The sequence below is a fragment of the Streptomyces sp. BB1-1-1 genome, assembly GCF_031597775.1.
GTDB classification, from domain to species: Bacteria; Actinomycetota; Actinomycetes; order Streptomycetales; family Streptomycetaceae; genus Streptomyces; species Streptomyces thinghirensis.
Genome location: NZ_CP134203.1, coordinates 3,392,969 through 3,852,458, shown reverse-complemented (window position 1 = coordinate 3,852,458; position 459,490 = coordinate 3,392,969). Strand labels below are relative to the sequence as shown.

General features: G+C 70.9%; 419 protein-coding genes, 4 tRNA genes, 3 rRNA genes, 8 pseudogenes and 2 riboswitches (1 of these 436 only partly in view). Of the genes and pseudogenes, 285 read left to right on the top strand and 149 right to left on the bottom strand.

What is annotated here, in order from left to right; all coding sequences use genetic code 11:
- Window positions 1-215: 215 nt before the first annotated feature.
- On the top strand, window positions 216-2,741 hold the full coding sequence (locus RI578_RS17670; RefSeq protein ID WP_121748371.1) for an ATP-dependent Clp protease ATP-binding subunit: 2,526 nt from the start codon (window positions 216-218) through the stop codon (window positions 2,739-2,741).
- A gap of 83 nt (window positions 2,742-2,824) precedes the next feature.
- Here RI578_RS17670 and RI578_RS17665 read toward each other — a convergent pair whose 3' ends face one another.
- The 4 genes from RI578_RS17665 to RI578_RS17650 form a co-directional block, all read right to left on the bottom strand.
- Window positions 2,825-5,854, bottom strand: a complete 3,030-nt coding sequence (locus tag RI578_RS17665; RefSeq protein ID WP_310871969.1) for an NACHT domain-containing protein — start codon at window positions 5,852-5,854, stop codon at window positions 2,825-2,827.
- Window positions 5,855-5,897: 43 nt separating this feature from the next.
- Window positions 5,898-6,566, bottom strand: a complete 669-nt coding sequence (locus RI578_RS17660) for an HAD family acid phosphatase (protein WP_310871968.1) — start codon at window positions 6,564-6,566, stop codon at window positions 5,898-5,900.
- Between the two features lie 135 nt (window positions 6,567-6,701).
- Window positions 6,702-9,260, bottom strand: coding sequence for an NACHT domain-containing protein (locus tag RI578_RS17655; protein WP_310871967.1), 2,559 nt, complete (start codon window positions 9,258-9,260; stop codon window positions 6,702-6,704).
- Between the two features lie 9 nt (window positions 9,261-9,269).
- Window positions 9,270-11,855 (bottom strand): NACHT domain-containing protein, encoded by a 2,586-nt coding sequence (locus RI578_RS17650; protein ID WP_310871966.1) that lies wholly within the window; start codon window positions 11,853-11,855, stop codon window positions 9,270-9,272.
- A 399-nt stretch (window positions 11,856-12,254) separates the two neighbouring features.
- Here RI578_RS17650 and RI578_RS17645 point away from each other — a divergent pair, with 399 nt between their 5' ends.
- Window positions 12,255-12,932: a M23 family metallopeptidase gene (locus RI578_RS17645; RefSeq protein WP_310871965.1), complete on the top strand. Its 678-nt coding sequence runs from the start codon at window positions 12,255-12,257 to the stop codon at window positions 12,930-12,932.
- A gap of 9 nt (window positions 12,933-12,941) precedes the next feature.
- Here the strand turns inward: RI578_RS17645 and RI578_RS17640 are convergent, their stop codons facing one another.
- Window positions 12,942-13,541: a helix-turn-helix domain-containing protein gene (locus RI578_RS17640; RefSeq protein ID WP_310871964.1), complete on the bottom strand. Its 600-nt coding sequence runs from the start codon at window positions 13,539-13,541 to the stop codon at window positions 12,942-12,944.
- A gap of 149 nt (window positions 13,542-13,690) precedes the next feature.
- Between RI578_RS17640 and RI578_RS17635 the strand changes: the two genes are divergently transcribed.
- The gene (locus RI578_RS17635; RefSeq protein ID WP_310871963.1) at window positions 13,691-15,307 is read left to right on the top strand and encodes an MDR family MFS transporter; all 1,617 of its coding nucleotides are present in this window, start codon (window positions 13,691-13,693) and stop codon (window positions 15,305-15,307) included.
- Between the two features lie 68 nt (window positions 15,308-15,375).
- Here the strand turns inward: RI578_RS17635 and RI578_RS17630 are convergent, their stop codons facing one another.
- A complete protein-coding gene (locus RI578_RS17630; protein ID WP_399060505.1) occupies window positions 15,376-15,792 on the bottom strand; it encodes an ATP-binding protein in 417 nt (138 codons plus the stop codon).
- A 95-nt stretch (window positions 15,793-15,887) separates the two neighbouring features.
- Between RI578_RS17630 and RI578_RS17625 the strand changes: the two genes are divergently transcribed.
- Window positions 15,888-16,736 (top strand): helix-turn-helix transcriptional regulator, encoded by an 849-nt coding sequence (locus RI578_RS17625; RefSeq protein WP_310871962.1) that lies wholly within the window; start codon window positions 15,888-15,890, stop codon window positions 16,734-16,736.
- Window positions 16,696-16,965, top strand: coding sequence for a DUF397 domain-containing protein (locus RI578_RS17620; RefSeq protein WP_310871961.1), 270 nt, complete (start codon window positions 16,696-16,698; stop codon window positions 16,963-16,965). Before RI578_RS17625 ends, RI578_RS17620 begins: the two co-directional genes overlap by 41 nt.
- Before the next feature lie 17 nt (window positions 16,966-16,982).
- Here RI578_RS17620 and RI578_RS17615 read toward each other — a convergent pair whose 3' ends face one another.
- Window positions 16,983-17,456 (bottom strand): hypothetical protein, encoded by a 474-nt coding sequence (locus RI578_RS17615; RefSeq protein WP_310871960.1) that lies wholly within the window; start codon window positions 17,454-17,456, stop codon window positions 16,983-16,985.
- Window positions 17,457-17,537: 81 nt separating this feature from the next.
- Between RI578_RS17615 and RI578_RS17610 the strand changes: the two genes are divergently transcribed.
- Both RI578_RS17610 and RI578_RS17605 read left to right on the top strand, forming a co-directional pair.
- The gene (locus RI578_RS17610; protein WP_107478775.1) at window positions 17,538-17,948 is read left to right on the top strand and encodes a helix-turn-helix transcriptional regulator; all 411 of its coding nucleotides are present in this window, start codon (window positions 17,538-17,540) and stop codon (window positions 17,946-17,948) included.
- Window positions 17,949-18,021: 73 nt separating this feature from the next.
- A complete protein-coding gene (locus RI578_RS17605; protein WP_310871959.1) occupies window positions 18,022-18,468 on the top strand; it encodes a VOC family protein in 447 nt (148 codons plus the stop codon).
- A gap of 30 nt (window positions 18,469-18,498) precedes the next feature.
- On the opposite strand, the gene cseC is transcribed toward RI578_RS17605, so the two are convergent.
- From cseC to RI578_RS17580, 5 genes are all read right to left on the bottom strand, one after another.
- Complete coding sequence (cseC, locus tag RI578_RS17600; RefSeq protein ID WP_310871958.1) at window positions 18,499-19,854, bottom strand: two-component system sensor histidine kinase CseC; 1,356 nt, start codon at window positions 19,852-19,854, stop codon at window positions 18,499-18,501.
- A gap of 24 nt (window positions 19,855-19,878) precedes the next feature.
- Window positions 19,879-20,583: a two-component system response regulator CseB gene (gene cseB / locus RI578_RS17595; RefSeq protein WP_210964507.1), complete on the bottom strand. Its 705-nt coding sequence runs from the start codon at window positions 20,581-20,583 to the stop codon at window positions 19,879-19,881.
- Window positions 20,584-20,747: 164 nt separating this feature from the next.
- A complete protein-coding gene (locus RI578_RS17590; RefSeq protein WP_383555309.1) occupies window positions 20,748-21,428 on the bottom strand; it encodes a hypothetical protein in 681 nt (226 codons plus the stop codon).
- Window positions 21,416-21,949, bottom strand: coding sequence for a SigE family RNA polymerase sigma factor (locus RI578_RS17585; protein WP_121748386.1), 534 nt, complete (start codon window positions 21,947-21,949; stop codon window positions 21,416-21,418). Before RI578_RS17585 ends, RI578_RS17590 begins: the two co-directional genes overlap by 13 nt.
- 251 nt (window positions 21,950-22,200) lie before the next feature.
- Complete coding sequence (locus tag RI578_RS17580) at window positions 22,201-23,169, bottom strand: A/G-specific adenine glycosylase (RefSeq protein ID WP_310871956.1); 969 nt, start codon at window positions 23,167-23,169, stop codon at window positions 22,201-22,203.
- 118 nt (window positions 23,170-23,287) lie between these two features.
- Here RI578_RS17580 and RI578_RS17575 point away from each other — a divergent pair, with 118 nt between their 5' ends.
- Together RI578_RS17575 and RI578_RS17570 are read left to right on the top strand one after the other, a co-directional pair.
- Window positions 23,288-24,982, top strand: a complete 1,695-nt coding sequence (locus RI578_RS17575) for a histidine kinase (protein WP_310871955.1) — start codon at window positions 23,288-23,290, stop codon at window positions 24,980-24,982.
- Window positions 24,979-25,650, top strand: coding sequence for a response regulator transcription factor (locus RI578_RS17570; RefSeq protein WP_121748388.1), 672 nt, complete (start codon window positions 24,979-24,981; stop codon window positions 25,648-25,650). The genes RI578_RS17575 and RI578_RS17570 overlap by 4 nt, the downstream gene beginning before the upstream one ends.
- Window positions 25,651-25,663: 13 nt before the next feature.
- On the opposite strand, the gene RI578_RS17565 is transcribed toward RI578_RS17570, so the two are convergent.
- Complete coding sequence (locus tag RI578_RS17565; protein ID WP_310871954.1) at window positions 25,664-26,344, bottom strand: phosphatase PAP2 family protein; 681 nt, start codon at window positions 26,342-26,344, stop codon at window positions 25,664-25,666.
- A 174-nt stretch (window positions 26,345-26,518) separates the two neighbouring features.
- Between RI578_RS17565 and RI578_RS17560 the strand changes: the two genes are divergently transcribed.
- On the top strand, window positions 26,519-27,367 hold the full coding sequence (locus tag RI578_RS17560) for a hypothetical protein (protein WP_310871953.1): 849 nt from the start codon (window positions 26,519-26,521) through the stop codon (window positions 27,365-27,367).
- Window positions 27,368-27,454: 87 nt separating this feature from the next.
- Here RI578_RS17560 and disA read toward each other — a convergent pair whose 3' ends face one another.
- Window positions 27,455-28,579 (bottom strand): DNA integrity scanning diadenylate cyclase DisA, encoded by a 1,125-nt coding sequence (disA, locus tag RI578_RS17555; protein WP_121748391.1) that lies wholly within the window; start codon window positions 28,577-28,579, stop codon window positions 27,455-27,457.
- Between the two features lie 81 nt (window positions 28,580-28,660).
- Window positions 28,661-30,070 carry a DNA repair protein RadA gene (gene radA, locus RI578_RS17550; protein WP_121748392.1) on the bottom strand — a complete coding sequence of 470 codons (1,410 nt, stop codon included), beginning with the start codon at window positions 30,068-30,070 and terminating at the stop codon, window positions 28,661-28,663.
- Between the two features lie 467 nt (window positions 30,071-30,537).
- Here radA and RI578_RS17545 point away from each other — a divergent pair, with 467 nt between their 5' ends.
- Entirely contained in the window at window positions 30,538-32,364 is a 1,827-nt protein-coding gene (locus RI578_RS17545; RefSeq protein ID WP_310871952.1) for a BACON domain-containing protein, read from the top strand.
- A 7-nt stretch (window positions 32,365-32,371) separates the two neighbouring features.
- Here RI578_RS17545 and RI578_RS17540 read toward each other — a convergent pair whose 3' ends face one another.
- A complete protein-coding gene (locus RI578_RS17540; protein ID WP_310871951.1) occupies window positions 32,372-33,184 on the bottom strand; it encodes a hypothetical protein in 813 nt (270 codons plus the stop codon).
- Between the two features lie 71 nt (window positions 33,185-33,255).
- Between RI578_RS17540 and RI578_RS17535 the strand changes: the two genes are divergently transcribed.
- The 4 genes from RI578_RS17535 (at window position 33,256) to ilvD (ending at window position 37,716) form a co-directional block, all read left to right on the top strand.
- Window positions 33,256-34,188 (top strand): Ppx/GppA phosphatase family protein, encoded by a 933-nt coding sequence (locus RI578_RS17535; RefSeq protein WP_121748395.1) that lies wholly within the window; start codon window positions 33,256-33,258, stop codon window positions 34,186-34,188.
- Window positions 34,189-34,273: 85 nt separating this feature from the next.
- Window positions 34,274-35,131 (top strand): sugar phosphate isomerase/epimerase, encoded by an 858-nt coding sequence (locus RI578_RS17530; RefSeq protein WP_310871950.1) that lies wholly within the window; start codon window positions 34,274-34,276, stop codon window positions 35,129-35,131.
- Window positions 35,128-35,739, top strand: coding sequence for a TetR family transcriptional regulator (locus tag RI578_RS17525; RefSeq protein ID WP_310871949.1), 612 nt, complete (start codon window positions 35,128-35,130; stop codon window positions 35,737-35,739). Before RI578_RS17530 ends, RI578_RS17525 begins: the two co-directional genes overlap by 4 nt.
- Before the next feature lie 123 nt (window positions 35,740-35,862).
- Window positions 35,863-37,716: a dihydroxy-acid dehydratase gene (gene ilvD / locus RI578_RS17520; protein WP_310871948.1), complete on the top strand. Its 1,854-nt coding sequence runs from the start codon at window positions 35,863-35,865 to the stop codon at window positions 37,714-37,716.
- 22 nt (window positions 37,717-37,738) lie between these two features.
- Here ilvD and RI578_RS17515 read toward each other — a convergent pair whose 3' ends face one another.
- Window positions 37,739-39,868 carry a serine/threonine-protein kinase gene (locus RI578_RS17515; protein ID WP_310871947.1) on the bottom strand — a complete coding sequence of 710 codons (2,130 nt, stop codon included), beginning with the start codon at window positions 39,866-39,868 and terminating at the stop codon, window positions 37,739-37,741.
- 182 nt (window positions 39,869-40,050) lie between these two features.
- Here RI578_RS17515 and RI578_RS17510 point away from each other — a divergent pair, with 182 nt between their 5' ends.
- The 7 genes from RI578_RS17510 to proC all read left to right on the top strand — a co-directional run bounded on the left by RI578_RS17510 (window position 40,051) and on the right by proC (window position 45,566).
- Window positions 40,051-40,377 (top strand): SH3 domain-containing protein, encoded by a 327-nt coding sequence (locus RI578_RS17510; RefSeq protein WP_310871946.1) that lies wholly within the window; start codon window positions 40,051-40,053, stop codon window positions 40,375-40,377.
- Between the two features lie 153 nt (window positions 40,378-40,530).
- Entirely contained in the window at window positions 40,531-41,199 is a 669-nt protein-coding gene (locus RI578_RS17505; protein ID WP_310871945.1) for a DUF4232 domain-containing protein, read from the top strand.
- A gap of 81 nt (window positions 41,200-41,280) precedes the next feature.
- Window positions 41,281-41,784, top strand: a complete 504-nt coding sequence (locus RI578_RS17500; RefSeq protein WP_310871944.1) for an EamA/RhaT family transporter — start codon at window positions 41,281-41,283, stop codon at window positions 41,782-41,784.
- Window positions 41,785-42,025: 241 nt separating this feature from the next.
- A complete protein-coding gene (locus RI578_RS17495) occupies window positions 42,026-42,865 on the top strand; it encodes a class I SAM-dependent methyltransferase (protein WP_310871943.1) in 840 nt (279 codons plus the stop codon).
- A 40-nt stretch (window positions 42,866-42,905) separates the two neighbouring features.
- The gene (locus tag RI578_RS17490; protein WP_310871942.1) at window positions 42,906-43,724 is read left to right on the top strand and encodes an ABC transporter ATP-binding protein; all 819 of its coding nucleotides are present in this window, start codon (window positions 42,906-42,908) and stop codon (window positions 43,722-43,724) included.
- Window positions 43,721-44,521: an ABC transporter permease gene (locus RI578_RS17485; protein ID WP_310871941.1), complete on the top strand. Its 801-nt coding sequence runs from the start codon at window positions 43,721-43,723 to the stop codon at window positions 44,519-44,521. Before RI578_RS17490 ends, RI578_RS17485 begins: the two co-directional genes overlap by 4 nt.
- 232 nt (window positions 44,522-44,753) lie before the next feature.
- On the top strand, window positions 44,754-45,566 hold the full coding sequence (proC, locus tag RI578_RS17480; RefSeq protein ID WP_310871940.1) for a pyrroline-5-carboxylate reductase: 813 nt from the start codon (window positions 44,754-44,756) through the stop codon (window positions 45,564-45,566).
- Between the two features lie 21 nt (window positions 45,567-45,587).
- On the opposite strand, the gene RI578_RS17475 is transcribed toward proC, so the two are convergent.
- A complete protein-coding gene (locus RI578_RS17475; protein WP_310871939.1) occupies window positions 45,588-46,172 on the bottom strand; it encodes a cysteine hydrolase family protein in 585 nt (194 codons plus the stop codon).
- 75 nt (window positions 46,173-46,247) lie between these two features.
- Between RI578_RS17475 and RI578_RS17470 the strand changes: the two genes are divergently transcribed.
- Window positions 46,248-47,231, top strand: coding sequence for a helix-turn-helix domain-containing protein (locus RI578_RS17470; RefSeq protein WP_310871938.1), 984 nt, complete (start codon window positions 46,248-46,250; stop codon window positions 47,229-47,231).
- Here the strand turns inward: RI578_RS17470 and trpS are convergent.
- Window positions 47,186-48,196 (bottom strand): tryptophan--tRNA ligase, encoded by a 1,011-nt coding sequence (gene trpS, locus RI578_RS17465; protein ID WP_310871937.1) that lies wholly within the window; start codon window positions 48,194-48,196, stop codon window positions 47,186-47,188. The two genes, RI578_RS17470 and trpS, sit on opposite strands and share 46 nt — an antisense overlap.
- A gap of 830 nt (window positions 48,197-49,026) precedes the next feature.
- Here trpS and RI578_RS17460 point away from each other — a divergent pair.
- The 11 genes from RI578_RS17460 to RI578_RS17410 all read left to right on the top strand — a co-directional run bounded on the left by RI578_RS17460 (window position 49,027) and on the right by RI578_RS17410 (window position 61,292).
- Window positions 49,027-50,553, top strand: a 16S ribosomal RNA gene (locus tag RI578_RS17460).
- 303 nt (window positions 50,554-50,856) lie between these two features.
- Window positions 50,857-53,977 (top strand): 23S ribosomal RNA (locus RI578_RS17455).
- Window positions 53,978-54,066: 89 nt separating this feature from the next.
- Window positions 54,067-54,183, top strand: a 5S ribosomal RNA gene (gene rrf, locus RI578_RS17450).
- The 16S, 23S and 5S rRNA genes sit together here, the layout of an rRNA operon.
- A 75-nt stretch (window positions 54,184-54,258) precedes the next feature.
- The gene (locus tag RI578_RS17445) at window positions 54,259-54,906 is read left to right on the top strand and encodes an HAD family hydrolase (RefSeq protein WP_310871936.1); all 648 of its coding nucleotides are present in this window, start codon (window positions 54,259-54,261) and stop codon (window positions 54,904-54,906) included.
- Window positions 54,907-54,985: 79 nt separating this feature from the next.
- The gene (locus RI578_RS17440; protein ID WP_310871935.1) at window positions 54,986-56,230 is read left to right on the top strand and encodes an MFS transporter; all 1,245 of its coding nucleotides are present in this window, start codon (window positions 54,986-54,988) and stop codon (window positions 56,228-56,230) included.
- Window positions 56,181-57,353 carry an acetoin utilization protein AcuC gene (locus tag RI578_RS17435; protein ID WP_310871934.1) on the top strand — a complete coding sequence of 391 codons (1,173 nt, stop codon included), beginning with the start codon at window positions 56,181-56,183 and terminating at the stop codon, window positions 57,351-57,353. Before RI578_RS17440 ends, RI578_RS17435 begins: the two co-directional genes overlap by 50 nt.
- A 203-nt stretch (window positions 57,354-57,556) precedes the next feature.
- Complete coding sequence (locus RI578_RS17430) at window positions 57,557-58,372, top strand: phosphatase (RefSeq protein WP_310871933.1); 816 nt, start codon at window positions 57,557-57,559, stop codon at window positions 58,370-58,372.
- A gap of 129 nt (window positions 58,373-58,501) precedes the next feature.
- A complete protein-coding gene (locus RI578_RS17425) occupies window positions 58,502-58,714 on the top strand; it encodes a helix-turn-helix domain-containing protein (protein ID WP_004984898.1) in 213 nt (70 codons plus the stop codon).
- Between the two features lie 108 nt (window positions 58,715-58,822).
- Window positions 58,823-58,921: a 30S ribosomal protein bS22 gene (locus RI578_RS17420; RefSeq protein ID WP_003948845.1), complete on the top strand. Its 99-nt coding sequence runs from the start codon at window positions 58,823-58,825 to the stop codon at window positions 58,919-58,921.
- A 212-nt stretch (window positions 58,922-59,133) separates the two neighbouring features.
- Entirely contained in the window at window positions 59,134-60,195 is a 1,062-nt protein-coding gene (locus RI578_RS17415; RefSeq protein WP_310871932.1) for an NAD-dependent epimerase/dehydratase family protein, read from the top strand.
- Window positions 60,196-60,209: 14 nt separating this feature from the next.
- Window positions 60,210-61,292 carry a lysophospholipid acyltransferase family protein gene (locus RI578_RS17410; RefSeq protein ID WP_310871931.1) on the top strand — a complete coding sequence of 361 codons (1,083 nt, stop codon included), beginning with the start codon at window positions 60,210-60,212 and terminating at the stop codon, window positions 61,290-61,292.
- Window positions 61,293-61,352: 60 nt separating this feature from the next.
- Here the strand turns inward: RI578_RS17410 and RI578_RS17405 are convergent, their stop codons facing one another.
- The 3 genes from RI578_RS17405 to RI578_RS17395 form a co-directional block, all read right to left on the bottom strand.
- On the bottom strand, window positions 61,353-62,597 hold the full coding sequence (locus RI578_RS17405) for a DUF5667 domain-containing protein (RefSeq protein ID WP_310871930.1): 1,245 nt from the start codon (window positions 62,595-62,597) through the stop codon (window positions 61,353-61,355).
- Window positions 62,598-62,882: 285 nt separating this feature from the next.
- The gene (locus RI578_RS17400; RefSeq protein WP_193776438.1) at window positions 62,883-63,680 is read right to left on the bottom strand and encodes an ECF subfamily RNA polymerase sigma factor, BldN family; all 798 of its coding nucleotides are present in this window, start codon (window positions 63,678-63,680) and stop codon (window positions 62,883-62,885) included.
- A gap of 302 nt (window positions 63,681-63,982) precedes the next feature.
- The gene (locus tag RI578_RS17395) at window positions 63,983-64,915 is read right to left on the bottom strand and encodes an HAD-IB family hydrolase (protein WP_310871929.1); all 933 of its coding nucleotides are present in this window, start codon (window positions 64,913-64,915) and stop codon (window positions 63,983-63,985) included.
- Window positions 64,916-65,020: 105 nt separating this feature from the next.
- Here RI578_RS17395 and RI578_RS17390 point away from each other — a divergent pair, with 105 nt between their 5' ends.
- From RI578_RS17390 to RI578_RS17370, 5 genes are all read left to right on the top strand, one after another.
- Window positions 65,021-65,353 carry a glutaredoxin family protein gene (locus RI578_RS17390; RefSeq protein WP_310875793.1) on the top strand — a complete coding sequence of 111 codons (333 nt, stop codon included), beginning with the start codon at window positions 65,021-65,023 and terminating at the stop codon, window positions 65,351-65,353.
- Between the two features lie 274 nt (window positions 65,354-65,627).
- Window positions 65,628-66,398 carry a redox-sensing transcriptional repressor Rex gene (locus RI578_RS17385; RefSeq protein ID WP_310871928.1) on the top strand — a complete coding sequence of 257 codons (771 nt, stop codon included), beginning with the start codon at window positions 65,628-65,630 and terminating at the stop codon, window positions 66,396-66,398.
- Entirely contained in the window at window positions 66,395-68,119 is a 1,725-nt protein-coding gene (locus RI578_RS17380) for a glutamyl-tRNA reductase (protein WP_310871927.1), read from the top strand. Before RI578_RS17385 ends, RI578_RS17380 begins: the two co-directional genes overlap by 4 nt.
- On the top strand, window positions 68,116-69,075 hold the full coding sequence (gene hemC / locus RI578_RS17375) for a hydroxymethylbilane synthase (protein WP_310871926.1): 960 nt from the start codon (window positions 68,116-68,118) through the stop codon (window positions 69,073-69,075). Before RI578_RS17380 ends, hemC begins: the two co-directional genes overlap by 4 nt.
- Window positions 69,072-70,769: a bifunctional uroporphyrinogen-III C-methyltransferase/uroporphyrinogen-III synthase gene (locus RI578_RS17370; RefSeq protein ID WP_310871925.1), complete on the top strand. Its 1,698-nt coding sequence runs from the start codon at window positions 69,072-69,074 to the stop codon at window positions 70,767-70,769. Before hemC ends, RI578_RS17370 begins: the two co-directional genes overlap by 4 nt.
- A gap of 77 nt (window positions 70,770-70,846) precedes the next feature.
- Here RI578_RS17370 and RI578_RS17365 read toward each other — a convergent pair whose 3' ends face one another.
- The gene (locus tag RI578_RS17365) at window positions 70,847-71,539 is read right to left on the bottom strand and encodes a helix-turn-helix domain-containing protein (protein WP_310871924.1); all 693 of its coding nucleotides are present in this window, start codon (window positions 71,537-71,539) and stop codon (window positions 70,847-70,849) included.
- A 111-nt stretch (window positions 71,540-71,650) separates the two neighbouring features.
- On the opposite strand from RI578_RS17365, the gene RI578_RS17360 reads away from it, so the two are divergent.
- The 3 genes from RI578_RS17360 (at window position 71,651) to hemB (ending at window position 74,930) form a co-directional block, all read left to right on the top strand.
- Window positions 71,651-72,619: an NAD(P)-dependent alcohol dehydrogenase gene (locus RI578_RS17360; RefSeq protein ID WP_310871923.1), complete on the top strand. Its 969-nt coding sequence runs from the start codon at window positions 71,651-71,653 to the stop codon at window positions 72,617-72,619.
- A gap of 231 nt (window positions 72,620-72,850) precedes the next feature.
- On the top strand, window positions 72,851-73,828 hold the full coding sequence (locus RI578_RS17355) for a nitroreductase/quinone reductase family protein (RefSeq protein WP_310871922.1): 978 nt from the start codon (window positions 72,851-72,853) through the stop codon (window positions 73,826-73,828).
- A gap of 109 nt (window positions 73,829-73,937) precedes the next feature.
- Complete coding sequence (gene hemB / locus RI578_RS17350) at window positions 73,938-74,930, top strand: porphobilinogen synthase (protein WP_310871921.1); 993 nt, start codon at window positions 73,938-73,940, stop codon at window positions 74,928-74,930.
- A 55-nt stretch (window positions 74,931-74,985) separates the two neighbouring features.
- On the opposite strand, the gene RI578_RS17345 is transcribed toward hemB, so the two are convergent.
- Window positions 74,986-75,726: a DUF4232 domain-containing protein gene (locus RI578_RS17345; RefSeq protein WP_310871920.1), complete on the bottom strand. Its 741-nt coding sequence runs from the start codon at window positions 75,724-75,726 to the stop codon at window positions 74,986-74,988.
- A gap of 210 nt (window positions 75,727-75,936) precedes the next feature.
- Between RI578_RS17345 and RI578_RS17340 the strand changes: the two genes are divergently transcribed.
- The 3 genes from RI578_RS17340 (at window position 75,937) to RI578_RS17330 (ending at window position 79,534) form a co-directional block, all read left to right on the top strand.
- Window positions 75,937-77,235, top strand: coding sequence for a helix-turn-helix transcriptional regulator (locus tag RI578_RS17340; protein WP_310871919.1), 1,299 nt, complete (start codon window positions 75,937-75,939; stop codon window positions 77,233-77,235).
- Window positions 77,236-77,328: 93 nt separating this feature from the next.
- A complete protein-coding gene (locus tag RI578_RS17335) occupies window positions 77,329-78,231 on the top strand; it encodes an SAM-dependent methyltransferase (RefSeq protein WP_310871918.1) in 903 nt (300 codons plus the stop codon).
- 76 nt (window positions 78,232-78,307) lie between these two features.
- On the top strand, window positions 78,308-79,534 hold the full coding sequence (locus RI578_RS17330) for a PLP-dependent aminotransferase family protein (protein WP_310871917.1): 1,227 nt from the start codon (window positions 78,308-78,310) through the stop codon (window positions 79,532-79,534).
- Between the two features lie 183 nt (window positions 79,535-79,717).
- Here the strand turns inward: RI578_RS17330 and argS are convergent, their stop codons facing one another.
- Entirely contained in the window at window positions 79,718-81,481 is a 1,764-nt protein-coding gene (gene argS, locus RI578_RS17325; protein ID WP_310871916.1) for an arginine--tRNA ligase, read from the bottom strand.
- 213 nt (window positions 81,482-81,694) lie between these two features.
- On the opposite strand from argS, the gene lysS reads away from it, so the two are divergent.
- On the top strand, window positions 81,695-83,434 hold the full coding sequence (lysS, locus tag RI578_RS17320; protein WP_310871915.1) for a lysine--tRNA ligase: 1,740 nt from the start codon (window positions 81,695-81,697) through the stop codon (window positions 83,432-83,434).
- 101 nt (window positions 83,435-83,535) lie between these two features.
- Here lysS and RI578_RS17315 read toward each other — a convergent pair whose 3' ends face one another.
- Together RI578_RS17315 and RI578_RS17310 are read right to left on the bottom strand one after the other, a co-directional pair.
- Window positions 83,536-83,919: a hypothetical protein gene (locus RI578_RS17315; RefSeq protein ID WP_310871914.1), complete on the bottom strand. Its 384-nt coding sequence runs from the start codon at window positions 83,917-83,919 to the stop codon at window positions 83,536-83,538.
- 95 nt (window positions 83,920-84,014) lie between these two features.
- Window positions 84,015-87,404, bottom strand: coding sequence for an ALF repeat-containing protein (locus tag RI578_RS17310; protein WP_310871913.1), 3,390 nt, complete (start codon window positions 87,402-87,404; stop codon window positions 84,015-84,017).
- A 620-nt stretch (window positions 87,405-88,024) separates the two neighbouring features.
- On the opposite strand from RI578_RS17310, the gene RI578_RS17305 reads away from it, so the two are divergent.
- Together RI578_RS17305 and RI578_RS17300 are read left to right on the top strand one after the other, a co-directional pair.
- Window positions 88,025-88,525, top strand: a complete 501-nt coding sequence (locus tag RI578_RS17305; RefSeq protein WP_310871912.1) for a hypothetical protein — start codon at window positions 88,025-88,027, stop codon at window positions 88,523-88,525.
- 33 nt (window positions 88,526-88,558) lie between these two features.
- On the top strand, window positions 88,559-90,772 hold the full coding sequence (locus tag RI578_RS17300) for a trypsin-like serine protease (protein ID WP_310871911.1): 2,214 nt from the start codon (window positions 88,559-88,561) through the stop codon (window positions 90,770-90,772).
- 79 nt (window positions 90,773-90,851) lie between these two features.
- Here RI578_RS17300 and RI578_RS17295 read toward each other — a convergent pair whose 3' ends face one another.
- The 3 genes from RI578_RS17295 to RI578_RS17285 all read right to left on the bottom strand — a co-directional run bounded on the left by RI578_RS17295 (window position 90,852) and on the right by RI578_RS17285 (window position 94,242).
- Window positions 90,852-92,252, bottom strand: coding sequence for a DUF2637 domain-containing protein (locus tag RI578_RS17295; protein WP_310871910.1), 1,401 nt, complete (start codon window positions 92,250-92,252; stop codon window positions 90,852-90,854).
- 89 nt (window positions 92,253-92,341) lie between these two features.
- The gene (locus RI578_RS17290; RefSeq protein WP_310875792.1) at window positions 92,342-93,238 is read right to left on the bottom strand and encodes a DUF3558 family protein; all 897 of its coding nucleotides are present in this window, start codon (window positions 93,236-93,238) and stop codon (window positions 92,342-92,344) included.
- 131 nt (window positions 93,239-93,369) lie between these two features.
- Window positions 93,370-94,242, bottom strand: a complete 873-nt coding sequence (locus RI578_RS17285) for a DUF3558 domain-containing protein (RefSeq protein ID WP_310871909.1) — start codon at window positions 94,240-94,242, stop codon at window positions 93,370-93,372.
- Between the two features lie 204 nt (window positions 94,243-94,446).
- On the opposite strand from RI578_RS17285, the gene RI578_RS17280 reads away from it, so the two are divergent.
- Window positions 94,447-95,640, top strand: a complete 1,194-nt coding sequence (locus RI578_RS17280) for an RtcB family protein (RefSeq protein ID WP_310871908.1) — start codon at window positions 94,447-94,449, stop codon at window positions 95,638-95,640.
- A gap of 21 nt (window positions 95,641-95,661) precedes the next feature.
- Here RI578_RS17280 and RI578_RS17275 read toward each other — a convergent pair whose 3' ends face one another.
- From RI578_RS17275 to RI578_RS17265, 3 genes are all read right to left on the bottom strand, one after another.
- Window positions 95,662-96,441 carry an SDR family NAD(P)-dependent oxidoreductase gene (locus tag RI578_RS17275; RefSeq protein ID WP_310871907.1) on the bottom strand — a complete coding sequence of 260 codons (780 nt, stop codon included), beginning with the start codon at window positions 96,439-96,441 and terminating at the stop codon, window positions 95,662-95,664.
- 61 nt (window positions 96,442-96,502) lie between these two features.
- Entirely contained in the window at window positions 96,503-96,841 is a 339-nt protein-coding gene (locus RI578_RS17270) for a YnfA family protein (protein ID WP_053135097.1), read from the bottom strand.
- A gap of 5 nt (window positions 96,842-96,846) precedes the next feature.
- Window positions 96,847-97,791: a DUF6597 domain-containing transcriptional factor gene (locus tag RI578_RS17265; RefSeq protein WP_399060462.1), complete on the bottom strand. Its 945-nt coding sequence runs from the start codon at window positions 97,789-97,791 to the stop codon at window positions 96,847-96,849.
- Between the two features lie 79 nt (window positions 97,792-97,870).
- On the opposite strand from RI578_RS17265, the gene RI578_RS17260 reads away from it, so the two are divergent.
- The 6 genes and pseudogenes from RI578_RS17260 to RI578_RS17235 form a co-directional block, all read left to right on the top strand.
- Entirely contained in the window at window positions 97,871-98,461 is a 591-nt protein-coding gene (locus RI578_RS17260) for a TIGR03086 family metal-binding protein (RefSeq protein ID WP_310871906.1), read from the top strand.
- Window positions 98,462-98,606: 145 nt separating this feature from the next.
- Window positions 98,607-99,707, top strand: a complete 1,101-nt coding sequence (locus tag RI578_RS17255) for an LLM class flavin-dependent oxidoreductase (protein ID WP_310871905.1) — start codon at window positions 98,607-98,609, stop codon at window positions 99,705-99,707.
- 8 nt (window positions 99,708-99,715) lie between these two features.
- Window positions 99,716-100,354, top strand: coding sequence for a CE1759 family FMN reductase (locus RI578_RS17250; RefSeq protein WP_310875791.1), 639 nt, complete (start codon window positions 99,716-99,718; stop codon window positions 100,352-100,354).
- Between the two features lie 61 nt (window positions 100,355-100,415).
- Window positions 100,416-101,183, top strand: coding sequence for a response regulator transcription factor (locus RI578_RS17245; protein WP_310871904.1), 768 nt, complete (start codon window positions 100,416-100,418; stop codon window positions 101,181-101,183).
- Entirely contained in the window at window positions 101,184-102,617 is a 1,434-nt protein-coding gene (locus RI578_RS17240) for a HAMP domain-containing sensor histidine kinase (RefSeq protein ID WP_310871903.1), read from the top strand.
- An 84-nt stretch (window positions 102,618-102,701) separates the two neighbouring features.
- Window positions 102,702-103,274 (top strand): annotated as a pseudogene (locus RI578_RS17235) (macro domain-containing protein); the annotation flags it as partial.
- On the opposite strand, the gene RI578_RS17230 reads toward RI578_RS17235, so the two are convergent.
- Complete coding sequence (locus tag RI578_RS17230) at window positions 103,256-103,645, bottom strand: TIR domain-containing protein (protein ID WP_399060457.1); 390 nt, start codon at window positions 103,643-103,645, stop codon at window positions 103,256-103,258. The pseudogene RI578_RS17235 and the gene RI578_RS17230 sit on opposite strands and share 19 nt — an antisense overlap.
- Window positions 103,646-103,665: 20 nt before the next feature.
- On the opposite strand from RI578_RS17230, the gene RI578_RS17220 reads away from it, so the two are divergent.
- Window positions 103,666-103,902, top strand: coding sequence for a hypothetical protein (locus RI578_RS17220; protein ID WP_310875994.1), 237 nt, complete (start codon window positions 103,666-103,668; stop codon window positions 103,900-103,902).
- A 233-nt stretch (window positions 103,903-104,135) separates the two neighbouring features.
- Here the strand turns inward: RI578_RS17220 and RI578_RS17215 are convergent, their stop codons facing one another.
- Window positions 104,136-104,777, bottom strand: a complete 642-nt coding sequence (locus RI578_RS17215) for a sigma factor-like helix-turn-helix DNA-binding protein (RefSeq protein WP_399060454.1) — start codon at window positions 104,775-104,777, stop codon at window positions 104,136-104,138.
- Here RI578_RS17215 and RI578_RS17210 point away from each other — a divergent pair.
- The gene (locus tag RI578_RS17210) at window positions 104,757-105,173 is read left to right on the top strand and encodes a carboxymuconolactone decarboxylase family protein (protein ID WP_399060451.1); all 417 of its coding nucleotides are present in this window, start codon (window positions 104,757-104,759) and stop codon (window positions 105,171-105,173) included. The genes RI578_RS17215 and RI578_RS17210 overlap by 21 nt on opposite strands.
- A 112-nt stretch (window positions 105,174-105,285) precedes the next feature.
- Here RI578_RS17210 and RI578_RS17205 read toward each other — a convergent pair whose 3' ends face one another.
- The gene (locus tag RI578_RS17205; RefSeq protein ID WP_310871902.1) at window positions 105,286-106,809 is read right to left on the bottom strand and encodes an alanine/glycine:cation symporter family protein; all 1,524 of its coding nucleotides are present in this window, start codon (window positions 106,807-106,809) and stop codon (window positions 105,286-105,288) included.
- Window positions 106,810-107,428: 619 nt separating this feature from the next.
- On the opposite strand from RI578_RS17205, the gene RI578_RS17200 reads away from it, so the two are divergent.
- From RI578_RS17200 to RI578_RS17190, 3 genes are all read left to right on the top strand, one after another.
- The gene (locus RI578_RS17200; protein WP_310871901.1) at window positions 107,429-107,818 is read left to right on the top strand and encodes a hypothetical protein; all 390 of its coding nucleotides are present in this window, start codon (window positions 107,429-107,431) and stop codon (window positions 107,816-107,818) included.
- A 116-nt stretch (window positions 107,819-107,934) separates the two neighbouring features.
- Complete coding sequence (locus RI578_RS17195) at window positions 107,935-109,962, top strand: flotillin family protein (RefSeq protein ID WP_310871900.1); 2,028 nt, start codon at window positions 107,935-107,937, stop codon at window positions 109,960-109,962.
- A gap of 77 nt (window positions 109,963-110,039) precedes the next feature.
- The gene (locus RI578_RS17190; protein ID WP_310871899.1) at window positions 110,040-115,013 is read left to right on the top strand and encodes a DNA repair ATPase; all 4,974 of its coding nucleotides are present in this window, start codon (window positions 110,040-110,042) and stop codon (window positions 115,011-115,013) included.
- A gap of 100 nt (window positions 115,014-115,113) precedes the next feature.
- On the opposite strand, the gene RI578_RS17185 is transcribed toward RI578_RS17190, so the two are convergent.
- From RI578_RS17185 to RI578_RS17170, 4 genes are all read right to left on the bottom strand, one after another.
- On the bottom strand, window positions 115,114-115,377 hold the full coding sequence (locus tag RI578_RS17185) for a lipopolysaccharide assembly protein LapA domain-containing protein (protein WP_310871898.1): 264 nt from the start codon (window positions 115,375-115,377) through the stop codon (window positions 115,114-115,116).
- Between the two features lie 714 nt (window positions 115,378-116,091).
- The gene (locus RI578_RS17180) at window positions 116,092-116,961 is read right to left on the bottom strand and encodes an alpha/beta hydrolase (protein WP_310871897.1); all 870 of its coding nucleotides are present in this window, start codon (window positions 116,959-116,961) and stop codon (window positions 116,092-116,094) included.
- 152 nt (window positions 116,962-117,113) lie between these two features.
- Window positions 117,114-117,518, bottom strand: coding sequence for a PLAT/LH2 domain-containing protein (locus tag RI578_RS17175; protein WP_310871896.1), 405 nt, complete (start codon window positions 117,516-117,518; stop codon window positions 117,114-117,116).
- Between the two features lie 607 nt (window positions 117,519-118,125).
- A complete protein-coding gene (locus RI578_RS17170) occupies window positions 118,126-118,563 on the bottom strand; it encodes a hypothetical protein (RefSeq protein ID WP_003974483.1) in 438 nt (145 codons plus the stop codon).
- Between the two features lie 518 nt (window positions 118,564-119,081).
- Here RI578_RS17170 and hemL point away from each other — a divergent pair.
- From hemL to RI578_RS17125, 9 genes are all read left to right on the top strand, one after another.
- Window positions 119,082-120,398: a glutamate-1-semialdehyde 2,1-aminomutase gene (hemL, locus tag RI578_RS17165; RefSeq protein WP_310871895.1), complete on the top strand. Its 1,317-nt coding sequence runs from the start codon at window positions 119,082-119,084 to the stop codon at window positions 120,396-120,398.
- Window positions 120,399-120,439: 41 nt separating this feature from the next.
- Window positions 120,440-121,087, top strand: coding sequence for a histidine phosphatase family protein (locus tag RI578_RS17160; RefSeq protein WP_310875787.1), 648 nt, complete (start codon window positions 120,440-120,442; stop codon window positions 121,085-121,087).
- A 137-nt stretch (window positions 121,088-121,224) separates the two neighbouring features.
- Complete coding sequence (locus RI578_RS17155; protein WP_310871894.1) at window positions 121,225-122,514, top strand: hypothetical protein; 1,290 nt, start codon at window positions 121,225-121,227, stop codon at window positions 122,512-122,514.
- Between the two features lie 66 nt (window positions 122,515-122,580).
- On the top strand, window positions 122,581-123,267 hold the full coding sequence (locus tag RI578_RS17150) for a TlpA disulfide reductase family protein (protein ID WP_310871893.1): 687 nt from the start codon (window positions 122,581-122,583) through the stop codon (window positions 123,265-123,267).
- A gap of 1 nt (window position 123,268) precedes the next feature.
- Window positions 123,269-124,039, top strand: coding sequence for a cytochrome c biogenesis protein CcdA (locus tag RI578_RS17145; protein ID WP_310871892.1), 771 nt, complete (start codon window positions 123,269-123,271; stop codon window positions 124,037-124,039).
- Between the two features lie 3 nt (window positions 124,040-124,042).
- Entirely contained in the window at window positions 124,043-125,827 is a 1,785-nt protein-coding gene (locus tag RI578_RS17140; protein WP_310871891.1) for a cytochrome c biogenesis protein ResB, read from the top strand.
- Entirely contained in the window at window positions 125,824-126,963 is a 1,140-nt protein-coding gene (ccsB, locus tag RI578_RS17135; protein WP_310871890.1) for a c-type cytochrome biogenesis protein CcsB, read from the top strand. Before RI578_RS17140 ends, ccsB begins: the two co-directional genes overlap by 4 nt.
- A 94-nt stretch (window positions 126,964-127,057) precedes the next feature.
- A complete protein-coding gene (locus tag RI578_RS17130; RefSeq protein ID WP_310871889.1) occupies window positions 127,058-127,666 on the top strand; it encodes an RNA polymerase sigma factor in 609 nt (202 codons plus the stop codon).
- Entirely contained in the window at window positions 127,663-128,589 is a 927-nt protein-coding gene (locus RI578_RS17125; protein WP_310871888.1) for a CU044_5270 family protein, read from the top strand. The genes RI578_RS17130 and RI578_RS17125 overlap by 4 nt, the downstream gene beginning before the upstream one ends.
- 15 nt (window positions 128,590-128,604) lie before the next feature.
- Here RI578_RS17125 and RI578_RS17120 read toward each other — a convergent pair whose 3' ends face one another.
- The 4 genes from RI578_RS17120 to RI578_RS17105 form a co-directional block, all read right to left on the bottom strand.
- A complete protein-coding gene (locus tag RI578_RS17120; protein WP_310871887.1) occupies window positions 128,605-130,005 on the bottom strand; it encodes a condensation domain-containing protein in 1,401 nt (466 codons plus the stop codon).
- A 129-nt stretch (window positions 130,006-130,134) separates the two neighbouring features.
- The gene (locus RI578_RS17115; RefSeq protein ID WP_310871886.1) at window positions 130,135-130,488 is read right to left on the bottom strand and encodes a hypothetical protein; all 354 of its coding nucleotides are present in this window, start codon (window positions 130,486-130,488) and stop codon (window positions 130,135-130,137) included.
- Complete coding sequence (locus tag RI578_RS17110) at window positions 130,485-131,153, bottom strand: DUF6232 family protein (protein WP_310871885.1); 669 nt, start codon at window positions 131,151-131,153, stop codon at window positions 130,485-130,487. Before RI578_RS17110 ends, RI578_RS17115 begins: the two co-directional genes overlap by 4 nt.
- Before the next feature lie 64 nt (window positions 131,154-131,217).
- The gene (locus RI578_RS17105; RefSeq protein WP_310871884.1) at window positions 131,218-131,934 is read right to left on the bottom strand and encodes a MerR family transcriptional regulator; all 717 of its coding nucleotides are present in this window, start codon (window positions 131,932-131,934) and stop codon (window positions 131,218-131,220) included.
- A 114-nt stretch (window positions 131,935-132,048) separates the two neighbouring features.
- Here RI578_RS17105 and RI578_RS17100 point away from each other — a divergent pair, with 114 nt between their 5' ends.
- From RI578_RS17100 to RI578_RS17085, 4 genes are all read left to right on the top strand, one after another.
- Window positions 132,049-133,662: a carboxylesterase/lipase family protein gene (locus RI578_RS17100; RefSeq protein ID WP_310871883.1), complete on the top strand. Its 1,614-nt coding sequence runs from the start codon at window positions 132,049-132,051 to the stop codon at window positions 133,660-133,662.
- 311 nt (window positions 133,663-133,973) lie between these two features.
- Window positions 133,974-134,846 (top strand): hypothetical protein, encoded by an 873-nt coding sequence (locus RI578_RS17095; RefSeq protein WP_310871882.1) that lies wholly within the window; start codon window positions 133,974-133,976, stop codon window positions 134,844-134,846.
- A gap of 162 nt (window positions 134,847-135,008) precedes the next feature.
- On the top strand, window positions 135,009-135,386 hold the full coding sequence (locus RI578_RS17090; protein ID WP_310871881.1) for a VOC family protein: 378 nt from the start codon (window positions 135,009-135,011) through the stop codon (window positions 135,384-135,386).
- Between the two features lie 187 nt (window positions 135,387-135,573).
- Entirely contained in the window at window positions 135,574-135,912 is a 339-nt protein-coding gene (locus tag RI578_RS17085; protein ID WP_310871880.1) for an RICIN domain-containing protein, read from the top strand.
- A 23-nt stretch (window positions 135,913-135,935) separates the two neighbouring features.
- On the opposite strand, the gene RI578_RS17080 is transcribed toward RI578_RS17085, so the two are convergent.
- Complete coding sequence (locus RI578_RS17080; protein WP_310871879.1) at window positions 135,936-136,316, bottom strand: PLD nuclease N-terminal domain-containing protein; 381 nt, start codon at window positions 136,314-136,316, stop codon at window positions 135,936-135,938.
- Window positions 136,317-136,404: 88 nt separating this feature from the next.
- Here RI578_RS17080 and RI578_RS17075 point away from each other — a divergent pair, with 88 nt between their 5' ends.
- The 10 genes from RI578_RS17075 to RI578_RS17030 all read left to right on the top strand — a co-directional run bounded on the left by RI578_RS17075 (window position 136,405) and on the right by RI578_RS17030 (window position 145,479).
- Window positions 136,405-137,862, top strand: a complete 1,458-nt coding sequence (locus RI578_RS17075) for a menaquinone biosynthesis decarboxylase (RefSeq protein WP_310871878.1) — start codon at window positions 136,405-136,407, stop codon at window positions 137,860-137,862.
- The gene (gene mqnP / locus RI578_RS17070; RefSeq protein ID WP_310871877.1) at window positions 137,859-138,764 is read left to right on the top strand and encodes a menaquinone biosynthesis prenyltransferase MqnP; all 906 of its coding nucleotides are present in this window, start codon (window positions 137,859-137,861) and stop codon (window positions 138,762-138,764) included. Before RI578_RS17075 ends, mqnP begins: the two co-directional genes overlap by 4 nt.
- 31 nt (window positions 138,765-138,795) lie before the next feature.
- Complete coding sequence (locus tag RI578_RS17065; RefSeq protein ID WP_310871876.1) at window positions 138,796-139,476, top strand: UbiX family flavin prenyltransferase; 681 nt, start codon at window positions 138,796-138,798, stop codon at window positions 139,474-139,476.
- A gap of 67 nt (window positions 139,477-139,543) precedes the next feature.
- The gene (locus RI578_RS17060) at window positions 139,544-140,002 is read left to right on the top strand and encodes an Lrp/AsnC family transcriptional regulator (RefSeq protein WP_121748517.1); all 459 of its coding nucleotides are present in this window, start codon (window positions 139,544-139,546) and stop codon (window positions 140,000-140,002) included.
- 44 nt (window positions 140,003-140,046) lie between these two features.
- Complete coding sequence (mqnE, locus tag RI578_RS17055) at window positions 140,047-141,210, top strand: aminofutalosine synthase MqnE (protein ID WP_210958070.1); 1,164 nt, start codon at window positions 140,047-140,049, stop codon at window positions 141,208-141,210.
- Window positions 141,211-141,383: 173 nt separating this feature from the next.
- Window positions 141,384-142,034 carry a UdgX family uracil-DNA binding protein gene (locus RI578_RS17050; protein ID WP_310871875.1) on the top strand — a complete coding sequence of 217 codons (651 nt, stop codon included), beginning with the start codon at window positions 141,384-141,386 and terminating at the stop codon, window positions 142,032-142,034.
- Window positions 142,035-142,050: 16 nt separating this feature from the next.
- Window positions 142,051-142,575, top strand: a complete 525-nt coding sequence (locus RI578_RS17045) for a GNAT family N-acetyltransferase (RefSeq protein WP_310871874.1) — start codon at window positions 142,051-142,053, stop codon at window positions 142,573-142,575.
- Window positions 142,576-142,675: 100 nt separating this feature from the next.
- Window positions 142,676-142,975: a DUF4229 domain-containing protein gene (locus RI578_RS17040; protein WP_310871873.1), complete on the top strand. Its 300-nt coding sequence runs from the start codon at window positions 142,676-142,678 to the stop codon at window positions 142,973-142,975.
- A gap of 315 nt (window positions 142,976-143,290) precedes the next feature.
- Window positions 143,291-144,643 (top strand): dicarboxylate/amino acid:cation symporter, encoded by a 1,353-nt coding sequence (locus RI578_RS17035; RefSeq protein ID WP_310871872.1) that lies wholly within the window; start codon window positions 143,291-143,293, stop codon window positions 144,641-144,643.
- A gap of 71 nt (window positions 144,644-144,714) precedes the next feature.
- A complete protein-coding gene (locus RI578_RS17030) occupies window positions 144,715-145,479 on the top strand; it encodes a TetR/AcrR family transcriptional regulator (protein ID WP_310871871.1) in 765 nt (254 codons plus the stop codon).
- Here the strand turns inward: RI578_RS17030 and RI578_RS17025 are convergent.
- Together RI578_RS17025 and RI578_RS17020 are read right to left on the bottom strand one after the other, a co-directional pair.
- A complete protein-coding gene (locus RI578_RS17025) occupies window positions 145,467-146,330 on the bottom strand; it encodes a MaoC/PaaZ C-terminal domain-containing protein (protein WP_310871870.1) in 864 nt (287 codons plus the stop codon). The two genes, RI578_RS17030 and RI578_RS17025, sit on opposite strands and share 13 nt — an antisense overlap.
- The gene (locus RI578_RS17020) at window positions 146,330-147,631 is read right to left on the bottom strand and encodes a 3-oxoacyl-ACP reductase (protein ID WP_310871869.1); all 1,302 of its coding nucleotides are present in this window, start codon (window positions 147,629-147,631) and stop codon (window positions 146,330-146,332) included. The genes RI578_RS17025 and RI578_RS17020 overlap by 1 nt, the downstream gene beginning before the upstream one ends.
- Window positions 147,632-147,771: 140 nt before the next feature.
- Between RI578_RS17020 and RI578_RS17015 the strand changes: the two genes are divergently transcribed.
- Both RI578_RS17015 and RI578_RS17010 read left to right on the top strand, forming a co-directional pair.
- Window positions 147,772-149,058: an acetyl-CoA C-acetyltransferase gene (locus RI578_RS17015; protein ID WP_310871868.1), complete on the top strand. Its 1,287-nt coding sequence runs from the start codon at window positions 147,772-147,774 to the stop codon at window positions 149,056-149,058.
- A gap of 239 nt (window positions 149,059-149,297) precedes the next feature.
- On the top strand, window positions 149,298-151,229 hold the full coding sequence (locus tag RI578_RS17010; RefSeq protein WP_310871867.1) for an AMP-binding protein: 1,932 nt from the start codon (window positions 149,298-149,300) through the stop codon (window positions 151,227-151,229).
- A gap of 12 nt (window positions 151,230-151,241) precedes the next feature.
- Here RI578_RS17010 and RI578_RS17005 read toward each other — a convergent pair whose 3' ends face one another.
- A complete protein-coding gene (locus RI578_RS17005) occupies window positions 151,242-151,922 on the bottom strand; it encodes a methyltransferase domain-containing protein (RefSeq protein WP_310871866.1) in 681 nt (226 codons plus the stop codon).
- A 157-nt stretch (window positions 151,923-152,079) separates the two neighbouring features.
- Window positions 152,080-152,283, bottom strand: a complete 204-nt coding sequence (locus RI578_RS17000; RefSeq protein WP_003974443.1) for a cold-shock protein — start codon at window positions 152,281-152,283, stop codon at window positions 152,080-152,082.
- Between the two features lie 290 nt (window positions 152,284-152,573).
- On the opposite strand from RI578_RS17000, the gene RI578_RS16995 reads away from it, so the two are divergent.
- Together RI578_RS16995 and RI578_RS16990 are read left to right on the top strand one after the other, a co-directional pair.
- Complete coding sequence (locus RI578_RS16995; RefSeq protein ID WP_121748529.1) at window positions 152,574-153,422, top strand: menaquinone biosynthetic enzyme MqnA/MqnD family protein; 849 nt, start codon at window positions 152,574-152,576, stop codon at window positions 153,420-153,422.
- Window positions 153,423-153,497: 75 nt separating this feature from the next.
- On the top strand, window positions 153,498-155,192 hold the full coding sequence (locus tag RI578_RS16990) for a protein kinase domain-containing protein (protein ID WP_310871865.1): 1,695 nt from the start codon (window positions 153,498-153,500) through the stop codon (window positions 155,190-155,192).
- Between the two features lie 66 nt (window positions 155,193-155,258).
- On the opposite strand, the gene RI578_RS16985 is transcribed toward RI578_RS16990, so the two are convergent.
- Window positions 155,259-159,908, bottom strand: coding sequence for an FtsK/SpoIIIE domain-containing protein (locus tag RI578_RS16985; protein ID WP_310871864.1), 4,650 nt, complete (start codon window positions 159,906-159,908; stop codon window positions 155,259-155,261).
- A 285-nt stretch (window positions 159,909-160,193) separates the two neighbouring features.
- Here RI578_RS16985 and RI578_RS16980 point away from each other — a divergent pair, with 285 nt between their 5' ends.
- The gene (locus RI578_RS16980) at window positions 160,194-160,493 is read left to right on the top strand and encodes a WXG100 family type VII secretion target (RefSeq protein ID WP_310871863.1); all 300 of its coding nucleotides are present in this window, start codon (window positions 160,194-160,196) and stop codon (window positions 160,491-160,493) included.
- A gap of 130 nt (window positions 160,494-160,623) precedes the next feature.
- Here the strand turns inward: RI578_RS16980 and RI578_RS16975 are convergent, their stop codons facing one another.
- From RI578_RS16975 to RI578_RS16930, 10 genes are all read right to left on the bottom strand, one after another.
- Complete coding sequence (locus RI578_RS16975; RefSeq protein ID WP_310871862.1) at window positions 160,624-160,836, bottom strand: hypothetical protein; 213 nt, start codon at window positions 160,834-160,836, stop codon at window positions 160,624-160,626.
- A 445-nt stretch (window positions 160,837-161,281) separates the two neighbouring features.
- Complete coding sequence (locus RI578_RS16970; protein WP_310871861.1) at window positions 161,282-161,923, bottom strand: hypothetical protein; 642 nt, start codon at window positions 161,921-161,923, stop codon at window positions 161,282-161,284.
- Between the two features lie 40 nt (window positions 161,924-161,963).
- The gene (locus tag RI578_RS16965) at window positions 161,964-162,596 is read right to left on the bottom strand and encodes a hypothetical protein (protein ID WP_310871860.1); all 633 of its coding nucleotides are present in this window, start codon (window positions 162,594-162,596) and stop codon (window positions 161,964-161,966) included.
- Window positions 162,583-163,002 carry a hypothetical protein gene (locus tag RI578_RS16960; protein WP_310871859.1) on the bottom strand — a complete coding sequence of 140 codons (420 nt, stop codon included), beginning with the start codon at window positions 163,000-163,002 and terminating at the stop codon, window positions 162,583-162,585. The genes RI578_RS16965 and RI578_RS16960 overlap by 14 nt, the downstream gene beginning before the upstream one ends.
- 3 nt (window positions 163,003-163,005) lie before the next feature.
- Window positions 163,006-164,334, bottom strand: coding sequence for a hypothetical protein (locus tag RI578_RS16955; protein WP_310871858.1), 1,329 nt, complete (start codon window positions 164,332-164,334; stop codon window positions 163,006-163,008).
- 31 nt (window positions 164,335-164,365) lie between these two features.
- Entirely contained in the window at window positions 164,366-164,665 is a 300-nt protein-coding gene (locus RI578_RS16950; protein WP_310871857.1) for a hypothetical protein, read from the bottom strand.
- A gap of 276 nt (window positions 164,666-164,941) precedes the next feature.
- The gene (locus tag RI578_RS16945; RefSeq protein WP_310871856.1) at window positions 164,942-165,946 is read right to left on the bottom strand and encodes a hypothetical protein; all 1,005 of its coding nucleotides are present in this window, start codon (window positions 165,944-165,946) and stop codon (window positions 164,942-164,944) included.
- Window positions 165,947-165,960: 14 nt separating this feature from the next.
- Window positions 165,961-166,617, bottom strand: coding sequence for a hypothetical protein (locus tag RI578_RS16940; protein ID WP_310871855.1), 657 nt, complete (start codon window positions 166,615-166,617; stop codon window positions 165,961-165,963).
- A 223-nt stretch (window positions 166,618-166,840) separates the two neighbouring features.
- The gene (locus RI578_RS16935; protein WP_310871854.1) at window positions 166,841-167,119 is read right to left on the bottom strand and encodes a hypothetical protein; all 279 of its coding nucleotides are present in this window, start codon (window positions 167,117-167,119) and stop codon (window positions 166,841-166,843) included.
- Window positions 167,116-167,424, bottom strand: coding sequence for a hypothetical protein (locus RI578_RS16930; RefSeq protein WP_310871853.1), 309 nt, complete (start codon window positions 167,422-167,424; stop codon window positions 167,116-167,118). The genes RI578_RS16935 and RI578_RS16930 overlap by 4 nt, the downstream gene beginning before the upstream one ends.
- A gap of 134 nt (window positions 167,425-167,558) precedes the next feature.
- Here RI578_RS16930 and RI578_RS16925 point away from each other — a divergent pair, with 134 nt between their 5' ends.
- Together RI578_RS16925 and RI578_RS16920 are read left to right on the top strand one after the other, a co-directional pair.
- The gene (locus tag RI578_RS16925; protein WP_310871852.1) at window positions 167,559-167,852 is read left to right on the top strand and encodes a winged helix-turn-helix domain-containing protein; all 294 of its coding nucleotides are present in this window, start codon (window positions 167,559-167,561) and stop codon (window positions 167,850-167,852) included.
- 61 nt (window positions 167,853-167,913) lie between these two features.
- A complete protein-coding gene (locus tag RI578_RS16920; protein WP_310871851.1) occupies window positions 167,914-168,609 on the top strand; it encodes a hypothetical protein in 696 nt (231 codons plus the stop codon).
- A gap of 80 nt (window positions 168,610-168,689) precedes the next feature.
- Here the strand turns inward: RI578_RS16920 and RI578_RS16915 are convergent, their stop codons facing one another.
- Window positions 168,690-169,439, bottom strand: coding sequence for a hypothetical protein (locus tag RI578_RS16915; protein WP_310871850.1), 750 nt, complete (start codon window positions 169,437-169,439; stop codon window positions 168,690-168,692).
- Window positions 169,436-170,785 (bottom strand): putative T7SS-secreted protein, encoded by a 1,350-nt coding sequence (locus tag RI578_RS16910; RefSeq protein WP_310871849.1) that lies wholly within the window; start codon window positions 170,783-170,785, stop codon window positions 169,436-169,438. Before RI578_RS16910 ends, RI578_RS16915 begins: the two co-directional genes overlap by 4 nt.
- Window positions 170,786-170,895: 110 nt before the next feature.
- On the opposite strand from RI578_RS16910, the gene RI578_RS16905 reads away from it, so the two are divergent.
- Entirely contained in the window at window positions 170,896-171,492 is a 597-nt protein-coding gene (locus tag RI578_RS16905) for a hypothetical protein (RefSeq protein ID WP_310871848.1), read from the top strand.
- Window positions 171,493-171,496: 4 nt separating this feature from the next.
- On the opposite strand, the gene RI578_RS16900 is transcribed toward RI578_RS16905, so the two are convergent.
- The 5 genes from RI578_RS16900 to RI578_RS16880 form a co-directional block, all read right to left on the bottom strand.
- Window positions 171,497-171,802, bottom strand: a complete 306-nt coding sequence (locus RI578_RS16900; RefSeq protein ID WP_121748539.1) for a hypothetical protein — start codon at window positions 171,800-171,802, stop codon at window positions 171,497-171,499.
- A 21-nt stretch (window positions 171,803-171,823) separates the two neighbouring features.
- Complete coding sequence (locus RI578_RS16895) at window positions 171,824-172,870, bottom strand: hypothetical protein (RefSeq protein WP_310871847.1); 1,047 nt, start codon at window positions 172,868-172,870, stop codon at window positions 171,824-171,826.
- Window positions 172,858-173,514, bottom strand: coding sequence for a hypothetical protein (locus RI578_RS16890; RefSeq protein ID WP_310871846.1), 657 nt, complete (start codon window positions 173,512-173,514; stop codon window positions 172,858-172,860). Before RI578_RS16890 ends, RI578_RS16895 begins: the two co-directional genes overlap by 13 nt.
- A 311-nt stretch (window positions 173,515-173,825) precedes the next feature.
- A complete protein-coding gene (locus tag RI578_RS16885) occupies window positions 173,826-174,773 on the bottom strand; it encodes a hypothetical protein (protein ID WP_310871845.1) in 948 nt (315 codons plus the stop codon).
- Window positions 174,770-175,525, bottom strand: coding sequence for a hypothetical protein (locus RI578_RS16880; RefSeq protein ID WP_310871844.1), 756 nt, complete (start codon window positions 175,523-175,525; stop codon window positions 174,770-174,772). Before RI578_RS16880 ends, RI578_RS16885 begins: the two co-directional genes overlap by 4 nt.
- A gap of 589 nt (window positions 175,526-176,114) precedes the next feature.
- Between RI578_RS16880 and RI578_RS16875 the strand changes: the two genes are divergently transcribed.
- From RI578_RS16875 to RI578_RS16825, 11 genes are all read left to right on the top strand, one after another.
- Window positions 176,115-176,840 (top strand): hypothetical protein, encoded by a 726-nt coding sequence (locus RI578_RS16875; protein ID WP_310871843.1) that lies wholly within the window; start codon window positions 176,115-176,117, stop codon window positions 176,838-176,840.
- Between the two features lie 18 nt (window positions 176,841-176,858).
- Entirely contained in the window at window positions 176,859-177,716 is an 858-nt protein-coding gene (locus tag RI578_RS16870; protein ID WP_310871842.1) for a hypothetical protein, read from the top strand.
- Window positions 177,713-179,020, top strand: a complete 1,308-nt coding sequence (locus RI578_RS16865) for an ATPase, T2SS/T4P/T4SS family (RefSeq protein ID WP_310871841.1) — start codon at window positions 177,713-177,715, stop codon at window positions 179,018-179,020. Before RI578_RS16870 ends, RI578_RS16865 begins: the two co-directional genes overlap by 4 nt.
- 5 nt (window positions 179,021-179,025) lie before the next feature.
- On the top strand, window positions 179,026-180,072 hold the full coding sequence (locus RI578_RS16860; protein WP_310871840.1) for a type II secretion system F family protein: 1,047 nt from the start codon (window positions 179,026-179,028) through the stop codon (window positions 180,070-180,072).
- Window positions 180,069-180,989 (top strand): type II secretion system F family protein, encoded by a 921-nt coding sequence (locus RI578_RS16855; RefSeq protein ID WP_310871839.1) that lies wholly within the window; start codon window positions 180,069-180,071, stop codon window positions 180,987-180,989. The genes RI578_RS16860 and RI578_RS16855 overlap by 4 nt, the downstream gene beginning before the upstream one ends.
- Window positions 180,990-181,076: 87 nt before the next feature.
- Window positions 181,077-181,328: a hypothetical protein gene (locus RI578_RS16850; protein ID WP_007443864.1), complete on the top strand. Its 252-nt coding sequence runs from the start codon at window positions 181,077-181,079 to the stop codon at window positions 181,326-181,328.
- A gap of 41 nt (window positions 181,329-181,369) precedes the next feature.
- The gene (locus tag RI578_RS16845) at window positions 181,370-181,831 is read left to right on the top strand and encodes a TadE family protein (protein ID WP_210958045.1); all 462 of its coding nucleotides are present in this window, start codon (window positions 181,370-181,372) and stop codon (window positions 181,829-181,831) included.
- A complete protein-coding gene (locus RI578_RS16840) occupies window positions 181,832-182,275 on the top strand; it encodes a TadE/TadG family type IV pilus assembly protein (RefSeq protein ID WP_310871838.1) in 444 nt (147 codons plus the stop codon).
- Window positions 182,272-182,733, top strand: coding sequence for a pilus assembly protein TadG-related protein (locus tag RI578_RS16835; protein WP_310871837.1), 462 nt, complete (start codon window positions 182,272-182,274; stop codon window positions 182,731-182,733). The genes RI578_RS16840 and RI578_RS16835 overlap by 4 nt, the downstream gene beginning before the upstream one ends.
- Before the next feature lie 59 nt (window positions 182,734-182,792).
- Entirely contained in the window at window positions 182,793-183,449 is a 657-nt protein-coding gene (locus tag RI578_RS16830; protein ID WP_310871836.1) for a hypothetical protein, read from the top strand.
- A 53-nt stretch (window positions 183,450-183,502) separates the two neighbouring features.
- Window positions 183,503-184,489 carry a hypothetical protein gene (locus tag RI578_RS16825; RefSeq protein WP_310875786.1) on the top strand — a complete coding sequence of 329 codons (987 nt, stop codon included), beginning with the start codon at window positions 183,503-183,505 and terminating at the stop codon, window positions 184,487-184,489.
- A gap of 25 nt (window positions 184,490-184,514) precedes the next feature.
- On the opposite strand, the gene RI578_RS16820 is transcribed toward RI578_RS16825, so the two are convergent.
- From RI578_RS16820 to RI578_RS16785, 8 genes are all read right to left on the bottom strand, one after another.
- Window positions 184,515-186,344: a protein kinase domain-containing protein gene (locus tag RI578_RS16820; RefSeq protein ID WP_310871835.1), complete on the bottom strand. Its 1,830-nt coding sequence runs from the start codon at window positions 186,342-186,344 to the stop codon at window positions 184,515-184,517.
- A gap of 209 nt (window positions 186,345-186,553) precedes the next feature.
- Window positions 186,554-186,874, bottom strand: a complete 321-nt coding sequence (locus RI578_RS16815; protein ID WP_310871834.1) for a hypothetical protein — start codon at window positions 186,872-186,874, stop codon at window positions 186,554-186,556.
- A 28-nt stretch (window positions 186,875-186,902) separates the two neighbouring features.
- Window positions 186,903-187,556 carry a hypothetical protein gene (locus RI578_RS16810; protein WP_310871833.1) on the bottom strand — a complete coding sequence of 218 codons (654 nt, stop codon included), beginning with the start codon at window positions 187,554-187,556 and terminating at the stop codon, window positions 186,903-186,905.
- Window positions 187,557-187,580: 24 nt separating this feature from the next.
- Window positions 187,581-188,207: an SMI1/KNR4 family protein gene (locus tag RI578_RS16805; protein ID WP_310871832.1), complete on the bottom strand. Its 627-nt coding sequence runs from the start codon at window positions 188,205-188,207 to the stop codon at window positions 187,581-187,583.
- Window positions 188,204-189,016, bottom strand: a complete 813-nt coding sequence (locus RI578_RS16800; protein WP_310871831.1) for a hypothetical protein — start codon at window positions 189,014-189,016, stop codon at window positions 188,204-188,206. Before RI578_RS16800 ends, RI578_RS16805 begins: the two co-directional genes overlap by 4 nt.
- Complete coding sequence (locus RI578_RS16795) at window positions 189,013-190,614, bottom strand: putative T7SS-secreted protein (protein WP_310871830.1); 1,602 nt, start codon at window positions 190,612-190,614, stop codon at window positions 189,013-189,015. The genes RI578_RS16800 and RI578_RS16795 overlap by 4 nt, the downstream gene beginning before the upstream one ends.
- A gap of 96 nt (window positions 190,615-190,710) precedes the next feature.
- Entirely contained in the window at window positions 190,711-190,902 is a 192-nt protein-coding gene (locus tag RI578_RS16790) for a DUF397 domain-containing protein (protein ID WP_310871829.1), read from the bottom strand.
- 8 nt (window positions 190,903-190,910) lie between these two features.
- Window positions 190,911-191,762: a helix-turn-helix transcriptional regulator gene (locus RI578_RS16785; protein WP_310871828.1), complete on the bottom strand. Its 852-nt coding sequence runs from the start codon at window positions 191,760-191,762 to the stop codon at window positions 190,911-190,913.
- A 216-nt stretch (window positions 191,763-191,978) separates the two neighbouring features.
- On the opposite strand from RI578_RS16785, the gene RI578_RS16780 reads away from it, so the two are divergent.
- Together RI578_RS16780 and RI578_RS16775 are read left to right on the top strand one after the other, a co-directional pair.
- Window positions 191,979-192,404 (top strand): ATP-binding protein, encoded by a 426-nt coding sequence (locus RI578_RS16780; protein ID WP_310871827.1) that lies wholly within the window; start codon window positions 191,979-191,981, stop codon window positions 192,402-192,404.
- A gap of 137 nt (window positions 192,405-192,541) precedes the next feature.
- The gene (locus RI578_RS16775) at window positions 192,542-192,787 is read left to right on the top strand and encodes a hypothetical protein (RefSeq protein WP_310871826.1); all 246 of its coding nucleotides are present in this window, start codon (window positions 192,542-192,544) and stop codon (window positions 192,785-192,787) included.
- Here RI578_RS16775 and RI578_RS16770 read toward each other — a convergent pair.
- Together RI578_RS16770 and RI578_RS16765 are read right to left on the bottom strand one after the other, a co-directional pair.
- Window positions 192,777-193,799, bottom strand: coding sequence for a hypothetical protein (locus RI578_RS16770; RefSeq protein WP_399063118.1), 1,023 nt, complete (start codon window positions 193,797-193,799; stop codon window positions 192,777-192,779). The two genes, RI578_RS16775 and RI578_RS16770, sit on opposite strands and share 11 nt — an antisense overlap.
- Before the next feature lie 23 nt (window positions 193,800-193,822).
- Window positions 193,823-194,482 carry a hypothetical protein gene (locus RI578_RS16765; RefSeq protein WP_310871825.1) on the bottom strand — a complete coding sequence of 220 codons (660 nt, stop codon included), beginning with the start codon at window positions 194,480-194,482 and terminating at the stop codon, window positions 193,823-193,825.
- Between the two features lie 305 nt (window positions 194,483-194,787).
- On the opposite strand from RI578_RS16765, the gene RI578_RS16760 reads away from it, so the two are divergent.
- The 4 genes from RI578_RS16760 (at window position 194,788) to RI578_RS16745 (ending at window position 200,467) form a co-directional block, all read left to right on the top strand.
- Window positions 194,788-197,802, top strand: a complete 3,015-nt coding sequence (locus RI578_RS16760) for a BTAD domain-containing putative transcriptional regulator (protein ID WP_310871824.1) — start codon at window positions 194,788-194,790, stop codon at window positions 197,800-197,802.
- Window positions 197,803-197,834: 32 nt separating this feature from the next.
- On the top strand, window positions 197,835-198,575 hold the full coding sequence (locus tag RI578_RS16755) for an A24 family peptidase (RefSeq protein ID WP_310875784.1): 741 nt from the start codon (window positions 197,835-197,837) through the stop codon (window positions 198,573-198,575).
- 78 nt (window positions 198,576-198,653) lie between these two features.
- Complete coding sequence (mqnC, locus tag RI578_RS16750) at window positions 198,654-199,853, top strand: cyclic dehypoxanthinyl futalosine synthase (protein ID WP_310871823.1); 1,200 nt, start codon at window positions 198,654-198,656, stop codon at window positions 199,851-199,853.
- A gap of 14 nt (window positions 199,854-199,867) precedes the next feature.
- Window positions 199,868-200,467, top strand: coding sequence for an imidazolonepropionase-like domain-containing protein (locus tag RI578_RS16745; protein WP_310871822.1), 600 nt, complete (start codon window positions 199,868-199,870; stop codon window positions 200,465-200,467).
- Window positions 200,468-200,512: 45 nt separating this feature from the next.
- Here the strand turns inward: RI578_RS16745 and RI578_RS16740 are convergent.
- A pseudogene (locus RI578_RS16740) lies at window positions 200,513-201,535 on the bottom strand (chitinase).
- A 118-nt stretch (window positions 201,536-201,653) separates the two neighbouring features.
- On the opposite strand from RI578_RS16740, the gene RI578_RS16735 reads away from it, so the two are divergent.
- The 3 genes and pseudogenes from RI578_RS16735 to RI578_RS16725 all read left to right on the top strand — a co-directional run bounded on the left by RI578_RS16735 (window position 201,654) and on the right by RI578_RS16725 (window position 203,292).
- Entirely contained in the window at window positions 201,654-202,187 is a 534-nt protein-coding gene (locus RI578_RS16735) for a hypothetical protein (RefSeq protein ID WP_399060398.1), read from the top strand.
- Window positions 202,091-202,573 (top strand): annotated as a pseudogene (locus RI578_RS16730) (hypothetical protein); the annotation flags it as partial. The gene RI578_RS16735 and the pseudogene RI578_RS16730, both read left to right, overlap by 97 nt.
- A gap of 23 nt (window positions 202,574-202,596) precedes the next feature.
- On the top strand, window positions 202,597-203,292 hold the full coding sequence (locus RI578_RS16725) for a demethylmenaquinone methyltransferase (protein ID WP_310871821.1): 696 nt from the start codon (window positions 202,597-202,599) through the stop codon (window positions 203,290-203,292).
- On the opposite strand, the gene RI578_RS16720 is transcribed toward RI578_RS16725, so the two are convergent.
- Complete coding sequence (locus tag RI578_RS16720) at window positions 203,279-203,632, bottom strand: PASTA domain-containing protein (protein WP_399060395.1); 354 nt, start codon at window positions 203,630-203,632, stop codon at window positions 203,279-203,281. The genes RI578_RS16725 and RI578_RS16720 overlap by 14 nt on opposite strands.
- A gap of 85 nt (window positions 203,633-203,717) precedes the next feature.
- Window positions 203,718-204,233: a GNAT family N-acetyltransferase gene (locus tag RI578_RS16715; protein WP_310871819.1), complete on the bottom strand. Its 516-nt coding sequence runs from the start codon at window positions 204,231-204,233 to the stop codon at window positions 203,718-203,720.
- Window positions 204,234-204,280: 47 nt separating this feature from the next.
- On the opposite strand from RI578_RS16715, the gene RI578_RS16710 reads away from it, so the two are divergent.
- Window positions 204,281-205,615, top strand: coding sequence for a geranylgeranyl reductase family protein (locus tag RI578_RS16710; RefSeq protein ID WP_310871818.1), 1,335 nt, complete (start codon window positions 204,281-204,283; stop codon window positions 205,613-205,615).
- Between the two features lie 18 nt (window positions 205,616-205,633).
- Here the strand turns inward: RI578_RS16710 and def are convergent, their stop codons facing one another.
- Together def and RI578_RS16700 are read right to left on the bottom strand one after the other, a co-directional pair.
- Window positions 205,634-206,296: a peptide deformylase gene (gene def, locus RI578_RS16705; protein WP_310871817.1), complete on the bottom strand. Its 663-nt coding sequence runs from the start codon at window positions 206,294-206,296 to the stop codon at window positions 205,634-205,636.
- A 178-nt stretch (window positions 206,297-206,474) separates the two neighbouring features.
- A complete protein-coding gene (locus RI578_RS16700) occupies window positions 206,475-207,314 on the bottom strand; it encodes a C40 family peptidase (protein ID WP_310871816.1) in 840 nt (279 codons plus the stop codon).
- Between the two features lie 753 nt (window positions 207,315-208,067).
- On the opposite strand from RI578_RS16700, the gene RI578_RS16695 reads away from it, so the two are divergent.
- Genes RI578_RS16695 through nuoN form a run of 14 tightly spaced genes read left to right on the top strand, consistent with a single transcriptional unit; the run spans window position 208,068 to window position 224,149 of the window.
- On the top strand, window positions 208,068-208,427 hold the full coding sequence (locus RI578_RS16695; protein WP_003974383.1) for an NADH-quinone oxidoreductase subunit A: 360 nt from the start codon (window positions 208,068-208,070) through the stop codon (window positions 208,425-208,427).
- A gap of 12 nt (window positions 208,428-208,439) precedes the next feature.
- Entirely contained in the window at window positions 208,440-208,994 is a 555-nt protein-coding gene (locus RI578_RS16690; RefSeq protein WP_018528252.1) for an NADH-quinone oxidoreductase subunit B family protein, read from the top strand.
- Entirely contained in the window at window positions 208,991-209,746 is a 756-nt protein-coding gene (locus tag RI578_RS16685; protein ID WP_310871815.1) for an NADH-quinone oxidoreductase subunit C, read from the top strand. Before RI578_RS16690 ends, RI578_RS16685 begins: the two co-directional genes overlap by 4 nt.
- Window positions 209,743-211,065, top strand: coding sequence for an NADH-quinone oxidoreductase subunit D (locus RI578_RS16680; RefSeq protein ID WP_310871814.1), 1,323 nt, complete (start codon window positions 209,743-209,745; stop codon window positions 211,063-211,065). The genes RI578_RS16685 and RI578_RS16680 overlap by 4 nt, the downstream gene beginning before the upstream one ends.
- Entirely contained in the window at window positions 211,062-211,934 is an 873-nt protein-coding gene (gene nuoE, locus RI578_RS16675; protein WP_310871813.1) for an NADH-quinone oxidoreductase subunit NuoE, read from the top strand. Before RI578_RS16680 ends, nuoE begins: the two co-directional genes overlap by 4 nt.
- Window positions 211,931-213,280, top strand: coding sequence for an NADH-quinone oxidoreductase subunit NuoF (gene nuoF, locus RI578_RS16670; RefSeq protein ID WP_310871812.1), 1,350 nt, complete (start codon window positions 211,931-211,933; stop codon window positions 213,278-213,280). Before nuoE ends, nuoF begins: the two co-directional genes overlap by 4 nt.
- Window positions 213,277-215,781, top strand: a complete 2,505-nt coding sequence (locus RI578_RS16665; RefSeq protein WP_310871811.1) for an NADH-quinone oxidoreductase subunit G — start codon at window positions 213,277-213,279, stop codon at window positions 215,779-215,781. The genes nuoF and RI578_RS16665 overlap by 4 nt, the downstream gene beginning before the upstream one ends.
- A complete protein-coding gene (gene nuoH, locus RI578_RS16660) occupies window positions 215,778-217,154 on the top strand; it encodes an NADH-quinone oxidoreductase subunit NuoH (RefSeq protein ID WP_310871810.1) in 1,377 nt (458 codons plus the stop codon). Before RI578_RS16665 ends, nuoH begins: the two co-directional genes overlap by 4 nt.
- Window positions 217,147-217,788 carry an NADH-quinone oxidoreductase subunit NuoI gene (gene nuoI, locus RI578_RS16655; RefSeq protein WP_210958014.1) on the top strand — a complete coding sequence of 214 codons (642 nt, stop codon included), beginning with the start codon at window positions 217,147-217,149 and terminating at the stop codon, window positions 217,786-217,788. The genes nuoH and nuoI overlap by 8 nt, the downstream gene beginning before the upstream one ends.
- Window positions 217,785-218,642 carry an NADH-quinone oxidoreductase subunit J gene (locus tag RI578_RS16650; RefSeq protein ID WP_310871809.1) on the top strand — a complete coding sequence of 286 codons (858 nt, stop codon included), beginning with the start codon at window positions 217,785-217,787 and terminating at the stop codon, window positions 218,640-218,642. The genes nuoI and RI578_RS16650 overlap by 4 nt, the downstream gene beginning before the upstream one ends.
- On the top strand, window positions 218,639-218,938 hold the full coding sequence (gene nuoK, locus RI578_RS16645) for an NADH-quinone oxidoreductase subunit NuoK (RefSeq protein ID WP_003974374.1): 300 nt from the start codon (window positions 218,639-218,641) through the stop codon (window positions 218,936-218,938). The genes RI578_RS16650 and nuoK (RI578_RS16645) overlap by 4 nt, the downstream gene beginning before the upstream one ends.
- 14 nt (window positions 218,939-218,952) lie before the next feature.
- Window positions 218,953-220,917 (top strand): NADH-quinone oxidoreductase subunit L, encoded by a 1,965-nt coding sequence (nuoL, locus tag RI578_RS16640; RefSeq protein ID WP_310871808.1) that lies wholly within the window; start codon window positions 218,953-218,955, stop codon window positions 220,915-220,917.
- A gap of 5 nt (window positions 220,918-220,922) precedes the next feature.
- Entirely contained in the window at window positions 220,923-222,494 is a 1,572-nt protein-coding gene (locus RI578_RS16635; protein WP_210958011.1) for an NADH-quinone oxidoreductase subunit M, read from the top strand.
- Window positions 222,491-224,149, top strand: a complete 1,659-nt coding sequence (gene nuoN / locus RI578_RS16630) for an NADH-quinone oxidoreductase subunit NuoN (protein ID WP_310871807.1) — start codon at window positions 222,491-222,493, stop codon at window positions 224,147-224,149. The genes RI578_RS16635 and nuoN overlap by 4 nt, the downstream gene beginning before the upstream one ends.
- Window positions 224,150-224,227: 78 nt before the next feature.
- Here nuoN and RI578_RS16625 read toward each other — a convergent pair.
- Window positions 224,228-224,575 (bottom strand): annotated as a pseudogene (locus RI578_RS16625) (Uma2 family endonuclease); the annotation flags it as partial.
- Window positions 224,576-224,779: 204 nt separating this feature from the next.
- Between RI578_RS16625 and recQ the strand changes: the two are divergent.
- Entirely contained in the window at window positions 224,780-226,801 is a 2,022-nt protein-coding gene (gene recQ / locus RI578_RS16620) for a DNA helicase RecQ (RefSeq protein ID WP_310871806.1), read from the top strand.
- Between the two features lie 59 nt (window positions 226,802-226,860).
- Here recQ and RI578_RS16615 read toward each other — a convergent pair whose 3' ends face one another.
- Both RI578_RS16615 and fahA read right to left on the bottom strand, forming a co-directional pair.
- Window positions 226,861-227,799, bottom strand: a complete 939-nt coding sequence (locus RI578_RS16615) for a M56 family metallopeptidase (RefSeq protein WP_310871805.1) — start codon at window positions 227,797-227,799, stop codon at window positions 226,861-226,863.
- A 275-nt stretch (window positions 227,800-228,074) separates the two neighbouring features.
- Window positions 228,075-229,307 carry a fumarylacetoacetase gene (gene fahA / locus RI578_RS16610; protein ID WP_310871804.1) on the bottom strand — a complete coding sequence of 411 codons (1,233 nt, stop codon included), beginning with the start codon at window positions 229,305-229,307 and terminating at the stop codon, window positions 228,075-228,077.
- 404 nt (window positions 229,308-229,711) lie between these two features.
- Here fahA and RI578_RS16605 point away from each other — a divergent pair, with 404 nt between their 5' ends.
- From RI578_RS16605 to RI578_RS16585, 5 genes are all read left to right on the top strand, one after another.
- A complete protein-coding gene (locus tag RI578_RS16605; protein ID WP_310871803.1) occupies window positions 229,712-230,986 on the top strand; it encodes a DegT/DnrJ/EryC1/StrS family aminotransferase in 1,275 nt (424 codons plus the stop codon).
- Window positions 230,979-233,699, top strand: a complete 2,721-nt coding sequence (locus RI578_RS16600) for a lipopolysaccharide biosynthesis protein (RefSeq protein ID WP_310871802.1) — start codon at window positions 230,979-230,981, stop codon at window positions 233,697-233,699. Before RI578_RS16605 ends, RI578_RS16600 begins: the two co-directional genes overlap by 8 nt.
- Window positions 233,700-234,035: 336 nt before the next feature.
- A complete protein-coding gene (locus tag RI578_RS16595) occupies window positions 234,036-235,823 on the top strand; it encodes a glycosyltransferase (protein WP_399063115.1) in 1,788 nt (595 codons plus the stop codon).
- A 19-nt stretch (window positions 235,824-235,842) separates the two neighbouring features.
- Window positions 235,843-236,334 carry a hypothetical protein gene (locus RI578_RS16590; protein ID WP_310871800.1) on the top strand — a complete coding sequence of 164 codons (492 nt, stop codon included), beginning with the start codon at window positions 235,843-235,845 and terminating at the stop codon, window positions 236,332-236,334.
- On the top strand, window positions 236,331-237,479 hold the full coding sequence (locus tag RI578_RS16585; RefSeq protein WP_310871799.1) for a glycosyl hydrolase: 1,149 nt from the start codon (window positions 236,331-236,333) through the stop codon (window positions 237,477-237,479). Before RI578_RS16590 ends, RI578_RS16585 begins: the two co-directional genes overlap by 4 nt.
- Before the next feature lie 6 nt (window positions 237,480-237,485).
- Here the strand turns inward: RI578_RS16585 and RI578_RS16580 are convergent, their stop codons facing one another.
- The 3 genes from RI578_RS16580 to RI578_RS16570 all read right to left on the bottom strand — a co-directional run bounded on the left by RI578_RS16580 (window position 237,486) and on the right by RI578_RS16570 (window position 240,911).
- Window positions 237,486-238,241, bottom strand: coding sequence for a polysaccharide deacetylase family protein (locus RI578_RS16580; RefSeq protein WP_310871798.1), 756 nt, complete (start codon window positions 238,239-238,241; stop codon window positions 237,486-237,488).
- A gap of 245 nt (window positions 238,242-238,486) precedes the next feature.
- Window positions 238,487-239,749, bottom strand: coding sequence for a glycosyltransferase (locus RI578_RS16575; RefSeq protein WP_383552298.1), 1,263 nt, complete (start codon window positions 239,747-239,749; stop codon window positions 238,487-238,489).
- A 97-nt stretch (window positions 239,750-239,846) separates the two neighbouring features.
- The gene (locus RI578_RS16570) at window positions 239,847-240,911 is read right to left on the bottom strand and encodes a GNAT family N-acetyltransferase (RefSeq protein WP_399063112.1); all 1,065 of its coding nucleotides are present in this window, start codon (window positions 240,909-240,911) and stop codon (window positions 239,847-239,849) included.
- A 287-nt stretch (window positions 240,912-241,198) separates the two neighbouring features.
- Here RI578_RS16570 and RI578_RS16565 point away from each other — a divergent pair, with 287 nt between their 5' ends.
- On the top strand, window positions 241,199-242,008 hold the full coding sequence (locus tag RI578_RS16565; RefSeq protein ID WP_310871795.1) for an HAD family hydrolase: 810 nt from the start codon (window positions 241,199-241,201) through the stop codon (window positions 242,006-242,008).
- A gap of 66 nt (window positions 242,009-242,074) precedes the next feature.
- Here the strand turns inward: RI578_RS16565 and RI578_RS16560 are convergent, their stop codons facing one another.
- Window positions 242,075-242,575 (bottom strand): transglycosylase SLT domain-containing protein, encoded by a 501-nt coding sequence (locus RI578_RS16560; protein WP_310871794.1) that lies wholly within the window; start codon window positions 242,573-242,575, stop codon window positions 242,075-242,077.
- Between the two features lie 5 nt (window positions 242,576-242,580).
- Window positions 242,581-242,748: riboswitch (cyclic di-AMP (ydaO/yuaA leader) on the bottom strand.
- Window positions 242,749-243,438: 690 nt separating this feature from the next.
- On the opposite strand from RI578_RS16560, the gene RI578_RS16555 reads away from it, so the two are divergent.
- The 4 genes from RI578_RS16555 (at window position 243,439) to RI578_RS16540 (ending at window position 247,961) form a co-directional block, all read left to right on the top strand.
- Window positions 243,439-244,449 carry a polyprenyl synthetase family protein gene (locus RI578_RS16555; protein WP_121748595.1) on the top strand — a complete coding sequence of 337 codons (1,011 nt, stop codon included), beginning with the start codon at window positions 243,439-243,441 and terminating at the stop codon, window positions 244,447-244,449.
- Window positions 244,450-244,684: 235 nt separating this feature from the next.
- A complete protein-coding gene (locus RI578_RS16550) occupies window positions 244,685-245,932 on the top strand; it encodes a DUF2092 domain-containing protein (protein WP_310871793.1) in 1,248 nt (415 codons plus the stop codon).
- A 141-nt stretch (window positions 245,933-246,073) separates the two neighbouring features.
- A complete protein-coding gene (locus RI578_RS16545) occupies window positions 246,074-247,060 on the top strand; it encodes an ABC transporter ATP-binding protein (protein ID WP_310871792.1) in 987 nt (328 codons plus the stop codon).
- Window positions 247,047-247,961: an ABC transporter permease gene (locus RI578_RS16540; protein WP_310871791.1), complete on the top strand. Its 915-nt coding sequence runs from the start codon at window positions 247,047-247,049 to the stop codon at window positions 247,959-247,961. The genes RI578_RS16545 and RI578_RS16540 overlap by 14 nt, the downstream gene beginning before the upstream one ends.
- Window positions 247,962-247,990: 29 nt before the next feature.
- Here RI578_RS16540 and RI578_RS16535 read toward each other — a convergent pair whose 3' ends face one another.
- Both RI578_RS16535 and RI578_RS16530 read right to left on the bottom strand, forming a co-directional pair.
- The gene (locus RI578_RS16535) at window positions 247,991-248,596 is read right to left on the bottom strand and encodes an NAD(P)H-dependent oxidoreductase (protein WP_310871790.1); all 606 of its coding nucleotides are present in this window, start codon (window positions 248,594-248,596) and stop codon (window positions 247,991-247,993) included.
- An 81-nt stretch (window positions 248,597-248,677) separates the two neighbouring features.
- Complete coding sequence (locus RI578_RS16530; protein WP_310871789.1) at window positions 248,678-249,220, bottom strand: DUF6668 family protein; 543 nt, start codon at window positions 249,218-249,220, stop codon at window positions 248,678-248,680.
- A gap of 227 nt (window positions 249,221-249,447) precedes the next feature.
- On the opposite strand from RI578_RS16530, the gene RI578_RS16525 reads away from it, so the two are divergent.
- Window positions 249,448-250,824, top strand: a complete 1,377-nt coding sequence (locus RI578_RS16525; RefSeq protein WP_310871788.1) for a tetratricopeptide repeat protein — start codon at window positions 249,448-249,450, stop codon at window positions 250,822-250,824.
- A gap of 35 nt (window positions 250,825-250,859) precedes the next feature.
- On the opposite strand, the gene RI578_RS16520 is transcribed toward RI578_RS16525, so the two are convergent.
- Entirely contained in the window at window positions 250,860-251,819 is a 960-nt protein-coding gene (locus RI578_RS16520) for a M28 family metallopeptidase (protein ID WP_310871787.1), read from the bottom strand.
- A 173-nt stretch (window positions 251,820-251,992) separates the two neighbouring features.
- A complete protein-coding gene (locus RI578_RS16515) occupies window positions 251,993-252,463 on the bottom strand; it encodes a VOC family protein (protein WP_310871786.1) in 471 nt (156 codons plus the stop codon).
- 123 nt (window positions 252,464-252,586) lie between these two features.
- Here RI578_RS16515 and RI578_RS16510 point away from each other — a divergent pair, with 123 nt between their 5' ends.
- Entirely contained in the window at window positions 252,587-253,162 is a 576-nt protein-coding gene (locus tag RI578_RS16510) for a CGNR zinc finger domain-containing protein (RefSeq protein WP_399063109.1), read from the top strand.
- A 29-nt stretch (window positions 253,163-253,191) separates the two neighbouring features.
- On the opposite strand, the gene rarD is transcribed toward RI578_RS16510, so the two are convergent.
- The 7 genes from rarD to RI578_RS16475 form a co-directional block, all read right to left on the bottom strand.
- Window positions 253,192-254,238, bottom strand: a complete 1,047-nt coding sequence (gene rarD / locus RI578_RS16505) for an EamA family transporter RarD (protein WP_310871784.1) — start codon at window positions 254,236-254,238, stop codon at window positions 253,192-253,194.
- A 141-nt stretch (window positions 254,239-254,379) separates the two neighbouring features.
- On the bottom strand, window positions 254,380-255,234 hold the full coding sequence (locus RI578_RS16500; protein WP_310871783.1) for an SDR family oxidoreductase: 855 nt from the start codon (window positions 255,232-255,234) through the stop codon (window positions 254,380-254,382).
- A gap of 190 nt (window positions 255,235-255,424) precedes the next feature.
- Entirely contained in the window at window positions 255,425-256,522 is a 1,098-nt protein-coding gene (locus RI578_RS16495) for a 2-oxoacid:ferredoxin oxidoreductase subunit beta (protein ID WP_310871782.1), read from the bottom strand.
- Window positions 256,515-258,443 carry a 2-oxoacid:acceptor oxidoreductase subunit alpha gene (locus RI578_RS16490; RefSeq protein ID WP_310871781.1) on the bottom strand — a complete coding sequence of 643 codons (1,929 nt, stop codon included), beginning with the start codon at window positions 258,441-258,443 and terminating at the stop codon, window positions 256,515-256,517. Before RI578_RS16490 ends, RI578_RS16495 begins: the two co-directional genes overlap by 8 nt.
- A gap of 280 nt (window positions 258,444-258,723) precedes the next feature.
- Window positions 258,724-259,395 (bottom strand): response regulator transcription factor, encoded by a 672-nt coding sequence (locus RI578_RS16485; RefSeq protein ID WP_121748685.1) that lies wholly within the window; start codon window positions 259,393-259,395, stop codon window positions 258,724-258,726.
- Window positions 259,396-259,730: 335 nt separating this feature from the next.
- The gene (locus RI578_RS16480) at window positions 259,731-261,098 is read right to left on the bottom strand and encodes a sensor domain-containing protein (RefSeq protein ID WP_310871780.1); all 1,368 of its coding nucleotides are present in this window, start codon (window positions 261,096-261,098) and stop codon (window positions 259,731-259,733) included.
- Window positions 261,099-261,268: 170 nt separating this feature from the next.
- Entirely contained in the window at window positions 261,269-262,498 is a 1,230-nt protein-coding gene (locus tag RI578_RS16475; protein WP_310871779.1) for a sensor domain-containing protein, read from the bottom strand.
- A 143-nt stretch (window positions 262,499-262,641) separates the two neighbouring features.
- Between RI578_RS16475 and RI578_RS16470 the strand changes: the two genes are divergently transcribed.
- From RI578_RS16470 to RI578_RS16405, 14 genes are all read left to right on the top strand, one after another.
- Window positions 262,642-263,088 carry an NADH-quinone oxidoreductase subunit A gene (locus RI578_RS16470; protein WP_310871778.1) on the top strand — a complete coding sequence of 149 codons (447 nt, stop codon included), beginning with the start codon at window positions 262,642-262,644 and terminating at the stop codon, window positions 263,086-263,088.
- Window positions 263,079-263,804, top strand: coding sequence for an NADH-quinone oxidoreductase subunit B family protein (locus RI578_RS16465; protein WP_310871777.1), 726 nt, complete (start codon window positions 263,079-263,081; stop codon window positions 263,802-263,804). Before RI578_RS16470 ends, RI578_RS16465 begins: the two co-directional genes overlap by 10 nt.
- A complete protein-coding gene (locus RI578_RS16460) occupies window positions 263,801-265,180 on the top strand; it encodes an NADH-quinone oxidoreductase subunit C (RefSeq protein ID WP_310871776.1) in 1,380 nt (459 codons plus the stop codon). The genes RI578_RS16465 and RI578_RS16460 overlap by 4 nt, the downstream gene beginning before the upstream one ends.
- Window positions 265,177-266,145, top strand: a complete 969-nt coding sequence (locus RI578_RS16455; protein ID WP_210957980.1) for a complex I subunit 1 family protein — start codon at window positions 265,177-265,179, stop codon at window positions 266,143-266,145. The genes RI578_RS16460 and RI578_RS16455 overlap by 4 nt, the downstream gene beginning before the upstream one ends.
- 2 nt (window positions 266,146-266,147) lie before the next feature.
- A complete protein-coding gene (locus RI578_RS16450) occupies window positions 266,148-266,909 on the top strand; it encodes an NADH-quinone oxidoreductase subunit I (RefSeq protein ID WP_310871775.1) in 762 nt (253 codons plus the stop codon).
- Entirely contained in the window at window positions 266,906-267,664 is a 759-nt protein-coding gene (locus tag RI578_RS16445) for an NADH-quinone oxidoreductase subunit J (RefSeq protein WP_310871774.1), read from the top strand. Before RI578_RS16450 ends, RI578_RS16445 begins: the two co-directional genes overlap by 4 nt.
- Complete coding sequence (gene nuoK, locus RI578_RS16440; RefSeq protein WP_310871773.1) at window positions 267,664-268,056, top strand: NADH-quinone oxidoreductase subunit NuoK; 393 nt, start codon at window positions 267,664-267,666, stop codon at window positions 268,054-268,056. Before RI578_RS16445 ends, nuoK (RI578_RS16440) begins: the two co-directional genes overlap by 1 nt.
- On the top strand, window positions 268,053-270,047 hold the full coding sequence (locus tag RI578_RS16435; RefSeq protein WP_310871772.1) for an NADH-quinone oxidoreductase subunit L: 1,995 nt from the start codon (window positions 268,053-268,055) through the stop codon (window positions 270,045-270,047). Before nuoK (RI578_RS16440) ends, RI578_RS16435 begins: the two co-directional genes overlap by 4 nt.
- A 6-nt stretch (window positions 270,048-270,053) precedes the next feature.
- Window positions 270,054-271,628, top strand: coding sequence for an NADH-quinone oxidoreductase subunit M (locus RI578_RS16430; protein WP_310871771.1), 1,575 nt, complete (start codon window positions 270,054-270,056; stop codon window positions 271,626-271,628).
- On the top strand, window positions 271,625-273,160 hold the full coding sequence (locus tag RI578_RS16425; RefSeq protein ID WP_310871770.1) for an NADH-quinone oxidoreductase subunit N: 1,536 nt from the start codon (window positions 271,625-271,627) through the stop codon (window positions 273,158-273,160). Before RI578_RS16430 ends, RI578_RS16425 begins: the two co-directional genes overlap by 4 nt.
- 281 nt (window positions 273,161-273,441) lie before the next feature.
- Window positions 273,442-274,305, top strand: a complete 864-nt coding sequence (htpX, locus tag RI578_RS16420; protein WP_210957975.1) for a zinc metalloprotease HtpX — start codon at window positions 273,442-273,444, stop codon at window positions 274,303-274,305.
- Window positions 274,302-274,718, top strand: a complete 417-nt coding sequence (locus tag RI578_RS16415) for a YccF domain-containing protein (protein ID WP_310871769.1) — start codon at window positions 274,302-274,304, stop codon at window positions 274,716-274,718. The genes htpX and RI578_RS16415 overlap by 4 nt, the downstream gene beginning before the upstream one ends.
- A gap of 111 nt (window positions 274,719-274,829) precedes the next feature.
- Window positions 274,830-275,414 carry an SMI1/KNR4 family protein gene (locus tag RI578_RS16410; protein WP_310871768.1) on the top strand — a complete coding sequence of 195 codons (585 nt, stop codon included), beginning with the start codon at window positions 274,830-274,832 and terminating at the stop codon, window positions 275,412-275,414.
- Between the two features lie 100 nt (window positions 275,415-275,514).
- Window positions 275,515-275,781, top strand: a complete 267-nt coding sequence (locus tag RI578_RS16405; protein ID WP_055418406.1) for a GlsB/YeaQ/YmgE family stress response membrane protein — start codon at window positions 275,515-275,517, stop codon at window positions 275,779-275,781.
- A 140-nt stretch (window positions 275,782-275,921) separates the two neighbouring features.
- On the opposite strand, the gene RI578_RS16400 is transcribed toward RI578_RS16405, so the two are convergent.
- Window positions 275,922-276,410, bottom strand: a complete 489-nt coding sequence (locus RI578_RS16400) for a YajQ family cyclic di-GMP-binding protein (RefSeq protein ID WP_121748622.1) — start codon at window positions 276,408-276,410, stop codon at window positions 275,922-275,924.
- A 235-nt stretch (window positions 276,411-276,645) separates the two neighbouring features.
- On the opposite strand from RI578_RS16400, the gene RI578_RS16395 reads away from it, so the two are divergent.
- Together RI578_RS16395 and RI578_RS16390 are read left to right on the top strand one after the other, a co-directional pair.
- A tRNA-Tyr gene (locus RI578_RS16395) sits at window positions 276,646-276,727 on the top strand.
- 113 nt (window positions 276,728-276,840) lie between these two features.
- Complete coding sequence (locus tag RI578_RS16390) at window positions 276,841-277,059, top strand: hypothetical protein (protein ID WP_310871767.1); 219 nt, start codon at window positions 276,841-276,843, stop codon at window positions 277,057-277,059.
- Window positions 277,060-277,106: 47 nt separating this feature from the next.
- Here the strand turns inward: RI578_RS16390 and RI578_RS16385 are convergent, their stop codons facing one another.
- Window positions 277,107-277,763: an NAD(P)H-binding protein gene (locus RI578_RS16385; protein ID WP_310871766.1), complete on the bottom strand. Its 657-nt coding sequence runs from the start codon at window positions 277,761-277,763 to the stop codon at window positions 277,107-277,109.
- A gap of 81 nt (window positions 277,764-277,844) precedes the next feature.
- Entirely contained in the window at window positions 277,845-279,122 is a 1,278-nt protein-coding gene (locus RI578_RS16380) for a hydrolase (protein WP_310871765.1), read from the bottom strand.
- 212 nt (window positions 279,123-279,334) lie between these two features.
- Between RI578_RS16380 and RI578_RS16375 the strand changes: the two genes are divergently transcribed.
- The 10 genes from RI578_RS16375 (at window position 279,335) to RI578_RS16330 (ending at window position 285,412) form a co-directional block, all read left to right on the top strand.
- Window positions 279,335-279,407: transfer RNA gene (locus RI578_RS16375), tRNA-Thr, on the top strand.
- 46 nt (window positions 279,408-279,453) lie between these two features.
- A tRNA-Met gene (locus tag RI578_RS16370) sits at window positions 279,454-279,526 on the top strand.
- 91 nt (window positions 279,527-279,617) lie between these two features.
- Window positions 279,618-279,782 carry a 50S ribosomal protein L33 gene (rpmG, locus tag RI578_RS16365; protein ID WP_003948671.1) on the top strand — a complete coding sequence of 55 codons (165 nt, stop codon included), beginning with the start codon at window positions 279,618-279,620 and terminating at the stop codon, window positions 279,780-279,782.
- A 117-nt stretch (window positions 279,783-279,899) separates the two neighbouring features.
- Window positions 279,900-280,352 (top strand): MaoC family dehydratase N-terminal domain-containing protein, encoded by a 453-nt coding sequence (locus RI578_RS16360; RefSeq protein WP_310871764.1) that lies wholly within the window; start codon window positions 279,900-279,902, stop codon window positions 280,350-280,352.
- 7 nt (window positions 280,353-280,359) lie between these two features.
- A complete protein-coding gene (locus RI578_RS16355; RefSeq protein ID WP_310871763.1) occupies window positions 280,360-280,788 on the top strand; it encodes a MaoC family dehydratase in 429 nt (142 codons plus the stop codon).
- A gap of 128 nt (window positions 280,789-280,916) precedes the next feature.
- Window positions 280,917-281,531 carry a dihydrofolate reductase family protein gene (locus tag RI578_RS16350; RefSeq protein ID WP_310871762.1) on the top strand — a complete coding sequence of 205 codons (615 nt, stop codon included), beginning with the start codon at window positions 280,917-280,919 and terminating at the stop codon, window positions 281,529-281,531.
- A gap of 58 nt (window positions 281,532-281,589) precedes the next feature.
- Window positions 281,590-282,162 carry a TetR/AcrR family transcriptional regulator gene (locus RI578_RS16345; protein ID WP_310871761.1) on the top strand — a complete coding sequence of 191 codons (573 nt, stop codon included), beginning with the start codon at window positions 281,590-281,592 and terminating at the stop codon, window positions 282,160-282,162.
- A 138-nt stretch (window positions 282,163-282,300) separates the two neighbouring features.
- The gene (locus tag RI578_RS16340) at window positions 282,301-283,770 is read left to right on the top strand and encodes an MFS transporter (RefSeq protein WP_310871760.1); all 1,470 of its coding nucleotides are present in this window, start codon (window positions 282,301-282,303) and stop codon (window positions 283,768-283,770) included.
- A gap of 101 nt (window positions 283,771-283,871) precedes the next feature.
- A complete protein-coding gene (locus tag RI578_RS16335) occupies window positions 283,872-284,252 on the top strand; it encodes a DUF3291 domain-containing protein (RefSeq protein WP_310871759.1) in 381 nt (126 codons plus the stop codon).
- A 104-nt stretch (window positions 284,253-284,356) separates the two neighbouring features.
- Window positions 284,357-285,412, top strand: coding sequence for a UDP-N-acetylmuramate dehydrogenase (locus tag RI578_RS16330; protein ID WP_310871758.1), 1,056 nt, complete (start codon window positions 284,357-284,359; stop codon window positions 285,410-285,412).
- 46 nt (window positions 285,413-285,458) lie between these two features.
- Here RI578_RS16330 and RI578_RS16325 read toward each other — a convergent pair whose 3' ends face one another.
- On the bottom strand, window positions 285,459-286,091 hold the full coding sequence (locus RI578_RS16325; RefSeq protein ID WP_310875783.1) for an NAD(P)H-binding protein: 633 nt from the start codon (window positions 286,089-286,091) through the stop codon (window positions 285,459-285,461).
- A gap of 139 nt (window positions 286,092-286,230) precedes the next feature.
- On the opposite strand from RI578_RS16325, the gene RI578_RS16320 reads away from it, so the two are divergent.
- Window positions 286,231-286,827 carry a helix-turn-helix domain-containing protein gene (locus RI578_RS16320; RefSeq protein WP_310871757.1) on the top strand — a complete coding sequence of 199 codons (597 nt, stop codon included), beginning with the start codon at window positions 286,231-286,233 and terminating at the stop codon, window positions 286,825-286,827.
- Between the two features lie 317 nt (window positions 286,828-287,144).
- On the opposite strand, the gene RI578_RS16315 is transcribed toward RI578_RS16320, so the two are convergent.
- Both RI578_RS16315 and RI578_RS16310 read right to left on the bottom strand, forming a co-directional pair.
- Window positions 287,145-288,176 carry an adenosine deaminase gene (locus tag RI578_RS16315; protein WP_310871756.1) on the bottom strand — a complete coding sequence of 344 codons (1,032 nt, stop codon included), beginning with the start codon at window positions 288,174-288,176 and terminating at the stop codon, window positions 287,145-287,147.
- Between the two features lie 123 nt (window positions 288,177-288,299).
- Window positions 288,300-289,526, bottom strand: a complete 1,227-nt coding sequence (locus tag RI578_RS16310; RefSeq protein WP_310871755.1) for a pyridoxal phosphate-dependent aminotransferase — start codon at window positions 289,524-289,526, stop codon at window positions 288,300-288,302.
- A 215-nt stretch (window positions 289,527-289,741) separates the two neighbouring features.
- On the opposite strand from RI578_RS16310, the gene RI578_RS16305 reads away from it, so the two are divergent.
- The 11 genes from RI578_RS16305 to RI578_RS16255 all read left to right on the top strand — a co-directional run bounded on the left by RI578_RS16305 (window position 289,742) and on the right by RI578_RS16255 (window position 303,917).
- Window positions 289,742-289,814: transfer RNA gene (locus RI578_RS16305), tRNA-Trp, on the top strand.
- A gap of 108 nt (window positions 289,815-289,922) precedes the next feature.
- Window positions 289,923-290,210, top strand: a complete 288-nt coding sequence (secE, locus tag RI578_RS16300) for a preprotein translocase subunit SecE (RefSeq protein WP_210957964.1) — start codon at window positions 289,923-289,925, stop codon at window positions 290,208-290,210.
- 80 nt (window positions 290,211-290,290) lie between these two features.
- Complete coding sequence (nusG, locus tag RI578_RS16295) at window positions 290,291-291,166, top strand: transcription termination/antitermination protein NusG (protein ID WP_310871754.1); 876 nt, start codon at window positions 290,291-290,293, stop codon at window positions 291,164-291,166.
- A 150-nt stretch (window positions 291,167-291,316) separates the two neighbouring features.
- Window positions 291,317-291,751 (top strand): 50S ribosomal protein L11, encoded by a 435-nt coding sequence (rplK, locus tag RI578_RS16290; RefSeq protein WP_003974315.1) that lies wholly within the window; start codon window positions 291,317-291,319, stop codon window positions 291,749-291,751.
- A 107-nt stretch (window positions 291,752-291,858) separates the two neighbouring features.
- Complete coding sequence (rplA, locus tag RI578_RS16285; RefSeq protein WP_121748636.1) at window positions 291,859-292,584, top strand: 50S ribosomal protein L1; 726 nt, start codon at window positions 291,859-291,861, stop codon at window positions 292,582-292,584.
- Between the two features lie 150 nt (window positions 292,585-292,734).
- Window positions 292,735-293,556: a hypothetical protein gene (locus tag RI578_RS16280; RefSeq protein WP_310871753.1), complete on the top strand. Its 822-nt coding sequence runs from the start codon at window positions 292,735-292,737 to the stop codon at window positions 293,554-293,556.
- Window positions 293,557-293,651: 95 nt separating this feature from the next.
- Window positions 293,652-294,500, top strand: coding sequence for a DUF1396 domain-containing protein (locus RI578_RS16275; RefSeq protein ID WP_310871752.1), 849 nt, complete (start codon window positions 293,652-293,654; stop codon window positions 294,498-294,500).
- A gap of 308 nt (window positions 294,501-294,808) precedes the next feature.
- Window positions 294,809-295,339: a 50S ribosomal protein L10 gene (rplJ, locus tag RI578_RS16270; protein ID WP_003974311.1), complete on the top strand. Its 531-nt coding sequence runs from the start codon at window positions 294,809-294,811 to the stop codon at window positions 295,337-295,339.
- A 123-nt stretch (window positions 295,340-295,462) separates the two neighbouring features.
- The gene (gene rplL / locus RI578_RS16265) at window positions 295,463-295,843 is read left to right on the top strand and encodes a 50S ribosomal protein L7/L12 (protein WP_310871751.1); all 381 of its coding nucleotides are present in this window, start codon (window positions 295,463-295,465) and stop codon (window positions 295,841-295,843) included.
- A 590-nt stretch (window positions 295,844-296,433) separates the two neighbouring features.
- Window positions 296,434-299,919 carry a DNA-directed RNA polymerase subunit beta gene (gene rpoB, locus RI578_RS16260; protein ID WP_121748640.1) on the top strand — a complete coding sequence of 1,162 codons (3,486 nt, stop codon included), beginning with the start codon at window positions 296,434-296,436 and terminating at the stop codon, window positions 299,917-299,919.
- Between the two features lie 98 nt (window positions 299,920-300,017).
- The gene (locus RI578_RS16255) at window positions 300,018-303,917 is read left to right on the top strand and encodes a DNA-directed RNA polymerase subunit beta' (protein ID WP_310871750.1); all 3,900 of its coding nucleotides are present in this window, start codon (window positions 300,018-300,020) and stop codon (window positions 303,915-303,917) included.
- Window positions 303,918-304,001: 84 nt separating this feature from the next.
- Here RI578_RS16255 and RI578_RS16250 read toward each other — a convergent pair whose 3' ends face one another.
- Complete coding sequence (locus RI578_RS16250; protein ID WP_310875782.1) at window positions 304,002-305,294, bottom strand: hypothetical protein; 1,293 nt, start codon at window positions 305,292-305,294, stop codon at window positions 304,002-304,004.
- A 101-nt stretch (window positions 305,295-305,395) separates the two neighbouring features.
- Between RI578_RS16250 and RI578_RS16245 the strand changes: the two are divergent.
- From RI578_RS16245 to RI578_RS16215, 6 genes and pseudogenes are all read left to right on the top strand, one after another.
- Window positions 305,396-306,391, top strand: a pseudogene (locus tag RI578_RS16245) (glycosyltransferase family 2 protein); the annotation flags it as partial.
- A 1,172-nt stretch (window positions 306,392-307,563) separates the two neighbouring features.
- On the top strand, window positions 307,564-307,935 hold the full coding sequence (rpsL, locus tag RI578_RS16240; RefSeq protein ID WP_003948652.1) for a 30S ribosomal protein S12: 372 nt from the start codon (window positions 307,564-307,566) through the stop codon (window positions 307,933-307,935).
- A 2-nt stretch (window positions 307,936-307,937) separates the two neighbouring features.
- Window positions 307,938-308,408 (top strand): 30S ribosomal protein S7, encoded by a 471-nt coding sequence (gene rpsG / locus RI578_RS16235; RefSeq protein WP_003974303.1) that lies wholly within the window; start codon window positions 307,938-307,940, stop codon window positions 308,406-308,408.
- Between the two features lie 39 nt (window positions 308,409-308,447).
- Window positions 308,448-310,574 carry an elongation factor G gene (gene fusA, locus RI578_RS16230; RefSeq protein WP_310871749.1) on the top strand — a complete coding sequence of 709 codons (2,127 nt, stop codon included), beginning with the start codon at window positions 308,448-308,450 and terminating at the stop codon, window positions 310,572-310,574.
- Window positions 310,575-310,747: 173 nt separating this feature from the next.
- Window positions 310,748-311,941: an elongation factor Tu gene (gene tuf / locus RI578_RS16225; protein WP_055418382.1), complete on the top strand. Its 1,194-nt coding sequence runs from the start codon at window positions 310,748-310,750 to the stop codon at window positions 311,939-311,941.
- 584 nt (window positions 311,942-312,525) lie between these two features.
- Window positions 312,526-313,737, top strand: a complete 1,212-nt coding sequence (locus RI578_RS16215; protein ID WP_310871748.1) for a hypothetical protein — start codon at window positions 312,526-312,528, stop codon at window positions 313,735-313,737.
- A 143-nt stretch (window positions 313,738-313,880) separates the two neighbouring features.
- On the opposite strand, the gene RI578_RS16210 is transcribed toward RI578_RS16215, so the two are convergent.
- The 6 genes and pseudogenes from RI578_RS16210 to RI578_RS16185 form a co-directional block, all read right to left on the bottom strand.
- Window positions 313,881-315,251 carry a carbohydrate-binding protein gene (locus RI578_RS16210; RefSeq protein ID WP_310871747.1) on the bottom strand — a complete coding sequence of 457 codons (1,371 nt, stop codon included), beginning with the start codon at window positions 315,249-315,251 and terminating at the stop codon, window positions 313,881-313,883.
- A 133-nt stretch (window positions 315,252-315,384) separates the two neighbouring features.
- Window positions 315,385-316,332, bottom strand: coding sequence for a LysR family transcriptional regulator (locus RI578_RS16205; protein WP_310871746.1), 948 nt, complete (start codon window positions 316,330-316,332; stop codon window positions 315,385-315,387).
- Between the two features lie 94 nt (window positions 316,333-316,426).
- Window positions 316,427-316,720: pseudogene (locus RI578_RS16200) on the bottom strand (hypothetical protein); the annotation flags it as partial.
- Window positions 316,721-317,035: 315 nt separating this feature from the next.
- Window positions 317,036-317,383: a hypothetical protein gene (locus tag RI578_RS16195; protein WP_310871745.1), complete on the bottom strand. Its 348-nt coding sequence runs from the start codon at window positions 317,381-317,383 to the stop codon at window positions 317,036-317,038.
- 88 nt (window positions 317,384-317,471) lie between these two features.
- Window positions 317,472-318,054 (bottom strand): annotated as a pseudogene (locus RI578_RS16190) (hypothetical protein).
- Window positions 317,970-318,401: an ATP-binding protein gene (locus RI578_RS16185; RefSeq protein ID WP_310871744.1), complete on the bottom strand. Its 432-nt coding sequence runs from the start codon at window positions 318,399-318,401 to the stop codon at window positions 317,970-317,972. Before RI578_RS16185 ends, RI578_RS16190 begins: the two are co-directional and overlap by 85 nt.
- Before the next feature lie 156 nt (window positions 318,402-318,557).
- Between RI578_RS16185 and RI578_RS16180 the strand changes: the two genes are divergently transcribed.
- Together RI578_RS16180 and RI578_RS16175 are read left to right on the top strand one after the other, a co-directional pair.
- On the top strand, window positions 318,558-319,406 hold the full coding sequence (locus RI578_RS16180) for a helix-turn-helix transcriptional regulator (protein ID WP_310871743.1): 849 nt from the start codon (window positions 318,558-318,560) through the stop codon (window positions 319,404-319,406).
- Entirely contained in the window at window positions 319,403-319,597 is a 195-nt protein-coding gene (locus RI578_RS16175; RefSeq protein ID WP_310871742.1) for a DUF397 domain-containing protein, read from the top strand. Before RI578_RS16180 ends, RI578_RS16175 begins: the two co-directional genes overlap by 4 nt.
- Here RI578_RS16175 and RI578_RS16170 read toward each other — a convergent pair.
- Window positions 319,548-320,450, bottom strand: a complete 903-nt coding sequence (locus tag RI578_RS16170; protein WP_310871741.1) for a helix-turn-helix transcriptional regulator — start codon at window positions 320,448-320,450, stop codon at window positions 319,548-319,550. The genes RI578_RS16175 and RI578_RS16170 overlap by 50 nt on opposite strands.
- Window positions 320,451-320,527: 77 nt before the next feature.
- On the opposite strand from RI578_RS16170, the gene RI578_RS16165 reads away from it, so the two are divergent.
- From RI578_RS16165 to RI578_RS16150, 4 genes are all read left to right on the top strand, one after another.
- On the top strand, window positions 320,528-321,298 hold the full coding sequence (locus tag RI578_RS16165; protein WP_310871740.1) for an SDR family oxidoreductase: 771 nt from the start codon (window positions 320,528-320,530) through the stop codon (window positions 321,296-321,298).
- A gap of 1 nt (window position 321,299) precedes the next feature.
- A complete protein-coding gene (locus tag RI578_RS16160; RefSeq protein WP_310871739.1) occupies window positions 321,300-321,509 on the top strand; it encodes a 4-oxalocrotonate tautomerase family protein in 210 nt (69 codons plus the stop codon).
- Window positions 321,510-321,785: 276 nt separating this feature from the next.
- A complete protein-coding gene (gene gdhA / locus RI578_RS16155) occupies window positions 321,786-323,144 on the top strand; it encodes an NADP-specific glutamate dehydrogenase (protein ID WP_310871738.1) in 1,359 nt (452 codons plus the stop codon).
- 90 nt (window positions 323,145-323,234) lie between these two features.
- Entirely contained in the window at window positions 323,235-323,882 is a 648-nt protein-coding gene (locus RI578_RS16150; protein WP_310875781.1) for a hypothetical protein, read from the top strand.
- A 220-nt stretch (window positions 323,883-324,102) separates the two neighbouring features.
- On the opposite strand, the gene RI578_RS16145 is transcribed toward RI578_RS16150, so the two are convergent.
- Window positions 324,103-324,480 carry a hypothetical protein gene (locus RI578_RS16145; protein ID WP_310871737.1) on the bottom strand — a complete coding sequence of 126 codons (378 nt, stop codon included), beginning with the start codon at window positions 324,478-324,480 and terminating at the stop codon, window positions 324,103-324,105.
- A 117-nt stretch (window positions 324,481-324,597) separates the two neighbouring features.
- Here RI578_RS16145 and RI578_RS16140 point away from each other — a divergent pair, with 117 nt between their 5' ends.
- From RI578_RS16140 to truA, 35 genes are all read left to right on the top strand, one after another.
- The gene (locus RI578_RS16140; protein ID WP_310871736.1) at window positions 324,598-325,635 is read left to right on the top strand and encodes a barstar family protein; all 1,038 of its coding nucleotides are present in this window, start codon (window positions 324,598-324,600) and stop codon (window positions 325,633-325,635) included.
- A 72-nt stretch (window positions 325,636-325,707) separates the two neighbouring features.
- Window positions 325,708-325,974: an SMI1/KNR4 family protein gene (locus RI578_RS16135; protein ID WP_310871735.1), complete on the top strand. Its 267-nt coding sequence runs from the start codon at window positions 325,708-325,710 to the stop codon at window positions 325,972-325,974.
- 485 nt (window positions 325,975-326,459) lie between these two features.
- Window positions 326,460-331,013, top strand: a complete 4,554-nt coding sequence (locus RI578_RS16130; protein WP_399060334.1) for a DUF6531 domain-containing protein — start codon at window positions 326,460-326,462, stop codon at window positions 331,011-331,013.
- The gene (locus RI578_RS16125; protein ID WP_310871733.1) at window positions 330,982-331,467 is read left to right on the top strand and encodes a hypothetical protein; all 486 of its coding nucleotides are present in this window, start codon (window positions 330,982-330,984) and stop codon (window positions 331,465-331,467) included. Before RI578_RS16130 ends, RI578_RS16125 begins: the two co-directional genes overlap by 32 nt.
- A 430-nt stretch (window positions 331,468-331,897) precedes the next feature.
- On the top strand, window positions 331,898-332,206 hold the full coding sequence (gene rpsJ, locus RI578_RS16120) for a 30S ribosomal protein S10 (protein ID WP_003948644.1): 309 nt from the start codon (window positions 331,898-331,900) through the stop codon (window positions 332,204-332,206).
- A gap of 16 nt (window positions 332,207-332,222) precedes the next feature.
- A complete protein-coding gene (rplC, locus tag RI578_RS16115; protein WP_210957939.1) occupies window positions 332,223-332,867 on the top strand; it encodes a 50S ribosomal protein L3 in 645 nt (214 codons plus the stop codon).
- Window positions 332,868-332,875: 8 nt separating this feature from the next.
- On the top strand, window positions 332,876-333,535 hold the full coding sequence (gene rplD / locus RI578_RS16110; protein ID WP_310871732.1) for a 50S ribosomal protein L4: 660 nt from the start codon (window positions 332,876-332,878) through the stop codon (window positions 333,533-333,535).
- A complete protein-coding gene (gene rplW / locus RI578_RS16105; protein ID WP_210957938.1) occupies window positions 333,535-333,954 on the top strand; it encodes a 50S ribosomal protein L23 in 420 nt (139 codons plus the stop codon). The genes rplD and rplW overlap by 1 nt, the downstream gene beginning before the upstream one ends.
- Before the next feature lie 40 nt (window positions 333,955-333,994).
- Window positions 333,995-334,831, top strand: coding sequence for a 50S ribosomal protein L2 (gene rplB / locus RI578_RS16100; RefSeq protein WP_019329639.1), 837 nt, complete (start codon window positions 333,995-333,997; stop codon window positions 334,829-334,831).
- Window positions 334,832-334,843: 12 nt separating this feature from the next.
- The gene (gene rpsS, locus RI578_RS16095) at window positions 334,844-335,125 is read left to right on the top strand and encodes a 30S ribosomal protein S19 (protein WP_055418366.1); all 282 of its coding nucleotides are present in this window, start codon (window positions 334,844-334,846) and stop codon (window positions 335,123-335,125) included.
- A 44-nt stretch (window positions 335,126-335,169) separates the two neighbouring features.
- Complete coding sequence (rplV, locus tag RI578_RS16090) at window positions 335,170-335,517, top strand: 50S ribosomal protein L22 (protein ID WP_030619142.1); 348 nt, start codon at window positions 335,170-335,172, stop codon at window positions 335,515-335,517.
- Complete coding sequence (gene rpsC / locus RI578_RS16085; protein WP_121748662.1) at window positions 335,517-336,356, top strand: 30S ribosomal protein S3; 840 nt, start codon at window positions 335,517-335,519, stop codon at window positions 336,354-336,356. Before rplV ends, rpsC begins: the two co-directional genes overlap by 1 nt.
- A 5-nt stretch (window positions 336,357-336,361) precedes the next feature.
- On the top strand, window positions 336,362-336,781 hold the full coding sequence (gene rplP / locus RI578_RS16080; protein ID WP_004927269.1) for a 50S ribosomal protein L16: 420 nt from the start codon (window positions 336,362-336,364) through the stop codon (window positions 336,779-336,781).
- The gene (gene rpmC, locus RI578_RS16075; protein ID WP_003998824.1) at window positions 336,781-337,005 is read left to right on the top strand and encodes a 50S ribosomal protein L29; all 225 of its coding nucleotides are present in this window, start codon (window positions 336,781-336,783) and stop codon (window positions 337,003-337,005) included. Before rplP ends, rpmC begins: the two co-directional genes overlap by 1 nt.
- Window positions 337,005-337,292, top strand: a complete 288-nt coding sequence (gene rpsQ, locus RI578_RS16070; protein ID WP_055418364.1) for a 30S ribosomal protein S17 — start codon at window positions 337,005-337,007, stop codon at window positions 337,290-337,292. Before rpmC ends, rpsQ begins: the two co-directional genes overlap by 1 nt.
- 116 nt (window positions 337,293-337,408) lie before the next feature.
- The gene (rplN, locus tag RI578_RS16065; protein ID WP_003974257.1) at window positions 337,409-337,777 is read left to right on the top strand and encodes a 50S ribosomal protein L14; all 369 of its coding nucleotides are present in this window, start codon (window positions 337,409-337,411) and stop codon (window positions 337,775-337,777) included.
- A gap of 2 nt (window positions 337,778-337,779) precedes the next feature.
- Window positions 337,780-338,103, top strand: a complete 324-nt coding sequence (gene rplX, locus RI578_RS16060; RefSeq protein WP_003974256.1) for a 50S ribosomal protein L24 — start codon at window positions 337,780-337,782, stop codon at window positions 338,101-338,103.
- A complete protein-coding gene (gene rplE, locus RI578_RS16055) occupies window positions 338,103-338,660 on the top strand; it encodes a 50S ribosomal protein L5 (RefSeq protein ID WP_003974255.1) in 558 nt (185 codons plus the stop codon). The genes rplX and rplE overlap by 1 nt, the downstream gene beginning before the upstream one ends.
- Before the next feature lie 5 nt (window positions 338,661-338,665).
- Entirely contained in the window at window positions 338,666-338,851 is a 186-nt protein-coding gene (locus RI578_RS16050) for a type Z 30S ribosomal protein S14 (protein ID WP_003948630.1), read from the top strand.
- Window positions 338,852-339,060: 209 nt separating this feature from the next.
- Window positions 339,061-339,459, top strand: coding sequence for a 30S ribosomal protein S8 (gene rpsH, locus RI578_RS16045; protein WP_026248232.1), 399 nt, complete (start codon window positions 339,061-339,063; stop codon window positions 339,457-339,459).
- Between the two features lie 24 nt (window positions 339,460-339,483).
- Window positions 339,484-340,023, top strand: a complete 540-nt coding sequence (gene rplF, locus RI578_RS16040) for a 50S ribosomal protein L6 (RefSeq protein ID WP_003974253.1) — start codon at window positions 339,484-339,486, stop codon at window positions 340,021-340,023.
- Between the two features lie 3 nt (window positions 340,024-340,026).
- Window positions 340,027-340,410 carry a 50S ribosomal protein L18 gene (rplR, locus tag RI578_RS16035; RefSeq protein ID WP_121748663.1) on the top strand — a complete coding sequence of 128 codons (384 nt, stop codon included), beginning with the start codon at window positions 340,027-340,029 and terminating at the stop codon, window positions 340,408-340,410.
- A gap of 43 nt (window positions 340,411-340,453) precedes the next feature.
- The gene (gene rpsE / locus RI578_RS16030; protein ID WP_004927232.1) at window positions 340,454-341,059 is read left to right on the top strand and encodes a 30S ribosomal protein S5; all 606 of its coding nucleotides are present in this window, start codon (window positions 340,454-340,456) and stop codon (window positions 341,057-341,059) included.
- A gap of 2 nt (window positions 341,060-341,061) precedes the next feature.
- A complete protein-coding gene (rpmD, locus tag RI578_RS16025; protein ID WP_003974250.1) occupies window positions 341,062-341,244 on the top strand; it encodes a 50S ribosomal protein L30 in 183 nt (60 codons plus the stop codon).
- A 2-nt stretch (window positions 341,245-341,246) separates the two neighbouring features.
- Window positions 341,247-341,702 (top strand): 50S ribosomal protein L15, encoded by a 456-nt coding sequence (rplO, locus tag RI578_RS16020; protein ID WP_043381011.1) that lies wholly within the window; start codon window positions 341,247-341,249, stop codon window positions 341,700-341,702.
- Window positions 341,703-341,944: 242 nt separating this feature from the next.
- Window positions 341,945-343,258, top strand: coding sequence for a preprotein translocase subunit SecY (gene secY, locus RI578_RS16015; RefSeq protein ID WP_121748664.1), 1,314 nt, complete (start codon window positions 341,945-341,947; stop codon window positions 343,256-343,258).
- Window positions 343,258-343,911: an adenylate kinase gene (locus RI578_RS16010; RefSeq protein WP_310871731.1), complete on the top strand. Its 654-nt coding sequence runs from the start codon at window positions 343,258-343,260 to the stop codon at window positions 343,909-343,911. Before secY ends, RI578_RS16010 begins: the two co-directional genes overlap by 1 nt.
- 132 nt (window positions 343,912-344,043) lie before the next feature.
- Window positions 344,044-344,880, top strand: a complete 837-nt coding sequence (gene map, locus RI578_RS16005) for a type I methionyl aminopeptidase (RefSeq protein ID WP_310871730.1) — start codon at window positions 344,044-344,046, stop codon at window positions 344,878-344,880.
- A gap of 348 nt (window positions 344,881-345,228) precedes the next feature.
- Window positions 345,229-345,450, top strand: a complete 222-nt coding sequence (gene infA, locus RI578_RS16000; protein ID WP_004927214.1) for a translation initiation factor IF-1 — start codon at window positions 345,229-345,231, stop codon at window positions 345,448-345,450.
- A gap of 68 nt (window positions 345,451-345,518) precedes the next feature.
- A complete protein-coding gene (gene rpmJ, locus RI578_RS15995) occupies window positions 345,519-345,632 on the top strand; it encodes a 50S ribosomal protein L36 (RefSeq protein ID WP_003974245.1) in 114 nt (37 codons plus the stop codon).
- A gap of 220 nt (window positions 345,633-345,852) precedes the next feature.
- Window positions 345,853-346,233, top strand: coding sequence for a 30S ribosomal protein S13 (gene rpsM / locus RI578_RS15990; protein ID WP_279560360.1), 381 nt, complete (start codon window positions 345,853-345,855; stop codon window positions 346,231-346,233).
- A 66-nt stretch (window positions 346,234-346,299) separates the two neighbouring features.
- Window positions 346,300-346,704, top strand: a complete 405-nt coding sequence (gene rpsK, locus RI578_RS15985; protein ID WP_003948617.1) for a 30S ribosomal protein S11 — start codon at window positions 346,300-346,302, stop codon at window positions 346,702-346,704.
- A gap of 142 nt (window positions 346,705-346,846) precedes the next feature.
- Window positions 346,847-347,869: a DNA-directed RNA polymerase subunit alpha gene (locus RI578_RS15980; RefSeq protein WP_003966937.1), complete on the top strand. Its 1,023-nt coding sequence runs from the start codon at window positions 346,847-346,849 to the stop codon at window positions 347,867-347,869.
- A 161-nt stretch (window positions 347,870-348,030) separates the two neighbouring features.
- Window positions 348,031-348,537 (top strand): 50S ribosomal protein L17, encoded by a 507-nt coding sequence (gene rplQ, locus RI578_RS15975; RefSeq protein WP_019329622.1) that lies wholly within the window; start codon window positions 348,031-348,033, stop codon window positions 348,535-348,537.
- 141 nt (window positions 348,538-348,678) lie between these two features.
- A complete protein-coding gene (gene truA, locus RI578_RS15970; protein ID WP_310871729.1) occupies window positions 348,679-349,536 on the top strand; it encodes a tRNA pseudouridine(38-40) synthase TruA in 858 nt (285 codons plus the stop codon).
- A 25-nt stretch (window positions 349,537-349,561) separates the two neighbouring features.
- On the opposite strand, the gene RI578_RS15965 is transcribed toward truA, so the two are convergent.
- Window positions 349,562-350,545 (bottom strand): hypothetical protein, encoded by a 984-nt coding sequence (locus RI578_RS15965; protein ID WP_399060319.1) that lies wholly within the window; start codon window positions 350,543-350,545, stop codon window positions 349,562-349,564.
- 17 nt (window positions 350,546-350,562) lie between these two features.
- Between RI578_RS15965 and RI578_RS15960 the strand changes: the two genes are divergently transcribed.
- The 5 genes from RI578_RS15960 to RI578_RS15940 all read left to right on the top strand — a co-directional run bounded on the left by RI578_RS15960 (window position 350,563) and on the right by RI578_RS15940 (window position 357,363).
- On the top strand, window positions 350,563-351,744 hold the full coding sequence (locus tag RI578_RS15960; protein ID WP_310871727.1) for a CapA family protein: 1,182 nt from the start codon (window positions 350,563-350,565) through the stop codon (window positions 351,742-351,744).
- A 207-nt stretch (window positions 351,745-351,951) separates the two neighbouring features.
- Complete coding sequence (locus tag RI578_RS15955) at window positions 351,952-354,195, top strand: HAMP domain-containing protein (RefSeq protein ID WP_310871726.1); 2,244 nt, start codon at window positions 351,952-351,954, stop codon at window positions 354,193-354,195.
- Between the two features lie 6 nt (window positions 354,196-354,201).
- The gene (pgsB, locus tag RI578_RS15950; RefSeq protein ID WP_310871725.1) at window positions 354,202-355,737 is read left to right on the top strand and encodes a poly-gamma-glutamate synthase PgsB; all 1,536 of its coding nucleotides are present in this window, start codon (window positions 354,202-354,204) and stop codon (window positions 355,735-355,737) included.
- Window positions 355,734-356,216: a poly-gamma-glutamate biosynthesis protein PgsC/CapC gene (locus RI578_RS15945; protein WP_184761006.1), complete on the top strand. Its 483-nt coding sequence runs from the start codon at window positions 355,734-355,736 to the stop codon at window positions 356,214-356,216. The genes pgsB and RI578_RS15945 overlap by 4 nt, the downstream gene beginning before the upstream one ends.
- 55 nt (window positions 356,217-356,271) lie before the next feature.
- Window positions 356,272-357,363, top strand: a complete 1,092-nt coding sequence (locus RI578_RS15940; protein ID WP_310871724.1) for an NlpC/P60 family protein — start codon at window positions 356,272-356,274, stop codon at window positions 357,361-357,363.
- Window positions 357,364-357,402: 39 nt separating this feature from the next.
- Here RI578_RS15940 and RI578_RS15935 read toward each other — a convergent pair whose 3' ends face one another.
- Window positions 357,403-358,287: a hypothetical protein gene (locus tag RI578_RS15935; protein ID WP_310871723.1), complete on the bottom strand. Its 885-nt coding sequence runs from the start codon at window positions 358,285-358,287 to the stop codon at window positions 357,403-357,405.
- Window positions 358,288-358,361: 74 nt separating this feature from the next.
- Between RI578_RS15935 and RI578_RS15930 the strand changes: the two genes are divergently transcribed.
- From RI578_RS15930 to glmM, 4 genes are all read left to right on the top strand, one after another.
- Entirely contained in the window at window positions 358,362-359,567 is a 1,206-nt protein-coding gene (locus tag RI578_RS15930; protein ID WP_310871722.1) for a glycosyltransferase 87 family protein, read from the top strand.
- Window positions 359,568-359,774: 207 nt separating this feature from the next.
- Window positions 359,775-360,218, top strand: coding sequence for a 50S ribosomal protein L13 (gene rplM / locus RI578_RS15925; RefSeq protein ID WP_003974239.1), 444 nt, complete (start codon window positions 359,775-359,777; stop codon window positions 360,216-360,218).
- 42 nt (window positions 360,219-360,260) lie between these two features.
- Entirely contained in the window at window positions 360,261-360,773 is a 513-nt protein-coding gene (gene rpsI, locus RI578_RS15920; RefSeq protein WP_310871721.1) for a 30S ribosomal protein S9, read from the top strand.
- A 200-nt stretch (window positions 360,774-360,973) separates the two neighbouring features.
- Complete coding sequence (gene glmM / locus RI578_RS15915; RefSeq protein WP_310871720.1) at window positions 360,974-362,332, top strand: phosphoglucosamine mutase; 1,359 nt, start codon at window positions 360,974-360,976, stop codon at window positions 362,330-362,332.
- Window positions 362,333-362,418: 86 nt separating this feature from the next.
- Here glmM and RI578_RS15910 read toward each other — a convergent pair whose 3' ends face one another.
- Window positions 362,419-363,360 carry a DUF389 domain-containing protein gene (locus RI578_RS15910; protein WP_310871719.1) on the bottom strand — a complete coding sequence of 314 codons (942 nt, stop codon included), beginning with the start codon at window positions 363,358-363,360 and terminating at the stop codon, window positions 362,419-362,421.
- 31 nt (window positions 363,361-363,391) lie between these two features.
- The gene (gene coaA / locus RI578_RS15905) at window positions 363,392-364,360 is read right to left on the bottom strand and encodes a type I pantothenate kinase (RefSeq protein ID WP_383552514.1); all 969 of its coding nucleotides are present in this window, start codon (window positions 364,358-364,360) and stop codon (window positions 363,392-363,394) included.
- Between the two features lie 227 nt (window positions 364,361-364,587).
- Here coaA and RI578_RS15900 point away from each other — a divergent pair, with 227 nt between their 5' ends.
- A complete protein-coding gene (locus tag RI578_RS15900; RefSeq protein ID WP_310871717.1) occupies window positions 364,588-365,379 on the top strand; it encodes a hypothetical protein in 792 nt (263 codons plus the stop codon).
- Between the two features lie 134 nt (window positions 365,380-365,513).
- Complete coding sequence (gene glmS / locus RI578_RS15895; protein WP_310871716.1) at window positions 365,514-367,361, top strand: glutamine--fructose-6-phosphate transaminase (isomerizing); 1,848 nt, start codon at window positions 365,514-365,516, stop codon at window positions 367,359-367,361.
- Window positions 367,362-367,365: 4 nt separating this feature from the next.
- On the opposite strand, the gene RI578_RS15890 is transcribed toward glmS, so the two are convergent.
- Window positions 367,366-367,851 (bottom strand): ASCH domain-containing protein, encoded by a 486-nt coding sequence (locus tag RI578_RS15890; protein WP_310871715.1) that lies wholly within the window; start codon window positions 367,849-367,851, stop codon window positions 367,366-367,368.
- Window positions 367,852-367,860: 9 nt separating this feature from the next.
- A complete protein-coding gene (locus RI578_RS15885; RefSeq protein ID WP_310871714.1) occupies window positions 367,861-369,315 on the bottom strand; it encodes an NAD(P)H-hydrate dehydratase in 1,455 nt (484 codons plus the stop codon).
- A gap of 72 nt (window positions 369,316-369,387) precedes the next feature.
- On the opposite strand from RI578_RS15885, the gene RI578_RS15880 reads away from it, so the two are divergent.
- Entirely contained in the window at window positions 369,388-369,990 is a 603-nt protein-coding gene (locus tag RI578_RS15880) for a helix-turn-helix transcriptional regulator (protein ID WP_310871713.1), read from the top strand.
- On the opposite strand, the gene RI578_RS15875 is transcribed toward RI578_RS15880, so the two are convergent.
- Together RI578_RS15875 and RI578_RS15870 are read right to left on the bottom strand one after the other, a co-directional pair.
- Complete coding sequence (locus RI578_RS15875; RefSeq protein ID WP_310875780.1) at window positions 369,972-370,676, bottom strand: formylglycine-generating enzyme family protein; 705 nt, start codon at window positions 370,674-370,676, stop codon at window positions 369,972-369,974. The genes RI578_RS15880 and RI578_RS15875 overlap by 19 nt on opposite strands.
- Window positions 370,677-370,860: 184 nt before the next feature.
- Window positions 370,861-371,232 (bottom strand): holo-ACP synthase, encoded by a 372-nt coding sequence (locus RI578_RS15870; RefSeq protein WP_310871712.1) that lies wholly within the window; start codon window positions 371,230-371,232, stop codon window positions 370,861-370,863.
- Window positions 371,233-371,342: 110 nt separating this feature from the next.
- Between RI578_RS15870 and alr the strand changes: the two genes are divergently transcribed.
- The 4 genes from alr (at window position 371,343) to RI578_RS15850 (ending at window position 374,677) form a co-directional block, all read left to right on the top strand.
- Window positions 371,343-372,509, top strand: a complete 1,167-nt coding sequence (alr, locus tag RI578_RS15865; RefSeq protein ID WP_310871711.1) for an alanine racemase — start codon at window positions 371,343-371,345, stop codon at window positions 372,507-372,509.
- 88 nt (window positions 372,510-372,597) lie between these two features.
- Window positions 372,598-373,857, top strand: a complete 1,260-nt coding sequence (locus tag RI578_RS15860) for an alpha/beta hydrolase (RefSeq protein WP_310871710.1) — start codon at window positions 372,598-372,600, stop codon at window positions 373,855-373,857.
- Complete coding sequence (tsaE, locus tag RI578_RS15855) at window positions 373,823-374,356, top strand: tRNA (adenosine(37)-N6)-threonylcarbamoyltransferase complex ATPase subunit type 1 TsaE (protein WP_310871709.1); 534 nt, start codon at window positions 373,823-373,825, stop codon at window positions 374,354-374,356. Before RI578_RS15860 ends, tsaE begins: the two co-directional genes overlap by 35 nt.
- A 141-nt stretch (window positions 374,357-374,497) precedes the next feature.
- Entirely contained in the window at window positions 374,498-374,677 is a 180-nt protein-coding gene (locus tag RI578_RS15850) for a hypothetical protein (protein WP_310871708.1), read from the top strand.
- 53 nt (window positions 374,678-374,730) lie between these two features.
- Here RI578_RS15850 and RI578_RS15845 read toward each other — a convergent pair whose 3' ends face one another.
- A complete protein-coding gene (locus RI578_RS15845) occupies window positions 374,731-375,285 on the bottom strand; it encodes a hypothetical protein (protein WP_310871707.1) in 555 nt (184 codons plus the stop codon).
- 172 nt (window positions 375,286-375,457) lie between these two features.
- Between RI578_RS15845 and tsaB the strand changes: the two genes are divergently transcribed.
- From tsaB to RI578_RS15825, 4 genes are read left to right on the top strand one after another with little or no spacing between them, the layout of a single operon-like run.
- Complete coding sequence (tsaB, locus tag RI578_RS15840; protein ID WP_310871706.1) at window positions 375,458-376,111, top strand: tRNA (adenosine(37)-N6)-threonylcarbamoyltransferase complex dimerization subunit type 1 TsaB; 654 nt, start codon at window positions 375,458-375,460, stop codon at window positions 376,109-376,111.
- 50 nt (window positions 376,112-376,161) lie between these two features.
- Entirely contained in the window at window positions 376,162-376,647 is a 486-nt protein-coding gene (gene rimI / locus RI578_RS15835) for a ribosomal protein S18-alanine N-acetyltransferase (RefSeq protein ID WP_310875779.1), read from the top strand.
- Window positions 376,640-377,743 (top strand): tRNA (adenosine(37)-N6)-threonylcarbamoyltransferase complex transferase subunit TsaD, encoded by a 1,104-nt coding sequence (tsaD, locus tag RI578_RS15830; protein ID WP_310871705.1) that lies wholly within the window; start codon window positions 376,640-376,642, stop codon window positions 377,741-377,743. The genes rimI and tsaD overlap by 8 nt, the downstream gene beginning before the upstream one ends.
- Window positions 377,740-377,997 carry a hypothetical protein gene (locus tag RI578_RS15825; RefSeq protein WP_310871704.1) on the top strand — a complete coding sequence of 86 codons (258 nt, stop codon included), beginning with the start codon at window positions 377,740-377,742 and terminating at the stop codon, window positions 377,995-377,997. Before tsaD ends, RI578_RS15825 begins: the two co-directional genes overlap by 4 nt.
- On the opposite strand, the gene RI578_RS15820 is transcribed toward RI578_RS15825, so the two are convergent.
- Window positions 377,948-378,466 carry a hypothetical protein gene (locus RI578_RS15820; protein ID WP_310871703.1) on the bottom strand — a complete coding sequence of 173 codons (519 nt, stop codon included), beginning with the start codon at window positions 378,464-378,466 and terminating at the stop codon, window positions 377,948-377,950. The two genes, RI578_RS15825 and RI578_RS15820, sit on opposite strands and share 50 nt — an antisense overlap.
- A 232-nt stretch (window positions 378,467-378,698) precedes the next feature.
- Between RI578_RS15820 and RI578_RS15815 the strand changes: the two genes are divergently transcribed.
- The 4 genes from RI578_RS15815 to RI578_RS15800 all read left to right on the top strand — a co-directional run bounded on the left by RI578_RS15815 (window position 378,699) and on the right by RI578_RS15800 (window position 382,758).
- Complete coding sequence (locus tag RI578_RS15815; RefSeq protein ID WP_310871702.1) at window positions 378,699-379,751, top strand: LacI family DNA-binding transcriptional regulator; 1,053 nt, start codon at window positions 378,699-378,701, stop codon at window positions 379,749-379,751.
- Window positions 379,752-379,963: 212 nt separating this feature from the next.
- Window positions 379,964-380,995 (top strand): LCP family protein, encoded by a 1,032-nt coding sequence (locus RI578_RS15810; RefSeq protein ID WP_310871701.1) that lies wholly within the window; start codon window positions 379,964-379,966, stop codon window positions 380,993-380,995.
- Between the two features lie 108 nt (window positions 380,996-381,103).
- The gene (locus tag RI578_RS15805) at window positions 381,104-381,460 is read left to right on the top strand and encodes a YciI family protein (RefSeq protein ID WP_121748712.1); all 357 of its coding nucleotides are present in this window, start codon (window positions 381,104-381,106) and stop codon (window positions 381,458-381,460) included.
- Window positions 381,461-381,504: 44 nt separating this feature from the next.
- Window positions 381,505-382,758 carry an RNA polymerase sigma factor gene (locus RI578_RS15800; protein WP_310871700.1) on the top strand — a complete coding sequence of 418 codons (1,254 nt, stop codon included), beginning with the start codon at window positions 381,505-381,507 and terminating at the stop codon, window positions 382,756-382,758.
- Between the two features lie 31 nt (window positions 382,759-382,789).
- Here the strand turns inward: RI578_RS15800 and RI578_RS15795 are convergent, their stop codons facing one another.
- Window positions 382,790-383,971: a THUMP-like domain-containing protein gene (locus RI578_RS15795; RefSeq protein WP_310871699.1), complete on the bottom strand. Its 1,182-nt coding sequence runs from the start codon at window positions 383,969-383,971 to the stop codon at window positions 382,790-382,792.
- Window positions 383,972-384,133: 162 nt separating this feature from the next.
- Between RI578_RS15795 and RI578_RS15790 the strand changes: the two genes are divergently transcribed.
- The 4 genes from RI578_RS15790 to groL all read left to right on the top strand — a co-directional run bounded on the left by RI578_RS15790 (window position 384,134) and on the right by groL (window position 388,045).
- Window positions 384,134-385,003 (top strand): polysaccharide deacetylase family protein, encoded by an 870-nt coding sequence (locus RI578_RS15790; RefSeq protein ID WP_310871698.1) that lies wholly within the window; start codon window positions 384,134-384,136, stop codon window positions 385,001-385,003.
- Window positions 385,000-385,719 (top strand): polysaccharide deacetylase family protein, encoded by a 720-nt coding sequence (locus RI578_RS15785; protein ID WP_310871697.1) that lies wholly within the window; start codon window positions 385,000-385,002, stop codon window positions 385,717-385,719. The genes RI578_RS15790 and RI578_RS15785 overlap by 4 nt, the downstream gene beginning before the upstream one ends.
- Before the next feature lie 273 nt (window positions 385,720-385,992).
- Window positions 385,993-386,301 carry a co-chaperone GroES gene (groES, locus tag RI578_RS15780; protein ID WP_003974211.1) on the top strand — a complete coding sequence of 103 codons (309 nt, stop codon included), beginning with the start codon at window positions 385,993-385,995 and terminating at the stop codon, window positions 386,299-386,301.
- A 118-nt stretch (window positions 386,302-386,419) separates the two neighbouring features.
- The gene (gene groL / locus RI578_RS15775; RefSeq protein WP_121748717.1) at window positions 386,420-388,045 is read left to right on the top strand and encodes a chaperonin GroEL; all 1,626 of its coding nucleotides are present in this window, start codon (window positions 386,420-386,422) and stop codon (window positions 388,043-388,045) included.
- A gap of 125 nt (window positions 388,046-388,170) precedes the next feature.
- Here the strand turns inward: groL and RI578_RS15770 are convergent, their stop codons facing one another.
- The 6 genes from RI578_RS15770 to RI578_RS15745 all read right to left on the bottom strand — a co-directional run bounded on the left by RI578_RS15770 (window position 388,171) and on the right by RI578_RS15745 (window position 393,843).
- A complete protein-coding gene (locus tag RI578_RS15770; protein WP_310871696.1) occupies window positions 388,171-388,557 on the bottom strand; it encodes an ATP-binding protein in 387 nt (128 codons plus the stop codon).
- Window positions 388,554-389,786 carry a hypothetical protein gene (locus tag RI578_RS15765; protein WP_310871695.1) on the bottom strand — a complete coding sequence of 411 codons (1,233 nt, stop codon included), beginning with the start codon at window positions 389,784-389,786 and terminating at the stop codon, window positions 388,554-388,556. Before RI578_RS15765 ends, RI578_RS15770 begins: the two co-directional genes overlap by 4 nt.
- A 292-nt stretch (window positions 389,787-390,078) precedes the next feature.
- Complete coding sequence (locus RI578_RS15760; RefSeq protein WP_310871694.1) at window positions 390,079-390,846, bottom strand: hypothetical protein; 768 nt, start codon at window positions 390,844-390,846, stop codon at window positions 390,079-390,081.
- 495 nt (window positions 390,847-391,341) lie between these two features.
- Window positions 391,342-392,031 (bottom strand): hypothetical protein, encoded by a 690-nt coding sequence (locus RI578_RS15755; protein ID WP_310871693.1) that lies wholly within the window; start codon window positions 392,029-392,031, stop codon window positions 391,342-391,344.
- A 328-nt stretch (window positions 392,032-392,359) separates the two neighbouring features.
- The gene (locus tag RI578_RS15750; protein WP_310871692.1) at window positions 392,360-393,133 is read right to left on the bottom strand and encodes an SDR family oxidoreductase; all 774 of its coding nucleotides are present in this window, start codon (window positions 393,131-393,133) and stop codon (window positions 392,360-392,362) included.
- A 41-nt stretch (window positions 393,134-393,174) separates the two neighbouring features.
- A complete protein-coding gene (locus RI578_RS15745; protein WP_310871691.1) occupies window positions 393,175-393,843 on the bottom strand; it encodes an MOSC domain-containing protein in 669 nt (222 codons plus the stop codon).
- Between the two features lie 81 nt (window positions 393,844-393,924).
- Here RI578_RS15745 and RI578_RS15740 point away from each other — a divergent pair, with 81 nt between their 5' ends.
- Window positions 393,925-394,845, top strand: coding sequence for a LysR family transcriptional regulator (locus RI578_RS15740; protein ID WP_210957886.1), 921 nt, complete (start codon window positions 393,925-393,927; stop codon window positions 394,843-394,845).
- Window positions 394,846-394,909: 64 nt separating this feature from the next.
- Here RI578_RS15740 and RI578_RS15735 read toward each other — a convergent pair whose 3' ends face one another.
- Complete coding sequence (locus RI578_RS15735; protein WP_121748736.1) at window positions 394,910-395,242, bottom strand: WhiB family transcriptional regulator; 333 nt, start codon at window positions 395,240-395,242, stop codon at window positions 394,910-394,912.
- 390 nt (window positions 395,243-395,632) lie between these two features.
- Here RI578_RS15735 and RI578_RS15730 point away from each other — a divergent pair, with 390 nt between their 5' ends.
- The 4 genes from RI578_RS15730 (at window position 395,633) to RI578_RS15715 (ending at window position 400,001) form a co-directional block, all read left to right on the top strand.
- Entirely contained in the window at window positions 395,633-396,244 is a 612-nt protein-coding gene (locus RI578_RS15730; protein ID WP_003948568.1) for a response regulator transcription factor, read from the top strand.
- Between the two features lie 281 nt (window positions 396,245-396,525).
- Window positions 396,526-397,113, top strand: a complete 588-nt coding sequence (locus RI578_RS15725) for a sigma-70 family RNA polymerase sigma factor (RefSeq protein WP_019329587.1) — start codon at window positions 396,526-396,528, stop codon at window positions 397,111-397,113.
- Window positions 397,114-397,252: 139 nt separating this feature from the next.
- Entirely contained in the window at window positions 397,253-398,761 is a 1,509-nt protein-coding gene (gene guaB, locus RI578_RS15720) for an IMP dehydrogenase (protein WP_210957884.1), read from the top strand.
- Between the two features lie 115 nt (window positions 398,762-398,876).
- Window positions 398,877-400,001: a GuaB3 family IMP dehydrogenase-related protein gene (locus tag RI578_RS15715; protein WP_210957883.1), complete on the top strand. Its 1,125-nt coding sequence runs from the start codon at window positions 398,877-398,879 to the stop codon at window positions 399,999-400,001.
- Window positions 400,002-400,070: 69 nt separating this feature from the next.
- On the opposite strand, the gene RI578_RS15710 is transcribed toward RI578_RS15715, so the two are convergent.
- A complete protein-coding gene (locus tag RI578_RS15710; RefSeq protein ID WP_310871690.1) occupies window positions 400,071-401,279 on the bottom strand; it encodes a nucleotide sugar dehydrogenase in 1,209 nt (402 codons plus the stop codon).
- A 307-nt stretch (window positions 401,280-401,586) separates the two neighbouring features.
- On the opposite strand from RI578_RS15710, the gene RI578_RS15705 reads away from it, so the two are divergent.
- From RI578_RS15705 to RI578_RS15665, 9 genes and pseudogenes are all read left to right on the top strand, one after another.
- Window positions 401,587-403,293, top strand: a complete 1,707-nt coding sequence (locus RI578_RS15705; protein WP_310871689.1) for a glycerol-3-phosphate dehydrogenase/oxidase — start codon at window positions 401,587-401,589, stop codon at window positions 403,291-403,293.
- Between the two features lie 160 nt (window positions 403,294-403,453).
- Entirely contained in the window at window positions 403,454-405,547 is a 2,094-nt protein-coding gene (locus RI578_RS15700) for a serine/threonine-protein kinase (protein WP_310875778.1), read from the top strand.
- A gap of 153 nt (window positions 405,548-405,700) precedes the next feature.
- The gene (locus RI578_RS15695) at window positions 405,701-408,553 is read left to right on the top strand and encodes a protein kinase (RefSeq protein WP_310871688.1); all 2,853 of its coding nucleotides are present in this window, start codon (window positions 405,701-405,703) and stop codon (window positions 408,551-408,553) included.
- A 145-nt stretch (window positions 408,554-408,698) separates the two neighbouring features.
- Window positions 408,699-410,462 carry a protein kinase domain-containing protein gene (locus RI578_RS15690; RefSeq protein ID WP_310871687.1) on the top strand — a complete coding sequence of 588 codons (1,764 nt, stop codon included), beginning with the start codon at window positions 408,699-408,701 and terminating at the stop codon, window positions 410,460-410,462.
- Between the two features lie 116 nt (window positions 410,463-410,578).
- On the top strand, window positions 410,579-411,508 hold the full coding sequence (locus RI578_RS15685) for a serine/threonine-protein kinase (protein WP_310871686.1): 930 nt from the start codon (window positions 410,579-410,581) through the stop codon (window positions 411,506-411,508).
- 115 nt (window positions 411,509-411,623) lie between these two features.
- Entirely contained in the window at window positions 411,624-413,312 is a 1,689-nt protein-coding gene (locus RI578_RS15680) for a serine/threonine-protein kinase (protein ID WP_310871685.1), read from the top strand.
- A pseudogene (locus RI578_RS15675) lies at window positions 413,312-414,004 on the top strand (serine/threonine-protein kinase); the annotation flags it as partial. The gene RI578_RS15680 and the pseudogene RI578_RS15675, both read left to right, overlap by 1 nt.
- Window positions 414,005-414,173: 169 nt before the next feature.
- Window positions 414,174-415,787 (top strand): succinic semialdehyde dehydrogenase, encoded by a 1,614-nt coding sequence (locus tag RI578_RS15670; RefSeq protein WP_310871684.1) that lies wholly within the window; start codon window positions 414,174-414,176, stop codon window positions 415,785-415,787.
- Window positions 415,788-415,827: 40 nt separating this feature from the next.
- Window positions 415,828-417,648 (top strand): GMC family oxidoreductase, encoded by a 1,821-nt coding sequence (locus RI578_RS15665; protein ID WP_310871683.1) that lies wholly within the window; start codon window positions 415,828-415,830, stop codon window positions 417,646-417,648.
- Window positions 417,649-417,729: 81 nt separating this feature from the next.
- Here RI578_RS15665 and RI578_RS15660 read toward each other — a convergent pair whose 3' ends face one another.
- Window positions 417,730-418,389, bottom strand: a complete 660-nt coding sequence (locus tag RI578_RS15660; RefSeq protein ID WP_310871682.1) for an LAETG motif-containing sortase-dependent surface protein — start codon at window positions 418,387-418,389, stop codon at window positions 417,730-417,732.
- On the opposite strand from RI578_RS15660, the gene RI578_RS15655 reads away from it, so the two are divergent.
- Window positions 418,358-418,633, top strand: a complete 276-nt coding sequence (locus RI578_RS15655) for a hypothetical protein (RefSeq protein ID WP_310871681.1) — start codon at window positions 418,358-418,360, stop codon at window positions 418,631-418,633. The two genes, RI578_RS15660 and RI578_RS15655, sit on opposite strands and share 32 nt — an antisense overlap.
- 764 nt (window positions 418,634-419,397) lie before the next feature.
- Here the strand turns inward: RI578_RS15655 and RI578_RS15650 are convergent.
- Entirely contained in the window at window positions 419,398-419,685 is a 288-nt protein-coding gene (locus RI578_RS15650; protein WP_121748747.1) for a chorismate mutase, read from the bottom strand.
- A 344-nt stretch (window positions 419,686-420,029) separates the two neighbouring features.
- Between RI578_RS15650 and guaA the strand changes: the two genes are divergently transcribed.
- Entirely contained in the window at window positions 420,030-421,610 is a 1,581-nt protein-coding gene (guaA, locus tag RI578_RS15645; RefSeq protein ID WP_310871680.1) for a glutamine-hydrolyzing GMP synthase, read from the top strand.
- Window positions 421,611-421,631: 21 nt separating this feature from the next.
- Here the strand turns inward: guaA and RI578_RS15640 are convergent, their stop codons facing one another.
- Window positions 421,632-422,144, bottom strand: coding sequence for a pyridoxamine 5'-phosphate oxidase family protein (locus tag RI578_RS15640; protein WP_310871679.1), 513 nt, complete (start codon window positions 422,142-422,144; stop codon window positions 421,632-421,634).
- A gap of 58 nt (window positions 422,145-422,202) precedes the next feature.
- Window positions 422,203-423,114 carry a DUF4429 domain-containing protein gene (locus RI578_RS15635; RefSeq protein WP_310871678.1) on the bottom strand — a complete coding sequence of 304 codons (912 nt, stop codon included), beginning with the start codon at window positions 423,112-423,114 and terminating at the stop codon, window positions 422,203-422,205.
- Window positions 423,115-423,352: 238 nt separating this feature from the next.
- Between RI578_RS15635 and RI578_RS15630 the strand changes: the two genes are divergently transcribed.
- Together RI578_RS15630 and RI578_RS15625 are read left to right on the top strand one after the other, a co-directional pair.
- Window positions 423,353-424,648: a hypothetical protein gene (locus RI578_RS15630; protein ID WP_310871677.1), complete on the top strand. Its 1,296-nt coding sequence runs from the start codon at window positions 423,353-423,355 to the stop codon at window positions 424,646-424,648.
- 188 nt (window positions 424,649-424,836) lie between these two features.
- Complete coding sequence (locus RI578_RS15625; RefSeq protein ID WP_310871676.1) at window positions 424,837-425,355, top strand: DoxX family membrane protein; 519 nt, start codon at window positions 424,837-424,839, stop codon at window positions 425,353-425,355.
- A gap of 104 nt (window positions 425,356-425,459) precedes the next feature.
- On the opposite strand, the gene RI578_RS15620 is transcribed toward RI578_RS15625, so the two are convergent.
- Together RI578_RS15620 and RI578_RS15615 are read right to left on the bottom strand one after the other, a co-directional pair.
- A complete protein-coding gene (locus RI578_RS15620; RefSeq protein WP_310871675.1) occupies window positions 425,460-425,702 on the bottom strand; it encodes a hypothetical protein in 243 nt (80 codons plus the stop codon).
- Window positions 425,689-427,125, bottom strand: a complete 1,437-nt coding sequence (locus tag RI578_RS15615; protein WP_310871674.1) for a PspC domain-containing protein — start codon at window positions 427,123-427,125, stop codon at window positions 425,689-425,691. The genes RI578_RS15620 and RI578_RS15615 overlap by 14 nt, the downstream gene beginning before the upstream one ends.
- Window positions 427,126-427,305: 180 nt before the next feature.
- Here RI578_RS15615 and RI578_RS15610 point away from each other — a divergent pair, with 180 nt between their 5' ends.
- Window positions 427,306-428,601: a PspC domain-containing protein gene (locus tag RI578_RS15610; protein WP_310871673.1), complete on the top strand. Its 1,296-nt coding sequence runs from the start codon at window positions 427,306-427,308 to the stop codon at window positions 428,599-428,601.
- Window positions 428,598-429,344: a response regulator transcription factor gene (locus RI578_RS15605; protein WP_210957865.1), complete on the top strand. Its 747-nt coding sequence runs from the start codon at window positions 428,598-428,600 to the stop codon at window positions 429,342-429,344. Before RI578_RS15610 ends, RI578_RS15605 begins: the two co-directional genes overlap by 4 nt.
- Before the next feature lie 66 nt (window positions 429,345-429,410).
- Here the strand turns inward: RI578_RS15605 and RI578_RS15600 are convergent, their stop codons facing one another.
- Window positions 429,411-430,469: an NlpC/P60 family protein gene (locus tag RI578_RS15600; protein ID WP_310871672.1), complete on the bottom strand. Its 1,059-nt coding sequence runs from the start codon at window positions 430,467-430,469 to the stop codon at window positions 429,411-429,413.
- A 301-nt stretch (window positions 430,470-430,770) separates the two neighbouring features.
- Between RI578_RS15600 and RI578_RS15595 the strand changes: the two genes are divergently transcribed.
- The gene (locus RI578_RS15595) at window positions 430,771-431,124 is read left to right on the top strand and encodes a hypothetical protein (protein WP_310871671.1); all 354 of its coding nucleotides are present in this window, start codon (window positions 430,771-430,773) and stop codon (window positions 431,122-431,124) included.
- Here the strand turns inward: RI578_RS15595 and RI578_RS15590 are convergent.
- Window positions 431,102-432,127 carry a tellurite resistance/C4-dicarboxylate transporter family protein gene (locus RI578_RS15590; protein ID WP_310871670.1) on the bottom strand — a complete coding sequence of 342 codons (1,026 nt, stop codon included), beginning with the start codon at window positions 432,125-432,127 and terminating at the stop codon, window positions 431,102-431,104. The genes RI578_RS15595 and RI578_RS15590 overlap by 23 nt on opposite strands.
- Window positions 432,128-432,154: 27 nt before the next feature.
- A complete protein-coding gene (locus tag RI578_RS15585; RefSeq protein WP_310871669.1) occupies window positions 432,155-433,345 on the bottom strand; it encodes an NlpC/P60 family protein in 1,191 nt (396 codons plus the stop codon).
- Window positions 433,346-433,351: 6 nt separating this feature from the next.
- A riboswitch (cyclic di-AMP (ydaO/yuaA leader) is annotated at window positions 433,352-433,534 on the bottom strand.
- A 241-nt stretch (window positions 433,535-433,775) separates the two neighbouring features.
- Between RI578_RS15585 and pcrA the strand changes: the two genes are divergently transcribed.
- Window positions 433,776-436,262: a DNA helicase PcrA gene (pcrA, locus tag RI578_RS15580; RefSeq protein WP_310871668.1), complete on the top strand. Its 2,487-nt coding sequence runs from the start codon at window positions 433,776-433,778 to the stop codon at window positions 436,260-436,262.
- A 177-nt stretch (window positions 436,263-436,439) separates the two neighbouring features.
- Here pcrA and RI578_RS15575 read toward each other — a convergent pair whose 3' ends face one another.
- Window positions 436,440-438,101 carry a M23 family metallopeptidase gene (locus RI578_RS15575; RefSeq protein WP_310871667.1) on the bottom strand — a complete coding sequence of 554 codons (1,662 nt, stop codon included), beginning with the start codon at window positions 438,099-438,101 and terminating at the stop codon, window positions 436,440-436,442.
- A 231-nt stretch (window positions 438,102-438,332) separates the two neighbouring features.
- Window positions 438,333-439,295, bottom strand: coding sequence for an alpha/beta fold hydrolase (locus RI578_RS15570; RefSeq protein WP_310871666.1), 963 nt, complete (start codon window positions 439,293-439,295; stop codon window positions 438,333-438,335).
- A 454-nt stretch (window positions 439,296-439,749) separates the two neighbouring features.
- Here RI578_RS15570 and RI578_RS15565 point away from each other — a divergent pair, with 454 nt between their 5' ends.
- Entirely contained in the window at window positions 439,750-440,166 is a 417-nt protein-coding gene (locus RI578_RS15565) for a cobalamin B12-binding domain-containing protein (protein WP_121748764.1), read from the top strand.
- Between the two features lie 286 nt (window positions 440,167-440,452).
- On the opposite strand, the gene RI578_RS15560 is transcribed toward RI578_RS15565, so the two are convergent.
- On the bottom strand, window positions 440,453-442,093 hold the full coding sequence (locus RI578_RS15560; RefSeq protein WP_310871665.1) for a DUF5691 domain-containing protein: 1,641 nt from the start codon (window positions 442,091-442,093) through the stop codon (window positions 440,453-440,455).
- Window positions 442,094-442,136: 43 nt separating this feature from the next.
- Entirely contained in the window at window positions 442,137-443,492 is a 1,356-nt protein-coding gene (locus tag RI578_RS15555; protein ID WP_310871664.1) for an SWIM zinc finger family protein, read from the bottom strand.
- A gap of 131 nt (window positions 443,493-443,623) precedes the next feature.
- Here RI578_RS15555 and RI578_RS15550 point away from each other — a divergent pair, with 131 nt between their 5' ends.
- The 7 genes from RI578_RS15550 to sucD all read left to right on the top strand — a co-directional run bounded on the left by RI578_RS15550 (window position 443,624) and on the right by sucD (window position 453,838).
- Window positions 443,624-444,823, top strand: coding sequence for an AAA family ATPase (locus RI578_RS15550; protein ID WP_310871663.1), 1,200 nt, complete (start codon window positions 443,624-443,626; stop codon window positions 444,821-444,823).
- Window positions 444,824-444,925: 102 nt separating this feature from the next.
- The gene (locus tag RI578_RS15545; protein ID WP_399060269.1) at window positions 444,926-447,715 is read left to right on the top strand and encodes a DUF5682 family protein; all 2,790 of its coding nucleotides are present in this window, start codon (window positions 444,926-444,928) and stop codon (window positions 447,713-447,715) included.
- Window positions 447,712-448,884 carry a VWA domain-containing protein gene (locus RI578_RS15540; RefSeq protein WP_310871662.1) on the top strand — a complete coding sequence of 391 codons (1,173 nt, stop codon included), beginning with the start codon at window positions 447,712-447,714 and terminating at the stop codon, window positions 448,882-448,884. The genes RI578_RS15545 and RI578_RS15540 overlap by 4 nt, the downstream gene beginning before the upstream one ends.
- Window positions 448,885-449,054: 170 nt before the next feature.
- Window positions 449,055-450,035, top strand: a complete 981-nt coding sequence (locus RI578_RS15535; RefSeq protein WP_310871661.1) for a hypothetical protein — start codon at window positions 449,055-449,057, stop codon at window positions 450,033-450,035.
- 162 nt (window positions 450,036-450,197) lie between these two features.
- Complete coding sequence (locus RI578_RS15530) at window positions 450,198-451,238, top strand: hypothetical protein (RefSeq protein ID WP_310871660.1); 1,041 nt, start codon at window positions 450,198-450,200, stop codon at window positions 451,236-451,238.
- 506 nt (window positions 451,239-451,744) lie between these two features.
- Complete coding sequence (gene sucC / locus RI578_RS15525) at window positions 451,745-452,926, top strand: ADP-forming succinate--CoA ligase subunit beta (RefSeq protein ID WP_121748768.1); 1,182 nt, start codon at window positions 451,745-451,747, stop codon at window positions 452,924-452,926.
- A 27-nt stretch (window positions 452,927-452,953) separates the two neighbouring features.
- The gene (sucD, locus tag RI578_RS15520; protein WP_003974163.1) at window positions 452,954-453,838 is read left to right on the top strand and encodes a succinate--CoA ligase subunit alpha; all 885 of its coding nucleotides are present in this window, start codon (window positions 452,954-452,956) and stop codon (window positions 453,836-453,838) included.
- An 86-nt stretch (window positions 453,839-453,924) separates the two neighbouring features.
- Here the strand turns inward: sucD and RI578_RS15515 are convergent, their stop codons facing one another.
- A complete protein-coding gene (locus tag RI578_RS15515; RefSeq protein WP_310871659.1) occupies window positions 453,925-455,217 on the bottom strand; it encodes a helix-turn-helix domain-containing protein in 1,293 nt (430 codons plus the stop codon).
- Between the two features lie 104 nt (window positions 455,218-455,321).
- On the opposite strand from RI578_RS15515, the gene RI578_RS15510 reads away from it, so the two are divergent.
- A complete protein-coding gene (locus RI578_RS15510; RefSeq protein ID WP_310871658.1) occupies window positions 455,322-456,899 on the top strand; it encodes a DUF6350 family protein in 1,578 nt (525 codons plus the stop codon).
- 253 nt (window positions 456,900-457,152) lie between these two features.
- Here RI578_RS15510 and RI578_RS15505 read toward each other — a convergent pair whose 3' ends face one another.
- Window positions 457,153-457,938 (bottom strand): hypothetical protein, encoded by a 786-nt coding sequence (locus tag RI578_RS15505; protein WP_310871657.1) that lies wholly within the window; start codon window positions 457,936-457,938, stop codon window positions 457,153-457,155.
- 339 nt (window positions 457,939-458,277) lie between these two features.
- Between RI578_RS15505 and purN the strand changes: the two genes are divergently transcribed.
- Window positions 458,278-458,916, top strand: coding sequence for a phosphoribosylglycinamide formyltransferase (gene purN / locus RI578_RS15500; RefSeq protein ID WP_310871656.1), 639 nt, complete (start codon window positions 458,278-458,280; stop codon window positions 458,914-458,916).
- Window positions 458,913-459,490, top strand: partial view of a bifunctional phosphoribosylaminoimidazolecarboxamide formyltransferase/IMP cyclohydrolase gene (purH, locus tag RI578_RS15495; RefSeq protein WP_310871655.1) — the beginning only. Its footprint extends 994 nt past the window's final position; the window shows 578 of its 1,572 coding nt (coding positions 1-578); the start codon lies at window positions 458,913-458,915; the stop codon falls past the right edge of the window. Before purN ends, purH begins: the two co-directional genes overlap by 4 nt.

Below are 459,490 nucleotides of genomic sequence, written 5' to 3'. Positions count from 1 at the left end.
CGCCATCGGCGTACTGGCGAGTGGGGTAAGTGCCTGGCCTGCGGGAACATCGTCTCGCACCATCGGGTTGTGGCAGATGTCGGCGTCAGGGGTCAGGAGGCCATCGACGGTGTCGGCAGTTGGAATGAGCGGTCCCCGCTTGCGGGACTAAGCTGCGGAAGGACAGGGAGGGGAAGTTCCCCTTACTGCCTGACCGCTCTGAGGAGCGATTAACGATGTTCGAGAGGTTCACCGACCGCGCGCGGCGGGTTGTCGTCCTGGCTCAGGAAGAAGCCCGGATGCTCAACCACAACTACATCGGCACCGAGCACATCCTCCTGGGCCTGATCCACGAGGGTGAGGGTGTCGCCGCCAAGGCCCTTGAGAGCCTCGGGATTTCGCTCGAGGCGGTCCGCCAGCAGGTGGAGGAGATCATCGGCCAGGGCCAGCAGGCCCCGTCCGGCCACATTCCCTTCACCCCCCGTGCCAAGAAGGTTCTGGAGCTGTCGCTCCGCGAGGCCCTCCAGCTGGGCCACAACTACATCGGCACGGAGCACATCCTGCTCGGCCTGATCCGTGAGGGCGAGGGCGTCGCCGCCCAGGTCCTGGTCAAGCTGGGCGCAGATCTGAACCGGGTGCGGCAGCAGGTCATCCAGCTGCTCTCCGGTTACCAGGGCAAGGAGACCGCCACCGCCGGCGGTCCTGCGGAGGGCACGCCCTCCACGTCCCTGGTCCTCGACCAGTTCGGCCGGAACCTCACCCAGGCCGCTCGTGAGTCCAAGCTCGACCCGGTCATCGGGCGCGAGAAGGAGATCGAGCGGGTCATGCAGGTGCTGTCCCGCCGTACCAAGAACAACCCGGTGCTGATCGGTGAGCCCGGCGTCGGCAAGACCGCCGTCGTCGAGGGCCTCGCGCAGGCCATCGTCAAGGGCGAGGTGCCCGAGACCCTCAAGGACAAGCACCTCTACACCCTGGACCTCGGCGCGCTGGTCGCCGGCTCCCGCTACCGCGGTGACTTCGAGGAGCGCCTGAAGAAGGTGCTCAAGGAGATCCGCACCCGCGGCGACATCATCCTGTTCATCGACGAGCTGCACACGCTGGTCGGTGCGGGTGCCGCCGAGGGCGCCATCGACGCCGCGAGCATCCTCAAGCCGATGCTGGCCCGTGGTGAGCTGCAGACCATCGGTGCGACCACGCTGGACGAGTACCGCAAGCACCTGGAGAAGGACGCGGCCCTCGAGCGCCGCTTCCAGCCGATCCAGGTCGCGGAGCCGTCGCTGCCGCACACGATCGAGATCCTCAAGGGCCTGCGCGACCGCTACGAGGCCCACCACCGCGTCTCCATCACGGACGAGGCCCTGGTCCAGGCGGCGACGCTCGCCGACCGCTACATCTCGGACCGCTTCCTGCCGGACAAGGCGATCGACCTGATCGACGAGGCCGGCTCCCGGATGCGCATCCGCCGGATGACCGCGCCGCCGGACCTGCGCGAGTTCGACGAGAAGATCGCCGGCGTCCGCCGCGACAAGGAGTCCGCGATCGACTCGCAGGACTTCGAGAAGGCCGCCTCCCTCCGCGACAAGGAGAAGCAGCTCCTGGCCGCCAAGGCCAAGCGGGAGAAGGAGTGGAAGGCCGGCGACATGGACGTCGTCGCCGAGGTCGACGGCGAGCTGATCGCCGAGGTCCTCGCCACGGCGACCGGCATCCCGGTCTTCAAGCTCACGGAGGAGGAGTCGTCCCGCCTGCTGCGCATGGAGGACGAGCTCCACAAGCGGGTCATCGGCCAGGTCGACGCCGTCAAGGCGCTGTCCAAGGCGATCCGCCGTACCCGGGCCGGCCTGAAGGACCCGAAGCGTCCCGGTGGCTCGTTCATCTTCGCCGGTCCGTCCGGTGTCGGTAAGACCGAGCTGTCCAAGGCGCTCGCGGAGTTCCTCTTCGGTGACGAGGACGCGCTGATCTCCCTCGACATGTCGGAGTTCAGCGAGAAGCACACGGTCTCCCGCCTCTTCGGTTCGCCCCCCGGATACGTGGGCTACGAGGAGGGCGGTCAGCTGACGGAGAAGGTGCGCCGCAAGCCGTTCTCGGTCGTCCTCTTCGACGAGGTCGAGAAGGCCCACCCGGACATCTTCAACTCGCTGCTGCAGATCCTGGAGGACGGTCGCCTGACCGACTCCCAGGGCCGGGTCGTGGACTTCAAGAACACGGTCATCATCATGACGACCAACCTCGGCACCCGGGACATCTCCAAGGGCTTCAACCTCGGCTTCGCGGCCTCGGGTGACAAGAAGACCAACTACGAGCGCATGAAGAACAAGGTCCAGGACGAGCTGAAGCAGCACTTCCGGCCCGAGTTCCTCAACCGCGTCGACGACGTGGTCGTCTTCCCGCAGCTGAGCCAGGAGGACATCCTGCGGATCGTCGACCTGATGATCGACAAGGTCGACGAGCGCCTCAAGGACCGGGACATGGGCATCGAGCTCTCCCAGTCCGCCAAGGAGCTGCTGTCCCAGAAGGGCTACGACCCGGTGCTGGGCGCGCGTCCGCTGCGTCGCACGATCCAGCGCGAGGTCGAGGACACGCTGTCGGAGAAGATCCTCTTCGGCGAGCTGCGCCCCGGCCACATCGTGGTCGTGGACACCGAGGGCGAGGGCGACGCCAAGACCTTCACCTTCCGGGGTGAGGAGAAGTCGGCGCTCCCCGACGTCCCGCCGATCGAGCAGGCGGCCGGCGGCGCGGGGCCGAACCTGAGCAAGGAGGCGTAGCCCTCCGGGGGTGAGCCGGGAAAGGGGCTGCTTCGGGACTTCGGTCCCGGGGCGGCCCCTTTCTTCTTGCCGCCTCGGCGGCGTCAGTCCAGGAGGACCTCCGCGTCGGGGAAGAGGGCGGCGAGGCGGTCGGTGTCCAAGGCGGCGCCGTGGGCGGCGCTGAGAGTGACGGTGCGCAGGTCGGGGAGGAGGGGTGGGAGGACGGAGATGTCCTCGTCGCCCTCCAGGTCCATGAGATTGAGGTCGACGACGCCGGGGAGAGGGGGCATCGGTCCGAGGTTGTCCGGGAAGAGGCAACCGTTCAGGTACAGGAGGGCGAGCTGCGGCAGACGCCGGACCTCTGCCCAGTCCTCAGCCGTGAGCGGCGTGGTCGGGGCCAGGTACACGGCCCCCAGGGTCTCCCAGTGGGAGAGGCCCCGAAGCCCGGTACCGGCGATCGCGTCATCACCGAGGTAGAGGTACGCCAGGGGCGCCCCCGTGGGAAGCGAGTCGGTCAGCCGCGTGCCGGGCAGCCGTTGGTCCACGGACAGCTGGCGGAGCGTGGTCAGGTCCGGCAGTCCGGTGAGGTCGGCGGCCTCCATGATCAGGAGATCGGTGAGCGACAACCCCGCCAGCTGCCCCAGGCCCCGGGCCGACGGGCAGTGGATCAGCAGGAGCCGCAGGGAGTCGAAGACCGACAGCTCACCCAGCTCGGTCACCTCGGGGTTGGCGACGATGTGCAGTTGCTCGACAGTCCCCGGGTCCGCCACGCAGCCGAGCATCTCGCTCGACCGGTGTGATCCGCGGAACCCGAGGCAGGCCCACGGTCCCATGACGGCGACCGCCTCCCGCTGGGCCGCGGTCGCGCACGTCAGGAACAGCCCCGTCCGCTCCAGGTGATCCAGGACCTCGACGGCGTACTCGTGCGCGTCGAACCGGTCCCAGGTCCCGACCAACTGCCGTCGCACATCGAGATCCGCGTGGTCCCGGAACCGGCGCAGCACCGCGAGTGCCCCGACCGGCTCCTGCCCCGCCAGCAGCGAGGCCGTCACCGTGACCCCGTGTGCCTCCGCGTCCGTCAGCCCCTCCGGCCCCGGCAGAAGCTCCAGCACCAGCGGCCCCGCCTCCGCCAACGCCTTCGCGTCCTCCTTCGACCCCGGCGGGATCAGCGCCCCCGCCCGCGCCTCCACCTCCGCCCGCACCGCCGGATCCAGGGCGGTCGCGTGCTCCAGGCAGGCCAGCGCCAACAAGGTCAGCCGGGGGGTGTCCGCCGCCAGAAGCCGGCGCAGCAGTACCGCACGCTCCCCGGGCCGGGCGTGGGCCACGGCCATGCGGATGACGTCCTCCCACTGGGTGTCGTCCGCACGGCCCGCGATGACATCGAGGTGGCCCTCCTCGACCGCGTACCGCGCGCCCAGGTAGTCCTGGAAGGTGCGGTGGACGAAGTCCAGGGTCCCTTCCCCGGGCCGCCGGAGCAGCCCGCTGCGCAGCAGCAGGGCGTGCAGGACCGTCGCCGCGTCCCCCTGCCCCGCCGCCGAGGCGACCGACGGCAGCGCGCGCTGCACGATGCCCTCGGCCGTTTCGACCTCCATCTCCGTACGCCCGCTCAGCACCAGCGCGTACGCCAGCCGCTGGAGCAGTTCCAGCTGCGCCTCCTCGCTCAGCTCGACCGCCTCCATGCCCCGCTCCCGGTCCCGGCGGGCGAGCAGCATCGTGAGGGCGGCGTCGTACAGCTCCTTGCGTCCCGTGGGGAGGTAGCCGCGGCGCTCCCGGTGCAGGGCGCAGATCAGGCCGCACATCAGCGGGTTGGTGGCGAGGCGGGCCAGGTCGCGCTTGGTGCGCAGGGCGTCCAGCAGATTCCCCTCGTACTCGGGGGCGTCGGCCGCCGCGTGCCAGCGCTGCACGAAGGTCGCCACGTCGGACTGGCGCATCGGGGTGAGCGCCAGTTCCCGGAAGCCCTCGGCGGTCAGCCAGTCGGGGCGTACGGCGGTGGGGCGGGAGGTGAGCAGCCAGCGGTTGCCGGGGAAGGCGCGGATGAGGGCGAGCAGCCAGTCGCGGGTGCGGTGCCGGTCGGCGGCGGGGATCTCGTCCAGGCCGTCGACGAGGACCAGGCCCCGACCGGCGCTCAGCACACGCTCCGCCCAGCCGTCCGGTGGGGTGAGCGGGCAGCCCACGGCGGTGAGGAAGGCCGCCGGGGCGGGGAGGGTGCCCGCACGGATCAGGGTGCGCAGCGGCAGGACGTACGGGACCCGGTCGCCGTCCCGGGCGGCGGTCACCGCCAGCCACTGCACGAGGGTCGTCTTGCCGGAGCCGGCGTCGCCGCGCAGCAGCACGCGGTCGTGGGTGAGGAGGGCGTCCTCGGCAGGCAGGCGGACGGTGCGTTCCGTTTCCGCGTGCTCCCCCGGGAGGGCGGCACGCTCCCCGTCGCCGGTCGCCTCCAGGCTCAGGTAGGCGACCTCCAGGGGCCATCGGTCCGGGGAGTCGCGCAGGTCGATGCCGTAGATGGTGATGCGGTTGTGCTGCTCGGCGGCGTAGGGCAGATAGCGGCGTTCGAAGGCGGTGTCGCGGGCGTCGGGGCGCGGGGTGCGGGCGATCAGTACGTCGACCTTGGCGATCAGCTCCGCGTGCCACCGGGACTGCTCCACCAGGGTCCGTGCGACGAAGGTGGAGCGCCGGGTGAAGAACTCCAGGATGTGCAGGCAGGCCCACTCCGTCACCGAGTCGAGGAAGTAGCAGGCGTCGGCGGACAGACCTCCGGTGGCCGAGGGCGTCCGGTACCGCAATTGCTTGGCCAGCTCCTGGTGGCCCAGCCGGACGGCCTGGACGTCGTCCATGTCCAGGTCGCCGAGGGCCAGCAGACGTGCCGTCAGGGCGTCGGTGACGGCCTCCGTCTCGTCCGGCGGGAAGGGCGGCTCGCCGGGGGAGTCCAGGGACGCCTCGACCAGCCGCCCGGCGAGCCTGCGCACCTCCGCCTCACCGAGGTGGCGCTGCTCGCCCCGGAAGGAGACCAGGCGGGTCAGCCGGACCGGCCGGTCGACCAGTCCGGCGCCGGGGCCGCCCGTCGCGAAGAGCTTCTTCACCAGCGGGGCGACCAGGCTGGACGCCAACTTCCCGCCGAGTACCGCCGGTTCCATGCGCCACCCCCGTGGTTGATCGACGGGGGGAGCCTATCGAGCGTCAGGACAGCTGGCCGTCGTAGTCCGGGAGTTTGAAGGTCTTCTCGGCGTGGCCGCCCGACAGGTCGGTGGCGCTGTTGCCGATGTTCGCGATGATCGTGTAGCCCTTCGACTCGATCTCGGCGCGCTGTTCGGTCTTGTACTCGGCGACGTCCCGGAACAGGTCGAGGAAGCCGCGGACGTGGAGACCGGAGGACTCGTATCCGGCGTGGTCGAGGTTCCACTCGGTGGGCGCCTCGATGATGCCCGGGCGGGCGGTCACGAAGAACAGGGCGACGCCGTGCTCCTGGGCGTACTGGGCGGCCTCCAGGACCGGCCGGTTGGCGGGCTGCGGGTAGCTGAAGCCGAAGTCGGTCTCCAGGGAGGTGTTGTCGATGTCGAGGACGATCGCCTGCTTCTCGCCGGGGCCGGCGTCGGCGATCCGTTCCTTCAGGTAGGGCAGGGCCCGGTCCATCACGGCCTTGCAGTCCCGCTGCCAGGTGTCGTAGTCGACGTCCGCCGCCGCAGCGGTCCCGGTCGCCGTGGCGCGCGGTGTTTCGGCCGGGGCGGCGACGGCCGGCGTGACCGTCGCGGTGAGCGCCGCAGCGGTGGCCGCGGCCGTGCCCGCCGCCCGCTTCCACGTACGCCGGGACTGGCGGGTCTGTCTGTTCTGTCCGGTCTGTTCGGTCATGGGGGGTTGGGGTCCTCTCATGCCTGCGCGGATGCCTGACGGCAACAAAGTTGTCGCGTGCATGCTTGCCCCAACAAGTGGCTGCACGGCAACGATTGGGTTACTGAGTAGTAGTCACCTGGCCCGAGCCCGGCCTCACGCCGTGATCTGCACCCCGTTCGGCACGTTCCGCACCCGCGGCAGGCGGGGGTTGACCCGCAGCACCCGCAGCCGGGGGAAGCCGGACAGCCAGGAGACGTCCGTGTCGGGCAGCTCCGCGTTGAGCCAGAGGTGGGTCAGCTGATCGGGGGCCAGGCCCGCCAGCAGTTCCTCGGCGCGCATCACGCCGGCCACCTGGATGCGCGGGCGCCCGCCGAGTTCGCGCAGCGCCGCCAGTTCGGTGGTGTCGGCGACGGGGAAGTAGAGGCCGTCCGGGTCCAGGTGGGCGATGATCTCGTGGGCGTACCGCTCGGTGTCGAAGTGCCGCCAGCCCCGCGCGAGTTCGGTGCGGACCGGCAGGGCGGAGCGGGAGCGGAGGCGGACCAGGTAGTCGATGGCGGCGTCGTCCTGGACGCGGGTGGCGGTGATGGCGAGCAGCAGCGCCTGCCGGTCGTCGGGGACCTGCCCCGGGTCGGGCAGCAGCTCCAGGACGATGGGGCCGACCCAGCCCAGCCCGCGGGCGGCCGGCTCGGTGGTGGGGCGCACCAGGTTCTTCGTACGGTCGTGGACGAGCCGCTGGACGGCCGGGTCGAGTTCGGTGACGTGCTCCAGACAGGCCGCGGCCACCAGCCGGCGGTGGTTGATCTGCGGGCGGCGCAGTCCGGGCGCCGCCGCGAGCAGCCGCTCCAGGAACTGGGAGCACTCCTCGGGACGGGCGTGCGCGGCGGCCATGCGGATGACCTCCTCCCACTCGGACTGGTGGGCGTGGTCCACCAGCGTGGGGAACCGTCCGCGCGCCACGATCTCCTTGGCGGCCAGATAGTCCTGGAAGGTGCGGTGGACGAAGTCGACCGACTCGCCCGACCGTTCGCGCAGCAGGCCGGTGCGGTGCAGCAGATGGCGGAAGATCTTCGCGCCGTCCCCCTGCGCACGGGCGGCGGGCATGGCGGGCAGCGCGGCGTCCAGGATGCCGACCGCCCGCTCGCGCGTCAGCTCGGAGGCGTCCTCCTCCAGCATCGCGTGGGCCAGCTTCTGCAGCAGCCGTTCCCGGGTGCTCTGCTGGAGCCGCACGTCGTCGGCGTACAGCACGTCCCGTTCGGGGTCGCGGCGCTGCAGCAGCATCTCCAGGGCGGCGTCGTAGAGCTCCTTGCGGCCGCTGGGGAGGGAGCCGGCGCGGTCCCGGTTCAGGGCGCATATCAGGCCGCACATCAGGGGGTTGGTGGCGAGCTGGCGCAGCTCGCGGTAGATCCGTACGGAGTGCAGCAGCCGCTGCTCGTACTCGTCCAGTGCGCCGAGCTCCCGCGGCCCGGTCGAGCGGCTCTGCTCGTCCAGCCGGGCCGCCGAGTGCCAGTCCCGGATGAACCGGGTCACCTGGTCCCGCGACATCGGCGCGAGGGACAGCTCGACGAAGTCCTCCTCGGCCAGCCCGCCTCCCGAGAGCCAGCCGTCCGACACGGCGGAGGGCCGGGAGGTGACCAGGCAGGCGTTGCCGGAGAAGACGCGCAGCAGCCGGCGGAGCCGGTCGCGCAGCTCGCCGCGCGTCTTCTCCGGGGCTTCGTCGATGCCGTCGACCAGCAGCAGGGCGCGGCCCGCGAGCAGGGTGCGCACCACCCACCCCTCCGGCGCCCGGTCGGCCAGCGGGTGCCGGACCGCGTGCAGGAAGTCGTCCGGTGCCGGAAAGCCCTCGCGGGCGAAGCGGCGTACGGGCAGGACGAAGGGGACCCGGGAGCCCTGGCGGGCGGCGGCCACGGCCAGCCACTGGACCAGCGTGGTCTTGCCGGAGCCCGCGCCGCCGCGCAGCAGGACGCGTTCGTGGTCCTCCAGGGCGCGGTCCGCGAGCAGCACGGTGCGCTGCTCGTCCTCCGCGCCGCCCACGCCGCCGCTGCGCTCCTCCGCCTCCAGGCTCAGGTAGGTCTCCTCCAGCGGCCAACGGTCCGGGGCGTTGGGGAAGTCCACGCCGACGATGGTCAGCCAGCCGTGCCGCCGGGCCACCCACTGGGCGTACTCGGCCTCGAACGCCGCGTCCTCCTCGGACCGTTCGGGCTGCCGGGCCGCCGCCTCCGCGTCGCCCAGGTCGACGAGCTGGGCGATCCGGCCGGCCCGCCCCGCCAGGTTGCGCTGGAGATAGGGGGAGCGGCGCACCAGGTGGTGCAGGACGTGCAGGCACACGGACACCAGCAGCGCGTCGTGGAACCAGGCGGCGTCCGGCGACAGTTCCCGGTCCGCGCCCTGCACCGCGCCCCGCAGCCGCCGCGCGTAGTCCTGCGGGCCGAGCCGTACGGCGTCGGCGTCGGTGATGTCGACCTCGGCGATCGCGAGCAGGGTGCGGGCCAGGACGTCGACGACCGGGGCCAGTTCGGCGGTGGGCGCGGCGTGCCGCTCGGCGGCGAGGTGGACCAGGTCGGCGGCGGTGCGGTGGACGTCGTCCGCGCGGCCCTGCCAGGAGGTGAGCGCGGGAACCGGTTCGGGGGTGGCGGGTGGCCGGCCGGGGACGCGGAAGAGTCTGCTGACGAGGGGTGCGGCCATGCCGGAGGGGAGTCTGACGACGGATTCCATGGATGCGGGTTACCCCTGGTGGTCGTGGGACGGGGACAGGGCCGGGTACCGGAGCCGCACTCCGGCCGGGACCTGCCGGGTCCAGGTCTCGTCCGGGCCCGTGAACAGTGAGACGGTCTCCAGGCGGGGGAAGGCCGACAGCCAGGTCAGTCCCTCGACCGGGTGCGGGGCCTCCAGGGAGAGATGGGTGAGGCACTCGGCGACGACGAGTTCGGTCAGGTCCTCCACCCGGTAGGCGCCCCGGACGAAGATGTGCTCCCATCCGCCCAGCGAGCGCAAGGCGCGCAGGTCGTCGGCCGTGGATACGTCCACCATCTCCTGCCGCGGCAGGTGGGCGAGGATCTCCCGCGCGTACTGGTCCCGGTCGAAGCGGTGCCAGGCCGCGGCCAAGACGGTCTGGACGACCGGCCCCGGATGTTCCCGGAAACCCGTCAGGAAGTGCAGCGCGGCATCGCTGCCCACTTGCACGGCCGCACTGACCACCCACGCGGCAACGACGTGGCTGACCTCCTCCGGCCCTGGCAGCAGCGTCAGCACCAGATCACCCGCGGCCTCGGCCACCTCCCGCGCCTCGTCGTAGCCGTTCGGCGGGATGTGCGCCGCCAGCCGCTCCTCCACCCGCTTGCGCACGCCCGGCTCCACCTCCGCCGCGTAGCGGAGCCCGGCGGCGGCCACGAGGTCGGTGCGCAGCGTGCCCCGGTCCGTCAGTCGGCGCAGCATGTGCTCCGCCTCCCTGGGCCGGGCGTGGGCGAGGGCGAGCAGGATCACGTCCTGCCAGGTGTCGTTGTCCGCCTGGTTGACCAGCAGGTCGAAGTCCATCTCCTGTACCGCCAGCCGGGCGCCCAGGTAGTCCTGGAAGGTGCGGTGGAGGAAGTCGACCCTGCCCTCGGCGGGCTCGCGCAACAGACCCGAGCGCAGCAGCAGGGTGTGATACACCTCCCGCGCACCGGCGCCGTCCAGGCTCAGCGCGGGCAGCGCCCGGTCCACGATGCCGAGCGCCTCGTCCAGGTCCATCTCCGACCGGCCGTTACGGATCAGCCACCAGGCCAGCTTCTGCAGCAGCTGTACCTGGACCGCGTACGGCAGCCGCGTCCCGTCGGGCGCGTGCAGTTCGCGTTCCCGGTCCCGGCGCTCCAGGAGCATGGTCAGGGCCGCCTCGTACAGGGACCTGCGGTCCTGGGGCAGGAAGCCGCGCCGGTCGCGGTGCAGGGCGCAGAGCATGCCGCACATAAGGGGGTTGGTGGCCAGGCCGTTCAGCTCGGAGGTGGTCCGCACGGACCGCAGCAGCGCCTCGCCGACCGACTCGTCGGCGTCGGCCGCGCGGTGCCAGCGCCTTACGAACGTGTCGACCTCCGCCCGCCCCATCGGGGCGAGGCCGAGTTCGTGGAAGCCTTCCGCGGCCAGCCAGTCCGCCGGTACGGCCGAGGGGCGGGAGGTGACCAGCCACAGGTTGCCCGGGAAGGCCCGTACCAGCTCCCGCAGCCAGCGCCGGGCGGCGGCGCGGCGGTCGCCGGTGATCTCGTCGATGCCGTCCACCAGCAGCACCCCGCGCCGGGCCCGCAGCACGCGCTCGGCCCACCCCGGCGGCTGTTCCCCGGCGACGGGCGCGCCCATCGCTCGCAGGAAGTCGCCGGGAAAGGGCAGCTCGGCCCCCGGCCGGACGATCCGGCGCATCGGCAGCACGAAGGGCACCCGCCCGATGAGGTGGGTGAGCCCGTGGTCGTAGGCACGGCTCGCCGCCGTCACTGCGAGCCACTGCACGAGGGTCGTCTTCCCGGAGCCGGCGGCGCCGCGCAGGAACACCTGGTCGTGCCCGGCGAGCACCTGCTCGGCGGCCATGGCCGGGTGCGCCCCCTCCCGGCGGCCGTCCGGCGCGGCCTGCGCCCGGGTCGCCGCGAGGCTCAGGTACGCCGTGTCCAGCGGCCACTCACGGGTGCCGGCGTCCAGCCCGTAGATGGTGAGCGTGCCGTACCGGTCGGCGATGTGGTCCGCGTAACGCTCCTCGAAGCCGGCGTCCTCGGCCGACTGGGACGGCAGGCGTTCCAGGAGTACGTCGACGGCCTGGACCAGCCGGGCCAGTTGCTGGGTCTGGACGGTCTGCTGGCGGGCGACGTAGGTGGAGCGCTGGGTGAGGAAGTTCAGGATGTGCAGCGAGGCGGTGTGCAGCAGCCGCTCGTACAGCAGCAGGCCGCCCTCGCCCAGGCCGTACGGGGACAGCGGCACGTTCGTACGCAGCTCGCGGGCGAAGCGGTCCGGCCCGAGTCCGACGGCCTCGTAGTCCTCGACGGTGATCTCGCCGAGCCGGGCGAGGGTGCGGGCCAGGGCGTCCTTGACGGCCGTCGCCTCGGCGGCGTCGACGGGCCGCTCCCGCGGGCCGGCCGCCGCGAGCGCCCTGCGGACCAGCTCTGCGGCGACCTTGTCGACGTCCCTGGGCGTGACGCTCCGCTTCTCGCTCCGGAAGGACACCAGCGCCGATATCCGCACCGGCCGGTCGACGAGCCCGGCCCCCGGCCCGTCCCGGACGAAGAGTCTGCGGACGAGTGGAGCGACCGCGCTGGACGCGACACGGGCCCCGAGTGCTGTGACGTCGACCATGTTCCGAGCCTAGGTGAACGCCCTTGAGAGGGGGGCGGGTTAGCCGGTACGGGAGTAGCCCCCGTCACATTCACCGGCCCGTCGATCATGGCCGCCGGTGACATGCCGCACAGGCGATCCGGCCTGTACTACGAGGAATAGTGGACGCCGCAAGAACTACGAAAACGGACACATCGGACCAGAGTGGTGGTCGGTTTCCGGGGCTCTGAGCTGGTTTTGTCCAGAATGAGGGCTCTGTCGAGACTCGTGAAGTTTCGTGCTGAAGTACTAAATAGCGTCGTAGGTCACACCTTTGTGCGGTTCGGGCCCGCCGGGTTACCAAGGTGGAGCCCGCCCGACGAGCGCCCTGTGCGTCCCGCCGGAGGGGCTTTCCTCTGCACCCGTCCCCATGAGGTTCGAATGTTCCCGCGTGTCACGTCCTGTTCTTCCCGTACGACCATCCGCACCCGCGCCGCGGTGATGGCCGCAGGCCTCGGAGCCTCGGTCGCACTGGGAGCCGGGGTCGCGGCCGCCACCGGCACCACGGCGGCTTCCAGCACCTCCACCGCCGCGAGCGCCGTCGAGGCCCAGGCCGCGGCGCAGGCCAAGGCGGCGAAGGCCGAGAAGGCCGGCGCGAAGACCGTCGCCGCCAAGAAGACGGCCACCAAGAAGAAGGCCGCCTCCTGGGTGGACCCGGTCAAGAAGTACAAGCTGACCGCGAGCTTCGCCCAGAACGGCGGCATGTGGGCCTCCAAGCACAGCGGCCAGGACTTCGCCGTGCCGATCGGCACCAACGTCGTCGCCGCGCACGGCGGCACCGTCGTCAAGGCCGGTGGCAACGGCGCCGGTGACGGCCCCGCCTACGGCAACGCGATCGTGATCAAGCACGGCAACGGCACGTACTCCCAGTACGCGCACCTGTCCAAGATCAACGTGAAGGCCGGCCAGATCGTGAAGACCGGCCAGTCCATCGCCAAGTCCGGCAACACCGGCAACTCCAGCGGCCCGCACCTGCACTTCGAGATCCGTACGACCCCGAACTACGGCTCGGCCGTCGACCCGGTCTCCTTCCTGCGGTCCAAGGGCGTGACCGTCTGAGGAGCAGGGCTACGCGCCTGACGAGCCCCGGTGCGCCTGGGTGACCAGATCGGTGGCGACCTCGAGAACAGCCGCGCGCTGTTCCTCGGGGTCGCCTTCGAGGTCCTTCAGGACGAACATCCCGGCGTGCAGCGTGAACAGCGCACTGACACAGCGGACCTGGTCGACCAGGTCCGCTTCCGGGTCGATGAGGCTGTCGCGCAGGCCGAGCATGCGGGTCTTGAACATCTCGCCGATGCGCAGGTCCCGCACCGTCGCCTGGTTCTCCTGCATGAAGCGGAACAGCGGTGCCGCGCCCGCCAGCGCCTCGCTGTAGCGGCGGATGATCTCCTGCTTGGTCTCCAGGGTGTGCGGCTGCTCACGCGCCCACGCGATCAGGTCCTCCATGGGCCGTGAGAGGTCCTCGAAGATGCTGACGAGGATCTCTTCCTTGGTCTTGAAGTGGTAGTAGAGCGCGGCCTTGGTGACGTCCAGGCTCTCGGCGATCTCGCGCAGCGAGGTCTTCTCGTACCCCTGCTCGGCGAAGAGTTCGAGTGCCACGTCCTGGATGCGCTGGCGGGTGTTCCCGCGGCGTCGCTGCTGCTTGGTGCCGTCCATCGTGCCGCCCATCCTCCTACGCACTTCCTGCTCCGCGCACTTTCCGAAAAACTTACTTGACGACCGGCTAGTTACGCGTCTACCTTCCCGAGTGTAGTCAACTTGCCGGGCGGCAAGTAAGTAGGCGAGCGGAACAGCGGGCAGCTGGGGGAGTGGGAGCGATGGCGGACACACCAGGAGCAGGCGTGGACGCGCCGGGAGTACAAGCCGGCGAGGCCGGCGGCAAGCAGCCGAGGAGCGTACGGGTCGTCCTGCTCGCGCTCATGATCGCGATGATGCTCGCGATGCTCGACAACATGATCATCGGCACCGCGATGCCGACGATCGTGGGCGAGCTGGGCGGCCTGGAGCACCTCTCCTGGGTCGTCACCGCCTACACCCTCGCGACCGCGGCCTCCACCCCGCTCTGGGGCAAGCTCGGCGACATGTACGGGCGCAAGGGCGTCTTCATGACGTCGATCGTGATCTTCCTGATCGGCTCGGTGCTCAGCGGCATGGCCCAGGACATGGGCCAGCTCATCGGCTTCCGCACCGTCCAGGGCCTCGGCGCCGGCGGTCTGATGGTGGGCGTCATGGCCATCATCGGCGACCTGATACCGCCGCGGGAGCGCGGTAAGTACCAGGGCATGATGGCCGGCGTCATGGCGCTGGCGATGATCGGCGGACCGCTGGTCGGCGGCACCATCACCGACCACTGGGGCTGGCGCTGGTCCTTCTACATCAACATCCCGCTCGGCGCGGTCGCGCTGGTCGCCGTCAGCGCCGTACTGCACCTGCCGAAGAAGCGCAGCCAGGCGCGCATCGACTACCTGGGCGCCGCGCTGCTGACCGTCGGCATCACCGCCATCGTGCTCGTCACCACCTGGGGCGGCACCGAGTACGCCTGGACCTCCGCGCGGATCATGGAACTGATCGGCATCGGCGTCGCCGCGCTGGTCGGGTTCGTGTTCTGGCAGACCCGGGCCGCCGAGCCGATCATGCCGCTGCACATCTTCCGCAGCCGCAACTTCACGCTGATGTCCCTCATCGGCTTCATCGTCGGCTTCGTGATGTTCGGCGCCACCCTCTTCCTGCCGCTGTACCAGCAGGCGGTGCAGGGCGCGTCCGCCACCAACTCCGGGCTGCTGCTCCTGCCGATGCTGGGCGCGATGCTCGTCACGTCGATCGTCTCCGGGCGGGTCACCACCAGCACCGGGCGCTACAAGATCTTCCCGGTGGTGGGCGGCGCCCTGATGACCCTCGGCCTGTACCTGCTCTCGCTCATGGACACCGACACCAGCCGCTTCACCTCCGGGGTGTACATGGCCGTCGTCGGTCTCGGCATGGGCTGCCTGATGCAGATCACCATGCTGGTGGCGCAGAACAGCGTGGAGATGAAGGACATGGGCGTCGCGTCCTCCTCCGCCACCCTCTTCCGAACCCTCGGCTCCTCCTTCGGCGTAGCGATCATGGGCGCCCTGTTCAACCACCGGGTGCAGGACGTCATGGCGGAGAAGGCCCCGGCGGGAGCCAAGGTGACCGAGCAGTCGGCGACGCTGACCGCGGACGCGCTGGAGAAGTTGCCGACGATGACCCGCGAGGCCTACCAGCAGGCGGTGTCCTCCGGCACCCACGGCGCGTTCCTGCTCGGCGCCCTGGTGGCGGTGGTCGCCCTGGTCGCGGCGGTCTTCGTCAAGGAGGTCCCGCTGAAGGGGACGGGCCCGAAGACGGCCGACGCCCCGGCCGACGGCGACGGCGACACCGCCGCGGCGAAGGCACCGGTGACCGAAGCGGTGTGAGTCCCCGCTCCGCCTGCGACAGGGCCTCCGGGTGGTTCGGTCACCCGGAGGCCTTCGTCGTGGGCCGGTCAGTCACGGCCGCACTCGAACCACACCGTCTTGCCCTGCCCGTCGGCATACGGCGTGACACCCCACCGGTCGGCCACCGCCGCGACGATCACGAGCCCGCGCCCACCGTCGCTCAGCGTGTCGGCAACCGCCGGAACGGGCAGTCCCGGGCAGCTGTCGGCGACCTCCACGCGCACTCCGCCGGGGTACAGCAGGAAGCACACCCGGCAACGGCGGCCGGGCACGTGCCGTACGACGTTGGCGACCAGCTCCGTGAGCGCCAGCTCGGCGGCGTCGGCCACGTCCCGCAGGCCCGAGCGGACGAGGTACAGCCGCAGCACGCGGCGCAGATGACGGGCCGAGTGCGCGCCCATGGCGAACTCGGCGTGGTACTGGCTCTCGACGTCCGCCGCCTGCGGACCGGTTGCGTGATTCACACCACAAGGCTGCGACGCGCTGCGTACGCTCGACTACGCACAGGAACGAACGCCGTGAGGTGTTGCCGTCCGCAGTCCCGGAGAGAGGTGCCGCAGTGGCCAACATCCAGTCCCTCGACCCGACCGCTTCCCCCCTCGACTACTACGGCTGGGAACTGCGCCGCCAGCGCGAGGCGCACGGCCTCCGGCAGGGCCAGCTCGGCGAGATCATCTTCTGCACCGGGTCACTGGTCGGCCAGATCGAGACGACGAAGAAGGTCCCGACGCGGGACTTCTCCGAGCGGGTGGACGCCGCGCTGGGCACGGACGGTTTGTTCTCCCGGCTGATCGGGCTGGTGCTGCGCAGCCAACTCCCCACGTGGTTTCAGCCGTACGCGGAGATGGAGGCGAAGGCGGCGTACATCTCGACGTATCAGGCGCAGTTGGTCTACGGGCTGTTGCAGACGGAGGAGTATGCGCGGGCGGTGCTCGCCACCGGCATGCCGGACGACTTGGAAGGCCTGGTGGCCGCCCGGATGGAACGCCAGCGCATTCTGGAGCGTGAACAGCCGCCGCTGGCCTGGGTGGTGCTGGACGAGGCGGTACTGCACCGGCCGATCGGCGGCCCCGAGGTCATGCGGCGGCAACTGGCCCGGCTGTTGGAGTTCGCCGGTCACCGGTGGATGCATGTGCAGGTGCTGCCGAACGAGGCGGGGGCTCACGCGAGTCTGGACGGGGCGTTCACCACCATGCGCTTCGACGACAACCCGGACATCATCTACACGGAGGACCTCATCTCCGGCCACATGACGGCAAATTCCGAGACCATCAGGGAAGCCGCTCTCCGTTACGCTCGCTTGCAGGCTGCCGCCCTCTCCGTGGAGGATTCGGCGGAACTGATCATGCGGGTGATGGAGGAACGCTATGGACACGGCTCCCAGCCAGAGGAACAGCCAGTGGCGTAAGTCCAGTTACAGCGGAAGTACCGGCGGCGAATGCATCGAGTGCACCGTCACCGGCGGCGCCGCCTGGCGCACCTCCTCGTACAGCGGAAACACCGGAGGTGACTGCGTCGAGGTCGCCGACAACTGCCCCACCGGCGCCGTCCCCGTGCGCGACAGCAAGAACCCGTCCGGCCCGGTCGTCACCGTCGGGGCCGGTGCCTGGCAGGCGTTCGTCGGCGGTCTGCGCTAGCGCCGCCGCCGCGTCCGTCACTCCTCCAGGGCGGCCTGCCGGGCGAGGAACTCCTCGAACGCCGCCTTCTGCTTCGGGTCCATGAAGCCCTGGCGGACGTTGCGGGCCTGCTCCTCCAGCCAGTGGGCCTCGGCCGGTTCCAGCAGCTCGGCGACCACCAGGCCGTCACGCGCGACCGCCGTGCGCCCTCCCACGCGGCGGCGGTAGAGCGTGAAGGCGCCGTACTCCGCCGGATGAGCCAGCTCCGGCTCCTCCTTCTCCTCCGGCGCGGCCCGGTCGGCGGCGACCCTCGGCGGGTAGGCGGCGGGAGCCCAGTGCTCCCACAGAGCCAGCGTCGCCGCGGGCACGAGCACCGCGTGTTCCGAAGGCCGGCCTCCCTCCCACACGAACGTGACCGTGATCGGCTCACCGACGGCCTCGGCCAACCCGAGCACCCGCTCCACCTCGTCGTTGACCGGGTAACTCACCTCTGCGTCGATCCGTATCCCCATGGCGCCCAAGCCTACGGACGGCCTCTGACACCGCCCGTGCCTCCACCGGCCGCTGTCAGTGGCCCGTGCCACCATCGGCGTATGGACAAGCTGCGGCAGTTGCGGCTGGCGAAGGACGCCATGGACCGGGACTGGGCCGACCCGGCGCTCGATCTCGACGCCGTGGCCGCGCACGCCGGGTACTCCCGGTATCACTTCCTGCGCGCCTTCAAGGAGGCGTACGGCGAGACACCGGGCCAGTACCTCACCCGCCGCCGTATCGAGCGCGCCGAGGACATGCTGCGCACCGCCAACCTGTCCGTGACCGAGATCTGCCACCTGGTCGGCTTCAGCAGCCTGGGCACCTTCTCCACCCGGTTCAAGGCGTGGACCGGACTGACCCCGAGCGAGTACCGGACGAAGCACGTGGGCCGGGGCACCGCCCTCATACCCGGCTGCTACGTCATGCACTGGGCCGGCGGAGTGCGGCGCAATTCCGGAGAAGCGGACTGAGACCCCCGCTGCCTACCGTGGCAGGGCAAGCGGGAACGGCCGCCGAGGCAGCGCGAACAAACAGGAGCACGCCATGATCAAGGGTCTCGCCATCTCGACCGTCTGGGTCCTCGACCAGGACCGGGCCAGGAAGTTCTATACCGAGAAGCTGGGCCTGGAGGTCCGCACCGACATGACCATGGGCGAGGGCGGCATGCGCTGGCTGACCGTCGGCTCCCCGAACCAGCCCGACGTCGAACTGACGCTGATGGTCCCGTCCGGACCCTCGATGGACCCCGAGTCCGCCGAGATGATCAAGAAGCTGGTCGCCAAGGGCGCACTCGGGGCCGGCGTGCTGACCACCGACGACATCCACGGCGACTACAAGAAGCTCAAGGACCGCGGGGTCGAGTTCCTCCAGGAGCCGCAGGAGCGCCCGTACGGCACGGAGGCCCTCTTCCGCGACGACTCCGGCAACTGGTTCTCCTTCACCCAGCCCCGCGAGGGCGGCCTCGACATGGACCAGGACTTCGCCTGCTGAGTGGCTGAGTGGCTGAGCAGCCGAGCGGGGCTAGGACCGGCCCGGGGAGCCGCTGTGGGCCCGGTCCGGCAGCATCGGGTAGCTCCCGGTGTTCGTCGGCGCGTGCTCCGGCAGCCACAGCACGGCGACCGCGCCCTCGGCCGGTACGTGCTCCGGGGCGCCGGCGGGCCGTACGTTGCGGAAGGTGAGCCGGGCGCCCAGTACCCGCGCCTGACCGGCCGCGATGGTCAGGCCCAGCCCGTGCCCGCGGCCCGCCCGGTCCGTGCTGCCGGTGCGGAAGCGGCTCGGGCCCTCGGCGAGGAGGGCCTCGGGGAAGCCCGGCCCGTGGTCGCGGACCCGGATCACCCGGCCCTCGACGCTGACCTCGACGGGGGGCCGGCCGTGCCGGGCCGCGTTGGCGAGCAGGTTGATCAGCACGCGTTCCAGGCGTCGCGGGTCGGTGGTGACCTCCGATTCGTGGATCACCCGCACCTCCACGTCCGGGTCCTTGGCCGCCACCCGCCGGGACACGAAGTCGCCCAGCATGATGTCCTGCAGCTCGGCCCGCTCCGAGGCCCCGTCGAGCCGGGCCACCTCCAGGACGTCCTCGACCAGCGTCCGCATCGCCTTCGCGCGGTCGAGGACCAGCTCGGTCGGGCGGCCCGGCGGCAGCAGTTCGGCGGCGGTGAGCAGGCCGGTCACCGGGGTGCGCAGCTCGTGCGCGATGTCCGCGGTGACCCGGCGCTCGGCATCCAGCCGCTTCTGCAAGGCGTCCGCCATCGCGTCCACGGCGCTCGCGAGGTCGTCGGTCTCGTCCCGGACGACCCCGCCGATGGCGTCCCGCACGCGGACGTCCGGCTCGCCGTTGGCGACCTGGTGCGCGGCGGCGGCGGCCTTGCGCAGCCGGCGCGACAGCTGGCCGCCGATGAGCACGCCGAGCGCGCTGCCGCCGAGGACGACCGCGATGGACCCGATGACCAGGGCCTGGTCGAGGTCCTTGAGGATGTCCGCGCTGCGGTCGGTGAACCCGGAGTGCAGGGACATCACGTGCCCGTCCTTGAGCGGCACGGCGGCCCAAATGTCCGTCACCCCGTCGGCCCGCTCGGCGACGTACGTCGCCCGCCGCCCGTTCTCGACCTTGCGGCGCAGCTCCGCGGGCAGCTCGGGGTCGTCGATCTTGGCGTTCGGGAAGTTCTGCCGTCCGGACAGCTCGTAGTTGCGCTGGGCGATCAGGACCCGGTCGTCCGCGAGGTCACGCGCGTTGTCCAGCATCGACACCCGGGCCGCGTTGTGCACGACCAGGCTCAGCGCCACCGCCACCAGCGCGCCGACCAGCGCGATGGCAGCGCTGAGCTTCCAGCGCAGCCCGGTACGGATGCTCAGCCTCGTACGGAAGAACCCCCGCATGTCCCTGTATCCCCGAATCCCCGCTCAGGCCTTCAGCTTGTAGCCGAAGCCGCGGACCGTCTCGATACGGTCCTGGCCGATCTTGGTGCGCAGTCGCTGCACATGGACGTCGACGACGCGGGTGTCACCGCCCCAGCCGTAGTCCCACACGCGCTCCAGGAGCTTGTCGCGCGAGAGCACCGTGCCCGGCGCGGAGGAGAACTCCAGCAGCAGCCGCATCTCGGTAGGGGTGAGCGCCACCGGCCGCCCGGCCCGGCGCACCTCCATGCCGTCGGTGTCGACCTCCAGCTCGCCGAAGGCGAGCACGCCCCCGGTGTCGGCGGCGGCACCCGCGTCCCCGCGGTCGCCGCCGCCCGCGTGCCCGAAGCGGCGCAGCACCGCGCGGATCCGGGCGACCAGCACGGCCCCGTCGAACGGCTTGGTGACGTAGTCGTCGGCGCCGGCCTCCAGCCCCAGTACGACGTCGATGGAGTCCGCCCGCGCGGACAGCATGATCACCGGCACGGTGGACTCGTCCCGGATGCGGCGGCACAGGCTCACGCCGTCCAGACCGGGGACCATGACGTCGAGGAGCGCGATGTCGGGGCGGTCGGCCCGGAACGCCTCCAGGCCCGACAGCCCGTCGGGCATCGCGGTGACCGCGAAGCCGTCCCGCTCCAGGGCGAGCTGGGTGGCCTCGCGGATGACGTCGTCGTCCTCGACGAACAGGACGTGGGTCTGGTCTGCCATCCGGGTGCTCTCAGTCCTCGTGTGCGGTCACTCGGTAGACGCGGGGGGCGTGCGCCGCGTTCATTTCTCCGCCGGGGTTCACGTCCCCGCCGGTCTTCATGTCTCCATCGGTCCGGGCGGCCCGATCGGTTCACGCGGGTCGGCCGGTTCTCTCACCGTGCGCGTCAGCTGTCCGGTTCCGGGGCCGGGGTCGGCACGTTCCCGGCGGCGTTGCTGTAGTCGTTGTGGGTGCGGAACTCCTCGTCGAACCGGCCCGAGGCCCAGCGGTACGTGATCACGTTCTCGCCGGACGGACTGGACACCGGGTCGCCCTTCTCGTACACCTGCTTGGTCACCACCAGGTCGCCGCGGTCGATCTCCGCGTAGACCGGCGGCTCCTCGGCCTTGAACACATTCTGGTACGCGCCGTCCTCCTCGCGGTACACGTAACTGCCCACACCGACCGCGTCACCGCACGTCAGCACGTTGACGACGACGTCCTCGGCCGATCCCGACCCTCCGGTCAGCTCCCCGTACGACACGTCGACGGGATACTCGTCGGCGACGCACGGCTTCAGCTCGCGCTTGACCTCGGCGGAGACCTTGGGGTCGGCCTTGACGAGCCGGACCGCGTCCACCCGGTCGGGAGCCTTGGAGGGGGAGGTCGTGGGCGAGGAGGAGGCGGCGCCCGCCACCGCGTCCGCGTGGGCCGGCCCCTCGTCACGGGCGCCGGTGCCGCCCGCGCCGCAGCCGGAGAGGGAAAGGCCGAGGGCGACGAGCACGACCACCGCCGTACTCGCCGCCTGCGTACCCTGCGTACTCCTCCGGGTATCCCCGGGTGATCGACCGACGGTCAGGCCGCGCAACGCTCCCGCTCCTCACGCTCCAGCGCCCGTGCGTCCAGATCGCGGGCGACCAGCTCCTCACGGAGCCGGGCGAGCGCCCGGTGCAGCGTGCTCTTGACCGTTCCCGCCGACATGCCGAGGGCGGCGGCGGTCTCCTCCGTGGACATCTGCTCCCAGTGTCGCAGCACCACGACACTGCGCTGCTTCGGGGCGAGCACCTTCATGACGTCCATCAGCAGGGCGCGGTCCGCGTGCTGCTCGGTGGAGTCGTCCACGCACGACTCCGGGAGCTGCTCGGTCGGCACTTCCTCCAGCTTCCGCGCCCGCCACCACTCGGTACGCGTGTTGATCATCACCCGGCGCAGGTAGGCGTCCGCCAGCCGCTTGTCCTCGATGGTCTCCCAGCGGCGGTACGTGCGCACCAGCGCGGTCTGCAGCAGGTCCTGGGCGTCCACGGGATCCGGGACCAGGCGCCGGGCGCTGCGCAGCAGCGCGTCCTGCCGGGTCCGGACGTACTCCTCGAACTCGAGCACCTCGCCCATGTCAACCGCCTTCCGATCCGTAGCCCTGCTGTGCCTGCGGGGCACGGAAACGAAGTTAGGGAAGCGTTGTCACGGCGCTGTGCGAGGCAGCCTGCGGGGGGCCCTCGGCTGTCCGTCGGTTGTGTAACGGAAGGAGGAACCGGCTGGAACGACAGACCACTTGGGGTGGGTAATGACCGATTCACCCGCTATGTGACTTGTCACGAAAGTCCCCGCCACGGCTGTGCTCACCGCTGCGCTCCGGCCGTACGTCAGCTCAGCGGCAGCCGGTACAGCCCGTCCGCCAGCGGCTCCACCAGACCGTCGGCGACGAGGCCGTCCAGGGCCCGTGCGCGCTGGACCGGTTCGTGCCAGACCTGGTCGAGGGCCGCCTGCGGCACCGGCCCGTGCGCCTCCCGCAGCACCGCGAGCAGCCGGCCGCGCACCTGCCGGTCGGTACCCGCGTACGTCTGGCCGCGCCGTGGCGGCCCGTCGTGCGCGGGCTTGCCGGCCAGCCGCCAGGCGCACCGGTCCGAGATCGGGCAGCGGTGGCACGACTCGTTCTTCGCCGTGCAGACGAGCGCGCCCAGCTCCATGGAGGCGGCGGCCCAGCGGGCGGCGCTCGCCTCGTCCTCCGGCAGCAGCGCCCGCGCCAGCTTCCGCTCGGCGGCGGTGGTGGCGTTCGGCGGGTACTGCGCACCGGTGACCGCCCGGGCGAACACCCGGCGGACGTTGGTGTCCAGTACGGCGTGCCGCTGGCCGTAGGCGAAGGAGGCGACCGCGGCGGCCGTGTACTCGCCGATGCCGGGCAGCGCCAGCAGCTGGGCGTGGTCCGCCGGTACGTCGCCGCCGTGCCGTTCCGTTATGGCCGCGGCGGCGCCGTGCAGGCGCAGGGCGCGACGCGGGTAGCCGAGCCGGCCCCAGGCGCGGACGGCCTCGCCGGGCGCCTCCGCGGCGAGGTCGGCGGGGCGCGGCCAGCGGGCCAGCCACTGCTCGTAGACGGGCAGGACACGGCTCACCGGCGTCTGCTGGAGCATGAACTCACTGACCATCACGCCCCACGCGCCGGCCTCCGGGCGCCGCCACGGCAGATCGCGGGCGTGCTCGTCGAACCAGTCGATGACGGGGGCGTGCAGCGGCACACCGGACGCGGCCCGCTCACCGACCGGGACGGCGGCGGAGGCCGGGGTCGCGGCGGGGTCGGAGGGGCCGTTGTGCGAGGGCTTCGTGGGCGCAGTCATGACCCTCCGATCCTGCCACGGGAGGACCACCGCGCGGGCGCACCGCCACCCGGTATCGGCCACGACCCCTGACGATCGGCAGGGGCGCCGCCCCGCCGCCCGCTTGTAGCGTCGGCCCGTGAACACAACCCGCCCGGCCGACGACGCCGGGGCCGGCGGCGGGCGCGTCGGTGAAGGCGTCGGGCCCGCCCGCCTCGCCGCCCTCGGCAGCGGCGCCCTCCTGTGGGCCGCCCTAGCCCTTCCCGCGGTCACCGCGGACCGGCTCGGGATGAACGAGCCGCGGCCCCTCTGGCAGCAGCTGGCCGGCCTGGGAGTGCTCGCCGTGGCCGTCGCGCTGTCCCGGCGGCAGCCGCTCGCCGCCTTCGCGCTGGCGGCGGGCCTGAGTCTCGCCGCGGCCCCGGCTCTGTTCAGCGTCTCCTACGGCCCCGCCCTCGGCGTCTTCGCCCTGCTGCTCGGCCTGCGCGCGCGGCGGCCGCGCCCCGCGGTGGCCGGCTTCGTCGGTGCCGGTGTCGTCGGCACGGCGCGGATCGCGCTGGTCGGAGTCGACCCGGCGCCCGAGTGGCTGGTCCTGACCGGCACGCTGCTCTTCGGCTGCGTCTTCCCCTGGCTCGGCGGACGCTACTGGCGGCAGAGCCGGGCGCTCGCCGAGGCCGGCTGGCTCAGGGCCGCCCGGCTGGAGGACGAACAGCGGCACGCCGAGGAGCGGGCCAGACTGCGCGAACGGGCCCGGATCGCCCAGGACATGCACGACTCCCTCGGCCACGAACTGAGCCTGCTCGCCCTGCGCGCCGCGGCCCTCCAGGTCGCACCGGGCCTCGCCGCCGACCACCGTGCCGCCGCGGCCGACCTGCGCGTCGCCGCCGCCGACGCCACCGACCACCTGCACCGCATCATCGGCGTACTGCGCGAGGTGTCCGTCGACGACGAACCCGCCCCGCTGGCCCCGGCGGGCGAGAGCGTCGAGGACCTCGTCGCCCGCGCCGCCGAATCGGGACTCCCCGTCCGCTGGGAACCGCGGGACGACACCACCGCCCCGGCCCCGGAGCCCGGCGGCATCACCGAACGCCTGCTGCACCGGGTGGTGCGCGAGGCCCTGACCAACGCGGCCCGGCACGCGCCGGGCGCCCCCGTGGTCGTAGCGGTCACCGGGCAGGCACGCGGCACGACGGTCACCGTCACCAACGGACCGGCCGCCCAGGAGGCGTTCCCTTCGTCGGGCGGTTCGGGCCTGCTCGGGCTGCGCGCCGCCGTCGCCTCGGCCGGCGGCGACTTCGACGCGGGACCGCACGGGGACGGCTTCCGAGTCCGGGCGTACGTCCCCGCCCAGCAGACCCCTGCCCCGGCACCGACCCCGGCACCGACCCCGGCCCCGACCCCCGCCCCGGCCCCCGCCCCTTCGGCGCCCTTCGCCCGCGCCCGCCGCCGCGTCGCCCTCGGCCTGGGCGCCGCCGCCGGTGCGGGCGTCGTCCTGGTCGGCGCCGCCTTCGGCTGGTACGCGTACACCGAGACGCACTCGGTGCTCAGCCCCGCCGCGTACGCGGAACTGCGCCTGGGCACGCCGCACGACGAGGTCGCCCCCGTACTGCCGGACCGCGCGGTCAACGACCCGCCCGTCGAACGCGCCCCCGCGCCCCCGAAGGACGCCGACTGCCGCTACTACCGGTCGAGCGGTGAACTCCTCGTCTCCGTCGACCACTTCCGGCTCTGCTTCGACGAGGAGGGGCGCCTGGCCGCCAAGGACGTCATCCCCCGCGCCGGACCGTCCGGCGAGGGGCGCGAGCCCTACGAGCGACACGAGGAGTCCGCACGGTGATCCGGGTACTGCTGGCCGACGACGAGGCGATGGTGCGGGCCGGCGTGCGCGCCATCCTGGCGAGCGGCGGGGAGAGCGAGGTCGTCGCCGAGGCGGGGGACGGCCGCGAGGCGGTCGAACTGGCCCGTGCCCACCGCCCCGACGTCGCCCTGCTGGACATCCGCATGCCCCGCCTGGACGGACTCGCGGCCGCGCGGGAGATCGTACGGACCGTCCCCGGCACGGCGGTCGCCATGCTGACCACCTTCTCCGAACAGTCTTACGTGGCCCAGGCCCTGGCCGGCGGTGCCACCGGCTTCCTGCTCAAGTCCGGGGACCCCTACGAACTGATGGCGGGCGTACGGGCCGTGGCCGAGGGCGCCGCCTTCCTTTCCCCGAAGGTCGCCCGGTACGTCGTCGAGGACCTCGGCAGGGGCGGTGGCGGCGGCCGGCTCGCCCGCGAGGAACACGCCCGCGCGCGCGTGGCGCGCCTCAGCCCCCGCGAGCGCGAGGTGCTCGGCCTCGTCGGCGCCGGCCTGTCCAACCCGGAGATCGCCGCCCGGCTGCACCTCGTCGAGGGCACGGTGAAGGCGTACGTGAGCGCGGTCCTGGACCGGCTGGAGGTACGCAACCGGGTCCAGGCCGCGATCGTCGCGTACGAGGCGGGACTGGTCGAGACGGACGCCTGAACGCCTACGCGCCTCAGCGCCGCCGGTGCGAGGTGACGTACGCGGTGCCGGTGGCGGTCGCGGTGCCGACGTCGGTGTCGGCGGCCTGGCCCGGCCCGGTCAGCCACCGCACCGCGGGTGCCGACGACGCGCGCATCGCCTCGGCCAGCCGCGTCGCCGGACGCCTGCCCAGGAGTACGGCCGTGGCGGCGACGACGGCGCCGAGCAGCAGCCCGGCGGCGACGTCGTGCGGGTAGTGCACGCCGACGAAAACCCGGGAGAAGGCCATCAGCAGGGCGAGCGGAGCCGTGATCCAGATGACCGCCCGCCGGACCAGGGCCAGGGCGAGGGCGACGGCCGAAGCGCCCGCTATCGTCGCGTGGTTGCTCGGGAAGGACCAGTCACCGGTCGGCGGGCATGCGGCCAGGGACGGCACCGCCTCGGCGACCGCCCGGCACGGACGCTCCTGTGTGAAACCGGACTTGAGCAGCTCACTGCACACATACGCCACAGCCGTGGCCACAGGTGCAAGGACCGCTGTCGCGAACGCGTGCGGGCTGTCGCGGCGCGAGCGCCACCAGGCGACGACGAACAGCGCGCCGAACAACAGGATTCCGGCCTCCGTCCACACCTCCGCCGCGTGCTGGACCCATGTCGGGGTGTCGTGGGCGAAGTCGGTGATGTCGCGGTACAGCTCGTCGTCCTCGAAGGTCATGCTCACGGACGGTAGGCGGCCGGGCGATTCGGTCACACCCTGCGATCGACATGTGCGGCACCTGACGATCGGCAGGGGTCCGGGACGGTCTCCGGAATGATGATCCGTAAAAGTTGCGGGCCTGAACGGCGGGTGGGACAAGGGAACGCGCCGATCTCTCGTACAGTTTGCGCCGTGGGATCTCTGCGCAATCCGGTCGGGCCGCTTCCCTCCTCCATCTACTGGCGACGGAGGGCCGTACTGCTGTCCCTGTTCGCCCTGTTGGCGCTGTTGATCACGTGGATCGTGGTCGCCGGCGGCGGTGGCGGCGGCAATGGCCGCGAGGACGGCGCGAACGGCAAGAATCCGGCGCCCTCGATCACTCCGGGGCCCTCGGGTTCCGGGCCGGCGATCAGTGAGGCGCCGGGTGGGCGTGACGAGTCGGGGAGCGGGGACTCCAGCGGTTCGGGCTCGGGTTCCGGCTCGGGCTCCGGCGGTGACGGGTCCGGTTCCGGCGGCGGTGAGTCCGGTGGCGGCGATGACGGAGCCGGCGGGTCGGGCAGTGCCGGCGGAGGCGGTTCCGCGGGCGGGGCGGCGACCGGTGTCGGCGCGGGTGACGCGCTGCCGGGTGGCTCCGCCTTGCCCAACTGCACCCCGGGCGCGGTGAAGTTGAGCCTGCGCAGTGTCCGCAACAACTACACGCCTGGTCAGACCCCCACCTTCGAACTGACCGCGCGGAACACCTCCGGCAGCGACTGCAAGGTCGATCTCGGCCCGAAGCACGCGGTGTTGACGATCACGCCGGCCGAGGGCGACGACGCCTACTGGTCCTCCGACGACTGCGTCAAGGGCGCGGGGAGTCTGCGGTACCGGGTGGCCGCCGGCAGCGGCATCGCCTACACCGTGAAGTGGGACCGCAAGCCGAGCGCCCCCGAGTGCGGGACGCCCCCGGCGGGGTCGGCCAAGGCGGGGACGTACCTGGTGGAGGCCAAGGCGGCCGGGTTCGAGAAGGTGCGGACGTCGTTCGTGCTGAAGAGCGACTGAGCCCCTGACGAGGCCCGGCGCCGACGCGGCCCCGGCCGCGCCGACTCGTGAGGGACTGCTCGTACGGCACTGCTCGTACGGCAGTCCTCAGACGTACCGCTCCAGGATCGACGACTCCGCCAGCCGCGACAGACCCTCCCGCACGCTGCGCGCCCGCGCCTCGCCGACGCCGTCCACCGTCTGGAGGTCGTCCACGCTGGCGGCGAGCAGCTTCTGCAGGCCGCCGAAGTGCTCCACCAGCCGGTCGATGATCGCGCCGGGCAGCCGCGGAACCTTCGCCAGCAGCCGGAAGCCGCGCGGCGACACCGCCGAGTCCAGGGTCTCCGGAGAGCCGGTGTAGCCCAACGCACGGGCCACCGTGGACAGTTCGAGCAGCTCGGCGTGGCTGAGCTTGTCCAGCTCGGCGAGCGCCTCCTCGACCGTGCGGGAGCGCTTGGCGGTCGGCTCGGGCACGTAGTCCCGCACGACCAGCTCGCGCTCGGGCTCCACGCCGGCGATCAACTCGTCCAGCTGGAGCGCCAGCAGCCGTCCGTCCGTGCCCAGCTCCACCACGTACTCGGCGATCTCGGTCGCGATGCGGCGCACCATCTCCAGCCGCTGCGCGACCGCGGAGACGTCCCGCACCGTCACCAGGTCCTCGATCTCCAGCGCCGACAGCGTGCCCGCGACCTCGTCGAGGCGGAGCTTGTAGCGCTCCAGGGTCGCCAGGGCCTGGTTGGCGCGGGACAGGATCGCCGCGGAGTCCTCCAGCACACGCCGCTGGCCGTCGACGTAGAGCGCGATCAGCCGCATCGACTGCGACACGGAGACGACGGGGAAGCCGACCTGCTTGCTGACCCGGTCCGCCGTACGGTGCCGGGTGCCGGTTTCCTCCGTGGGGATGGTCGGGTCCGGAAGCAGCTGCACGCCGGCCCGCAGGATCTTGGACAGGTCCGAGGACAGCACGATGCCGCCGTCGAGCTTGCACAGCTCGCGCAGCCGGGTCGCGGTGAACTCGACGTCCAGTACGAAACCGCCGGTGCACATCGACTCGACGGTCTTGTCGGAGCCCAGCACCATCAGGCCGCCGGTATTGCCGCGAAGGACCCGTTCCAGGCCGTCCCGAAGGAGCGTGCCGGGCGCCACCGCGCTCAGCGAGGCGCGCATCAGGCCATCGGCACCGGCACTCCCACCGGACTTTCCGGGAGCTGCTGCCCGGTCGTTGGCTGCCACTGCACTCCTCCGGTCGCAGGTTCTTCAGGCGCTCCCCTGTCGCACACTCGGTCGTACGGACGGGCGAGACCAGGGCAAAGTCTACCGGCGGTCCTCGTCCTCCCGTGGGGCCTCTCGCCGACGCGAGCGCGGAAGCACCCGCAGGGCGTCCCCTATGTCCGCGACTTCCAGGACCTTCATACCGTCGGGGACCCTGCCGGGGTCGGTCGGCACCAGGGCGTGCGTGAAGCCCAGGCGGTGCGCCTCGGAGAGCCTGCGCTGCACGCCGGTGACCCGTCTCACCTCACCGGCGAGGCCGACCTCGCCGATCGCGACGAGGTTCTTGGGCAGCGGGGTGTCGCTGGCGGCCGAGGCGAGGGCGAGCGCGACGGCCAGGTCGGCGGCCGGCTCGGAAAGCTTCACACCGCCGACCGTCGCGGAGTAGATGTCCCTTTTGCCCAGGGCGCTGATGCGGCCGCGCTGCTCCAGGACGGCCAGCATCATGGACACGCGGGAGGTCTCCAGACCGGAGGTGGTGCGCCGGGGGGACGGGATCTGGGAGTCGACCGTGAGCGCCTGCACCTCGGCGACCAGCGGGCGGCGGCCCTCCAGGGTGACGGTCAGGCAGGTGCCGGGCACGGGTTCCGCGCGGCGGGTGAGGAAGAGTCCGCTGGGGTCGGTCAGGCCGGTGATGCCCTCGTCGTGCAGCTCGAAGCAGCCGACCTCGTCGGTGGTGCCGTACCGGTTCTTGACGCCGCGGACCAGCCGCAGGCGGGCGTGCCGGTCGCCCTCGAAGTGGAGCACGACGTCCACGAGGTGCTCCAGCAGCCGCGGACCGGCGATGGCCCCGTCCTTCGTGACGTGACCCACCAGCAGGGTGGACATGCCGCGGTCCTTGGAGGCGCGGATCAGCGCGCCCGCCACCTCCCGCACCTGTGCCATGCCGCCGGGGGCGCCGTCGATCTCGGGGGAGGCGACCGTCTGCACGGAGTCCAGGATCAGCAGGGAGGGCTTGACCGCGTCCAGATGCCCCAGCACGGCCGCGAGGTCGGTCTCGGCGGCGAGGTACAGATGGTCGTCGATGGCCTTGATGCGGTCGGCGCGCAGCCGCACCTGGCTCGCCGACTCCTCACCCGTGACATAGAGGGTCTTGTGCTGCTCGCTCGCCGACTTGGCCGCCACGTCCAGCAGCAGGGTGGACTTGCCGACGCCGGGCTCACCCGCGACCAGCACCACGGCGCCGGGCACCAGTCCGCCGCCGAGCACCCGGTCCAGCTCGGGCACGCCGGTCGAGCGGGCGGTCGCCTGACGGCCGTCGACCTGGCCGATGGGCAGCGCGGAGGTGGTGACACGCCCCGGCGTCGTCGTACGGACCGCGGGCGCGCCGTACTCCTCGACCGTGCCCCAGGCCTGGCACTCGGGGCAGCGGCCGAGCCACTTGGCCGTCTGCCAGCCGCACTCGGTGCAGCGGTAGGACGGCCGTTCCTTGGTGGACTTCGCACGGGCAGCCATGCACGAACCGTAACCGCCCCCACTGACAACCCGTGCCGCGACGAAGCGGCCACGCACGCGACGGCCCGCAGCCGGACGGCGGAGCGGGACGACGACCGCCCCCGGCGACGCGGACCGGTGGCCGCGTACGGCGAGAAGGGGACGTGTCGGGGGGTGTCCGCCCGCAGCGGTTGGCGCGTCCGCGCCGTCGCTTCTGTGGCCGACCGATTCCGCGCCGTTCCGAGGACGGACACCCCCCGGCGCGGCCCCGACCCACACACAACGCACCGCGCTACCGGCACCCCACCCCTCCCGCACAGGCCGCCGCAGGCATCGCACCCGCACCCCGAACGGACCACCCGGCACCCCGAACCGGCCACGGAACCACAGCTTCCTGTCCCCTTATGAGGGATCGTTTCACCCGTACGGATTAAAAGGGCCCAATGCGCCAGTTCGCGCCACCCATAGCCCCCTACGGTCGCCGAGTGATGAGGAGCAGTCCGGAGACCACGACCCGCACGACCGGCGCACACCGGGCGCACCGGGAAGCGCGTGACCGCACCGCGGCGCGCACGCTGGCGCAGCGGCCGCCCGCGCGCTACGACGCGTATCTGGACGGCCTGTTCACGTACTGCCTGTCCGTGCTCTGCGACCACGACGCCGCGACCGAAGCCCTGGGCGACGTCCTGGCGCTCGCCGAGCGCCGCGGCCACCGCGGCCCGGGAGCCGCCGGGGACCGCAGGGCGTGGATGTACGCGCTGGCCCGCTGGGCCTGCCTGCGCAAGCTGGCCGAGGCCAAGCAGAAACGTCCGAGCAGCCACGCGGCGGGCCGCCCCCACGCCGCCCGGCAGCGCACCGCCCATCAGCAGCACGCACCCCTGTCGCCGCCCACCGCGCACGACGTACGCGACGTACGCGACGGCATCGATGGACGCGACGGCACCGATGGACGCGACGGCAACGACGAAGCACAGCAGCGCCACCGCCGCGAACTCGCCCTGCTCGCCTGGCCGGAGGCCGCCGGCACCACCCCGGAGCAGCGCGAGGCCCTCGAACTCGCCGTGCGCCACCACCTCGCCGCCCACGAGGTCGCCGCCGTCCTCGGCATGGATCTGGCCGCCGCCCGTGAACTGCTCGCCTCCGCCGCCTGCGAGGTCGAGCGCACCCGCGCCGCGCTCGCGGTCGTCGAGACCGGCGGCTGCCCGGGCGTCGCCCGCCTCACCGGCGACAACCAGTACGTACTGAGCGCCGCCCTGCGCCGCGAGCTGGTCCGGCACGTCGACGACTGCCCGCGCTGCCGCCGTACCGCCGAGCGCGCGATCCCGGGCCGCTGGCCCGGCACCAGCGTCACGCCCGCCGAGCTGCCCGTCCTGGAGGCACCCCGCGCGGCGCTGCACGTCGCCATGGCGCACCTCCCGCGCGCGCGGAGCGCCGCACCCCGCTTCGACCGGCGCGGCTTCCCGATGGACCCCAAGGACCGCGCGGCCCGGCGCGACCGCCTGCGCGCGCGTGCCGTCACCACGACCGTCGTGGCCACCGTCGTCGCCGCCCCCGTGCTCGCCCTGTGGGCGGCCTACCGCGGCACCCCGGTCGTCGAGGGCGAGGACGGCCGCTCGGCCAGCGCCAGCGAGGCGCAGGGGCCCGACGGCCTGGACGGCGAGTCGGCGGGCGGCGGCCACGGCTACGAGAACGCGGGCAACGCGAGCACCACCCCCGGCACCCGTTTCGGCAGGAACGGCAAGGCCGACGTCTCCGTGGCGGTCGTCAGCGTCTCCGGCGCGGGCGAGAAGGGCGCCGGTCACCTGGACGTCACGGCCGGCCACGACGGCGACACCACGCTCGTCACCCTGACCGCGACCGGCGACGCACCGGTGCGCTGGTCCGCGTCCACCGGCGCCTCCTGGCTGTACCTGAGCCGGTCGTCGGGCACCCTCGACCCCGGCGAGACGCTGACGATCAAGGTCTACGTCGACCACCTGCGGGAACCGTCCGGCCACTGGAGCGCACGGGTGGCCGTCTCACCCGCCGGCGCCGTCGTCTCCATCGAGGGCTACGGCACCGCGCCCAGCCCTTCCCACCCGGGCCCGCGCCCCAGTACCCCCGACGACTCCCCGCCCCCGTCAGACCCCGGCCCGGACCCGGACCCGTCCCCGTCGACCTCGGCGCCTCCCGACCCGACCCCCACGGACGACCCGTCGCCCACGTCGCCCGACCCGGACCCGACACCCACCGACGACCCGTCGCCCACCGGCGGCACGGGCGGCTCGTCCCCGCCGCCCGGCGAGGACGGCGACCCGAGCCCGTCCACCTCGTAGAGCGGATTCAGCGGGCCGGGTCCGCCGGATGCGGTGCCACCAGGGGCAACTGCGAGGCCAGCCGCTCCTCGCACAGCTCGACCAGCCGGTCGTAGCCCGCCTTGCCCATCAGCTCGATCAGCTCCGGCCGGTACGAGACGTACACCGGGTCGCCGGCGCCGTGCGCCGAGGTCGCCGAGGTGCACCACCAGTGCAGGTCGTGCCCGCCCGGGCCCCACCCGCGCCGGTCGTACTCACCGATCGACACCTGCAGCACGCGGGTGTCGTCGGGCCGGTCGATCCACTCGTACGTCCGCCGGACCGGAAGCTGCCAGCACACGTCCGGCTTGGTCTCCAGCGGCTCCCGCCCCTCCTTGAGGGCCAGGATGTGCAGCGAGCAGCCCGCGCCCCCGGCGAAACCGGGCCGGTTCTGGAAGATGCACGAGCCCTGGAAGGGCCGGGTCTGCCGGGAGCCCTCGTCGTCCTCGGAGATCCAGCCGTCCCGCGTGCCCTCGGCGTGGTGCTGCCAGACGTCCGGCGTGAGCCGTGCCACGTTCTCGGCGACCCGCTTCTCGTCGTCCTCGTCGGAGAAGTGGGCGCCCAGCGAACAGCACCCGTCGTCCGCGCGGCCCGCCTGGATGCCCTGGCAGCCGCTGCCGAAGATGCAGTTCCAGCGGGAGGTCAGCCATGTCAGATCGCACCGGAAGACCTGCTCGTCGTCCGCCGGATCCGGAAACTCCACCCACGCGCGCGCGAAGTCGAGGCCCTTCTCGTCGCCCATTTTGTGCTTCTTGTCCTTCTTGGTCGACTTTTCGTCCTTCGCCTTTTTCGTCTTTGGCACGGCTCCAGGGTAAGTCGCCCGGGCCGGATGACGGCACCGCCGCACTCCCCGCTGGCAGTAGCGTTCCTTACATGAGACTCGGTGTCCTCGACGTGGGTTCGAACACGGTGCATCTGCTGGTGGTGGACGCACACCCGGGCGCGCGCCCGCTGCCCGCCCACTCGCACAAGGCGGAACTGCGCCTCGCCCAGCTCCTCGACGAGGACGGCGCGATCGGCCCCGACGGCGTCGACCGGCTGGTCGCCGTCGTCCGGGAGGCGCTCCAGGCCGCCGAGGACAAGGGCGTCGAGGACCTGCTGCCGTTCGCCACCTCCGCCGTGCGCGAGGCGAGCAACGCCGACGACGTCCTCGCGCGCGTGCGCGAGGAGACAGGCGTCGAGCTGACGGTCCTCAGCGGCGCCGAGGAGGCCCGGCTCACCTTCCTCGCCGTCCGCCGCTGGTTCGGCTGGTCCGCGGGCAAGCTGCTGGTCCTCGACATCGGCGGCGGCTCCCTGGAGATCGCCTACGGCATCGACGAGGAGCCCGACACCGCCGTGTCGCTGCCGCTCGGCGCGGGCCGGCTGACCGCCGCCCGGCTGCCCGGCGACCCGCCCCACCCGGACGACGTCAGGGCGCTGCGCCGCCACGTCCGCACCGAGATCGCCCGCACGGTCGGCGACTTCAGCCGCTTCGGCGCCCCCGACCACGTGGTCGCCACCTCCAAGACCTTCCGGCAGCTGGCCCGCATCGCCGGCGCCGCCCGCTCCGCCGAGGGCCTCTACGTCCAGCGCGAGCTGAAGCGGGCCTCCCTGGAGGCGTGGGTGCCCCGCCTGGCCGCCATGACCACCGCCGAGCGCGCCGAGCTCCCCGGCGTCTCCGAGGGCCGCGCGAACCAGCTCCTGGCCGGTGCCCTGGTCGCCGAGGCCGCGATGGACCTCTTCCACGTGGAAAGCCTGGAGATCTGCCCATGGGCACTCAGAGAGGGAGTCATCCTCCGGCGCCTCGACCACATGGGCCCGGTGTAGCGCGCCGCACTCGCCGTACGTCAATCACCACAACGGCGAAAGGGCACCCCGCACCCACCCGACCCCACCCCGTAACCTGACCCCCGTGGCAAAACCAAGGGACGTAGTCCGCATCCCGGATGCGAAGGTCGCCCTGTCGACGGCTTCCGTCTACCCGGAGTCGACCGCGACGGCCTTCGAGATCGCCGCGCGCCTCGGCTACGACGGAGTCGAGGTCATGGTGTGGACCGATCCGGTCAGCCAGGACATCGACGCGCTACGCAGACTCAGCGACTACCACCGCATGCCGATCCTGGCCGTGCACGCGCCCTGCCTGCTCATCACCCAGCGCGTCTGGTCCACCGACCCCTGGGTCAAGCTCCAGCGCGCCCGCGCCGCCGCCGAGAGACTCGGCGCGAGCGCCGTGGTGGTCCACCCCCCGTTCCGCTGGCAGCGGCAGTACGCCCGGGACTTCGTCAGCGGCATCTGGCGGATGGCGGACGAGACGGACGTGCGGTTCGCCGTCGAGAACATGTACCCCTGGCGCTACCGCGACCGCGAGATGCAGGCGTACGCCCCCGACTGGGACGTGACGAAGGAGGACTACCGTCACTTCACGATCGACCTCAGCCACGCCGCCACCTCCCGCACCGACACCCTCGACATGCTCGACCGCATGAGCGACCGCCTCGGCCACGTCCACCTCGCCGACGGCAAGGGCTCCGCCAAGGACGAACACCTCGTCCCCGGCCGCGGCGACCAGCCCTGCGCCGAGGTGCTGGAGCACCTCGCGCACACCGGCTTCGACGGCCACGTCGTCATCGAGGTCAACACCCGTCGCGCGATGTCCAGCGCCGAACGTGAGGCCGATCTCGCCGAAGCACTGGCCTTCGCCCGCCTGCACCTGGCGTCGGCGGGCGCACCGGGCCCGGCGGGCCCGGCGGCGAAGGCGCACCGGCGGTGAGCGACGCCGGCGGGGGGACCCGCCGCCGCGGCCGTCCACCGCGCACGGAGTCCGCCGGCACCCGCGACCGCATCCTCACCGCGGCCCGCGAGGAGTTCTCCGAGCGCGGCTACGAGAAGACGTCCGTACGCGGCATCGCCAAGACGGCGGGCGTGGACCCGGCACTGGTGCACCACTACTTCGGCACCAAGGAGCAGGTCTTCGAGGCGGCCATCGAGGTCGCCTTCGCACCGGTCCTCGGAGCCCCCGAGGCGATCGGCGACGGCCCCCTCGACGGGGTCGGCGAACGGCTCACCCGCTTCTTCTTCGGCCTCTGGGAGAACCCGGCCACCCGTACTCCGCTGCTGGCCATCGTCCGCTCCGCCCTGAACAACGAGACCGCCGCCGCCGTCTTCCGCCGCCTGATCGCCGCCCAGCTGCTGCGCCGCATCGCGGCCCGGCTGGACCTGCCGGACGCGGAGCTGCGCGCCGAGCTGGCGGCCGCGCAGCTGGTGGGGTGCGCCGTGCTCCGTTACGTGATCAAGGCGGAGCCGCTGGCCTCGGCGGACCCGGAGCGGATCATCGCCCGCCTGGCACCGGTCGTACAGGGCCACCTCACCGGCCCCTGACGCACCCTTCGCACGGGGTCGGCGGCGAGACGAGCATCCCGCATTACGGACACCCTGTCCCGGCCCCTGGATGACCGGCGTACGCTCGACGACAGTCATAACTCTCCGAAGGAGCGAGCGACGATGCCCGAACTGAGGTCCCGCACAGTCACCCACGGCCGCAACATGGCGGGCGCCCGCGCCCTTATGCGTGCCTCCGGTGTACCCGGCGCGGACATCGGGCGGAAGCCGATCATCGCGGTCGCCAACAGCTTCACGGAGTTCGTGCCGGGCCACACCCACCTCGCCCCGGTCGGCCGGATCGTCAGCGAGGCGGTCGTCGCGGCCGGCGGCATCCCGCGCGAGTTCAACACGATCGCCGTCGACGACGGCATCGCGATGGGCCACGGCGGCATGCTCTACTCCCTGCCCTCCCGCGACCTGATCGCGGACAGCGTGGAGTACATGGTCGAGGCCCACTGCGCCGACGCCCTGATCTGCATCTCCAACTGCGACAAGATCACCCCGGGCATGCTCAACGCGGCTCTCCGCCTGAACATCCCCACGGTCTTCGTCTCCGGCGGCCCGATGGAGTCCGGCCGCGCCACCCTGGTCGACGGCACGGTCCGCACCCTGGACCTGGTCGACGCGATGTCGGAGGCGGTCAACGACAAGATCTCCGACGAGGACATCCTCCGCATCGAGGAGAACGCCTGTCCGACCTGCGGCTCCTGCTCCGGCATGTTCACCGCCAACTCGATGAACTGCCTGACCGAGGCCATCGGCCTCTCCCTCCCCGGCAACGGCTCGGTCCTGGCCACCCACACCGCCCGCAAGGCGCTCTACGAGAACGCCGCGCACACGGTCCTGGACCTGACCCGCCGCTACTACGAGCAGGACGACGACTCGGTCCTGCCTCGCAACATCGCCACCGCCGCCGCCTTCGGCAACGCCATGGCGCTGGACATCGCGATGGGCGGCTCCACCAACACGATCCTGCACCTGCTGGCCGCCGCACAGGAGGCCGAGGTCTCCTACGGCCTCGCCGAGATGGACGCCCTCTCGCGCAGCGTCCCCTGCCTGGCCAAGGTCGCGCCCAACGTCGCCAAGGACCGCACGTACTACATGGAGGACGTGCACCGCGCCGGCGGCATCCCCGCCCTCCTCGGCGAACTGCACCGCGCGGGCCTGCTCAACGAGGACGTGCACTCCGTCCACAGCCCGTCCCTGGCCGACTGGCTGAAGACCTGGGACGTCCGAGGCGGCTCCCCGTCCCCGGAGGCCCTGGAACTGTGGCACGCGGCCCCCGGCTGCGTCCGCTCCGCCGAGGCCTTCTCCCAGTCCGAGCGCTGGGACTCCCTCGACGAGGACGCCGAGGGCGGCTGCATCCGCTCCGCCGAGCACGCCTACTCCAAGGACGGCGGCCTCGCGGTCCTGCGCGGCAACCTGGCGGTCGACGGCTGCGTCGTGAAGACGGCGGGCGTCGACGAGTCCATCTGGACCTTCGAGGGCCCGGCGGTCGTCTGCGAGTCGCAGGAGGAGGCCGTCCAGAAGATCCTCACCCAGCAGGTCAAGGAGGGCGACGTCGTCGTCATCCGCTACGAGGGCCCCAAGGGCGGCCCCGGCATGCAGGAGATGCTCTACCCGACCTCGTACCTGAAGGGCCGCGGCCTCGGCAAGGCCTGCGCCCTGGTCACCGACGGCCGCTTCTCCGGCGGCACCTCGGGCCTGTCCATCGGCCACGCCTCGCCCGAGGCGGCCGCCGGCGGCACCATCGCCCTCGTCGAGAACGGCGACCGCGTCCGCATCGACATCCCGAACCGCTCCATCGAGCTGCTGGTCGACGACGCCGAGCTGGCCCGCCGCGAGCAGGCCCTGGGCGGCGTGTACGCCCCGAAGAACCGCGACCGCAAGGTCTCCGCGGCCCTCAAGGCGTACGCCGCGATGGCGACCAGCGCGGACAAGGGCGCGGTGCGCGACGTCAGCAAGCTGGGCTGACCCCCTCGGCGGGATCCGCGGCCTACCAGGCCCCCGGGTCCCGCCCCGGCACCCCGAACACCGTCCCGTCCGGCGCCCCGGCGTACACGTGCCCGCCCGCCAGCAGCGGCGCCGGCAGTGACGCGGGCACCTTGTCGGAGTCGTCGCCGAGCCGGGGCCGGGTCTGTCCGAGGAGCCTGCCCTTGCGGGCGTCGACGCCGAGGAGCCGCCCGTCGGGGGCGGTGACGTACACGTGCCGCCCGTCGGAGACCGGCGCCGAGCCCCGGCTCACGCCCGTCTCCAGCCGCCACGCCTGCTCCCCCGCCGCCATGTCCACGGCGACCAGCGAGCCGCCCGCGCCCATGAGGTACACGGTGTCCCCGCGCACGCCCGCCGACGCCGACGCCTGCTCGACCGGGATCGGCAGCGTCACCCGGCGGGTCGCCCCGGTGGCGGGCGTGTAGCGGACCACGGCCTTGACGTCGCCGTAGGCCGCCCCTTCGGCGACGAGGAACACGGATCCGTCCGCCGCCCCCACGGGCGTCAGCGTCCCCGCCAGCTCCGTGTCCCACCGCACGTCCCCGTCGGCCGGGTCCACCGCGGTGACCCGGGTCCGCTGCCCGTCCGGGGTTCCGCTCGTCGCGTACGCCACCGGTCGCCGCTCACCGGCGAACGAGGTGAAGTACGGCACGGACTGCCCGGGGATCCGGTGCGACCACCGGGGACGCCCCGAGGCGCTGTCCACACCGGTGACCGTCCCGTCGGCGCGGGTGAGCAGGAGCATGTCGCCGACGCACCGCAGACCGTCGTACGCGGGCATCTCCTCCTGCCACACCGGCTCGCCCGTGGCGGGGTCGAGCGCCTCCAACGGGCCCAGCAGGCCGACCTCGGGCTGTACGAGCCCGCCCGACACGACCGGCGGTTCGCTCCGCACGGCCTCCTCCACGGCGTGCCGCCACAGCGTGCTGCCGTCGGCCGGATCGATCGCGAAGACCAGCCCGGGCCGCGCGCACAGCAGCCGCCGCGCCGCGTACGAGCACTGGGGGACGCCACCGCCCTTCGACGCGGGCACCGCCTCCCACCCGCCGAACCCGCCCGGGCCGCTCTGCGCGGCGGGCGCCCGGTGCGCCGGTTCGGCGTCGCCGGACAGCTGGACCGCGACGAGACCTCCGGTCACGGCGAGGCAGAGCGCACCGGCCACGAGCGCCGCCCGCCTGCCGAGCCGCCGCACGGCCGGCTCGGCGGGAGCCTCCGGCGCCGGGGCCCGCTCCGAAGCAGCGGCCGCCGCCGGGGCCGACGAGTCCTCCACCCGCTGTGCCGGTATGAACACCTGCGTGTCGTACGCCGCCGCCACCGACCGCAGCTCCCGCATCAGCTCGTCCGGGGTGGGCCGGTCGGCGGGCTCCTTGGCGAGGCACCGCAGCACCAGCGGCGCCAGCGTCTCCGGTACGCCGGTCAGGTCGGGTTCGTCGTGCACGACCTGGTAGGCGACGACGTACGGACTGTCGGAGTCGAACGGCCCGCGTCCGGTCGCCGCGTGCACCATGAGCGACCCGAGCGCGAACACGTCCGCGGCGGGCCCCACCTCGCGGGGGCGCCGGAACTGCTCGGGCGCCATGAACGGCGGCGTGCCGATCAGCTTCCCCGTCTCCGTCCGCAGTTCACTGTCCTTCGGCCGGGAGATGCCGAAGTCGATGACCTTCGGCCCGTCCTCGGCGAGCAGCACGTTGCTCGGCTTCAGATCCCGGTGCACGACCCCCACCCGATGGATGTCGCGCAGCGCCTCCGCGAGTCCGGCCATCAGCCGGCGCAACTGGGCGGGATCCATCGGACCGTTCCGCTTCACCTGCTCGGAAAGCGTGGGACCAGGGATGTACAGCGTGGCCATCCAGGGCCGCCCGGCATCCGGATCGGCGTCGACGACCGGCGCCGTGAAGGCCCCGCTCACCCGCCGCGCAGCGGCCACCTCCTGCCGGAACCGCCCTCTGAACTCGGGATCCAGGGCGTACCGGGCGTGCACGACCTTCACCGCGACCCGCATCCCGGAAGTGCTGCGGGCCAGGTGCACGACCCCCATGCCACCCGAGCCCAGACAGGACTCGAGTCGGTAGTGACCGGCGTACTCCGGAAGTTCCGCTTCCGCGCCCGCTCCGGCGTTCGGCTGCGGCGCCATGGAACCACCCCCGTGCTGTTCGTTCGCGCGCGCGACGCTCGGAGCCTAGTCGATGGTTCTTTTGGGGCCGAAGAGGCTTGCTAGCCTCCGCGTGCGAGTTGCGAACTGGTGTTTCGCATCTTGATCCATGGGAATCAACGTGACCCCACGAAACCCGTGGGGTACGACGGGGGAGGTTTTTCATGTCTGTCGACCAGCTCACGGACGCCACGGGCGGGGACGAGAAGGCGACCACGGAGGCCGTCACCACGGCAGCCGCTGCCGCCGGCTCCTACCCGGTGGCGCCGGGCTACCGGCTGAACGTCCGCAGCGGTCCCGGCACCGGCTACTCCATCGTGCGGACCCTGCCCGAGGGCTCCCGGGTCCAGATCCGCTGCCAGACGCCGGGGACCCGGGTCTCGGGCCCGTACGGCACCTCGAACATCTGGGACGGCATCGGCAGCGGTCAGTACGTCTCCGACGCGTACGTCCGCACCGGCAGCGACGGTTACGTGGCCCCTCGCTGCTGACCTTGTAACAGGGCTGTCCTGAAGGCGTATTAGGAGGTTGCCGAGAGGAACGGCGTGCCGGGCCGAGTGGCTCTTGATGGTCGGAAACACCGCCTGCTCGCACCGTTGGGTGCGGGCGGACCGGCACGCCAACCGACTCTGAGGTAGACAACGATGCGCGTTCGCAAGCTGACCATCGCCGCCATGGCCCTCGCCGCCGGTCTCTCGCTCACGGCCTGCCAGAACGACGACGACGGCACGGACCGGAGCGCCGCACCGCCGGCCGCCTCCACCGCCTCCTCCTCGACCGGCGGCTCGGACTCGGCCGGCTCGGACCAGCAGGGCGGCACCGACTCCGAAGGGAAGACCCCCAACGGCACCGGTGGCACCGGCGGAACCGGCGGCACCGACGAGGACGGCAAGGCCGCCAAGTGCCGCACCGACGAGCTGGAGATCACGGCGACCGACGCAACGATCGGCGGCGACGACAGGGGCACCGTCGCGGTGGACCTGAAGAACGGCGGCGGCCGGGACTGCTCGCTCGCGGGCTACGCGGGCGTCGACCTGAAGACGAACTCCGGCACCCTGTCCGCCGAGCGCACGGGTGAGTCGGCCCCCTCGGTCGTCCTCGCGGACGGCGACACGGTGACCTTCGGCATCACCTACCCGATCAACGACTCGGGCGGTTCCGGTGTCCGCATCACCGGCCTGGTGGTGACCCCGCCGGACGAGACCAAGTCGGTCACCCTCGACTGGCCGGGCGGCGCCACGCTGCCCGTCACGGACGGCTCCGGCACCCCGGTGCAGGTCGGCCCGCTCGGCAGCGCCGGCCAGGGCGGCTGACGCACCCCACGTCCCACGAGTCTTCGTCCGGTGTGCCGGGCCCGCTCGGGGCCCGCGCCGCACCGGCGCCATAATCGACCCGTGAGCGCAGAGAACGGTAAGAACGGCATCCCGGACGTCCCCGCGGGCCCCCGCCCCGAGCCCCTCCGGTTCTACGGCACGACCTGGGTGCACCACGACAACGGCTACACCGCCCGCCGGGCGGGCCTCGCCGTCGGCTCCCTCGCCGTGGCGGCCGCCGCCTGCTTCGTGCTCCGCATCGCCTACCAGGGCCTCCAGATCGCCGACATCGGCAGCTTCGTCTCGCTGCTGATGATCGTGATGTTCGCGATCTGCAGCACCCTGGCCTTCCGCCACACCTGGTCCGGCTTCACCAGCCGTCCCGACCCCGACCGTCAGGCATCGATGCGCGGCCTGCTCGCCATCGGCTTCGTCGGCTCCCTCCTCGCCTACTTCTTCCGCACCTTCACCGAGGCCCCGGGCGAGAAACTGCACCGCGCGGAGTACGAGAAGGCCCGCGAGGAGTACGAGAAGCGCATCACCCGCCGCTCGGGCAACCCGACGAAGAAGCGCCGCCGGAAGTAGACGAAGCGTCGCCGGAAGCAGCGGAGAGCCCGCAAGCGAGGGCGGGGAGCGAGCGCTCGGAAGGGAGAGCCCGCAAGCGAGGGCGGGGAGCGAGCGCCGCAAGCGAGGGCCCGTAGGCGAGCGCCCGGAGCGAGCGCCCGGAGCCAGAGCCCCGCAGCAGGACGGGAGCCCGGACGCTCCCTTCCACGGCGCTCCCGAAGACCCCCTACGCCCCGCCGCCCCACCCGGCCACCATGGCCGTATGACGACACCGACACCGCCGACACCGCCGGCCCCGGCCCCGGACGCCCCGGCCGCTCCAACCACCCCCGCGCAGGCCGGCCACAGCGCCCGGGCCCACTCCTTCAACGCCGCCGCGGCCCAGTACGCCGCCAACCGCCCCTCCTACCCGCCCGCCCTCTTCGACGCGCTGGAGGAGCTGGCCGGCCGCCCCCTCAAGGGCTCCCGCGTCGTGGACGTCGGCGCCGGTACAGGTCTCGCGACCGCCCGCCTGCACGAGCGCGGTGCCGACGTGATCGCCGTGGAACCCGGCGCCGGCATGGCCACCGAGTTCCGCCGCACCCTCCCCGGCGTGCCGATCGTCCGCGGCAACGGCAACGCCCTCCCCCTGGCCGACCACACCGCCGACCTCCTCACCTACGCCCAGGCCTGGCACTGGACCGACCCCGCCCTGGCCGTCCCGGAGGCGCTGCGCGTGCTGCGTCCGGGCGGCGCGCTGGCGCTGTGGTGGAACACCGAGGCCCTCGACGTGCCCTGGATCGCCGCGGCGGCCCGGCGCATCGACCAGCACTTCGACCTCGACCTCTCCGCCGAGAAGCGGAACCTCGGCCCGGGCGCCGCCGACCCCGCCGGCCGCCTCGGACTCACCCGCCGCGAGATCCGCTGGAGCCGTCGCGTCCCCGTCGACGCCCACCTGGCCAACCTCGCCAGCCACTCGGTCTTCCTGACCGACACCGACGAACGCCGCGCGGCCTTCCTGGCCGACGAGCGCCGGCACCTCCTGGCCGTCTTCCCGGACGGAGTCGTCGAGGAGACGTACGTCGTCGTCCTCCTGCTCGCCAGGAGCCCCGTGACCCCGTGACCCCTTGACGACGGATGGGGCTGGGAGGAGTATTCATCACATGATGAATTACTCTTCCGCCCCGCCCGGAGAAGCCGGCGGCGACCCCGCCCCGCCCGCGGTCCACGCCGAGGACGTCACCGTCGTCCGCGGCCCCCGCACTGTCCTGCGCGGCCTCGGCTTCACCGTCCCGCGCGGCCGGATCACCGGCCTCCTCGGCCCCTCCGGCTGCGGCAAGTCGACGCTGATGCGGGCGATCGTCGGCACCCAGGCCAAGGTCACCGGCACCCTGGACGTCCTCGGCCGCCCCGCCGGCCACCCGGCCCTGCGCACCCGCATCGGCTACGTCACCCAGGCCCCGTCCGTCTTCGACGACCTGACCGCCCGCCAGAACCTGGACTACTTCGCCGAGATCCTCGACCCCGGCCGGACGGCCTCCGACCGTCGCCGCGAGGACGTCACCCGGGTCATCGCCGACGTCGACCTCACCACCCACGCCGACGCCCTGGCCGGCAACCTCTCCGGCGGCCAGCGCAGCCGCGTCTCCCTCGCCGTCGCCCTCCTGGGCGCCCCCGAACTCCTGGTCCTCGACGAACCCACGGTCGGCCTCGACCCCGTACTCCGCCGAGACCTGTGGACCCTCTTCCACTCCATCGCCGCCGACCGCGGCGCCACCCTCCTCGTCTCCTCCCACGTCATGGACGAGGCCGAGCGCTGCCACCGCCTCCTCCTGATGCGCGAGGGCGAGGTCCTCGCCGACGACACCCCCGACGCCCTGCGCACCCGTACCGGCTCAGAGACGGTCGAGGAAGCCTTCCTCCACCTGGTCGACGAGGCGAAGGCGAAGGCGGCGGCCCGCACGAAGGAGACCACTCGATGACCACGCCCACGGCCCCCGCGACGCCCGCACCCGCGCTCACCCCGGCCCCCACTCGCCCCCTGAGCCTCTCCCGCACCACAGCCACCGCGACCAGGGTCCTGCGCCAGCTGAGCCACGACCCCCGCACCATCGCCCTGCTGATGCTGATCCCCTGCGTGATGCTCTTCCTGCTGCGCTACGTCTTCGACGGCAGCCCGCGCACCTTCGACAACATCGGCGCCTCGCTCCTCGGCATCTTCCCGCTGATCACGATGTTCCTGGTCACGTCCATCGCGACGCTGCGCGAGCGCACCTCCGGCACCCTGGAACGCCTCCTCGCCATGCCGCTCGGCAAGGGCGACCTCATCGCCGGCTACGCCCTCGCCTTCGGTGCCCTCGCCATCGTCCAGTCGGCCCTGGCCACCGGCCTCGCGGTCTGGTTCCTGGGCCTGGACGTGACCGGCAGCCCCTGGCTGCTCCTCCTGGTCGCCCTGCTCGACGCCCTCCTGGGCACCGCACTCGGCCTCTTCGTCTCGGCCTTCGCGGCCTCCGAGTTCCAGGCGGTGCAGTTCATGCCGGCGGTGATCTTCCCCCAGCTCCTCCTCTGCGGCCTCTTCACCCCGCGCGACAAGATGCACCCGGCCCTGGAGGCCGTCTCCGACGTACTGCCGATGTCCTACGCGGTCGACGGCATGAACGAGGTCCTCCGCCACGCCGACATGACCACCGCCTTCGTACGGGACGCCCTGATCGTCGCGGGCTGCGCCCTCCTGGTCCTGGCCCTGGGCGCGGCGACCTTGAAACGCCGAACGGCATAACAGCCCGTCCGGCGTTTGAGGACGAGGCCGTCAAGGCCGAAAGCGGGGGTCTGGGGGCGCAGCCCCCAGGGACGGGAACGGGAAGGGGCGGCGGGGGCGAAATCCCTCCACGGACCGACCGCCCACCGGCGTCCCGCGGACTGGACGCGACGCCCCCACCCGCTCCGTGAATGCGAGGATGACGACGACGGACGACGCACCCAAGACAGGGCACCGGAGGGCACCGAACGCCATGACCCAGAAAGTCGCAGTCCTCGGCACCGGCAAGATCGGCGAAGCCCTGCTCAGCGGAATGATCGGAGCCGGCTGGGCACCCGCCGACCTCCTGGTCACCGCCCGCCGCCGGGAACGGGCCGAAGAACTCCGCGCCCGCCACGGAGTCACCCCGGTCACCAACGCCGAGGCCGCCAAGTCCGCCGACACCCTGATCCTCACGGTCAAGCCCCAGGACATGGGCACCCTCCTCGACGAACTCGCCCCGCACGTCCCCGCCGACCGCCTGGTCATCAGCGGCGCCGCGGGCATCCCGACCGCCTTCTTCGAGGAGCGCCTCGCCCCCGGCACCCCGGTGGTCCGCGTCATGACGAACACCCCCGCCCTCGTGGACGAGGCCATGTCCGTCATCTCCGCCGGCACCCACGCCACCGCCGACCACCTCACGCACACCGAGGAGATCTTCGGCGCCGTCGGCAAGACTCTCCGCGTCCCCGAGTCCCAGCAGGACGCCTGCACCGCCCTCTCCGGCTCCGGCCCGGCGTACTTCTTCTACCTGGTCGAGGCCATGACCGACGCCGGCATCCTCCTCGGGCTGCCCCGCGACAAGGCCCACGACCTGATCGTCCAGTCCGCGATCGGCGCCGCGACCATGCTCCGCGACAGCGGCGAACACCCGGTCAAGCTCCGCGAGAACGTCACGTCCCCCGCCGGCACCACCATCAACGCCATCCGCGAACTGGAGAACCACGGCGTCCGCGCCGCCCTCATCGCCGCCCTGGAAGCCGCCCGCGACCGCAGCCGCGAACTCGCCTCCGGCACCAAGGACTGACAGAACGTACGTCTGCGGGGCTCACTTCACCGCCGCCACCACATCCTCCGTCGCCACCACCGTCGCGAACCCGCCCCCGTGTAGCGACACCGCCGACGCCCGCGCCAGCTCCTCCGCGCTCTGCCGCCAGCCGAAGGGCCCCTCCAGACCGAAGGTGTACGTCGCGTCGAACGCGACGACGACCTCGTACCCGAGGTTCCCACCCATCCGTGCCGTCGTCTCGACGCACATGTTCGTCTGGATCCCGGCCAGCACGATCTGCGAGATCCCCGCCTCCCGCAGCCAGGCCCCCAGGTCGGGCGTCCCGAGGAACGCCGAGTTCACGCTCTTCGTGACCAGCAGCTCGGCCCCGCCCCCCTTCCCGCGACGCCCCTCCACGTACTCCTTGAACCCGTTGCCCGCGTACCCCGCCCGCAACGGCGACCCGGACTTGACGGAGTCGTGCCGCACGAAGACGACCGGCCGCCCGGTCGACTGCCACACGTCGATGAGGGCGGCGATGTTGTCGTCCGCCGCCGGATTGTTGCGCGCACCCCAGAAGTCGACCTCCTCGAAGCCCTTCTGCACGTCCACGACCACCAGTGCTGCGTTCTCAGCGATGTCCATGCCCTCGATCGTGCCGCCCGGCAGCACCGGGCCCCAGGGGTACAGAAGCCAGCGATCGATGTTTTACTGCCACTCATGGCAGCCCCCTACCGCGTCGCCCTCGTGGCCTTCCCCGGCATCCGGGCCTTCGACGTCTCCGTCATCACCGAGGTCTGGGGCACCGACCGCACCGACCGCGGCGCCCCCGCCTTCGAACTCCGCCGGGTCGCCGCCGACGGCACCACCGCCGTCCCCATGCGCGGCGGCCTCGCCCTCCACCCCGACCGCACCCTCGACTGGCTGGACGGCGCCGACCTCGTCCTGGTCCCCGGCCTCGACGACCACCTCACCCCGGCCCCCGCCCCGGTCCTCGACGCCCTCCGCCGCGCCCACGCCCGCGGCACCACCGTCGCGGCCCTGTGCGGCGGCGCCTTCACCCTCGCCCAGGCCGGCCTGCTCGACGGCCGCCGAGCCATCACCCACTGGCGACTGACCGACCTCCTGCGCTCCCAGCACCGCCGCGTCACCGTCGTCCCCGACGCCCTCTTCATCGAGGACGACAACATCTGGACCGCCGCCGGCACGGCCGCCGGCATCGACCTCTGCCTCCACCTGGTCCGCCTGGCCCACGGCGCCGAAGCCGCCGCCACCATCGCCCGTTCGATGGTCACGGCCCCCTTCCGCACCGGCACGCAGGCCCAGTTCATCGAGCACCCCACACCCCGGGCCGCCCGGGACGCCGACGCCCTCGCCGCCGTCCGCGAACACGCCCTGCGCCACCTTCACGAGCCGCTGACGATCGCAGACCTGGCAGCCCGCGCCGGCATGTCCCCCCGCTCCTTCGCCCGCCACTTCACCGCGGCCACCGGTACCACCCCCCTGCGCTGGCTCCTGGACCAGCGCATCGCCGCGGCCCAGAAGCTCCTCGAACGCACCGACCTGCCCATGCCCGAGGTCGCCCGCCGGTCCGGCTTCGGCAGCGAGGTCACGATGCGCCAGCACTTCGCATCGCGCCTCGCCACCAGCCCCCGCGCCTACCGGGCCGCGTTCACGGGAGGCAGCAACCCGATCGCCCGGTAAGCGGCATCCACGGTCGGCCGAGCCATCGCCCGGGCCTTCTCCGCACCCTCCCGGAGCACACCCTCCACATACCCGGGGTCCGCGCACAGCTCCTTGTGCCGCTCCTGCACCGGCCGCAGCACCTCGACGACGGCCTCCGCGGTGTCCTTCTTCAACGCGCCGTACGAGTCGTACCCACCCGCCAGCTCCGCCGGCTCCCCGCCCGTGCAGGCGGCGAGAATCTCCAGCAGGTTCGCGAGCCCCGGCCGCTCCTCCCGGTCGTACACGACCTCGCGTCCGCTGTCGGTCACGGCCCGCATGACCTTCTTGCGCACCACGTCCGGCTCATCCAGCAGATAGACGATCCCCGGCCCGACGTCGTCGCTCTTCCCCATCTTCGACGCCGGCTCCTGCAGATTCATCACCCGAGCCGCCACCGCGGGATTCGTCGCCCGCGGCACCACGAACGTGTGTCCGTACCGCTGGTTGAACCGCACCGCGAGATCCCGCGCCAGCTCCACGTGCTGCGTCTGGTCGTTCCCGACCGGCACGTCGTCCGTCCCGTACGCCAGGATGTCGGCCGCCATCAGCACCGGATACGTCAGCAGCGACAGCCGCACACTCCCGCCCCGCTCCCGCTCCCGCGCGGCCTTCTCCTTGTACTGGATCATCCGCCGCATCTCCCCGTCGGTGGCGACGCACTCCAGTACGTACGACAGCCGGGCGTGCTCGTCCACGTGACTCTGCACGAACACGGTGCACAGCTCCGGATCCAACCCCGCCGCCAGCAGCAACGAGGCCGCCTGCCGACTGAGTCTGCGCACCCGCGCCGGATCGTGATCCACGGTCAGCGCGTGCAGATCGACCACGCAGAACAGGGCGTCCGATCGGTGCTGGTCCTCCGCGGCCCACTGCCGCATGGCTCCCAGATAGTTCCCCAGCGTCAGATGCCCGGTCGGCTTGACCCCACTGAAGACCCGTGTCATCTCTCCACCTCCTGGTCAGGGCCGCCGCCACCCGCCGGCCGCCCCTCCTGGAGGGAGATACGAGAACGGCCGCCGAAGCGGCGGCCGTTGAGTGCATACGTGAGTACGGCCGCCGTCAGGCGGCCCACCAGAGCCCGGTGCACGTACGCGTCGTCACGCCTCCCACAGTACGGGTGCGGAGGCCGTCCGGCCCGGCATTTGACACACCCGTCCCGCGCTCGTAGTGTTCTCCGAGTTGTCCGACGTGAGCGCCGACTCCGGTCGGTCCCCGGACAGCGATTCCGCAAGTACCAACCACTCCTCGACGAACAGTCGCGCTGTCGGCGTCGTCGTATTGTCGGTGCGCGTATTTACGGAATGAGGAATCCACGTCCACCAGGACGCGGCCCCCGATTAGCTCGGGAGCCGGGAATCCGCTAGAGTCTCACCTCGTTGAAACGGCCCAACAGCCGGGAAGACAACCCCCTCTGACGGGGAATCAGAGCCCGAAAGGATCTGATAGAGTCGGAACCGCCGGAAAGGGAAACGCGAAAGCGGGAACCTGGAAAGCACCGAGGAAATCGGATCGGAAAGATCTGATAGAGTCGGAAACGCAAGACCGAAGGGAAGCGCCCGGAGGAAAGCCTGAGAGAGTCTCTCGGGTGAGTACAAAGGAAGCGTCCGTTCCTTGAGAACTCAACAGCGTGCCAAAAGTCAACGCCAGATATGTTGATACCCCGACCTGATCGGTTCTTCGATCGGGTTGAGGTTCCTTTGAAGAAAAATACAGCGAGGACGCTGTGAACGGTCGGATTATTCCTCCGACTGTTCCGCTCCCGTGATGTAAAGCATTCACGGAGAGTTTGATCCTGGCTCAGGACGAACGCTGGCGGCGTGCTTAACACATGCAAGTCGAACGATGAACCACTTCGGTGGGGATTAGTGGCGAACGGGTGAGTAACACGTGGGCAATCTGCCCTGCACTCTGGGACAAGCCCTGGAAACGGGGTCTAATACCGGATACTGACCATCTTGGGCATCTTTGATGGTCGAAAGCTCCGGCGGTGCAGGATGAGCCCGCGGCCTATCAGCTAGTTGGTGAGGTAATGGCTCACCAAGGCGACGACGGGTAGCCGGCCTGAGAGGGCGACCGGCCACACTGGGACTGAGACACGGCCCAGACTCCTACGGGAGGCAGCAGTGGGGAATATTGCACAATGGGCGAAAGCCTGATGCAGCGACGCCGCGTGAGGGATGACGGCCTTCGGGTTGTAAACCTCTTTCAGCAGGGAAGAAGCGAAAGTGACGGTACCTGCAGAAGAAGCGCCGGCTAACTACGTGCCAGCAGCCGCGGTAATACGTAGGGCGCAAGCGTTGTCCGGAATTATTGGGCGTAAAGAGCTCGTAGGCGGCTTGTCACGTCGGTTGTGAAAGCCCGGGGCTTAACCCCGGGTCTGCAGTCGATACGGGCAGGCTAGAGTTCGGTAGGGGAGATCGGAATTCCTGGTGTAGCGGTGAAATGCGCAGATATCAGGAGGAACACCGGTGGCGAAGGCGGATCTCTGGGCCGATACTGACGCTGAGGAGCGAAAGCGTGGGGAGCGAACAGGATTAGATACCCTGGTAGTCCACGCCGTAAACGGTGGGCACTAGGTGTGGGCAACATTCCACGTTGTCCGTGCCGCAGCTAACGCATTAAGTGCCCCGCCTGGGGAGTACGGCCGCAAGGCTAAAACTCAAAGGAATTGACGGGGGCCCGCACAAGCGGCGGAGCATGTGGCTTAATTCGACGCAACGCGAAGAACCTTACCAAGGCTTGACATACACCGGAAAGCATCAGAGATGGTGCCCCCCTTGTGGTCGGTGTACAGGTGGTGCATGGCTGTCGTCAGCTCGTGTCGTGAGATGTTGGGTTAAGTCCCGCAACGAGCGCAACCCTTGTCCCGTGTTGCCAGCAAGCCCTTCGGGGTGTTGGGGACTCACGGGAGACCGCCGGGGTCAACTCGGAGGAAGGTGGGGACGACGTCAAGTCATCATGCCCCTTATGTCTTGGGCTGCACACGTGCTACAATGGCCGGTACAATGAGCTGCGATACCGCGAGGTGGAGCGAATCTCAAAAAGCCGGTCTCAGTTCGGATTGGGGTCTGCAACTCGACCCCATGAAGTCGGAGTCGCTAGTAATCGCAGATCAGCATTGCTGCGGTGAATACGTTCCCGGGCCTTGTACACACCGCCCGTCACGTCACGAAAGTCGGTAACACCCGAAGCCGGTGGCCCAACCCCTTGTGGGAGGGAGCTGTCGAAGGTGGGACTGGCGATTGGGACGAAGTCGTAACAAGGTAGCCGTACCGGAAGGTGCGGCTGGATCACCTCCTTTCTAAGGAGCACTTCTCACCGACTTCGGTCGGTCAGAGGCCAGTACATCAGCGAATGTCTGATGCTGGTTGCTCATGGGTGGAACGTTGACTACTCGGCACACTTGACCTGATCTTCTCGGTAGTACTGCTTCGGCGTGGAACTCGAGTAAGGGACGGGAAGGGTGTCGGGCACGCTGTTGGGTATCTGAGGGTACGGCCGTGAGGTCGCCTTCAGTGCCGGCCCCGGTAAAAATCCGCGTGAGTGGGTTGTGACGGGTGGTTGGTCGTTGTTTGAGAACTGCACAGTGGACGCGAGCATCTGTGGCCAAGTTTTTAAGGGCGCACGGTGGATGCCTTGGCACCAGGAACCGATGAAGGACGTGGGAGGCCACGATAGTCCCCGGGGAGCCGTCAACCAGGCTTTGATCCGGGGGTTTCCGAATGGGGAAACCCGGCAGTCGTCATGGGCTGTCACCCGCTGCTGAACACATAGGCAGTGTGGAGGGAACGCGGGGAAGTGAAACATCTCAGTACCCGCAGGAAGAGAAAACAACCGTGATTCCGGGAGTAGTGGCGAGCGAAACCGGATGAGGCCAAACCGTATACGTGTGAGACCCGGCAGGGGTTGCGTGTGCGGGGTTGTGGGATCTCTCTTCTACGGTCTGCCGGCCGTGGGACGAGTCAGAAACCGTTGATGTAGGCGAAGGACATGCGAAAGGTCCGGCGTAGAGGGTAAGACCCCCGTAGTCGAAACATCAGCGGCTCGTTTGAGAGACACCCAAGTAGCACGGGGCCCGAGAAATCCCGTGTGAATCTGGCGGGACCACCCGCTAAGCCTAAATATTCCCTGGTGACCGATAGCGGATAGTACCGTGAGGGAATGGTGAAAAGTACCGCGGGAGCGGAGTGAAATAGTACCTGAAACCGTGTGCCTACAAGCCGTGGGAGCGTCGCGCAAGGACTTGTCCTTGCGTCGTGACTGCGTGCCTTTTGAAGAATGAGCCTGCGAGTTTGCGGTGTGTTGCGAGGTTAACCCGGGTGGGGAAGCCGTAGCGAAAGCGAGTCCGAACAGGGCGATTTTAGTAGCACGCTCAAGACCCGAAGCGGAGTGATCTAGCCATGGGCAGGTTGAAGCGGAGGTAAGACTTCGTGGAGGACCGAACCCACCAGGGTTGAAAACCTGGGGGATGACCTGTGGTTAGGGGTGAAAGGCCAATCAAACTCCGTGATAGCTGGTTCTCCCCGAAATGCATTTAGGTGCAGCGTCGTGTGTTTCTTGCCGGAGGTAGAGCACTGGATAGGCGATGGGCCCTACCGGGTTACTGACCTTAGCCAAACTCCGAATGCCGGTAAGTGAGAGCGCGGCAGTGAGACTGTGGGGGATAAGCTCCATGGTCGAGAGGGAAACAGCCCAGAGCATCGACTAAGGCCCCTAAGCGTACGCTAAGTGGGAAAGGATGTGGAGTCGCACAGACAACCAGGAGGTTGGCTTAGAAGCAGCCACCCTTGAAAGAGTGCGTAATAGCTCACTGGTCTAGTGATTCCGCGCCGACAATGTAGCGGGGCTCAAGCGTACCGCCGAAGTCGTGTCATTGCAGCAATACGGCCAACGCCGGCTGTGATGGGTAGGGGAGCGTCGTGTGCCGGGTGAAGCAGCCGCGGAAGCGAGTTGTGGACGGTTCACGAGTGAGAATGCAGGCATGAGTAGCGATACAAACGTGAGAAACGTTTGCGCCGATTGACTAAGGGTTCCTGGGTCAAGCTGATCTGCCCAGGGTAAGTCGGGACCTAAGGCGAGGCCGACAGGCGTAGTCGATGGATAACCGGTTGATATTCCGGTACCCGCTGTGAAGCGTCAAACATCGAGCATCGTGATGCTAAGGCCGTGAAGCCGTTCCGGACCCTTCGGGGAAAGGAAAGTGGTGGAGCCGCCGGACCAAGCGGTTAGTAGGTGAGTGATGGGGTGACGCAGGAAGGTAGTCCATCCCGGGCGGTGGTTGTCCCGGGGTAAGGGTGTAGGCCGTGCGATAGGTAAATCCGTCGCACTTGTGGCTGAGACCTGATGCCGAGCCGATTGTGGTGAAGTGGATGATCCTATGCTGTCGAGAAAAGCCTCTAGCGAGTTTCATGGCGGCCCGTACCCTAAACCGACTCAGGTGGTCAGGTAGAGAATACCGAGGCGTTCGGGTGAACTATGGTTAAGGAACTCGGCAAAATGCCCCCGTAACTTCGGGAGAAGGGGGGCCATTCCTGGTGATGACATTTACTGTCTGAGCTGGGGGTGGCCGCAGAGACCAGCGAGAAGCGACTGTTTACTAAAAACACAGGTCCGTGCGAAGCCGTAAGGCGATGTATACGGACTGACGCCTGCCCGGTGCTGGAACGTTAAGGGGACCGGTTAGCTCCATTTCGGTGGGGCGAAGCTGAGAACTTAAGCGCCAGTAAACGGCGGTGGTAACTATAACCATCCTAAGGTAGCGAAATTCCTTGTCGGGTAAGTTCCGACCTGCACGAATGGCGTAACGACTTCTCGACTGTCTCAACCATAGGCCCGGTGAAATTGCACTACGAGTAAAGATGCTCGTTTCGCGCAGCAGGACGGAAAGACCCCGGGACCTTTACTACAGTTTGATATTGGTGTTCGGTTCGGCTTGTGTAGGATAGCTGGGAGACTGTGAACTCTGGACGCCAGTTCAGGGGGAGTCGTCGTTGAAATACCAGTCTGGTCGTGCTGGATGTCTAACCTGGGTCCGTGATCCGGATCAGGGACAGTGTCTGATGGGTAGTTTAACTGGGGCGGTTGCCTCCTAAAGAGTAACGGAGGCGCCCAAAGGTTCCCTCAGCCTGGTTGGCAATCAGGTGTTGAGTGTAAGTGCACAAGGGAGCTTGACTGTGAGACCGACGGGTCGAGCAGGGACGAAAGTCGGGACTAGTGATCCGGCGGTGGCTTGTGGAAGCGCCGTCGCTCAACGGATAAAAGGTACCCCGGGGATAACAGGCTGATCTTCCCCAAGAGTCCATATCGACGGGATGGTTTGGCACCTCGATGTCGGCTCGTCGCATCCTGGGGCTGGAGTCGGTCCCAAGGGTTGGGCTGTTCGCCCATTAAAGCGGTACGCGAGCTGGGTTTAGAACGTCGTGAGACAGTTCGGTCCCTATCCGCTGTGCGCGTAGGAGTCTTGAGAAGGGCTGTCCCTAGTACGAGAGGACCGGGACGGACGAACCTCTGGTGTGCCAGTTGTCCTGCCAAGGGCATGGCTGGTTGGCTACGTTCGGGAGGGATAACCGCTGAAAGCATCTAAGCGGGAAGCCTGCTTCGAGATGAGGACTCCCACCCCCTTGAGGGGTTAAGGCTCCCAGTAGACGACTGGGTTGATAGGCCGGATCTGGAAGCACCGCAAGGTGTGGAGGTGACCGGTACTAATAGGCCGAGGGCTTGTCCTCAGTTGCTCGCGTCCACTGTGTTGGTTCTGAAACCACGAACAACCCGCCCCTGTGCCACGGGGGTGTGCTGGTTGTCTGTTTCATAGTGTTTCGGTGGTCATAGCGTAGGGGAAACGCCCGGTTACATTTCGAACCCGGAAGCTAAGCCTTACAGCGCCGATGGTACTGCAGGGGGGACCCTGTGGGAGAGTAGGACGCCGCCGAACAATCATTGCGAGGAAACCCCGCACCGGGAACGGTGCGGGGTTTTCTGCGTTTACGGTCGCGTTTACTGTCTTTGTATGCGCTACGACCTGGTTATCTTCGACAACGACGGCGTGCTCGTCGACAGCGAGCCGATCTCCAATCGGCTGCTGGCCGGCTATCTGACCGAGCTGGGGCACCCCACGTCGTACGACGACTCCCTCCGGGACTACATGGGCGCCGCGATGCACCGGGTTCATGACCTCATCCTGGAGCGGACGGGCCGGCGGCTGCCCGGCGACTTCGACGACGTCTTCCACGGCCGGGTGTTCGCCGCCTTCGAGCGGGACCTGGAGCCGGTGCCCGGGGCGGTCGGTGTGCTCGAGAAGCTCGCGGCGGACGGGGTGGCGTACTGCGTGGCCTCGTCCGGGAGCCATGAGCGGATTCGGGTGGGGCATCGGAAGACCGGGCTGGACCGGTGGTTCGACGACGAGCGGATCTTCAGTTCCCAGGACGTGGGACGGGGGAAGCCGGCGCCGGATCTGTTCCTGCACGCCGCCGAGCGGATGGGGGTCGCGCCGGAGCGGTGTGTCGTGATCGAGGACAGCCCGCTCGGCGTCCGGGCGGCTGTCGCGGCCGGGATGGATGTGTACGGGTTCACCGCGATGACGCCGGCGGCGAAGCTCGCCGGGGCGACCCGGCTCTTCGGCGATATGGGGGAACTGGCCGATCTGCTGGTGCGCTGACAGAACTGAACAGAGCTGAGCCGAATTCATCTTTGGCTGGATCTACCCACGGGTAGGCGGGAGCCCTACGCTCGCCGCCATGACTGATGTGCTGCGGCGCGGCAGGGTCTCGTTGGCGTTCGGCTTCTTCGCCCAGGGTGTCGCTTTCGCTCTGCTCGTCACGCGCATCCCGGCCATCCAGGACCGGTACGGCGTCTCCGACGCGCTGCTGCCCGTCTTCCTGGCCGCCGTGCCGATCCTGGCCGGTGTGGGGAGTGTGGTCACCGGGCGCCTGGTGCGGCGGGTGCGGCCGAGCCGGTTGCTGCGCTGGTCCCAGCCCGTAGTGCTGTTGGCGCTGCTCGGTGTCGGGGCGGGGGACCGGATGGCGGCGCTGGCCGTCGCACTGGCCGTGTTCGGGCTCGCCGTGGGTGCGTTGGACGCCTCGATGAACATGCTCGGGGTGAGCCTGCAGCGGTCGTACGGGCGCAGCATCATGCTGGGGTTCCACGCGGCGTACAGCCTGGGCGGGATTCTGGGGGCCTCGCTGGCCTGGGCGGGGGCGCACTGGGACCTGGCGTTGTGGGTGTCGTATCTGCCGGTCGTGGCGGTGCTGGTGCCGGCCGCCCTGGTGGGGAGCCGGTGGTACGTCGACGGGGCGGGCCGTGATGGGGAGCCCGGTGCGGAGGGGGCGTCGAAGGGGGAGGGCGTCGGCGTCGGGTTCAAGGTGCTGTTGCCGCTGTGTCTGGTGATGACGTTCGCGTACATCGGGGACTCGACCGTCTCCAACTGGAGCGCGAAGTACCTCCAGGACGTGCTGGGGAGTTCGGAGCAGCTGGCCACTGTGCCGTACAACGTGTACATGGTGACTACGCTGGTGGGGCGTGCCGTCGGGGACTTCGGGGTGCGGCGGTTCGGGGCCGTGGCGGTGGTGCGGGGCGGGGCGGTCGTCGCGGCGGGTGGGTTCGCCGTGGTGGCGGGAGCGCCGGGGGCCTGGGTGGGGATGCTCGGGTTCATGTTGCTGGGGCTGGGGTTGTGCGTGCTGGTGCCGCAGACGTTCGCGGCGGCGGGGCGGCTGGCCGCGGAGCGGGACGGCCGGCCCGGGGCGTCCGACGCGGCGGTGGCGCGGCTCAATGTCTTCAACTACGTCGGTTTTCTGGTCGGTTCGCCGTTGGTGGGAGCGCTGGGGGATGCCTGGAGCTATCGCGGGGCCATGCTCGTACCGATGGTGTTGGTGCTGGTGACGGTCGTGTACGCCCGGTCGTTCGAGGCTCAACCGGACCGATACGGTGGCGGGCATGAGCGGCCGCGCACAGCTGATGTGGGACGAGGCAGTAACGGGCTATGACTTCGGCCCGGATCACCCGATGGATCCGGTCCGGCTCGCCCTGACGCGAGGACTGGTCGGGGCCCTGGGGCTCGACCGTGAGGTGGAGGTCGTCGCGGCGCGGCCGGCCGGGGAGTCGACGCTGCGGCTCGTCCACCGGGAGGACTACATCGAGGCGGTGAAGTCGGCCTCCGTGGATCCGGGTTCGGCGGACGGGTCGTACGGGCTCGGGACGATCGACGATCCGGCTTTCGCGGGGATGCACGAGGCGTCCTCGCTGATCGCCGGGCAGTCGGTGGGGGCGGCGGAGGCGGTGTGGCGCGGGGACGCGCTGCACGCGGTGAACTTCGCGGGCGGGCTGCATCATGCGATGCCGGGCGCGGCTTCGGGGTTCTGCGTGTACAACGACGCGGCGGTGGCGATCGCGCGGCTGCTGGAGCTGGGAGCCGAGCGGGTCGCGTACGTGGATGTGGACGTGCATCACGGGGACGGGGTGCAGGCGGCGTTCTGGGAGGACCCGCGGGTTCTGACGGTCTCGCTGCACGAGCATCCGGCGACGCTGTTCCCGCAGACCGGGTGGCCGGAGGAGACCGGGGCGGACTGCGCGGAGGGGTCGGCGGTGAATGTGGCGTTGCCGGCGGGGACCGGGGACGCGGGGTGGCTGCGGGCGTTCCACGCGGTGGTGCCGGAGGTGATCGCGGACTTCCGGCCGCAGGTGCTGGTGACTCAGCACGGTGCGGACACGCACTTCGAGGATCCGCTGGCGCATCTGGCGGTGTCGTTGGACGCGCAGCGGGCGGTGCAGGTGGCGTGTCATGAGCTGGCGCACGAGTACGCAGGGGGCCGGTGGGTGGCGCTGGGGGGCGGGGGGTACGCGGTGGTGGATGTGGTGCCGCGGTCGTGGACGCATCTGGTGGGGATCGCGGCGGGGCGGCCGGTGGAGCCGGAGACGGTGATTCCGGAGGGGTGGCGGCAGGAGGTGTTCGCGCGGACGCGGCAGCTTGGGCCGATGCGGATGACTGATGGGCGGTGGCCGGTGGGGTGGGCCTCCTGGGAGGCGGGGTACGACCCTGCGGATCGGTTGGACCAGGCGGTGGTGGCGGCTCGGCGGGCGGTGTTTCCGTTGCGGGGGTTGTTGGCGTAGCGGGCTTGCCTATTCGGTTGCCGGGGCTGGTGCCGGCCGGGGGTGGGGGGCGCGGCCCGGCGTTGCGGGGTGCCGCTGCGCCCACCCGTGCCGCCCCAGCGGCACGACTGCCCGCAGCCGCGCAGCGGGAGTGTTACGCCGGTCGTGGGTAAGTTCCCGCGTTCCTCGGTCCGGAGGTGGGAGGACCCGGCAGCATCGTTTCTGTGCTGACCCGTCGAGCTCTTCGGGCTCATCTTCTGGACGTTCGTCTTGCCGGGGTCGTGGCGACTTCCCGGGAGGTGAGTCTGCGGAGTTACCGGTTGTTCGCCGCGCGGGATCCGCGGGTGCTGATCGGGATCGACCCGGCAGGGGGCTGGGGGCAGCGGGATCTGCTCGGGCTGATGGCGGACAGGTGTGGGGTTTCGGCCGATCCGCACGATACTTCGGGCCAGGACGTGATCGACCCCGATCGGACACTGGCCGCGCTGGATGCTTTCGCCGGCCGGCTCGCCGCGGTCGCTCAGCGTCGCGCACCGGTCCTCCTCGGCACCGGGCACCCTCATCGACTGCTCGGTTTCTACGCCGCCTTGGCCGAGGCGCTGTCGGCGGCGGGATGTGCTGTCCTCACCCCGGCGCAGGGTCGCTGTGTCGACATAACGACCCGGTTCGGTCTACGCACGTACAACCTCGACTACGTCCGGGGAGTCGCGTTGGTGCGGGAACCCGGCGCCGGGCGCGCCGGTGGTGAGCCCGGCGCACACACCCATTCGCCGCTCCCGGTTCGTACCGTGCTGGCCGCCGCGGCCGACGCCGGCGGGCCGCTTCCCGAGCTGGTGATCGGGGACCACGGCTGGGTCTGCGGAGCAGGTCAGCTGGGGTTCGAGGCCATCGGGCCGGCCGATACGGACGATCCCGCGCTCTTCGTCGGTGAGGCGGAGGGGTTCGTGTCCGTCGTCGTTCCACTTGATGACGCCGTGCGGTCCGAGTACTACCGGCCGCTTACCCGCTACGTACTCAATCGGGCGTGTCTGTCACGGTAGGGAAGCGATGGGTGCACCTCTTCCCCATTCGCATCACCCGCCCCTACATTGGGGAGTGAGCACGCAGCGACGAAGAGTCACCGGAAGGGGAAGCCGGTGGCCGTCGAGTGCGGAAGGTTCAGGTGTGTCATGGCTGCAGCTGGCGAGAGGCCTCTGAACGAGGTTCAGTTCCTTACCGTGGCGGAGGTCGCCTCGGTGATGCGCGTGTCCAAGATGACCGTGTACCGGTTGGTGCACAGCGGTCATCTGCCCGCGATCCGGGTGGGACGGTCGTTCCGCGTCCCGGAGCAAGCGGTTCACGAGTACCTCCGCGAGAGCTACGTGGGGGTGGAAACGGCCTGACGACCTCGATTACGACCTCAGCGCTCGGGCGGGTAGGCTAGCCCCTCGTAGGTCGTGTGGGCCCATGGCGCTCACCAACCGAGTGATGAGAAGTGAGCGAGGATAGTCGTGGGCTCTGTTATCAAGAAGCGGCGCAAGCGGATGGCCAAGAAGAAGCACCGCAAGCTGCTCAAGCGCACGCGCGTTCAGCGTCGCAACAAGAAGTAAGCGACGCTGCGCCGTCAGCGTGTCCTGTGGCCCCCCACCGCATCCGGTGGGGGGCCACAGTCGTATCCAGGGGGCCGGGGGCGCCGACGACCGCGAATTCCCGTCACTTGCTGCATCCGGCGGTCATCACAGCGCAACACCGACCGGCTAAGTTGGCCCGCAGACGGGGAACGCGGCAGGCTACGGAGTAGGGCGGAAGGAAGGCGCTGATCTTGGGCAAGGTCGTGCTCGTGACCGGAGTGGCCCGTCAGCTGGGGGGCCGGTTCGTGCGGCGCATCCAGCGTGATCCCGACGTGGACCGGGTCGTCGGCGTGGACGCCGTCGCGCCGGAGCACCATCTGGGCGGCGCGGACTTCGTCCAGGCGGACATCCGGCAGTCGGCCATCGGGCGCATCCTCGCCGAGACGGGGGCCGACACGGTCGTCCACCTGGACGTCACGGGCACGCCGCTGGGCAGCGGCAGCCGTACGTCGGTCAAGGAGACCAACGTCATCGGCACGATGCAGCTGCTCGGTGCCTGCCAGAAGTCGCCGACCGTGCAGCGGCTCGTGGTGAAGTCCAGTACGAACGTCTACGGGTCCGCGCCGCGCGACCCGGCCGTCTGCACCGAGACCACCGCGCCCAAGTCGCTGCCGAGCGGCGGCTTCGCCAAGGACGCGGTCGAGGTCGAGGGGTACGTACGGGGGTTCGCGCGGCGTCGGCCGGACGTGGCGGTGACCGTGCTGCGGTTCGCCAACATCATCGGCCCGAGCGCGGACACACCGCTCGCCTCGTACTTCGGGCTGCCGGTGCTGCCGACGGTGTTCGGCTACGACCCGCGGTTGCAGTTCGTGCACGAGGACGACGTGATCGAGGTGTTGCGGATCTCCTCGCACGAGCCGCGGCGGGGCACGCTGAACAGCGGCACCTTCAACATCGCCGGCGACGGTGTCCTGCTGCTCTCCCAGTGCTCGCGCCGGCTGGGCCGCCCCACGGTGCCGCTGCTGCTGCCCGCGGTCACCTGGGCGGGCTCGCTCGTGCGTACGCTGGGAATGACGGACTTCTCCCCCGAGCAGATCCGGCTGCTCACTCACGGGCGGGCGGTGGACACCACGCAGATGCGGGAAACCCTGGGTTTCCGGCCGAAGTACACGACGGCCGGGGCGTTCGCGGACTTCGCGCGCGGTCGCGGTGCCGGGCTGCTGCCGCCCGAGGCCCTCGCGGGGGCCGTCGACCGGATCGCGGAGCTGTCCTTGCGGGGCAGTGGCCACCTCCCGACGCAGAGCGCCAACTGAGGAGCGCATCAACGATGGCGGACGCCAAGGTCATTCCGTTCGACGACGACCGGTCGCGGGGGAGCGGCCAGAACGCGGCCCAGCGCCCGGCTCGGCGGCGCGGCGCGGGGAGCCGCCGCAAGGGCACGGCGGAGTCGGTGCCGGTACGTGAGGTGCAGCCCCTGCCGGTGCGGGGGGCCGCGCAGGATGATGTGCCGGTGACACATGAGTCGCCCGAGTCGTCCGGGGCGCCCGAGGCGCGGGCACAGGACGCGGACGGTGGTCTGGAGCGGCGTATCGCGGGCGGTCTGGCGTTCCTGCGCCGCCGGCTCACCGGCGACTACGAGGTCGACGACTTCGGCTACGACGCCGAACTCACCGACCAGGTGCTGATGTCCCTGCTGCGGCCGGTGTACGAGAAGTACTTCCGGGTCGAGGTGAAGGGCGTGGAGAACATCCCGTCCGAGGGCGGCGCGCTGATCGTCGCCAACCACTCGGGGACGCTGCCGCTGGACGGGCTGATGATGCAGGTCGCCGTGCACGACCATCATCCGGCCGACCGGCATCTGCGGCTGCTGGCGGCGGACCTGGTGTTCGTGCTGCCGGTGGTCAACGAGCTGGCGCGCAAGCTCGGGCACACGCTGGCCTGTGCGGAGGACGCCGAACGGCTGCTCGGTCAGGGCGAGCTGGTCGGGGTGATGCCGGAGGGCTTCAAGGGCGTCGGCAAGCCGTTCAGCGAGCGCTACAAGCTCCAGCGTTTCGGGCGTGGCGGTTTCGTGTCCACGGCGCTGCGGCAGGGTGTGCCGATCGTTCCGTGCTCGATCGTCGGGGCGGAGGAGATCTACCCGATGATCGGCAACGCCAAGACGGTGGCGCGGCTGCTGGGCTTTCCCTACTTCCCGCTGACGCCGACCTTTCCGTGGCTGGGGCCGCTGGGTGCGGTGCCGTTGCCGACGAAGTGGACGATCCAGTTCGGTGAGCCGATCCCGACGGACGGCTATCCGCCGGAGGCGGCCGAGGATCCGATGCTGATGTTCAACTTGACCGACCAGGTGCGGGAGCAGATTCAGCACACGCTGTACAAGCTGCTGGTGCAGCGGAGGTCGGTGTTCTTCTGACGTGCGTCGGTACGTCGGTGGGGGTGCCCCCTGTGTGACACAGGGGGCACCCCCACCGGCTCAGTCGGCGTCCTCGCCCTCGATGCCCAGGCCCGGCAGGAGGCCCGGCAGGAGGGGCGGGAGGGTGACGTCCGGCTCGGCGGGCGGGGTGTTGTCGCCCGTCGGCGGGGAGGTGGTGCCGGTGTCCTTCGGCGGGTCGAGCAGGCCGCCTGTGCCGCCGCCGAGCAGGCCGTCGTCCTCCTGGCCGGAGTCGGCCGACTCGCTGGGGCTGCCGCTGTCCGTGCGTCCGCGCTCGGACGTACCGTCGTCGCCGTTGCCGGGGGCCGACGAGTGGCCGGAGCCCGGGGTGTCGGTGGTCGTCGACTCGGAGCCGCCCTGTCGGCCGCCGTCTCCGGTGTCGTCGTCCCGGGTGGGCGGCTGCGGCAGCATGGACTGCAGCGGTGCCACGTCGTCCTCTATGGCGTCGAAGACCGACGACACCTGCTCGCTGACGTCCCCGAGCTGCACGGGCAGGCGCTCGCGCAGTGCTCCCCAGGCCTCCCGGTGGGAGTGGGAGAAGGCGGAGAGGGCCTGCATGGGGGCCAGTGAGTCGGGGTCCCGGGCGTAGGCCGCGCTGAGTAGGCGATGGCCCTCGGAGGCGTCGTGGCGCATGCCGGACAGCGCGCGGCGGACCTCGCCGAGGGACTCGTGGTCGAGGGGCCCGCTGCGGTCGCGTTCCATGAGCCGGCGTGCTTCGTTCAGCCGGGTCGACGCCAGGTCCAGGTAGGCCCGGCCGCGCTCGTCGTCCCCTTCGGCGAGGCCGAGGCGGAAGTCCTCTATGCCGCGCTTGAGGCCGTAGAGCGAGTCGCCGGGCAGGGCGTCCGAACTGGCGGCGGCGACTCCGCCGAAGGCGCCGGCGGCCACGCTCACGCTCAGTCCGCCCGCGGTGAGGCCCTTGGCCAGCCGCGAGCGCGGCCGGAACCTCTTCAGCGGGGCCGCCCGGTGGGTGCCGCGCGCCCGGCGTTGCTCCGGGACCGAAGTGTCCGCCGCCCCGCCGCCCGCGGTGCCCTCTTGCAGCATGGCCTCGAACGCTGCCACCAGCTGGGCCCGCTGGACGACCTTGACCTCGGGATCCAGCTGTGGCCGGGGCAGCGTCTCCAGACCGGTGGCGAGGGTCAAGAGACGACCCTGCTCGGTCGGTTCCGCGGTGGCCCCGGCAGCTGCCGGTCCTTCGGACTGCTCGGTCGCCGCCCCGGGATCGGACTGCTCCTCCAGAGCCTGGGCGAAGGCGTTCGCCCGCCGGTGTGCCGATACGTTCGCGATCACTGGCGGCACCTCCTCTCGTCATGACGGTCGACTCCCCAGGGGGTCCTGAGGGTTGCGCCCCCTGATCGGAACCACCCGATCGTGTGATCGGAGTCGGTCGGGGAGCGACCACAGGGAGCCTGCATCCCGCACAACGAGCGGCGCGGCACTTGGGTTACGGACGGTGGATGATCGGACCGCGAACCCAACCGACTTTCACCGAAGGTGATTTGGGAATCGCGGAGGGTCGCGGCGGTGGGTGGGTGCGGGCGGGGTGCGTCGCGGTGCCTCCGGGGCGCCCGGGGCTCAGCGTGCGTCGTCCGGCAGCAGTCGGGCGAGGGTGCGTACGGCCCGGTACTGGAGCGTCTTGATGGCGCCCTCGTTCTTGCCCATGACGCGCGCGGTCTCGGCGACCGAGAGGCCCTGGAGGAAGCGCAGGGTCACGCACTCCTGCTGCTGCGGGTTGAGCCGTCGTACGGCGTCCAGCAGGGCGGCGTTCGAGAGCGATTCGAGGACGGAGTCCTCGGGGGACCGCTCGACCTCGTTGGCGTCGAGCATCTCGCCGGTGGTGACCTCCAGTCGGAAGCGGCTGGACTTGAAGTGGTCGGCGACGAGGTTGCGGGCGATGGTCACCAGCCAGGCGCCGAAGTCGCGGCCCTGCCAGGTGAAGGTGCCGATGCGCCGCAGGGCCCGCAGGAAGGTCTCGCTGGTGAGGTCCTCGGCCGTCGCCTTCCCGCCGACGCGGTAGTAGATGTAGCGGTACACGGTGTCGCTGTACTGGTCGTAGAGCCGCCCGAAGGCGTCGGCCTCGCCGGCCTGGGCGCGTTCGACCAGGTCCATCATGCGGGCGCTGTCGCTGTCCGCGGCGGGGCGGCGGTGGGTGGTTGCGGCGGCGGTCCCGGACGAGGACGACCGCGCGCGTCTGCCGACGGCGGCGCTTCCGTCGGCCAGTGCATAGCACGGGCCCACGGGGGCGGTGGCCGCGGCGAGGGCGGGGACGGCATACGCGGTGGGGACGAAGCCGCGCAACAGGTCTTGGGCTGATTTGACCGTTGCGCGCAGCGTAGCCAGGCCCGAGGCGTCAACCCCGACGTGTGGGTACACGGGACTCCCAGAGGCAGAGCTTCCATCACGTGCAGTACGGAACCATTCACCCGTCGTAGCGAAGGTGGGGCACCGGAATGCGTCTGAGGAGAATAACGCTTCGTGCAGGCACAGCTACGCCCAGTTGCTCAAATCATCGATTACGTCGCTTCTGTGCCCGATTGACGCTCGATCAGATGCTGAAGAGTGATCAGTTAATGACCGGAACGGTTCGGGTTCCTTGTGACTACAGAGCGTGTTGTGGTCGATGTGAGGAAAGCGGACTGGAGTGGGTGTCCCGCGGGTACGTCACACCGATTGGGTCAACGGCGGCGGCGGTGCAGCGCGATGGCCGCCGCGGTCCCGCCGGCCACCGCGCCGACGCCCGCGGCCGCGGGGATGCCGACCTTGGCCGCCTTGCGGCCGGTGCGGTAGTCGCGCAGGCGCCACTCCAGCTCGCGGGCGTGCTTGCGCAGCTTGGAGTCCGGGTTGATCGCGTAGGGGTGGCCGACCAGCGACAGCATCGGGATGTCGTTGTGGGAGTCGCTGTAGGCGGCGCAGCGGGTCAGGTCCAGGCACTCCGCCGTCGCCAGTGCGCGTACCGCCTCGGCCTTCGCGGGGCCGTGCAGCGGTTCGCCGACCAGCTTGCCCGTGTAGACGCCGCCGATCGACTCGGCCACCGTGCCCAGCGCGCCCGTCAGGCCCAGGCGCCGGGCGATCACCTGGGCGATCTCCACCGGGGCGGCCGTGACCAGCCAGACCTTCTGGCCCGCGTCCAGGTGGGCCTGGGCGAGGGCGCGGGTGCCGGGCCAGATCCGCTCGGCCATGTACTCGTCGTAGATCTCCTCGCCGATCGACTTCAGCTCGGAGACGCGGTGGCCCTTGACGATCGACAGGGCGGAGTCGCGGGCGTCCTGCATGTGCTCCGGGTCCTCGAGCCCGGCCAGCCGGAAGTACGCCTGCTGCCAGGCGAACCGGGCGAGGTCGCGGGTCTCGAAGAACTTCCGCTTGTACAGGCCCCGGCCGAAGTGGAAGATCGCGGCGCCCTGCATCACGGTGTTGTCGAGGTCGAAGAAGGCGGCCGCCCTGTCGTCGCCGTGGACCGGGAACTCCACGTCCGCGCCCGTGTCGGGGGCGGAGGTGTCCTGTGCGGACTGGGCGGATTTACGGGCTGCCTCCGCCGAGGCCTCGCCTGCCAACACGCTCCGCGCCGTGGCGGAGCGCCTACGGGGGGTGAGCCATCGAAGAGCGGCCATGCCCGTGAGCATAGCCAGTTTGTTCGGAGGCTTCGGAGCCGAGAGGTTCGGGGGCTGTGAACTCCGGGCGACCGAAGCGTTACAGAGGCCGCCGTGCGCGCGAGAATGGCCGGCATGAGTCCCCTCTTCCGCCGCAAGCCCCCGCAGACCCCGGGGGCCCCGCAGCCCGCGCAGTCTCATGAGCACTCCGAGAACCATCTCGTCACCCTCATCCGCAAACCCGGCTGTCATCTGTGTGATGACGCACAGCTCGTCGTCGAGAAGGTGTGTGCCGACCTCGGTGTCCCCTGGGAGGGGAAGGACATCACCCAGGACCGCCAACTCCACGACGAGTACTGGGAACAGATCCCGGTCGTCCTGGTCGACGGCAGGCAGCACACCTTCTGGCGTGTGAACGAGGAACGGCTGCGCAAGGCACTGACCGACGAGTCCAAGTAGTCCGGATGGTCGCTTAGGATCGATGGTGACTTGGTCTCGGGGGCGTTGATCGTGAGGAGCGTGTGCGGCTTTGCCCCCGATGGGAGAGGAACGCGTGCGCGTATGCGCCGGTTCCCGGTTCGTGCGCCGGGAGCGCGTGAGCCCGGTCACGTTGGCCGGGCAAATCGGACACCATCTTTGTGCACGCGTTCACAAAGACATAGCCTGCATTCGACGGGGCGGTCATGTAGGGACGTATGACCGCCTACAGCCCCGCTCTACCCGCAGGAGCACCGTGGCAACTGGCCGAACACACCGACCGGCGACCCGCAGCCGAGGGATTCCCGAGGCCACCGTCGCCAGGCTTCCGCTGTACCTCCGCGCCCTCACCGCGCTCTCCGAGCGCTCGGTGCCCACGGTCTCCTCCGAGGAGCTGGCGGCCGCGGCCGGAGTGAACTCCGCGAAGCTGCGCAAGGACTTCTCCTACCTCGGCTCCTACGGGACCCGGGGTGTCGGCTACGACGTCGAGTATCTCGTCTACCAGATCTCCCGCGAGCTGGGGCTCACCCAGGACTGGCCGGTAGTGATCGTCGGTATCGGTAACCTCGGCGCCGCGCTCGCCAACTACGGCGGCTTCGCCTCCCGCGGTTTCCGCGTCGCCGCGCTGATCGACGCCGATCCGTCAATGGCCGGAAAGCCCGTCGCCGGTATCCCGGTGCAGCACACCGACGAGCTGGAGAAGATCATCCAGGACGACGGTGTCTCGATCGGCGTGATCGCGACCCCCGCCGGTGCCGCCCAGCAGGTCTGCGACCGGCTCGTGGCCGCCGGTGTCACCTCCATCCTCAACTTCGCGCCGACCGTGCTGAGCGTCCCCGAGGGCGTCGACGTGCGTAAGGTCGACCTCTCCATCGAGCTGCAGATCCTCGCCTTCCACGAGCAGCGCAAGGCGGGCGAGGAGGCCGCTGCCGACGCCGGCGTGGTGCCGCCCGCCGTCGCCCGCAAGCAGCGCCCCTCCACCGACCAGGGACCCGACGGGGACGTGCCCGCCGTGATGCCGGCATGAGCCTCCTCGTCGTCGGACTGAGCCACCGCAGCGCGCCGGTCAGCGTGCTGGAGCGGGCGTCCCTGAGCGCGGACGCGCAGCTCAAGCTGTTGCAGGACACGGTCGCCGCCGAACCGGCCACCGAGGCCGCGGTCCTGGCCACCTGCAACCGCATCGAGCTGTACGCCGACGTGGACAAGTTCCACGCCGGTGTCGCCGAGCTGTCCACGCTGCTCGCCCAGCACAGCGGGGTCGGCCTGGAGGAGCTCACTCCTTATCTTTATGTGCACTACGAGGACCGGGCCGTCCACCATCTCTTTTCGGTGGCCTGCGGGCTCGACTCGATGGTGGTGGGCGAGGGCCAGATCCTCGGCCAGATAAAGGACTCCCTGGCCCGGGCGCAGGACCTGCACACCGCCGGCCGGCTCCTGAACGACCTGTTCCAGCAGGCGCTGCGCGTCGGCAAGCGGGCCCACTCCGAGACCGGCATCGACCGCGCCGGGCAGTCCCTGGTCACCTTCGGCCTGGAGCAGCTGTCCGCGGGAGCCGACGTCCAGCAGTGGGCGCGGGGCAAGAAGGCCCTGGTCATCGGCGCCGGCTCGATGTCCTCGCTGGCCGCCGCCACGCTGGCGCGGGCCGGGGTCGCCGAGATCGTGGTCGCCAACCGCACCTTCGAACGCGCCGAGCGCCTCGCACAGATCCTGACCGAGGGCGACGACACGGACGTGCTGGCCCGCGCGGTACCGATGGACTCGGTGCCGGTCGAGCTGACACGTGCCGACGTGGCCGTCTCCTGCACCGGCGCGACCGGGATCGTCCTCACGGCCGACGCCGTGGCGGCCACGGTGGAGCGCCGTACGGGCGCCCCCGCCGCCGAGTTCGGCGACGCGCCCTCCGGGGCGGACGCCGCCGTCGGCGTCGTACGGGAGGTGGCCGAAACGCCTGTGCCGGGCGCGGGTACGGACGAGAACTGCCCGCTCGACCTGTCCTCCGTGCCGACCGGCTTCTCCGTCATGGGGGAGGCCGCCGTGGCCGGCATGGACGCGGCGACGCTGGAGCAGCACGGGGCCTGGGCCGCGGGCGGCGCGGTCGCGGACCGGACGCGCGAGGCCGGGCGGCCGGGCGCCGAGGCGGACGCCGAGCTGATCACCGCGCTCGCCGCGACGGCCGCGAGTGTGGGGCGCATCCCCGAGCGGCGGCGGCCCGAGCCGGTCGCCGAGGTGCCGCGCCCGCAGCCGGTGCTCTTCCTGCTCGACCTCGCCATGCCGCGCGACATCGACGCCGCCGTGCACCGGCTGGCCGGGGTGCGCCTGGTGGACATCGAGTCGCTCGCCGACGCGTCGGCCGACGCACCGATGGCCGCCGACGTCGACATGGTCCGCCGGATCGTGGCCGACGAGGTCGCCGCGTTCGGGGCGGCCCTGCGGGCCGCACACATCACGCCCACCGTGGTCGCGCTGCGCAGCATGGCCGCCGACGTCGTGGCGGGCGAGATCGCCCGGCTGGAGGGACGGCTGCCGTCCCTCGACGACAAACACCGCGCCGAGATCACCCAGACCGTCAAGCGTGTGGTCGACAAGCTGCTGCACGCGCCGACGGTCCGGGTCAAGCAGCTCGCCGCCGAGCCCGGCGGTGCCGGGTACGCGGACGCGTTGCGCACCCTGTTCGACCTCGACCCCGAGACGGTGGCCTCCGTCTCCCGCGCCGAGAACAGCACTGAGAAGAACCGAGGGCCGGCATGACTGAGAAGGCACTGAGGCTGGGGACCAGGCGAAGTAAGCTCGCCATGGCCCAGTCCGGGCAGGTGGCGGACGCCGTGAGCCAGGTGACCGGTCGGCCCGTTGAGCTGGTCGAGATCACCACGTACGGGGATGTCTCCCGCGAGGCGCTCGCGCAGATCGGCGGCACGGGCGTGTTCGTGGCCGCGCTGCGCGAGGCGCTGCTGCGGGGTGAGGTGGACTTCGCGGTTCACTCGCTCAAGGACCTCCCCACCGCGCAGCACGAGGGCCTGGTGGTGGCCGCCGTTCCGGAGCGCGAGGACCCGCGGGACGTGGTCGTCGCCCGGGACGCGCGCAAGCTCACCGACCTGCCCCGCGGGGCGCGGATAGGTACGGGCGCGCCGCGGCGCATGGCGCAGCTGAACGCGTACGCGCGCACCCACGGGATGGAGATCGAGACGGTCCCGATCCGGGGCAACGTCGACACCCGCATCGGGTACGTCCGCAGCGGCGAGCTCGACGCGGTCGTGCTGGCCGCCGCCGGGCTGAACCGGGTGGGCCGCATCGACGAGGTGACCGACTTCCTGTCGGTCGACACGGTTCTGCCCGCCCCCGGCCAGGGGGCACTGGCGATCGAGTGCACCGCGGACAACGCGGATCTCGTCGCCGCGCTCGGCGAACTCGACGACCCGTTCACGCGGGTCGCCGTAACGGCCGAGCGGTCACTGCTCGCCGCCCTGGAGGCCGGCTGCAGCGCCCCGGTGGGCGCGCTTGCCGACCTCCTGGCCGACGGGCAGATTGTCAAGGAAATGCGCCTGCGCGGCGTCGTCGGCACGACCGACGGCTCGACGCTGGTGCAGCTGTCCACCACCGGTCCCGTGCCTGAAACGCACGAGGCGGCACTGGCACTCGGTCGCGAACTCGCCACCGAGATGCTCGCCCAGGGCGCGGCCGGTCTGATGGGGGAGCGAGCACAGTGAGCCCCACCACCTTTCCCGCCGGTCCGGAACAAGGGCACGTCACCTTCCTGGGTGCCGGACCCGGAGATCCGGGACTGCTGACTCTGCGCGCCGTGGAGGCGCTGTCACACGCGGACGTCCTCGTCGCCGAGCACGAGGTGCTCGACGTCGTACGCACGCACGCGAGGCAGGGCGTGTCGGAAGTGCACACGGACACCGATCCCTCGGATCCGGGCACAAGCGCGCCCCAGCTGAAGGTAGTTGACGGAGCGTCAACGACCTCGGGCGTCCCCGCCGTGCGGGATGCCGCACATCTTGTCATGGAGGCCGCGCGGGGCGGCAGGCGGGTCGTGCGTGCGGTGACCGGGGACCCCGGGCTCGACACGTACGCCGCCGAGGAGATGCTGGCGTGCGCCGCGGCCGGCGTGCCCTTCGAGGTCGTCCCCGGTATCGCGAACGCCGTCGGCGTGCCCGCGTACGCCGGTGTGCCGCTGCGGGACGCCGAGGGCGCCGACGTGCGGTTCGTGGACGCCCGTACGGCGTCGGACCGCTGCTGGACCGAGGTCGGTGCCTCCGACGGGACGGTCGTCGTGTCGACGACGCTCGACTCGGTGGCCGCGGCCGCCGGTGAGCTGGTGTCGGCCGGCCGCAAGCCGGACACCCCGATGACGGTGACGATCGCCGGTACGACGACCCGGCAGCGCACCTGGTCCGCCACCCTCGGCACGGTCGCGCAGACGCTGAAGCAGGCGAAGGTGCTGCCGTCCCCGGACGGTGGCCGGCCGGTGATAGCCGTGGTCGGCGAGCGTTCCGCCTCCGCCCGGCGCGACCAGCTGTCGTGGTTCGAGTCCAAGCCGCTGTTCGGCTGGAAGGTCCTCGTGCCGCGCACGAAGGAGCAGGCGGCGTCGCTCTCCGACCAGCTGCGCTCGTACGGCGCCGTGCCGAGCGAGGTCCCGACCATCGCCGTCGAGCCGCCGCGCACGCCCCAGCAGATGGAGCGGGCGGTCAAGGGCCTGGTGACGGGCCGCTACGAGTGGATCGCGTTCACGTCGGTCAACGCCGTGAAGGCGGTCCGGGAGAAGTTCGAGGAGTACGGTCTTGACGCCCGTGCCTTCGCGGGCATCAAGGTCGCCGCGGTGGGCGAGCAGACGGCGAAGGCCCTCATCGCCTTCGGCGTGAAGCCGGACCTGGTGCCGAGCGGTGAGCAGTCGGCCGCCGGCCTGCTGGAGGACTGGCCGCCGTACGACCCGGTCTTCGACCCGATCGACCGTGTCTTCCTGCCCCGCGCCGACATCGCGACCGAGACGCTGGTCGCCGGGCTGATCGAGCTGGGCTGGGAGGTCGACGACGTCACCGCCTACCGGACGGTGCGCGCCTCGCCGCCGCCGGCCACGACGCGGGAGGCCATCAAGGGCGGTGGCTTCGACGCGGTGCTGTTCACGTCGTCGTCCACGGTGCGGAACCTGGTCGGCATCGCCGGCAAGCCGCACAACGTGACGGTGATCGCGTGCATCGGTCCGGCGACCGCCAAGACGGCCGAGGAGCACGGTCTGCGGGTGGACGTCATGGCTCCCGAGCCGTCCGTCCACAAGCTGGCGGAGGCCCTGGCCGACTTCGGCCTGCGGCGCCGCGCGTCGGCCCTGGAGGCCGGGGATCCGGTGACGCGGCCGAGCGAGCGGCGGCCGGGGGCGCGGAGGCGGCGGTCCTCCACGTGAGGTGAAGTGAGGTGAGGCGGGGCGTTCCTTCGGGGGCGCCCCGCCTCGCTGTCGCTACCACCGGTCCCGGAGCGCGCCTACGGGCGTCCCGTCGGCCGGTGCACCGCGCCCAGGCTCATCGGTGGGGCAGGCGGCAGCGGGGCCGGGCGGCCGGGGGGCGGTGGCCGGAAGGCCTGGAAGAGGTAGGTGAGCAGGCGGCGCGAGGCGGCCAGGGCGGTTTCGCGGGGTTGGCCGGCGAGGCCGGTGACGGCCAGGAGGAGGAGCGCGATGTCCGCGGGATCGAAGTCCTCGCGGAGCTGTCCGGCCTCGCGGGCGCGTCGGACCAGGCGGGCCAGGCCTTCCTCGGCGCAGGCGCGTTCCTTGTCGTAGTCGAGCGCCTCGGGGAAGCGGGCCATGAGCACGGTCTCGAAGCCGCGGTCGGTCACCAGCGTGGTGCACACCTTCTCGAGGAGTGCGTACAGGCCGTGCCCCGGGTCGGGGTCGGCGAGGGCCTCGTCGAGGGCGGACGCGCACAGCGAGAGCTGTTCGGTGAAGGCGGCGGTGACGAGCGCGGAGCGGGTCGGGAAGCGCCGGTAGAGGGTGGCGACGCCGACGCCGGCTCGGCGGGCGACGGCGCTCATGGGGGCGTCGACGCCCTGGGCCGCGAACGTCTCGCGGGCGGCCTCCAGGACGCGTTCGCGGTTGCGCCGGGCGTCGGCGCGCAGGTCCCGATCCGCCGAGGGGCCTCCGGCGGTGTGCTCGGGGGGTTTGTGAGAGGTCTGATCAGGCATGTTTCTCACTTCTGGCGAAGTGGAGGATGTCGTCCACTTACGGGTCCAGGATGAGCGTAACAGCGGGTGCGAGCGGTGCCCGCGCTCCCCGAACGCGATATGGGACAAGACATGAGCGAGATGAAAGCGGTCCTCTTCGACCGTTTCGGCCCCCCGGACGTCCTCTACGTCGGCAGGCGGCCCGTACCCGTCATCAGCCCCGAGCAGGTGCTGGTGCGGGTGCACGCCGCCGGTGTCAACGGCGGCGACCTGCTCGACCGGACCGGGAAGGTGCGCCTGGTGACCGGCCGCGCCTTCCCCAGGGCGAGCGGCATCGACTTCGCGGGAGAGGTGACCGAGGTCGGGTCCTCGGTCACCGGGGTGCGTGCGGGGGACCGGGTGTGGGGGCTGCTGGGACGCAGGACCGGCAGCATGGCCGAGTACGTCGCCGTAAGCGCTCGCCATATCGCGCCCGCGCCGGAGAACCTCACCCCGGAGCAGGCCGTTTCGCTGCTCGCGGGCGGAACCACGGCGGTGACCGCCCTGCGCGACAAGGCTGCCCTCCAGCCCGGTGAGCGGCTCCTGGTGCGCGGCGGCAGCGGGGGCGTGGGCAGCGTCACCGTCCAGATCGGCCGGCTCTTCGGTGCGCACGTCGTCGCTCTCGCGGGCGGGAAGAACCTCGACTTCGTACGCGGCCTGGGCGCCGACGAGGCGCTGGACCACCGGGCGGCTCCGCTCTCCGGGCTCGGCCGCTTCGACGTCATCGTGGACACGGTCGGCACCGAGCAGTCCCGGGTCCGCCGGCTGCTGGCTCCGGGCGGGCGCATGGTGGCCGTCAGCATCGACTTCGACCGGCCCCTGGCCGGCCTCGGCACGGTCCTCGCCTCCACCGTGCACGGCAGGGGACGCATCCGGGCCTTCAGCGGCAACCCCGACACAGCGCTGCTGAGCGAGGTCACCCGCTACGCGGAGCGCGGCGACATCGTCCCCGTCGTGGACACGGCCCACCCCCTCGACCGTGTCGCCGACGCGCACCGGGCCCTGGAGGCCGGTGGGGTCCGCGGCAAGCACGTCGTCCGGGTCGGCGCCGCGGTGCGTTGACAGGCGGCGGGAGGGTGCGTGTAATGAGGGCGGTGCCGCGTGGCGCCGGTCAAAGAGCAGTGGGCCGGCCGGCGATCGGGCGAGCGCCCTCACTCAAGGGGTACGTGATGAGTTCCCGCTCCGCGCCCTGACACGACGTAGCGCGTTCGCACGTCGTCGTCCTTCTCGCTTCGCCCTTTTCCGGCACCGTGCCGCATGCCGCGGCCTGCCGTCATGGAGACACAGAACCGTATGCCCACGTCTTTTCAGCCTTCGCGGTCTTCCCGGCCTTCCCGGTCTTCCCGGCCTTCCGAGTCTTCCGAATCCGTCCAGTCTTTCCAGCAGTCCGTCATTGACGAGTTCCGCGCCAACGGGGGGAAGGTCGGCGGCCCCTTCGAGGGTGAGGACCTGCTCCTGCTGACGACCACCGGCGCCCGGTCGGGAGCCGCGCGGACCACGCCCCTCGGTTACGTCCGGCACGGGGACTCCCTCCTCGTCGTCGGGTCCAACCTCGGTGGCCCGCGGCATCCCGGCTGGTACCACAACCTGCTCGCCCGTCCCATGGTCGAGGTGGAGGTCGGCACCCGGACCTTCGAGGCTCTCGCCGTGCCCGCCGAAGGCGCCCGGCGCGAGGAGTTGTTCGCCCACGTCGTGCGCGCGGCGCCCGGCTACGGCGACTACCAGGCCGGGACCGACCGGCTGCTGCCGGTCGTGGTGCTGCAGGGCGCCGAGCCCGACGACTGGGAGGGGCCCGGCGAGGTCCGCACCCTCGCCGACAAGGTCATGGAGGTCCACACCTGGCTGCGCGGCCAGTTGCGCCAGGTGCGGGCGGAGACCGACGCCCATTTCGCCGCACGGGCCGCGCACCGGGGTGCCGGTGCGGCGCCCGTGCCGGGGCTCGGGTTGCAGATCCGGCAGCGGTGCCTGGCGTTCTGCCAGGCGCTGGAGTTCCATCACGAGAGTGAGGACGGGCACTTGTTCCCGGGCATCGCCCGCCACCACCCCCACCTGACCGGCGTCTTCGACCGGCTCGACGCCGAACACCGCACGGTCGCCCGCATCCAGGGCGCCCTGGCGGACCTGCTGGCCGGCATCGCCATCGCCGACCCGCAGCGCTTCCGTACGGAACTGGCGGCGATGTCCGCGGAGCTGAACGCGCACCTCGACTACGAGGAGGACGTGCTGCTCCCCTTGCTGGCCGACGTGCCGTGGCCGCCGGTCATGCCCTGACCCGGACGTCCGGGCCCCCTCGCGGTGGCTGTCGGCTTCAGGACAGGGTCCGCGTGGGCCGACTTCCCGTCGGCAAAGGCACGGGTGGGGCGGGCGTAGCGTAGGAGGTATGTCGACGTACGGATCCTTTCCCGGCACCCGGCCCCGGCGGCTGCGGACCACTCCCGTCATGCGTCGGATGGTCGCCGAGACCCGGCTGCACCCCGCCGACCTCATCCTCCCCGCCTTCGTACGCGAGGGCGTCAGCGAGCCGGTGCCGATCGCGGCGATGCCCGGGGTCGTGCAGCACACCCGGGACACGCTGAAGAAGGCCGCCGCGGAGGCCGTCGAGGCGGGGGTCTCCGGGATCATGCTCTTCGGGGTGCCGGAGGATGCGAAGAAGGACGCGGCCGGGACGGCGGGGACCGACCCGGACGGGATCCTGCAGGTCGCGCTGCGGGACGTGCGGGCCGAGGTCGGGGACGAGCTGCTCGTCATGTCCGACCTGTGCCTCGACGAGTTCACCGACCACGGGCACTGCGGAGTGCTGGACGCTCAGGGGCGGGTCGACAACGACGCCACCCTTGAGCGGTACGCCGAGATGGCGCAGGTGCAGGCCGACGCGGGTGCCCATGTGGTCGGGCCCAGCGGGATGATGGACGGTCAGGTCGGGGTCGTACGTGACGCCCTCGACCAGATCGGGCGCGAGGACGTCGCGATCCTCGCCTACACCGTCAAGTACGCGTCCGCCTTCTACGGGCCCTTCCGGGAGGCCGTCGGGTCCTCGCTCAAGGGGGACCGGAAGACCTACCAGCAGGACGCCGCCAACGTGCGGGACGCGATGCGGGAGCTGGCCCTCGACCTGGAGGAGGGCGCCGACATGGTGATGGTCAAGCCGGCCGGCCCCTACCTCGACATCCTGGCCAAGGTCGCCGAGGCCGCGGACGTGCCCGTCGCCGCCTACCAGATCTCCGGCGAGTACTCGATGATCGAGGCCGCCGCCGAGAAGGGCTGGATCGACCGCGACCGGGCCATCCTGGAGGCGCTCACCGGCATCAAGCGGGCCGGCGCGCGCAACATCCTGACCTACTGGGCCACCGAGGTCGCTCGCACGCTGCGCTGAGCGGCGACCTCGCCCGGTGCTTCGTGCAGGGGGTGCGTGGCGTGTGGGCACCCCTTCAGTACCCGAGGGCACCGTCCATGCTGGTCTGCCAGTAGGTGACCGTCAGCGCGGTGTCGACGTACACGCCGCCGGACGGCAGGGAGACCGTGGCGATGGAGCCGTCCTCGAACGGGATCGTGAGGGTGTTCGTCTCGTAGCCGTTCTCGCCGCTGCCGTCGCCGGACGACAGCAACACGCCGGCGTAACCGGACTTGCCGGGCTCCACGCCGGTCAGCGACTGCGGCTTGGTCGCCTCCGCCACCGGCGGCACGGACTGGGCCTCACCGAAGCGCGCCGCCGGGTACGGCGGGAGCATGCAGGTCTTCGAGCCGGTGTTGGTGGCGGTCAGCAGGAGGTGGTTGAGGGGGCGGGACACCTTCGTCGCGGTGATCTTCACGTCGGAGGCGGAGCACTTTCCGGGCATGTCCCCGTCGTCCTGGCCGCCGTCGTCCTGGCCGCCGTCGTCCTGGCCGCCGTCGTCCTGGCCGCCGGCGTCCGACGCGCCGGTGTCCGACGAGCCCGTGCTCGTGGCGGCGCCGCCGCCGGTGGAGCCGTTCGCGGCGTCCGTTCCCTTGCCGCTGTCCGACTCGCTTCCGCCGGTGGAGGGCTTGGCCTGGTCGCCGGCCGGGACGGAGGAGGACCCGGCCGGGGCGCCGGTGTCCGATCCGTCGCCCTCGCAGGCCGTCAGGGCGAGTGCGGCCAGCGCGACCGTCGTGGCGGCGAACAGGCGGGTGCGGCGGGTGGTGCGTGCGGACATGAGAGATCCCCTTCGGGTGGAGTGGAGGTGAGCCGCTCGACCGTTCGCCGGGAGCGGCTGCTTGGATGACCACAGCTTGGGTCCGGGTCCGTCCCGGTCGCCAGTGGTGCCGGGACATGCGGGACACTGGGACGCCGGGAGCGGCTCTGACCTGCGGGAACGGTGTTCCGCTGGGACGCCGTACGGGGATACGGGAAGAGGGAGAAACGGGTGGCGGGGGACGACTTCGCGGTACTGCTGCGGGAGCTGAAGGAGCGGTCCGGGCTCAGCTACGGGGCACTGGGCAAGCGGCTGCACATGAGTGCGTCGACCCTCCACCGATACGTCAGCGGGGAGGTCGTGCCCACCGAGTTCGCGCCGGTCGAGCGCCTCGCGCGCGTATGCCGGGCGACCCCCGAGGAACTGCTCGAACTCCACCGCCGCTGGATCCGCGCGGACGCGCTGCGCGGCGTGAAGAAGGGGGAGGCCGAGGAGGGGGAGACCGAGGAGGAGAGGGAGGAGGCCGCCGTCTCCGTCGCGGCGGAGAACGCACCGCCGGCAACGCCCACCCCGCCCGCCCCCGACGCCCCAACCGCCCCGCCCACGCCCGCCGAACCCGCCCCGCCCCGTCGCCGGCTCCCGCGCTCCGCGCTCTACGCCGCGACCGGCGTCGTCGCCGTCGGTGCCGCCGTGGCGCTCGTGGCGAACCTCGTGTCGGGCACCGACGGCGGCGGGCGGCACGGCCCGGCCGGGGCGGCCGCGGGGACCTCCGCGTCGGTGTCCGGGACCGCGACCACCGGTTCGGCGTCCCCGAGCGCGAGCGCCTCCTCGTCGCCGTCCGGGTCCTCGTCCGCGTCCGGATCGGGGTCGCCCTCCGCGTCCGCGTCGCGGCCGGGCGCGGCCACGCCGAGCCGCCGCGCACCCGCCGACGGCCCCGTGCTCACCGTGTCGACCACCCCGTACCACTGGGACGTGCCCTGCGAGCACGCCTTCCTGATCGACCGCAGTCCGCAGAACGTGCCGGAGCCGCCCGCCCAGCAGGACGCGGTCGGCTGGGCCACCCCCCTCGGCGCGGTCTCCGCGAACCGGCAGATGGCCGTCCTCACCGTGCAGGGCACCGGTGCGGAGACGGTGGTCCTGAAGGACCTGCACGTCCGCGTGGTGAGCAGTGAGCCGGCGCTGGACTGGAAGCAGTACGTGATGGGCAACGGCTGCGGCGGCCAGGTGGACACCGGGTCCTTCGACGTCTCCCTCGACCTGGCCAACCCCCTGGTGACGCCGGTCTCCGGACAGCGCGACTTCCCGTACAGCGTCAGCGAGTCCGACCCCGAGGTGTTCAAGGTCAACGCGCACACCAGCGGCCACGACGTCAGCTGGTACCTGGAGCTGGAGTGGTCCAGCGGCGCCCGGCAGGGCACCGTGCGCGTCGACGACCACGGCAAGCCGTTCCGCACCAGCGCATCCCGGGACAGCTCCTACTACGCGTACCCCCTCGGCGGCGACGGCTGGGAGCGGGTCGAGGGCGACTGAGACGGGCCGGGCACGGGCGCCGCATCGCCGCCAAGTCGTGGCTGGGGCTAGGTTGTTGGCCACCACTCCGGTTCTCTTCGTCAGGAGACGCCCATGCCCGGTGACGCCCTCAGCCAGGACCCCGCGGAGCTGAGAAGGAGGATCGACAGCAGCAAGGCGCACCCGGCCCGTGTCTACGACGTCTTCCTCGGCGGCAAGGACCACTACCCCGCGGACCGCGACGCGGCCGCCGCCGGGCTCGCCGCCAACCCGCGCGGCTACCTGGATGTACGGCACAACCGCGACTTCCTGCGCCGCGCGGTCACCACGCTGGCCGAGGAGCACGGCATCCGCCAGTTCCTCGACATCGGCACCGGCCTGCCGACGGCGGAGAACGTGCACCAGATCGCCCAGCGCACCGCACCCGAGTCGAGGGTGGTCTACGTCGACAACGACCCGGTCGTCCTCGCCCACGCCCGTGCCCTGCTCACCAGCGGTCCCGAGGGACGTACGGACTACGTCGACGCCGACCTGAAGAGCCCGGCGCGGATCCTCGAACAGGCCGCGCGGACCCTCGACTTCGACCGGCCGGTCGCCCTCTGCCTCGTCGCCGTCCTGCACTTCGTCGAGGACGAGGAGGCGTACCCGATCGTCCGCGAGCTGATGGACGCGCTGCCCGCCGGCAGCCGGCTCGTCCTCAGCCACCTCACCGAGGACCTCAACCCGGAGAACATCCGCGCGGTCCAGCGGACGTACACCGAGCGGGGCTTCACCTTCGTGCTGCGCTCCCGCAAGGACGTCGAGCGCTTCTTCACGGAGACCGGGCTGGAGCTCGCCGAGCCGGGTGTCGTACCGGTGCACCACTGGCGTCCGGACCACGCGGCGCCGGTGCCCGAGCAGCCCGAGGAGTCCTACCTCGCGGGTCTCGACGACATCGAGAAGGTCCGCTACAAGGACATCAACGACGTCACGGACGCCGACATCAACGTGTACGGGGGCCTTGCCGTCAAGGGCTGACGGCCCGGCGGTCGCACGGGTGTCCGGATCGCGGAAAGTCGCCTGTAAACGGCACGTACTTACTTAGGGTGCGGGCATGACCGTGACTGAGAACGCGCCCGCCCCGTCCGCCGCCCTGCCGCCGCTCGCCGCGCGGACCCGGTCGATCGGCGGTTCGCCCGTACGGGACATCCTCGCCGTCACCGCCCGCCCCGAGGTGATCAACTTCGCGGGCGGGCTGCCGGCCCCGGAGCTGTTCGACGCGGAGGGCGTCGCCGCCGCGTACCGGGACGTCCTCGCCGAGGTGCCGGCGCGGGCGCTGCAGTACTCCACCACCGAGGGCGAGCCCGTCCTGCGGGCCGCGCTCGCCGCCCGCACCTCCGCGCGCGGACTGGACACCGACGCCGACGACATCCTCGTCACCACCGGCTCGCAGCAGGCGCTGTCGCTGCTCGCCACCGCCCTGCTCGAACCCGGCGACACCGTCCTCGTCGAGAGCCCCTGCTACCTGGCCGCGCTCCAGGCCTTCGGCTTCGCGGGCGCACGGGTCGTCGCCGTGCCCGGGGACGAGGACGGGATCGACCCCGAGGCGCTGGCGGAACTGGTGCTGCGCGAGCGCCCCAAGCTGCTCTACACGGTCCCCACCTTCCAGAACCCCACCGGCCGCACCATGCCGGCCGCCCGCCGTGCCGCCGTGGCCGAGGTCGCCGGCCGGTGCGGGCTGTGGATCGTCGAGGACGACCCGTACGGCGAGCTGCGCTTCGAGGGCGAGCGGGTGCCGTGGATCGCCTCCTACGACGGGGCCCGGGACCGGACCGTCCTGCTCGGGTCCTTCTCCAAGGTCATGGCACCCGGCCTGCGCCTCGGCTGGCTGCGGGGGCCCGCCGAACTGCGCCGGGCCTGCGCGGTGGCCAAGCAGGCCGCCGACCTGCACACCCCGACCGTCAACCAGCTCGCCGCCGCCCGGTACCTGGCCGACCGGGACCTGGACGCGCACGTCACGCGCGTCGCCGCCGCCTACGGCGCACGCCGGGACGCCATGCTCGCGGGGCTGGCGGACGCGCTCCCGGCGGGGTCGGCGTGGACCCGCCCCGAGGGAGGCATGTTCCTGTGGGCGCGCCTGCCGGAGCGGTACGACACCACGGCCCTGCTCCCCGGAGTGGTCCGGCACGACGTCGCGTACGTCCCCGGCGCCCCCTTCCACGCCGGTGCACCCGACCGCGCCACGCTGCGGCTGTGCTTCGTCACGCAGACGCCGGACGAGATCGCGGAGGGACTGCGGCGACTGGGCGAGGGACTGCGGGAGGCGTCGCGGGAGTCGTAGGCCCCCGGCCCAGGTCCAAGAGCCGAGGCGGGGACGCCGCACCCGCACATACGGTGAGGCCATGCCTGACAGCCCACGGACGCCACCTGGCCGAAGCCCGCCGGGTGCTGGCGGCGGACTTCGGCATCGACGTGCCCGAGGGCCTGACGCTACTGAGGTGACGGCGGCCGGGGGGCCGAGGGGTCAGAGCCGCTCGGGGGTCCGGATGCCCAGCAGGGCCATGCCCCTGTGCAGCGTCTGGGCCGTGACGTCGGACAGGAACAGGCGGTTCTCCGCCACGTCCCGCGGCGGCGCCGGCTTGATCACCGGGCACTTGTCGTAGAACGACGTGAACAGGGACGCCAGCTGGTAGAGGTACGCCGTCAGCTTGTGCGGGGCGTACTCGCGGGCCGCCTCCGCCACCGTCTCCGCGAAGGCGTCGAGGTGCAGGCCGAGGGCGCGCTCCGCCTCGTGCAGCTCCAGCTCCGGGTGGGCCCCGGGGCGTACGTCGCCGGCCTTGCGCAGGATCGACTGGATCCGGGCGTAGGCGTACTGGAGGTAGACGGACGTGTCGCCGTTCAGCGAGACCATCTGGTCCAGGTCGAACTTGTAGTCCCGGTTCGCCGACGTCGACAGGTCCGCGTACTTCACCGCGCCGATGCCCACCTGGGTGCCCCGCTCGGCGATCTCCTGCTCGGACAGGTCCTGCGCCTTCTCCCGGACGACGGCGGACGCGCGGTCGATCGCCTCGTCGAGGAGGTCGACCAGGCGGACCGTCTCACCCGCACGGGTCTTGAACGGCTTGCCGTCCTTGCCGAGGACCGTGCCGAAGGCCAACTGCTGCGCCGTCACGTCCTCGTTCAGCCAGCCGGCCCGGCGGGCGGTCTCGAAGACCATCTTGAAGTGCAGGGACTGGCGGGCGTCGACCACGTACAGCAGCGTGTCCGCCTTCAGGTTGAAGACGCGGTCGCGGATCGCGGAGAGGTCGGTGGCCGCGTAGCCGTAGCCGCCGTCCGACTTCTGCACGATCAGCGGGACCTGGTTGCCGTCCGGGCCCTTGACGTCCTCGAAGAAGACGCACAGCGCGCCCTCGGAGCGGACGGCGACGCCCGACTCCTCCAGCAGCCGGCAGGTCTCGGCCAGCATGTCGTTGTAGCCGGACTCGCCGACGATGTCGGCGTCGCGGATCTCCATGTCCAGCTTCTCGAAGACGGAGAAGAAGTAGATCTTCGACTCGTCGACGAACTTCTGCCACGCGGCGAGCGTCTTCGGGTCCCCGGCCTGGAGGTCGACCACCCGGCGCCGCGCCCGCGTCTTGAACTCCTCGTCGGAGTCGAAGTGCCTGCGCGCGGCCTTGTAGAGGCGGTCGAGGTTGGACATCGCCTCCTCGCCGCTCACCTCGCCGGCCTCGTGGTCCAGCTCGTGCGGGTGCTCCTCCAGGTACTGGATGAGCATGCCGAACTGGGTGCCCCAGTCGCCGATGTGGTGCCGGCGCACGACGCTCTCGCCGGTGAACTCCAGCAGCTGGGCGACCGAGTCGCCGATCACCGCGGAGCGCAGGTGGCCGACGTGCATCTCCTTCGCCACGTTCGGCTGGGCGTAGTCGATCACCGTGGTGCCGGGGTGCTCGGCGTGCGGGACGCCGAGGCGGCCGGTGTCGTCCGCGTACCGCGCGGCGAGGTTCCCGGTGATCGCCCGGTCGCCGATCGTGATGTTCAGGAAGCCGGGCCCGGAGACCTCGACGTCCTTGATCAGATCGCCGGTGACGATGTGCGAGACGGCCTCGGTCGCCAGCTCCCGCGGATTCGCCTTCGCCTTCTTGGCCAGGGCGAGGATGCCGTTGGCCTGGTAGTCCGCCCGGTCGCTGCGTCGCAGCAGCGGGTCCGCGGATGCCTCCGGCCGGGCGGCGGAGAGGGCGGACGTCAGCTGCTGGTTGACGAGATCGGTGAGCGACGCGACCGAGGCCATAGGAGTGGGTGCCGTTCTCCTCGTGGGTTCAGATAGACCTGGTCAGTATCCCACGGGTGGGGAAGCGGTTTTTGGCCCCGGACCGGCACAGCCCTGCGCCCCTTCGGGGCGCTGGTGAAAAGCGGTTTTCGCGGATGCGGGCCGGGCTGGGAGAATGGAGCGGTCAGCCGTGCGACCGTCCGGCTGCTCAGCAGAACTTTCAGGGAAGAGGACGTGCCGATCGTGGCTCAGAGCACAGAGACCACCGACTGGGTCTCCCGTTTCGCGGACGAGGTCATCGCCGAGTCGGAGCGCCGTGCCCCGGGCAAACCCGTCGTCGTCGCGTCCGGACTCTCCCCGTCCGGTCCCATCCACCTGGGCAACCTGCGCGAGGTCATGACCCCGCACCTGGTCGCCGACGAGGTCCGCCGCCGGGGCCACCAGGTGCGGCACCTCATCTCCTGGGACGACTACGACCGCTACCGCAAGGTGCCGGCCGGCATCTCCGGGGTGGACGAGTCGTGGGCCGAGCACATCGGCAAGCCCCTCACCTCCGTCCCGGCCCCGAAGGGCTCCGCGCACCCGAACTGGGCCGAGCACTTCAAGGCCGCGATGACCGCCTCGCTCGCCGAGATGGGCGTGGAGTTCGACGGGATCAGCCAGACCGCGCAGTACACCTCCGGTGTCTACCGCGAGCAGATCCTGCACGCCATGAAGCACCGGCGGGACATCGACGCGATCCTCGCCCAGTACCGGACCAAGAAGGCTCCCGCGAAGAAGTCGCAGAAGCCCGTCGACGAGGCCGAGCTGGAGGCCGCGGAGGGCTCCGGCGCCGCCGCCGAGGACGACGGCTCGGGCTCGGCCGCCGGATACTTCCCGTACAAGCCGTACTGCGGCAACTGCGAGAAGGACCTCACCACGGTCACCTCCTACGACGACGACTCGACCGAGCTGACCTACGCCTGCACCGAGTGCGGCTTCTCCGAGACGGTGCGGCTCAGCGAGTTCAACCGCGGCAAGCTGGTCTGGAAGGTCGACTGGCCGATGCGCTGGGCCTACGAGGGCGTGATCTTCGAGCCGAGCGGTGTCGACCACTCGTCTCCCGGCTCGTCGTTCCAGGTCGGCGGGCAGATCGTCGGCATCTTCGGCGGCGAGCAGCCGATCGGGCCGATGTACGCCTTCGTCGGCATCAGCGGCATGGCCAAGATGTCCTCGTCCAAGGGCGGCGTGCCCACCCCGGCCGACGCGCTCCAGATCATGGAGCCGCAGCTCCTGCGCTGGCTGTACGCCCGCCGCCGGCCCAACCAGTCCTTCAAGATCGCCTTCGACCAGGAGATCCAGCGGCTCTACGACGAGTGGGACCGCCTCGACGCCAAGGTCGCCGACGGCAGCGCCCTGCCCGCCGACGTCGCCGCCCACTCGCGGGCCGTCCGCACGGCCGCCGGCGAGCTGCCGAGGACGCCCAGGCCGCTGCCGTACCGCACACTCGCCTCCGTCGCCGACATCACCGCCGGACACGAGGACCAGGCGCTGCGCATCCTCAGCGAGCTGGACCCGGCCGACCCGCTGGGCGGGCTCGAGGAGGCCCGGCCGCGGTACGACAAGGCCGAGGCGTGGATCAACACCCACGTCCCCGCCGACCAGCGCACCATCGTGCGCGCCGAGCCGGACGCCGAACTGCTGAAGTCCCTCGACGAACAGGGCCGGGCCTCGCTGCGGCTGCTGCTCGACGGACTCGCCGACCACTGGTCCCTGGACGGGCTCACCCACCTCGTCTACGGCGTGCCCAAGGTCCAGGCCGGCTTCTCCGCCGACGCCACGCCGAAGGAACTGCCGCCGGAGATCAAGACCGCCCAGCGGTCCTTCTTCGCGCTGCTGTACCACCTGCTCGTCGGCCGCGACACCGGCCCGCGCCTGCCCACGCTGCTGCTGGCGGTGGGGCAGGAGCGGGTGCGGGGGCTGCTCGGCGAGTAGACCGCGTCGCACGACGACAGGGGCGCCCGGCGAACGCAGGGCGCCCCTGCCGTGCGGGGCACGACGCGAGTGATTCCCCCGCCGGCCCCGCGCCTACGAGGTCAGCGGGTCAGCGCGAAACCGGCGAACAGGACACCGACCACGCACAAGGCCAGGAAGGCCTGGTGGCCGCGCGGGATCTTGATGTGATCCGTGGGCTCGCCCTCGCGCCACCGCTCGAACACCTCCCGGAACAGCGCTCTCTGCGGGAGCAGGCCGAGCGTCAGGCCGATGTGGGCACTTGAGTACATGACGAGCGCCTCGGCCAGGCCGAAGCCCTGGAACCGGCAGACGACGACCAGGACCGCTCCGCCGGTGACCATGGTCACCGGATAGGCGATACGGAATTTCCGGAGGGGTATCCAGCTGCCCAGGAGGCAGCTGGACAGGGCGGTGGACGCCGCGGCCAGCAGCCACAGCCATGCGATGGGTACGGACGTCAGCATGGTGCCCTTCTGCCTGGGGTGGGGGACCGGCCGACGAGGACGGTCCCCCCATCCTCACCCCCGGCCGCGATCAGCGATCGGCCCTCGTCCTGGGATCACCCGAAAAGGGAACCCAGCGTACCGGTGATGGGCGAGATGATGTCGCTGCCGAGCTGTGTGGCCCGCTTGGCGACGGGCGACACCACGCTGTCCAGCGTGGCCCCGATCCACTTCGACTGGCCGAAGGTGAGCAGCCCCAGGCCGGTTCCGACCAGGGAGCCCGCGAACTCGGAGCTGTCGAAGCCGTACTCGATGCCCGTGAACAGCGTGCTCAGCGCGGCCGACCCCAGCGAGACCCAGCCGAGGACCGCCGCCGCGCCGGCGACGAACGGTGCGGCCGGGCCGGTCCACGGCGCGATGAAGGCGGCGCCCGCGGCGAGGAAGCCGGAGCCGATGCTGATCCAGTTGAACGCGTCGGCGTAGAACTTGGCGTCGTTCCACCACTCGTCCTTGTCGCCCTCGCTGCCGCCCGAGTTGGTCTTGTCGTGCGTCGGGCTGTCGGCCGGGTTCCTCCCCTCGTCCTTGGCCCGCTGGGCCGCCTCGGCGGCCCGGCGGGCGGCCTCCGCGGCCTCCGCCCTGCGCTTCTGAGTGACGATGCGGCGGGCGTCGGTGGCCGCGGCCGCCGCCGTCCTCGCGTCCTGGCCCGCGGCGATCGCGGACTGGCGCGCGCTGTTGGCCGAGGCCTGGGCGCTGTAGGCGGAGCGCACGGCGCTGCGCGCCGAGTCGATGGCGCGGTTCGCCGAGTAGTTGGCCGAGCGCCCCGCCTTGCGGGCCGTCGCCGCCGCGGTCTTCGCCCGCTCCGCGGACGCCTGGGCGGCCTGGGCCGACTTGTCCGCGTCATCGGCGTACGCGTCCGCCTTCGCGGCGTACGTGTCGGCCCGCTTCGCCGAGGCGATCGCCTTGTCCGCCCAGTCCCTGGCCTGGTCGGCCGCGTCGCGCGCCTCCGCGGCCGCCTCCGAGGCGCGTTCCGCGTTCTCCTGCGCCTTGTAGGCGATCTTCGCGGCCGCGGCGATCGCACCACTGATCGCGGCGATGTGCGTGGCGGAGTCGTAGTCGAGCTGAGCCGACTTGTGCTTCACGAGGGTGACGAAGTTCCGCCGCATCCACGTCGGGCCCTCCAGGGCGACCTGCGCGTACGCCTTGGTGTAGATGCCCCCGGAGCTGAGCAGTGACGAGGTGGCGACCCCGTCGTCGTCCAGCAGCGCCTCGGGGTAGGTGCGGTCGAAGAAGTCCTGCAGCGCCTGTGGCGTGTTCGTGTCGAGCGCGGCGTTGGCCGCGGCCTTGACGGCCGACCCGGGTTCGCCGGCGAGGATGCCGGTGATGGTGACGCGGCGGTCGTCGGCCACGGCCTGGAGCAGCCCGTCGGTCAGGAAGGCCCGCACGGCGCCGTCGGCCTGGCTCGTCAGCGCCGTGTGGGCGGCGTTTCCGACGTCGGGGGAGCCCACCTCCGCCATGTGCAGGGTCGTCTCCCGGTCGTCCTGCTCCTCGGCGAGGGACCGGTCGGTGTCGATCCAGGCATGGATGTCGGCGTCCGTGCCGGCCAGTGCGAACTGGGCGGCCTCCCGCGACCAGGAGCCCTTCGAGGCGGCCATGCCCATGGCCGCCTTGCGGCCCAGCGTGGCGGCCAGTCCCAGGTCTCCGTCCGCCAGCGCCTTCTCGGCGCTCGCGACCTGGTCCTTGAGGGCCTGCGTGGTCTGCTGGTCCTGCGTGCGCTGGTTGGCCAGTGCCGCCCGTTCCTCCGCCTCCAGCCGGGCGAGCAGCGCGGCCTCCGCCAGGCCGTCCTGTCTGTCCTCCTCCAGGCGCGCCAACTCCGCCTCCTGGGCCGCCTGGTGCACGGCCTCGGCGTCCAGGACGGCCTGGGTCGCGGTCTCGGCGGCCTTGATCGCCTCGCCCGCGTGCGCGGTGGACTTGTTGGCGTAGTCGAGGGCCTGACCCGCGTACTTGACCGCTTCCTCGGCCGCGTCGGCGGCTTTGTCGGCGTGCGCCGCCGCCGAGTTGGCGGCATCGCGTGCCGTGCGGGCGGCTGAGGCCGCCTTGTTGGCCAGGGCCTGCGCGGTGGAGGCGGCGTTGGTGGCGCGGTTCGCGGCGCTGTTCGCGATCGCGGCCTGGCGCTTGGCCTCGGCGGCCTGGGACTGGGCGACACCGGCGGAAGAGGCCGCCCGTGCCGCGGCGTTGGCGGCGGCGGCCGCGTTGCGGGCGGCGGAGGCGGCGGCGGAACCGGCTCCGGCCGCCTGCGAGGCCGCTGTGGCCGCGTAGTCGGCGGCCCTGGCAGCGGTACGGGCACGCGCGGCGCCGTTGCGTGCCGCGATGGCCGCGTTCTTCGCCGCCTCGGCCTTGTTCTTGTCCTTGGAGGCGGCGATGGCCGCGTTGTACGCGTGCGCCGCGGCGCTGCCCGCGTTGGCGGCGGCCTGTGCCGCGGCGGTCGCGGCGAACGAGGCGCGGCGCGAGGCCGCGACCGCGGCCTGCGAGGCGCCGATGGCGTTACGGGCGGCCTTCGCGGCGCCCTTGGCGGCGCTCGCCGCCTTGCGGGCCGCCGAACCGGCCTTCGCCACGTCGTCCTTGGCCGCGTCGGCCTCCGCCGCGGCCTTCTCGGCCGCGTCCTTCGCCTTCTCCGCGGCGGCCTTGGCACGTTCGGACGCCTCGACGGCGAGGTCGGTCTCCACCTGGGCGTGCTTGCCCTCGCGCTCCACGACGGCGACCAGTTCCTCGATCGTCGAGGACTCCTGGTCGCGGGCGCGCGCGATGTGCTGTCCGGTGTCCAGGAACCACTCGACCTCCTGGCGACTGCCGCTGAGCGCCCGGTTGGCGTACTTCTGCACCTCCGGGCCACCGGCCATCATCATGGTGGAGACCTGTACCCGCTGGTCCTCCTCGCGGGCGATGTACCGGCCGGTGGTCAGGAAGTCCGTGAGGGCCTGCTCGGTGCCGGCGTCCAGGGCCGCGGACGCCTCGCGCTTGACCCCCTTGCCACCGGTGGCCGAGACCGTGGACGTGGCCACCTGGAGGTCTTCCAGCAGTGCGGGCTTGAAGCCGCCGCCGAGGAAGGCGGTCACCGCACTGTCCCCACCGTCCAGGGCCGCGGACGCCTCGCGGCGCAACCCCACTCCGGATCTGACGAGATAGGAGGAGACCGCGACGCGGTTGTCCTCCGCCACGACCTTCGGGAGCGTCGTGGTGACGAAGGTCCGGATATCGGCGTCCGTGCCGTACAGCGCGTCCGCGGCGGCGGCCCTGGTCGCCTTGCCGCCGGTGAGCCATGCCCTGACCACCTCGGCCCGCTCGGTGTCCGGCAGTTCGAACGGCTTGGGCGGTTCGTCCGTCGCCGTCGCCGTCGCCGTCGCCGCGCGGGCCGGTGGGGTCAGCACCACCCCGGGGGTGGCGGCGACGGCCGTGACGGCGCCGAGGGTGCCGAGCAGCCGTCGCCGGCTCCAGAACACTGTATCCATGGGAATGTCGTCCTCCAGGTAAGTGCCGTGCGGCACTCGACGGAAAGCAGTCGTGACGCGATCTCCTAGCCATTCATATTTCTTAGTTGTCGTCAATTGCCAGCGTAAAAAAGGGAGTTGCGGGCCACTCGTAACGCCACTTTTCGGCCTCCGGTCGAGGCGATATCCGACTTCTCCGTAAACGCCGCGCAGTCCCCTCGGGCGGAAACGCCCGAACCATATGGGACTCGGGTTGTGGATCTTCACGAACTCCCCATAATTGCCATCACAACCTTCCGGTGAGGTGACGGGAGTCACAGCTCTGTGCCGAACTTACGTCCACTTTCGGACGGTTGGCTATGTGGACAGGAGGTGAAGGGCCGGGATTGCATGGGGAGCGAGCGGCTTTCACGGAGGCATGTGCAAGCCGTCTCTCCTTTGCGCGTTACGGCGAAGTGGAAACCCTTGTCCGGCGGTTTCGTCGCCGAGGGCACTATCTGGCCTGACGTGTCATCGGATTGCCGTCCCTGCTCTTCTGCAATGTTTCGCCGGGGGACGGGACTGACGACTCTAGGAGCGCGATGAAGGCCCGTACCGAATCTTCGGAATTCACGGAGAAAAAGCAGGGGAAGAGATTCCTCGTGCGCACTCTGGCCGCCGCGGCGGCCGCCGGTGCCCTGGCGTGGGTGGCCCTGTCGGGCGCGCTCACCGACCCCGCCCCCTCCCGGACCAGCGCCGCGTCACCGGTCGCCGACGAGGCGCCCGGCTACGCGGTCGAGGACTTCGACTACCCCGGTGCGGACCGGATCCTGGCCGAGCAGGGCATCCTGCTCAAGCGTGGCGACGGGCACATCACGCTGGTGGACTGCGCCAGCGGCACGGGCTTCATCGAGGTCCTGGCACGGCGGAACTCCGGCAAGGTGGTGTGCTTCAAGGTCGTGGGGAACTCCGGCTGGCTGACCCTGGAGATGCCCGCGGTCCACTCCATGAAGGGCAACGACTACGACACCCAGGTCGACATGACCGTGGGTGACGAGGAGAAGTCCTTCGACCTGGAGAAGAACACCTGGACCGGCGTCGGCGAGAGCGTGGACGAGCAGGGCCGCGAGCACCTGCTCGTCGAGATCCGCGCCGTCAAGTAGCCGACAGCATCAGGAACAGAGGACACGACCTTCATGCACTCCATCAGACGCTTTCCCCTCGCCGCGCTCGGCGCTTCCCTGGCGGCCGGGTCGCTCGCGCTGTCGGTGACGCCCGCGGCCGCGGTGACCGGCCCCGCCACCCCGGCGGGCGACACCACCCACGCGTACACCGCGCAACTGGTCGTGGGCGGCCACGATCGTGGCTGCTCCGGCGTCCTGGTCGATGCCGAATGGCTGCTCACCGCGGCCAGTTGCTTCGCCGAGAACCCCGCGGAGAGTCTCGCGGTGCCCGCGGGCAAGCCCGCGCTGAAGACCACCGCGACCATCGGCCGCGCGGAGCTGACGAGCACCACGGGCGCGGTCCGCGAAGTCGTCGAACTCGTGCCCCGCACCGACCGTGACGTGGTCCTGGCCCGGCTGAACCGACCCGTCACCAACGTGGCCCCGGTCGCCCTGGCAACGTCCGCGCCCGTCGCGGGCGAGGACCTGAAACTCGCCGGGTACGGCCGCACCGGGACCGAATGGGCACCGCTCGACCTGCACACCGGCACCTTCTCCGTGGACGCCGCCGACACCGCCACCACCGCGGTGGTCACCGGCGAGGACGGCGCCTCCGCGTGCATGGGGGACACCGGCGGCCCGTTGGTCCGCACCGGCGGCACACACCAGCTGGTCGCCCTGGCCAGCCGCTCGTACCAGGGCGGCTGCTTCGGCATCGACGAGACCGAGACCCGCACCGGCGGAGTCGTCGCCCGCGTCGACGACCTGGCCGCCTGGGTGCGCTCCAAGACCGGCGCCAACCGCATCACCGACTTCAACTGCGACGGCGCCGAGGACATAGCCGTCGCCGACCCGCAGGCCACCGTCGGCGGCGACGCCAAGGCGGGCCTGGTCCGGATCGTGTACGGCGGGGGCAAGGGCACCGCCGAGATCTCCCAGGACCTCGGCTGGGTGGGCGGCGGCTCGGAGGCCAACGACCAGTTCGGCGAGGCCATCGCCACCGTCGACTACGACCAGGACGGCTGCACCGACCTGCTGGTCGGCACCCCCCGCGAGAACCTCGGCGACGCCGTCGACGCCGGAATGGTCGACCTCCTGCACGGCGCCCCCGGCGGCCTGGGCACAGGAGCGACCAAGGACACCAACTTCCAGCAGGCCACCGGCAACGGCTCCATCTCCGCCTCGACCCCCGAGACCGGCGACCTCATGGGCGCGGCCCTCGCCGCCGGCACCTCCGCCGCCGGCGAGCCCTTCCTGGTGATCGGCACGCCCGGTGAGGGCCTCAGCGGTGCCGCCAAGGCGGGCGAGGCGTTCTACGTGAGCCGCGGCACCAACGTCTCCGTCCACCAGGACAAGCTGGGCGTGCCGGGTGCCGTGCAGGCGAACGACGGCTTCGGCGCCTCCGTCGCGGCCGACGCCAACCACATCGCGATCGGTGCCCCGGACGAGAGCATCAACGGCGACAACACCGCCGGCAACCTCGTGGTCTTCTCCCACGAACTGAACTCCGAGAAGCGGCCCACCCCGCTCTTCGGCCTCGACCAGGACCTGGACACGGTCTCCGGCGGCGCCGAGGTCGGAGACCGCTTCGGCGCGGCCCTGGCCCTGGCCCCCTACCGCCCCTCGGGCTCGGCGACCGCCGACGAGTCCATCCTCGCGGTCGGCACGCCGGGCGAGGCCCTGAACGTGGATGGCGTCAGCAAGGCGGAGACCGGCGCCGTCCTCACCTTCCGCGTCACCGCCTCCGGCACCTACACCCAGCTCAACGGCCTCTCCTCGGGCACCGGCGACGACGACGTGTCCGGCACGTCCGAGGCCGGTGACCACTTCGGCACCACCCTGACGGCCGTGAACACCGCACCGCGGGCGGTCAGCACCGAGGCGACCATGAAGGTGGCCGTCGGTGTTCCGGACGAGGCACTCGGCTCGGTGCCGAAGGCCGGCGCCGTGCACGTCTTCTCGCTGCTGGGCTCGCCCGGCGCCAACGACAAGTGGGTGGAGTCCGGCGACGGCGACGGCATCCCCGGGGCCCCCGGAGCCGACCAGCGGCTCGGTTCCAGCATCCACTTCACCGGCACCCACCTGTACGTCGGCATGCCGTACGGCCCGAGCAGCACCGGCGCCCTCTACGCTCTGCCGATGTCCAACGTGACCCTCGGTGAGCCCACCGCCCCGGTCACCGTGTACCGGCCCGGGCAGGGCGGCCTCCCGCCGGCCGGCACCGCCTTCGGCTACGCGGCCCGCTAGTACCCCCGCTGGTACCACGGCACCACGAAGGGGCGTCCGGTGAACCCACCGGGCGCCCCTTCGCCGTGCTCACCGCCGGTCAGGCGATGTGCTCGTCCTCCAGCTCCGCGCTGTGACGATTGGTGAACCGGCTCACCAGCCGCTTGGCCTCCGGATCGGCGAGCGGCGTACCGAACGTCGCCTCCACGTTGTCACCGAACTCGCGGGGCGTCGGATAGCTGCCGTTGATCGACTGCTTGAACACCTGGTAGTAGGCGTCCTCGTCCGGGCCCTGCGGCTCAGGCGTGCCACCGCCCTCCCCCAGCTCGCGGGTGCGGTGGGGGCCGACCGGGATGGGGAAACTGCCGGTGTCCTCCGGGGAGGGCTCCCGCACCGGGGGCTCCTCCTCGAACTGCTGCCGGTACTGCTCGGCCTGCCGCTGTTCCGCTTCCCACTGGGCGTACTGGTCCGGGTCGTAGGCGGGGTCGTAGTCGCCGTGATACTCGACGGACTGCGGGTCCCGGGCGTGCAGCCACGGATTCTGGTTCGGGTCCATCGCGGGGTCCTGGCCCGCGGCCGGGTGCTGACCTGCCGCCGGGTTCTGGCCCGACGTGGAGTTCGGGCCCACCGCGGGGTTCTGGCCCCCCGCGGCCTGCCCCCGCACCGGCTCCGGCGCCGGCTCCCGGCCGCCGACCAGCTCGGGGCGCTGCTCACCGGCGGGCTCCGCCTTCCGCAGGGAGGGCGCGGTCCCGTGGGCCGCCCGTCCGTCCGGGAGCGCGTCGGCCTGCGGCGCCGGCGGCAACAGCGCCGGCTCGATGCCCGCCGCCGCCAGACCCGCCGGGGCCGTCTGCGACAACGGCACCCCGTAGCGGGCCAGGCGCAGCGGCATCAGCGACTCGACGGGGGCCTTGCGGCGCCAGCCGCGCCCGAACCGCGAACGCAGCCGGGCCTGGTAGACCAGACGCTCCTGCTCCAGCTTGATCACCTGTTCGTAGGAGCGCAGCTCCCACAGCTTCATCCGGCGCCACAGCAGGAAGGTCGGCCCCGGCGAGAGCAGCCAGCGCGTGAGGCGGACACCTTCCATGTGCTTGTCGGCGGTGATGTCGGCGATCCGGCCGATCGCGTGCCGGGCGGCCTCGACGGACACCACGAACAGGATCGGGATCACCCCGTGCATGCCCACACCCAGCGGGTCGGGCCACGCCGCCGCGCCGTTGAACGCGATCGTCGCCGCCGTCAGCAGCCAGGCCGTCTGCCGCAGCAGCGGGAAGGGGATGCGGATCCAGGTCAGCAGCAGGTCCAGGGCCAGCAGCACGCAGATGCCCGCGTCGATGCCGATCGGGAAGACGTAGCTGAAGTTCCCGAAGCCCTTCTGCAGGGCCAGTTCCCGCACCGCCGCGTAGGAACCCGCGAAGCCGATCCCGGCGATGATGACGGCACCGAAGACGACCATGCCGATGAGAACGCGATGCGTCCGTGTCAGCTCTAGTGGCGCGGCCACCCGTACTCCCCTCCCAGTGCCTGTTGTTGCGCGGAACAGAGTGGCACATGTGTGCGGGGGACGGGTGGCCGGTGGGTCGATACGACCTGTCAGCCGGTCTTGGACGACGACTTCGACGAGGACTTCGACTTCGACGGCGACTTCGAGTCCGAGTCCGACGCCGACTTGGACGGTGACGACGAGGTGCCCGGCTTGCCGCCGTCGGTGTCGGCGGTGTTGGCCTTCGTCACCGCGGCCACCGCCTCCTTGGCCGCCTTCTGCGCGTCCTTGACCAGGTCGTCGGCGTCCGGTGTCTTGTCGCCGGCCAGGCCCGCGCCGTTGTAGTCGACGGTGACGACGACGTTCTCGACGCGCGCCACGACCGTCTGCTGCTTGAAGGTGCCTTCCTTCTTCTTCAGGTCGTAGCGCACCACCGACGCCTCGTCGCCCGTGCCGCTCACCGGCGCGGTCTTCACGCTCTTCGCACCCTGCGCGGACTGGGCGTCCTGCAACTGCTTCGTGTAGTAGTCGCGCGCCAGCTTGTCGCCCTCGCCGCGGGACGCGTCCGACTCGAAGCGCAGCATCGACACGCTCAGCCAGCGGAACTGAGAGCCCTTCACACCGTTGTCGTCCAGGCTGTCCCAGGAGCAACCGGCGCGCGTCGCCGTGTCGTTGGACGCGCCCTCCTTGCCGGAATCGGCCTTCGGCGCCAAGTCCTCCAGCGTCTTCTTCGACAGCACGGAACACGGCTCCGGAAGCTTCCCGTACGCCGCGGCCTGGACCGTCGGGGAGGGCTTCGCCGACTTGGACGCGGCCGTCTTGTCCGCGGCCTTCTCCTTGCCGTCGTCGGAGCCGGAGTCCGAGGAGCAGCCGGCTGCCACCAGCATCACGGGGACGGCGGCCGCGCCGACCAAGGCGCGGCGGAGTCGCTTCGCTCTCCCCCACTGCCTGGACGGCGTGGGAGGTACCCCCAGGTCTCGTTGGTCACGCTGGGCTCGTCGCTGCATGGTTCCTTCACTCATGGCACTCGTGGTTCCTGCGGTCGGAACGGGTCCGAGGGGCCACCGTACGCGGTGGGAAAACCGCACGGCCCTGCTTCAGTGCATCGCGCGCGGACGCGAGGGAGCCCGAGCCGGGCTCAACCGCTCAGTGAATCCGCCAGCTGGGAAGCCAGTTTCCGCGCCATGTCCTGCATTTCCTCGCTGTCCGGCACGACTCCGAGAGTCGCCGACTGCTCCGCGTACTCGATGGTCACCACGACGTTCGACGTGCGGAACGCCACAGTCACCGTGCGCCGCTTCGCCGTCGAACCGGAGCTGCTCAGCTCGTCGTCCACGAACGCCTCGTCACCCAGATCGTCCAGGAGCCGGGGCTGGAGTTCGGCGGGCGTGGCACCGGCCGACGCGCTCGACGAGGGGGCGGTGGACGACGCGGAGCCGGAGGCCGGGGCGGAGGGCGTGCCGGACGGTGCGGTGGCGGACGGCGACCCGGACTCCGGTGCGGAACCGGACGCGGACTCCGCACCCGACTCCGACTCCGAACCCGACTCCGAGACGGTCGGTTCGGGGAGGTCGGCCGACTCCACCTGCTGGGCGAAGAGCGTCTCGGCCTCGCTGTCGTCGCTCACGGAGGTGTCGTACGACACCACCCGCTCGAAGTCCACGAAGAGGTGGTTGGTGGCGTCCGCCGAATCCACCTTCCAACGGCAGCCGACCTTGCGGTCGGTGTCGTACGCGAGCGTCGCCTCGCCCGCGTACGCCTTCTTCCGCTGCTCCTCGTCCGCGATCTCCTCGAGGCCGGGCAGCAGCGAGCCGAGCGCCTTGTCGCCGACCGCGCCGCACGGCTCCGGGAGGGTGCGGTACTTGCCGGGCTCGGCCGCCTCGGTCGCGACACCGGGCTGCCCCGGGTTCGAGTCGTCCGCCGTGGCGCCGTCGCCCGAGCCGCCGGTGCAGCCGGCCAGCAGCGCCGCCAGGAGGGCGGCGACGCCGGGTACATAGGCCTTCCGCTGCACGGTGCGGCTCCTCTCGCCGGTGTGGCTGTGGTCGGTACTCCAGTGTCCCCGCTGGTTAATCGCTTGCCGCACGGGGGCGTCCCCTGCAGACAATGTGTATCGCACGCGCTGCCGTGAACGCCGGTCGGTTGTCCCTTTGACTGCCCTTGGCGCCGGTTTTGCGCTTTGAGACTTCTGTTTGTTTTCCGGGGGAATGAGGACGATATGTCGTACGTGGAGATGCCGGGCGCGAAGGTACCGATCCGGATGTGGGCCGACCCGGCGACGGTCGAGGAGGGCGCGCTCCAGCAGCTGCGCAACGTCGCGACCCTGCCGTGGATCAAGGGCCTCGCCGTCATGCCGGACGTGCACTACGGCAAGGGCGCGACGGTCGGGTCCGTGATCGCGATGCGGGGTGCCGTGTGCCCGGCCGCGGTGGGGGTCGACATCGGCTGCGGAATGTCGGCGGTGAAGACGTCCCTGACGACGAACGACCTGCCGGGCGACCTGTCGCGGCTGCGCTCGAAGATCGAGCAGGCGATTCCGGTGGGGCGGGGGATGCATGACAGTCCCGTCGAGCCGGGGCGGTTCCACGGGCTGGCGACGGCGGGGTGGGACGACTTCTGGGGGCGGTTCGATGGAGTCGCCGAAGCGGTCAAATTCCGTCACGAGCGGGCCGGGAAGCAGATGGGGACGCTCGGAAGCGGCAACCACTTTGTCGAGGTCTGCACGGATACGACCGGTTCTGTGTGGCTCATGCTCCACTCCGGTTCCCGCAACATCGGCAAGGAACTTGCCGAGCATCACATCGGCATCGCCCAGAAGCTCCCGCACAACCAGGGCCTGATCGACCGCGACCTCGCGGTGTTCGTCGCCGACACCCCGCAGATGGCGGCGTACCGCAACGACCTGTTCTGGGCGCAGGAGTACGCCAAGTACAACCGCACCATCATGATGGCGCTCCTGAAGGACGTGGTCCGCAAGGAGTTCAAGAAGGCCAGGCCGGTCTTCGAGCCGGAGATCAGCGCACACCACAACTACGTCGCCGAGGAGCGGTACGACGGCGTGGACCTGCTGGTGACCCGCAAGGGCGCGATCCGCGCGGGTTCCGGGGACTACGGGATCATCCCCGGTTCCATGGGCACGGGTTCGTACATCGTCAAGGGCCTCGGAAACGCGAAGTCCTTCAACTCCGCCTCCCACGGCGCCGGTCGGCGCATGAGCCGGAACGCGGCCAAGCGGCGCTTCTCGACCAAGGACCTGGAGGAGCAGACGCGGGGCGTGGAGTGCCGCAAGGACTCGGGCGTCGTGGACGAGATCCCGGGTGCCTACAAGCCGATCGAGCAGGTCATCGACCAGCAGCGCGACCTCGTGGAGGTCGTGGCCAAGCTGAAGCAGGTCGTCTGCGTGAAGGGCTGACGCCGGGGACGCCGTCCGGCGTCAGCCCTCCCGGTGGACCTTCGTGTTCGATGCCTGGGCGCGGGGGCGGACGACCAGGAGGTCGATGTTGACGTGGGCGGGGCGGGTGACCGCCCACGTGATGGTGTCGGCGACGTCGTCGGCGGACAGGGGGTCGGTCACGCCCTGGTAGACCTTGGCGGCCTTGTCCTCGTCGCCGCCGAAGCGGGTCAGGGCGAACTCGTCGGTCTTGACCATGCCCGGCGCGATCTCGACGACGCGGACCGGGCGGCCGACGATCTCCAGGCGGAGGGTCTCGGCGAGGACGTGTTCGGCGTGCTTGGCGGCGACGTAGCCCCCGCCGCCCTCGTAGGTGGCGAAGCCCGCGGTCGAGGAGACGACGACGATCGTGCCGTCGCCGCTCGCCTCCAGCTTGGGGAGCAGTGCCTGGGTGAGGTTGAGGGTGCCGAGGACGTTCGTCTCGTACATGCGGCGCCAGTCGTCCGGGTCGCCGGTGGCCACCGGGTCGGCGCCGAGCGCGCCGCCCGCGTTGTTGACGAGGACGCCGACCGCCTTGAACGCGGTCGCGAACTCGTCGACCGCCTCGCGGTCGGTGACGTCCAGGGGGTACGCCGTCGCCTTGTGGCCGGCCGCCTGGATCTCCTCCGCCAGCGCCTCGACGCGGTCCTTGCGGCGGGCGGTGAGGACGACGCGGTAGCCGGCCGAAGCGAGCTGCCGGGCCGTGGCGGCGCCGATGCCGCTGCTCGCACCGGTGACGACGGCGATGCGGGAGGCGGCGGACGGGGCGGCTGCGGGGGCCATGGGCTGCTCCTTGGTCGTATTACCGGTCTCGGTCGGTGTTACCGGTCGCCGCCCAGCGTAGTCAGCCGCCGTTGCGCGGTGCCCACATGATCACGGCCATCCCGGCCAGGCAGACCAGCGCGCCGGTCACGTCCCAGCGGTCGGGGCGGTAGCCGTCGGCGACCATGCCCCACAGGATCGAGCCGGCCACGAAGATCCCGCCGTACGCGGCGAGGATGCGGCCGAAGTGGGCGTCGGGCTGGAAGGTGGCGACGAAGCCGTACGCGCCGAGGGCGAGGACGCCACCGGTGGCCCAGAGCCAGCCGCGCTGTTCGCGTACGCCCTGCCAGACCAGCCAGGCGCCGCCGATCTCGAAGAGGGCGGCGACGACGAAGAGGGCGGCGGAGCGGAGCACGAGCATGACGGTCAGCTTCGCACGCCTCTGTCCGGGGCTCCGGAGCCGGCCGGTTCCGTCTCCGCCGTCTCCGCCGTGTACGCCGTCTCCGCCGTGTACGCCGTCTCCGCCGTGTACGCCGTCTCCGCCGTGTACGCCGTGTACGCCGTGTACGCCGTGTACGCCGTCGGCGGTACCCCCACTGTCGCCCTGAAGTCCCGCACCAGATGGGCCTGGTCGGCATAGCCGAGTTCGGCGGCGAGTGCGGCCCAGTCGATGTCGGTGCGGGTGCCGGCGCGTTCCAGGGCTTCGTGGATGCGGTACCGGAGGACGACCCACTTCGGGCTGACGCCGACATGTGCCGCGAAGAGCCGCTGCAGGGCCCGCACCGACATGCCTTGCGCCCGGGCGAAGTCACCGACGTGGCGCACCGTGCGGTCGGAGCGGATGCGGTCGACGAGGTCCACGGCGTGGTCGGCCTGCGGGTCCGGGGCGCAGGGCAGGCTGAGCAGGAAGGCGTCGAGGGCGGCCACGCGGTCACGGTCGTCGGCGGGGGTGGTGACGGCGTGGGCCGTGGCGTCCGTCACCCGGGGGAACACCTCCCGGGCGGGCAGGGCGCGCCCCGTCCAGCGGGACACCGGCGTCCGGGAGGTGTACGGCCGGAAGCCTCCGGGCCGGAATTTCGCCCCGCAGACCCGGCCCCGTCCGGTCAGCTTCCGCGTGTACAGGCCGAGGGCGACGCCGGTGACCTCGGCGTAGGGCGGGCCGTCGTCCTCGTCCCACTGGAAGGTGAGGTTGACGCAGGGGTGCGGTACGACGTGGGAGGCGTAGGGGGTGCGCAGGTCCCAGTCGATGAGCCAGTACCACTCGACGTACCGGCGCAGCGGCTCGGCGGGCTCGTGCCGGCGGAATCGCACGCGGTGGAGCAGCGTGCCCGGGTCGACGATCCCGCGGGTGTCGTGGCGGGGTGCCTCCATGCCCGGATCGTACGTCGCGTCTTCCGGGGTGTCGCGTTTCTTCAAGAAGGGCGGCCCCGGACGTCCCTACGGTCGGGGCATGGACGCGAACGGTGTGAAGGCGTACGGCGTCGGTGAGCTGCTGGCCATGGCGCGTGAGCGGGCGGTCCCGGTGGTGCGGGGCGTTTCGGAGGCGGCGCTGGCCGCTCCCACGCCCTGCGCCGAGTACGACGTGAAGGCGCTGGTCGATCACCTTTTCCAGGTGGTCGTGCAGTTCCAGCGGCTGGCCCGGAAGGAGGCGGCGGACTTCGGTGAGACTCCGGACCGGGTCGCCGGGAGCCCCGAGTGGCGTGAGCGGCTGCTGGACGAGGCGGACCGGCTGGTGGCGGCCTGGTCGGCGCCCGGTGCCGAGGAGGGGACGACCGGCGCGATGAACATGCCCGCGCGGCTGGTCGGCTCGATGGCGCTGCTCGATCTGACCGTGCACGGGTGGGATCTGGCGCGGGCGACGGGCCGGGAGTACCCGGGTGCCGACGAGGCGGTCGTGGCGGAGCTGGCGGGCGCGGTGGCGGAGCTGGCGCCGACGGCCAGGGAGATGGGGGTGTTCGGGGCGCCGGTCACGGTGGCCGAGGGGGCGTCGGAGTTCGAGCGGCTGCTCGCACGGACGGGGAGGGATCCGTACTGGTGTTGAGGGCCCCGTACCGGTGGTGAGGACCCCGTACTGGTGGCGGGGGACCCGCACCGGCGGTGGGGGATCCGCAGGGGGGAATAGTCCCTGGTCGCTCTCCGTTCTCCGGGTATAGTTGAACCGTCAACAACTCGGAGGTTGAGCGACCATGCAGTTCGGCATCTTCACCGTCGGCGACGTCACGCCGGACCCGACCACGGGCCGTACGCCGACCGAGCGTGAGCGGATCAAGGCCATGGTCGCCATCGCGCTGAAGGCCGAGGAGGTCGGGCTCGACGTCTTCGCGACCGGCGAGCACCACAACCCGCCCTTCGTGCCGTCGTCGCCGACCACCATGCTCGGCTACATCGCCGCACGCACCGAGCGGCTGGTCCTCTCCACCTCCACCACCCTCATCACCACCAACGACCCGGTGAAGATCGCCGAGGACTTCGCGATGCTCCAGCACCTGGCCGACGGCCGGGTGGACCTGATGATGGGGCGCGGCAACACCGGCCCGGTGTATCCGTGGTTCGGCAAGGACATCCGCGAGGGCATCAACCTCGCCGTCGAGAACTACGCCCTGCTGCACCGCCTGTGGCGCGAGGACGTCGTGAACTGGGAGGGGAAGTTCCGTACGCCCCTGCAAGGGTTCACGTCCACGCCCCGGCCGCTGGACGGGGTCGCGCCGTTCGTCTGGCACGGGTCCATCCGGTCGCCGGAGATCGCCGAGCAGGCGGCCTACTACGGCGACGGCTTCTTCCACAACAACATCTTCTGGCCCGCCGACCACACCAAGCGCATGGTCGAGCTCTACCGGGCCCGCTACGCCCACTACGGGCACGGCACCCCCGAGCAGGCGATCGTCGGCCTCGGCGGGCAGGTGTTCATGCGGCGGAACAGCCAGGACGCGGTGCGCGAGTTCCGGCCCTACTTCGACGTCGCGCCGGTCTACGGGCACGGGCCGTCGCTGGAGGACTTCACCGAGCAGACGCCGCTCACCGTCGGCTCGCCGCAGCAGGTGATCGAGAAGACGCTGGCCTTCCGCGAGTACGCCGGTGACTACCAGCGCCAGCTGTTCCTGATGGACCACGCCGGGCTGCCCCTGAAGACCGTGCTGGAGCAGCTCGACCTGCTCGGCGAGGAGGTCGTGCCGGTGCTGCGCGAGGAGTTCGCCAAGGACCGCCCGGCGAACGTGCCGGACGCGCCGACGCACGCGTCCCTGCTGGCCACCCGCAAGAACACGGCCGAGGAAGGAGTACGGGCATGAGTACGGGCATGAGGCTCGTCGTCGTCTCCGCGGGGCTGAGCGTCCCGTCGTCCACCCGGCTGCTGGCCGACCGGCTGGCCGCCGCAACCGTCGGCCGGGCGCCGGCGGAGGTCCAGGTGGTCGAGGTGCGCGACCTCGCCGTGGAGATCGCGCACACCTTCACCAACGGGTTCCCGGGCCGGAACCTGGCCGCCGCCTTCGACGCGGTGGCGGCGGCCGACGGCCTGATCGTCGTCACGCCGGTGTTCTCGGCCTCGTACAGCGGGCTGTTCAAGTCGTTCTTCGACGCGCTGAGCGTGACCGACGAGGACGCCCTCGCCGGGAAGCCCGTGCTGATCGGCGCGACCGGTGGCACGGCCCGGCACTCCCTGGTCCTGGACCACGCCCTGCGTCCCCTCTTCGCCTACCTGAAGGCCGTCGTCGTCCCGACCGGCGTCTACGCCGCCTCGGAGGACTGGGGCGCCGAGGGTCTGGACGGGCGGATCGAGCGGGCGGCGGGGGAGCTGGCGGGGCTGATGGCCGGGTTGTCGGGCGAACTGTCGGGCGGGCTGTCGGCGGCCCCGGAACCGGCCGGGAAGCCGGCGGGCGACGCCTTCGAGGTCGTGCCCTTCGAGGAGCGGCTCGCCGCGCTCCGGCCCGCCGGGTGAGATCTCGGTAAGAAGCCCGGCCGTCCGGTCACCGGGCCCCTGGCCTTGGCAGACTGGACGCGTGCCCCGGACTGTTCTGCTCGCCGAAGACGACCGCGCGATCCGGCACGCCCTGGAGCGCGCCCTCACCCTGGAGGGCTACCGGGTCACCGCGGTCGCCGACGGCACCGAGGCGCTGGCGCGGGCCCACAGCGGCCGGCCGGACGTGCTGGTGCTGGACGTGATGATGCCGGGCATCGACGGCCTCCAGGTCTGCCGGGAGCTGCGCGCCGAGGGCGATGCCACGCCGATCCTGATGCTGACGGCGCTGGTGGAGACCGCCGACCGGATCGCGGGCCTGGACGCGGGCGCCGACGACTACGTGGTGAAGCCCTTCGACGTGGAGGAGGTCTTCGCCCGCCTGCGCGCCCTGCTGCGCCGCACCGACCGTGAGGAGACGGGCACTCCGAACGCCTCCGCCACCACCTCCGCCACCACGGCGTCCGGCTCCTCCGCCGCGGCCGACGCGCCGGAGGAGCCGGACGCCGCCCGCTGCCTGGAGGCGGCCGGGCTGCGCATGGACCCGCGGGCCCGCCGTGCCTGGCGGGGCGGGCGCGAGCTGGAGCTGACCCGTACCGAGTTCGAGCTGCTGGAGCTGCTGGTCCGCAACGTCGGCATCGTGCTCGACCACTCCACGATCTACGACCGTATCTGGGGCTACGACTTCGGTCCCGGCTCCAAGAACCTCGCCGTCTACGTCGGCTACCTGCGCCGCAAGCTCGACCAGCCGGGCGCGCCGCAGCTGATCCAGACCGTGCGCGGCGTGGGTTACGTGCTGCGGGAGGACTGAGTGGGCCCCTCCCCGCTCGGGCGCCGGCCCCGGCTGCTGTCGCTGCGGACGACGTTCGCGGTGTCCTTCGCGACGGTCACCGCCGTGGTCACGGTCCTCGTCGGCGTGCTGTCGTACAACGCCGCGGCCCGGCTGGTCCGGGTGGACCAGGAGTCCGTCTTCGCGCAGGTCGTGCAGGACCTGCGGGCCGAGGTGCGCGAGCGGCGGTTGTCGCCCGGCGACTTCTCCTCCTCCGCGCCCGGCCACGACATCGTGCGCCCGGCCCGTACGGACGTGCAGGTGCTCGGGCCGGACGGCGAGGTGTCCGACCCGGCCGGTCCGCCGCTGCCGGTCACCGACGCCGACCGGCGGACCGCGCACGCCGCCGTGGCCGGGCGGACGGTCCAGCACGAGGACGTCGGGGTCGGGCGCGACGTCTTCCGGGTCGCGACCGTGTCGCTGGGCGGTGGCCGGGGCGCGGTGCAGGTGGCGCAGGAGTTCAGCGACACCGAGGACCTGCTGCGGGCGCTGCAGCGGCGGACGCTGCTGCTGATGGCCGCGGTGGTGACGGCCGCCGGGCTGTTCGGCTGGTGGCTGGCGCGGCGCATGACCCGGCGGCTGGTGCTCCTGACCTCCGCCGCCGAGGACGTGGCCCGCACCCGTCGGCTGGGCGTCCAGGTGCCGGTCACCGGTCCCGACGAGGTGGGCCGCCTCGGCCGCGCCATCGACCTGATGCTGGTCCGCCTCGCCCAGTCGGAGGAGGACCAGCGGCGCCTGGTCCAGGACGCGGGGCACGAGCTGCGTACGCCGCTCACCTCACTGCGGACCAACATCTCGCTGCTGCGCCGGATCGACGAGCTGCCGTCCGGCGCCCGCCAGGAACTGGTCGCGGATCTGGGCCAGGAGGCCCGCGAGTTGACCGACCTGGTCAACGAACTGGTCGAGCTGGCGGCCGGGCAGTCCGCCGGGGAGCCCCCGCAGCGGGTCGACCTGGCGCGGGTCGCGCGCGACGTCGCGAGCCTGGCCCGGCGCCGCACCGGGCGGGAGATCGGCGTGAGCGTCCGCGGGGAGACGGTGACGGAAGGCCGGCCCGCGATGCTGACCCGTGCGCTGTCCAACCTGGTGGAGAACGCCGCGAAGTTCGACCCGGGCGGCACCGGGCCCATCGAGGTCGCCGTCGCCGGGCCCACCCTGGAGGGCCCGGTCCGCGTCGAGGTCCGCGACCGCGGTCCGGGCATCGCCGAAGCCGACCTGACCCGGGTCTTCGACCGCTTCTTCCGCACCGCCGACGCCCGTTCGCGGCCCGGTTCCGGCCTCGGCCTGTCCATCGTGCGGGAGGTGGCGCTGGCGCACGGGGGAGCGCCGTTCGCCTTCCGGCGGGACGGGGGCGGGTCGGTGATCGGGTTCACGGTGAGCGGAGGGGGCGCGGAGGAGGGGGACGACGGGCGGGCGTGAGGGCGGGGCGTACGTGACGACGGGGCGTACATGAGGGTGACGGGCGTACGGGCCGGCGACGGGCGTGCGTGAGACACCGACGTCCGCGACGGCGTCGTCATCAGCGGCGCCAGCGTGCAGGGGCAACTGCTGGAGCGCCGGTACGACGGTGACGCGCGGCGGCTGGACGACGAGCTCGACGCGGCTCTGCGCACGGCCGTGCCGGTCGCCCGGGAGTCTCGGGAGAACAAGACGTACGGCAAGCTCGACCGCTACCCGGTCGGCACGGTGGCGGTGCTCGGCAGCCGGCCGCGGCTGGTCTTCGGGGTCGCCTACAGCCGGCTCGGCAACGACTGCGTGGCGCGGTCCAGCCCGGAGGAACTGTGGCTCAGCCTCAGCCGGGTGTGGGACGCCGTCTACCGGCACGGTCAGCTGGACTGCGTGGCCGTGCCGTTGATCGGTTCGGGGCTGTCCCGGCTGCACGGGCTCGATGAGGACAGTCTGCTGCGCCTGTTCCTGCTCTCCTTCATCACCCGCTCCCGGGAGCGGGCGATCTGCCGCGAGTTGCGGGTCGTACTGCGCCCCGCCGAGCTGGAACGGGTCGATCTGGCGGAGGTCGCGGCGTTCCTCGGGGTGCTGGCGGCGCCGGATCCGCCGGGCTACGGCCGGCGGTGGTAGGCGGACAGGTGCTGGAACGGGTAGGTGTGGCGCCAGTCGGACCCGGTGTCGTTCACCGTGCAGCCCGCCAGCTTCAGCCGCTCCACGATCTTGCCGAGGGCGGTCCCGGAGCCGTCGAAGCGGATGACGTTGCGGCCCGCGATGTCGGCGATCGGCCGCAGGCCGCCCACCTCGGCGATCAGCGTGCCCTCGGGGTACGCCATCAGCACCATGCCCAGCTCGATCAGGACGTTGGGGCGCGGCTGGCACACGGGCCGGGTCTCGTAGTCGGGCTCGTTGTGCCCTTGCAGGTCCGGGTGGAGGGAGACGACGTCGTCCGGGGTGAGCAGGACGAGCGCCGCCTGGGCCTGCGCTGGAGCGCCGGCGACCACGTCACCGAGGATGGCGAGGCGTGGCCGGTCGCTCTGACCAGGTCCTCCCACTCCTTGGGGCGCAGATCGAGCCGGCGCAGCAGCTCGTACATCTCGGGCCGTACCTGGTCGTCGCGGCCGTGGACGACGAAGACGCTCCGCGCCCGGTCGGCGTCACCGGGCACCGCGGCCGGGTCGGACCGCCACCCGCCGGCGTGCGGCAGCCCGGCCGGACCGTCCGGTCCGGACGGTCCGGAGGGCGCGGGGTGCACCGGTGAGTTGTCGCCGAAGGTCTGGGTCGGCGCCGGGCGGTACTCGTGTACTACTCATCTGTCACCTCATTGCCGCCGGTATCCGGCTGAGCGGATACGGCACGCGCCCCGAGTGGGCCGATGTGCCTTGTGCATCGCCCGATCCGACCAGGGGCAGCGCTTCCGAGACCAGATTTCTCGGCTTCCGATGCGCTTCCGATCGGCTTCCGGTATGAGGTGCGTCCCGGAGCCCCGGGTCCTCACCTCTCCTCGGCCGGGGCCTTCCCCATCAGGCCGTCGCCCGGCAGCGGGGGGCCCGGCAGGTTCATGAGCGCGAGTTCGGCCGGGTCGATCACAGCGGTGATCGCGGTGATGCGGCCGTCGGCGACGGTGAAGTCGAGGAGGGAGAGCGGAGTGCCGTCCGCGCTCCAGGAGATGACACCGGGGCGGCCGTTGACGGTCGCCGCATGCGCTCCTGCCGCGTCGCGGGCCATGCGCGCGCGGGCGGCGACTTCGGTGGCTCCGATCGTGACGAACCGACCGTCCGGGGTGTGGACGGTGAACTCCACTTCGGGGTGCAGAACGTGCAGCAGCCGCTCGAACCGTCCGTCGCGGGCGGCGGCCAGGAACGCCTGGACCACCTCGCGTTGCCGCCGTCCGGCGCTCGCCGGCTGCTGGGCGGTCCGCACTTTCCTGCGGGCGCGGCTGGTGAGCATCTTGGTCGCGTCGGCGGACTTGCCGAAAATCGCGCCTATCTCCCTGTGGGGCACGGCGAACACGTCGTGCAGTACGAACGCCAGTCGCTCGTCAGGGCGCAGCGAGTCGAGAACCGTGAGGAGCGCGAGGCCGACGGAGTCACCGAGAACACCGGCAACCCCGACGTGTGGACCGCGATCCAGCACCTCCACAAGGCGATCGCCGCAGGGGGCGTCGACCCGAGGCTGCTCGCGCTGCTCCACCTGCGCGTCAGCCAGGTCAACGGCTGCTCGGCGTGCGTCTACGCCAGCGTCGCCGGAGGGAAGAAGGCCGGTGAGACCGACGAGCGGCTGCACAACGTAGCGGCGTGGCGTGAGGCGCCGTTCTACACGGATGCGGAGCGCGCGGCACTGGCGCTGGCCGAGGGCGCCACCCGGCTCCAGGACGGCGCGGAGGGCGTCACCGACGAGATCTGGGAAGAGGCCAACGCCCATTTCACCGAGGAGGAGATCGGCGCGATCAACCTGGAGATCGCGCTGACCAACTTCTTCAACCGGCTCAACCGCACCGTCAGGGAACCGGCCGGCCAGACCTGGGGCTGAGTCCGCGCGGCTCCTGCCCACGGGCGGGCCGAGGGACGGCGAACGGGCCCGGCTCACCGAGGCGCGAGGTGAGCACGGACCCGTTCGTGGTCGGTCGGACGGTGGTCCTGGGTCAGACGGTGGTCTTCACCGAGTCCTGGTCTTCGTCGCCGTCTCCGGTGCTCCCACCGGCGTTCCTGGCGCGGACGTACTCCAGGAAGGTGTTGAGTTCGCGCTTGACGACGGGGGCGAGCAGGTAGAGGCCGATGATGTTGATGACCGCGAGCGAGAAGAGGACCGCGTCGGCCAGGTCGATCAGGGTCTGCAGCGTCAGCAGGGAGCCCGCGATGGCGAAGACGGTGTAGAGGACCTTGTACGTCACCTCGCTGGTCCGGCTGCGGCCGAAGAGGTACGTCCACGCCTTCAGGCCGTAGTAGCCCCAGGTCAGCACCGTGGAGATCGCGAACAGCAGCACCGCGACGGTCAGGATGTACGGGAACCAGGGCAGGACCGTCTCGAAGGCGTCGGAGGTGATCGTGACGCCGCCGATGTCCTTGCCGAGGCTGTCCGGGTTGGCGATGACGATGGTCAGCGCGGTCATCGTGCAGATGACGACGGTGTCGATGAACGGCTCCAGCAGCGCGACCAGGCCCTCACTGGCGGGGTGCTTGGTCTTGACCGCGGAGTGGGCGATCGGCGCGGAGCCGAGACCGGCCTCGTTGGAGAACGCGGCCCGCTTGAAGCCGATGATCAGCGCACCGAGCACACCACCGGCGACGCCCTCGGGGTTGAAGGCGCCCTCGACGATCGAGGCGACGGCGTCCGGTACGGCGGTGACGTTCACCAGGATCACGACCAGGCAGGCGACGATGTAGATGCCGGCCATGGCGGGCACGAGCCTGCTGGTGACGTTGGCGATGGAGCGGATGCCGCCGAGGAGCACGATGCCGACGAGCGCGGCGATCAGGATGCCGAAGAACAGGGCGCCCGCGGAGGAGCCGAGCGCGCCGTCCTCGCCGCCGGTGACCGAGACCAGCTGCGCGTAGGACTGGTTGACCTGGAAGAGGTTGCCGCCGAAGAGGCCGAAGAACAGGATCATGAAGGAGGCGAGGACCGCGAGGACCTTGCCGAGGGTCTTGCCGTTCTTGCCGAAGCGCTCGGCGAGGCCCTTGGGGAGGTAGTGCATCGGGCCACCGGAGACGGTGCCGTCCGCGTGCACCTCGCGGTACTTCACGCCGAGGGTGACCTCGACGAACTTGGTGGCCATGCCGAGCAGGCCGCACAGGATCATCCAGAACGTGGCGCCCGGACCGCCGATGGAGACGGCGACGGCCACACCCGCGATGTTGCCGAGGCCGACCGTGCCGGATACGGCGGCGGTCAGCGCCTGGAAGTGGTTGACCTCGCCGGCCGACCCCTTCTCGTCGAACTTCCCTCGTACGACGTCCACGGCGAGCTTGAACTTGCGGACCTGGATGAATCCGAACCAGCCGGTGAAGACCAGACCGGCGACGACGAGCCAGGCGACGATGAGGGGCAGGTCGGTCCCGCCGACGGGGACGGCGTAGAAGACCACCTCCCCCAGCCACTTGGCTATGGGCTCGAAGAATCCGCTGACTGCTTCGTCGACGGACTGGGTGACGGAGTCGAGTGACACTTTGCTACCTCGATGACGCGGGGCTGGCGGGCTGGGGGAGTCTCGCCGGTGAGCGGTCTCTGAGTCTCTGAGCGAACGTCGTTGTCCGGTGGGCGAACGTGGCGCGCACCGTCCCGTTCCGGAACGTGATCGTGCCGAACGGGGCCGCCGGTGGGTGCCGACCCTCCGCAGAGCGGCGCTGTACCCAGTCACCTGCGGAGTTGCGTTGTTCTACCACGACTTTGCCGGTGTTTTAGTGATGCAAATCACATCACCATCCGTGACCAGGCGAAATCCCGATACGTGAGACCGGACTGTTATGCCGTCGCGGGATACGTGCAATGGGCACTTATGTCTGGTACGGCCGGTGCGGCGTCCGGCCGGTCGACGCGTGCGTGCCCCGCGTGCTCCCGGGACACCGCTTGCCCGGGGGGCGTGGGCCTGACGCCTTCTTAACGGTGCCCGGCATGCAGCGGTGGCGGAAGATTGCCGGAAGACGGCAATGCGGCAAGGGCGGTCGGTCGGCAGGATATGGGTGAGGGGAGCACATCGGATGGCTCCGGTGCCTGATACCGGCAGGTGACGGTATCGGAGCCCGACGTGCCGTCGCCGTCACGGACGGGATCACGGGGGAGGAAGCATGCGGACGTTCGCCGAGGTCGCCGTGGGCTTCCCCGTCTTCCACTTCACCGTCGTCCTGCTCGTCGTGGCGGCGTTCTGGCTGCTCGTCGCGGTGGGCGCCGTGGGCTCCCGTTGCTTCGACAAGGACGTGGATGCCGCTGCCTGGAGGCTGGGCGAAGTGCCGGTCGCCGTCTCCTTCTCGCTGATGACGGTGTTCGCCTGGTCCGGTGCCCTCGCCGCCGGCCTGCTGCTCGAACCCGTTTCCGGGGGAACCGTGCGCGCGCTGACCGGTTTCGCGGTCCTCGTCGCCGCCCCCGTGGCCGCGTCGCTCGCGACCCGCCTGCTCGTACGCCTCTGGCGCCGGCACGTGCCCGACGAACGCGGGCCGTCCCGGACGGCCACTTCCTGACCTTCGCGTTTCTGACCCTCGCGGACGCGGTGCCCTGCGGGCTCGCCGGGCCGCCACCGTGACTCCGCCGAGCCCGGCGCGGGCTCACCCTTCCCTATTTGCCAAGGACGTAGCTGATGAATGCCATGATCGTGGGCGCGGGCGTGCTCGTCGTCCTATGCCTGCTCGCCGTACTCGTCGTCTCCCGGCTGTTCCGCAAGGTGGAGCAGGGCAAGGCGCTCATCGTCTCCAAGATGCGCAAGGTCGACGTGACCTTCACCGGGCAGGTCGTGCTGCCGGTGCTGCACCGGGCCGAGGTGATGGACATCTCCGTCAAGGCCATCGAGATCACCCGGGCCGGCAAGGAGGGCCTGATCTGCCGGGACAACATCCGGGCGGACATCCGGATCTCGTTCTTCGTCAAGGTCAACAAGACCGTCGAGGACGTCGTCAAGGTCGCCCAGGCGGTCGGCACGGCGCGGGCGAGCGACCGGAACACCCTCCAGGAGCTGTTCCACGCGAAGTTCTCCGAGGCGCTGAAGACCGTCGGCAAGCAGATGGACTTCACCGACCTCTACACCAAGCGCGAGGAGCTGCGGTACCGGATCATCGAGGTCATCGGCGTCGACCTCAGCGGGTACCACCTGGAGGACGCGGCGATCGACTACCTGGAGCAGACGCCGCTCACCCAGCTCGACCCGGCCAACGTCCTCGACGCGCAGGGCATCCGGAAGATCACCGAGCTGACGGCCGTGGAGCACGTGCGCACCAACGAGGCCCAGCGCACCGAGGAGAAGGAGATCACCCGGCAGAACGTCGACGCCCGGGAGGCGATCCTGGAGCTGGAGCGCCGGCAGGTCGACGCCGAGACCAAGCAGAAGCGGGAGATCGAGACCGTACGGGCGCGCGAGGAGGCCGAGACCGCGCGGGTGGTGGAGGAGGAGCGGTTGCGCGCGCAGGGCGCCTTCCTGCGCACCGAGGAGCAGCTCGGCGTCCAGCGTGAGAACCAGGCCCGTGAGGTCGCCGTCGCCGCGAAGAACCGGGAACGGGTCATCGCGATCGAGAGCGAGCGCATCGAGAAGGACCGGCTCCTGGAGGTCATCGCGCGGGACCGGGAGACCGAACTGACCCGGATCGCGGCCTCCAAGGAGGTCGAGGCCGAGAAGCGGGACATCGCCGAGGTCATCCGTGAGCGGGTCGCCGTGGACCGCACGGTCGCCGAGCAGGAGGAGTCCATCAAGAAGCTGCGCGCGGTGGAGGAGGCGGAGCGGCAGCGACAGGCCGTGATCATCGCCGCCGAGGCGGAGGCGCAGGAGAAGCTGGTCAAGGACATCAAGGCGGCGGAGGCCGCGGAGCAGGCCGCCACCCACCGCGCGGCCGAGGAACTCACCCTGGCCGAGGCCCGGCTCAAGAGCGCCGACCTCGACGCGCGGGCCAAGCTGCGGCTCGCCGAGGGCATCCAGGCGGAGAGCGCCGCCCAGGGGCTGGCCGAGGTCCAGGTCCGCGACAAGGAGGCCGAGGTCATCGAGAAGGCCGGCCGCGCGGAGGCCGAGGCCGCCCAGGCGCGGATGCGCGCGGAGGCCGAGGGGACCAGGGCGAAGGCGCTCGCCGAGGCCGAGGGCGTCGGCGAGAAGCTGAAGGCCGAAGCGGCCGGTCTGACGGAGAAGGCGGCGGCGATGGCGGCGCTCGACGAGGCGTCCCGCGCGCACGAGGAGTACCGGCTGCGGCTGGAGGCCGAGAAGGACATCCGGCTCGCCGGCCTGGACGTGCAGCGCCAGGTCGCCGAGGCGCAGGCCACGGTGCTGGCCACCGGCCTGGAGAACGCCGACATCAACATCGTCGGCGGCGAGTCGGTGTTCTTCGACCGCCTGATGTCCTCCATCGCGCTCGGCAAGAGCGTCGACGGCTTCGTCCAGCACTCCGAGACCGCCCAGGCCCTCGCCAAGCCGTACCTGGACGGCACCTCGAACCTCCCGGACGACCTCGGCCGGGTCCTCGGCTCGGTCTCCACGGCGGACGTGCAGAACCTGACCGTCTCCGCCCTGCTGATGAAGCTCATGAAGACGGACGACTCCGGCCAGGTGCGGAAGCTCCTCGACGAGGCGGGTGCACCGGGCCTCGCCGACGCCTCGCCGGCGCCCCTCAACGGCAGCGCCAAGGCCTGACCGTCCGACCACCTCGTCCTCCGGAGCCGCCGAGCAGGGGACGGCGGCTCCGGAGCCCACCCGCGGAAAGGAACCCCATGGCAACCGGGGCGGACACCAGCACACAGGAGACGCCGGGCACCGGCCCGCACACCGCACCGGGCACCGGCCCGCACACCGGCCCGAGCGGGGCCTCCGGCACGCACGGAACGCTGGACACCGGCACCTACGAGGTGCTGCGGGACCGGCTCACCGCGCAGGCCGCCGAACTCGCCCGGCGGGCCGAGGCGCTCAACGCCCGCCGAGTCGAGGAGTTCGGCTCGGTCCGGCTCGAACTCACCGGCACCGAACGGCTGGGCACCGAGCGGGCCTGTGTGCCGCAGGACGTCGTGGCCGTCGGAGACACGCTGCTCCTCGGATACAACACGGCGTTCGCGACCCAGTCCGAGGCGACCGTGGGCGACGTCTTCGCGCTGCACGACCGGGACCTCGACCGGCTGCCCGAGGACGCCGTGCCGGGCCTGCTGGACGACCCCGCCTTCGTCCGTGAGTTCGGCGCGCTGTACCGCTACTACCGCCAGGCCACCCTCATCCGGCTGCGCCGCGTCGAGGGCAGACTCCTCGCCGTCTTCCGGACCGGTGAGAAGGCCGACGACATCCGCGTACTGCGCTGGGCACTCACCGAGGACGGGCGGGCGTCCTTCCTCGACGCACGCGGCGACCGCGACCACGTCCTGCCGCCCTCCCACGACTTCACGTGGACCGAGGCGACCCGCGAGGACCACGTGCTCGGCCGGCACCCGCACGTCTCCGTCCGGGGCGAGGTCTTCGTCGCCACCGTCGGCGGCGCGCTCACCGTCAAGGTGGACAACGACACCGAGACGGCGCAGGGCATCCACGGCGAACCGGTCGACGAGCCGCTCCAGGCCCTCGCCGACGCGGAGATCGCCCACGCGCGCGTGGGTGCCCTGATCCTGCTGCGCGTCCGCCCCTACAAGGAGGAGACCGACCGGTACCTGGTGTTCAACACCCTCACCCGGACAGTGGTCCGTCTCGACGGCATCGGGGAGGCGTGCCGCCGGCTCCCCGAGGACCAGGGGATCATCTTCCCCGGGGGCCACTATCTGGCCACCGGTGATCACCGTACGTACGAACTCGATCCGAACGGCGTGGAGTTCGAGCGCGAGGTGCTCTCACCGAACGGCGAGGACGTGCTGTACACGTTCCGCGCGCCCGCCCGGGGCCGCACCCTGCTGCTGCCGTACAACCGGATCCGCAAGAAGGTCGCGGCCCCGCTGTCGTGCCAGGGGTGGGCACTGTTCGACGACGGCACGCTCACACTGCTGCGGTCCGAGGGCGGCGAGCCGGCCCGGGTGCACCCGGTCCAGCGCTGGTCCTCCCCGTTCGTGTCCGACACGTACGACGCCGCCCGGCCCGCCGGCAGCGGCCCGCTGGCCCGTATCGGCAACGCCGACCTCGTCCGGGGCATCGCCGACTGCCTGGCCGTGACCCGTGCCGCCACGGAGACCACCCCGACCAGCGGGGTGTACGCGGAACTGGCCGCCGCCTGCGCCCGGGCCGCCGACGCCCACCACTGGCTGGGCGATCCCGAGACCGGTGACCTGGCGGACCCGCTGGCACAGCTGCGCGACACGGCGGAGCAGGTGCTCGCCGAGTTCGAGAACGTGCAGGCCCTCACCCGGCAGGCGGCCGACGCGCTCGACGAGGCCGCCGCGCGGCTCGCCGGGGTGGTACGCCGGCTGCGCGGCGAGGCGCCACGCGGGGCCGCCGCGTGGGTGGCCGGGCTGACCGAGCTGCGCCGGGCACGGGGGCACCTGCTGACCCTCAAGGAGACGCGGTACGCGGACACGGCCCGCATCGACGAGCTCGCCACCGGCGCCGAGGCCGACCTGGCCGCCTTCGGGCAGCGGGCCGTCGCCCACCTGGCGCGCGAGGACGCCCTGGCCGACCATCACGCGGACGTCGAGCGGCTCGTCGCGGACGCCGAGGCGATGGGCACCGCAGCCGAGGCCGCGCCCCTCGGGGCCCGCCTCGACGAGCTGGGTGAGCAGCTCGGCGCGGTGACCGAGGTCGTCGCCGGGCTCGACATCGGCGACGCCACGGTCCGCACGTCCATCCTGGAGCGCGTCGCGGAGGCCCTCGGTGGCGTCAACCGAGCCCGGGCGGTTCTCGACACCCGTCGGCGTGCCCTGCGCGACCGGGAGGGCCGTGCCGGGTTCGCCGCCGAGTTCGCGCTGCTCGGGCAGGCGGTCACCGGCGCCCTGGCCGTGGCGGACACCCCTGACGCGTGCGACGAGCAACTCGCCCGCCTGCTGGTCCAGGTGGAGAACCTCGAAACCCGTTTCGCCGACTTCGACGACTTCCTCGGCGAACTCGCGGACAAGCGCGACGAGGTCCACGAGGCGCTCTCCGCCCGCAAGCAGTCCCTCGCCGACGCCCGCGCCCGCCGCGCCGAGCGCCTGGCGGACTCGGCGGACCGTGTCCTGCGGACGGTCGTCCGCCGCGCCGCGACGCTCGCCGACCCGGACGCCGTGACGACCTTCTTCACCTCCGACCCGATGCCCGCGAAGGTGCGCCGCACCGCGACGGAACTGCGGGAACTGGGCGACCCGGTGCGCGCCGAGGAACTCGACGGCCGCCTCGACGCCGCCCGCCAGGAGGCGTCCCGCGCCCTGCGCGACCGCGCCGACCTGTACGCCGACGACGGCCGCACCCTGCGCCTGGGCGGCCACCGCTTCGCCGTCAACACCCAGCCCCTCGACCTCACCCTCGTCCCCGACGGCGACGGCCTGGCCTTCGCCGTGACCGGCACCGACCACCGGTTCCCGGTCACCGACCCGGACTTCTCCGGCACCCGCCCCTACTGGGACCGGCTCCTGCCGTCCGAGTCACCCGAGGTCTACCGTGCCGAACACCTCGCCGCCCGCCTGCTCGACGCACACGGCCCGGCGGCCCTCGCCCAGACCGACGACCTGGCCGCCCTGGTACGGGGCGCGGCGGAGGAGGCGTACGACGAGGGCTACGAGCGCGGCGTCCACGACCACGACGCCACCCTGATCCTGACCGCCCTGCTGCGTCTGCACGAGGCCGCCGGTCCGCTGTGCCACGAGCCCGCCGCCCGCGCCGCCGCCCAGCTGTTCTGGGCGCACGGCACGACGGACCGGGCGCGAGGCGACTGGCAGCGGCGCGCGGTCTCCCTGGCCCGTGCCCGGGACACCTTCGGGCTCGCGCCCGCCATCGCCGACCTGCGGGGAGAACTGACGCAGGCCATCGGCGGGGAGAACGCGGAGGCCGGCGCCGCGTACCTCTTCGAGGAGCTGACCACCGGCCCCGACGGCTTCGTCCTCGGTGCCGCCACCCGCACCCTGCTGGAGAAGTTCCGCCGCACGGTGGGCGGTCCGGCCTACGACGACGACCTCACCGCCCTCGCCGACCCAGCCGCGCGCCGCCAGCTCGTCGAGGCGTGGCTCACCGCGTACACGACGTCCACCGGCGCGGACACCACGCCCGGTGACCTGGCGGAAGCGGTGGCCGCCGAACTCTGCCCGGACCTGCCCCGCTACGCGTGCGACGCCCCGCTGTCGGAGACCGTGCGGGGCCTGCTGGGCACCCACCCGCGTATCACCGGCCAAACCCTCACGGTCCGTGTGGACGAACTCCTCGCCCGCACCCGCGCCTTCCGCGCCCACGACGTGCCCGGCCACCGTGCCTACCAGAGGCGCCGCGGCACCCTGGTGGCCGCCGAGCGGGCCCGGCTGCGCCTGGACGAGTACCGCCCACGCGTGATGTCGGACTTCGTCCGCAACCGGCTCATCGACGAGGTGTACCTCCCGCTGATCGGCGACAGCCTCGCCAAGCAACTCGGCACCACGGACCCCGCACACCGCACCGGCACCGGCGGGCTGCTCCTGCTGGTCTCCCCGCCCGGCTACGGCAAGACGACGCTCATGGAGTACGTCGCCGACCGCCTCGGCCTCATGCTGGTGAAGATCAGCGGCCCGGCGCTCGGGCACGCCGTCACCTCCCTCGACCCGGCCGAGGCCCCCAACGCCACCGCACGCCAGGAGGTCGAGAAGATCAACTTCGCGCTGGGCGCGGGCAGCAACACCCTCCTGCACCTCGACGACATCCAGCACACCTCGCCCGAGCTGCTCCAGAAGTTCATCCCGCTGTGCGACGCCACCCGCCGCGTCGACGGCGTGCGGGACGGCGAGCCCCACACCTACGACCTGCGCGGGAAGCGCTTCGCCGTATGCATGGCCGGCAACCCCTACACCGAGTCCGGCAGCCGCTTCCAGGTTCCCGACATGCTCGCCAACCGCGCCGACGTCTGGAACCTCGGCGACGTCCTCACCGGCAAGCAGCACGCCTTCGCGCTGAGCTTCGTCGAGAACGCCCTCACCGCCAACCCGGTCCTCGCCCCGCTCGCCGGCCGCGACCGCGCCGACCTCGACCTGCTGCTCCGCCTCGCCGAGGGCGACACGTCGGCCCGGACCGACCGGCTCACCCACCCCTACGCTCCGGCGGAACTGGAACGAGTCCTCTCCGTCCTGCGCCACCTGCTCACCGCCCGCGCGACGGTCCTCGCCGTGAACGCCGCCTACATCGCCTCCGCGGCCCGGACGGACGCCGCCCGCACCGAACCGCCCTTCCGGCTCCAGGGCTCGTACCGCAACATGCGCAAGATCGCCCAGCGGATCCAGCCGGTCATGAACAGCGCCGAACTCTCCGCGCTGATCGAGGACCACTACCGGGCCGAGGCCCAGACCCTCACCGCGGGAGCGGAGGAGAACCTGCTGAAGCTGGCGGAACTGCGCGGGACGCTCACCAGCGGACAGTCGGCTCGCTGGGCCGAGGTGCGGGCCGCCTACGTCCGCGGCCGGGCCCTCGGTGGCCCGGAGGACGACCAGCCGACCCGCGCCGTGGCCGCCCTCGGCCTCCTCGCCGACCGGATCGCCGCCGTCGGGACGGCGATCGACCGCGCCGCCGGACCGCCGCACCGTCCGACCGGCGCGCACGCCCGGCACGCGACAGCGGACAGGGAGAGTTGATGGCCTCTTTCCAGTGCCGGCGGCATCGTGAGTCGCCTGGTTGACGCCGAGCGTGCCGTGGCGCAGCGCGGGCGGCCGATCGCCGGGCCGCCCCGCGACGTCACTTGCCCTTGCCGCGCAGCAGGAGCGCCCCGCACAGGCCGCCCAGCACGAACATGATGAGGAGCGCCAGGTACAGGGGCATGGTGACCACGGGCACCACGAGCCGAATCCTGACCTCCCGGGTGTTCTCGGCGATGAGGACGATCGCGAGGGCGGCGAGGACCAGCACGGTGATCCGGGACGGGGTCAGGGCAGAGCCGCGTCCGGCGCTCTTGTGCCCGTCGGCCCGGCCGGACGGCTCCCGGGTGTCTTCTCGGCTCATGGTGCCAGGATCGGCGTGATCGGCCCGTGAGACCCCGGTGGGCACGGCCACTCAGGTGACCGGCTGGACGGTCGGGCCGCCGTCAGCTGCGGTTGGTCTGTCGCACGCCGCACGTGTCGGTGTCCGCCGGACACCAGTGGGTCCGGCCGCCCACGAGGTGGAGTTCGAGGTCGGCGTCGCGCATACCGTTGGCGTCGAGCGCCTCGCGCAGTGCGGCGGGGGCGGGGTTGTGGGGGCAGGCCGAGTACGCCGATGACGACGATGCCGTTGCGTGCCTCGACGGAGGCGATCTGCCACTTGCCGGTGGCGGCCCAGCGTTCGGCGACCGGCTCGGCCTCGGCGGCCAGCCATCGGTCGCGGGCGACGCTGATCGGGTGAGGGCGGTTCTGTTGGCGTCCGTGACTTCGCACAGCAGCCGTCCCCAGCCAGGCTCATATGCCCTGATGTGCCCTCGGCCGGCGGCCGTGGGAGGGCTCTCCCGGCTGCCCGGTTTCGACGAAGAGATCGGGACGTGGCCGGGCGCCCGGGGTCGGTTGCGGACCGGAGCACGCGAACCCTGCCGGCAGTACGACCCCGGCGCCCAGGACGGAGATCAGCCGGCCGGGGACACGGCTCCGCACGTGCGCTCCGCGACGGCGGTCTCCAGGGCCCGGCCCGGTTCCCGCGCCTGCGTACCGCGCCCGGGGCGGGAGAACCCCCCGGTCAGCGGTTGGCTCACGAGGCGTCGTCAAGGACCTGCCGCAGTCGACGCGCGAACTCGTCCGGCTTCCCCGGGTATCCGAACTCTCCGTCGCAGAAGCCGGCGTGATGGCTCGGGAACACGGTCACCCGCTGCCCGAGCAGTTCGGCGGTCGCGACGGAGGTGCGTCCGGTCTGCACGTTCTCGGACTCCTCGCCCACGGCGATCACGGTCCGGGTCGGCGCGGCAGCGATCGCGTCGGCATCCGGCCGATAGCTGCTGACCGCCCATGACCGCTCGGACAGCAGCGGATCGTCACGTGAGCCGTCGTCCTCCGTGGGCATGCCGAACGCGGCGGGATCGGCCTCCGGCTGTTCGAAGTACGCGTCGGTGAACTCTCCCTCCCACGAGGTCATGGCCACGAACGCGGCCATCCCGGCCCCCCACCCCCGCTTCTCGTAGGCCTCCCGGACCCCGGCCCGTGCCCGCACGGCCGCCGGGCCGTCCGGCGTGAGGGTGATGAGCGGCGGCTCGTGCGCGACCAGAGTCGTCACGTCCGCGGGATACTTCGCCACGACCGCGAGCGCGGTGACCGCTCCGCCACTGCTGGCGAACATCTCGACCGGCCCGGCCCCGAGCGCCTGGATGACGGCGTGCACGTCGTCGGCCTGGGTCTGCGGCGTGTGGTCGACCCGCCCGTCCTTACGGGTACTGCGACCGAGCCCGCGCGGGTCGTAGGTGACCACGGTCCGCTCGGGAAAGCGCGCGGCGAGCGCGGCGAAGCCGCCGGCGTCCATGGGCTGCCCGATCATGAGCAGCGGCGGGCGTCCATCTGTGGTCGGCAGCGGTCCGCGAACGTCGTAGACGAGGTCCGCGCCGGCCGTCTCGAGTGTGTGAGTCTCCATACCTGTGCAGACCGGCCCCACCCCGGAAACTCATCGACGTGGCGAGCGCCGCTCAACGATGTGTCTGAGCGCGGAAAGGACGGGGCCCGAAGACCCCGCCCGCACCCGGCCAAGGCGAATCGTGAACGGCACTGAACTGGCCGGGCAGGCTCTCAGCGGGCCACCACCCGCTGCCTCACCCCACGCCGATCCCGGCACGAGGACGACGCCGATGCCGATGCCGAGACACCGGCGCTCAGACCCGCTTGAGGTGGAGGGTCTTGCTCGTTGTCGTAGGTACGGGTGCCGGTGCCGCCGGGGTTGACGGTGACGGTGACGCCTTCCAGGCACCAGGCGTCGTCGTTGTCCTTGCCCTCGAAGCGGAGGTAGACGGGGTAGCGGTCGGCGTCGTCGCCGAAGATGTAGGTGTAGTTGTCGCCGGCTTCGAAGTCGTCGCGGGAGGTTTCCAGATGGAACTCCCGGCCGGCGATCCCCAGATACACGAAGCCGTTGGTCCCGGCCTCCGCATCGCTCGCCGTCCACAACTGGACAGTGATCTTCGTGATGCCGGTCATCATTCCTCCATGCAGGAGACGCGACCTGCCCGACGCTCGACACGGCGGGCCCCTTTGGAAGGCGCGCCAAAGCCGTTCATGCGGGTGCGGGGCGCGGTGACAAGGTCTGCTCGGCGGCACAGCCCGCTGGCCGTGCTCACACTGAGCATTCGTCTGATTACTTTGAGATATCCGGCCGTTCTTGCCTGGCTCGAGGCGCACCGTGGCACAAACACGCAGTGTCAACAACGCGGGCGCGATGCTCCACGGCATGGTGGAGGAGGCCACGGAGGGGCGATGGAGGTCGAAGGGTTCGGCATCAAGGTCACCATCGTCCAGATGGGCGGCTACAACACCGGCTTGTTCACCGCCGGCACCACGAACACCGAACCCCTGGCGCAGTATCAGCCCCTGCGCGCCGAGCTGGGAGCACCTCAGCCGCATCGGTCCGGGCTGATCGGGTTCGCCTGCCGAGTTGCCGCCTCTCGCGTGAGCTGCCATGAGCGTTCGCCCGAGAGCGGCGCCGCGGGATCGGACAGGCCCAGTCGGTGGGCCAGGACCGGCAGGTCCGTGAAGGCGAAGTGCTCGGCCCCGGCAACCCCGGAGCTGCGAAACCCCAGTTCAGACCGGCTCAGGGCCACACAAGGCAATACGGCTGATGCCCCGCCTCATGCAGCCGGTGGCTGAAGTCCTGCCACTCGTGCAGCAACTGGTACACATTGAACGCGTCCCGGGGCCCGCCCCGGTCCGGCACCGTCGACCAGATGAAGGCTGCCGCGCCGACCGCTTCCTCGCCGATGCCGCGCAGGGGGTCGACGACGGTCATCGGGAGTTTCACGACCGCGTAGTCGGGGTGCAGGACGACCAGTTCCAGCGGCGGGACCTTGTGCAGGGGGACGCCCTCGATGCCGGTGAGGACCATCGCGGCCATGGTCTCCGGCTTGATCTTGGTGAACATGCCGTTCATCCCGAGCTCGTCGCCGCCGAGTTCCTCGGGGCGCATCGAGATCGGGACGCGGGCCGCGGTCGCGCCGTCGGGCGCGCCGAAGTACTTGTAGGTCACCCCCACCCGACCACCATTCCTGCTCCCCGCCCCCAGCCGGTCGGCCCGCTCCTCGAACCGGTCGGGTTCGCTCGGCGTGCCGTGAGTCTGACGTGCTTCGGTCGATTCCTCCGCCTCGCGTCGGTGTTTTCCCCGCCGGGCACGTCGAGGACCCAGGTCGTCGGTCCCCTCGCCCAGTCCGCCACCGCGATGCATATCTCCACCCGACTGCTTTTCTAGGACGCGTGGCCCCCGCCGCGCAACCCGATCATCGTGTCAGTGACCTCCCCCACGGCCGCTCGCCGAAACGTGCCGTGAAACATATGTCCGTCATATGTCCCGGGGTGGCCGGCGGCCCCTCTCCGCGCCGCCTGTGTGAGCTGCGCGGACGGGCTCCAGTCTGGCAGACGACGCGGCGGTCGGGGCGGTTGTCTACCCTGAATGAGGTCACCCTGGGCAACCAGAGGTCGGGCGGGGTCCGAGAGGGTCCGTAGCGGAGTCCGATACGTCGGAGAAGGTCGAGAAGGTCGGAGAAGTCGCAGGTCATGAGCGAACTGGCATATCCATACGAAGCACCGGCCTCGCAGGCTCTGTTCGACCGCGCGGCGGCCGTCACGCCCGGCGGCGTGAACTCCCCGGTGCGGGCCTTCCGCGCCGTGGGCGGCACGCCCCGGTTCATGGTGTCCGGCACCGGGCCGTACCTGACCGACGCCGACGGCCGGGAGTACGTCGACCTCGTCTGCTCCTGGGGGCCGATGATCCTCGGGCACGCCCACCCCGAGGTGATCGCCGCCGTGCAGGACGCGGTCGCGCGCGGGACGTCGTTCGGCACGCCCGCCGAGGGAGAGGTCGCCCTCGCGGAGGCGATGGTCGAGCGGGTCGCCCCGCTGGAGCAGGTGCGGCTGGTGTCCAGCGGGACCGAGGCCACCATGTCGGCCATCCGGCTCGCCCGAGGGTTCACGCAGCGCACCAAGGTGATCAAGTTCGCCGGGTGTTACCACGGTCACGTCGACTCGCTGCTCGCCGCCGCCGGTTCCGGCCTCGCCACCTTCGCGCTGCCCGACACCCCCGGTGTCACCGGCGCCCAGGCGAGCGACACGATCGTGCTGCCGTACAACGACATCGACGCCGTGCACGCCGCCTTCGCCGCCCACCCCGGCGAGATCGCCTGCGTGATCACGGAGGCCTCGCCCGGCAACATGGGCGTCGTGCCGCCGCTGCCCGGGTTCAACCAGGGGCTGAAGGACGCGTGTGCGGCCAGTGGCGCGCTGTTCGTCTCCGACGAGGTGATGACCGGGTTCCGGACCAGCCGGGCCGGGTGGTACGGCGTCGAGGGCGTCGTCCCCGACCTGATGACCTTCGGCAAGGTCATGGGGGGCGGGTTCCCCGCCGCCGCGTTCGGCGGACGTGCCGATGTCATGGCGCACCTCGCCCCGGCCGGGCCCGTCTACCAGGCCGGCACCCTCTCCGGGAACCCGGTCGCCACGGCCGCCGGGCTCGCCCAGCTGCGGCTCCTCGACGAGGCGGCGTACGACAGGATCAACGCCACCTCCCTCCAGATCCAGGGCCTCGTCACCGAGGCGCTGAGCAAGGAGGGCGTCGCGCACACGCTGCAGACCGCCTCCAACATGTTCTCCGTCTTCTTCACCGACGGCCCGGTGCGGAACTACGAGGACGCCAAGGCGCAGGAGTCCTTCCGGTTCACCGCCTTCTTCCACTCGCTGCTGGAGAACGGCGTCTACCTGCCGCCGTCCTCCTTCGAGTCCTGGTTCGTGTCCACCGCGCACGACGAGCGGGCCGTCCAGCGCATCGCCGACGCCCTCCCGGCGGCGGCCCGCGCGGCCGCGGAGGCGACCGCGTGAGCGCCGGGGACGACAGGGACGACATCACCGCCGTCCACGTGATGCGGCACGGCGAGGTAGAGAACCCCACCGGCGTCCTCTACGGCCGGCTGCCCGGTTACCACCTCTCCGAGCTGGGCCGGCGCATGGCCGACCGGGTCGCCGAGCACCTCGCCCCGCGCGACGTCACCTACGTCGTGGCCTCCCCCCTGGAGCGGGCGCAGGAGACGGCGACGCCGATCGCCAAGGCGCACGGACTCGACCTCGCCACCGACGCCCGGCTCATCGAGGCCGACAACGTCTTCCAGGGCAAGACCTTCGGCATCGGCGACGGCGCGCTGCGTCGGCCCGCCAACTGGAGGCACGTGGTCAACCCGTTCAAGCCGTCCTGGGGCGAGCCCTACGTCGACCAGGTCGTGCGCATGATGGGCGCGCTGGACGCGGCCCGGGACCGGGCGCGCGGGCACGAGGCCGTGGTCGTCAGCCACCAGCTGCCGATCTGGACCCTGCGGTCGTACGTCGAGCGGCGGCGGCTGTGGCACGACCCGCGCAAGCGGCAGTGCACGCTGGCGTCCCTGACGACGTTCACGTACCGGGGCGACCGGATCGTGTCCGTCGGCTACACCGAGCCCGCCCGTGACCTCGTCCCGGCCCACCTCCTCGCCGGAGCCAAGCCGGTGAAGGGGCAGGGCAAGGCGTACGGGGCCTGACGGCCGGTCCGACCCCCACCCGCGCAACTGCCCGTACGTGACCCTCGTTACGGAATCCGCACAAATATCCGGAACCCGCACGTTCGTCACGTCCTCTGACTGGGTGACCACCAGAGGACGTGACGAACGAGGTTGCGATGCGCACTTCCACCCGCACTCTCACCCGCAGGGGGATGCTCGGACTCGGCGCGGGCGCCGCGGCCGCGGTCGGGCTCGCGGGCTGCGGTACCGGCTCCCACACATCGTCGGACGGCTCCCACGAGGCCGGCGGTTCCGGGAAGCCCTCGCCTTCCGGCAGCAACAAGGCCCCGGCCCGGCCCATCGGTGACGGCTCCACGTCGTACACCGGCAAGCAGCCGCACCAGCCGGACGCGCCCGTACCGCTGGAGCCCGGCCAGACTCCGCCGCAGTTCGTCGTCTTCTCCTGGGACGGGGCGGGGGAGGTCGGCAACGGGCTCTTCCCGCGCTTCCTCGACCTCGCCCAGGAGCACGGCGCGCACATGACCTTCTTCCTCTCGGGCCTGTATCTGCTGCCCGAGTCGAAGAAGCGCCGCTACGAGCCGCCGAACAACCCGCGCGGCGCCTCCGACATCGGCTACCTCACCGACGCCCACATCAAGGACACGCTCACGGGCGTCCGCCGGGCCTGGCTGGACGGGCACGAGATCGGCACCCACTTCAACGGGCACTTCTGCGGCGGCAGCGGCTCGGTCGGGAACTGGACGCCGGCGCAGTGGCGCAGCGAGATCGACCAGGCGAAGTCCTTCGTGAAGGAGTGGCGGACCAACACCGGCTGGACCGACCTGCCGTCCCTGCCCTTCGACTACGACAAGGAACTCGTCGGCGGCCGCACGCCCTGTCTGCTCGGCCAGGACAAGCTGCTGCCCACCGCCCGCGAGCTCGGCTGGCGCTACGACGCCTCCTCGCCCGGCGGCCGTCAGGTGTGGCCGGCGAAGAAGGACGGGATCTGGGACCTGCCGTTGCAGCAGATACCTTTCCCCGGGCACTCCTTCGAGGTGCTGTCCATGGACTACAACATCCTCGCCAACCAGTCGGTCAACTCGACGAAGGCGCCCGCGCACAACTACCCGGGCTGGCGCGAACAGGCCACGAACTCGTACATATCGGGCTTCAAGCGGGCGTACGAGTCGAACCGGGCACCCTTCTTCATCGGCAACCACTTCGAGGAGTGGAACGGCGGCATCTACATGGACGCCGTCGAGAACGCGCTCAAGCACATCGCGCGGGAGAAGGAGAAGGGCGAGGACATCCGGCTCGTCTCCTTCCGCCAGTTCACCGACTGGCTGGACGTGCAGAAGCCGGAAGTGCTGGCCAAGCTCCGTACCGTCGAGGTCGGGCAGCAGCCGGCCGGCGGCTGGAAGGCCTTCCTGAAGGAGGCACCGGCTTCCTCCGGAAACGCCGCCTGAAATGCGGGTTTCCGCCCGTGAGGGGGGTGCGCAAGATCCCCGGAACGGACATGCGAAACTTTTCACATGAGTGCCGCCAGCCGCGCCCCCCTGCGCTCGAACCGCACCGCCGCCCGCGCCCGTCGCCGCGTCGCCCTGACCACCGGCGCCGCCGCGGTCGCGCTGCTCGCCACCGCCTGCGGCTCCGGCGGCACCTCGGGTGGCGGAGGCAACACCGGCTTCGTCACCGGCGCGGACGGCATCTCCACCGTGGACAAGGGTGAGCGGGCCGACGCCCCCGACCTGTCCGGCGAGACGGTCGACGGGGGACACGTGGACGTCGACGACTACAAGGGCAAGGTCGTCGTGCTCAACGTGTGGGGCTCCTGGTGCCCGCCCTGCCGCGCCGAGGCCAAGAACTTCGAGAAGGTCTACCAGGACGTCAAGGACCAGGGCGTCCAGTTCGTCGGCATCAACACCCGCGACGGCTCCACCGGCCCCGCCCGCGCCTTCGAGAAGGAGTTCGGGGTCAGTTACCCGAGCCTGTACGACCCGACCGGCAAGCTGATGCTCCGCTTCGAGAAGGGCACGCTCAACCCGCAGGCCATTCCCTCCACGCTCATCATCGACCGGGAGGGCAAGGTCGCCGCGCGCACCCTCCAGGCGCTGAGCGAGGAGAAGCTCCGCAAGATGCTGGAGCCGTTCCTCACGGACGGGTCCGACGGATCCGGCGAGTCCGCCAAGTCCGCGAAGTCCGGCGAGTCGGGGAAGTGACGTGAGCGCACTGTCCACGCTCGCCGTGGCGGGCACCAACGGCACCGTGCTCAACGGCGCCCTGCTGGTGGCCCTGCCCATCGCGTTGCTCGGCGGCCTCGTCTCCTTCTTCTCGCCCTGCGTCCTGCCGCTCGTCCCCGGCTACCTCTCCTACGTGACCGGGGTCACCGGCACCGATCTGGCCGAGTCCCGGCGCGGCCGGATGGTGGCGGGCGCGTCGCTCTTCGTCCTCGGCTTCACCGCCGTCTTCGTCTCCAGCGGTGCGCTGTTCGGCTACTTCGGCCAGACGCTCCAGGAGAGCCAGGGCGTCCTGACCAAGGTGCTGGGCGTCTTCATGATCCTCATGGGCGTCTTCTTCATGGGCCTGATGCCCTGGCTCACCCAGCGCGAGTTCCGCTTCCACAAGAAGCCCGTGAACGGCCTGATCGGCGCCCCCGTGCTGGGCGCGCTGTTCGGCATCGGCTGGACGCCCTGCATCGGCCCGACCCTCGCGTCCGTCCTGGCGCTCTCCGCCGACCAGGGCACCGCCGGCCGCGGGGCCATACTGACCGTCGCCTACTGCGTCGGCCTGGGCCTGCCCTTCGTGCTCGCCGCGGTCGCCTTCCGCAAGGCGCTCGGCGCCTTCGGCTGGATCAAGCGCCACTATGTCTGGGTGATGCGGGTCGGCGGCATCATGATGATCGCGACCGGCCTGCTGCTCCTCACCGGCGTGTGGGACAGCATCGTGCAGGACATGCAGACCTGGTCCAACGGCTTCACTGTAGGGATCTGACCGATGAGCAAGACCACCACGGGCAAGACCCCGACGGACGCCCCGAAGGGCACCCCGGAGGACATTCCCACGGCGGGCGAGGAGCGGGAACTCGGCGACGCCGGCTCCCAGCTCTCCACCGCCCCCAAGGAGGAGGCGCCGGGCCTCCCCGCCCTCGGGGTCATCGGCTGGGCCCGCTGGTTCTGGCGGCAGCTCACCTCGATGCGGGTGGCGCTGCTGCTGCTCCTGCTGCTGTCGCTGGGCGCGATCCCCGGCTCGCTGATCCCGCAGGAGGGCGTCGACGCCCTGAAGGTCGAGGACTTCCGCGAGAAGCACGACATCCTCGGGCCCCTCTACGACGCGCTCGGCCTCTTCCACGTCTACAGCTCGGTGTGGTTCTCCGCGATCTACATCCTGCTGTTCGTCTCCCTCATCGGCTGCATCGTCCCGCGCACCTGGCAGTTCGTCGGCCAGCTCCGCGGCCGCCCGCCCGGCGCCCCCCGGCGGCTGACCCGGCTCCCGGCGTACACCACCTGGCGCACCGGGGCCGAGCCCGAGCAGGTCCGCGAGGCCGCGCTCACGCTGCTGAAGAAGCGCCGCTTCCGCGCCCACGCCGTCGGTGACGCCGTCGCCGCCGAGAAGGGCTACGCGCGCGAGGTGGGCAACCTGGCCTTCCACATCGCGCTGATCGTGATGCTGATCGCCTTCGCCTGGGGCCAGCTGTTCAAGTACGAGGGCAACAAGCTGATCCTGGAGGGCGACGGCTTCTCCAACACCCTCACCCAGTACGACGACTTCAAGTCCGGCAACCTCTTCGACCCGGACCACGACCTCGCCCCCTTCAGCTTCTCCCTGAAGAACTTCCGCGGCACCTACGAGGCGACCGGCCCCAACCGGGGCACCCCGCGCATCTACGAGGCCAAGGTCGACTACAGCGAAGGCGCCTACGGCGAGGAGAAGACGACCACCATCAAGGTCAACGAGCCGCTGGAGATCGACGGCTCCAAGGTCTACCTCGTCAGCCACGGCTACGCGCCCGTCCTCACCATCAGGGACGCCAAGGGCAACGTCGTCATGGACAAGGAGGCGACCGCCCTGCTGCCGCTGGACTCCAACGTCACCTCCTCCGGTGCCGTCATGGTCAGGGACGGCTACCGCAACGCGGAGGGCGAGAAGGAACAGCTCGGCTTCAACGCCTTCTTCCTGCCCACCTACGGCGGCGAGGGCAGCACGATGCTGTCGACCTTCCCCGCGCTGACCAACCCGATGCTGGCGCTCTCCGCCTACCACGGCGACCTCGGTGTCGACGCGGGCTTCGCGAAGAGCATCTACCAGCTCGACAAGAAGAACCTGAAGGAGTTCAAGGACTCCGACGGCGAGCTGTTCAAGAAGCAGCTCAAGATCGGCGAGACCATGACGCTCCCGAACGGTGCCGGCACGGTCACCTTCGACGGCGTCCAGGAGTGGGCCGGCTTCCAGGTCACCCAGCAGCCCGCCAGCGGCTGGGCGCTCGCCGGCGCGGTCGCCGCCATCTTCGGCCTCGCCGGCTCCCTGTTCATCCAGCGCCGCCGCGTCTGGGTCCGGGCCGTCAGGGGCGCCGACGGCGTGACGGTCGTCGAGATGGCCGGCCTCGGGCGCAGTGAGTCCGCGAAGGTCCCCGAGGAGCTGGGCGACCTCGCCGCGATCCTGTACGAGCAGGCGCCCGACGCACCGGACACCTCCGACGCGCCCGACGCACCGAAGAACGACGACGACACCCCCGATTCCCCCGACACCCACGTCGTACCTGCCGAAGGGCCTGAGAAATGACTCTCGCCACCGCGACCCACCTGGCCGCCGCGGCCAACGAGGACCTCGCGAACCTCAGCAACACGCTGATCTACTCGTCGATGGCGGTCTACACCCTCGCGTTCTTCGCCCACATCGCCGAGTGGCTCTTCGGCAGCCGCAGCAAGGTCGGCCGCACCGCGGCCGCGCTCACCGCGACCGGCGAGGGGAAGGCGAACGCCAAGGGCGCCCCGGCCGTCACCGTGCAGAAGGCCGGCGGCACCGCCGTGCTGGAGCGGCCGCAGGTCGTCGTCCGCGCGGCGGCCGGGACCCGTGACGTGCCCGACGGGCCCGGCGCGCACGGCGGCACCGAGAAGGGCGACCTCTACGGCCGTATCGCCATCTCGCTCACCGTGCTCGCCTTCGCCATCGAGGCGGGCGGCGTGCTCACCCGCGCCCTGTCCGTGAAGCGGGCGCCGTGGGGCAACATGTACGAGTTCAACATCACCTTCACGACGGTCGCCGCCGGCGTGTACCTCGTACTGCTCGCCCTGAAGAAGAACGTCCGCTGGCTGGGCCTGCCGCTGACCACCACCGTCCTGCTCGACCTCGGCCTCGCGGTGACGGTCCTCTACACCGCCAGCGACCAACTGGTCCCGGCCCTGCACTCGTACTGGCTGTACATCCACGTCTCCACGGCGATCTTCTGCGGCGCGGTCTTCTACGTCGGCGCGGTCGGCACGATCCTGTACCTCTTCAAGGACAGCTTCGAGAACAAGCTCGCGAACGGCGGCGAGCCCGGCCGCTTCGCCAGTTCCGTCCTGGACCGGCTGCCCGCCGCCGCCTCCCTCGACAAGTTCGCCTACCGCGTCAACGCCGCCGTCTTCCCGCTGTGGACGTTCACGATCATCGCGGGCGCGATCTGGGCGGGCGACGCCTGGGGCCGCTACTGGGGCTGGGACCCCAAGGAGGTCTGGTCCTTCATCACCTGGGTCGCCTACGCCTGCTACCTGCACGCCCGCGCCACCGCCGGCTGGAAGGGCCGCAAGGCCGCCTACCTGGCACTGGCCGCCTTCGGCTGCTGGCTGTTCAACTACTACGGCGTCAACATCTTCGTCTCCGGCAAGCACTCCTACGCGGACGTGGGCCTGGGCGCCCTCCAGTCCGTCGGTTTCTGACCCGGACGGCTCACCAGGCGCCGCCCCGCCAGGCCGGTTCCGCGTGACACAGGTCACGGGAACCGGCCTTCGCCGTGCGGACAGGCAAGGGGATGTGGACACGAATCTGCGGAAACGCATCCGCGCGGGGGACCACGACGCCTTCGGTGATCTCTTCGACGCGTACGCGCGCTCCGTCTACAACCACGCCTTCCGTCTCACCGGCGACTGGGCGAGCGCCGAGGACGTCGTATCGCTGACGTTCCTGGACGCCTGGCGGTTGCGCGAGCGCCTCGACGAGGAGGGCGGATCCCTGCGGCCCTGGCTGCTCGGCATCGCCACCAATGTCACGCGCAACATCCGCCGCTCCGCCCGTCGGCACGTCGCCGCCGTCGCCCGCCTGCCCCGTGACGAGGCCGTGCGCGACTTCGCCGACGAGGTCGCGGGCCGCGTGGACGCCACCGCGCAGCTGGCCCTCGTCCGCACCGCACTGGAGCGGTTGCGGCGGCCGGAGCGGGAGGTGCTGGCACTGTGCGTGTGGTCGGGGCTCGACTACGGGGCGGCGGCAGAGGCGCTCGGGGTGCCCGTCGGCACCGTGCGGTCCCGGCTCTTCCGTGCCCGGACAAAGCTCGCAAAATATATGGAACCCACCGGCGGGCGCGGACAGATGAAAGGTGACGACCGCACCACCGCGGTCGGGCCCATGAGGGAGGGAAACCGATGAAGCAGCTTCCCGAGAAGGACCTTCCGCCGGGCCGTCACCGACTCCTCAAGGAGCATCTGATGACCGAGATCCGACGGGACGAAGAGACCGCCCGCACACCACGCCGATGGCTGCGCCCCGCGTTCGCCGCCGCGGCCGTCGCGACCGCAGCCGCCGTCACCGTCGTACTCCTGCCGTCCGGCGACGGCGATGCGAGCGCCAAGGCACCCAGCAGGGCCACGGTTGCCCTGCTGGAGAACATCGCGCTGGCGGCCGAGCACCAGGACGGCTATGGCGCCGTCCGCGACGACCAGTTCGTGTACGTGGACAGCAAGGTGTCCTACGCGCAGACCGAAGAGGGAGCGAAGACCAGGATCCCGCCCTTGCACCGGTTGGAGAGCTGGCACTCGGTGGACGGCTCCCGCAAGGGGCTGATGCGGGAGACGGGCCGGGGCGAGTGGACCACGGACGTCGACGCGCGGCCCGGCGAGCCCGGCTACGAGATCACCACCAACTACAAGCACCTGTCCAGCCTGCCCACCGACCCCGACGCGATGTACGAGTGGCTGCGGAAGACCGCCCCCGAGTACAGCGGTCAGGAGACGAACCAGGCCATGTTCGTCCTGGTCGCCGACCTGATCCGGGATGCCATCGTGCCCCCGGAACAGAGTGCCGCCCTCTACCGGGCGGTCGCTCGCATCCCCGGCGTCACGATCGTCGAGAACGCGGTCGACGCCGCCGGACGCAAGGGCGTCGCGATCACCCGTGAGGACCCGGACAACCCCACCCGCGACGAGTGGATCTTCGACAAGGAGACCCACCGGTTCCTCGGTGAGCGCAGTGTGGCCGACGAGGACTACTCGGATGTGGAGGAGGGCACCGTCACCAGCAACACGGCCGTACTGCGCCGGGCGGTGGTGGACGAGCCGGGCGAGCGTCCCTAGGGCCGACCGGCATCCCTAGGGCCTGGGACGGGCGACGTTCGTCACGACGTCCCGCAGCCGCTCCACGTAGAGGCTCAGGTTCTTGTGCGCGACGTCGGTGTCCGGGTAGCGGGCGGCGAACCACAGGCCCTCCGGGAGCCGGGTGATCCACGCGCACACCTGGTCGCCGTACGACACCCGCAGCAGGGCGTACGCCGACAGGTCCGGCCAGCGCCCGGCGCCCGGGACGTCGCGGGCGTCGACGTAGGACACGATCGAGTACAGGTCGGGGGAGGTGGGGTGGAAGTCCGTGCCGAGCAGGCGCAGCACCCGGTCGATCGGCATGCGGGACAGCCGTCGGTTGGCCTGTAGTTCGGCGCGGACGGTGCGCAGGGCGCTCGGGAAGTCCTGGGCCCGCGACGCGGGGACCTCGATCGGCGCGCCGCCCACGTACCAGCCCACCGACTCCGACCACTGGGACCGCGACCTGGTGTGGAACGGCACGACGGTGCGGTAGACGGGCTCCCCGCCGATCTCGTGGACCACCAGCGCGGTGGCGGCCAGGACACCGACCAGACTGCCGCCGTAGGGACGGCAGTACGCCTCGAACGCGGCGGCGTCGGCCGCGTCCACCAGCGGCTCGCGCATCAGCTTCTGCTCGGGCAGCGTCCCGCCGGGCTCCACGCCCAGGTCGACGGGGAAGGACGGCAGCCGTCCGTCGCACCGCCGGATGAACTCCCGCCAGCGGGACACGACGTCGTGGCCGCCGTCGATCCGGTCCGCGTCCGCCCGCTCGGCCTCGCAGAAGTCGACGTAGCTGCCGACCCGCGGCTGCGGCACGGTCCGGCCCTCGACGCCCGCCGTGTACAACTCGTGGATCTCGGCGGGGATGCGGTAGATGGAGTAGGCGTCGACGTTGCTGTGGTCGAAGGCCATGTACACGCTGACGCCGTCGTCGCGGACGACGGCCGTGTAGATGAGGTTGGGCCAGCGCAGCGCGTCCGCGACGCCGTCGAAGCGGTCCCGGAGGTGGCGGGCCAGTTCGGTCGCGTCCGGGAAGTCGCCGACGTCCTCGCGGTGCAGGGACACGGCCTCCGCCGCCAGCGTGAACCGGCGCATCGCGTCCTCGGTCCCGCCGCTCCAGCGGAAGCCGCTGCGCAGCGTCTCGTGCCGCAGGGTCCAGGCGCGCAGCGCCTCCTGGAGCGCGTCCAGGTCGACCGGTCCCGGGATGTCGAAGGCCGCGCCTAGCCAGGTCGGCACGAACAGGCCGTCGTCGCGGACCGACCGGGCCGTCCGGATGTGCGACTCCTGGATGTACGCCGGTGGCCGCGCGTCCTCGGGCAGCGCTGCCGCGACCTCGACGGTCGCCGGACTGAGCGTCCACTCGACGAGGCGCCCGGGCCGGATCTCGCAGCGGTGGATGTCGGTCAGTCGCACGAGGGGTCTCCGTTCGCAGATGTACAGACCCGACCAAGGGAATGCCGAGCCCGCGACCGCGCACATGGTGTGTCGGCACGGTTCAACGGAACGGATGGCCCCTCGAACGGCGGTACGGGGGCCGCGTCGTCAGCCGCCGAGCAGCCCGAGGACGCTGTTCACGGCCTCGACGACGGGCTGGCCGACCGCTCCCACCGTGGCGGCGATGCCCGCCACCGCCATCAGGGCGCGGTGCCGCTGCTGCGGCTGGGTGCCGGGAGCCGTGGTGATGTCCGGCAGGCAGTCGTCGATGGACTGCGCGCTGGCCGGTGGAACCTCGTTGCGCAGCTCGCGCACCAGCTCGACGAGTTGCTGGATCGCCGCCTCCAGGGCGGGGGACGCCTCGGACGCGGCGGGCGCCGCCTGGTTCTTGACGATGCCGGTGTTGCCGAGACCGCCGTGCATCGAGACGCTGTCGCCGAAGTAGTAGATGTCGCCGCTCATTTGTGCCCCACCCCCACGTTTCCGGATCCGCCGTACATGTTGACGTTGTCGCCGAAGTAGTAGTTCCTGGGATTGACCAGGAGTTGCTCGACGCTGACGTGGAACTCCGCCTCGGGGTTCTCGATGGCCCGCACGATGGGCGCGACGAGCCGGTCGAGGTGGTGCGGGTCGGCACTGGTCACCATCGCGAGGGACGGCCCGGACGTCTCCACCGCCAGGACGTACTGGGCCGGTGCCGTCAGTACGGAGAACAGCTCCACGATGCTGAACACCAGCGCCGCGATGGCCCCCAGCCAGACGAAGGTGAGGATGCCGCCGGCCGTCGAGCTGTCCGCGAGCGCCGTCAGCCCGGCGACGATGGTCAGTCCGAAGGCCACCGACAGGATCAGCGCCGTGCGCTTGAGGAACAGCAGCGTGGCTTCCTTGCGCCGGGGCGTCATGGTGAAGGTGTAGACCCGGGTGATGTTCTGCAGGGGGTACGCCGCCGCGCCGACCCACAGCAGGCGCTTGCTGACCCGCAGGTCGATGCCCCGCACGGCCTGCGGTGGCACGGCTGGCGGTGGCGGGATGTCGTACTGACCCGGTGGCTGGGTTCGCTGGCCGGGCGGCTGGAACACCTGCTGCGGGGGCTGTGTGCTCGGACCCGGTGGCGGGGCGCTCTCCATCGTCTTGCTGACCCTCCGTTGACTGATGAGCCGTCAGTGAGCGACCCATTAACCACGCAGGGTGTCACTGGTGCAAGTCGCCGAGATACGCGTGCAGTCGGCCCGCGCCGTCGAGGGTGGCCCGCGTGCGAGCCGTGAGCGCCTGCTCCCGGGCGGCGATCGCCGCCCGCAGGGCCGCACTGCTCCCCTCCCGCCGCAGCCCCTCCAGGACCGGCCTGATCTGGTCGAACAGGTAGTGGCTGCGGCGCAGGGCGCGCACGACCCGCGCGTCGCGCACGTCGGCGGGCCCGTACACGCGGTACTTCGTGCCCCGCTCCCGCCCGGGCGCGAGCAGCCCAGCCGCCTCCCACACCCGCAGCGCGGACGCCCGTACGCCGATCAGCGCGGCCACTTCACCGATGCGCAGGCCGTCACCGGAACGGGACGGTACCCCGGGTTCCTCATCGGCCAGCGCCTCCAGCGCCTCACTCGCGGCCCGCAGCGAGACCCGCTCCTCGTGCAGGGCGGCGTGCGCGGCGTCCACGAGGGCGAGTGCGCCGGGGACGTCTCCCTCGTGCACGGCCCGCATGACCCGCGTCGCGGTCACCGGCCCGTACCCCTTCCGCAGACCTCTGTACGTCAGCAGCGCGAGCCGGTGCGCCTCGCCGAAGACCCGGTAACCGGCCTCGGTCCGCCCGGCCGGGGGGAGCACGCCGGCGTCCTCGTAGTTGCGGATCTGCTGGGTCGAGAGACCGGCGAGGCGGGCGAGGTCGACGGTGCGCAGACGGCGGTCGTTCGTCATCGCGTCGAGGGTATGGGGCCGTGGGCGTGACTGGTGATTCACGCGATGCGGAGAAGGCGCCGGGACGCCGACACTGCGGTGACCGTGCCACCCGACCCGTACCCGGAGGTGCCGATGTCCGCTCCGCTCACGAGACGCAAGGCAGGAAGGACGACCCGAGGACCGTCGTCGTGGAGGCGCCGCCTGCGCGGGGCGCTGGCCGGCGCGTTCCTGCTGTCGGCGGCCGGTCCGGTCGCCGCACCCGCCGCCGCGGCGGCGGACGGTACGACCGTCACCACCCGGTACGGGCAGGTGCGGGGCGAGACGGGCGAGTCCGCGAACGCCTACCTCGGCATCCCCTACGCCGCGCCACCGGTCGGGGACAGGCGGTGGAAGCCGCCCGCCCCGCCCGCGCGCTGGGCGGGCGTCCGCGACGCCACGGCCCCCGGCGACCCCTGCATGCAGGCGGACTCGTCCACCCCCTGGGGCGATCTGGCCGGGCCCGGCACCCCAAGTGAGGACTGCCTCTACCTCAACGTCCACACCCCCGCCGAGCGCTCCCCGCGCGAGAAGCCCGTGATGGTCTGGATCCACGGCGGCGGCTTCACCATCGGCTCCGGGACCTTCTACGACGGCGGTGAACTGGCCGCCCGCGGCGACGTGGTCGTCGTCACCCTCAACTACCGCCTCGGTGCCTTCGGTTACCTCGCCCACCCGGACCTGGCGGGCGAGTCACCGGAAGGCGTCTCCGGCAACTACGGCCTGCTCGACCAGCAGGCGGCACTGCACTGGGTGCGGCAGAACATCGCCGCGTTCGGCGGCGACCCCGGCAACGTGACGATCTTCGGCGAGTCGGCGGGCGGCGGCAGCGTCTGCCAGCACCTCGTGTCCCCTCGCACGCTCGGCCTGTACGACCGTGCCATCGCCCAGTCGGGCTGCGGCTTCCCCTTGCCCACCCAGGAGTCGCAGCAGCGCACCGGCGCCTCCTGGGCCGACTCGCTGGGCTGCGCGGACGTGGCCTGCCTGCGCGCCGAACCGGCCGGTGAACTGCTCACCGCCGCACTGAACCCCGGCGCCCGCTGGGTCCCCAACGTCGACGGCCGCGTACTGCCGCTCCAGATCCCGGACGCGCTGGAGAAGGGACGCTTCCACCGCGTCCCCGTCCTCCAGGGCACCACCGCCGACGAGGGCCGCCTCACCGTGGCGACCACGTACGACTTGGCCGGCCGCCGACTCACCGCCGCCGGATATCCGGTGGCCGTCCGCGCCCTCTACGGCGACCGGTCCGACGCGATCCTCGCCCGCTACCCCCTGTCGGACCACGGATCCCCGGCCGAGGCCCTCGGCGCGATCCTCACCGACTCCCGGTTCGCCTGCCTCCAGTCCCGCACCGCGGAGCTGATGGCCGGCCACACCCGCTCCTACCAGTACGAGTTCGCCGACCGCCAGGCCATGGACTACCTGAACCTGCCGATCAGCTTCCCCCTCGGCGCCCCGCACGGCTCCGAGATCCGGTACGTCTTCGGCGGCGTCGCGGGCACCCCCGCCCAGAACGCCCTCGCGGCGAAGATGATGGGCTACTGGACCAACTTCGCGCACACCGGCATCCCGTACGCGGCCGACGCCCCGCGCTGGAACCAGTACCCGAAGGTGCAGGTGCTCGCCCCGGAGGCCATCACACGGTCGACGACCTTCCCCCAGGACCACGAGTGCGACCTGTGGCTCCAGGGGACCCCGGCCCGCCCATGACCGGCTCCAGCACGGCGTAGTCCGGTGCCGGGTCTCCTGTGTATGCCCGCGCTGCCACTCCTCCACCTCCTCCGGACCCGGACAAGGCCCGGAGGAGGCACCGCAGTCGGTCTCGTCCCCCGACACGCAGCGCGCCTCGTGCGGCGCCGATTCACTCGCCTGGGTGAACATCACCGGTCGGGCTGGCTTTCCGGGCCCCCAACTCCCTTACGCTCGGCGCATCAACCGCTGGCATATGACCGGCAACCACTTGGCCCTCGCAGCCCGCTTCCCCCTGGGCAACTGCGACGGCTGAACAAGCAAGGATCCCCATGGTCAGCCCCTCCCACGAGGCGATGCACCGCATCTTCCAGCACGACCCCGGGCTCTTCAGCCGCGTCTCCCGCTTCCTCGGTGTCGACATCCCCAGACCCATCGGAGCGACGGCCCTGCCCACCGACCTCACCGAGGCAAGCCCCGTCGAACGCCGAGTCGACACACTCCTGCGCTTCGAGACCGCAGAAGAGGGCCCCTTCCTCCTGGCCGTCGAGGCCCAGGGCAAGAAGGACCTGGACAAGCCCGCGAGCTGGGCGTACTACGTCTCGTATCTGTGGACCAAGTACCGCCTGCCTGCCGCGCTGCTGGTCGTCTGCCAGGACTATGCCACGGCCAAATGGGCCCAGCAGGCCGTGAGCAGTGGTCCGCCCCAACTACCCACTCTCACCCTGCGGCCCGTGGTCGCCGGTCCGCACAACATGCCGGTGATCACCGACCTTGAGGAGGCCCGCGCCGACCTGGTGCTCGCCAGCCTGGCGGCCATCACACACGCTGCCGAACCGGCCATCAATGAGATACTGAAGACCCTGTCCACCGCTTTGCGGGACGCGCCGGAAGATGTCGCGGACCCCATCATCGAATTCACCGCACAGGGCCTGGGTAACCGCCCGGCCAGTCGCCTCTGGAGGAACCTGGTGGCCGTGGACCTCTCCTTCTACAAGTCGTACATCTCCGAAGAGATCCGGGACGAGGGCCGTGCTCAAGCCGGCGCCGAGGCTCTCCTGATCGTCCTGGAGCAGCGCGGCCTCGCCGTCTCCGACGACGTGCGCGGACGCGTCACGGCGTGCGGTGACCCCGAGATCCTCCGCCACTGGCTCGCCCGAGCCGTCACCGCGCCCACCGCCGAGGCGGTCTTCGAAGGCGAGTGACCCGGCGGGAGCCGGTGGCTCCCCGCCGCGGTCGGCACCGTCCCGCTCGCCACGACCTGGCTGTGAGCCGCCGCCGCTCCGCCGGAAAGCGGACATGTGCTGACCTACACCGCGCCTAGCGTGCGGTCACGTCAGCCGGCCCCGCCGACCAGGAGCGAACCCGTGAACCTCGTCTCGATCCGCATCATCACGGGCGACGTCGCCCGCCTCGTCGACTTCTACGAGCGCGCCACCGGCGTCCGCGCGAACTGGGCCACCGAGGACTTCGCCGAACTCCGCACCGGCTCCGGCACGCTCGCGATCGGCAGCACCCGGACGGTGCCGCTCTTCGCCCCCGGCTCCGCCCATCCGGCCGACAACCGCAGCGTCATCATCGAGTTCCGCGTCGACGACGTGGACGGCGTGCACCGGAACCTGGTCGGCTTCGTGGACGACGTCGTCAAGGAGCCCACGACGATGCCCTGGGGCAACCGGGCGTTCCTGTTCCGCGACCCGGACGGCAACCTGGTCAACTTCTTCACTCCGGTGGCCGGCGGCTGACTCCCGTCATGCGCGTGATGCGGGTGACGCGGCTTCACCAGACGTATACAGCACCGCACTTGGGGCCGCCGTGCTAAAGATGTAGCTTCCCGTCAGTGGCCGTTCCGGGCCCACGCGGGAGCACGCGGCAGCAGGTGAACGGGGACAGAGTTGAGTGGGGAAGCCGGATCAGGCCTCACGGGCAGTGGTGCCGAGCCGTTGGAGGACGACGACCCACGGCACCCCCATCGACGACGGCGCCTGCTCTGGCGACATCGCCGTCTTCCGCTTCCAGAGCACCGGGGACGGCGCCTTCAGACTCCTCAACGTGGGAACAGCCGACTGCGTCCACGCCAGGAGCGCGAACGCCTGGCTGGTCAGGGCCGCCTGCGGTCAGGCGGGAGGAGAGTGGAAAGAGGGGGCGAACGGCTCGCTCAGGAACCTCACCACGGGTGGCTGCCTCGACCTCAACCGCAGGGCGTCCATGATCGGCCTGACGACCACGACCTGCACCGGCTCCGCCTCCCAGCGCTGGACCAGGATCTGACGGCGGAGCGGATCGGGGGAGGCTCAGGCCTCGTCCCGCTTGTCGCCCTTGCGGTCCTCGTCGTCCTCGGGGCCGCTCCGGCCGGTGTCCCGCGGGCCGTCCTCGCCCCGGTCCTTGTCCGCGTCGCCGGGCTGGTCGCCCAGGGACTTCAAGAACTCCGGATTGTCGTCCGGCGCGACGAACCGCCGCCGCCCGCCGCCCTGCCAGGGCGAGGCGCCGGCCGCCTGCCGCTTCTTGCCGGCGATGAGCCAGGAGATCGAGCCGACCAGCGGGAACAGCAGCACGAGGATCGCCCACAGCGGCTTGGGGATGTGCCGGATGTCGGCGTCCTTCGTACTGATGCAGTCGATGAACGCGTAGACGCTCAGTGCCAGTGGCACGAGGAACATCAGCACCCGGAGCATGGGCCTCTCCAGCGGAAGCGGTGGGCTGGGGACGCGTCACGGCCCCCAGGTACAGGGCCAGGGTAGCCGCTCGGGGATACTGGACCGCATGGCTTACGACGATCTTCGCTCGCTGCTCAGGGCACTGGAGCGCGAGGGCGACCTCAAGCGCATCAAGGCCGAGGTGGACCCGCACCTGGAGGTCGGGGAGATCGTCGACCGGGTGAACAAGGCCGGCGGCCCCGCCCTCCTCTTCGAGAACGTGAAGGGCTCCGACATGCCCCTCGCGATGAACGTCTTCGGCACCGACCGGCGCCTGCTCAAGGCCCTCGGCCTGAAGTCGTACTCCGATATCTCGGACAAGATCGGCGGCCTGCTCCGCCCCGAGCTGCCGCAGGGCTTCGTCGGCGTGCGCGAGGCCTTCGGGAAGCTCGGCGCGATGACGCACGTACCGCCGAAGAAGGTGAAGCCGGGCAGCGCGCCCGTGCAGGAGGTCGTCCTCACCGGCGACGACGTGGACCTCGACCGCCTCCCCGCCCTCTTCACGTGGCCGGACGACGGCGGCTCCTTCTTCAACCTGGGCCTCACCCACACCAAGGACCCGGAGACGGGCATCCGCAACCTGGGCCTCTACCGCCTCCAGCGCCACGACAAGCGCACCATCGGCATGCACTGGCAGATCCACAAGGACAGCCGGAACCACTACCAGGTGGCCGCCCGGCGCGGCGAGCGCCTGCCGGTCGCCATCGCCTTCGGCTGCCCGCCCGCCGTGACGTACGCCTCCACCGCGCCGCTCCCCGGCGACATCGACGAGTACCTCTTCGCCGGGTTCCTCCAGGGCAAGCGGATCGAGATGGTCGACTGCAAGACCGTCCCGCTCCAGGTCCCGGCGCAGGCGGAGGTCGTCATCGAGGGCTGGCTGGAGCCCGGCGAGATGCTCCCCGAGGGACCCTTCGGCGACCACACCGGCTTCTACACCCCGCAGGAGCCGTTCCCCGCCCTGAAGATCGACTGCGTGACGATGCGGAAGCGCCCGCTGCTCCAGTCGATCGTGGTCGGCCGCCCGCCGACGGAGGACGGCCCGCTGGGGAAAGCCACCGAGCGCTTCTTCCTGCCGCTGCTGAAGATCATCGTCCCGGACATCGTGGACTACCACCTCCCCGAGGCCGGCGGCTTCCACAACTGCGCGATCGTCTCGATCGACAAGAAGTACCCCAAGCACGCCCAGAAGGTCATGCACGCCATCTGGGGCGCCCACATGATGTCCCTCACCAAGCTGATCGTGGTCGTCGACTCCGACTGCGACGTCCACGACCTGCACGAAGTCGCCTGGCGCGCGCTCGGCAACACCGACTACGGCCGTGACCTCACCGTCGTCGAAGGCCCGGTCGACCACCTCGACCACGCCTCCTACCAGCAGTTCTGGGGCGGCAAGGCGGGCATCGACGCCACGAAGAAGCTGCCCGAGGAGGGGTACACGCGGGACGGGGGCTGGCCGGACATGGTGCTGTCCGACCCGGAGACGGCGGCGAAGGTCGACCGCCGCTGGAAGGAGTACGGACTGTGACGTCGGCTTCCGCCGCGCTGCCGCAGCAGCCGGGGCGCACCAAGGCGTTCCTGCGCCTGGTGATGATCGAGCACTCGGTCTTCGCGCTGCCCTTCGCCTACATCGCCGCCCTGACCGCGATGTACATGTGGGACGAGAACATCCACTGGGGCCGGCTGCTCCTGGTCACCGTCGCGATGGTCGGCCTGCGCACCTTCGCGATGGCGGTCAACCGGATCATCGACCGGGAGATCGACGCCCGCAACCCGCGCACCGCCCACCGCGAACTGGTCACCGGCGCCATGTCGGTCAAGCACGCCTGGACCGGCGCGCTGATCGCCCTCGTCGTCTTCCTCGGCGCCGCCGCCCTGCTCAACCCACTCTGCCTGGCCCTCGCCCCCATCGCGGTGATCCCGATGGTGGTCTACCCGTACGGCAAGCGGTTCACGAACTTCCCGCAGGCCATCCTGGGCCTCGCCCAGGCGATGGGCCCGATCGGCGGCTGGCTGGCGATCACCGGCGAGTGGTCCTGGGAGGCCGTGATCCTCGGCCTCGCGGTCGGCATCTGGATCGGCGGCTTCGACCTGATCTACGCCTGCCAAGACGTCGAGACCGACCGGCAGGTCGGCGTGAAGTCGGTCCCGGCCCGCTTCGGCGTCCCGGCCGCGATCTGGGGCGCCCGCGCCTGCCACACCGTCACCACGGCCCTTTTCGTCTGGTACGCCGTCGCCACCGACGCCGGTGTCCTCTTCTGGCTGGGCCTGCTGATCGTCGCGGGCGCGTTCGGCTACGAGCACACCATCGTGCGCCCGACCGACCTGACCCGCCTGAACAGGGCGTTCTTCTCGGTCAACGGCTTCATCGGCATCGCCCTGTTCGTGTGCGCGCTGCTGGACCTGCTGGTGCGGGGCCTCACTGTCTGAAAACCCTGAGCCTGCGACTAGGCTCGGCATCATGAAGCCAGGACAGACGCAGCGCGCGCCTTGGATCGTGGGGGTGTCGGGGGCATCCGGTACGCCGTACGCGGCGGCGGTACTGCGGGCGTTGCTCGCCGCGGGCGAGAGCGTCGACCTGGTGGTCAGCCGGGCCTCGCGGCTCACCCTGCTCGACGAGACCGGCATCTCCTTCCGGGACGCCCACTGGCGGACCGACCTGCACACCTGGCTGTCCCGGGGCGCCGACGGCAAGCCCGGCACCTTCGACGTCGACCTGGCCGGCGACCGGGTACGGCACTGGAGTGCGGGCGACCTCGCGGCCGGGCCGTCCTCGGGGTCGTATCCGGCCAAGGGCATGCTGATCGTGCCCGCGTCGACGGCCTCGGTCGCGGGCGTCGCGCTCGGGCTGTCGAAGGACCTGCTGCAGCGGTCGGCGAGCGTGACCCTGAAGGAGGGGCGCAAGCTGGTCGTGGCCGTGCGGGAGACCCCGCTGGACGGCCGGACGCTGCGGCACCTGGTGACACTGGACGACGCGGGCGCGACCGTGGTGCCCGCCTCGCCGGCCTTCTACGCGGGGGCGACGCACATCCAGGACCTGGTGGACTTCGTCGCCGGACGCGTCCTCGACGCGGCGGGTGTCGAGCACGACCTCTACCGCCGCTGGCGCGGCGACCTCGGCGGGGCCCGCCCCACCACCTGAGCACCACCTCCCCCCACACGTTTGTTACCCACATCTTCAGAACTCTTCAGTGGAAGGCTTCGATCGCATGGACGCGGTGGACAGGCAGCTCATCCAGGCTCTCAGGGAGAACGGCCGGGCCTCCTACGCCGAGCTGGGGCGCCTCGTCGGACTGTCGGGACCCAGCGTCACCGACCGCATCAACCGGCTGGAGGCGGCCGGTGTCATCACCGGCTACCGGGCCACCGTGGACGCCGCCTCGCTCGGCCTCGGCGTCACCGCCCTGATCGGCGTCTCGCTCTCCGACGCCGCCGACCACGAGGACGTGGCGCAGCGCCTGCGGGACCTGCGGGAGATCGAGGACTGCTGGTTCATCGCCGGCGACGACTCCTACATGCTCAAGGTGCGCGCGGCCGACGTGGACGGCCTGGAGAGCATCATCCGCCGGCTGTCGGGCACGAAGGGCGTGTCCAGGACCCGCACGACCATCGTGCTCTCCACCAAGTGGGAGAACCGGGTGGGCGAGCTGCCGGAAGAGGTCCAGTAGCAGAGGCGTACGGTTTACGAGTCAGTCTCAGAAAGAGGTATCGCATGGACGCCGGGCTCAAGCGGGAGCTGGAGCAGAAGGTCCGCTCCGGGGAGCGGCTGACCCGCGAGGACGGCATCGCGCTGTACGAGTCGGACGACCTGGCCTGGCTCGGCGGCCTCGCGCACGAGGTGCGGACGCGGAAGAACGGCGACGTCGTCCACTTCAACGTCAACCGCCACCTCAACATGACCAACGTGTGCACCGCCTCCTGCGCGTACTGCTCCTTCCAGCGCAAGCCGGGGGAGAAGGACGCGTACACGATGCGCATCGAGGAGGCGGTGAAGCTCGCCAAGTCGATGGAGGGCGAGAACCTCACCGAGCTGCACATCGTCAACGGCCTGCACCCGAACCTGCCGTGGCGCTACTACCCGCGCTCGCTGCGGGAGCTGAAGGCCGCGCTGCCCGACGTCTCGCTCAAGGCCTTCACGGCCACCGAGATCCACCACTTCGAGACCATCTCCGGGATGTCCGCCTCCGACATCCTCGACGAGCTGATCGACGCCGGTCTGGAGTCCCTGACCGGCGGCGGCGCCGAGATCTTCGACTGGGAGGTGCGGCAGCACATCGTCGACCACCGCACCCACTGGGAGGACTGGTCGCGCATCCACCGCCTGGCGCACGAGAAGGGTCTGAAGACCCCGTGCACCATGCTCTACGGCCACATCGAGGAGCCGCGCCACCGCGTGGACCACGTACTGCGCCTGCGCGAGCTCCAGGACGAGACGGGCGGCTTCCAGGTCTTCATCCCGCTGCGCTACCAGCACGACTTCGTGGACATGCAGGACGGCAAGGTCCGCAACCGGCTCCAGGCCCGCACCCAGATGGCGACCGGCGCGGAGGCCCTGAAGACCTTCGCCGTCTCCCGGCTGCTCTTCGACAACGTCCCGCACGTCAAGGTCTTCTGGGTCATGCACGGCGTCCAGACGGCCCAGCTGGCCCTCCAGCACGGCGCGGACGACATGGACGGCTCGGTCGTCGAGTACAAGATCACGCACGACGCGGACGACTTCGGCACGCCGAACAAGCTGACCCGCGAGGACCTGCTCGACCTGATCCGCGACGCCGGGTTCCGGCCGGTCGAGCGCAATACGCGGTACGAGATCATCCGGGAGTTCGAGGGGCCCGACGCGGGGCGTCGGGAGTCGCCGCAGCCGATGCGGGTGTGAATTTCCGGTTGTGTCTCGGGTGCGGGTGATCTGTGGCTGGTCGCGCAGTTCCCCGCGCCCCTTGAGGCACGCGCGCTGGACGCCCCGAAAGGGGCGCGGGGAACTGCGCGAGCAACCCCCACTCAGCCGCACTCGGCATGGGTCCGCAGGACAACGGCGGGTACCCGACTCCCATGTCCGCCACCCTTGCACCAGAGGACGCCTACACCGCGACCCCGTTCGTGCCGACCCGCGGCGGCCTCCCCGCCCTGCGCAAGGCCGCAGCCGAGTGCAGAGGCTGCCCCCTGCACCGGGACGCCACGCAGACGGTCTTCGGCGCCGGCAAGGCCACCGCCCGCGTGATGTTGATCGGCGAGCAGCCCGGCGACCAGGAGGACCGGCAGGGCAAGCCCTTCGTCGGCCCCGCCGGGGGCCTGCTCGACCGGGCGCTGGCGGACGCCGGCATCGACCCGGCGGACGCCTACGTCACCAACGCCGTCAAGCACTTCAAGTTCACGCGGGCAGAGCCCCGCAAGCGCCGCATCCACAAGGCGCCCACCCTGCGCGAGATGACCGCCTGCGGCCCCTGGCTGGCCGCCGAGCTGGCCCGCGTGGAACCCGAACTGATCGTGGTGCTCGGCGCCACGGCCGGCAAGGCGCTGCTCGGCTCGTCCTTCCGGGTCACGCAGGTGCGCGGCACGGTGCTGGAGGAGGAGATCCACGGGCGCCCGGAGCGGCTGGTGCCGACCGTGCATCCGTCGGCGGTGCTGCGGGCCGAGGACCGGGACGGGGCGTACCGGGGCCTGGTCTCGGATCTGAAGGTGGCCGCACAGGAACTCGCGTAATGGTTACTATTGCTGCGTGTCCCTTACCTTCACCTTCGATCCGCCCGTCACCCCCGACCTCCGCGACGGCGTACTCGACCTGTGGACCGACGTCTCCAACGCGGGCGGCTCCGTGGGCTTCGTGCCGCCGGTGACGCGGGAGGACATCCGCCCCGAGCTGGTCAGACACATGGTGGGCATGGCCGAGGGCCGTACCCGCCTGCTCGTCGGCCACGACGAGACGGGGCGAGTGGCCGCCACCGCGTTCCTCGCCCTCAACACGCACCGGCTGATGACCCACTGGCTGTGGTTCTACACGGTGATGGTCCACCCCCGTCACCAGGGCCGGGGCTACGGCCGGGACCTGATGGCCGCCGCCGCGGACGCGGCCCGCACCGTCCCGGGCGTCGAGGCGATCCGGCTCACCTGCCGGGGCGGCCTCGGCCTGGAGCGGTTCTACGAGTCCTGCGGCTACAAGGAGGTCGGCCGGGTGCCCGGCGCGATCCGCGTGGCGCCGGGCGACGACCGGGACGACGTCTTCATGCTGCTGCCGCTGACCTGAGCGCGTTCCCGTCGCGGACCGACCCCCGTGAAAGATCGGCGACCCGGCATGTTTCACTGGACAGTGCCTCTTTGTGCCAGAAACGGAAGAGTGGATTGAGATGCTCCGCTACACGCTGATGCGCCTCGGGATCTTCGTGGGCTGCCTCGTCGCGGTCTGGGGGCTCGTCTACGTCGGCGTGTTCCCGCGCGGCCTCGGTGACTCCAACGGCATGTGGATCATCCTGCTCTCCCTGCTGATCTCGGCCCCCATCAGCTACGTCGCGCTGCGCAAGGAGCGGGACCGGGCCTCGGTCCAGGTCGTGAGCCGCGTGGACCGCATGAAGGCCAACCTCGACGCCAGTCGCGGCCAGGAGGACACCGCCGACGACTCCGCACGGGCGCAGGGTCAGACCTCGTAACGTCCGTCACGCACCCGCAAGCCCCGGTTTCCGAATTCGCAGGAAACCGGGGCTATCTGCGTTTTACGGGCAGTAGACCTCTCCTGCCTCTCAAAGAGAGGCTTTGGGGGTCTCAAAGCACAGGTGTTAAAGTCGTGTGCATGAAGCACGCAGCCGCGCCCCACACACCGCCGAGCCTCGCGCTCGTGGCGCGCCTGCACGTGGACCTCTGTCGGTGCGCGTCCGCGAACTGTCGCCCCTGACGTTCCCCCCTCATCCGTCGTTCTCCACGTCAGCCCTGCGCGTCCGTCCCCGCGTCCCGTCCCCCTACGGAGCATGTCCGTGTCTTCAGTCACGAGCGTCAAGAAGTACCTCAAGGTGCCCTTCTGGGCCCAGATACTCGCCGGTCTCGTCCTCGGTGTGCTGCTGGGCTGGCTGGCCCGCAGCCAGGACATATCCTGGCTGGTCACCACCCTGGAGAAGGTCGGTGACACCTTCATCGGCCTGCTGAAGCTGGCCGTCGCACCGCTCGTCTTCTTCGCGATCCTGGTGTCGATCACCAACCTGCGGAAGGTCAACAACGCGGCCCGCCTGGCGTCCCGCACCCTTCTCTGGTTCATGATCACGTCACTGATCGCGGTGGCCATCGGCCTCACCATCGGCCTGCTCACCAACCCCGGCGCCGGCACCGGCCTCACCCCGGCCGACGGCGCGAAGCCCGAGAACACCGGGTCCTGGATCGACTTCCTGACCGGCATCGTGCCGACCGACGTCATCACGCCGTTCACCGAGTTGAACGTCCTCCAGATCGTCTTCATGGCCGCCGTCGCCGGTATCGCCGCCCTCCAGCTCGGCGAGAAGGCCCAGCCGATCCTGAACCTGAGCGAGTCCGTCCTCGCCCTCCTCCAGAAGGCCCTGTGGTGGGTCATCCGCCTCGCCCCGCTCGGCACCGTCGGCCTCATCGGCAACGCCATCGCCACCTACGGCTGGGACCTCATCGGCAAGTACGCCACCTTCACCGCCGACATCTACGTCGGCTGCGCGATCGTGATGTTCGTGGTCTACCCGCTGCTGCTCGCCACCGTCGCCAAGGCCAGCCCCCTGCAGTTCTTCAAGGGCGCCTGGCCCGCGATCCAGCTGGCCTTCGTCTCCCGCTCCTCCGTGGGCACCATGCCGCTGACCCAGAAGGTCACCGAGCGCCTCGGCGTACCGAAGGAGTACGCGTCCTTCGCGGTGCCGTTCGGCGCGACGACCAAGATGGACGGCTGCGCCGCGATCTACCCGGCGATCGCCGCGATCTTCGTCGCGCAGATCTTCGACATCCAGCTGGGCATCGGCGACTACCTGCTGATCGCCTTCGTCTCGGTGGTCGGTTCCGCCGCCACGGCCGGTCTCACCGGTGCCACGGTCATGCTGACCCTGACCCTGTCCACCCTGGGCCTGCCCATGGAGGGCGTCGGCCTGCTCCTCGCGATCGACCCGATCCTGGACATGATGCGCACGGCGACGAACGTGGCCGGGCAGGCGCTGGTCCCGGTGATCGTCTCGGCCCGCGAGGGACTGCTCGACCGCAAGGCCTACGACGCGGCGCACAGCTCGCCGATCGACGAGCCGGAGCGGGAGCGGGAGCAGGAGCAGGAGCAGGAGCAGGAGAAGCAGGCGTCGGAGCCGGTTCCGGCCGTCGTCTGACCGACGTGTTCCAGGTGCCGGCGTCGCGCTGACGTCCTGATCACCGCCGCACGGACCGTACGCTGATTCGCATGGGTGCTGGGAAGACCAAGCGGATGCCGCGTGCGGTCCGTGAGCAGCAGATGCTGGACGCCGCCGTGAGCGTCTTCGGGCGACGCGGGTACATGGCGGCGTCGATGGACGAGATCGCCGAACTGGCGGGTGTCTCCAAGCCGCTGGTGTATCTGTACCTGAACTCGAAGGACGACCTCTTCAGCGCCTGCATCCGCCGCGAGGCCCGCGCCCTCACCGAGGCGGTGCGGGCCGGTGTGCGTCCGGGACTCTCCGCCGACGGGCAACTCTGGTCGGGGCTGCGGGCGTTCTTCACGCACACCGCGCGCAACCCGGACGCCTGGCGGGTGCTGCACCTGCACGCCCGTACCCACGGCGAGCGGTTCGCGGCCGAGGTGGCGGCGATGCGGGAGGAGATCGTCGCGTTCGTGACGCAGCTGATCGCCGCGGCGGCACGGGACGCGCACCGGGACCCGCACCTGCCCGAGGACGAGGTCGCCGGGCTGGCCGAGGCGCTGGTCGGCGCCGCCGAGTCGCTCGCCGACTGGGCCGGCGCCACGGAGGGCGTCACCGCCAAGCAGGCGGCGGCGACCCTGATGAACTTCGCCTGGGCGGGCCTGGGCGACCTGATGGGGGGCCGGCCCTGGTCCCCGCCGGAGGATCCCGAGCCGGAGCCGGCGGCGCATGCGACCCCGGACCAGGCGACCCCGGACCAGGCGACCCCGGACCACGCGGCCCCGGACCACGCGGTCCCGGTTCGGGCGGCCCCGGTTCAGGCCGGGTAGGGCCCGACCTCGCCGGACAGGTGCAGCCGCCCCTCGTCGCCGCGCAGCTCGAACCGCCCGTCCCCGGCCCCGTACGTCACCGTGCCCGGCAGCAGCACCGGCGCCCGGAAGTCCGCCCGCACCACGGCCGCGTCCGGCGTCCCGTGCTCGGCGAGGCACCGGGCCACGGTCCACATGCCGTGCGCGATGGCCCGCGGGAAGCCGAACAGGCGGGCGGTGAGCGGGTGCAGGTGGATCGGGTTGCGGTCCCCGGACGCGGCACCGTAGCGCCGTCCGACGTCACCGGCGAGGCGCCATTCGGCGCGGGCGGGGAGGGCCTCGGGGTGCGCGGCGGACGATTCCCCGGGAGTGTGTCCGGCTGTGCGGTGCCTGGCCAGGTAGGTGCTGCGTGACTCCCACACGAGGTCCGTGCCGGCCCGCAGCTCCGTCACGACCGTGGCCTCGGTCCCGCGCCGGTGCGGCGCCAGGCCCTCGACGTACGCGGTGAGTTCGTACTCGGCGGTCGCGGGCATGGTGGTCCGCCGGGTGATGCCGATCGACGTGTGGACGAGCCCGGGCAGCGGCAGCGGGAAGTCCCGGCCGCTCATCAGCCGCATGGCCATCGGGAAGGCCAGCACGTGCGGGTACGTCACCGGAAGCGCGTCCGCCCCCGTCGGGAACCCGCACACCCTCTCGTAGGCGGCCAGCCGCGCGAGGTCCACGCGCAGGCCGGGCAGCACCAGCCGGGTACGGGGGAAGTCCGCGTCCGGACGGGGCCGCTTGAGGGGCGACAGCAGGGCGCCGCGCAACAGAAGCGGCGGGAGGGCGGGGGCGCCGGTCAGCGTGTTCGTGGTGCGGGCCGCGGTGGTCATCACGCCCCCAGCAGGCTCTGGCCGCAGACCCGCACGACCTGGCCGTTGACCGCGCCCGAGGCCGGGTGCGCGAGCCAGGCGGTGGTCTCGGCGACGTCGGCCGGCAGGCCGCCCTGGGCGAGGGAGTTCATGCGGCGGCCGGCCTCGCGGATGAACAGGGGGACCGCCGCGGTCATCTTCGTCTCGATGAACCCCGGCGCGACCGCGTTCACCGTCACCCCGTGCTCGGCGAGCGCGCGCGGCGCGAGGGAGCGGACCAGGCCGGCGATCCCGGCCTTGCTGGCGCCGTAGTTGGTCTGGCCCGCGTTGCCCGCGAGGCCCGCGATGGAGGCCGTCGCGACGATCCGGCCGCCCCGGTTCAGCGTGCCGGCCGCGAGCAGCGCGTCCGTGGTGCGCAGGACGCTCGCGAGGTTGACGTCGAGGACGGAACTCCAGCGTTCGGCGTCCATGTTGACCAGGCGCCGGTCGCGGGTGATGCCCGCGTTGTGGATCAGGACGTCGAGCCCGCCGGGCAGGGCGGCGGCGATGCGTTCGCCCGCGTCGGCGGCGGTGATGTCGAGCGCGAGGTCGGAGCCGCCGAGGCGCTCGGCGACCTTCCGGGCCTCCTCCTCGGCCCGCGGCACGTCGAGGACGACGACGTGGGCGCCCTGCCCGGCCAGCGTCGCGGCGACCGCCGCGCCGATGCCGCGTGCGGCGCCGGTGACCAGCGCGGTGCGTCCGGCGAGGGGGAGGTCCCAGTCGTCGGGGGCGGTGACCGGTGTGTCGGCCGCTTGGACCTCGATCACCTGGCCGCTGACGTAGGCGGAGGCGGGGGAGAGGAGGAAGCGCAGGGTGGACTCGGCGGCGTCCGTGTCGGCGTCGCCGAGCCGGACGAGGTTGACCGTCCTGCCCCCTCCGATCTCCTTGCCGAGCGAGCGCGTGAAGCCCTCCAGCGCCTGCTGGGCGGCGGCCTGGTGGTGGTCGGCGGGGTCGAGCGGGGCGCCGAGCACGACCACCCGGCCGCTCGCGGCGACGGACCGTACGACGGGGTGCAGCGCGGCGTGCACCTCGGCGAGCGAGTCGACGTCCCGGACTCCGGTGGCGTCGAGGACGACGGCGGCGGGGCGTCCGGCGTCGTCCGGGCCGAGTCCCGTGCGGGTGAGTACGGGGGCGAGGTCGAGGTCCGACTTGCCCGCGGTGAGGTGCAGCAGGCCGCCGGTGAGTGAGCGGCGTTCGAGTGGGGCGGGCTGTGGGAGTCCCAGCCGGCGGGTGAGGAAGCGGCCGGGTGCGGTGCCCGTGAAGCTGAGATAGCGGTCGGCCATGTCCTGTCTCCCCAACGACTCTGTCGTGCCCACGAGTGCCTGCTCTTGCTTGCCCTTGCCTGCTCTTGCTGCCTGTCTTGCTTACTCTGGAGTAAGGTTACCGGAGGTAAGTCTATGTCACGGGTGAGGAGCAGGTCGAGATGAGTCCTCTGCCGGCGCAGTCGACGCGCCGTGTCGCGGTCCTCGCGGGCGCGCGCGTCCCCTTCGCCCGCTCCGACGGGCCGTACGCCACCGCCTCCAACCAGGAGATGCTCACCGCGGCCCTCGACGGCCTGGTCGAGCGCCACGGCCTCCAAGGGCCGGGGGAGGTCGGTGAGTTCGTCGCCGGCGCGGTCCTCAAGCACAGCCGCGACTTCAACCTCGCCCGCGAGACGGTCCTCGGCTCGGCCCTGCACCATTCCACCCCCGCGTACGACATCCAGCAGGCCTGCGGCACCGGCCTCCAGGCCGTGATCGCCGCCGCCAACAAGATCGCCCTCGGTCAGACCGGGTCGGCGATCGCGGGCGGCGCGGACACGGCGAGCGACGCGCCCCTGGGCGTCAACGACCGCCTGCGCCGCATCCTGCTGGAGGCCCGCCGGGCGAAGTCCCTCGGCGGCCGGGCGAAAGCGCTGGCCAAGGTCCGCCCGGGCCATCTGGTCCCCGACATCCCGCGCAACGCCGAACCGCGCACCGGCCTGTCGATGGGCGAGCACACCGCGGTCACCGCCCGGGCCTGGGGCGTCACCCGCGAGGCCCAGGACGAACTGGCCGCCACGAGCCACCGGCGGCTGGCGGCGGCGTACGAACGCGGCTTCTTCCAGGACCTGGTGATCCCCTTCCGGGGCCTGTCCCGCGACCAGAACCTGCGTCCCGGCTCGACGGTGGAGAAACTGGCCGCGCTGAAGCCCGTGTTCGGTCTCTCCGGCCCCGACCCCACGATGACGGCGGGCAACTCGACACCCCTGACGGACGGCGCGGCGACGGTGCTGCTGGCGAGCGAGGAGTGGGCCGAGGCGCGCGGCCTTGAGCCCCTCGCCCACCTCACGGCGTACGAGACGGCGGCCGTGGACTTCGTCGGCGGCGATGTCGCGGGCGGTGAGGACGGGTTGCTGATGGCCCCGGCGTACGCGGTTCCGCGCATGCTGGAGCGCGCCGGGCTCGGGATCGAGGACTTCGACCTGGTCGAGATCCACGAGGCGTTCGCGTCCCAGGTGCTGGCCACGCTGGCGGCCTGGGAGAAGCGGGGCCTGGCCCCGGTGGACCGGGCCCGCCTGAACGTGGCCGGCTCCTCCCTCGCCACCGGTCACCCCTTCGCCGCGACCGGCGCCCGCATCGTGGCGACGCTGGCCGGGCTGCTCGCCGAGCGGGGCGGTCCCGGGCGCGGCCTGATCTCCGTCTGCGCGGCGGGCGGTCAGGGCGTCACGGCCATACTGGAACGAACGTGACTTACTGGCAGGTAACCCCCGAGACTGCACACGTCCGGCGCGGGACCATCCCCGAACCCGCACGAACTCCCCACGAGGGCCCCGTACGATCCCGACACTGACCGCCGGTAACCCATGTCCGCGGAACCCGGCGATGAACGCCTCGGCGCGCGAGGCACGTACGTCATGCAGCAGAGCAGCGACAGCCGAGCCAGTGACAGCAGAAGCAGTCTCGCCGCTGCACGTCCCAGGAGCCGCCCGTGTCCACCCCGCTTCCCTCCTTCGCCGCATCCGCCGCCTACGCCGACTCGCCCGGCCCCACCCTGGTGGCGCCCGAGACGCGGCGGCTGGACGGGGCCGTACGGGAGGCGTACGTACCACCGTTCGCCCCGCCGGCGCGGCGCGGCTCGCTCGCCGACCTGCCCTTCGACAACGCGGCCGCGGCCGGGGACCAGGTGGTCCTCAGCCGCAGATCGCCGGACGGGGACTGGTCCGACGTGACGGCGGCCGGGTTCGCCGAACAGGTGCTGGCGGTGGCCAAGGGCATGATCTCCGAGGGCCTGACGCCGGGCGACCGCATCGCGATCATGGCCCGGACGACGTACGAGTGGACGCTGCTCGACTTCGCCGCGTGGGCGGCCGGCCTGGTCACCGTCCCCGTCTACCCGACCTCCTCCCTCTTCCAGACCCGCTGGATCCTCCAGGACTCCGGCGCCGTCACCCTGGTCACCGAGACCACCGCGCAGGCCGCGGCCCTCGGCCCCGAGCTGGACCGCATCCCCGACCTCAAGCACCTGTGGATCATGGAGAAGGGGCATGTGGAGCGGCTGGCCGAGCTGGGTGAGCGGGTGCCGGACGCGGAGGTGGAGGTCCGCCGGGGCATGCTGAGCCCGAGCACGCTCGCCACCCTCATCTACACCTCGGGCACCACCGGCCGCCCGAAGGGCTGCGCGCTGACCCACGGCAACTTCTTCGCCGAGGTCGACAACGCGATCGAGCTGCTCTACCCCGTCTTCAAGGCCAAGACGGGCGAGGACCCCTCGGTCCTGCTCTTCCTCCCCATGTCCCACGTCTTCGGCCGCATGGTCGCCGTGGCCTGCGTCCGCGCCCGGGTCCGCCTCGGCCACGCGCCGAGCCTGAAGCCGGAGGACCTGCTGCCCGACCTGGCGGCCTTCCGCCCGACCTGCCTCCTCACCATCCCGTACATGCTGGAGAAGGTCTTCAACAGCGCCCGCGCCAAAGCCGAGTCGGGCGGCCGGGCCTCGGCCTTCGACCGCGCCGTCTCGGTGGCCGAGCGCTACGGCGAGGCCATGGAGGCCCGCCAGGCGGGCACGGGCGGCGGCCCGGGCCGCGCCCTGAAGACCGCCCGCTCCTTCTACGACCCCCTCGTCTACCGGAAGATCCGCAACGCCATGGGCGGCCGGGTCCGGTACGCCATCTGCGGCGGCTCACCGCTCGGCCGCCGCCTGGCCGCCTTCTACGCCGGGTCCGGCATCGAGATCTTCGAGGGGTACGGCCTCACCGAGACGACGGCCGCGGCGACGGTGACGCCCCCGCTGAAGCCGCGCCTCGGCACGGTCGGCTGGCCGCTGCCCGGCACCCGCATCCGGATCGCCGCCGACGGCGAGATCCTGGTCGCCGGCGACCAGGTCCTGCACGGCTACTGGGACCCGCAGGCGGGCGGCGTCGTCCAGGCCGCGCCCGACGGCTGGTTCGCCACCGGCGACATCGGGAGCCTGGACGACGAGGGATACCTGACGATCACCGGCCGCAAGAAGGAACTGCTGATCACCGCGGGCGGCAAGAGCGTCGCCCCGGCCCCGCTGGAGAACTGGCTGCGCTCCCACCCCCTGATCTCCCAGTGCATCGTCCTGGGCGACCGCCGCCCCTATGTGAGCGCCCTGTTCACCCTCGACCCCGACGGCGTCACCCACTGGCGCCGCATGAACGGCAAGCACCCGGTGCCGCCGGAGCTGCTGACCGACGACGAGGAGGTCCTGGCCGTGCTCCAGCGCGCGGTCGACGAGGCCAACAAGCTCGTCTCCCGCCCGGAGTCCATCCGCCGCTTCGCCGTCCTGCCGAGGGACTTCACGGAGTGGGAGGGCCATCTGACCCCCTCGATGAAGCTCCGGCGCGAGGTGATCATGCGGGACTTCGCGGGGGCGGTGGAGGGGCTGTACGGCACCCCCTAGGCCGGTGTGCGCTCAGCGGCGGGCGATCAGGCAGGCCTGCGGGACCTTCGAGGACGTGTCCTCCTCCTGCACGCGCACGGTCCGCGACAGCACGGTGAAACCGGCCTTCTCCAGCAGCTCCGCCATCGGCTCCGGTCGCCGCCGCTCGAAGTCCAGGGCGACCGGATGGCCGAAGGGGCGGTCGAAGTGGCGGGGCTCGTCCCCGACCTGGAAGGCGAGGAGCAGATGCCCGCCGGGGGCCAGCACGCGCCGCAGCTCGCCGAAGAGGTCCGGCAGCCGCTCCCACGGCGTGTGGATCGACGAGTACCAGGAGACCGCGCCGGCGAGAGCGCCGTCGGGCAGGTCCAGCTCCAGCATGGAGCCCTGCTCGAACCGCAGGTCCGGGTTCTCGCGGCGCGCGATCGCGACCATCGAGGCGGAGAGGTCGAGGCCGAAGACCCGCAGGCCGAGCGAGGCGAGGTGGGCGGTGACCCGGCCGGGTCCGCAGCCCAGGTCGGCCACCTGCCCCTCCGGTCCCACCAGCTCGGCGAAGGCGCCCATCAGAGCCCGGTCCAGCGGTGTGCCGGCGCCCGTGGCGCGGAAGCGGTCCGCGTAGTCCTCGGCGATGGCGTCGTAGAAGGTCCGGGTGGTGTCCAGGAAGCCCGTGTCGTGGCGGATGCCGTGTCCGGTGCCGGGGCGGGTGTCGTCGGTCATGGCGGGGACCCTAGTGCCCGGCACTGACAGTCGGCCGCCGGAACGACTTGCGGCCGGAACTCACCGAGAATTCAGCGAGAATTCAGAAAGAAAGGCCCAAAAAGGGCAGGAGCCCCGTCGCCGAAACGGCGCGGGGCTCCTTGGGTACTGCTGTCAATCAGACAGGAGTGACATTCTCCGCCTGCGGGCCCTTCGGACCCTGCGTGACGTCGAAGGACACCTGCTGGTTCTCCTCGAGGGAACGGAATCCCTGAGCGTTGATCGCGGAGTAGTGGACGAAGACGTCCGGGCCGCCGCCTTCCTGGGCGATGAAACCAAAGCCCTTTTCGGCGTTGAACCACTTCACGGTTCCGGTAGCCATAAGCCCTCCTTGGGCCCAAAGGGTTGCCCTGCTCCAGAACCAGCAAGTGTGAAGACTGGAATGCTGCACAACTGCATACGTCTGAGAACGACGAGAGCCCGCGGTCACATGCTCCGCAGGCTCTGTACTGCAAGGGAAACCAAACTGCAACTTGCTGTGAGCCTAGCACGCAGGCACCCGAGCGCAACAGAGGCCAAGATCACTTCACCCGAATGTTTGAACGCCTCCGCCGTTCGGCTGACGCCGGGGGCGGCGGCGGGCGGATGCCGGGGGAGGGCTAGCCTCGCGATGTGGACAATTCTCGCACCCGGCCGCGCGTCGGCCACATCCAGTTCCTGAACTGCCTGCCCCTGTACTGGGGGCTCGCGAGAACAGGCACGCTCCTCGACTTCGAGCTCACGAAGGACACCCCGGAGAAGCTCAGCGAGCAGCTGGTGCAGGGCGACCTCGACATCGGTCCCGTCACCCTGGTCGAATTCCTCAAGAACGCCGAAGACCTGGTCGCCTTCCCCGACATCGCCGTCGGCTGCGACGGCCCGGTGATGTCGTGCGTGATCGTCTCGCAGGTCCCGCTGGACCGGCTGGACGGCGCCCGCGTCGCCCTCGGCTCCACCTCGCGCACCTCCGTCCGCCTCGCCCAGCTGCTGCTCGCCGAGCGCTTCGGCGTCCAGCCGGACTACTACTCCTGCCCGCCCGACCTGAGCCTGATGATGCAGGAGGCCGACGCGGCCGTCCTCATCGGCGACGCGGCCCTGCGCGCGAACATGATCGACGGCCCGCGCTACGGCCTCGAAGTGCACGATCTGGGCGCGCTGTGGAAGGAGTGGACGGGCCTGCCGTTCGTCTTCGCGGTCTGGGCGGCCCGGCGCGACTACGCGGAGCGCGAGCCGGTCATCACCCGCAAGGTGCACGAGGCCTTCCTCGCCTCCCGCAACCTCTCCCTGGAGGAGGTCGGCAAGGTCGCCGAGCAGGCGGCCCGCTGGGAGGCCTTCGACGAGGAGACCCTCGCGCGGTACTTCACCACCCTCGACTTCCGCTTCGGCGCGCCGCAGCTGGAGGCGGTCACCGAGTTCGCCCGCCGGGTGGGCCCGACCACCGGCTTCCCGGCGGACGTGAAGGTGGACCTGCTCCAGCCCTGATCGCGCCGGTCCCCCGGCACGGCGGGCCCACTACCCTGCTCCCAGGTACTGGCGTACGGGGGAGGGGTGGGCGCCATGCAGCCGCTCGATGTCGACGAACCCACAGCGGTGGGGCCCTACCGGCTGCTCGGCCGGCTGGGCTCCGGCGGTATGGGCCGGGTCTACCTGGGCCGCAGCGCCGGCGGCCGCACGGTCGCCGTGAAGATCGTGCACCCGCACTTCGCGCTCGACGAGGAGTTCCGGGCCCGGTTCCGGCGCGAGGTGGACGCCGCGCGCAGGGTGGGCGGCGCCTGGACCGCGCCCGTACTGGACGCGGACCCCGAGGCGCGCGTGCCGTGGGTCGCCACGGCGTACGCGGCCGGTCCGTCCCTGACGGCGGCCGTCGCGGACGGCGGCCCACTGCCGGCCCACTCGGTACGGGCGCTCGGCGCGGGCCTCGGCGAGGCGCTGGCGGCGGTGCACGAGCTGGGCCTCGTCCACCGTGACGTGAAGCCGTCCAACGTCCTCCTCACCCTCGACGGCCCCCTCCTGATCGACTTCGGCATCGCCCGCGCGACGGACGGCACGGCGTCCCTGACCTCCACCGGCGTCTCGATCGGCTCGCCCGGTTACATGTCCCCCGAGCAGATCCTCGGCAAGGGCGTCACGGGCGCGGCCGACGTGTTCTCGCTGGGCGCCGTCCTCGCCTTCGCGGCGATGGGTGCGCCGCCCTTCCCGGGGGACTCCTCGGCCGCCCTCCTCTACAAGGTCGTCCACGAGGAGCCGCAGCTCGGCGCCCTCGACGGCGGAACGGGCGGGACGCCGGACGCGGAGCTGCGGGACCTGGTGGCGGCGTGCCTGGCCAAGGACCCGGCCGCCCGGCCGACCCCCGGGGAGGTGGCCCGGCGCCTCGCACCCGAGGGCGCGGCCCGCCTGGTGACCGGCGGCTGGCTGCCGGGAGCGCTGGTGGAGCGGGTCAGCCGGAGCGCCGTACAGCTGCTGAACCTGGAGGCGGCGGAGTCGTCGTCCGGGCCGGCGTCGGGGCCGGTGGGGTTCAGCCGGCCGTCGGTGGGAGCGCCGGGCTCGGTCGGCGGGGCGGGCTCGGTCGGCGGGGCGGACTCGGTCGGCGGGGCGGCGCCCGGCGTCTTCGGGCCCCCGCCGGTGATGCCCGCGCCGACGGCGGCCGGCGCCGACGTACCGTCCCCGCGCGAGGGCGACCGCTCGCCGGGCAAGCTCGCCCTGTCCGTCGCGGCGACCTCCACCCGGGGCGCCGGTGGCCGCGGCCGGCGGCTGAGCTGCACCGTGGCGCTCGCGGTGGCGGGGGCGCTGGCGGCGGTGACGGTCGGCTCGGTGTTCGTCCTGGACCTGCTGCCGGGCGAGGGCGGCGAGAACAGCCCGGGCGGTCAGGCCACCGCCACCCAGACACCCTCCGCCCCCCGCGCCGTCCCCGCCCGCTACATCGGCACCTGGGAGGGCCAGGCCGTCGCCGTCGAGGGCAACCTGCCCCTGGGCACCTTCCGCCTGACCGTCCGCGAGGCCGAGGTGGGCGAGAAGCTGGGCACCGTGCGCCACACCGACCTCTTCGGCGGCACCTGTGACGACGTACTGACCCTGAAGAAGGTGACGGAGAAGCAGGTCGTCGCCGGCGCCGTGGGAGCCGAGGGCAACCGCGACGTCTGCAACCAGGCCCTCCACACCGTCCGCCTCACACCCGTCGGCGACGACCTTCAGTACGAGTCCGACAGCAAGGACTCGGGGCGGCCGAAGGCGCGGTTGTCGAAGGTCAAATAGGCGTCTGACCGGGGCTCTTGCCTTCGTACTTCACCCTCCGCTCGGGTCGGCCCGAACCGCCGCCGCTCACCCCGGCACCACGACCGTACGCAGCTCTCCGTCCCCGAGGTGCAGCATGCCCTTGCCCGGGGCGATCTGGCCGCCGACCATGCCGCGGGAGACGCGCAGGCCGATGAGGTCGCCGCTGGAGGACTCCTGCGGGCAGAGCAGGATGCCGCGGCGGGCCTTCTTGGCGTCGACCTGCCAGCCGGAGAAGCCGCTGCACACGTCCTCCTCGTCACCGGCGATGACGAGGGCGAGACCGCGTTCGGCGCCCCGGGAGACGATCTTCTTCATCTGGCTTTCGGCGTCGCAGTCCTCGAGGATCTCGCCGTCGTCGACGAGGACGGCGATCGGCTCCTCCAGGCTGGCCCGGTCGATGAGTTCCTCGAACTCGTCCTCGTCGATGTCGTCCCCGGTGAAGACCTTCAGCACGCCCTCCACACCGTCCAGTTGACGCAACGGCGACTGGCGGGGCGCGGCGACGACGAGGCGGGTGCCCTGGGCGAGGAAGGAGTTCGCGACGTTCATCAGCACCGTGGAACGGCCCGACTTGGCCGGCCCCGCGATGACGAACGCCGGGACACCGTCCGCGAGGTCGGGGCCGAAGCCGACGATCTCGTCGCCGCCGATGCCGACCATCGCCCACAGCTTGGAGCGGGACGCCTCCGGGTCGCGCAGCTCCCAAGCCTCGGTGAAGGAGATACGGCTGGGCAGGCTGTCGACGCGGAACGGGCGCCGGGCGCGCGGCACATCCGCGTCCCGGGCCGCGGCCGCCTCGCCGATCGCGGTGATCGCCGCCGCCTGCCCCTGACCGGTGGTGTCCTCGGCGAGCAGCGCGAACTGCGTCTCCGTACCGGCCTCGTTGCGGAAGGCGCGGCCCGGCGGGATCTCCTCGGGCACCTTGCGGGTCGGGATGCCGAGCGAGGAGAAGTCGCTGCGGTCGGCGAGACGCAGGCCGTACTTGTCCTCGGTGAGCGTCGCGATCCGGCCGACCAGCAGCGTGCGGTCACCGGTCAGGACCAGGTGGATGCCGATGCTCGCGCCCTCGCGCATCATCGTCTGCAACGCGTCGGTGAGCGAGCCGTGGTCGACCTCGCCGAGGGTGGGCACCCAGCCCTCCCAGCGGTCCAGCAGGACGACGATGTGCGGCAGCCGCTCGTCCTCCTCGACCGCGGCCCGCTGCTCGCCGATGTCGGCGAAGCCCTTGTCGGCCAGGAGGTTCTGGCGGCGGTCCATCTCCCCCTTGAGCCGGTTGACGAGCCGGACCACCCGCTCCGTCTGGTTACGGCTGACGACCGCGCCGCAGTGCGGCAGCCGGGTCAGCGCGTTGAGGGCGCCGTTGCCGCAGTCGATGCCGTACAGATGCACGTCGGCGGTGGAGTGGGTGCGGGCCAGCGAACCCGCGATGGTGCGCAGCACCTGGGACCGGCCGCTGCGCGGGGCGCCGCCGATCATCAGGTGGCCGAAGCTCGCGAAGTCGACGACGACCGGGCGGCGCGCCTGGTCGGAGGGCAGGTCCTCGATGCCGAACGGGGCGGGCGGCAGCTTGCCCGGCGCGGCGCCGGCGAGGGCCGGGACCTCGATCTCGTCCAGCAGCAGCGTCTCGTCCAGCGCCGGCAGCCAGGGGCTGTGCTGGGCGGGGATGCCGAGCGAGCTGTTGGCGTCGCGCACCGCGTCGACGAGCACCTTGAGGTCGGTGATCTCGTCGTCCTCGCGGGATTCGGTCTTCGGCTTGGCCAGCGCCGCCCGGCCCAGGTCCTCCCAGCCCAGCGGCCCGACCCAGGGCGCGAGCGCGGCCGGGTCGGCGGCACCGGGCCGCCGGCCCCCGACCCGCCCGGACTGGAAGGGGACGAGGGAGGCGTGACCCAGCCGCACGTAGGCGCGGCCCGGGGTGCTCTTGGAGATGTGCCCGGCCTCCGGGGAGTCGATGACGTCGCTCGACTCGCCGCCGTCGGTCACGCGCAGCGCGATACGGAGGTTGGTGTTGGCGCGGATCTCGGGCGAGACGACACCGCTCGGCCGCTGCGTGGCGAGCAGCAGGTGAATGCCGAGGGACCGCCCTCGCTGGGCGATGTTCACGAGCCCGGTCACGAAGTCCGGCAGGTCCCGCACCATGGACGCGAACTCGTCGATGACGATGAGCAGCCGAGGCACGGGAGCGTGCGAGGGGTCTCGTTTGACGAGGTCCTGATAGTCCTCGATGTCCTTGGCGTCGGCGGCGGCGAGGATGTGCTCGCGCCGCTTCAGCTCGGCGCCCAGCGACTCCAGGGCGCGCTCGACGAGGTGCGCGTCGAGGTCGGTGACCATGCCGACGGTGTGCGGCAGTTTCACGCAGTCCTTGAACGCGGACCCGCCCTTGTAGTCGACGAGGACGAAGGTCATGTTCTCGGGCGTGTTCGCGACGGCCAGCGCCGCCACGATGGTCTGCAGCAGCTCCGACTTACCCGAACCGGTCGTACCGGCGATGAGCCCGTGCGGCCCGTCCTTGCGCATGTCGATGCCGAAGGGACCGTCGTACGACTCACCGATGACGGCCATCGTCGACTGCCCGCCCATCCGCCAGCGCGCGCTGATCGCGTCGGCCGTCGGCGGCTCCAGCTGGAGCACGTCGAGGAGCCGGCTGGAACCGGGCAGCGCGGAGTCCTCGGTCTCGCCGCTGATGTCCCGCAGCGCGGACAGCGAACGCGTGAGCCGCAGACACCAGGCAGGGGTCACGAAGTCGGGCCGCACGTTCGCGATCCGCTCGGCACCCGCCTCCTCCACCCGCAGCCGCAGCTTCTCGGTCCGCGCCCGCTGCTCGGGCTGGGCGGCGGCCCCGGTGTGCCAGGCCTGGAAGGACGGAAACCCACCGGCGACCGGCTGCGCCTGCTGCTGCTCGCTCTCCTGCCGCCGCCCCGTCTCCTCGACCTTGGGCTCGGCGACGACGAACGCCTGGCACTCACCGGGCAGGAACCGCTCCTCGGCGTCGAGGCAGAGCGCGTACATGGACACGGCCGGCCCTTCACGCAGCAGCCGCACCACCCCCGGCAGGGACCGCAACCGCCGCGACCCGTCCCATACGACGACGATGTCCGGGTCGCTGAAGGTCGCCCCCGGGCCGCCCTTCTGCTGGGCGGCCTTCTTGCGCGCGTCGAGGATCTGCGTCAGCTCGCCGATGCGGGCGCCGACGGTCTCGGCGTCGGTGCCGATGAGGATGTTGACGTCCTGGCCGCCGGAGGGCCGGGAGTGCGGCAGCCAGCGCACCCAGTCCCACTCGGCCTGCGCGGAGTTCTCGCTGAGCACGTAGAACTGCACGTCCATGGGGCTGTGCAGCGCGGCGGTCTGCGCGACGGCCCACCGCCCCAGCGACCGGGCGGAGTCCCCGGGCCCCGCGATGCCGATGACACCGAGGCCGCGCAGGGAGAGGGCGACGGGAGCGTCCTCGATCTTCCAGGTGACCTGCCGGCGGTGATCGTCCTGCTCGGGGTCGTCGAGCACGACCTCGGAGGGCAGCTGCCCCGTACCGACCCTCAGCAGCAGATGGTCCCGGTCCGTCCGCCGCCGCTCCCACAACCGCGTCCGGGGCCCCGTCCCCACCGACAGCACGACCGCCGGATCGGGAATGGCCTGCCGCCGGTCGTTCCGCTCGGTGACGAGCGCGTCCTGCGCGTCCTTCTCGATCCGCTCCTTCTGCTCCTCGTACTCCTTGACCTGCTTGGCGTGGGACTTGCGCCCGTGCTTCTTGTCGTTGAAGTAGTTGGCGAAGAGCAGAATGGGACTGAGTCCCGCCATGATCAGGTAGTACCAGCGCCCGAAGATCGCCACGGCCACGACCGCGCCGACGATCGGCGTGAACGCCATCAGCCAGGGCAGCGGCCGGGGTTCGTACTCGCGGGGCGGCGACGGCAGCCGGAAGTTGGTCTGCCGCTCCGGCGGACGCAGCCGAGGCGGCCGGTTGTAGTCGAGCCCGACACCGTCCTCGGACCACTTCAGCGCCGCGTTGGGCGGCGCGTACCGGGCGAGTTCGAGAAGCGAGTTCCCGACCGCTATCTGAGCCCCGAGCGGCCACTCGCCCCGGCCCCGACCCTTGTCCCGTTCCTTGTCCCGGCGCTTGTCGCCTTTGTCCCGGCCCTTGTCCCGGCCCTTGTCCCCGTCTTTGTCCGGGTCCGTCATGGGCTCGCCGTCGAGGGTGACGCCCTCCTTGTCGGAGTGCACGGCGACCTTGCAGGTGCCGTCGGTGGCCACGGAGAGGGTGAGAGCACGCGCGTCGACTTCCGGATCGTCGATACGGATGTACGACGCCGCCCCGCTGCCGATGTCGTACTTGCCCACGCCGAGCCGGTGCACGAACCCGGCGCCCGGCCCGCCGACCACACGCAACTCGACCAGCCCGCTGGGCTCCCCGGGCAGGCACCCCGACGGATCCTGGAGCGAGACGACCGCGCCTTCGCGAAGCGGCGACCCGATGACCGTGGCCGACGGATCGACGGGATACCCGTCGACGTAGACGAGCGGCGCGTTGCCCGCGCCCCCCTGCCGCTGGTGCCCGATGGGAATGACCTGCGCACCCGCGACGCCGACCTGCTTGGCCAGCTCCTCGGCGATGTCCCCCACGGTGGACTCGGGATCGGCATCGAGCACGACGTCGGCGGTGCCCCCGCCGAACGGGTCGACGACGGTCAGGCTCAGTCGCACGCTTGTCCTCCCCAAACGGCCCCTGCGGCCGCTTCCGCAACACGGCTCACAGTCCAAGCGACGATATCCGTTGGGTGTCGCGGTGCGGCAACAGGGAGGTGACCGAACGTTCCCGAAGGCAATGCAGGGATGTGACACCACAAGCCACCCCCGTAAGCTGCTGCCACAAGAGCGGACGATCACACCGGTCGCTACACGCGCCCGGTTTGACCGGTGCGCCGGTTCGATCCGCAAACAAGGAGCCACGGGGGTTGGCCCTGCGGCGTTGTGAGAGGAAGCGGCTTCATGGCCAAAGACCTTGACATCACATACCAGGACATGCGGGATGCGGCCAAGCATGTCGTGAAGGAGAAGGAAAAGCTCCAGGAAAAGCTCGACGGTCTTCGCAAGTACATCGCCAACCTGGTCGAGTCGGGCTACGTCACGAAGTCCTCCTCGAAGGCCTTCGACGAGAACTTCGACGAGTTCACCAAGGGCGCCAAGACCACCCTCGACGGCCTCGACGGCATGGGCGACTACCTGACTATGGCCGCCGACAAGTTCGAGCAGATCGACGAGGAACTGGCGAAGCAGGCGCGGAAGTGACGCTCGCCTGAAGCGTTGTACGACGGTGTGGCGGGGCGAGCGGTGAGCACGTCCCGCCGCACCGGCGGCTGGCAGGACGAGGTGGGTTGGTGCAATCTGCGGTGCAGCCGATTGTCAGTAAGTCACTCACTCACTCCGGGTTGGGATTGAGCCAGATACTGCGGGCGAATTCATCGAAGATGTCCATGTTGAGACCCAGCCATCCGAGTTCGTCCGTCACTGTGCGCACGGAGGCGTAGATCTGAAGCTCCTCCGACCACCACCCGTAGTTCAACGAGACACCGAGGCCGGCGTCATCGCTGAAGTGGCGGAGAGACTCTCGGCCCGCGCCCTCTCCCTGCATCAGGAGAGCGTAGAAAGGTTGCGGGACTCTACGAAAATCCCCTCCGTACAGGAACACTTGGTGTGCCGGGATCCGGGGGTGCGGGTGAGCTTCGATCAACTGCCGGAAGCGATCAGTCAACACAGTGCAGTTGGGGATGCGCCACCATTTCCGGTGGCGCTGATGCACGATGTCCGCACACGTGGCGGCCCACTCGTCGATTTCCGTCCGCTGCTGCTCCGTCCAATGGAGCGGCATCAGGAACCACTCGGTCGGGTCAGCCTCAGTCTCGGAAAAGGATCACTTGCAGCTCCAGCGGAATGTCATCATCACGGCATCGAAATCTTCAAGACTTGGAAGATGGTGTCGTCGAGGCTGAGATCACTCACGCGGTGTCGGGGGTCTCTCAGACGCTCGGTTCACAGCCGATGTGGATACGGTCGTAAATGCGCCCCAGCGGTGCCGGTCAATGGGGCGCCCCAGGGAGCCGGAGCGTTCGCGCGAAGTCGTCCAGGGGCTCCATGGCCGCGGCGATGATTTCCGGATCGTCGTGGTGTCCGCGGAACACGATGTCGGGGAGGCCGGGCCGGGTGTGCCAGTGGTACGACACCGAGGTCATCATGATGCTGCTGTCCGCGGGGTAGGAGCGGGTGACCCGAATCCCGTCCGAGCCCAGGTGCGGAGAGGGGAACGGAATGCTGCCGGTGCGCTGCTGCCACTCAGGGATTTCCGGGTGCGGCACCGTGAACGCGGTGCTTCCCTCGCAGGAAGCCGCGTCGTGGGCCTCGCAGTGGATTCGGGTGGCGTGCATCACCAGGGGCATGTAAGTGAGCGGAACAGGGTGGTAGATGAACGCCTCGTCGGCCTGGAGCTTGTCCCGGAGCGTGACGATCATCTGCTCGTAGAAGCTCTTGTGGAAGCGGCGGAGCTTCCGGGTGAGTTCGATGTCGTGGATTGCGGCCAGCCCGGTCAGGTGCAGGCCCAGCCATTCCTTGAAGTTCTTCTTGTCGATCTGGAGATGAAGATAGCCCCAGAGGTCTGGATCGGCGTCCGTGTCGATGTGGAGCGGTGCGCCGAGGTCGGTGCTCCACAAGGTGCCTTCGGGCATGAGTGGTCTCTTTCTTCGGGGGCACGGCAGAAGGGAGCCTTCAGGCGTAGCTCCAGCGGAAGGTGCCCATCACGGCATCGAACAACTCCACGAGGGCGTCGTGGAAGGCGGGGTCCGAGCCTGGCGCGACCAGGGCGCTGAAGGAGAAGGTGACGTACTGGTCGGGAACGCTGTCTGGGACCGGAACGAAGTACTCGACCCGGCGGTGAGCGACCTCGACGCCCTGAGCCGCGTCGGCGGGTACGTCTCGCTCCGAGCGCAGGGCCGCGGTGTCGTCGAGCTCTCGCGTCTCGGCACCGGGAGACACGGAGGCGAGCGCGGCCAGAACCGCTTCCGGGCCGCTGTCGGGCCGTACCCGCGGAATCTCGATCGGCTCCGAAGCCACGATCGAGACGGGCAGCGCGATGCCGTGGAGGCGTTCGGTGGGGAGATAGAGGGTCATACCTCCTTTGGCACTGGCCCGGCGGACGACCTTCTTCATCTCCTGGGTCAGCTTCAGCCGGGCCTTCGGAATGTCGTCCTTGGGAAAGCCGACGGGCAACTGTGCGACGGCCTTGCGGACGACACGGTCCATCGCTTCCTTGGTGCCCGTGCGTAGCGGAATCACGTCCCAGCCGGGCGGCGGCACCAGGTTGAAACCGCTCGGGGACCGGCGGTGCTCAGCGGTGCTCATTTCGCCCCCGTGTCACTTCCACGGCATAGGCGACACCTACGAAGAGCGCCCACGCCGGAGCGGCGATCATGCCCGGCCAGAAACCGAAGAACAGTGAGGGTAGGAAGAAGCCGCCGCCCATGGCGAGATCCCGGGTGAGGTAGGGCGGGCGGCCCGCGTGCCGGGGATACTTCGCGAAGACCCAGACGTAGTGCAGGAGGCAACCGATGATCCCGGCCTCAAAGACGTAAAGCACGTCGTTCATGAGCGACTTCGGCACCAGGATCATGATGCCCAATACCGGCAGGAACAGCGGCATTCCGATGATCAGCGTCAGCCGGAGCCGCCGGTTGGGGCCGGTGCCGAGCCCCGTGCGGGCGGCTTCGGCCTCGGCAATGCGTTGCGCCGAGTTCAGGTCCAAGATCATTCCTCACCAGTGAGTGTCGGGGGCGGGCTTCAGAGTGTTGTCCTTCCAGTCCGAGTACGCCGCGTTGTACGGCTTCTCGCCGGTTCCGAACTGCTCCTTGGTCCAGCTTGTCAGGTCGCTCTTTCCCAGCGCCTTGTCCATGACGTCCATCCCCATGCCGGTCCAGGCAATGCCGAGACCGACCTGGTAGGACTTGTAAGCCCTGTCCGCCGCGGCTCCCGCGGCCTCCGGGAAGGCAGCCTTGTTCGCCTGCAGCATCTTCGCCATGCCGGCCATCTCCTTGTCGCCGAGGTGCACCAGTGTCGACAACGGGCTGACCCTCAGCGGACTCTTGGCGACCAGGCCGACGTTCTGGGAGATGGATTTGCGCATCGCGTTACGGGCCGCTCCGAGGGCCTGCCGCCCCGGCCCTGCCGGCATTTTGGTCATCATCCGCCCCGTGTCGTCCAGGATGCCCTTGACGCCCCTGAGCCCTCGGCTCAGGCCGGCGGTCCGGGCGGCCTGAGCGGCGCCCACGGTGGCTTTGGCGCCGCTGGCGAGCTTAGCGGCGGCCCCGAGGCCACCCACGACGAGCAGTCCCCCCACGACGTCGAAGATGACATCCGTCCAGGTGGCGTCGCCGGATGCCACCAGCAGGAGTCTGAGTCCGATCGTGAGCGCCGCGATGCCAAGGACAAGAAAGTTCAAGCCGGGAATGGCGAGTGCCAGGAAGCCTGCCACCGTCGCGACCCAGCCGAGAGCATCGATGAAGGCCTTGATCCCATTCGCATTCTCATGGGCCCAGCCCTTGACGTCGTCCCACCACGAGTCCTCGATCACGTCGTCGATCTCGTCGCGGATCTTCCCGGCATAGTGATTGGCGCGAGTGATCCGGTTGCCGGTCATGGTGTGCAGGGTGATTCGGTACGGCTGGATGGGGTCGTCGGCGGGGCTGGTGCCGCTGGGGGACGTCTGCGGGAGGTCCTTGTCCTCCGACGCGCCCTTCTTGGCCTTGTCGGCCTCGACCTCCTCCTGCTTCTCCTTGGCCTGGCGCAGGAGCTTGTCGGCGTCGCTCTGGAAATCCTCCAGTTCGTTCGACCACTTGGTCAGGTGGCCGTGCACCCGCTCGTATCGTCCGGCCACCTCCCGCATGTGCTTCTCCAGCGTGGAGGACTCGTCGCGCAGGGTCTTTACGTATTTACCCTTGAGGGTCTCGTCGTCGCTGATCGCCTTGAGGTTCTTGGCCTGGTCCCGGAGCTTCTCGGCCACCGAGATCATGTGCTTGACCTCGGCACGGATCTCCTCCGGATCGCCGGGAACGGGATCGGATGCGCACAGGGGCTGCCAGTCCACCGGACGGCGCTTGGATGTCGGTGTCATGGCGTCACTTCTTCTGCTTCTTCTTGTTCGCCTTGGTCAGCTCGTCGTCGAGATCCTCGAACGCCTTCTTGCTGCCGGCCACGAGCTTGCCGACCGACTCGATGGACTCGACGAGCCTGGTGCGGTAGTCGTCCCAGTTGTCGACGAACTTCTCCATGGCCCCGGCCACGGCACCGGAGCCCCAGTGCTCCTTCATGTCGTCCCGGCGGTTCTCGATGTCCTCGAAGGTCTTCTTGAGTTGGCCGAGCTTGCGCTCGCAGTCTGCGAGGAAGTCGTAGTCGACCGTCAGGTCCGGCTCACCCATGCAGTTTTCTTCCCCCGTGTTTGATCATGCGGCCGTGATGGCCACCTTCCGCTTCTCGTCGTCCCGGTCCCGAGCGCAGTCCCGGGCACGCTCCTGGGATCTCAGGAGCCACTCCACGAAGTTCTCAAGGCGGCGAGGAACGTACGGGCGCTCTGCCCGCAGCCTTGCGCACTTCCCCGGGCGGATCCGGCATTCTACTGAGCCGGCACCATGCGGAGCAGCCGGCCTCAAAGCCGAGTCTCGTCTTCGCGGTCTTCGCGAGGCCTGCGGATCCCATCAGCGATTGACCGCCTGGATCTCCTGGACGGTGACCGCCTGGTCGTTGCCGAAGGTCCCGTCGGGCAGATCACCGCCCGCGCCGCCGCTGCCGGTCCAGGTGATGTCCCAGGTGACCGTGGCCTGGAGCTTGAAGGTGCCGTCTCCCGAGGAGCGGAGGTACTTGATGCCGCAGGGCGGGTTCTGGTCGGCCTTGCCCTTGGCGTACGGCTCCCCGATCGAATCGTCGTCGTTGATCGTGCACTCGGCGGAGGCGGGGTAGGTTTCGGCGTCCGGTGTGCCCGGCTCCAGCTTGAGCGAGACGGGGGTGGCGGTGGTGGTGGCCTGGATGTTCACGCCACCCACGTCGAGCGACGCCGTGACCGACACCTCCTTGAACGTGGCCTGGTCCAGCCACGCCCAGGTCGGGAGGTTGACCTTGGCGGTTTCGGCGGGGGCGAGCGACACCTCGGTGGTCGGCAAGCGGACGCGGTTGTAGGCGAGTTCGGCGAGTACCTCCGGCGTCACGGCGTTCTCGACCGGCGGAGAGTCCCCGTTCTCGACCCAGAAGGGCTCCTCGTCGCAGAGCTGTGCCTCGGGCTCCATCCAGCGGTCCTCGTCCTGGACGGCGACCCACCAGTTGCCCTCGTCCTTCACGTCCAGGTTGTAGTTCTCGTACTCGCCGTCCTTGTACTTCTCCCGGAACATGCCAACGGAGGTCTTGGCGTAGCTGTGCTGGCCCGGCGTGTTCACCGTCTCGCTGTACATGTCCTCCACGTACTGCGAGAACTCCTTGGCGGAGCGGGGCTCGTACCAACAGGCAGGCGGCGTCCAGTCGCCGACGGGGGTGACGTTGCCGCCGGTGTCCCCGCCGCCCGGGGAAGTGGTGGTGTAGGTGATCCTGGAGACCAGGTCGCCACCGGATCTGGTGCCCTCGGTGTCGATCTCGGACTCGGAGGCGCCAGGCCCCTTCGCCTGCGCGCTTCCGGCGGCCAGTGCCAGCGCCGTGACGAGAGCGCTCGTCACGGCTATGCCTCGGGTCAGGGCGCGCACGTCTTGTCCCCCCTCTTCGACTGCACTTCCGTGGTCTGCCAGACGCCCTTGTCGTTCTTCTTCAACTGCGTGCTGTAAGTGACGTACGGACTCTCGTCGGAGGGCGTCTTGTCCACCTTGCCGGTCTCGCGGTTCTTGTTGTACGCCTTGCTCTCGTCGGCGCAGTACACGACCGCGGCCGTGTCCTTGTCGGCGACCTTGATGTCGGGCTTGAAGTAGCGGGTGACGCCTGTCCAGGTGAGGCCCTCGTCCAGCCAGGCCTGGATCCACTTCTGGGCGCTCACCAGGGCGTCGCCCTGGCGGTAGTACGCGACGGTCGTCGAGTCCGAGTTGCCCCGGAGGATGGCGTCGTCGACCGCGTTCACGGTCTGGGCCACGTCGGAGAGCACCGCGTCCTCGGTGGGGTCGCCCGTCGCCCAGTTCTCGAACTTGTTCTCCACGCCCTTGGGGAACGTGATCTTCGGCCGGTCGGCCGGTCCGGGAGGAGTGCTCTTGTCCGGCGAAGCCGGCTCTGTCGACTTGTCCGTGTCCGCACCAGCGATCTTGTCGTTCTCCTCGGACTTGCCGTCCCCGCCGCAGGCGGTGAGGAGTAGCGCTGCCGTTGCGGCTAGCGCGGTGGCAACGGGCACAGAACGGCGCTTCACAGTGGACTCCCCGTGAGACAAAGGCTTAGTCAAGAGCACAGACGCTAGCGGTGAGGTTGCTGGTTTCGCCAGAGCGAACTGTCCCAACAGCACGGGCATTTCGGTCTTTTGCTGTCATTTTCGCGATGTGCTGTGTCCTGATCGTGTCCCAGCGGGCGAGGGGCCGGAAGCGGCCCCGGGTGCGCTGGGGAGTGCGGCGTCCGGGGCCGTTGGGGGGCCTTCTCTATAGCGGTGCTGTGCACCTCGGGCACGTGCACGGCGGGTTCGTCGGCGGGCAGGGAATCTGTTCGGTGGGTGGTCCGTCGGTTCGGTTGCGGCGGCGGGCGACGGAGTCCAGTAGTTCCAGCACGTCGGTCATGGGCGGGTAGTACTCGGCGCACTCAGGGCACGCGTAGACGTTGAAGCCGGGGCCCGTGGCCGCGTGGACCTCGTGGACCAGGACCGGTTCGTCGGTCGTGCGCCGGCAGCGGGCGCACATCCGCAGGGGAGGCCGTCCGGTCATCGGGTCACCGCCGGGATCCGTACGCCGTGGATGTGCCTCGGGCCGACGTCGATGCCGAGGGTGGCCAGGTGTGCGGCGCGGCGGCGTTCGGCGGGGTCCAGGACGTAGGGGCGTACGAGGCGGGACGCGTTGCCGTCGAGGATCTCGGTGAAGCGGGGCGGGGGTGCCGGGATGAAACGCAGGGGCGGCGCGGTGCCGAGGCGGTGACGGCCCCGAGGGCGGCTGGGCGTACAGATGCTCAGCATCCAGGCGAGGAGGCGGGCGGTAAGTCCAGCATGTTGGCGCTCCTTTGCAGCGTCGGCCATGCCCCGGGACGGCCTTCATCCGTCGCCGGGGTCTGTTTGTGATTGGCACGCTACAGGGTGCGATGACGTGGTGTATAGCGGTTAACCGCACTCCAGCCAGACGTGCAGCTCGGTGCTGTCGTACGTTGTTCGATATGACGCCAGATTCAGGGCAGTCGCCGATTGACCCCACCAAGATCGCCTACGTGTACATGCAGATGGCTGATCACATTGCCGAGCAGATCTCCAAGGGTGAGCTCCGGCCTGGCGCTCGTTTGCCGGGGGAGCGTGATCTGGCCGCCGAGTACGGGGTCGCGCATCTGACCGCCCGGCGCGCTACGCGCGAACTCCGCGAACGCGGCCTCGTCGTCACCCTCCCCGCCAAGGGCACCTTCGTCGCCTACCCGCCGGAAGCCGGTCAGGTGGCGGACGACGACTCTGAGGCGTAGGTCTGCCGGGCACGGATCTCGCGGGCGTTCGCGGCCGCGCCGTGCTCGTTAGGGTGGGCGCGTGGCAGACGGCATATCCGCGGCGGGGGCCGCTGTTCGGCCGGAGCGGGGTGGCGGTACGGGCGTGTGGTGGCGGGCCGATTGGGTTCGGTGGCTGCTGTTCAGCCTGGTGTGCGCCGGCGGTTCGCTCGGGCTCTCCTGGCTGGGGCCCGTGGTGCCGCTTCCGTCTGTGCTGCGGGGCGTTGGGCTCCTGCTCGCCGTCCTGGTGCTTCCGCTGGCTTCGCTGATGGTCCCGTTGCTCGTGTTGCGGAGGGTGCCGCGCAAGAAGAGGAAGCTCGCATGGCAGCTCACCGTTCCCCTGATGGCCGGGATGGCCATGGGATTTTTCGGCACCGACGCCGGTGGTCAGGTCGCTCTGGCGGACCGGGGTGAGTGGACCGACGCCGTGGTCGTACGCATGGATGACAGCGGAACCAACCACTGCGACCTGCGCTCGGTCGACGGGTGGGCGATATCCCCCTCGCTCTCGGAGGGCGACGGCTGCGAGGACTGGGTGTCGAAGGGCGACAAGCTGCGCGTGCGCTACGACCCGGAAGGCATCGCCAGTCCGACCGAGGACCGGGACAGCGACTCGAACGGAGTGTTCCTCGCGACGCTCTTCGGGGCGGCCGTCGTGATGGGCACGTGGGGTGGTGTACGTCAGAGCAGGTGGGACCGGGAGTATGACGAGCGGGCGAGCGGGGCCCGACGGGGGTGAGGACGCCGCGCGACGATCGGCTCGTGTCGACGACCCCCATGCGTGGCTCCAGCGGAAGGCCGTTGTCTCGGCGTTGCTGCTCAGCGGTCCGTCGGCTCGGCGTCCCGCGACGGCTCACCGAATGTGAGGGTGCGCCCTACGTGCGCCAGGCGGGCACTGTAGGAATCGAGCAGGAAGACGGACGGTGTGGAGATGGTGACGTACACGCAGTAGCTGTGGGGTGCGGGCACGATCAACTGCAGAGCGGCCACCGGGAGGGGCGGCACGCTGATCCCGGCCTCGAGGGCGGGCAGGCGGAGTGTGCGAAGCGACGTCGACATCACGCCCGGACCGCACGGCAGCTTGGTGGCGAGCACCATGTCCTGCGGACCCTGCAGTCCTTCACCGAGTGGGAAACTGATCTCCTCCAAGCGGTCTTCGGAGACGTTGGAGAAGAACTTCCGCGCGGTCGCCTGGTAGATGCCCTCCGCAGTGAAGAGGCGCTGAGCCGGGCTGTGTTCACTCGGCCGGACGGTGACCGCGAGCAGGCCCATGGACAGGCGCTCACCGCCGCCCACCTCCTCGGTGCCGATGCACATGGCGGTGAGGAGCACGTTCTCCCTGGCGCTCAACAGCGGCAACTGGCGGCGCAGGCCGTCACTGGCCGCTTCCTGGGCCTCCGCGTCGGCCCCGGGCAGCAGCTCGGCCATGGCCTGCCGCCAGCCCTCGGAGGCCGTGGGCTCCGGAAGCCGGACGAACTCGTCGGGGACGTCGTGGTGGAAGGCGTACTGGAAGGGAGCCGCCGCGTTGCGCTCGATCTCGTCGGCCGGTCCATGGGTCACCGTGTTCATGCGGCCACGCCCATCTGCGAGGGATCGAGGTGCTTGGTGAAGGTGCTGCCCGAGGAACTCAGGGCGGTCGGAGCGTCGAACGTGGCGGAGGAAGGGCCCGGAGCCACTACTTCGTCCTCGTCGGCCGGACCGAAGTAGTCCATGAACGGGCCGACCACGGGAATGTCACCGATCTTGGACTCACCGTCCGTCCACCGGCCTTGGTCCCACGTTCCGCTGTGCATGTTGGAACCGATCGCTAGGGCGGCGCCCGCCCACGTGGCCGCCTTGTCGACGGCGGTGCCGGCCGCGACGAACGACCAGCCCTTGCCGGCCATGCCGAGACCGCGTGCGGAATTGGCGACACCACTGGGCAGCCCGCGAAGCCCGTTGAGGAGATTGCCGAACCGAACGTTGCCCAGGGCCTTCATGAAGCCGGACGACAGCCGTAGCTCCCGGCCGGCGGTGACCAGGGCGCGACCGGACTGGGCGAGCCGGGAGCCGGCCAGGCTGAGACCGCCGGCGAAGACACCGACGGCGTCCCAGGCGATGGTCTCCCAGGTCACGTCGGCACCACCGGCCTTGGCGGCCAGGTGGAAGGCGAGCGCGAGCCCGGCAATGATGAAGGCGGCGACACCCAGGCCGGAGAAGAAGATCGCGAGGACGCCGACCACCATGGCGATGTCCGCAAGGATGTCGCCGATGAGCTTCCAGAAGTTCGGGTCTGTGATGGTGTCCCAGGCATCCGCGAGCAGATCGCCGACCGCGTCCAGCGCTTCGTCGAACCAGCCGGGCTCGGGAGGGGCGTCGTCGGCGGCGCCCTTGACCAGACGCGTGACGTCCGCCGCGGCCTGCTCGTGCTCGGTCTGGAGCGAGTGCGCCCGGCTGCGGACCGCGGACAGCTCGCCGGTGGCGGAGTCCAGGTCGCCCTTCTTCTCCTTGGCTTCCTTCTCGTGCTTCTTTTCGTCCTTCTCCGACATGCCCGAGGTGGACGAAGGCAGGGAGTCCACCGCGCTTCGCGCGGAGTTGACCTTGCGGGCAGCTTCCGCCGCCTCTTCCTCCAATTTCCTTGCCCGCGCCTGGAACCCGTCCAGTTGCCTTTCCCAACTGCTGAGTGCCCGGTGAGCCGTGTCCAGGGATCCCAGAGCCTTCTTCAGGTAGGGAGGCACAGCCGAGTAGGTGTCCTGGAACGCGGTGGCGGACTTGCCTGCCCAAATGCCGTCCGACGTCCCCATCTTGCTCAGCTCCGTCTGAGCCGTGTCGCCGCCACTGGTGACGCGGCCCACCGCCTTCACCAGATCGCGTACGGACTCGAGATCACCCGGCGCTGGGTCGAACCCCAGATTCGGGTACTTATCGGAACTCATCGGACTTCTCCCCGTGATTTCTGTGCAGGCTGCGCCGGTAAGTTACCAGCGGCACCTGTATGCCACGATAGGACGCCCGCTCCCCGCACGAGCCGAAGGAGGAGGCGGCCATGGACGAACGGCATCTCGTCAACGAACTGATGAAGGCGGTCGCGGAAGAGGCGCGTGAGTTCGCGGTCAGACCGCGCTTTCCCGGTCTGAAGAAATTCGCGGCCTTCGCCTACGTGGCCGAGAGGTTCGGCTACCGCTATCTGGGGCACGCCCCGGGGAACGCAGCTCTGAACAACCCTTACTTTCTCTTTCGTCGCATGCCCGATGCCCGCGAGCGAGCCACCGCTCTCATGGGGGCCGACGCGGCCGCTCCTGTCGGGAACGCGCTGCCGGGTATGCGCCCGGGGCTCGGTTTCACTCCGATCCCGGCGGCGCGGCCCGAGGTGGAAGTTCTTTATTCGCAAATGGTCGTTGACGCGAGTGGCCGGTACAACCCCCGCGTGCTGAGTAACATTCTGATTCTGCCGATCGTCATGGCGATTTTCCTCATCTTCCCCGGCTACACGGTCGACAATGTACTTATTGCGGCGGGGATCTGGCTGGCCTTCTTCGCGCTCTATCTGGTCGGCCTCTGCGTGTCGCGGTACCGACGGGCCAAGCACCTCGCACGTCTTGCCGCGGCGGGTGTGGAATGGCCTCCCCAAGTGGATGTATGAGTGGTCACTTCTTATTCTTGGCCCCGGACTTCTTCAGCTCGTCGTAGAGCGTCTGGTCCATTTTGAGGAATTCGTCGGAGGCCTTGTTGGCGAACTTCGAGACGCCCTTGGTCAACTTGGACAGTTGGCCGAAGCCGTAGTCCCAGGAACCGGCGAAGTCGTCGCATGCGGACTGGAGTCCGGAGTGGCCGACCTGACTCGAGTCGGCGCGTGACATCTCCTTCGACGCGTCCTTCATGCGGCCACCGCTGTTCTCAAGGGTGCGGGCCATCTCCTTCACATCGTCGGCGAAGAACTTCAAGAACGACATGGGTGCCTGCTCCTAACCTGGTCAGCGGTTGATCGACTGAATTTCCTGGACGACGACCTCTTGGTCGTTGCCGAAGGTCCCGTCGGGCAGATCACCGCCGGCGCCGCCGCTGCCGGTCCAGGCGACCTCCCAGGTGACCGTGGCCTGGAGCTTGAAGGTGCCGTCTCCCGAGGAGCGCAGGTACTTGATGCCGCAGGGCGGGTTCTGGTCGGCCTTGCCCTTGGCGTACGGCTCCCCGATCGAATCGTCGTCGTTGATCGTGCACTCGCCGGAGGCAGGGTAGGTCTCGGCGTCCGGTGTGCCCGGCTCCAGCTTGAGCGAGACGGGGGTGGCGGTGGTGGTGGCCTGGATGTTCACGCCGCCGACGTCGAGCGACGCCGTGACCGACACCTCGTCGAACTCCGCCTTGTCCAGCCAGGCCCAGGTGGGCAGGTTGACCTTGGTCGCGTCCGCCGGGGCGAGGGTGACCGCGGTGTCGGGGACCTTGATCCTGGCGTAGGCGAGCTGGGCGAGGATCTCCGGAGTGACGGCGTTCTCGACGGTCGGCGCTTCGCCGTTCTCGACCCAGAACGTCTGGGTGTCACAGGCGAAGGCCGCCGGGTCGCCCGCTTCGGCGCGCTTCTCGTCCCGAACCGAGTCCCACCAGATTCCTTTCCCCGCCTCCTTCTTGTTGAAGTCCTCGTAAGGCTCACCGTTGATGTAGTGGTCCTGCGAAAGCCGGTACGCCTCACCCACTCCACTGGCGTGGGGTATGTCCCAGCGCTCGCGGAACTCGTCGGCGAACTCGTCCGGAGTCCACTTGGGCTCGTACCAGCAGGCGGGTGGGCTCCAGTCTTCCGCGGGCGTGAATCCACCAGATGTATCCGTTCCGCCTCCGCGGGTCGAACCGGTGAAGACGATGCGTGATTCGAGTGTCTGGCCCCCGTCCCCGTCGTTGTTGCCCTCGACATCGAACTGGGACCCGCCGGGATCCTTGGCGAACGCGGTGCCGGACGCGGCGAGCACGCACGTGGCTGCCAAAGCCCCCGCCGCCGTCGCTATGAGCCGGGCCTTCCTCACTGCACGCATGTCTCGCTCCCCCGTACAGAAGTACCGTCGGTCGTCTGCCAGACGCCCTGTTCCGTCTTCTCCAGCCGAGTGTTGTACAGCACGTAGGAATCGTCAGTGGCCGGAGCCTTGTCGACCTTTCCGGTCTTGCGGTCCTTGTTGTAGGCCTTTGTCTCGTCGGCGCAGAAGGAGACACCCGCGGACTTCTCGTCGAAGAGTTCGACCTTGGGATTGAAGTACCGGGTGGTTCCGGTGTACGTGATTCCGGCATCCAGCCACTTCTGCACCCACTTCACGGAGGTGGTGAGTGCCTTGCCCTCGTAGTAGAAGGTCAGACCCGGAGTGTCCGTCTTGCCCTGGGTGATGGCATGGTTCATGGCGGTCTGCGCTCGCGCCGCGTCGGACAGGATGGTGTCCTTGGCCGCGTCACCCGTCTCCCACTTCTCGAAGACGTCCTTGACGCCCTTCGGAAGCGTGATCTCCGGGCGGTCGGCGGAGTCCGACGCGGCGCCGCTCGGTGCCGTGGCCGCAGGAGAGCTTTCGGTGTCCGCGCCGGCGATCTTGTCGTTGTCCTGGGACTTGTCGTCCCCGTCTCCACAGGCCGTGAGGAGTAGCGCTGCCGTTGCAGCGAATGCGGTGGCAACGGGCAAAGAACGGCGCTTCACAGTGGGCTCCCCGTGAGACAAAGATTCGGTCAAGAGGTCTGACGGTAGTGCTGGGGTTGTTGGTTTCGCCAGAGCGAACTTCCCCGAAAAGACGGACAATGCCGGGCGTACCACGCGCTATGTGGGAGCGGTCGTGTCCTGTCCGTGTCCTGATCGGTGACGGTTCAAGACACATGCACTAGGCCCGGTCGTCGGTCGCGTGACGCTCGACCCCCTCGACGTGGGCATTTCCGGCAGGGGTGGGTGCGCCAGGGCTTCCGTCAGCAGAACGGAATGGAGCGATGCCTTTCGGGCCGCGGGGACGTCGGCGGTCAAGTGAAGGCTCCCTTGGGCACTTCCACCGTTCGCCACTCCACCCACCGAGCGAGGCGTTCGTCGCGGCCCGCCAGCCACAGCAGGAGATACGGCGCCACCAAGCCCACTGGCACCATGATCCCCGTGGGCAGGAACCAGCCCAGCTGGGCGGTGCCCAGGCAGGCGGCCAGCAAGGATGTCGCCATGCGGGCGAAGGAGGCCGCGACCGCCAGTGTCGCCTGGCGGCTCCCCGGGCTTCGCCGCAGTGCCGCGCTGATCGAGGTGCCCACCGCGGTGCCCGAGAAGAAGCCCCAGAGCAGGCCGCCGGGCAGGAACATGGCGGGTGCGCCCGCGTCCGGGAAGCCGAAGGACAGGCCGCACAGCAGGCCCGCGAAGGCTCCGCCGAAGCCGCAGACAAGGACGGCCGTACCGGCGAGGTGGGCGCGCATCCGCTCGCCGACGGTCAGACCGTCGGCACCGGGCACCATCGGGAAGACGGAGCCCGAGCACACGGCGAACAGGGGTGGGCCCAGCACGAGGAGCAGAGCCGCGCCGAACAGGCCGTCGGTCCTTCCGGGGCTGTCGGAGGCCGGGAAGATGCCTTCCACTTGCCAGGCTGCCGCCGCCAGCAGCACGGTGATCAGCCACTGGGCTGCCAGCAACACCCAACCCGCACCGATCCTCGCCCGTCGCAGCCACGCCACCGGCGCCTGCAGCAGGCCGGCGAGGGGCATCGCTACGAGGAACCAGGCGACGATGAACGCCTCCATGCCACGGCCCGTCGCCCGGACGCGTTCGAAGAAGGCAGGCGAGGAGGGCAGCCCGAACCGTTCCGGTGTCGCGACCAGCGCGATGGTAAGGGCGAGTGCTCCCGCGATCGCCGTCGCGCCCGCCGTGATTCGCAGGGCGTTGACCCGGGAGCGCGCGGCATCGGTCCCCGTGCGTGCGTCAGACGTCCCGCTCACCCCAGCTTCCCGTTCCCCAGCTTTCCGTTCTGCGCCGACACCACCGCCGCCGGCAGCTTCGCGTCGCTCGGCCTGGCGTTGGCGATGGCGCTGCCGTCGACCGAGAAGTACACGGCGAGTACGTCGCCGCTGCGCACGGCCTGGGTGTGCACGGTGTGGGTGACGCCACGGAACGTCAGCGTGGAACGGAACCCGAGGGACTCGTCGCCGGCCGCCGCCACCGGCTTCTCGGCGGTCACCGAGTCGTACACGCTCGTGTTCTCGTCGGACTTGGCCGTGAAGCCGCCACCGCAGGCGTCCACCGCCTTCGACAGACCGGACATCGCGGGCTCGGCGCCGCCGGGCTCGTACGCCGTGAGCGTTACGTACGTGAACGCGCCGATGTTCGCGCCACCGCTGTCGACGACGCGCGTGAGGTCGGCCTGGGGGTCTCCGAGGGGGAGTTGGTTCATGGCCAGGGCCAGCGGGGCGCAGGCGGGCTTGTCCACCGTGACCTCCTTCGCCGACTTGGCGAACACGAACTCGTCGTCGGGCTCCGTGACCTTCCTGTCGCCGGGGGCGTCCGCCTGCGTGATGGCGAGCTGCTTCAGCCGCTCCTCCGGCGTCGCCTGCTGCTCCTGCTGTTCCTGCGTCGCGGTCGCCGCCGGCTTGTCCGCGTCCGAACCGGAGCCGGAGTCCCCGCCGCAGGCGGTGAGCGCGGCGAGGGAGAGCAGGGAGAGGGCGGAGAGGGCTGCCGTGGTGGGTCGGTTCATGGGGTTCCTTGAAATGTGTGGGGGAGAGGGGGCGGCAAGGAACGGTCCGGGTCCGGGCCCGGGTGGTGACTGTCAGAGGCCCGAGCTCCTCCCCCCGGGTGGTGTCCTGGTGCTGCTGCCCCGAGTCACTGATCCGAGCGAAGATCATGGCATGGGGGGTCCGGTCCCCCACGGGCTCTCTCGTGAGTGAATCGTGCAGGCATCATGGCCGCGCCGTGACGAACGGCACCCGAAGGGTGTCTCGGCGTATTGGTTCGTGATTCGCGAGCGCACAGTCGAGTTGCCCGGTCACGAGGCCGTACTCAAGGGGGCTCTTGATGTGTGCAGTTGCAGATGGGTAATGGTGGCGGGGCGGTGCGTCAGAGGGCGGGCACGCCTTGAGGGGCTTATGTGCTGCTGGTACGGTGCGATGGCTTGACACTCGCCTTCAGCGCTCGGTATTCGCCCAGGTCGGACAGGTACGTCAGGGGATGTCCCTGGGCGTCACCAGTCAGGCAGGCGCGGGTGAAGTGTCTGAATTTGCAGGTTATTCCGCGTACTTGAGCAGTACGTGACAGTCGATTTTCTTGGTTGTACGGGGAGCGGTTGCGTGAAGATCCAGGAGCGTACGGGGGCGGGCGCGGGACGTTCCGCGGCTCCGGCTCAGCCGTCGGTCGGCGACCGGCTTCCCAGCCCTCCTCGCGAGCGCAAGCCGGCGCTGGCCGCGCTGGCGGTGCTGCTGATCCTGCTGGGCGCGCTGGGCGCGACGATGCTGGTGCTGCGGGTCGGGGACCGGGTCGAGGTCGTCAAGGTGACGGCGGACATCCAGGCCGGCGAGTCCATCGGCGACAACGCCACATCCGTCATGGTCGCGGCCGACGACAGCATCAACTACGTCGAGTGGACGAAGCTCGAGGCACTCAAGGACCTGAAGGCCAAGTCCACGATCTACAAGGACACGGTCGTGATGGGGCAGATGTTCGCCGCGGGGGAGGCGCTTCCCGCAGGCAAGGCGTCCGTGGGTCTCGCCCTCAAGGAGGGCCAGTACCCGACGGGCATCAAGCCGGGTGACATCGTCGCCGCCTACCGCACCGGCGCGAACAACTCCGGCTCCTCCGGTTCCTCGGACTCCTCCGACAGCGACGCGTCGTCCTCCGCCTCGGGTGGGGCCATCGTCACCGATGCCCGCGTGACCGCCGTCAAGGGCGAAGGCGACTCCACCGTCACCACCGGCAACAAGGCCGTCACCGTTCTCGTCGACGAAGGCGACGCCGCCGCTCTCGCCTCGGCGGCCGCCGCCGGCGAGGTCGCCGTCGTACGCGTCCCCGGCAAGTAGAAGGCGACCCCCGCAGCCATGGCCCTCATCGCCCTCGCCGCCGACAAGGGTTCCCCCGGCGTCACCACCGCGGCCGTCGCCCTCGCGGCGGTCTGGCCGCGCCGCGTCCTGCTCGCCGAGACCGACCCGGCGGGCGGCGACCTGGTGTACCGGTCCGCAGCCGCGCACGGCGGTCCGCTCAACCCCAACACCGGCATGCTGTCGATCGCCGCCACCGCGCGGCGCGGCCTCGTGCCCGACCAGCTCTGGGACCACGTACAGCCACTCAGCGGCGGCCTCGAAGTCCTCGTCGGCCTCGGCAACTCCGAGCAGGCTGCCGGTCTCGCGGGCCTGTGGCCCACCCTCGGCCGGGCCTTCGCCTCCCTCGCCGACTCCCCGAACGCGCCCGCCGACGTCATCGCCGACTGCGGCCGCGTCAGCGGGGACACCCCGGCCGCGGAACTGTTCCCGCACGCCGCGCTCGTACTCCTCATCTCCCGTACCGAGCCGGAGGCCATCGCCCGCGTCCGCGACCGCGCCGCCGCCCTCTCCGCCAAGCTGCACGGCGGCCCGCGCGGCGCCGCGAGCCTCGGCATGCCGATGATCGGCGTCGTGCTCGTCGCCGACACGAACAACGCCGCCAAGCTCTCGGGCCAGGTCAACGACATGCTCGTGCACGCGCAGACCGGCGCCCGCGTGGTCGGCACGATCGCCGACGACCCGGCCGGCGCCGACCAGCTGGCCGGACGCAAGCGCGGGCGGCTGGAGAAGTCGCTACTCATCCGCTCCGCCCGTAAGGTCACCTCGGACCTGTACCAGCAGTTCGGCGCCGCCTGGTCCGTGCCCACCGGACCCGCCGGCACCGGCATGACCGGCCACGCGGGGGCCGGCCGATGACCGCTGTCGACCACTCGTTGGTCAAGCGGTTCCGGCAGGACGCCGGCGACCGCATCTCCGAGCAGCGCCGTCAGGACCAGGTCAGCGGCGTCACGCCGATGTCCACCGAGGACGAGCGGCAGTACGCGCGCGCCGTCATCGCGCAGATCCTGGAGGAGTACGCCCGCGCCGAGATCAACGCCGGGCGTACGCCGCTGGACGCGGAGACGGAGGAGCAGTACGCCGCCGCCGTGCACGCCGCGCTGTTCGGCGTCGGGCGGCTCCAGCCGCTCCTCGACGACCCCGAGGTCGAGAACATCGACATCAACGGCTGCGACCACGTCTTCGTCGGCTACTCCGACGGGCGCGAGGAGCGCGGCGAGCCGGTCGCCGAGACCGATGAGGAGCTCATCGAGCTGATCCAGATCCTCGGCGCCTACTCGGGTCTGTCGTCCCGCCCCTTCGACTCCGCCAACCCGCAGCTGGACCTCAGACTGCCGGACGGTTCGCGTCTGTCGGCGGTCATGGACGTCGCCCGTCGCCCGGCGCTGTCCATCCGCCGCGCGCGCATGGGCAAGGTCTTCATCTCCGACCTGGTCGGCAACGGCACCCTCGCCCCCGAACTCGGCCACTTCCTGGCCTGCGCGGTCCGCGCCCGCAAGAACATCATGATCGCGGGCGCCACGAACGCCGGCAAGACGACGCTGCTGCGCGCCCTCGCCAACGAGATCCCCCCGCACGAGCGGCTCATCACGGTCGAGCGAGCCCTGGAGCTCGGCCTCGACACCTTCCCCGACCTCCACCCCAACGTGGTGGCGTTCGAGGAGCGGCTGCCCAACTCCGAGGGCCAGGGCACGATCAGCATGGCGGAACTGGTCCGCCGTTCCCTCCGTATGAACCCCTCCCGCGTCATCGTCGGTGAGGTGCTCGGCGACGAGATCGTGACCATGCTGAACGCGATGTCACAGGGCAACGACGGCTCGCTGTCCACGATCCACGCCAACAGCTCGCACGAGGTCTTCAACCGTATTTCGACGTACGCCCTCCAGGCCACGGAGCGGCTGCCGATCGAGGCCAGCCAGATGCTGGTGGCCGGCGCCGTCAACTTCGTCGTCTTCATCCAGCGGCGCAACAACTTCCAGAGCGGCGGACGGCTCCAGCGCATGGTCACCTCGGTCCGCGAGGTGAACGGCGTCGACGGCCGCGTGCTGTCCAGCGAGGTCTTCGCGGAGACGCCCGACGGCCGGGTCGTACCGCACGCCCCCATAGCCTGCCTGGAGGAACTCATCGCCTACGGCTACCGGCCCAACGGAACGTGGGGGTGACGGAAATGACGAAGCCCACGACCCTGGCCGCGCTGGACTCGCTCAGCTCCATGGGCGGCCTGTTCTCCACCACGGTCCTGTACGCGCTCGGCTGTGGCGTCGCCGTCGGCGGCGGACTCGCCCTCCTCCTTATCGCCGTACGCGGACTGCCCGCCAAGCCCGAGCACGAGAAGCGCCAGGCCAGCGAGCGGGCCAACGAACTGATCCGCTGGGCGGGCCGGCGCGGCTCCCTGGCGGCCATCGTCGGCCTCGTCGTCCTGCTCCTCACCCGCTGGGCGGTGCTGGGCATCGCGGCCGGCATCCTCGTCTTCTTCTGGGACCGTCTCTTCGGCGGCGCCGCCGAGGAACGCGCCGCCATGAAGCGGGTGGAGGCCCTCGCCTCCTGGACGGAGTCGCTGCGCGACACCATCGCGGGCGCGGTCGGCCTGGAGCAGGCCATCCCGGCCTCGGCCCGCGCCGCCGCCCCGGTCCTGCGCCCGCACCTGGAGGCCCTGGTCGACCGGCTGCGCTCCCGCACGCCGCTGCCCGAGGCGCTCCAGCACCTCGCCGACGAGATCGACGACGCTTCCGCCGACATCATCGTCGCCGCGCTGATCCTCAACGCGCGGCTGCGCGGCCCGGGCCTGCGCCAGGTGCTCGGCGCGCTCGCCAAGTCGGCGCGCGAGGAGGTCGACATGCGCCAGCGCGTGATGGCCCAGCGCGCCTCGACCCGCCGTTCCGTCCAGATCGTCGTGGCGGTGTCGGTCCTCTTCGTCCTCGGCCTGTCCATCTTCAACCGGGACTTCGTCGAGCCGTACGGCTCGCCCGTGGGCCAGCTCGTACTGGCCTGTGTGTGCGGGCTGTTCGCGCTGGGGTTCTGGTGGATGCGTAAGTTGTCGACCATCGAGACGCCCGACCGCTTCCTGGTCCGGGACGGCTCCGACGTGCAGTTCGTGCGCCCCCGCACACCGGGTCAGTCGGGCCGGCCCGGTCAGCCGGGCCAGCCCGCGCAGCGGCTGCCGCAACCGTCCCAGCCGCCGCAGGCGTCTGGGGACGAGGGGGTACGACGATGAACCTGACAATGCCGGTACTGGTCGGCGCCGTCATCGGCCTGGGCGTCTACGCCCTGGTTCGCGCCCTGATGCCGAGCAGACGGAGCCCGGTCCAGCAGGTCGCACGGATCGACGCGATGCGGGCACGGGGGGCGGCGTACGAGTCGACCCGCGTGGCGAAGGACACCAGCCGCCTCGGCTCGCTGCGCGCCCAGGTCGGCGCACGCGTCGCCGAGTTGTACATGCAGCAGGGCTGGGAACTGCGGTCGCTGCGCGCGGACCTGGCGGTGCTGGACCGCAGCTGGGAGAAGTTCCTGGCGACGAAGGCGCTGCTGGCCGTGGGCGGCCTGTTCTTCGGTCCGCTCCTGTTCGCCATCGTCTGGCAGCTGGGCTTCGGCGACAGCCCGATCATCCCGGTCTGGCTGGCCCTGCTCTGCGCGGCGCTCTTCTTCTTCCTCCCCGACCTGGAGGTACGCCGGGACGCCGCAGACAAACGCCGTGACCTGCGGCGCGTGATCGGCGCGTACCTGGACCTGGTGTCCATGAGCCTGGCCGGCGGACGCGGTCTGCCAGAAGCCCTGATGGCGGCGGCGGAGGTGTCGGACGGCTGGGCGACCCACCGCATCCGCAACGCCCTGTCCGACGCGCGCATCACGGGCACCAGCCAGTGGCAGGCGCTGGGGCAGCTGGGCGAGGACCTGGGCGTCGAGGAGCTCAAGGACCTCTCCGCCTCGCTCGCCCTGGTGGCGGACGACGGAGCCAAGGTCCGCGAGTCACTCGCCTCCCGCGCCGAGACCATGCGGCACCGCGAACTCGCCGAGATCGAAGGCAGCGCGGGCGAGAAGTCCCAGTCGATGCTCGTGGCCCAGCTCCTGCTGTGCGCCGGGTTCCTGGTGTTCCTGATCTATCCGGCGGCGATGCGGGTGTTTCAGGTGTGACGCAGCTTTCGACGCAGCTTTCTCAGCTTCGCTTCAGCAGCTCCGAGCCGCTTCGCTCCCAGAACTGACACGAGAGGACAACTCACCATGAACGGACGGAACTTCCGCACCGGCATCCCGGCCGTGGACTTCCTGGTCACCTTCCTGCAGGGCCGCGTGGAGCGTGCCCGCTCCGGCGAGCTGGACCGCGGCGCGTCCGCGGTCGAGTGGGTCATCATCTCGGCGGTCGTCGTCGCGATCGTCGGCGTGGTGGCCGCCATCATCAGCCAGGCGCTGGACAAGGGCGCCACCAAGGTCGGCGAGTGCATCGAGGGCGCCGACGCGAGCGGCACCTGCTGAGCGGACTCGGACTCGGATTCGGACGTACGGGGTACACGGGGATGCCGGCAGACGTGCTCAGACGGGTGCGCCGCAGGGTGGAGGCCGCACGTGAAGCGGCGGCCACCCGCGGCGATTCCGGGATGACCGCTATCGAGTTCGTGTTCCTCACGCCGATCCTGTTCTTCATGATCTTCGCGACGGTGCAGTTCGGGTTGTACTTCTTCGCGGACCACGTCGCCCAGGCCGCCGCCCAGGCGGGCGCGAGAAAGGCCCGCGCGACGGCGCACGACCAGCCCGGCGCGTGGCGGGGCGAGGCGCGGGACGTGGTGGACAGCTACATCCGCCAACTCGGCCCGCAGCTCGTGGTCGCGCCGGACGTGACCATGCTCCAGCCGGAGCAGGACACGGTCGGCGTGGAGATCACGGCCCGTATCCCGACGGTGTTCCCGGGGCTCGACCTGACGGTGCACGCGCAGTCGGTGGGGCCGGTGGAGCGGTTCGTGCAGGAGGGGGAGAACTAGATGGACGACCGCGTCTCCCGCACGGCAATCGCCCGCCCGTGGCGCACCGACGACACGGACCGGGGCCTGTCCACCATCGAGGTGGTGATCCTGGCCCCGGTGATGATCCTCTTCATCCTCGTCCTGGTGGCCTTCGGCCAGTTGGTCGACGGCCGCGGCGCTCTCGACGGCGCGGCCCGGGACGCGGCACGCGCGGGCTCGATCCAGAAGGACCACGGCACGGCGATCGCGGAGGCCAAGAAGGCCGCGGCGGCCAACCTGGAGGGCGTCTGCTCCGGCCCGGTCTCGGTCGTCCAGAAGAGCGAAGGCTTCGAACCGGACACCCTCTTCACGGTCGAGGTCAGCTGCGAGGTACGCGGCCTGGCGATGATCGGCCTCGACATCCCCACCACCCTCTCGGCGAGCTTCAGCTCCCCGCTGGACCCGTACCGGAGGACGGCGTGAGATCCCTCGCACGCGAGTGGCTCGCGGACCGGCACGCCCGGCTGGACGACCGCGGCTCGGGTGCCGGCGCGGTCATCATCTTCGCCCTGGTCTTCCTCGCCCTCTCCGCCTTCGTCATCGACGGGGGCATGTCCATCTCCAAGCGCGAACGCGCCGCGGACATCGCCGAACAGGCCGCCCGCTACGCCGCCCAGGACATCGACCGCGAGGCCCTCTACGACGACGTGGGCGGCCCCGCCCCCATCAACTACGAGAACTGCGACGCGAGGGTCAAGGCCTTCGCCGCGGAGATGGACATGGCCGGCCAGGACATCGCCGCGACGCACTGCGTGACGGCCGACGCCGAGCAGGTGCAGGTCGAGGTCCGGCTCACCTACTCCCCGGTCTTCACGGGGATGTTCTACGGCGGCGACGTGGTCGTCCACGGTCAGGCGGTGGCGGAGAACGAGGTGGGCTGACCCGACGCCCCCGCCTCTGCCCGCTCCCCATCCCCCCCACCAACGGAGGTACCACTCCCATGCGCACACGTACGACGGCAGCCGCAGCCACCCTGACGACAGCGGTGGCGCTGCTGCTGTCCGGCTGCGGCGGCTCCGAGACCGAGGACTCGGCCAAGGACAAGATCGCGGGCGCGGACACGGGGGCTTCGGCGTCCGCGTCGCCGTCACCAACGGCCACCGATGACGGCATCGACCGGCCGGAGGTGACCCTGCCAGAGGGTGACAGTCTGGTCTTCGCGCCGGAAGCCACAGGGGACGCCAAGGTGGATGCCGTGCTGAAGGACAACGCCGAGTACCTCCGTGCCATTGACGAGGCGATCGGCAAGCAGAACCCCAAGTCCGAGTCCGTGGCCTTCTACAGCAAGGACTCGGCCTACATCGGCTCTGTGGAGTGGATCACCGGCTTCGTCAAGGACGGAGTCACTGTGACGGGTACGGTCCGCTACTCCGACCGCAAGGTGACGTTCAGCAAGGACGGCTCGGCCGGACTGACCTACTGCGCCGACGAGTCCAAGGGCTACACCAAGGACATCAAGAGCGGGAAGGTCAATGTCACGGAGGCGACCAAAAACTCGTACGTCCTCTACAACGACCGCTTGAGGAAGAACGCCAAGGGCGTCTGGCAAACGACCAAGAGCACTTCGGAGCGTGGGAGTGAGGTCTGCCAGCCGTGAACCGCGTCGCCAGGTCCGCAACGCTGGGCACTGCCGTCGCTCTGTTGGTCACGATGCAGGCCGCGCCGCTCGCCTGGGCAGACCGCACGACCACGAGCGGCAAGAGCAAGGACGCCGAGGGCGGCCGCAACGGGCGCACCATGTACGTCCAGACCAAGGTGCAGACCACAGTCAACGGGAACAGCAGCACCGCCAAATCGGGCACCCTCTCGTCCGCTGACAGCAACTGGACGCCTCCGGCCTGCTGGTACGAGCCCGCCTTCTCCCCGAAGCAGATCGAGAAGACCGTCAAGTTGTGGCGGAGCATTGATGGTGTGCCGCTCATCGGGGGCGTCGGGGACTTTGTCGGCGACACTCTGGACCACCGGTACAAGGACGGCCACCCGTACAACGACTACAACCTCGACAAGCAGGGCGAGGGCATGTTCTGGGCGGCCGCGGTCAACCCCAATCGCAAGGACGACCCTGAAGCCAGCGCCTGCGACAAACCGCCGTTCTGGGTCGGCGATGCCGAAACACCCGACGAGCCTCTCGCTCTCACCCCCCAGGTTCTCGCCGAGTACGCCTACGACGAACTCCCGGTCCCCGGAACCGAGATCGAGATGAAGCCGACCGGGACGACGAAGGTCAACCTCCCCACCTGGATCTGGCTGGACAAGGCCAAATTCAAGAAGATCTCGGTCACGGCCAGCCTCCCCGGCACGGGTCTCTCCGCGACCACCACCGCCGAGCCCGTCTCCCTGCACATCGACCCGGGCACGAGCGACGCCCAGACATACCCCGCGTCCGGCGACTGCGAGATCAACGCCGACGGCAGCATCGGCGAGCCGTACGCGAAGGGCAAGGCGGACGACACCCCACCCTGCGGCGTCACCTACCTCCGCGCCTCCGGCTCCGACGGCTCGTACCCCTTGCAGGCGACCGTCACCTGGAACATCTCGTGGACCAGCACCACGGGCGAGGGCGGCGACCTCCCGGAGGGCACGTTCGGCGCGACGCAGGACGTGACGGTGCAGGAGATCCAGTCGGTCAACCGCTGAGGTCAAGGCCGTGCCGGAGCCACGGTCACTCGGGCTTCCACTGGGTGGCGGTCATGACGTAGGTACGCAGGTTGTCGTTCTCCGCGCTCTCCTCGTTGACCTTGGTGATCCACAGGTGGCTGAGCGCACCGTCGCTGGATTCGATGCAGAGGGCGGTGCCCGCCTTGAGGACCGAGTCGTCCCTGATGCTGCTGAGCGGGATCGGATTGGGCAGCGTGGCGGCACGGGCCGCGTCGCGGCAGGCCGTCGGAGTGGGGCGGCGTTCGGTGGTGGTGCCGAACGAGCCTCCGTCGTCGGCGAGGCGGATGCCGTTCAGCTTGATCGGGTCCGGACAGTCGGTGTACGTCAGCCAGCCGCCCGACGTCGGGACGTAGGACCCGTTGGTCTTCAGCGAGAGGTCGTTGACGTCCAGCGTGGTGACGTCGGAGGGACTGCAGAGCGTGCCGGAGCCGACGTCCTGGGCGTTCTCGATGTACTGGGGCGCCCTCAGAACCAGGTTCTTGTTCCGCACGCTGACTTGCCACCCCGGCTCCGACCTCGGCATCTCCTCAGTCGCCGACGCACCCGCCCCGGGATCCCGTCCGACCGCGCCGTCGGCCGCCACGGAGGCGGAGGAGGACGGGCCGGAGGGGCCGCCGGACGCCGTACCGTCGTTCCCGGAGCCGTCGTCCGCCAGGAGCTGGTACGCGGCGACCGAGCCCCCGCCGATCGCGAGGACCCCGATGACGGCGACCGCGGCGAGCAGCGGGCCACGCCGGCGCCCGGACGACGTGCCCGGTGCGGGGTGCGGAGGCTGGGACGGCGCGGTGGGCGCCGAGGCCAGGAACGCCCCGGCGGGGGAGTTCGCGGGCCGTGTGGGGGCCGCGGCGGCGAAGGCGTCGCGAGGCGGCAGGCCGGGCTGAGTGGGGACAGGCGGGACTGCATCGGCCGGAGACGGAGACGGGGACGGGCCTGCGGCCGCGTACAAACGCAACGTCTGCTCCTGCTGGGCGATCTGCCGGGCCACAGGCGTCGGCAGCCACCAGCCCTCGTGGCGAGCCAGCCCATCCGTCCCCGCCAGTGTGTGGCACGCCTCGACGACCTGCGCCGGCGTCGGCCGCGCACTCGCCTCCTTGGCCAGGCAGGCGGCGACGAGGCCGCGCAACTCGCCGGGGCAGGCCGTCAGATCCGGCTCGTTGGACACGATCCGGTAGAGCAGCGCGGGCGAGGACCCCTCCCCGAAGGGATGGCGTCCGGTCGCGGCGAAGTAGGCGACGAGCCCGAGCGCGAAGACGTCCAGGGCCGGTGTGACGTCACCGCCCATGGCCTGTTCCGGAGCCATGTACGCGGGTGTGCCGAGTCGTACGTCCGTACCGGTCAGCGCGGTCGTGTCGGCCGCGCGGGCGATCCCGAAGTCGATGACGCGTGGACCGTCCGAGGCCAGCAGCACGTTGGACGGCTTCAGGTCACGGTGGACGACACCAGCCGCGTGGATGGTCTGCAGCGCCTCTGCGATGCCCGCGACCAGTTGCAGCACCGTACGCAGGGGCAGCGGGCCGTGCTGGTACACCGCGGAGGCCAGGGAGGGACCGGGAACGTAACCGATGGCGAGCCATGGCTCGGGCCCGTCGGTCAGACTGTCGAGGACGGGCGCGGTGTAGGGCCCCTGCACACGGCGGGCCGCGGCCACCTCGTGGGTGAAACGCTTGCGGAACTCAGGATCCTGGGCGTAGTCCCGCCGTACGACCTTCAGGGCCACCGGCTGCCCACCACGGGTGTGCGACAGGTACACGACCCCCATGCCGCCCTCACCCAGGCGCGCACGCAGTCGGTAACCGGCTATCTCCCGGACGTCGTCGGGCGACAGCGCTTCCATCGAGAGTCCTTCCGCGAGCGTGTTGGGTTAGTCATGGTACGGAAGGGACTGGAGAGTGCTGGAGGAGGCTGTGAACCGCGACCGGCTGTCGGACTCCGGTCCACCGGCGCCGAACCCGGGCCTGCCGAGGGGCTGCGGTCTACGCCGGGCCGTTCCGGCCGGAGGTAGTCGACGAAGCGACTCCCATCGTGCTCCGCCGACGACCGCCCTTACTTCCCGCCCCGCTTGTCCTCCGTCTTCACGGCCTCGTTGACCTGCTTCGTCAGCTCGTCGTCGAGCTTCTTGAACTCGCGGACGACGGCGTCCGACATGTCGCCGAGCGCGTCGAGCTGCTGGGTGATGTCCTCGCGGCCGTCCTCCCAGTTTGACTCGAAGTCGCCGAGGGCGTCGTTGACGCTGCCGTCGCCGATGTCGTCCTTGTACGACTCGAAGAGCTTCTTGGTGTGGTTCAGCCGCGTCTTGAGCGAGCGCAGGCGGCGCCCGTAGTCCTCCAGCTCGGTCAACGGCAGTGCGAGGTCGCTCTTGCCCATGGCTCGGAGTTCCTCTCTGCGGATCAGGTCAGACGAAACGGAAGGTGCTGGTCACGGCATCGAAGATGTCGTGGAACGCCTCGGCGAGGTCCAACACCGGGCTGGCCCCGGAGACGAGCACGACCTGGGCGTTGGTTCCAGGGACGGGGATGTACGTCTGGGTCAGCACCATACGCAGGGTACGACTGTCGCCCTGAGCGACGGGCACGTCCTCGACGCCGTACGTCCGCGCGGCCGTACCGACTTCGGGGACGTCCACGGTCGTGACCTTGCGCCAGGCGTCGCCCTCGCGTCGAGGGGTGATCGTACGGAGGCTCTCGGCGATGGCCCGTGGGTCGGTGGAGAGGGTGACGCCCTGCTTGTTTCGGGCGCCGATGACGGACACGGTGACAGTGGCGGAGAGCGGGACGCCGTCGAAGTTCTCGGCCATGGAGACCATGTAGAGAGCACCGGAGTCGTGGGCGTCCTTGGCCATGCTTCGGAGCATGGTGGTCAGATCAGGGCGGTAAGGCGCCAGCTCGGGAATCTCGCGGACCCGCTCGTCGACCAGGCCCCGGATGGTCGCCTCCCGCCCCTCTGGGCGGATGTCGAACTCCCACCACGACGCGGGGGCGGAAAGCGAGAACCCGAAAGGCGTCGCCGGTATGGGCGAAGCCCCGTCGGTTGGTATGTCGTCCGGCATTGTTGCTGGCTACCTCATGATCGATCAGTCGAAGTGCAGGCGGATGTGCGCGCCGTCCGGGAGGTCCTTGATCTGCTGGGCGACCGGGCCTCTGACACGCATGGCGGCAGCGCCGTCTCTCACCACGAGATTGTCGAATTCGTAGCCACCCCCGGCCACGAAGAATTGCAGGGGAATCAGGCGTTCGTTCGGCTCCAGCGCGCCGTTCTGCCGTTGCCACTCGAGGGCCAGTCCTGCGGTGGCGTTGACCGCCGGGTCGTCCTGGACCCACGCTGCCCAGTCCTCCAGCGAGGACCCGATGACCGTACTGTGCGCAGTTTCCGGATCGAATCTCAGGATCCTGTCCCCGCCCACGATGGCGTGTTGCGTTCCGAGTACGTCCTGCGCGAAGCAGAAGGACTGGTCGGCCAGGCCGCCGTACGTCGCCTTCCACGTCTCGGAGTCGTTCCAGGTGACCAGGTCGGGGCCGAGGCCCTCCGGACCGGCGTGGAAGACCTGCAGTCCCGCGTTGTAGGCGAAGAATCCGTTCAGCTGCGACAGGACGTCGCCCAGCTCCTTCAGCGGACCGGATTCAGTGCCGAGGTCGACTTCAACGCGTGGTCCCAGGGGCCCGCGGGCGCGGTCCAGGAGTTGTGTGAGAGCGGACGTCACGGCGCTGTCCCTACTGGCTCGATGGGGTGGGTCAGGTAATGGTGCCGGACGCGGTCGGTCACCGCCTCGCGCAGTACGGGCTGGAGCACAGGTCCCTCGGGAAGGATGTCCCACAGCTCGAGGGGGTGCCAGACGTCCAGAGCACGTACGAGTACTTCCTCGGCGTCGGACGAGGAGCCCGTGTACTGGTACCAACCGGCGAGCCACAGCGCGCTCTCGAAGACGGGAGGTTCGCCGAACTCGTGCAGGTTCCGGCCGAGGTCGAACCGGTTGGCGTTGCGTACGGCCTCCCACAGCACGCGCCGCTCCGACGTGCCGAGGTTCCCGTAAGGGCGCCCCAAATGCCCGGTGGCAGGACCGGTCACCTCGGCAGAGGGGCCCCCGCAGGTCTGAGGGCTGGCGAGCAGGCGTTCCAGGGGGCGATCCGCCATCGCCTTGACCAGCCAGGCCAGCCGACGGCCCAGGACGCTCTTCTCGGGCACACCTGTGCGGAGCCGTTGCATGCGCGGCGCGGCCTTCACACCGGCGTACTTCTCGGCAGCGAGAAGGGCCATGTCGAAGGGAATATCCATGCGCGTGAGCGATTGACCGGTCGCTCCCCTGGCGAGGATCACTTCCTCGGCGAGATCGGCGGCCTCGGTGAATCGGTCCTGCCAGAAGAGGATCTCGATGGCACAGGCGGCGAATGAGCCCGCCTGGTCCGTCGTGGTGGTGTGTGAACGTGCGAGATCGATCAGTTCCGCTACGACTTCGCGCCGGTCTTCGCGATATGCCTTGTGCAGCGGTGAGGGTTCGGATTCGGCACTCATATGGTTCCTGGCAGATCTGTCGGGGTTATTTTGATCTTAGCTCCCTCTGGCAGGCCGCGAAGACGATTGCCCATACTGGAGCCGGCGCCTTGATTGTCGCCCGAGGCGATGTACTTCACACTTGCTCCATCGCCACCCTCCTTGAACATCGCCGGCGGGTACTCGTCACGGTCCAGTTTCTCCCCGCCCCGGGCCGGTATTCCTCTCAGCGAATCCTCGCGGTTGGCGTCCGCGCCCGCGCGGTCGATGGTCAGGACATCGGGCTTGGGCTCGCCTTCCGTCATACGGTCGCCCCGCCAGATCTTGCCTTCCTGCGCATCTTTGATGTGTTGGGCCGACTCGGGCCAGCGATTCGCTGTGAGCTTGATCTCCTTGACATAGGAGGTCGTGCCCTGCTGGAAGGCCGCCACCCGGGAGGCGATGTCCATGGGATTGCCGCCGCCCACGGCCAGTGCTCCGCCGGGACTGACCCGCACAGCGGCCAATTCCGGTGCGGCAGACCTGGCCGCGCGCAGGCCGTTGAGAAACTTCCCGCCTTCGTAGGATATTCGGTTTCCAACACTGCGGAGGGAGTTGGCGGTGTTCTTCAGTCCGCCGCCAATTCCTCTCATGGCGCCGCCACCGAGCGCCTTGAGCCCCCCGGTCTTCCACAGTCTCCCCAGTTTGGCCAGGCTGGTGAAACCCTTTGTGGCCGGAATGCAGTCCAGGGCCGCCCACAGAAGATCGCCCCAACCGGCTTCGCCTTTGATGACTTTTCTTATCGTGTCGGCCATCACCACAAGCGCCGCCGCGAAGACCAACCACCCCAGCGGTCCACCGACGATCATCACGATGATCCCGGCGATGGCCACGACCCACTTGCAGATGGTGACGATCTCGTCCCAGTGGTCGGAGACCCAGTCGCCGATCTCCTCCCACCAGTGCCGGTTCGGGATACCGGCGTCGGAGGCCTCCTTGAGCTTGGTCACCGTCCGTCGGGCCGCCTCTTCGCGGAGGCCCTTGGCCTGACCGGCCAGTTTCTTCGCAGCGTCCAGGGCACTCTGCGCGCTCTCGACGTTCCGTTCGGCCGCGGCCTGGCGTGCGTTCGCGTGCTGGGCGTCGCGAGTGGCGCGGCGGACGTCGGCCTCATCCGGTTTCGGGACGTCCTTGCCGCCGTTCTTGGCGGGGTCGTAGGAGTCCACCTTCTCGGTCGCGGTGCGGACCCAGTCGTTGGCTCCCGACAACGCCGTCTGCGCGGTGGTGAGTTCCTCGCGGGCCTTGCGGCCGTCGCGCAGCGCCTTGTCGGCCTTCTCCTGTGCGTCTTGGAGATCGGGCCAGAAGGTGGCCAGCGCGTCTCCGGCCAGGTCGTACGACTTCTTCAGCTTGCGCAGCTTCTTCGGGGCGTCCTCGAACTCCTCGGCGAACACGTCCGCCGTCTTGCCCGCCCAGGAGAGGATCTCCTCCTCCTTGGCGATGCCCTTGAGGTCGCGCAGGACGTCGGACACGTCGTCGGCGAAGTCGTGCAGGGTGCCGGCGAGTTTGCGAATGCGGTCCGGGTCGCCCGGCGTCGGATCCTTCTCCAGGTCCAGTACATGCCAGTCCGTCGGCCTGTGCGACACCGTGTTCTCCCCCGTACACGTGCGATGCCTACCGCTTGGAACGCGCGTACGAACTTATCGCATGTGCTGTCGCATCGTGTGCTGGGTGGGGCGAGATCAGGTGGAGACCGTCTTGAGGCTCTGGACGAGGGCGGTGAAGGATCCGACCGGGACGGTCACCATGCCCTTGGACGGGTCCTTCGAGTCGCGTATCGCGACGCGGGTTCGCAGAGTTGCTATCTCCACGCAGGTGTTGCCGTCACCACCGCCGGAGTACGAGGACTTCCGCCAACTCACGGTCTCAGTCATGACGCGCCTCAAAGTTCCTTCGCCAAGCGGTGGATGAAGTCTCGCGACGCCGCAGGGGCCAGCGACGCTTTCTCCACCTTACGGAACAGTGTTCGAAGCTGCTTCAGTTGCGGTTCCGCGTCGATGAAGGCTGTCCCGGTGGGGAAGTCACGGAGCACGGTGTCCAACTGGGCCACGGGTCCACAGGCGTGCATCATCGAGGCGTCGGCACCGGCGAAACCGTCCTGGGCGGTGGGGATGACGCGTACGGTGGCGTGACCCGCTTCGATCCGTTCCAGGACCTGGCGGAGCTGTGCCTGAGCCACCTGACGGTCGGCCACTCGGACCCGTAGGGCGAACTCGTGGATGATCGTCTCGTACGGTGTCGGGTCGTCACCCTCAATCACCGAGCGCCGTCGCATTCGGTGCTCCACCCGTGGGATCAGTTCGCTTCCGGGCAGCCCCGGCATCATGTACGTGTACACAGCGCGGGCGTAGTCGGCGGTCTGAAGCAGGCCAGGAACATGCGTGATCACGATCTCGCGCAGAGCCGTCGCATGGTGTTCGACTTCGGCGGTGTCCGAGAACACCGGAGGCAGCACGCCTCGGTACTCCTCCCACCATCCACGGGTGCGGTCGGTCGCCATGGCCACGAGGGCCTCGATCAGTCCTTCGTCCGTGCAGGCGTAGTGAGCGGCCAGACGACGTACCCGTTGGGCGCTCACACCCGCGACCCCGGACTCGATCTGGCTCATCTGGACCGAGTCGGCTCCTAGCAGCTCGGCTGCTTCCTTGGACTTCATGCCCATCGCCTCGCGCAGTTTGCGCAGCTCAGCGCCCAATCGCACCCTGCGGGCCGTGAGATGCCTCTTCGGCGGCAACCGACGCCTCCTGGTTCCAACTACTCGGCTCAAGTACCTCGTTCGAGCGTCAGAATACGGCAGCCGCTTGCAACTTCCTAAAACTAGGAAATACCGTCGGTGACGTGACGCACACAGTGCGGCATTGCCTGGCGCCGGAAGTGCACCGTTTCGTCATGCCCTGACGGCGCGGCGATGCCACCGGTCACCGTCCCCTTCGTCGAGTGGAGTTCAGTCATGCCCGAAATCCCGCCGACCGACCCGGCCGCCCCCTGGGAGTACACCCTCTACATCCCGAACGACCTGCGCGCCGTCACCGTCTGCCGCCGCACCCTCCGGCTGATCCTCACCATGCACGGCCTGATCCGCCTCGTGGACACCGCCGAGTTGCTCGCGACCGAGCTGGTCTCCAATGCCGTACGGCACACCAAAGGTCCCGCCGCGCTCCGGGTGCGGTGGGCGGCCGGCGTGCTGCGGATCGGGGCATGGGACGCCGACCCGGAACCGCCCGAGCCGCCGGGGAGGGCGGAGGCGCTCGTCGATGCGGAGGAGGGGCGGGGGCTCGCGCTCGTGCGGGCGTGCGCGGACGTGTGGGGGTGGCAGCCGCTGGCCAGGGGCGGGAACCGGGGCAAGTACGTGTGGTGTGACCTTGTCGCGGCGTAGCGCGTTGATCGCGTCGTACCGGAGCGGAACTGATGGTCGGCTCGTCGCACGAGGCGCTGCACTGAGTGCGTAGCAGAACGTGCTGCGGATTCCGTTGCTGGGCTCGCGTGACTATCCGTTCGCGGAGGGAGAGGCTCGTGCCTAGGAAGATTCGCTACTTCTTCGACAACCCGGTGGCTGAGCAGGTGCGCGAGGAGGGCCGGGTGGAGGGCCGGATCGAGGCACGTGCCGCGATGACGCTCCGCATCCTGGAGTGGCGGGACATTCCCGTGTGCTTCGCTCTGCGGGAGCGCGTGCTCGACTGCTACGACCTCGACCAGCTCGAAGTCCTGGCCCGGCGCGCGATGACGGTGGAGCGGGCCGAGGATCTGTTCAGCGGTTGATGGACTGGATCTCCTGGACTTCCATGTCCTGCGTCGTCTCGAAGGTGCCGTCCGGCAGGTCGCCCGCGGCACCGCCGTTGCCCTCCCAGGAGATCTCCCAGGTGACCGATGCCTCCAGCTGGTACGGCTCGCCGTTCGAGGCGCGGAGGTAGCGGATGCCGCACGGCGGGGTCTCGTCGGCCTTGCCCTTCGTGTACGGCGTGCCGATGGAGCCGTCGGCGTTGATCTCGCAGTCGCCGGAGGCGGGGAAGGTCTCCGCGTCGTCCGTGCCGGGTTCCAGGTGGAGGGCGACGGGCTTCGCGGTCGTCTCGGCCCACAGGCCCGTGTTGGGCAGTTCAGCGCGGACCTTGACGTCCTTGAACGTGCCCTTGTCCAGCCAGACCCAGGTGGGGAGGTTGACGGTGGATTTGGTCTGGGGTTTCAGCTCGACCTCGGTCTCGGGAACCTCGACCTTGTCGTAGGCGTACTCGGCGAGGATCTCCGGGGTCGGAGCGTTCGGCACATCGGGGATCTCGCCGGCGTCCTGCCAGAACATGAGTCTGTTGCAGAGGGACGTGTCGTCGAGAGCGGAGAGGCTCGGGGCGACTCCGCGCCAGAAGAACCCCTTCTCTCCGAGGTTGTAGTCCTTGTAGCCCTTCACGGACGACGGGGTGCCGAAGTAGTTGGTGGCGGCCTTGCCGTCCTTGAAGTGGTCGGTCCACAGTTCGGATCCGTACCACCCCTGGCGGAGACTGACGTCACCGCCACCGTCGGTCTCCGCGAAGTCCTTCAGTTGTTCGGGCGTGAATACGGGTTCGTACCAGCAGGGTGGGGGCTCCCAGTTGACGTCGGTCGACGCCAGGTTGCCCCGCCGCCCGCCAGTAGGGCCACTCACCTGCGTGATCTTGATGCTGGTGTGCTGTGCCGAGGCGGTCAGTTCACTGCCCTCGGCTTCGCCTCTCGTGCCGGAGCCGCCGAAGGCGTGGGCAGGAGCTGAACAGCAGACTGCGGTGACCAGTGACGCTGTGAGCAGGGGCAGCCCTTTGTAACGAGCCCTCACTTCGCGCACTCGCCCCGCTCCGAACGGACGGACGCGTTCTGCCACACGCCCTGGCTGCTCTTCCTGAGCGTGACCAGGTAGTACACCTCGGGATCCATGTCCGCGGGATTCCCTTCGACCTTGCCGGTCTTCCGGTGCTTGGTGTACGCCTCACTCTCGTCCGTGCAGTAACCGAGAGACGCCGTCGTGCCGCCGTCGAGCACGGTGACCTTGGGGTCGAAGACCGGGAGCTTGCCGATCACCGTCACGTTCTTGTCCGTGTACGACTTGATCCACTTCTTGCTCTGCGAGCGGCCGGAGTCGGTGTCGTAGAAGGCGACGGCTTCGCTGTCGGGATCGTTGGCGATGATCGCGGCGTACCCGGCCCGGAGCTCTTCCTTGGCGTCGTTGAGTACGGCCTGTTGTCGAGCGTCGCTGCTCGTCCAGTCTTGGAAGGTCAGTTGGAAGCTACTGGGAAGCTTGATCACCGGTCGCTCGACGCCGGGCGGCGTCGCTGAGGATGCCGTAGCCGACGGCGCGGAGCTGCTCGCCCCCGTCCCCGCCCCCTTGATGTCGTCCGACGACGCGTCGTCGCCGCCTCCGCCGCAGACGGTCAGTAGCAGGGCCGCTGTCGCGGTGAAGGTGGCGGCGGTGGTCGTGAGGGCGCTGCGGGCCACGGTTGGTTCCCCCCCGGGGTACGACGTGTGCGACAGGGAACGAAGCTATCAGGGCGAGGTGCAGGGGCCCTGGGCGGTTTCTGGGGATTGTGTGGGGGGCGTGAAGGGGTGACCGACGTGTGGTCGACGTCATGGGACAAAGGACGTAAAGGGGACCGTGGTTGCGACGGCGTCTCGCGGTGGCCCTTCGACGGTGTCGGTGTGAGTCCATAAGATCTCTGTAGGCTCAGCACACCCCTCATACCGGACGCTCCAGCCGCCCTCCACATACGTCCACACACGACACACGACCCGGGAAACCCGCCATGCCTCGACGCCGCACCACCAGCTCGTCAAGCTCGACGGGCTCGACGGGAAGTTCGCCGGCTCCGAGGAACCGGACGCCCCAACCGGTGCGGGTGCGGCGGCGGTCGTTCGGGGACTTCGTCAAGGCCTTCCTCGCCTTCGCCGTGCTGCTCGTGCTCGTCGTCGGGGTGCCCCTCGCGCTGGCCGTGACCGCAGGGTGGCCGTTGCCCGACGGAGCGCCCGGCCTCGACTGGCTGCAGCGTGAGATCACCGTCTACACCTTCCTGCACATCCTGACTGTCGTCGTCTGGTTCGCGTGGGCGCAGTTCACCGCCTGCGTGCTCGTCGAGGTGAAGGCCGCGCTGTCCGGCGTCGGGGTGCCGGGGCGGGTGCCCGGGTCCGGGCCCAGTCAGCTGCTCGCCCGGCAGCTCGTCGCCGCCCTGCTGCTCGTCGGTGCGACCGCGGCGAGCCTCACGCCGGGGCTGTCGCAGCTCGGGCAGAGCCTGGAAGGGAACCAGCAGCCGTCCGTCGCCGCCGCCCAGCAGACGCCGGGACTCTTCGCCCAGCAGCAGGAGCAGGCCGCCAGTACGGCGAACGCCCTCGCCGGGCAGGCCGGGCAGGCCGCGGCCCGTGCCGACAGCGGCTCCGCCGCGCACGGCGACACGAAGTACTACCGGATCCAGCCGCCCGAGGGACGCCACCACGACTCCCTCTGGGAGATCGCCGACCGGCACCTCGGTGACGGGCGCAGGTACAAGGAGATCTTCGAGCTCAACAAGGACCGCGTGCAGCCGGACGGGTCCAAGCTCTCCGAGGCGTCCTTGATCCGGCCCGGGTGGATCATGGAGATGCCCGGTGACGCCCGCGGCGGCGAGCTCGTCGAGCTGCCCGACGAGGCACCGAGCGTCTCCGAGCAGGTGCAGCAGCAAATCAGCGACTACGCGCAGACCGGCGACCAGGCGCAGGGAAGCGGCGGAGCCGGCGCCGGCTCCGGAGGCGGCGCCCAGGGCGCCGGTGACGCCCAGGTCTCCCTGCCCGAGCAGCGGCCCGCGCCCGGCCCCGCGACGCCCGCCACGCCCGCGAACCCGGCCCCCGCGCCCAGCACCGGCCAGGAGCACGCCGCCACCCCCGCGGAGGCCGGGCGCTCCTTCGGGCTCCCCGAGGCCCTCCTCGCCGCGCCTCTCCTCGCCGCCGGTCTCCTCGGCGCCCTCGGCCGCCGGCGCCGGCAGGCACTGTGGCAGTCGGCGCTCGGCAGTGTCGGCGGACGGCGCGGCATGGAGCCGCCGACCCCGACCGGCGACGCCCAGGACGCGCAGGACGCGCTGCTCGTCGGCGCCGACCCCGAAGGCGTACGCCTGCTGGACCGGTCGCTGCGCGGACTGGCCGCCGCGCTCGCCGCCGAGTCGCGGCCGCTGCCCGTCGTGTACGCGGCCTGGATGAGCAGCAACGGCGACCTGCACCTCCAGCTCGCCCAGCCGGCCGGCAAGCCGCCGACGCCCTGGCAGCTCGGGCAGGACCAGACCTTCTGGATGCTGGCCCGCGCCGACGCCGAGGGGTACGAGGACGCCGACACGGCCGCGCCGTACCCGGGTCTCGTCAGCCTCGGCACCATGGACGACTCCCGGCTGCTGCTCAACCTGGAGGCCGTGCCCGGCCTCGTCTCGCTCAGCGGTACGGAGGCCGACCGGGCCGCAGTGTTCGCCTCGGTCGCCGCCGAACTGGCCACCAACGGCTGGTCGGACCGTATGACCATCACGCTCGTCGGGTTCGGCGACGACCTCACGCCCCTCGCGCCCAACCGGATCCGCCACCTCGACGGGTTCGAGGACCTCTTCGAGACCATGTCCGCCGAGACCCGGCAGCGACGCGGCGCCCTGGGTGCCGCCGGGCACGACTCCGTACTCACCGGCCGTACCGGGCCCGCCCAGCACACGCGTTGGGCGCCGCACCTCGTCCTGCTCGCCGCCCAGCCGTCCGACGAGGACGCCCTGCGGCTCGCGGAACTCGCCGCCGACGCCAGCCGCCTCGGTATCGGCTACCTCGTCGGCACCGAGGGCACCGACCTGCCCGGCGCCGCCTGGGAGATGGAGATCACCGGCGAGGGCCGGCTGCTCGCGCCGCTGCTCGGGCTGGAGCTGGAGGCCCAGTTGCTGCCGGCCGCGCAGCAGCGGGCCGTCGTCGAACTGTTCACCGACGCCGACCCCGAACGCGGGCGCGGCGGACCGGCCAACACCCCGCCGTTCCTCGTCGACATCAGCGAGCAGGGGCGGCCCGCGGTGTACGCCCGCCTCGTCGGGTCGTACGAGATCATCGGCCTGGAGGCGCCCGACGGCGACCGCAGCGCCCAGCTCCACGAGGCGCTCGCGCTGCTCCTGCTGCACCGCGAGGGCGTCCATCCGCGCGTGCTGGCCTCCGCGCTGTGGCCTCGCGGCGCGACGGAGGACGTGCGCGACGCGCTGCTGGAGCGGTTGCGGGCCTGGCTGGGCACCGACCCCGACGGCACGCCGAGGCTCGGCACCGACGCCGGCGGACGTCTCACGCTCGCCAAGTCCGTCGTCTCCGACCTCGACGTGCTGCGCTCCCTCTACTACGAGGCCACGCAGGGCCGGGGCGTCGACAGCCGCCAGGTGCGCGGCCGGCTGCTCACCGACGCGCTGGTGCTGGTGCGTGGGCCGCTGCTCGCCGACCGGCCGGAGGGCCGCTACCGCTGGCTCACCCACGAGATCATCGACGCCCAGCTCCCGCTGCTCGTCGCGGACACCGGACTGGCGCTCTCCGAGTTCCACCTGGAGAGGAACCGCGCGGAGAAGGCCATCGAGGCGCTGAACGCGGCGCTGCGCACCGCCCCCGCCGACGAGCGCCTGTGGCACGAACTGCTGCGCGCCACGCACGCCACCGACGACACCGGACGGCTCCACACGCTCGCCGCCGACCTCATCGGCCGCAGCGGTGCGCGCGGCCTGCCGCCGCGCACCGAGGCACTGCTCGACGAGCTGCTGCCGACCTGGCGTGACGGCGTCGCCGCCGCCGGGTGACCATCCATCTCCCGGTGGACACCGATCTCCTGATGAACATCGATCTCCTGATCGTCCTGGCCGCCGCGCTCTGGGGTGCGGCGGCCGGCGCGCTGCTGCCCCGCGCGGCCTACCGGTTCTCCGCCCCCTCGGGGGAGGCGTGGCGCGAACGGTGCCCGGACGGCGCGCATCCCGTCCGGGGCTGGCTCGGGCGGGCGCGGTGCGGGCAGTGCGAGGCCGGGGCCGCCTTCCACGGCCCCGGCACCGCCGTACTCGCCACCGTCACCGCCCTCGTCTGCGCCGCCCTCGCCGCTGCCACCGGGACCCGCCCCGAGTTGGCGGTCTGGCTGCTGCTCGCCCCGGCAGGCGTGCTCCTCGCGGTCGTCGACCTCCGGGTACGGCGGCTGCCCGATCCCCTCACCCTGCCCCTCGCCGGCGCCGCACTCGTCCTCCTCGGCCTCACCGCCCTCGTGCCCGAGCACGCCGGGGAGTGGACCACCGCCCTGCTGGGCGCCCTCGCCCTCGGCGCCGGCTACTTCGTGCTGTTCCTCATCAACCCGGCCGGCATGGGCTTCGGCGACGTGAAACTGGCCCTCACGGCCGGTGCGGTCCTCGGCTGGTACGGCTGGCCGACGGTGATGCTCGGCACCTTCGCCGGGTTCCTGCTCGGCGCGCTCTACGGCGGCGCCCTCGTCGTCGCCCGGCGGGCGGGGCGCAAGACGGCCATCCCGTTCGGTCCGTTCCTGATCGCGGGCGCCTTCCTCGGCGTCCTCGCGGGGGCCTACGCGGCCTGAGCACTGACCCGTGAAAGGCCTGGCGTACGCTGGGCAGGTCCGTCCACAACCCTTACGAACTCTGCGAAAGGGACGCCGGTGACCGAGAAGGCCGACCTTCAGCCCATCCTCGACCGCGCCGCCGCCGGTGGGCGGATCACCCCCGAGGAGGCGCTCGTCCTCTACCGCGACGCCCCGCTGCACGCACTGGGCGCCGCCGCCGACGCCGTACGCAGGCGCAGGTACGCCGGTACCGAGCACATCGCCACGTACATCATCGAGCGCAACATCAACTACACGAACGTGTGCGTCACGGCGTGCAAGTTCTGCGCCTTCTACGCGGCCCCCAAGGACACGAAGAAGGGCTGGTCCCGCGACCTCGACGACATCCTGCGCCGCTGCGCGGAGACCGTCGAGCTGGGCGGCACGCAGATCATGTTCCAGGGCGGCCACCACCCGGACTACGGCGTCGAGTACTACGAGAAGCACTTCGCCGCCATCAAGAAGGAGTTCCCGCAGCTCGTCATCCACAGCCTGGGGGCGAGCGAGGTCGAGCACATGGCGCGGATCTCGAAGGTGTCGGTCGAGGAGGCGATCCAGCGCATCCACACCGCCGGGCTCGACTCCTTCGCCGGGGCCGGTGCCGAGCTGCTGCCCGAGCGGCCGCGCAAGGCCATCGCGCCGCTCAAGGAGTCCGGCGAGCGCTGGCTGGAGATCATGGAGATCGCGCACCGGCTGGGTGTCGAGTCGACCTCCACCATGCTCATGGGCACCGGCGAGACCAACGCCGAGCGCATCGAGCACCTGCGCATGATCCGGGACGTGCAGGACCGCACCGGCGGCTTCCGCGCCTTCATCCCGTACACCTACCAGCCCGAGAACAACCACCTGAAGGGCCGCACGCAGGCCACGCTCTTCGAGTACCTGCGGATGATCGCCATCGCCCGGCTGTTCATGGACAACGTCGCCCACATCCAGGGCTCCTGGCTCACGACGGGCAAGGAGGTCGGCCAGCTCTCCCTGCACTACGGCGCCGACGACCTCGGCTCGATCATGCTGGAGGAGAACGTCGTGTCGTCGGCCGGTGCCAAGCACCGCTCCAACCGGCTGGAGATCATCGACCTGATCCGCAAGGCGGGACGCGTCCCGGCGCAGCGCGCCACGACGTACGAGCACCTCGTCGTGCACGACGACCCGGCGAACGACCCCGTCGACGAGCGGGTCGTGTCCCACATCTCGTCCACGGCCATCGAGGGCGGCACGGCCCACCCGGAACTGAAGCTGCTCGCCTCCAACTGAGGGCTGTCGCTTCCGTGTTGACGATCCACACCTGCGAAGCCTCGCCCGAGACGGCCGTCGTGGTCGACGGCGCGCGTCTCGCCGCCGTCGGCCCGTACGAGGCACTGGCCGCCGACCACCCGCGGGCGCGGGTGCGCCGGTGGCCCGGCATCCTGACGCCCGGACTGCTCAACCCGTACGGCCCGGAACTGCTGGAGCAGGCCTACCACCCCGACCCGCGTGAGGCGGACCGGCTGGGTACCGAGCCGATCTTCGGGGAGCGCGCGCTCGCCCTCCTCGGTGCGCACGCGTCCGCGCGGGGCGCCAGCGCGCGCCGAGGAGTACAACGCATGCTGGCGCACGGAACGGTCGCCGTCGCCGGAGAGCTGCGAAGCCGCGCGGCCCTGGACGCGGTGCGCGGAGCGGGGCTCGCCGTGGCGGCGCGTCCGGCCACCCTGCCCGGGCCCGCGTCCTTCTCGCCGGTCCCGCTGGTGCTGCTTCCCGCACTCGCCGCCGGGAAGCCCGCCCGGTTCGCGGTGTTCGACGTACCCGACCGGGCCGCGCTCGTGCGGGACGGCGCGTCCACGTGCGTGGCCACCGTCGTGGGCGGCCGTCTGGTGTACCGGGGGCGCTGAGCGCGCGGTCCCACGGGGCTCGCCCGTAGGGCTGGCCCGACAGGCCTACGCGCCGAACGCCGTCCCGAACGCCCCGTCCTCCTGCTCCACGCCGCTGCACGTGGTGAGCGCGTCGGCGGCCGACGCGTCCTCGGCGCACCGCTTGTCCCGGAAGGCGGCCCAGACCGAGACCCACGCGATGCCCTTCTCCTCGGCGAACGCGCGCACCTCCGACGCGTCCGCGAGGGTGAAGGTCTCGCCGGCGACGTCGTTGACGCCGAGCATCGAGGTGAGCGCCATGCCCCGCCAGGCGTCCGCGTCCGAGGTGCCGAAGACCTCGCGGAGCTGCGTGTGCGCGGCCTCGGCCTAGGTGAGGGCGTACTCGCCCATGTCGCCGTCGTAGGACTCCCCGTAGTTCATGGTCATGAGGTTGACCGTGGAGACCTGTACTCCGTGGTCGTTGGCGGACGCGAGCAGCGTCAGGGAGTCGGCGTCCAGGCCCGAGGGCATCACCGGGAGGGTGAAGGAGACCTCCAGGCCGTCGCGTTCCTCCTGGAGCAGCGCGATCGCCTCCGAGCGCAGGACGACGGAGTCCGTGTCGGTCAGCGCGCCGCCCTCGATGTCGAAGTCGGCCCGGGTGGAACCGACCGCGTCCAGGGCCTCGCCGTACGCGTGCGCCAGGTCGGCCGCGCTGCCGCAGGCCGCCGCCAGTTCCGTCCCGGAGGCTCCGCCGAAGGAGACGCGGACGTCGGCGCCGGACTCCTTCAGCTTCGCGACGCGTGCGGCGACGGAGGTGTCGTTGATGTCCCGGACACCGTTCCAGCGCGGGACGCAGTCGTCGCCGGAGGAGATGACGAACGCCAGGTTGTACGTCGCCGGGGAGCCGCCGGAGTCGGTCGCGGAGGCCGTGGTGGCGCTGACGTAGGGGGCGTAGGCGGTGACCGGCGCGGACGGCTCGGACGGTGCCGTGGTGTCCCTCTCCTCCGTGGCGCCTGTGTCGCCCGCGCCGTCGTCCGGCCCGGCGCAGCCCGCGGTGGCCAGGGCGAGCAGCAGGGCGTACCCGGCCGCCGCCTTCCGACACGCCCTCATGTGCGGCACGCTCCGTTCCCGCCGTCTCACAGGGGGCGGACAGGCTGCGCGGCTTTTCACCGAGATCTCACAACGAGGTCAGAGTTGGCGGCAGGCAAAGCTCTCTAACGTCCGGGGCATGCAATCCGAGCCTGCCTTCGCCTCCCGCGCCGCGCCGCGCGGTCGCCGTCGCAAACGCGGCAACGGGTCCGCGGAAGGGCCCGTGTTCGTCGACAACTCCGGACGCCGGGCCCGGCTGCTGCGCCGGCTGGGACTCCTCGTCGGCGTGGTCTGCGTCGGCTACGCGGCCGTCCTGGGCCTTGCCTTCATGGGCATCGGCACCTCCGTGTCCCCGTCCTCGCTGCTGCCCTTCGGGGGCGGCCAGGACGCCGGCCCGGGTCCCGGCGGCGGTGCGGGGCCGCAGGGCGGCCTGATGCCGACGGGCACGCCACCCACCGGCGCGGCCACCCCGCCCACGGGCGGACCCAGCGGCGCGCCCACCGCACCCTCCGGCGCCACCGCCTCCGCCACCCCGAGCACCACCGCCTCCGCCCCCGCCAGTGCCGCCACTCCTACGGCGGCTGGTACGCGTTCGCGCACCGGGCCGAGTACGGCACCTACGACTTCGGCGACATCCCGCTCGCCCAGGCCTTCTGGTCGGCCGGCTTCGTGACGCTGCTGATGTACGCCGAGACCCGGTTCGGCACCGATTCCGCCGGGCTGTCCCGGCTGTCCCGGATATCCCTGCTGCGGCGGCTGCGGCGGCTGCGGCGGCTGCGATGGCTGCGGCGGCTGCGGCGGCCGTGGTGGCCGGCCCGGCTGGTCGGCGTCCTCAACGCGCGAGCCGTCACCGTCTACCTCTGGCACGTGATCGCGCTGGTGGCCGCCGTTCCGCTGATCGACCGGTTCTGGGAGGTGCCCGCCTTCGAGGCGTACCTGCCGCTGGACAGCCAGTGGTTCCTGCCGGGGGTGGGCTGGGCCCTGATCGCGGGGTTCGTGCTGCTGTTCGGACGGGTGGAGGACGTCGCCGCGCGGAAGAGGCCGCGCCCGCTGCCGTGAGCCCGTGCTGCAACAATGGGCCCGTGACCCGCGCTTCCCTGAACAAGCAGCCGCACGAAGTCGCCTCGATGTTCGACCACGTCGCGGAACGGTACGACCTGACGAACGCCGTGCTCTCGCTCGGCCAGGACCGGGTGTGGCGCAAGGAGGTCGCCAGAGCCGTCGACGCCCGTCCGGCGCAGAAGGTCCTCGACCTCGCGGCCGGCACCGCGACCTCCTCCCTGCCCTTCGCCCGCACCGGCGCCTACGTCGTCCCCTGCGACTTCTCCCTCGGCATGCTCCAGGTCGGCAAGGAGCGGCACTCCTGGCTGCCGTTCACCGCGGGCGACGCGACCCGGCTGCCGTTCCGGGACGACACCTTCGACGCGGTCACCATCTCCTTCGGGCTGCGCAACGTACAGGACACGGACGCCGCGCTGCGCGAGATGCACCGGGTGACGCGGCCCGGCGGCCGGGTCGTCATCTGCGAGTTCTCGCACCCGACCTGGACGCCTTTCCGGACCGTCTACACCGAGTACCTGATGCGCGCGCTGCCGCCGGTGGCCCGTGCGGTGTCGTCCAACCCCGACGCGTACGTCTACCTCGCCGAGTCCATCCGCGCCTGGCCCGACCAGCCGGCGCTCGCTCAGCGGCTGGGCAAGGCCGGCTGGTCCCGGGTGGCGTACCGGAACCTGACGGGCGGCGTGGTGGCGCTGCACCGGGCGTTCAAGGAGAGCTGAGGACCGCGCGGCGGGGCGGCTCGCCCGGCTCGGCCAGCTCTCGCCGGAGCCCGCCCCGGGGCGGACCCGGCACCCGCGGCTCCCGGATGCCCCCGCCGCCCTCGCCCTCCCCGAAGTCGAACCACACGTACACCTGCGACTCCCGCGGCACGTGCGCGCCCGGCTGCGGGTACTGGCGTACGACGTAGTCGACGACGGCGAGGTGGAGGTCGGGCCGGTCCGGCGCGTGCAGGGACAGGCCCTGCGCCCGGGCCGCCTCCCGCGCGTCGACGGCCATCAGGCCGACCAGGCGCGGTACGCGCACATCGGCTCTCTTGGGTACCAGGCGCACGGACGTCACCCCCCAGCGGTACCCGGCAGAGTAGCTCCGCGGGGCACTGCCGGGAAGCGTCAAGTGGCTTACTGTGACAGTCGGTTACTTTCTGTCACGCGCCTTGCAGGGGGAGTCGGTAGCAGTACCCCTGCTGCTGCGAGACCGGGGTCGTGAAGACCTCGTCGAGCCGCATGCCCAGCCGCTCCGTGACCGCGATGGACCGGGTGTTGCGCGCGTTGACCATCGCGACCACCTCCGCCACACCCGCCGCCCGCACCCGCTCCAGGGTCTGCCGGGCCGCCGCCGTGACGTACCCCTTGCCCCAGTGCGCCCGTCCGAGGCGCCAGCCGATCTCGATGTCGCCCTTGGGGCCCCAGTCCTGCGGCCACGGCTGGGCACCGGTGAAGCCGATGACCCGGCCGTCCTCGTCCACCATGGTCCACAGGCAGAAGCCGTGCTCGGCGTCGTGCCGGCGCTGGCGGGCGGTGAGCTCCTCGTAGACGGACAGCTCCGCGGACCTCCCGCCGTGGAACTCCATGACGTCCGGGTCGTCGAAGATCCGGTGCCAGGCGACGGCGTCCTCGTCGGTGGGGACGCGCAACCGTACAACGGGGGAAGCTCGGTTCACTGGGCAGCCCTTCAGCCGGGTGATCGGTGACGCTGAATAGACTGCCCATGTCCAGTGCCCGTCGGCACGCAGATTTTCGAACCTGGGGAGATCCCGCCGTGACCGAGCCCCTCTCCGACAACACCGCCGATGTGATCGTCGTGGGCGCGGGGCCAGCCGGCTCCACGACCGCGTACCACCTGGCCAAGGCCGGGCTCGACGTCCTCCTGCTGGAGAAGACCGCGTTCCCCCGGGAGAAGGTCTGCGGTGACGGCCTGACCCCGCGCGCGGTCAAGCAGCTCGTCGCCATGGGCATCGACATCTCCGAGGAGGCCGGCTGGCTGCGCAACAAGGGCCTGCGCATCATCGGCGGCGGCTCCCGCCTTCAGCTGGACTGGCCGGACCTGGCCTCCTTCCCGGACTACGGACTCGTCCGCAAGCGCGACGACTTCGACGACCAGCTCGCCCGGCAGGCCCAGAAGGCCGGCGCGCGCCTGTACGAGCGCTGCAACGTCGGCGCCCCGATCGTGGACGACCGCACCGGCCGCATCACCGGCGTGCACGCCAAGCTGGGGGAGGACAAGCGCGAGGTCACCTTCCACGCCCCGCTGGTCGTGGCAGCCGACGGCAACTCCACGCGGCTGTCCCTCGCGATGGGCCTGCACCGCCGCGAGGACCGTCCGATGGGCGTCGCGGTCCGCACGTACTTCACCTCGCCCCGCCACGACGACGACTACCTGGAGTCCTGGCTGGAGCTGTGGGACCGCCGCGGCGCCCAGGACCGCCTCCTGCCGGGCTACGGCTGGATCTTCGGCATGGGCGACGGCACCTCGAACGTCGGCCTGGGCGTGCTGAACACCTCCAGCTCCTTCAAGGAGATCGACTGGCGCGAGATCCTGAAGGCCTGGTGCGCCTCCATGCCGGAGGACTGGGGCTACACCCCGGACAACATGACCGGCCCGATCCGCGGCGCCGCCCTGCCCATGGCCTTCAACCGCCAGCCCCACTACACCAAGGGCCTGCTGCTCGTCGGCGACGCCGGCGGCCTGGTGAACCCCTTCAACGGCGAGGGCATCGCCTACGCCATGGAGTCCGGCCAGATCGCCGCCGACGTCATCGTCCAGGCACACGCCCGGGCCACGCCGTCCCAGCGCGAGATCGCCCTCCAGCGCTACCCGCGCGTCCTCAAGGACACCTACGGCGGCTACTACACGCTGGGCCGCGCCTTCGTGAAGCTCATCGGCAACCCGAAGGTCATGCAGATCGCGACCCAGCGCGGCCTCACCCACCCCATCCTGATGAAGTTCACCCTCAAGATGCTCGCCAACCTGACGGACCCGACGGGCGGCGACGCGATGGACCGCATCATCAACGGACTGAGCAAGGTCGCGCCGAAGGCCTGACGGGCCTCGCGGCTCCGGTCAGCGCCGGGGCCCGGTGAGGCCGCCGGAGTCCCCGTCGAGTTCGAGGGCCCGGGCGTTGGCGGCCCGGCGCGTGAGGACCTCCTCGCGCCGGTCCGCCGACTGCCGCAGTGCCGCCCTGCGGTCGCGCGCGGAGAGCCGGTCCAGGTAGACGTGCCCGTTCACGTGGTCGGTCTCGTGGGCGAGGCAGCGCGCGAAGTAGCCGGTGCCCTCGACGACGAGCGGCTCGCCGTCCTTGTCCAGGCCCCGCACGACGGCCCGGTCGGGGCGCGGTACGGCCATGACGGCGCCCGGCACCGACAGGCATCCCTCACTCTCGTCGAGCAGCCGCCGCGCGGCCGGATCGAGGGGCTCCGGCACCGGATTGACGATGTGCCCGACATGTCGGACACCGTCGTCGTCGGGGCAGTCGTACACGAACAGGCGCAGATCGACGCCCACCTGATTCGCCGCCAGCCCGCAGCCGTCGGAGACGTACATCGTGCGGAACATGTCGTCGATGAGCGCGGCGAGGTCGGGCCCGAACTCGGTGACGTCCCGGCACGGCTTGTGCAGCACCTCTTCGCCGGTCTCGGTGATACGCCGCACCGACCCGCGCCGGGCCTCGGGCGCGAGCGGGGGGTAGGCGGCGGTGGGCCGCCCCTGTACGAACACGCTGGGCATGACGTTCTCTCCTTCGGCTCGTGGACGGGCCGGTGGGGATCCGGCCCGTCCACGAGCATGTCAGGAGCGCCCGCGGGGCCGCAGCCCCCGAGCGGCTGCGGCCCTGCGTGAGTCGTACCCGGGCTCCGCCGGAGCCCGAGCGTGTGTGCGCTGCGAGTGTGCGCCGCGTGGGTGCGTCCTAGAGCACGCGCACCGCGCCGCTCGGCGGGTCGTAGTCCAGCGACGCCTTGACGACGCCGGTGGAGGAGTTCTGCGCGCCGACGAACATGCCGTCGCCGACGTAGACGCCTACGTGGTACGCGCTGCCCGCGCCACCCCAGTACAGGATGTCGCCCGGCTGGAGGTTGCTCAGTCCCACCTGGGTGCCGGCGGTCGACTGGGACTGGGAGACGCGCGGCAGGTCGACGCCGACCGACTTGAAGGCGGCCTGCACCAGACCGGAGCAGTCCCACGAGTTGGGGCCGGTGCCGCCGGAGACGTAGGCGTCGCCGACCTGGGACTGCACGAAGGCGACGACCGCGGCGGCCGAACCGGTGGCCGTGGACGTGGACGTGCTGCTGCCGGCGCTGCTGCCCGAGCTGTCGGAGGACCCGGTGTCCGCCGAGGCGCTCAGGGTGGCGCGCTCGGCGCTGCGCGAGGCTCGCTCGGCGGCCGCCTTGCGTGCGGCCTCCTCAGCCTTCTTCTTCTCCTCCGCGGCCTTCTTCTTGGCGTCGGCGAGGTCGGCCTTGGCTTCCTTGGCGGCCTTCGCGGCGGCCGCGTCACGCTCGGCCTGCAGCTCGTAGCTCGCGGCCGCCTGCTGCGTGACGTCCGCGGACTGGGCGACCTGAGCGGCCAGGTCGGCCGTCAGGGTGGGCAGTTCGAGGGTCTGCGTCACCGGTTCGGCCGCGTTGGCCGAACCCGACGCCCCGGCCACTGCCAGGGTGCTGAGGACGCCACCGGCAACTCCGGCCCGCATCGCGATGGTCGACGCGCTGCGGCGGGGTTTCCGGTGGCTGCGTATGTGAGCGGTGTGGGACATAGGGACAACCGGTATCAGGAGCTCCTCCATACCTTCAAGAAACGTGTGCTGCGCCACAGTTGTTCAATCGGGCCCCGAATCCCGGGCGTGTCGCTCCTTATTGACGCCCTAACGGACATTGCGGGCGGCCCGTGACCGGCCTGTGATCACGCACTTTGATCGTTACGCCCGAATTGCCCCGCGCTTACCACTCGTTGGGACAGTTGGCCAAGCCCGGTTCTCAGACGTCTCTCATGAATGTGGCGCAGGTCACGGAACGGTTGCCCCGTCGGCCGCGTCCGTGGCGCGCGACCGCCCTCGCGGCGCTCGTGAACGCGTGCACGTGTCCACATCGCACCCCGCCCCTCCCTCTGATGTGTGAACGCGTCCTCTACCAAGGGTTCGCGTCCAGCACCAATTTGCATGCAAGAGAAGCATCTTGATATTGAGACGCCCGCCACCCGCAGCCTCTGGCCAGCGGCGACGAGCGAAAATGTCACCTCTGGTGATCACCTGAACGCTTCTTGTGTGAAGATCACCGCTCATCCGACTTCATGATCGTTCGTCAGGTGGTGAAGATCACAAAGCTTGTGCAATACCCCGTGTCGCAGATCACAGAGCGGCAGGCATAAGATGCGAGGCAGTTGGGCTTGTGACCTGCTTCACATGTTCGCGATCTTCGCCGGGACGAGCGGAGCTCGTGGGGCTGTTGGGGCGGCTGTGAGTCCAGTGCAACCGCCAGCAGTCAGTGCCGACTGAGAGGAGCGAGGAGCGGTGAACGCCTATGCGCCCATCCTCGTACTGGGAGCCCTCGGGGCAGGCTTTGCGATCTTCTCCGTGGTCATGGCCACGCTGATCGGTCCGAAGCGGTACAACCGGGCGAAGCTCGAGGCCTACGAATGCGGCATCGAGCCGACCCCCACGCCGGCCGGCGGCGGGCGCTTCCCCATCAAGTACTACCTGACGGCGATGCTCTTCATCATCTTCGATATCGAGATCGTCTTCCTCTATCCCTGGGCCGTCACCTTCGACGCCCTGGGGATTTTCGGGCTCGTGGAGATGCTGCTCTTCGTGCTCACCGTCTTCGTCGCGTACGCGTACGTATGGCGGCGCGGCGGCCTGGAATGGGACTGAGGGGCCTTTGACATGGGACTCGAAGAAAAACTGCCGAGCGGCTTCCTGCTGACCACCGTCGAGCAGGCCGCGGGCTGGGTGCGCAAGTCGTCCGTCTTCCCCGCCACGTTCGGCCTCGCCTGCTGTGCCATCGAGATGATGACCACCGGCGCCGGCCGCTACGACCTGGCGCGCTTCGGCATGGAGGTCTTCCGCGGCTCACCGCGGCAGGCGGACCTGATGATCGTCGCGGGCCGGGTCAGCCAGAAGATGGCGCCGGTGCTGCGGCAGGTCTACGACCAGATGCCGAACCCGAAATGGGTGATCTCCATGGGGGTCTGCGCCTCCTCGGGCGGCATGTTCAACAACTACGCGATCGTCCAGGGCGTCGACCACATCGTCCCGGTCGACATCTATCTCCCCGGCTGCCCGCCGCGGCCCGAGATGCTGATGGACGCCATCCTCAAGCTCCACCAGAAGATCCAGAGCTCCAAGCTCGGAGTGAATGCCGAGGAGGCGGCCCGCGAGGCGGAGGAAGCGGCGCTCAAGGCCCTGCCCACGATCGAGATGAAGGGGCTGCTGCGGTGAGCGACGCGAACAACACGGCAGGTGACGCGAACGGGGTGAACCCCGAGAAGGACCTGTCCGCGGAGAACCTCCCCGGCCAGCGCGGTCAGGGCGGTGAGGAGATCCGCGTCCAGCGCGGAATGTTCGGCGCCGACAACGGCGGCGACACCTCCGGCTACGGCGGACTGGTCCGCTCCATCCGGCTCCCCGGGCCGGCGAGCAGGCCCTACGGCGGTTGGTTCGACGAGGTCGCCGACGAGCTCGAGGGCGCGCTGGAGGAGCAGGGGCTCCTGCCCGACAACGCCATCGAGAAGACGGTCGTCGACCGCGACGAGCTGACCTTCCACGTCGAGCGCGAGCACCTGGTCCGCGTCGCCCGCACCCTGCGAGACGACCCGGCCCTGCGCTTCGAGCTCTGCACCGGCGTCAGCGGCGTCCACTACCCGCACGACAAGGGACGCGAGCTGCACGCCGTCTACCACCTGCGCTCGATCACCCACAACCGGCTGATCCGCCTCGAAGTCAGCGCGCCCGACAGCGACCCGCACATCCCGTCGCTGGTCGTCGTCTATCCGACGAACGACTGGCACGAGCGCGAGACGTACGACTTCTTCGGCATCGTCTTCGACGGTCACCCGGCCCTGACACGGATCATGATGCCGGACGACTGGCAGGGCTTCCCGCAGCGCAAGGACTACCCCCTCGGCGGCATCCCCGTCGAGTACAAGGGCGCCCAGATCCCGGCTCCGGACCAGCGGAGGTCGTACTCGTGAGCACTTCGCACGCATCCCCTCGCGAGACCACCGAGGGCACCGTCTACACGGTCACCGGCGGCGACTGGGACGAGGTCGTCCAGTCCGCGGCCCGCGCCGACGACGAGCGCATCGTCGTCAACATGGGCCCCCAGCACCCGTCCACGCACGGCGTGCTCCGCCTGATCCTGGAGATCGACGGCGAGACGGTCACCGAGGCCCGCTGCGGCATCGGCTACCTGCACACCGGAATCGAGAAGAACCTCGAGTACCGGACCTGGACGCAGGGCACCACGTTCGTGACGCGCATGGACTACCTGACGTCGTTCTTCAACGAGACGGCGTACTGCCTGGGCGTCGAGAAGCTGCTCGGCATCGAGGACGAGATCCCGGACCGGGCCACGATCATCCGGGTCCTGCTGATGGAGCTGAACCGGCTCTCCTCGCACCTGGTGGCCATCGCCACCGGCGGCATGGAACTCGGCGCCACCACGATCATGATCTACGGCTTCCGTGATCGTGAACTCGTTCTCGACATCTACGAGCTGATCACCGGCCTGCGCATGAACCACGCGTTCATCCGCCCGGGCGGCCTCGCCCAGGACCTGCCGCCCGGGGCGGTGGACCACATCCGCGAGTTCGTGAAGAAGATGAAGAAGAACCTCCCGGAGTACGACAAGCTCGCCACCGGGAACCCCATCTTCAAGGCCCGTATGCAGGACGTCGGCTACCTCGACCTGGCCGGCTGCATGGCCCTCGGCGCCACCGGCCCGGTCATCAGGTCCACCGGCCTGCCGCACGACCTGCGCAAGGCCCAGCCGTACTGCGGCTACGAGACGTACGACTTCGACGTCCCGACCGCCGACACCTGCGACGCCTACGGCCGCTTCCTGATCCGGCTGGAGGAGATGCGCCAGTCGCTCCGGATCGTCGAGCAGTGCCTGGACCGGCTCCAGCCCGGCCCGGTCATGGTCGCCGAGAAGAAGATCGCCTGGCCCGCCCAGCTCGCCCTGGGACCGGACGGACTGGGCAACTCCCTCGACCACATCAAGAAGATCATGGGCACCTCCATGGAGGCCCTGATCCACCACTTCAAGCTGGTCACCGAGGGCTTCCGCGTGCCGCCGGGCCAGACCTACGCGGCGGTGGAATCGCCCAAGGGCGAGCTCGGGGTGCACGTCGTCTCCGACGGCGGCACCCGCCCCTTCCGGGTCCACTACCGCGATCCGTCCTTCACCAACCTTCAGGCCATGGCGGCGATGTGCGAGGGCGGCCAGGTCGCCGACGTCATCGTCGCCGTGGCGTCCCTCGACCCCGTGATGGGAGGCGTCGACCGGTGACCACCTCTTCTTCGGAGCGGGGCGTCAGCCTGGGCATGCCGGAACTGCCCGCGCCCGCCTACCCGGACGACGTCCGGGCCCGGCTGGAGACCGACGCGCGCGAGATCATCGCCCGCTACCCGGACTCCCGGTCCGCCCTCCTGCCGCTGCTGCACCTCGTGCAGTCGCAGGAGGGGCACGTCACGCGCACCGGCATGCGGTTCTGCGCGGACATGCTGGACCTCACCACGGCCGAGGTCACCGCGGTCGCCACCTTCTACACCATGTACCGGCGCAGGCCGAGCGGCGACTACCAGGTCGGCGTCTGCACCAACACGCTGTGCGCGGTCATGGGCGGCGACGCGATCTTCGAGTCCCTCCAGGAGCACCTCGGCGTCGGCAACGGTGAGACCACCGAGGACGGCAAGGTCACCCTGGAGCACATCGAGTGCAACGCGGCCTGCGACTTCGCACCGGTCGTGATGGTCAACTGGGAGTTCTTCGACGACCAGACCCCCGCGAGCGCCCGTCGCCTCGTCGACGACCTGCGCGCGGGACGGCCGGTGACGCCCACGCGCGGTGCGCCGATCTGCACCTTCAAGGAGACCGCCCGGATCCTGGCGGGCTTCCCCGACGAGCGGGACGGCGCCGTCGCGGCCGGCGGCAGCGCGGGTCCCGCCTCTCTGGCCGGCCTGAAGCTGGCCAAGGGCGAGGCGTCCGCCGCGCGCGTGGTGCACCCGCGGGACGGCGGGCCGCACGACGGGCCGCAGGACCGGGCCGTGCACGACCCGTCCCCGACGGAACACCTGAGCTCGCACGACGCGCCGCAGGACACATCGGCCTCCGACCCCGCCAACCCGGCAGGGCCTACCGCCGAGGAGGGGGAGTGATGACCGTGGCAGCCGAGATCAAGGGCACCAGCCCGGAGAAGCTGCTCGCACCCGTGCTGTCGGCCTTCTGGGACGAGGACGAGTCCTGGACTCTGGACGTCTACCGGAGGCACGAGGGGTACGAGGGGCTCCGCAAGGCGCTGGCGATGTCGCCGGACGACCTGATCGCGTACGTCAAGGACTCCGGTCTGCGCGGACGCGGCGGCGCGGGGTTCCCGACGGGGATGAAGTGGCAGTTCATTCCCCAGGGGGACGGCAAGCCTCACTATCTAGTTGTCAACGCCGACGAGTCGGAGCCGGGGACCTGCAAGGACATCCCGCTCCTCTTCGCGAACCCGCACAGCCTCATCGAGGGCATCGTCATCGCGTGTTACGCCATCAGGTCTTCGCATGCCTTCATCTACCTGCGTGGTGAAGTCGTCCCAGTGCTGCGGCGGTTGCACGAGGCCGTGCGCGAGGCCTACGCGGCCGGCTTCCTCGGCGAGAACATCCTGGGCAGCGGACTCGACCTCACACTCACCGTGCACGCGGGCGCGGGCGCGTACATCTGCGGTGAGGAGACCGCGCTGCTCGACTCGCTCGAAGGCCGCCGGGGTCAACCGCGGCTCCGTCCCCCCTTCCCTGCTGTGGCAGGGCTCTATGCCTGCCCGACTGTGGTGAATAACGTCGAGTCGATCGCATCGGTTCCCGCGATCCTGAACAAGGGCAAGGACTGGTTCAGGTCGATGGGCAGCGAGAAGTCCCCGGGCTTCACGCTCTACTCCCTCAGCGGCCACGTCGCGGGCCCCGGCCAGTACGAGGCCCCGCTCGGTATCACGCTGCGCCAGCTCCTCGACATGAGCGGCGGCATGCGCCCCGGTCACCGGCTGAAGTTCTGGACACCGGGCGGCTCCTCGACGCCGATGTTCACCGACGAGCACCTCGACGTCCCTCTCGACTACGAAGGAGTGGGCGCCGCGGGTTCCATGCTCGGCACGAAGGCACTCCAGTGCTTCGACGAGACGACCTGCGTCGTGCGGGCCGTCACCCGCTGGACCGAGTTCTACGCGCACGAGTCCTGCGGCAAGTGCACGCCGTGCCGCGAAGGCACGTACTGGCTCGTCCAGTTGCTGCGCGACATCGAGGCCGGCAAGGGCTCGATGAGCGACCTCGACAAGCTGAACGACATCGCCGACAACATCAACGGCAAGTCCTTCTGCGCCCTCGGCGACGGTGCCGCCTCGCCGATCTTCTCCTCGCTCAAGTACTTCCGCGAGGAGTACGAGCAGCACATCACGGGCCGCGGCTGCCCCTTCGACCCGGCCAAGTCGACGGCCTGGGCCGACCGCACGGAGGTGAACGCATGACCGTGACCACGAATGCTCCCTCGGGAGGGGGAGAGGCGGCGGTCCCGCCGGAGGACCTCGTCTCGCTGACGATCGACGGCGCCGAGATCAGCGTGCCCAAGGGCACCCTGGTCATCCGGGCCGCCGAACAGCTCGGCATCGAGATCCCCCGGTTCTGCGACCACCCCCTCCTCGACCCGGCCGGCGCCTGCCGCCAGTGCATCGTCGAGGTCGAGGGCCAGCGCAAGCCCATGGCGTCGTGCACCATCACCTGCACCGACGGCATGGTGGTGAAGACGCACCTCACCTCGCCCGTCGCCGAGAAGGCCCAGCACGGTGTGATGGAGCTGCTGCTCATCAACCACCCGCTGGACTGCCCGGTCTGCGACAAGGGCGGCGAGTGCCCGCTGCAGAACCAGGCCATGTCGCACGGCCAGTCCGACTCCCGCTTCGAGGGCAAGAAGCGGACCTACGAGAAGCCCGTGCCGATCTCCACGCAGGTGCTGCTCGACCGCGAGCGGTGCGTGCTGTGCGCCCGCTGCACCCGGTTCTCCAACCAGGTCGCGGGCGACCCGATGATCGAGCTGATCGAGCGGGGCGCGCTCCAGCAGGTCGGCACCGGCGAGGGCGACCCCTTCGAGTCGTACTTCTCGGGCAACACCATCCAGATCTGCCCGGTCGGCGCGCTCACCTCGGCGGCGTACCGGTTCCGCTCCCGCCCCTTCGACCTGATCTCCTCGCCGTCCGTCTGCGAGCACTGCTCCGGCGGCTGCGCGACCCGCACCGACCACCGGCGCGGCAAGGTCATGCGGCGCCTCGCGGCCGACGAGCCCGAGGTCAACGAGGAGTGGATCTGCGACAAGGGTCGCTTCGGGTTCCGGTACGCGCAGCAGCGGGACCGGCTGACGACGCCCCTGGTGCGCAACGCCGAGGGCGAGCTGGAGCCGGCCTCCTGGCCGGAGGCCCTGCAGATCGCCGCGCAGGGACTGCTCGCCTCGAAGGGCCGGACCGGTGTCCTGACCGGCGGGCGGCTCACGGTGGAGGACGCCTACGCGTACAGCAAGTTCGCGCGCGTGGCGCTGGACACCAACGACATCGACTTCCGCGCGCGCGTGCACAGCACCGAGGAGGCCGACTTCCTGGCCTCCCGGATCGCCGGACGCGGCCGGGACCTCGACGGCACGGGGGTCACGTACACCGCGCTGGAGAAGGCGCCCGCCGTCCTGCTGGTCGGGTTCGAGGCCGAGGAGGAGGCGCCCGGCGTCTTCCTGCGGCTGCGCAAGGCCTGGCGCAAGCACGGGCAGAAGGTCTTCTCACTGGCCACGCACGCCACGCGGGGCCTGGAGAAGGCCGGTGGCACGCTGCTGCCCGCCGCTCCCGGCACCGAGACCGAGTGGCTGGACGCGCTCGCGAGCGGCGTCGGCCTGGAGACCGGTGGTGCCCAGGCCGCCGAGGCGCTGCGCGCCGAAGGTGCCGTGATCGTCGTCGGCGAGCGCCTGGCGTCCGTGGCCGGTGGCCTCACCTCCGCCGTACGGACCGCCTCCGCGACCGGCGCCCGGCTGGTGTGGATCCCGCGCCGGGCCGGGGAGCGCGGCGCGATCGAGGCGGGTGCGCTGCCGTCGCTGCTGCCGGGCGGGCGTCCGGCGACCGACCCGCGCGCGCGTGAGGAGGTCGCCGCCGTCTGGGGGCTGGCCGACCTGCCGCACCGCTACGGCCGTGACACCGGCGAGATCGTCGAGGCCGCGGCCCGGGGCGAGCTCCAGGCCCTGCTGGTGGCGGGCGTCGAGGTCGCCGACCTGCCTGATCCGGCACGCGCGCGTGCGGCACTCGCCGAGGCCGGCTTCGTGGTGTCCCTGGAGCTGCGGCCCAGGGAGGTCACCGAACTCGCCGACGTCGTCCTGCCCGTCGCCGCGGTCGCCGAGAAGGCCGGGACCTTCCTGAACTGGGAGGGCCGGGCGCGCCTCTTCGAGGCGGCGCTCAAGCCCGATCAGATGACCCGCCGACTCGCACCCGCCGACGCCCGCGTACTCCAGATGCTGGCCGACGCCATGGACGTGCACCTGGGCCTGCCGGATCTGCGCACCACGCGCGCGGAGATCGACCGGCTCGGTGCCTGGGACGGGCCGCGGGCCGGCGAACCGCTGGGGACCGCGAGCGCGCTGCCGCGGCCGGCCGCCGGAGAGGCCGTACTGGCCGGGCACCGGCTGCTGCTCGACCAGGGCCTCCTCCAGCAGGGCGACGAGGCGCTCGCCGGCACCCGGCACGCCGCACGCGCGCGCGTGTCGGTCGCCACGGCCGCCGAGGCGGGCGTCAAGGACGGCGACCTCCTGGCCGTGACCGGCCCCGCCGGGGTCGTCGAATTCCCGCTGCAGATCACCGAGATGCCCGACCGGGTGGTCTGGCTCCCGCTGAACTCGGCCGGCACCGGCGTCGCCTCCGACGCCGGGGTGCTGCCCGGAACCCTCGTCCGCATCGGACCGGCGACGCTCGCGGGCGTAGCCCCCAAGGAGGTGGAGGCATGAGCCCGTACCTCGCCGCTGAAGACCTCTCGATGTTCGGCACCGACCCCTGGTGGCTGGTGCTCATCAAGGCGGTGTTCTGCTTCGCCTTCCTGATGGTGACGGTGCTGTTCTCCATCGTGTGGGAGCGCAAGGTCGTCGCCTGGATGCAGCTTCGCATCGGCCCCAACCGGCACGGCCCCTGGGGCATGCTCCAGTCCCTCGCCGACGGCATCAAGCTGATGCTCAAGGAAGACGTCATCGTCAAGCGCGCCGACAAGGTGGTGTACGTCCTCGCGCCGATCGTCGCGGCCATCCCGGCTTTCATGGCGATCGCGGTGATCCCCTTCGGGCCGGCCGGCAACGAGATCTCGATCTTCGGCCAGCGCACCACCATGCAGCTCACCGACCTGCCGATCGCGTTGCTGTACATCCTCGCGGTCGCCTCGATCGGCATCTACGGCATGGTGCTGGCAGGTTGGAGCTCCGGCTCGACCTATCCGCTGCTCGGCGGGCTGCGCTCCTGCGCGCAGATGATCTCTTACGAGATCGCGATGGGCGCCGCCTTCGCCTCGGTGTTCCTCTACTCGGGATCGATGTCGACCTCGGCGATCGTCGAGCAGCAGAACGACCGCTGGTACATCGTGCTGCTGCCGGTCTCCTTCATCATCTACATCGTCACCATGGTCGGCGAGACCAACCGCGCCCCCTTCGACATGCCCGAGTCCGAGGGCGACCTCGTGGGCGGCTTCAACACCGAGTACTCGTCGATCAAGTTCGCGATGTTCATGCTCGCCGAGTACGTGAACATGGTGACGGTCTCGGCGGTCGCCATCACGCTCTTCCTCGGCGGCTGGCGGGCTCCCTGGCCGATCAGCACCTTCTGGGAGGGCGCCAACCACGGCTGGTGGCCGCTGCTCTGGTTCGTGCTCAAGGTCCAGTTGCTCTTGTTCTTCTTCATCTGGCTGCGCGGCACGCTTCCCCGGGTCCGCTACGACCAGCTGATGAAGCTCGGCTGGAAGGTCCTCATCCCGGTCTCGCTGGCCTGGCTGATGCTGGTCGCGACCGTGCGGGCGCTGCGGAACGAGAACTACGACTTCGCCGACATCGCCCTCTACATCGGCGGCGGTGTCCTGGCTCTGCTGCTGCTGTCCTTCGTCGTGGACATGTTCCGCGAGAAGGGCAAGAAGGCCGAGGCCCCTGCCGAGGAACCGGCCGCCTTCGACCCGATGGCCGGCGGATTCCCCGTACCGCCGATGCCCGGACAGGAGTTGCCGCCGGTGCCGCGACGCCGTCCGCGCCGGGAGCGGGAGCTGATTGTCAGTGGTGGACCCGATACTCAGAGTGACGGATCTCTGGGCGGATCTACGGATGGAAAGGAGGCGTCCGATGGCTGAGGAACCCAAGGAGACCGACCCCGGTTTCATGAACCCCGTGGCCGGCTTCGGCGTGACCTTCAAGGCCATGTTCAAGAAGCGGCTGACCGAGCAGTATCCGGAGCAGCAGAAGACCACCGCTCCGCGCTTCCACGGACGGCACCAGCTCAACCGCCATCCGGACGGCCTGGAGAAGTGCGTCGGCTGCGAGCTGTGCGCCTGGGCGTGTCCCGCCGACGCCATCTACGTGGAGGGCGCGGACAACACCGACGAGGAGCGCTACTCGCCGGGCGAGCGGTACGGCCGCGTCTACCAGATCAACTACGCCCGCTGCATCCTGTGCGGCCTGTGCATCGAGGCGTGCCCCACGCGCGCGCTGACGATGACCAACGAGTTCGAGCTGGCCGACTCCAGCCGCGCCAACCTCATCTTCACCAAGGAGCAGCTGCTCGCCGGCCTGGAGGAGGGCATGGTCGACTCGCCCCACGCCATCTATCCGGGCACGGACGAGCAGGACTACTACCGGGGTCTGGTCACCGAGGCCGCGCCCGGCACCGAGCAGCAGGTCGCCCACTCCGAGGGAGAGGTCGTCCAGGAGGCCGACTCGACCTTCGGCGGCACCGAACCGGCGTCGGAGGAGGTGATCCGCCGATGACCGAGCAGCTCGCCGCCGCGGCGACTCTCTCCGCCGGCACCTCCACCGGAGAGGCCGTCCAGTTCTGGATCCTCGGCACGGTCGCGGTGATCGGCGCCCTGTGCACCGTCTTCATGAAGAAGGCCGTGCACAGCGCGCTCTGCCTCGCCGGAACCATGATCGTCCTGGCGGTGTTCTACCTCGCCAACGGCGCCTATTTCCTCGGCGTGGTGCAGATCATCGTCTACACCGGCGCGATCATGATGCTGTTCCTCTTCGTGGTGATGCTCGTCGGTGTCACCGCGGCGGACTCCCTGAAGGAGACCATCAAGGGACAGCGCTGGCTGGCCCTGCTGTCCGGGCTCGGCTTCGGCATCCTGTTGATCGCCGGTATCGGAAACGCGTCCGTCACGGAGTTCAGCGGCCTGGCCCAGGCGAACGCGAACGGCAACGTGGAGGGCATCGCGTCCCTCATCTTCACCAAGTACGTCTTCGCCTTCGAGATCACCGGCGCCCTGCTCATCACGGCCGCCGTCGGCGCCATGGTCCTCACCCACCGCGAGCGCACCGAACGGGCGGCGACCCAGCGTGAACTGGCCGAGCGGCGCGTCCGCGAGGGCAAGCAGCTGCCGCCCCTCCCGGCGCCCGGCGTGTACGCCCGGCACAACGCGGTCGACATCGCGGGCCTGCTGCCCGACGGCACCCCGTCCGAACTCACCGTCAGCAAGACGCTGCGCGAGCGGGGTCAGATCCGCGACGTCTCGATGCAGGCGCTGAGCGACCTGAAGGCGCTGGAGCGGCGGGCCGAGGAGCGCCTCGAGCGCAAGGCGGTCGAGCCGGGCAACTCCGAGCGGTCCGAGGAGGCGTCGAAGTGAACCCCGTCAACTACCTCTACCTCGCGGCCCTGCTGTTCACGATCGGCGCCACCGGCGTGCTGATCAGGCGCAACGCGATCGTGGTCTTCATGTGCATCGAGCTGATGCTCAACGCCTGCAACCTCGCGTTCGTCGCCTTCTCCCGCATGCACGGCAACCTCGACGGCCAGATCATCGCCTTCTTCACGATGGTCGTCGCCGCCGCGGAGGTCGTGGTCGGGCTCGCGATCATCGTGTCCCTGTTCCGTTCCCGCCACTCGGCCTCGGTCGACGACGCCAGCCTGATGAAGCTGTGAGGGGTCGCTGAATCGTGGAGAATCTGATTGCGCTGCTGGTGGCGGCGCCTTTGCTCGGAGCGGCGGTCCTGCTGTGCGGCGGACGCCGACTGGACGCCGTAGGCCATTGGATCGGCACGGTGCTGGCCGCCACGTCCTTCGTGATCGGCGCCGTCCTCTTCGCCGACATGCTCGGCGCCGGCGCCGAGGACCGCACCCTGACGCAGCACCTGTTCAGCTGGATGCCGGTGGAGGGATTCCAGGCCGACGTCGCCTTCCGCCTCGACCAGTTGTCGATGACGTTCGTCCTGCTGATCACCGGCGTCGGCTCGCTCATCCATCTGTACTCGGTCGCGTACATGGAGCACGACGAGCGCCGCCGCCGCTTCTTCGGCTATCTGAACCTGTTCCTCGCGGCGATGCTGCTGCTCGTCCTCGCCGACAACTACCTGCTGCTCTACGTCGGCTGGGAGGGCGTCGGTCTCGCCTCCTACCTGCTGATCGGCTTCTGGCAGCACAAGCCCAGCGCCGCCACCGCCGCGAAGAAGGCCTTCCTGGTCAACCGCGTCGGCGACATGGGCCTGTCCATCGCGATCATGCTGATGTTCCTGTGGTTCGGCACCTTCGCCTTCGGGCCGGTGCTCGGCGGCCACGGGGAGGCCGGACTCGCCGGATCGGCGGACGAGGGCAAGCTGACCGCGATCGCGCTGATGCTGCTCCTCGCCGCCTGCGGCAAGTCCGCCCAGGTACCGCTGCAGTCCTGGCTCGGGGACGCGATGGAGGGCCCGACTCCGGTCTCCGCCCTCATCCACGCCGCGACCATGGTGACGGCGGGCGTGTACCTGATCGTCCGCTCCGGCGCCATCTTCAACGGCGCGCCCGACGCGCAGTTGGTCGTCACCATCGTCGGCGCGGTCACGCTGCTGTTCGGTGCGATCGTCGGTTGCGCCAAGGACGACATCAAGAAGGCGCTGGCCGGCTCGACCATGTCGCAGATCGGCTACATGGTGCTGGCGGCCGGTCTCGGCCCGATCGGCTACGTCTTCGCGATCATGCACCTGGTGACGCACGGCTTCTTCAAGGCCGGGCTGTTCCTCGGCGCCGGCTCGGTCATGCACGGCATGAACGACGAGGTCGACATGCGCCGCTACGGCGGACTGCGGAAGTACATGCCGGTCACGTTCATCACCTTCGGCCTCGGCTATCTCGCCATCATCGGCTTCCCGGGTCTGTCCGGCTTCTTCTCCAAGGACAAGATCATCGAGTCGGCGTTCGCCAAGGGCGGCACCGAGGGCTGGATCCTCGGCGGCGTGGCCCTGCTGGGCGCGGCCATCACGGCGTACTACATGACGCGCGTGATGCTGATGACGTTCTTCGGCGAGGAGCGCTGGCGCAAGGCCCCGACGCCGTCGCCGGCCGAGCCCGACGTGGAGCCGGCCGCCGAGACACGCGGCGAGTACACCCCGCCGCACCCGCACGAGTCGCCGAAGACCATGACGATCCCGATGATCGTGCTGGCCGTCGGCTCGGTGTTCGGCGGCGCGTTCTTCAGCATCGGCGACCGCTTCGTGCACTGGCTGGAGCCCATCACCGGGCATGACCACGGCCACGCGCCGATCAGCGCCCTGACGGTCACGATCTCCACGGTCGCCGTGATGGTGATCGGCGTCGCGGCCGCCTGGGCGCAGTACGGCCGCCGTCCCGTCCCGGCCGTCGCCCCGCGCGGGTCGCTGCTCACCCGGGCCGCCCGGCGCGACCTGCTCCAGGACGACTTCAACCACGTCGTCCTGGTCCGCGGCGGGGAGCACCTCACGCGCTCCCTGGTCTACGTCGACCACACCCTGGTCGACGGGGTCGTCAACGGCACGGCGGCCTCGGTCGGCGGCCTGTCCGGGCGGATGCGCAAGCTGCAGAACGGCTTCGCGCGCTCGTACGCGGTCTCGATGTTCGGCGGTGCGGCGGTCCTCGTCGCCGCGACCCTGCTGATGAGGGCGGTCTGATACCGATGTCCTTTCCCCTGCTGACAGTCACGGCGGCCCTGCCGGCCGTCGGGGCGATCGCGACGGCAGCCGTGCCGGCCACGAAACGCACCGCGGCCAAGTGGCTGGCGCTGCTGGTCTCGCTGGCCACGCTCGCGCTGGCGATCACGATCCTGGTCCGGTTCGACCCCGGCGGCGACCGCTACCAGCTCACCGAGTCCCACTCCTGGATCGCGGAGTTCGGCGTCCGGTACGAGCTGGGCGTGGACGGCATCGCGGTGGCGCTGATCGCGCTGACCGCCCTGCTGATCCCGTTCATCATCCTGGCGGGCTGGCACGACGCCGACCCGCTGGAGACCGGCAGCACCAGGTGGCGGCCTACGCAGGGCTTCTTCGCCCTGATCCTGGCCGTCGAGGCGATGGTGATCATCTCCTTCGAGGCCACCGACGTCTTCCTCTTCTACATCTTCTTCGAAGCCATGCTGATCCCGATGTACTTCCTCATCGGCGGCTTCGGGGACCGGGCCCACGAGCACGGTGAGAAGACGGCGGCGACGCAGCGTTCGTACGCCGCCGTGAAGTTCCTCCTCTACAACCTGGCCGGCGGCCTGATCATGCTGGCCGCGGTGATCGGGCTCTACGTGGTCGCCGGGAACTTCTCCCTCACCGAGATCGCCGAGGCACGGGCGAGCGGCGAGCTGACCATGTCGACCAGCACGGAACGCTGGCTGTTCCTCGGCTTCTTCTTCGCCTTCGCGGTGAAGGCACCGCTGTGGCCGCTGCACACCTGGCTGCCCAACGCCATGCAGGAGTCGACCGCCCCGGTCGCCGTGCTCATCACGGCGGTCGTCGACAAGGTCGGCACCTTCGCGATGCTCCGCTTCTGCCTCCAGCTCTTCCCGGAGGCGAGCAAGTGGGCGACGCCGGTCGTCCTCGTCCTCGCGGTCATCAGCATCATCTACGGGGCGCTGCTCGCGGTCGGCCAGCGCGACATCAAGCGGCTGATCGCCTACGCGTCGATCTCGCACTTCGGCTTCATCATCATGGGCATCTTCGCGATGACCAGTCAGGGCCAGTCCGGCGCGACGCTCTACATGGTCAACCACGGCATCTCGACCGCCGTGCTGATGCTGATCGCCGGATTCCTGATCTCGCGGCGCGGCTCGCGGCTCATCGCCGACTACGGCGGAGTGCAGAAGGTCGCCCCGGTGCTCGCCGGCACCTTCCTGATCGGCGGTCTGGCGACCCTCTCCCTGCCGGGCCTCGCGCCCTTCATCAGTGAGTTCCTGGTCCTGGTCGGCACGTTCACGCGCTACCCGGTGATCGGCATCATCGCCACCTTCGGCATCGTGCTCGCCGCGCTCTACACCCTCGTCCTCTACCAGCGGACGATGACGGGCCCGGTGAAGCCAGAGGTGTCCGCGATGCCCGACCTGCGGGTGCGTGAGCTGGTGGTCGTGGCGCCGCTGGTAGCGCTGCTGATCTTCCTGGGCGTCTTCCCGAAGCCCCTCACGGACATCGTCAACCCCGCGGTGGAGCAGACCATGTCCGACGTACACAAGAAGGACCCCCAGCCTGAGGTGGAGGCGGCCAAGTGAGCGCAACAGCCGTCCACAGCCTGTGGACAACGGCGGCAACGGCGGCCGACCCGATCGGGAAGATCGACGCGCCGAAGATCGAGTACGGGCAGCTGTCGCCCGTCCTCATCGTCCTCGGCGCGGCGATCATCGGAATCCTGATCGAGGCCTTCGTGCCGCGCCGGTTCCGCTACTACGTACAGACGTTCATGTCCGCCGTCGCGCTCGTCGCCGCCTTCGCCGCGGTCGTCGCGCTCGCGGCGGGCGGATACGGCACGACCAAGGCGGGCATCGCGGCGATGGGCGCCATCGCCGTCGACGGACCGGCCCTGTTCCTTCAGGGCACCATCCTGCTGGCGAGCCTGGTCGGCCTCTTCACCTTCGCCGAGCGGCGGCTCGACCCGGACGTGCACGGCAACCGCGTCGACTCCTTCGCCGCCCAGGCGGCGTCCGTACCGGGCAGCGAGAGCGAGAAGAAGGCGGTCAAGGCCGGCTTCACCACCACGGAGGTGTTCCCGCTCCTCCTCTTCGCCGTCGCAGGCATGCTGGTTTTCCCGGCGGCCAACGACCTGCTGACGCTCTTCGTGGCCCTGGAGGTCTTCTCCCTTCCCCTCTACCTGCTGTGCGCGCTGGCCCGCCGCAAGCGGCTGATGTCGCAGGAGGCGGCGGTCAAGTACTTCCTGCTCGGCGCCTTCGCCTCCGCCTTCACCCTGTTCGGCATCGCCCTGCTCTACGGCTACGCGGGCTCGATGTCGTACGGCACGATCGCGCAGGTCGTCGACGGCACCGTGCAGAACGTCACCCCGGCGCTCGCCGACACCATGGGCAACGACGCGCTGCTCCTGGTCGGGTCCGCGCTGATCGTCATGGGCCTGCTGTTCAAGGTGGGCGCGGTGCCGTTCCACATGTGGACGCCGGACGTGTACCAGGGCGCGCCGACGCCGGTGACCGGCTTCATGGCGGCGGCGACCAAGGTGGCGGCCTTCGGCGCCCTGCTCCGCATCCTCTACGTCGTCCTGCCCGGCCTGCGCTGGGACTGGCGGCCGGTGATGTGGGCCGTGGCGATCGTCACCATGCTGGCCGGCGCGATCGTCGCGATCACGCAGACCGACATCAAGCGGCTGCTGGCGTACTCGTCGATCGCGCACGCGGGCTTCATCCTCGCCGGTGTCATCGCGACCACGCCGGACGGCATCTCGTCCGTCCTCTTCTACCTGGCCGCGTACTCGTTCGTCACGATCGGCGCCTTCGCGGTCGTGACCCTGGTGCGCGACGCGGGCGGTGAGGCGACCCACCTGTCGAAGTGGGCCGGGCTCGGACGCAGGTCACCGCTGGTGGCGGCCGTGTTCGCGGTGTTCCTGCTGGCCTTCGCGGGCATCCCGCTCACCTCCGGCTTCTCCGGCAAGTTCGCCGTCTTCAAGGCGGCGGCGGAGGGCGGCGCGGCACCGCTGGTCGTGATCGGTGTGATCTCGTCCGCGATCGCGGCGTTCTTCTACATCCGTGTGATCGTGCTGATGTTCTTCAGCGAGCCGAGGCCGGAGGGCCCGACCGTCGCGGTGCCGTCACCGCTGACGATGACGGCGATCGGCGTCGGAGTGGCGGTCACGGTGGTGCTCGGTGTGGCGCCGCAGTACTTCCTGGACCTGGCGGGACAGGCGGGGGTGTTCGTGCGCTGACGCGGCGCTCGCCGGTACGGAGACGGCGGCGGCCCGGCACCCTCGGGGTGCGGGGCCGCCGCCGCGTCTGTCCAGGGGCTACTCGCCGCCGCGACGGGCCTTGATGGCGGTCAGGTCCAGGTCCATCGGGAAGGGCGCGCTCACCTTCATGCGCTCACGGAAGATGCCGACGCCGACGTAGGTGCCGGTGGTGGGCTCCAGCTCGAAGGCGTGGACGACGGCGAGGCCCTTCTCGTTCTCCACTCGCCAGTAGTGCGCGATGCCCGCCCGGGCGTACTTCAGGGGCTTGGTCTCGCGGTCGCGGGAGACGGAGTCCGGTGAGACGACCTCCACGGTCAGTACGACGGCTGATGCCGGGACCCGGGTCTGGTTGGAACTCGTCAGTGTTTCTTGCCGCAGTATCAGCACGTCCGGCTCCGGCCTGTTCTAGTGAGACCTCGGTTGCCACTCTTGTGAGTTCCCAGTGATAGGAGTGTCGGATGCCACTTCGGGCTATCGGCTCGTGACGATCGGCGACGGGTGAAGCCTGTGGATAACTCCGGAGCTGTCGGCGCGGGCCCCTATCGTTGAGGCAGTGGTCGGGACAGGACGGACCAGACGGGCGAGGCAGGACGTACGGGGGACGGGACGATGGGCGGGACGGGCGTGATCGGCGAGATGGCAGAGGCGACACAGACCAGGGGCGTGGACAGCGAGGCGCTGGCCACGCTGCACCGGGTCTTCGGGTACGAGGCCTTCCGTGGCGAGCAGGAGGCGGTCGTCGACCATGTGGTGGCGGGCGGTGACGCCGTCGTGCTCATGCCGACCGGCGGCGGCAAGTCGCTGTGCTACCAGATTCCGTCCCTGGTCCGGCCCGGCACGGGCATCGTGGTCTCGCCGCTGATCGCGCTGATGCAGGACCAGGTGGACGCGCTGCGGGCGCTCGGCGTGCGGGCCGGGTTCATGAACTCCACGCAGGACTTCGACGAGCGGCGCGTGGTGGAGGCCGAGTTCCTCGCCGGCGAGCTGGACCTGCTGTACCTGGCCCCCGAGCGGCTGCGGCTGGAGGGCACCCTCGACCTGCTCTCCCGGGGCAAGATCTCCCTCTTCGCGATCGACGAGGCGCACTGCGTCTCGCAGTGGGGCCACGACTTCCGGCCCGACTACCTCGCCCTGTCCCTGCTCGGCGAGCGCTGGCCGGACGTGCCCCGGCTCGCGCTCACGGCGACGGCCACGCACGCGACGCACCGCGAGATCACCGAGCGGTTGAACATGCCGGCGGCGCGGCACTTCGTGGCGAGCTTCGACCGGCCCAACATCCAGTACCGGGTCGTGCCGAAGTCCGACCCCAAGAAGCAGCTGCTGCACTTCCTGCGCGAGGAGCACCCCGGCGACGCGGGCATCGTGTACTGCCTCTCGCGCAACTCCGTCGACAAGACCGCCGAGTTCCTGTCGAGCAACGGCATCGAGGCCGTGCCGTACCACGCGGGCCTGGACGCGGGCACCCGAGCCGCGCACCAGTCCCGGTTCCTCCGGGAGGAGGGCCTGGTGGTCGTGGCGACCATCGCCTTCGGCATGGGCATCGACAAGCCGGACGTGCGATTCGTCGCTCACCTGGACCTTCCCAAGTCGGTCGAGGGCTACTACCAGGAGACCGGCCGCGCCGGGCGGGACGGCCTGCCGTCGACGGCCTGGATGGCGTACGGCCTCAACGACGTCGTACAGCAGCGCAAACTGATCCAGTCCGGCGAGGGCGACGAGGCGTTCCGCCGCCGGGCCCAGTCCCACCTGGACGCGATGCTCGCCCTGTGCGAGACCGCCCAGTGCCGCCGCGGCCAGCTCCTCGCCTACTTCGGGCAGGACCCGGACCCGGCCGGCTGCGGCAACTGCGACACCTGCGTCACGCCCCCGGAGACCTGGGACGGCACGGTCCCGGCACAGAAGGTGCTGTCGACGGTGGTGCGGCTGAAGCGGGAGCGCGGGCAGAAGTTCGGCGCGGGGCAGATCATCGACATCCTGCTGGGCAAGCGCACCGCCAAGGTGATCCAGTTCGACCACGACCAGCTCTCCGTGTTCGGCATCGGCGAGGAGCTGACCGAGGGGGAGTGGCGGGGCGTCGCCCGGCAGCTGCTGGCCCAGGGACTCCTCGCGGTCGAGGGCGAGTACGGAACGCTGGTGCTGACCGAGACCAGCGGGTCGGTGCTGCGCCGGGAGCGGGAGGTGCCGCTGCGCAAGGAGCCCAAGAAGCCGGCCACGGCTCGGTCGGCAGGCGGCGGACGGGGGGACCGCAAGCCCAAGGCCGCCGCGGTCGAACTGCCCGAGGAACTGCTCCCCGCCTTCGAGGCCCTGCGCGCCTGGCGCGCGGAGCAGGCCCGCGAGCAGGGCGTTCCGGCGTACGTCATCTTCCACGACGCCACGCTCCGGGAGATCGCCACCGCCTGGCCCACCTCGATCGGGCAGCTCGGAGGCATCAGCGGGGTCGGCGAGAAGAAGCTGGCGACGTACGGGGAGGGCGTCCTCGCGGTGCTGGCGGAGCTGAACGGACCGGCCGCGGCCACGGCGCCCGTACCGGGCCGCCCGTCGGCCGGATCGGGCTCCGGTGCTGATTCTGGTTCCGGCGTGGACGACTGGCCCGAACACGAGCCGGAGCCCGAGCCCGACGACTGGATATAGGCGACGAACGACGAGCGACGGGTGGCGAGCGACGAGCGACGGGCGCGCGACACCGCTCCCTACGCCAGCGCCGTCAGGCCCGGGGCGAAGGTGATCAGCAGCGGGAGGAGGGGGACCAGAGCGGCTGTCGCCGTGGTCAGGGCCCTGTGCCGGGGGAGCAGGCGGGGCGGGGGTTCCAGGAGGCGGTCGACCCGTTCGCCGAGAAGCCGGTGGCTGGAGGAGCAGGACAGGACACCGCGGTGCTGGTTCAGCTCGATCAGGGCCAGTGCCGTGGTCAGGTGGCCGCAGCGGCGGGAGGCGGTGTCGTCGGCGGCGAGTTCGACCAGGCGGTGGGTCTGGTCGCAGAAGTGGGCGAACAGCGGGACCCGCGGGAAGCCGGTGGCCAGGGCGCTGGACAGGTGCAGCAGCCAGTCGTGGCGGGCCCGGGCGTGGCCCCGCTCGTGGGTGAGGACGGCGTCGATCTGATGGTCGGTGAGGCGCTGCAGGGCACCGGTGGTGACGATCAGCTGGGGCGGGTTGCCGGGCATCCACCAGGCGTCCGGGTACTCGTCCTCCAGGACCAGCAGCGGGCCGCGGGCGGCGGGGAGTCCGGCGGGCAGGTCGGGGGCGCGTTCGCGCAGGTGGGCGCGTGACTGGGCGCGCCGTCGGCGGGCCTCGACGAGTTCGCGGGCGAGCATGGCGGTCGTCCAGGCGGCGCCGCCGGCCAGCAGGAGGGTGAGGGCGGCCGCCCACGGCGGGCCGGCGGAGAGGTTGTAGGCCGCGGTCACCGCCGGTGGCGCAGGCGCGAAGAGCTGGGCGCGCACGGTGCCGAAGACGGCGGCGGCGCCGAGGACGAGGGCCGTCAGACAGCACAACAGGACGGTGGCGACCAGGCACTGCCACACCCAGAGCGCGACCACGGGATCCCGCTCGGGCCACGCGGAACGGGTCAGCGCGCGCGGCACCGGTACCGCGGCGGTCACGGCGACGACGAACAGCAGGAGCAGGCAGACGGTCATGCCACGGGCTCCGGATCCTGGTCGGAAGGGCGGCTCTGGCTGTGCTGGGCTGTGCTGGGCTGTGGTGCGGACAGTGGTGCGTCTGGGGTGTGTCCGGGGTGTCTCTGGGGTGCGACTGCGGTCGGGCCGGCGTGACGATGCTCGCCGCGCGGGCGCGGACGTGCCGCACACACCGCCCGACGCCAGTATGACGGTGCCGGGCGGCGTGAGTCAGGCCCCGACGGGCAATGGATCCGAGTGCGCGGAAATCGCGGGAGTCGCGGGAGTCGCGGTGGTTACCGTCCGGTCCGTGGCGGGACCACCTGGCCGGTCACCTCGCCCAGCCCTACCCGGGTGCCGCCCGGCCCCGGTGCCCAGGCCGCCAGGGTCACCACGTCCCCGTCCTCCAGGAACGTCCGCTTGCCGTCCGGGAGTTCAAGGGGATCGCGTCCGTTCCAGGTCAGCTCCAGCAGGGACCCGCGCTCCCGGTCGGCCGGACCGCTCACCGTGCCGGAGCCGTAGAGGTCGCCGGTGCGCAGGGAGGCGCCGTTGACGGTCATGTGGGCCAGTTGCTGGGCGGCCGTCCAGTACATGGAGGAGAACGGCGGCTCGGAGACGACGTGGCCGTTGACGGAGACGGAGATCCGCAGGTCGTAACCTCCGGGTTCGTCGAGTTCCCCGTCCGTGTCGTCGAGGTAGGGCAGCAGTTCGTGCGTGCGCTCCGGCGGGGCCACCCGTGCCTCCTCCAGGGCGTCCAGCGGTGTGATCCAGGCCGACACCGAGGTGGTGAAGGACTTGCCGAGGAACGGGCCGAGGGGGACGTACTCCCAGGCCTGGACGTCCCGCGCGGACCAGTCGTTGAGCAGGCAGAGTCCGAAGACGTGCTCGCGGAAGTCGCCGAGCGCCACCGGGCTGCCCAGCTCGGACGGCACGCCCACCACGAAGCCGACCTCGGCCTCGATGTCGAGGCGGACGGACGGGCCGAAGACGGGAGCGGCGTCGGTGGGGGCCTTGCGCTGCCCGGACGGCCGTACGACGTCCGTGCCGGACACGACCACCGTGCCGGAGCGGCCGTGGTAGCCGATGGGTAGGTGTTTCCAGTTGGGGGTGAGGGAGTCGGCGGCGTCGGGGCGGAAGATCTGGCCGACGTTCCGGGCGTGGTTCTCGGAGGCGTAGAAGTCGACGTAGTCCGCGACCTCGAAGGGCAGGTGCAGCGTCACCGAGGAGAGGGGGTGGAAGAGGGGTTCCAGGGTTGCGCGGTGGGCGGGGACCGTCACCCAGGCCGTCAGCGCGCGCCGTACGTCGGACCAGGCGGTGCGGCCGGCCGCCAGCAGCGGGTTCAGGGTGGGCCGTGCGAGCAGGGAGGCGTACGGCGATCCGAGTGCGTGGGCCGCCGCGCCGGCGTCGAGGACGTGGTCGCCGAGCCGGACGCCCACCGTCCGCTCCTGCGTGCCGGGGATCGAGAACACGCCGTACGGAAGGTTGTGCGGGCCGAAGGGGTCGCCCTCGGGGACATCGAAGGGGGGCATCGGGTGCTGCCTCGCTTTCGTGCTCGCCATGTGCGCCGTGCGCGCCGGGTGCGCCACGTGGTTCGTGGTCGGGCCACACGTTACGGGTGACATACCGGTCTTGGGCAGTGCGTCGGGAGGTGGCGGTGCGTGGCGGGGGAGGCGCGTTCAGGTGTGCTGACGTGCGGGGAGTGGTCCGGGCGCCCGTGCGTGGAGGTGGGGGAGTGACCGGTGGGGAGGCTCCTCCGTCGCCCGCGTACGCCCGCGCGAACGGCCGGGGATGTGGCGCTCCGCTTCCGGTTGTGTGCGGGAAGTTGTCCACAGGCCGGTACGCAATCTTGACGGAGCGGTGCGAACGGGGCGACTCTGGGCGGGTGCCGGAAGGCCTCGGGGAGGGGGCTTTCGATGGCACACCAGGGGGGCGGATGGCCATTGGGGAGGCCGGTCCGGGTTCGGTGCGGGATGGTTCGCAGCCGAGGAAGCGGCTGGAAGAGACCATGCGCAGCCGACTCGGCCGAGAATGCGTGTACGTACCGTCATGCCGTTTCGGGTTGTACGCGGCACTGCGTCACTGGTGCCCGCCGGGCGGCCGGGTGCTGATGTCGCCGGTCAACGACGACGTCATCTTCTTCGTCGTGCTCGCGGCCGGACTGCGGCCGGTGCAGGCGCCGTTGAATCCGTCGGACGCGTCCATCGACATCGATGCCGTGCCCGCGGAGGTGTGGGGTTCGCTGTCCGCCGTAGTGACGACCAACCTGTACGGCAACCCGGACCCGGCGCCCGGACTGCGGGCCCGTTGCGACGCGTTGGGCATCCCGTTGTTCGAGGACGCGGCGCACGCCATCGGCAGCGAGGTGGGCGGGCGGCCGGTCGGCTCTTGGGGGGATGCCTCCGTTTTCAGCCTGTCCAAGCACGTCGGTGCCAAGGCCGGGGGAATCCTCGCGGTCGCCGACCCGGGGCTGCGGGACGCGCTGGCGAAGGCCTGCGACGACCTGCTGCTGCCGCGCCGCACCACGGCCGAACTCGCCTACGCCGTACGGCCGTACGCGGAGGCCGCCGTGCGCGGGCTGCGGCTGCGGCGGACCGCCTGGGCCGCGATGCGGCTGCTGGGGCTGATGGAGCGGGAGGAGATCCGGATGCCGCTGCGTCCGGAGGAGCTGACCCGCGCGGTCGCCTCGGCCTCCGACCTCGACGCCCGGGACTCCCTCGACGCCCACGACCCCTGGGTCCGCGTCGACATGCACGACTACCGGCTGCGCGCCGGCCGGTTCCGGCTCGGGCGCATCGGACGCGGGCTCGACCGGCTGGACGACGTACTCGCCGACTGCCGTGCGGGTACGGAGCTGCTGCTGTCGACGCGTTGGGCGAATCCGGCCGGGTGGGAGGGGGCGAGGAGCCGATCACCGAACGCCGCGCAGCCCTTGTTCCGCGTGCCGTTGCTCGTGGCGGACCGGGACGCGGCGGTGCGGGCGCTGGCCCGGCGCGGCATCGTCGTCGGCTACCTCTACGATCCGCCGCTGGACGACTACGCGGGCGCCGCCTTCACCGACCCGTCACCCTCTCCGGAGGGGGCGCGCTGGTTCGCGCGGCACGCGCTGCCCGTGGATCCGCTGCGCGCCCGTGCGGCCGTCGCCGCGCTGGAGGAGTCCGGAGTACGACCGGCCGAGGCACCCGAAGGGCTGGTTCCGACCGGTGGCTGAGACCCAGGTGCACGAGACCGCGGCGGCACCCGCGGGCGGTGGCCCGACGCCGTCCGGGAGCGGGCACGGAGGCGACTCGCTCTTCAAGAACGCCTATTTCCTGATGCTCAGCACCGGCGTCTCCGCCGTGCTCGGCCTCGGCTTCTGGCTCGTGGCCGCCCGCTACTACTCGGAGGAGGCCGTCGGGCAGGGCTCCGCCGCCATCGCCGCCATGCGGCTGCTCGCCAGCATCACGGCGACCACGATGATCGGCGCCGTGGTCCGCTTCGTACCGCGGGCCGGCCGCGCGACCGGGCCGCTGGTGTGGCGGGCGTACGCGGCCAGTTCGGTGGTCGTCGCCGTGGCCGCCGTCGTCTTCCTGCTCACCCTCGACCTGTGGGGCGCTTCGTACGCCCCGCTGGGCACCGCCGAGGCGGGGGCGCTGTTCGTCGCGGCGTGCGTGGCCTGGGCGCTGCTCACCCTCCAGGACGGCGTGCTGACCGGGCTGCGCAAGGCGGAGTGGGTGCCCGCCGGGAACGCGGTGTTCTCGGTCGGGAAGCTGATCCTGCTGGCCCTCTTCGCCACCACGCTGCCGGTGCTCGGCATCTTCGTGTCCTGGGCCGTGGCCATCGCCTTCTCCACCCTGCCGCTCGGCTGGCTGATCTTCCGCAGACTCATCCCGCGCCAGGCCGCCGCCGACCACGACGTGGAGCCGCCCAAGGTCCGTGAGATGGGCCGGTTCCTGGCCGGGGACTCGCTGGGCGCGGTGTTCAGCCTGGCGATGATCAACCTGCTCCCGGTGATGGTCGCGGTCAACTTCAGCGCCGCGGAGAACGGCTACTTCTACGTGGCGTACACCGTCGGCGGCACGATGGAGTTCATGGCCATCAACATGGCCTCCTCCCTCACCGCGCACGCCTCGCACGACCCGCGCCGCCTCGCCGACGGCGTCCGCGGGGCGCTGCGCCGCATGACGCTGTTGCTGGTGCCGGTGGTGCTCTTCCTGGTCGTCTTCGCGCCGCAGATCCTCGCGCCCTTCGACGAGGACTACGCCGAGCACGGTTCCACGGTGCTGCGGCTGCTGGCCATCGGGGCGCTGCCGAGGATCGTGGTCGAGCTGTACATCGGCGTGCTGCGCGTCCAGGGGCGTACCGGCGTGCTCGCCGCCGTGCAGGGCACCATGTGCGTCCTCGTGCTGGGCAGCGCGGCGATCCTGTTCAGCCCGGCCGGGATCGCGGGCGCCGGCTGGGCGGTGCTCGGCGGCATGACGGTGGTCGCCGTCGGCTGCGTGCCCGGCCTGCGGGCCACCCTGCGCGGCAGCGACGGAGCCGGTCGTTCCGGTGGGCCCCGGGGAACGGACGCCTCCGGTGGCCTCGGACTGCGGGGCGTTCGGAAGCCGGGGCCCGGCAACTCCTACGGCACCCACTGGGCCCGGTTGAACGCCACCGCCGGGTACGGCACGAGCTGGGCGCGGCGGGCGGCGTACGAGCACGGGCAGTCCGACGAGGCGCCACGGGACGACACCGTCGCCCTGTTCATAGGGCGTCCGGGGTACGAACGGGAGGCCCTGGAGGCGGACACCCTTGCGGTGATCGTCCGGCGGCCACGGAACCCGGACGCGGGGAGCGGGCTCCCGTCCGGCCAGGACCCGACGCCGGACTTGACCGACGCGAGCACTGGGTCTGATGCGTCTGCTGCGTCCGACGCGTCCGATGCGACCCATGAGGCAGACGCGGCCCACCTGCCCCACACGCCGCACGTGCCGCACGGCCTGCGGGTGCCCCAGGTGGCCGACGCGACCGACGTGCCCCAGGAGCCCCACACGACCGACGCGGACTCGGGCCCCGGCTCCCGCTCCCGCCCCGAAGGCGACGGCGACGGAGACGGCGACCACCGCCACGGCGACGCTGACGGCGCCTTCGCGGAGGGCGATGACGACGGCGGGATCGGGGCGATCCCCGAGCGGCTTCTGAGGCCTGCCCTGTGGCTGCTGCTCGGCGTCGCCACCATCGTCTTCCTGGTGGCGTTGCGCGACTTGCCGTGGCTGGGCGGCGCTTCAGAGGTCGGGGCCGAACTCACCGGGCAGGAGCTGTTGCGGGGGATTCCGCTGCCGGCACTGGTCGCCGGGGCCCTGATCCTCGTGGTGTTCGTGGCGGCCGTGACGTTGTGCGCCTCGCCCGACCCGTGGCTGCCCGGTGGCGCACTTGGCGCCGCCGTCCTGGCCCTGCACGCGGCGCCCGTGGCGCTCGGCCGGGAACCGGAGGCGGTCGGTGGGACGTTATACACCGAGACGGCCGGATTTCTTGCGGAAGCGGCGGGGCTCGACGGGCCAGGCCCACTGCTGCGCTGGACTCCGCTCGTCCTGCATTTGCTGTGTCTCGTACCGCTGTGGCTGCTGCTCGCTAAGGCGGGCGGCCGGCTGCCGTGGCAGGGACGCTGGGGGGTTCTGTATCTCGTCGCGGTGGGGGGTTGGGTCTGGCGTCAGGAGCTCGCGCCGATCGCGCCGCCTCTCCTCCTGCTGCTCGTCCTCGTCGTCCTGCTCCTGTCCCTGCGCCGCCCGTCCTTCATGACGGACGCGACGGACGCGACGGACGCGACGGAAACGACGAGCGCGACGGACGCGACGGGCCTGACGGACGCGACGGCCTTGACGGGCGCGATCGACGCGGTCGGCAAGACAGCTATGACGGAGCCCCCGCACCACACCAGACCGAACGGCATGTCCAGGGACTGATCAAGCACAGAGCCGAATCGCCAGGGGGGAACCGTCGTGCGTCCGCCAGCAACTCCACGGGAGAGATCCGCACCAGAGCCCGCGCCCGGGCAGGAACCCCGGGACGCGTCGAACCGGGACGCGCCGGAAGCAGCCGAGGAGCCCCGCACCTCGCAGGAGCGGCCCCGCGCCTCGCAGGAGTCGGCCACCACGACCTCGGACGAAGCATCCGCCCGGCCGGGCCGGGGGAGTACCGCACGCGCCCACCGCCCCTCTACCCCGGAGCCCTCCGGCTCCGCCGCCGAGCTGCCCGTGACGGATCTGTCCGACCTCGCTCCCGCCGCCTGGCCGACCCGCATGGCCGCCGCCTGGCCTGCCGTGCCCCTCCTCGTCGCCCTGGCCTTGTGGGGCTACGCGATGCGGCACACCGACGTGTCCGCCCTGGACGACTACGGCCTGGTCAGCGCCCTGCACCCCACCTTCTGGGCCGGCCTCGCCGTGCTCACCGCGGGTTTCTGGCTCACGGTCCGCGACCCGCGCCGTCGCAACGGCTGGTCCCTCGCGTACGTCCTGGGCCTGCTGGTGATGGAGCGGGCCACCCAGGCCGTTCTCTACCCGACCCCGCTCTACGCGTGGGCGTGGAAGCACGACGCGGTCATCGACCATCTGCTGACGTCCGGCGGTCTGCAGACCGCGGACCAGCTCGGCGACATGGCCGTCTACGACCAGTGGCCCGGCTTCTTCGCCGCCCAGGCGGCGCTGGTGCGGCTGCTGGGTGTGGACAACGCCGCGATGTACATGGCCTGGTGGCCGTTGGCCTCCAGCGTGCTGCTGCTGCTCCCGCTGCTGCTGATCTACCGGACCTTCACCGAGGACCGGCGGCTGATCTGGACCGCCGTGTGGCTGTTCTGCGTCGCCAACTGGGTGGGCCAGGACTACTTCTCCCCGCAGTCCGTGGCCTTCGTCCTCCACCTGGGCGTCATCGCGGTCGTACTGCGCCGCTACGGCCGCTCCGGCGGACGGGGCGGCCGGCAGGGGCAGGCCGTGTGGACCGTACTGCTCAGCGTGCTGGTCACCGCCATCGTCGTCTCGCACCAGCTGACACCCGGCATGCTCGTCGTCACGCTCGTCGCGCTGGTCTTCACGCGCCGCTACCGCCACTGGGTCCCGGCGGTCACGACGGCCGTGATCTTCCTGGCCTGGTGCCTCACGGCCGCGCTGCCCTTCCTGTCCGCCGCCATGCCGGACATGATCCGCTCCATCGGCGACGTCGGCGCCAACGTCGAGACCGGGTACGGGGCCACCCCCACCGGCACCGGAGCGGTGGCGACCTCCTGGGCGGCCCGGCTGCTTTCGGGTTCCGTGCTCCTGCTCGCGCTGGTGGGTGTACTGCGCCAACGGGTGCTGCGGCACCGGGCGCTGCCGCTGCTGCTGGTCGCCGCCGCGCCGCTGCCGATGTTCGTGGCGAGCAGCTACGGCAGCGAGATGATCTTCCGGGTCCTGATGTTCACGCTGCCCGGCGCGGCCTTCTTCGCCGCCGCCGCGCTGCTGCCCAAGGTCCGCACGCTGGCCGCCGACGCCGCCGCGTGGGAGACGGGCGGACGCTCGCCGGCCACCACGGCCCGACGCCGCCGCCTGCCACTGCCTTCCCTGCCCCCGTTGCGATACGGCGCGTGGGTGCCGCCGCTCGTGCTGCTTGCCGGGACCCTCGCTTTCGTACCGAGCTACTCGGGCAAGGACCGCATCAACTACTTCCCGCCCCGGGAAGTCGCCCTCGTCCAGCAGCTCTTCGACCAGGCGCCCGACGATTCCTTGGTCGTCGCCGCCAACCGGAACTACCCGCTCGCCTACGAGCAGTACTGGAGAGTCGACCACTACTGGTTCCTCGACGACGACCGACGCCACGTCGACGAGATAGTCCGCGACCCGGCCGCCGTCCTGGCCCGCGACATGGCCGCCGTGGAAGCACCGGCACGCGCCTACTTCCTGCTCACCCAGGGGCAGACGGCCAACTCCGAGATGAACGGCCAGTTGGACAAGGCGCAGTTGGCGCGCGTACGGGAGTCCGTGGCGGCGTCACCGAGGTTCGAGCTGATCGCCGAGAACAGTGCCGGCGTGCTCTACGTCCTGAAACCGGCGAGCTGAGAAGGGGAGCGAGTCAGCCATGACACCGCAGGACGCCACGACACCGCAGGACGCCATGACACCGCAGGACCTCGTGATCCGTATGCTGCCCCCGTTCGCCGGCTGGCTGGCGCTCGCCGCGCTCGCCCTGCCCGGCGGCTCACCACTGCGCGGCGCGGCCGTCGCCGCGTTCCTGGCCGTCGGCCCGGGCGCCGCCCTGGTCGGGATCTGCGGCCCCGCGCTGCGGGCCCGCCGTGCCGAAGCCCCCGTCGAGCGCTGGGACCCGAACTTCGAACGCCACTCCGACCTGCTGGAACGGCTGATGCTGGCCGTCCTGCTGAGCGTGAGCGCCGCGATGCTCGTCGCCACGGTACTGATAGCCGCGCACGCCTTCAGCGGGGACCGCGTCCTGCTGACGCTCACCCTGCTGACCACGCTCGCCGCGTTCTGCCCGCGCCTGCGTGCCTCCCCGCCGACGCCCAGCACGGCGCCGGGGACGGCGCCGAGGACACGGAAGGGTTCCACTCTGTGAGGTTCGCCCGTCCCGCTCGCCGCCCGGCCGGAGACTCGACGACGACCGGACAGCACCGCCGGCCCAAGCCCCCCAAGCCCCCCAGAGACCGCAGGGGACCGGGCCGGCGCAGACTGCTGATCACGTCCATCACGGCCACGTGCGCGGTCCTGGTCGCGGTGCTCGCCCTGCGCGACGCCTCCGGCCCCGCCGACCCGGCCGACGACGCGAAGTGCCGCCCGACCGAGCTGCTCGAACCGCCCTGTGGCGCCTGGTTCGGCGCGTTCGTGCCGCACGACAAGTCCGACCTGGCCGAGAAGGTGCACGAGTACGAGAAGAACGTCGGGCGCGGGCTCGACATCGTGTACACGTACCACGACATGTCCGCGGTCACGGAGACCCGTCTGGAAGGCCAGCTCCTCACCGAGCAGGAGCAGCGCGTCGGCGAGGACCGCATGCTGCTGCTCTCCTGGGAGAGCAAGTGGTGGGGCGGCACCAAGCAGCAGCAGCCCACCTGGAAGCAGATAGCCGCCGGCGACCTGGACGACTCCGTGATCGAGGTCCAGGCCCAGCGCATCAAGGAGTACGGGCAGCGCACGGGGAAGAAGGTGTTCCTCTCCTTCGACCTGGAGATGGACACCCGCACCCCGGACAACGGCACACCGGCCGACTACGTGCGGGCCTACCGGCACATCCACGACCGGTTCCGCGAGCTGGGCGTCGACAACGTCGTGTGGACCTGGATCATCACCGGTTACCTGGACCACGCCGACCTGTTCAAGAGCATGTACCCGGGGGACGAGTACGTCGACTGGATCGGCTACAACCAGTACAACTACTACCTCTGCCACAAGACGGATTGGCTCAGCTTCGCCCAGACGCAGCACGCCACCCACGACTGGATCCGCGCCAACCTCTCCGACGACAAGCCCCTGATGCTCTCGGAGTTCGGCAGCGCCTCCGACCCGAAGCGGCCGGACCGGCAGGCGGACTGGTACGCGCAGGTGCCCCGCGTGCTCAAGGAACTGGAGGGCGTCAAGGCCGCCCTCCAGTGGAACTACCGCGACCCGGGACCGAACTGCAATCTGGCCGTGGCCAACGACCGGGCGTGGGCCAGTCTGCGCAAGGTGGTCGCCGACCCCCACCTCAACCAGCCACTCGAGTGACCGAGGTCAGCCGGCGAACTCGGGCCCCCGCACCATGGCACGCCCCCGCCGGTACCACCGCCACGCGACCGTCTTCGGCCCGTCGCGGTAGGGGGCGATCCGGACGCCCCCTCCCGCCAGCCACGCCTCGACGTCGGCGACCGTGTGGCTCCGCCGCACGATGAGCCGGGCGATGCGGTACCGCTCGTCGCGGTCGGAACTGAGCGCGTGCCGCACGGCGGTCGCCGTCTCGTACCCGGCGCGGGCCGACAACGACCGCACCTTCGCGCTGTTGTAGCCGTGCGGGTAGGCGAGGTGGCGGACCGGATGCCCGAGGGCGTCCTCCAGCGTGGCCTTGGACGTGCGCAGTTCGTACGCCAGCCCTTTGGCGGACAGCGTGTCGAGCTGGGCGTGGGTGACGGTGTGGCTGCCGATCTCCATGCCGGAACGTTCCAGCTCCGCCGCCGCGTCCAGGGTCATCATCGGGGCCGGGGGCAGCAGACTGCGACCGCCCGGGGCGATGGCCCCGGTGGTGAGGTAGGCGGTGGCGGGCAGCGCGCGCTCGGCCAGCGCCTCGGCCGTGGGGCCGGGCAGGTCGGCGAAGCCGTCGTCGAAGGTGAGCAGCACCGGCCGGGGCGGCAGGGGCGCCCGCCCGGCGAGGTGGTCGGCGAGCACGCTGATCGTGACCGGCGTCATGCCGCTGTCCACGATCGCGTCCAGATGGGCGGCGAACTCCTTCGGAGTGACGGTGAACTCGGCGATCCACGAGGGCGGATCGTCCATGACGGCGTGGTAGAGGAAGATGGGTATGTGCCCGCCCGGTCCTCCCGGCCCGCCGCTCGGTCCTCCCGGCCCGCCGCTCGGTCCTCCCGGCCCGCCGCCCGGTCGGTCCGGCCCGCCCCGTCCGTCCGGCCCGCCCGCCGCGGGAACGCCTTCCCGCGCCCCGGCCGCCCTCGGAGTCTCCGCCGTCCTCGGGGTCTCCGCCGCTCCCGGAGCCCCGGCCGCCCCCGGAGTCTCGGACGCCTCGCTCATCGCGCCTCCAGTCCGACCGTACGCAGGGCGCGACGGGCCCGCAGATAGCCGACGGGGCCGTACAGCATGCCCCGGCGCTGCAACCGGGACAGGCGCCGCGGCCAGGGATGCGTACGGGAGTCGTGCCCGCCCGGCCCCTCCGCCGCCGCGTCCGCACCCTCACCGGTCGCGCGTACGGCGGTCAGCCCTCGCGCGTGCGCCAGTCCGCCCGGCACCCGGGCGAGGAAGGCCGGCAGCAGCGCGGGCCGGTTCACCAGGATCGCCGTGAGATACGCGGTGAGGCCCGCGCCGTAGCCGTAGGCCTGGGTCTCCAGGTCCCGCCAGGTCTCCCGGTGGTGGTGCCAGACCAGTGCGTGCGGGGTGTAGCGCAGCCGCTGCCCCTGGGCGAGGACGCGGACGAAGCCGTAGAGGTCGTCGCCGCCCCGCGCGCGCGTGCCCGCGCCGGTCGCGGGGTCGAAGCCGCCGACCGCTCGCAACACCTCCGTGCGGAAGGCCATGTTGGCGCCGGAGCCGAACCGGCCCGCGGTGAACGGGAACAGCGGCTCGTCGGCGGGCGGGTGCTCGGGGTCGTACGTCCGCGGGGTGAACCCCTTCGCGAAGCCGCCGTGGCTCTCCAGGAGCACCTGGGCGGGAGTGCGCAGCCGCGCGGGCAGGATCAGCCCCGTGGCGCAGCCCAGACGCGGGTCGGCGGCGAAGGGCGCGGTCAGCTCGGTGAGCCAGCGCGGGTCGGCGACCACGTCGTCGTCGGTGAAGGCGACTACCGCGCCCCGTGCGACCGCGAGACCCCGGTTGTGGGCGATGGCGAGTCCGGGCACCGGTTCGCACACGTACCGCACCCGTTCGCCGTACTTGCGCTCGACCAGCTCCCGGGTCTCCTCGGTCACGGGCGCGTTGTCGACGACGACGATCTCGAAGTCCGGGTGGTCCTGCGCGAGCAGCGAGTCCAGCGCGCGGGCGAGCTGGTCCGCGCGTTCCCGGGTGGCGACCACGACACTGGCGGACGGCGGCCGGGGCAACGGCTCGGGCGGCGCCCCCTGCGGCAGTTTCCGGGCGAGCCCGGACAGCACCTCCGTGGGATCCGCGCCCTCGGGCACCTGTCCGAGCACGGTACCGACGGGCCGGCCCGCCCGTCTGACCAGGACGAACACCGCGCCGGTCGTCACCGGCGGGCTGCCCGGACCGGGTCTCAGCTCCGCCCCCTCGGCGCCCGCGGCCCTCCCCTCTCCCTCGGGGCCGAGATCCAGCTCGGCGACCTGCACCGGCCCGATGCTCAGGAACCCTGCTATCTCCTGCCGTGTCTCTCGCGACGCACGCCGCTCACCGGCCATGCGCCCACCCCCTCGTGGTTGCCCTCCGTCACGACCGGCGCAGCCGGGCCGCGCCCCTCAACGTCCGTACCGCCAGCGACGCCAGCCGGGGCCGGTCGCGCACGAAGCCGTGCGCGCGGCGGGCCGGCTCGCGGCCGAGCCAGTGCAGCGCGGCGCCCGCCCCCACGCGCGTCGCCGCCCCCTCGTACACGGGCAGGTCACCGGTCTTCAGCGCGTCCTTGTACTCCGCCGAACCCCGTCCCATGTCGAGCATGCCGATGCCTTGGCCGGCGGCTGCCTCGGCCATCCGCAGATGCAGGACAAGACCCGGCGAGTACTTGGCGAACTCCGGGTCGTAAGCCGGGAACCAGCACGCCAGGACCGTCGCCGAGCGCAGTCCGAAGTGGGCGGCGACCGGTCGGCCGTCGGCGTAGAGAACGGACAGCGTGCCGGTGCACTCCGGCGCCCGGGTCCTGGCGAGCCGCCCGACGAGCCGCGTGATCCACTCCTGCGCGAACCGGTCCCGGCGTCCCGTCCTGCGGTACTGCGCCGACTTCCACTCCATGAGCGTGCGCAGCGCGGCCGGGTCCCGCTCGTCGAACACGAAACGCACGTCCCCGACCTGACGGCCGAGCCTGCGTTCCTTGGCGAGGGTGGTCTTGAGGAACTTCGGCGACCGGTCGCGCAGCCCGCTCTCGTACGCCTCGTAGCCCTTCTCCACGTCGATGACGTAGGTGGTGTGCTCCTCGGCGGCGTGCGGTACGAACAACCGCTGCTCCGCCTCCAGGTTGTCGAAGGCGAAGCTCGACAGGGAGCAGGCCCGCAGCAGTTCGCGGGTGTCCGGGGTGAGGCCGGGGCGCAGCACCGCGCCCTGGCAGTCCGAGACCCCGAGTCCGATGGCCCGGCCCTGACCCAGCGGTCCGCGCTCGTGCGGCAGGAAACCGGCCGCCTCACCGCCGTCGTACACCACCGCGATCCGTGCCCGCGGCCGCACCCGGCCCACGACGTCGGTGAACTCCGGTTCCATGAACGGATTGCGTGGTGCCGTCGACTTGGCGCGCAGCTCGCGCCAGTGCTCCCGTTCCCCCTCGCCCAGTTCCTCCGGCCTGAGCACACGCACACGTCCGCTGTTCAACCCGACCCCCCGATCAAGTCCCCCCTGGACAAAAGGAAGGTACCCCCGGGTGCCGTCCGGCCGGTAGGTAGCGGACCATGTTGTTGCCAACCGGTGCACAGGCCTTTAACCGGCTTTAGCCGATGATGTGCCAGGTTTCGGACACGAACGTGCGTCCTCGTGCGCACTCGTGCCGTACTCGTGCGGACTCGTGCCGACCTCGCGCCTCCTCGTTCGGAAGCGATCGCGGGTGAGTCGGACAGGTGCGGTGTCCGTATTCTCTGATCATGGACCGCACCGCGTATTCACTCGTCGCCACCGATCTCGACGGCACGCTGCTCCGCGGCGACGACACCGTGTCCGGCCGGTCACTGGCCGCGCTGGCGCGGGTGGCCGGGGCCGGTGCGCGGCATCTGGTGGTGACGGGGCGGCCGGCGCCCCGGGTGCGGCCCCTGCTCGACCGTCTCGGCTGCACGGGGCTCGTGGTGTGCGGCCAGGGCGCCCAGGTGTACGACGCCGGCGCGCACCGGATGCTGTGGTCGGTCACCCTGGACCGGGAGTTGGCCGAGACCGCGCTCGGCAAGATCGAGGCCGAGGTGGGGCAGGTGCACGCGGCGGTCGACCAGGACGGTGTCGACGGCCTGACCCTCATCGAGCCGGGTTACCTGATGCCTCACCCGACGCTGCCCGCGGTGCGGGTCGAGCGGCGCGACGAGCTGTGGAGCGCGCCGATCAGCAAGGTGCTGCTGCGCCATCCCGAGCTGTCCGACGACGAGTTGGCGGCGACGGCGCGCGCGGTGGTCGGTTCCCTCGCCACGGTCACGATGTCGGGTCCGGGGACGGTCGAGCTCCAGCCGTGCGGCATCACCAAGGCCACCGGCCTGGCGCTGGCCGCCGAGCGCCTGGGCGTGAGCCGCCGACGGACGATCGCCTTCGGGGACATGCCCAACGACATCCCCATGTTCGACTGGGCGGCCCACGGTGTCGCGATGGCGGGCGCCCACCCCGAACTCAAGGCGGTGGCCGACGAGGTCACCCTGACGAACGAGGACGACGGCGTGGCCGTCGTCCTCGAACGGATCTTCAGAGCTTCGTGATACGGCGCAGAGCCTGCTATTACGGCGTAGAGCCCGGTGTTAGGGCGCAGAGCCCCGTATTACGGCTCAGTACGCGCCGAAGACGTTGTCCATCGAGCCGTACCGGTCGGCCGCGTAGTTGCAGGCGGCGGTGATGTTGGCGACCGGGTCGTACGGGTCCCAGGAGGTGCCGGGCACGTGGTACGCCTGGAAGGTCGGGTCGATCACCTGGAGCAGGCCCTTGGACGGGGTGCCGTTGATGGCGTTGATGTCCCAGTTGTTGATGGCCAGCGGGTTGCCGGACGACTCCCGCATGATGTTGCGGTGGATGCCCTCGTACGAGCCGGGGATGCCGTGCTGGGCCATGATGTCGAGCGACTCACGGATCCAGCCGTCGAGGTTGTCCGGGTACGTCGTCGCGGCCGTGGTGGCGGTCGCGGCGGCCGTGGTGGCGGCCGGAGTGGCCGCGGAGGCGCTGGTGGCCCCGATGAGCGGCAGGGCGAGCACGGCGGCGCCGGTGCCGGCCACGGCGAGCTTCCGGGCGAGGCGGGCGGTGCGGGCGTGACGGTTATGACCGTTGGCAGACATGCTTGAGTCCCTCTCCTTACGCCTGCGAGGTGAGCTGTCGGGTTCGGGCGGGGAGGTGCCCGGCCGGGCCCTGACGGGCACGGCTTCACCCCTAGCCGCTCCGGTGGTGACCGGTGCGGCGACTTACCTGGGTCCCCCGCTCCTGCCTGCGAGTTTGTTGGCGGATGACTGTGCGTCCGGGCGGTGGCAGGATTCGGCGTCCGCCCGACAGGCCGGGAACGTATGCGAGAGCACATGTCCGAAACAAGTGCAGGAATCACCCAACGCGCCTGTTGACCTTGGTCTGAGGTGTTTGAGGTGCTTGATCCTTTGCGGCTGCCAAGCCTCAACTGGCTTGCGGGGCAAAGGGAGGGCACGGTCGGCGGCAGGGTTGCCTACAGGTGGGGCGAAGTGAGCCAACTCACCCGCCTCAGCAAGGCTGGCAAATCGGGCATTAATGCCAACTCGGAGTCAATCGCCCGTAGGTGGGGAGGGTTTCGGGTTCCGGCCGGCGGTCGGGTGGGTCGGCCGCCGCGCGTCTCTCGTCTCCGACCCCGCCCCGGCCGGTGTTTCCGTGTGCTGTGCGGGCATCCGTTCGGGGCGGGATCGGGGTGACCCGAGCGGGTGACGTATTCGGAGTGCGGGCCGTTGGGAGGGGTGATGTGATCTTCGGTGGCGGGTTCCGGCCCCTGGTGATTGCGATCGATATCTGCTCATATCACCTGATCAAAAACATACTGTGCATGATCCGATACCGACCGGCCTGTAACGGTGGGCGCTAGCGGTGATCGAAAGGTGACCGGATACGCTGACTTGAGTGGTGGCAGCGACCTATCGACAAACCAGGTAATCGCCAGTAGACACCAGCAGACAGGAGACCCCTCGTGACCGTCGTCGGGCCGTTCGGGCTGAGCGTGCGGGACCAGGCTCTGGAAGCCGATGTCCAGGCCGGATTGGTTGCGGTCGAGGAAGGGTTGCTTGAGGCAACCAAAAGCGAGGTTCCGTTCATCACGGAGGCCGCCCAGCATCTGGTGCGGGCCGGCGGCAAGCGTTTCCGGCCACTGCTGGTGATGCTCTCCGCTCAGTTCGGCGACCGGTACGCCCCCGGGATCGTGCCCTCGGCCGTCGTCGTCGAGCTGACCCACCTCGCCACCCTGTACCACGACGACGTGATGGACGAGGCCGCCGTACGGCGCGGCGTGCCCAGCGCCAACACCCGCTGGGACAACTCGGTCGCGGTCCTCACCGGCGACTTCCTCTTCGCCCGCGCCTCACAGATCCTCGCCGACCTCGGTCCCGAGGCGGTCCGCGTGCAGGCCCTGGCGTTCGAACGGCTCGTCACCGGCCAGATCCTGGAGACGGCGGGGCCGCAGGACGGCCGGGACCCGGTCGACCACTACCTGGACGTGCTGGGCGGCAAGACGGGCTCGCTGGTGGCGGTCTCCTGCCGGTTCGGCGCGATGATGTCCGGCGCCGACGAGACGGTCGTGGACGTGCTCACCCAGTACGGCGAGCGGCTCGGCGTCGCCTTCCAGCTCGCGGACGACGTCCTGGACATCGCCTCCGACTCCCACGAGTCGGGGAAGACGCCCGGCACCGACCTGCGTGAGGGCATCCCGACCCTCCCGGTGCTGCGGCTGCGCGAGCGGGCGGCCCGGCTGGGGCTCGCCGAGGACATCGCCCTGTGCGAGCTGCTGGACTCCGACCTGAGCGACGACGCGCGGCACGCGGAGGCGCTGCGGCTGCTGCGCGCCCACCCCGCGCTGGAGCAGGCGCGGCGGGACACCGTGCGGTACGCCAAGGACGCCCGGGCGGCGCTGGCCCCGCTCAAGGAGTGCGAGGCGAAGTCCGCGCTGGTGGAACTGTGCGACGCCGTGGTGCACCGGGCCGGCTGAGCGCCCGGCCGCCTACCCCGCCCCCTACGGGCCGGGGGAGCCGCGACCCCTCCGTGTCATCCCGCAGGAGTAGGCGGAGTTGAGCCCGCGGTCTGACGATTCCGCTTGGCCGATTTGGTCAGATGGACACCACGGAAACACCAATCCTCACCGATTCGGGTGAGAATGGCGGCTCACGGGTGAACGAGCGCGAGATCGTGGGACAGCCGCCGCCGACGACGGAGGTAGGGCACACATGGCACCGATCGATTCCGACGACAACACGACCGCCGGGGAGGGCGAGGAGCTGCGCGCCGGACGGCGCAGGGCCGCGCGGTACGTCGTCCCGGTCGCGGTGATGGGAGTGGCGGCCGCGACGATCGGCCTCGTCCCCGCGCTCGCCGACTCCGGGGACCCCGACCTTCCGAAGGTCACGGCGGAGCAGCTCATAGAGAAGATCGCCAAGTCGGACGTCGAGCAGCTGTCCGGCACGGTCAAGATCAGCACCGACCTGGGCCTACCGGACCTCGGCGGCCTGGAGAGCGGCCTGATGTCCGGTATGTCCGGCGGCCCGGGTTCGGGCGGGGACGAGGGCGGCTCCGCCGCCGACCCCTCGGCCAAGCTCACCGAGCTGGTGTCCGGCACCCACACGCTGCGGGTCGCCGCCGACGGCCCCGACCGGCAGAAGCTGTCGCTGCTGGAGAACGCCGCCGAGTACAGCCTGATCCACGACGGCAAGGACGTCTGGGGCTACGACAGCAAGTCCAACGAGGTCTACCACGCCACCACGTCCGGCAGCGCCGAGCAGCCGGAGAAGGAGGTGCCGGCCACCCCGAAGGACTTCGCCGACCAGGCCCTCAAGGCGGTCGACGACACCACGTCCGTGACCGTCGACGGCACCGCGCAGGTGGCCGGCCGGGACGCGTACCGACTGGTGATCAAGCCCAAGCAGGACGGTTCCACGGTCGGCGCCATCAGCGTCGCGGTGGACGCCGAGACCGGCATGCCGCTGAAGTTCACGCTGACCCCGTCGAGCGGCGGCGCCGCCGTCGTGGACGCGGGCTTCACCAAGGTCAGCTTCGCGAAGCCGGACGCGTCGACGTTCGACTTCACCCCGCCCGAGGGTGCGAAGGTCACCGAGGCCGACGAGGCGGCCGAGGCGCCGGAGCACGGGCGGGAGGCCGAGGGTGGCCTCGCCGAGGAGATGGACGGCCTGAAGGGGACGGACGGCCTCAAGGGGACGGACGGCCCGAAGGTCATCGGCGAGGGCTGGAACTCGATCGCCACCTTCGACACCGGCGGCCAGGGCCTGCCCACGGCCTCCGCGGGCGGCGACCTCGGCGGCTTCCTGGGCTCCTTCGGCGACCAGGTCAAGGGCGACTTCGGCTCCGGCACGGTCTTCAAGACCCGCCTGGTCAACGCCCTGATCACGGACGACGGCAAGGTCTACGCCGGTGCGGTCACCAAGGACGCGCTGGTGAAGGCGGCCGACGCGGCCCAGTAGGCGTCAGGTCAAGGTGGTCAGGCGTCGGGTCGCGTCGGGCGTCAGGCGTCAGGCGTCGGGCGTCAGGCGCCGGGCGCCGGGCCTGGCGTCCGGCGTCGGGCATCAGCACGGAGCAGCTACGACGACGAAGCGAGGGAGCCGATGGCCGAAGCGTCCGCCACGGAAGCGGAGAGTCCGGACCAGGGGGACAGCGCGGATGACGCCGTCATCGCAACCCGGGCGCTCACCAAGCGCTACCGCGGCGGACAGCTCGCCGTCGACGGTCTGGACCTGACCGTCCCGGCGGGCAGCGTCTTCGGCTTCCTCGGCCCGAACGGCTCCGGCAAGACCACCACCATCCGCATGCTGATGGGCCTGATCGAGCCCACCTCGGGCACCGCCCGGGTCCTGGGCCGGCCCATGCCGCGCGCGGCCCGCACCGTACTGCCCCAGGTCGGCGCCCTCATCGAGGGCCCCGCCCTGTACGGCTTCCTCTCCGGACGCGACAACCTCCTGCGCTACGACGCCGCCGACCCGGCCGCCGACCCGCGCACCCGGCGAGAGCGCGTCGGTGCGGCGCTGGACCGGGTGGGCCTCGCGGCCGCCGCCGGCAAGAAGGCGAAGGCGTACTCGCTCGGCATGAAGCAGCGCCTCGGGCTCGCCGCGGCACTGCTCCAGCCGCGCCGCCTGCTCGTCCTGGACGAGCCGACCAACGGGCTCGACCCCCAGGGCATGCGCGAGATCCGCGCGCTCGTGCGGGAACTGGCCTCCGACGGCACCACCGTCTTCCTCTCCTCCCACCTGCTGGACGAGATCGAGCAGGTGTGCACGCACGCCGCCGTGATGGCGCAGGGGCGGCTGATCAGCCAGGGCGCGGTCGCCGACCTCGCGGCCGGGGCGCGCGGCCGGCTGGTGGTGACCACGCCGGACGCGGGGGAGGCGGCCAGGGTGCTGAAGGAGCAGGGGGCCGGGGACGTGGTCGTCGCCGAGGACCGGGTGACGGCGGAGCCACCGGACCGCGACCTCGCCGACCTGAACGCCGCCCTGGTCGCGGCCGGTGTCCGGGTCCGAGGCTTCGGAGTGGAGCGTGCCTCCCTGGAGGACGCGTTCGTGGCGCTCACCGGGGAGGGCTTCGATGTCGCGGGCTGATACGTCGCGGGCCGAGGTGCCGAGCGCGGTGCGCGCCCCGAGTCCGCTGTGGTCCTTCGGGCTGCTCCGCAGCGAACTGCTGATCACCTTCCGGCGCTGGCGCACCCTCGCCCTGCTGGGCGTGCTGGCCGCCGTGCCGGTCCTGGTGGGGATCGCCGTGAAGATCGAGACGAGCGACGGGGCGTCGTTCGGCGGAGGCGGAGGCGGAGGCGGTGGTGGCGGCGGCGCGGGCCCGGCGTTCATCTCGCAGATCAGCAACAACGGCCTGTTCCTGGTCTTCACCGCGCTCGCCGCGACCCTCCCGTTCTTCCTGCCGATGGCCATCGGCGTCGTCGCGGGCGACGCGATCGCGGGCGAGGCGAACGCGGGTACGCTCCGCTACCTCCTGGTCGCCCCGGCCGGCCGCACCCGGCTGCTGCTCACCAAGTACGCCACGGTGATCGCCTTCTGCCTCGCCGCCACCCTGGTGGTCGCGGTCTCGGCGCTCGTGGTCGGGGCGCTGCTGTTCCCGGTCGGTGAACTGACCACCATCTCCGGCACCCGGATCACCTACGCCGAGGGCCTGGGCCGCGCCCTGCTGATCGCCCTGGTCGTGGCCGCCTCGCTCGTCGGTGTCGCGGCCCTCGGCCTGTTCGTCTCGACCCTGACCGGCAGTGGCATCGCGGCGATGGCGACCACGGTGGGGCTGCTGATCACCGTCCAGATCCTCGACCAGATCCCGCAGCTCGACGCGCTCCAGCCGTACTTCTTCTCGCACTACTGGCTGTCCTTCGCCGACCTGATGCGCGAACCGGTCTACTGGGACGACCTGGTGAAGAACCTCGGCCTCCAGGCCCTCTACGCGGCGGTGTTAGGCTCGGCGGCCTGGGCGCGGTTCACGGCGAAGGACATCACCTCGTAGGCACGGGCATCACCTCGTGGGCACGGGCATCACGTCGTGGTGGGCACGGTGTCCGTCTGCTCGTACGGGAAACGGGCGAGCGGCGCCTCCTGCGCGAAGAAGGTCTTGGCGCCCGCCAGCGCCTCGGTGTCCTTCAGGACGTCACCGGGCTTGCTGCCGTTGCCCAGCAGTACTCCGCCGAAACGCATGCCCATGTAGGCCGCCGAGTTGCTCAGGCTGCCGATCAGCGGGTCGGCGACCTCCTGCTCCTGGTGCGCGAGCGCGGTGACGCCCCACAGGGTGCGGCCGGCCAGGGTCGCCTTGAAGTCGAGGCCGGGGGTGCGCAGCCAGCCGGACCAGTAGTCGAGGTAGCGCTTGACCGGGGCGGACAGCGAGTACCAGTACAGCGGTGAGGCGATCACGATGTCCGTGGCGGCGAGAGTGGCGTCGAGCAGCAGGCCCGCGCTCCCCTCGGTGGGGCGGACGTGGTCGCTGTCGTGCCGCAGGTCCTCGAAATCGGGCAGCGGGTGCTCGGCCAGGTCGATCCACCGCTGCTCGACGTCCGTGGGCAGTTGTTCGGCGGCGCGGCGGGCGAGCAGTTCGGTGTTGCCGCCGGGTCGGCTGCTGCCGAGCAGGAAGAGGTAGTGGCGGGTCATGAGAGGTCCCCCTGGATGGTTGCCGTGCGCGGATACCAGCACATGCATTATATGCACACGCAAGCATCGTGTGCGAGCGGCTCAGCGCACCCGCCCGGTGCGGCGGACCAGGGGGCCGGTGCCCCGTGGCGGGCTTCCGTCCGTCTCGCCGAGGCGCCAGGCAGGGACCCACGGAACGCGATGGACGTCCACGGCCGCTTCGAGCAGCTTCACGCGCTGGGCGAGTGGCCGGGGCAGCCGCCCGGGCGCGTCCGCGACGAGGACGACGGAGTCGAGGTCGAGCCCCGCCGGAGCCTGCCCGTGCCGGAAGGCCGCCACGGCACGGTGGACCGCCGCCAGCCCGGCCGCGTGCGTACGGGCGACGAGCAGCACCGACGGCGGGTCGCCCGGGCCGGGCCAGCCGCGCCCGCAGTCCTGGCCGCCGTACACGGCGGCGAGCGTCGAGACGCCGGCGCCGCCGTGCGCGCCGACCCAGGAGAAACGCCGTGGGACGGGCGGCTCCGAGTACGGGGGCGCCGGGACGGGCTGTCCTGGGACGGGTGGTGGCGGGGCGGGTGGCGTCGGGGTGGGCGGCTCCGGCAGGGCCACCGGTCCGCGGATCCAGATCTCCGGTCCCTCTCGCATGCCTGTCCGCCTGCCCGGTCCCCTCCCGTGTCACGCCCCCCGGGTGCCCGCCCGTATCGACCCGCCGATACGGGCGTGACCTCCTGGAACGAGCCTGTGACACCCCGGTGACGTGAGAATCGCGAGCGAGCGGAGAGACTCGACAGTAGGTGTACGACAGGCATGACAGGCTCTGGACGGCAGGGAATCGAAACCGCCGACGGAAGCCGCCGATGAGTGGGGGAACGATGTCTCGACTCGGCCGCGAGAAGCAGCGGGACCACGAGGGCGCCGAGCGCTCGCCCGCCCCTGCGGCGACGCCGATCGACGTCCGCGTGCCGGTGGCCGATTCCGACGCACGCGGCGCTTCGATCGACGGCTCACTGGTCGTCGCGGCCCCCGGCGAGGAGATCCAGAACGCCGTCCTGAACCGCCTCCACCGCCTCGCCCTCGCCGCCGGTCACCCCGTCCACGCCACGATCCACGACGAGCGCATCGGCTTTTCCGTCCCGCTCCGCGTCGACCCGGACGGCTCCAGCCATCTCGCCGCGGAGCCGGTCCCGACGGCTCCCGAGGAACCTGCCGTACGGCGCGACCAGCACACTCACGTCCTGCGGACGGTGGAGCCGGTACGGGACAGCGCCCCGACGTTCCGTCTCCCGAAGGTGCCCGAGTCGCAGCAGGCGCCGGCCGGCGAGTCCGCGCCGACGTTCACGCTGCGCGCCCTGCCGGAACCGGCCGAGGGCACCGCGCCCGGTACGGTGGCGCCGCCGACGGGGGAGTTCGGTCCGCCACCCCGAATGGACGGCACTTCCGCGACCGGCGCCCGCGAAGGCGCGGCACCGCAGCCTGCGCCTGGGGTGGTCACCGGGGCCGTGCCTGGTGCGGTCACCGGGCCTGCGTCTGGTGCGGTCGCCGGGGCTGTGCCTGGGGCGGTCGCCGGGGTTGGGGCTGGGGCGGTCGCCGGGGTTGGGGCTGCGCCCGCGTCCGTCGCCGCCCCCAGGCCGGTCACCGCTCCGAAGCCGCCCCTCGTCCCCGAGCCGGTCGCCGACCTCGACCCCGCCCCCAAGCCCACCCCCACCCCCACCCCCGCCCGCGGTTTCGACGCCGTGGCCGAGGCCGTGCTCGGGGACGCACCGCTCACCGCACCCGGCGACGCCACCACCCCCGCGCTCCTCGCGGAGCCGACGGCCCGCATCAACGAGGCCGTCAAGGAGGGCCGGACGGAGGCGGCGGCGCAACTGGCGGAGCAGACCGTGACCGAGGCCTCGGGCACGCTGGGGCCGGAGCACCCGGAGGTCCTCCGGCTCCGTGAACTCACCGCGTACATCGCCTACTTGTCAGGCGACCCGGACCGCGCCTTCCGCCTCTCCCTCGACCTGTCCCGGATACACCGCCGTGCGGGCGACGCGGAGGCCGCGTACGGCAACGTCCAGAGCGCTGCCACCGCCTGGCGCGCCGTACGGGATCCGGCACGGGGCCTGGAGCTGGGGCACGAGCTGGTCGGCCTGTGGAGCGAACTCGCCGCCGAGGAGGGCCCGGCCGCGGAGGACTCCGAGCAACTGGAGTCCGCCCGCGGCCGCATCGGCCGCCTCACCGAACGTGCCCGCGCCCAGACCGGCTGACCGGGCGCGGGCCCCGAGGAGGCGGTGCGTCGGCCCTACTGCGACAGCTCCCACATCGCGTACGCGATGGCGTCGCTGTTGCGGTTCAGGGCCGTGTCGTTGATGTTGGCGGTCGTGTCGCAGGACGAGTGGTAGCAGCGGTCGAACGGCTGGCCCGCGGTGCCGCCCCACTTGGCCGCCTGCGCGGACGTCTTCCGGTAGTCGGCGCCGCTGAAGAGGCCGCCGACGGGGACGCCCGCGTTCTTGAAGGGCGCGTGGTCGGAGCGGCCGTCGCCCTCGGTCTCGATCTCGGTGGAGACGCCGAGGCCGGCGAAGTAGTCCTTGAAGGTCTTCTCGATGGTGGGATCGTCGTCGTAGACGAAGTAGCCCGGGTTGGGCGAGCCGATCATGTCGAAGTTCAGGTAGCCACTGATCTTCGCGCGGCCCGTGGAGCCGAGGCTGTTGACGTAGTAGCGGGAGCCGACCAGCCCCAGCTCCTCCGCGCCCCACCAGGCGAACCGCAGGTGTTTGGTCGGCTGGTGGCCGGAACGGGCGACGGCGAGCGCGGTCTCCAGGACGGCTGCCGAGCCGGAGCCGTTGTCGTTGATGCCGGGGCCGGAGGAGACGCTGTCCAGATGTGACCCGGCCATGACAACCTGATTGACGTCGCCGCCCGGCCAGTCGGCTATCAGGTTGTAGCCGGTGCGGCCGGAGGCGGTGAAGCGCTGGACGGTGGTGGTGAACCCGGCCGCGTCCAGCTTGGCCTTCACGTAGTTGAGCGAGGCCTGGTAGCCGGGGCGGCCGTGGGCGCGGTTGCCGCCGTTCGCCGTGGCGATCGACTGGAGTTGCGTCAGGTGGGCCTTGACGTTGGCTATCGGTATGTCGGGCGCGGCGGCGGCCGCGGACGTGGGGCGCTCGGTGGCGGGCGCGGCGCCGGCCATCGATCCGCCGGTGATCAGCGTGGCGACCGCGACGGCACCGGCCGTCAGCGCACGCCCGGAACGGGGGAGCTTCATGTGGGGGGCTCCGAATTCCTAGGGAATCCCTGGGGAGGGGACTCCGCAGTGAATGGGGTGCCTGGATGGTGGGTCCGGTACTGACCCACCGTCAAGACCGCTATTCGGCCACGGTGTCGCGTATATCGGAAGCCCCTGGAGAGCGCGCCCCGTTGGGCGTGGAATGTGCGCTCTCAGTGCACGCAGAACTCGTTCCCCTCCGGGTCCGCCATCAGTACCCACTCCCCGCCCGGCTCCTTCACCTGCCGCAGGACGCTCGCGCCCAGCGCCTCCAGCCGGGCGACCTCCGCCTCGCGCCGACCCTCGCCCGGGTGCAGGTCGAGATGGAGCCGGTTCTTGCCGGTCTTGGCCTCCGGTACGCGCTGGAACAGCAGCCGCCGCCCCAGCCCGGTGCCGCTCTCCTCCTGGTAGGGGTCGTCGGGATGCCGTACGGCGGCCAGGTCCCGCCAGGCGCGGTGGCCGTGGGACTCGACGGTCAGCTCGGCCGGTACGGCCCCGAAACCCAGCAGCTTTTCGATGAGCACGCTGTTGTCCTCCACCTCGTAGTGGAGGGCGGCGGCCCAGAAGTCCGCCTGTGCGTGCGGGGCGGCGGCGTCGATGACGATCTTGAAGTGAACGGGGGCCGGTCCGGAGGTCGAAGTCATGTAACCAGTTATATTGGTTACATGAGTGAGCGGGCAATGGAATCGCCGAAACCGCCTCCCGGCGCACCCGGACCACCCGGTTCACCCGGTTCACCCGGTTCCCCCGGCCCTCCAGGGCTGACGCTGCGGTCGCACGAGGGCAAGCCGTACCGCTTCGACCCCGGCGCCCTCTGCCTCGAACTGCTGACGACGGGCGGGCCGGGTGCCTACGCGCGCTGGGAGGTGCTGCACGAGCCCGCCGACCTGGCCGCCTGGGCCGACCGCAGCCGCCTGCCGGGCGGACTGGATCTGGCCGTGGACCGGACCGATGTGGAGCGGGCCCGGACACTGCGCGACGCCCTCTTCCTGCTCACGGCGGACCGCGCGCACGGGCGTCCGCTCCAGCCCGACCACCTGGCCGCCGTCAACGCCGCCGCGGCCGAGCCCCCGCTCGTCGCGCGCATCGAGGCGGACGGCACCCGCGCCTGGGCCCCCGGCGCCACGGGCGCACGTCTGCTGTCGACGGTCGCGCGCGACGCGATCGAGCTGTTCACCGGCCCGTACGCCGACCGCATCCGGGAATGCGGTGCCGACAACTGCCGTCTGCTCTTCGTCGACACGTCACGTCCGGGCCGCCGCCGCTGGTGCGCGATGGAGCACTGCGGCAACCGGGAGAAGGCCCGGGCGCACCGCGCGCGGCGGGTGCCCGACAAGGGCTGACGAAGGACGGCGGCGGGGCGACCGGGCCGTTACGGCTTCCCGGTCGCCGTGTCGAACCGTTCGGACCCGGCGGAACCAGGGGCCGGCACCCCGGAGGCCACGATTCCCGACTCCCGCGCGGCGCTTCCCTTGACCGGCGTCACGCCGTCGCCCGCTCGGTCCAACTGGGCCCTGAGCGTCCGGGCGGTCCGGTGGGCCGTGCGCAGCGCGTCCCAGGTGAGCAGCGCGAGCGCCAGCCACACCAGCCCGAAACCGGCCCAGCGCTCGGGCGGCATGGCCTCGCCGAAGTAGAGGACGCCGAGCACGAACTGGAAGACCGGGGCCAGGTACTGCAGCAGCCCCAGCGTGGACAGCGGCACGCGGATCGCCGCCGCGCCGAAGCAGACCAGGGGGATGGCGGTGACCACGCCGGTCGCGGCGAGCAGGGCGGTGTGCCCCGCGCCCTCGGTGGTGAAGGTGGAGTCGCCCTGCGAGCCCAGCCACAGCAGGTAGCCGAGCGCGGGCAGGAACTGGATCGCGGTCTCGGCGGCCAGCGACTCGACGCCGCCGAGGTTGACCTTCTTCTTCACCAGGCCGTACGTGGCGAAGGAGAAGGCGAGGCAGAGGGAGATCCACGGCGGCTGGCCGTAGCCGATGGTGAGGACGAGCACGGCCGCGAAGCCGGTCCCGACCGCCGCCCACTGCGCGGGCCGCAGCCGCTCCTTCAGCAGCAGCACGCCCATCGCGATGGTGACCAGCGGGTTGATGAAGTACCCGAGCGAGGCCTCGACGACGTGGCCGCTGTTCACGGCCCAGATGTAGACGCCCCAGTTGACGGTGATGACCGCGGCGGCCACGGTGACCAGGGCGAGTCTGCGCGGCTGCCGCAGCAACTCGCCGGCCCAGGCCCAGCGCCGTACGACGAGCAGGGCGACGGCGACGAAGACGAGGGACCATGCCATCCGGTGGGCGAGGATCTCCCCGGCCCCGGCGGGCTTGAGCAACGGCCAGAACAGTGGGACGAGCCCCCACATCCCGTACGCCGCGAAGCCGTTCAGCAGGCCTATTCGCTGCTCACTCCTGGACGACCCGGCCACGGGCACCTCCTTCTCGCACTCGGCATGCCGGACGGATGCATGCCACGACGAAGGTAGCGCCGCACCCGGCCGTCTGTCATGCCCGTATCGCCATACGGTCATGACAGGCGGAGTGGGTGTCGTGAAGGCGGGCGGTGAGGGTCAGCTCTTGAGCGCGGCGGCGACGGCCTCGGCGAGCGGTGTGGTCGGGCGGCCGATCAGGCGGGACAGGTCACCGGTGGAGACGGCCAGCTCGCCCTTCTCGATGGCGGCGTCCACGCCCGCCAGGACGGCGGCCAGCGGCCCCGGCAGCCCGGCGCCGGTGAGGATGCCGGTGTAGGTCTCGGTGGAGACGGGGTTGTAGACGATCTCCTTGCCGGTCTGCCGGCTCAGTTCAGCCGCGTACTCGGCGAAGCTCCAGGCCTCGTCGCCACCCAGCTCGTACGCCGTGTTCTCGTGGCCCTCGCCGGTCAGTACGGCGACGGCGGCGGCCGCGTAGTCGGCGCGGGAGGCGGAGGAGATCCGGCCCTCGCCGGCCGCCTGTACGACGGCACCGTGCTCCAGGACCGGGGCGAGCTGCTCGGTGTAGTTCTCGTGGTACCAGCCGTTGCCCAGCAGTACGTACGGCACGCCCGAGCCGACCAGTACCTTTTCGGTGGCGCGGTGGTCGTCGGCGAGTGCGGCCGTGAGGCTGCTGGGGGCGCTGGTGTAGGCGAGCAGGGCGACGCCGGCCTTCTCGGCCGCGTCGATCACGACCGTGTGCTGCTGGACGCGGCCCTTGTCGAACTCGTTGCCGGAGATCAGCAGGACCCGGTCGCCGGGCGCGAAAAGGCCGTCGAAGGTCTCGGGCGCGTTGTAGTCGGCGACCGCGAGCCGTACGCCGCGGGCGGCGAGATCGGCGGCCCTGTCGCGGTCCCGGACGACCGCGGTGACCTGGTCGGCCGGCACCTTCTCCAGTAGCTGCCGCACGACGTGGCGGCCGAGGTGTCCGGTGGCTCCGGTGACGACGATGCTCATCGTTTCAGTACTCCTTGTGGGGGTGCGATGCCACTACCCTAGGAGTAGCGCTAACTGAAAGATAGTGCCCACTTGTAAGTAAGCTACTTACGCCTGGGTAAGCCCTACGTGAGTCTGAGCCCGAACGGCATGCGAAGAGGCCCGGGCGTTTCCGCCCGGGCCTCTTCGAAGCCGTGAACCGCCGCCGGTCTCAGCCGACGACCGTCCAGGTGTCGCCGCCGGCGAGCAGCGCGGCGAGGTCGCCCTTGCCGTTCTGCTCGACGGCGGTGTCGAGCTGGTCGGTCATGAGGGTGTCGTAGACGGGCCGGTCGACGGAGCGCAGGACGCCGATGGGGGTGTGGTGCAGGGTGTCCGGGTCGGCGAGGCGGGACAGGGCGAAGGCGGTGGTGGGGGAGGTGGCGTGGGCGTCGTGGACGAGGATGTCGGCCTCGTTGTCCGGGGTGACGGCGACGACCTCCAAGTCCCCGGTCTGCGGGTCCCGTACCACTCCCTTGGAGCCGTCGGTGCCGAAGCGGATCGGCTGTCCGTGTTCGAGCCGGATGACCGCTTCCTGGGCCTGCTGCTTGTCCTTGAGGGCGTCGAAGGCGCCGTCGTTGAAGATGTTGCAGTTCTGGTAGATCTCGATCAGGGCGGTGCCGGGGTGTTCGGCGGCCTGGCGCAGGACCTCGGTGAGGTGTTTGCGGTCCGAGTCGACGGTGCGGGCGACGAAGGAGGCTTCGGCGCCGATGGCGAGGGAGACGGGGTTGAAGGGTGCGTCCAGTGATCCCATCGGCGTCGACTTGGTGATCTTGCCGATCTCGGAGGTGGGGGAGTACTGGCCTTTGGTGAGGCCGTAGATCCGGTTGTTGAAGAGGAGGATCTTGAGGTTGACGTTGCGGCGCAGGGCGTGGATGAGGTGGTTGCCGCCGATGGAGAGGGCGTCGCCGTCGCCGGTGACGACCCAGACGGACAGGTCGCGGCGGGAGGCGGCGAGTCCGGTGGCGATGGCGGGGGCGCGGCCGTGGATGGAGTGCATCCCGTAGGTGTTCATGTAGTACGGGAAGCGGGAGGAGCAGCCGATGCCGGAGACGAAGACGATGTTCTCCTTCGCCAGGCCGAGCTGGGGCATGAAGCCCTGCACGGCGGCGAGGACGGCGTAATCACCGCAACCGGGGCACCAACGCACTTCCTGATCGGACTTGAAGTCCTTCATGGACTGCTTGCCCTCGGCCTTGGGGACGAGGGACAGCGCCTCGCTCGTGCTCGTGCCGGTGCCCGTCGGCTTCTCTTCCGTGGACGTCTCAGGCATCGATGGCCTCCTTCAGGACGGTGGCGAGCTGTTCCGCTTTGAACGGCATGCCGTTGACCTGGTTGTACGACTGGGCGTCGACCAGGTACTTCGCCCGGACGAGGGTGGCGAGCTGGCCGAGGTTCATCTCGGGGATCACCACCGTGTCGTAACTCTTCAGCACCGCCCCGAGGTTGCTCGGGAAGGGGTTGAGGTGGCGCAGGTGGGCCTGGGCGACGGCTTCGCCGGCGGCGCGCAGCCGGCGCACGGCGGCGGTGATCGGCCCGTACGTGGATCCCCAGCCCAGGACCAGGGTCTTCGCCCCGTCCGGGTCGTCGACCTCGACATCCGGGACGTCGATGCCGTCGATCTTGGCCTGGCGGGTGCGGACCATGAAGTCGTGGTTGGCCGGGTCGTAGGAGATGTTCCCGGTGCCGTCCTGTTTCTCGATGCCGCCGATGCGGTGTTCCAGGCCGGGGGTGCCCGGGACGGCCCAGGGGCGGGCGAGGGTGTGCGGGTCGCGTTTGTAGGGCCAGAACACTTCGCTGCCGTCGTCCAGGGTGTGGTTCGGGCTGTGGGTGAACTGCACGGCGAGGTCGGGCAGCTCGTCCGGTTCCGGGATCCGCCACGGCTCCGAGCCGTTGGCGAGGTAGCCGTCCGAGAGGAGGAAGACGGGGGTGCGGTAGGCCAGCGCGATCCGGGCCGCCTCCAGAGCGGCGTCGAAGCAGTCGGCCGGGGTGCGGGGGGCGATGACGGGGACGGGTGCCTCGCCGTTGCGCCCGTACATGGCCTGGAGCAGGTCGGCCTGTTCCGTCTTGGTCGGCAGGCCGGTGGACGGCCCGCCGCGCTGGATGTCCACCACCAGCAGCGGCAGCTCCAGCGACACCGCCAGCCCGATCGTCTCGGACTTGAGTGCCACGCCGGGTCCGCTGGTGGTGGTCACGGCCAGCGAGCCGCCGAACGCGGCTCCGAGTGCGGCGCCGATCCCGGCGATCTCGTCCTCGGCCTGGAAGGTGCGCACGCCGAAGTTCTTGTGCCGGCTGAGTTCGTGGAGGATGTCGGAGGCGGGGGTGATGGGGTAGGAGCCGAGGAAGAGGGGCAGGTCGGCCTGGCGGGAGGCGGCGATCAGGCCGTAGGCCAGGGCCAGGTTCCCGGAGATGTTGCGGTAGACGCCGGGCGGGAACGCGGTGGCGGCGGGGGCGACCTCGTAGGAGACGGCGAAGTCCTCGGTGGTCTCACCGAAGTTCCAGCCGGCCCGGTAGGCGGCGATGTTCGCGGCGGCGATATCGGGTTTCTTCGCGAACTTGGCCTTCAGGAACTTCTCGGTGCCCTCGGTGGGCCGGTGATACATCCAGCTCAGCAGCCCGAGCGCGAACATGTTCTTGCTGCGCTCGGCTTCCTTGCGGGTGAGGTCGAATTCCTTGAGGGCTTCCACGGTCAGCGTGGTCAGCGGCACCGGATGCAGGTGGTAGCCGTCGAGCGAGCCGTCTTCCAGCGGTGACGTGTCGTAGCCGACCTTCTGCATGGCCCGTTTGGTGAACTCGTCGGTGTTGACGATGATCTCCGCGCCGCGGGGCAGGTCGTCGATGTTGGCTTTGAGGGCGGCTGGGTTCATGGCGACGAGGACGTTGGGGGCGTCGCCGGGGGTGAGGATGTCGTGGTCGGCGAAGTGCAGCTGGAAGGAGGAGACGCCTGGGAGGGTTCCGGCGGGTGCCCGGATCTCGGCGGGGAAGTTCGGCAGGGTCGAGAGGTCGTTGCCGAACGACGCGGTCTCCGAGGTGAAACGGTCACCGGTGAGCTGCATCCCGTCACCCGAGTCCCCCGCGAACCTGATGATCACCCGGTCCAGCCGGCGGACGTCCTTCGCCCCGACCGGTTTGCGCTGCTCTCCTACGACGGTTCCGTCGGCCTGCTCCGCTGGGCTGCTGACCTGGCTGGTCACTGAACTGGACCTCCCTCGAGGCGGCTGTCCGGGGACCGGTCTCCCACCGACCGTCCCGGGATCAACCCTACGTCCGCAGGTGTTGACTTCCGGTGGACATTCGCATGATGGACACGACCTCGAGATGGCCCGTCGCCCCTGAACTCCACGTTTTCCCGCCCCCCGGCGTTAGTGACATTCGTGAAGACGCACCCTGCCGTTGCGTTGGTTTCTCATTCGTTCGGATGAGTACCCAGGCCACCGGGCCGGCGGCCCGGGAACGGCGGGTGGACCGCTGATCTCAGGAATTGAGATACGTCAGCACGGCGAGCACCCGCCGGTGATCACCGTCGCTCGGGGACAGCCCCAGCTTCATGAAGATGTTGCTGACGTGCTTCTCGACGGCCCCGTCGCTCACGACGAGCTGGCGGGCGATCGCGGAGTTCGTCCGGCCCTCGGCCATGAGCCCCAGAACCTCCCGCTCCCGCGGGGTGAGTCCCGCCAGCACGTCCTGCTTGCGGCTGCGTCCGAGCAACTGCGCGACGACCTCCGGGTCCAGCGCCGTACCGCCCTCCGCCACACGCACCACCGCGTCCACGAACTCCCGTACCTCGGCCACCCGGTCCTTGAGCAGATAACCGACGCCGCGACTGGAACCGGCCAGCAGCTCCGTGGCGTACCGCTCCTCCACGTACTGGGACAGCACCAGTACGCCGAGGCCCGGGTGAGCCTTGCGCAACTGCACCGAGGCGCGCACGCCCTCGTCGGTGTGCGTCGGCGGCATCCGTACGTCCGCCACCACGACGTCCGGCAGCTCGCCCTGCGCGTCCAGCTCGGTGATTGTCTTGATCAGTGCCTCGCCGTCGCCGACACCGGCCACGACCTCGTGCCCACGGTCGGTCAGCAACCGGGTCAGCCCCTCTCGGAGCAGCACTGAATCCTCAGCGATGACCACCCGCACCCTGTCCTCCACGATCCTCGGCCCCCCACAGCCCGCCCACCCCACGGCCCGCGCGGCCCACGCCGCGTCCACGAACCGTCCGTGCGACAGGTCCAGCATTCCAGCATCGGAGGCCGGATGCGTTCGGGCAATGGGAAGAGAGCGGGAAGAGCCGGGACGAGCGGGGGGCACCAGTCCGGGTCCGGCCGCTCGGTGGCCGGTTTTCGATCACGCCTCCAGCCCTCGGGGGAGGAGGGAGGAGGCGGGAGCCGGGAGGGAGGTCAGGGCTGTCGGTCTACGGTGCGACCGTCTCAGGGGCGGCTCCCGCGGCGGCTCCCGCCGCGGCTCCGCGAGGGCTCCCGCGGCGGTTACCCGGCCACCGGCTCGTTCCGCCACGGCAGCTCCGCCGTCACCCGCGTCGGTCCGCCGGCCGGCGAGTCCACCACGAGGATCCCGTCCACCGCGTCGAGCCGCTCCGCGAGTCCCGCCAGTCCCGACCCGGCCGACGCGGCCGCCCCGCCCACGCCGTTGTCCACGACCTGGAGCATCAGCCGGTTCTCCACCCGCCAGACCTCCACGGCGGCCGACGTGGCCCGCGCGTGCTTGCTGATGTTCTGCAGCAGCTCCGACACCGTGAAGTACGCGATCCCCTCGATCGCCGACGCCGGCCGCTCCGCCAGGTCGACCTCCACCCGCACCGGCACGGTGCAGCGCGAGGCGACCGAGGAGAGCGCCGCGTCCAGGCCGCGGTCGGTCAGGACCGCGGGATGGATGCCCCGGGCCAGGTCCCGCAGCTCCTGGAGCGCCGTCTTCACCTCGCCGTGCGCATCGGCCACCATGACCGCCGCCGCCCGCGGGTCCTCCCGCAGCTTCTCCTTGGCCAGGCCCAGATCCATGGCCAGGTTGACCAGGCGGGCCTGCGCCCCGTCGTGCAGGTCGCGCTCGATGCGCCGCAGGTCGGCCGCGGCCGTGTCGACCACGACCCCGCGGTCCGACTCCAGCTCCACCACCCGCGTCGCCAGCCGCGACGGTCCGAGCAGCCCGTGCACCATCAGCCGGTCCACCGTGGTCAGCGCCCGGACGATCCACGGCGTCGCCAGCGTGAACAGCAGCCCGACCAGCGCGGTCACGGTGATCTCGAAAGGGTTGTCCAAGTAGATCCGGTGCGTCTCGTCGCCGTACAGCTGGAGCCCGTCCTGGCCGGCGTACATCGGGAACACCCAGAACCACAGCGGGTACGTCAGCATCGCCCAGCCGACCGCCCAGACGTTCACGGCCACGACGAACGAGAACACCGACCACGGGAACTGCAGCACCGCGTACAGCAGACTCCGCCAGGAGGTGCCGCTCTTGAGCACGGCACCTATCCATCCCATCGCGCCCTGCTTCTTCAGCCGCAGCGGCTCCGGGTCGGACACCCGGAGCCCCAGCAGGGCACGGGCCCGCGCCCGTTCCATCGCGCCGAAGCCGCGGCACCCGGCGAGTGCCGCCGCCAGCACCGGGACACCCAGGAACGTCACCAGCAGGCCCGCTCCCAGCGACGTCATCGTGACGGCGTACGTGAAGAGCAGGATGCCGATCGGCAGGCTGAGCAGCACATAGCCGAACTCGCGCCAGCTGCGTGCCTCGAACGGTGCCCGCAGCCCCGCCGGCAGCCGGTGACGTCGTGCACCGGTGTCCCCGGGGAAGCCGGGCCCGCTTTCCAACCCGTAACCCTGTCCGTATTCCGTGGCCATCGGTGCCGTCCTTCTCCTCGTCGTACGGCTGTGCTGTCGTAACTCCACCCTCGTCGACCGCACATCCACGGGCCATGGAGCTCGTCGGCGTCTCAAGAGGGGGGTTTTCCCCACCCCCCCCAGAGCCCTCTGGGGCCGGGAAGGGGCCCCCACAGCTGCCTCGTCGTCTGTTACCTCGGGCCCGCGGCACGGGAGGTGGAGTTGGCGTCCTCCCGGTCGCGCCACGGCAGCTCGGCCGTCACCGTCGTCGGGCCGCCCTCCGGGGAGTCGACGACGAAGAGACCGTCGACGGCGGTCAGCCGGTCGGCGAGGCCCTTCATCCCCGTACCACCGTCGAGGCGCGCGCCTCCGCGGCCGTCGTCCTCCACCTGTATGAGCAGTCGGTCGGACGACCGCCACACCTCCACGGAGGCGGACCTCGCCGCGCTGTGCTTGCTGACGTTCTGGAGCAGCTCCGAGACGGTGAAGTAGGCGATGCCCTCGATGGCCGCCGCGGGGCGCTCCGTCAGGTCGACGGTCACCTTGACCGGCACGGTGCAGCGGGAGGCGACCGAGGAGAGCGCCGCGTCCAGGCCGCGGTCGGTCAGCACGGCGGGATGGATGCCGCGCGCCAGGTCCCGCAGCTCCTGCAGGGCCAGCTTCACCTCGCCGTGCGCCTCGTCGACCATGGCCGCCGCCGCGTCGGGGTCCTCCAGCAGCTTCTCCTTGGCCAGACCCAGTCCCATGGCCAGGTTGACCAGGCGGGCCTGTGCCCCGTCGTGCAGGTCGCGCTCGATGCGCCGCAGGTCGGCCGCGGCCGTGTCGACCACGACGCCCCGGTCCGACTCCAGCTCGGCGATCCGCCGCTCCAGCTCGTCGGACGGGGACAGCAGGCCGCGCACCATCGCCCGGTCCGCGTTGGCCAGACCCCGCGCGATGAAGGGCAGCACCGGCCACAGTACGAACAACGACGTCAGCGTGATGACGAAGGTGAGGATGCCCCAGGGGAGCCGTATGAAGTCGTACAGGACCGTGCGCCAGCCCACCGGATCCTTCAGCGCCATCCACAACTGTGGGAAGAACCCGCCCTTGCCCCGCAAGGGCAGCGGGCTCGGCTCGTCCACCCGCACCCCGAGCAGTGCACGGGCCCGCGCCCGCTCCAGCTTGCCCAACTGCCGCGCACCCAGCAGGCCGGCCGCCAGCAGCGGGAACCCGATCACCGTGACCGTCAACCCGGCGCCCACGCCCAGCATCGTCACGACGTAGACGAATCCGAGCAGCGCCGCCGGGAGATTCGCCAGCAGGTGGGCGATCTCCTTCCAGGTGTGCCGGTCGTAGGCGAAACGGGCCGGCGGCAGGCGGTCTCCGGTCGCTGCGCCGGTGGTCCCGGCGGGATTCGATGTCGAGAGGCGTTCGGTCATACGAGTCAGCGTGCCGTGCGGCGCGGCGCCGCGCCATGAGGTGGACCGCCGGGATGCACTGAGGAAAACCCCACCTCCGCGTCCCAAGGTGTGACGGGCTGCTTACCGTCTCTTTATCAGGCCCTAGACTCCCGTACGCACAGATGCACAGATCGTCGAACAGCAGCGTTCAGGACAGGGAGCGAGGGACGCACGTGCCGGAACCGACCGTCGGACTCGCCGCGGACTATTTCCAGTCCTACTCGGTCGTCGGGCTGCTCGCCGTCGTGGGCGTGCTCTTCGTCGCCGTCGCATTCGGGGCCGGGCACCTGCTGCGGCCCGTGGTACCGACCCCCGAGAAGCTGCTGACGTACGAGTGCGGGGTGGACCCCGTCGGCGACGGCTGGGCCCACACCCAGGTCCGCTACTACGTGTACGCGTTCCTCTACGTCATCTTCGCGGTCGACTCGATCTTCCTCTTCCCCTGGGCGACGGTCTTCGCCGATCCTGGTTACGGCGCGACGACCCTCGTGGAGATGTTCATCTTCCTCGGATTCCTCGCCGTGGGTCTGTTGTACGCATACAGGAAGGGCGTCCTGTCGTGGACGTGAACCCCGCCGACCCGAACCCCGCCGATCCGAACCCCGCCGGACCCGTGCTGCTCCCGGAGCCCAAGCGGCTCGGCGCGCTCGCCCGTCTCGCGCCGGAGCCGATGAAGGTCGTCCTGAACTGGGGCCGCCGGTACTCCCTGTGGGTCTTCAACTTCGGCCTCGCCTGCTGCGCGATCGAGTTCATCGCCGCGTCGATGGCGCGCCACGACTTCATCCGGCTCGGCGTCATCCCGTTCGCGCCGGGCCCCCGCCAGGCCGACCTGATGGTGGTCTCGGGCACCGTCACCGACAAGATGGCGCCGGCCGTCAAGCGCCTGTACGAGCAGATGCCCGAGCCTAAGTACGTCATCTCCTTCGGTGCCTGCTCCAACTGCGGCGGCCCCTACTGGGACTCCTACTCCGTGACGAAGGGCGTCGACCAGATCATTCCCGTCGACGTCTACGTCCCCGGCTGCCCGCCGCGCCCCGAGGCGCTGCTCCAGGGGATCCTCAAGCTCCAGGAGAAGATCGCGCGGGAGTCGCTGGGGGAGCGGTACGGCACGTCGCCCCGGCCGTCGACGGCCGCGCTGCAGAGCGGCCTGGTGCGGCCACCTGCCGCTGACGCGTCCTCGGCCCCGGGCGCGGGCTCGGCCCCCGGGTCGACCTCTACCTCGGCCCCGGGCGCTGCCTCGGACTCCGCCGCGGACCGGGCCTCGGGTTCGGGGGAGGGCCGATGACCGCGGTCGGCTGGCTGCCCGCCGATGCCGAGGAACTCTTCGGCGCACAGGCCACGGCCGAGGAGTCGTACGACGTCCTGACCGTGGACGTGCCGTCGGCGTCCTGGATCTCCGCCCTGGAGACGGCGCGTGACCGGCTGGGCTGCACGTACTTCGACTGGCTGAGCGCGGTCGACGAACCGGGCACAGGTTTCCGCGTCGCGGCGCACGTCGTGGCCCTCGGCCCCGTACGCCGACTGCTGCTGCGTACGACGGTCCCGCACGAGACCCCGGTCCTGCCCACCGCCGTCGCGGTGTACGCGGGCGCGGCCTGGCACGAGCGCGAGACCCACGAGATGTTCGGCGTCGCCTTCGAGGACCACCCGGCGCTGGACCACCTGCTCCTGCCGGAGGGTTTCGAGGGACACCCGCTGCGCAAGGACTTCGTCCTCGCGGCCCGCGTCGCGAAGGCCTGGCCCGGGGCGAAGGAGCCGGGCGAGTCCGATCACGGCGGCCCCCGGCGCCGCCAGATGCTGCCGCCGGGCGTCCCCGACCCCAACGAGTGGGGCCCGCTGAAGGGCCAGCTGCCGCCAGCTCCGGCCCGCCCGGCACGCGGGGCGGGGCGCGCGGCCGGGGAGCGTCCGGCCCGCGCGGCAGGTGACCGCCCGGCCCGTCGGACCCGCACGGCGGCGGAGGGCTCCGCCGGCCAGACGGCGCCTGGCACCGACGCCCCCGCCACTCCCCGCCGCTCCCGCACGGCGGCGGAGGGCTCCGCCAGCCAGACGCCGCCGGCTGCCGAACCCTCGGCCGCCCCGCCGGCCCGGCGTGCGCGCAGCGCGAGCGAGGGCTCCGCGTCCCAGCGGACGGGCGCTACGACGGACGAGCCCACGGCGGAGACGACGGCCGGTGAGGGCTCGGCGTCGCAGCGAGCAGGAACGGGCGGCACCGGGGGACCCCGGCGGGCCCGGAGTGCGTCCGAGGGCTCGGCGAGCACGCGCTCCGCCTCCGACACCGGGACGCCGGACGAGACGGCCGCCGACCCCGCCACCCCCGTCGGCGACGACACCGCCACGTCCCCGCGCACGGAGGAACCGGCCCCGAAGACAGCCCCCTCCACACCACGCAGCCCGGACGCCCCGTGGCACCACGCCCGCCCTGCCTTCGACGAGGCCGAGCCCGAGTCGCGTGACGGGGCGGAACCCGGGGCGAGCGGGTCCCCGGACGACAGGGCGGAAGAGAAGCCCGTGCAGGAGCCGGGGCAGGCACTGGAGCCGGAGCAGGGGCAGGAGCCGGTACCCGAGCAGGGACAGGAGCCGGAACCCGAGCAGGAAGCCCGCGACGACTCCGGCACCCCCAGGAACCACAACCGCTCGAACCCCCCAGGAGGCCCGCAGTGAACGACGCGCTCGACGTCACCCTGCGCCTCCTCGTCGTCTTCGTCGTCTTCCTCACCTTCCCCCTGATCGTCGGCCAGACCGAGCACAAGGTGATGGCCCACATGCAGGGCCGCCTGGGCCCGATGTACGCAGGTGGCTTCCACGGCTGGGCCCAGCTCGTCGCGGACGGCGTGAAGTTCGCGCAGAAGGAGGACGTGGTCCCCGCCGACGCGGACCGCCGCATCTTCCAGCTCGCTCCCGCCGTGGCCCTCCTGCCGTACCTCCTGGTTCTCCTGGCCATCCCCATCGGCCCGGGCGAGGGCGCGGTCGGCCAGGTCGTCGACGCGGGCATCTTCTTCGTCCTCGCCGTCATGGGCGTGGGCGTCCTTGGCTCGCTCATGGCCGGCTGGGCCTCCGCCAACAAGTACTCCCTCCTCGGCGGCCTGCGGACCGCCGCCCAGCTCCTCGCGTACGAACTTCCGATGCTGCTCACCGCGGCCTCGGTCGCGATGGCGGCCGGCACCGTCTCGCTCGTCGGCATTCTCGACGCCTTCGAGTGGTGGTGGCTGCCCTGGCAGATCGTCGGCGCGATCGTCTTCTTCGTCGCCGGGCTGGCCGAACTGCAACGGCCCCCCTTCGACATGCCGGTCGCCGACTCGGAGATCATCTTCGGCGCCTACACCGAGTACACCGGCCTGCGCTTCGCCCTGTTCCTCCTCGCCGAGTACGCCGGGATCGTCGTCCTGTGCGGCCTGACCACCGTCCTCTTCCTGGGCGGCTGGCACGGCCCCTGGGGCGCCGACGGCCTCGGTTGGGTGTGGACCCTGCTGAAGACGGCCGTCCTCGCCTTCGTCGTGATCTGGCTGCGCGTGACCTACCCGCGCCTGCGCGAGGACCAGCTCCAGAAACTGTCCTGGACGCTCCTCGTCCCCCTGTCCCTCGCCCAGATCGCCCTCACCGGCATCGTCAAGGTGGTGATTCAGTAACCATGTCCCGCCTGTCGATTCCCGGCAGCGGCCTGGCCAAGGGTCTGGCCGTCACCCTGCGCACGATGACGAAGAAGACCGTCACCGAGCAGTACCCGGACGTCCAGCCCGAGCTCCCGCCCCGTACCCGCGGTGTGATCGGCCTGTTCGAGGAGAACTGCACGGTCTGCATGCTGTGCGCCCGCGAGTGCCCGGACTGGTGCATCTACATCGACTCCCACAAGGAGACGATCCCGGCGGCGACCCCCGGCGGACGCGACCGCAGCCGCAACGTCCTCGACCGCTTCGCCATCGACTTCTCCCTGTGCATGTACTGCGGTATCTGCATCGAGGTCTGTCCTTTCGACGCCCTGTTCTGGTCCCCGGAGTTCGAGTACTCCGAGACCGACATCCGTGACCTCACCCACGAACGCGACAAGCTGCGCGAGTGGATGTGGACGGTGCCGGCCCCGCCCGCCCTCGACCCCGGCGCGGAGGAACCGAAGGAACTCGCCGCCGCCCGCAAGACCGCTGACAAGCTGGCCGCCCAACAGCTGGCCGCCCAACAAGAGACGGCCCAACAAGAGACGGCCCAACAGGAGACGACTCGACAGCAGGCGGCCCGGGCGACCGAACCGCACGCCGACGAGCAGGCCCGCGCCGCCGAGCAGCCCACCCGCCCGATGGGCGACTCCAAGCAGCAGACGGACCAGCCCGGGCCGACGTCGGATCGGTCGAAGCCCCGGACCACGGGGGACCAGCCGGATCAGGAGGGCCGGGAATGACCCTCGCAACGACCGTCGGTCACCTTCACCTCGCCGCGGACTCCACGACCGGCGCCGCCGAATCCCACGGCTTCCTCTCCCCGACCGGCGTCGAGATCGCCTTCCTCCTCGTCGGCCTCGTCACCCTCGGCGCGGCCGTCGTCACCGTCACCACCCGGCAGCTCGTCCACGCCGCCCTGTGGCTGGTCGTGGCCCTCGGCGGCCTGGCCGTCGAGTACCTCCTGCTCACCGCCGAGTTCATCGCGTGGGTACAGGTCCTCATCTACGTCGGTGCCGTCGTCGTCCTCATCCTGTTCGGCCTGATGCTCACCAGGGCGCCCATCGGCCGGTCCCCGGACGCGGACTCCGGCAACCGCTGGGCCGCCCTCACCGTGGCCGTGGCCGCCGCCGCGGCCCTGGTGTGGGTCGTCGTCGACGCCTTCCGTACCACCTGGATCGACCTGGACGGCCCGGCCGCCGGCTCCACAGCCGTGACCGGAGCGAGCCTCTTCCAGAACTGGGTCCTCCCCTTCGAGGCCCTCTCCGTCCTCCTCCTCGCCGCCCTGGTCGGCGCCATCGTCCTGTCCCGCAAGGCCAAGGCGGACCGCGCGGCCGGCCCGGACCGCACAGCCGACACCGGCCGTGCAGCCGACACGGGTCGTGCAGCCGACACGGGCCCTGCAGCCGCCACCGGTCGCGCAGCCGAGGCCGGCCGTACGACCGAAACCGACCCGCCCGCAGACCCGAACGGTGCCGACAAGGGTGGTGTCCGCTGATGCACCTCGCCTATCCCGCCGTTCTCTCCGTCCTCCTGTTCTGCACGGGCCTGTACGGCGTCCTCGCCCGCCGCAACGCGATCCTGGTCCTGATGTCGGTCGAGCTGATGCTCAACGCCGTCAACCTCAACCTCGTCGCCTTCGACGTCTGGCTCAGCAAGGCCGCCGAGGAGACCCTGCACTCCGGCCAGGCCCTGACCCTGTTCACGATCGCCATCGCGGCCGCCGAGATCGGCATCGGCCTGGCGATCGTGCTCGCCGTCCACCGCAACCGCGGCACCTCGGACATCGACAAGCTCCGAGACACCGCCGAGGGTCACGAGCCGGACGGCCCCGACACCGATGCCCCCGCGACCGGGACGGCCGCCGAGAAGGCTGAGGCCACCGCGTGACCACGACCACCCTCGCCGTACTCGTCCCCCTCCTCCCCTTCCTCGGGGCAGCCGCCGGCCTCCTGCTCGGCCGTACCGCGCCCGGATTCGTCCGCCCGCTCGCCGTCCTGCCGACGCTGGCGGCCCTCGTCCTCGCCGTAGTGGTCGCGGCCCGCCAGGGCGGCGGCCGGGCCGTCGACGCCGTCACGGAACTGACGCCCACCGGTTCGGTCCCCATCGAGCTCGCCCTGCACATCGACGGCTTCGCCGCCCTCGTCGCCGTACTGGTCGGCACCGTCGCCACCTGTGTGCAGATCTACTCGACGGGCTACCTGCGCGACGACCCGCGCTACCCCTCGTACGCCGCTCTCGTCTCCCTCTTCACCTCCGCCATGTTCCTCGTCGTCTACTCCGGCGACCTGATGGTGCTGCTGGTCGGCTGGGAGATCATGGGCATCTGCTCGTACTTCCTGGTCGGCCACTACTGGGAGACCCCGGAGGCCCGCGCCGCCTCCCTCAAGGCCTTTCTGGTGACCAAGCTCGGTGACGTCCCCTTCCTGATCGGCCTGCTGGCGCTGGCCACCGAGGCCGGCTCCTTCCGCATCACCAAGATCCTCGGCGCGGTCGCGAACGGCTCGCTCGACCACCCGACGCTGATCGCCCTGCTGCTCCTGGCCGGTGTCGCGGGCAAGTCGGCGCAGTTCCCGCTGCACACCTGGCTCCCCGACGCGATGGCGGGCCCGACGCCCGTCTCCGCGCTGATCCACGCCGCGACGATGGTCGCCGCCGGTGTCTACTTCGTCGCCCGGCTCCTTCCGCTCTTCCAGGCCTCGCACGCCGCGATGGTCGTCCTCGCCGTCATGGCCGCGGTCACGATGGTCGGCTCGGCGCTCGCCGCGCTCGCCCAGGACGACATCAAGCGCGTCCTCGCCTACTCGACCATCGGGCAACTCGGCTACATGACCGGTGCTCTCGCCGCCGGCGACCGCGGTGCCGCCGTCTTCCACCTCATCTCGCACGGCGCCTTCAAGGCGCTGCTGTTCCTCGCCGCCGGCGTGATCATCCACGCGGCCGGCACCAACTCGCTGGCCGCCATGTCCCGGATGCGGGGCCTGCGCGACCGCGTACCGGACGCCTACTGGACGATGACCGTGGCCCTGCTGGCCCTCGCCGCGATCCCGCCCTTCAGTGGCTTCTTCTCCAAGGAGTCCGTCCTCGTCGCCGCGGAGCACGTCGTCACCGGCCACACCGAGCACGCGCCCGGTGCCGCGGGCTGGACCGTCCTCGTCGCCGGCCTGCTCACGGCCCTGCTCACCGCCGCGTACGCGACGCGTCTGTGGCTACTGGCCTTCCGCGGGCGGGGCGCCGAGGCCCCCGACCACGGCAGGCAGCCGGTGGTCATGAACGCCGTGCTCTGGGCCCTGGCCATCCCCTCGCTCGCCCTCGGTGGGCTCGCCTTCCGTCTGCTGCCCGACTGGTTCGACGGACAGGACCTCACTCCCACCCTCACCACCTCCGTGCTCGGCACGGGTGTGGCCCTGGTCGGCGGCATCGTCACCTACGCCGCCTGGCGCCACACCACTGCGCTCGCGGACCGCACCCCACTGGGCGCCGTCGCGGCCCACCCGGAGGGCGACGCCGCCCTCGTGGAGGCCGAGGCCATCGCGAGCCACAAGCCCGCCTACGGAGACATCGCCTACGCCCCCGACCCGTCGGACCCCGGACGGCTCCTGCTGGGGCCGCTGCACCGGCACGCGGCCGTCGGCTTCCACCTGGACGCGGTGTACCGGACCCTCTTCGTCCGCCCGGTCCAGGCCGGCGCGAGCCTCGTCCGGTTCCTCGACCGCGAGGTCGTCGACACCTACGTGCGCGGGGCGGGCACCCTGCCCCGCTGGCTCGGGGCCGCCGTACGCCGGGCCCAGACCGGCAATGTGCAGACCTATGTGAGCGCGCTGCTCGCCGGCACCGTCGTCCTCACGGTCGCCGCCGTCCTCGTCGCCACGGGAGCGTGAGCAGGCGTGATCGATATCAACGAGTCCGTGATGCAGTTCCTTCTGGCGTTGATCGTCGTCGGCCCGCTCCTGGGCGCCGCCGCCGCTCTCCTGCCGGCCCCGCCCGGACTGAAGGGGAAGTCGCCCGACCAGGCGGTCCTCCGGCACGGCGTCACCGTCACCGGCGCCGTCCTCATCGCCGCGATCGTCCTCGTGCTCGGCTTCGACCACGACCATCCGTCGAAGATGCAGGCCGGCACGGACATCAGCTGGATCCCCGCACTCGACGTGCGCATCCACCTCGGCATCGACGGCATCTCCCTCCCCCTGCTGGTCCTGACCGCGCTGCTGACCTTCCTGTGCGCGCTCTACTCGTACTTCAAGATGCCTTCGGGCCCGAGCCCGAAGGCGTTCGTCGCGCTGCTGCTCGTCCTGGAGTCCGGCACGCTCGCGACCTTCGCCGTCCTCGACCTGGTCCTGTTCTTCCTCGCCTTCGAGATGGTCCTGATCCCGATGTACTTCCTCATCGCCCGCTGGGGCGGCGAGGGACGGGCCGGGGCCGCCTGGAAGTTCATCCTCTACACCCTCCTCGGCTCCGTCGTCATGCTGCTCGGCCTGCTCCTGATCGGAATCACGGCGGGCACATTCGACATGGTGGCACTCGCCACTGACAACGGCCGGTCACTGACCACGTCCGTGCAGGTCATCGCCGTTCTGGCGATCGGCATCGGGCTCGCGGTCAAGACCCCGATGTGGCCGCTGCACAGCTGGCTGCCCGATGCCCACACCGCCGCGCCGACCGTCGGCTCGGTCCTGCTGGCCGGCGTCCTGCTCAAGATGGGTACGTACGGATTCGTCCGGATCCTCCTCCCGGCCGCACCGGACGGATTCCAGACCTTCGCGCCCTACCTCGCCGCCCTCGCGGTCGTCGGCATCATCTACGGCTCCCTGGCCTGCCTGGCCCTCGCCAAGCGGGGCGCGAAGGGCGACCTCAAGCGCCTCATCGCCTACTCCTCCGTCGGCCACATGGGCTTCGTCCTGCTCGGCATCTCGACCATGACCCCGACCGGCGTGAACGGCGCCCTGTTCGCCAACATCGCCCACGGCCTCATCACCGGCCTGCTCTTCTTCGTGGTCGGCGCGCTCAAGGACCGCACCGGCACCACCGACCTCGACACCCTCGCCGAGGAGACCGGGGCCGCCCTGTACGGCAAGGCGCCCCGTCTCGGCGGTCTGCTCGCCTTCGCCGCGGTCGCCTCGCTCGGTCTGCCGGGCCTGGCCGGATTCTGGGGCGAGATGCTCGCCCTGTTCGGCGCCTTCGACCCCCACGACGACCTCAGTCGCCCCGCCTATCTCACCTTCATGGCCGTCGCCGCGTTCGGCACACTGCTGACAGCCGCGTACATGCTGATCGTGGTCCGCCGCGTCTGCATGGGCGCCGTAGCGCAGGAAGCCCCGAGGCTCGCCGACGTACACACGTACGAGTTCGCCGCCTGGACGCCGCTCGTCGCCCTCACCGTCGTCGCCGGACTCTGGCCCAAGGTCCTCCTCGGGCTGACCGACCCGGCCGTGCAGCAGCTCCTCTCAGGAGGCACCCGATGAGCTCCCCGGCCCAGGTCGTGGCGGCGCCACTGGCCCAGAACCTCGTCCAGTCCGTCGACTGGCTCGCCATCGCACCGCCCACCATCGCGGCCGTCGCAGGCCTCGTCGTCCTCGTCACCGACCTCTTCGTCAAGGACGCCCGCAAGTCGCTGCTCGGTTGGATGTCGGTCGCCGGACTCGCCGCCGCCACGCTCACGCTGCTGCCCCTGGTGAACGGCGACCGCTCGACGTTCTGCCTGACCGGCGACGCCGACGTCTGCAGCTACACCGCGGACACCTTCACCCTCGCCATCCAGTTCCTGGTCCTCGGCGGCGCCCTCGTGACCGCCCTGCTCTCGGTCACCGCCGTGAAGGACGCCGACCGCGGACTCCCCGAGGGCGAGTTCTGGTTCCTGCTGCTCTCCTCCGCGGCCGGCGCCGCGCTCCTGCCCGCCTCCCGCGACCTCGCGACCCTCATCGTCGCCCTGGAGGTCGCCTCGCTGCCCGCCTTCGCCCTCGTGGGCCTGCGCCAGGGCGACCGCCGGTCCTCCGAAGCGGCGCTGAAGTTCTTCCTGTCGTCGGTCACCGCGACCGCCGTCAGCCTCATGGGCATCAGCTTCGTCTACGCCTCCACCGGCACCCTCTACCTCACCCAGGTGGCCGAACGCATCCAGCACGTCGACGGGCAGCTCACCACGCTCGTCCAGACCGGCGTCGTCCTCACCCTCGTCGGCTTCGCCTTCAAGGCGGCCGCCGTGCCCTTCCACTTCTGGGTGCCCGACACCTATGTGGGCGCGCCCCTGCCGATCGCGGCCTACCTGTCCGTGATCGGCAAGGCGGTCGGCTTCTCCGGCCTGATCCTCGTCACCGTCATCGCCCTGCCGTCCTACGCCGACGTCTGGGGGCCCGCCCTCGCGGCGCTGGCCGCGCTCACCATGACCGTCGGCAACGTCGGGGCGCTCCGCCAGCAGGCCACGCGCGCGTACAGCGCGGTACGCCTGCTCGCCTGGTCGTCCGTCGGTCAGGCGGGCTATCTCCTCGTCCCGATCGCCGCCGCCGCGTACTCCGACGACCCCGAGCGTTCCATCGGCTCCACCGTCGCCTACGCCCTCATGTACGCAGCGGTGAACCTCGGCGCCTTCGCGGTGGCCGCACTCGTGGGCCGCACGAGGTCCCTGAACCGCGTCGCCGACTACCGCGGCCTGTACGCGTCCCACCCGCTGGCGGCCCTGCTCCTGGCGTTCTTCCTGCTCTGCCTCGCCGGACTCCCGCCCGGCATCATCGGCCTCTTCGCCAAGGTCACCGTCTTCTCCGCGGCCGTCGACGCGGGCCTCGGCTGGCTGGCCGTCGTCATGGCCGTCAATGTCGTCATCGCGCTGTTCTACTACCTCCAATGGACGGCCCTGCTGTTCCGGGCGCCCGAGGGCGCGGCCGTGAAGCACCGCGTCCCCGCCCCCCTCACGGCCGCGATCACCGTCACCGCGGTCCTCGCCGTCGCCCTCTCGGGAGCACCCCAGCTGATCCTGCGTTTCGCGGACACCGGGCTCTTCTGAGACACCGGACTCTTCTGAGCGGCGGTCGCTTCGGGCACGCGCGCATGCGGTACCCGGCCTCCACGCGCGCGTGCCGCCCGCTGCGGCCGTCACCCGTACGGACCAAGCGTGCCGCCGTGGGCGCCAGGGAACTGGTGGCCCTCGCCTGGCGTTGACCAGTACGGAAGGGTCCACTGGACGTGACGCCACGGCACCGGTGGCATCGGAGACCAGGAAGCGACCACAGCGAGCGACACCAGCAAGCAAAGGGTTCCCCTGCTGCACCACTTGGAGGGCGTACCGTGCACCGCCGGCACAACGGGCTCAGGACCGCAGTACTCCTCGGGGGACTGTCGGCGCTCATCATCGTCATCGGCAGCTTCTTCGGCCGAGCGGGGCTCGTCGTCGCCGTCCTCATCGCCCTGGGCACGAACGCGTACGCGTACTGGAACAGCGACAAGCTCGCCCTGCGCGCGATGCGTGCCCGCCCGGTCAGCGAGTTCGAGGCCCCGGCGCTGTACCGCATGGTCCGCGAGCTCTCCACCCAGGCCCGTCAGCCCATGCCCCGGCTGTACATCTCGCCGACGGAGGCACCGAACGCCTTCGCCACCGGCCGTAACCCGCGCAACGCGGCCGTGTGCTGTACCGAGGGCATCATGCGCCTGCTCGACGAGCGGGAACTGCGCGGCGTCATCGGACACGAACTCAGCCACGTCTACAACCGCGACATCCTGATCTCCTCCGTCGCCGGCGCCCTCGCCTCCGTGATCATGTTCCTGGTCAACTTCGCCTGGCTGATCCCCATCGGACGCTCCAACGACGATGACGGACCCGGTCTGCTGGGCATGCTCCTCATCATGATCCTCGGTCCGCTCGCCGCCACCGTCATCCAACTGGCGATCAGCCGCTCCAGGGAGTACGAGGCCGACGCCTCCGGCGCCCAGCTCACCGGTGACCCGATCGCCCTGGCCGGCGCCCTGCGCAAGCTCGAGATGGGCACGAAGCAGCTCCCGCTGCCCCCGGAGCCCCGGATCGAGACCGCCAGCCACATGATGATCGCGAACCCCTTCCGGCCGGGACAGGGGCTCTCGAAGATGTTCTCCACCCACCCGCCGATGGCGGAGCGAATCGCCCGACTCGAAAAGATGGCAGGTCGTCAGCAGTGAAGACCATCCTCAACGTCATTTGGCTCGTGCTCAGCGGCTTCTGGCTGTTCCTCGGCTACCTGGTCGCGGGCGCGCTGCTCTGCATCACGATCATCGGAATCCCGTTCGGCATCGCGGCCTTCCGCATCGGTGTCTACGCTCTGTGGCCCTTCGGGTACACGGCGGTGGAGCGCCGCGACGCGGGGGCACCCTCCTGCGTCGGCAACGTGCTCTGGCTGATCCTCGCCGGCTGGTGGCTTGCCATCGGCCACATCGTCACCGGCATCGCGCTGTGCGTCACGATCATCGGCATTCCGCTCGGCATCGCCAACTTCAAGCTGATCCCGGTCTCGCTGCTCCCGATGGGGCGCGAGATCGTGCGGACGGACCAGCCGTTCACGGCCACCGGCTCCACGCAGCGGTCCGGCTGGTAGGAGCCCTGTTCTCCACAGCCCAAGGGTTCTCCACAGCCCAAGGGTTCTCCACAGCCCAAGGGTTGTCCACAGGACCGCTCGGTTGTCAGCGGCGGCCTGCATCATGAACCCATGACCGAGATCGAGCAGTTGCTGGCACGGGTGGCCGACAAGGCACGCAACACCCGTCCGTGGGGCTGGGCTTCCCTGCCCGAGCCCGTCGACGAGGCGACGCCCGCCCGCGCCGAGGCCGCCCTGGGCTTCTCCCTGCCCCCACTGCTCGCCGAGCTCTACCTGCGGATAGGAGACGGTGGGTTCGGCCCCGAGTACGGCCTGTTGCCCCTGCTCGACAGCCCGCCTTCCGGCGAGCCCGCCGCTGTCTCCCAGTACCTCGCCAACCGCGAGGAAGGACTGAAAGATCCCGACTGGCCCTGGCCCGAGGGAGTCCTGCCGATATCCCACTGGGGCTGCGCGATGTACGCGTGCGTGGACTGCCGCTCCCCGCAGGCCACCGTCCTGCTCTTCGAGCCCAACCCCGGCAGCGCCGACCGGGCCTGGTTCGTCGACGCCCCGAGCCTCACGGACTGGCTGCGCGCCTGGGTCGACGGCACGGGCTGGTACGAGGAGGCCAACGGTGGGCTCGAGCTGGCCACGTGGACCGAAACCGCAGGTGTGATGGGTCGCACCCCTGCTGATCAGCGCAACCACCGGGCGTGATCGGAACGTCCTCCCACCCAGACGGCAAGAAGACGCGCGGAGGAACGAGCCCACAGCGTTGGGACAGCGCGGGCACAGAGAGAAAGGGCAGGTTCACGGCATGACCGTTATCGGCTGGATCATCCTCGGACTGTTGGCCGGAGCCATCGCCAAGTTCCTGCTGCCGGGCCGCGACCCGGGAGGGCTCGTCGGCACCACCCTCATAGGCATCGCGGGGGCGTTCATCGGCGGCTGGATATCGGCCCGCTGGCTGGACCACCCGGTCAGCAAGGACTTCTACGACGGCGCCACGTGGGCGGCGGCGATAGGCGGTTCCCTGGTGCTCCTGGTCGCCTACCGGCTCCTGTTCGGCAACTCGCGCGACTGAACACGGTGGGACCGCGGCCGGCGGACGATCCGGCACATGAACGGCGGACGATGAGGGCGCGCACCGTACGGTGCACACCCTCATCATCCGCGGGGACGTCCAACGCCTCGTCGCCTCGGTCGCGCCGTCGGCTCAGCAGGTCACCGGTAGTTCACGAACTGCAGCGCGAAGTCGAAGTCCTGGCCCTTCAGCAGGGCGATCACGGTCTGCAGGTCGTCCCGGCTCTTGGAGGTGACCCGCAGTTCCTCGCCCTGCACCTGGGCCTTCACGCCCTTGGGGCCCTCGTCGCGGATGAGCTTGGCCACCTTCTTCGCGTTCTCCTGGGAAATACCCTCCTCGATCGACGCGAAGATCTTGTACTCCTTGCCGGAGAGCTGGGGCTCGCCCGCGTCCAGAGCCTTCAGCGAGATGCCGCGCTTGATCAGCTTGGACTGGAAGACGTCGAGGACAGCGTTCACCCGGTCCTCGGAGTTGGCCTCCATGAGGATCTTCTCCCCGGACCAGGAGATCGAGGCGCCCACGCCCTTGAAGTCGTAGCGCTGCGAGATCTCCTTGGCGGCCTGGTTGAGGGCGTTGTCGACCTCCTGCCGCTCGACCTTCGAGACGATGTCGAAACTGGAGTCGGCCATGTCCTGTGGCTCCTTGTATCTGGGTGCGTGTCGGGCCGCGTATCGGGTCCGTACCGGCGTACAACGGCGGCCGGCGAGCCCGCAGGGGGCCTCGGCCGCATCCGGACCAGCCTAGTCACCCGCCGCCCCCCGAGCGGCGATCAATCGGGTGGCGAAGCACCCCTCCACATCAGGTATTGTTTACGTCGTTGCCACGGAGCACCGCCGAAAAGCGGTTCGACGGGCAGCGAACCCCGGCGGTGTGCCCGAGCGGCCAAAGGGAGCAGACTGTAAATCTGCCGGCTCAGCCTTCCCAGGTTCGAATCCTGGCGCCGCCACACGGGAACGAAGACCCCGTGACCTGCCCGAACAGCAGGTCACGGGGTCTTCGTCATGTGTCGGCCCCGAGAGAGGGACTCTCGCTGCGGGTGCTGCCGGGCAGACTGGTGACATGGTCTCGTCCTCCCGTCGCAGAACCTGCCCCGAGTGCCGTCGCGAGATCGCCGTCGTCGCGGGGCGGTACACGCGTCACGATCCGCCCGGGACGCGGGAGAGCGGCGAGCTCGTCTCCTGCCCGGGGTCGCGTCGCACGGCGCAGCTCGGTGCGGCGCAGCCGTCCCTGGACGGGTACGTCGTCCCCGACTTTCCCGGGCAGTTGCCGCTGTTCTGACCACGCGTGCCGGGGCGCGCCTCACGCGCCCCACGCGCCCCGCGCCCTCAGTTCCCGGCCACCGACTTCACCGCCACCGACACGGGCGTGGAACCGCTGATCAGCTCCAGGGTCAGGCCGTTCGTGGCCGGGGTGTCGACCAGTTCCGCCAGTACGGCGGCCACGTCGTCGCGCGGGACCGGGCCCCGGCCGGTGTGTGCCTCCAGGCGTACGAGGCCGGTACCGGCGTCGTCCGTCAGCGCGCCCGGGCGCAGGATCGTCCAGTCCAGCTCGTCCAGCGAGCGCACGTACGCGTCGGCCTCGCCCTTGGCGCGCTGGTAGACGTCGAAGATCTCGTCCCCCTGGTGGCCCGGGTCGGCGCCCATGGAGGACACGACGACGAAGCGCCGTACGCCCGCCCGGACCGCCGCGTCCGCGAAGAGGACCGCCGCCGCCTTGTCCACCGTGTCCTTGCGGGCCGCTCCGCTGCCGGGGCCCGCGCCCGCCGCGAAGACCGCCGCGTCCGCGCCCCGCAGCCGCTCCGCGACCTCGTCGACCGAGGCCGACTCCAGGTCGAGCACGACCGGTTCGGCGCCGGCCGCACGCAGATCGTCGGCCTGCTCGGCCTTGCGGATGATGCCCGCCGCCTCGTCACCACGCGCGGCGAGCAGGCGCTCCAGCCGCAGCGCGATCTGACCATGACCACCAGCGATGACAATGCGCATGTCTTCGACCGTACGCTCCGACGGCCGCCCGCGCCGCACGACTTCGGCCGCATCCACCGGACGTGCGCCGCGCTCCCTCCGTCAGGAGGCCTCCCCACGCCCCGCAGGCCCCCCGCGCCCCTGCCGAGGCAGCCCCAGGTCGGTCGCGGTCGTCGAGTCGCCGTACTCCCGTACGGCGCTGGTCCGTGACACAACGCGCCCCCGGTGCACCACGATCCGGCTGTACGCCAGCGACAACGCCCCCGCCAGCCGGTCCCCGCGTACCGCGAGGAGTTCGGCCGGGAAGCCCGCCTCGACCCGTACCTCGGGAAGGCCCAGGGCCGCCCGCGCCGCCGCGCTCACCGCGTCGTACGCGTCCTCCGGGCGCAGCCCGTGGCACGCGGCCAGCAAGTAGGCGGCCTCCAGGGGGTCACCGCGCCCGACCGGGTTGGACACGTCCCGCAGCGCACCGCTCCCGGCGGCCACCCGCACCCCGGCCGCGCGCAACAGCCGTACCGGAGCGGTGCCGTCGCGGCGGTCGACGGCGCCGCAGGCGCCCTGCGGCAGGCACACCACCGTCACCCCGGCCGCCGCGAGCCGGTCGGCGGCCCGGGCAGCCGCGTCGGCGGGCAGGCGGCCCAGCCCGTCGCAGGGGCCGAGGGTCACTCCGGGGCGCAGCCCACCCGCCATCGCCGCCAGCCGGGCCAGCCGCACCGGGTCGGCGGCGTCCGTGTGCAGGTCGACCGGGCAGCCGTGCTCGGCGGCGACCTCCAGGGCCGCCTCCGCGTACCCGGTCGGATCGGGGTCCAGGTCCGGACACCCGCCCACCACGTCCGCGCCCATCTTGACCGCGTCCCGCAGTATCGCCAGCCCGTCGGCCCCGGCCACCCCGGTCAGCACCCTCGGCATCGCCACCGCGGTCAGCTCGGCCAGCCCGCGCAGCGAACGCCGCGCCCGCAGCACGGCGGTCAGCGCGCCCAGCCCCGCGACGTCGCCCACCCGCACGTGTGCCCGCACCGCGGTCGCCCCGTGTCCCAGCTGGAGCAGGGCGGCCTCGGTGGCCCGGCGCTGGACGTCCTGGGGGTCGTAGGAGACGGGGCCGGGGGCGTCGGCCGTGAGCGCCGTGTCGCCGTGGACGTGGGGCTCGGCGGGGGCCGGGAGGAGCAGGTACCCGGAGAGGTCCACGCGGGTGCCGGGGCCGGGTGTGCGGGCCGCCGTCAGGCTGCCGGCCGTGCCGACCGCCTCGATGCGCCCGCCGTGCAGCCGTACGTCCACGGTCCGGCCGTCGGTGAGCCGCGCCCCGGACAGCAGGAGCGAGCCGCGGTCGGCGGGGCCCGAGGGGGAGGGCGAGTGGGGCGGCTGCGGCTGGCTGTCGGGCATCGCGCTCCTCTGGGCTCGGACTGCGCAGTGGGGGACGCAAGATCACGCAGAGTGAGTCGAGCCTAGGACGGTGATCAGTCCGTGGCGCGGAGGAGCGCAATAGTCGTACCGGTGCGGTCTGCCGTCCCCGCGGCGGTGGGGACGGGCCGGGACAGGGGCGGCGAAACGGATTTGGGCGATCGGCGGGCGACCGTGTAATGTCTTCATCGCTCGCCCCAATAGCTCAGTCGGCAGAGCGTCTCCATGGTAAGGAGAAGGTCTACGGTTCGATTCCGTATTGGGGCTCTGGTGTGAGAGGTTCCCGCCGCGAGGCGGGGCCCGATCGCATCACAGCGGTGTAGCTCAGTCGGTAGAGCAAGCGGCTCATAATCGCTGTGTCACCGGTTCAAGTCCGGTCACCGCTACTCTCAGTAGCCGATTGCGGGGTCGGTCCTTCAATCGGCTACTCTTTCTTGCGTTAATACCATCAATCCGTTCGTCAAGGAGTGCACTCACGTGGCTGCCACCGACGTCCGCCCGAAGATCACGCTGGCCTGCGTGGAGTGCAAGGAGCGGAACTACATCACCAAGAAGAACCGGCGTAACAACCCGGACCGACTGGAGATGAAGAAGCACTGCCCGCGTTGCAACGCGCACACCGCGCACCGCGAAACGCGATAGAAACAGGCTCGTACACGAGGCCGTCCCCGAGGTTTGGGGGCGGCCTCGTGTCGTTTTGTTCAGTGGGGCCCGAGAGGGCGCCCACAGCCGCACAGAGCAGCAGGAGGTTGCGAGCCCATGGCGCTCGACCAGTCGTTCGTGGGGCGGACCTATCCGCCCACCGAGCCCTACGAGGTGGGCCGGGAGAAGATCCGCGAGTTCGCGGAGGCGGTGGGTGACGCCAGTCCGGCGTACACGGACACGGAGGCCGCGAAGGCGCTCGGCCACCCGGATGTGATCGCTCCGCCGACCTTCGTGTTCTCGATCACGTTCAAGGCGGCCGGTCAGGTCATCGAGGACCCGCAGCTCGGCCTGGACTACAGCCGGGTGGTCCACGGTGACCAGAAGTTCGCCTACGTCCGCCCGGTGCGGGCCGGTGACCGGCTCACGGTGACCTCGACCATCGAGGCGATCAAGTCGATGGCGGGCAACGACATCCTGGACATCCGCGGCGAGGTCCACGACGAGGCCGGCGAGCACGTCGTGACCGCCTGGACCAAGCTCGTGGCCCGCGCGGCCGAGGAGGCGTGAGCATCCCATGACGGCGAAGGTCACTTACAGTGACGTCGAGGTCGGCACCGAACTGCCCGCGCGGAGTTTCCCTGTGAACCGCGCCACTCTCGTGCGGTACGCGGGTGCCTCCGGCGACTTCAATCCGATCCACTGGAACGAGAAGTTCGCCAAGGAGGTCGGCCTGCCGGACGTCATCGCGCACGGCATGTTCACGATGGCCGAGGCGATCCGCGTGGTCACCGACTGGACCGGCGACCCGGGCGCGGTCGTGGAGTACGGCGTCCGGTTCACCCGGCCCGTCGTGGTCCCGAACGACGACCACGGTGCCGTGATCGAGGTCAGCGGCAAGGTCGCGGCCAAGCTCGACGACAACACCGTCCGCGTCGACCTCACGGCCACCAGCGCCGGTCAGAAGGTCCTCGGCATGTCCCGGGCGGTCGTACGACTCGCCTGAGACCGGGTGGCCGGTCCTCGTCCCCGGCGGTTGGGCTGCCGGGAGGCGACGGGGGCCGGCCGGGGCCCATCCCCGGTACCCGCCATGCGTGAGCGATGAGTCCGGGTGGCGGATCGGGTCTGTTCTGTATGACCCGAATCATCGCTGACATCTCGATCTCCCTCGACGGTTACGTCACCGGGCCCGACCCCGGCCCGGACAGCGGTCTGGGCACCGGCGGGGAGGCCCTGCACACCTGGGCGTTCTCCGACGACCCCGACGACCGCCGGATCCTGCGCGAGGCGACCGCACGCTCGGGTGCCGTCGTCCTCGGCCGCCGGCTCTTCGACGTGGTCGACGGGCCGTACGGCTGGGACGACACGTCCGGCTACGGCGCCGGCGAGGTCGGCAAGCCCGCGTTCGTCGTCGTGACCAGCTCGCGGCCGGAGTCGGTGCGACTCACCCACCTCGACTGGACGTTCGTCACCACCGGTCTGCCCGACGCCCTCGACGCCGCGCGGGAGCGCGCCGAGGCGGCGTCGTCGGACGGCGGCAAGGACCTCGACGTCGTCCTCATGGGCGGCGGTGCCACGATCGGCTCGGCGCTCGGCGCCGGGCTGGTCGACGGCCTGTCCCTGCACCTCGCGCCCGTGGTGCTGGGCGCCGGGACGCCGCTGTTCACCGGCGGAGCGCCGCGCACGCTGGTGCAGCGCGGCGTGACCCGGACATCGACCGCGACGCACCTGACGTACGACGTCCTGTGACGTGTTCTCTTGACGTTGACGTTGACGTAGTTAGTGATTGAGTACTAACTTACTTCGCATGGTCAGGATGAGTGCAGAGGAGCGGCGCGAGAGTGTCATCCGTGCGGCGACGAGCGAGTTCGCCCGGGGTGGCTACTACGGCACGTCCACGGACGCCATCGCCAAGCGGGTGGGAGTTTCCCAGCCGTATCTCTTCCGGCTCTTCCCGAGCAAGAAGGCGATCTTCCTGGCGGCGGCGGAACGCTGCCTGCAGGACACCCGTCGGGTCTTCGAGGTGTCGTCCGAGGGTCTGTACGGCGAAGAGGCCCTGCAGGCCATGGCCGAGGCCTACACGCGACTGATCGACGAGCAGCCCGAGCGGCTCCAGATGCAGTTGCAGGTGTACGTCACGGTCGCGGCGGCGGAGGCGGCGGGGGATCACGAGTTCGGCGAGATGGTCCGCAAGGGCTGGCTGGATCTCTGGGACGCCGTACGCCTGCCCCTTGGCGGTGACGTCAACGAGACGACGACGTTCATGGCGTACGGGATGCTCATCAATGCCCTGGCCGGCATGGGCTTCCCGCCCGGACACCGGATCTGGGACGGCCTCCACCTCTCGGCGCAGGTCAGGCGGAACGAAGAAGGCGCGTAGGGGCGCACGGGTGCGTGCGGGCGCGCAGGGCGTGCACGCCGCGCTCGGGGTGGGCGCTTTCGTATGCCTCATTAAGTTAGTCAGTAATTACTAACCAAACCAACCGATCACGATCAGTGGACACCCTCTGGGGGAGAGATGTCGCACGAAAGCGCACGTCGTGGGGGAGCAGGCTGGGCCCTCGTCATCACCAGCGTCGCCGGTTTCATGGCGGCACTGGACAATCTCGTCGTCACCACCGCCCTGCCCGCCATCCGCGAGGACCTGGGCGGGGCGCTGCACGACCTGGAATGGACGGTGAGTGCCTACACGCTCACCTTCGCGGTGCTCCTGATGTTCGGCGCGGCCCTCGGTGACCGCTTCGGCCGCCGCAGGCTCTTCGTGGTCGGCCTCACCGTCTTCACCGGTGCCTCCGCCGCCGCGGCCCTGGCGCCCGGCATCGACTCGCTCATCGCCGCCCGCGCGGTCCAGGGCGTCGGCGCGGCGATCATGATGCCGCTGACGCTGACCCTGCTGACGGCCGCCGTGCCCGCCGAACGGCGCGGGATGGCGTACGGCATCTGGGGCGCCGTCAACGGGCTCGCCGTGGCCTCCGGTCCGCTGGTCGGCGGCAGCCTCACCGAGCACATCTCCTGGCAGTGGATCTTCTGGCTGAACGTTCCGCTGGGGCTCGCCCTGCTGCCCCTCGCCCGCCTTCGCCTCGCCGAGTCGTACGGCACCGGCGCCCCGCTCGACCTCCCCGGCACCCTGCTCGCCAGCGGCGGACTCTTCGGCATCGTCTACGGCCTGGTCCGCGGACCCGTGGACGGCTGGGACGGCCCCGTGGTGCTGATCGCTCTGTTCGCCGGCGCCGCGCTGCTGGCGGGCTTCGTCCATCACGGCATCAACCACAGGAACCCCATGCTGCCCATGAGGCTGTTCCGCTCCCGTGCCTTCTCCGGCATCAACGCGGCGAGCCTGCTGATGTTCCTGGGGATGTTCGGTTCGATCTTCCTGCTCAGCCAGTACATGCAGGGCGTCCTCGGCTACTCGCCCACCGAGGCAGGCCTGCGCATGCTGCCCTGGACCGGGATGCCGATGCTGGTCGCTCCGATCGCCGGCATCCTCTCGGACCGGATCGGCGGGCGCCCGGTCGTCGCCGCCGGACTCTTCCTCCAGGCGGCCGGCCTCGGCTACCTCGCCTCCGTGATCACGGCCGACGCCTCCTACGCCGTCCAGCTGCCCGGTCTGATCATCAGCGGAATCGGCATGGCCCTGTTCTTCGCTCCCGCCTCCGCCCTGGTGATGTCCAGCGTCGTACCGAAGGAGCAGGGCATCGCGTCGGGCGCGAACAACGCCCTGCGGGAGGTGGGCGGCGCGCTCGGCATCGCGATCATGGGCTCGATCTTCGCGGCGCAGGGCGGTTACGAGTCCGGGCGGTCCTTCGTCGACGGGCTGCGGCCCGCGGTCGCGGTGGGCGCCGGTGTGGTCGCCCTCGGAGGCTTCGCGGCCCTCGTGATCCCGTCCCGCCGCCGGGACGACCAGGCGTCCACCGACGGGTCCGGGACCGGACCGGCACCGACAGCCGAGCCGGTGCTCGTCCCGGCCGGGGAAACGGCCTCCCGCTGACGCACGCCCAAGCGCGAAGCGACGCACGAGAAACCAAGCACGAGAAACCAAGCACGACAAACAAAGCCCGAGAAACAAGGCACGAGCGAAAGGAGTCCGACATGCCCACCCTCCCCTGGACCGTGCCGAACCGGCCGCCGCAGGCCACCGAGGTACACGTCTTCGCCTCCCGCTTCGAGACCCGCACGCTGTGGGGAGCGCTGAAGTTCCTGGCGCGCACGCCGGGCGTGTGGCGCCAGATCGGGGGCGCGCCCGGAGCGTACGGCGCCTCCCTGAAGGCGGAGCCGTTCAAGCGGACGTTCTGGACGGTGTCCGCCTGGGAGTCGCCGGAGGCCCTCAAGACGTTCGCCCACTCCGGCAACCACGCGCCGACCTCTCGCGGGCTGTCCGCGCAGATGCGGGACTCGAAGTTCGCCTCCTGGGCGGCACCGAGCGACGCGCTCCCGGTGAGCTGGGCGGAGGTGCGGGAGCGGCTTCGCTGAGGGCCGGGTAAGGACGGATATGAGGACAGGAAACGCCCCGGCCGAACGGTCAGGGCGTTTCCCGCTGCTCCGGGCTGTCAGTGCCGTCTCGTAGTCTTGGGCGCGTGCAGGAACTCCACGACGCCCCCCTCGCCCCGCTGACCACCTTCCGGCTGGGAGGACCGGCGACCCGGCTGGTCACGGCCACGACCGACGCCGAGGTGATCGACGCCGTCCGCGAGGCCGACGACACCGGCACGCCCCTGCTGCTCATCGGCGGCGGCTCCAACCTGGTCATCGGCGACAAGGGCTTCGACGGCACCGCCCTGCACATCGCCACGCGCGGCTTCTCCCTCGACGGCACGACGCTGGAGCTGGCGGCCGGCGAGATCTGGACCGACGCCGTCGCCCGCACCGTCGAGGCCGGACTCGCCGGCGTCGAGTGCCTGGCCGGCATCCCCGGCTCGGCGGGCGCGACCCCCATCCAGAACGTCGGCGCGTACGGCCAGGAGGTCTCCTCGACGATCACCGAGGTGATCGCTTACGACCGCAGGTCCGGCGAGACCGTCACCCTCACCAACAGCGACTGCGGCTTCTCCTACCGCCACAGCCGCTTCAAGGCCGAGCCCGAGCGGTACGTCGTCCTGCGCGTCCGCTTCGGGCTGGAGGACGCCGACGGGCTCTCCGCGCCCCTCCGTTACGCCGAGACGGCCCGCGCCCTCGGCGTGGAGCCCGGCGAGCGGGTACCGCTGACCGAAGCCCGCGACACCGTGCTGAAGCTGCGCGCCGGCAAGGGCATGGTCCTGGACCCCGAGGACCACGACACCTGGTCGGCCGGGTCGTTCTTCACCAACCCGATCCTCACGGACGAGGAGTTCGCGGTGTTCCGCGCGCGCGTGGACGAGCGCCTCGGCGCCGGCGCCGAGCCGCCCGCCTTCCCGGCCGGGGAGGGCCGTATCAAGACCTCCGCGGCCTGGCTGATCGACAAGGCCGGTTTCACCAAGGGCTACGGCACCGGGTCCGCCCGCATCTCCACCAAGCACACCCTCGCCCTCACCAACCGCGGCGACGCGACCACGGAGGACCTGCTCGCCCTGGCCCGCGAGGTCGTCACCGGCGTCCGCGAGGCCTTCGGCGTCACACTGGTCAACGAACCGGTGACGGTCGGCGTCAGCCTCTAGCCGCAGCCGCAGCCGCAGCCGCAGCCGCAGCCCGAAGTTCAGGGCGTCAGTACGCCATACCCACGCCCTGCTTCACGGTCCCCGCGTCTCCGGTCATCGCGAGCATCGCATGGGCGACGTCGGCGCGGCCCATGAGACGGCCCTTGGACGGGAAGCCGCCGACCACCGTCCGGTACCGGCCGGACACCGGCTTGTCCTGCAGCCGCGGCGGCCGGGCGACCGTCCAGTCGGTGGCGCTGCGCGCCAGCTCGGCCTCCATGGCGCGCAGATCGGCGTAGATGCCCGCGAGAACGGCGGAGACGACCCCGCGCACGCCCCGGTCCAGCAGCCCGGCGTCCTGCGGCTCGGGCCCGACGGGGGCGGCACTGACGACCAGCAGCCTGCGCACGCCCTCCGCCTCCATCGCGTCGAGTACCGTCCGGGTCAGCCTGGTCGCGACCCCGGCGTCGGCGCGGCGACGTGCGCCGAGCCCGGACAGCACGGCGTCCCGCCCGGCCACCGCGGGCCGCACCGCTGCGGGGTCGCTCAGGTCCGCGCGGAACACCTCCAGGCGCTCGCCGGTGACGGACAGCCGCGCGGGGTCCCGTACGACGGCCGTGACCTGGTGACCGGCGTCGAGTGCCTGCCGGACGACTTCCTGGCCGATGCCCCCGGTGGCACCGAAGACGGTGAGCTTCATGGCGTACTCCGTTCCGCACGGCGGCGTGGCTGCGCTCTGCGCTCTGGTGGTGAGCGCGGTGGGTGAGTACTCACTCACCGCCCTCTCCTCTAGGGTGAGTAAGTACTCACCCACGCGTCAAGCCCCGACGGGAGCAGCCATGCCGTCCGCCAAGCCGGCCCGGGAACGCATCTTGGACGCCGCCCACGATCTGATGCTGACCGTCGGGCTGGCCCGCGCCACCACCAAGGAGATCGCCAAGGGAGCCGACTGCTCCGAGGCCGCGCTGTACAAGCACTTCGCGAGCAAGGAAGAGCTCTTCATCCGCGTCCTGTCCGAACGGCTGCCGCGGCTGACTCCTTTGCTGCACGGCCTCGCCACGGAGCCGGGCCGCGCCTCCCTGGAGGAGAACCTCACGGAGATCGCCCGCCAGGCCGCGCTCTTCTACGAGCAGAGCTTCCCGATCGCCGCCTCGCTGTACGCCCAGACGCAGCTCAAGCGGCGGCACGACGACGCGATGCGGGAGCTCGGCACCGGGCCGCACCTGCCGATCGAGGGCCTCGACGCCTACCTGCGCACCGAGCAGGCCGCAGGGCGGGTCCGCGCCGACGCGGACACCTTCGCCGCCGCGTCGCTCCTGCTGGGCGCCTGCTCGCAGCGGGCGTTCGCGTACGACGCGACGCGCACCGGCACCCGTCCACCGGTGGACGACTTCGCGCGGCGACTGGCCCGGACGCTGCTCGCGGGAATCTGCTGAACTGCTGCCCGACGCGGGGCGGGACACGCGGCCGGGCGGAGGCAGGCCCCGACGGCCCGCAGCTGGGCGGGACGAGCCCGGACGGCCCGCAGTTGGGCGCCGGACGAGCCCCGGCTACCTGCGGCCGGGCGCGGACGAGCCCCGGCTGCCCGGAGCCGGGCGCGGACGAGCCCCGGCTGCCCGGAGCCGGGCGCGGACGAGCCCGGACGGCCCGCAGCCGGGCGTGGACGAGCCCCGACTACCCGGAGCCGGGCGGGAACGAGCCCCGACCCCACCGCCACCGAACGCCAGACGGACGAATCCCTGCTCGTGCCCGGTTACTCGGTCAGCCAGTCGTCCACCCCCGCCAGCAGCCTCCCCTTCACGTCCTCCGGCGCGGCCGAGCCCCGTACCGACTGGCGTGCCAGTTCCGCCAGTTCGGCGTCCGTGAACCCGTGGTGGTCCCGGGCGATCTCGTACTGGGCGGCCAGCCGCGCCCCGAACAGCAGCGGATCGTCCGCGCCCAGCGCCATCGGGACCCCCGCCTGAAACAGGGTCCGCAGCGGTACGTCCTCCGGCTTCTCGTAGACGCCCAGGGCGACATTCGACGCCGGGCACACCTCGCACGTCACCTGCCGGTCCGCCAGCCGCTTCATCAGCCGGGGGTCCTCCGCCGCCCGCACCCCGTGCCCGATCCGGTCGGCCTCCAGGTCGTCCAGGCAGTCCCGCACGGACAGCGGCCCGGTCAGCTCGCCCCCGTGCGGTGCGGACAGCAGCCCCCCGTCCCGCGCGATCGCGAACGCCCGGTCGAAGTCCCGGGCCATGCCCCGCCGCTCGTCGTTGGAGAGCCCGAACCCGACCACGCCCCGGTCCGCGTACCGCACCGCGAGCCGGGCCAGCGTCCGCGCGTCCAGCGGATGCTTCATCCGGTTCGCGGCGACCAGCACCCGCATCCCGATCCCGGTGTCCCGCACGGTCGTCTCCACCGCGTCCAGGATGATCTCCAGCGCCGGGATCAGCCCGCCCAGCCGCGGCGCGTACGACGTCGGGTCCACCTGGATCTCCAGCCACCCCGACCCGTCCCGCAGGTCCTCCTCCGCGGCCTCGCGGACCAGCCGCTGGATGTCCTCCGGCTCCTGGAGGCACGATCGCGCCGCGTCGTACAGCCGCTGGAAGCGGAACCAGCCCCGTTCGTCCGTCGCCCGCAGTTTCGGGGACTCCCCGCGGCCCAGCGCATCGGTCAGCGTCTCGGGCAGACGCACACCGTGCTTGTCGGCCAGTTCCAGCAGGGTCGCGGGCCGCATCGACCCGGTGAAGTGCAGGTGGAGATGGGCCTTCGGCAGTTCAGAGACATCACGTACACGCTCCATTCCGTGATCCTGCCGCACGACACGCCCGGCCCGACAGCACTTTCCCCGTACGTGGTCTTGCTCGCACAAACAAACAGGGCCGCACCTCGACGCCGAGGTGCGGCCCTGCTCAGCGAGCGGCGGTCAGTCCCGCGCCTCCGCCAGCAGCTTCTGGATCCGGCTCACGCCCTCGACGAGGTCCTCGTCCCCGAGCGCGTACGACAGCCGCAGGTACCCGGGCGTGCCGAAGGCCTCGCCGGGCACGACCGCGACCTCGGCCTCCTCCAGGATCAGCGCGGCCAGCTCGACCGTGTCCTGCGGACGCTTGCCGCGGATCTCCTTGCCGAGGAGCGCCTTCACCGACGGGTACGCGTAGAACGCGCCCTTGGGCTCCGGGCACAGCACGCCGTCGATCTCGTTGAGCATCCGCACGATGGTCTGACGGCGCCGGTCGAAGGCCTCCCGCATCTTCGCCACGGCGTCCAGGTCGCCGGAGACCGCGGCGATCGCCGCGGCCTGGGCCACGTTGGACACGTTGGACGTGGCGTGCGACTGGAGGTTCGTCGCGGCCTTGACGACGTCCTTCGGGCCGATGACCCACCCGACCCGCCAGCCGGTCATCGCGTACGTCTTCGCGACACCGTTGACCACGATGCACTTGTCGCGCAGCTCGGGCAGCAGCGCGGGCATGGACACGGAGAAGGCGTCGCCGTAGACGAGGTGCTCGTAGATCTCGTCGGTCAGCACCCACAGACCGTGCTCGACGGCCCACTGGCCGATCGCCTCGGTCTCGGCCTCGCTGTACACGGCGCCCGTCGGGTTCGACGGCGAGACGAAGAGGACGACCTTCGTCTTCTTGGTGCGCGCGGCCTCCAACTGCTCCACGCTCACCCGGTAACCGGTCGTCTCGTCGGCGACGACCTCGACGGGGACACCGCCGGCCAGCCGGATCGACTCCGGGTACGTCGTCCAGTACGGCGCCGGGACGATGACCTCGTCGCCCGGGTCGAGGATCGCGGCGAACGCCTCGTAGATGGCCTGCTTGCCGCCGTTGGTGACCAGGATCTGCGACGGGTCGACCTCGTAGCCGGAGTCGCGCAGCGTCTTCGCGGCGATCGCGGTCTTCAGCTCGGGCAGCCCGCCGGCCGGCGTGTAGCGGTGGTACTTCGGGTTCTGGCAGGCCTCGACGGCGGCCTGGACGATGTAGTCCGGGGTCGGGAAGTCCGGCTCACCGGCGCCGAAGCCGATCACCGGCCGCCCGGCGGCCTTGAGGGCCTTCGCCTTGGCGTCCACGGCGAGGGTGGCGGACTCGGAGATCGCGCCGACTCGGGCGGAGACCCGGCGCTCGGTGGGAGGGGTTGCAGCGCTCATGACCCCATCGTTTCAGACCGGAAACCTCCCCGGCACAGGGGTTTCACGGACTGAGCAGGAGCGGGTCAAGCCCTGAACATCAGTCCGGGCGTGCTTTCTGTTCGACGCCCGGCCCGTGAGCACGTACACTCTCACCTCGTTGGCCTTCAGCGGCCCGCGGTCATCCGGTGCACACCAAGCACCCGGGCGGATGCGGTACGTTGGGGGACACGCAAAGGGTCGTAGCTCAATTGGTAGAGCACTGGTCTCCAAAACCAGCGGTTGGGGGTTCAAGTCCCTCCGGCCCTGCTACACACACCTTCGCCAGGATGTGTGCGCATGTACGTACAGCAATGCACCGCCGTGCGGCTCCAACCGGGCGCGGCACGGCCACGACCCGGAATCAGGTGAGGACGAGTGACGGACGCCGTGGGCTCCATCGACATGCCTGATGCCCAGGACGAGGCGCCGGACTCCAAGAAGAAGTCGCGCAAGGGCGGCAAGCGCGCCAAGAAGGGCCCGCTGAAGCGCCTCGCGCTCTTCTACCGCCAGATCGTCGCGGAGCTGCGCAAGGTTGTCTGGCCGACCCGCAATCAGCTGACGACGTACACCACCGTCGTGATCATCTTCGTGGTCATCATGATCGGCCTGGTGACACTGATTGACTATGGCTTCTCTCACGCCGCCAAGTACGTCTTCGGCTGAGTCGAGAGCGAAGGGCGCCGAGGTACCCGGCGCCCCTTTCGCGTGTTCCACCCCTATGTATCCAGGAAGAAGCAGCCACCGTGTCTGACCCGAACGTGAACGACGCCATCGAGCCGGTCGAGTCCGTCGAGGACGAGCCCGGCATCGTCGAGGGCGCCGACAACGAGGACACCGAGGCCTCCGCCGAGGCCGAGGCTGCCGACGACGCCGTCGTCGCGGACGCGGACGAGACCGCCGAGGCCCAGGACGAGACCGCCGAGGAGGCGGGCGAGGACGCGGAGGCCGAGGACGCCGACGCGGAGACCGCCGAAGCCGCCGAGCCCGAGCCCGAGCCCGAGATCGACCCGATCGAGAAGCTCCGTCAGGAGCTGCGCGTCCTGCCCGGCGAGTGGTACGTGATCCACACGTACGCCGGTTACGAGAACCGCGTGAAGACCAACCTCGAGCAGCGCGCCGTCTCCCTGAACGTCGAGGACTACATCTTCCAGGCCGAGGTGCCGCAGGAAGAGGTCGTCCAGATCAAGAACGGCGACCGCAAGACGATCCGGCAGAACAAGCTGCCCGGCTACGTCCTCGTCCGCATGGACCTGACCAACGAGTCCTGGGGTGTCGTCCGCAACACCCCCGGCGTCACCGGCTTCGTCGGCAACGCCTACGACCCGTACCCGCTGACGCTGGACGAGATCGTCAAGATGCTCGCCCCGGAGGCCGAGGAGAAGGCCGCCCGCGAGGCCGCCGAGGCCGAGGGCAAGCCGGCGCCGCAGCGCAAGGTCGAGGTCCAGGTGCTGGACTTCGAGGTCGGCGACTCGGTCACCGTCACCGACGGTCCGTTCGCGACGCTGCAGGCCACGATCAACGAGATCAACGCCGACTCGAAGAAGGTCAAGGGCCTCGTCGAGATCTTCGGCCGCGAGACCCCGGTCGAGCTGAGCTTCGACCAGATCCAGAAGAACTAGCGCCTTCGGCGTCCAAAGCCACCGAACGGGTCAGACAGGCTCCCGCAGCCGGTCTGACCTGCTCGGTTTTTAGCCGCGCTGATATACCCGTTAGGGTAGTGCGGTTGCCTTTTGGCATCAGGAAAGAGACATAGGAACAGAGGACCCGGAATGCCTCCCAAGAAGAAGAAGGTCACGGGGCTCATCAAGCTCCAGATCCAGGCCGGTGCCGCGAACCCGGCCCCGCCGGTCGGCCCCGCGCTGGGTCAGCACGGCGTCAACATCATGGAGTTCTGCAAGGCCTACAACGCCGCGACCGAGTCGCAGCGTGGCTGGGTCATCCCGGTGGAGATCACGGTCTACGAGGACCGCTCCTTCACCTTCATCACCAAGACGCCGCCGGCCGCCAAGATGATCCTCAAGGCCGCGGGCGTGGAGAAGGGCTCCGGCGAGCCGCACAAGACCAAGGTCGCGAAGATCACGCGCGACCAGGTCCGCGAGATCGCCACCACCAAGATGCCCGACCTCAACGCCAACGACCTGGACCAGGCGGAGAAGATCATCGCCGGTACCGCTCGTTCCATGGGCGTCACGGTCGAGGGCTGACCTCCACCCCCGTAAGCAAGCCACGCGGCGGTAGCCGCAAGGTCAGGACAGTGTGGCGGGGCCTGCTCGGCCCGGACCACGACTCCTAAGAAGCAACAGGAGCAGTAGTGAGCAAGCGCAGCAAGTCTCTCCGCGCTGCGGACGCCAAGATCGACCGGGACAAGCTCTACGCCCCGCTCGAGGCCGTCCGTCTCGCCAAGGAGACCTCCACGACCAAGTTCGACGGCACCGTCGAGGTCGCCTTCCGCCTGGGTGTCGACCCGCGCAAGGCCGACCAGATGGTCCGCGGCACCGTGAACCTCCCGCACGGCACCGGTAAGACCGCCCGGGTCCTGGTCTTCGCGACCGGTGACCGTGCCGAGGCCGCGACCGCCGCCGGCGCCGACATCGTCGGCTCCGACGAACTGATCGACGAGGTGTCGAAGGGCCGTCTGGACTTCGACGCCGTCGTCGCCACCCCGGACCTCATGGGCAAGGTCGGCCGCCTCGGCCGCGTCCTCGGCCCGCGTGGTCTGATGCCGAACCCGAAGACGGGCACCGTGACCCCGGACGTGGCCAAGGCCGTGACCGAGATCAAGGGCGGCAAGATCGAGTTCCGCGTCGACAAGCACTCGAACCTGCACTTCATCATCGGCAAGTCGTCCTTCGACGACACCAAGCTGGTGGAGAACTACGCCGCGGCGCTGGAGGAGATCCTCCGTCTGAAGCCGTCCGCCGCCAAGGGTCGCTACATCAAGAAGGCCGCCATCAGCACCACGATGGGCCCCGGCATTCAGATCGACTCCAACCGCACCCGCAACCTCCTCGTCGAGGAGGACCCGGCGGCGGTCTGAGCCCACGGCTCGCCCAACCGGTTCACGGGCCCCGCACCTTCCGAGGTGCGGGGCCCGTTCCCTTTTCCCGTACGGGTGTCGGAGCGCTGGGTTAGCGTGCGGGCAGCGCGGAATCGCGCGCGGGGGCACACGGGGACAAGGGGTGGGCGCATGACGGGCACGACGGCACGCCGTACGGTCGCCTCGTTCGCGGTGACGGCCGCGCTGGCGTGCGTCACCGCCTGCACCTCGGCCGACGGGCCGACCGACGACGCCACCGACACCACCGACCCGTCGACGCGGTCGCTGCGCTCCGTCGAGCGGGCCACCGGACGGGCGGGTTCGGCGAGGGTCGAGTCCACGACCGTCATGGGCCGCGAGCTGTCCCTGGACGCCGTCGGCGCCCTCGGCTGGCGCGACGGCCTCACCGGCACCCTGACGATCACGTACACCGGCGGCACGACCGCCGAGACCATGCGCCGGCTCGGCACCACCGCCATGGAGGCCCGGTACCTGCCCGACGCCTACTACGCCAGGATGGGCGACGCGTTCGCCGACCGGGTGGGCGGCAGACACTGGATCAAGTACGTCTACGCCGACCTGGAGGACCTCGGCGACGGCGCGGGCGCCGGTTTCGCGGACCAGATGCGCAAGACCACGCCCCACGAGGCGGTGAAGCAGCTGCTCGCCTCCGACGACGTACGCAAGGTCGGGGAGGAGACGACCCGCGGCCGGCGCACCACGCACTGGACCGGCACGGTGGACGGCGCCACCGAGCAGACCGTCGACATCTGGGTCGACGACCGGGACCTGCTGGTCAAGAAGGTCGAGCGAGGCCGGACGGAGACCGGCGAGCTGAGCCAGACCGCGTACTACAGCGACTACGGCGTCGCCGTGTCCGCCGAGCGCCCTCCGGCCGCCGACACCGCGGACTTCAAGGAACTGCTGAAGGCGCAGGAGGGCGGCGGGAAGGGCGGCGGGGAGGGCGGCTGATCCACAGAATTCACAAGACCGTTCGAACCGACTTGGGTACGCTCGCGTCCTGCTGTGTGAAGGCTGCTTCTATCTGTGTTCCGTGGGGGGACTCCATGAAGACTTCCGTGCGCATGCCCGTGGGTGCCGGGCTGGCCGCGCTGCTGCTCGCCGCCGGCGCGGTGGGCTGTTCCAAGGGTGACGGGGCCGAGGAGTCCCCGAAGATGACGCCGGCGGCGGCCGTCGCCAAGGCGGCGAAGAACACGGAGGAGATCGATTCCCTCCGCTACCGCATGACCGGACGGGCCCCGGAGGAGGGCCGGGTCAAGGCCGAGGCCGAGATGCAGATCAAGCCCACGCTCGCGATGAGCATGAAGATGACGGCACTCGACCAGGGCCCCGACGCCAAGGCGGAGATCCGGCTCGTCGACAAGGCCATGTACATCGGCGGCGGCGCCGAGGCGGCCAAGGAGATGGACGGCAAGAGCTGGATCAAGTTCGACCTGTCCGCGCTGGGCGCCGACAAGGAGCTGAACCAGCTCGGCGGCGCCTCCCAGGCCGACAAGAACCCGGCGACCGAGTCCACCTTCCTCACCGGCGCCAAGGACGTGGAGAAGGTCGGCACCGAGACCGTCGACGGCGTGCGGACCACCCACTACAAGGGCACGGTCAGCCTCGCCGACCTGGAGAAGTCCATCGGGGACGAGGACAAGGACACCCGGGAGAAGCGCCAGAAGAGCATCGAGCAGTACGAGAAGATGGGCGTCGACAAGCTCACGATGGACATGTGGATCGACGGCGACGACCGCACCAAGCAGTTCCGCATGCGCGGCGACGCCGACAAGGGCCCGCTGGACATGACCATCACCTTCCTCGGCTTCAACGAGCCCGTGAAGGTCACCGCCCCGCCCGCCAAGGACACGGTCGACCTGGCCGAGATGATGCAGGAGTCCCAGCAGGGCTGAGTCCCAGCAGGCCAAGTCGCCGTACGGGCGGATTTGCTTGACACTGCCCCGTTCACGTACGCTTCCCCAGAAGCCAAAGACCGCTGGTCGTTGCCGTGTGCTCGCGAGAGGGCACGGTGGCCGAAGGATCCGCTGAACTGCGGACGACCCGCGCAGGTGACTGTGGATGAGCTCCCGTCAGTCCACGCCTCGTGCGTGTGATCAACGGTCGAGCCACGCCCCGTGCGCCTGCGCCGGGGCGTTTCGTATTCCCCAGTCCTCCTTCGGGTCCGCGCGGTCCGAATCACCCGGAAGGAGGCCGAGGCTCTATGGCGACGCCCGAAAAGGCTGCCGCGGTTGCCGAGCTGACGGACAAGTTCCGCAGCTCCAACGCCGCTGTGCTGACCGAGTACCGCGGTCTCACCGTGGCGCAGCTCAAGACGCTGCGCCGGTCGCTCGGTGAGAACGCCCAGTACGCCGTGGTGAAGAACACGCTGACCAAGATTGCGGCCAACGAGGCCGGGATCACGCTCGACGACCAGCTCTTCGCTGGTCCGACGGCCGTCGCCTTCGTCACCGGTGACCCGGTGGAGTCGGCGAAGGGTCTGCGCGACTTCGCCAAGGACAACCCGAATCTCGTCATCAAGGGCGGTGTCCTTGACGGCAAGGCGATGTCCGCCGACGAGATCAAGAAGCTTGCGGACCTCGAGTCCCGCGAGGTTCTGCTCTCCAAGCTGGCGGGTGCCTTCAAGGGCAAGCAGTCCCAGACTGCGCAGCTCTTCCAGGCGCTTCCCTCGAAGCTCGTCCGCACCGTGGACGCGCTCCGTGCCAAGCAGGACGAGCAGGGCGGTGCCGAGTAATTCGGCTCGCTTTCCGATCCTCGCCGCATGAACCGCATGAGGTGAGGGTCGACGCGGGCCCGACGTACGCCCGCCTCACCCCGTACATCCGGCACCTGCCGAATTAGTGGAAGGACCGCCATCATGGCGAAGCTCAGCCAGGACGACCTGCTCGCCCAGTTCGAGGAGATGACCCTCATCGAGCTCTCCGAGTTCGTGAAGGCCTTCGAGGAGAAGTTCGACGTCACCGCCGCCGCTGCGGTCGCCGCCGCCCCGGCCGGCCCGGCCGCCCCGGCCGAGCAGGCCGAGGAGAAGGACGAGTTCGACGTCATCCTCACCGGTGCCGGCGACAAGAAGATCCAGGTCATCAAGGTCGTGCGCGAGCTGACCTCCCTGGGTCTGAAGGAGGCCAAGGACCTCGTGGACGGCGCCCCGAAGCCCGTCCTCGAGAAGGTCGCCAAGGACGCCGCCGAGAAGGCCGCCGAGTCCCTCAAGGGCGCCGGCGCCTCGGTCGAGGTCAAGTAAGACCGCGAAGGCTCAACGGATCCGTCAGGATCTGTAACGCCACAGCACCGAAGAGCGATCATCCATCCGGGTGGTCGCTCTTCGGCGTATCCGGGGGTCCGGCGGTGGCTGCCTTGCACGCGCGACGGCGAAGAGTATGGTGATCTTCGTCGTGCCGTCGCCGGGGCCCTGAGAGCCCCCAGGCGGCAGGCGGTTCGGGCAAGGGGGGCCTTGACGAACCGCACGCAGCGCGCGATTCTCAGGACGCGTCGTCACACGGATCCGAATCCGAGGCATGGATCCACGGCGAAGAGGGCAGTATCACGGTGCGTTGAGGGCGAGGCCTTGCCGCAGGTGGTGAGAACAACGAGGAGCGAACACGGTCATCGAGACCCGCACTGGACATCAGTGTGCCATGTGGCTACACTGACCCTTTGCGCTGCCTGTTAGTTGCCCCCTGCCCGTCACCAGGGGTCTGCCCTCGCCCGAGCACCGACGACCAGAGCCTGCCTGACCTGGCTTTACAGCCACATCAGGCGCCCCCTGTCTTCGTGCACGGAAGAGGGGCCGGTACGCGCGTAGTGAGTCCGAGCCCTCGGAAGGACCCCCTCTTGGCCGCCTCGCGCAATGCCTCGACCGCGAATACGAACAACGCTGCCAGCACCGCCCCGCTGCGCATCTCCTTTGCAAAGATCAAGGAGCCCCTCGAGGTTCCGAACCTTCTCGCGCTGCAAACCGAGAGCTTCGACTGGCTGCTCGGCAACGACGCGTGGAAGGCTCGCGTCGAGTCGGCTCTGGAGTCCGGTCAGGACGTCCCCACCAAGTCCGGTCTGGAAGAGATCTTCGAGGAGATCTCGCCGATCGAGGACTTCTCCGGGTCGATGTCGCTGACGTTCCGCGACCACCGCTTCGAGCCCCCCAAGAACAGCATCGACGAGTGCAAGGACCGCGACTTCACGTACGCGGCCCCGCTCTTCGTCACCGCCGAGTTCACCAACAACGAGACCGGCGAGATCAAGTCCCAGACGGTCTTCATGGGCGACTTCCCGCTCATGACCAACAAGGGCACCTTCGTCATCAACGGCACCGAGCGTGTCGTGGTGTCGCAGCTGGTCCGTTCGCCGGGTGTCTACTTCGACTCCTCCATCGACAAGACGTCCGACAAGGACATCTTCTCCGCCAAGATCATCCCGTCCCGGGGTGCCTGGCTGGAGATGGAGATCGACAAGCGCGACATGGTCGGTGTGCGCATCGACCGCAAGCGCAAGCAGTCCGTGACCGTCCTCCTCAAGGCCCTCGGTTGGACCACCGAGCAGATCCTCGAGGAGTTCGGCGAGTACGAGTCCATGCGCGCCACCCTGGAGAAGGACCACACCCAGGGCCAGGACGACGCGCTGCTCGACATCTACCGCAAGCTGCGTCCGGGCGAGCCCCCCACGCGTGAGGCCGCGCAGACGCTTCTGGAGAACCTGTACTTCAACCCGAAGCGCTACGACCTCGCCAAGGTCGGCCGCTACAAGGTCAACAAGAAGCTCGGCGCGGACGAGCCGCTGGACGCCGGGGTGCTCACCACCGACGACGTCATCGCCACCATCAAGTACCTGGTGAAGCTGCACGCCGGTGAGACCGAGACGGTCGGCGAGTCGGGCCGGGAGATCGTCGTCGAGACCGACGACATCGACCACTTCGGCAACCGCCGCATCCGCAACGTCGGCGAGCTGATCCAGAACCAGGTCCGTACGGGTCTCGCCCGTATGGAGCGCGTCGTGCGTGAGCGCATGACCACCCAGGACGTCGAGGCGATCACGCCGCAGACCCTGATCAACATCCGGCCGGTCGTCGCCTCCATCAAGGAGTTCTTCGGCACCAGCCAGCTGTCCCAGTTCATGGACCAGAACAACCCGCTGTCGGGGCTGACGCACAAGCGTCGTCTGAACGCCCTCGGCCCGGGTGGTCTCTCCCGTGAGCGGGCCGGCTTCGAGGTCCGTGACGTTCACCCGTCGCACTACGGCCGCATGTGCCCGATCGAGACGCCCGAAGGCCCGAACATCGGTCTGATCGGCTCGCTCGCCTCGTACGGCCGGATCAACCCGTTCGGTTTCATCGAGACGCCTTACCGCAAGGTCGTCGACGGCCAGGTCACGGACGACGTGGACTACCTGACCGCCGACGAGGAGGACCGCTTCGTCATCGCGCAGGCCAACGCCACGCTCAACGACGACATGCGCTTCTCCGAGGCCCGCGTCCTGGTCCGCCGTCGTGGCGGCGAGGTCGACTACGTCCCCGGTGACGACGTCGACTACATGGACGTCTCGCCGCGCCAGATGGTGTCGGTCGCGACCGCCATGATCCCGTTCCTCGAGCACGACGACGCCAACCGTGCCCTCATGGGCGCGAACATGATGCGTCAGGCGGTGCCGCTCATCAAGAGCGAGTCCCCGCTGGTCGGCACCGGCATGGAGTACCGCTCCGCCGCCGACGCCGGCGACGTGGTCAAGGCCGAGAAGGCGGGTGTGGTCCAGGAGGTCTCCGCGGACTACATCACCACCACCAACGACGACGGCACGTACATCACGTACCGCCTGGCCAAGTTCTCCCGGTCCAACCAGGGAACCTCGGTCAACCAGAAGGTCATCGTCGCCGAGGGCGACCGGATCATCGAGGGCCAGGTCCTGGCCGACGGTCCGGCCACCGAGAACGGCGAGATGGCGCTCGGCAAGAACCTGCTGGTCGCGTTCATGCCGTGGGAGGGTCACAACTACGAGGACGCGATCATCCTGTCGCAGCGCCTCGTGCAGGACGACGTCCTCTCCTCGATCCACATCGAGGAGCACGAGGTCGACGCCCGTGACACCAAGCTCGGCCCCGAGGAGATCACCCGGGACATCCCGAACGTCTCCGAGGAGGTCCTCGCCGACCTCGACGAGCGCGGCATCATCCGCATCGGTGCCGAGGTCGTCGCCGGCGACATCCTCGTCGGCAAGGTCACGCCCAAGGGCGAGACCGAGCTGACGCCGGAGGAGCGCCTGCTCCGCGCGATCTTCGGTGAGAAGGCGCGCGAGGTGCGCGACACCTCCCTGAAGGTGCCGCACGGTGAGATCGGCAAGGTCATCGGCGTCCGCGTCTTCGACCGCGAAGAGGGCGACGAGCTGCCGCCGGGCGTGAACCAGCTGGTCCGCGTCTACGTCGCGCAGAAGCGCAAGATCACCGACGGTGACAAGCTCGCCGGCCGCCACGGCAACAAGGGCGTCATCTCCAAGATCAACCCGATCGAGGACATGCCGTTCCTGGAGGACGGCACCCCGGTCGACATCATCCTCAACCCGCTGGGTGTCCCGTCCCGAATGAACCCGGGACAGGTCCTGGAGATCCACCTCGGCTGGCTCGCCAGCCGCGGCTGGGACGTCTCCGGCCTCGCGGAGGAGTGGGCCGAGCGCCTCCAGGCCATCGGCGCCGACAAGGTCGAGCCCGGCACCAACGTCGCCACCCCCGTCTTCGACGGTGCGCGTGAGGACGAGCTGGCCGGTCTGCTCCAGCACACCATCCCGAACCGCGACGGCGAGCGCATGGTGCTCCCGTCCGGCAAGGCGAGGCTGTTCGACGGCCGCTCCGGCGAGCCGTTCCCGGAGCCGATCTCGGTCGGCTACATGTACATCCTCAAGCTGCACCACCTGGTCGACGACAAGCTGCACGCCCGGTCGACCGGCCCGTACTCGATGATCACCCAGCAGCCGCTGGGTGGTAAGGCCCAGTTCGGTGGCCAGCGCTTCGGTGAGATGGAGGTGTGGGCGCTGGAGGCTTACGGCGCCGCGTACGCCCTCCAGGAGCTGCTGACCATCAAGTCCGACGACGTGACCGGCCGCGTGAAGGTCTACGAGGCCATCGTCAAGGGCGAGAACATCCCTGAGCCCGGCATCCCCGAGTCCTTCAAGGTGCTCATCAAGGAGATGCAGTCCCTGTGCCTCAACGTGGAGGTGCTGTCCTCGGACGGCATGTCCATCGAGATGCGTGACACCGACGAGGACGTCTTCCGCGCTGCGGAGGAGCTCGGCATCGACCTGTCCCGGCGCGAGCCGAGCAGCGTCGAAGAGGTCTGACGGGAGTTTCGGCGGACCTTGAGCGATCAAGGTCCGCCGGCCCCAGGACCCCCGTTTCAGACCCCAAGACTTACAACCCTGAGAGGGATTGACGCATAGTGCTCGACGTCAACTTCTTCGACGAGCTCCGGATCGGTCTGGCCACCGCTGACGACATCCGTCAGTGGAGCCACGGCGAGGTCAAGAAGCCCGAGACGATCAACTACCGCACGCTCAAGCCCGAAAAGGACGGACTCTTCTGCGAGAAGATCTTCGGTCCGACCCGGGACTGGGAGTGCTACTGCGGCAAGTACAAGCGTGTCCGCTTCAAGGGCATCATCTGTGAGCGCTGTGGCGTCGAGGTCACGCGCGCCAAGGTGCGCCGTGAGCGGATGGGCCACATCGAGCTTGCCGCCCCCGTCACCCACATCTGGTACTTCAAGGGCGTTCCGTCGCGGCTGGGCTACCTGCTCGACCTCGCCCCGAAGGACCTGGAGAAGGTCATCTACTTCGCGGCGTACATGATCACGTACGTCGACGAGGAGCGCCGCACCCGCGACCTGCCCTCGCTGGAGGCCCACGTCTCCGTCGAGCGTCAGCAGGTCGAGCAGCGCCGCGACTCCGACCTGGAGGCCCGGGCCAAGAAGCTCGAGACCGACCTGGCCGAGCTGGAGGCCGAGGGTGCCAAGGCCGACGTGCGCCGCAAGGTGCGCGAGGGCGCCGAGCGTGAGATGAAGCAGCTGCGCGACCGTGCGCAGCGCGAGATCGACCGCCTCGACGAGGTGTGGAACCGGTTCAAGAACCTCAAGGTCCAGGACCTGGAGGGCGACGAGCTGCTCTACCGCGAGCTGCGTGACCGCTTCGGCACGTACTTCGACGGCTCCATGGGTGCCGCTGCCCTGCAGAAGCGCCTGGAGTCCTTCGACCTCGACGAGGAGGCCGAGCGCCTCCGCGAGATCATCCGTACCGGCAAGGGCCAGAAGAAGACCCGTGCGCTCAAGCGCCTCAAGGTCGTCTCCGCGTTCCTGCAGACCAGCAACAGCCCCAAGGGCATGGTCCTTGACTGCGTGCCGGTCATCCCGCCGGACCTGCGTCCGATGGTGCAGCTGGACGGTGGCCGCTTCGCGACCTCCGACCTGAACGACCTGTACCGCCGCGTGATCAACCGCAACAACCGCCTGAAGCGGCTTCTCGACCTCGGCGCGCCCGAGATCATCGTGAACAACGAGAAGCGCATGCTCCAGGAGGCCGTGGACGCCCTCTTCGACAACGGTCGTCGTGGTCGCCCGGTCACCGGTCCCGGCAACCGCCCGCTGAAGTCCCTGAGCGACATGCTCAAGGGCAAGCAGGGTCGTTTCCGTCAGAACCTGCTCGGTAAGCGAGTCGACTACTCGGCGCGTTCCGTCATCGTCGTCGGCCCGCAGCTGAAGCTGCACCAGTGCGGTCTGCCCAAGGCCATGGCGCTGGAGCTCTTCAAGCCGTTCGTGATGAAGCGCCTGGTCGACCTGAACCACGCGCAGAACATCAAGAGCGCCAAGCGCATGGTCGAGCGCGGCCGCACGGTCGTGTACGACGTGCTGGAAGAGGTCATCGCGGAGCACCCGGTTCTGCTGAACCGTGCGCCCACGCTGCACCGCCTCGGCATCCAGGCCTTCGAGCCGCAGCTGGTCGAGGGCAAGGCCATCCAGATCCACCCGCTCGTCTGCACCGCGTTCAACGCGGACTTCGACGGTGACCAGATGGCCGTGCACCTGCCGCTCTCCGCGGAGGCGCAGGCCGAGGCCCGCATCCTGATGCTGTCCTCGAACAACATCCTCAAGCCGGCCGACGGCCGTCCGGTGACGATGCCGACCCAGGACATGGTCCTCGGTCTGTTCTTCCTCACCACCGACGGCGAGGGCCGCGACCTCAAGGGCGAGGGCCGTGCCTTCGGTTCCGCCGCCGAGGCGATCATGGCGTTCGACGCGGGCGACCTGTCGCTCCAGTCGAAGGTCGACATCCGCTTCCCGGTGGGCACCATCCCGCCCCGCGGCTGGGAGCCCCCGGCCCGCGAGGAGGGTGAGCCGGAGTGGCAGCAGGGTGACACCTTCACCCTGAAGACCACGCTGGGCCGCGCGCTCTTCAACGAGCTGCTGCCCGAGGACTACCCGTTCGTCGACTACGAGGTCGGCAAGAAGCAGCTCTCCGAGATCGTCAACGACCTCGCCGAGCGCTACCCGAAGGTCATCGTGGCGGCGACGCTCGACAACCTGAAGGCGGCTGGCTTCTTCTGGGCGACCCGTTCCGGCGTCACCGTGGCCATCTCCGACGTCGTCGTTCCCGAGGCGAAGAAGGAGATCGTCAAGGGCTACGAGGCGCAGGACGAGAAGGTCCAGAAGCAGTACGAGCGCGGTCTGATCACCAAGGACGAGCGCACGCAGGAGCTCATCGCGATCTGGACCAAGGCGACCAACGAGGTCGCCGAGGCGATGAACGACAACTTCCCGAAGACCAACCCGATCTTCATGATGGTGAACTCGGGTGCACGAGGCAACATGATGCAGATGCGTCAGATCGCCGGTATGCGTGGTCTGGTGTCGAACGCGAAGAACGAGACGATCCCGCGTCCCATCAAGGCCTCCTTCCGTGAGGGCCTGTCCGTGCTGGAGTACTTCATCTCCACGCACGGTGCCCGTAAGGGTCTGGCGGACACCGCTCTGCGTACCGCCGACTCGGGTTACCTCACGCGTCGTCTGGTCGACGTCTCCCAGGACGTCATCATTCGCGAGGAGGACTGCGGCACCGAGCGCGGTCTCAAGCTGCCGATCGCCACGCGTGACGCGGACGGGACGCTGCGCAAGGCCGAGGACGTCGAGACCAGCGTGTACGCCCGCATGCTCGCCGAGGACGTCGTCATCGACGGCAAGGTGATCGCGCCGGCCAACGTCGACCTCGGTGACGTCCTGATCGACGCCCTGGTCGCCAACGGCGTCGAGGAGGTCAAGACCCGCTCGATCCTGACCTGTGAGTCCCAGGTCGGCACCTGCGCCATGTGCTACGGCCGCTCGCTGGCCACCGGCAAGCTGGTCGACATCGGTGAGGCGGTCGGCATCATCGCCGCCCAGTCCATCGGTGAGCCCGGTACCCAGCTGACGATGCGTACCTTCCACACCGGTGGTGTGGCCGGTGACGACATCACCCAGGGTCTGCCGCGTGTCGTCGAGCTCTTCGAGGCCCGTACCCCGAAGGGTGTCGCCCCGATCTCCGAGGCCTCCGGCCGCGTCCGGATCGAGGAGACCGAGAAGACCAAGAAGCTCGTCGTCACTCCGGACGACGGCAGCGACGAGACGGCGTTCCCGATCTCGAAGCGTGCCCGTCTCCTGGTCGGCGAGGGCGATCACGTCGAGGTGGGCCAGAAGCTCACCGTGGGTGCCACCAACCCGCACGACGTGCTGCGCATCCTGGGTCAGCGTGCCGTCCAGGTCCACCTGGTCGGCGAGGTCCAGAAGGTCTACAACTCGCAGGGCGTGTCGATCCACGACAAGCACATCGAGATCATCATCCGGCAGATGCTGCGCCGTGTGACGATCATCGAGTCCGGCGACGCCGAGCTGCTGCCCGGCGAGCTGGTCGAGCGTACGAAGTTCGAGACCGAGAACCGTCGTGTGGTCCAGGAGGGCGGTCACCCGGCCTCCGGTCGTCCGCAGCTGATGGGTATCACCAAGGCCTCGCTGGCGACGGAGTCCTGGCTGTCGGCCGCCTCCTTCCAGGAGACGACCCGAGTCCTGACGGATGCGGCGATCAACGCCAAGTCCGACAGCCTCATCGGCCTCAAGGAGAACGTCATCATCGGTAAGCTCATCCCGGCCGGTACGGGTCTGTCCCGCTACCGCAACATCCGGGTCGAGCCGACCGAGGAGGCCAAGGCCGCGATGTACTCGGCCGTCGGCTACGACGACATCGACTACTCGCCGTTCGGCACGGGCTCCGGCCAGGCCGTTCCGCTGGAGGACTACGACTACGGTCCGTACAACCAGTAAGCGAGCTGTCGCTTGATCGCATGAAGGCGGTCACCCCCACGGGGTGGCCGCCCTTCGGCGTGTGCGCGGGGCGCGGGGCGGGGCTTACGGCACGCCCAGCTCGAAGATGACGTAGTGCGCGTACCAGCCGGAGGCGAGCGCGGCGGTGGAGAAGAAGACCACCAGGCTCGGGAGCTTCAGGCGGCCGAGGGCCGCGGCGGGGGCGATGAGCAGGGGGAAGGCGGGCAGCAGGTAGCGCATGGTGTTGCCGAACATCTGCTGGGTGCCGAGGACGGTGATGATCGTCGCCAGGGTGTACGCGACGAGCACCAGCGGGGGCTTCTTGCGCAGCATCAGGGCGATGAGGAAGGGCAGCGCCAGGACCAGCTGGAGGGAGAGCAGGTCCGGGGTGGAGAAGGCGAAGGGGTAGTCGCCCTTGCCCACCGCGAGGTTGCGCAGCACGTCCAGGGTGTAGGCGCCGTAGTCGAAGAAGTGCGCCCAGCCCTCGCGCTGGAGCGTGAAGTACGCCGTGGCCTCGCCGGTGCGGTAGCCGACCCAGGCGATGTAGGAGAGCAGGCCCAGGGGAGCGACGACCATCGCGTACACGGGGCCGCGTACGCCGTGCTCGCGTCTGGTCGCGGGGCGGGCGAGCGTCACCAGCGCGGCGAGTCCCACGGCGCCTATGAGTACGGCGGACGTGGGGCGGTTCAGGCCCGCGGTGAAGGCGAGCAGGCCGGCCACCACCCAGCGCTTGGTCATGACGGCGTAGCAGGCCCAGGCGGCGATGGCGACGAACAGGGACTCCGAGTACACCGCCCACTCGACGCCCGCACCCGGGGCCACGGCCCACAGCCCCGCGGCGATGGTGCCCGCGCGGGCACCGGCGACGAGGCGGATCACGGCGAAGATGCCCGCCGCCGCGACGAACGACGAGACGACCGAGACGAGGATGCCGGAGCCGTACAGGCCGAGGCCCGTGGTCTCCGAGACCATGCGGATCAGTGCCGGGTAGAGCGGGAAGAAGGCGACCGAGTTCTGCTGGACCGTGAACAGGCCGTCCGAGTCGAGCCGCACCAGGGCAGGGCTGTAGCCGTGCTCGGCGACCTGGAGGTACCACCAGCCGTCCCAGGTGGCCAGCACGTCCCACCAGTGGGCGCCGCCGCCGAAGCGGGGGTTCTTCTCCTTGTAGTCCCCGGCGTACTTCAACAGGGAGGCGAAGACCGTGAGGCCGACGAGCTTCGTGACGCCGTAGAGGACGAGCGCGGGCAGGTAGGGGCGGGCGCCGTCCGGCAGCGTCGGACGCCAGGTCCGCCAGGAGCGTTCCGGGCGGTCGTCGGGCTGCCCGTCCGGTGCGTCGCGCGACCCGTCGGTCACCGTGTCGTCGGCAGCCGTGTCCATGGCTGTCATCCCCCTCAGTCCACCCTCAACCGTCAATTGCTGCCATAAGATCGCACAAGAGTCGCACATCTGTGCTCGGTGTTCGGGGGAGGGGAGGCGCGGTGCCCGAGGAACGGGACGAGGAACTGCACGAACCGATCGTGCTGTCGGTCGTCATTCCGATGTACAACGAGGAAGAGGTCCTGCCCGCGCTGGTCAGCAGGCTGCGGCCGGTCCTGACGGAGCTGGGCGTCCCCCACGAGGTCGTCGCGGTGGACGACGGCAGCGGCGACCGTACGGCCGAACTGCTCGCCGCCTTCCGGCTGGGCTGGCCGGAACTGCGCGTGGTCGCGCTGCGGCGCAACTCCGGCCACCAGGCCGCCCTCACCGCCGGCCTGGACCGGGCGTCCGGGGCCTACGTGGTGAGCCTGGACGCCGACCTCCAGGACCCGCCGGAGAAGATCCCCGACATGTTGGCGCTGGCCCGCGCGGAGGGGCTCGACATCGTGTACGGCGTCCGCGCCGACCGCAGCAGCGACACCGGGTTCAAGCGCTGGAGCGCGGGCCTCTACTACCGCCTCATGCGGCGCCTGGCGGGCCCGTCGGTCCCCGCGCAGGCGGGCGACTTCCGGCTGCTCAGCCGGGCCGCGGTGGACGCCCTGAAGGCCCTGCCGGACCAGCAGCGGGTCTACCGGCTCCTCGTGCCCTGGCTGGGCTTCCCGAGCGGGCAGGTGACGTACGAGCGCGCTCCGCGCACCGCGGGCCGCACCAAGTATCCGCTGGGCCGGATGATCCGCCTCGCGGTGGACAGCGTCACCGGCTTCTCCGCGGCCCCGCTGCGCATCGCCACCTGGCTGGGCGCCGGCGCCTTCGTGGTCTGCCTGGCGCTGCTCGTCTACACCCTCACCGCCTTCGCGCTGGGCCGCACGGTGCCCGGCTGGACGTCGCTCTTCACGGGCATCGTCTTCATCGGCGCCGTGCAGCTGATCTGCGTCGGCCTGCTCGGCGAGTACGTCGGCCGCATATACACGGCCGTACAGAACCGACCCACGTACTTCGTCCGCGACGACACGGCCCACCCAGGGGCCTCGGACGCCCCGCCCGACGCGACGCCGGGCGGGACGCCCGACCGGCGGCCGGAGCACGCCCCTGGCGCCTCGGGTGGGGCGTCCGGTGCGCGGTCCGAGTCGGTCCGCGCGGGCTCGGGTGGGGCGTCCGGCCGGCGGTCGGAGCCCGTCCCTGGCGCCTCGGGTGGGGCGTCCGGTGCGCGGTCCGAGTCGGCCCAGGCGGCCTCGGGTGGGGCGTCCGGTCGGCGATCAGAGCAGGGGCCCGGCGCTACGGGCGCGACGTCCGGTCGGAGGCCCGAGTCGGTCACCGGCGCTGCGGGTGGGGCCCCCGACCCGCGGTGCGAGCCGGTCCCCGGTGCTTCGGGCGGTGCGGCTGACGCGCAGTCCGAGTCGGTCCCCGGCGCGTCGGACGGCGCCTCCGACTCGCGGTCCGGGCCCGTCCCCGGTGTCACCGAGGAGTCCGCGTCGACCGGTGCCGGGCCGGCCGTCGGCGGTCCGGACGGCGCCGACGTCCTCGCGGCCGAAGCGTCCGCACGCGGCGCCGCCGCCCGCCCGCCGGTTCCTCGGGAGGCCCCGGCCGCCCCGGCGGACGGGGCGCGCGTTCCGGTGCCGCGGGTCTGAGGCACGAGGCGGCGGCGTCCGCGTTCCGGCGCCCGGCCCCGTGCGGGACGGGGGCGCCGCCCCGCCGTGACCGGTCCGCCCGTGGCGGAGCCCGCAGGGCGGAGAGCCCGTGCGGCGAAGGGCCAGCGTGGCGGAGCCCGCATGGCGGAGGGGCCGTGCGGTGAAGGGCCCGCGTGGCGGAGGCCGCGCGGCGAAAGGCCGGCGTGGCGGAGCCCGCCTGGCGGAGGGCCTGCGCAGTGAAGGGGCCGCGGCGAAGGCCCGCGCAGCGGGGGCCCGCGCAGCGGGGGCCCGCGCGGGGTCCTGGTGGCGGCGGAGCCCTCCGCGCCGAATGGGCGAAACCGGGGTGAGTCGGGCGCCGCTGCCGGTCTCGCCCATTTGTTTTGACCGCAGCGAATGCGATAGGTACGCTCAGACCTTGTGCCTGGGGTGTGCCCTGGCCCTCGTGCGTGCCTTCAACCGCAGTGAGGGTCGTGACCGGCCACCGCAATCCGCGCTTTCCTCCGCCTCGCGGCAGGGGTTCGCGGCTTCGACACACCCGACCGCGTGGGTCGGAGACGTTCCAGGTTAGCTTCACCATTCGGCACACAGAAACCGGAGAAGTAGTGCCTACGATCCAGCAGCTGGTCCGGAAGGGCCGGCAGGACAAGGTCGAGAAGAACAAGACGCCCGCACTCGAGGGTTCGCCCCAGCGTCGCGGCGTCTGCACGCGTGTGTTCACGACCACCCCGAAGAAGCCGAACTCGGCCCTGCGTAAGGTCGCGCGTGTGCGTCTGACCAGCGGGATCGAAGTCACCGCTTACATTCCGGGTGAGGGGCACAACCTGCAGGAGCACTCCATCGTGCTCGTGCGCGGCGGCCGTGTGAAGGACCTGCCGGGTGTTCGCTACAAGATCATCCGCGGTTCGCTTGACACCCAGGGTGTCAAGAACCGCAAGCAGGCCCGCAGCCGCTACGGCGCCAAGAAGGAGAAGTAAGAATGCCTCGTAAGGGCCCCGCCCCGAAGCGCCCGGTCATCATCGACCCGGTCTACGGTTCTCCTCTGGTGACCTCCCTGATCAACAAGGTGCTGCTGAACGGCAAGCGCTCCACCGCCGAGCGCATCGTCTACGGCGCCATGGAGGGCCTGCGCGAGAAGACCGGTAACGACCCGGTCATCACGCTGAAGCGCGCTCTCGAGAACATCAAGCCGACCCTCGAGGTCAAGTCCCGCCGTGTCGGTGGTGCGACGTACCAGGTGCCGATCGAGGTCAAGCCCGGTCGGGCCAACACCCTCGCGCTGCGCTGGCTGGTCGGTTACTCCCGCGCCCGTCGCGAGAAGACCATGACCGAGCGTCTGCTCAACGAGCTCCTCGACGCCTCCAACGGCCTCGGTGCCGCTGTGAAGAAGCGCGAGGACACGCACAAGATGGCCGAGTCCAACAAGGCCTTCGCGCACTACCGCTGGTAGTCGCTACCCACATCGAGACCGAGAGAAGACTGAAGCCTTATGGCTACCACTTCACTTGACCTGGCCAAGGTCCGCAACATCGGGATCATGGCCCACATCGACGCGGGCAAGACGACCACCACCGAGCGGATCCTGTTCTACACGGGCGTGTCGTACAAGATCGGTGAGGTCCACGACGGCGCCGCCACGATGGACTGGATGGAGCAGGAGCAGGAGCGTGGCATCACGATCACGTCTGCTGCGACCACCTGCCACTGGCCGCTCGAGGACAACGACTACACGATCAACATCATCGACACCCCCGGGCACGTCGACTTCACCGTTGAGGTGGAGCGCTCCCTGCGTGTGCTCGACGGTGCCGTGACCGTGTTCGACGGTGTCGCCGGTGTCGAGCCGCAGTCCGAGACGGTGTGGCGTCAGGCCGACCGTTACGGCGTGCCGCGTATCTGCTTCGTGAACAAGCTGGACCGTACCGGCGCCGAGTTCCACCGCTGCGTGGAGATGATCTCGGACCGCCTGGGCGCCCAGCCGCTCGTCATGCAGCTCCCGATCGGCGCCGAGGCCGACTTCAAGGGCGTCGTGGACCTGGTCCGCATGAAGGCGCTCGTGTGGTCCGCCGAGGCCGCCAAGGGCGAGATGTACGACACCGTCGACATCCCGGCCACGCACGCCGAGGCCGCCGAGGAGTGGCGCGGCAAGCTGGTCGAGGGCGTCGCGGAGAACGACGAAGAGATCATGGAGCTGTTCCTGGAGGGCCAGGAGCCCACCGAGGAGCAGCTGTACGCCGCGATCCGTCGCATCACCATCGCGTCCGGCAAGTCCGACGACACCACGGTCACCCCGGTGTTCTGCGGTACCGCGTTCAAGAACAAGGGCGTCCAGCCCCTGCTCGACGCGGTCGTGCGCTACCTGCCGACCCCGCTCGACGTCGAGGCCATCGAGGGCCACGACGTCAAGGACCCCGAGGTCGTCGTCAAGCGCAAGCCGTCCGAGGACGAGCCGCTGGCCGCGCTCGCCTTCAAGATCATGAGCGACCCGCACCTCGGCAAGCTCACCTTCGTCCGGGTCTACTCGGGCCGCCTGGTGTCCGGCACCGCGGTGCTGAACCCCGTCAAGGGCAAGAAGGAGCGCATCGGCAAGATCTACCGCATGCACGCCAACAAGCGTGAGGAGATCGAGTCGGTGGGCGCCGGTGACATCGTCGCCGTCATGGGCCTGAAGCAGACCACCACCGGTGAGACGCTGTCCGACGACAAGAACCCGGTGATCCTGGAGTCCATGGACTTCCCGGCGCCGGTCATCGAGGTCGCCATCGAGCCCAAGTCGAAGGGCGACCAGGAGAAGCTCGGCGTCGCGATCCAGCGCCTGGCCGAGGAGGACCCCTCCTTCCAGGTTCACTCCGACGAGGAGACCGGCCAGACCATCATCGGTGGTATGGGCGAGCTGCACCTCGAGGTGCTGGTCGACCGTATGCGCCGTGAGTTCCGGGTCGAGGCCAACGTCGGCAAGCCCCAGGTCGCGTACCGTGAGACGATCCGCAAGGCCGTCGAGCGCGTGGACTACACCCACAAGAAGCAGACCGGTGGTACCGGTCAGTTCGCCAAGGTGCAGATCGCGATCGAGCCGATCGAGGGTGGCGACACCTCGTACGAGTTCGTGAACAAGGTGACCGGTGGCCGTATCCCGAAGGAGTACATCCCTTCGGTGGACGCCGGTGCCCAGGAGGCCATGCAGTTCGGCATCCTGGCCGGCTACGAGATGACGGGCGTCCGCGTCACGCTCATCGACGGCGGCTACCACGAGGTCGACTCCTCCGAGCTGGCGTTCAAGATCGCCGGTTCGCAGGCCTTCAAGGAGGCCGCGCGCAAGGCTTCGCCGGTTCTCATGGAGCCGATGATGTCCGTCGAGGTCACCACGCCCGAGGACTACATGGGTGAGGTCATCGGCGACATCAACTCCCGCCGTGGTCAGATCCAGGCCATGGAGGAGCGGGCCGGTGCCCGTGTCGTGAAGGGCCTCGTGCCCCTCTCGGAGATGTTCGGCTACGTCGGCGACCTCCGCAGCAAGACGTCGGGTCGCGCAAGCTACTCGATGCAGTTCGACTCCTACGCCGAGGTTCCCCGGAACGTCGCCGAGGAGATCATCGCGAAGGCCAAGGGCGAGTAACGGACTACTCCGTTTAACGGACCCCGTTCTCACGCTTTAGGCTTGACCCCGGAGCCTGCATGGGGCATTCCGCCGTGAACCCGGCGGAATGCCCCCGGCACCCGGGCTTTCCAGCAAAGATCACCTGGCGCCGATGAGTAAGGCGTACAGAACCACTCCACAGGAGGACCCCAGTGGCGAAGGCGAAGTTCGAGCGGACTAAGCCGCACGTCAACATCGGCACCATCGGTCACATCGACCACGGTAAGACGACCCTCACGGCCGCCATTACCAAGGTGCTGCACGACGCGTACCCCGAGCTGAACGAGGCCTCGGCCTTCGACCAGATCGACAAGGCTCCCGAGGAGCGCCAGCGCGGTATCACGATCTCGATCGCGCACGTCGAGTACCAGACCGAGACGCGTCACTACGCCCACGTCGACTGCCCCGGTCACGCGGACTACATCAAGAACATGATCACGGGTGCGGCGCAGATGGACGGCGCCATCCTCGTGGTCGCGGCCACCGACGGCCCGATGCCGCAGACCAAGGAGCACGTGCTCCTGGCCCGCCAGGTCGGCGTTCCGTACATCGTCGTCGCCCTGAACAAGGCCGACATGGTGGACGACGAGGAGATCCTGGAGCTCGTCGAGCTCGAGGTGCGCGAGCTCCTCTCCGAGTACGAGTTCCCGGGCGACGACCTGCCGGTCGTCAAGGTCTCCGCCCTGAAGGCCCTTGAGGGCGACAAGGAGTGGGGCAACTCGGTCCTCGAGCTCATGAAGGCCGTGGACGAGTCCATCCCGGAGCCCGAGCGCGACGTCGACAAGCCGTTCCTGATGCCGATCGAGGACGTCTTCACGATCACCGGTCGTGGCACCGTCGTCACCGGCCGCATCGAGCGTGGTGTCCTCAAGGTCAACGAGACCGTCGACATCATCGGCATCAAGACCGAGAAGACCACCACCACGGTCACCGGCATCGAGATGTTCCGCAAGCTGCTCGACGAGGGCCAGGCCGGTGAGAACGTCGGTCTGCTCCTCCGTGGCATCAAGCGCGAGGACGTCGAGCGCGGCCAGGTCATCATCAAGCCCGGTTCGGTCACGCCGCACACCGAGTTCGAGGCCCAGGCCTACATCCTGTCGAAGGACGAGGGTGGTCGTCACACCCCCTTCTTCAACAACTACCGTCCGCAGTTCTACTTCCGTACGACGGACGTGACCGGCGTCGTGACCCTCCCCGAGGGCACCGAGATGGTCATGCCGGGTGACAACACCGAGATGAAGGTGGAGCTCATCCAGCCCGTCGCCATGGAAGAGGGCCTGAAGTTCGCCATCCGTGAGGGTGGCCGGACCGTGGGCGCCGGCCAGGTCACCAAGATCAACAAGTAAGCTCCGCTTGCTTGTCGGTCGACTGACCTGACATGGGCTGATGCCTGAACAGAGGGGCCCGTACGACTTCGGTCGTACGGGCCCCTCTGCCATGCCCGTCTGCCGTGGTCATCGGTACGACGCTGGGCGCCTGCGCGGTACTCGCGGCCCTCGCGAAGGTCGTCCCTGCCGGTCCGGCTCTCCGGCGCCCACCCGGTCGGCGTAAGCGGCGGCCACCGGTTCGTGCGTGATCATGACGACCGTCCGACCCTCGCGGTCGCCCATGCCGCGCAGTAACGCCAGCACCTCGCGGCCGGTCCGCGAGTCCAGCGCGCCGGTCGGCGACGGCGGCAGGCTGGACGCCTGGCACACGTACCCGACGCGCTCACGGCGCAGTGCGGCAGGGGCGAGAACTCGAGTAGGGCCGGACATACCCCCGACAGGCCCCCTGGGCGGATGGCCCCGCCGTACGCGGCAGTTCTGTCACGACTTCCACGCGGTGGTGCACTCCTCCTCCACGCGACGCCACCATTGATCGTCAGATCGTCGTAAGCCCCAGACCCAGCCTCAGACCCAGCCCCGCGTCGCCACCTGGAAGTGAGTCCGTGAGCACCGTTCCGCCTCCCGACCGCCCCGACGACGAGTCGGCCCCCTCCCTGTCCGACGAGCAGCTGGCGTCGTTCCTGCGGGAGGCCGCCGAGGGTGGCGGCACCTCCGCGCCCAAGGAACCCTCCGCGCGGGCGCGGATGGTGGCCCGGCGGTTGCGGGAGGAGGACGAGGCGGCGCAACGTGCGCACCCCGGCGGCGGTCGTGGTGGCCGGAAGGGGAAGGCCCAGGGGCCGCCGCCCGCCACCCCGCCGGGATGGCGTACGGGCCCGGCATCGCACGAGGGGAAGGGCGGCGGCTCGCGCCGGCGTCGCTTGGGCGTGGGCGCCGGCGTGGTGGCGCTGGTGGCGCTCGCGGTCGTCGCCGTACGGCCCTCGCTGGTGCTGGACCGGCTGCCGGGCGGGGACGGCGGCTCCGAGCGGCCGTTGGCGGCCGAGACCGCGCGACCGACCGGCGCCCCGGGCGACCCCGCTCGGTCCGGGCGGGCCACGCGCGAGCACCCCTTCCGCGGCTCGCCGGCCGAGCGGTGGGCCGAGGGCCCCGACGCCATCGAGATACCGGAGGCGAAGGCACTCGCCGGCATGAGCGAGGAGGACGTGGCGTTCGCGCTGCGCCGCACCAAGGAGCTGCTGGTCGCCGCCAACCTCGACCCCGGCGTACTGCGCGGGGAACGGCCGGACAAGGCGCTGGCCGTCCTCGACCCGAAGCAACCGGAGCTGCTGCCCAAGCTGCGCCGGTCGCTGCGCGCACCGGACGAGGAGCACGACCCGCTCAAGCTCTTCACCCGCTTCGACCCGGACGAGACCCGCCTGGCCGGCGACGTGGTCAAGGTCCGCGGCCGCATGACGTTGGCCGCGGGGAAGCCGGGCGTGGTGAAGGTGAACGCGGACTACACCTTCGTCTACCCGCTGGTGCGGGCGGAGGGAGGCGACGGGGAGGTGGCGCGCACGATCGTCCGCCGCGTGCTCACCCTGACGCTGAACGACCCGGCCAGGTGGGACGTGACCGAGGGCAAGCTCCTGCTGGAGAAGTACTTCACGGAGCACGGCAACACCGCCTGTGACGTGCACGACGGCTATCTGCACCCCGGGTTCGCCGACGACGGCCCCAGCGGTGAGCGGCCGACCGGGCCGCTGACGGACCCCTACGACCGCAGTCAGCCCCTCACCGGGTCCGAGTCGGAGGACTGCGGGCGGGTCACCCGCACCTGATCCGAACGCCTCCCGCGTACCCGACGACGTGACCGGGCCCGGGTGCTCTCCCACTGCGCACCCGGGCCCGTCCCGTCGTCCCCGTGGGACGCCCCCCGCGGGTCGTCCCGGGGGCCGCCGTCCCCCGTGGGTCCCTCAGCCGCTCAGATCCGCTGCCACAGCGCCGGAACGTTCGACGGCTCCCAGCCCTGCTGGGCCTGGTGGCCCTGGAGGCAGCGGTAGGTGGCGCCGCCGTACGTCACGGTGTCGCCCGGCTGGTAGACGGTGCCGGCCGCCCAGGTGCCGCCCTCACCCGGCGGGGGCTCCTCGGGGCCGCCGTCGTCGGTCGTCTTCAGGGTGAGGCCGTAGTTCTGGAGCAGCGGGTTGATCGGCTGGTAGAACGTCGTACCGCCGCTGCGGCAGTCGCCCGAGCCGCCCGAGGTGACGCCCTGCGCCTGGCTGCCCGAGATGTACGAGCCACCCGAGTCGCCGGGCTCGGCGCACACCGTGGTGCGGGTGACGCCGCTGATGGTGCCCTCGGGGTAGGTCACGCTGGTGTTGTGCTGCTGGATGGTGCCGCAGTGCCAGCCGGTGGTGGAACCGGAGCGGCACACGGACGCGCCGACCGGCGCCTGGGTGGACCCGGTGACCTGGACGTTCTGGCCTCCGGCGCCGCTGACGTACGGAGTCGCGGTCCACTGGGAGTTGGTCGCCACCCACGCCATGTCACGCCCGGGGAAGATCGACCCCTGGAAGGTGCCCTGGGCCACCCGGTTGGCGCCGCTCGTGCTCGCCCCGGTCCGCCCGCAGTGACCGGCGGTGGCGAAGCCCTGTTGGCTGCCCTTGGTGACGGGGAAGCCGATCGAGCAGCGCCCGCTGTTGTTGATGTAGTACGCCTCACCGCCCCGCAGGTCGTAGAACGGCCGGGGCTGCTCGGCCGACGTCTCGACCCGGGCGAGCCGGGCGTCGACACCGGCGGCGTCGAGGAGCGTGCGCGCCGCGGACGGGCGTACGGCCTGCACGGTGACGGTGTTCGTCCGCACGTCGACGTACCGGACCGGCGCGTCGGTGGTGTTCCGTTCGGCGGCGGCCCGGTCCAGCCGGGACTTGGCCGCGTCGAGGTCGGCGAGGGAGTGGCGTACGACCTTCGCCACGGCGCCCTCGGCCTCGATGGTCGCGGCGTCGCCCGCGTCCGTCGTCGCCACGGTCAGCGTGCCGGACTCGGCGCCCCGCACCCACGCGCCCGCGAAGTCACCGCCGAGCGCGGCACGCAGCCGTCCCGCCGTGGCGCCCGCGTCGGCCTCGTTGACGAGACGGCGTTCGGCCTGCTCCCGGTCGAGGCCGAGGTCGCGCTGCATGGCCCGGAGCAGGGCGGGCGGCGCGGTGTCGGCACGGAGGCTCTCGGCGGCGGTGGGGGCGGGGTCGGAGGGTGCCGTCCCGGCGCTCGCGGAGCCGCTGAGCCCGGCCACGAGCAGGGCGGCCGTCGCGGCGACGGCGGCACCCATGGCTCTGGTGTGTCGGTGTCGGTGGGGCATGGGGGATCTCCTCGGTCTCGGTGGGGAGGTGCCGAAACCGTAGGGAGGGACGACCGGCGGCCATAAGACGTCGGCCGGCCCTCTCCCCGGTGTTATGGAAGGCGTGCGAGGGAAGCGAAGGGGGACGGGTTGGTCAGGGCACGCGGTGCGCCGCCATCCACTCCGTGTAGCTGTCACTGCTCGCCGCCACCCCCGCGTGCGCCATGCGCGCCTGCGCCAGCACGGTCGCGGCGGTGTCCTGCCGCTGCGTCACCGCGTGCCAGCCGAGCAGATGCCGCCAGGCCAGCGGCGTGCCGGTGAGCGGCCGGGTGACGATGCCGGGCGTGGTCGGGAACGTCGCCCGGCACAGCCCGACCGCCCGCCCCACCTGCACCAGATGCACCAGGGACGCGGTGTCGGTCTCGTACATGCGGCGCGGGGTGAATCCGGCGCGGGCGCACGACGCGGAGAAGCAGTCGCCGAAGCAGCCGTCACCGGGTACGCAGGCCCACTCCTCGCCCGCCAGCTCGGTCAGGTCCACCTCCGGCCGGTGGGCGAGCGGATGACCGACGGGCATCATCACGAACACCGGGTCGACGGCGACCTCCCGCCAGACCAGCCCCTCGGCACCGGGCGGGGCGGCGGAGCCGCAGGTCCCGGCGAGCGCGAAGTCCAGCCGACCCTCGGCGAGTTGCTCGGCCAGCTCCCGCTCGGACCAGGAGGTGCAGGTCGTCATCCGGGCCTCGGGCGCCACATCGGCCAGCCGGTCGACCAGAGCACCCAGCAGCGGGCCGTGCGTACCGCCCAGCCGAAGCCGCTCGGCGGTGCGCGGCGCCCGCGCGAACCGGGCCGCCTCCTGCTGCAACTCGGTCACCGCGGGCAGCACGATCCGGCTGCGCTCCAGCACCAGCTCGCCCAGCGCGGTGGCCCGCACGCCGTGCCGACCGCGCACGAACAGCGCGCCGCCCAGGGCCCGTTCGATCCGCTTGAGCTGTGCGCTCAGCGCGGGCTGCGCGAGCCCGAGAGCCGTCGCCGCCCTGGTGAGGCTCCCGGCGTCGGCGATGGCCCGTACCGTCTTGAGATGCCGCAACTCCAGCTCCATGAGGGGAGCTTGCGACGAGGGAGGGGCGGGGGCAAGAGGTTGGTCCGGACCTGTGACGGTGAGGTGCCAGGGAGCCCGGCTCTCGCAGAGGGGCTCACTCCTCTTCGAAGATCTCCTCGGCCTTCGGCGCGGTGACGGCACGGGCGAGCCAGTGGCGCAGGACCTCGGGGTCGTCGCAGTCGGTGACGCGCCTGCGGACGTCGTCGGAGACGGCGAGGCCCCGCTGCTCCAGGACGAGGAGGATGTCCTCGGCCCGGCCCTGGGCGCGGCCCTGGGCGCGGCCCTGCTCGCGGCCTTCGTCGCGGATCTCTTCGGAGATGTAGGACTTGTAGAACGAGAGGTCCACGGCCACCAGTTTCCTTCAGAGGTGTCGGGCCGGGAGGTTCCCGGCCTTGAGTGGCGGATGCGACGAGCCGGATTGCGACGTACTTTCTCGGGCGGGTGCCGGCTCAGAAGCCCAGGTACGTGATCTGGACGACGTAGACGCGTTCGGCTCGCACGACGACCTGGTACGTGAACATCCCGCCGGGAACTGTGATGTCACCGCACTGCGGATCGTCCCCTTCGTGAGCGCCACCGTGCAGGTATTGTGCTTCGGCCGCTCTGACCAACTCGGCAGCCTTGCGCCCCACTTCGGTGAGAGAGGCGGGGGCGGCGGTGCGGGCGGCTTCCTCCGCGCCGAAGACGTACTCCCAGCCTCAGCTCAAGCGCGTACCGCCTTCATCGCCTCGTCCAGGACGGTGCTCAACTCCCGTAGGGCTTCCCGGGCGACGGTCGGGTCCTCATGCTCCAGCCTGTGCTTGGCACGGGCGTGGCGGGCGGCGAGGTCGGGGCGGCGGGCGATCTCGATGTCGCGAGCCCAGGTCAGGACCCAGCCTCGCACGGGGCTGAGCGATTGCCACTCCACTGCCTTGGCGAACGCCTCGTCCTTCGTCCGCTGCATCTCCGGCAGGCGTCCAGGGGCGATGACGGCGAGCGCGGCCCGCAGGGCGTCCGGGGTCTGCTCGGGGCGGGGAACCAGTTGGTGTCCGTGCTCGGCCTGCGTGCTCATGGAGTCTTCCCGGGAGTGCACTGGCCAGGTTAGTCGTCCGGGACGGTCGTGGTATCGGGACGCGAACATCGATGAGTGTTTCTCCAGGTCAGCAGTGGTGTGAGGGGGTGCGGCCAAATGGCGACGCGGTCGAGTCGTCGCCTGTCGTTGCCCGGCAGTCGCGGCAGCGGTCCTCCGTTTCGGGGGCACGGAAGCCGCGGTCGCAGCCCTCGCAGTTCCGGAGCTGGTGCCGGAGTGGTGGGGCAGCCGTCGGGGCGCGGAACGGGGCCGGGGGCGGCAGCCGGTCGGTGAGGCGGTGGGCCAGGAGGGCGGCCGGGCGGCGGAGCGGCTCGTCCGGGAGGTCGGCGGCCGCCTGGAAGAGAGAAGGGGCCTTGCTGGTGGGCTGCGGTACGGCGGGGAGGGCCTTGCGGGTGCGCGTGCGTGTGCCGTGCGGCGGCGATCCGGGTCGGGCCCTCGGGAAAGCGGGCGGTGAGGGACTTGATGTCGACGCCCGCGCCCGTGGGCAGCGACTGGATGTGGCAGGCGAGGCCGATCGCCAGGAGTGACAGCTCCTTGTGCTGGGCCAGGCGCCGACGGCACCGGAACCTCAGAAGGTGGGTTCCGGTGGCGTGCAACGCAGTTCCGCCCACACCGTCTTGCGCGGGAAGCGGCCCTCGGTCACTCCCCAGCAGTCCGCCAACGCCTCGACCAGCAGCAGCCCACGGCCCGATTCCGCGTCGGGTGGGGGTGTCCGGACGTCGGGGAGCCGCTCGGCCCGGGTGTCGGTGACCTCGATGCGGAGGGTCGCGCCGACGACGTAGAGGGTGAGCCGGAAATCGCGGCCGGGGACGCGTCCGTGGGCCGCCGCGTTGGAGGCCAGCTCGGCGATGAGCTGGCGTGCCGGGTCCAGGGGCAGGCCCCAGGCGCGGAGCTGCTCGGTCGCGAGCAGGCGGGCGAGGCGGGCGCCGCGTGGCGTGGGGGAGAGCTGCACGCTGAAGTTGCGGACACGGGTAGGGAGTTCGGCGGATTTCTGGTTCACGTCACTCAGCGTGGTGGTGCTTGCGTACGGTGAGAAGTGACTCAGCGGGTACGTACGGTGACTGTCCGGTTGTTGTCCGGTGGTGTCGGTGCTGTCGGGAGGGACCTGCGGGTAGGGCGCTGGGGCAACGCTGTGCGTACGACGAAGGGGCGCGGGATGACAGTCGAGACGGATCAGCCGGGGTGGGAGGTGGACCCTGACGACGAGTGGGGCGTCGCGGTCATCACCACGGTGGGACGGCAGTTGAAGCTCCGTCGCGAGGCGGTGGGGATGCGGGCCGCCGACTTCGGAGTGGCGGTCGGTTACGGGGAGGACCTCGTATACAAGGTCGAGGGTGGCAAGCGGATTCCCCGGCAGGAGTACCTGGACAGGGCCGACGAGGTGCTGGATGCGGGTGGGCTCATCGCGGCGGCGTGGGAGGACGTGAAGAAGGTCCGATACCCGAAGAAGGTGCGGGAGCTGGGGAAGCTGGAGGCGAAGGCGGTCGAGATCGGCGTGTACGAATGCAACATCATCGCGGGGTTGTTGCAGACGCCGGAGCACGCGCGGGTCTTGATCGGGGCGGCGCAGCCGCCCTACTCACCCGACGATGTCGAACGCATGGTGGCCGCGCGGTTGGCCCGGCAATCGGTGTACGAGCGCGATCCGGCTCCCTCGATGCACTTTGTGCTGGAAGAGGCGCCCCTGCGTCGGCAGGTCGGGGGCACAATGGAGTGGCGACGGCAGCTCGAACGCCTGTTGGAGATCGGGCGGTTGGCCAGTGTCACGCTGCAAGTCATGCCGACCAACGTTGACGCCCATCCAGGGCTTGACGGCAGGATCGAGTTGTTGAAGTTCCCGGACGGTACAGCGGTGGGGCGCGCCGACGGCTTGTTCAACGGACGTCCCGTCTCTGAACCGAGGCAACTCCGCATCCTGGAGCTGCAGTATGGAACCATCCGGGCGCAAGCACTCCCCCCTCGGGAGTCGCTGTCCTTCATCGAGAAACTGCTGGGAGAGACATGATCCGCGAGGCCGAACTGGTCTGGTTCAAGAGCAGCTACAGCGGCGGCACCAACGGCGAGTCCTGCGTCGAGATCGCGACGACCCCCGGCACCATCCACATCCGCGACTCCAAGCACGTACAAGGCGGCCCCCGCCTCGCCCTCACCCCGACCGCGTGGACGAACTTCCTCCCGTACGCCTCGGAGCGCTGACGACCTCCTGCGTCCCGACCACCGCCAGCAGATCCAGCAACCCCGCGCTCTCCGTCCCCACGGCCGGCGTGAACCAGAGCAACCGCTGCCGCCCGTCCTCGCTGAAGAGGTTGAGGCAGTTGACCTCGATGACGCCGAGCGTCGGGTGGACGATCCGTTTGCGGTCGTCCCGCCGGAAGGCCACGTCATGGTCGGCCCACAGCGCGGCGAACTCGGGGGAGACGCTGAGCAGCGTACGGATCATGGACCCGGCCTCCGGGTCCTTGGCGTCCCTCCGCGCCGCCGCGGCCCGCAGGTCGGCGACGAAGGCGCGGGACTGCCTCTCGTGGTCGGCCTCGGGATGCAGGCGCCGGGTGTCGGGCTCGGTGAACCACCGGTGCACGAAGCTGGCCCGGGGCCCCCGTAGCCCGGACTGGTCCCCGACCAGCGCCACGGCCAGCGGATTCTGTACGAGGGTGACGTGCAGGTCGGTGATCACCTGCGCCGGGGTCGAGGTCATCCGCCCGAGCAGGTCGAGCATGCCGGGGTGGACGTGCGAGGCGGCCCCGCCCTGCACGGGTACGGGCCGGTCCGCGAGCCGGTACAGATAGTCCCGTTCGTCGGCGGACAGCCGCAGCGCACGCGCCAGCGCGGCGATCATCTGCTCGGACGGCTGCGATCCGGCCCCGCGCTCCAGCTCGTTGTAGTAGTCCACCGACGCCCCGGCGAGCTGGGCGACCTCCTCGCGCCGCAACCCCGGCACCCGGCGCCGGGGCCCGGCCGGGAGCCCGACGTCGGCCGGGCGGATGCGCTCCCGCCGCGACCGCAGGAACGCTCCCAGCTCGGCGTACTTCACAGCGCTCATGCCCTCCATTCTGCGCCGGGCCGGGCCGGTGACCCATGGGATGACATCCCCTGGCTGCGGGGGCGGGTCGGGCGCACTGTGGAGCCATGACCACGAACACGAACCATCAGGAAACTCCCGCGCCGGAGGCCGTACGCGTCGCCGTCGTCACCGGCGGATCGCGCGGCATCGGCCGGGCGGTCTCCGAGAAGCTCGCCCAGGACGGCCTGGCCGTCGTCGTGAACTACGCCCACGACGAGGCCTCCGCCAAGGAGACGGTGGCGGCGATCACCGAGGCCGGCGGTCGGGCGGTCGCCGTACAGGCGGACGTGGCGGAGGAGACGGAGATCGCCGCGCTGTTCGACCGCGCGGAGGAGGAGTACGGCGGGATCGACGTGGTGGTGAACTCGGCCGGCCGAATGACCCTGTCACCCATCGCCGACCTGGACCTGACCGCCCTGGACGCGATGCACCGCACCAACATCCGCGGCACTTTCGTGGTCGCCCGGGAGGCGGCCCGGCGCCTGCGGGCGGGCGGGAGCTTCGTGGGCTTCTCGACCTCCGTGGTCGGCACGCAGTTCCCGACCTACGGGGCGTACGCGGCGAGCAAGGGCGCGGTGGAGGCGATGACCCTGATCCTGGCGCGTGAGCTGCGCGGACGGGACATCACCGTGAACACGGTCGCGCCCGGGCCCACGGCCACGGACCTGTTCCTGACCGGCAAGACCCCCGAGCAGATCGACCAGCTAGCGAAAACCCCGCCCCTGGAGCGACTCGGCACTCCCGAGGACATCGCCGCCGTGGTCGCCTTCCTCGGCAGCCCTGCCGGCCACTGGGTGAACGGCCAGATCCTGCGGGCCAACGGAGGGATGATCTGACATGCCCTTCGCCCACTTCAAAGTCCCCGAGGGCACCCTCACCCCGGAGGACAAGCAGAAGATCATCGAACGCACCACCGACCTCTACGCGGAGATCTACGGCGACCGGGCCCGCCCCACCACCGTCGTACTCGTGGATGAGGTCGCCGACGGCGGATGGGGCGTCGCGGGGAACGTCCTCACGGCTGCGCTGCTGAACGGCGACGCGTGACGCGTGACGCAGGACGGAGGGACCCCGAGCCGTCCGGGTGACCTTCGTCTCATACGTCACGAAAACCCCCGATATACGGAAGCCCGATCTCACATAGTGGTCGCACGGGGCGCCCGGTGCTGGCCAGGACGTTTACATGCGCGTAACACTGAAGTGTCCCGCGCGCGGCAACGGCGCCGAGCGCCCACCACCGGACCGACCGGACTGCGGCCTGCCCCTCCCGGGGCCCCGCCCCCGTCCCCGTCTCCGGTGTCAGCCGTGCCAGAAAGGGCCCACGTGACGACGCGAAGCGAGACCAGGACCGCGCTCGACCACCTGCTCACCGAGATCGAACACCGCAACCCGGCCCAGCCCGAGTTCCACCAGGCCGCCCACGAGGTCCTGGAAACGCTGGCGCCGGTGCTCGCGGCCCGCCCCGAGTACGCCGAGCCGGGGCTGATCGAGCGGCTGGTCGAGCCGGAGCGGCAGGTCATCTTCCGGGTGCCGTGGCAGGACGACAAGGGACGGGTCCACGTCAACCGCGGCTTCCGCGTCGAGTTCAACAGCGCGCTGGGCCCGTACAAGGGCGGCCTGCGCTTCCACCCGTCCGTCAACCTGGGCGTCATCAAGTTCCTGGGCTTCGAGCAGATCTTCAAGAACGCGCTGACCGGCCTCGGTATCGGCGGCGGCAAGGGCGGCAGCGACTTCGACCCGCACGGGCGGAGCGACGCGGAGGTCATGCGGTTCTGCCAGTCCTTCATGACGGAGCTGTACCGGCACATCGGCGAGCACACGGACGTCCCGGCCGGGGACATCGGCGTCGGCGGCCGGGAGATCGGCTACCTCTTCGGCCAGTACCGCCGGATCACCAACCGCTGGGAGGCCGGCGTACTCACCGGCAAGGGCGCGGGCTGGGGCGGCTCGCTGATCCGCCCGGAGGCGACCGGCTACGGCAACGTCCTCTTCGCGGCGGCGATGCTGCGCGAACGCGGCGAGGACCTGGAGGGCCAGACAGCGGTGGTCTCGGGCTCCGGCAACGTGGCGATCTACACGATCGAGAAGCTCACCGCCCTCGGCGCGAACCCCGTCACCTGCTCGGACTCCTCCGGCTACGTCGTCGACGAGAAGGGCATCGACCTCGACCTGCTCAAGCAGATCAAGGAGGTCGAGCGCGGCCGCGTCGACACGTACGCCGAGCGCCGCGGCTCCTCGGCCCGCTTCGTCCCCGGCGGCAGCGTGTGGGACGTCCCGGCCGACCTCGCCCTCCCGTCGGCCACCCAGAACGAGTTGGACGAGAACGCCGCCGCCACCCTCATCCGCAACGGCGTCAAGGCGGTCTCCGAGGGCGCGAACATGCCGACGACCCCCGAGGCCGTCCACCTCCTCCAGCGCTCCGGCGTCGCCTTCGGCCCCGGCAAGGCCGCCAACGCGGGCGGCGTCGCGGTCAGCGCCTTGGAGATGGCCCAGAACCACGCCCGTACCTCCTGGACGTCGGCACGGGTCGAGGAAGAGCTGACGGACATCATGAACAGCATCCACACCACCTGCCACGAAACCGCCGAGCGCTACGACGCCCCCGGCGACTACGTCACCGGCGCGAACATCGCGGGCTTCGAGCGCGTGGCGGACGCGATGCTGGCGCAGGGGGTCATCTGACGGTTCGGGCGTCTCGGTCTCCTCCCACTCGATCAATGGGACGATGTCGGAAAACCTGATCGAGTGACGAACGGGGAGACCGGGAACGACATGGCCCGTTACACGGAGGCACTGACCGTCGAGCGCGGCGGATTCCGCATCAAGGTGCCGGAAACGTGGTGGGAGTTCGACGTACGCCCGGAGTCGCGGGACGACTCGATCCGCCGCATGGTCGACGACCGCGTCCGCCGGCACCCGGAGTTGGAGCCGTCCCGCTCCGCCTACGTCACCTTCCTCCAGAAGGCGGCGTCGGACGCGTGGAAGTCCGGCGCGATGTACTGCGGTTGCATGGCGGAGAGCTTCGGCGGCGACACGCCGATCACCGGCTCGGTGACGGTGTCGCTGGTGGGCGGCCGCACGTCGTCCGGCGACCCGCTCCCCACCGACCCGGCCGCCATCGCCGGCCAACTCGCCGTCAAGGAGGCGAAGAAGCCCGGCGACTCCTGGCGCAAGGTGACGACGGTCGACATCCCCGGGGTGGGCCCCGCCGCCCGCACCCAGGGCATCGAGGACATCCCGGTCCCCGGCGACGCCCTGAACCGCACCGTCCGCGCGGTCCTGATGCAGACGTACATCCCGGTCCCCGGCCAGGAGGGCAAGGTCGCCCTGGTCGCGGGCAGCAGCCAGGTCCTCGACCTCGCGGACTCCTTCTTCGACATCTTCGACGCGATCACGTCGACGTTCCGGTTCGTGGACTGAGGACGGGCGGGGGTCCTGGCGCCATGACCGCCGAGTTCGTGCTCGACCTCGACGAGGGAATGCTGGAGTACTTCCGGGACATGACGAACGTACTCGTGGAGCGCTGCGGCATCTCCCGACCGGAAGAGGATCTCGCCGTTCTGGACGCTCGAGCGATGACACGGCCACCTGGGAGGCGATCCTCCGACCAACTCGACGCGACAGTGATCCAATCGGTGCCTCAGCGCTCCGACTCGGGACCGGACGCCTTCGCCAGGCGGGACAGCAGTTTGGCGTAGACCGTCGTCGCCGCCGCAACCACCGTCGTGATGCTCGACAGGGCCAGGATGCCGAGCAGTGCCGGCCACTGGCGTAGTTCGCTGTCGCAGAAGTAGCCGTCCCGCTGAAGCGGGGCGATCAGCGGGCCCTCGCAGCGCGGCACACCGTCGTAGGACTCGGGGCCGTACGAGGAGAGCATCAGGAAGGCGAACCACATCCACAGCCCCACCGCCACCAGGATCCACCCGACCGACCACTTGTCCGCACGGCCGGCGTCCCGGAGCGCCTGCGACTCCTGACCTTCGCCGGCCTTCACCCCGCCCGAGTCGGCTGCCGTCATGTTGTCCCCCAGTTGTTCGACAGTCCCCTGCCGAAAGACCCTAACGTGGTGATCGGACAGTCCCCTTGCGGTGTGCTGCGGTCCGCGAATGTTCGAAGTAGGGGAGGCGAAGCCGGTATGGCAGCCGGGTGGGACTGGGGGAGCGGCGACGGCCTGTTGGGTCTGGACAGCCCCGAGGAATGGGACGGCGCGTTCGAGCGCGGTGCGGACCACCTCGGCACGGCAGCGATTGGGTTGGCCTTCAACTGCTCGCTGGACGAGGCGTCGCCTCGGATCGTCCGGGCGATGCGGCTGCCGGATGCCGCTCAGCGCGGGTTCGCGTTCACGGCGGCGGGTCATGTGGCCCGTCTCAACGGGACGTTGACCCCGGAGCTGTTCGCGGCCCTGCGAGCAGAGGGCCCCGGCGGCATCGCCGACTTTCCCGTCAGGGACGCGCTGGAATTCGTACCGTCCGTTCCGGAAGCTGCCGTCATGGTTGAAGCGACGGTGGGTGTACGTGACGGTGCGAGACAGACTGGAGGGCTGGTGGCTGCGGTCCGAGGGCGCGTTGTGGACGGGTGGCGGCGGCTGCGCGGGGTGTCTTCCGGCTATGACGGGCAAGTGAAGATGACTGATCTCAAACTCACGGGCACGTCGGAACCTTGGGTTTTTTGCCTCCCCCAGAGAGAAGGCGCGAGCGCGATTTGTGCGCAGCTATCGGAGTTGGAGACGCAGGGAGGTCGCGTCTACCGTTTCGACTCTCACGATCTGGCGACCGAGCAGGGAGTTCATCGCTCATTCGCAGCAGCCTTACAGTTCCCGAAGTATTACGGAAGAAACTGGGACGCCCTGGTGGACTGTCTGGACGATCTATGCGGCGAGGTCACGGGCGGAACGGGTGTCGCGGGCATCGTCCATGGTACGGATCGACTCCTGGACGCTGAACACTTCCCCCTTTTCGTCTCGGTCCTCTGCCAGGGCGCGGCCCGTGCGAACTCATCGGTCGACGCTGATGGTTGCCTCTCGGACCGGCCCGCCGTCTCCCAGCATTTCGTTTTCGAGTTCTCCGACTTCAATCCTGGAAGGATCGCACTCCGATTGAGCCGACCCGACCTGACCGTCACCACGGGCGATGGCTTTGTCGCGGCGTCCCTCAACCCACAGGAATGGTATTGATTCATCGGACTGGAACCCCTACCCAAACTGCACGGCGCGGGAAAAGGTTGGGGGCACGCGATGTGGCGTGAGGTGATCGACGAATTTCCCTCGGCTGAACCCCGCGAACCTGCGACGCCTCGCGACCTGGAACGGATACAGGCAACACTCCAACTGGCCCTGCCGACCGAACTTCGCTCGCTCCTGCTCGAGAGTGACGGGCTGTTGGACGAGTACGGCACCGAGGTGGTCTGGTCTGCGGAACGGATCATCAGCGACAACGTCACCTTCCGCAGTGACGAGCAGTACCGGTCGTTGTACGACCCTCGAAGCCTTTGTTCGCAGTGCCCTCGTCAGTGACGGAGAGGACTGGTACCGGTGACCCGGATGGTCCCGGGGCGACCGGCGTTCGGAAGGACGCCGTGAGGGGGAATCTCGGGACACGCTCGTTCCACCTCTCTCGTCGTCGCCGTTTCGGCAGCCGGCCACCACGAAAGGACTCCGTCCGTGCACCAACCCATGTACGGAACGAGGTCGACGCTTTCCTCTCCTGGCTCCCGGAGGAGTGATGACGGCTCCGTCGACCGATCGCTGACAATGGCCGGATGTTCCACATAAGTGCCGAGGTTTCCCACCCCGTGATGATCGTGGTCGTCCTCCGCGAGCCCGCGGTGAAGGCCGAAGAAGTCGAGGACGACTGGCTGTGAGAACAGGGGCAACGCTTCGCTCCCACACCTCACCGCCGACGCCCGGTCGGCTCACCTTTCCGTCGAACGAACGAGCACTGTAAGTTCACGTGTGCATACGGTTGTTGGTGAGGCGCGTGCGTCGACGGGGGTAGCGGAATGGTGGGCCACAGGCCGAGTGACTGGCATGTCCTGGGCCTGGACAAGGACCCGACCCCGGGTGATCCGCAGCGGGTGCGCACGCTCGCCAAGACGCTGCACGACTTCGCCGACGACGTGTCCGACGCGCTGCGTCTGGTCAAGGGCATGGCGGGGGAGGGCACCCTCGCGGAGTGGGCGGGCAAGTCCGCGACGGTCTTCAAGGAGGAGTTCTCGGGCGTACCGAAGAACCTCACCAAGCTCGAGAAGTCGTACGGGATGTGCGGCGACGCCCTCGCCGACTTCTGGCCGAAGCTGGAGCGGGCGCAGGCACTGGCGGACAAGGCGTTGCGCAAGGCGCGGGAAGCCCGCGACGACCTCACTTCCGCCCAGTCGAAGCTGTCCTCGGCGGACTCGTGGGTGACGCGGGCGTCGAAGGAGGCCGACAAGTACAAGGACGATCCGACGGGCAGCAAGTCGGACGCGGACAAGCCGGACGAGGGCAAGGTCCGTGCCGCCACGCGGGACGTCCAGCATGCCAAGACGGCGCAGACCAACGCGCAGTCGGCCGTGGACTCCGCGCAGAGCGCGCTGGACGCCGCGAAGAAGATGGCCGCGGACGCGCGCAAGATGCGCGACGACGCCGCTCGCGACGCGAAGAACAAGATCGACGAGGCGTCGGACGCGGGTATCCAGAACCGTTCGTGGTGGGAGGACGTCGGCGACTGGTTCACCGACAACTGGGACACCATCGTCGCGGTCTGCAAGGTCGTCGTCGCCGTCGTCGGCATCGTCGCGATGATCATCGGCGGACCGATCCTCGGTGCGATCGTGCTCGTTGCCGCGCTCGTGGTGCTGGCGGACACACTCTACAAATACAGCAAGGGCCAGGCGTCCCTATGGGACGTGGGGCTGGCCGCGCTGGAGTGCATACCCGGCATGAAGGGCCTGACGACACTCGGCGGGCTAGCCAAGGGGCTCAAGGGCGGCATGGCCGCGATGAAGGGAATAAGGGGCGGCCTGAAGGGGATGGCCAATGGAGTCCGAGGTCTCGCCAAGAGCGGTCGAACCGCTGTCGCGAACGGGGCGAAAGGCGCGTACGACCGGGTCAAGTCATTGATCAAGCGTTGCGGCGATCCGGTCGATCCAGCCACCGGCTACATGTTCATCGACCAGACCGACATCAACCTCCCCGGAACGCTTCCTCTCATTTTCACCCGCCACGTGTCCTCCGGCTACCACAGTGGCTGGTGGTTCGGTCCCAGCTGCGCATCCACGATCGATCAGCGCCTGGAGATCGACGATCACGGGATCGTGTTCGTGACTGAAGACGGCATGCTGCTCACCTATCCGCATCCGGAAGAGACGGACGACGCTGTTCTCCCGGAATCCGGTCCTCGGTGGCCCCTGGTGCGCCTGGAGCATGGCGATTACCGGATCACCGACTTCAGCACCGGTCACAACCGCGACTTCGCGCCTGTCGGGGACGGGTGGGCGGTCTTGAGGTCCATCACCGACCGCAATCACAACACGATCACGTTCGAGTACGACTCCGCGGGCGCACCCGTCGTCATCCGGCACTCCGGCGGATACTGCCTCACGCTCACGGTCGAGGAGCACCGCGTCACTGCGATGCATCTGAGAGCTGCCCCAGAGGACGCGCCGGGTGCCGAGGTCGCGATCAAGCAGTATGGCTACACCGACGGCAATCTGACCGAGGTGATCAACTCATCGGGCAAGCCGACGCGGTTCGCCTACGACGAACGACTGCGCATCACCTCGTGGGAGGACACGAACAACTCCCGCTATCACTACGCGTACGACCACCAGGACCGTTGCGTGGAGCAGGGCGGGGACGCCGGGCACCTGGCCAACACCTTCACCTACGGAGGCATCGACCCAGCTTGGCCCAACTGCCTGATCACCGAGGTCACCGCAGCTGCCGGAGCGGTCTCTCGCTATGCCGTCGACGATGCCTGCCTGGTCGTCGGAGAGGTCGACCCGCTGGGCCACACCAATCGCCATGTCTTCGACAGCCGCAACCAGTTGATCGCGCGCACTGACGCTCTTGGACACACAACGCGCTACGCCTGGGACGAGGACGGCAATCTTGTCGCCATCGCGCATGCTGACGGTGCGTGCACGGCCATGACGTACAACAGGTTCGGCCAGCCCACTGAAATAGTTGAGCCCGGCGGCGCCACCTGGCGGTATACCTATGACGAGCGGGGCAATCACCTCACCACATGCACCCCGGAGTCGGCGGTCACTCGTTTCTCTTACGACGCTGCCGGTCGGCGTACCGCGATTACGGACAGTTGTGGCAGCACCGCGACGGTGGAGTGCGACGGGGCGGGTCTGCCGATCCGCGTGACGGACCCGGCGGGTGGCACGGTCCGCTACGAGAGGGACGCCTTCGGGCGCCCGGTCGAGGTGACCGATCCACTGGGAGCCACCACGCACCTGGCCTGGACCCTGGATGGGAAGATCGCGCGTCGGGCCGCGCCTGACGGCAGTACCGAGTCATGGAAGTATGACGGAGAGGGAAACTGCACCAGCCACACCGACGCCATGGGCGGTGTGACCACATTCGAGTACACGCACTTTGATCTGCTGGCAGCCCGGACCGGACCGGACGGCGCGCGTCACGTCTTCGAGCACGACGCGGAACTCAGGCTCACCAAGGTCGTGAACCCACTTGGCATGGAGTGGCACTACACATACGACCCCAGCGGCCGCTTGGCGGCGGAGAGGGACTTCGACGGCCGTACGCAGCGCTACGTCCACGACGCGGCCGGCCGACTGGTGTCCTGGACACCGCCGTCAGGCCAGGCCGTCCGTTACGAGCGGGATGCCCTGGGGCGTCTGACCGCCAAGAAGACAACGGGCACCGTCACCACGTACGCCTATGACAAGGCAGGAGCCCTTATCGCGGCTTCCGGTCCTGACGCGGTACTCGCCCTGCAACGCGACCGAGAGTGGCGCGTGGTCGCAGAAACCGTCAACGGTCGGACGACGAAGTACACCTACGACGCGATGGGACGCCGTACGGGCCGCACCACACCCTCCGGCTTGGTGAGTAATTGGTCGTACGACGCCGCGGGCAATCGCGTAGGTCTGGGCACTCTCGACCGGTATCTGAGTTTCACCTACGACGCGGCAGGCCGTGAAGTATCCCGCCGCGTCGGTGACGAATCCGTGCTCGAACAGGCCTATGACTCCATGGGCCGCCTGAAACGGCAGGAACTCGTCGTCGGCTCGCACGACTCGCTCGTGCAGGAGCGTACCTACACCTACCGCGCGGACGGGTACCTCATCGCCAGCACTGACCAGCTCAACGGGACCCGCCACTTCGACGTGGATGCCGTGGGCCGAGTGACGGGCGTGCACGCAGCAGGGTGGACTGAGAGTTACGAGTACGATTCGATGAGTAATCAGAGTAGGGCCTCCTGGCCCTCCGGCATGCCGGGGCACGAGGCGGTCGGCTCGCGCAGCTATGCGGGTACTCGTCTGAGCCGTGCCGGGGGCGTGCGCTACGAGCACGACGACACGGGGCGGATCACTTTGCGCCGGAAGACTCGACTGTCACGCAAACCTGACACCTGGCGCTACACCTGGGACGTCGAAGACCGTCTCACCTCCGTTGTCACTCCTGACGGCACGCGCTGGCGGTACCAGTACGACCCGCTGGGGCGGCGTATCGCAAAACAGCGCCTAGCCGGGACCGATGACACCGTGGTCGAGCAGGTGGACTTTGTCTGGGACGGAAGCACTCTGTGTGAGCAGACGAGTCGGCGCTCCGGCAGTGGTGAAGCGATCACGCTCACGTGGGACCACGACGGTCTGCGGCCTCTGACGCAGACCGAGCGCAAGACGACCGTCGATACCGGTACACCCCAGCAGGAGATCGACCGCCGCTTCTACGCCATCGTCACCGATCTCGTCGGTACTCCCACCGAACTCCTTGACGAACGGGGCCAAATCGCCTGGCGTACCCGCTCGACTCTCTGGGGTTGCACGGCTTGGAACCGAGAAGCCGTCGCTTACACCCCGCTCCGCTATCCGGGGCAATACCACGATCCGGAGACGGGCCTCAGCTACAACTACTTCCGTTACTACGATCCGGAAACCGCTCGCTATCTCAGCTCCGACCCGCTGGGCCTAACACCTGCCCCGAACCCTGACACTTATGTTCACAATCCGCACACCTGGGGCGACCCGCTCGGCCTTGCCCCCTGCCAGAACGACGAAATCCTTCCAGAGGGATACACGCCTTCTCCCGCGCTGGAGAAGGATCCGTATCACCCGGACATCGTGCAGAAGCGGCAGGCGGAGAACGCTGAGCTGTATGGCGCGACCCCGGCCGACAGAGCTGCGGAGCTAGGGTACAAAAGGAGAATCTCGGCCCAGAAGGCGCCTTTCTATTCCCACGGGCAAGAGGTCTTCTTCAACGGCAAGAACTACATCACGCCGGACGTGGACGGCCACAATGTCTCCGACGGCTGGAAAATGTTCAACAAGAAGGGGCAGAGGATCGGTACCTATGACGCGGATCTCAACTACGTCAAAAAATGAGAGCTTCTCCATCCGAGTGCTTTCCGTCCCTTCGCCGACCGAAGCCGACCGCGGTGGCGACGCCGTGGGACGTGTCACGGTCGGAGAGTTCGAAGAGCGCTTCCCGATGAGTCTCACCTACTGGGGTGCGCGTCAGTATGAAGACAGTTGGGCGCGATCCTTGAGGGTGCTCGTCGAGGGTGCGGACGACGCCACGTCGTGTCTTGTCTCATCCATTACAGACCCGGTGAACAGCAATTTCGTCTTCTGCTGGCCCCTGTACAGGTCCGGAAGCACCGTCTACGTACAGAACTCGATCATCTTCCTTGATGAGCTGGAAGAAGAATTCTCACCTGACGAGCCCTGGCGCTTCGTGGAAGCGCGCTCCACGGTCGACGAGGACGGGCAGGAGATCTCCGAGTGGCAGACGACGATTGCGGCAGTGAGAGAGGCTCTCCGGACGATGTGCCCATAGCGCGGAGGCCACCGCCGGCGCCGGGCCAACGTAGTTGGTGACGTGGGGTACAGTCATCCGCCCCGATTCGCCAGCCCCCCACCCCGTATGGCAGACTAACGGGGTTGCTCGGTCGAGTGCCGATGCTGCGCGCCTCCCGCCGGGGGGACCGGAAGCGAGTCCCACAGTACTCGTCGTCCCTGATCAGGGGCGGACGTACGGGAATCTTCCGGGAAGTGTCAGCGGGGTGCAGACCAGGCACCCGGTGGGCCTCTCGCCCCCGGTCCGCGGTTCCGGAAGGGCCCGCACTCCCCATGCAGGGAAGTCCCGAAGAGGGACATCCATGTCAGCGAGAGTGCGACACGCCCGACCGCGTGGGTCGGAGGGGGAGTGGAATGACAAGGGATCACCGGGTCCAGAGCGTTTCGAGAGACAGGACTACTGAGTAGCCATGGCGGGACAGAAGATCCGCATCCGGCTCAAGGCCTACGACCACGAGGTCATCGACTCTTCGGCGAAGAAGATCGTCGAGACGGTGACTCGCACTGGTGCGTCGGTCGCGGGCCCGGTGCCGCTGCCCACTGAGAAGAACGTGTACTGCGTCATCAAGTCGCCGCACAAGTACAAGGACTCGCGCGAGCACTTCGAGATGCGCACGCACAAGCGCCTGATCGACATCCTCGACCCGACCCCCAAGACCGTTGACTCTCTGATGCGACTCGACCTCCCGGCCGGTGTCGACATCGAGATCAAGCTCTGAGGGCGGTGATCTGAAGATGACCAAGCAGATCAAGGGCATCCTGGGCGAGAAGCTCGGCATGACGCAGGTGTGGGACGAGAACAACCGTGTTGTTCCGGTCACCGTCGTCAAGGCCGGCCCCAACGTCGTCACCCAGGTCCGTACGAACGACGCCGACGGCTACGAGTCCGTCCAGATCGCGTTCGGCGAGATCGACCCGCGCAAGGTGAACAAGCCCCTCAAGGGCCACTTCGCCAAGGCCGACGTCACCCCCCGCCGCCACCTCGTCGAGATCCGCACGGCCGACGCCGCCGAGTACACGCTCGGTCAGGAAGTCACCGCCGAGGTCTTCGAGTCCGGCGTGAAGGTCGACGTCACCGGCAAGAGCAAGGGCAAGGGCTTCGCCGGTGTCATGAAGCGTCACAACTTCAAGGGCCTCGGCGCCGGACACGGCACCCAGCGCAAGCACCGCTCTCCCGGTTCCATCGGTGGCTGCGCCACCCCGGGCCGCGTGTTCAAGGGCCTCCGCATGGCCGGCCGCATGGGCAACGAGCGGGTCACCACCCAGAACCTGACCGTCCACGCCGTTGACGCGGAGAAGGGTCTGCTGCTCATCAAGGGCGCGGTTCCCGGTCCGAACGGCGGCCTCGTCCTGGTCCGCACTGCGGCCAAGGGGGCCTGAGGTAACCGATGAGCACTGTTGACATCCTTTCGCCTGCCGGCGAGAAGACCGGAAGCGTCGAGCTCCCCGCGGAGATCTTCGGCGTGGAGAAGATCAGCATCCCGCTGATCCACCAGGTCGTCGTCGCGCAGAACGCCGCTGCCCGTCAGGGCACGCACAAGACCAAGCGTCGCGGTGAGGTCCGTGGTGGCGGCAAGAAGCCGTACCGCCAGAAGGGCACCGGCCGCGCCCGCCAGGGTTCGACCCGTGCGCCGCAGTTCGCCGGCGGTGGCGTCGTCCACGGCCCGCAGCCGCGTGACTACTCGCAGCGGACCCCGAAGAAGATGAAGGCCGCGGCCCTGCGCCACGCCCTCACCGACCGGGCCCGCCACGACCGCATCCACGTCGTCACCGGCGTCATCGAGGGCGACAACCCGTCCACGAAGGCCGCCCGGACGCTGTTCGGCAAGATCTCGGAGCGCAAGAACCTGCTCCTGGTCGTCGACCGCGCCGACGAGGCCGCGTGGCTGTCCGCCCGCAACCTGCCCCAGATCCACATCCTGGAGCCGGGCCAGCTGAACACGTACGACGTTCTCGTCTCGGACGACGTGGTCTTCACCCAGGCCGCTTTCGAGTCCTTCGTGTCTGGCCCCAACAAGGCCGCTGACACCGAAGGGAGCGAAGCCTGATGGCTACGCGTCACCCGAGCATCGCCTCGAAGGCGGCCAAGGCCGCCAAGGCAGCGCGCGTCGCCAAGGCGCGTCGCCACGAGGCCGAGGGCAAGAACACCGTCGTCACGCCGGTCAGCAAGTCGTTCACGGACCCCCGTGACGTGCTGCTGAAGCCGGTCGTCTCCGAGAAGAGCTACGCGCTCCTCGACGAGAACAAGTACACGTTCGTCGTCGCGCCGGGCTCCAACAAGACCCAGATCAAGGAGGCCGTCCAGGCGGTCTTCTCGGTCAAGGTCACCGGCGTCAACACGATCAACCGCCAGGGCAAGCGGAAGCGGACCCGCACCGGCTTCGGCAAGCGTGCCGACAGCAAGCGCGCGATCGTGACCCTTGCCGAGGGCGACCGTATCGACATCTTCGGCGGTCCGACCTCCTGACGGAGGTCCGGATCGTCCGGAATCGGACGAGGACTGAGAAATGGGAATCCGCAAGTACAAGCCGACTACGCCGGGCCGTCGTGGCTCCAGCGTCGCCGACTTCGTCGAGGTCACGCGGTCCACGCCGGAGAAGTCGCTGGTCCGCCCGCTGCACAGCAAGGGCGGCCGTAACAACGCCGGTCGTGTGACCGTTCGCCACCAGGGTGGCGGACACAAGCGCGCCTACCGCGTGATCGACTTCCGTCGTCACGACAAGGACGGCGTGCCGGCGAAGGTCGCGCACATCGAGTACGACCCCAACCGCACCGCGCGCATCGCGCTGCTGCACTACGCCGACGGCGAGAAGCGCTACATCCTCGCCCCGCGCAACCTGCAGCAGGGTGACCGCGTCGAGAACGGTCCCGGGGCCGACATCAAGCCGGGCAACAACCTGGCGCTCCGCAACATCCCGGTCGGTACCACGATCCACGCGATCGAGCTCCGTCCCGGTGGCGGTGCCAAGTTCGCCCGCTCCGCCGGTGCCTCCGTGCAGCTGCTCGCGAAGGAGGGCCAGATGGCCCACCTGCGCATGCCGTCCGGAGAGATCCGCCTGGTCGACGTGCGCTGCCGCGCCACCGTCGGCGAGGTCGGCAACGCCGAGCAGAGCAACATCAACTGGGGCAAGGCGGGCCGTAAGCGCTGGCTGGGCGTTCGCCCGACCGTGCGTGGTGTGGTCATGAACCCGGTGGACCACCCGCACGGTGGTGGCGAAGGCCGTACCTCGGGTGGTCGCCACCCGGTGTCCCCGTGGGGCAAGAAGGAAGGCCGTACTCGTTCGCCCAAGAAGGCGTCGAACAAGTACATCGTCCGCCGCCGCAAGACGAACAAGAAGCGCTAAGGACGGGTTGAGATGCCTCGTAGCTTGAAGAAGGGACCCTTCGTCGACGACCACCTGATCAAGAAGGTGGACACGCAGAACGAAGCCGGTTCCAAGAACGTCATCAAGACCTGGTCCCGTCGCTCGATGATCGTCCCGGCGATGCTCGGCCACACGATCGCGGTGCACAACGGCAAGACCCACATCCCGGTGTTTGTCACCGAGTCCATGGTCGGCCACAAGCTCGGCGAGTTCTCGCCGACGCGCACCTTCCGGGGTCACGTCAAGGACGACCGGAAGTCGAAGCGCCGCTAGTCAGCGGGGTGTGAAAGATCATGACAAACACTGAAGGGACAACCATGGAAGCCAGGGCCCAGGCGCGGTACATCCGCGTCACGCCCATGAAGGCCCGCCGCGTGGTGGACCTCATCCGTGGCATGGATGCCACGGAGGCTCAGGCGGTCCTGCGTTTCGCCCCGCAGGCCGCGAGCGTGCCGGTCGGCAAGGTGCTGGACAGCGCCATTGCCAACGCCGCGCACAACTACGACCACACCGACGCCGACAGCCTCGTCATTTCCGAGGCCTACGTCGACGAGGGCCCGACCCTGAAGCGGTTCCGTCCGCGCGCCCAGGGCCGCGCCTACCGGATCCGCAAGCGGACCAGCCACATCACCGTGGTCGTCAGCAGCAAGGAAGGAACCCGGTAATGGGCCAGAAGGTAAACCCGCACGGGTTCCGGCTCGGTGTCACGACCGACTTCAAGTCGCGTTGGTACGCCGACAAGCTGTACAAGGACTACGTCAAGGAAGACGTCGCCATCCGTCGGATGATGACGTCCGGCATGGAGCGCGCCGGCATCTCGAAGGTTGAGATCGAGCGCACCCGTGACCGCGTGCGGGTGGACATCCACACCGCTCGTCCCGGCATCGTCATCGGCCGCCGCGGCGCCGAGGCCGACCGCATCCGCGGTGACCTGGAGAAGCTGACCGGCAAGCAGGTCCAGCTGAACATCCTCGAGGTCAAGAGCCCGGAGACGGACGCTCAGCTGGTGGCCCAGGCCGTCGCCGAGCAGCTCTCCTCCCGCGTCTCCTTCCGTCGTGCCATGCGCAAGAGCATGCAGGGCACGATGAAGGCCGGCGCCAAGGGCATCAAGATCCAGTGCGGTGGCCGCCTCGGTGGCGCCGAGATGTCCCGCTCGGAGTTCTACCGCGAGGGCCGTGTGCCCCTGCACACGCTCCGCGCGAACGTGGACTACGGCTTCTTCGAGGCCAAGACGACCTTCGGCCGCATCGGTGTGAAGGTCTGGATCTACAAGGGCGACGTCAAGAACATCGCCGAGGTCCGCGCCGAGAACGCCGCTGCCCGCGCCGGCAACCGCCCGGCCCGTGGTGGCAACGACCGCCCGGCCCGTGGTGGCCGCGGTGGCGAGCGTGGCGGTCGCGGTCGCAAGCCGCAGCAGCAGTCCGCGCCGGCTGCCGAGGCCCCCAAGGCCGAGGCTCCCGCCGCCGCTGCCGCTCCGGCTGAGAGCACCGGAACGGAGGCCTGACCGAAATGCTGATCCCCCGTAGGGTCAAGCACCGCAAGCAGCACCACCCGAAGCGCCGTGGTCAGGCCAAGGGCGGTACGACGGTTGCGTTCGGCGAGTACGGCATCCAGGCCCTCACGCCGGCGTACGTGACCAACCGCCAGATCGAGGCGGCCCGTATCGCGATGACCCGCCACATCAAGCGTGGCGGCAAGGTCTGGATCAACATCTACCCGGACCGCCCGCTCACGAAGAAGCCGGCCGAGACCCGCATGGGTTCCGGTAAGGGTTCCCCCGAGTGGTGGATCGCGAACGTGCACCCGGGCCGGGTCATGTTCGAGCTGTCCTACCCCAACGAGAAGATCGCCCGTGAGGCGCTGACTCGTGCGGCCCACAAGCTGCCGATGAAGTGCCGGATCGTCAAGCGCGAGGCAGGTGAAGCGTGATGTCGGCCGGTACCAAGGCGTCCGAGCTGCGCGAACTGGGTGACGAGGAGCTTCTGGCGAAGCTCCGCGAAGCCAAGGAAGAGCTGTTCAACCTCCGCTTCCAGGCGGCGACGGGTCAGCTCGAGAACCACGGTCGGCTCAAGGCCGTCCGCAAGGACATCGCGCGGATCTACACCCTGATGCGTGAGCGCGAGCTGGGCATCGAGACGGTGGAGAGCGCCTGATGAGCGAGAGCAACGTGACTGAAGAGACGAAGGCCGGCCGCGGCTTCCGCAAGACCCGTCAGGGTCTTGTCGTCAGCGACAAGATGGACAAGACCGTCGTCGTCGCCGTCGAGGACCGCGTGACCCACGCGCTGTACGGCAAGGTCATCCGCCGTACCAACAAGCTCAAGGCTCACGACGAGCAGAACGCCGCGGGCGTCGGCGACCGTGTCCTCCTCATGGAGACCCGGCCGCTGTCCGCGACGAAGCGCTGGCGCGTCGTCGAGGTCCTCGAGAAGGCCAAGTAATTCCTGCGGCCCTAAAAATATGTAGGGGCCCCGCAGGTCAGTTCCGCCAGGCTCGGCGAGAAGCGTGAAGCACTCACGCTTCTCGCCGGGAACCGGCAGACAATCAGGAGATAGACGTGATCCAGCAGGAGTCGCGGCTTCGTGTCGCCGACAACACGGGTGCGAAGGAAATTCTCACCATCCGTGTGCTCGGTGGCTCGGGCCGCCGCTACGCGGGTATCGGTGACGTCATCGTCGCCACCGTCAAGGACGCGATCCCCGGTGGCAACGTGAAGAAGGGTGACGTCGTCAAGGCGGTCATCGTTCGCACCGTCAAGGAGCGCCGCCGTCCGGACGGCTCGTACATCCGCTTCGACGAGAACGCCGCCGTCATTCTGAAGAACGACGGCGACCCTCGCGGCACCCGTATCTTCGGCCCGGTGGGCCGTGAGCTGCGCGAGAAGAAGTTCATGAAGATCATCTCCCTCGCGCCGGAGGTGCTGTGAGCATGAAGATCAAGAAGGGCGACCTGGTCCAGGTCATCACCGGTAAGGACAAGGGCAAGCAGGGCAAGGTCATCGCGGCCTTCCCCCGTGAGGACCGTGTCCTGGTCGAGGGTGTCAACCGGGTCAAGAAGCACACCAAGGCCGGGCCGACCGCTCGCGGTTCGCAGGCCGGCGGCATCGTGACCACCGAGGCCCCGATCCACGTCTCCAACGTCCAGCTGGTCGTGGAGAAGGACGGCAACAAGGTCGTCACGCGCGTCGGTTACCGCTTCGACGACGAGGGCAACAAGGTTCGCGTTGCCAAGCGGACGGGTGAGGACATCTGATGGCTACCACCACCACTCCGCGTCTGAAGACGAAGTACCGCGAGGAGATCGCGGGCAAGCTGCGTGAGGAGTTCTCCTACGAGAACGTCATGCAGATCCCCGGCCTCGTCAAGATCGTGGTCAACATGGGTGTGGGCGACGCCGCCCGCGACTCCAAGCTGATCGAGGGCGCCATCCGCGACCTCACCACGATCACCGGTCAGAAGCCGGCCGTCACCAAGGCCCGCAAGTCCATCGCGCAGTTCAAGCTGCGTGAGGGCCAGCCGATCGGTGCCCACGTCACGCTCCGTGGCGACCGCATGTGGGAGTTCCTGGACCGCACCCTGTCGCTCGCGCTGCCGCGCATCCGCGACTTCCGTGGTCTGTCCCCCAAGCAGTTCGACGGCCGTGGCAACTACACCTTCGGTCTCACCGAGCAGGTCATGTTCCACGAGATCGACCAGGACAAGATCGACCGCACCCGGGGTATGGACATCACCGTGGTGACCACGGCGACCAACGACGCTGAGGGCCGCGCGCTCCTTCGTCACCTCGGCTTCCCCTTCAAGGAGGCGTGAGCGAGATGGCGAAGAAGGCTCTGATTGCCAAGGCTGCTCGCAAGCCCAAGTTCGGTGTTCGTGGCTACACGCGCTGCCAGCGCTGCGGCCGTCCGCACTCCGTGTACCGCAAGTTCGGCCTGTGCCGCGTGTGCCTTCGTGAGATGGCTCACCGTGGCGAGCTGCCGGGCGTGACCAAGAGCTCCTGGTAATCCGGTAATTCCGGGTTATTCAGGCTCTCGGTAAGCATCTGGGTCGGCAGGGGCCCGCCCTCGCATGCATTAGGCTTGTGGGGTTGGGCGTCTGCCGCCCGTACGACTTACTACGCCGTAGGTCCACCGCGCCGCACCCGTCCCGTCTCGGATCGGGGAGAGGGATGGCGCACCAGGAAACCCCGGCGAGAGAGGCCGAAGGCCAATTCATGACCATGACTGATCCGATCGCAGACATGCTTACGCGTCTGCGGAACGCGAACTCGGCGTACCACGACTCCGTGACGATGCCGGCGTCCAAGATCAAGTCTCACATCGCGGAGATCCTCCAGCAGGAGGGCTTCATCACGGGCTGGAAGACCGAGGACGCCGAGGTTGGCAAGAACCTCGTCCTCGAGTTGAAGTTCGGCCCGAACCGTGAGCGCTCCATCGCGGGCATCAAGCGGATCTCCAAGCCCGGTCTCCGGGTGTACGCGAAGTCCACCAACCTGCCCAAGGTGCTGGGTGGCCTCGGCGTGGCGATCATCTCCACGTCGCACGGGCTCCTCACCGACAAGCAGGCCGGCAAGAAGGGCGTGGGTGGGGAAGTCCTCGCCTACGTCTGGTAGCGGAAGGGAACGGAGGAAACAGCTATGTCGCGCATCGGCAAGCTCCCCATCGCGGTTCCCGCCGGCGTGGACGTCACCATCGACGGCCGTACGGTTTCGGTCAAGGGCCCGAAGGGCTCGCTGACTCACACCGTCGTGGCGCCGATCGACATCGCCAAGGGTGAGGACGGCGTTCTGAACGTCACCCGCCCCAACGACGAGCGTCAGAGCAAGGCCCTGCACGGCCTGTCCCGCACGCTGGTGGCGAACATGATCACCGGCGTGACCCAGGGTTACGTGAAGAAGCTCGAGATCAGCGGTGTCGGTTACCGCGTGCTCGCCAAGGGTTCGAACCTGGAGTTCTCCCTCGGCTACAGCCACCCGATCCTGGTCGAGGCCCCCGAGGGCATCACCTTCAAGGTGGAGAACCCGACCCACTTCTCGGTCGAGGGCATCGACAAGCAGAAGGTCGGCGAGGTTGCGGCCAACATCCGCAAGCTGCGCAAGCCTGACCCGTACAAGGCCAAGGGCGTCAAGTACGAGGGCGAAGTCATCCGCCGCAAGGTCGGAAAGGCGGGTAAGTAAGCCATGGCATACGGACAGAAGATCCTCAAGGGCGACGCATACAAGCGCGCCGCGATCAAGCGCCGTCACATCCGGATTCGCAAGAATCTCTCGGGTACGGCGGAGCGTCCCCGTCTGGTCGTTACCCGTTCGAACCGCCACATCGTGGCCCAGGTGATCGACGACCTCAAGGGTCACACCCTTGCGTCGGCGTCCACCCTGGACACCTCGATCCGTGGCGGCGAGGCCGACAAGTCGGCGCAGGCCAAGCAGGTCGGCGCCCTGGTCGCCGAGCGTGCCAAGGCCGCGGGTGTCGAGGCCGTGGTCTTCGACCGCGGTGGCAACCAGTACGCCGGGCGCATCGCCGCCCTGGCGGACGCCGCCCGCGAAGCCGGTCTGAAGTTCTGACCCGGTTCCGTATCGCTAGCGGAAACAGAGAGAGGTAATTCCAATGGCTGGACCCCAGCGCCGCGGTGGCGGTGCCGGTGGCGGCGAGCGGCGGGACCGGAAGGGCCGTGACGGCGGCGCAGCTGCCGCCGAGAAGACCGCTTACGTTGAGCGCGTCGTCGCGATCAACCGCGTCGCCAAGGTTGTGAAGGGTGGTCGTCGCTTCAGCTTCACCGCGCTGGTCGTGGTGGGCGACGGTGACGGCACCGTGGGTGTCGGTTACGGCAAGGCCAAGGAGGTGCCGGCCGCCATCGCCAAGGGTGTTGAGGAGGCCAAGAAGCACTTCTTCAAGGTCCCCCGTATCCAGGGCACCATCCCGCACCCCATCCAGGGTGAGAAGGCTGCCGGCGTCGTGCTGCTCAAGCCCGCGTCCCCGGGTACCGGTGTTATCGCCGGTGGTCCGGTGCGTGCCGTGCTCGAGTGCGCCGGTATTCACGATGTGCTGTCGAAGTCTCTCGGCTCCGACAACCAGATCAACATCGTGCACGCGACCGTGGAGGCCCTCAAGGGCCTGCAGCGTCCCGAGGAGATCGCGGCCCGCCGTGGTCTGCCGCTCGAGGACGTCGCCCCCGCGGCTCTTCTCCGTGCACGTGCCGGGGCGGGTGCGTAATCATGGCGCAGCTCAAGATTACGCAGGTCAAGTCCTACATCGGCAGCAAGCAGAACCACCGTGACACCCTGCGTTCCCTTGGTCTCAAGGGGATCAACACGCAGGTCGTCAAGGAGGACCGCCCCGAGTTCCGCGGCATGGTGCACACCGTCCGCCACCTCGTGACGGTCGAGGAGGTCGACTGATCATGGGTGAGCAGAACCCGCTCAAGATCCACAACCTCCGTCCCGCCCCGGGCGCCAAGACCGCCAAGACCCGTGTCGGTCGTGGTGAGGCGTCGAAGGGTAAGACGGCCGGTCGTGGTACCAAGGGTACGAAGGCCCGTTACCAGGTTCCGGAGCGCTTCGAGGGTGGCCAGATGCCCCTCCACATGCGTCTTCCGAAGCTGAAGGGCTTCAAGAACCCGTTCAAGACCGAGTTCCAGGTCGTGAACCTCGACAAGCTGGCCGCGCTCTACCCCGAGGGTGGCGAGGTCACCGTCGAGGGTCTGGTGGCCAAGGGTGCCGTTCGCAAGAACAGCCTCGTCAAGGTCCTCGGCCAGGGCGAGATCTCCGTGGCGCTGCAGGTGACGGTCGACGCCGTCTCCGGCTCCGCCAAGGAGAAGATCACCGCCGCCGGCGGTACCGTCACCGAGCTCGTCTGAACCCTTCAGGCGTCTCGATGACTTGAGCGATCCCAACCGGGGATGCCCCACAAAAGGGGTATCCCCGGTTGGTCGTTCCTAGGGAAGTGCTCCCGCCGGTAAGGTGGCCTGCGCTGCCCTCTTTCACGGGTGCGTCACATGGGGCACCCTGGGCGGCAGTTGACCGTTACTTACTTAGTCGTCAGTCGAATCCTCAAGACCGTCACCCTTGACGCAGTAGCGCGGGGGTCGCAGGAGGCACCGTGCTCACCGCGTTCGCCCGGGCGTTCAAGACGCCCGACCTGCGCAAGAAGCTGCTCTTCACGCTCGGCATCATCGTGGTCTACCGGCTTGGTACCCACATCCCCATCCCAGGCGTCGATTACAAGAACGTCCAGGAGTGTGTGGACCAGGCGTCCGGCAACCAGGGCCTCTTCGGTCTGGTGAACATGTTCAGCGGCGGCGCCCTGCTGCAGATCACGGTCTTCGCGCTCGGCATCATGCCGTACATCACGGCGAGCATCATTCTGCAGCTGCTGACCGTGGTCATCCCGCGCCTGGAAGCCCTGAAGAAGGAGGGCCAGGCGGGCACGGCGAAGATCACGCAGTACACCCGCTACCTGACCATCGCGCTCGCCATCCTCCAGGGCACCGGCCTGGTGGCCACCGCCCGCAGCGGCGCCCTGTTCTCCGGCTGCACCGTCGCCGGCCAGATCGTCCCCGACCAGGCGATCTTCACCACCATCGTCATGGTGGTCACCATGACCGCCGGCACGGCCACCGTCATGTGGCTCGGCGAGCTGATCACCGACCGCGGTGTCGGCAACGGCATGTCGATCCTGATGTTCATCTCGATCGCCGCGACGTTCCCGTCCGCGCTGTGGGCCATCAAGACGGAGGGCGAGCTGGCGGACGGCTGGATCGAGTTCGGCATCGTCATGCTGGTCGGCTTCGTCATGGTCGGCCTGGTCGTCTTCGTGGAGCAGGCGCAGCGCCGCATCCCGGTGCAGTACGCGAAGCGCATGATCGGCCGCCGGTCCTACGGTGGTACGTCGACGTACATCCCGCTCAAGGTGAACCAGGCGGGCATCATCCCCGTCATCTTCGCCTCGTCGCTGCTCTACATCCCGGCGTTGATCGTCCAGTTCTCCGGATCGACCGCGGGCTGGGCCACCTGGATCCAGAAGAACCTGGCCGACCCCGAGGCGGCGTCGCACATCGTCCTGTACTTCCTCCTGATCGTGTTCTTCGCCTTCTTCTACGTGGCGATCTCGTTCAACCCCGAGGAAGTCGCGGACAACATGAAGAAGTATGGTGGGTTCATCCCGGGCATCCGGGCTGGCCGACCGACCGCTGAGTATCTGAGCTACGTACTCAACCGGATCACCTGGCCGGGTTCGCTGTATCTGGGCCTGATCTCTCTCGTACCGACAATGGCGTTGGCCGGTTTCGGGGCAAACCAGAACTTCCCGTTCGGCGGGACCAGCATCCTCATCATCGTGGGTGTGGGTCTTGAGACGGTGAAGCAGATCGAGAGCCAGCTCCAGCAGCGCAATTACGAAGGGTTCCTCCGCTGATGCGAATCGTCCTCGTCGGGCCGCCGGGTGCCGGTAAGGGAACGCAGGCCACCCGCCTTGCCGAGACGCTGCACATTCCGCACATCTCCACGGGTGACCTGTTCCGCGCCAACATCAGCCGGCAGACGGAGCTGGGCAAGCTCGCCAAGTCGTACATGGACGCCGGCAACCTCGTACCGGACGAGGTGACCATCGCCATGGCGAAGGACCGCATGGAGCAGCCCGACGCCGAGGGCGGCTTCCTGCTGGACGGCTTCCCGCGCAACGTCTCCCAGGCCGAGGCGCTGGACGAGCTCCTCGAGACCGAGGACATGAAGCTCGACGCGGTGCTGGACCTGGAGGCCCCGGAGGACGAGGTCGTCAAGCGGATCGCCGGTCGGCGGGTCTGCCGCAACGACTCCGCCCATGTCTTCCACGTGGCGTACACGCCGCCGAAGAAGGAGGGCGTCTGCGACGTCTGCGGCGGCGAGCTGTACCAGCGGGACGACGACTCCGAGGAGACGGTCCGCAAGCGGCTCGAGGTCTACCACACGCAGACCGAGCCCATCATCGACTACTACAAGGCGCAGGGCCTGGTCGTCACCATCGCGGCGACCGGACCGGTGGCCGAGGTCACGGGCCGTGCGCTGGAGGCGCTCAAGCGCGACCAGTAGTTCTTCCAGTCAGGCTGCAGCCGCGGTCCCCAGCTCAGGGGCCGCGGCTGTGCTGTGGGGTGGGGCCGGTCCCTGCCCCGTATCGTTGGAAGCGTTTCCCTTACTCTCCGGTCCAGAAAGGCCGCAGTCCCCATGGTGCAGATCAAGAGCCCCGAGCAGATCGCCAAGATGCGTGAGGCGGGGCTGGTCGTCGCCGCCATCCACGCGGCCACGCGCGAGGCGGCCGTGCCCGGCGCCACGACCAAGGACCTGGACCAGGTCGCCCGCAAGGTGCTCACGGAGTACAACGCCAAGCCGAACTTCCTCGGCTACGGCGGCTTCCCGGCGACCATCTGCACGTCCGTGAACGAGGTCGTCGTCCACGGCATCCCGTCCGACGACGTAGTCCTCAAGGACGGCGACGTCATCTCCATCGACTGCGGCGCGATCATCGACGGCTGGCACGGCGACGCCGCGTACACGGCCTTCGTCGGCTCCGGTCACTCCCCGGAGCTGGTCGAGCTGTCCCGGGTGACCGAGGAGTCGATGTGGGCGGGCATCGCGGCCATGAAGCAGGGCAACCGCCTCGTCGACGTCTCCCGGGCCATCGAGACGTACATCCGCCGCCAGCCGAAGCCCGGCGGCGGCAAGTACGGGATCATCGAGGAGTACGGGGGCCACGGCATCGGCACCGAGATGCACATGGACCCGCACCTGCTGAACTACGTCGACCGTCGGCGCGGCAAGGGTCCCAAGCTGGTCCCCGGCTTCTGCCTGGCCATCGAGCCGATGGTGTCCCTCGGCACCCCGCGCACCGAGGTCCTCGAGGACGAGTGGACGGTCATCACGACCGACGGCACCTGGTCCTCCCACTGGGAGCACTCGGTGGCCCTCACGGAACAGGGCCCGCTGGTCCTGACGTCCCCCGACGGCGGCAAGGCGAAGCTGGCGGAGCTGGGCGTCACGGCGGCGCCGGACCCGCTGGCCTGACCGGTGCCCGCGCCCACGACGGCCGGTCGGAGGCCGGCCCAGCCCTTCGAAGCTTGTGAGGCGCCCCTGGCGCCGAGCCCGCGAGAGGGGCGTCGGGGGAGGGGACGGCGGCAGGGCGAAGCTGGCGGAGCTGGGCGTCACGGCGGCGCCGGACCCGCTGGCGTGAGAGCTCTGTGCCGGGGCGGTTTCCGTCGCATAACGATCACCCCGGTGGGGCAGGCTACCTCGTTTCGCCTTTCCGGGTGTGCTGACGTAGACTGACTCGTCGGCTCTCGTGCACCCGCATGCCTGCATGCATTCGTACTGCGCAGGGGAGTCGATCAAGGTAGTCGATTCGAAGGGCGAAGCGTGGCCAAGAAGCAAGGTGCCATCGAGATCGAGGGCACTGTCGTCGAGTCTCTTCCGAACGCCATGTTCAGGGTCGAGCTCCAGAACGGCCACCAGGTCCTGGCACACATCAGCGGCAAGATGCGCATGCACTACATCCGCATCCTCCCTGACGACCGGGTCGTGGTGGAGCTGTCTCCGTACGACCTGACGCGTGGCCGGATCGTCTACCGGTACAAGTAGATCTTGCCCACGTCCCGCGTGTCTCTCACGCGGGGCCGCCGGCAACTGACCCGGAGAACCTCACACCCATGAAGGTCAAGCCGAGCGTCAAGAAGATCTGCGACAAGTGCAGGGTGATCCGCCGTCACGGTCGGGTCATGGTCATCTGCGACAACCCGCGCCACAAGCAGCGCCAGGGCTGACGTACGACCGTTCCCTCCGCGATTCGCAAGACTTCGCGCGACGCGAGCTGAATTGTTCATACGCAGGACCCGGACGCCCAGGCGTCCGACACCCCCGGTTCGGAGGCCGGGGACCCGTGCCGTACCAAATCTTCGACTGTGGCTGTGCCGCAGCGTGAGGAGGCCGGCGGCCGGAGACCGGTTCTGTGGAAGACCTCCGAAGATCAACTGGAGCCATTGAATGGCACGCGTTTCCGGTGTTGACATCCCGCGCGAAAAGCGCGTCGAGATCGCCCTCACCTACGTGTTCGGCATCGGCCGGACTCTCTCGCAGCAGACGCTGGCTGCCACAGAGGTGGACCCGAACACCCGTGTTCGTGACCTCACCGAGGAGCAGCTCGTCGCGATCCGCGAGTACGTCGACAACAACATCAAGACCGAGGGTGACCTCCGTCGCGAGGTCCAGGCCGACATCCGCCGCAAGGTCGAGATCGGCACCTACCAGGGTCTCCGCCACCGTCGCGGTCTGCCCGTCCGCGGTCAGCGCACCAGCACCAACGCGCGTACCCGCAAGGGCCCGCGTCGCGCCATCGCCGGCAAGAAGAAGCCGGGCAAGAAGTAGTCCGCAGCGGACTCGCCGTCCAGCGGTCTTCGCTGTAGGACCGACCACCTCCCGTAGGAGAACGACATGCCCCCCAAGGGACGTCAGGGCGCTGCCAAGAAGGTGCGCCGCAAGGAAAAGAAGAACGTCGCTCACGGCCACGCGCACATCAAGAGCACGTTCAACAACACGATCGTGTCCATCACGGACCCGACCGGCAACGTGATCTCCTGGGCCTCCGCCGGCCATGTCGGCTTCAAGGGCTCCCGGAAGTCCACGCCGTTCGCCGCGCAGATGGCCGCCGAGTCGGCTGCCCGCCGCGCTCAGGAGCACGGCATGCGCAAGGTCGACGTCTTCGTCAAGGGCCCGGGTTCCGGTCGTGAGACCGCCATCCGTTCGCTCCAGGCGACCGGCCTCGAGGTCGGCTCGATCCAGGACGTCACCCCGACGCCGCACAACGGCTGCCGTCCGCCGAAGCGCCGTCGCGTCTGATCCGTCGCGTCTCTCAAGACGCGCCTGATCTCGCTTCACCAGGGTTTCCGGGCGGTACGGCTCTTTCGGGTCGTATCGCCCGTACCCTTGCAGTAATAGTCGGGCGTCAAATAGCGGGCGCCCCTGACTGAAGGATCACCACATGCTGATCGCTCAGCGTCCCTCGTTGACCGAAGAGGTCGTCGACGAGTTCCGCTCCCGGTTCGTCATCGAGCCGCTGGAGCCGGGCTTCGGCTACACCCTCGGCAACTCCCTGCGCCGTACGCTCCTCTCCTCGATCCCGGGTGCGGCGGTCACGTCCATCCGCATCGACGGTGTCCTGCACGAGTTCACCACCGTGCCGGGCGTCAAGGAGGACGTCACCGACCTGATCCTCAACATCAAGCAGCTGGTCGTCTCCTCCGAGCACGACGAGCCCGTTGTGATGTATCTGCGCAAGCAGGGCCCGGGTCTGGTCACCGCCGCCGACATCGCGCCCCCGGCCGGTGTCGAGGTGCACAACCCCGACCTCGTCCTCGCCACGCTCAACGGCAAGGGCAAGCTGGAGATGGAGCTGACCGTCGAGCGCGGTCGCGGCTACGTCTCCGCCGTGCAGAACAAGCAGGTCGGTCAGGAGATCGGGCGCATCCCGGTCGACTCGATCTACTCGCCGGTTCTCAAGGTCACGTACAAGGTCGAGGCCACGCGTGTCGAGCAGCGCACCGACTTCGACAAGCTGATCGTCGACGTCGAGACCAAGCAGGCCATGCGTCCGCGCGACGCCATGGCGTCGGCCGGTAAGACCCTGGTCGAGCTGTTCGGTCTCGCCCGCGAGCTGAACATCGACGCCGAGGGCATCGACATGGGTCCGTCCCCGACGGACGCCGCGCTCGCCGCCGATCTGGCGCTGCCGATCGAGGAGCTGGAGCTCACCGTTCGGTCGTACAACTGCCTCAAGCGTGAGGGCATCCACTCCGTGGGTGAGCTGGTCGCGCGGTCCGAGGCGGACCTGCTCGACATCCGCAACTTCGGTGCGAAGTCGATCGACGAGGTCAAGGCCAAGCTCGCGGGTATGGGGCTGGCGCTGAAGGACTCGCCTCCCGGGTTCGACCCGACCGCCGCGGCGGACGCGTTCGGTGCCGATGACGACGCGGACGCGGGCTTCGTCGAGACCGAGCAGTACTGAGAGCTCGGTTCGACGGTTCGTTTTCGGCTGCCGGCCGGCTGTGGCTGGTCGCGCAGTTCCCCGCGCCCCTTTGGGGCGCGGGGTCTCCGACAGGCGACCGCCTGCTCGGATACTGACTTCGGTACCTGATACGGCCGGGGCAGACACCTAGGAGAAACATCATGCCGAAGCCCACCAAGGGTGCCCGTCTGGGCGGCAGCGCCGCGCACGAGAAGCTGCTCCTCGCGAACCTCGCGAAGAGCCTCTTCGAGCACGGCCGCATCACCACCACCGAGGCGAAGGCGCGCAAGCTGCGTCCGTACGCCGAGCGTCTGGTCACCAAGGCGAAGAAGGGCGACCTTCACAACCGCCGTCAGGTGCTCCAGGTGATCACGGACAAGAGCATCGTGCACACGCTCTTCACCGAGATCGGCCCGCGCTACGAGAACCGTCCCGGTGGCTACACCCGGATCACCAAGATCGGTAACCGCCGTGGCGACAACGCGCCCATGGCCGTCATCGAGCTGGTCGAGGCGCTGACCGTGGCGCAGGAGGCGACCGGCGAGGCCGAGGCCGCGACGAAGCGTGCCGCCAAGGACGCCGAGGCTGCTCCGGCTGCCGAGGAGACCAAGGTCGACACGGCCAAGGCCGACGACGAGGCCGCGGCCGAGGAGTCGAAGGACGCGTAAGCGTTCTGCCGGGGGCTGTGCGATGGCGGCTGCGGCTTCGTCGTGGCTTGTCGCGCAGTTCCCCGCGCCCCTTCCGGGGCGTTGCGGGTCCGTCCCTTTCGAGGGGCGGGCCCGCTTTCGTTTTGCTGAGAGGATCTCTGGGTGAGTGACGAAGTGGAGCCCGGGTTCGTACGGGTGCGGCTGGACCTGTCGTACGACGGGAGCGAGTTCTCCGGCTGGGCCAAGCAGGCCGGCGGGCGGCGGACCGTGCAGGGCGAGATCGAGGACGCGCTGCGGACGGTCACGCGGTCCCGTGAGACGTACGAGCTGACCGTGGCGGGGCGGACCGACGCCGGGGTGCACGCCCGGGGCCAGGTCGCCCACGTCGATCTGCCGCGCGAGGTCTGGGCCGAGCACAGCGCGAAGCTGCTCAAGCGGCTCGCCGGCCGGCTGTCCAGGGACGTACGGGTGTGGGCCCTGCGCGAGGCGCCCGCCGGCTTCAACGCCCGGTTCTCCGCGATCTGGCGGCGCTACGCCTACCGGGTCACCGACAATCCCGGCGGCGTCGACCCGCTGCTGCGCGGCCATGTCCTGTGGCACGACTGGCCCCTCGACGTGGACGCCATGAACGAGGCCGCCCGCGCGCTGCTGGGCGAGCACGACTTCGCCGCCTACTGCAAGAAGCGGGAGGGGGCCACGACCATCCGGACCCTCCAGGAGCTGAGCCTGGTGCGCGGTGCGGACGACGGGATCATCACCGCCACCGTCCGGGCCGACGCCTTCTGCCACAACATGGTGCGCTCCCTCATCGGGGCGCTGCTGTTCGTCGGCGACGGGCACCGGGGGCCCGACTGGCCGGGGAAGGTGCTCGCGGCCGGCGTACGGGACTCCGCCGTGCACGTCGTACGGCCGCACGGGCTGACGCTGGAGGAGGTCGGCTACCCGGCCGACGAGCTGCTGGCGGCCCGGAACAAGGAGGCGCGGAACCGGCGGTCCCTGCCGGCGGCCGGCTGCTGCTGAACGGACGGACGTCCGCGGGCGCCGGTCAGTCGCCCGCCCAGGTGCTGAGCAGTCCGGCCACCGCGTCCGCGGCCTCGTCGGCGTCCCGGCCGTCGCCCCGGGCGTCGGGTGCCAGCTCCAGGTGGACGAAGGTCGCGTGCTGCCGCTGGGCCGCGCGGCCCTGGACGTTAGTCGTGCCCTCCAGCGGACAGCGCGCCGACCAGCCCCGGCAGACCCGCAGCCCCTCCGACTCCATCCGGTCGGCCAGCGCGGAGACCTCGCCGGGGGCGCTCTCCGCGGCGCCCGTGGACAGTACGGCGTCGTAGCGGTCCGTGGTGGACTCGGCGAAACCGTGCAGCTGGATGCCGGGCACCCCGCGTTCCTGCAGCTCCAGGACGATGCCGTGGAAGGCGCTGTCCTCGCGGTGGGCGACGTCGGCGGCGGCTCCGCGCCCGGCCCGGCGGTGGGCGCCGGCCAGGACCAGCGCGCCGCCCGGGGTGTCCTCCAGCAGGCGCACGCCCAGCTCCTCGGTGTCCCGGTCGGAGACGGGATGCGGCACCTGTGCGCTCCAGCGGACGCGGGAGTCGGCGTTCAGGTACAGCCGGCCCCACCGGGCGCTCTCGCCGGAGCCGGTGGCAGCGACCTCGTCGTAGCGGCGGCCGGACTCGGTGTCGGTGAGCCGGGTGACGCCGAGACCGACCGGGGCGAGCAGCCGCTCGGCCTCCCGCGCGTCGCCCTCCAGCAGGCTGCCGACGCCCCGGGCCACCCGGGCGCGCTCCTCCTCGCCGGGCGGCGAATAGGGGCCGTCGGGGTCCAGATCCTTCGTGTACGACAGGACGCGGCTGCGCAGGTCGACCAGCTCGCGTGCGGTCGGGTCCGAGTCCTCCGCGGACGAGTCGGAGGACGCCTGACACCCGGTCAGCACCAGGAAGACACCTATCAGACCGAAAACGCACACAAAGCGTGACTGTCTTGTAATGGTAAAGACAGGGTGAGTTGTGAGGCCCATGTGAACATGTTTCGGTGACATTCCGTAAGTCTCTCCGTATGGGTCGTGCCGTGGCCATCTTGGTGGTTACCGCCACTCTGGCCACCGCGTGCGCCTCCGGGATCGTGGAGCCGCAGGCGAAGCCCGGCGGACGCTCGTTCACCGTGGCCGCCGCGGGTGACGTACTGATCCACCCCGAGTTGGTGGAGCAGGCGGCCGAGGACGCCGAGGAGACCGGCGAGGGCGAGGCCGGACTGGACTTCGGTCCGCTGCTCGCCGGGGTGAAGCCGGTCATCAGCGAGGCGGACCTGGCGATCTGTCACATGGAGACACCCGTCGGGAAGCCCAAGGGCCCCTTCCAGGGATACCCCGAGTTCCTGGTGCCGCCGCAGATCCTGACGGCCCTGAAGGACGTGGGGTACGACACCTGCTCCACGGCCTCCAATCACACCTTCGACCACGGTCTCAAGGCCGTACGGCGGACGCTGGACGCCATGGACGAGGTGGGCCTCGGGCACGCCGGTTCGGCGCGTACGTCCGAGGAAGCAGAGCAGATCAACATCCGGGACGTCAACGGCGTCAAGGTCGCGCATCTCGCGTACTCCTGGGAGTCCTTCCTCAACCCCACCCCCGAGAAGCAGAGCTGGGCCTTCAACCGGAGCAGCACCGAGGAGATCAAGAAGGACGAGAGCCGGGCCCGGAAGGCGGGGGCCGAGGTGGTGATCCTCTCGGTCCACTGGGGCCTGGAGCACTACAACGAGCCGAGCGTGCCGCAGTTGGAGCTGGCCCGACGGCTCACCGAGGAGACCGACATCGACCTGGTGATCGGACACCACGCACACGTGGTCCAGCCGATCCAGAAGGTGAACGGCACCTGGGTCGCCTACGGCCTCGGCAACCAGGTGGCCCGGCACTCCTCCCCGACCGGGCTGACCGAGGAGGGGGCCATCGGCTGGTTCGAGTTCCGGGAGACGACCGAGGGCGGCTGGGATGTCACCGCCCGCCACCGCACCACGCTGGTGGACATCCCGCCCGAGGTGGAGCCCGGTGAGGAACTGCCCGACGGCGCCGTCGAGGACCACCGGCTGGTGGACGTGCAGTACCAGCTCGACCACCCGGACGGCCTGTCCGAGGAGCGGCTCGCCCGCTACCGGCTGGCCGCCGACCGCACGCGCGGATTCCTCTACAACCGGGGCGCTCCCGGCGGCGACGGTCTGAAGCCGCTGACCCTGGAGGAGTGAGCAGCGCCACACCGCCTTCCGCGTCGAGGCCACAACCTTGCCAGCATTTATCAGTCTTTGTAGTGACGGCGTCGCACGACCGCGGCAGCGGTGCGTCCAGCGCGCGCTGGGCATTCCCGTAGCAACCAAGGAAGAAGACCGGTGACATCGAGTCGTGCCGCGAACTCCGGGCGGAAAGGGCGGCGACGCAGCCGCAGGCGGGCGGACATGCCCCTCCTGGGCGGCATCCGTCCTCCGATCGCGGTGCTGTGTCTGCTGATTGTCGCCCTGGCGGCGCTCACGGCGAAGGTGCTCGGTCCCGGCGAGGACACCGTGGTGCCCAAGGCCGTGCTGTCCTCGCAGCAGCACTTCGCGGAGGACGGCGCGATCGCGCTGCGCGCCTCGATCGACGAGCGGGTCACGGACCTGGAGCGCACCGCCGCCGCGCTGAACGCCAAGGAGCCCGAGGAGCCGGAGCGCGTCCTATCCGACCTGGGCCGGACCTACCAGAAGTGGACCGGCACCACCGTGGTCGACCTGGAGAGCGGCAAGGTGCTCGCCGCGCGTGGCGAAAGGATTCCTTTCGCCTGGCTCGACAAGGACGTCCTCACCGGCGAGCACGCCCTCACGCCCCGCATGGTGCGGCTGGAGACCGGTGACGTCCGGCTGATGACGATGGCGCTCCTCGACGCGAAGGACCGACCGCAGCAGCTGCTGATCGCCTCCAACAGCCTGTCGGTGCCCGCCATCAACCTGGGCCCGTTCCGCAGCATGGCGGTCGTCGCCCGGGACGGTGAGGTCCTCGCGACCGAAGGCTTCGAACAGTCCGAGGCCCTCAACTCCGACCAGGAGCGCAAGGAACTCGTCTTCCTCCAGAAGCAGATGTCCCGCCTCTCCGACCAGGCCGCCGAACGCACCGAGGAGCACCCCGTCACAGCCCGGGAGCCCGGCTCCCGGGGCTACCCCGGCGTCAGCGGAACGCTCCTGGGCGACGACTACGCCGGCCGGGTCACCACCGCCGGATACGCCTCCCTCGCCTCCTCCGACCCCGAGGAGAAGGACAGCGTCGCCGCGGGCCTCGGGCTCACCGTGGTGGCGATGCTGCCCGTGGTCCAGCAGCAGGGCGCCGCCGAGACGGGCCGGGAACTGTACGGGCTGGTCGCGGCCGGGGCGCTGGTCGTGCTCGGGCTGCTGGCGGCGGCCGTGCTGTGGGCGGCCGTGCAGCGCCCGCTGCTGCGGCTGTTCCTGGAGTCCCGGCGGCTCGCCCGCGGCGATCTGACCCGGCCCGTCGCGGTGCCCCGCTGGGGCGAGGCCGCCCGGATCGGCACCGCGCTGGAACGCCTGCGGGCACAGCTCAACGGCACCGGTGAAGGCCCCGGCGCCAAGAGCGGCAAGGTCCGCCTCGGCATGCGCGTGCCGCTCGCGGCGACCGCCGTTCTGCTGCTCCTGTGGTGCGTGCCGGTCGGCCTGCTGCTGAACCGCACCGACGGCTCGGTCAGCGTGCCCGCCACCATCGTCAACGACCAGCGCGACCGCACCGACCTGATCGCCGACCGCGTCCGCCGGGCGCTCAACGAGGCCCAGGCCGACCTCGTCTCCACCTCCCGGCTGATCGACGCGGACGACCCCGACGCCGCCGAGACCCTGCTGACGGACGCCCTGGAGGAGCACACCCGCTACCAGGCCCTCTACGTCGTGGACGCCGGCGGCGAGGTCGTCGCCCGCGCCGGGGGAGACCCGCACGACTGGAGCGACGACGAGGACCTGCCGTTGGTCCGTGTCTCCGGCAAGGGGGACAGGAAGCCGGTGATCCAGGCCGCCGCCCCCGTGCCGGAGCACAAGGGCACCACCCTGGTCGGCGAGGTACGGGTGGAGTTCCTCAACTCGCTGCTGAAGCGGCCCGGCCTCGGTGAGGTCCGCGTGGTGAACGCCGACGCGCGGACCGTCGCCGCCAGCGACGGCTTCCTGGCCTTCGAGAAGCTGCCCGGCGACGCCCTGACCGACCTGGTCCGCGCGGGCAACGTACGGGTCGGCGCCGGCCCCGTCGAGAACGGCCTGCTCATCCGGGACGGCGGCGACGTCACCGTGGCCGCCGCGGCCCCCTTCTCCGGCGGCGGCATCGCCTCCGACATCGGCTGGACCGTGGTCAGCAGCCAGGACGCCGACCACTTCGAGATCGCCGCCTACGAGCGCGAGGACCGCAGCGTGCTCGCCGGGATGCTCGGCCTCGCCGCGATCGTCGTCTGCCTGGGCTGGGTCCACCTGGTCGTCGCACGGCCGCTGCGGGCCCTGGCCACCAGTGCCGAGAAGCTCGCCGACGGAGACCTCAAGACCGTGCACTACCCCCGCTACCAGGACGAGGTCGGGGCCGTCGTCCGCAGCCTCGAACTGCTCCGCCAGCAGTTGCAGGCCCGCCGACAGAACCAGGCACGCCGACCCGCCGAGCCCCGGCCCGGCGCCGGAGGAAGGTGATCCCGAGTGCTCTATCTGTACTTCGTCCTGCTGGCCGGCAGCCTGTTCCTGCTCGTCGCGGGCATCGTGGAGCAGCGCCGGCACTACGCGGCCCTGCACTCCATCCCCTCCCGCGTGCTCGTCAACGGCATCCGCGGCAAGTCCTCCATCACCCGGCTGTGCGCGGGCGCGCTGCGCGGCGGTGACCTGGTCACCGTGGCCAAGACGACCGGTACCGCCGCGCGCTTCATCCATCCCGACGCCACCGAGGAGCCGGTCTACCGCAAGTTCGGCATCGCCAACGTCGTCGAGCAGATCGGCATCGTCCGCCGCGCCGCCACCTACCGTCCCGACGCGCTGGTCATCGAGTGCATGGCGGTCATGCCGGCGCTCCAGGAGGTCAACCAGAGCAAGCTGATCCGCTCCACGATCGGTGTGCTGTGCAACGTCCGCGAGGACCACCTCGCCGAGATGGGTCCGACCCTGGACGACGTGGCGCGCTCGCTGTGCCGCTCGATGCCCGAGAACGGCATCTGCGTCACCGCCGAGAAGGAGCGGTTCCACATCCTCCAGGAGGAGGCGGACGCCCGTAACTGCCGGCTGGTCTACGCGGACCCCGAGATGGTCACCGACGACGAGCTGCGCGGCTTCAGCTGGTTCACCTTCAAGGAGAACGTCGCGATCGCCCTGGTCGTCGCCGAGCTGGTCGGCGTGGAGCGGAAGGTGGCCCTCCAGGGCATGTACGACGCCCCGCCGGACCCGGGCGTGCTCTCCGTGGAGCGCTACGTGGCGCCCGAGGGCAAGCGGCTCGCCTTCGCCAACGTCTTCGCGGCCAACGACCCCGAGTCGACGCTGATGAACATCAACCAGCTGCTCGACCTGGGCGCCATCCGCCGCCCGCTCAACGTGGTGATCAACTGCCGTCCGGACCGCGTGGAGCGCAACGGGCAGATGGGCGAGATCATCCCCGACCTGGAGCCGGAGAACGTCTTCGTCATCGGGCACCCGTCCAAGAGCGCCATCGACGCCATCCCCGCCCAGTGGCGCGAGAGGGCGGTCGACCTGGGCGGCGAGCGACGGTCCGCCGACGAGTTCATGCCGGCCCTGCTCGGCCGGATGTCCGACGGCTCCTCCCTGGTCGCCATCGGCAACATCCACGGCCAGGGCGAGGAGCTCCTGGAGTTCCTGGCCGAGCTCCCGGCGGACGACAGCGACGGCGACACCGGCACGGCGGCGCCGAGCCTGGACCCGTTCGCCTCGTACCCGACGGCGTACGAGGAGCGCTACCAGGCCTCGCAGACCCAGGAGATCCCGGTGGTCCGCGTCCCGGCCCAGCCGACGGGACCGTACGGGCAGCAGCACGGTCGGTACGAGCAGCAGGAGCAGTACGAGCAGCAGCAGTACGAGCAGCGACAGCGGTACGAGCAGCCCCAGTACGGACAGCGGTACGAGCAGCAGTACGGGCAGTACGCCCCCGACCGGGAGCCCTGGCCGCCCCACGACGAAGCGCACGACGACCCCTACGGCGGGACCCCCCGCCCACCTGCCCGGAGACCCCGTTGACCACCGCCGCACTCACCCCCGAGATGGCCGCCCTCGGCATCGCCATAGGCCTGTTCTTCTCGCTGCTGTGCTACCTCACCACCAATCTGTCGCCCGGTGGCATGATCACGCCGGGCTGGATCGCGCTGACCCTCATCGAGGACCTCCAGCGCGCGGCCATGATGGTGGGCGTCACCGCGCTGACCTACGCGGGCACCAAGATCATGCAGCGGCTGGTGATCCTGTACGGCAAGCGGCTGTTCGCCGCGGTGGTGCTGCTGGGCGTGCTGCTCCAGGCCACGGTGATGATCGTGCTCTCGATCGAGTTCCCGCTCCTCTACGGCAACCAGACCCTCGGGTTCATCGTGCCCGGTCTCGTCGCCTACCAGATGGTGCGCCAGCCCAAGGGCGCCACCCTGCTGGCCACCGGCACGGTCTCCCTCATGGCCTACATCGTCGTAGCCGCCGGCCTGCTGCTCGGCGTCATGCCCACCGTCTGAGAACGAGCCCGCGAACGAGTCCGCGAACGAGTCCGCGAACGAGGAGGAGCAAACCATGGCGGCGAAAGCCAAGAAGAAGTCGCGTCCGGTCGTCTCGGGCCTGGTGGTGCTGGCGCTCGTCGGCACGTCCGGCTACCTCACCCTGGAGCTGCGCAAGCAGGAGGAGACGGGAGTCACGGAGGTCAGGAACGTCGGCGTCCTGGACGGGTCCCGCGGCTCCGGCAGCGGCGGCACCGCGAAGGACGACGGCGAGGAGAGCTGGTCCCGGCTGGAGAACCCGGCGCGCTCCGTGCTGCGCGACGCGGACGGCCGGATCAGGGCCGTGCTCACCGACGGGGCGCGCACCGCCACCCTGACCGGACCGGCGCGCACCTTCGAGGAGCCCGCCTCGACCTCCTCCAAGGTCTCCACCACGGACTGGGTCCGGCTCATGCCCGAGCCCTGGACGAAGGGCGCCGAGAAGAAGAAGTGGTTCGAGGAGTGGTACGCCGAGTACAAGGACAGCAAGGAGGACGACCTGTTCGCCTTCGCCTTCCAGTACGTGGCCGGCGCGCCGCAGAAGAAGGACGAGCAGGGCATCGCCTACGCCGGTGACGCGAACTTCGGCCCGCTGAACACCACCGGCGCCGAGGACGGCGACCTGCGCCTGGAGCAGTCCGACTTCTACGACTACCTCGGCGTCCAGTACCCGTTCCGCGACGGCTCGACCGGCACGCCGGAGGCCATGCGCGCCAGGTCCCTGGACTGCTCCGGCTTCATCCGCATGGTGCTCGGCTACCGCGCCCGCTACCCGCTGATGTCCTCCGACACCTCCGGCGACGGCCTGCCGCGCACCGCCAACGGCATGGCCCGCTCCAAGGAGGGCGTCGACGTGCTCCCGCTGGCCGGGGTGTCGCCGGACGACCGGCCGTCCGCCATCGACCAGCTCCAGCCCGGCGACCTCGTCTTCTTCAAGCTCGACGCGCGCACCAAGGACCGGCTGGACCACGTGGGCATGGTGCTCGGCTACGACACCGAGGGCCACCTGATCTTCGTCTCCAGCCGCGAGGAGGTCAACGGACCGACCATCGGCGACATGGGCGGCGTCTCCCGCCTGGACGGCAACGGCTACTACGCCAAGACGCTGCGCAGCGCCAAGCGGCTCTGACGGCGGGCTGGGCGGCGGGGGCAGCGGTCGTAGCGGGCGTCAGCCCTCCGCCGCCGCCGAAGCCTGGGCCTCGCCGCGCCTGCGGATCTGCCGGAAGGCGAACTCGGCCAGGTCGTCGCCGGCCCGGAACACCGCCGTGGACTTCTCCGTGACGTTCTCGCCGTTCGTGAAGCCGGCGACGGTGAAGTAGGCGTAGCGGCCGTAGGAGTTGGTGGTGGAGCGGCAGACGGCGCCGGTGCAGAAGGACTTGACGCCGCCGCCGGACAGGGAGCGCACGATGCTCTTCTTGTCGGCCTGCTTCTTGGCCTCGGCGGCCTGCGCCTCGGTGTCGAAGACGGCCACGCCGACCGTCACGGCGGTGTCGCCCTTGGTGTAGGTGACGCGGAGCAGCCGGGTGCAGTCGTTGGCGTCGAGGACCTTGGGCAGGGTGCCCTGGGCGGCGGAGCCGCAGGTGCGGGTGTCGGCCGTCGGGCCCTTCTTGTAGACCGTGTCGCCCATGGTCAGCTGGGTGCCGGGGAAGAGCAGGTCGGGGCTGAGCGGGGCCTTGTCCTTCTTGGCGCTGGAGACGAAGTCCTTCGGGTCCAGCGGCGGCGGGGCGCTGGTCGGGGCGAACGACGGCTCGGTGGCCGTCGCGCTGGGTATGTCCGCCGTCGCGGGGAGCTGCGAGGAGGGGCCGTCGGACGCCTGGCCGGAGCCGTTCGCCGAGACCACGGCCACGGCGACGGCACTGGCTATCGCCACGGTGGCCAGCGCGCCGCCACCGATGAAGAGCAGCCGGCGCCGCTTGGCGCGGGCCTCGGAGGCCTCGGCCAGAGCGGCCCAGTCCGGGGTGTTGTCACCGTCGCCACTGTTCCAGGGCTGCTGCTGCGATTGCGGTTTCCAGGGATCCCACTGCGACTGAGGTCCCCCCTGCCCAAAGCTCATGGGCGGCATCTTAGACGGGCGAAGTGGCGTGCTGGTGCGCCTCCGAAGGCCGCGCAGCACCTAGCGTTCCGTTCATGCGGACGGGCAAAAACGACATCTCCGGGTGGTTGGTGCGGCCGGCGGGCGGGTCCGCGTGGGCGGTCCTGGTCGTGGTGCTGGCGGCGTCCGCGGTGCACGCGGGGCGTGTGACCTCGGACGGCGGGATGGACAACGCGATCGTCGTGCGGGCCGCCCGCACCTGGCTGGCCGGCGGCTCCCCGTACGACGATCCGCACTTCCTCTACTTCCCGAGCGCGGTGCTCGCCGCCGCCCCGCAGGCCCTACTGCCCGCAGACATGCTGCGGGTGCTGGTGCCGTGCGCGGTGACGGCCCTGCTGGCGCTGGGCTGGGCCGGTGCGCTGCGGCTGCACCGCGTGCCGCTCGGCAGCCGGCTGGCGGTGCTCGGGCTGACCGGGCTCGCGGTGGGCTTCGCGCCGTTCGGGCACCTGGTGCGCCTCGGCAACTGGACCGTGACGGCGGCGGTGGCCCTGCCGCTGGCCCTGCTGCTGGCCGACCGGCGGCGGTGGACGGCGGCGGGCGCGGTCATCGGCGCCGCCGTGGCGCTCAAGCCGCTGCTCGCGCCCGTCCTCCTGCTCTTCCTGTTCGCCGGGCGGTGGCGGGCGCTGTCGGCGGCCGTCCTGGTGCCCGCGCTGGCCTGTGGGGCGGCGGCGCTGGCGATGCCCGACCCGGCGGGCTTCTTCACCCGCACCCTGCCCTTCCTGCTCCACGGCGACGACGGCTTCGTACGGCTCTACGAGGCCTCCCCGGCGGCCGTGCTGCCCCGGCTCGGGGTGCCGGGGTCGCTCGCCCAGGGGCTCGCGGTGGTCGCGGCCGGGGCCGGGGTGCTGTGCGCGTACGTCCGCTGGCGCCGTGCCGATCCCGGGCCGCTGCGGCTGTCGGAGACCGGCGCGGGCTTGATGCTCTCGGCGTTCCTCGTCTCCCGGCCTTCCTACGACCACTACCTCCTGGTCGCCCTGCCGCTGCTGCTCGCCGGGCTGCCGTACGCCGGTTCGGTGGCCCGCGGGACCTGGTTCTGGATCGCCCTGGTGCCCCAGGTGCCGGGGCTGACCTGGCCCTGGCTGGAGTCGGAGCGGCGGCGGGCCTTCAAGGACGCGTTCACGCTGTGCGTGCTGGCGGTGACGGTCGCGCGGCGGGCCCGGGGCGGCGCGGCGGCCGCCGGCGATCACGCGCGCGCGAGGACCGAGCCGGAGCCCGCGCCGGCCCCGGCGACTCCGTTTTGACCCGGCTATGGGACCCCGGGTACTCTGCACAGTCGTATGTGTATTGGCTTGCTCATTCTCACGTGAGGGGCCCTTACACCGGTCCACCGGGACCGATGACCAGCGACCTGCACGCGGTATGCGTCACCGCGGTGCGGTCAAGGCTGTCGTGATCGTCTTCGGTGACCATGTCAGGACCACTCACTGAAGAAGCGAAGGCTACGAACCGTGCGTACGTACAGCCCCAAGCCCGGCGATGTGACGCGCCAGTGGCACGTCATCGACGCTCAGGACGTCGTCCTGGGTCGTCTGGCCACCACTGCGGCCTCCATCCTGCGCGGCAAGCACAAGCCGATCTACGCGCCCCACGTCGACACCGGTGACTTCGTCATCATCATCAACGCCGACAAGGTGCACCTCTCCGGCAACAAGCGGACCCAGAAGATGGCGTACCGCCACTCCGGCTACCCGGGCGGTCTGCGCTCGGTGCGCTACGACGAGCTGCTGGACAAGAACCCCGAGAAGGCCGTCGAGAAGGCCATCAAGGGCATGCTCCCCAAGAACTCCCTGGGCCGTCAGATGCTCTCGAAGCTGAAGGTCTACAAGGGTGACCAGCACCCGCACGGCGCGCAGCAGCCGCAGCCGTTCGAGATCACCCAGGTCGCGCAGTAGTTCCGGCCACCCCCTAAGACTGAAGAGAATCTGAGGAGCATCGTGGCCGAGACCACTGCCGAGCAGCCGCTCGAAGAGATCGACATCGACAGCTACACCACCGAGTCCGAGGTGCCCGTCGAGGGCGAGTACACCTCGGAGTCCATGGCTTCCGCCTTCGGCGAGCCCCAGCCGGCCGCTGGCCTGGGCCGTCGCAAGAACGCCATCGCCCGTGTCCGGATCGTCCCGGGCACCGGCAAGTGGAAGGTCAACGGGCGCACGCTCGAGGACTACTTCCCGAACAAGGTGCACCAGCAGGAAGTCAACGAGCCCTTCAAGGTGCTCGAGCTGGACAACCGCTACGACGTCATCGCCCGCATCTCGGGCGGCGGTGTCTCCGGTCAGGCCGGTGCGCTCCGTCTCGGTGTCGCCCGCGCCCTGAACGAGGCCGACGTCGACAACAACCGCGGTCCGCTCAAGAAGGCCGGTTACCTCAAGCGCGACGACCGTGCGGTCGAGCGCAAGAAGGCCGGTCTGAAGAAGGCCCGCAAGGCTCCGCAGTACAGCAAGCGCTAAGTCGCACCGGCTGTACTCCGAACGCCCCGGCGGCACGCCACTGTGCTGCCGGGGCGTTCGTTTATCCCCGCCGTTGGGCGTATAACGGCACAAGACGTTCAAGCGTTGAGAAGCTCAGAGGCTCAAAGGCTTGTGTGATCGGATGGCGTGGGCCGCACCGGCCGGCCGCTTCCGGAATTGACGTTTCCTCAGGAGGACAAGTGGGACGACTCTTCGGCACGGACGGCGTGCGCGGTGTCGCCAACGCGGACCTGACGGCCGAGCTGGCGCTCGGTCTCTCCGTCGCCGCGGCGCACGTACTGGCGGAGGCGGGCACCTTCGCCGGGCACCGGGCGACCGCGGTGGTCGGACGGGACCCGCGCGCCTCCGGGGAGTTCCTGGAGGCCGCCGTGGTCGCGGGCCTGGCCAGCGCCGGTGTGGACGTGCTGCGGGTCGGCGTGCTGCCGACGCCCGCGGTCGCCCACCTCACCGGCGCCCTCGGCGCCGACCTCGGTGTGATGCTCTCCGCGAGCCACAACGCCATGCCCGACAACGGCATCAAGTTCTTCGCCCGCGGCGGCCACAAGCTCGCCGACGAGCTGGAGGACCGCATCGAGTCCGTCTACGCCGAGCACCGCACCGGCGCCCCCTGGGACCGCCCGACCGGCGCCGGCGTCGGCCGGGTCCGCGACTACGACCAGGGGCTCGACCAGTACGTCGCCCACCTCGTCGGCGTCCTCCCGAACCGCCTCGACGGACTGAAGATCGTCCTCGACGAGGCGCACGGCGCGGCCTCCCGGGTCTCGCCGGAGGCGTTCGCGCGGGCCGGCGCCGAGCTGGTCACCATCGGCGCGGTGCCGGACGGCCTCAACATCAACGACGGCTGCGGCTCCACCCACCTCGACCTGCTCAAGGCCGCCGTCGTCGAGCACGGCGCCGACCTGGGCATCGCCCACGACGGCGACGCCGACCGCTGCCTGGCCGTGGACCACACCGGCGCGGAGGTGGACGGCGACCAGATCCTCGCCGTGCTCGCGCTGGCGATGCGGGAGCGGGACGCGCTGCGTTCCGACACCGTGGTCGCGACCGTCATGTCCAACCTGGGCTTCAAGCTCGCCATGGAGCGCGAGGGCATCCGGTTCGCGCAGACCGGGGTGGGCGACCGGTACGTCCTGGAGGAGATGAAGGAGCACGGCTACGCCCTCGGTGGCGAGCAGTCCGGGCACGTCATCATCCTCGACCACGCCACGACGGGTGACGGGACGCTGACCGGCCTGATGCTGGCGGCGCGGGTCGCGCAGACCGGCCGTACGCTGCGGGACCTCGCGTCCGTCATGGAGCGGCTGCCGCAGGTGCTGATCAATGTGCCGGACGTGGACAAGTCCCGGGTGACGACCTCCGCCGAGCTGGCGACCGCCGTGGCGGAGGCCGAGCGGGAGCTGGGGAGCACCGGGCGGGTGCTGTTGCGTCCCTCCGGGACCGAGCCGCTTGTGCGGGTGATGGTGGAGGCGGCGGATATCGAGCAGGCTCGGTCTGTTGCGGGGCGGCTGGCCGATTCGGTGAAGTCGGCGCTGGGGTAGTTTTCGGGGCCGGGTTCGGGGTGGGGGTTCTGTGTCGTTGCGGGCTGCGGGTTTCGTTGTGGCTTGTCGCGCAGTTCCCCGCGCCCCTAGGTCGGTTTCGTCATCCGGCGTCGTTGGGTCGCCCACAGGGCCTTCTGGGCCAGAAGCGTCAGGGTGCCGGCCAGGATGATGGCGACCAGGTTGAGCAGTAGCTGCTCGGTCGAGCGCCAGGCCTGGTGGGCGTCTTCGTAGAAGAGGGCTACGGCCGCGTTCGCGGCGGCCGGGACCGTCGTCACCGAGATGGCGACGCCGACCAGAGCCCCTGACTTGGCGGATGTCAGGGAGAGTGTCCCCGCCGCGCCGGCGAGGACCGCCACCACGAAGGAGAACCAGTCGGGGGCGTACACGAACCCGGTGTTGGGGCGCTCCGCGTCCAACTGGGCTTCGCTGAACAGGTCCACGGCGTCCATGAAGAAGCTGAAGCCCACCGTCACGACCATCGCCGCCGCGAAGCCCACCAGCAGGGCGATCGCCGAGCGCAGTGCCAGTCGTGGGGCCCGCTGCACGATCGCCGTGCAGATGCCGGCCAGCGGGCCGAACTCCGGCCCGACCGCCATCGCGCCCACGATCAGGATCGCGTTGTCGAGCACCACGCCGCAGGCCGCGATCATGGTGGCGAGGGTGATGAAGGCGACGTAGGTGATGGAGAGGGTCGACTCCTCGTGCGTCGCCTCCTCCAGCTGCTCCCACAGGACCGCGTCGGCGGGCTCGCCCGGCGCGTCCCGCTCCGCCTTGTCGGCGTGCTCGGACAGCGACAGGTCGATGTTCTCGGCGGTGATGGCGCCGCAGCTGTCGATGCCCAACGACCGGAGCCGGCTGATGAGTTCGTCGCCGGCCTCGCGGGCCACGTCGCACATGACGACGTCGCCCTCGGGCTCGCGGGCGGCGCCCGGCAGGACGACGAGGTGGGTGGTGCCGACCGTCCGGTCGATCAGGCGGACCACCTCGTCGGTGCGGTCGGCCGGGGTGATCAGGCGCAGATGCAGCATCCGGCATTTCTACCGGCTGGGATGGTCGCCGTCACAGTTTGCGCAGGCTCAGCCGCTGCACCTTGTGGTCGGGGCCCTTGCGCAGGATGAGGGTGGCCCGGCCGCGGGTGGGGGCCACGTTCTCCACCAGGTTGGGCTTGTTGATGGTGCGCCAGGTGGTGCGGGCGTAGTCGAGGGCCTCCTCCTCCGACACCTGGGTGTACTTGCGGAAGTACGAGGACGGGTTCTGGAAGGCGGTCTCGCGCAGCTTGCGGAAGCGGCTGAGGTACCAGTGCTCGATGTCCTCGGTGCGGGCGTCGACGTACACGCTGAAGTCGAAGTAGTCGGCGAGACCGACCCTGGTGCGGCCGTCCTTGCCGGGCAGCGCGGGCTGGAGCACGTTGAGGCCCTCGACGATCAGGATGTCGGGGCGGCGGACGACGAGCTTCTGGTCCGGGACGATGTCGTAGATGAGGTGGGAGTAGACCGGGGCGGTCACCTCGCCCTTGCCCGCCTTGATGTCGGCGACGAAGCGGGTCAGTGCCCGGCGGTCGTAGGACTCGGGGAAGCCCTTCCGGGACATCAGGCCGCGGGCCTCCAGCTCCTTCGTGGGCAGCAGGAAGCCGTCGGTCGTGACCAGCTCGACGCGCGGGTGCTCGGGCCAGCGGGACAGCAGCGCCTGGAGCAGGCGGGCGACGGTGGACTTGCCGACCGCGACCGAGCCGGCGACCCCTATGACGAAGGGGGTGCCGGACTGCGAGCCCTGTTCGCCGAGGAAGGTGTTCAGCGCGCCGCGCAGGCCGTCGGTGGCGCCGACGTAGAGGTTGAGGAGCCGGGACAGCGGGAGGTAGATGTCCCGCACCTCGTCGAGGTCGATGACGTCGCCGAGGCCGCGCAGCTTCTCGACCTCCTCGGCGGTGAGGGGCAGCGGCGTCTTGTCGCGCAGCGCGCTCCACTCGGGGCGGGTGAGGTCGACGTAGGGAGTCGCCTCCGGCCGCTGCCGGTGGGCGCTCCGGGGCATCGAGGAGACCGGAGAGATCACAGTCCATTGTTAACGGAGTTCGAACGGGGCGGCAGGTGGGGTGTGTCACTCCCGCCCGCCGCCGGGCCGGCCCTAATGGCGGAAGATCACGTCGGCGTCACGGTCGGATACCGGGTGGCGCATCACTGATCATCTGTCAGTCGGCTGTGAATACAGTGCTCGCACATACGTGCGGAACCTCCGCTGTCTGGAAGAGAGAGCCCAACGTGAGACTGACCGCCGTCCGCCGTACCGCCCTCGCGGCCTCCGCCGCCGCCCTGGCCCTCCTCGTCACCGCTTGCGGCGGCTCCTCCGACGACGACGGCAAGAAGACCGGCGGCGACAAGGCCGAGGGCGGCGCGACCGCCTCGGCGGCCCCCGCGGCCGCCAAGGCGCTCACCGCCGCCGAGCTGGAGAAGGCCGCGCTGGCGCAGGCGGACGTCGACAACGGCAAGGTCACCAAGACGTCCGCGACGGACGACGTGAGCAAGGACAAGGTGAAGGGCGGCGACAAGGCCTGCGAGCCGCTCGCCTTCGCCGAGACCGGCGTCCCGCTGGGCGAGCCGGCGGCGACCGCCAAGCGGAGCTGGACGGAGGGCCCGAAGAAGCCGTCCGGCGACGAGGCCACCGAGGAGTCCATCAGTGCCGCCTTCGACCTGGACAAGGCCCTGGTGACGCTGGCCACCTACGACGACGGCGGTGCGGAGGCCGTTCTGAAGGACGTGAAGGAGGCCGCCGGCAAGTGCGCCGGAGGCTTCACCTTCACCGCGGTCGGTGAGACGGCCAAGATCGCCAAGGTGGCCGAGGACAAGGCGCCCGGCGGTGCCGACGAGGCCGTCGCGATGACGATGACGATGGTCGGCGACGAGGGTGACGAGTTCCCGGTCAAGGTGGTCGTCACCCGCAAGGGCTCCACCGTCGCCTCCTTCACCGTCCTCAACCTCGCCGCCGCCGGAACCGGCAAGGACTTCCCGTTCCCCGCGGAGATCAGCGACGCCCAGCTCGCCAAGCTCGGCTGAGCCCGGCGTCGGCGATCCGTTGATCCGCTGATCCGCTGAAGTTCCCACCGGGACGTTCGTACCCCGGTGGGAATTTCCGATTTCGGGCACGGGAAGGCCGGTTCGCGACCGGATCTGATCGTAGGCTGCCCGTCATGTGCGGAATCGTGGGATACGTGGGATCTCAGTCGGCGCTCGATGTCGTGATGGCCGGGCTGAAGCGGCTCGAGTACCGGGGGTACGACTCGGCGGGCGTCGCCGTGCTCGCGGACGGCGGCCTCGCCACCGCCAAGCGCGCCGGAAAGCTCGTCAACCTGGACAAGGAACTGTCCGAACGGCCACTGCCGACCGCCGTCACCGGCATCGGCCACACCCGCTGGGCCACACACGGCGGCCCGACCGACGTCAACGCCCACCCGCACCTCGACAACGCGGGCCGGGTGGCCGTGGTCCACAACGGCATCATCGAGAACTTCGCGTCGCTGCGGGCCGAGTTGGCGGAGCGCGGCCACGACCTGGCTTCCGAGACCGACACCGAGGTCGTCGCCCACCTGCTCGCCGAGGAGTTCTCCGGCTGCGCCGACCTCGCCGAGGCGATGCGGCTGGTGTGCCGGCGCCTGGAGGGCGCGTTCACGCTGGTCGCGGTGCACGCGGACGCGCCGGACGTGGTCGTGGGCGCGCGCCGCAACTCGCCGCTCGTGGTGGGTGTGGGGGAGGGCGAGTCCTTCCTCGCCTCGGACGTCGCGGCCTTCATCGCCCACACCCGGGACGCCATCGAACTGGGCCAGGACCAGGTCGTCGAGCTGCGCCGGGACGGTGTGACGGTCACCGGCTTCGACGGCACCCCGGCCGACGTCCGCTCCTACCACGTCGACTGGGACGCCTCGGCCGCCGAGAAGGGCGGCTACGACTACTTCATGCTCAAGGAGATCGCCGAGCAGCCGAAGGCGGTCGCCGACACCCTGCTGGGCCGCATCGACGGCTCCGGCACGCTGAGCCTGGACGAGGTGCGCATCCCTCCGGGGGTGCTGCGCGAGGTCGACAAGGTCGTCGTCGTCGCCTGCGGTACGGCCTTCCATGCCGGGTTGATCGCCAAGTACGCCATCGAGCACTGGACGCGGATCCCCTGCGAGGTGGAGCTGGCCAGTGAGTTCCGCTACCGCGATCCGATCCTCGACCAGCAGACCCTGGTCGTCGCGATCTCCCAGTCCGGCGAGACCATGGACACCCTCATGGCCCTGCGCCACGCCCGCGAGCAGGGCGCCAGGGTGCTGGCCATCTGCAACACCAACGGCTCCACCATCCCCCGCGAATCCGACGCCGTGCTCTACACGCACGCCGGCCCCGAGGTCGCCGTCGCCTCCACCAAGGCCTTCCTCACCCAGCTGGTGGCCTGCTACCTGGTCGCCCTGTACCTCGGGCAGGTGCGCGGCACGAAGTACGGGGACGAGATCCGCGACGTCGTCCGCGACCTCTCACGCATCTCCGGCGCGGTCGAACAGGTCCTGGAGACGATGCAGCCCGTACGGGAACTGGCGCGCTCCCTCGCCCACAAGAACACGGTGCTGTTCCTGGGCCGGCACGTCGGCCACCCGGTCGCCCTCGAAGGCGCCCTCAAGCTCAAGGAGCTGGCGTACATGCACGCCGAGGGCTTCGCGGCGGGCGAGCTGAAGCACGGGCCGATCGCGCTGATCGAGGAGGACCTGCCGGTCGTCGTGGTCGTGCCGTCCCCGCGAGGGCGCTCGGTCCTCCACGACAAGATCGTGTCCAACATCCAGGAGATCCGGGCCCGCGGCGCCCGCACCATCGTCATCGCAGAGGAGGGCGACGAGGCGGTCGTGCCCTACGCCGACCACCTCGTCCGCATCCCGGCGACCCCGACGCTGCTCCAACCGCTGGTGGCGACGGTGCCGTTGCAGGTCTTCGCGTGCGAGCTGGCGACGGCCCGGGGCAACGAGGTGGATCAGCCGCGGAACCTGGCGAAGTCGGTGACGGTGGAGTAGGTCCTCAGCCGTCGGCGGGGCGGAGCGCGGTGACGAGGCGGAAGCGTTCCAGGACGGCGGGCGTGTCGTCGTCCACGGTGAACTCCGGGTCTTCCAGCGCCGAACGCATCTCCTCGAACCGCTCGTGGCCCGCCCGCCACTCCGCCACGCTGGTGTAGCCCTCGCCCTCGTCCACCGCGTGGGCGAGGTCCACCTGGGCCAGCGGGACGACGCGTACGTCGGTCACCTCGACGACGGCGACCGGGCGGTCGCCGGAGTCGACGACCACCCCGCGGGCCCCCACTTCCGGCAACGGGTCGCCGTCGTGCTCGTAGTCGACGACGAGTCCGGTCGTGGAGGTCTTGGACCCGTCGAGGATCGCCGCGACGAGCCGGTCGCGCAGCGGCCCGGGGAAGGCGTACTCGATCCTGGGCAGCGAGTCGAGGTCCGTGGTGACGGGAGCGGGGGAGATGGCGGCGGAGGAGGGGGCGGCGGCGGGGACATGAGCCATGCGGGCACACTAATTCCGAACCCCCCGCACATCCCGCCACGCCCCCGGAATCGCCCCGGCGACATCGTGCGCCCCCGTCGGCGCCCCGTCCGCCGCGAACCGCCCCGCCAGCCCGTGCAGGTACGCCCCCGCACTGCCCGCGTCCCGTGCCGACAGCCCCGCCGCCAGCAGCGACCCCGCCAGCCCCGACAGCACGTCCCCGCTCCCGGCCGTGGCGAGCCAGGACGTCCCCGTCGCGTTGACCCGCACCGGCCCTCCCTCCGCGCCGGCCACCACCGTCGTCGAGCCCTTCAGCAGCACCGTCGCCCCGTACCGCCCCGCCAGTTCCCGCGCCGAGGCCAGGCGGGCCCCCTCGACCTCCTCGCGGCTCACCCCGAGCAGCGCGGCCGCCTCCCCGGCGTGCGGGGTCATCAGCGTCGGCGCCGTACGGCCTCGCACGGCCTCGGCGTCGGCCAGCCGCAGTCCGTCCGCGTCGATCAGCACCGGCACCTCCGCGGCCAGCACCTCCGCCACGGTCCCGGCGTCGTCACCGGCGCCCGGTCCCACGACCCACGCCTGCACCCGCCCCGCCCGCTTCGGCCCCTGGTCGGACACGAGCGTCTCCGGGTAGCGGGCGATCACCGCGTCCCCGGCCGGACCGACGTACCGCACCGCCCCGGCACCGCCCCGCAGCGCCCCGGCGACGGCGAGCACGGCCGCGCCCGGATAGCGGGCCGACCCGGCGGCGATGCCCACGACCCCCCGCCGGTACTTGTCGCTCTCCGCGCCCGGCGCCGGCAGCAGCCGCGCCACGTCCGCGTGCTGCAACGCCTCCAGTTCGGCCGCCTCGGCCGGCAGCGGCAGCCCGATGTCCACCAGCCGCACCGACCCCGCGTACTCCCGCGCCGGATCGACCAGCAGCCCCGCCTTGTGCGCCCCGAACGTCACCGTCAGGTCGGCCCGTACGGCCGCCCCGCGCACCTGCCCGGTGTCCGCGTCCACGCCGCTCGGCAGGTCGACGGCGACGACGGCGGCCCGCGACCGGGCGGCCGCGTCGGCGAGCGGCACCGCCTCCTCCCGCAGCCCGCCCTTGCCGCCGATCCCGACGATGCCGTCGACGACGAGATCGGCCCGCGCGATCAGCTCCCCGGCGGACCCGGGCTCCGCGACCCGTCCGCCCGCCCGGCGCAGCGCCGCCAGCCCTCCGCCGTGCGCGCGCTCCGGAGTGAGCAGCACCGCCGTCACCCCCGCCCCCCGCCCGGCGAGTCGTGCCCCGGCGTACAGGGCGTCGCCGCCGTTGTCCCCGCTCCCGACCAGCAGCACCACCCGGCCGCCGTAGACCCGGCCGGCCACCCGCCGGAGCACCCCCGCGCAGGCGGCGGCGAGCCCGGCCGCGGCCCGTTGCATCAACGCCCCCTCCGGGAGCCGTGCCATCAGCTCCCGTTCGGCCGTCCTGACCATTTCCACGCTGTACGCAGTCCGCATGCCGTCGAGTCTTCCCCGTCAGCCGGGAACGCGCACGACTCCGCCCTCCACGTCGTGAGGGACAGTTGTGCCATGGACGACGACGAGACGGCGCAGGTGATGACCTCACTCGGGGCCCGCCTGCGCGCGATCCGGCAGGCCCGCGGTCTGACGCTGGCCCAGCTCGGCGCCGCCACCGGCATCTCCGTCAGCACGCTGTCCCGGCTGGAGTCGGGACAGCGTGAACCGGGGCTGCGGCACCTGCTGCCGCTGGCCAGGGCGCACCGCCTGCCCCTGGACGAACTGGTCGGCTCCCGGACCGGCGACCCCCGCGTCCACCCGCGCCCCTTCACCCGGCACGGCCAGACCTGGATCCCCCTCACCCGCAACCCCAACGACGGGCTGCACGCGTACAAGCAGATCCTCCCCGCCCCGCCGGTCGCGCGGACCGCATCGGCCCCGCGCCCCGACCAGGGCTCCCACGAGGGCCACGAGTGGATCTACGTCCTCTCCGGACGCCTGCTCCTCGCCCTGGGCGAGCACGACCTCGTCCTGACGGCCGGTGAGACGGCGGAGTTCGACACCCGCGTCCCGCACGGCATCGCCAACGCCGGGGACAGGCCCGTCGAGTGGATCGCCCTGTACGGGGCGCAGGGCGAGCGCATGCACATCCGGGTTCAGCCGACGGGGCCCTGACCAGCTCCGCCGACCGAACGGGCGACGCGGAACCCCACGTCGTCCACCCGGAACGTCGGGTGGCTGCGGCGCCGTACGGAGGCCCGGCAGCTCCAGTGCTCGTCGAACCAGCCGCCGCCGCGCAGCACCCGGTAGGTGCCGTAGACCTCGGCGTCGTAGACGTCCCAGCACCACTCCCAGACGTTGCCGAGCATGTCGTACAGGCCCCAGGCGTTCGGCCGCCTGCCGCCCACCTCGTGGACGCGCTCCCGAGAGTTGCCCCGGTACCAGGCGATGTCGTCCAGGGCGCCGTAGCGCGGCCCCTCCGTCCCGGCGCGGCAGGCGTGTTCCCATTCGGCCTCGGTCGGCAGCCGGTACCCGTCGGCGGAGGTGTCCCAGGCGACGCCGCCGTCGTCGGCGACGCGGTAGGCCGGGCGGAGCCCCTCGTGCCGCGACAGGGAGTTGCAGAAGCCGACCGCGTCCGCCCAGGAGACGTCCGCGACGGGCAGCCGCTCCTCCCGCGCGGCGGGCCGCTGCCCGGTGACCCGCGCGTACTCGGCCCGCGTGACCGGGAACGCCGCCAGCCGACAGGACGCGACCTCCACCGGCCAGCTGCGCCGCGACCGCCGGTCCGACAGGGTCACCCGTCCCGGCGGAACGGAGACCATCCCGATTTCCGCCCGTACGTCGCCGGTTCCCGCATCCATGTCCATGGACAGATGATCGTACGGACCCCCGCCACGCCCCGGGACGAGACGATCCGCGCCCGCCGCCCCGTGCCCGCCGCCGCCCCGTGCCCGCCGTCGTCCCGTGCCCACCGCTGACCCGTGCCCGCCGCCGAGCCGTGCCCGCCGTCGACCCGCGCCCGTCGCCGGCCTGGGGAAGCGCGAGCTACCCCTCCGCGATCACCACCGCCGACGCCACCCCCGCGTCATGGCTCAGCGACACGTGCCACGACGTCACGCCCAGCTCCGCCGCCCGCGCCGCGACCGTCCCCGCCACCCGCAGCCGCGGCCGCCCGCTGTCCTCGACGTACACCTCGGCGTCCGTCCAGTGCAGCCCCGCAGGCGCGCCGAGCGCCTTGGCCAGGGCCTCCTTCGCCGCGAACCGGGCGGCGAGCGAGGCGGTGCCCCGGCGCTCCCCGCTCGGCAGCAGCAACTCGCTCTCCAGGAAGAGCCGTCGTGCCAGGGCCGGCGTACGCTCCAGCGACTGCCCGAACCGTTCGACCTCGGCCACGTCGATCCCGACCCCGATGATGCTCATGCGAGGCACCCTAACGACTGGCGGGCGCACGGGAACGACCGGCGGGCGCACGGGCCCGGGCGCGCTGCGGCGGAAGCGGGGTCCGGGTGCTCTGAGACACTGGGGGCACGATGAGTGAGACAGCTGCTCGGCGGGCCGCGGTGTCGCGGGCCCGTGCCGAGATCGACCTGGCCGCCCTGCGGGCCAACGTCCGCGCACTGCGCGAACGGGCCCCCGGGGCGGCTCTCATGGCCGTGGTCAAGGCCGACGCCTACGGCCACGGCGCGATCCCGTGCGCCCGAGCGGCCGTCGCGGCGGGCGCGACCTGGCTGGGCACCGCCACCCCGCAGGAGGCCCTCGCGCTGCGCGCGGAGGCGGGACTGCCGGACGACGTACGGATCATGTGCTGGCTGTGGACGCCGGGCGGCCCCTGGCGGGAGGCCGTCGAGGCGGATCTCGACGTGTCCGTCAGCGGGATGTGGGCCCTGGACGAGGTCACCGAGGCCGCACGGAGCGCCGGGCTCCCCGCGCGCGTGCAGCTCAAGGCCGACACGGGGCTCGGCCGGGGCGGCTGCCAGCCCGGCGAGGACTGGGCGGAGCTGGTCCGGGAGGCCCGGCGGGCCGAGAGCGAGGGGCTGCTCCGCGTCACCGGTCTCTGGTCCCACTTCGCCTGCGCCGACGAGCCCGGGCACCCCTCCATCGCCGCCCAGCTCACCCGCTTCCGGGAGATGACGGCCTACGCCGAGCAGCAGGGCGTACGCCCCGACGTGCGGCACATCGCCAACTCGCCGGCCACGCTCACCCTCCCCGAGGCCCACTTCGACCTCGTACGGCCGGGCATCGCGATGTACGGCGTCTCGCCCAGCCCCGAGATCGGCACGCCCGCCGACTTCGGACTGCGCCCCGTGATGACGCTGGCCGCCTCGCTCGCCCTGGTCAAGCAGGTCCCCGGCGGCCACGGCGTCAGCTACGGGCACCACTACACGACCCCCGGCGAGACGACGCTCGGCCTCGTCCCGCTCGGCTACGCGGACGGCGTCCCCCGCCACGCCTCCTCCACCGGTCCCGTCCTGGTCGACGGCAAGTGGCGCACGGTGGCGGGGCGGATCGCGATGGACCAGTTCGTCGTCGACCTGGGCGGGGACCGGCCGGAGCCGGGCACCGAGGCGGTGCTGTTCGGGCCCGGCGACCGCGGCGAACCCACGGCCGAGGACTGGGCCCAGGCGGCGGGCACCATCGGCTACGAGATCGTCACCCGGATCGGATCCCGCGTGCCGCGCGTCTATCTGAACGAGTGACGCGCCCGCACACGGCGTGACACGCGTGCAGGTGAATCGGCAACCAGCGGGTATCCGCACAGCGGCCCGGCGAAGAGGAGCGGTGTACGTGAGCGAGAGCAACGCGGAGGCCGTCGTGTCGGCCGTCGCCTCCGCCACGGAAGCGGCCACCGAGGTCGCCGCCGGCGGCTGGCGCCGGGCGACCGGCATCGCCGGCGTCGCCATAGGCGTGGTCGCGGCGGGCGCGGCGGCCGGCGTGGCGATAGAGCGGCTGACGGTCGGGCGCGGGATGCGCCAGAAGGCCCGGCTCGCCCTGGACTCGGCGGGACCGTACGGCGGACTGCGCGGCAACCCCGGCAAGGCGTACGCCGACGACGGCACCGAGCTGTACTACGAGGTCGACGACGTCGAACCGGAGGCGGAGTCCGCGCTCACCCGGCGCAGGCGGCGGCTGTTCGGCCGCAAGGCGCCCGCCCCCGTGACCGTCGTCTTCAGCCACGGCTACTGCCTCAACCAGGACTCCTGGCACTTCCAGCGGGCCGCCCTGCGGGGCGTCGTCCGCACCGTGCACTGGGACCAGCGCAGCCACGGCCGTTCCGCGCGGGGCGCGTCCCAGGTGCGGGACGGCGGGCCGGTCACCATCGACGAGCTGGGCCGCGACCTGAAGGCCGTCATCGACGCGGCCGTGCCCGACGGCCCGATCGTGCTGGTCGGCCACTCCATGGGCGGCATGACCGTGATGGCGCTGGCCGACGCGTTCCCCGAACTGATCCGCGACCGGGTCGTCGGCGTCGCCCTCGTCGGCACGTCCTCCGGCCGGCTCGGCGAGGTCAACTTCGGCCTGCCCGTGGCCGGCGTCAACGCGGTCCGGCGGGTGCTGCCGGGCGTGCTCAAGGCGCTGGGGCAGCGGGCCGACCTGGTGGAGAAGGGGCGGCGGGCGACGGCGGACCTGTTCGCCGGGATCATCAAGCGGTACTCGTTCGCGTCCCGGGACGTCGACCCGGCCGTGGCCCGCTTCGCCGAGCGGATGATCGAGTCGACGCCGATCGACGTGGTCGCCGAGTACTACCCGGCCTTCAACGACCACGACAAGACCGCGGCCCTCGCCCACTTCGCCGGCCTGCCGGTCCTGGTGCTGGCCGGGGTGCGGGACCTGGTCACGCCGAGCGAGCACAGCGAGGCGGTGGCCGACCTGCTGCCGGACGCGGAGCTGGTGCTCGTCCCCGACGCCGGGCATCTGGTGATGCTGGAGCATCCGGAGCTGGTCACCGACCGCCTCGCCGACCTGCTCGCCCGCGCGGGCGCGGTGCCGGCAGCGGCTACCGTTGAGGGCTATGGAAGCACCAGCAGCACCGCAGGGCCCGGCTGAGCCCTCCGAGCCGGCACCCGACGTCGAGATCACCGTCACCTCTCCCGAGCAGATGCGGGAATTGGGCCGCAGGCTTGCCAAAGTGCTGCGGGCCGGGGACCTGCTGATGCTCAGCGGGGAGCTGGGCGCGGGCAAGACGACGCTGACCCGGGGGCTCGGCGAGGGCATGGGCGTCCGCGGCGCCGTCACCTCCCCGACCTTCGTGATCGCGCGCGTGCACCCCTCCCTCGGTGACGGTCCGCCGCTCGTCCACGTCGACGCCTACCGGCTGTCCGGCGGACTGGACGAGATGGAGGACCTCGACCTCGACGTCTCCCTGGCCGACTCGGTGATCGTCGTCGAGTGGGGGGAGGGCAAGGTCGAGGAGCTGACCGACGACCGGTTGCAGCTCCGGATCCACCGGGCCGTGGGCGACACCACCGACGAGGTGCGGCACGTGTCGCTGACGGGCGTCGGCGAGCGCTGGACAGCGGCCGACCTCGGCGTGCTCGCCGTCTGAGCCGACGCCCCTCGACCGGAGGACGTTCCGACAAGACGTCGGGAAGATATTGCGTTCGGGGTCCCGCGCGTGGTCACATGGTATCCAGCTCGTAGTTAGGCATGCCTAACTACGCCCGCCCCCGACCTTCAGGAGGCGTCCATGCCGGAGACCGAGCCGCAGCCGCAGGCCCGACGGCGCCCGCAGTCGCCCGCGCTCGCCGGGGTGTCCATGCACGACCTGCTCGCGTCCTGCGCCGCCGCGGCGGCCGTCTCGACGCCGCCGCGCGCGCCCGAGCCGGAGACGTGCCACCCCGTCCGGGAGCACCGCGAGGCCGCCTGACCCGCACGCCGCGGTACTCCAGTACTTCACTACTTCGGCGCTTCGTCACCGCGTCAGGGAACGACGACGACCCGCTGCCCGATCGTCGCGAACCGCCACATCGCGTCGCCGTCCGCGCGCGTCTCCCGGATGCCGCCGGTGCGCTCACCCGGTTTCGGCTTCGCCGTCGAGCCGTCCACCGCCGCGCTGAACCCGATGACCACGCCCTCGACGCTGGTGAAGCGCACGACGTGCTCGACCGGGATGCCGTCGGACCCGGTGACCCGGTTCGAGCGGGACGTGACCGCGTAGGTGCCCGGCACCGGGTCGACCGTGCTGGGCGTGACCTTGAAGGTGCGCTCGACCTTGTTGCCCGCGCCGACCAGCCACACCCGGTCGTCGTCCACCGAGTACACCACCCGTTCGCCCCTTCCGGAGCCCGCGGGAAGGGCGTTCGGGTGCCGCCGGTCGCGGGGGGCCTTGGAGGCGCCGGGGGCGGGCGTGCTGCTCGCCTGGGTCCGGCCGAGGTCGGCCGGGGCGGTGGCCGACGCCTGGTAGCCGAGGACGCCGATCGTGGCGAGGGCCGCCGCGGTGAGGCCGGTGACGAGACCGGCGCTGCTGCTTGCCACTGGCGACCACCTCGTTCGTCGTACGTCGTGCGTCCGTTCCCGGCGACCGTAGCAGTCCGTGACCGCGCGGACGCGGTGAGCGACACGGGGTGGCGGTGCCGACGCCGGTACAGGTGCCCGGCCCGCCGACCGGGCGTCCGCCACGGGCCCCGCGGCGCCGTAGGCTGTTTGCGTGCTCTTGCTCGCTCTGGATACCGCCACGCCCGCCGTGACCGTCGCGCTGCACGACGGTACGGACGTCATCGCCTCGTCGAGCCAGGTGGACGCACGCCGACACGGTGAGCTGCTGCTGCCCGCCGTCGACCGGGTGCTCGCCGAGGCCGGTCTGCGGCTCGACGCCGTCACGGGCATCGTCGCCGGCATCGGCCCCGGCCCGTACACGGGGCTGCGCGTCGGCCTGATGACCGCGGACACCTTCGGCCTCGCGCTCGGCGTGCCCGTGCACGGCGTGTGCACGCTGGACGGCCTCGCCTACGCCGCCGACCTGGAGGACCCCTTCGTGGTGGCGACCGACGCCCGCCGCAAAGAGGTCTACTGGGCCCGGTACGCCGACTCCCGCACCCGCCTCACCGACCCGGCGGTGGACCGCCCCGCCGACATCGCCGAGCAGGTGGCCGGTCTCCCGGCCGTCGGCGCGGGCGCGCTGCTCTACCCGGACACCTTCCCGAAGGCGCACGAGCCCGAGCACGTGTCCGCCGCCGCCCTCGCGTGCCTGGCCGCCGAGAAGCTCGCGGCGGGCGAGGAGCTGCCCGCGCCGCGGCCGCTGTACCTGCGCCGGCCCGACGCCCAGGTCCCCAAGAACTACAAGGTGGTCACCCCCAAGTGACCGGAGCGACCGAGCCCGTGACCCCGCCCGTCCACGCCGAACTGCGCGAGATGCGCTGGTGGGACATCGACCCCGTGCTCCGGATGGAACGGGAGCTGTTCCCGGAGGACGCCTGGTCGCGGGGGATGTTCTGGTCCGAGCTGGCCCACGCGCGCGGCGCCGGGGCGACCCGGCGGTACCTGGTCGCCGAGAAGGACGGCCGGGTCGTCGGCTACGCGGGCCTCGTCACCTCCGGGGACCAGGCCGACGTGCAGACCATCGCCGTCGCCCGCGACCACTGGGGCACCGGCCTCGGCGCGCGGCTGCTGACCGAACTGCTGCGGGCGGCGACCGCCTTCGAGTGCGCCGAGGTGCTGCTGGAGTGCCGGGTCGACAACACCCGCGCCCAGCGCCTCTACGAGCGCTTCGGCTTCGAGCCCATCGGCTTCAGACGCGGCTACTACCAGCCGGGGAACGTGGACGCCCTGGTGATGCGCCTGACCGACCCTTCCACCTCCGTACCGGGAACCGAACGAGGAACCGACAACCATGCCTGACGAACCTCTGGTCCTGGGGATCGAGACCTCCTGCGACGAGACCGGTGTCGGTGTCGTCCGTGGCACCACCCTGCTGGCCGACGCCGTCGCGTCCAGCGTCGACGAGCACGCCCGCTTCGGCGGCGTCGTGCCGGAGGTGGCGAGCCGCGCCCACCTGGAGGCGATGGTCCCCACCATCGACCGCGCCCTGAAGGAGGCCGGGGTCAGCGCCCGCGACCTCGACGGCATCGCCGTCACCGCGGGTCCCGGCCTCGCCGGCGCCCTGCTGGTCGGCGTCTCGGCGGCGAAGGCCTACGCCTACGCCCTCGGCAAGCCCCTGTACGGCGTCAACCACCTCGCCTCGCACATCTGCGTCGACCAGCTGGAGCACGGCCCGCTGCCCGAGCCGACGATGGCGCTGCTGGTCTCCGGCGGCCACTCCTCCCTCCTGCTCTCCTCGGACATCACCTCCGACGTCCGCCCGATGGGCGCCACCATCGACGACGCGGCCGGCGAGGCCTTCGACAAGATCGCCCGCGTGCTGAACCTGGGCTTCCCCGGCGGCCCGGTCATCGACCGGTACGCGCGCGAGGGCGACCCGAACGCGATCGCCTTCCCACGCGGACTGACCGGCCCGCGCGACCCGGCGTACGACTTCTCCTTCTCCGGGCTGAAGACGGCCGTGGCCCGCTGGATCGAGGCCAAGCGGGCGGCGGGGGAGGAGGTGCCGGTGCGCGACGTGTCGGCCTCCTTCCAGGAGGCGGTCGTGGACGTGCTGACCCGCAAGGCGGTACGCGCCTGCAAGGACCAGGGCGTCGACCACCTGATGATCGGCGGCGGCGTGGCCGCCAACTCCCGGCTGCGGGCCCTGGCCCAGGAGCGCTGCGAGGCGGCCGGCATCCGGCTGCGCGTGCCGCGGCCCAAGCTGTGCACGGACAACGGGGCGATGGTGGCGGCGCTCGGCGCCGAGATGGTCGCCCGTAACCGGGCCGCCTCCGACTGGGACCTCTCGGCCGACTCCTCCCTGCCCGTGACGGACCCGCACGTGCCGGGCCACGGCCACACGCACGCTCACGACCACGTCCACGAGGTCAGCAAGGAGAACTTGTACTCGTGACCGTCGCGCTGATGTGGGAGGCGAGGGCCGTGTCCGGCCGGGGCGAGGAGCTGCTGGCCTGGGCACGGGCACAGCCGCTCGACGGCACCCCCCTGCGCAGGGAGGTGCTGCGTGCCCCGCAGGACCGGGTCCTCGTCATCACCTGGTGGGACGCCGACTACGACGCCGAGCTGCCGGAACTTCCCGAGCCGGACGGGGACCTGGTCATGCGGGCGGTCCACCGGTGGCGCTTCGAGTCGGTGGCCGCCCACTGACCGGGGAGGTCACGAGCCCCACGTTCCCCATCGTGGTCTTCCGCCACAGCAGCCGGCCCGTCCGACGCTCCCAGACGGCGATGACCACCGCCTGCAGACCCCAGTCGACGACCCACGTCAGGGGCAGTACGGCGAACCACGGCTCCCACACCAGCGCCGGTACCAGCGAGGTCAGGGCGAGCACCGGGAAGAGGCCCGGGAGGAACAGGCGCCGGCGCAGGGGTGCGTCCGGCGGCAGCTCCACGTCGTCCGCGAGCGGCGCGGCCCTGCGGAACCGCCGTACCTCCAATGCCAGCTCCCCGACCGCGCACAGCGCCAGGAAGCCGAGCAGTGCCCAGAGGAACCTTCGGGTGTCCCAGCCGGGAAGCGGCGGAATCCCGTGCACGGCGCCCGTCACCACCACGCAGACGGCGGCGGCGGCCAGCGCCGCTCCGGTGGATCTGGTCTCGTGGTACAGCTTCCTGTCCATCGTGCCCCCGTACGTCCGCGCCCGGCGCCCCCGCGCCCCGTCGTGGTGGCCTCGGGCCACCGACGTCAACGGCAAACCGTAGTTCCGGGGCGCCGGGCCCGACTCCCCGGCGGTCTGAACGCCCGGTGAACGCCGAGAGATCGAATGTTTCGGCACTCGAAACGAACGATCCGATGGTCCGTGGCTCACCGAAGACTGCGTCAAGAAGGCCCACAGGGATACGATCGCCGCCATGACATCCCCGCAGCCCGCTGAAACCCGCACGCAAAGGCGGTCCGCGCAGACCGCGACCCTCGCCGAGATCGCGCGTGAGGCCGGTGTGTCGGCGCCGACTGTTTCGAAGGTGCTCAACGGCCGCGCCGACGTCGCCCCAGGGACCCGGGCCCGCGTGGAGGAGCTGTTGCGCACCCACGGCTACCGGCGGCGGCGGGCCGAGGCGAGCCGCTCCCCCCTGATCGACCTGGTCTTCCACGAACTGGAGAGCGCCTGGGCGATGGAGGTCATCCGGGGCGTGGAGAACGTGGCGCGGGACGCTGGGCTCAGCGTCGTCCTCTCCGAGAGCGCGGGGCGCCTCACGCCCGGCCGGACCTGGGCCGACCAGGTCGCCGCCCGCCGTCCGCACGGCGTGATCCTCGTCCTGTCCGGCCTCGACGAGTCCCAGCGGGCCCTGCTCACCAGCCGCTCCATCCCGTTCGTGGTGATGGACCCGGCCGGCGACCCGGGTGCCGACGTGCCGTCCATCGGCGCCACCAACTGGCAGGGCGGACTCGCCGCCACCCGGCACCTGGTCGACCTCGGCCACACCCGGATCGGCGCGATCAGCGGGCCCACCCGGATGATGTGCAGCCGCGCCCGCGTCGACGGCTACCGGGCCGCCCTGGAGACGGCCGGGCTGCCCGTCGACCCGGACCTCATCATGACCGGCGACTTCCACCACGAGGCCGGCTACCGGCAGGGTCTGGAACTGCTGCGCCGCCCCGACCGGCCGACCGCCGTTTTCGCCGGCAACGACCTCCAGGCGCTCGGACTGTACGAGGCCGCGCGCGAGCTGGGGCTGCGCATCCCGCAGGACCTGAGCGTGGTCGGGTTCGACGACCTGCCGGTGGCCCGTTGGGTGGGGCCGCCGCTGACGACCGTACGGCAGCCGCTCATGGAGATGGCCGAGGCGGCGGCCCGGCTGGTCCTGGACCTCGGGCGGGACGACGGGTCCGCGGCGGCGACCCGGGTGGAGCTGGCCACGAGCCTGGAGGTGCGCAGCAGTACGGGGGCGCCTCCGGCCGTCTGACCCGAGCCGCTCACCGTCGACCAAGCCGCTCGCTTTGGTCTGAAGTCGCTCACCGTCTGCTGCGAAACTTTCGGCGGCCCTCCGAAGTCTGAGAATTTCCGCAGAATGACGGCCCGCACGGGTCCGCTCCCAACAATTCGGACTTATGTTCCTCCTGATGGGGCATTCGCGTGGGGACGCGGAACGGTACCGGCACGGGCGGGGGCGGACGCATGACTGCGCGGGGTGGGCGGGGCGGGCGCTCGAAAGGGCTGAAGGCGGCGGGCCTCGCCCTGGCCGGCGCCCTGTTGCTCGGGGTCGCCGCGGCGGGCTGGGCCTACTGGCACCTGAACGGCAACATCAGAAGCGTCGACATCAACGGCGCGCTCGGCGACGACCGCCCCGCGCGGCCGGTCACGGCCCCCTCCGCCTCGCCCTCGGCGTCCCCCGTGCCCACCGGAGCCCTGAACATCCTGGTCCTCGGCTCGGACTCGCGCAGCGGCGAGGAGAACCAGGAACTCGGCGGCGGCGACAGCGAGGGCGCCCGTTCGGACACCGCGATGGTCGTCCACCTCGACGCGGGCCGGACCACCGCCACCGTCGTGAGCATCCCGCGCGACACGCTCGTCACCCGCCCGTCCTGCCCGCTGCCGTCCGGCGGGGAGACCCGGGAGGCGAGCGGCGCGATGTTCAACACCGCCTACGCCCTGGGCGGTCCGGTCTGCGCGGTCAAGACCGTCGAGTCGATGACCGGCGTCCGCATGGACCACTACATCGAGATCGACTTCTCCGGCTTCGCCAAACTGGTCGACGCGCTCGGCGGCGTGACCGTCACCACCGACGTGGACATCGACGACGACAAGAGCCACCTCCACCTGGACGCGGGCACCCACCACCTCGACGGCACCGAGGCCCTCGGCCTGGCCCGCACCCGGTACGGACTCGAGGGCGGCAGCGACCTCGCCCGCATAGAGCTCCAGCAGAAGCTGGTGAAGGCGCTGCTGGAGCAGATCTCCGCCACCGACCTGCCCACCGACCCCGCGCAGCTGTACCAGGTCACCGACGCGGTCACCGGCAGCCTCACCACAGACACCGGCCTGGACTCGCTGGGCGAACTGATGAGCCTCGGCCGCAGCCTCGCGGGCCTGTCGGCGGACGACGTACGCACGGTGACGATGCCCGTCGTACCGGCGCCCTGGGACGCCAACCGGGTGGTGGCCGAGGAGCCGGACGCCGCCGACCTGTGGGAATCGCTGCGGCGCTGAGGAATCTCCGGGAAATCCCGAAGGGTGTGTCGATCCACGGCCCGCCCGTTCGACGCACGGGGTGAGAGGCCGGGAAGGACCCGGCCCGGACCACCCCGAGGAGTCACCATGCCCCGCTACCTGTCGCTGATCCGGATCGAGGAGAGCGACGCCCTCTCCGGCGGCCCCAGCCCCGAGCTGGTGCAGCGGATGGAGAAGCTGATGGAGGAGATGACGAAGGCCGGCGTCCTGCTCGACACCGCCGGGCTCACCCCGACGGCCCAGGGCACCCGCGTCCACTACGAGGGCGGGCAGCTGTCCGTCACCGACGGGCCCTTCACCGAGTCCAAGGAGGTCATCGGCGGCTACTCGCTCCTGCAGGCCAAGGACAAGGCCGAGGCGATCGAGTGGACCAAGCGCTTCCTGAAGGCGCACGAGGAGTACTGGACGGTGACCTGCGAGGTGCGGGAGCTGATGGAGGGCTGACCGGAGTTTCGCCCGGCGGGCCCGAGGGTGTTGCATGGTGGGCTGTGGAACCACAGCCCACCGAGGCCCTCGAAACCGTCTTCCGCCTGGAGTCGCCCCGGGTCATCGCCGGCGTCGCCCGGCTGGTCCGGGACGTCGGCATCGCCGAGGAACTCACGCAGGACGCCCTGGTCGCCGCCCTGGAACAGTGGCCCCGGGACGGCGTGCCCGACAACCCGGGCGCCTGGCTCATGGCCACCGCCCGGCGCCGCGCCGTCGACCTGATCCGGCGCCGCGAGAACTACGCCCGCAAGCTCGCGGAGGTCGGCCGCGACCTGCCCACCGCGGCCCCGCCGCCCGAGGAGCCCGCCGACCCGGAGGACATCGACGACGACCTGCTGCGGCTGGTCTTCACCGCCTGTCACCCGGTGCTGTCCGCCGAGGCCCGCATCGCCCTCACCCTCCGCCTGCTGGGTGGCCTCACCACACCCGAGATCGCCCGCGCCTTCCTCGTCCCGGAACCGACGGTCGCACAGCGCATCGTGCGCGCCAAACGCACCCTGGCCACGAAGAACGTCGCCTTCGAGGTGCCCTACGGCCCGGACCGCGCGGCCCGGCTCGGCTCGGTCCTGGAGGTCATCTACCTGATCTTCAACGAGGGGTACGCGGCCACCGCAGGCGACGACTGGCTCCGCCCGGCCCTGTGCGAGGACGCCTTGCGCCTGGCCCGCGTGCTCTCCGCCCTGATGCCGAAGGAGTCGGAGGTCCACGGTCTGGCCGCCCTGCTGGAGCTCCAGGCGTCCCGCACCGCCGCCCGCACCGGCCCCGACGGCGCGCCGGTGCTCCTCAAGGACCAGAACCGCCGCCGCTGGAACCGCATGCTCATCACCCGCGGCATCACCGCCCTCGACCGCGCCCACACCACCGGCTCCGGCGCGCCGGGCCCGTACGTCCTCCAAGCCGCGATCGCCGCCTGCCACGCGACGGCGTACACGTACGAGGAGACCGACTGGCCGCGCATCGCCACTCTCTACGGCCTGCTCGCGGCCCGCGCCCCGTCCCCGGTCGTCGAACTCAACCGCGCGGTCGCCGTGTCGATGGCCGAGGGCCCCGCTCCGGCACTCGTCCTCGTCGACGCCCTCGCCGCCGAACCCGCCCTGCGCGACTACCACCTGCTCCCCAGCGTCCGGGGCGACCTCCTGCTCCGCCTGGGCCGCGAGGCCGAGGCCCGCGCGGAGTTCGAACGCGCCGCGTCCCTGGCCCGCAACGAACGCGAACGCGAGCTGCTGACGCGCCGGGCGCGGGGAACGGAGGGTTAGCGCCTGTCCGCCGGGTGCGGGAAACGGACGGTCAGGGCCTGCCCACCGGATGCCCGATCAGCATCGTCGGCGCCCCCGCGACCCGGGTCATGAACACCGTCGCCGCGTTCGGCCCCTGGGGCTTGACCTTCCGCCGCAGTTCCTCCGGCTCGACCGCCGAGCCGCGCTTCTTCACGGTCAGGTTGCCGACCCGGCGCTCGCGCAGCAGCGCCTTCAGCTTCTTGACGTTGAAGGGCATGCGGTCGGTGATCTCGTACGCCGTGGCGTACGGCGTCGGCAGCAGCTCGTCCGCGGTGACGTACGCGATGGTCGCGTCGAGCAGCCCCCCGCCGACCTGTTCGGCGACCTCGGCGACGAGGTGGGCGCGGATGACGGCGCCGTCCGGCTCGTAGAGGTACCGGCCGGGCGTGCGGACCTCCGGGTCGGGCAGGCCGGTGCCGAGCAGGGTGCGGGGCCCCGGCAGCAGCGTGGCGCGCACCGCTCCGGGCGCCGTGCCGAACCACAGCACGGCCTCCTTGACGTCGCCGCCGTCGGAGATCCACTCCGCCTCGGCGCCGTCCGGCACCGCCTCGTGCGGAATGCCGGGCGCCACCTTCAGCGCGGCGGCGCGGGGAGCCGTACGGGCCGCCCCGACCGCCCAGGACAGCGGCGGCGAGTACGCCTCCGGGTCGAAGATCCGGCCGCGCCCGCCCCGCCGCGCGGGATCGACGAACACGGCGTCGTACCCACCGGTGTCGACTTCCGTGACGTCCGCCTCGCGCACCTCGATCAGCCCGTCCAGCCCCAGCGCCCCGGCGTTGGCGCGGGCGGCGGCGGCCGTCGCCGGGTCCCGGTCCACGGCCAGCACCCGGATCCCGGCCCGGGCCAGCGCGATCGCGTCGCCGCCGATCCCGCAGCACAGGTCGGCGACCGAGGTCACGCCCAGGGCCGACATCCGCTCGGCCCGGTACGCGGCCACGCTCGCCCGCGTCGACTGCTCGACCCCGTTGGGCGTGAAGAACATCCGCCCGGCGTCCTCGGCCCCGACCTTCGCCACCGCCCGCTGCCGCAGCCGCGCCTGCCCGAGCGCGGCCGACACCAGCTCGGCGGGGTGCGTGCGCCGCAGCCGGGTCGCCACCGCCAACTCCCGCGCGGGGTCGGTGTCGCGCACCTCGTCGAGGAGGGCGCGGCCCTCGGGGGTGAGCAGGGCGAGGAGGGCGTCGAGGTCGTTCACCGGAACATTGTGGGCCAGTCGGTGGATGGTGTGCCTCCGGCGCGGTGTCGGGCCGGGTTCGACGGCCGGGGACTGCGAGGATCCCGCACCATGCGAGCAGTCGTACAAAATGACAAAATCCGGGCGCCCAGGGTGTTCCGGGCGTCCTCCCCAGGGCTCCGGATGCGCGGCGGTGTCGCCGCGCTCGCCGTCGCCGCCCTCGCCTCCGGCTGTGCGCAGGACGCCTCCGAGGTGCGGGGCGCCGCCGGCCGGCAGCCCCTCCAGGCACCCCCGGCCCGCGCGCTCGACGCCTACGCGTCCAAGCTGCGCGCCGCACACGCCGCCCGGGTCGCCGCCGCCAAGCGCTGGAAGCTGGAGAAGGTCCCGCTGACGGCCCCGCCGCCCCCCGCGAAGAAGCCGGAGATCAAGGCGCGCAAGGGCTTCGAGGTGACCGGCCAGAAGAACCTCCCGCCGGTCTTCACCTCGATCCCCACCAAGGAGAAGATCGTCTTCCTCACCATCGACGACGGCGCCGAGAAGGACCCGGCGTTCCTGCGGATGATGAGCGAGCTGAAGATCCCGTACACCGCCTTCCTCAGCGACTACCTGGCGAAGGAGGACTACGGCTACTTCAAGAAGATGCAGGACCGAGGCGTCACCCTCAACAACCACACCCTCCACCACCCTTACCTGCCCGGCCTCTCCTACGCCGAGCAGAAGCGCGAGATCTGCGGCATGCAGGACGTGATCGAGAAGCGCTACGGCGAGCGCCCCACCCTCTTCCGCCCGCCCTACGGCAACTACAACCGCGACACCCTGCGCGCCGCCAAGGCCTGCGGCATCGAGTACGCCCCGATCTGGAACGAGGAGGTCTTCGCCGACCACTGGGACTACCGGGAGTGGGACCGGAAGATCCACCCCGGCGACATCGTCCTCACCCACTTCCGGGGCGAGGACGACTGGGGCGGCACCATGCGCGACATGGTCCGCGAGTTCCTCGACAAGGTCACGGCCGAGGGATACGCCGTGGCCCGGCTGGAGGACTACCTGTGAGGCGCGGGCGGTTCCGGCCGGCCGGGGCCGCCCTGGCAGCCGTACTGCTCACCGGCTGCGCCCAGTTCGCCGGCCCCGCGCAGCAGCCGGCGGCCGGTGAGCCCGCTCAGGGCAGCGACCGGGGGCAGAACCTGCCGCCCGTCGTGGACCACGTCCGCACCACGGACCGGGTCGTCTTCCTCACCTTCGACGACAGCGCCGAGCGCGACCCGTCCCTCACCGGGCTGATCCGCGAACGACGGCTCCCCGTCACCCTGTTCCTCACCGACACCGTCGCCGGCCCCGCGTACGGCCACTTCGCCCGGCTCCGCTCGGTCGGCGCGAGCCTGCAGAACCACACCCTGGACCACCGCTCCCTGCGCGGCCTGCCCTACGCCGGCCAGCGCGCCGAGATCTGCGGCCAGCAGACCAAGCTCAGGTCCCGCTTCGGCGTCCGCCCGCACCTCTTCCGCCCGCCCTACGGCACGTACGACACCACGACCCTGCGCGCCGCCGCCGACTGCGGTATCGCGGCGGTCGTCCTGTGGCGGGCGACCCTGGACGCCGACGGCGACCTGACCTACACCCGCGGCGAGCGCCGCCTCCACCCCGGCGACATCGTGTCCGTCGACCCGGACCACCCGACGGGCCTGGGCCTGAGCACCCGCACGGAACGTTTGCTGGAGACGATCGAGGAGCAGGGGCTGAGGGTGGGACGCCTGAGCGACTACCTCTGACAACCTGCGCTGACGTCCTGCGCCGACTTCTTGATGCCGGGGCGGGCGGCCCCCGAGCACCCCCCGCTTCCGCCGAAATATGCCCGACGCGCCGCCGGCATTGGCACTCCGCTTGACCGAGTGCTAATCGCGGTCATAGTCTCGGCCTTGGCACTCCCCACTGGAGAGTGCCAACTACGCGACGGGCAGGTCCGGCACCCGCGACGACGGATCCACCTGGTCGCCACCTCAGACAGTTAACCCCGTGAGATCTCCGAAGGGGGAGGTCGGATCGTGACGACCACCAGCTCCAAGGTTGCCATCAAGCCGCTCGAGGACCGCATTGTGGTCCAGCCGCTCGACGCCGAGCAGACCACGGCTTCGGGCCTGGTCATTCCGGACACCGCCAAGGAGAAGCCCCAGGAGGGCGTCGTCCTGGCCGTTGGTCCGGGCCGCTTCGAGGACGGCAACCGTCTTCCGCTCGACGTCAGCGTCGGCGACGTCGTGCTCTACAGCAAGTACGGCGGCACCGAGGTGAAGTACAACGGCGAGGAGTACCTCGTCCTCTCGGCCCGCGACGTGCTCGCGATCGTCGAGAAGTAATTCACCGAAGCACCTTGCTTTCCAGCTGCGCCCCTGGCTCCCGCGTCCATAAAAAGCCGGGTGTCGGGGGCGCAGTGCCGTATAACCCCAAGATTTCCGGAAGAGGGCTCACGCTCCCATGGCGAAGATCCTGAAGTTCGACGAGGACGCCCGTCGCGCCCTCGAGCGCGGCGTCAACAAGCTCGCCGACACGGTGAAGGTGACGATCGGCCCCAAGGGCCGCAACGTCGTCATCGACAAGAAGTTCGGCGCCCCGACCATCACCAACGACGGTGTCACGATCGCCCGCGAGGTCGAGATCGAGGACCCGTACGAGAACCTCGGCGCCCAGCTGGTGAAGGAGGTGGCGACCAAGACCAACGACATCGCGGGTGACGGCACCACCACCGCCACCGTGCTGGCCCAGGCACTGGTCCGCGAGGGCCTGAAGAACGTCGCCGCCGGCGCCTCCCCGGCGCTGCTGAAGAAGGGCATCGACGCGGCCGTCGCCGCCGTGTCCGAGGACCTCCTCGCCACCGCCCGCCCGATCGACGAGAAGTCCGACATCGCCGCCGTGGCCGCGCTGTCCGCCCAGGACCAGCAGGTCGGCGAGCTGATCGCCGAGGCGATGGACAAGGTCGGCAAGGACGGTGTCATCACCGTCGAGGAGTCCAACACCTTCGGCCTGGAGCTGGACTTCACCGAGGGCATGGCCTTCGACAAGGGGTACCTGTCGCCGTACTTCGTGACGGACCAGGAGCGCATGGAGGCCGTCCTCGAGGACCCGTACATCCTCATCAACCAGGGCAAGATCTCCTCCATCGCGGACATGCTGCCGCTGCTGGAGAAGGTCATCCAGGCCAACGCCTCGAAGCCGCTGCTGATCATCGCCGAGGACCTGGAGGGCGAGGCGCTCTCCACCCTCGTCGTGAACAAGATCCGCGGCACGTTCAACGCGGTGGCCGTCAAGGCCCCCGGCTTCGGCGACCGCCGCAAGGCGATGCTGCAGGACATGGCCGTCCTCACCGGCGCCACGGTCATCTCCGAGGAGGTCGGCCTCAAGCTCGACCAGGTCGGCCTGGAGGTGCTCGGCACCGCCCGTCGCATCACCGTCACCAAGGACGACACCACGATCGTCGACGGTGCCGGCAAGCGTGACGAGGTCCAGGGCCGCATCGCCCAGATCAAGGCCGAGATCGAGAACACGGACTCCGACTGGGACCGCGAGAAGCTCCAGGAGCGCCTCGCGAAGCTGGCCGGCGGCGTGTGCGTGATCAAGGTCGGCGCCGCCACCGAGGTGGAACTGAAGGAGCGCAAGCACCGTCTGGAGGACGCCATCTCCGCGACCCGCGCCGCGGTCGAGGAGGGCATCGTCTCCGGTGGTGGCTCCGCGCTGGTCCACGCCGTCAAGGTCCTCGAGGGCAACCTCGGCAAGACCGGCGACGAGGCCACCGGTGTCGCGGTCGTCCGCAAGGCCGCCGTCGAGCCGCTGCGCTGGATCGCCGAGAACGCCGGCCTGGAGGGCTACGTCATCACCTCCAAGGTCGCCGAGCTCGACAAGGGCCAGGGCTTCAACGCCGCCACCGGCGAGTACGGCGACCTGGTCAAGGCCGGCGTCATCGACCCGGTGAAGGTCACCCGCTCGGCCCTGGAGAACGCCGCCTCCATCGCCTCCCTCCTCCTGACGACCGAGACCCTGGTCGTCGAGAAGAAGGAAGAGGAAGAGCCGGCCGCCGCGGGCCACGGCCACGGCCACGCCCACTGAGCGCTGCGCTGAGCTGAACCCGGCTGACCGAGCCGACGGTGCCCAGTACCCCTGCGGGGGTGCTGGGCACCGTGCGTTCGTCCGGCCTTGAAACCGCCGGCGTACACGTCCTCCTCGATGCCGACTCAGGGGACGTGGTGGCGGGAGCCGGGCGCCACCACCGCCCATACGGTCTTTCCCGGCGCCCTCGGCCGCTCGGCCACGCCCCACTCCTCGGCCGGCGCAGCCACCAGGGCCGGCCCGCGCCCGTCCTCCGCGAGCTGCCGCCCGTTCTCCGCGAGCTGCCGCCCGTCCGGCGCGAGCACCGGCCGACGCTCCCAGCGCACGTCACTCACCTCCACCAGGACGCGCCCCGCGCCATCGTGGGCCGGCCGCAGCTCGGCGTCCCGCCCCGGCACCCGTCCGTGGGTGACGGCGTTGGCTGCCAGTTCGCCCACGATCAGCTCCACGGCGTCATGGACCGGTGTGCGGTACGGCCACCCCCAGCGGTCGAGCTGGTGCGAAGCCGTCACAGCAGCCCGCTCAGCGGCAGTACCCGCTCGGCGAGCTGGCCCCGCAGCCTCCCCCCGGCGGCGTCGGCCTCCGAGAGCCAGTCGGCGGCGACCAGCAGCTCGGCGTGCTCGGTGACGTCCTCGGGTCGCAGGGCGCAGAACGAGGTGACCGCGTCCAGGCCGAGACCGTCGTCCTCGGCGCCTCCGAGACGCCCGTCGGGACGGCTGTGGGCGGCGGTGTACACGGCGAGGAGCCGGGTGGCGGCGCCCGCCTTCCTCTTCCGCAATTTCCGGTCGCCCACCACCCGCTGCGCCCACCCCGAGAGCCGTGCACGGGTGACCTTGCCGAAGGAGAACGGGCGGGGCCCGGTGGGCAGCAGCATGGGCACCGTGACCTGGGTGGGCTCCTCGGGCCGGGACGTCAGCGCGTCGTCGGCCGAGACGTCCTCCGGCAGCCGCAGCCAGCCGGCGTCGACCAGTTGCTGGAGCACCCGCTCGGCGTCTCCCTGCACCCAGCCGCCGAGGTCCTGCCCGGTGACATTCCCAGTACCGGCGCGCGCGGCCCGCAGGGTGAGCATGAGCACCGCGAGCCGCGCCTCGGCCTCGGGCAGCGGGGAGCCGACCCGGACGTGCTCCAGCACGCTGCGGGCGTGGACGCCCTGGCCTCGGGTCAGCAACCGCTCGACCACCGGTCCCTCCCCGTCCACCGGTACGCCGCGCCGGTTGGCGTTCATCTCGCGGGTGGTCCGCGCGGCCGTGGCGGCCCGGTCCGCTTCCTCCCGCAGGGACGCGTCGCCAGTGACGTCGGCCCACAACGCGAAAGCGTGGGCCTTGCGGTCGTGGAGTTCGGCGAGGACGGCGAGATCCGGTTCGGGACGCCGCTGATACGCGCGGAACGCGTCCCCGAGTTCGGTCAGCTCCAGGCGCAGCACCTCGGGCTGGAGGTCGTCCGGCACGATCCGCTGCGCGATCTTCGCCCATCGCCCCGCACCCAGGTGCCCGGCGGGGACACCGCCGGGCCGGGGACGCGGGGTGGGCCGGGCGCGCGGGACGGGAGCAGCCCCGGCACCGACCGCACCGGGGCGATCCGAGGCGGGGGCCGCCGACGGCCACCCACCGCCGGGCGCGTCGGAGAACATCGCTGTCCCCCCGCCGCTCACCACCCCCCGGCCCGGCTTCCCCTTTTCCGTACGCCCGTGGTCGGCGCCGTCGACGAACAGTCCGCCCCGGTCACCCGTGCCCGCGCTCACCGATGCCACCTCTCCCTTGTCGGCCTGTGACCTCCCGCCCGCTGCGGGCGCAACCACTTGACGCTATGTTTCCCGCCGCCTCCGCCGGGGCGGGACCGGAATGGACCACACGTTCGGGTGACGGTCCCGTGCGTGCACCGGAGCTGGGCCGTCCGAGTGACACGAGCCCTAAGATCCGTGCCGTGCCGGTGAATTCAGAGCAGCACCACTTCGCCCACGCAGCCGTGCGCCACTGAGCGACACCTTGAATCGACACGGGGCGGTCCACGGTGTCCGGGAGAAGCCCTTGCGGTCAGCGGCAACACGGGCAGTGGGTCTCGTCTGCCACGGCCCTGAAGAGCAGCGGTTGCACGTGGTCGCCCGCGCGCTCGCGGGTGCCTGCGAGGCGGTGGGAGAGGCGGGGGCCCGTGGGTTGTTGCCGGGCGGGGTGATCGTCCGTGTGCGGTGGCGTTGTGGTGGCGGGCCGGTCAGCTGGTCCGGGTGGCGGTGGCGGAACGTCGCGGAGCAGGTGGCGCAGGAGGCCGCCGGGGCGGTGTACGGGGGTGCCGTCGTCGGGCAGGCCGCGCAGGATGTGCGTGCGGGCGGCGGTGGGCGGGTGCCCGGCGGCCAGCCAGCGGGCGGTGAGGCTCGTCAGCTCGGGGCGCATGGCGCGGGGGATGTGGCGCAGGTCGGGGGAGAGGGCGGGGAAGGTGTCTACGAGCGTGCGCGCTGCGGTGAGGTGGGGATCGGTGGGGGCGTTGTCGTCTGGCTTCGGGGCTTGCGCTTCCGCTCCCGCTTCGGGCGGTGCGGGGGGCTCGGGGGGTTGGTTGGGGGTGTTTCCCTCACGGTCTTGAAGTGGATGACCGTCGGTGGGCGGAGGGGTCGGCTCACCGACGGCCGGTGAACGACGACCCGGTGCGAGCTGCGGCGGGACGACGCGCTCGGTGGTGGTCGTCCCCGCCGGGCCCACGGGCATCTGGGCGAGCAGCTTGAGGGCTTCAGCCTCGTTCAAGGGCACGCTGGAGACGAGCTGTTGGGTGACCCAGAGCCCGCCGGGCCCCTGGAGCCGCCGCTCGTGCACGAAGCCCTCGTCCTTGAGCTGCCGCTTGGCCCGGGTGAAGGAACAGCCACCGATACGGGCGCGTTCAGCCGTACGGGAGAGGGATTCGCGGGTGCCGGGAGGAAGGGAGAGCTGCCAGGTCAGGAGCCGAACGGCGTCGGACGACAGCCGGGGATGCCGGATGAGGTCGTGCGAGAACTGGGTGAAGGCGCGGGGGCGCGATAAAGTGCCGGTAGATCACGGTGGGGTGCTTCCACTAGTGGTTAGGCCCTCGCGGACGGTTGCAGCCGTATAGCGGGGGCCGTAGCGGGCCGGGCTTCCGGTGGACGAGGTGCGTCGGCTGCACGGACGCCTGCTTCAGCCGCTCGATCGTCTGGCCCGTCAGATCCTTCATGGTGCGCAACCCTGCGGCGCGGGCACGTGAGGCCTGGGCCATCTCCGACTCCCGGGCCGCCTTGGCCGCGGTCGTCTCCGCCTGAGCCCGGCGAATGGCGTCATCGAATCCCATGGAATGCGTCAGGCGGCCCATGACGTCGGAGGCGTGCCGAACGCGCGGCGGCCTGCCCTCACGGCGAGCGAGGCCAGGGCGGCGTTGGCGCCACCACCGATCACGGCGCCGATACCGAACGGCGCCACTCGACCGAGGACGATGATCCCCTGCTTGGTCCCGTACTTCGTGATGAAGTGCGGGCCCAGGACCTTGTTGATCTGACGCAGCGTTTCGACGGGGACCTTGGCGACGATCTGACGTCCCCAGTGCTTCCCCGTGGTCCCGGCCACCTTGGTGATGGTCGAGTTACCGCTCCCGCCGAGCATGATCCCCATCACGATCGTGCGGCGGCGTTCGACCTCGGCGAGGGGGATTCCGTGGACCTCGGCGACGGAGAGCGCGAAGAGGGCGCTCAGTTCGAGGGAGGAGAGGGTCTCGCCGGCAGAGAGTGCCAGAGCGACTCCCGTGCCGACGCCCGGCGCGGCCGCAGCACCTCCGACCGCGGCCCCCGACCCGGTCAAGGCGCTGACGTACATCCGCTCCAGACTGCGGATCACCTCTGCGGGCGTCGCGTCCGGGTTCCGCTGACGGGCGCGGGCGATGTTCTTGCGCACCAGCGGGCTCTGGACGTCGATCGCCTTGTCCAGGAGGGCGAGGACTCGCTGCCCACGTGAGGCTTCCTCCGGAACCGATCCGTCAGAGGCGTCTGTTGCCATGTCCTGATCTCCCTAAGATCTTCACATCTCAACTGACATTACCCACACGGGACTTGGACCACCAGGTCTTTCACGACGAAGGCGCGGCCCGCATGACATGCCGAACCGGGTGATCAGGAGAGCGAACCGGCCGTCGCGGGCTTCTCAAGAACAGTCCGCCGAGCACCTCCCACTCCGTCACCCGGTCCACCACCTCGCGCGGGTCCCGGCTTTCGGCGGCGACGGTTCGCGCCGCGGCCGCAGGACGGTGCGGGCAGTCGGCCGGTGCTGTCGTCATCGGTTCTGACCAGCACCGGTTCTCGAGCAGGAAGGGTGCGGCCGGCACCTCCTACCGCGGCCCGTACTTCCGCCCCGTCCGTGAGGTGATTCCGCCCAGCATCCCCCGCGGTACCAGCTTCGCCGCGCCCATCAGGGTCTTGTAGCGGGGGTCGGGGATGGAGAGGGACTTGCCGCGGGCCAGGTCGTCCAGGGCCGCGGCGACGACCTTGTCGGCGTCCAGCCACATCCAGTTCGGGATGTTGTCCGTGCCCATCCCGGCCCGCTGGTGGAACTCCGTGCGCACGAAGCCGGGGCACAGGGCCATCAGGCGTACGCCGCTGCCGGCCAGGTCCTTCGCCACGCCCTGGGTGAACTGCACGACCCACGCCTTGGAGGCGCCGTAGGTGCCGCGCGGCACGAAGGCCGCGACCGAGGCCACGTTGACCACGCCGCCGCGGCCCCGCTCCCGCATCGCCTCCGTCGCCGCCGAGGTCAGCCGGAGCACCGCCTCGCAGTGCACCTTGAGCATCGTCAGCTCGTCGGCCATGGAGACGTCGAGGAAGCGGCCCTTGTTGCCGAAGCCGGCGTTGTTGATCAGCAGGTCGACGGGGCTCCTGCGCTCACCGAGGCGGGCGGCCACCGCGTCGATGCCGGGGTCCGTGGCCAGGTCGGCCGTCAGGACCTCCGCCTCGATTCCGTGCCGGTCGTGCAGTTCGGTCGCCTGTTCGCGCAGCCGCTTGGTGTCGCGGGCCACCAGCACCAGGTTGTGTCCGTCGGCCGCCAGCCGCCGCGCGAACGCGGCGCCGATGCCCGCCGTCGATCCCGTAATCAATGCCGTTGTCATGGCGCAAGGTTATGGGCCCGGACCGCGCAGGTCCGTTTCGCTCAGGCGCCGTACGTCTCCGCGTACTTCCGCGCGGCCGCCAGCGACTCGGGGTGCAGCGCCCCGCCCGCCGCGAGCAGCCGGGGCAGCAGCTCGCGCTCCCTCGTCACCGCCCGGAACTGCAACGCCACCGTCACCTCGTGGGCGGGCCTGTGCACGATCTCGACGGCGTCGCCCGCCCGTATCCCACCGGGTTCGATCACCCGCAGGTACGCGCCCGGCGCGCTCTTCTCCGTGAAGCGCCGCACCCACCGCTTCTCACCCAGATGGCCCTGGAAGGTGCGGCAGGGGATACGGCCGCTGGTGACTTCGAGCACCAGATCGGGGCCGATCCGCCAGCGCTCGCCGATCAGGGCGCCGGAGACGTCCAGGCCCGTCGTCGTGAGGTTCTCGCCGAAGGAGCCGTTCGGCAGCGGTCGGTCCAGCTCGCGTTCCCAGTCGTCCATGTCCTCGCGCGCCATCGCGTACACGGCCTGGTCGGCGCCGCCGTGGTGCCGCGTGTCGCACACCGTGTCGCCGGCCAGTCCGCTCGCCCCGACGCCCTTCGGTCCGGGCGCGGCCACACGTACCGTCCCGTCGGCCGGCTGCTTGTCGATGCCGGTGACGCCCTCGGGATGGTCCGTGTGCGGCACCGCCTTCGCGCGGCCCAGATTGACAGAGAGAAGCTTCATGGCGGAACGGTAGGACAATCCTCATCAAAGCGTCGACGCATTATTCGGCGTTCGGTCAAAGAGTCACTTATCCTCGGAGGCGTGATCGAGGCTCGTCATCTCCGTGTCCTGCGCGCTGTGGCATCGACCGGCTCATTCTCCGCCGCGGGGCGCGAGCTGGGCTGTACCCAGCCCGCCGTCAGCCAGCAGATGAAGGCCCTGGAGGCCTCCGTCGGCACCCCCCTGCTCGTGCGCACCGGGCGCGAGATGCGGCTGACCCAGGCCGGTGAGGCGCTGGTGCGGCACGCCGCCGGGATCATCGCCGGACTGACCGCGGCCGAGGAAGAGGTCGCCGCCATCGCGGGGCTGCGCGCCGGCCGGGTCCGCCTGGTCTCCTTTCCCAGCGGCAGCTCCACCCTCGTGCCGACGGCCCTGGCCGCGCTGCGCGCCGCGCACCCCGGTACCCGGGTCTTCCTGGAGGAGGCCGAGCCGCCGAAATCCGTCGAGCTGCTGCGCGAGGGCGACTGCGACGTGGCGCTCGCCTTCCGCTACGAGGGCGCGGCCGGCGCGGAGGAGTGGGACGACCTCGTCGTACGGCCGCTGCTGACCGACCGCCTCGTGGCGCTGGTGCCCGAACGGCACCGGCTCGCGCGCACGGAACCCGGCGGGTCGGTGGCCATCGGGGAGCTGGCCCGGGACCCGTGGATCGCGGGCTGCCCGCGGTGCCGGGGTCAGTTGGTCGAGGTGTGCGAAGGGGCCGGCTTCACGCCCCGCATCGACTTCGCGACCGACGACTATCCGGCGGTCGCCGGCCTGGTGGGGGCCGGACTGGGGGTGGCCGTGCTGCCCCAGCTCGCCGTGGAGTCCGTACGGCCCCGGGGGGTACGCACGGTGGCGCTGGAGCCGGCGGTGCGGCGGGAGATCGTCGCGCTCACCCTGCCCGACCTGGCCCAGGTGCCGGCGGTGACGGCGACGCTGGACGAGCTGGCCCGGGCGGGGGCGCGTCAGTCGGCGACGCGCTGAGGGTACGGGCGCGCCTGTGCGTCCGGATGCTTCAGAGAAACGTTCCTTCAGTGATGTGCGGGCTTCAGTGATGTGCGGCCGCCTCCCCGCCGGCCGATGCCGTCGCCGCGACCAGGCGGTTGCGGGCGCGTCCCATGAGCTCCTCGCGCTCGTCCTCGGTCAGCCCGCCCCACACGCCGTACGGCTCACGCACCGCCAGCGCGTGCGCCGCGCACTCGGCGCGGACCGGGCACCTCATGCAGACCTCCTTGGCCGAGTTCTCACGAGCACTCCGCGCCGCACCGCGTTCGCCCTCCGGATGGAAGAAGAGCGAGCTGTCCACCCCGCGGCACGCGGCCAGGAGCTGCCAGTCCCACAGGTCCGCGTTCGGTCCGGGAAGGCGGGAGAAATCTGCCATTGCGTGACCCCTTGTAGCCGATATGGGTAGATGCCGGTGACGCAGCGTCCACGACCGTACAACTACGATCTAAGGAGATGAAAATATGACTCATTGCGAATCTAGCCGCAGACACCAGCGAAGTGGAAGAAAAGCGGCTAAATGGGGCACCGGTTGTGATGAAACGGGGCGGGTCCGACGCGCATGTCTGCTGCGTGGCCGCCCCCTCACGTAGAGTGCCGAAGACGACACACAGCCCCGTAACTCTTTCGAGTGACCGTCGTTGAGAGTGCGGAGGCGGTTGAAGGAACAAGTGCTCGGGCGGGCGTCCGGGACGGTCGACCGCACAGGTGACGATTTCGTACCAGCCTGGAGGCTCAACGTGACGCGCATCAGCTGCGGAGGACGGCCATGACTTCCGTCCTCGTCTGCGACGACTCCCCGCTTGCCCGAGAGGCGCTCCGCCGCGCCGTCGCGACCGTGCCCGGCGTCGAGCGCGTGACGACGGCCGCCAACGGCGAGGAAGTCCTCCGCCGCTGGGGTGCCGACCGCTCGGACCTGATTCTGATGGACGTGCGCATGCCCGGCCTCGGCGGCGTCGAGACCGTCCGGCGGCTGTTGTCCGCCGACCCCGGCGCGCGCATCATCATGCTCACCGTCGCCGAGGACCTGGACGGTGTGGCCCTCGCCGTCGCCGCCGGTGCCCGCGGCTATCTGCACAAGGACGCCTCGCGCGCCGAACTGCGCGCCACGGTCACGCAGGCCCTCGCCGACCCGACCTGGCGGCTTGCCCCGCGCCGGCTGCGCTCGGCCGAGATGGGTGCCGCGCCCACGCTCACCGCGCGTGAGATCCAGGTCCTGGAGGGCATGAGCCACGGCCGCTCCAACGCGGAGATCGGCCGCGAGCTGTTCCTCTCCGAGGACACCGTCAAAACCCACGCCCGGCGGCTCTTCAAGAAGCTCGGCGCCTCGGACCGGGCGCACGCGGTGGCGCTCGGGTTCCGGTGGGGCCTGGTCCGCTAGGAGCACCCTCGTGCGATGGAGTCCGAGAGGGCCCGTCAGGGACGTGACGATCCCCGCTTATCGCGAGGTGGGCGGGGGTGACAAGGCGACCCGCCGGGTGCCCGCTGCTCGTTTCGGCGCGGATGACGCATCCTTGAGGTGTGGAGTTCCTCGGGGACGAGTCGGTCGAGCGGAAGGGGAGGGCGCAGGGGATGAGTTCCGGCGCACCTACTCATAACGCTTCGGTGCACAACAACGGGCGCGGAGCCACGGATCGGACGGCCGCAAGGCACCATGGACCGATGCGTGACGACGAGGCGGCCCCTGATCAAGGGACGGTCGGTGGGCTCGTCCATCGTGCCGTCGACGGGGACGAGCAGGCCACGCACGACCTGCTCGCCCATGTCCACCCCTTGGCGCTGCGCTACTGCCGCACGCGTCTGTCCCGCCTGCCCGGCGACGCCCGGCACTTCGTCGAGGACCTCGCCCAGGAGGTCTGCGTCGCGGTGCTGCTCGCGCTGCCCCGCTACAAGGACACCGGACGCCCCTTCGAGGCGTTCGTCTTCGCCATCGCCGCTCACAAGGTCGCCGACCTGCAGCGCGCGGCGATGCGGCACCCCGGCTCGACCGCCGTGCCGTCCGACGAGATGCCCGAGCGGCCGGACGACTCACTGGGCCCGGAGGAGCGCGCGCTGCTCAACAGCGACGCCGCCTGGGCCAAGAAACTGCTGGCCAACCTGCCCGAGAACCAGCGGGAGCTGCTGCTGCTGCGGATCGCGGTGGGGCTCACGGCGGAGGAGACCGGGCAGATGTTGGGAATGTCACCCGGTGCCGTCCGGGTCGCCCAGCACCGGGCGCTGAGTCGGCTGCGGGCCCTGGCGGAGCAGTAGCGCCGGGAGTGAACGGACGGTGACGGGTGTCCGTACGAAACTACGAAGGTCGCGGGCGTCCCTGATCGTGGAATGAGCCACGTCCACTTCCCGTTAGCATGGACATCCGCACCGATCAAGGCCATTTGGGGAAGGTGTCATGACTGCCAACGTCGACGGAGTGCCCGAGAAATTCGCGACGCTCGGGCTGACCTACGACGACGTGCTGCTGCTGCCGGGCTCGTCGGACATGGCACCCGACGAGATCGACACCGCCTCGTACGTCTCCAGGAACGTGCGGGTCAACATCCCGCTGCTGTCCGCCGCCATGGACAAGGTCACCGAGTCGCGCATGGCGATCGCGATGGCCCGCCAGGGCGGCGTCGGCGTACTGCACCGCAACCTGTCCATCGAGGACCAGGCCAACCAGGTCGACCTGGTCAAGCGCTCCGAGTCGGGCATGGTGGCCAACCCCATCACCATCCACCCGGACGCCCTGCTCGCCGAGGCCGACTCGCTGTGCGCCAAGTTCCGCATCAGCGGCGTGCCGGTCACCGACGGCGGCGGCAAGCTGCTCGGCATCGTCACCAACCGCGACATGGCCTTCGAGACCGACCGCTCCCGGCAGGTGCGCGAGGTCATGACCCCGATGCCGCTGGTCACCGGCAAGGTCGGCATCTCCGGCGTGGACGCCATGGAGCTGCTGCGCCGCCACAAGATCGAGAAGCTGCCGCTGGTCGACGACAACGGCGTCCTCAAGGGCCTGATCACGGTCAAGGACTTCGTCAAGGCCGAGAAGTACCCGAACGCCGCCAAGGACGCCAAGGGCCGGCTGCTGGTCGGCGCCGCCGTCGGCGTCGCCGGTGACGCCTTCGAGCGTGCCCAGGCGCTGATCGAGGCGGGCGCCGACTTCATCGTCGTGGACACCGCGCACGGCCACTCCCGCCTGGTCGGCGACATGGTCGCCAAGATCAAGTCGAACGCGGCCGGCGTCGACGTCATCGGCGGCAACATCGCCACCCGCGACGGCGCCAAGGCGCTCATCGACGCCGGTGTGGACGGCATCAAGGTCGGTGTCGGCCCCGGCTCCATCTGCACCACCCGCGTCGTCGCCGGCATCGGCGTCCCCCAGGTCACGGCCATCTACGAGGCGTCGCTCGCCGCCAAGGAGGCCGGCATCCCGGTCATCGGCGACGGTGGCCTCCAGTACTCCGGCGACATCGCCAAGGCCCTGGTCGCGGGCGCCGACACGGTGATGCTGGGCTCGCTCCTCGCGGGCTGCGAGGAGTCGCCGGGTGAGCTGATGTTCATCAACGGCAAGCAGTTCAAGTCGTACCGCGGCATGGGCTCGCTGGGCGCCATGCAGACCCGCGGCGACCGCAGGTCGTTCTCCAAGGACCGCTACTTCCAGGAGGGCGTCGCCTCCGACGAGCAGCTGGTCCCCGAGGGCATCGAGGGCCAGGTGCCCTACCGCGGCCCGCTCTCCTCGGTCGTCCACCAGCTGGTCGGCGGCCTGCGCCAGTCGATGTTCTACGTCGGCGGCCGGACCGTGCCCCAGCTCCAGGACAACGGCCGGTTCGTGCGGATCACCTCCGCCGGGCTCAAGGAGAGCCACCCGCACGACATCCAGATGACGGTCGAGGCACCGAACTACAGCCGCAGCAAGTAAGCAGAGCCTGCCCGAGGGCGGCCCCGGACCACCCGGGGCCGCCCTCAGCGGTGCCCCGTCGAGCCCGTCGGGGATACTGGAAGGCGCTGCAACGCATCAGGGAAAGGCCACAGACGTGACTGAGATCGAGATCGGGCGCGGCAAGCGCGGCCGCCGGGCGTACGCCTTCGACGACATCGCCGTCGTCCCCAGCCGCCGTACGCGGGACCCGAAGGAGGTCTCGATCGCCTGGCAGATCGACGCCTACCGCTTCGAGCTGCCGTTCCTGGCCGCTCCCATGGACTCGGTCGTCTCCCCGGCCACCGCCATCCGCATCGGCGAGCTGGGCGGCCTCGGCGTCCTGAACCTGGAAGGGCTCTGGACGCGGCACGAGGACCCGCAGCCGCTGCTCGACGAGATCGCCGAGCTGGACACCGACAACGCGACCCGCCGCCTCCAGGAGATCTACGCCGCTCCCATCAAGGAGGAGCTGATCGGGCAGCGCATCAAGGAGGTGCGCGACTCGGGCGTGGTCACCGCCGCCGCGCTCTCCCCGCAGCGCACCGCCCAGTTCTCCAAGGCGGTCGTGGACGCGGGCGTCGACATCTTCGTCATCCGCGGCACCACGGTCTCGGCGGAGCACGTCTCCGGTTCGCACGAGCCGCTGAACCTGAAGCAGTTCATCTACGAGCTGGACGTCCCGGTCATCGTCGGCGGCTGCGCCACCTACACCGCCGCCCTGCACCTGATGCGCACCGGCGCGGCGGGCGTCCTCGTCGGCTTCGGCGGCGGCGCCGCGCACACCACGCGCAACGTGCTGGGCATCCAGGTGCCCATGGCGACGGCGGTCGCGGACGTGGCGGCGGCCCGCCGTGACTACATGGACGAGTCCGGCGGCCGGTACGTGCACGTCATCGCCGACGGCGGGGTCGGCTGGTCCGGCGACCTGCCCAAGGCGATCGCCTGCGGCGCGGACTCGGTGATGATGGGCTCGCCGCTGGCGCGCGCGACCGACGCGCCGGGCAAGGGCAACCACTGGGGCATGGAGGCCGTCAACGAGGAGCTGCCCCGCGGCAAGAAGGTCGACCTCGGCACGGTCGGCACCATCGAGGAGATCCTCACCGGCCCGTCCCGCAACCCCGACGGCTCGATGAACTTCTTCGGCGCACTGCGCCGGGCCATGTCGACCACCGGGTACAGCGAGCTGAAGGAGTTCCAGCGCGTCGAGGTGACGGTGGCGGACTCGCAGCACCGGCGGTAGTCACCCGTACGCCACACCGAGGGGCCCGGAGCAGACGCTCCGGGCCCCTCGCGTGTCCGCGCGGCGTGGTCAGAGCCGGTGCGCCGCCCCCGTGGGCGTAGCCCCCCGCGTGTCCAGCAGGAGCTGGGCCTTCACCGACAGGCCCTGGAGGTCGTACGTGCGGTGCTGCTGGAGGAGGATCGTCAGGTCGGCGTCGGCGGCGGCCTCGTAGAGGGAGTCGGCGCGGGGGACGGGGCGGTCGGCGACGTTCCAGGACGGGATGTGCGGGTCGTGGTAGCTGACGGCGGCGCCCATCGACATCAGGCGGGTCGCGATCTCCTCGGCCGGGGTGGCCTGCTGGTCGGCGAGGTCGGCCTTGTAGGTGACGCCGAGGAGGAGGACGCGGGCGGCGCGCGCGGACTTGCCGTGCTCGTTGAGGAGGGCGGCGGCGCGCTGGACGACGTAGCGCGGCATCTGGGAGTTGACCTGCTGGGCCAGCTCCACCATGCGCAGGCTGTGCGGGGCCTGGCCGGTCAGGTCCTGGGGGACGGAGTGGCCGCCGACGCCGGGGCCCGGGCGGAAGGCCTGGAAGCCGAACGGTTTGCTCTCCGCGCAGCGCAGGACGTCCCACAGGTCGACGCCGAGGTCGTCGCAGAGTACGGCCATCTCGTTGACGAGGGCGATGTTGACGTGCCGGAAATTGGTCTCCAGGAGCTGGACCGTCTCGGCCTCGCGGGGGCCGCGCGCGCGGACCACCTTGTCGGTGAGCCGGCCGTAGAAGGTCGCGGCCGACTCGGTGCAGGCGGGGGTGAGGCCGCCGATGACCTTCGGCGTGGTGGCCGGGGTGAAGTCGCGGTTGCCGGGGTCGACGCGGCTGGGGGAGTAGGCGAGGTGGAAGTCGCGGCCGGCGCGCAGCCCGGAGCCCTGCTCCAGGATCGGGCGCAGGAAGTCCTCCGTCGTCCCGGGCCGCACGGGTGACTCCAGGATGACCGTGATGTGCGGGCGCATGTGGGCGGCCAGGGTGCGGGCGGCCGCCTCCACCTGGGTGAGGTCCAGGCCGCCGTCCGCGCCGGGCGGGGTCGGGGCGCAGATGACGGCGGTGCGGACGCGGCCCAGCTCGGCCGGCCCGGCGGGGGTCCGGAAGCCCGTCGCGAGCATCCGGCGCACCTCGGCGGGGGTGAGCGGGTCGGCCTCGGGGCCGGTGCGGTAGCCGAGGGTGGGGATGCCTGCGGCGACGGCGGCCTGGGCCAGGGGCAGGCCGTACGGGCCGAGTCCGATGACGGCGAGATCTGCGGGCATGGCGTGGGCCGTCCTTCCCAGTAGCCGAAGCGGGACAGGTGCGCAAACCCGGTGGACAGGATGGGCGAGCACAACGTCAGACTAGGAGTAAATATGACCGATTTGTGGGATTGGTCGGCCGAGTTTCGGTGGTGTCGACACCGCCCGGGGTGATGGGCCGGGTTTGCCGGGAAGAGTTGTCCACAGGCTGGGGGCGTGCGGCGGCCGATGTCGGGCAGGCCGGTCAGAATCTGGGCATGGTGGGTACCAGGAACCGGGCTTCGCCCCCGACGGGTGCGGCCGACGCGACCGACAGCGGGAGGCAGCAGTGAGGACAGCGACCCTGGGGCCGGCGCAGCGCGCCGAGTCACTCGCGGCCATGGCCGAGCGCGAGCTGGACGTACTGGTGGTGGGCGCGGGCGTGGTCGGCGCGGGCACCGCCCTCGACGCCGTGACGCGCGGCCTGTCCACCGGCCTGGTCGAGGCCAGGGACTGGGCGTCGGGCACCTCCAGCAGGTCCAGCAAGCTGATCCACGGCGGCCTGCGCTATCTGGAGATGCTCGACTTCGCCCTCGTACGGGAGGCGCTGAAGGAGCGCGGGCTGCTGCTGGAGCGGCTCGCGCCGCACCTCGTGAAGCCGGTGCCGTTCCTGTACCCCTTGCAGCACAAGGGGTGGGAGCGGCTGTACGCCGGGTCGGGCGTCGCGCTCTACGACGCCATGTCGATGGCTCGCGGACACGGCCGGGGCCTGCCGATGCACCGGCACCTGAGCCGCGGTCACGCCCTGCGGGTGGCGCCCGCCTTGAAGAAGGACGCGCTGGTCGGCGCGCTCCAGTACTACGACGCCCAGATGGACGACGCCCGGTTCGTGACGACGCTGGTGCGCACGGCGGCGGCGTACGGCGCCCCGGTCGCCAACCGCGCGCGGGTCACCTCCTTCCTGCGCGAGGGCGAGCGCGTGGTCGGCGCGCGCGTGCAGGACGTCGAGGCGGGCGGCGAGTACGAGATCCACGCCAAGCAGGTCGTGAACGCGACCGGCGTGTGGACCGACGACACCCAGGCGATGGTGGGCGAGCGCGGCCAGTTCCACGTGCGCGCCTCCAAGGGCATCCACCTGGTCGTGCCGAAGGACCGCATCCACTCCAGCACCGGCCTGATCCTGCGCACCGAGAAGTCCGTGCTGTTCGTCATCCCCTGGGGCCGGCACTGGATCATCGGTACCACGGACACCGACTGGGACCTGGACAAGGCGCACCCGGCCGCGTCCAGCGCCGACATCGACTACCTGCTGGAGCACGTCAACTCCGTGCTGTCCGTGCCGCTCACCCGCGACGACGTCGAGGGCGTGTACGCCGGTCTGCGTCCGCTGCTGGCCGGTGAGTCGGACGCCACCAGCAAGCTGTCGCGCGAGCACACCGTCGCGCACCCGGTGCCCGGTCTCGTCGTCGTGGCGGGCGGCAAGTACACGACGTACCGGGTGATGGCCAAGGACGCCGTGGACGAGGCGGTGCACGGGCTCGACCTGCGGGTCGCCGACTGCGTCACCGAGGACACGCCGCTGCTCGGCGCCGAGGGCTACCGGGCGCTGTGGAACGCGCGGAAGCGGGTCGCCGCGCGCACCGGCCTGCACGTCGTACGCGTGGAACACCTGCTCAACCGGTACGGCGCCATGGCGGAGGAGGTCCTGGAGCTCATCGCCGCCGACCCCTCCCTCGGCGAACCGCTGCACGCCGCCGACGACTACCTGCGCGCCGAGGTCGTCTACGCCGCCTCACACGAAAGCGCGCGGCACCTGGACGACGTACTGACCCGGCGCACCCGCATCTCCATCGAGACCTTCGACCGGGGCACGCGCAGCGCCCGCGAGGCCGCCGAACTGATGGCGCCGGTGCTGGGCTGGGACAAGGACCAGGTCGAACGCGAGGTCCAGCACTACGAGAAGCGGGTCGAGGCCGAGCGGGAGTCGCAGCGCCAGCCGGACGACCTGACGGCGGACGCGGCCCGGCTGGGGGCGCCGGACATCGCGCCACGGTAGGGCAGGCGGCAGGGGCTGCCGGGTCGGGTGTGACGCAGGGTCACCCCGCCGTGCTCCCTGCCCGCTCGCCCGGTTGGCGCCAGGGGCACCCTGGGCGTCGGGCGCTTGTCGGGTGAGGGACAATGAAGGCTCTGTCAGGGCGGGTTGCATGAGGGGACGCATGTCGGAGGCGGAGCGGGCGGGGACATCCCGTACGGACAAGAGCGCACGTCTCCTCGCCGGGCGGTACCGGCTGGGAGACGTGCTCGGCCGCGGCGGCATGGGGACGGTGTGGCGGGCCGAGGACGAGACCCTCGGACGCACGGTCGCCGTCAAGGAGCTGCGGTTTCCCGGGAACATCGACGAGGAGGAGAAGCGGCGCCTGATCACGCGCACGCTGCGCGAGGCCAAGGCCATCGCGCGGATCCGCAACAACAGCGCCGTGACGGTCTACGACGTGGTCGAGGAGGACGACCGGCCGTGGATCGTGATGGAACTCGTCGAGGGCAAGTCGCTCGCCGAGGCCATCCGTGAGGACGGCCTGCTGGAGCCGAAGCGCGCGGCGGAGGTCGGCCTCGCCGTCCTCGACGTCCTGCGCTCCGCGCACCGCGAGGGCATCCTGCACCGCGACGTGAAGCCGTCCAACGTACTGATCGCCGAGGACGGCCGGGTCGTACTCACCGACTTCGGCATCGCCCAGGTCGAGGGCGACCCGTCCATCACCTCCACCGGCATGCTCGTCGGCGCCCCCTCCTACATCTCCCCGGAGCGGGCCCGCGGCCACAAGCCGGGACCGGCCGCCGACCTGTGGTCGCTGGGCGGACTGCTGTACGCGGCCGTGGAGGGCACCCCGCCCTACGACAAGGGCTCCGCGATCGCGACGCTGACCGCGGTGATGACGGAGAACCTGGAGGAGCCGAAGAACGCCGGCCCGCTGCGGGACGTCATCTTCGGACTGCTCAACAAGGACCCCGCCCAGCGGCTCGACGACGCGGGCGCCCGCGCGATGCTCAACAAGGTCATCCACGCCCCGGACCGGGCCGCCGAGACCGAACCGGCCGACGCCACCAAGGTGGTGCCGCTGCCGGCGCAGTCGGACGAGCGGACGCGCCGGGGCGGTTCGGCGGGCGCCGGGGGCAAGCGGGGCGAGGAGGCCGGGGAGCGGTTGCGCGGGGCGCTGCGTTCCGTGCGCAAGGCCGCCGTGGGGGCCGGTGCGGCCGGTGCCGCGGCCGCCTCCCGTACCAAGCAGGGCGGGTCCGGCCGGTCCGCCTCGGGCGGCGCGGGGGCCTCAGCCGCCCCGGGTACCGCCGCCTCGGGTTACGCCGGGACCGCTGCCGCCGCCGCGTCGCGTGGGCCGGGTGCCACCGCGCCGGCGACGGGATCGGGTGTCGGCGCTGGTGCCGGTGCCGGAGTGGGCTCGGGTCACGGTGGGTCGAACGCGCCTGCGGGCACCCGGAGTTCCGGCTGGCCCGTCGTACCGCCGCCGGACCTGCCGCCGCGACCCGTGCCCCGGGCGCCGCTCACCGACGTGGTGCCGCGCAGGACGCTGGTCATCATCGCGGTGATCGTGGCGCTCGCCGTGCTCGGCACCGTACTGGCCCTCACGCTCGGCGGCGACGACGAGAACGGCGCCAAGGGCGGCAGCGGTGACAAGGCCGTCGCCTCCGCCGGCCCGAGCGGCGACACCAAGCAGGACGAGGAGAGCGGGACCGGTACCGACGGCACCGCCTCGGACCCGGCGACGGGGGACGGGGCCACGGGCGGCGCCCCGGGCACCGGAGCGAGCGAGTCCGAAGACGCCGGGACCGGGTCGGACGATGCCGGGAAGCCGGACGACGACGAGGGCGCGGCCGCCACCCACCAGGGCGAGCAGGGTTACACACTTGGACTGCCCGAGGGCTGGAAGTACCGGTCCACGGGCTCCGCGGGGGACCGGTTCACCGGACCGAACGGGCAGAAGCTGCTCGTCGCCTGGACGTCCACGCCCAAGGGCGACCCGGTCGCCGACTGGAAGAACCAGGAGCGGAGCATGGTCCGCTCCCAGTACAAGAAGATCCGCATAGAGAAGGTGGGCTACCGGGGCTGGAACGCGGCCGACTGGGAGTTCACCTACACGGACGGCGGCACCAAGTACCGGACCGTGGACCGGGGGTTCGTCGTCAACGACCACCAGGGCTACGCGCTCATGTACACCGCCAAGGCCGCCGACTGGGACAGTGACCTGCGCCGGGACACCTGGCAGACCCTGACGAAGACCTTCGAGCCCAAGTCCTGAACCGGCGGCGCCCGGGTTTGAGCGGTCCGATATCTGGCATCCCCTCTTTGCGGGTTGCCTCCGGCACGTATCGTGAGTGCTTGCGGACCGTACGCAGCCGGAACGGCCCGCCGGGCGAACGGAATTGACCGACGGGCTGCCGGGGGTGTCGACGTGGACGACTATGCGGGACGGGTACTCGCCGACCGCTACCGCCTGCCCCTGCCGCCGTCCGACGAGTACGAACTCACCGAGACCCGGGCCTTCGACACCTACAGCGGTCAGGAAGTGCTGGTCCGGCAGGTGCCGTTGCCGGAGGTCGTCGAGGCGGAGGTGCTCGACGCGGACGGCCTGCCCGACGGTTTCACGGCCCGGGACGGCGCCGGGCGGCCCCCCGGCAGGCGCTCGTCGGCCGCGCCCGGCGGACAGCGGCGGCCCGCCGACCCGGTGGTACGCCGTGCCGTCGAGGCGGCGCAGGCCGCGGCCGCCGTCCCCGACCATCCGCGCCTGGACCAGGTCTTCGACGTGTTCGCCGAGGGCGGTTCGCTGTGGGTGGTCAGCGAGCTGGTGGCCGCCAGGCCGCTGGCCGCCCTGCTCGCCGAGCAGTCGCTGACGCCGTACCGGGCGGCCGAGGTGGCCTCCGACATCCTCCTGGCGCTGCGGGTGCTGCACACCTACGGCTGGGTGCACCGCAACATCACCGCGCGCACGGTGCTCGTCTGCGACGACGGGCGCGTGATGCTGACCGGCCTGGCGGTCGGGGCGGCGGAGGAGGCGCTGTGCGGATACGACCCGGTGCCCGCCCCCGAGGGCGAGGAGGGCCCCGGCTCCGCGGTCGCTCCTGACGGGACCTTCGGCCGGGGTGGTGGCACCGCCGCCCTCGGGCCTGGTGGGGTCGAGGGCGGGGCTGGGCGCTCCGGTCCCGGGGGTGCAGGGGTCATGGCCGCTGGTCCCGGGGGTGCCGGGGGCGGGGCCGTCGGTCCCGGTGGTGCCGGCTCAGGGTTCCCCGGTCCTGGTGGTGTCGGGGGCGGGGCCGTCGGTCCCGGCGGTGCCGGCTCAGGCTTCTCCGGCCCTGGTGGTGCCGGGGGTACGGCCGCTGGTCCCGGTGGTGTCGGCTCAGGGTTTCCCGGTCCTGGTGGTGCCGGTGGTACGGCCGCCGGTGCCGGTGGCGTCGGCCCAGGGCTCCCCGGTCCCGGTGGTGCCGGGTTCGGGGTCGTCGGTCCCGGGGGTGTGCAGAGTGGGATGCTCGGATCCGGCGGTGCCGATCCCGAGGCCGCCCGGCGGGCCGCCATCGAGGCACGGACCGCCGGCGGGCTGCCGGTCTCCGGGGCCCAGGGGCCGGGCGGGACCTCCGCCGGGCTCGCCCCCACGCCGCTCGACAGCGGCGGAGACGCCCGTGCCGCGCGCGCCGGAGCGATCGCCGCCTACCGTGCCGGTGCCCGGGCCGCGGCCCGCATCCAGGAGGGGCAGAACGGCCGCGCGGCCCTGCCCGGCGCCCGCCCCGCCCCCGACGACGACACCGGCCGGGCTCCCGGCACCCCGGGCACCGCCCCGCCCGGGCAGATCGCCGACCCCTACGGCGTACGCACGACCTCCTGGCACGGCGCCACGCCCCGCCCCACCGGCGACCCGTCCCCCACCGGCGCCCCGGCCCCCGCCCCCGAGGCCGGTCGGGCCCTGTCCGCCGCCCCGCACCAGGAGGCCACCGCCCCGCCCGCCGGGCACTGGGACGACCTGGTCTCCCGCACCCCCGCGCCGCGCGGTCCCGCCACCGCGCTCGCCGCCGAGCGGGCACGGCAGACGCGGATGGCCGTGGTCGGGCCGGTGACGGAACGCTGGGCGCCGGAACAGGCCGGTCCGGTGCACGAGAACTGGCAGCTGGCCGCGCCCATCGGCCCCGCCACCGACCTGTGGGCGCTCGGCGCCCTGCTCTACCGTGCCGTACAGGGACATGCGCCCTACCCGGAGGAGTCGACCGCCGAGCTGGTGCAGATCGTGTGCGCGGAGCCGCCGGCGTTCGCCGAGGAGTGCGGGCCGCTGCGGCCGGTCGTGGAGTCGCTGCTGCGTCAGGACCCCACCGAGCGCATCGACTTCGAGGAACTGCGCGGCTGGCTGCGTTCACTGGTGCGGTCGGCTCCCGAGCCGGAGGCCGGCCTGCACGTCATCTCGGCCCCGCCCGCCGAGACCAGCCGGCTGCCCATCGTGCGCCGCCGCGGCGAGCTGGTGCGCAGGCGGCGGGCGGGACTGCCCGCGCACCACGGACGGCACAAGCGGGGCAAGCAGGACACGGCCCGCTCCCCACGCAGCCTCGGCCGGACGCTGCTCCTGCTGATACTGCTCGCCCTGGCCGGCGCGATCGCCTACGCCATGTTCCTCATGCCGAAGAGCGATACGAAGGGCGACGGGGCCGCCGACCGGACGGGCGCCGTCGGCGAGGCGAGCCAGGCCCCGCCCGAACGGTCCCCGGACGCCGGCGACGAGCCCCGGCCGGAGCAGACGACACCGAAGGACGACCCCAGTGCCTCGGAGACGGGCACCGGCTCCACCGAGACGCAGACCAATGATCCCGACGTCGCCGACGGGTTCGCCCTCCGCAAGGACCCCGAAGGCTTCCACGTCGCCGTCGCCGAGGGCTGGAACCGCACGCCCCGCAACGGCAGCGGCCAGGTCGTCTACGCGAAGGGCGACTTCGAGCTCGTCGTCGTGCCGGGCCGGGACCGCGCGGCCGAGTTCGGCGACGACCCCATGGTCTACCAGCGCGACAGCGAGCCCGAACTGGAGCCGTACCGCGCCTCCAGCTGGGCCACCTCCAGCGGACTGAAGACCATCGAGGTCGGCGGACGGACCATGGCGGAGGGGCAGTTCACCTGGACCGCCGCCGGCGGCGGTGAGCTGTACGTGCGCAACGTCGCGATCCTGATCGACGGGCGCTACCACGTCGTGCAGGTCCGTGGCCCGGAGGCGGAACGGGACGAGGTGAGCCGGCTGTTCGAACAGGCGTCGGCGACTTATCAGTACACCCGCTGACGGCAGTTCGGCCCGATGGTTGCCTCCTGACACGGAAAGCGACAACCGTCACAGAGCGGTTTCCATGCCACCCCGCCCGTTCCCCGGACGGGAGCCGGTCCCTAGTCTGACCCTGACAAGACCATTGCGGGGCAACGTGAATCAGATGCAGGGCCGGCTCGTCGCGGGCCGATACCGGCTCGGGGACGCCATCGGCAGCGGCGGTATGGGCCGGGTGTGGCGCGCACACGACGAGGTGCTGCACCGGACCGTCGCCATCAAGGAGTTGACCGCCGCGCTCTACGTCTCGGAGAGCGACCAGGCGATACTGCTGGCGCGTACCCGGGGCGAGGCGCGCGCGGCGGCACGGATCAACCACTCGGCCGTCGTCACCGTCCACGACGTACTCGAACACGACGGCCGGCCCTGGATCGTGATGGAGCTGGTCGAGGGCCGCTCGCTGGCCGACGCGGTCAAGGACGAGGAACGGGTCGAGCCGCGGGAGGCGGCCCGGGTCGGCCTGTGGGTGCTGCGCGCCCTGCGTGCCGCGCACACCGCCGGTGTCCTGCACCGCGACGTCAAGCCCGGCAACGTACTGCTCGGCGACGACGGCCGGGTACTGCTCACCGACTTCGGCATCGCGCAGATCGAGGGCGACTCCACCATCACGCGGACCGGGGAGGTCGTCGGCTCCGTCGACTACCTGGCGCCGGAGCGCGTCCGCGGCCACGACCCCGGCCCCGCCTCCGACCTGTGGGCGCTCGGCGCGACGCTGTACACGGCGGTGGAGGGCAGGTCGCCGTTCCGCCGCACCTCACCGCTCTCCACCATGCAGGCGGTCGTCGAGGAGGAGGCCACCGAGCCCCGGTACGCCGGTCCGCTCGCGCCCGTCATCAGCGCCCTGCTGCGCAAGGACCCGGCCTCGCGGCCCGACGTGACCGAGACGGAACAGATGCTCGCGGAGGCCGCGGAGGGACGGCGGCCGAACGCGGCCCAGGCGTATGTGCCGACGCGGTACTCGGGCCCGCGGGGGCAGGGCGACACGGCCCGGCCCGGGACACCGGGGCCGGGGCCGACGGGCGGGACGGCCGCGACGCCGTACCAGCAGATGACCGGTTCGACGGCGGTCGGTCCGACGGCGGTCGGTCCGACGGCGGTCGGTCCCACGGCCGTCGGTCCCACAGCGATGGGTCACGCGGCGGCGGGTCCCGGGCCGATGGGTCCCACGGCGGCGGGGTACGCGCCGACCGGTCCCGCGGGCGTCGCTCCCGACCGGTCCCGGCGTCGCCGCCTGCGCACACTCGCCCTGGTCGTCGCCGTCGCCGCCCTCATCGGCGCGGGCACCGCCGTGGTGCTGCAACAACGGGACGGGAGCGGCTCGACGGCCGGACCGGACCCCACCCGGTCGCCGTCCCCCTCCGCCTCCGCCACGACCGGCAAGGGTCCCGGCGGGTCCGTCCCGGCCGGTTGGGTCCGCCGGGACGACCCGGTGGGTTTCAGCCTCTACCTGCCCGAGAACTGGCAGCGGAAGGTGTACGACGACGACGGCGAGCTGAAGCAGGTCGACTACACCCCCGACGGAGGCGAGCACTTCGTCCGCATCGCCGTCGACACCGCCCCCGACTACAACGACCCGTACGCCCATCAGCTCGACCTGGAGGTCCAGCTCCAGCGGCTGGTCGACTACCGGCGCGTCACCCTGGAGCGGACCACCTACCGCGACCACAAGAGCGCCCGGTGGGAGTACACCTGGACCGCGCTGGCCAAGGACACTTCCTTCCCCGGTCCGCGCCGCGCCGTCGAGGAGACGTACATGTCCCGTGACGGCGTCGAGTACGTCATCTACATGTCGGCGCCCGCCGAGGACTGGGAGACCGCGCGGCAGCAGTTCCGGACGGTGCTGCAGAGCTGGCAGGAGAAGACCGCCTGATCCGTGCCGTGTGATGGCCTGAAGTCGTCGCAACGACGCACGCGTGTCCGTCGGTTGTCGGCCACCCGGGTTACGGCGGCCCGGAGCCGGTCCGTCCGGTGGGGCATGATGGGCGCATGGTGACCGAGGGGGCGGGCGGGCGTGTCATCGCGGGCCGTTACCGACTCCATGAGCGGCTCGGCCGCGGCGGCATGGGCATCGTGTGGCGGGCGACCGACCAACTGCTCGCCCGTGAAGTGGCCGTGAAGGCGCTTCCCCTCGACGAGGCCCTCTCCTCGGCCGAGGCCCGGCGGCGCCGTGAGCGCACCCTGCGCGAGGCCCGCGCGGTCGCCCAGCTGAGGCACCCGCACGTCATCGTCGTGCACGACGTCGTCGAGGACGACGAACGTGCGTACATGGTCATGGAACTGGTCGAGGGCGGCTCGCTCGCCGACCGCGTCCTCGGCCACGGCCCGGTCGACGCCACCGAGGCCGCCCGGATCGGCGTCGCCCTGCTCGACGCCCTGCGCACCGCGCACGCGGCCGGGATCCTGCACCGGGACGTGAAGCCGTCCAACGTGCTGGTGGCCGAGGACGGCCGGGTCGTCCTCACCGACTTCGGCGTGGCCCAGGTCGCGGGCGCCACCACGCTCACCGAGACCGGCTCCTTCGTCGGCTCCCCCGAGTACACCGCCCCCGAGCGGATGTCCGGGGCCGGGACCGGACCGGAGTCCGACCTGTGGTCGCTTGGCGTGCTGCTGTGCGCGGTCCTCAGCGGCTCCTCGCCCTTCCACCGCGACTCGCTGGGCGGCGTCCTGCACGCCGTGGTCACCGACGAGATCCGCCCGCCCGCGCAGGCCGGGCCCATCCTTCCGGTCGTACAGGGCCTGCTGGAACGCGACCCGGAACGGCGGCTGGACGCCGCGGAGGCCGAGCGGATGCTGCGCGCCTTCCTGACCACGGGCCGGACTCCCGCGCCGCCCCGGACCGGTGAGCCCCGCAGTGTGACGCGGGGCGTGCTCATGGCGGTGGTGCTCGCGGTACGCCGACGGGTCCGGCGTCCGTGACGCCGTCTTCGCAACGCACCTAAACAGGAGATAAGCGGCAGGGTGCGTCACGGGTCTGTGACCGCGGAGCACGGGTGGTGGATACGGGTACGCCGGGCGCGATATGGATGGACCCATGAGCAGCAACGGGGGACCCAGCAACGGGTCGGACGAGCCGACGAGTTTTGGCCTGCGACCACCGAATCCGCCTGTCGCCGTGCCGCATCCCGGCAACCCGTACGCGGCACCCACCCAGGTCGTGCCGCCCCGGTCGCCGGCGCCGCGGCCCGGCCACGCGGAGCCGCCCGCGCAGGACGCGGGCGCCGGGCGGCTCATCGCCGGCCGCTACCGGCTGATCTCCAGGCTCGGGCACGGCGGCATGGGCACGGTGTGGCGGGCGAAGGACGAGACCGTGGACCGCGAGGTGGCCGTCAAGGAGCCCCGCGTACCCGACCACCTTCCCGAACGCGAACGGGACAACGCCTTCGAACGGATGCGCCGCGAGGCCCGCGCCGCGGCCCGCCTCGACCATCCGGCCGTGGTCGACGTGCACGACGTGGCGGTGGTGGACGACCAGCCGTGGATCGTGATGGAGCTGGTCCGGGGCCGCTCGCTGGGCGACGCCTTGCAGGAGGGCACGCTGGGTGCGCGCGAGGCTGCCCGGATCGGCCTGGAGGTGCTCGGCGCGCTGGAGGCCGCGCACGCGGCCGGCGTCCTGCACCGGGACGTGAAGCCGGACAACGTACTGCTCGGGCGGCACGACCGGGTCGTGCTCACCGACTTCGGCATCGCCCAGATCGAGGGCGAGACCAACCTGACCGACACCGGCGGCTTCGTCGGCTCGCCCGAGTACATCGCCCCGGAACGGGTGCTGGGCCAGCGCCCCGGCCCGGCGAGCGACCTGTGGTCGCTGGGCGTGGTGCTGTACGCGGCGACGGAGGGCGTCTCGCCGTTCCGCCGCAGCAACACCCCCGCCACGCTCCAGTCCGTGCTCAACGCCACGCCCGCGCCGCCCGCCTCCGCGCAGGGGCCGCTGGCCGAGGTCATCACGGGCCTGCTGGACAAGGACCCGGCGCGCCGCCCGGACGCCACCCGGGTCCGCGCCCTGCTGAGCGCCGCCGCGAACCCGCCGGAGCCGTCACCCACCCAGGTCGTGCACGTCGCCGGGGCGGACGGGCCGTCCCGGCCGGTGTCCAAGTGGAGCGTCCGGCTGGGCCGCAACGCGTGGATCACCCTCGGCGCGGCGGTCGTCGCGGCGGCGGTGGCGTCGTACCTGGTGATCGCGGAACCCTTCGCGGGGCCCCTGCCGGAGGGGTGGAAGAAGCACGACCTCGGTGCGCAGCCCGGCATGAGCGTCGGTGTGCCGGCGGAGTTCGTGAAGCTGAAGCACCCCGACAAATGGGACGGCACCACCGAGTCGTTCGCCGACCCGAGCGGCGCGATCACCGTCCACGTGGACCGTGACATCAAGGCCGACGACGAGAACGACGACCTCCCGGACACCGCGGGGGCCAACGCCTGGGCGGACTGGGAGATGCTCAAGGACGGCGAGTACTCGTGGAACTTCGCCGACAAGCCCGCTCCCAGGGGTGAACCGAGCGAGACTGAGTACAAGGGCAAGAAGGCCGCCGAGAACACCATCGCCTACACGACGGCCGACACGCAGAACCCCCGCGAGCGCGAGTACCACATCCTCTACTACCGGGCGGACAACGGCGACATCTACAAGGTCTCCGTCGACTACCCCCGCAAGGGATACTTCGCGGACGAGGGACGGGAGATCGCCCGGACCGTCGTCGCCAACTGGGAGGTTGACCAGCTCTGATGGAATCCCAGGGGCACCTGGTCGGCGAGCGGTACCGGCTGCTGAGGCGCGTCGCTTCCGGCGCCTCGGGAACCGTCTGGCGGGCCTTCGACGAACGCGCGGCACAGGACGTCGCCGTCAAGCAGCCGCGGCTGCCCGGTGACCCGGCGGACGAGACGTACCGCCGGGCCGCCCACCGCCTCTACCGCGAGGCACGTGCCGCCACCCGTGTCGACCACCCCGCGGCCGTCCGCATCCACGACGTGGTCGTGGAGGAGGCCCCACTCGACGGACTGCCCTGGATCGTCATGGAGTGGGTCCCGGGCGAGTCCCTGCACGAGGTGCTCCGGCGCGGTCCGGTGCCGGCGCCCGAAGCGGCCCGCATGGGGCTCGCGGTGCTCGGTGCGCTGCGGGCGGCGCACGCCGTCGGCATCGTGCACCGCGCGGTCAGGCCCGCCAAGGTGCTGCTCGGCCCGCACGGCCGCGTCGTGCTCACCGACTTCGGCACGGCCCGCGCACCGGGCGAGGACTCCCCGCGGGGCGCCGGTCCCGCGGCGGACCTGCGCTCGCTGGGCGCCCTCCTGCACACCGCCGTCGAGCACCGGTCGCCCTCCGGGCCGCTCGATCCGCTGATCGAAAGGCTGAGGGCCGAGGACGCCACCCGGCGACCGGATGCCGAGGAGGTCGCGCGGCACCTGGAGGCGGTGGCCGGCGCCGCCCGGTCCGCTCCGGACCGAAAAGAAGTGATCTGGTCCAGCCCCGCCGGGTAACCTCCTGATCAGCGCATTTGTTGCCAGCGATCACTGGCATTGTGTGAGTACTCGGTGAATCCCGATTACCGACGGGTACACAAAGCCCTCGCGGCGTCATACCCTGCGGCTCATGACGGACGCGCAGGCCCCGGAAATCACCGGCACGAACCCTCTCGCCCCCGCCCCCGCGGGCGCCCGCACCGCGGCCGACGTGGTCACGCCCGAGCTGGTCGCCCAGCTCACCAAGGGCGTGGCCGGCTCCGGCCGCACCGCCAACCACACGCCGTTCACCGGCGAGAAGCTGGCCGACCTGCCCGAGTCGACGCCCGAGGACGTGGCCGGCGCCTTCGAGCGGGCCCGCGCCGCACAGGCCGTGTGGGCGCGCGTTCCGGTACGGCAGCGTGCCGCCGTCCTGCTGCGCTTCCACGACCTGGTCCTCGAGCGCCAGGCCGAGGTGCTCGACCTCATCCAGCTGGAGACCGGCAAGGCCCGCCTGCACGCCCACGAGGAGGTCCAGGCCGTCGCCGTCGCCGCCCGGCACTACGGCCGCAAGGCCCCGGCGTACCTGCGCGCCAAGCGGCACACCGGCGCCGTACCGACCCTGACGAAGGTGACCGAACTGCGCCACCCGCGCGGCGTCGTCGGCCAGATAGCCCCCTGGAACTACCCGCTGGAGCTGTCCGTCGGCGACGCGCTCCCCGCCTTCGTCGCGGGCAACGCGGTCGTGATGAAGCCGGACACCGAGACCTGCCTGACCGCCCTGTGGGCCCGCGACCTGCTCATCGAGGCCGGGCTGCCCGCCGAGGTCTTCCAGGTCGTCCTCGGCGAGGGCCCGGTCGTCGGCCCCGAGGTCGTCAGGCACGCCGACTACGTCTCCTTCACCGGCTCCACCCGCACCGGCCGCGAGGTCGCCCAGGGCGCCGCCGCCCGTCTGGTCGGCGTCTCCCTCGAACTCGGCGGCAAGAACGCCATGCTGGTCCTTCAGGACGCCGACATCGAGAAGGCCGCCGCGGGCGCCGTCCGCGCGTGTTTCTCCTCCGCCGGCCAGCTCTGCATCTCCATCGAGCGGCTCTACGTCCACGAGTCGGTCGCCGACGCCTTCCTGGAGCGCTTCGCCGCCCGCACCAAGGCCATGCGGCTCGGCACCTCCCTCGCCTACGGCGCCGACATGGGCTCGCTGGTGGGGGAGCGGCAACTGGAGACCGTGAAGGCACACGTGGCGGACGCGGTCGAGCACGGCGCGAAGCTCGTCGCCGGCGGCGTCGCCCGCCCGGACATCGGCCCGTACTTCTACGAGCCGACCATCCTCGACGGCGTCGTGGCCCCCATGACCGTGTGCACCGAGGAGACCTTCGGCCCGGTCGTCTCCGTCTACCGCTTCAAGACCGAGGACGAGGCGGTCGAGCAGGCCAACGCCACGCCGTACGGCCTGAACTCCTCGGTCTGGACGAAGGACGCCCGGCGCGGCCACGAGGTCGCCGCCCGGATGCGCACCGGCACCGTCAACATCAACGAGGGGTACGCACCCGCCTACGGCAGCGCGCAGTCCCCGATGGGCGGCATGAAGGACTCCGGCCTCGGCCGCCGGCACGGCTTTGAGGGCATCCTCAAGTACACCGAGGCCCAGACGGTCGCCCACCAGCGCCTGCTGCCGATGGCGCCCTCGCTGGGGCTGGACGACGAGAAGTACGCGGCGTTCATGAGCCGGAGCCTGCGCCTGATGAAGGCGTTCCGCTTCCGCTGAGCAGCCCGCCACCCGTACCCGTTCTCAACGAGGAGAGCACGTGTCGCAGGAGAAGACCGTCCAGACCCGGGACGACGAGAACGGGTACGACTACGACGTCCTCATCGTGGGGTCAGGATTCGGAGGCTCGGTCTCCGCCCTCCGCCTCACCGAGAAGGGCTACCGCGTCGGCGTCCTGGAAGCGGGCCGCCGCTTCACCCGGGAGTCGCTGCCGAAGAACTCCTGGGACCTGAAGAACTACCTCTGGGCCCCCAAGCTCGGCATGTTCGGCCTCCAGCGCATCCACCTGCTCGGCAACGTCATGGTCCTGGCGGGCGCCGGGGTCGGCGGCGGCTCCCTGAACTACGCCAACACCCTCTACGTACCGCCGAAGCCGTTCTTCGAGGACCCCCAGTGGCGCGACATCACCGACTGGCACGATGAACTGACGCCGTACTACGACCAGGCCAAGCGCATGCTCGGGGTCCGGCTGAACCCGACCATGACCCCGTCCGACGTGCACCTGAAGGCCGCCGCCGAGCGGATGGGCGTCGGCGACACCTTCCACATGGCGCCGGTCGGCGTCTTCTTCGGCGACGGCGAGGACGCCGACGGCACGGCCGAGGCCAAGCCGGGCGAGAAGGTGCCCGACCCGTACTTCGGCGGCGCGGGACCCGACCGCAAGGCCTGCAACGAGTGCGGCGAGTGCATGACCGGCTGCCGACACGGCGCGAAGAACACCCTCAACGAGAACTACCTGTACCTCGCCGAGAAGGCGGGTGCCGTCGTGCACCCGATGACGACGGTCGTCTCGGTAACCGACGACTCGCGCGGCGGGTTCGCGATCGCCACCCTGCCCACCGACCGGCAGAAGAAGGGCGCGGGCCGCACGTTCACGGCCCGCCGGGTCGTCATGGCCGCCGGCACCTACGGCACCCAGACCCTGCTGCACCGCATGAAGGCGAACGGACAGCTCCCGCACATATCCGACAAGCTCGGCGAGCTGACCCGCACCAACTCCGAGGCCCTGGTCGGCGCCCAGACCGACGACCGGCGCTACCGCAAGGCCACCGGCGAGTCACGGGCCGACTTCACGCGCGGCGTCGCCATAACGTCCTCGATCCACCCGGACGCCAACACCCACATCGAGCCGGTCCGTTACGGCAAGGGCTCCAACTCGATGGGCGGCCTGTCCATCCTCCAGGTCCCGTACGCCGGGCACACCGCCTCGGGCGCGTCCCGCGTCCTGGGCTTCCTGGGCCACGCGGCCAAGCACCCGATGCTGGTCCTGCGTTCGCTCTCCAACCGCAAGTGGTCGGAGCGGACCATCATCGGCCTGGTGATGCAGTCCCTGGACAACTCCCTGACCACGCACCTGAAACCGACGGGCGTCGGCAAGGGCCTGCTCACCGCCCGCCAGGGCCACGGCTCGCCCAACCCCAAGCAGATCAAGGCGGCGACGGAGGGCGCCTCCGCACTCGCCGCCGAGATCAACGGCTTCGCCGGCTCCAACGTCGGTGAGCTGATGGGCACCCCGCTCACCGCCCACTTCCTCGGCGGCTGCCCGATCGGCGCCTCCCGCGAGACCGGCGTCATCGACCCGTACCACCGCCTCTACGGCCACCCCGGCATCTCGGTCGTCGACGGCGCCGCGGTCTCCGCCAACCTGGGCGTCAACCCGTCCCTGACCATCACGGCGCAGGCCGAGCGGGCGATGTCGTACTGGCCGAACAAGGGCGAGAACGACCCGCGCCCGGCGCAGGGCACGGCCTACGAGCGCCTGGCCGCCGTCGAGCCCAAGTCCCCGGCGGTCCCGGCGGAGGCCTTCGGTTCGCTGCGGCTGCCGTTCCTGGGAATGCCGGCGGTGCCGCCGAAGAAGTAGCGCAAAGGTGAGAGGGACCTGCGCCCCCCTCCGAGCGCAGGTCCCTCTCACCCAGCCTGTGTCACGCCGGTCGGAGCTGTGTCACGCCTCCGCGCCGGCCTTGCGCCGCCGCACCGCGAACACCGCGCCGCCACCGACGACGACGGCGAGCCCGCCGACGAGGCCGATCATCGGCAGCGCGGAACTGGAACCGGTCTCGGCGAGGCTGCCGGTGACCTCGGGCGTGTTGGCGGCCGGCTTCTCGACGGCGACGGGAGCCTTGCCGCCCTCCGTCGGCTTGGTGCCCTCGGTGTCGGTGCCGGCGGCCACGATCTGGAACTTGTAGGCGATGTCACCGAAGCCGGTGCACTCGCCGTCCGCGTCGCCGTAGATGGTCGCGCCGAGCGTGAAGCCGGCGCCGACCGGGGCGTCGGACCGCACGTTGATCCGCATCGGGATGTCGACCTCGTAGTCGGGCGCCAGCTCGTCGGTGTAGCCGATGTAGCCGACCGCGTAGCCGAACTCGTTGAGGTCCTCCCAGATCTTGTCGTCGGGGTTCCAGGCCTGGAGGCTGACCTTCTTGCTCTCGAACAGCTCCTCGCCGTTCCGGTCGGCGGAGGCGCCGGCCAGGTACTCGAGGTTCTGGAGCGTGGAGCCGGAGTTGTTCGCCACGTTCAGCGAGAACTTGTGCCAGCCGCTGCCCGCCGCGATCTTGCCGGGGAGGCCGGTGATGTTGACGTCGACCTTGGTGTCCTCGCACACCGACGGCTCGGGGGCCGGGGTCTCGGACTCCTCGGGCGCCGAGGTGCTCGGCGACGGCGAGGCGGGCGTGGAGGTGCTGGGCGCCGGGGACTCGGGGGCCGAGGTGCTCGGAGAGCCGCTCGGGGAGCTGCTCGGCGAGTCGCTCGGCGGCGGAGCGGTCTCGCTCGTGGACTGGCTCGGGGCCGGGTCCGTCGAGGGTGTGCTCTCCGGTGCGGTCTCGGCGGCGGAACTGGTCGGCGGCTGAGACGTCGGCGTGTCACCGGTCGCGTAGGCGGCCGGCGCCGCGAGCAGCGCCACCGGGGCGATCACTGCCGTGGCGGCCGCTGCTGCCATGGCGCGACGAAGCTTCATGAAGACCTCGAATAGTCCGGCGTATCGCGCACGGCGATACGGGAGAGTCAGGGAGGCCTCCGCGTGTGGGGCGCGGGAGTGGCCCTTGGTTCGGTCCGTACGACTGTTTGATCTGTGAAAGCTGTGAATGGTTGTCCTCGAACTCACAGAACTTTTATGTGGCGTGCGTCACTCCGGACCGCCGAGGGAGGCGCGGACATGGCGAAGGGCCCCGCGGCATGTGCGCCGCGGGGCCCTTCCTCGGCCAGCACCGGCGTCAGGGCAGCGCCGGTGCCTCGGGAAGCGGCGCCGGGGGGTTGCGCCGCTTGCTTCGAATGGCATGCAGTGCGAATGGCCGTGCGGTCGAGTGGGCCGAGGGACTCGGCCGCCGCCCCGTCGGCCGGCCCCGGGCGTCCCCGGAGCCGGCCGTTCTCTTGGGTGACCGGGCTGCTGTCCCCTGCCGTCCGGTCACTTTCCTGGAGCGAGGTCCCACGACGTGCGGCACGATCCGTACGTCTCATCGCTCCAGTGAGCCACGCGTGGTTCTTTCGGGCCCGCCCCTGGCTGACACGGACACCGGGACCAACGAAGCCGCTCGCGTGCAGGTCACGCGCCGTACGGGTGAGAACGCGCCCGAACTCAGATGCGACGCCCGGACCCGACGTCCGTACCCGACGCTCAGACGCGCCCGCGGCACAGTTCCAGCATCGTCATCGCCAGCGCCGTACCCGGCTTGCCCAGCGCGTGCCGGTAGTGGTCGAGGACCTCCATCTCGCGGGAGAGGTTCACGCGCCGGCCGCCGGAGGTGATCCGCGCCTCCTGGATGACCGCGGAGACGGCCATCCGTTCCTGGATCAGCCCGATGATCCGGTCGTCCAGCGCGTCGATGCGCTCCCGGGCGCCCGTGATCACGTCGGCTGCCTCGGTGGTGCGGGCGCCGGTCTTGTCTGCCGCGGTGACGGTCATGTCGGTGTCTCCTCGCCGAAGGGGGCGGTGCCCCCGGCCGACGGGATCCGCAAACGCCAGGCGCCCCGGACCTTGTCGGCCCGGGGCGCCTGGGAAGTCGCTTGTCAGTTGCTCAAGCAGCACGACCATGGCAGCCGGTGGGCCGGTTGCCATAGGTAAACAGGAAGGTCTGGTGCGTGAGCATGAGGCCAGTATGCCCCGGGGACGGACGGTGGCCAAGCCGGTTCGTATGGTGAGACGCGGGGGGAGGGGCGACCGTGCCGCCGCGGGCGGGGCGGGGCCACCCGCCCACCTCGGTAGAATCGGCAGTACAAGACCCCCGCCCGACCGCCGGAAGGCACCCCGTGTCATCAGCGACTCCCGCTGCCGCCGCCCCCGACACCGTCCTGGTCGTCGACTTCGGCGCGCAGTACGCCCAGCTCATCGCCCGTCGTGTCCGCGAGGCGCGGGTCTACAGCGAGATCGTGCCGAGCTCCATGCCGGTCGCGGAGATGCTCGCCAAGAACCCGGCGGCCATCATCCTCTCCGGCGGCCCCTCGTCGGTGTACGAGCCGGGTGCCCCCACCCTCGACCGCACCCTGTTCGAGGCGGGCGTCCCCGTCTTCGGCATGTGCTACGGCTTCCAGCTGATGGCGCAGACCCTCGGCGGCACCGTCGACAACTCCGGCGCCCGTGAGTACGGCCGCACCGACCTGTCGGTCTCCAAGCCGTCCTCCACCCTCTTCGAGGGCACCCCGGCCGAGCAGGCCGTGTGGATGTCCCACGGCGACGCCTGCTCCGCCGCCCCCGAGGGCTTCGCCGTCACCGGCTCCACCTCCGTCGTCCCGGTCGCCGCCTTCGAGAACGACGAGAAGAAGCTCTACGGCGTCCAGTACCACCCCGAGGTGATGCACTCCACGCACGGCCAGCAGGTGCTGGAGCACTTCCTGTACCGGGGCGCGGGCCTGCGCCCGGACTGGACCACGGGCAGCGTCATCGAGGAGCAGGTCGCGGCGATCCGCGAGCAGGTCGGCGACCGGCGCGCCATCTGCGGTCTGTCCGGCGGCGTGGACTCCGCCGTCGCCGCCGCCCTCGTCCAGAAGGCCATCGGCTCCCAGCTGACCTGCGTCTACGTCGACCACGGCCTGATGCGCCAGGGCGAGACCGAGCAGGTCGAGAAGGACTTCGTCGCCGCGACCGGCGTACAGCTGAAGGTCGTGGACGCGCAGGAGCGGTTCCTGAAGGCGCTGGCCGGGGTCTCCGACCCCGAGGAGAAGCGGAAGATCATCGGCCGCGAGTTCATCCGGGTCTTCGAGCAGGCGCAGCTGGAGATCATGCAGGAGGACGGCCCCGAGGTCGCCTTCCTCGTCCAGGGCACCCTCTACCCGGACGTCGTCGAGTCCGGCGGCGGCACCGGCACGGCGAACATCAAGTCCCACCACAACGTGGGCGGACTCCCCGACGACATCGAGTTCGAGCTCGTCGAGCCGCTGCGCCAGCTGTTCAAGGACGAGGTCCGGATGGTCGGCCAGGAGCTGGGCCTGCCGGACGAGATCGTCCAGCGCCAGCCGTTCCCCGGTCCGGGCCTCGGCATCCGGATCGTCGGCGAGGTCACCAAGGAGCGGCTCGACCTGCTCCGCGAGGCCGACGCCATCGCCCGCGAGGAGCTGACCGCGGCCGGCCTCGACCGCGACATCTGGCAGTGCCCGGTGGTGCTGCTCGCGGACGTCCGCTCCGTCGGCGTCCAGGGCGACGGCCGCACCTACGGCCACCCGATCGTGCTGCGGCCCGTCTCCTCCGAGGACGCGATGACGGCCGACTGGTCCCGGCTGCCGTACGACGTGCTCTCCAAGATCTCGACCCGCATCACCAACGAGGTCAAGGACGTCAACCGGGTCGTCCTCGACGTGACGTCGAAGCCGCCGGGCACCATCGAGTGGGAGTGACCCGAGCGAACCGGGCGGCCCCTAGGTGCGCTTGACGGTGCGCAGGGACTTCCCGGGCTGCCAGACCTGGACGACGAGGTACGCGTCGTCCTCCACGTAGGTCCGCACGACCTCCGTCAGCTCGGTTCGGAAGAGGTGGAACGGCTCCGGCGGTTCCACCTCTTTCACGTATCCGGCCCGTACCTCGGGGTCCTCGACCTCGACCGCCCGCCCGCCGATCCGCACGTCCCCGCCGCCCATCCCGGTGCCGTCGCCCGGGTTCGCCTGCAACGCGAAGCGCGGGTCCCGGCGCAGGTCGAGTGCCTTGACCGAACCCGGCATCATGCCGAGCCACAGCTCGCCGCCGAGGAAACGCACCTCCAGGCCGGTGGTGCGGGGCGAGCCGTCCTTGCGCAGGGTGGCGAGGGTGTGGTGCGTGTACGCGCCGAAGCGTGCCTCGACGGTGGCGGCCAGCGCGGGTTCGGCGGTGGTGAAGTCGGCCCAGTTGGCGGTGCTCGCGGCGGTGCTGCTCGTGGCGGCGGTGCTTGGTGTCATACGTCGAGTCTGGACCCGAAACCGGACACCCTCTGTCGGATATCGCGGCCGGTCGTCGTCAGAAGCCCCGGAGCACCGCCGCCTTCGTCATGGCGAACTCCGCGTCCGTGAGGACGCCGCCGCGGTGCAGCTCGCCCAGTTCGCGCAGCCGGCGCAGCAGGACGTCGTGATGGTCGGACGGCGCCGGCGCGGGACTCGGAATCCCGGGCCGGGGCCCGCTCCCGGCGGACTCCGGGGCGGTGCCGTCCGCGTCGCCCGTACGGGCGGACGGATGCGGCAGCCGGGCCGTGACCGCGGTGGCGATCAGTGCGGTGAGCAGGTCGCGGCGGGCGCTGCCCCACAGGTCCAGGGCGTACGGGTCCTTCTCCGGCGGCAGCTTGGAGAACACCGTCTCCCGGGTCACGAACCGCAGGAAACCCTCCTCGGCCCCGGAGTTGGGCAGCCACTCGACCCGCACCAGCTCACCGACGTCGATGATCCGCGGACCGGTGGCGCGTTTGACCCGGTCGGAGGCGTCGGCCCAGTCGATCCGCACCTGGGTGCCGTCGAAGGAGACCGTGCCGTCCGAGGAACGCACCGAGACCGGCACCGGCGGCCCGGGCAGCAGGTAGCCCTCGGTGGGCTCCTTGGGAATCCGGTCGAGGAGCAGCGCGTGCCGGATCTCCTCGGCGACGTACTCGGCGACCCCGCAGCGGTCGATCTCCACCGTCAGCCGGTACGGGTCGGCCGCGTCGGGCAGCCGGCCGCCGGTGGCCTGGAGGAGGGGGTCGGCGCCCTCGCGCAGCCTCAGCCGCAGCCGTCCGCGTCTGCGTTCCGGCTCGAAACCGACGCCCGCGACGGCCTCCAGCGGCACCGAGACCTCTCCGTACGTCTGCCGGAACAGCGGCACCGAGCGGTGCCGGCCCGGCGTGATCCGGACCGTACTGCCGTCGAACGCCCAGGTCCCGTCGCGCTGGATGATCTCGGCCATAAGGGAATTCTCGCAGCCGGGTCAACCCGGCGGTCCGCGTGTCACCCGCGCTGAGCAGAGCGGACCGGGGGCGCCGGGCGCGCGGGGCGTGGTGTACGGCACAATTCGCTGTCGTCCCAAGGGACTTACGGGTCCTCCACGGGCGGCGCGGCAGTGCTGTCGCGGATGCCGGCGCAGGTGTCGGCGCAGATGGTGTCACTGGGTTTTCGCAGGGGTTCGGGAAGGCGGGCGTTCGGGCGTGGCGGTGCAGGAGGCGAGACGCGGGAGCGGCTCGGACAGAGGCGCGTACGAGGCGGCGCACGGCGGTGGCTGCACCTGCGGGGACTGCCCGCACGGCGCACGTGAGGGGCACCGCCGGGCGGTCGCCGCGTTCCTGCTGCGGCGGGACGAGTTCGCGGCCGGACAGGGCCTGCCGGCCGCGGTGGCCCACTCGGCCTCCGCTTCCCGGCAGTGGGTCTCGGAGGAGCTGACCCAGTCCGCGGAAGTCGTCGCCGAACGCGGTCGGGCCGAGGGTGAGGCGTGGCTCGCGGTACTCGGGCGCCGCACGGCGGCCGTCGTGTGGGCCGGGGTCGTACTGCTGCTGCTCGGGCAGTCGCTCACCGCGATCGGTGCCGACTGGACCGCGGCACGCACCGCCGGGCTCGCGGCGGCGCTGGTCGTGGCGGGTGCGCTGACGGCGGCGTCGTGGTTCCACCGCGCGCGGGGCGGGGCGCTGGCCCCGGTCATCGGCGAGGACAACCGCCTGTCCACGTCCCGGGCGGTGGCGGCGGCCTGGGTGCTCTTCGTCGCCTACGCGGTGCTCGTCCTGGCCGGACAACTGGCGGTGGCCTCGGGCCACGGTCGACGGGACGCGCTGATCTCCGGGCTCGAACTCGCCCGCGGCGCCGGTGCGGTGACCGTGCTCGCGGTGGTGTGCGGGATCGCGGTCCTGGTGCGTCGGGTGGTCGGACTGCGGGTGCTGGGGCAGCGGTTGCAGAAGGTGCGGGCGGACCGGCCGCGCGCGGCCGACCTGCTGACGGACGACGCGGGTCGCGGGGCCTTCGCCGACATCCAGTACGTGGTGATCAGCACCGTCGCCCTGGTGTTCGCGGCCGTACGGCTGGCCCGGCGTCCGGAGCAACTGCCCGACCTGCCGTGGGGGCTGGCGGTCGTGGTGCTGGTGTCGGCGGCGACCTACGTGGCCGGGAAGTACGCGGAGGGCGGGCGCCCCGTGATCCTCTCCGTGGTCCGGGCACGGGAGGCCGGTGACCTGGACGCCCCGATCCGCACCGGCGACGACATCGAGATCCGGGGCGCGGGCTTCGTACCGCCGGGCGCGCAGCGCGCGGACCGCCTGTCCCGGATGGTCGTCCGCATCGGCGTGGTCAACGTCCACGTACCTCTGGTCCCGGTGGCCGGCGGCTTCAGCAACCCCACGGACGACCTGCTGACGGTCCCGGTACCGGCGGACGTGGAACCGGGCCGGGTGGACGTCCAGGTCGTCACGAGCACGGGCGTGGAAACCAACCGGTACGCGATCGACGTGACGGACTGACGCCCCGCCGAACCCGCCGCCGACCGTCAGCCTGTCGAAACACAGACCTGTCGAAACCGGGAACTGTCGAAACCGACAGGAAGAATCCGCCGCGGAGGGATTGAGAGAGGCCCCCACGTCGTACGTATGGTCTGGTGGGGGTCTCGGCACGCGCGGGCGAGAGGCGGCTGGCAGTGATGACTCACGGAATGCGGACGGATGCGTACACCTCGCATCCCGGCGGCGGCGGAGACTGGCGGGAGAACGCCACCCGGTACGCCCTCCTGCCCCTACGGATCTTTCTGGGCGTCACCTTCATCTACGCGGGCCTGGACAAACTCACGGACAGCGCCTTCATGAAGGACGCGGGCGCCGGCTCGGTCGGCGACATGATGCGTACCGTCCGCGACTCCTCGGCCATCCCCTCCCTGGTCGACCTGGCTCTGAAGAGCCCCTCCGGCTTCGGCTACGCCATCGCCCTGGGCGAGCTGGCGGTCGGCATCGGCACCCTGCTCGGACTGCTGACCCGACTGGCGGCGCTCGGCGGCGCGCTGATCTCGCTGAGCCTGTGGCTGACCGTCAGCTGGGCCTCCGACCCGTACTACTACGGCAACGACCTCGCCTACCTCATGGCCTGGATTCCCCTCGTCCTCGCGGGCGCCCCGCTGCTGTCATTGGACGCCGCTCTGCGCTCCCGCCGGCGACGGCGGACGGGCGGGTACCGGTAGTCGCCGACGGATATCGGTAGTCGCCGACGGGTACCGGTAGTCCTTCGCGGATACCGGTTGTCGCCCGCGGATACCGATGGCCCTCTGCGGATGTCGGTGGTCCGTCAGCCGGGGAGGTCTGCCCGGGGCTCGTCCCTGCCCGTGCTGAGTGCTCCGCGGCGTCGGTGTACGGCCTGGGCCAGGACCCCGACCGCTCCCGCGGTGCAGAGACCGCCCACGACGAGGGGGACCAGCACGAACCACGGCGTCTCCCAGAGGCCGCCCGCGTCACCGGCGTAGATGACGCCCGCCAGGGTCAGGAAGAAGCCGGCCACCAGTCGTCCGGGCTGGAACCTATGACGCAGCACGGGTCACCTCCGCCTGTCCGACGCCAACCTGGAGGTCGAGGTCGAGCGTGCCGGCGTTCTTGCCGCCCGTGGTGGGGGCCAGGGTGACCTCCTTGTGCTTGCCCGGTGCCACATCCACGTCCTTCTTGTCGTCGCCGGGGAGCTGGATGTCGCCCACGCCCACCTCGACGCTCAGCCGCACCGTCACGTCCTGCGGCACGACGACCTGTATTCGGCCCATGCCCACGTCCGCCCGGGTGGTCACCGTCTGCCCCTCGGCCAGGTCCAGCCCGGACAGGTCGAGGGTGCCGCTGCCGGTACCGATGTCGTACTGCTCGCGTACGCCGGCCGCCGTCGTGGGCTCCCAGGTGGTCCGGACCCAATCGGTGCCGACGTCCTCGGGCACGGCGGTCGCCCCGGCGAGCAGGCCCGCCGTGATGATCGCCAGGAAGATCGAGCCGGCCCCTGTGCGCCCCAGGAAGGCGCTGACCGCGATGCCGACGCCGAAGACGGCGAGGGCGCAGGCCAGGCCGGTCTGCAGACTGGTGCCGAGCGGTTGTTCGTCCCAGGTCAGCCGGGTGCCGAGGAATGCCGCGAGCAGAGCGAGGAGGAACACGGCGCCGCCGATTCCACGGGGACCGCGCGGCTGCGGGGACCGCGCGCGCCGGTCGTTCGCGGCGGGGCGGTCATGGCCCCGGCCGCCGCGGCCGATGTTGACGGCCGCCGCGATGTCGCGGGCCTCGGAGTCCGGTGGGCCCCACAGATAGCCCGTCCCGCCGACGTGGGTGCCGTCCTTGACTATGGGGTCGCGCCACCAGGAGGGCCAAGTGAACATGATCGGGGGCGCCTGGGCCTCCGGTGGAGCGTCGGCGGCGGCCTGGGCGGAGAGCGGATCGGGGTCGGGAGCCTTCCGCTGCCGGGACCAGTACCCGGCGCCCGCGAGGACGAGGGAGAGGACGACGGCGAAGGTCAGCACCCCGCCGTTGTTCAGCATGGTGAGGAAGACCCCGCAGCCGACCAGGGCGAACAGCACGGCCGCCAGCGCCTGGCCGTCGACCCGGCCGGTCAGCAGCTTGCGCACCTCGTTCTCGTCCTCGTCGTCGTAAGGGACGAAGAGCCAGGCGAAGCCGTAGAAGATGAGACCGATGCCGCCGGTCGCGGAGAGCACGGCGAGGGTGATCCGGAAGATCACCGGATCCATGTCGCACTGCCGCCCCAGGCCCGCGCACACCCCGGCGAGCGTCTTGTGCCGACGGTCGCGCCGGAACTTGTGGGGCGGGCCGGGGACATCGGCGCCGGTGGGGGCGCCCGCGTCGGCTGCGGCACCGCCCGCGGCGTCCGCGGCATCCGCGGCGGGCGCGGCGCCCTGCGGCCCGGCGCCCAGCGGGGGGCGCGGGCCGGGACCGGGCCCCGGACCCGTCGCGGCGTGCTCGTGATCTGTCATGAGTCCATGGTGACGGGCGCGGCGCCGTGACGGCAGTCGGTTCGACCCTGGTCGGACCCTGATATCGGCCCTGACACGACGCCGGGGGAATGTTCGAGGATCGCCGGGCCCGAAGATCAGGGGAGTCTCGGGGACCGACCCTGATGCTCCGGCTCCCCCGACCGTGTGACCATCTGTGTCATGCCGGAAGCCGCAGCAGCAGCACCACTCGTCGAACCGCGGCCGCCGCGCAAGCTCTACCGCAGCAGCGACGGACGCTGGCTCGGTGGCGTGGCGCGGGGGCTCGCCGGACACCTCGGGCTGCCCGTCATCTGGGTGCGGTTCGCCTTCGTCGGCCTGTTCATGGCCGACGGCCTGGGCGCGCTGCTGTACGCGGCCTTCTGGTTCTTCGTACCGCTGGGCGTCGGCGGGGTCGACGCCCAGCGGCCGCCGTCCCTCGTCACCTCCGAGAGCTCGCCGGACGGCCGCCGCAGACTCGTCGCCCGCAAGCCCGACAAGGGCCAGATCGTCGCCCTGCTCCTCATGGTCGTCGTGGCCCTGGTCTTCGTGGGCAACGTCGACCTCGGCGGCGGAGCCAAGGCCTACCTCTGGCCGACCGTGCTCGTCGGTGCCGGCGTCGCCCTCGTCTGGCGCCAGGCGGACAACGCCCGCCGGGCCCGCTGGGCCGAGGTCGGACGTCACCGGCGCACCGTCACCCTGCTGCGCTCGGTGGCCGGTGTCCTGCTGGTGACGGCCGGTGTCACCGGCATCTTCGTCCTCCAGGGGTCCGCCGCCCACCTCGGCTCCGTCCTTCAGGCGGCCCTTGCCGTCCTCGTCGGTATAACGCTCCTCGCCGGTCCCTACCTGGTGCGCATGACGCAGGACCTCTCCGAGGAGCGGCTGATGCGCATCCGGGCCCAGGAGCGGGCCGAGGTCGCCGCCCACGTCCACGACTCGGTGCTGCACACCCTGACCCTGATCCAGCGCAACGCGGAGAGCGCGGGCGAGGTGCGCCGCCTCGCCCGCGCCCAGGAGCGCGACCTGCGCGCCTGGCTCTACAAGCCGGAGGGCAACGGCAAGGACGAGGACGACGAGCCCACCACCCTCGCCGAGGCCGTGAAGCGCAATGCGGCGGAGGTCGAGGACAAGCACGGTGTCCCCATCGAGGTCGTGGTGGTCGGCGACTGCCCGCTCGACGAGAGAATCAGCGCACAGATGCAGGCCGGACGCGAGGCGATGGTGAACGCCGCCAAGTACGGTGGCGAGGGCGGCGCCGTACAGGTCTTCGCCGAAGTCGAGGGCAGGACGGTCTTCGTGTCCGTCCGGGACCGGGGCCCCGGCTTCGACCTCGACTCGATACCCGCCGACCGGATGGGCGTCAGAGAATCGATCATCGGCCGCATGGAGCGCAACGGCGGCACGGCGCGGCTGCGCGCGGTGCCGGACGGCGGCACGGAGGTCGAGCTGGAGATGGAGAGGGCGGAGAAGACGTCATGAGCGACCCGACCGAGGCGAACGGAACGGCGGGAGAGGGCGAGGCGGCCCAGCCCGCACAGCCGGCGAACGGCGGCGCGGGGGAGCGTCACGTGCGCGTGGTGCTCGTCGACGACCACCGCATGTTCCGCACCGGCGTCCAGGCCGAGATCGGCCAGACCGCGCAGACCGGCGTCGAGGTCGTCGGCGAGGCCGCCGACGTCGACCAGGCCGTCACGGTCATCACCGCGACCCGGCCGGAGGTGGTCCTCCTCGACGTGCACCTCCCGGGCGGTGGCGGTGTCGAAGTCCTGCGCCGCTGCGCCCCTTTGATGAGCGACGCCGATCAGCCCGTCCGCTTCCTCGCCCTGTCCGTCTCGGACGCGGCGGAGGACGTGATCGGCGTGATCCGCGGCGGCGCCCGGGGCTACGTGACCAAGACGATCACCGGCACGGACCTGGTGAACTCCGTCTTCCGCGTCCAGGAGGGCGATGCCGTCTTCTCCCCGCGCCTGGCCGGCTTCGTCCTCGACGCGTTCGCCTCCACCGACGCCCCGCCGGTCGACGAGGACCTCGACCGCCTCACCCAGCGCGAGCGCGAGGTGCTGCGCCTGATCGCCCGCGGCTACGCGTACAAGGAGATCGCCAAGCAGCTGTACATCTCGGTGAAGACGGTCGAGTCCCACGTCTCGGCGGTCCTCCGAAAGCTCCAGCTGTCCAACCGGCACGAACTGACGCGATGGGCCACGGCACGGCGCCTGGTGTGACCGTGCGCGCACGGCGTCCGGCTCGCCCCCCGGAGCGCCTCGTCACGCGCGCGCGTACCGCCGGTGCTACGCCACCCGCGTAGCCCCCGCGAACGGCATCTGGTCGACGGGGGTGACGCGGACGGGTGCCGACGGGTTCGGGGCGTGGATCATCTGTCCCTTGCCGATGTAGATGCCGACGTGGCTGATGCCCGAGTAGAAGAACACCAGGTCCCCCGGACGCAGTTCGGACCGTGGGACACGGCGGCCCGCGTCGATCTGGGCGTAGGTCGTGCGGGGCAGGGAGACGCCGGCGGCGCGGTAGGCGGCCTGGGTGAGGCCGGAGCAGTCGAAGGCGTCGGGGCCGGTCGCGCCCCACACGTAGGGGCTGCCGAGCTTCTGGTGGGCGTAGGCGACGGCCGCCGCGGCGCGGGAGTCGGGGGCCTGGACGGAAGAGGCGGGCAGGGCGTCCCGGGAGTCCGCCGACGAGCGCGAGGCACGGTCGTCCGTGCCGTGGCCGAGGCGGGCGCGTTCCTCGGCGGTCAGCCGGGACAGCAGGCGGCGGGCCGCGTCCAGCTTGCCGGTGATGGTCGTGCGGTGACGTTTCAGCTCGGCCCGGCGTGACGTCAGCGAGGTCACCTCGATGCGGGCGGCTCCGCGCAACTGCTCGATCTCCCGCAGTTCCTTGCGCGCCCGGCCCACGGCGGCCGTCTGCCGACTGCCGGCCCGCTCGATGAAGGCGGCGCCGTCGAGATACCGGTCGGGGTCGGCGGAGAGCGCGAGTTGCAGGGCCGGGTCGAGGCCGCCGCTGCGGTACTGGGCAGCCGCGACCGAACCGAGTCGCTCCCGGGTGGAGTTGAGCCGGTCCGCCTTGCGGGCCGCCTCGTCCCGCAGTTTCTCCAGGCGCTGCTCGGCGGCGTCCGCCTTCTCCTTCGCGCCGTTGTACTTCTCGGTGGCGACCTCCGCCTCCTGGTAGAGCTTGTCCACCTTGGCCTTGACCTGCGCCGGCGTCGGTTCCGGATCGGCGTGCCCGGTGCCGGCGGCCAGCCCGGTCGCCGTCGCCGCGCCCGCGAGGGTGATCGTGGCCGCCGTTCGGGCCCCTCCGCCGCCCGTCGTGCGCTGTCGCGGCCTGCGGTGCGTTCCCACCTGCGATCCACGTCCTTCCGTACGACTCGACTCCGGTTGCCTGCGGGAGGACGCTAGGCGCGGCGGTAACGGCCGGGTGACGGGATGCGCGGAAGTGGCGGTACCGGATCGGCGGGCGACCGAATGTGACTGAGGGCTCACCCTGCGGCCGTCGTCTTCACGCAGGGTGATGACCGATGTCCCGGATCGGAGACGCACGAGGGGCGTGAGGTGTTATGGGGTGCATATATGCACCACGGGTCGTCGCCTCCGCCGGGCCGGTGTCCGAGGGTGTCCGGACCCCTCATTAGGCTCCGGCCTCATGGACGTACTCATCCACATCTTCGTCGGTCTGCACATCATCGGCATCGCCTCGCTCCTCGGGGGCTTCCTGACCCAGATGAAGGCGATGGGCCAGGGCACGGCGCGTTTCGTCCCCGCGATGCTGCACGGCGCACTGACGATGCTGGTCACCGGCGTCATCCTGATCGGCCTCAACCAGGCCGACGACCAGTCCGTCGACAACGTCAAGATGGGCGTGAAACTCGCCCTGCTGATCGTGATCCTCGGCCTGGTCTACGTGAAGCGCGACGACGAGAAGGTGGAGAAGCCGCTGTTCGGCCTGGTGGGCCTGCTGACCGTGGCGAACATCTTCATCGCGGTGCTGTGGACCTGATCTCCCCGGTGTCCGCACCCGCCGACGACCGCAGCCCCGACCGGGCCTGGAGGACCGCCCCCGCCGCGACCGCCAGCCACGCGGCCACCGCGATCCACAGCAGCGCCTGACCGGGCGCGTCCAGCCACGGGACGTCGAGGACGGCGGCGACGGACAGCGTCGCCGCCGCCGTCATACCGAGGGGGAACACGGTCGACCAGCGGCGCACGTCGTAGCGGATCCGGGGCCACGCGATCTCGGCGGCGAGCAGTACGGCGTACCAGGCGAGGTCGAGGGCGAGCAGGAAGACGGTCACGTCGTGCAGGACGGCGTAGTCGTCGTTGTTCCACAGGTACATGCCCGTCCCGGCCGCCGCGAGGAGCTTGGCGCCGGCGAGGGCCGAGATGGCGAGCGCGCCACCCGCCACCCAGTGGTCTCCGGAGCCCCGGGCCACCTGCCGCAGATCGAAGCGGAACAGGGCGATCAGGTAGAGCACGATCCCGAGCCAGAACGGCACCAGGGACGCGTGCGCCAGCCAGGCCGTCGAGGTGGTGGCGGCCAGTGTGGCGCCCAGCACGGCCACCCCCTCCGTGGCCACGCAGCCCAGGAACACCGCCCCGGGCATCCGGCGCCCCCAGTGCGTGACGACCAGGTACAGCAGTCCCGGCCACAGCAGCGCCGCCAGCGCCAGCAGTGCCGCCGCCACGGGTGACCAGCCGAACAGGGAGATGCGGGTGCCGAGCACGGTCGTCGCGGCGACGGCGGTGAGGGCGCCCGGCGTCCCGGCCCGCGTCACCCACTGGGCCCGCTCGACCAGCAGCAGGTAGACGAAGTTCGCCGCCAGTGTCAGCCAGGCGGCGCAGGCCAGGACCAGGGCGATCCGGGACAGGACCTCGTGGCCCGTCAGGTGCAGGGCGACCGACAGGATGCCGGTCGCCATGACCGCCGCCCCGGCCGCCGGCGGACGCTGCGCCCACCAGGCGCGCAGGGGGTAGGGGGAGGTGGGAGAGGTGCCGGATGACATGCGCCCGATGCTAAGGACCCGCGCGGCTCAGGCCGGGCGCACCACGCTGTGGATCGACGACTCGCCGTCGTAGAAGATCGACTCCTCGCGGACGTACGCGCCCGGCTTCGGGGCGTGGATCATCATGCCGTTGCCGATGTAGAGGCCGACGTGACTGAGGTCGTCGTAGAAGAAGACCAGGTCGCCGGGCTGGGCCTGGGAGACCGGGACGGTCGTGCCGGCGTCGACCTGGTCGTAGGTGGTGCGCGGCAGTGTCACCCCCGCGTCCTTCCAGGCGGCCTGGGTCAGGCCCGAGCAGTCGTAGGAGTCGGGGCCGGTGGCGCCCCAGACGTACGGCTTGCCGATCTGGGCGCGGGCGAAGGCGAGTGCCTTCTCGGCCTTGGTGCCGTAGGAGGAGTCCGGCGTGGAGGACCCGGTTTCCGTACCGGCGCCGCTGGAGCCCGAGGAGCCGGATGAGCCCGAGGAGGCGTCGCTCTCCTGCCGGTCGGCCTCCTCCTGCCGCTTGCGCTCCTCGGCCTGCTGCTTCGCGAGTTCCGCGGCCTTGCGGGCGGCCTCCTGCTGCTTCTTCTTCTCGATCGCCGCGAGCCTGGCCTTCTCCTCGGCGGTCAATTCGGAGAGCAGCTCACGCGCGGTGGCGAGCTTCTTCTGAACGGTGGCCTTGGCCGTCTTGAGGTCGCTCTGCGACTCGGTGAGCGTCTGGAGGCTCTCGGTGGCCTCCCGGCGCTTCTCCATCGTCGCCGACTGCTGTGTGACGTAGTCGTCGACCGCGTCCTTCTGGCGGCCGGTGAGCCGGTCCATCAGGTGGGTCCGGTCGACGTAGTCCTGCGGCGAGTCCGCGAGCAGGAAGGTCGCGGTCTCCGGGACCGTGGAGCCCGTGCGGTACTGGGCGGAGGCGAAGGAACCCAGCTCCTCGCGCGCCTCGTTGAGCTTCTGGGTGCGCTCGGCGACGTCGTCGAGGAGGGTGTCGACGCGCTTGCGCTGCTTGGAGGTCTTCTCCTTGGCCGCGTTGTACTTCTCCGTCGCCGACCCCGCCTGGCGGTACAGGTCGTCGACCTTCTTCTCGACCTCTTCCAGGCTCGGCCTGTCGTCGTCCGACGGCGCGGCGGTGGCCGTCTGGGACAGCAGGGCGACGGAGGTGAGGGCCGCCGTGGCGAGGGCGGGGGTCCGTATGCCTGCGACGCGCGTACCCGTGGGACGCGACTTGCGGTGCGACGCCAAGGAGGCGACTCCTTCCAAAGCTCCGCCTACCGGGTTAGCTGTCGGGTTCGGGCGGTGTGGCGCGGAAGGGTTGCCCTACGGCGGATCCGCCCCCGTGGAGGGCGGTGCGGCCGATTCACCCCAAGGTTCTCGGTCGGGTCCCCGGCTCCGGGCGCCGTGCGGGCACGTCGGACTCGGCGGAGGCCGCGCGGCCCGGCGACGTTCGCCGGAGGGGGTCGTGCGGCCTGTCCGCACCGTAGCCAACTCGTGTGGCGGCTGTGAAGGTTGGTGGGTGATATGCCCGATACATTTTCGTGACCTTCGGTGTGCGGCCCCACTTCGGTCACTCTTCGTCGCCCGCTCTGTCGCAGGGCGTGCCCGGTGGCGGGATCCCGGCCATTTTCCGGGGTGGCGGCGGGTTGTCGGTGGGGCGCCCTAGACTCGGAGAGCGATGAGCAGCCTCTTTGACGACAGCTTCCTGGCGAGCCTCCAGACCCCCCGGGGTCACGAGGAGGAACCTCCGCCGCCGCCCGAGGACGATCACGGACCGGAGCCGGTTCCGCACGATCTGTTCGCCGGGAAGTTCGACGCGCCGCCGGAGCGGGACACCCACTACCGGGACGGCGCCCCGCGCCCCGCCCTGGACGCGGCCGCGCTCCTGGCGGGGCTGAACGAGAACCAGCGCGCCGCCGTCGTCCACTCCGGCTCCCCGCTGCTCATCGTGGCCGGCGCGGGCTCGGGCAAGACCCGCGTGCTCACCCACCGCATCGCCCACCTGCTGGCCGAGCGGAGCGTCCACCCCGGCCAGATCCTCGCGATCACCTTCACCAACAAGGCCGCGGGCGAGATGAAGGAGCGCGTGGAGCAGCTCGTCGGCCCGCGCGCGAACGCGATGTGGGTGATGACCTTCCACAGCGCGTGCGTCCGCATCCTGCGCCGCGAGTCGAAGAAGCTCGGGTTCACCTCGTCCTTCTCGATCTACGACGCGGCCGACTCCAAGCGGCTCATGGCGCTGGTCTGCCGCGACCTGGACCTGGACCCCAAGCGCTTCCCGCCCAAGTCCTTCAGCGCCAAGATCAGCAACCTGAAGAACGAGCTGATCGACGAGGAGGACTTCGCCGCCCAGGCGGCCGACGGTTTCGAGAAGACCGTCGCGCAGGCCTACGCCCTCTACCAGTCGCGGCTGCGCGAGGCCAACGCCCTCGACTTCGACGACCTGATCATGACGACGGTCAACCTGCTCCGCGCCTTCCCGGACGTCGCCGAGCACTACCGCCGCCGCTTCCGGCACGTCCTGGTCGACGAGTACCAGGACACCAACCACGCCCAGTACTCCCTGGTCCGCGAGCTCGTCGGCACCACCGAGCACGCCGTCGACGTGCCGCCCGAGGCCGAGGTCCCGCCCGCCGAACTGTGCGTGGTGGGCGACGCCGACCAGTCGATCTACGCCTTCCGCGGCGCCACCATCCGCAACATCCTCCAGTTCGAGGAGGACTACCCGGACGCGACGACGATCCTCCTGGAGCAGAACTACCGCTCCACCCAGACGATCCTCACCGCCGCCAACGCGGTCATCGAGCGCAATGAGTCCCGCCGCCCCAAGAACCTGTGGACCAACCAGGGCGCGGGCTCCCAGATCACCGGGTACGTCGCCGACACCGAGCACGACGAGGCCCAGTTCGTCGCCGACGAGATAGACCGCCTCACCGACGCGGGCGAGGCGAAGGCCGGCGACGTCGCCGTCTTCTACCGCACCAACGCCCAGTCCCGTGTCTTCGAAGAGGTCTTCATCCGCGTCGGCCTGCCCTACAAGGTCGTCGGCGGCGTCCGCTTCTACGAGCGCAAGGAGGTCCGGGACGTCCTGGCCTACCTGCGGGTGCTGGCCAACCCCGAGGACTCGGTGCCGCTGCGCCGCATCCTCAACGTCCCCAAGCGCGGCATCGGCGACCGCGCCGAGGCCATGATCGACGCCCTCTCCCAGCGCGAGAAGATCAGTTTCCCGCAGGCCCTGAAGCGCGTCGACGAGGCGTACGGCATGGCCGCGCGCTCCGCCAACGCCGTCAAGCGGTTCAACACGCTCATGGAGGACCTCCGTACGATCGTCGAGTCCGGCGCCGGACCGGCGACCGTGCTGGAGGCGATCCTCGAACGCACCGGCTACCTCGCCGAGTTGCAGGCCTCCACCGACCCGCAGGACGAGACCCGCATCGAGAACCTCCAGGAACTCGCCGCCGTCGCCCTGGAGTTCGAGCAGGAGCGGGCCGAGAGCGAGGAGGCCGGAACGCTGGCCGACTTCCTGGAGAAGGTCGCGCTGGTCGCCGACTCCGACCAGATCCCGGACGAGGAGGACGGCGACGGCGTCGTCACCCTGATGACCCTGCACACCGCCAAGGGCCTGGAGTTCCCGGTCGTCTTCCTCACCGGCATGGAGGACGGCGTCTTCCCGCACATGCGCGCCCTCGGCCAGGCCAAGGAACTGGAGGAGGAGCGGCGGCTGGCGTACGTCGGCATCACGCGCGCCCGCGAGCGGCTGTACCTGACCCGGTCGACGCTGCGCAGCGCCTGGGGGCAGCCGTCGTACAACCCGCCCTCGCGCTTCCTGGAGGAGATCCCGGCACCCCACCTGGAGTGGAAACGGACCGGGGCGAACGGCCCCGCGCCCTCCGCGCCGGTCTCCGGCGTGGCGGCCTCGCTGTCGTCGTCCCGTTCCCGCTCCTCGGCGTCGGGCGCGTCCGGCTTCGCCACGCGCCGGTCCGCCTCCGCCGAGCAGGCGACGGTCGCGCTGTCGGTCGGTGACCGCGTCACGCACGACCAGTTCGGGCTCGGGACGGTGGTCGGGGTCAAGGGCACCGGGTCGAACGCCGAGGCGACGATCGACTTTGGGGACACCAAGCCGAAGCGGCTGCTGCTGCGGTACGCGCCGGTGGAGAAGCTCTGAGGGTGCGCTGGGGGGCGTGACTCGCGGGCGCGTGCGGGCGGCTTGAGTGCCCGTACGTCGTCCGGGTGCCGGTCCGGATCGAGGCCCGGTCCGGATCGGGACCCGGCCTCGTTCGGGGCCCGGCCCGGTTCGGGTATCGGCCCGGTACGGGGTCCGGCCTGCTGAGACGTTACGGCGTCACGACGGGTTGAGGCCGTGGCTGCGCAGCCACGAGAGCGGGTCGATCGCCGAGCCGCCCGAGGGGCGCACCTCGAAGTGCAGGTGTGGTCCGGTCGAGTTGCCCGAGTTGCCGGAGAACGCGATCGCGTCGCCGGCCTTCACCGTCGTACCGGAGGGGACCTGGTAGCTGGAGAGGTGGCAGTACCACGTCTCCGTGCCGTCCTTCGCGGTCACGATCATCATGTTCCCGTACGCGCTGTTGTACTGCGTGCGGACCGTGCCGTCGGTCGCGGCCATCACGGTCGTGCCGTACGAGACGGGGAAGTCGATGCCGCTGTGCACGGACATCCAGTTGATGCCGGCCTGGCCGTAGTACGCGCTGAGGCCGTGCTGGGCGACCGGGAGCGCGAACTTGGGGCGCAGCCGCTCCTTGCGGGCCGCCTCCTCCGCCGCCCGCCTCTTCTCGGCGGCCTGCTGGGCCTTGAGGTCGATGCGTTCCTGCGTCCGGCTGGCCCGGTCGGCGAAGTCGTCGGCTCCGGCGGCGAGGCTCGTGAGCTGGGTGTCCAGCTTGTTGTTGGCGGTGGACGGCTTCACCGGCGCGGCTTCCGCGCCGCCGCCCGCGTCCGCCGCGGAGGCCGTGGTCTCCGTGCCGTCGTCGCCGGTCAGGCCACCGACGGAGGCGGCGGCGATACCGGCGACGCTCATCACGCAGGCCGACGGTACGGCGATGGTCATCAGTGCCGAGCGCTTGGCTGGCTGGCGGCGGCGAGAACGCGACCCGCCGCGGGAGGCGGTGCGTGCGGCCGGGATCCGGGCGGCCGGGGTGACCTCTTCCTGGCCTTCCAGGAGAACGGTCACGGTGGGAAGTTCGCCGGTGGCGGCCAACCCGTCGTCGTACGGGCCGGGTTCATCGGCGGCAGGTGGGGCGTCCGGCGCGGTGTTCTCCGGCGTTTGCGGCGTTTCCGGTGCATCCGGGGCCTGCGGTGTCTGCGCCGTGGTGCCGTCGGAGTTCCACTGTGTGGCGTCGTAGGCGCCGGTGTCGAACGTGCCGGTCGCGAAGGTGCCGGTCCCATAGGCGCCGGTCTCGTAGGTACCGGTTTCCAGGGCGTCGGTCGTGAAGGCGCCGGCCGCGAACGTGCCGGTCGCGAAGGCGCTGGTTTCGAAGGTGCCGGTTTCGAAGGTCTGCGTGCCCCAGTCCCACTGCTGGGTCCCGTCGGACGGATCGCCCGACTGGTCCGGCTGGGCCCAGGCGCCGGTGTCCCACTGACCGGTGGCCTCGACGCTCGTGGCCTGCGGTGGCGCGGAGGCGGGCTGCTGCACGTCCGCCGTCCATGTGGTCGCGTCGTAGGCGCCGGTGTCGTAGGCGGCGTGGTGCTGGGCCGCGTACGCGTCGTAGTTCGGGGACTGCCCGCCGCCGGTGGACCACTGGGTGGCGTCGTAGGAACCCGTGGTGTCGTAGCCGCCGGTGTCCTGCCCCGGGAGGCTGCCGAAGAGAGGGTCGGTGTCGAAGGTGGCCGTGGCGGTGGCGCCGGTGGAAAAACCAGTGGTGTCGTAGCCGCCGTACGTGGTGAGGTCGCCGTACTGGGCCTCCCCTGTGCCGTACGACGCGTACTGCGCCGGATCGGCGTCGGAAGCCGAGGCCGGGGTGGTCATGGTCCCCGACGGGTGACGGTCGTTCACCAACTTCTCTTTCGCCTCGACAACAGGGGCTGCCAGAGCAGTGCGGCGACTGTACCCGGCGGTATACGGGCACGACAATCTTCGTCAGGTTTCACGCGTGAAGGAAACGGGCAATCGGCCGTGTTTTGGGGGACGGCAGGCACGAGTTTGGCTTTGTGTTCGATGTTTGTTCGATGCTGAACGGGTTGTGTCCGCCGAGTTCCGCGGTCTTCGGGCAGTCTCAGGGGCCTCTCAGGCGACCGTCAGGCCTCCGTCCCGCTTGCCGGACTCCGGGTCCGCCTCCGGCGCGTCGGTGTCGAGCGCCTGGCGAATTCCGGTGGCCACGGCGGGGTGCACGGGCAGCGCGAGGTGGCCGATGCCGCTCACCCGTACGTTCTGCACGGTCAGGTCGGGGTGGTCCAGGCAGGCCGTCTCCAGCGGGTCCATCACGCGGTCCAGGTCGCTCCAGAAGCTGACGAACTGCGTACGGCAGCCGGGCGAGGGGCGGGTCAGCTCCTCGAGTACCGCCGAGCCGGGGCGCATCTGGCGCACGATCGGGTGCGCGTTCGCCAGCGGGACCACCCGGGTGCCGGTGTGCGGCGTGCCGAGCGTCACCAGTGTCCGGACGCGGAGGTCTCCGGCGAGGCGCTGCACGTAGTAGCGCGCGATCAGCCCGCCGAGGCTGTGTCCCACGATGTCGACCCGCTCACTGCCCGTCCGCTCGCAGATCTCTTCCACGTGCCGGCCGAGCAACTCGGCCGCGGTGCGGATGTCGCAGGTCAGCGGGGAGTAGTTCAGCGACTCGATCTGGTGTCTGCCGTGCTGGGCCAGGCTGCGGCGCAGGAGGAGGAAGACCGAGCGGTTGTCGATGAAGCCGTGCAGCAGGACGACCGGGGGGTTGGTGCGGGCCGGGAGGCGGGGAGGGGGAGGAGAGGGCTGCGGGTCCTGGGGCTCCGTCGTCGGGAGGGTGCACATCGGGCGGCGCTCCTGGATGATCCCCGAGGGGTAGAGGAGAAGGTGCCCGGCGAGGATCGCGACCTCCAGGGCGCTTGCCTTCAGGAGGGTCAGGGAAAGCCCGGTCAGCCGGCCCGGGAGGGCCGCCAGCTCCGGTAGCCCCAGTCCTGGTAGTCCCCGTAGCCCCGGCAGTCCCGGTAGTCCTGGCAGGAAACGCTGACAGAGCGGGAGAAGGGGCAGTGCTGCCGTGGTGACCTTCATGGGCCGACCTCCTGTCGGCACGCGCAGGGACGCCTCTGTCCCCCGTGTGCCCTCGTGGAGAGCCGTGACACCAGTGATTGGTGATGTTTGCGAGGTTTGCCCGTATGGGCGTGCCGATATGCCGCGTCAGCGCTCTGTGGGCACTGTGAGCCATGTGGTGTCGGTGATGCGGCGACGAGGCCCGCTGCTGCCCTGTCCTGCCCTCGCTGCGGCTCTCCGTGCGCGTGTTGCCGCCGCGCCCCGGAACTGCTCGCGGCGAACGTGTCCCACCGTGTGATTTCCCCCTCTGTATCCACCGTGAAACTGCCGGTTGCGGGATGCTGGCGATAACGTTCGTTCACTTCCCCGGACGATGTGGTGCGGGGCGTCTGTGCCCGTGCTGCTGTGTACGGCGTCGGCGAAGTGTGCGGTACTTGTCGGTACGGATGGATGTAGTCGCTTCATGGAGGCAGTGATGGGTGTGGCAGCCGGTCCGATCCGCGTGGTGGTGGCCAAGCCGGGGCTCGACGGCCACGATCGCGGGGCCAAGGTGATCGCGCGGGCGCTGCGCGACGCCGGTATGGAGGTCATCTACACCGGGCTCCACCAGACACCCGAGCAGATCGTGGACACCGCGATCCAGGAGGACGCCGACGCGATCGGGCTGTCCATCCTCTCCGGTGCGCACAACACGCTCTTCGCCGCCGTGATCGAGCTGCTCAGGGAGCGGGACGCGGCGGACATCCTGGTCTTCGGCGGCGGGATCATCCCCGAGGCGGACATCGCCCCGCTGAAGGAGAAGGGCGTCGCGGAGATCTTCACGCCCGGCGCGACGACGGCGTCGATCGTGAACTGGGTACGGGCGAACGTGCGGGAGCCCGCGGGGGCGTAGCCGCCTGGTCTCCGGCGGCGCGGGCCACCCGGCCTCCGGTGGCGCGGGCCACTTGGCCTCCGGCGGCGAGGGCCGCGCACGATGGCCGGTGCCGACAGGCGACTGTCCACGGGTGCCGACACGACACGGCCGGTGCCGACACGACACGGCCGGTGCCGACACGACACGGCCGGTGCCGGCAGCACAGGGCCGGCGTCGGCAGTCCAAGGGCGGTGCTGGGTCGCGGGTGGCACGGGTGGCACGGGTGGCACCGCTGGGTGCCGGGCGGAGCGACCCGCCCATGGCATCAACGCCGACGCTCCTCCTGACCCGCCCCCAACTCCTCGGCCATCGCGGCACGCAACCGCAACGTCCTCACGAGCCGCTGGAACGCCTCCGCCCAGTACCCGCCGGCGCCCGGCGACGCGTCCTCCGGTTCGTCCGGTATCGCCAGCAGGCCGTCGAGGCGGCCCGCCTCCGAGGGGTCGAGGCAGCGCTCGGCCAGCCCCATGACGCCACTGAAACTCCATGGGTAGCTTCCGGCGTCACGGGCGATGTTGAGCGCGTCGACCACCGCCCGTCCGAGCGGCGGGGCCCACGGCACCCCGCACATCCCGAGCAGCTGGAACGCTTCGGACAGGCCGTGCGTCGCTATGAACCCGGCGACCCACTCGGCCCGCTCTCCGGCGTCGAGGGTGCCGAGCAGTTTGGCCCGCTCGGCAAGGGACACCGCGCCCGGCCCCCCTGCCTCGGGTGCCGTGGGTGCTCCCAGCAGCGCCCTCGCCCACGCGCCGTTCCGCTGCCGTACCGCTGCCCGGCACCACGCGGCGTGCAGGTCGCTCCGCCAGTCGTCCGTCACCGGCAGGGCGGCGATCTCCTCGGGGGTACGGCCACCGAACCGTGCCGACCAGGTCCCGAGCGGGGCCGCCTCCACCAACTGGCCGAACCACCACGACCGTTCCCCCCGCCCCGAGGGCGGCTTGGCCACGACGCCGTCCCGCTCCATGCCCGCGTCGCACTCGTGGGGCGCCTCGACGGCGATCGCAGGTGGGGACAGCGCGCGGTCGAGGGACACGCACGTCACGGCCCGCGCCGCCATCCGCGCGGCGAGCGCCGAATCGGGCAGCGCCGACAGCAACTCCGCGGCCGTCGCTCGTACGTTGCGGCTGCGGTCGGCCAGGGCCTGCTCCAGGAACGGCTCGTCCGCCTGCTCCAGCCCCGTCCGCAGCGAGTCGAGGAACATCAGCCGGTCCTCGGCCCGCTCGGTGGCCCAGGTCGAGGCCAGCAGTTCACGCGCGGTGGCGGGATCGCGGGCGCGCAGGGACACCAGCAGGGCGACCCGCTCGGCGAACAGGCCCTCCTCCCAGAGCCGACGCACCCGCTCCGTGGCCTCGGGGCCGGGCAGTGCGGTGCCTCCGCCCGGCGTCGCGCGCAGGGCGAACCGCCAGTCCGGATTCAGCCGGGCCAGCCACAGGGCGCGGGGCCCCGCGAACGTCAGCGCCGCCGGACGCAGGTCCGTACGCCCCCGTGCCGCGTCCAGCAGGGCCGGGACCGCCTGCGGCGGTGCCGCGAAACCGCGGGCGTTCGCCGTCGCCAGCCACTGGGGCAGCAGCTCCATCAGGTCGGGCGCGGTGCCTCTGCGGCCGCCGCCCGCCGTCCCGGGGCGATCGGTGAGCAGCATCGTGAGCCGGTGGGCTGCCGCGGCCGGCAACGGTGGGCGGGGATCCTCGGGAGCCGGTTCGGGCCGCCGGGCCGCGCGGGCCGGGCACAGTCCGGCGCGCCGGCGAAGGGTCTCCGCCGCCGCCGCGTCCAGCAGCGCCGCCGGTGCGCGCGGGCCGGGCTCGCAGCCCGGGGGAGTGCGCCGGTCCGTGCCGAGCAGCGCCGAGGTGACGAGTTCCTCCCAGACGCCTGGCACGGGCGCGTCCGCGGGAGCGGGCGTCCTGGTCATGCGGTCCCCTTCGCTCGCATTGCGTTTCCATACGTGGGACGGGTCAGCACAGCGGCACCGCCGGGCCCGGTCCGGCCGGCCATGCCGTCAGCGGAGTGAAGCCCCGGTGGCCGCACTCGCCGAAGACCTTGACGGGCGCGCCGCCCGACAGGGCGACCAGGCGCCACAGGCCCGGACGGTTTCCGGCCGCCGGGGCGAGCGGCAGCGCCGTGTCCCCGTCGGCGTCCGCCAGTTGCCAGTGGTCGCCGTCCGGTACCGGGACGACCTGATCCAGGGTCACCGGCACCGACTCCAGCCACGGGTCGTCGCGGAGGGCCTCGCCGTAACGAACGGCCGCCTGAGACGTCGTCATCCCTTTCGGGCGCAGCTCCGTGGGGCCGGGCGGCGCGAACTGTCTGCCCAGGGCGGCTCGCTGCTGCCCGGCGCCCGGATACGCCGACACCTCCGCATCGAGGGCCAGCCCCACCGGCAGCGCCGGTTCCGGGGCCCGGCCCGCGGCGCCGTAGGAGAGGAGCAGCACGGCGCGTTCCGTCTGCGCGCCGTACAGCCAGATGCGGCGGGTCGTCAGCCGTGTGTCCGCCGTGTCGTACTGGGAGAGGACCAGCCAGCGGTCCCGTATCGCAGGGCCGTCCGCGGACGTCGACAGGCCGACGCGTGCACGGACCGTCGCCGCCAGGCCGTCCGGCAACTGCTCACGGCGCAGCCAGCCCTGGTCGAGAAGGTGGAGAAGGGCGCACTCCTCCAGCAGGCGGACCGGCCACCCGGAGCCGGACGACGGTATGGCGCCCAGCTCCCGCACACGCGAGGCCAGCCCCGAAGCCTGGGCGTCGACCATGCGGGCCGCCGTCTCCTCCCACAGCTCATAGCCCGTCTGCTCCGCGCCGGCCAGGCCGCCGCGCAGCAGGTCCGTCAGACGCTGCTCCAGCTCCGTCGCGCCCGCGGTGATCCGCCCGGCCCGCTGCTCCGCCCGGCGCCGCGCCGCCTCCGGATCGGCGGTCGCGGCCGCGGATCCGGTTGAGCCCGCCGTCCTCTTCTCCTCCGCGCGCTCGCGCCGTCCGGCGATCCACCGCTCCGCCCAGTCGGGCGCCTTCGCCCCCGCCACCACATCGTCGTCGCCCGCCCAGAGCAGCAGCAGTCCGAGCGCGTGCTTGCACGGGAACTTGAGGCTCGGACAACCGCACTTGTACGCGGGCCCGGACAGGCCCGAGATGTCGACGACCGTCTGATACGGCTCGCTGCCGCTGCCCTTGCACAGCCCCCACACCGCCCCCTCGTCGGAACTCCCCACCTCGGACCACGGCCCTGCCGTGCCGAGTCTGCCGCCCGCTCTGCGTGACGCGGCGTCAGGCGCCAGTGCCAGCACCTGGTCCGCGGTCCAGCGCACCCCCTGCTGAGTCATGCCATCGAAGGTAGATCCCGCCACTGACAATCGACCGATCGAGAGCGTCTGCGCAGGTCAGAGCGATTGTCAGTGGCGTGGTGCACCGTGGATGACAGATCGAACCGGCCGAGCTGGAGGGGGAATCAGCCATGCCTGTGTCCGTAGAACCGACGCCCGCGGGACCGACGCCCGTTGAACCGCCGTCCGTGGAACCGACGCCCGTGGAACCGCCGTCCGTCGACCCGGGCCGGAGTGGGTCCGCGCCCGGGGCGGAGGTGTTGCGGCCGCACGCCGAGCACGCCTTCGCGGCCGAACTCGCCGCGCTGGCCGCGCAGGACGACCGCCCGCGCCCGGCCCGCTGGAGGCTGTCGCCGTGGGCCGTCGCCACCTACCTGCTCGGCGGCACCCTGCCCGACGGCACGGTGATCACCCCGAAGTACGTGGGCCCGCGCCGCATCGTCGAGGTCGCCGTCACCACGCTCGCCACCGACCGCGCCCTGCTCCTGCTCGGTGTGCCCGGCACCGCGAAGACCTGGGTGTCGGAACACCTCGCGGCGGCCGTCAGCGGCGACTCGACCCTGCTGGTGCAGGGCACGGCCGGCACACCCGAGGAGGCGATCCGCTACGGCTGGAACTACGCGCAGCTCCTCGCCAATGGGCCCAGCCGCGGCGCGCTCGTGCCCAGCCCGGTCATGCGGGCCATGGCGGACGGCATGACCGCCCGGGTGGAGGAACTGACCCGTATCCCGGCCGACGTGCAGGACACGCTCATCACGATCCTGTCGGAGAAGATCTTGCCGATACCGGAGCTGGGCCAGGAGGTGCAGGCGGTCCGCGGCTTCAACCTGATCGCCACCGCCAACGACCGCGACCGCGGGGTCAACGAGCTGTCCAGCGCCCTGCGCCGCCGCTTCAACACCGTGGTGCTGCCGCTGCCGGAGACCGCCGAGGCCGAGGTCGAGATCGTCTCCCGCCGCGTCGACGAGATCGGCCGCTCCCTCGACCTGCCGTCGGCGCCCGACGGCATCGACGAGATCCGCCGTGTCGTCACCGTCTTCCGCGAGCTGCGCGACGGACTGACGAGTGACGGGCGTACGAAGGTGAAGTCGCCCAGCGGCACGCTGTCGACGGCCGAAGCCATCTCCGTCGTCACAGGCGGCCTCGCGCTGGCCGCCCACTTCGGCGACGGGGTGCTGCGGTCCGGCGACGTCGCCGCGGGCATCCTCGGCGCCGTCGTCCGCGACCCGGCCGCCGACCGCGTCATCTGGCAGGAGTACCTGGAGACGGTCGTCCGCGAGCGCGACGGCTGGAAGGACTTCTACCGGGCGTGCCGGGAGGTGAGCGCGTGAACGGCATGCGGAGGCGGACGCCGCTCCGGACGGGTGCCCCCGTGGCCGGCGCGACGGGGGACGACGGGGACTCGAGCTGGACCCGTAGGCGAGGAGGACGGTGTGACGGGCACTGACAGGGCCGGGAGCGGTGGGTCCGGCACGCCGGATGGGTGCGGTGGGGCCGGTGGGACCGGTGATGGGCCGCTGCTGCTGGGCGTACGCCACCACGGCCCGGGGTCGGCACGCGCGGTCCGCGCCGCGCTGGAGGCGGCCCGGCCGGGGATCGTGCTGATCGAGGGGCCGCCGGAGGCCGACGCCCTGATCCCGCTGGCCGCCGACCAGGACATGCGGCCGCCGGTCGCACTCCTCGCCCACGCCGTGGATGAGCCCGGCCGCTCGGCCTTCTGGCCGCTGGCCGAGTTCTCCCCGGAGTGGGTGGCCGTCCGCTGGGCCCTGGAACACGGTGTCCCGGCCCGCTTCATCGACCTCCCGGCCACGCACACGCTGGCGTGGCAGGCAGCGGAGGGCGCCGGGGACGAGGAGAAAGAGGACGAGGGGAGGGAGAAGGACGAACCCGGGGCCGACTTCCCCGGCGTCCGGGCAGATCCGCTCGCGGCCCTGGCCGAGGCCGCCGGCCACGACGACCCCGAACGCTGGTGGGAGGACGTCGTCGAGCACCGGGGCACGGGAGACGGGGACTCGCTCGCCCCGTTCACGGCGCTGGAGGAGGCCATGGGGGCGCTGCGGGAGACGGAGGAGGGCGGCGGGCACGACCGGGACCTCGTGCGGGAGGCGTACATGCGGCTGCAGGTACGGGCGGCGCGGCGCGAGTTCGCCCAGGGCGTCGCCGTGGTCTGCGGGGCCTGGCACGTGCCCGCGCTCCGCCGCAAGGTCACCGTCGCCGCCGACCGGGCGCTGCTGAAGGGGCTGCCCAGGACCAAGGTGGACATGACCTGGGTGCCCTGGACACACCGCCGGCTGTCCCGGGCCAGTGGGTACGGTGCGGGTATCGAGTCGCCGGGCTGGTACGGACACCTGTTCGGCGCGGCGGACCGGCCCGTCGAACGGTGGCTGACCAAGGTGGCCGGGCTGCTGCGCGAGGAGGACCGGATCGTCTCCTCGGCACACGTCATCGAGGCGGTGCGGCTGGCCGAGACCCTCGCGGTGGTGCGCGGCCGTCCGCTGCCCGGGCTGAGCGAGACGACGGACGCCGTGCGCGCGGTGATGTGCGAGGGCTCGGACGTGCCGCTGGCGCTGGTGCACGACCGGTTGGTCGTGGGGGACGTGCTGGGGGAGGTGCCCGCCGGGGCGCCCGCGGTGCCGTTGCAGCGGGACCTCGCCCGGACCCAGCGGCGGCTGCGGCTCAAACCGGAGGCGCCGGAGCGGGAGCTGGAGCTCGACCTGCGCAAGGAGACCGACGCGGGGCGCAGCAGACTGCTGCACCGGCTGCGGCTGCTCGGCGTCGGCTGGGGCGAGCCGGCGGCCTCGCGGGGCAGCACGGGTACGTTCCGGGAGACGTGGCGGCTGCGGTGGGAGCCGGAGTTGTCGGTGCGGGTCGCCGAGGCCGGGGTGTGGGGCACGACCGTGCTCGCCGCCGCGACCGCCAGAGCCGAGGCGGACGCCGTCACCGCGCGGGGCCTCGCCGAGGTCACCGCGCTCGCCGAACGCTGCCTGCTGGCCGAACTGCCGGACGCGCTCCCCCAGGTGATGCGGATACTCGCCGACCGCGCGGCGCTCGACACGGACGTCGGTCACCTCGCCCAGGCCCTGCCGGCCCTGGTCCGCTCCCTGCGGTACGGCGATGTGCGCGGCACCGACACCGGCGCACTGGCGGAGGTCGCCGCGGGCCTCGCCGAGCGGGTCTTCGTCGGCCTGCCCCCGGCCTGTGCCGCGCTGGACGCCGACGCGGCCGAGGAGATGCGCCAGCACGTGGACGCCGTGCACGGCGCGGTGGGCCTTCTCGGCGACGCCCCCGCCCCGGGCCACGGCGATCTCCGGTCCCGTTGGCAGGCCGTGCTGCGCACCCTCTCCGCGCGCGACACCGTGCCCGGCGTCGTCCGGGGCCGTGCCGTACGGCTCCTGCTGGACGACGGCGAACTGGCGCCGGACGAGGCGGCGCGGCTCATGGGCCTGGTGCTGTCCCCCGGGACGCCACCGGCGGACGCGGCGGCCTGGATCGAGGGTTTCGTGGGAGGCGGCTCGGGCGGCGGCATGCTGCTCCTCCACGACGAGCGGCTGCTGGCGCTGGTCGACGCCTGGCTGACCGGCGTACCGGCGGAGGCGTTCACGGACGTGCTGCCGCTGCTGCGGCGCACCTTCTCGGCCTACGAGCCGGGAGTGCGCCGCAGCCTCGGCGAGCTGGTCCGGCGCGGACCGGAGGGGCGGGGGAGTGTGACGACGGCCGGTTCCGGCATACCCGGCTTCGCGCCCGACCTGGACACCGGACGCGCCGACGCCGTGCTGCCGGTGGTCCGGCTGCTGCTGGGCCTGGACGCGTCGGGTGCGGTGAGTGCGGTGGGCGCGGCAGGCGCATCGGCCACGGCGGTCACGGCGGTCACGGCGGTCACGGCGGGCGTGGTGGGCTCGGCGGTCATGGCGGGCGTGGTGGGCTCGGCGGCCACGGCGGCCACGGTGGGCGCGGCGGCCACGGCAGGCGCGGCGGCCACGGCGGGCGCATCGGCCACGGCGGGCGCGGTGAGTGCGATGGGCTCGGCGAGTGCGGCGACCGCGGTGGGCTCGGCGGTCTCGGTGGGCACGGTGGGCGTGGTGGGCGTGGCAGGCACGGCGAGCGTGGCAGGCGCGGTGGGCACGGCGAGCGCGGCAGGCGCGGGAAACGGCGCTGCCGGGACCGGCGCCGGTGGCCGGCGGTCGGGTGCCGGCGGCAACGACCTCGTGGGGGTGGACGCATGACGACGACCGAGCCGGAGGACGCCGACACGGCACAGGAACGGCTGCGCCGGTGGCGGCTCGTGCTGGGCGGTGACCCGGCCGACGGCACCGGCCACACCCTCGCCGGACAGGACGCCGCGATGGACGGGGCGCTCACCGCGCTCTACGGGAAGGGGGACAAACCACGGGCGGGGCGGGACCGTTCGGCGGGGCTCGGGGCCTCCGCGCCGGCCGTGGCGCGCTGGCTGGGGGACATCCGGACCTACTTCCCCTCCTCCGTCGTGCAGGTCATGCAGCGGGACGCGATCGACCGGCTCGGTCTCGCCGCGCTTCTGCTGGAGCCGGAGATGCTCGAGGCCGTGGAGGCCGACGTGCACCTCGTGGGCACCCTGCTCTCCCTCAACAAGGCCATGCCGGAGACGACGAGGGAAACGGCGCGGGCGGTCGTGCGCAAGGTCGTCGAGGACCTGGAGAAGCGGCTCGCCACCCGCACCCGAGCCACCCTCACCGGCGCCCTCGACCGCAGCGCCCGCATCAGCCGGCCGCGCCACCACGACATCGACTGGAACCGCACGATCGCGGCCAACCTCAAGCACTACCTGCCCGAGTACCGGACGATCGTGCCGGAGCGGCTCATCGGCTACGGGCGGGCGTCCCGGTCCGTGAGGAAGGAGGTCGTCCTCTGCGTCGACCAGTCGGGGTCGATGGCGGCGTCCGTCGTGTACGCGTCCGTGTTCGGCGCGGTGCTGGCGTCCATGCGGTCGATCGACACCCGGCTCGTCGTCTTCGACACGGCGGTCGTCGACCTCACCGACCAGCTCGACGACCCGGTCGACGTGCTCTTCGGCACGCAACTCGGCGGTGGTACGGACATCAACCGCGCGCTGGCGTACTGCCAGTCGCAGATCACCCGGCCCACGGAGACGGTGGTCGTGCTGATCAGCGACCTGTACGAGGGAGGCATACGGGACGAGATGCTCAAGCGGGTCGCGGCGATGAAGGCGGCGGGGGTGCAGTTCGTGACGCTGCTGGCGCTGTCCGACGAGGGAGCGCCCGCGTACGACCGGGAGCACGCGGGTGCGCTCGCCGCACTGGACGCGCCGGCCTTCGCCTGCACGCCCGATCTCTTCCCGGAGGTGATGGCGGCGGCGATCGAGAAGCGTCCCCTGCCGATACCGGATACCGGGTGACGATTTGTCGATGCGGGGCGGCCCGATTCCTGCCGATAAACCGGATATGACTGCCCATCGGTAGGAGCGGGCTTGCGCAACCTCCGGAGTCCCGTGCGAGGATCGCGCGTCGTGTCGATGCGATGTTCGACGCACGATCCGTTCCGCCGCACGGGAGGAATCTCCCCCTCTTGATCTGGTCAGCAGTCCTGCCCGATGCCGCTCTGCGCGTGATGCGCACGGTGGCCGGGCGGCGTGCGCTGCACGTGGCGCTGCTGGTGGGCGGGTTGTTCGTGCTCGGGATCCTCTGCGGAGAGCGGGCGCAGGCGGCCGAGGGGGCGCCGTCCGTGCGGGACGCGATCGGACAGGTCGTCGCCGTGCCCACGGAGCGCGCGCGGGAAGCACGGGAATCAACCGTCCCGCAGCATTCCCGGACCGGCCAGGATTCCCAGGCCGGCCAGAGCACAAAGACCGACCAGAGCACAAAAACCGACCAGGACTTCGGGGCCGCCCAGCGCTCCGGCGCCGTGCCTTCGGAGCTTCGTCCGGTGGCCGAGGGCGTCGTCCGGTCCGTGGAGGCCCGGGTCGTGCGGCCGGTCGGTGACGCGGTGGAGACGGTGACCGACGGGCTCGGGGCGGTCGCGCAGACGGAGGTGCCGCCGTTGGCGGCGCTGCCGCCGCTTCCTTCCCCGCCCTCGCTGTCCTCGCCCTCTCGGCCTTCGCTGCCGTCGGCGCCCTCGCTGCCGTTGCTGCCGGACCCGTCCAGCATGGCCGAGGTTCCCGGTCGGTTGATGCCGGTCGGCATGGACCCGCGGCCCGGACCCTCGATCACCTTGCCGGACGCCTCCGACGGTGCCGGAGTCGCCGCACACGTCGCGTACGGCCCGCAGCCCGTCGGCGCCGGGTCGTCCGCCGGGGCGCACGTCGACACCCACCGCGCCGTGCCCGCGCCCACCGAGTACGCCCCCGTCCACCGGGCGCCCACCGGCGATCCCGACGGCACGCTGGGCGCCGGAGCCGGTGCCGACCACGGCACGCCGCGCCACGGTGACGCGCACGCGGTCACCCCGCATCACCGGATCCCGTTCCGACTCGTGCCCGGCGCCTTCGCGCGTGCCGACGCCGCCGAGACCCGGGACCGGTACCGGGACATTCCCGTCTCTCCCGCCTAGAGCAGGGCCTTCCCCCGCCGCAGACCCGCCGCGCGGGGGCGGAGAGGTCTGCCCACCGCCCGGACGCTTCTCACTCTTCCGGGCGGGTGCCGCCGGCGCCGCATCACCCGGCCCGGCATTCGGAAATGTCCCCCAAGCTCTTCGAAGGACCCTGACGTACCCATGAACAAGAACATCCGCCGTTCCATAGTCATCGCCGCCGGCGTCACCGGTGCCTGGGCGCTGGGCTCCTCCGTGGCGAGTGCCGACGAGTTGCCGGCCGTCTCCGTGTCCGTACCGGACGCCGTGGCGGACACGGCCGCCGACGCCGCCGAGAACGCCCCGGAAGCCGCGACCGACAACCTGACCGACGCCGTGACGGACACCACCGCCAAGGCCGACGCCACCACCACCGGCGCCGCCGCCACCGATGTCACCTCCGACATCACGTCGGACGTCCCCTCGGACGTCACCCCCGACCGCGACCACCTCACCCCCGTCACCGACGACGTCGACTACCTCTTCGGCCCCCTCTCCGCCTTCGCGCCGGAGCTGGACGGGACCCAGGCCCAGACCGCCGCCCAAGAGACGGTCGACGCCGTCGCGCCGCCGGTCGCAGACCAGGCCGTGACCGGTGCCGTGCCGATCGTCGAGGGCGTCGTCGAGGACGCGCGGCCGTACGCCACCGGGCTGGTCGGCCAGGCCACCGGCGACACCGCGGACGCCGTACTGCCGCCGGTCGCGAACACCGCCGTGGACGGTGCGGTGCCCGTCGCCGGGCAGGCCGTCCGGGACGCAGGCGGACTTGCGGACGGTGTCGTGGGCGACGTGCGGCCCTTCGCGGGCGGCGTCGTCGGAGCCGTACCGCCGCTGGCGCAGGGCGTGACCGGGCAGGTGGGGCCGTTCGCCGAGGGCGTCACCGGTGCCGTGCGGCCGGTCGTCGACGCCGTCGCCGAGACGGTCCGGCCGGTCGTCGAGGGCGTCGGCGGCAGCGCCACGACGCTGACGTACGGCGTCACCGGCGAGGTGGCCCCTTTCGCGCACGGCGTCACCGGGCAGGCCGCGCCCTTCGCGCAGGACCTGACCGGAACCGTCCGGCACACCCCGCTGGCCGACAACGCCGTCACCGGTGTGGAGGACGTCACCCGGTCGGTGACCCCCGCCTACGCGGCGGACCTCCGGGACAGCGCCTACGGCGCGCTCGGCAACCCGTACGGCGTCTGACATCCGCCCACTTGGACATCAGGTGAACCACGGGCTTCGCGGAGCGCACGGCCCCGGACGGTCCGGCCGAAAGCCGTCGGCCTCCGTCCGGCCGTAGCCCCGCGGATCGGGGCGGCCCGGTCCCCATTGGGGTGGGGACCGGCCGCCCCGCACCCCGGACCGCAGTGCTGCGGACCCCCGGGGCGTTCCACGGGCCTCACCGGGTTCACCCCAGCCCGGTGAGGCCCCTCCGCCGGTTCGCGGAGCCTCTGTCCCGCGCCCTGTCGAGTCCTCACATCCGGCACCCCGTGCCAGTGAGCACGGCATCATGTGACAGGCATCACCGCTCAGGTGTGACCCACGATTTAGAGACCCTCCGCAAGCGGCGATAACCTGCGAGACGGACATGCCGCGCGCTCGGACACCGTGTGCGCCCCCCTTGTGACTCACAGCGGACGTCACGTTGCCCTTCGCGGCACGCCCACGCATCCAACGAACCGCGAGATCACTGATAGGGACGGAAGCGCGTGGACCTGTTCGAGTACCAGGCGAGGGACCTCTTCGCCAAGCACGATGTACCGGTGCTGGCCGGTGAAGTCATCGACACGCCTGAGGCGGCGCGCGAGATCACCGAGCGTCTGGGCGGCAAGTCCGTCGTCAAGGCGCAGGTGAAGGTCGGTGGTCGCGGCAAGGCCGGTGGCGTGAAGCTGGCCGCCTCCGCGGACGAGGCCGTCGCCCGGGCGACGGACATCCTCGGGATGGACATCAAGGGCCACACGGTCCACAAGGTGATGATCGCCGAGACCGCCCCGGAGATCGTCGAGGAGTACTACGTCTCCTTCCTCCTCGACCGTGCCAACCGCACCTTCCTCTCCATCGCCTCCGTCGAGGGCGGCGTGGAGATCGAGGAGGTGGCGGCCACCCGTCCGGAGGCCGTCGCCAAGACCCCGATCGACGCGATCGACGGCGTGACGCCCGAGAAGGCGCGCGAGATCGTGGAGGCCGCGAAGTTCCCGGCCGAGGTCGCCGACAAGGTCGCCGACATCCTGGTCAAGCTGTGGGACACCTTCATCAAGGAGGACGCCCTCCTGGTCGAGGTCAACCCGCTGGCCAAGGTCGTCTCCGGCGACGTCATCGCCCTCGACGGCAAGGTGTCGCTGGACGACAACGCCGAGTTCCGCCACCCGGACTTCGAGGAGCTCCACGACAAGGCCGCCGCCAACCCGCTCGAGGCGGCTGCCAAGGAGAAGAACCTCAACTACGTCAAGCTCGACGGCGAGGTCGGCATCATCGGCAACGGCGCGGGTCTCGTCATGAGCACCCTGGACGTCGTCGCCTACGCCGGTGAGAAGCACGGCAACGTCAAGCCCGCCAACTTCCTGGACATCGGCGGCGGCGCCTCCGCCCAGGTCATGGCGAACGGCCTGGAGATCATCCTCGGTGACCCGGACGTCCGTTCCGTGTTCGTCAACGTCTTCGGCGGCATCACCGCCTGCGACGAGGTCGCCAACGGCATCGTCCAGGCGCTGAAGCTCCTGGAGGACCGCGGCGAGAAGGTCGAGAAGCCGCTCGTCGTCCGTCTCGACGGCAACAACGCCGAGCTGGGCCGCAAGATCCTCACCGACGCCAACCACCCGCTGGTCCAGCGCGTCGACACCATGGACGGCGCGGCCGACAAGGCCGCCGAGCTGGCCCACGCCGCCAAGTAAGCACTCAGGACGAGGACAGAACACACCATGGCTATCTGGCTCAACAAGGACAGCAAGGTCATCGTCCAGGGCATGACCGGTGCCACCGGCATGAAGCACACCAAGCTCATGCTGGGTGACGGCACCGAGGTCGTGGGCGGCGTGAACCCGCGCAAGGCGGGCACCTCCGTGGACTTCGACGGCAACGAGGTACCGGTCTTCGGCACCGTCAAGGAGGCCATCGAGAAGACCGGCGCCAACGTCTCCGTCATCTTCGTGCCGGAGAAGTTCACCAAGGACGCCGTCGTCGAGGCCATCGACGCCGAGATCCCGCTGGCCGTCGTCATCACCGAGGGCATCGCCGTGCACGACTCGGCCGCCTTCTGGTCGTACGCCGGCAAGAAGGGCAACAAGACCCGGATCATCGGCCCGAACTGCCCCGGCATCATCACGCCGGGCCAGTCCAACGTCGGCATCATCCCGGGCGACATCACCAAGCCGGGCCGCATCGGTCTGGTCTCGAAGTCCGGCACGCTGACGTACCAGATGATGTACGAGCTGCGTGACATCGGCTTCTCGACCGCCGTCGGCATCGGTGGCGACCCGATCATCGGCACCACGCACATCGACGCGCTCGCCGCGTTCGAGGCCGACCCCGAGACCGACCTGATCGTCATGATCGGCGAGATCGGTGGCGACGCCGAGGAGCGTGCGGCGGAGTACATCTCGAAGAACGTGACCAAGCCGGTCGTCGGCTACGTCGCGGGCTTCACCGCGCCCGAGGGCAAGACCATGGGCCACGCCGGCGCCATCGTCTCCGGTTCGTCCGGCACCGCCCAGGCGAAGAAGGAGGCCCTGGAGGCCGCCGGCGTCAAGGTCGGCAAGACGCCGACCGAGACGGCGAAGCTCGCCCGGGCCATCCTGGCCGGCTGACGAGGCCCCACCGGCTTCCCGGCCGATTCCGTACGCCGAGTGGCCCGCCCCTGATCACGGGGGCGGGCCACTCGGCGTACGGCACGTCACTCCAGCCGGGGCGTCAGCCGCTCCGGTCCGTCCTGCAACTGGTCCCGCAGCTTCTGCCGCAGCTCCAGCTCCTCGTCCGACAGCGCCCCCGGCGCCACCTTGGGCGGCACCCCACGCACCGTCTCCCCCGGGGACACGGGCGGCTCGTAGTGCGTGGGCGCGGTGCGCAGGGTCAGGGCCGTGGTGCCGATGAGGGCGACGGTGAAGGCGATCGCCGCCCGGGTCAGGAACCGCGCCCGGCGCTCGCTGCCCATCCGCACCGTCGGCGGCCTGGCCGCCCGCAGCCGCTCGGTCGACGCCAGCTCTGCCAGCCGCCGGTGCAGCACCTCCGGATCGGCCAGCTCGGGCAGCCGGTGGGCGATGGCCTCGCGGGCGTGCAGCAGCCGGTTCGCCGTCGCCGGGGTGCTCGCCTCCGTCTCCGCGGCCGTCTCGGGCAGGCCCAGACCCACACCGTCGTACAGCAGGAGCGTGCGGCGGTGCGGCGGGGGGAGCCTGAGCAGGGTGTTCAGCAGGGTGCGGTCGCCGGGGTCGGCGGGCGGCGGCTCCGGATGCCGGTGGCGCAGGCGGAACCGCTGCCAGGGCGAGAGCGCGTACTCGTACGCCGCCGCCCGCACCCAGCCCACCGGGTCGCGGTCGCGGGCCACCTCGGGCCAGTGCTCCCAGGCGACCTGGAAGGCCCGCTCCACCGACTCGCGCGCCAGCTCACGGCGGCCGGTCAGCAGGAAGGTCTGCCGTACGAGGGCGGGGGCGCCGAACTCGTACAGCGCGTCGAATGCCTGAGCGGGCGTCAAGGCGGCCGGATCGGGCGTCGGATCCGGCGTCGGCTCGGGCGTCGGCTCGGGCCGTGGTTCCGGTCCTGACTCCTGTTCAGCAGCCGGATCGGGACCCGGTTTCAGGCCCGGGCCCGGGTTCGGATCCGACCGCCGCTCGTCCAGTGGCTTCGCCGGGAGTACGAGGCTGTCGGCGGCCTCATCGGAGGCGTCCGCCGATCCGGTGCCGACGGCCACGACGACGGGTACCGGGGCCGGTTCCGGGGCCGGTTCCGGTGACGCGGTGGGCTCCGGCTTCGACCGCCGCGCCGTCGCCTCCTCGGCCAGGGTGTTCAGCAGTTTCGCGTACGCCTCCCGTTTCCGGCCGCGCGGGGTCGTGCGGCCGCTCTCCCACGCACGGACCGTCTCGCGGGTGACACCCACCCGCGCCGCGAGCTGAGCCTGCGTCAGAGCGGCGGTCTCACGCAGGCGTCGGCGTGCCTTGGGCGGAGGCAGCGGGGTTGCAGGGCGCCGCGTCACAGGGCGCCCCTTCGTACGAAAAAGTACATAAACATATATTGAGCGACACAGCGGAGCTTCGCCTGTTACGCCGGTAAAGCGCGTGTCGTTGGGAGCATGGCGGCGTGATCCAGACGACCGCTCGCCGAGCCCCGTTGTCCCTGCTGCGCACCCGCTGGCGCGACCGGTCGCCCGGGCTGGCCGCCGGCCTCCTGGGCGGTGTGGTCGCGGCCGGACTGGGGCTGGCTTCGTGTGCCGCGCTCGTGACGCTGCTGTGGATCAGCTCGCCGTACCCCGACAGCGGGCCCGGCGGCGCACTGCACGTCGCCGCCGCCCTGTGGGTGCTGGCGCACGGGGCCGAACTGGTCCGCGCCGACACGCTCTCCGGCGCCCCCGCGCCCGTCGGCGTCACCCCGTTGCTGCTCCTGCTGCTCCCGGTGTGGCTGCTGCACCGGGCGGCCCGGGACGCCACGGACCCGGGGGACGGCGTGGGTGTGGCCGTGGGCGCGGGCGCGAAGGCGGGGGTCGGTGTGCGTCTGGGCGGGGGCGGGATTCTCCCGGACGCCGGACCACCGCCCGTCTCCGCGCGCAACGCCTGGGCGGGGGTCGTCCTCGGCTACCTCGCCGTCGCCACGCCCGTCGTGCTGTACGCGGCGGGCGGTGCGCTGCGGCCCTCCTGGTGGTGGGCGGTGATGTGCCTGCCGCTGGTCACCATGGGCGCGGCGGGCGCGGGCGTGTGGACGGCGTTCGGCCGTCCGGGCGGGCCGGTGGGACGGGCGCTGCGCGTACTGCCCCGGAACCTGCGGGAGCTGATCGTGGAACCGGACGCGCGCCTGGGCGCCGCGACGCGCGCCGCGGGCGCCGGTGCGGCGGTGCTCGTCGGCGGCGGGGCGCTGCTGCTCGCGGTGTCGCTGGTGTGGCACGGAGCCGCCGCGCGGGAGGCGTTCCTGCAGCTGACCGAGGGGTGGTCGGGGCGGTTCGCCGTGCTGCTGCTCTGTCTGACACTGGTGCCGAACGCGGCGGTGTGGGCGGCGGCGTACGCCCTCGGTCCCGGATTCGCGCTCGGTACCGGCCATGTCGTGGACCCCTTCGCTTCCACCCCGGCACCACTGCTGCCGCCGTTCCCGCTGCTGGCGGCGGTGCCGGAAGCGGGTCCGGGCACGCCGCTGCACTGGACGGCCGGGGCGGTGCCGCTGGTGGCGGGGGCGGTGGTGGGGTGGTTCACGGCGCGGGCGGCGACGGGCGCGGACCCGGGCGCTCATGAGGCCGCCGGGGTGTGGTCGTGGCGGCGGACCGTCGCCGCCGCCGTACTGGCCGCCGTGCTCTGCGCGGTCCTCGTCGCCCTGCTGGCCGCGCTGGCGGGTGGGCCGCTCGGGGACGGTGCCCTCGCCCGGTTCGGGCCGGTGTGGTGGCAGGCCGGGGGCGCGACGCTGGCGTGGGTCGGGGTGGTGGCGCTGCCGGTGGCGGTGCTGGTGAGGGCGTGGCGGGGGCGGGGCGCTGCCGCTTCGGCGGAGGTGGCGGAGGGTGGGGAGGTAGCCGATGCCGGTGGTGGGGGTCTGTGGGGGTGGGTTTCGTTGCCCTCGGTGGGGCGGTGGTGGGGGCGGGGGGACGGTGGCGGTGGTGGAGTCGGTGGCGGTGGCGATGCGCCGTACGATCTGCTGCCGGTCGACTCCCCTGGGGAGGGGCCGTCGCGGGTGCCTTGAGTGGTGCCGGCGCGGCGTCGCCGCCGTGGCTTTTCGCCCCCGCCGCCCCTGCCCTTCCCGACCCTGGGGGCTGCGCCCCCAGACCCCCGCTTCGGCCTGGACGGCCTCGTCCTCAAACGCCGGACGGGCTGAAAGGCCCCCAGCGCCGGACGGGCTGAAAGGCCTCCAGCGCCGGACGGACTGGAAGGCCTCCAGCGTCGGACGGGCTGAAAGGCCTCCAGCGCCGGCGGGGCCGAAATCGCCGCGCCCGGCGTCAGCCCTCCGTGCCCAGCAGGTCCCGGAGCTGTTCCGGGAGGTGGGTCTCGCAGTTCTGCTTCGCCACGTTGGTCAGGGCGTCGTTCCGGCAGGTGTAGTAGTCGCTGTAGACCAGCTGTGCGCCGAAGGACGCGGCGACCAGGACGATGGCCAGGGAGGACGTGACCAGGCCGCTGATCGCGGCGGTCCGCTGCGGGCGGCCGGTCTGGTCGGCGGGCGGGGCCGGGGTGTCCGGGTCCGAGGCGGCGCGGGGCTTGGCGCGCAGTGCGCTGATGCCCCAGTACAGGGACAGGGCGCCGAGCAGCAGAGCCACGTACGGCCAGGTGAAGAGCGCGAAGAAGAGGGCCCACATGCCACACAGCAGGGCATAGCGGGCGCGCCGCTGGGCGGGGTCCGTCGGGTCCCAGCGCGGACCCGTGCCACCGCCCGACCCCTCGGGGCCGGAACCGGAACCGCCGGGCCGATCACCGAAGCCGCCGGGGGAGCGGCCGGGCTGCCGGTCGCTCCACTGGCGGCCCCACGGAGAACGTCCGCCGTCACCCCGGGAATCGCCGCCGTCGCCCGACGGGTGCCGCGGCTGCCAGGGGCGGTCCGGCGTGCCCTCCGGCGGCGGTGCGAACGGATTGTCCTTCTCGGTGGCGCCGTCCTGCTCGCCGCCGTCCGCCCGGTCCGAGGGAGTGTCGGGCGGTGAAGAGGGGCGCTCCCGCAGCAACACGGTGCTGCGCTCCCCTGGCTGCGCCGACTGCTGGGAGAGCGTGAGCAGTCGCAGGCTGCGGTCCGGCATCAAGTGAGCGTCTTCCCCTTGGCGACAGTGAACGGGCGATCTGGTGAAACGGGCGATCTGGTGGAACGGGCGTACCGGTCGGCACGACTGGTGAACGCGTAACGCGAAGGTGGCGTTCCCGGGCCGGCTCCACGCAGACGCTACCTCCCGGCCCCGCCCCCGTCCCGAGGGGGCCGTCCGGTGTGCCGGTATCGTTGCTGACGGTCGGCCGCTTCGTAGACTTCCCCGTATCCCGGGGCGCGAAGCATTCGTATGACCGCACAAACCGATGAACGTGCTCAACCGTCGGCCGTACGAAACCGACCGCACAGACCAGCTCCCCCGAGAAAGGCCCCCACCGTGGCCGCCAAGCCCGTGGCCCAGCGAGCCAAGCGCCTCGTCGTGCTGGTCTCCGGATCCGGCACCAATCTTCAGGCCCTCCTCGACGAGATCGCCGCCACCGGCGTCGAGGCCTACGGAGCCGAGATCGTCGCCGTCGGCGCCGACCGCGAGGGCATCGAGGGGCTGGCCCGCGCCGAGCGCGCCGGACTGCCGACGTTCGTACGGAAGGTCAAGGACTACGGGACCCGCGACGCGTGGGACACGGCGCTCGCCGAGGCCGTCGCCGACCACGAGCCGGACCTCGTCGTCTCGGCCGGGTTCATGAAGATCGTGGGCAAGGAGTTCCTGGCCCGCTTCGGGGGGCGGTTCGTCAACACCCACCCCGCCCTCCTCCCCAGTTTCCCGGGGGCCCACGGCGTGCGGGACGCGCTCGCGTACGGCGCCAGGGTCACCGGCTGCACCGTCCACTTCGTCGACGACGGCGTCGACACCGGGCCGATCATCGCGCAGGGCGTGGTGGAGATCCGGGACGAGGACGACGAGAGCGCTCTGCACGAGCGCATCAAGGAAGTCGAGCGAAGGCTGCTCGTCGATGTCGTGGGGCGGCTCGCCCGCAACGGCTATCGCATTGAGGGACGAAAGGTAGTTATCCAGTGACCGCCACCGCCGAGAGCAACAAGCGGGCCATCCGTCGCGCGCTCGTCAGCGTCTACGACAAGACCGGGCTGGAGGAGCTGGCCCGCGGGCTGCACGAGGCCGGCGTCGAGCTCGTCTCCACCGGTTCCACCGCCGGGCGGATCTCCGCGGCCGGCGTGCCCGTCACCAAGGTCGAGGAGCTGACCGGCTTCCCCGAGTGCCTGGACGGCCGCGTCAAGACCCTGCACCCCAAGGTGCACGCCGGCATCCTCGCCGACCTGCGCCTGGACAGCCACCGGCAGCAGCTCGGCGAGCTGGGCGTGGAGCCGTTCGACCTGGTCGTGGTCAACCTCTACCCGTTCCGCGAGACCGTCGCCTCGGGCGCCACCCCCGACGAGTGCGTCGAGCAGATCGACATCGGCGGCCCCTCGATGGTCCGCGCCGCCGCCAAGAACCACCCCTCGGTCGCGGTCGTCACCAGCCCCGCCCGCTACGCCGACGTGCTCTCCGCGGTGAAGGACGGCGGCTTCGACCTCGCCGCCCGCAAGCGCCTGGCCGCCGAGGCCTTCCAGCACACCGCCGCGTACGACGTGGC

Coding starts and splice junctions, on each gene's coding strand:
- RI578_RS17670 (WP_121748371.1), top strand. CDS start 216: ATGTTCGAGAGGTTCACCGACCGCGCGCGGCGGGTTGTCGTCCTGGCT.
- RI578_RS17665 (WP_310871969.1), bottom strand. CDS start 5,854: ATGGAACCGGCGGTACTCGGCGGGAAGTTGGCGTCCAGCCTGGTCGCC.
- RI578_RS17660 (WP_310871968.1), bottom strand. CDS start 6,566: ATGACCGAACAGACCGGACAGAACAGACAGACCCGCCAGTCCCGGCGT.
- RI578_RS17655 (WP_310871967.1), bottom strand. CDS start 9,260: ATGGAATCCGTCGTCAGACTCCCCTCCGGCATGGCCGCACCCCTCGTC.
- RI578_RS17650 (WP_310871966.1), bottom strand. CDS start 11,855: ATGGTCGACGTCACAGCACTCGGGGCCCGTGTCGCGTCCAGCGCGGTC.
- RI578_RS17645 (WP_310871965.1), top strand. CDS start 12,255: ATGTTCCCGCGTGTCACGTCCTGTTCTTCCCGTACGACCATCCGCACC.
- RI578_RS17640 (WP_310871964.1), bottom strand. CDS start 13,541: ATGGGCGGCACGATGGACGGCACCAAGCAGCAGCGACGCCGCGGGAAC.
- RI578_RS17635 (WP_310871963.1), top strand. CDS start 13,691: ATGGCGGACACACCAGGAGCAGGCGTGGACGCGCCGGGAGTACAAGCC.
- RI578_RS17620 (WP_310871961.1), top strand. CDS start 16,696: ATGGACACGGCTCCCAGCCAGAGGAACAGCCAGTGGCGTAAGTCCAGT.
- RI578_RS17615 (WP_310871960.1), bottom strand. CDS start 17,456: ATGGGGATACGGATCGACGCAGAGGTGAGTTACCCGGTCAACGACGAG.
- RI578_RS17610 (WP_107478775.1), top strand. CDS start 17,538: ATGGACAAGCTGCGGCAGTTGCGGCTGGCGAAGGACGCCATGGACCGG.
- RI578_RS17605 (WP_310871959.1), top strand. CDS start 18,022: ATGATCAAGGGTCTCGCCATCTCGACCGTCTGGGTCCTCGACCAGGAC.
- cseC (WP_310871958.1), bottom strand. CDS start 19,854: ATGCGGGGGTTCTTCCGTACGAGGCTGAGCATCCGTACCGGGCTGCGC.
- cseB (WP_210964507.1), bottom strand. CDS start 20,583: ATGGCAGACCAGACCCACGTCCTGTTCGTCGAGGACGACGACGTCATC.
- RI578_RS17585 (WP_121748386.1), bottom strand. CDS start 21,949: ATGGGCGAGGTGCTCGAGTTCGAGGAGTACGTCCGGACCCGGCAGGAC.
- RI578_RS17580 (WP_310871956.1), bottom strand. CDS start 23,169: ATGACTGCGCCCACGAAGCCCTCGCACAACGGCCCCTCCGACCCCGCC.
- RI578_RS17565 (WP_310871954.1), bottom strand. CDS start 26,344: ATGACCTTCGAGGACGACGAGCTGTACCGCGACATCACCGACTTCGCC.
- radA (WP_121748392.1), bottom strand. CDS start 30,070: ATGGCTGCCCGTGCGAAGTCCACCAAGGAACGGCCGTCCTACCGCTGC.
- RI578_RS17545 (WP_310871952.1), top strand. CDS start 30,538: ATGAGGAGCAGTCCGGAGACCACGACCCGCACGACCGGCGCACACCGG.
- RI578_RS17535 (WP_121748395.1), top strand. CDS start 33,256: ATGAGACTCGGTGTCCTCGACGTGGGTTCGAACACGGTGCATCTGCTG.
- ilvD (WP_310871948.1), top strand. CDS start 35,863: ATGCCCGAACTGAGGTCCCGCACAGTCACCCACGGCCGCAACATGGCG.
- RI578_RS17515 (WP_310871947.1), bottom strand. CDS start 39,868: ATGGCGCCGCAGCCGAACGCCGGAGCGGGCGCGGAAGCGGAACTTCCG.
- RI578_RS17510 (WP_310871946.1), top strand. CDS start 40,051: ATGTCTGTCGACCAGCTCACGGACGCCACGGGCGGGGACGAGAAGGCG.
- RI578_RS17505 (WP_310871945.1), top strand. CDS start 40,531: ATGCGCGTTCGCAAGCTGACCATCGCCGCCATGGCCCTCGCCGCCGGT.
- RI578_RS17495 (WP_310871943.1), top strand. CDS start 42,026: ATGACGACACCGACACCGCCGACACCGCCGGCCCCGGCCCCGGACGCC.
- RI578_RS17490 (WP_310871942.1), top strand. CDS start 42,906: ATGATGAATTACTCTTCCGCCCCGCCCGGAGAAGCCGGCGGCGACCCC.
- RI578_RS17485 (WP_310871941.1), top strand. CDS start 43,721: ATGACCACGCCCACGGCCCCCGCGACGCCCGCACCCGCGCTCACCCCG.
- proC (WP_310871940.1), top strand. CDS start 44,754: ATGACCCAGAAAGTCGCAGTCCTCGGCACCGGCAAGATCGGCGAAGCC.
- RI578_RS17475 (WP_310871939.1), bottom strand. CDS start 46,172: ATGGACATCGCTGAGAACGCAGCACTGGTGGTCGTGGACGTGCAGAAG.
- RI578_RS17470 (WP_310871938.1), top strand. CDS start 46,248: ATGGCAGCCCCCTACCGCGTCGCCCTCGTGGCCTTCCCCGGCATCCGG.
- trpS (WP_310871937.1), bottom strand. CDS start 48,196: ATGACACGGGTCTTCAGTGGGGTCAAGCCGACCGGGCATCTGACGCTG.
- RI578_RS17445 (WP_310871936.1), top strand. CDS start 54,259: ATGCGCTACGACCTGGTTATCTTCGACAACGACGGCGTGCTCGTCGAC.
- RI578_RS17440 (WP_310871935.1), top strand. CDS start 54,986: ATGACTGATGTGCTGCGGCGCGGCAGGGTCTCGTTGGCGTTCGGCTTC.
- RI578_RS17435 (WP_310871934.1), top strand. CDS start 56,181: ATGAGCGGCCGCGCACAGCTGATGTGGGACGAGGCAGTAACGGGCTAT.
- RI578_RS17425 (WP_004984898.1), top strand. CDS start 58,502: ATGGCTGCAGCTGGCGAGAGGCCTCTGAACGAGGTTCAGTTCCTTACC.
- RI578_RS17410 (WP_310871931.1), top strand. CDS start 60,210: ATGGCGGACGCCAAGGTCATTCCGTTCGACGACGACCGGTCGCGGGGG.
- RI578_RS17395 (WP_310871929.1), bottom strand. CDS start 64,915: ATGGCCGCTCTTCGATGGCTCACCCCCCGTAGGCGCTCCGCCACGGCG.
- RI578_RS17390 (WP_310875793.1), top strand. CDS start 65,021: ATGGCCGGCATGAGTCCCCTCTTCCGCCGCAAGCCCCCGCAGACCCCG.
- RI578_RS17380 (WP_310871927.1), top strand. CDS start 66,395: ATGAGCCTCCTCGTCGTCGGACTGAGCCACCGCAGCGCGCCGGTCAGC.
- hemC (WP_310871926.1), top strand. CDS start 68,116: ATGACTGAGAAGGCACTGAGGCTGGGGACCAGGCGAAGTAAGCTCGCC.
- RI578_RS17365 (WP_310871924.1), bottom strand. CDS start 71,539: ATGCCTGATCAGACCTCTCACAAACCCCCCGAGCACACCGCCGGAGGC.
- RI578_RS17360 (WP_310871923.1), top strand. CDS start 71,651: ATGAGCGAGATGAAAGCGGTCCTCTTCGACCGTTTCGGCCCCCCGGAC.
- RI578_RS17355 (WP_310871922.1), top strand. CDS start 72,851: ATGCCCACGTCTTTTCAGCCTTCGCGGTCTTCCCGGCCTTCCCGGTCT.
- hemB (WP_310871921.1), top strand. CDS start 73,938: ATGTCGACGTACGGATCCTTTCCCGGCACCCGGCCCCGGCGGCTGCGG.
- RI578_RS17345 (WP_310871920.1), bottom strand. CDS start 75,726: ATGTCCGCACGCACCACCCGCCGCACCCGCCTGTTCGCCGCCACGACG.
- RI578_RS17335 (WP_310871918.1), top strand. CDS start 77,329: ATGCCCGGTGACGCCCTCAGCCAGGACCCCGCGGAGCTGAGAAGGAGG.
- RI578_RS17330 (WP_310871917.1), top strand. CDS start 78,308: ATGACCGTGACTGAGAACGCGCCCGCCCCGTCCGCCGCCCTGCCGCCG.
- argS (WP_310871916.1), bottom strand. CDS start 81,481: ATGGCCTCGGTCGCGTCGCTCACCGATCTCGTCAACCAGCAGCTGACG.
- RI578_RS17315 (WP_310871914.1), bottom strand. CDS start 83,919: ATGCTGACGTCCGTACCCATCGCATGGCTGTGGCTGCTGGCCGCGGCG.
- RI578_RS17310 (WP_310871913.1), bottom strand. CDS start 87,404: ATGGATACAGTGTTCTGGAGCCGGCGACGGCTGCTCGGCACCCTCGGC.
- RI578_RS17300 (WP_310871911.1), top strand. CDS start 88,559: ATGCACTCCATCAGACGCTTTCCCCTCGCCGCGCTCGGCGCTTCCCTG.
- RI578_RS17290 (WP_310875792.1), bottom strand. CDS start 93,238: ATGCAGCGACGAGCCCAGCGTGACCAACGAGACCTGGGGGTACCTCCC.
- RI578_RS17280 (WP_310871908.1), top strand. CDS start 94,447: ATGTCGTACGTGGAGATGCCGGGCGCGAAGGTACCGATCCGGATGTGG.
- RI578_RS17275 (WP_310871907.1), bottom strand. CDS start 96,441: ATGGCCCCCGCAGCCGCCCCGTCCGCCGCCTCCCGCATCGCCGTCGTC.
- RI578_RS17270 (WP_053135097.1), bottom strand. CDS start 96,841: ATGCTCGTGCTCCGCTCCGCCGCCCTCTTCGTCGTCGCCGCCCTCTTC.
- RI578_RS17265 (WP_399060462.1), bottom strand. CDS start 97,791: ATGGAGGCACCCCGCCACGACACCCGCGGGATCGTCGACCCGGGCACG.
- RI578_RS17260 (WP_310871906.1), top strand. CDS start 97,871: ATGGACGCGAACGGTGTGAAGGCGTACGGCGTCGGTGAGCTGCTGGCC.
- RI578_RS17255 (WP_310871905.1), top strand. CDS start 98,607: ATGCAGTTCGGCATCTTCACCGTCGGCGACGTCACGCCGGACCCGACC.
- RI578_RS17250 (WP_310875791.1), top strand. CDS start 99,716: ATGAGGCTCGTCGTCGTCTCCGCGGGGCTGAGCGTCCCGTCGTCCACC.
- RI578_RS17200 (WP_310871901.1), top strand. CDS start 107,429: ATGCGGACGTTCGCCGAGGTCGCCGTGGGCTTCCCCGTCTTCCACTTC.
- RI578_RS17195 (WP_310871900.1), top strand. CDS start 107,935: ATGAATGCCATGATCGTGGGCGCGGGCGTGCTCGTCGTCCTATGCCTG.
- RI578_RS17190 (WP_310871899.1), top strand. CDS start 110,040: ATGGCAACCGGGGCGGACACCAGCACACAGGAGACGCCGGGCACCGGC.
- RI578_RS17185 (WP_310871898.1), bottom strand. CDS start 115,377: ATGAGCCGAGAAGACACCCGGGAGCCGTCCGGCCGGGCCGACGGGCAC.
- RI578_RS17180 (WP_310871897.1), bottom strand. CDS start 116,961: ATGGAGACTCACACACTCGAGACGGCCGGCGCGGACCTCGTCTACGAC.
- RI578_RS17175 (WP_310871896.1), bottom strand. CDS start 117,518: ATGATGACCGGCATCACGAAGATCACTGTCCAGTTGTGGACGGCGAGC.
- hemL (WP_310871895.1), top strand. CDS start 119,082: ATGAGCGAACTGGCATATCCATACGAAGCACCGGCCTCGCAGGCTCTG.
- RI578_RS17160 (WP_310875787.1), top strand. CDS start 120,440: ATGCGGCACGGCGAGGTAGAGAACCCCACCGGCGTCCTCTACGGCCGG.
- RI578_RS17155 (WP_310871894.1), top strand. CDS start 121,225: ATGCGCACTTCCACCCGCACTCTCACCCGCAGGGGGATGCTCGGACTC.
- RI578_RS17150 (WP_310871893.1), top strand. CDS start 122,581: ATGAGTGCCGCCAGCCGCGCCCCCCTGCGCTCGAACCGCACCGCCGCC.
- RI578_RS17140 (WP_310871891.1), top strand. CDS start 124,043: ATGAGCAAGACCACCACGGGCAAGACCCCGACGGACGCCCCGAAGGGC.
- ccsB (WP_310871890.1), top strand. CDS start 125,824: ATGACTCTCGCCACCGCGACCCACCTGGCCGCCGCGGCCAACGAGGAC.
- RI578_RS17125 (WP_310871888.1), top strand. CDS start 127,663: ATGAAGCAGCTTCCCGAGAAGGACCTTCCGCCGGGCCGTCACCGACTC.
- RI578_RS17115 (WP_310871886.1), bottom strand. CDS start 130,488: ATGAGCGGCGACATCTACTACTTCGGCGACAGCGTCTCGATGCACGGC.
- RI578_RS17110 (WP_310871885.1), bottom strand. CDS start 131,153: ATGGAGAGCGCCCCGCCACCGGGTCCGAGCACACAGCCCCCGCAGCAG.
- RI578_RS17105 (WP_310871884.1), bottom strand. CDS start 131,934: ATGACGAACGACCGCCGTCTGCGCACCGTCGACCTCGCCCGCCTCGCC.
- RI578_RS17100 (WP_310871883.1), top strand. CDS start 132,049: ATGTCCGCTCCGCTCACGAGACGCAAGGCAGGAAGGACGACCCGAGGA.
- RI578_RS17095 (WP_310871882.1), top strand. CDS start 133,974: ATGGTCAGCCCCTCCCACGAGGCGATGCACCGCATCTTCCAGCACGAC.
- RI578_RS17080 (WP_310871879.1), bottom strand. CDS start 136,316: ATGCTCCGGGTGCTGATGTTCCTCGTGCCACTGGCACTGAGCGTCTAC.
- RI578_RS17075 (WP_310871878.1), top strand. CDS start 136,405: ATGGCTTACGACGATCTTCGCTCGCTGCTCAGGGCACTGGAGCGCGAG.
- RI578_RS17065 (WP_310871876.1), top strand. CDS start 138,796: ATGAAGCCAGGACAGACGCAGCGCGCGCCTTGGATCGTGGGGGTGTCG.
- RI578_RS17060 (WP_121748517.1), top strand. CDS start 139,544: ATGGACGCGGTGGACAGGCAGCTCATCCAGGCTCTCAGGGAGAACGGC.
- mqnE (WP_210958070.1), top strand. CDS start 140,047: ATGGACGCCGGGCTCAAGCGGGAGCTGGAGCAGAAGGTCCGCTCCGGG.
- RI578_RS17050 (WP_310871875.1), top strand. CDS start 141,384: ATGTCCGCCACCCTTGCACCAGAGGACGCCTACACCGCGACCCCGTTC.
- RI578_RS17040 (WP_310871873.1), top strand. CDS start 142,676: ATGCTCCGCTACACGCTGATGCGCCTCGGGATCTTCGTGGGCTGCCTC.
- RI578_RS17035 (WP_310871872.1), top strand. CDS start 143,291: ATGTCCGTGTCTTCAGTCACGAGCGTCAAGAAGTACCTCAAGGTGCCC.
- RI578_RS17030 (WP_310871871.1), top strand. CDS start 144,715: ATGGGTGCTGGGAAGACCAAGCGGATGCCGCGTGCGGTCCGTGAGCAG.
- RI578_RS17025 (WP_310871870.1), bottom strand. CDS start 146,330: ATGACCACCGCGGCCCGCACCACGAACACGCTGACCGGCGCCCCCGCC.
- RI578_RS17020 (WP_310871869.1), bottom strand. CDS start 147,631: ATGGCCGACCGCTATCTCAGCTTCACGGGCACCGCACCCGGCCGCTTC.
- RI578_RS17015 (WP_310871868.1), top strand. CDS start 147,772: ATGAGTCCTCTGCCGGCGCAGTCGACGCGCCGTGTCGCGGTCCTCGCG.
- RI578_RS17005 (WP_310871866.1), bottom strand. CDS start 151,922: ATGACCGACGACACCCGCCCCGGCACCGGACACGGCATCCGCCACGAC.
- RI578_RS17000 (WP_003974443.1), bottom strand. CDS start 152,283: ATGGCTACCGGAACCGTGAAGTGGTTCAACGCCGAAAAGGGCTTTGGT.
- RI578_RS16990 (WP_310871865.1), top strand. CDS start 153,498: ATGCAGCCGCTCGATGTCGACGAACCCACAGCGGTGGGGCCCTACCGG.
- RI578_RS16980 (WP_310871863.1), top strand. CDS start 160,194: ATGGCCAAAGACCTTGACATCACATACCAGGACATGCGGGATGCGGCC.
- RI578_RS16975 (WP_310871862.1), bottom strand. CDS start 160,836: ATGCAGGGAGAGGGCGCGGGCCGAGAGTCTCTCCGCCACTTCAGCGAT.
- RI578_RS16970 (WP_310871861.1), bottom strand. CDS start 161,923: ATGCCCGAAGGCACCTTGTGGAGCACCGACCTCGGCGCACCGCTCCAC.
- RI578_RS16965 (WP_310871860.1), bottom strand. CDS start 162,596: ATGAGCACCGCTGAGCACCGCCGGTCCCCGAGCGGTTTCAACCTGGTG.
- RI578_RS16960 (WP_310871859.1), bottom strand. CDS start 163,002: ATGATCTTGGACCTGAACTCGGCGCAACGCATTGCCGAGGCCGAAGCC.
- RI578_RS16950 (WP_310871857.1), bottom strand. CDS start 164,665: ATGGGTGAGCCGGACCTGACGGTCGACTACGACTTCCTCGCAGACTGC.
- RI578_RS16935 (WP_310871854.1), bottom strand. CDS start 167,119: ATGACCGGACGGCCTCCCCTGCGGATGTGCGCCCGCTGCCGGCGCACG.
- RI578_RS16930 (WP_310871853.1), bottom strand. CDS start 167,424: ATGGCCGACGCTGCAAAGGAGCGCCAACATGCTGGACTTACCGCCCGC.
- RI578_RS16925 (WP_310871852.1), top strand. CDS start 167,559: ATGACGCCAGATTCAGGGCAGTCGCCGATTGACCCCACCAAGATCGCC.
- RI578_RS16915 (WP_310871850.1), bottom strand. CDS start 169,439: ATGAACACGGTGACCCATGGACCGGCCGACGAGATCGAGCGCAACGCG.
- RI578_RS16910 (WP_310871849.1), bottom strand. CDS start 170,785: ATGAGTTCCGATAAGTACCCGAATCTGGGGTTCGACCCAGCGCCGGGT.
- RI578_RS16905 (WP_310871848.1), top strand. CDS start 170,896: ATGGACGAACGGCATCTCGTCAACGAACTGATGAAGGCGGTCGCGGAA.
- RI578_RS16900 (WP_121748539.1), bottom strand. CDS start 171,802: ATGTCGTTCTTGAAGTTCTTCGCCGACGATGTGAAGGAGATGGCCCGC.
- RI578_RS16895 (WP_310871847.1), bottom strand. CDS start 172,870: ATGCGTGCAGTGAGGAAGGCCCGGCTCATAGCGACGGCGGCGGGGGCT.
- RI578_RS16880 (WP_310871844.1), bottom strand. CDS start 175,525: ATGAACCGACCCACCACGGCAGCCCTCTCCGCCCTCTCCCTGCTCTCC.
- RI578_RS16870 (WP_310871842.1), top strand. CDS start 176,859: ATGGCCCTCATCGCCCTCGCCGCCGACAAGGGTTCCCCCGGCGTCACC.
- RI578_RS16865 (WP_310871841.1), top strand. CDS start 177,713: ATGACCGCTGTCGACCACTCGTTGGTCAAGCGGTTCCGGCAGGACGCC.
- RI578_RS16860 (WP_310871840.1), top strand. CDS start 179,026: ATGACGAAGCCCACGACCCTGGCCGCGCTGGACTCGCTCAGCTCCATG.
- RI578_RS16855 (WP_310871839.1), top strand. CDS start 180,069: ATGAACCTGACAATGCCGGTACTGGTCGGCGCCGTCATCGGCCTGGGC.
- RI578_RS16850 (WP_007443864.1), top strand. CDS start 181,077: ATGAACGGACGGAACTTCCGCACCGGCATCCCGGCCGTGGACTTCCTG.
- RI578_RS16845 (WP_210958045.1), top strand. CDS start 181,370: ATGCCGGCAGACGTGCTCAGACGGGTGCGCCGCAGGGTGGAGGCCGCA.
- RI578_RS16840 (WP_310871838.1), top strand. CDS start 181,832: ATGGACGACCGCGTCTCCCGCACGGCAATCGCCCGCCCGTGGCGCACC.
- RI578_RS16830 (WP_310871836.1), top strand. CDS start 182,793: ATGCGCACACGTACGACGGCAGCCGCAGCCACCCTGACGACAGCGGTG.
- RI578_RS16825 (WP_310875786.1), top strand. CDS start 183,503: ATGCAGGCCGCGCCGCTCGCCTGGGCAGACCGCACGACCACGAGCGGC.
- RI578_RS16820 (WP_310871835.1), bottom strand. CDS start 186,344: ATGGAAGCGCTGTCGCCCGACGACGTCCGGGAGATAGCCGGTTACCGA.
- RI578_RS16815 (WP_310871834.1), bottom strand. CDS start 186,874: ATGGGCAAGAGCGACCTCGCACTGCCGTTGACCGAGCTGGAGGACTAC.
- RI578_RS16810 (WP_310871833.1), bottom strand. CDS start 187,556: ATGCCGGACGACATACCAACCGACGGGGCTTCGCCCATACCGGCGACG.
- RI578_RS16800 (WP_310871831.1), bottom strand. CDS start 189,016: ATGAGTGCCGAATCCGAACCCTCACCGCTGCACAAGGCATATCGCGAA.
- RI578_RS16790 (WP_310871829.1), bottom strand. CDS start 190,902: ATGACTGAGACCGTGAGTTGGCGGAAGTCCTCGTACTCCGGCGGTGGT.
- RI578_RS16780 (WP_310871827.1), top strand. CDS start 191,979: ATGCCCGAAATCCCGCCGACCGACCCGGCCGCCCCCTGGGAGTACACC.
- RI578_RS16760 (WP_310871824.1), top strand. CDS start 194,788: ATGCCTCGACGCCGCACCACCAGCTCGTCAAGCTCGACGGGCTCGACG.
- RI578_RS16755 (WP_310875784.1), top strand. CDS start 197,835: ATGAACATCGATCTCCTGATCGTCCTGGCCGCCGCGCTCTGGGGTGCG.
- RI578_RS16735 (WP_399060398.1), top strand. CDS start 201,654: ATGCAATCCGAGCCTGCCTTCGCCTCCCGCGCCGCGCCGCGCGGTCGC.
- RI578_RS16710 (WP_310871818.1), top strand. CDS start 204,281: ATGTCCAGTGCCCGTCGGCACGCAGATTTTCGAACCTGGGGAGATCCC.
- def (WP_310871817.1), bottom strand. CDS start 206,296: ATGCCCAGCGTGTTCGTACAGGGGCGGCCCACCGCCGCCTACCCCCCG.
- RI578_RS16700 (WP_310871816.1), bottom strand. CDS start 207,314: ATGTCCCACACCGCTCACATACGCAGCCACCGGAAACCCCGCCGCAGC.
- RI578_RS16690 (WP_018528252.1), top strand. CDS start 208,440: ATGGGACTCGAAGAAAAACTGCCGAGCGGCTTCCTGCTGACCACCGTC.
- RI578_RS16665 (WP_310871811.1), top strand. CDS start 213,277: ATGACCGTGACCACGAATGCTCCCTCGGGAGGGGGAGAGGCGGCGGTC.
- nuoH (WP_310871810.1), top strand. CDS start 215,778: ATGAGCCCGTACCTCGCCGCTGAAGACCTCTCGATGTTCGGCACCGAC.
- nuoI (WP_210958014.1), top strand. CDS start 217,147: ATGGCTGAGGAACCCAAGGAGACCGACCCCGGTTTCATGAACCCCGTG.
- RI578_RS16650 (WP_310871809.1), top strand. CDS start 217,785: ATGACCGAGCAGCTCGCCGCCGCGGCGACTCTCTCCGCCGGCACCTCC.
- RI578_RS16635 (WP_210958011.1), top strand. CDS start 220,923: ATGTCCTTTCCCCTGCTGACAGTCACGGCGGCCCTGCCGGCCGTCGGG.
- recQ (WP_310871806.1), top strand. CDS start 224,780: ATGGGCGGGACGGGCGTGATCGGCGAGATGGCAGAGGCGACACAGACC.
- RI578_RS16615 (WP_310871805.1), bottom strand. CDS start 227,799: ATGACCGTCTGCCTGCTCCTGCTGTTCGTCGTCGCCGTGACCGCCGCG.
- fahA (WP_310871804.1), bottom strand. CDS start 229,307: ATGCCCCCCTTCGATGTCCCCGAGGGCGACCCCTTCGGCCCGCACAAC.
- RI578_RS16605 (WP_310871803.1), top strand. CDS start 229,712: ATGGCCATTGGGGAGGCCGGTCCGGGTTCGGTGCGGGATGGTTCGCAG.
- RI578_RS16595 (WP_399063115.1), top strand. CDS start 234,036: ATGGCCGCCGCCTGGCCTGCCGTGCCCCTCCTCGTCGCCCTGGCCTTG.
- RI578_RS16590 (WP_310871800.1), top strand. CDS start 235,843: ATGACACCGCAGGACGCCACGACACCGCAGGACGCCATGACACCGCAG.
- RI578_RS16580 (WP_310871798.1), bottom strand. CDS start 238,241: ATGGACGATCCGCCCTCGTGGATCGCCGAGTTCACCGTCACTCCGAAG.
- RI578_RS16565 (WP_310871795.1), top strand. CDS start 241,199: ATGGACCGCACCGCGTATTCACTCGTCGCCACCGATCTCGACGGCACG.
- RI578_RS16560 (WP_310871794.1), bottom strand. CDS start 242,575: ATGTCTGCCAACGGTCATAACCGTCACGCCCGCACCGCCCGCCTCGCC.
- RI578_RS16550 (WP_310871793.1), top strand. CDS start 244,685: ATGGCACCGATCGATTCCGACGACAACACGACCGCCGGGGAGGGCGAG.
- RI578_RS16545 (WP_310871792.1), top strand. CDS start 246,074: ATGGCCGAAGCGTCCGCCACGGAAGCGGAGAGTCCGGACCAGGGGGAC.
- RI578_RS16540 (WP_310871791.1), top strand. CDS start 247,047: ATGTCGCGGGCTGATACGTCGCGGGCCGAGGTGCCGAGCGCGGTGCGC.
- RI578_RS16535 (WP_310871790.1), bottom strand. CDS start 248,596: ATGACCCGCCACTACCTCTTCCTGCTCGGCAGCAGCCGACCCGGCGGC.
- RI578_RS16530 (WP_310871789.1), bottom strand. CDS start 249,220: ATGCGAGAGGGACCGGAGATCTGGATCCGCGGACCGGTGGCCCTGCCG.
- RI578_RS16525 (WP_310871788.1), top strand. CDS start 249,448: ATGTCTCGACTCGGCCGCGAGAAGCAGCGGGACCACGAGGGCGCCGAG.
- RI578_RS16520 (WP_310871787.1), bottom strand. CDS start 251,819: ATGAAGCTCCCCCGTTCCGGGCGTGCGCTGACGGCCGGTGCCGTCGCG.
- RI578_RS16515 (WP_310871786.1), bottom strand. CDS start 252,463: ATGACTTCGACCTCCGGACCGGCCCCCGTTCACTTCAAGATCGTCATC.
- RI578_RS16500 (WP_310871783.1), bottom strand. CDS start 255,234: ATGAGCATCGTCGTCACCGGAGCCACCGGACACCTCGGCCGCCACGTC.
- RI578_RS16495 (WP_310871782.1), bottom strand. CDS start 256,522: ATGCCTGAGACGTCCACGGAAGAGAAGCCGACGGGCACCGGCACGAGC.
- RI578_RS16480 (WP_310871780.1), bottom strand. CDS start 261,098: ATGGCCACGGAATACGGACAGGGTTACGGGTTGGAAAGCGGGCCCGGC.
- RI578_RS16475 (WP_310871779.1), bottom strand. CDS start 262,498: ATGACCGAACGCCTCTCGACATCGAATCCCGCCGGGACCACCGGCGCA.
- RI578_RS16470 (WP_310871778.1), top strand. CDS start 262,642: ATGCACAGATCGTCGAACAGCAGCGTTCAGGACAGGGAGCGAGGGACG.
- RI578_RS16460 (WP_310871776.1), top strand. CDS start 263,801: ATGACCGCGGTCGGCTGGCTGCCCGCCGATGCCGAGGAACTCTTCGGC.
- RI578_RS16450 (WP_310871775.1), top strand. CDS start 266,148: ATGTCCCGCCTGTCGATTCCCGGCAGCGGCCTGGCCAAGGGTCTGGCC.
- RI578_RS16445 (WP_310871774.1), top strand. CDS start 266,906: ATGACCCTCGCAACGACCGTCGGTCACCTTCACCTCGCCGCGGACTCC.
- nuoK (WP_310871773.1), top strand. CDS start 267,664: ATGCACCTCGCCTATCCCGCCGTTCTCTCCGTCCTCCTGTTCTGCACG.
- RI578_RS16425 (WP_310871770.1), top strand. CDS start 271,625: ATGAGCTCCCCGGCCCAGGTCGTGGCGGCGCCACTGGCCCAGAACCTC.
- RI578_RS16410 (WP_310871768.1), top strand. CDS start 274,830: ATGACCGAGATCGAGCAGTTGCTGGCACGGGTGGCCGACAAGGCACGC.
- RI578_RS16405 (WP_055418406.1), top strand. CDS start 275,515: ATGACCGTTATCGGCTGGATCATCCTCGGACTGTTGGCCGGAGCCATC.
- RI578_RS16400 (WP_121748622.1), bottom strand. CDS start 276,410: ATGGCCGACTCCAGTTTCGACATCGTCTCGAAGGTCGAGCGGCAGGAG.
- RI578_RS16390 (WP_310871767.1), top strand. CDS start 276,841: ATGGTCTCGTCCTCCCGTCGCAGAACCTGCCCCGAGTGCCGTCGCGAG.
- RI578_RS16385 (WP_310871766.1), bottom strand. CDS start 277,763: ATGCGCATTGTCATCGCTGGTGGTCATGGTCAGATCGCGCTGCGGCTG.
- RI578_RS16380 (WP_310871765.1), bottom strand. CDS start 279,122: ATGCCCGACAGCCAGCCGCAGCCGCCCCACTCGCCCTCCCCCTCGGGC.
- RI578_RS16360 (WP_310871764.1), top strand. CDS start 279,900: ATGGCGCTCGACCAGTCGTTCGTGGGGCGGACCTATCCGCCCACCGAG.
- RI578_RS16355 (WP_310871763.1), top strand. CDS start 280,360: ATGACGGCGAAGGTCACTTACAGTGACGTCGAGGTCGGCACCGAACTG.
- RI578_RS16350 (WP_310871762.1), top strand. CDS start 280,917: ATGACCCGAATCATCGCTGACATCTCGATCTCCCTCGACGGTTACGTC.
- RI578_RS16345 (WP_310871761.1), top strand. CDS start 281,590: ATGGTCAGGATGAGTGCAGAGGAGCGGCGCGAGAGTGTCATCCGTGCG.
- RI578_RS16340 (WP_310871760.1), top strand. CDS start 282,301: ATGTCGCACGAAAGCGCACGTCGTGGGGGAGCAGGCTGGGCCCTCGTC.
- RI578_RS16335 (WP_310871759.1), top strand. CDS start 283,872: ATGCCCACCCTCCCCTGGACCGTGCCGAACCGGCCGCCGCAGGCCACC.
- RI578_RS16325 (WP_310875783.1), bottom strand. CDS start 286,091: ATGAAGCTCACCGTCTTCGGTGCCACCGGGGGCATCGGCCAGGAAGTC.
- RI578_RS16320 (WP_310871757.1), top strand. CDS start 286,231: ATGCCGTCCGCCAAGCCGGCCCGGGAACGCATCTTGGACGCCGCCCAC.
- RI578_RS16315 (WP_310871756.1), bottom strand. CDS start 288,176: ATGGAGCGTGTACGTGATGTCTCTGAACTGCCGAAGGCCCATCTCCAC.
- RI578_RS16310 (WP_310871755.1), bottom strand. CDS start 289,526: ATGAGCGCTGCAACCCCTCCCACCGAGCGCCGGGTCTCCGCCCGAGTC.
- rplK (WP_003974315.1), top strand. CDS start 291,317: ATGCCTCCCAAGAAGAAGAAGGTCACGGGGCTCATCAAGCTCCAGATC.
- RI578_RS16280 (WP_310871753.1), top strand. CDS start 292,735: ATGACGGGCACGACGGCACGCCGTACGGTCGCCTCGTTCGCGGTGACG.
- RI578_RS16275 (WP_310871752.1), top strand. CDS start 293,652: ATGAAGACTTCCGTGCGCATGCCCGTGGGTGCCGGGCTGGCCGCGCTG.
- rplJ (WP_003974311.1), top strand. CDS start 294,809: ATGGCGACGCCCGAAAAGGCTGCCGCGGTTGCCGAGCTGACGGACAAG.
- rplL (WP_310871751.1), top strand. CDS start 295,463: ATGGCGAAGCTCAGCCAGGACGACCTGCTCGCCCAGTTCGAGGAGATG.
- RI578_RS16250 (WP_310875782.1), bottom strand. CDS start 305,294: ATGGACACGGCTGCCGACGACACGGTGACCGACGGGTCGCGCGACGCA.
- rpsG (WP_003974303.1), top strand. CDS start 307,938: ATGCCTCGTAAGGGCCCCGCCCCGAAGCGCCCGGTCATCATCGACCCG.
- fusA (WP_310871749.1), top strand. CDS start 308,448: ATGGCTACCACTTCACTTGACCTGGCCAAGGTCCGCAACATCGGGATC.
- RI578_RS16210 (WP_310871747.1), bottom strand. CDS start 315,251: ATGCCCCACCGACACCGACACACCAGAGCCATGGGTGCCGCCGTCGCC.
- RI578_RS16205 (WP_310871746.1), bottom strand. CDS start 316,332: ATGGAGCTGGAGTTGCGGCATCTCAAGACGGTACGGGCCATCGCCGAC.
- RI578_RS16195 (WP_310871745.1), bottom strand. CDS start 317,383: ATGAGCACGCAGGCCGAGCACGGACACCAACTGGTTCCCCGCCCCGAG.
- RI578_RS16180 (WP_310871743.1), top strand. CDS start 318,558: ATGACAGTCGAGACGGATCAGCCGGGGTGGGAGGTGGACCCTGACGAC.
- RI578_RS16175 (WP_310871742.1), top strand. CDS start 319,403: ATGATCCGCGAGGCCGAACTGGTCTGGTTCAAGAGCAGCTACAGCGGC.
- RI578_RS16170 (WP_310871741.1), bottom strand. CDS start 320,450: ATGGAGGGCATGAGCGCTGTGAAGTACGCCGAGCTGGGAGCGTTCCTG.
- RI578_RS16165 (WP_310871740.1), top strand. CDS start 320,528: ATGACCACGAACACGAACCATCAGGAAACTCCCGCGCCGGAGGCCGTA.
- RI578_RS16160 (WP_310871739.1), top strand. CDS start 321,300: ATGCCCTTCGCCCACTTCAAAGTCCCCGAGGGCACCCTCACCCCGGAG.
- RI578_RS16150 (WP_310875781.1), top strand. CDS start 323,235: ATGGCCCGTTACACGGAGGCACTGACCGTCGAGCGCGGCGGATTCCGC.
- RI578_RS16145 (WP_310871737.1), bottom strand. CDS start 324,480: ATGACGGCAGCCGACTCGGGCGGGGTGAAGGCCGGCGAAGGTCAGGAG.
- RI578_RS16140 (WP_310871736.1), top strand. CDS start 324,598: ATGGCAGCCGGGTGGGACTGGGGGAGCGGCGACGGCCTGTTGGGTCTG.
- RI578_RS16130 (WP_399060334.1), top strand. CDS start 326,460: ATGGTGGGCCACAGGCCGAGTGACTGGCATGTCCTGGGCCTGGACAAG.
- RI578_RS16125 (WP_310871733.1), top strand. CDS start 330,982: ATGACGCGGATCTCAACTACGTCAAAAAATGAGAGCTTCTCCATCCGA.
- rpsJ (WP_003948644.1), top strand. CDS start 331,898: ATGGCGGGACAGAAGATCCGCATCCGGCTCAAGGCCTACGACCACGAG.
- rplC (WP_210957939.1), top strand. CDS start 332,223: ATGACCAAGCAGATCAAGGGCATCCTGGGCGAGAAGCTCGGCATGACG.
- rplD (WP_310871732.1), top strand. CDS start 332,876: ATGAGCACTGTTGACATCCTTTCGCCTGCCGGCGAGAAGACCGGAAGC.
- rplW (WP_210957938.1), top strand. CDS start 333,535: ATGGCTACGCGTCACCCGAGCATCGCCTCGAAGGCGGCCAAGGCCGCC.
- rplB (WP_019329639.1), top strand. CDS start 333,995: ATGGGAATCCGCAAGTACAAGCCGACTACGCCGGGCCGTCGTGGCTCC.
- rpsS (WP_055418366.1), top strand. CDS start 334,844: ATGCCTCGTAGCTTGAAGAAGGGACCCTTCGTCGACGACCACCTGATC.
- rplV (WP_030619142.1), top strand. CDS start 335,170: ATGGAAGCCAGGGCCCAGGCGCGGTACATCCGCGTCACGCCCATGAAG.
- rpsC (WP_121748662.1), top strand. CDS start 335,517: ATGGGCCAGAAGGTAAACCCGCACGGGTTCCGGCTCGGTGTCACGACC.
- rplP (WP_004927269.1), top strand. CDS start 336,362: ATGCTGATCCCCCGTAGGGTCAAGCACCGCAAGCAGCACCACCCGAAG.
- rpmC (WP_003998824.1), top strand. CDS start 336,781: ATGTCGGCCGGTACCAAGGCGTCCGAGCTGCGCGAACTGGGTGACGAG.
- rpsQ (WP_055418364.1), top strand. CDS start 337,005: ATGAGCGAGAGCAACGTGACTGAAGAGACGAAGGCCGGCCGCGGCTTC.
- rplX (WP_003974256.1), top strand. CDS start 337,780: ATGAAGATCAAGAAGGGCGACCTGGTCCAGGTCATCACCGGTAAGGAC.
- rplE (WP_003974255.1), top strand. CDS start 338,103: ATGGCTACCACCACCACTCCGCGTCTGAAGACGAAGTACCGCGAGGAG.
- RI578_RS16050 (WP_003948630.1), top strand. CDS start 338,666: ATGGCGAAGAAGGCTCTGATTGCCAAGGCTGCTCGCAAGCCCAAGTTC.
- rpsH (WP_026248232.1), top strand. CDS start 339,061: ATGACCATGACTGATCCGATCGCAGACATGCTTACGCGTCTGCGGAAC.
- rplF (WP_003974253.1), top strand. CDS start 339,484: ATGTCGCGCATCGGCAAGCTCCCCATCGCGGTTCCCGCCGGCGTGGAC.
- rplR (WP_121748663.1), top strand. CDS start 340,027: ATGGCATACGGACAGAAGATCCTCAAGGGCGACGCATACAAGCGCGCC.
- rpsE (WP_004927232.1), top strand. CDS start 340,454: ATGGCTGGACCCCAGCGCCGCGGTGGCGGTGCCGGTGGCGGCGAGCGG.
- rpmD (WP_003974250.1), top strand. CDS start 341,062: ATGGCGCAGCTCAAGATTACGCAGGTCAAGTCCTACATCGGCAGCAAG.
- rplO (WP_043381011.1), top strand. CDS start 341,247: ATGGGTGAGCAGAACCCGCTCAAGATCCACAACCTCCGTCCCGCCCCG.
- RI578_RS16010 (WP_310871731.1), top strand. CDS start 343,258: ATGCGAATCGTCCTCGTCGGGCCGCCGGGTGCCGGTAAGGGAACGCAG.
- map (WP_310871730.1), top strand. CDS start 344,044: ATGGTGCAGATCAAGAGCCCCGAGCAGATCGCCAAGATGCGTGAGGCG.
- rpmJ (WP_003974245.1), top strand. CDS start 345,519: ATGAAGGTCAAGCCGAGCGTCAAGAAGATCTGCGACAAGTGCAGGGTG.
- rpsM (WP_279560360.1), top strand. CDS start 345,853: ATGGCACGCGTTTCCGGTGTTGACATCCCGCGCGAAAAGCGCGTCGAG.
- rpsK (WP_003948617.1), top strand. CDS start 346,300: ATGCCCCCCAAGGGACGTCAGGGCGCTGCCAAGAAGGTGCGCCGCAAG.
- RI578_RS15980 (WP_003966937.1), top strand. CDS start 346,847: ATGCTGATCGCTCAGCGTCCCTCGTTGACCGAAGAGGTCGTCGACGAG.
- rplQ (WP_019329622.1), top strand. CDS start 348,031: ATGCCGAAGCCCACCAAGGGTGCCCGTCTGGGCGGCAGCGCCGCGCAC.
- RI578_RS15965 (WP_399060319.1), bottom strand. CDS start 350,545: ATGTCACCGAAACATGTTCACATGGGCCTCACAACTCACCCTGTCTTT.
- RI578_RS15960 (WP_310871727.1), top strand. CDS start 350,563: ATGGGTCGTGCCGTGGCCATCTTGGTGGTTACCGCCACTCTGGCCACC.
- RI578_RS15955 (WP_310871726.1), top strand. CDS start 351,952: ATGCCCCTCCTGGGCGGCATCCGTCCTCCGATCGCGGTGCTGTGTCTG.
- RI578_RS15940 (WP_310871724.1), top strand. CDS start 356,272: ATGGCGGCGAAAGCCAAGAAGAAGTCGCGTCCGGTCGTCTCGGGCCTG.
- RI578_RS15935 (WP_310871723.1), bottom strand. CDS start 358,287: ATGAGCTTTGGGCAGGGGGGACCTCAGTCGCAGTGGGATCCCTGGAAA.
- RI578_RS15930 (WP_310871722.1), top strand. CDS start 358,362: ATGCGGACGGGCAAAAACGACATCTCCGGGTGGTTGGTGCGGCCGGCG.
- RI578_RS15910 (WP_310871719.1), bottom strand. CDS start 363,360: ATGCTGCATCTGCGCCTGATCACCCCGGCCGACCGCACCGACGAGGTG.
- coaA (WP_383552514.1), bottom strand. CDS start 364,360: ATGCCCCGGAGCGCCCACCGGCAGCGGCCGGAGGCGACTCCCTACGTC.
- glmS (WP_310871716.1), top strand. CDS start 365,514: ATGTGCGGAATCGTGGGATACGTGGGATCTCAGTCGGCGCTCGATGTC.
- RI578_RS15890 (WP_310871715.1), bottom strand. CDS start 367,851: ATGGCTCATGTCCCCGCCGCCGCCCCCTCCTCCGCCGCCATCTCCCCC.
- RI578_RS15885 (WP_310871714.1), bottom strand. CDS start 369,315: ATGCGGACTGCGTACAGCGTGGAAATGGTCAGGACGGCCGAACGGGAG.
- RI578_RS15880 (WP_310871713.1), top strand. CDS start 369,388: ATGGACGACGACGAGACGGCGCAGGTGATGACCTCACTCGGGGCCCGC.
- RI578_RS15875 (WP_310875780.1), bottom strand. CDS start 370,676: ATGGATGCGGGAACCGGCGACGTACGGGCGGAAATCGGGATGGTCTCC.
- RI578_RS15870 (WP_310871712.1), bottom strand. CDS start 371,232: ATGAGCATCATCGGGGTCGGGATCGACGTGGCCGAGGTCGAACGGTTC.
- alr (WP_310871711.1), top strand. CDS start 371,343: ATGAGTGAGACAGCTGCTCGGCGGGCCGCGGTGTCGCGGGCCCGTGCC.
- tsaE (WP_310871709.1), top strand. CDS start 373,823: ATGGAAGCACCAGCAGCACCGCAGGGCCCGGCTGAGCCCTCCGAGCCG.
- RI578_RS15850 (WP_310871708.1), top strand. CDS start 374,498: ATGCCGGAGACCGAGCCGCAGCCGCAGGCCCGACGGCGCCCGCAGTCG.
- rimI (WP_310875779.1), top strand. CDS start 376,162: ATGCGCTGGTGGGACATCGACCCCGTGCTCCGGATGGAACGGGAGCTG.
- tsaD (WP_310871705.1), top strand. CDS start 376,640: ATGCCTGACGAACCTCTGGTCCTGGGGATCGAGACCTCCTGCGACGAG.
- RI578_RS15820 (WP_310871703.1), bottom strand. CDS start 378,466: ATGGACAGGAAGCTGTACCACGAGACCAGATCCACCGGAGCGGCGCTG.
- RI578_RS15815 (WP_310871702.1), top strand. CDS start 378,699: ATGACATCCCCGCAGCCCGCTGAAACCCGCACGCAAAGGCGGTCCGCG.
- RI578_RS15810 (WP_310871701.1), top strand. CDS start 379,964: ATGACTGCGCGGGGTGGGCGGGGCGGGCGCTCGAAAGGGCTGAAGGCG.
- RI578_RS15805 (WP_121748712.1), top strand. CDS start 381,104: ATGCCCCGCTACCTGTCGCTGATCCGGATCGAGGAGAGCGACGCCCTC.
- RI578_RS15790 (WP_310871698.1), top strand. CDS start 384,134: ATGCGCGGCGGTGTCGCCGCGCTCGCCGTCGCCGCCCTCGCCTCCGGC.
- groL (WP_121748717.1), top strand. CDS start 386,420: ATGGCGAAGATCCTGAAGTTCGACGAGGACGCCCGTCGCGCCCTCGAG.
- RI578_RS15755 (WP_310871693.1), bottom strand. CDS start 392,031: ATGGCAACAGACGCCTCTGACGGATCGGTTCCGGAGGAAGCCTCACGT.
- RI578_RS15750 (WP_310871692.1), bottom strand. CDS start 393,133: ATGACAACGGCATTGATTACGGGATCGACGGCGGGCATCGGCGCCGCG.
- RI578_RS15745 (WP_310871691.1), bottom strand. CDS start 393,843: ATGAAGCTTCTCTCTGTCAATCTGGGCCGCGCGAAGGCGGTGCCGCAC.
- RI578_RS15735 (WP_121748736.1), bottom strand. CDS start 395,242: ATGGCAGATTTCTCCCGCCTTCCCGGACCGAACGCGGACCTGTGGGAC.
- RI578_RS15730 (WP_003948568.1), top strand. CDS start 395,633: ATGACTTCCGTCCTCGTCTGCGACGACTCCCCGCTTGCCCGAGAGGCG.
- RI578_RS15725 (WP_019329587.1), top strand. CDS start 396,526: ATGCGTGACGACGAGGCGGCCCCTGATCAAGGGACGGTCGGTGGGCTC.
- guaB (WP_210957884.1), top strand. CDS start 397,253: ATGACTGCCAACGTCGACGGAGTGCCCGAGAAATTCGCGACGCTCGGG.
- RI578_RS15710 (WP_310871690.1), bottom strand. CDS start 401,279: ATGCCCGCAGATCTCGCCGTCATCGGACTCGGCCCGTACGGCCTGCCC.
- RI578_RS15700 (WP_310875778.1), top strand. CDS start 403,454: ATGTCGGAGGCGGAGCGGGCGGGGACATCCCGTACGGACAAGAGCGCA.
- RI578_RS15690 (WP_310871687.1), top strand. CDS start 408,699: ATGCAGGGCCGGCTCGTCGCGGGCCGATACCGGCTCGGGGACGCCATC.
- RI578_RS15685 (WP_310871686.1), top strand. CDS start 410,579: ATGGTGACCGAGGGGGCGGGCGGGCGTGTCATCGCGGGCCGTTACCGA.
- RI578_RS15680 (WP_310871685.1), top strand. CDS start 411,624: ATGAGCAGCAACGGGGGACCCAGCAACGGGTCGGACGAGCCGACGAGT.
- RI578_RS15670 (WP_310871684.1), top strand. CDS start 414,174: ATGACGGACGCGCAGGCCCCGGAAATCACCGGCACGAACCCTCTCGCC.
- RI578_RS15655 (WP_310871681.1), top strand. CDS start 418,358: ATGTTGACGTCGACCTTGGTGTCCTCGCACACCGACGGCTCGGGGGCC.
- RI578_RS15650 (WP_121748747.1), bottom strand. CDS start 419,685: ATGACCGTCACCGCGGCAGACAAGACCGGCGCCCGCACCACCGAGGCA.
- RI578_RS15640 (WP_310871679.1), bottom strand. CDS start 422,144: ATGACACCAAGCACCGCCGCCACGAGCAGCACCGCCGCGAGCACCGCC.
- RI578_RS15635 (WP_310871678.1), bottom strand. CDS start 423,114: ATGGCCGAGATCATCCAGCGCGACGGGACCTGGGCGTTCGACGGCAGT.
- RI578_RS15625 (WP_310871676.1), top strand. CDS start 424,837: ATGCGGACGGATGCGTACACCTCGCATCCCGGCGGCGGCGGAGACTGG.
- RI578_RS15615 (WP_310871674.1), bottom strand. CDS start 427,125: ATGACAGATCACGAGCACGCCGCGACGGGTCCGGGGCCCGGTCCCGGC.
- RI578_RS15610 (WP_310871673.1), top strand. CDS start 427,306: ATGCCGGAAGCCGCAGCAGCAGCACCACTCGTCGAACCGCGGCCGCCG.
- RI578_RS15605 (WP_210957865.1), top strand. CDS start 428,598: ATGAGCGACCCGACCGAGGCGAACGGAACGGCGGGAGAGGGCGAGGCG.
- RI578_RS15595 (WP_310871671.1), top strand. CDS start 430,771: ATGGACGTACTCATCCACATCTTCGTCGGTCTGCACATCATCGGCATC.
- RI578_RS15590 (WP_310871670.1), bottom strand. CDS start 432,127: ATGTCATCCGGCACCTCTCCCACCTCCCCCTACCCCCTGCGCGCCTGG.
- pcrA (WP_310871668.1), top strand. CDS start 433,776: ATGAGCAGCCTCTTTGACGACAGCTTCCTGGCGAGCCTCCAGACCCCC.
- RI578_RS15570 (WP_310871666.1), bottom strand. CDS start 439,295: ATGAAGGTCACCACGGCAGCACTGCCCCTTCTCCCGCTCTGTCAGCGT.
- RI578_RS15565 (WP_121748764.1), top strand. CDS start 439,750: ATGGGTGTGGCAGCCGGTCCGATCCGCGTGGTGGTGGCCAAGCCGGGG.
- RI578_RS15560 (WP_310871665.1), bottom strand. CDS start 442,093: ATGACCAGGACGCCCGCTCCCGCGGACGCGCCCGTGCCAGGCGTCTGG.
- RI578_RS15555 (WP_310871664.1), bottom strand. CDS start 443,492: ATGACTCAGCAGGGGGTGCGCTGGACCGCGGACCAGGTGCTGGCACTG.
- RI578_RS15550 (WP_310871663.1), top strand. CDS start 443,624: ATGCCTGTGTCCGTAGAACCGACGCCCGCGGGACCGACGCCCGTTGAA.
- RI578_RS15540 (WP_310871662.1), top strand. CDS start 447,712: ATGACGACGACCGAGCCGGAGGACGCCGACACGGCACAGGAACGGCTG.
- RI578_RS15530 (WP_310871660.1), top strand. CDS start 450,198: ATGAACAAGAACATCCGCCGTTCCATAGTCATCGCCGCCGGCGTCACC.
- sucD (WP_003974163.1), top strand. CDS start 452,954: ATGGCTATCTGGCTCAACAAGGACAGCAAGGTCATCGTCCAGGGCATG.
- RI578_RS15505 (WP_310871657.1), bottom strand. CDS start 457,938: ATGCCGGACCGCAGCCTGCGACTGCTCACGCTCTCCCAGCAGTCGGCG.